This is a genomic window from Reticulibacter mediterranei, assembly GCF_016587455.1.
Genome location: NZ_BNJK01000001.1, coordinates 2706576 through 3167948 on the forward strand (window position 1 = coordinate 2706576; position 461373 = coordinate 3167948).

378 protein-coding genes, 5 tRNA genes, 2 rRNA genes and 5 pseudogenes (2 of these 390 running past the window's edge) are annotated in these 461373 nt (G+C 52.0%); 207 read left to right on the forward strand and 183 right to left on the reverse strand.

The annotated features are described in order from the left end of the window. From alr to K3T83_RS11495, 3 genes are all read left to right on the forward strand, one after another. A protein-coding gene (gene alr, locus K3T83_RS11485) for an alanine racemase (RefSeq protein ID WP_220203110.1) crosses the window boundary here: on the forward strand, positions 1 to 609 show its 3' end. The gene continues 1995 nt to the left of window position 1, outside the view; the window shows 609 of its 2604 coding nt (coding positions 1996-2604); its start codon lies beyond the left edge, outside the window; it ends in the stop codon at positions 607 to 609. A 174-nt stretch (positions 610 to 783) separates the two neighbouring features. Then, positions 784 to 1767, forward strand: a complete 984-nt coding sequence (locus K3T83_RS11490; RefSeq protein WP_220203111.1) for a diacylglycerol/lipid kinase family protein — start codon at positions 784 to 786, stop codon at positions 1765 to 1767. Positions 1768 to 1908: 141 nt separating this feature from the next. Then, a complete protein-coding gene (locus tag K3T83_RS11495; protein ID WP_220203112.1) occupies positions 1909 to 3669 on the forward strand; it encodes a dynamin family protein in 1761 nt (586 codons plus the stop codon). Positions 3670 to 3699: 30 nt separating this feature from the next. Here K3T83_RS11495 and K3T83_RS57875 read toward each other — a convergent pair. Next, a pseudogene (locus K3T83_RS57875) lies at positions 3700 to 5123 on the reverse strand (amino acid permease). Positions 5124 to 5312: 189 nt separating this feature from the next. On the opposite strand from K3T83_RS57875, the gene K3T83_RS11505 reads away from it, so the two are divergent. Next, positions 5313 to 6497: a mannosyltransferase family protein gene (locus K3T83_RS11505; RefSeq protein WP_220203113.1), complete on the forward strand. Its 1185-nt coding sequence runs from the start codon at positions 5313 to 5315 to the stop codon at positions 6495 to 6497. A 90-nt stretch (positions 6498 to 6587) separates the two neighbouring features. On the opposite strand, the gene K3T83_RS11510 is transcribed toward K3T83_RS11505, so the two are convergent. The 9 genes from K3T83_RS11510 to K3T83_RS11550 form a co-directional block, all read right to left on the reverse strand. Next, the gene (locus tag K3T83_RS11510; RefSeq protein ID WP_220203114.1) at positions 6588 to 7166 is read right to left on the reverse strand and encodes a DUF2087 domain-containing protein; all 579 of its coding nucleotides are present in this window, start codon (positions 7164 to 7166) and stop codon (positions 6588 to 6590) included. Positions 7167 to 7252: 86 nt separating this feature from the next. Further along, positions 7253 to 8317 carry a baeRF10 domain-containing protein gene (locus tag K3T83_RS11515; protein WP_220203115.1) on the reverse strand — a complete coding sequence of 355 codons (1065 nt, stop codon included), beginning with the start codon at positions 8315 to 8317 and terminating at the stop codon, positions 7253 to 7255. 607 nt (positions 8318 to 8924) lie between these two features. Beyond that, positions 8925 to 9389 carry a transcription elongation factor GreA gene (gene greA, locus K3T83_RS11520; RefSeq protein ID WP_220203116.1) on the reverse strand — a complete coding sequence of 155 codons (465 nt, stop codon included), beginning with the start codon at positions 9387 to 9389 and terminating at the stop codon, positions 8925 to 8927. Positions 9390 to 9682: 293 nt separating this feature from the next. Then, on the reverse strand, positions 9683 to 10447 hold the full coding sequence (locus K3T83_RS11525; RefSeq protein WP_220203117.1) for an SDR family oxidoreductase: 765 nt from the start codon (positions 10445 to 10447) through the stop codon (positions 9683 to 9685). Between the two features lie 3 nt (positions 10448 to 10450). Beyond that, positions 10451 to 10711, reverse strand: coding sequence for a Gfo/Idh/MocA family oxidoreductase (locus tag K3T83_RS11530; RefSeq protein WP_220203118.1), 261 nt, complete (start codon positions 10709 to 10711; stop codon positions 10451 to 10453). Then, positions 10708 to 11571: a Gfo/Idh/MocA family protein gene (locus K3T83_RS11535; protein WP_220203119.1), complete on the reverse strand. Its 864-nt coding sequence runs from the start codon at positions 11569 to 11571 to the stop codon at positions 10708 to 10710. The genes K3T83_RS11530 and K3T83_RS11535 overlap by 4 nt, the downstream gene beginning before the upstream one ends. Positions 11572 to 11877: 306 nt before the next feature. After that, positions 11878 to 13176 carry a magnesium transporter gene (locus K3T83_RS11540; protein WP_220203120.1) on the reverse strand — a complete coding sequence of 433 codons (1299 nt, stop codon included), beginning with the start codon at positions 13174 to 13176 and terminating at the stop codon, positions 11878 to 11880. Positions 13177 to 13211: 35 nt separating this feature from the next. Then, on the reverse strand, positions 13212 to 14882 hold the full coding sequence (pyrG, locus tag K3T83_RS11545) for a CTP synthase (protein ID WP_268963454.1): 1671 nt from the start codon (positions 14880 to 14882) through the stop codon (positions 13212 to 13214). Positions 14883 to 14960: 78 nt separating this feature from the next. Next, entirely contained in the window at positions 14961 to 15617 is a 657-nt protein-coding gene (locus K3T83_RS11550; protein WP_220203121.1) for an MBL fold metallo-hydrolase, read from the reverse strand. 381 nt (positions 15618 to 15998) lie between these two features. On the opposite strand from K3T83_RS11550, the gene K3T83_RS11555 reads away from it, so the two are divergent. Next, positions 15999 to 16454 carry a hypothetical protein gene (locus tag K3T83_RS11555; RefSeq protein WP_220203122.1) on the forward strand — a complete coding sequence of 152 codons (456 nt, stop codon included), beginning with the start codon at positions 15999 to 16001 and terminating at the stop codon, positions 16452 to 16454. Between the two features lie 114 nt (positions 16455 to 16568). Here K3T83_RS11555 and K3T83_RS11560 read toward each other — a convergent pair whose 3' ends face one another. Continuing rightward, positions 16569 to 17960 carry a glycosyltransferase family 2 protein gene (locus K3T83_RS11560; protein ID WP_220203123.1) on the reverse strand — a complete coding sequence of 464 codons (1392 nt, stop codon included), beginning with the start codon at positions 17958 to 17960 and terminating at the stop codon, positions 16569 to 16571. Positions 17961 to 18495: 535 nt separating this feature from the next. Between K3T83_RS11560 and K3T83_RS11565 the strand changes: the two genes are divergently transcribed. Further along, positions 18496 to 19020, forward strand: coding sequence for a hypothetical protein (locus K3T83_RS11565; protein ID WP_220203124.1), 525 nt, complete (start codon positions 18496 to 18498; stop codon positions 19018 to 19020). Positions 19021 to 19102: 82 nt separating this feature from the next. On the opposite strand, the gene K3T83_RS11570 is transcribed toward K3T83_RS11565, so the two are convergent. Then, a complete protein-coding gene (locus K3T83_RS11570) occupies positions 19103 to 19960 on the reverse strand; it encodes a mechanosensitive ion channel family protein (RefSeq protein ID WP_220203125.1) in 858 nt (285 codons plus the stop codon). Between the two features lie 405 nt (positions 19961 to 20365). Here K3T83_RS11570 and K3T83_RS11575 point away from each other — a divergent pair. The 7 genes from K3T83_RS11575 to K3T83_RS11605 all read left to right on the forward strand — a co-directional run bounded on the left by K3T83_RS11575 (position 20366) and on the right by K3T83_RS11605 (position 23897). Then, positions 20366 to 20436 (forward strand) — tRNA-Gly (locus K3T83_RS11575). 19 nt (positions 20437 to 20455) lie between these two features. Further along, positions 20456 to 20527, forward strand: a tRNA-Gly gene (locus K3T83_RS11580). Between the two features lie 20 nt (positions 20528 to 20547). Beyond that, positions 20548 to 20621: transfer RNA gene (locus K3T83_RS11585), tRNA-Val, on the forward strand. 37 nt (positions 20622 to 20658) lie between these two features. Next, a tRNA-Ala gene (locus K3T83_RS11590) sits at positions 20659 to 20733 on the forward strand. A 59-nt stretch (positions 20734 to 20792) separates the two neighbouring features. Further along, complete coding sequence (locus tag K3T83_RS11595) at positions 20793 to 22652, forward strand: SDR family NAD(P)-dependent oxidoreductase (RefSeq protein ID WP_220203126.1); 1860 nt, start codon at positions 20793 to 20795, stop codon at positions 22650 to 22652. Between the two features lie 166 nt (positions 22653 to 22818). Further along, positions 22819 to 23283, forward strand: a complete 465-nt coding sequence (locus tag K3T83_RS11600) for a hypothetical protein (RefSeq protein ID WP_220203127.1) — start codon at positions 22819 to 22821, stop codon at positions 23281 to 23283. A 23-nt stretch (positions 23284 to 23306) separates the two neighbouring features. Next, the gene (locus tag K3T83_RS11605; RefSeq protein WP_220203128.1) at positions 23307 to 23897 is read left to right on the forward strand and encodes a molybdenum cofactor guanylyltransferase; all 591 of its coding nucleotides are present in this window, start codon (positions 23307 to 23309) and stop codon (positions 23895 to 23897) included. Between the two features lie 14 nt (positions 23898 to 23911). Here the strand turns inward: K3T83_RS11605 and fni are convergent, their stop codons facing one another. The 3 genes from fni to purB form a co-directional block, all read right to left on the reverse strand. Continuing rightward, on the reverse strand, positions 23912 to 25045 hold the full coding sequence (gene fni, locus K3T83_RS11610) for a type 2 isopentenyl-diphosphate Delta-isomerase (protein WP_220203129.1): 1134 nt from the start codon (positions 25043 to 25045) through the stop codon (positions 23912 to 23914). Continuing rightward, the gene (locus tag K3T83_RS11615) at positions 25042 to 26673 is read right to left on the reverse strand and encodes an MptA/MptB family glycosyltransferase (RefSeq protein ID WP_220203130.1); all 1632 of its coding nucleotides are present in this window, start codon (positions 26671 to 26673) and stop codon (positions 25042 to 25044) included. Before K3T83_RS11615 ends, fni begins: the two co-directional genes overlap by 4 nt. A 364-nt stretch (positions 26674 to 27037) precedes the next feature. Further along, positions 27038 to 28351 carry an adenylosuccinate lyase gene (gene purB / locus K3T83_RS11620; protein WP_220203131.1) on the reverse strand — a complete coding sequence of 438 codons (1314 nt, stop codon included), beginning with the start codon at positions 28349 to 28351 and terminating at the stop codon, positions 27038 to 27040. A 239-nt stretch (positions 28352 to 28590) separates the two neighbouring features. Here purB and K3T83_RS11625 point away from each other — a divergent pair, with 239 nt between their 5' ends. The 5 genes from K3T83_RS11625 to K3T83_RS11645 all read left to right on the forward strand — a co-directional run bounded on the left by K3T83_RS11625 (position 28591) and on the right by K3T83_RS11645 (position 33248). After that, entirely contained in the window at positions 28591 to 29256 is a 666-nt protein-coding gene (locus K3T83_RS11625) for a TMEM175 family protein (protein ID WP_220203132.1), read from the forward strand. 402 nt (positions 29257 to 29658) lie between these two features. After that, a complete protein-coding gene (rpmE, locus tag K3T83_RS11630) occupies positions 29659 to 29868 on the forward strand; it encodes a 50S ribosomal protein L31 (protein WP_220203133.1) in 210 nt (69 codons plus the stop codon). A gap of 102 nt (positions 29869 to 29970) precedes the next feature. Continuing rightward, positions 29971 to 31437: an MGDG synthase family glycosyltransferase gene (locus K3T83_RS11635; protein WP_220203134.1), complete on the forward strand. Its 1467-nt coding sequence runs from the start codon at positions 29971 to 29973 to the stop codon at positions 31435 to 31437. A 21-nt stretch (positions 31438 to 31458) separates the two neighbouring features. After that, positions 31459 to 32463 carry a DUF1385 domain-containing protein gene (locus tag K3T83_RS11640; RefSeq protein WP_220203135.1) on the forward strand — a complete coding sequence of 335 codons (1005 nt, stop codon included), beginning with the start codon at positions 31459 to 31461 and terminating at the stop codon, positions 32461 to 32463. 83 nt (positions 32464 to 32546) lie between these two features. After that, on the forward strand, positions 32547 to 33248 hold the full coding sequence (locus K3T83_RS11645; protein ID WP_220203136.1) for a protein-tyrosine phosphatase family protein: 702 nt from the start codon (positions 32547 to 32549) through the stop codon (positions 33246 to 33248). Here K3T83_RS11645 and K3T83_RS11650 read toward each other — a convergent pair. Further along, complete coding sequence (locus tag K3T83_RS11650) at positions 33185 to 34069, reverse strand: Cof-type HAD-IIB family hydrolase (RefSeq protein WP_220203137.1); 885 nt, start codon at positions 34067 to 34069, stop codon at positions 33185 to 33187. The genes K3T83_RS11645 and K3T83_RS11650 overlap by 64 nt on opposite strands. 270 nt (positions 34070 to 34339) lie before the next feature. On the opposite strand from K3T83_RS11650, the gene K3T83_RS11655 reads away from it, so the two are divergent. Further along, positions 34340 to 35800, forward strand: a complete 1461-nt coding sequence (locus K3T83_RS11655) for an HD domain-containing protein (protein WP_220203138.1) — start codon at positions 34340 to 34342, stop codon at positions 35798 to 35800. An 87-nt stretch (positions 35801 to 35887) separates the two neighbouring features. Here K3T83_RS11655 and K3T83_RS11660 read toward each other — a convergent pair whose 3' ends face one another. Then, positions 35888 to 36979: an extracellular catalytic domain type 1 short-chain-length polyhydroxyalkanoate depolymerase gene (locus K3T83_RS11660; protein ID WP_220203139.1), complete on the reverse strand. Its 1092-nt coding sequence runs from the start codon at positions 36977 to 36979 to the stop codon at positions 35888 to 35890. Positions 36980 to 37208: 229 nt separating this feature from the next. Here K3T83_RS11660 and K3T83_RS11665 point away from each other — a divergent pair, with 229 nt between their 5' ends. The 4 genes from K3T83_RS11665 to K3T83_RS11680 all read left to right on the forward strand — a co-directional run bounded on the left by K3T83_RS11665 (position 37209) and on the right by K3T83_RS11680 (position 41476). Continuing rightward, entirely contained in the window at positions 37209 to 38063 is an 855-nt protein-coding gene (locus tag K3T83_RS11665) for an LLM class flavin-dependent oxidoreductase (RefSeq protein WP_220203140.1), read from the forward strand. A gap of 139 nt (positions 38064 to 38202) precedes the next feature. After that, positions 38203 to 39339, forward strand: a complete 1137-nt coding sequence (locus K3T83_RS11670) for an aminotransferase class I/II-fold pyridoxal phosphate-dependent enzyme (RefSeq protein ID WP_220203141.1) — start codon at positions 38203 to 38205, stop codon at positions 39337 to 39339. Positions 39340 to 39484: 145 nt separating this feature from the next. Next, on the forward strand, positions 39485 to 40342 hold the full coding sequence (locus K3T83_RS11675; RefSeq protein WP_220203142.1) for a class I SAM-dependent methyltransferase: 858 nt from the start codon (positions 39485 to 39487) through the stop codon (positions 40340 to 40342). Positions 40343 to 40423: 81 nt separating this feature from the next. Continuing rightward, on the forward strand, positions 40424 to 41476 hold the full coding sequence (locus tag K3T83_RS11680; RefSeq protein ID WP_220203143.1) for an N-acetyltransferase DgcN family protein: 1053 nt from the start codon (positions 40424 to 40426) through the stop codon (positions 41474 to 41476). A 67-nt stretch (positions 41477 to 41543) separates the two neighbouring features. Here K3T83_RS11680 and K3T83_RS11685 read toward each other — a convergent pair whose 3' ends face one another. Next, the gene (locus K3T83_RS11685; protein WP_220203144.1) at positions 41544 to 44588 is read right to left on the reverse strand and encodes an NACHT domain-containing protein; all 3045 of its coding nucleotides are present in this window, start codon (positions 44586 to 44588) and stop codon (positions 41544 to 41546) included. 255 nt (positions 44589 to 44843) lie between these two features. After that, on the reverse strand, positions 44844 to 45569 hold the full coding sequence (locus K3T83_RS11690; RefSeq protein WP_220203145.1) for an adenylate kinase: 726 nt from the start codon (positions 45567 to 45569) through the stop codon (positions 44844 to 44846). Positions 45570 to 45854: 285 nt separating this feature from the next. Between K3T83_RS11690 and K3T83_RS11695 the strand changes: the two genes are divergently transcribed. Beyond that, positions 45855 to 46868: a dipeptide epimerase gene (locus K3T83_RS11695; RefSeq protein ID WP_220203146.1), complete on the forward strand. Its 1014-nt coding sequence runs from the start codon at positions 45855 to 45857 to the stop codon at positions 46866 to 46868. Positions 46869 to 46950: 82 nt separating this feature from the next. Here K3T83_RS11695 and K3T83_RS11700 read toward each other — a convergent pair whose 3' ends face one another. From K3T83_RS11700 to K3T83_RS11710, 3 genes are all read right to left on the reverse strand, one after another. Next, the gene (locus tag K3T83_RS11700) at positions 46951 to 47508 is read right to left on the reverse strand and encodes a COG4315 family predicted lipoprotein (RefSeq protein WP_220203147.1); all 558 of its coding nucleotides are present in this window, start codon (positions 47506 to 47508) and stop codon (positions 46951 to 46953) included. A 404-nt stretch (positions 47509 to 47912) separates the two neighbouring features. Beyond that, positions 47913 to 48104: a 30S ribosomal protein S21 gene (gene rpsU / locus K3T83_RS11705; protein ID WP_220203148.1), complete on the reverse strand. Its 192-nt coding sequence runs from the start codon at positions 48102 to 48104 to the stop codon at positions 47913 to 47915. Between the two features lie 5 nt (positions 48105 to 48109). After that, positions 48110 to 48457 (reverse strand): zinc-ribbon domain containing protein, encoded by a 348-nt coding sequence (locus K3T83_RS11710; protein ID WP_220203149.1) that lies wholly within the window; start codon positions 48455 to 48457, stop codon positions 48110 to 48112. A 283-nt stretch (positions 48458 to 48740) separates the two neighbouring features. Here K3T83_RS11710 and K3T83_RS11715 point away from each other — a divergent pair, with 283 nt between their 5' ends. From K3T83_RS11715 to K3T83_RS11730, 4 genes are all read left to right on the forward strand, one after another. Continuing rightward, positions 48741 to 49328, forward strand: a complete 588-nt coding sequence (locus tag K3T83_RS11715; protein WP_220203150.1) for an HDIG domain-containing metalloprotein — start codon at positions 48741 to 48743, stop codon at positions 49326 to 49328. Positions 49329 to 49372: 44 nt separating this feature from the next. Beyond that, positions 49373 to 50359: a CRISPR-associated protein Cas4 gene (locus K3T83_RS11720; protein ID WP_220203151.1), complete on the forward strand. Its 987-nt coding sequence runs from the start codon at positions 49373 to 49375 to the stop codon at positions 50357 to 50359. Positions 50360 to 50490: 131 nt separating this feature from the next. Then, positions 50491 to 50976 carry a HEAT repeat domain-containing protein gene (locus K3T83_RS11725; protein WP_220203152.1) on the forward strand — a complete coding sequence of 162 codons (486 nt, stop codon included), beginning with the start codon at positions 50491 to 50493 and terminating at the stop codon, positions 50974 to 50976. Positions 50977 to 51149: 173 nt separating this feature from the next. Continuing rightward, positions 51150 to 52370: an ornithine cyclodeaminase, nickel-pincer nucleotide-dependent gene (locus K3T83_RS11730; RefSeq protein WP_220203153.1), complete on the forward strand. Its 1221-nt coding sequence runs from the start codon at positions 51150 to 51152 to the stop codon at positions 52368 to 52370. Between the two features lie 97 nt (positions 52371 to 52467). On the opposite strand, the gene K3T83_RS11735 is transcribed toward K3T83_RS11730, so the two are convergent. Beyond that, positions 52468 to 53091, reverse strand: coding sequence for a CGNR zinc finger domain-containing protein (locus K3T83_RS11735; RefSeq protein WP_220203154.1), 624 nt, complete (start codon positions 53089 to 53091; stop codon positions 52468 to 52470). Positions 53092 to 53298: 207 nt separating this feature from the next. Here K3T83_RS11735 and K3T83_RS57205 point away from each other — a divergent pair, with 207 nt between their 5' ends. Then, a complete protein-coding gene (locus K3T83_RS57205) occupies positions 53299 to 53421 on the forward strand; it encodes a hypothetical protein (RefSeq protein WP_268963456.1) in 123 nt (40 codons plus the stop codon). Positions 53422 to 53509: 88 nt separating this feature from the next. Here K3T83_RS57205 and K3T83_RS11740 read toward each other — a convergent pair whose 3' ends face one another. The 4 genes from K3T83_RS11740 to K3T83_RS11755 form a co-directional block, all read right to left on the reverse strand. After that, positions 53510 to 55138, reverse strand: a complete 1629-nt coding sequence (locus tag K3T83_RS11740) for an outer membrane protein assembly factor BamB family protein (protein ID WP_220203155.1) — start codon at positions 55136 to 55138, stop codon at positions 53510 to 53512. 17 nt (positions 55139 to 55155) lie between these two features. Beyond that, positions 55156 to 55713 (reverse strand): RNA polymerase sigma factor, encoded by a 558-nt coding sequence (locus K3T83_RS11745; protein ID WP_220203156.1) that lies wholly within the window; start codon positions 55711 to 55713, stop codon positions 55156 to 55158. A 110-nt stretch (positions 55714 to 55823) separates the two neighbouring features. After that, entirely contained in the window at positions 55824 to 56780 is a 957-nt protein-coding gene (locus tag K3T83_RS11750; RefSeq protein WP_220203157.1) for a helix-turn-helix transcriptional regulator, read from the reverse strand. Between the two features lie 62 nt (positions 56781 to 56842). Beyond that, positions 56843 to 57268 (reverse strand): hypothetical protein, encoded by a 426-nt coding sequence (locus K3T83_RS11755; protein WP_220203158.1) that lies wholly within the window; start codon positions 57266 to 57268, stop codon positions 56843 to 56845. Positions 57269 to 57524: 256 nt separating this feature from the next. Between K3T83_RS11755 and K3T83_RS11760 the strand changes: the two genes are divergently transcribed. Then, entirely contained in the window at positions 57525 to 58013 is a 489-nt protein-coding gene (locus K3T83_RS11760) for a ClbS/DfsB family four-helix bundle protein (RefSeq protein ID WP_220203159.1), read from the forward strand. 527 nt (positions 58014 to 58540) lie between these two features. Here the strand turns inward: K3T83_RS11760 and K3T83_RS11765 are convergent. From K3T83_RS11765 to K3T83_RS11775, 3 genes are all read right to left on the reverse strand, one after another. Next, entirely contained in the window at positions 58541 to 59758 is a 1218-nt protein-coding gene (locus tag K3T83_RS11765) for a DNA glycosylase AlkZ-like family protein (RefSeq protein WP_220203160.1), read from the reverse strand. Between the two features lie 92 nt (positions 59759 to 59850). Then, the gene (locus K3T83_RS11770) at positions 59851 to 61119 is read right to left on the reverse strand and encodes a cytochrome P450 (protein ID WP_236064877.1); all 1269 of its coding nucleotides are present in this window, start codon (positions 61117 to 61119) and stop codon (positions 59851 to 59853) included. Between the two features lie 123 nt (positions 61120 to 61242). Then, positions 61243 to 61482 carry a ferredoxin gene (locus K3T83_RS11775; RefSeq protein ID WP_220203161.1) on the reverse strand — a complete coding sequence of 80 codons (240 nt, stop codon included), beginning with the start codon at positions 61480 to 61482 and terminating at the stop codon, positions 61243 to 61245. A 251-nt stretch (positions 61483 to 61733) separates the two neighbouring features. Between K3T83_RS11775 and K3T83_RS11780 the strand changes: the two genes are divergently transcribed. Continuing rightward, the gene (locus K3T83_RS11780) at positions 61734 to 62000 is read left to right on the forward strand and encodes a helix-turn-helix domain-containing protein (protein WP_220203162.1); all 267 of its coding nucleotides are present in this window, start codon (positions 61734 to 61736) and stop codon (positions 61998 to 62000) included. A gap of 85 nt (positions 62001 to 62085) precedes the next feature. After that, positions 62086 to 62583, forward strand: a complete 498-nt coding sequence (locus K3T83_RS11785) for a MarR family winged helix-turn-helix transcriptional regulator (RefSeq protein WP_220203163.1) — start codon at positions 62086 to 62088, stop codon at positions 62581 to 62583. Positions 62584 to 62619: 36 nt separating this feature from the next. On the opposite strand, the gene K3T83_RS11790 is transcribed toward K3T83_RS11785, so the two are convergent. Further along, positions 62620 to 62961 (reverse strand): hypothetical protein, encoded by a 342-nt coding sequence (locus K3T83_RS11790; protein ID WP_220203164.1) that lies wholly within the window; start codon positions 62959 to 62961, stop codon positions 62620 to 62622. A gap of 48 nt (positions 62962 to 63009) precedes the next feature. On the opposite strand from K3T83_RS11790, the gene K3T83_RS11795 reads away from it, so the two are divergent. Beyond that, positions 63010 to 65301, forward strand: coding sequence for an ATP-binding protein (locus K3T83_RS11795; RefSeq protein ID WP_220203165.1), 2292 nt, complete (start codon positions 63010 to 63012; stop codon positions 65299 to 65301). 243 nt (positions 65302 to 65544) lie between these two features. Here K3T83_RS11795 and K3T83_RS11800 read toward each other — a convergent pair whose 3' ends face one another. Next, complete coding sequence (locus K3T83_RS11800; RefSeq protein WP_220203166.1) at positions 65545 to 67314, reverse strand: peptide ABC transporter substrate-binding protein; 1770 nt, start codon at positions 67312 to 67314, stop codon at positions 65545 to 65547. Positions 67315 to 67791: 477 nt separating this feature from the next. Between K3T83_RS11800 and K3T83_RS11805 the strand changes: the two genes are divergently transcribed. Beyond that, positions 67792 to 68463: a GerMN domain-containing protein gene (locus K3T83_RS11805; protein ID WP_220203167.1), complete on the forward strand. Its 672-nt coding sequence runs from the start codon at positions 67792 to 67794 to the stop codon at positions 68461 to 68463. Between the two features lie 27 nt (positions 68464 to 68490). On the opposite strand, the gene K3T83_RS11810 is transcribed toward K3T83_RS11805, so the two are convergent. Further along, on the reverse strand, positions 68491 to 69765 hold the full coding sequence (locus K3T83_RS11810) for a glycosyltransferase (protein WP_220203168.1): 1275 nt from the start codon (positions 69763 to 69765) through the stop codon (positions 68491 to 68493). Positions 69766 to 70046: 281 nt separating this feature from the next. Between K3T83_RS11810 and K3T83_RS11815 the strand changes: the two genes are divergently transcribed. Further along, positions 70047 to 72095, forward strand: coding sequence for a copper resistance CopC/CopD family protein (locus K3T83_RS11815; protein ID WP_220203169.1), 2049 nt, complete (start codon positions 70047 to 70049; stop codon positions 72093 to 72095). Positions 72096 to 72305: 210 nt separating this feature from the next. Continuing rightward, the gene (locus tag K3T83_RS11820; RefSeq protein WP_220203170.1) at positions 72306 to 73169 is read left to right on the forward strand and encodes a class I SAM-dependent methyltransferase; all 864 of its coding nucleotides are present in this window, start codon (positions 72306 to 72308) and stop codon (positions 73167 to 73169) included. A 10-nt stretch (positions 73170 to 73179) separates the two neighbouring features. Here the strand turns inward: K3T83_RS11820 and K3T83_RS11825 are convergent, their stop codons facing one another. From K3T83_RS11825 to K3T83_RS11850, 6 genes are all read right to left on the reverse strand, one after another. Further along, the gene (locus K3T83_RS11825) at positions 73180 to 73407 is read right to left on the reverse strand and encodes a gamma carbonic anhydrase family protein (RefSeq protein WP_505912367.1); all 228 of its coding nucleotides are present in this window, start codon (positions 73405 to 73407) and stop codon (positions 73180 to 73182) included. Continuing rightward, positions 73374 to 73700: a gamma carbonic anhydrase family protein gene (locus tag K3T83_RS11830; protein WP_220203172.1), complete on the reverse strand. Its 327-nt coding sequence runs from the start codon at positions 73698 to 73700 to the stop codon at positions 73374 to 73376. The genes K3T83_RS11825 and K3T83_RS11830 overlap by 34 nt, the downstream gene beginning before the upstream one ends. Before the next feature lie 15 nt (positions 73701 to 73715). After that, the gene (locus tag K3T83_RS11835; RefSeq protein ID WP_220203173.1) at positions 73716 to 74549 is read right to left on the reverse strand and encodes a C40 family peptidase; all 834 of its coding nucleotides are present in this window, start codon (positions 74547 to 74549) and stop codon (positions 73716 to 73718) included. A gap of 143 nt (positions 74550 to 74692) precedes the next feature. Continuing rightward, positions 74693 to 75604: a proline dehydrogenase family protein gene (locus K3T83_RS11840; protein WP_236064879.1), complete on the reverse strand. Its 912-nt coding sequence runs from the start codon at positions 75602 to 75604 to the stop codon at positions 74693 to 74695. Positions 75605 to 75798: 194 nt separating this feature from the next. Next, entirely contained in the window at positions 75799 to 76683 is an 885-nt protein-coding gene (locus K3T83_RS11845) for an SDR family NAD(P)-dependent oxidoreductase (RefSeq protein ID WP_220203174.1), read from the reverse strand. Then, positions 76676 to 76903 (reverse strand): hypothetical protein, encoded by a 228-nt coding sequence (locus K3T83_RS11850; protein WP_220203175.1) that lies wholly within the window; start codon positions 76901 to 76903, stop codon positions 76676 to 76678. Before K3T83_RS11850 ends, K3T83_RS11845 begins: the two co-directional genes overlap by 8 nt. 261 nt (positions 76904 to 77164) lie before the next feature. Here K3T83_RS11850 and K3T83_RS11855 point away from each other — a divergent pair, with 261 nt between their 5' ends. Then, the gene (locus K3T83_RS11855; RefSeq protein WP_220203176.1) at positions 77165 to 78370 is read left to right on the forward strand and encodes a hypothetical protein; all 1206 of its coding nucleotides are present in this window, start codon (positions 77165 to 77167) and stop codon (positions 78368 to 78370) included. 89 nt (positions 78371 to 78459) lie between these two features. On the opposite strand, the gene K3T83_RS11860 is transcribed toward K3T83_RS11855, so the two are convergent. After that, positions 78460 to 78765, reverse strand: a complete 306-nt coding sequence (locus K3T83_RS11860) for a 2Fe-2S iron-sulfur cluster-binding protein (RefSeq protein ID WP_220203177.1) — start codon at positions 78763 to 78765, stop codon at positions 78460 to 78462. Between the two features lie 166 nt (positions 78766 to 78931). On the opposite strand from K3T83_RS11860, the gene K3T83_RS11865 reads away from it, so the two are divergent. The 4 genes from K3T83_RS11865 to K3T83_RS11880 all read left to right on the forward strand — a co-directional run bounded on the left by K3T83_RS11865 (position 78932) and on the right by K3T83_RS11880 (position 82084). After that, positions 78932 to 80062 (forward strand): D-alanine--D-alanine ligase family protein, encoded by a 1131-nt coding sequence (locus tag K3T83_RS11865; RefSeq protein ID WP_220203178.1) that lies wholly within the window; start codon positions 78932 to 78934, stop codon positions 80060 to 80062. Between the two features lie 36 nt (positions 80063 to 80098). After that, positions 80099 to 81172 (forward strand): dipeptide epimerase, encoded by a 1074-nt coding sequence (locus K3T83_RS11870; RefSeq protein ID WP_220203179.1) that lies wholly within the window; start codon positions 80099 to 80101, stop codon positions 81170 to 81172. Positions 81173 to 81217: 45 nt separating this feature from the next. Beyond that, the gene (locus K3T83_RS11875) at positions 81218 to 81496 is read left to right on the forward strand and encodes a hypothetical protein (protein WP_220203180.1); all 279 of its coding nucleotides are present in this window, start codon (positions 81218 to 81220) and stop codon (positions 81494 to 81496) included. 63 nt (positions 81497 to 81559) lie between these two features. Then, positions 81560 to 82084 carry a hypothetical protein gene (locus tag K3T83_RS11880; RefSeq protein WP_220203181.1) on the forward strand — a complete coding sequence of 175 codons (525 nt, stop codon included), beginning with the start codon at positions 81560 to 81562 and terminating at the stop codon, positions 82082 to 82084. Between the two features lie 571 nt (positions 82085 to 82655). On the opposite strand, the gene K3T83_RS11885 is transcribed toward K3T83_RS11880, so the two are convergent. The 3 genes from K3T83_RS11885 to K3T83_RS11895 form a co-directional block, all read right to left on the reverse strand. Continuing rightward, positions 82656 to 83075 (reverse strand): hypothetical protein, encoded by a 420-nt coding sequence (locus K3T83_RS11885; protein ID WP_220203182.1) that lies wholly within the window; start codon positions 83073 to 83075, stop codon positions 82656 to 82658. Positions 83076 to 83320: 245 nt separating this feature from the next. Next, positions 83321 to 84406, reverse strand: a complete 1086-nt coding sequence (locus K3T83_RS11890) for an ArsR/SmtB family transcription factor (RefSeq protein WP_220203183.1) — start codon at positions 84404 to 84406, stop codon at positions 83321 to 83323. Positions 84407 to 84533: 127 nt separating this feature from the next. Then, positions 84534 to 86417: an ABC transporter ATP-binding protein gene (locus tag K3T83_RS11895; protein WP_220203184.1), complete on the reverse strand. Its 1884-nt coding sequence runs from the start codon at positions 86415 to 86417 to the stop codon at positions 84534 to 84536. A 386-nt stretch (positions 86418 to 86803) separates the two neighbouring features. Between K3T83_RS11895 and K3T83_RS11900 the strand changes: the two genes are divergently transcribed. The 9 genes from K3T83_RS11900 (at position 86804) to K3T83_RS11940 (ending at position 95823) form a co-directional block, all read left to right on the forward strand. Next, positions 86804 to 87664, forward strand: coding sequence for a DUF4388 domain-containing protein (locus K3T83_RS11900; RefSeq protein WP_220203185.1), 861 nt, complete (start codon positions 86804 to 86806; stop codon positions 87662 to 87664). A 103-nt stretch (positions 87665 to 87767) separates the two neighbouring features. Then, positions 87768 to 88613, forward strand: coding sequence for a sulfurtransferase (locus K3T83_RS11905; RefSeq protein ID WP_220203186.1), 846 nt, complete (start codon positions 87768 to 87770; stop codon positions 88611 to 88613). A gap of 103 nt (positions 88614 to 88716) precedes the next feature. Then, complete coding sequence (locus tag K3T83_RS11910; RefSeq protein ID WP_220203187.1) at positions 88717 to 89211, forward strand: beta-class carbonic anhydrase; 495 nt, start codon at positions 88717 to 88719, stop codon at positions 89209 to 89211. A 160-nt stretch (positions 89212 to 89371) separates the two neighbouring features. Continuing rightward, on the forward strand, positions 89372 to 90964 hold the full coding sequence (locus tag K3T83_RS11915) for an acyl-CoA carboxylase subunit beta (RefSeq protein WP_220203188.1): 1593 nt from the start codon (positions 89372 to 89374) through the stop codon (positions 90962 to 90964). 419 nt (positions 90965 to 91383) lie between these two features. After that, the gene (locus tag K3T83_RS11920; protein ID WP_220203189.1) at positions 91384 to 91971 is read left to right on the forward strand and encodes a TetR/AcrR family transcriptional regulator; all 588 of its coding nucleotides are present in this window, start codon (positions 91384 to 91386) and stop codon (positions 91969 to 91971) included. Positions 91972 to 92138: 167 nt separating this feature from the next. Continuing rightward, complete coding sequence (locus K3T83_RS11925) at positions 92139 to 93014, forward strand: haloalkane dehalogenase (protein WP_220203190.1); 876 nt, start codon at positions 92139 to 92141, stop codon at positions 93012 to 93014. A 21-nt stretch (positions 93015 to 93035) separates the two neighbouring features. After that, the gene (locus K3T83_RS11930; protein ID WP_220203191.1) at positions 93036 to 93980 is read left to right on the forward strand and encodes an NADP-dependent oxidoreductase; all 945 of its coding nucleotides are present in this window, start codon (positions 93036 to 93038) and stop codon (positions 93978 to 93980) included. Between the two features lie 256 nt (positions 93981 to 94236). Further along, entirely contained in the window at positions 94237 to 95196 is a 960-nt protein-coding gene (locus K3T83_RS11935) for a hypothetical protein (protein WP_220203192.1), read from the forward strand. 117 nt (positions 95197 to 95313) lie between these two features. After that, positions 95314 to 95823, forward strand: coding sequence for a dihydrofolate reductase family protein (locus K3T83_RS11940; RefSeq protein WP_220203193.1), 510 nt, complete (start codon positions 95314 to 95316; stop codon positions 95821 to 95823). A gap of 153 nt (positions 95824 to 95976) precedes the next feature. On the opposite strand, the gene K3T83_RS11945 is transcribed toward K3T83_RS11940, so the two are convergent. The 7 genes from K3T83_RS11945 to K3T83_RS11975 form a co-directional block, all read right to left on the reverse strand. After that, the gene (locus K3T83_RS11945; protein WP_220203194.1) at positions 95977 to 96732 is read right to left on the reverse strand and encodes an alpha/beta fold hydrolase; all 756 of its coding nucleotides are present in this window, start codon (positions 96730 to 96732) and stop codon (positions 95977 to 95979) included. A 79-nt stretch (positions 96733 to 96811) separates the two neighbouring features. Further along, positions 96812 to 97489 carry an FAD-dependent monooxygenase gene (locus tag K3T83_RS11950; RefSeq protein WP_220203195.1) on the reverse strand — a complete coding sequence of 226 codons (678 nt, stop codon included), beginning with the start codon at positions 97487 to 97489 and terminating at the stop codon, positions 96812 to 96814. Continuing rightward, positions 97435 to 97974, reverse strand: a complete 540-nt coding sequence (locus K3T83_RS11955) for an FAD-dependent oxidoreductase (protein ID WP_220203196.1) — start codon at positions 97972 to 97974, stop codon at positions 97435 to 97437. The genes K3T83_RS11950 and K3T83_RS11955 overlap by 55 nt, the downstream gene beginning before the upstream one ends. A gap of 117 nt (positions 97975 to 98091) precedes the next feature. Beyond that, entirely contained in the window at positions 98092 to 98526 is a 435-nt protein-coding gene (locus tag K3T83_RS11960) for a MarR family winged helix-turn-helix transcriptional regulator (protein ID WP_220203197.1), read from the reverse strand. Positions 98527 to 98661: 135 nt separating this feature from the next. Beyond that, positions 98662 to 99357 carry a TMEM175 family protein gene (locus K3T83_RS11965; RefSeq protein ID WP_220203198.1) on the reverse strand — a complete coding sequence of 232 codons (696 nt, stop codon included), beginning with the start codon at positions 99355 to 99357 and terminating at the stop codon, positions 98662 to 98664. Between the two features lie 29 nt (positions 99358 to 99386). Then, positions 99387 to 99806, reverse strand: a complete 420-nt coding sequence (mce, locus tag K3T83_RS11970) for a methylmalonyl-CoA epimerase (RefSeq protein ID WP_220203199.1) — start codon at positions 99804 to 99806, stop codon at positions 99387 to 99389. Positions 99807 to 99840: 34 nt separating this feature from the next. Continuing rightward, positions 99841 to 100410: a DUF402 domain-containing protein gene (locus K3T83_RS11975; protein ID WP_220203200.1), complete on the reverse strand. Its 570-nt coding sequence runs from the start codon at positions 100408 to 100410 to the stop codon at positions 99841 to 99843. A gap of 416 nt (positions 100411 to 100826) precedes the next feature. Here K3T83_RS11975 and K3T83_RS11980 point away from each other — a divergent pair, with 416 nt between their 5' ends. Further along, the gene (locus K3T83_RS11980; protein ID WP_220203201.1) at positions 100827 to 104801 is read left to right on the forward strand and encodes an adenylate/guanylate cyclase domain-containing protein; all 3975 of its coding nucleotides are present in this window, start codon (positions 100827 to 100829) and stop codon (positions 104799 to 104801) included. A 29-nt stretch (positions 104802 to 104830) separates the two neighbouring features. Here the strand turns inward: K3T83_RS11980 and K3T83_RS11985 are convergent, their stop codons facing one another. The 8 genes from K3T83_RS11985 to fdhD form a co-directional block, all read right to left on the reverse strand. Further along, on the reverse strand, positions 104831 to 105817 hold the full coding sequence (locus tag K3T83_RS11985) for an MBL fold metallo-hydrolase (RefSeq protein ID WP_220203202.1): 987 nt from the start codon (positions 105815 to 105817) through the stop codon (positions 104831 to 104833). A 19-nt stretch (positions 105818 to 105836) separates the two neighbouring features. Continuing rightward, positions 105837 to 106685 carry an amidohydrolase family protein gene (locus K3T83_RS11990; protein ID WP_220203203.1) on the reverse strand — a complete coding sequence of 283 codons (849 nt, stop codon included), beginning with the start codon at positions 106683 to 106685 and terminating at the stop codon, positions 105837 to 105839. A 179-nt stretch (positions 106686 to 106864) separates the two neighbouring features. Then, a 23S ribosomal RNA gene (locus K3T83_RS11995) occupies positions 106865 to 109833 on the reverse strand. 262 nt (positions 109834 to 110095) lie between these two features. Continuing rightward, positions 110096 to 111582 (reverse strand): 16S ribosomal RNA (locus K3T83_RS12000). Together the 16S and 23S rRNA genes form the textbook arrangement of a ribosomal RNA operon. A 621-nt stretch (positions 111583 to 112203) precedes the next feature. After that, complete coding sequence (locus K3T83_RS12005; RefSeq protein ID WP_220203204.1) at positions 112204 to 113427, reverse strand: hypothetical protein; 1224 nt, start codon at positions 113425 to 113427, stop codon at positions 112204 to 112206. A 90-nt stretch (positions 113428 to 113517) separates the two neighbouring features. After that, complete coding sequence (locus K3T83_RS12010) at positions 113518 to 114735, reverse strand: hypothetical protein (protein WP_220203205.1); 1218 nt, start codon at positions 114733 to 114735, stop codon at positions 113518 to 113520. A gap of 45 nt (positions 114736 to 114780) precedes the next feature. After that, positions 114781 to 116229, reverse strand: coding sequence for a tRNA uridine-5-carboxymethylaminomethyl(34) synthesis GTPase MnmE (mnmE, locus tag K3T83_RS12015; RefSeq protein WP_220203206.1), 1449 nt, complete (start codon positions 116227 to 116229; stop codon positions 114781 to 114783). Between the two features lie 51 nt (positions 116230 to 116280). After that, the gene (gene fdhD, locus K3T83_RS12020; RefSeq protein ID WP_220203207.1) at positions 116281 to 117153 is read right to left on the reverse strand and encodes a formate dehydrogenase accessory sulfurtransferase FdhD; all 873 of its coding nucleotides are present in this window, start codon (positions 117151 to 117153) and stop codon (positions 116281 to 116283) included. Positions 117154 to 117455: 302 nt separating this feature from the next. Between fdhD and K3T83_RS12025 the strand changes: the two genes are divergently transcribed. After that, complete coding sequence (locus K3T83_RS12025; protein ID WP_220203208.1) at positions 117456 to 117950, forward strand: Fur family transcriptional regulator; 495 nt, start codon at positions 117456 to 117458, stop codon at positions 117948 to 117950. On the opposite strand, the gene K3T83_RS12030 is transcribed toward K3T83_RS12025, so the two are convergent. The 4 genes from K3T83_RS12030 to aroC form a co-directional block, all read right to left on the reverse strand. Beyond that, positions 117903 to 118514, reverse strand: coding sequence for a CDP-alcohol phosphatidyltransferase family protein (locus tag K3T83_RS12030; RefSeq protein ID WP_220203209.1), 612 nt, complete (start codon positions 118512 to 118514; stop codon positions 117903 to 117905). The two genes, K3T83_RS12025 and K3T83_RS12030, sit on opposite strands and share 48 nt — an antisense overlap. 31 nt (positions 118515 to 118545) lie before the next feature. Next, positions 118546 to 120159 (reverse strand): penicillin-binding transpeptidase domain-containing protein, encoded by a 1614-nt coding sequence (locus K3T83_RS12035; RefSeq protein WP_220203210.1) that lies wholly within the window; start codon positions 120157 to 120159, stop codon positions 118546 to 118548. 242 nt (positions 120160 to 120401) lie between these two features. After that, a complete protein-coding gene (locus tag K3T83_RS12040) occupies positions 120402 to 122000 on the reverse strand; it encodes a peptidoglycan D,D-transpeptidase FtsI family protein (RefSeq protein ID WP_220203211.1) in 1599 nt (532 codons plus the stop codon). Between the two features lie 212 nt (positions 122001 to 122212). Further along, entirely contained in the window at positions 122213 to 123364 is a 1152-nt protein-coding gene (gene aroC, locus K3T83_RS12045; protein ID WP_220203212.1) for a chorismate synthase, read from the reverse strand. A 565-nt stretch (positions 123365 to 123929) separates the two neighbouring features. On the opposite strand from aroC, the gene K3T83_RS12050 reads away from it, so the two are divergent. After that, positions 123930 to 125276, forward strand: coding sequence for a helix-turn-helix domain-containing protein (locus K3T83_RS12050; protein ID WP_220203213.1), 1347 nt, complete (start codon positions 123930 to 123932; stop codon positions 125274 to 125276). A gap of 170 nt (positions 125277 to 125446) precedes the next feature. Here the strand turns inward: K3T83_RS12050 and K3T83_RS12055 are convergent, their stop codons facing one another. From K3T83_RS12055 to K3T83_RS12065, 3 genes are all read right to left on the reverse strand, one after another. Continuing rightward, a complete protein-coding gene (locus K3T83_RS12055) occupies positions 125447 to 126511 on the reverse strand; it encodes a hypothetical protein (protein ID WP_220203214.1) in 1065 nt (354 codons plus the stop codon). 75 nt (positions 126512 to 126586) lie between these two features. Next, positions 126587 to 127486, reverse strand: coding sequence for a hypothetical protein (locus tag K3T83_RS12060; protein ID WP_220203215.1), 900 nt, complete (start codon positions 127484 to 127486; stop codon positions 126587 to 126589). 216 nt (positions 127487 to 127702) lie between these two features. After that, complete coding sequence (locus K3T83_RS12065; RefSeq protein WP_220203216.1) at positions 127703 to 129085, reverse strand: helix-turn-helix domain-containing protein; 1383 nt, start codon at positions 129083 to 129085, stop codon at positions 127703 to 127705. Positions 129086 to 129789: 704 nt separating this feature from the next. Here K3T83_RS12065 and K3T83_RS12070 point away from each other — a divergent pair. Together K3T83_RS12070 and rsmI are read left to right on the forward strand one after the other, a co-directional pair. After that, positions 129790 to 131373, forward strand: a complete 1584-nt coding sequence (locus K3T83_RS12070) for an AMP-dependent synthetase/ligase (protein ID WP_220203217.1) — start codon at positions 129790 to 129792, stop codon at positions 131371 to 131373. 7 nt (positions 131374 to 131380) lie between these two features. Next, entirely contained in the window at positions 131381 to 132142 is a 762-nt protein-coding gene (rsmI, locus tag K3T83_RS12075) for a 16S rRNA (cytidine(1402)-2'-O)-methyltransferase (RefSeq protein ID WP_220203218.1), read from the forward strand. Here the strand turns inward: rsmI and K3T83_RS12080 are convergent. From K3T83_RS12080 to K3T83_RS12090, 3 genes are all read right to left on the reverse strand, one after another. Continuing rightward, positions 132109 to 134832: an FHA domain-containing protein gene (locus K3T83_RS12080; protein WP_220203219.1), complete on the reverse strand. Its 2724-nt coding sequence runs from the start codon at positions 134830 to 134832 to the stop codon at positions 132109 to 132111. The genes rsmI and K3T83_RS12080 overlap by 34 nt on opposite strands. Before the next feature lie 299 nt (positions 134833 to 135131). Next, on the reverse strand, positions 135132 to 136058 hold the full coding sequence (gene mdh, locus K3T83_RS12085; protein ID WP_220203220.1) for a malate dehydrogenase: 927 nt from the start codon (positions 136056 to 136058) through the stop codon (positions 135132 to 135134). Between the two features lie 336 nt (positions 136059 to 136394). After that, complete coding sequence (locus tag K3T83_RS12090; protein WP_220203221.1) at positions 136395 to 136820, reverse strand: nitroreductase family deazaflavin-dependent oxidoreductase; 426 nt, start codon at positions 136818 to 136820, stop codon at positions 136395 to 136397. Positions 136821 to 137255: 435 nt separating this feature from the next. Between K3T83_RS12090 and K3T83_RS12095 the strand changes: the two genes are divergently transcribed. Beyond that, positions 137256 to 138851, forward strand: a complete 1596-nt coding sequence (locus K3T83_RS12095) for an amino acid permease (RefSeq protein ID WP_220203222.1) — start codon at positions 137256 to 137258, stop codon at positions 138849 to 138851. Between the two features lie 120 nt (positions 138852 to 138971). Then, positions 138972 to 139045 (forward strand) — tRNA-Gln (locus K3T83_RS12100). Positions 139046 to 139159: 114 nt separating this feature from the next. On the opposite strand, the gene K3T83_RS12105 is transcribed toward K3T83_RS12100, so the two are convergent. After that, a complete protein-coding gene (locus tag K3T83_RS12105) occupies positions 139160 to 139459 on the reverse strand; it encodes a hypothetical protein (protein WP_220203223.1) in 300 nt (99 codons plus the stop codon). 249 nt (positions 139460 to 139708) lie between these two features. On the opposite strand from K3T83_RS12105, the gene K3T83_RS12110 reads away from it, so the two are divergent. Both K3T83_RS12110 and K3T83_RS12115 read left to right on the forward strand, forming a co-directional pair. Continuing rightward, positions 139709 to 140908 (forward strand): AI-2E family transporter, encoded by a 1200-nt coding sequence (locus K3T83_RS12110; RefSeq protein ID WP_220203224.1) that lies wholly within the window; start codon positions 139709 to 139711, stop codon positions 140906 to 140908. Positions 140909 to 141138: 230 nt separating this feature from the next. Next, positions 141139 to 142092: a toll/interleukin-1 receptor domain-containing protein gene (locus K3T83_RS12115; RefSeq protein WP_220203225.1), complete on the forward strand. Its 954-nt coding sequence runs from the start codon at positions 141139 to 141141 to the stop codon at positions 142090 to 142092. Positions 142093 to 142174: 82 nt separating this feature from the next. Here the strand turns inward: K3T83_RS12115 and murJ are convergent, their stop codons facing one another. The 6 genes from murJ to K3T83_RS12145 all read right to left on the reverse strand — a co-directional run bounded on the left by murJ (position 142175) and on the right by K3T83_RS12145 (position 147869). Then, positions 142175 to 144031, reverse strand: coding sequence for a murein biosynthesis integral membrane protein MurJ (gene murJ / locus K3T83_RS12120; RefSeq protein WP_220203226.1), 1857 nt, complete (start codon positions 144029 to 144031; stop codon positions 142175 to 142177). A 70-nt stretch (positions 144032 to 144101) separates the two neighbouring features. After that, positions 144102 to 144635, reverse strand: coding sequence for an adenylyltransferase/cytidyltransferase family protein (locus tag K3T83_RS12125; protein ID WP_220203227.1), 534 nt, complete (start codon positions 144633 to 144635; stop codon positions 144102 to 144104). Between the two features lie 3 nt (positions 144636 to 144638). Beyond that, complete coding sequence (locus K3T83_RS12130) at positions 144639 to 145685, reverse strand: bifunctional heptose 7-phosphate kinase/heptose 1-phosphate adenyltransferase (protein ID WP_220203228.1); 1047 nt, start codon at positions 145683 to 145685, stop codon at positions 144639 to 144641. Continuing rightward, the gene (locus tag K3T83_RS12135) at positions 145682 to 146461 is read right to left on the reverse strand and encodes a WecB/TagA/CpsF family glycosyltransferase (protein WP_220203229.1); all 780 of its coding nucleotides are present in this window, start codon (positions 146459 to 146461) and stop codon (positions 145682 to 145684) included. The genes K3T83_RS12130 and K3T83_RS12135 overlap by 4 nt, the downstream gene beginning before the upstream one ends. A gap of 30 nt (positions 146462 to 146491) precedes the next feature. After that, entirely contained in the window at positions 146492 to 146800 is a 309-nt protein-coding gene (locus K3T83_RS12140) for a DUF503 domain-containing protein (RefSeq protein WP_236064880.1), read from the reverse strand. A gap of 748 nt (positions 146801 to 147548) precedes the next feature. Continuing rightward, positions 147549 to 147869, reverse strand: a complete 321-nt coding sequence (locus tag K3T83_RS12145) for a hypothetical protein (protein WP_220203230.1) — start codon at positions 147867 to 147869, stop codon at positions 147549 to 147551. A gap of 750 nt (positions 147870 to 148619) precedes the next feature. Between K3T83_RS12145 and upp the strand changes: the two genes are divergently transcribed. From upp to K3T83_RS12165, 4 genes are all read left to right on the forward strand, one after another. Then, positions 148620 to 149333 carry a uracil phosphoribosyltransferase gene (upp, locus tag K3T83_RS12150; protein WP_268963457.1) on the forward strand — a complete coding sequence of 238 codons (714 nt, stop codon included), beginning with the start codon at positions 148620 to 148622 and terminating at the stop codon, positions 149331 to 149333. 51 nt (positions 149334 to 149384) lie between these two features. Then, positions 149385 to 149834, forward strand: a complete 450-nt coding sequence (locus tag K3T83_RS12155) for a hypothetical protein (protein WP_220203231.1) — start codon at positions 149385 to 149387, stop codon at positions 149832 to 149834. A 311-nt stretch (positions 149835 to 150145) separates the two neighbouring features. After that, positions 150146 to 150964 (forward strand): M55 family metallopeptidase, encoded by an 819-nt coding sequence (locus K3T83_RS12160; protein WP_220203232.1) that lies wholly within the window; start codon positions 150146 to 150148, stop codon positions 150962 to 150964. A gap of 624 nt (positions 150965 to 151588) precedes the next feature. Beyond that, positions 151589 to 152572 carry a 3-keto-alpha-glucoside-1,2-lyase-like domain-containing protein gene (locus K3T83_RS12165; protein WP_220203233.1) on the forward strand — a complete coding sequence of 328 codons (984 nt, stop codon included), beginning with the start codon at positions 151589 to 151591 and terminating at the stop codon, positions 152570 to 152572. A gap of 64 nt (positions 152573 to 152636) precedes the next feature. Here K3T83_RS12165 and K3T83_RS12170 read toward each other — a convergent pair whose 3' ends face one another. Next, positions 152637 to 153914, reverse strand: a complete 1278-nt coding sequence (locus K3T83_RS12170) for an acyltransferase family protein (protein WP_220203234.1) — start codon at positions 153912 to 153914, stop codon at positions 152637 to 152639. A 177-nt stretch (positions 153915 to 154091) separates the two neighbouring features. Next, positions 154092 to 157289 (reverse strand): FHA domain-containing protein, encoded by a 3198-nt coding sequence (locus tag K3T83_RS12175; protein ID WP_220203235.1) that lies wholly within the window; start codon positions 157287 to 157289, stop codon positions 154092 to 154094. 311 nt (positions 157290 to 157600) lie between these two features. Here K3T83_RS12175 and K3T83_RS12180 point away from each other — a divergent pair, with 311 nt between their 5' ends. Further along, positions 157601 to 157909 carry a tetratricopeptide repeat protein gene (locus K3T83_RS12180; RefSeq protein WP_220203236.1) on the forward strand — a complete coding sequence of 103 codons (309 nt, stop codon included), beginning with the start codon at positions 157601 to 157603 and terminating at the stop codon, positions 157907 to 157909. 6 nt (positions 157910 to 157915) lie between these two features. Here K3T83_RS12180 and K3T83_RS12185 read toward each other — a convergent pair whose 3' ends face one another. The 7 genes from K3T83_RS12185 to K3T83_RS12215 form a co-directional block, all read right to left on the reverse strand. Beyond that, entirely contained in the window at positions 157916 to 159640 is a 1725-nt protein-coding gene (locus K3T83_RS12185; protein WP_220203237.1) for a methyl-accepting chemotaxis protein, read from the reverse strand. A 254-nt stretch (positions 159641 to 159894) separates the two neighbouring features. Then, positions 159895 to 161292, reverse strand: coding sequence for a GTPase HflX (gene hflX, locus K3T83_RS12190; protein WP_373324595.1), 1398 nt, complete (start codon positions 161290 to 161292; stop codon positions 159895 to 159897). 37 nt (positions 161293 to 161329) lie between these two features. Beyond that, complete coding sequence (locus K3T83_RS12195; RefSeq protein WP_220203239.1) at positions 161330 to 161890, reverse strand: CvpA family protein; 561 nt, start codon at positions 161888 to 161890, stop codon at positions 161330 to 161332. 213 nt (positions 161891 to 162103) lie between these two features. Next, a complete protein-coding gene (locus K3T83_RS12200; protein ID WP_220203240.1) occupies positions 162104 to 163063 on the reverse strand; it encodes a D-2-hydroxyacid dehydrogenase family protein in 960 nt (319 codons plus the stop codon). Between the two features lie 14 nt (positions 163064 to 163077). Further along, the gene (locus tag K3T83_RS12205) at positions 163078 to 164424 is read right to left on the reverse strand and encodes a TldD/PmbA family protein (protein ID WP_220203241.1); all 1347 of its coding nucleotides are present in this window, start codon (positions 164422 to 164424) and stop codon (positions 163078 to 163080) included. Between the two features lie 15 nt (positions 164425 to 164439). Then, the gene (locus K3T83_RS12210; protein ID WP_220203242.1) at positions 164440 to 165897 is read right to left on the reverse strand and encodes a TldD/PmbA family protein; all 1458 of its coding nucleotides are present in this window, start codon (positions 165895 to 165897) and stop codon (positions 164440 to 164442) included. A gap of 264 nt (positions 165898 to 166161) precedes the next feature. Beyond that, positions 166162 to 167223, reverse strand: a complete 1062-nt coding sequence (locus K3T83_RS12215; RefSeq protein ID WP_220203243.1) for a nucleoside phosphorylase-I family protein — start codon at positions 167221 to 167223, stop codon at positions 166162 to 166164. A 313-nt stretch (positions 167224 to 167536) separates the two neighbouring features. Between K3T83_RS12215 and tgt the strand changes: the two genes are divergently transcribed. After that, the gene (tgt, locus tag K3T83_RS12220) at positions 167537 to 168676 is read left to right on the forward strand and encodes a tRNA guanosine(34) transglycosylase Tgt (RefSeq protein ID WP_220203244.1); all 1140 of its coding nucleotides are present in this window, start codon (positions 167537 to 167539) and stop codon (positions 168674 to 168676) included. Continuing rightward, positions 168660 to 169481, forward strand: a complete 822-nt coding sequence (gene rmt, locus K3T83_RS12225; protein WP_220203245.1) for a class I SAM-dependent methyltransferase — start codon at positions 168660 to 168662, stop codon at positions 169479 to 169481. Before tgt ends, rmt begins: the two co-directional genes overlap by 17 nt. A gap of 94 nt (positions 169482 to 169575) precedes the next feature. Here the strand turns inward: rmt and K3T83_RS12230 are convergent, their stop codons facing one another. The 3 genes from K3T83_RS12230 to K3T83_RS12240 all read right to left on the reverse strand — a co-directional run bounded on the left by K3T83_RS12230 (position 169576) and on the right by K3T83_RS12240 (position 172403). Beyond that, complete coding sequence (locus tag K3T83_RS12230; protein WP_220203246.1) at positions 169576 to 169833, reverse strand: hypothetical protein; 258 nt, start codon at positions 169831 to 169833, stop codon at positions 169576 to 169578. Between the two features lie 38 nt (positions 169834 to 169871). Then, positions 169872 to 170798, reverse strand: a complete 927-nt coding sequence (locus tag K3T83_RS12235) for a hypothetical protein (protein ID WP_220203247.1) — start codon at positions 170796 to 170798, stop codon at positions 169872 to 169874. 129 nt (positions 170799 to 170927) lie between these two features. Next, a complete protein-coding gene (locus tag K3T83_RS12240; RefSeq protein WP_220203248.1) occupies positions 170928 to 172403 on the reverse strand; it encodes an MFS transporter in 1476 nt (491 codons plus the stop codon). 232 nt (positions 172404 to 172635) lie between these two features. Here K3T83_RS12240 and K3T83_RS12245 point away from each other — a divergent pair, with 232 nt between their 5' ends. Beyond that, the gene (locus K3T83_RS12245; protein ID WP_220203249.1) at positions 172636 to 172932 is read left to right on the forward strand and encodes a hypothetical protein; all 297 of its coding nucleotides are present in this window, start codon (positions 172636 to 172638) and stop codon (positions 172930 to 172932) included. Beyond that, positions 172925 to 174124, forward strand: a complete 1200-nt coding sequence (gene rlmN / locus K3T83_RS12250; protein WP_220203250.1) for a dual-specificity RNA methyltransferase RlmN — start codon at positions 172925 to 172927, stop codon at positions 174122 to 174124. The genes K3T83_RS12245 and rlmN overlap by 8 nt, the downstream gene beginning before the upstream one ends. A gap of 127 nt (positions 174125 to 174251) precedes the next feature. Here the strand turns inward: rlmN and rpmB are convergent, their stop codons facing one another. Beyond that, positions 174252 to 174452, reverse strand: coding sequence for a 50S ribosomal protein L28 (rpmB, locus tag K3T83_RS12255; RefSeq protein WP_220203251.1), 201 nt, complete (start codon positions 174450 to 174452; stop codon positions 174252 to 174254). Positions 174453 to 174709: 257 nt separating this feature from the next. Between rpmB and K3T83_RS12260 the strand changes: the two genes are divergently transcribed. The 6 genes from K3T83_RS12260 (at position 174710) to K3T83_RS12285 (ending at position 179542) form a co-directional block, all read left to right on the forward strand. Then, positions 174710 to 175105 (forward strand): Asp23/Gls24 family envelope stress response protein, encoded by a 396-nt coding sequence (locus tag K3T83_RS12260; protein WP_220203252.1) that lies wholly within the window; start codon positions 174710 to 174712, stop codon positions 175103 to 175105. A 33-nt stretch (positions 175106 to 175138) separates the two neighbouring features. Next, positions 175139 to 176830 carry a DAK2 domain-containing protein gene (gene fakA / locus K3T83_RS12265; protein WP_220203253.1) on the forward strand — a complete coding sequence of 564 codons (1692 nt, stop codon included), beginning with the start codon at positions 175139 to 175141 and terminating at the stop codon, positions 176828 to 176830. 27 nt (positions 176831 to 176857) lie between these two features. Further along, positions 176858 to 177709, forward strand: coding sequence for a DegV family protein (locus tag K3T83_RS12270; RefSeq protein WP_220203254.1), 852 nt, complete (start codon positions 176858 to 176860; stop codon positions 177707 to 177709). 22 nt (positions 177710 to 177731) lie between these two features. Further along, entirely contained in the window at positions 177732 to 178511 is a 780-nt protein-coding gene (locus K3T83_RS12275) for a zinc ribbon domain-containing protein (RefSeq protein WP_220203255.1), read from the forward strand. Between the two features lie 384 nt (positions 178512 to 178895). After that, positions 178896 to 179135 carry a hypothetical protein gene (locus K3T83_RS12280; RefSeq protein ID WP_236065113.1) on the forward strand — a complete coding sequence of 80 codons (240 nt, stop codon included), beginning with the start codon at positions 178896 to 178898 and terminating at the stop codon, positions 179133 to 179135. Then, complete coding sequence (locus tag K3T83_RS12285) at positions 179132 to 179542, forward strand: hypothetical protein (RefSeq protein WP_220203257.1); 411 nt, start codon at positions 179132 to 179134, stop codon at positions 179540 to 179542. Before K3T83_RS12280 ends, K3T83_RS12285 begins: the two co-directional genes overlap by 4 nt. 92 nt (positions 179543 to 179634) lie before the next feature. On the opposite strand, the gene K3T83_RS12290 is transcribed toward K3T83_RS12285, so the two are convergent. Continuing rightward, positions 179635 to 180225 (reverse strand): DUF3090 family protein, encoded by a 591-nt coding sequence (locus K3T83_RS12290; RefSeq protein ID WP_220203258.1) that lies wholly within the window; start codon positions 180223 to 180225, stop codon positions 179635 to 179637. A gap of 39 nt (positions 180226 to 180264) precedes the next feature. Continuing rightward, positions 180265 to 181245: a D-2-hydroxyacid dehydrogenase gene (locus K3T83_RS12295; protein ID WP_220203259.1), complete on the reverse strand. Its 981-nt coding sequence runs from the start codon at positions 181243 to 181245 to the stop codon at positions 180265 to 180267. A 671-nt stretch (positions 181246 to 181916) separates the two neighbouring features. Here K3T83_RS12295 and K3T83_RS12300 point away from each other — a divergent pair. The 18 genes and pseudogenes from K3T83_RS12300 (at position 181917) to K3T83_RS12385 (ending at position 203689) form a co-directional block, all read left to right on the forward strand. Then, positions 181917 to 182171, forward strand: a complete 255-nt coding sequence (locus K3T83_RS12300; protein ID WP_220203260.1) for a hypothetical protein — start codon at positions 181917 to 181919, stop codon at positions 182169 to 182171. 200 nt (positions 182172 to 182371) lie between these two features. Beyond that, a complete protein-coding gene (locus K3T83_RS12305) occupies positions 182372 to 182941 on the forward strand; it encodes a hypothetical protein (protein ID WP_220203261.1) in 570 nt (189 codons plus the stop codon). Positions 182942 to 182955: 14 nt separating this feature from the next. After that, a complete protein-coding gene (locus K3T83_RS12310) occupies positions 182956 to 185793 on the forward strand; it encodes a peptidase domain-containing ABC transporter (protein ID WP_220203262.1) in 2838 nt (945 codons plus the stop codon). Positions 185794 to 186445: 652 nt separating this feature from the next. After that, positions 186446 to 188164 (forward strand): glycoside hydrolase family 44 protein, encoded by a 1719-nt coding sequence (locus K3T83_RS12315; protein WP_220203263.1) that lies wholly within the window; start codon positions 186446 to 186448, stop codon positions 188162 to 188164. A 16-nt stretch (positions 188165 to 188180) separates the two neighbouring features. Then, positions 188181 to 189452 (forward strand): glycosyltransferase, encoded by a 1272-nt coding sequence (locus K3T83_RS12320; protein ID WP_236064881.1) that lies wholly within the window; start codon positions 188181 to 188183, stop codon positions 189450 to 189452. A gap of 18 nt (positions 189453 to 189470) precedes the next feature. Then, positions 189471 to 191957: an ArnT family glycosyltransferase gene (locus K3T83_RS12325; protein WP_220203264.1), complete on the forward strand. Its 2487-nt coding sequence runs from the start codon at positions 189471 to 189473 to the stop codon at positions 191955 to 191957. Positions 191958 to 192068: 111 nt separating this feature from the next. Then, positions 192069 to 193232, forward strand: a complete 1164-nt coding sequence (locus K3T83_RS12330; protein WP_220203265.1) for a DUF362 domain-containing protein — start codon at positions 192069 to 192071, stop codon at positions 193230 to 193232. A gap of 42 nt (positions 193233 to 193274) precedes the next feature. After that, a pseudogene (locus K3T83_RS12335) lies at positions 193275 to 194228 on the forward strand (NAD-dependent epimerase/dehydratase family protein); the annotation flags it as partial. 91 nt (positions 194229 to 194319) lie between these two features. Then, the gene (locus K3T83_RS12340) at positions 194320 to 195993 is read left to right on the forward strand and encodes a lysylphosphatidylglycerol synthase transmembrane domain-containing protein (protein ID WP_220203267.1); all 1674 of its coding nucleotides are present in this window, start codon (positions 194320 to 194322) and stop codon (positions 195991 to 195993) included. A gap of 190 nt (positions 195994 to 196183) precedes the next feature. Further along, positions 196184 to 196405: an AtpZ/AtpI family protein gene (locus K3T83_RS12345; protein WP_220203268.1), complete on the forward strand. Its 222-nt coding sequence runs from the start codon at positions 196184 to 196186 to the stop codon at positions 196403 to 196405. 89 nt (positions 196406 to 196494) lie between these two features. Then, the gene (gene atpB / locus K3T83_RS12350) at positions 196495 to 197382 is read left to right on the forward strand and encodes a F0F1 ATP synthase subunit A (RefSeq protein ID WP_220203269.1); all 888 of its coding nucleotides are present in this window, start codon (positions 196495 to 196497) and stop codon (positions 197380 to 197382) included. Between the two features lie 155 nt (positions 197383 to 197537). Continuing rightward, a complete protein-coding gene (atpE, locus tag K3T83_RS12355) occupies positions 197538 to 197753 on the forward strand; it encodes an ATP synthase F0 subunit C (protein ID WP_220203270.1) in 216 nt (71 codons plus the stop codon). A gap of 178 nt (positions 197754 to 197931) precedes the next feature. Then, complete coding sequence (atpF, locus tag K3T83_RS12360; RefSeq protein ID WP_220203271.1) at positions 197932 to 198492, forward strand: F0F1 ATP synthase subunit B; 561 nt, start codon at positions 197932 to 197934, stop codon at positions 198490 to 198492. Next, positions 198492 to 199133: an ATP synthase F1 subunit delta gene (gene atpH, locus K3T83_RS12365; RefSeq protein ID WP_220203272.1), complete on the forward strand. Its 642-nt coding sequence runs from the start codon at positions 198492 to 198494 to the stop codon at positions 199131 to 199133. Before atpF ends, atpH begins: the two co-directional genes overlap by 1 nt. 119 nt (positions 199134 to 199252) lie before the next feature. Beyond that, complete coding sequence (atpA, locus tag K3T83_RS12370) at positions 199253 to 200815, forward strand: F0F1 ATP synthase subunit alpha (RefSeq protein ID WP_220203273.1); 1563 nt, start codon at positions 199253 to 199255, stop codon at positions 200813 to 200815. Positions 200816 to 200835: 20 nt separating this feature from the next. Further along, complete coding sequence (gene atpG, locus K3T83_RS12375) at positions 200836 to 201726, forward strand: ATP synthase F1 subunit gamma (protein WP_220203274.1); 891 nt, start codon at positions 200836 to 200838, stop codon at positions 201724 to 201726. Between the two features lie 88 nt (positions 201727 to 201814). Then, positions 201815 to 203233 (forward strand): F0F1 ATP synthase subunit beta, encoded by a 1419-nt coding sequence (atpD, locus tag K3T83_RS12380; RefSeq protein WP_220203275.1) that lies wholly within the window; start codon positions 201815 to 201817, stop codon positions 203231 to 203233. A gap of 3 nt (positions 203234 to 203236) precedes the next feature. Then, a complete protein-coding gene (locus K3T83_RS12385; RefSeq protein ID WP_220203276.1) occupies positions 203237 to 203689 on the forward strand; it encodes a F0F1 ATP synthase subunit epsilon in 453 nt (150 codons plus the stop codon). 73 nt (positions 203690 to 203762) lie between these two features. On the opposite strand, the gene K3T83_RS12390 is transcribed toward K3T83_RS12385, so the two are convergent. The 4 genes and pseudogenes from K3T83_RS12390 to K3T83_RS12405 form a co-directional block, all read right to left on the reverse strand. Beyond that, positions 203763 to 204752, reverse strand: a complete 990-nt coding sequence (locus K3T83_RS12390; RefSeq protein ID WP_220203277.1) for a hypothetical protein — start codon at positions 204750 to 204752, stop codon at positions 203763 to 203765. Positions 204753 to 204977: 225 nt separating this feature from the next. Next, complete coding sequence (locus K3T83_RS12395) at positions 204978 to 205160, reverse strand: hypothetical protein (RefSeq protein ID WP_220203278.1); 183 nt, start codon at positions 205158 to 205160, stop codon at positions 204978 to 204980. Between the two features lie 85 nt (positions 205161 to 205245). Continuing rightward, positions 205246 to 206145 carry an NAD(P)/FAD-dependent oxidoreductase gene (locus tag K3T83_RS12400; protein WP_220203279.1) on the reverse strand — a complete coding sequence of 300 codons (900 nt, stop codon included), beginning with the start codon at positions 206143 to 206145 and terminating at the stop codon, positions 205246 to 205248. Between the two features lie 273 nt (positions 206146 to 206418). Next, positions 206419 to 206741: pseudogene (locus K3T83_RS12405) on the reverse strand (Rrf2 family transcriptional regulator); the annotation flags it as partial. A gap of 161 nt (positions 206742 to 206902) precedes the next feature. Here K3T83_RS12405 and gpmI point away from each other — a divergent pair. Both gpmI and K3T83_RS12415 read left to right on the forward strand, forming a co-directional pair. After that, positions 206903 to 208485: pseudogene (gene gpmI / locus K3T83_RS12410) on the forward strand (2,3-bisphosphoglycerate-independent phosphoglycerate mutase). A gap of 341 nt (positions 208486 to 208826) precedes the next feature. Next, entirely contained in the window at positions 208827 to 209438 is a 612-nt protein-coding gene (locus tag K3T83_RS12415) for a DUF4870 domain-containing protein (RefSeq protein WP_220203280.1), read from the forward strand. 100 nt (positions 209439 to 209538) lie between these two features. On the opposite strand, the gene K3T83_RS12420 is transcribed toward K3T83_RS12415, so the two are convergent. The 3 genes from K3T83_RS12420 to K3T83_RS12430 are packed head-to-tail and all read right to left on the reverse strand — an operon-like array spanning position 209539 to position 214316. Next, complete coding sequence (locus K3T83_RS12420) at positions 209539 to 210546, reverse strand: hypothetical protein (protein WP_220203281.1); 1008 nt, start codon at positions 210544 to 210546, stop codon at positions 209539 to 209541. A gap of 20 nt (positions 210547 to 210566) precedes the next feature. Then, on the reverse strand, positions 210567 to 212462 hold the full coding sequence (locus tag K3T83_RS12425) for a glutamate mutase L (protein WP_220203282.1): 1896 nt from the start codon (positions 212460 to 212462) through the stop codon (positions 210567 to 210569). 27 nt (positions 212463 to 212489) lie between these two features. Continuing rightward, the gene (locus K3T83_RS12430) at positions 212490 to 214316 is read right to left on the reverse strand and encodes a zinc ribbon domain-containing protein (protein WP_220203283.1); all 1827 of its coding nucleotides are present in this window, start codon (positions 214314 to 214316) and stop codon (positions 212490 to 212492) included. A gap of 157 nt (positions 214317 to 214473) precedes the next feature. Here K3T83_RS12430 and K3T83_RS12435 point away from each other — a divergent pair, with 157 nt between their 5' ends. The 3 genes from K3T83_RS12435 to K3T83_RS12445 all read left to right on the forward strand — a co-directional run bounded on the left by K3T83_RS12435 (position 214474) and on the right by K3T83_RS12445 (position 216415). Beyond that, positions 214474 to 214938: a RusA family crossover junction endodeoxyribonuclease gene (locus K3T83_RS12435; protein WP_220203284.1), complete on the forward strand. Its 465-nt coding sequence runs from the start codon at positions 214474 to 214476 to the stop codon at positions 214936 to 214938. A gap of 98 nt (positions 214939 to 215036) precedes the next feature. After that, positions 215037 to 215933, forward strand: coding sequence for a DUF92 domain-containing protein (locus K3T83_RS12440; protein WP_220203285.1), 897 nt, complete (start codon positions 215037 to 215039; stop codon positions 215931 to 215933). Positions 215934 to 215935: 2 nt separating this feature from the next. Further along, positions 215936 to 216415 (forward strand): hypothetical protein, encoded by a 480-nt coding sequence (locus tag K3T83_RS12445; RefSeq protein ID WP_220203286.1) that lies wholly within the window; start codon positions 215936 to 215938, stop codon positions 216413 to 216415. A 135-nt stretch (positions 216416 to 216550) separates the two neighbouring features. Here K3T83_RS12445 and K3T83_RS12450 read toward each other — a convergent pair whose 3' ends face one another. After that, positions 216551 to 216919: a DUF4870 domain-containing protein gene (locus K3T83_RS12450; protein ID WP_220203287.1), complete on the reverse strand. Its 369-nt coding sequence runs from the start codon at positions 216917 to 216919 to the stop codon at positions 216551 to 216553. A 472-nt stretch (positions 216920 to 217391) separates the two neighbouring features. On the opposite strand from K3T83_RS12450, the gene K3T83_RS12455 reads away from it, so the two are divergent. Next, positions 217392 to 219155 (forward strand): bifunctional lysylphosphatidylglycerol flippase/synthetase MprF, encoded by a 1764-nt coding sequence (locus K3T83_RS12455; protein WP_220203288.1) that lies wholly within the window; start codon positions 217392 to 217394, stop codon positions 219153 to 219155. Between the two features lie 61 nt (positions 219156 to 219216). Here K3T83_RS12455 and K3T83_RS12460 read toward each other — a convergent pair whose 3' ends face one another. Next, on the reverse strand, positions 219217 to 220491 hold the full coding sequence (locus tag K3T83_RS12460) for a tetratricopeptide repeat protein (protein WP_220203289.1): 1275 nt from the start codon (positions 220489 to 220491) through the stop codon (positions 219217 to 219219). Positions 220492 to 220689: 198 nt separating this feature from the next. Between K3T83_RS12460 and K3T83_RS12465 the strand changes: the two genes are divergently transcribed. From K3T83_RS12465 to K3T83_RS12475, 3 genes are all read left to right on the forward strand, one after another. Then, positions 220690 to 221052, forward strand: a complete 363-nt coding sequence (locus K3T83_RS12465) for a PTS sucrose transporter subunit IIBC (RefSeq protein ID WP_220203290.1) — start codon at positions 220690 to 220692, stop codon at positions 221050 to 221052. A 3-nt stretch (positions 221053 to 221055) separates the two neighbouring features. Next, entirely contained in the window at positions 221056 to 222093 is a 1038-nt protein-coding gene (gene holA, locus K3T83_RS12470) for a DNA polymerase III subunit delta (protein ID WP_220203291.1), read from the forward strand. Between the two features lie 77 nt (positions 222094 to 222170). Continuing rightward, positions 222171 to 223283 (forward strand): class I SAM-dependent methyltransferase, encoded by a 1113-nt coding sequence (locus tag K3T83_RS12475; protein WP_220203292.1) that lies wholly within the window; start codon positions 222171 to 222173, stop codon positions 223281 to 223283. A gap of 45 nt (positions 223284 to 223328) precedes the next feature. Here the strand turns inward: K3T83_RS12475 and K3T83_RS12480 are convergent, their stop codons facing one another. Beyond that, entirely contained in the window at positions 223329 to 223952 is a 624-nt protein-coding gene (locus K3T83_RS12480) for a hypothetical protein (RefSeq protein ID WP_220203293.1), read from the reverse strand. Positions 223953 to 224268: 316 nt separating this feature from the next. Here K3T83_RS12480 and K3T83_RS12485 point away from each other — a divergent pair, with 316 nt between their 5' ends. Both K3T83_RS12485 and K3T83_RS12490 read left to right on the forward strand, forming a co-directional pair. Continuing rightward, complete coding sequence (locus K3T83_RS12485) at positions 224269 to 226536, forward strand: FdhF/YdeP family oxidoreductase (RefSeq protein WP_220203294.1); 2268 nt, start codon at positions 224269 to 224271, stop codon at positions 226534 to 226536. A gap of 95 nt (positions 226537 to 226631) precedes the next feature. After that, the gene (locus tag K3T83_RS12490) at positions 226632 to 227099 is read left to right on the forward strand and encodes a nuclear transport factor 2 family protein (RefSeq protein ID WP_220203295.1); all 468 of its coding nucleotides are present in this window, start codon (positions 226632 to 226634) and stop codon (positions 227097 to 227099) included. A gap of 269 nt (positions 227100 to 227368) precedes the next feature. Here the strand turns inward: K3T83_RS12490 and K3T83_RS12495 are convergent, their stop codons facing one another. Together K3T83_RS12495 and K3T83_RS12500 are read right to left on the reverse strand one after the other, a co-directional pair. Next, entirely contained in the window at positions 227369 to 228385 is a 1017-nt protein-coding gene (locus tag K3T83_RS12495; protein ID WP_236064883.1) for an aldo/keto reductase, read from the reverse strand. A gap of 23 nt (positions 228386 to 228408) precedes the next feature. Further along, the gene (locus K3T83_RS12500; protein ID WP_220203296.1) at positions 228409 to 229143 is read right to left on the reverse strand and encodes a ThuA domain-containing protein; all 735 of its coding nucleotides are present in this window, start codon (positions 229141 to 229143) and stop codon (positions 228409 to 228411) included. A gap of 455 nt (positions 229144 to 229598) precedes the next feature. On the opposite strand from K3T83_RS12500, the gene K3T83_RS12505 reads away from it, so the two are divergent. Then, the gene (locus tag K3T83_RS12505) at positions 229599 to 229949 is read left to right on the forward strand and encodes an RpnC/YadD family protein (protein WP_220203297.1); all 351 of its coding nucleotides are present in this window, start codon (positions 229599 to 229601) and stop codon (positions 229947 to 229949) included. A gap of 139 nt (positions 229950 to 230088) precedes the next feature. Here the strand turns inward: K3T83_RS12505 and K3T83_RS12510 are convergent, their stop codons facing one another. Next, on the reverse strand, positions 230089 to 231081 hold the full coding sequence (locus tag K3T83_RS12510; RefSeq protein ID WP_220203298.1) for a COX15/CtaA family protein: 993 nt from the start codon (positions 231079 to 231081) through the stop codon (positions 230089 to 230091). 670 nt (positions 231082 to 231751) lie between these two features. Here K3T83_RS12510 and K3T83_RS12515 point away from each other — a divergent pair. The 3 genes from K3T83_RS12515 to secA all read left to right on the forward strand — a co-directional run bounded on the left by K3T83_RS12515 (position 231752) and on the right by secA (position 237298). Next, positions 231752 to 233524, forward strand: a complete 1773-nt coding sequence (locus K3T83_RS12515; RefSeq protein WP_220203299.1) for an L-lactate permease — start codon at positions 231752 to 231754, stop codon at positions 233522 to 233524. A 148-nt stretch (positions 233525 to 233672) separates the two neighbouring features. After that, entirely contained in the window at positions 233673 to 233834 is a 162-nt protein-coding gene (locus K3T83_RS12520) for a hypothetical protein (protein ID WP_220203300.1), read from the forward strand. Positions 233835 to 233848: 14 nt separating this feature from the next. Continuing rightward, complete coding sequence (gene secA / locus K3T83_RS12525; RefSeq protein ID WP_220203301.1) at positions 233849 to 237298, forward strand: preprotein translocase subunit SecA; 3450 nt, start codon at positions 233849 to 233851, stop codon at positions 237296 to 237298. Positions 237299 to 237384: 86 nt separating this feature from the next. Here secA and K3T83_RS12530 read toward each other — a convergent pair whose 3' ends face one another. Then, a complete protein-coding gene (locus tag K3T83_RS12530; RefSeq protein ID WP_220203302.1) occupies positions 237385 to 238926 on the reverse strand; it encodes an alpha-N-arabinofuranosidase in 1542 nt (513 codons plus the stop codon). Positions 238927 to 239008: 82 nt separating this feature from the next. Between K3T83_RS12530 and K3T83_RS12535 the strand changes: the two genes are divergently transcribed. From K3T83_RS12535 to K3T83_RS12560, 6 genes are all read left to right on the forward strand, one after another. Beyond that, complete coding sequence (locus K3T83_RS12535) at positions 239009 to 239992, forward strand: GntR family transcriptional regulator (RefSeq protein WP_220203303.1); 984 nt, start codon at positions 239009 to 239011, stop codon at positions 239990 to 239992. 112 nt (positions 239993 to 240104) lie between these two features. Then, on the forward strand, positions 240105 to 241712 hold the full coding sequence (gene aceB / locus K3T83_RS12540; RefSeq protein WP_220203304.1) for a malate synthase A: 1608 nt from the start codon (positions 240105 to 240107) through the stop codon (positions 241710 to 241712). Positions 241713 to 241724: 12 nt separating this feature from the next. After that, a complete protein-coding gene (locus K3T83_RS12545; protein ID WP_220203305.1) occupies positions 241725 to 242168 on the forward strand; it encodes an NUDIX hydrolase in 444 nt (147 codons plus the stop codon). Positions 242169 to 242373: 205 nt separating this feature from the next. Then, positions 242374 to 243168, forward strand: a complete 795-nt coding sequence (locus tag K3T83_RS12550; protein ID WP_220203306.1) for a putative hydro-lyase — start codon at positions 242374 to 242376, stop codon at positions 243166 to 243168. Positions 243169 to 243294: 126 nt separating this feature from the next. Beyond that, positions 243295 to 245586 carry a protein kinase domain-containing protein gene (locus tag K3T83_RS12555; RefSeq protein ID WP_220203307.1) on the forward strand — a complete coding sequence of 764 codons (2292 nt, stop codon included), beginning with the start codon at positions 243295 to 243297 and terminating at the stop codon, positions 245584 to 245586. A gap of 205 nt (positions 245587 to 245791) precedes the next feature. After that, positions 245792 to 247354: a serine/threonine-protein kinase gene (locus tag K3T83_RS12560; RefSeq protein WP_236064884.1), complete on the forward strand. Its 1563-nt coding sequence runs from the start codon at positions 245792 to 245794 to the stop codon at positions 247352 to 247354. Positions 247355 to 247446: 92 nt separating this feature from the next. Here K3T83_RS12560 and K3T83_RS12565 read toward each other — a convergent pair whose 3' ends face one another. From K3T83_RS12565 to K3T83_RS12585, 5 genes are all read right to left on the reverse strand, one after another. Beyond that, positions 247447 to 247701: a hypothetical protein gene (locus K3T83_RS12565; protein ID WP_220203309.1), complete on the reverse strand. Its 255-nt coding sequence runs from the start codon at positions 247699 to 247701 to the stop codon at positions 247447 to 247449. A 130-nt stretch (positions 247702 to 247831) separates the two neighbouring features. After that, positions 247832 to 248467, reverse strand: a complete 636-nt coding sequence (locus K3T83_RS12570; RefSeq protein ID WP_308441677.1) for an RNA polymerase sigma factor — start codon at positions 248465 to 248467, stop codon at positions 247832 to 247834. A 291-nt stretch (positions 248468 to 248758) separates the two neighbouring features. Further along, a complete protein-coding gene (gene thrS / locus K3T83_RS12575; protein WP_220203310.1) occupies positions 248759 to 250543 on the reverse strand; it encodes a threonine--tRNA ligase in 1785 nt (594 codons plus the stop codon). A 539-nt stretch (positions 250544 to 251082) separates the two neighbouring features. After that, positions 251083 to 252885, reverse strand: coding sequence for a threonine--tRNA ligase (gene thrS / locus K3T83_RS12580; protein ID WP_220203311.1), 1803 nt, complete (start codon positions 252883 to 252885; stop codon positions 251083 to 251085). A 580-nt stretch (positions 252886 to 253465) separates the two neighbouring features. Then, positions 253466 to 255079, reverse strand: a complete 1614-nt coding sequence (locus tag K3T83_RS12585; protein WP_220203312.1) for a family 16 glycosylhydrolase — start codon at positions 255077 to 255079, stop codon at positions 253466 to 253468. Positions 255080 to 255259: 180 nt separating this feature from the next. On the opposite strand from K3T83_RS12585, the gene K3T83_RS12590 reads away from it, so the two are divergent. From K3T83_RS12590 to K3T83_RS12600, 3 genes are all read left to right on the forward strand, one after another. Next, the gene (locus K3T83_RS12590) at positions 255260 to 255439 is read left to right on the forward strand and encodes a hypothetical protein (RefSeq protein ID WP_220203313.1); all 180 of its coding nucleotides are present in this window, start codon (positions 255260 to 255262) and stop codon (positions 255437 to 255439) included. Between the two features lie 113 nt (positions 255440 to 255552). After that, entirely contained in the window at positions 255553 to 257511 is a 1959-nt protein-coding gene (locus K3T83_RS12595) for a nitrilase-related carbon-nitrogen hydrolase (RefSeq protein ID WP_220203314.1), read from the forward strand. Positions 257512 to 257851: 340 nt separating this feature from the next. Next, a complete protein-coding gene (locus tag K3T83_RS12600; RefSeq protein ID WP_220203315.1) occupies positions 257852 to 260929 on the forward strand; it encodes a sensor histidine kinase in 3078 nt (1025 codons plus the stop codon). A 26-nt stretch (positions 260930 to 260955) separates the two neighbouring features. On the opposite strand, the gene K3T83_RS12605 is transcribed toward K3T83_RS12600, so the two are convergent. Both K3T83_RS12605 and K3T83_RS12610 read right to left on the reverse strand, forming a co-directional pair. After that, a complete protein-coding gene (locus tag K3T83_RS12605; RefSeq protein ID WP_220203316.1) occupies positions 260956 to 261141 on the reverse strand; it encodes a hypothetical protein in 186 nt (61 codons plus the stop codon). Positions 261142 to 261238: 97 nt separating this feature from the next. Beyond that, positions 261239 to 262231 carry a helix-turn-helix transcriptional regulator gene (locus K3T83_RS12610; RefSeq protein ID WP_220203317.1) on the reverse strand — a complete coding sequence of 331 codons (993 nt, stop codon included), beginning with the start codon at positions 262229 to 262231 and terminating at the stop codon, positions 261239 to 261241. Positions 262232 to 262488: 257 nt separating this feature from the next. On the opposite strand from K3T83_RS12610, the gene K3T83_RS12615 reads away from it, so the two are divergent. The 3 genes from K3T83_RS12615 to K3T83_RS12625 all read left to right on the forward strand — a co-directional run bounded on the left by K3T83_RS12615 (position 262489) and on the right by K3T83_RS12625 (position 268424). Continuing rightward, positions 262489 to 263307 carry an LLM class flavin-dependent oxidoreductase gene (locus K3T83_RS12615; protein WP_220203318.1) on the forward strand — a complete coding sequence of 273 codons (819 nt, stop codon included), beginning with the start codon at positions 262489 to 262491 and terminating at the stop codon, positions 263305 to 263307. 366 nt (positions 263308 to 263673) lie between these two features. After that, positions 263674 to 265470 (forward strand): S53 family peptidase, encoded by a 1797-nt coding sequence (locus K3T83_RS12620; protein ID WP_220203319.1) that lies wholly within the window; start codon positions 263674 to 263676, stop codon positions 265468 to 265470. A gap of 425 nt (positions 265471 to 265895) precedes the next feature. Continuing rightward, positions 265896 to 268424 carry a DUF4012 domain-containing protein gene (locus tag K3T83_RS12625; RefSeq protein ID WP_220203320.1) on the forward strand — a complete coding sequence of 843 codons (2529 nt, stop codon included), beginning with the start codon at positions 265896 to 265898 and terminating at the stop codon, positions 268422 to 268424. 521 nt (positions 268425 to 268945) lie between these two features. Here the strand turns inward: K3T83_RS12625 and K3T83_RS12630 are convergent. The 3 genes from K3T83_RS12630 to K3T83_RS12640 all read right to left on the reverse strand — a co-directional run bounded on the left by K3T83_RS12630 (position 268946) and on the right by K3T83_RS12640 (position 272158). Then, positions 268946 to 269575, reverse strand: coding sequence for a TetR/AcrR family transcriptional regulator (locus K3T83_RS12630; protein ID WP_220203321.1), 630 nt, complete (start codon positions 269573 to 269575; stop codon positions 268946 to 268948). A 192-nt stretch (positions 269576 to 269767) separates the two neighbouring features. Next, positions 269768 to 270754 carry a carboxymuconolactone decarboxylase family protein gene (locus K3T83_RS12635; RefSeq protein WP_220203322.1) on the reverse strand — a complete coding sequence of 329 codons (987 nt, stop codon included), beginning with the start codon at positions 270752 to 270754 and terminating at the stop codon, positions 269768 to 269770. 300 nt (positions 270755 to 271054) lie between these two features. Next, positions 271055 to 272158, reverse strand: a complete 1104-nt coding sequence (locus K3T83_RS12640) for a winged helix DNA-binding domain-containing protein (RefSeq protein ID WP_220203323.1) — start codon at positions 272156 to 272158, stop codon at positions 271055 to 271057. 242 nt (positions 272159 to 272400) lie between these two features. On the opposite strand from K3T83_RS12640, the gene K3T83_RS12645 reads away from it, so the two are divergent. Further along, positions 272401 to 273369 carry a CPBP family intramembrane glutamic endopeptidase gene (locus K3T83_RS12645; RefSeq protein WP_220203324.1) on the forward strand — a complete coding sequence of 323 codons (969 nt, stop codon included), beginning with the start codon at positions 272401 to 272403 and terminating at the stop codon, positions 273367 to 273369. Positions 273370 to 273563: 194 nt separating this feature from the next. Here K3T83_RS12645 and K3T83_RS12650 read toward each other — a convergent pair whose 3' ends face one another. Both K3T83_RS12650 and K3T83_RS12655 read right to left on the reverse strand, forming a co-directional pair. Next, a complete protein-coding gene (locus tag K3T83_RS12650) occupies positions 273564 to 274718 on the reverse strand; it encodes an epoxide hydrolase family protein (RefSeq protein WP_220203325.1) in 1155 nt (384 codons plus the stop codon). Between the two features lie 159 nt (positions 274719 to 274877). Continuing rightward, positions 274878 to 276854 carry a serine hydrolase domain-containing protein gene (locus K3T83_RS12655; RefSeq protein ID WP_220203326.1) on the reverse strand — a complete coding sequence of 659 codons (1977 nt, stop codon included), beginning with the start codon at positions 276852 to 276854 and terminating at the stop codon, positions 274878 to 274880. A gap of 330 nt (positions 276855 to 277184) precedes the next feature. Between K3T83_RS12655 and K3T83_RS12660 the strand changes: the two genes are divergently transcribed. The 8 genes from K3T83_RS12660 (at position 277185) to K3T83_RS12695 (ending at position 285879) form a co-directional block, all read left to right on the forward strand. Continuing rightward, entirely contained in the window at positions 277185 to 277886 is a 702-nt protein-coding gene (locus K3T83_RS12660) for a helix-turn-helix domain-containing protein (protein WP_220203327.1), read from the forward strand. A 448-nt stretch (positions 277887 to 278334) separates the two neighbouring features. Then, entirely contained in the window at positions 278335 to 282036 is a 3702-nt protein-coding gene (locus K3T83_RS12665; RefSeq protein WP_220203328.1) for an AAA family ATPase, read from the forward strand. Positions 282037 to 282516: 480 nt separating this feature from the next. Continuing rightward, the gene (locus K3T83_RS12670; protein ID WP_220203329.1) at positions 282517 to 283476 is read left to right on the forward strand and encodes a Phenylacetic acid catabolic protein; all 960 of its coding nucleotides are present in this window, start codon (positions 282517 to 282519) and stop codon (positions 283474 to 283476) included. Next, entirely contained in the window at positions 283473 to 283826 is a 354-nt protein-coding gene (locus K3T83_RS12675; protein ID WP_220203330.1) for a metal-sulfur cluster assembly factor, read from the forward strand. Before K3T83_RS12670 ends, K3T83_RS12675 begins: the two co-directional genes overlap by 4 nt. Then, complete coding sequence (locus K3T83_RS12680; protein WP_220203331.1) at positions 283823 to 284068, forward strand: hypothetical protein; 246 nt, start codon at positions 283823 to 283825, stop codon at positions 284066 to 284068. Before K3T83_RS12675 ends, K3T83_RS12680 begins: the two co-directional genes overlap by 4 nt. Before the next feature lie 28 nt (positions 284069 to 284096). Beyond that, positions 284097 to 284855: a Phenylacetic acid catabolic protein gene (locus K3T83_RS12685; protein ID WP_220203332.1), complete on the forward strand. Its 759-nt coding sequence runs from the start codon at positions 284097 to 284099 to the stop codon at positions 284853 to 284855. Next, positions 284855 to 285082, forward strand: a complete 228-nt coding sequence (locus K3T83_RS12690) for a PaaD-like zinc ribbon domain-containing protein (protein ID WP_220203333.1) — start codon at positions 284855 to 284857, stop codon at positions 285080 to 285082. The genes K3T83_RS12685 and K3T83_RS12690 overlap by 1 nt, the downstream gene beginning before the upstream one ends. Next, the gene (locus K3T83_RS12695) at positions 285079 to 285879 is read left to right on the forward strand and encodes an enoyl-CoA hydratase/isomerase family protein (protein ID WP_220203334.1); all 801 of its coding nucleotides are present in this window, start codon (positions 285079 to 285081) and stop codon (positions 285877 to 285879) included. The genes K3T83_RS12690 and K3T83_RS12695 overlap by 4 nt, the downstream gene beginning before the upstream one ends. A gap of 352 nt (positions 285880 to 286231) precedes the next feature. On the opposite strand, the gene K3T83_RS12700 is transcribed toward K3T83_RS12695, so the two are convergent. The 5 genes from K3T83_RS12700 to K3T83_RS12720 form a co-directional block, all read right to left on the reverse strand. Further along, the gene (locus tag K3T83_RS12700) at positions 286232 to 286870 is read right to left on the reverse strand and encodes a class I SAM-dependent methyltransferase (protein WP_220203335.1); all 639 of its coding nucleotides are present in this window, start codon (positions 286868 to 286870) and stop codon (positions 286232 to 286234) included. Between the two features lie 81 nt (positions 286871 to 286951). Then, complete coding sequence (locus K3T83_RS12705) at positions 286952 to 287695, reverse strand: metallophosphoesterase family protein (protein ID WP_220203336.1); 744 nt, start codon at positions 287693 to 287695, stop codon at positions 286952 to 286954. Positions 287696 to 287703: 8 nt separating this feature from the next. Continuing rightward, positions 287704 to 288252 (reverse strand): P-loop nucleotide/nucleoside kinase family protein, encoded by a 549-nt coding sequence (locus K3T83_RS12710; protein WP_220203337.1) that lies wholly within the window; start codon positions 288250 to 288252, stop codon positions 287704 to 287706. Positions 288253 to 288307: 55 nt separating this feature from the next. After that, positions 288308 to 289138 (reverse strand): NAD(+) diphosphatase, encoded by an 831-nt coding sequence (nudC, locus tag K3T83_RS12715; RefSeq protein WP_220203338.1) that lies wholly within the window; start codon positions 289136 to 289138, stop codon positions 288308 to 288310. Positions 289139 to 289187: 49 nt separating this feature from the next. After that, complete coding sequence (locus tag K3T83_RS12720) at positions 289188 to 290198, reverse strand: aldo/keto reductase (RefSeq protein ID WP_220203339.1); 1011 nt, start codon at positions 290196 to 290198, stop codon at positions 289188 to 289190. A gap of 339 nt (positions 290199 to 290537) precedes the next feature. On the opposite strand from K3T83_RS12720, the gene K3T83_RS12725 reads away from it, so the two are divergent. The 3 genes from K3T83_RS12725 (at position 290538) to K3T83_RS12735 (ending at position 294011) form a co-directional block, all read left to right on the forward strand. Further along, a complete protein-coding gene (locus K3T83_RS12725) occupies positions 290538 to 291809 on the forward strand; it encodes a serine/threonine-protein kinase (protein ID WP_220203340.1) in 1272 nt (423 codons plus the stop codon). Between the two features lie 150 nt (positions 291810 to 291959). Continuing rightward, positions 291960 to 292565 carry an enoyl-CoA hydratase/isomerase family protein gene (locus K3T83_RS12730; RefSeq protein WP_220203341.1) on the forward strand — a complete coding sequence of 202 codons (606 nt, stop codon included), beginning with the start codon at positions 291960 to 291962 and terminating at the stop codon, positions 292563 to 292565. 42 nt (positions 292566 to 292607) lie between these two features. Next, positions 292608 to 294011 carry a hypothetical protein gene (locus tag K3T83_RS12735; protein ID WP_220203342.1) on the forward strand — a complete coding sequence of 468 codons (1404 nt, stop codon included), beginning with the start codon at positions 292608 to 292610 and terminating at the stop codon, positions 294009 to 294011. Between the two features lie 17 nt (positions 294012 to 294028). On the opposite strand, the gene K3T83_RS12740 is transcribed toward K3T83_RS12735, so the two are convergent. The 3 genes from K3T83_RS12740 to K3T83_RS12750 form a co-directional block, all read right to left on the reverse strand. Further along, a complete protein-coding gene (locus K3T83_RS12740) occupies positions 294029 to 294898 on the reverse strand; it encodes a hypothetical protein (protein WP_220203343.1) in 870 nt (289 codons plus the stop codon). A 347-nt stretch (positions 294899 to 295245) separates the two neighbouring features. Then, positions 295246 to 297210, reverse strand: coding sequence for a HAMP domain-containing protein (locus tag K3T83_RS12745; RefSeq protein ID WP_220203344.1), 1965 nt, complete (start codon positions 297208 to 297210; stop codon positions 295246 to 295248). Positions 297211 to 297244: 34 nt separating this feature from the next. Further along, positions 297245 to 298147, reverse strand: coding sequence for a phosphate ABC transporter substrate-binding protein (locus K3T83_RS12750; RefSeq protein WP_220203345.1), 903 nt, complete (start codon positions 298145 to 298147; stop codon positions 297245 to 297247). A gap of 397 nt (positions 298148 to 298544) precedes the next feature. On the opposite strand from K3T83_RS12750, the gene K3T83_RS12755 reads away from it, so the two are divergent. The 3 genes from K3T83_RS12755 to K3T83_RS12765 all read left to right on the forward strand — a co-directional run bounded on the left by K3T83_RS12755 (position 298545) and on the right by K3T83_RS12765 (position 300838). After that, positions 298545 to 299060, forward strand: a complete 516-nt coding sequence (locus K3T83_RS12755; RefSeq protein WP_220203346.1) for a hypothetical protein — start codon at positions 298545 to 298547, stop codon at positions 299058 to 299060. Positions 299061 to 299186: 126 nt separating this feature from the next. Further along, complete coding sequence (locus K3T83_RS12760) at positions 299187 to 300560, forward strand: DNA cytosine methyltransferase (protein WP_220203347.1); 1374 nt, start codon at positions 299187 to 299189, stop codon at positions 300558 to 300560. Positions 300561 to 300574: 14 nt separating this feature from the next. Beyond that, positions 300575 to 300838 (forward strand): hypothetical protein, encoded by a 264-nt coding sequence (locus tag K3T83_RS12765; protein ID WP_220203348.1) that lies wholly within the window; start codon positions 300575 to 300577, stop codon positions 300836 to 300838. A gap of 27 nt (positions 300839 to 300865) precedes the next feature. Here K3T83_RS12765 and K3T83_RS12770 read toward each other — a convergent pair whose 3' ends face one another. Together K3T83_RS12770 and K3T83_RS12775 are read right to left on the reverse strand one after the other, a co-directional pair. Then, entirely contained in the window at positions 300866 to 301363 is a 498-nt protein-coding gene (locus K3T83_RS12770) for a nucleoside deaminase (RefSeq protein WP_220203349.1), read from the reverse strand. A gap of 30 nt (positions 301364 to 301393) precedes the next feature. Then, complete coding sequence (locus tag K3T83_RS12775) at positions 301394 to 302023, reverse strand: LysE family translocator (protein ID WP_220203350.1); 630 nt, start codon at positions 302021 to 302023, stop codon at positions 301394 to 301396. Between K3T83_RS12775 and K3T83_RS12780 the strand changes: the two genes are divergently transcribed. The 5 genes from K3T83_RS12780 (at position 302010) to K3T83_RS12800 (ending at position 306149) form a co-directional block, all read left to right on the forward strand. Beyond that, entirely contained in the window at positions 302010 to 302339 is a 330-nt protein-coding gene (locus K3T83_RS12780; protein ID WP_220203351.1) for a hypothetical protein, read from the forward strand. The genes K3T83_RS12775 and K3T83_RS12780 overlap by 14 nt on opposite strands. 166 nt (positions 302340 to 302505) lie before the next feature. Further along, positions 302506 to 302889 carry a hypothetical protein gene (locus K3T83_RS12785; RefSeq protein WP_220203352.1) on the forward strand — a complete coding sequence of 128 codons (384 nt, stop codon included), beginning with the start codon at positions 302506 to 302508 and terminating at the stop codon, positions 302887 to 302889. A 429-nt stretch (positions 302890 to 303318) separates the two neighbouring features. After that, positions 303319 to 303696, forward strand: coding sequence for a PadR family transcriptional regulator (locus K3T83_RS12790; protein ID WP_220203353.1), 378 nt, complete (start codon positions 303319 to 303321; stop codon positions 303694 to 303696). A 4-nt stretch (positions 303697 to 303700) separates the two neighbouring features. Further along, complete coding sequence (locus K3T83_RS12795) at positions 303701 to 304747, forward strand: Stp1/IreP family PP2C-type Ser/Thr phosphatase (RefSeq protein WP_220203354.1); 1047 nt, start codon at positions 303701 to 303703, stop codon at positions 304745 to 304747. A gap of 166 nt (positions 304748 to 304913) precedes the next feature. Continuing rightward, positions 304914 to 306149, forward strand: a complete 1236-nt coding sequence (locus K3T83_RS12800) for a cation:proton antiporter (RefSeq protein ID WP_220203355.1) — start codon at positions 304914 to 304916, stop codon at positions 306147 to 306149. A gap of 10 nt (positions 306150 to 306159) precedes the next feature. Here K3T83_RS12800 and K3T83_RS12805 read toward each other — a convergent pair whose 3' ends face one another. After that, entirely contained in the window at positions 306160 to 308103 is a 1944-nt protein-coding gene (locus K3T83_RS12805; protein WP_220203356.1) for a hypothetical protein, read from the reverse strand. A gap of 272 nt (positions 308104 to 308375) precedes the next feature. On the opposite strand from K3T83_RS12805, the gene K3T83_RS12810 reads away from it, so the two are divergent. Beyond that, entirely contained in the window at positions 308376 to 309449 is a 1074-nt protein-coding gene (locus tag K3T83_RS12810) for an LLM class flavin-dependent oxidoreductase (RefSeq protein ID WP_220203357.1), read from the forward strand. On the opposite strand, the gene K3T83_RS12815 is transcribed toward K3T83_RS12810, so the two are convergent. After that, positions 309427 to 310629, reverse strand: coding sequence for a M48 family metallopeptidase (locus tag K3T83_RS12815; protein WP_220203358.1), 1203 nt, complete (start codon positions 310627 to 310629; stop codon positions 309427 to 309429). The genes K3T83_RS12810 and K3T83_RS12815 overlap by 23 nt on opposite strands. 187 nt (positions 310630 to 310816) lie before the next feature. Beyond that, the gene (locus K3T83_RS12820) at positions 310817 to 311557 is read right to left on the reverse strand and encodes a sugar phosphate isomerase/epimerase family protein (RefSeq protein WP_220203359.1); all 741 of its coding nucleotides are present in this window, start codon (positions 311555 to 311557) and stop codon (positions 310817 to 310819) included. A gap of 389 nt (positions 311558 to 311946) precedes the next feature. On the opposite strand from K3T83_RS12820, the gene K3T83_RS12825 reads away from it, so the two are divergent. After that, on the forward strand, positions 311947 to 313317 hold the full coding sequence (locus K3T83_RS12825) for an Nramp family divalent metal transporter (protein ID WP_220203360.1): 1371 nt from the start codon (positions 311947 to 311949) through the stop codon (positions 313315 to 313317). An 82-nt stretch (positions 313318 to 313399) separates the two neighbouring features. Here K3T83_RS12825 and K3T83_RS12830 read toward each other — a convergent pair whose 3' ends face one another. Together K3T83_RS12830 and K3T83_RS12835 are read right to left on the reverse strand one after the other, a co-directional pair. After that, complete coding sequence (locus tag K3T83_RS12830; protein ID WP_220203361.1) at positions 313400 to 314188, reverse strand: hypothetical protein; 789 nt, start codon at positions 314186 to 314188, stop codon at positions 313400 to 313402. 262 nt (positions 314189 to 314450) lie between these two features. Then, a complete protein-coding gene (locus K3T83_RS12835; RefSeq protein ID WP_220203362.1) occupies positions 314451 to 315257 on the reverse strand; it encodes an MmyB family transcriptional regulator in 807 nt (268 codons plus the stop codon). Between the two features lie 189 nt (positions 315258 to 315446). Between K3T83_RS12835 and K3T83_RS12840 the strand changes: the two genes are divergently transcribed. The 4 genes from K3T83_RS12840 to K3T83_RS12855 are packed head-to-tail and all read left to right on the forward strand — an operon-like array spanning position 315447 to position 322675. Further along, on the forward strand, positions 315447 to 317240 hold the full coding sequence (locus K3T83_RS12840; RefSeq protein WP_220203363.1) for a long-chain-fatty-acid--CoA ligase: 1794 nt from the start codon (positions 315447 to 315449) through the stop codon (positions 317238 to 317240). A gap of 30 nt (positions 317241 to 317270) precedes the next feature. Next, on the forward strand, positions 317271 to 319055 hold the full coding sequence (locus K3T83_RS12845; RefSeq protein ID WP_220203364.1) for an acyl-CoA dehydrogenase FadE: 1785 nt from the start codon (positions 317271 to 317273) through the stop codon (positions 319053 to 319055). Between the two features lie 21 nt (positions 319056 to 319076). Continuing rightward, a complete protein-coding gene (locus K3T83_RS12850) occupies positions 319077 to 320270 on the forward strand; it encodes a thiolase family protein (protein ID WP_220203365.1) in 1194 nt (397 codons plus the stop codon). Positions 320271 to 320272: 2 nt separating this feature from the next. Then, the gene (locus tag K3T83_RS12855) at positions 320273 to 322675 is read left to right on the forward strand and encodes a 3-hydroxyacyl-CoA dehydrogenase/enoyl-CoA hydratase family protein (RefSeq protein ID WP_220203366.1); all 2403 of its coding nucleotides are present in this window, start codon (positions 320273 to 320275) and stop codon (positions 322673 to 322675) included. Between the two features lie 211 nt (positions 322676 to 322886). On the opposite strand, the gene K3T83_RS12860 is transcribed toward K3T83_RS12855, so the two are convergent. Then, complete coding sequence (locus tag K3T83_RS12860; RefSeq protein ID WP_220203367.1) at positions 322887 to 323522, reverse strand: CGNR zinc finger domain-containing protein; 636 nt, start codon at positions 323520 to 323522, stop codon at positions 322887 to 322889. Positions 323523 to 323729: 207 nt separating this feature from the next. Between K3T83_RS12860 and K3T83_RS12865 the strand changes: the two genes are divergently transcribed. The 3 genes from K3T83_RS12865 (at position 323730) to K3T83_RS12875 (ending at position 326672) form a co-directional block, all read left to right on the forward strand. Continuing rightward, complete coding sequence (locus K3T83_RS12865) at positions 323730 to 324611, forward strand: arginase family protein (RefSeq protein ID WP_220203368.1); 882 nt, start codon at positions 323730 to 323732, stop codon at positions 324609 to 324611. Between the two features lie 101 nt (positions 324612 to 324712). After that, on the forward strand, positions 324713 to 325582 hold the full coding sequence (locus tag K3T83_RS12870; protein ID WP_220203369.1) for an LLM class flavin-dependent oxidoreductase: 870 nt from the start codon (positions 324713 to 324715) through the stop codon (positions 325580 to 325582). Between the two features lie 277 nt (positions 325583 to 325859). Further along, positions 325860 to 326672, forward strand: coding sequence for an endonuclease/exonuclease/phosphatase family protein (locus K3T83_RS12875; RefSeq protein WP_220203370.1), 813 nt, complete (start codon positions 325860 to 325862; stop codon positions 326670 to 326672). A 70-nt stretch (positions 326673 to 326742) separates the two neighbouring features. On the opposite strand, the gene K3T83_RS12880 is transcribed toward K3T83_RS12875, so the two are convergent. Continuing rightward, on the reverse strand, positions 326743 to 327852 hold the full coding sequence (locus tag K3T83_RS12880; protein ID WP_220203371.1) for an ABC transporter ATP-binding protein: 1110 nt from the start codon (positions 327850 to 327852) through the stop codon (positions 326743 to 326745). Positions 327853 to 328752: 900 nt separating this feature from the next. On the opposite strand from K3T83_RS12880, the gene K3T83_RS12885 reads away from it, so the two are divergent. Next, entirely contained in the window at positions 328753 to 328983 is a 231-nt protein-coding gene (locus K3T83_RS12885) for a hypothetical protein (protein ID WP_236064885.1), read from the forward strand. 467 nt (positions 328984 to 329450) lie between these two features. Here K3T83_RS12885 and K3T83_RS12890 read toward each other — a convergent pair whose 3' ends face one another. Continuing rightward, a complete protein-coding gene (locus K3T83_RS12890) occupies positions 329451 to 330389 on the reverse strand; it encodes a methyltransferase domain-containing protein (protein ID WP_220203372.1) in 939 nt (312 codons plus the stop codon). A gap of 410 nt (positions 330390 to 330799) precedes the next feature. Between K3T83_RS12890 and K3T83_RS12895 the strand changes: the two genes are divergently transcribed. The 3 genes from K3T83_RS12895 (at position 330800) to K3T83_RS12905 (ending at position 333041) form a co-directional block, all read left to right on the forward strand. Then, positions 330800 to 331054 (forward strand): hypothetical protein, encoded by a 255-nt coding sequence (locus K3T83_RS12895; RefSeq protein ID WP_220203373.1) that lies wholly within the window; start codon positions 330800 to 330802, stop codon positions 331052 to 331054. Between the two features lie 92 nt (positions 331055 to 331146). Continuing rightward, positions 331147 to 332043: a GAF domain-containing protein gene (locus K3T83_RS12900; protein WP_220203374.1), complete on the forward strand. Its 897-nt coding sequence runs from the start codon at positions 331147 to 331149 to the stop codon at positions 332041 to 332043. Positions 332044 to 332120: 77 nt separating this feature from the next. After that, entirely contained in the window at positions 332121 to 333041 is a 921-nt protein-coding gene (locus tag K3T83_RS12905; RefSeq protein ID WP_220203375.1) for a hypothetical protein, read from the forward strand. Positions 333042 to 333206: 165 nt separating this feature from the next. Here K3T83_RS12905 and K3T83_RS12910 read toward each other — a convergent pair whose 3' ends face one another. From K3T83_RS12910 to K3T83_RS12920, 3 genes are all read right to left on the reverse strand, one after another. After that, positions 333207 to 333419 (reverse strand): helix-turn-helix domain-containing protein, encoded by a 213-nt coding sequence (locus K3T83_RS12910; protein ID WP_220203376.1) that lies wholly within the window; start codon positions 333417 to 333419, stop codon positions 333207 to 333209. A gap of 214 nt (positions 333420 to 333633) precedes the next feature. Further along, a complete protein-coding gene (locus K3T83_RS12915) occupies positions 333634 to 334617 on the reverse strand; it encodes a GspE/PulE/PilB domain-containing protein (protein WP_220203377.1) in 984 nt (327 codons plus the stop codon). Between the two features lie 230 nt (positions 334618 to 334847). Beyond that, the gene (locus K3T83_RS12920; RefSeq protein WP_236065115.1) at positions 334848 to 335537 is read right to left on the reverse strand and encodes a response regulator transcription factor; all 690 of its coding nucleotides are present in this window, start codon (positions 335535 to 335537) and stop codon (positions 334848 to 334850) included. A gap of 225 nt (positions 335538 to 335762) precedes the next feature. On the opposite strand from K3T83_RS12920, the gene K3T83_RS12925 reads away from it, so the two are divergent. Together K3T83_RS12925 and K3T83_RS12930 are read left to right on the forward strand one after the other, a co-directional pair. Continuing rightward, a complete protein-coding gene (locus tag K3T83_RS12925) occupies positions 335763 to 336194 on the forward strand; it encodes a cytidine deaminase (protein ID WP_220203379.1) in 432 nt (143 codons plus the stop codon). A gap of 500 nt (positions 336195 to 336694) precedes the next feature. Further along, a complete protein-coding gene (locus K3T83_RS12930) occupies positions 336695 to 337831 on the forward strand; it encodes a carboxylate-amine ligase (RefSeq protein ID WP_220203380.1) in 1137 nt (378 codons plus the stop codon). Between the two features lie 120 nt (positions 337832 to 337951). Here K3T83_RS12930 and K3T83_RS12935 read toward each other — a convergent pair whose 3' ends face one another. Then, positions 337952 to 338812 carry a GNAT family N-acetyltransferase gene (locus K3T83_RS12935; protein WP_220203381.1) on the reverse strand — a complete coding sequence of 287 codons (861 nt, stop codon included), beginning with the start codon at positions 338810 to 338812 and terminating at the stop codon, positions 337952 to 337954. Positions 338813 to 338992: 180 nt separating this feature from the next. Here K3T83_RS12935 and K3T83_RS12940 point away from each other — a divergent pair, with 180 nt between their 5' ends. The 3 genes from K3T83_RS12940 (at position 338993) to K3T83_RS12950 (ending at position 341783) form a co-directional block, all read left to right on the forward strand. Next, the gene (locus tag K3T83_RS12940; RefSeq protein ID WP_220201037.1) at positions 338993 to 340420 is read left to right on the forward strand and encodes a transposase; all 1428 of its coding nucleotides are present in this window, start codon (positions 338993 to 338995) and stop codon (positions 340418 to 340420) included. Between the two features lie 165 nt (positions 340421 to 340585). After that, positions 340586 to 341278, forward strand: a complete 693-nt coding sequence (locus K3T83_RS12945; RefSeq protein WP_220203382.1) for a hypothetical protein — start codon at positions 340586 to 340588, stop codon at positions 341276 to 341278. Positions 341279 to 341423: 145 nt separating this feature from the next. Beyond that, positions 341424 to 341783, forward strand: coding sequence for a DUF983 domain-containing protein (locus K3T83_RS12950; protein ID WP_220203383.1), 360 nt, complete (start codon positions 341424 to 341426; stop codon positions 341781 to 341783). A 35-nt stretch (positions 341784 to 341818) separates the two neighbouring features. Here K3T83_RS12950 and K3T83_RS12955 read toward each other — a convergent pair whose 3' ends face one another. From K3T83_RS12955 to K3T83_RS12965, 3 genes are all read right to left on the reverse strand, one after another. Further along, positions 341819 to 342460 carry a GntR family transcriptional regulator gene (locus K3T83_RS12955; protein WP_220203384.1) on the reverse strand — a complete coding sequence of 214 codons (642 nt, stop codon included), beginning with the start codon at positions 342458 to 342460 and terminating at the stop codon, positions 341819 to 341821. Between the two features lie 3 nt (positions 342461 to 342463). Then, positions 342464 to 343618 carry a threonine synthase gene (thrC, locus tag K3T83_RS12960; protein ID WP_220203385.1) on the reverse strand — a complete coding sequence of 385 codons (1155 nt, stop codon included), beginning with the start codon at positions 343616 to 343618 and terminating at the stop codon, positions 342464 to 342466. Positions 343619 to 343772: 154 nt separating this feature from the next. Continuing rightward, positions 343773 to 344642, reverse strand: a complete 870-nt coding sequence (locus K3T83_RS12965; RefSeq protein ID WP_220203386.1) for a helix-turn-helix transcriptional regulator — start codon at positions 344640 to 344642, stop codon at positions 343773 to 343775. Positions 344643 to 344764: 122 nt separating this feature from the next. Here K3T83_RS12965 and K3T83_RS12970 point away from each other — a divergent pair, with 122 nt between their 5' ends. Next, positions 344765 to 345715, forward strand: coding sequence for an LLM class F420-dependent oxidoreductase (locus K3T83_RS12970; RefSeq protein WP_220203387.1), 951 nt, complete (start codon positions 344765 to 344767; stop codon positions 345713 to 345715). Between the two features lie 422 nt (positions 345716 to 346137). Here the strand turns inward: K3T83_RS12970 and K3T83_RS57880 are convergent. Next, positions 346138 to 346722, reverse strand: a pseudogene (locus tag K3T83_RS57880) (DedA family protein); the annotation flags it as partial. 269 nt (positions 346723 to 346991) lie between these two features. On the opposite strand from K3T83_RS57880, the gene K3T83_RS12980 reads away from it, so the two are divergent. Genes K3T83_RS12980 through K3T83_RS12990 form a run of 3 tightly spaced genes read left to right on the forward strand, consistent with a single transcriptional unit; the run spans position 346992 to position 349348 of the window. Continuing rightward, on the forward strand, positions 346992 to 347810 hold the full coding sequence (locus K3T83_RS12980; protein WP_220203389.1) for a MerR family transcriptional regulator: 819 nt from the start codon (positions 346992 to 346994) through the stop codon (positions 347808 to 347810). Between the two features lie 51 nt (positions 347811 to 347861). Then, entirely contained in the window at positions 347862 to 348884 is a 1023-nt protein-coding gene (locus K3T83_RS12985; protein WP_220203390.1) for a zinc-binding alcohol dehydrogenase family protein, read from the forward strand. 41 nt (positions 348885 to 348925) lie between these two features. Further along, on the forward strand, positions 348926 to 349348 hold the full coding sequence (locus tag K3T83_RS12990; protein WP_220203391.1) for a PPOX class F420-dependent oxidoreductase: 423 nt from the start codon (positions 348926 to 348928) through the stop codon (positions 349346 to 349348). A gap of 73 nt (positions 349349 to 349421) precedes the next feature. Here the strand turns inward: K3T83_RS12990 and K3T83_RS12995 are convergent, their stop codons facing one another. From K3T83_RS12995 to K3T83_RS13015, 5 genes are all read right to left on the reverse strand, one after another. Next, positions 349422 to 349754 carry a tRNA-binding protein gene (locus K3T83_RS12995; protein WP_220203392.1) on the reverse strand — a complete coding sequence of 111 codons (333 nt, stop codon included), beginning with the start codon at positions 349752 to 349754 and terminating at the stop codon, positions 349422 to 349424. Positions 349755 to 349930: 176 nt separating this feature from the next. Continuing rightward, positions 349931 to 350809, reverse strand: a complete 879-nt coding sequence (locus K3T83_RS13000) for a thermonuclease family protein (RefSeq protein WP_220203393.1) — start codon at positions 350807 to 350809, stop codon at positions 349931 to 349933. A 280-nt stretch (positions 350810 to 351089) separates the two neighbouring features. Continuing rightward, positions 351090 to 351893, reverse strand: a complete 804-nt coding sequence (locus tag K3T83_RS13005; protein ID WP_220203394.1) for a class I SAM-dependent methyltransferase — start codon at positions 351891 to 351893, stop codon at positions 351090 to 351092. A gap of 265 nt (positions 351894 to 352158) precedes the next feature. Next, positions 352159 to 353700: an amidase gene (locus tag K3T83_RS13010; protein ID WP_220203395.1), complete on the reverse strand. Its 1542-nt coding sequence runs from the start codon at positions 353698 to 353700 to the stop codon at positions 352159 to 352161. 553 nt (positions 353701 to 354253) lie between these two features. Next, positions 354254 to 355129, reverse strand: coding sequence for a class I SAM-dependent methyltransferase (locus K3T83_RS13015; RefSeq protein WP_220203396.1), 876 nt, complete (start codon positions 355127 to 355129; stop codon positions 354254 to 354256). A gap of 606 nt (positions 355130 to 355735) precedes the next feature. Here K3T83_RS13015 and K3T83_RS13020 point away from each other — a divergent pair. Further along, positions 355736 to 356134: a hypothetical protein gene (locus tag K3T83_RS13020; RefSeq protein WP_220203397.1), complete on the forward strand. Its 399-nt coding sequence runs from the start codon at positions 355736 to 355738 to the stop codon at positions 356132 to 356134. A gap of 181 nt (positions 356135 to 356315) precedes the next feature. Beyond that, positions 356316 to 356759, forward strand: coding sequence for a hypothetical protein (locus K3T83_RS13025; RefSeq protein ID WP_220203398.1), 444 nt, complete (start codon positions 356316 to 356318; stop codon positions 356757 to 356759). A 183-nt stretch (positions 356760 to 356942) separates the two neighbouring features. Here the strand turns inward: K3T83_RS13025 and K3T83_RS13030 are convergent, their stop codons facing one another. The 4 genes from K3T83_RS13030 to K3T83_RS13045 form a co-directional block, all read right to left on the reverse strand. Beyond that, positions 356943 to 357473, reverse strand: a complete 531-nt coding sequence (locus tag K3T83_RS13030; RefSeq protein WP_220203399.1) for a hypothetical protein — start codon at positions 357471 to 357473, stop codon at positions 356943 to 356945. Between the two features lie 849 nt (positions 357474 to 358322). Further along, positions 358323 to 359423 carry a lytic transglycosylase domain-containing protein gene (locus tag K3T83_RS13035; RefSeq protein WP_220203400.1) on the reverse strand — a complete coding sequence of 367 codons (1101 nt, stop codon included), beginning with the start codon at positions 359421 to 359423 and terminating at the stop codon, positions 358323 to 358325. A 346-nt stretch (positions 359424 to 359769) separates the two neighbouring features. Further along, entirely contained in the window at positions 359770 to 361155 is a 1386-nt protein-coding gene (locus K3T83_RS13040; protein WP_220203401.1) for a polysaccharide deacetylase family protein, read from the reverse strand. Between the two features lie 98 nt (positions 361156 to 361253). Continuing rightward, positions 361254 to 362660, reverse strand: coding sequence for a glycosyltransferase family 4 protein (locus tag K3T83_RS13045; RefSeq protein WP_220203402.1), 1407 nt, complete (start codon positions 362658 to 362660; stop codon positions 361254 to 361256). A gap of 1174 nt (positions 362661 to 363834) precedes the next feature. On the opposite strand from K3T83_RS13045, the gene K3T83_RS13050 reads away from it, so the two are divergent. The 4 genes from K3T83_RS13050 (at position 363835) to pheA (ending at position 368698) form a co-directional block, all read left to right on the forward strand. Continuing rightward, on the forward strand, positions 363835 to 364854 hold the full coding sequence (locus K3T83_RS13050; RefSeq protein ID WP_220203403.1) for a hypothetical protein: 1020 nt from the start codon (positions 363835 to 363837) through the stop codon (positions 364852 to 364854). A 77-nt stretch (positions 364855 to 364931) separates the two neighbouring features. Beyond that, positions 364932 to 366698, forward strand: a complete 1767-nt coding sequence (locus K3T83_RS13055; protein ID WP_220203404.1) for a thiamine pyrophosphate-binding protein — start codon at positions 364932 to 364934, stop codon at positions 366696 to 366698. A 65-nt stretch (positions 366699 to 366763) separates the two neighbouring features. Continuing rightward, a complete protein-coding gene (locus K3T83_RS13060) occupies positions 366764 to 367774 on the forward strand; it encodes a 3-oxoacyl-ACP synthase III family protein (protein WP_220203405.1) in 1011 nt (336 codons plus the stop codon). 30 nt (positions 367775 to 367804) lie between these two features. Continuing rightward, positions 367805 to 368698, forward strand: a complete 894-nt coding sequence (gene pheA / locus K3T83_RS13065; protein WP_236064887.1) for a prephenate dehydratase — start codon at positions 367805 to 367807, stop codon at positions 368696 to 368698. Between the two features lie 96 nt (positions 368699 to 368794). Here pheA and pknB read toward each other — a convergent pair whose 3' ends face one another. From pknB to K3T83_RS13100, 7 genes are all read right to left on the reverse strand, one after another. Further along, on the reverse strand, positions 368795 to 370702 hold the full coding sequence (gene pknB / locus K3T83_RS13070; protein WP_220203406.1) for a Stk1 family PASTA domain-containing Ser/Thr kinase: 1908 nt from the start codon (positions 370700 to 370702) through the stop codon (positions 368795 to 368797). Positions 370703 to 371110: 408 nt separating this feature from the next. Continuing rightward, positions 371111 to 373129 (reverse strand): selenocysteine-specific translation elongation factor, encoded by a 2019-nt coding sequence (gene selB, locus K3T83_RS13075; RefSeq protein ID WP_220203407.1) that lies wholly within the window; start codon positions 373127 to 373129, stop codon positions 371111 to 371113. Positions 373130 to 373316: 187 nt separating this feature from the next. Further along, complete coding sequence (locus K3T83_RS13080; RefSeq protein ID WP_220203408.1) at positions 373317 to 374330, reverse strand: ROK family protein; 1014 nt, start codon at positions 374328 to 374330, stop codon at positions 373317 to 373319. An 18-nt stretch (positions 374331 to 374348) separates the two neighbouring features. Continuing rightward, positions 374349 to 375917, reverse strand: coding sequence for a radical SAM/SPASM domain-containing protein (locus tag K3T83_RS13085; RefSeq protein ID WP_220203409.1), 1569 nt, complete (start codon positions 375915 to 375917; stop codon positions 374349 to 374351). A gap of 95 nt (positions 375918 to 376012) precedes the next feature. After that, complete coding sequence (locus tag K3T83_RS13090) at positions 376013 to 378655, reverse strand: tetratricopeptide repeat protein (RefSeq protein ID WP_220203410.1); 2643 nt, start codon at positions 378653 to 378655, stop codon at positions 376013 to 376015. Between the two features lie 3 nt (positions 378656 to 378658). Then, positions 378659 to 380185 carry an AAA family ATPase gene (locus K3T83_RS13095; protein WP_220203411.1) on the reverse strand — a complete coding sequence of 509 codons (1527 nt, stop codon included), beginning with the start codon at positions 380183 to 380185 and terminating at the stop codon, positions 378659 to 378661. Positions 380186 to 380245: 60 nt separating this feature from the next. After that, positions 380246 to 381523, reverse strand: a complete 1278-nt coding sequence (locus K3T83_RS13100; RefSeq protein ID WP_220203412.1) for a toll/interleukin-1 receptor domain-containing protein — start codon at positions 381521 to 381523, stop codon at positions 380246 to 380248. 369 nt (positions 381524 to 381892) lie between these two features. Between K3T83_RS13100 and uvrC the strand changes: the two genes are divergently transcribed. The 4 genes from uvrC to K3T83_RS13120 all read left to right on the forward strand — a co-directional run bounded on the left by uvrC (position 381893) and on the right by K3T83_RS13120 (position 385897). Continuing rightward, positions 381893 to 383890, forward strand: a complete 1998-nt coding sequence (uvrC, locus tag K3T83_RS13105) for an excinuclease ABC subunit UvrC (protein WP_220203413.1) — start codon at positions 381893 to 381895, stop codon at positions 383888 to 383890. 244 nt (positions 383891 to 384134) lie between these two features. Next, a complete protein-coding gene (locus K3T83_RS13110) occupies positions 384135 to 384473 on the forward strand; it encodes an FmdB family zinc ribbon protein (RefSeq protein WP_220203414.1) in 339 nt (112 codons plus the stop codon). Between the two features lie 101 nt (positions 384474 to 384574). Beyond that, positions 384575 to 384823 carry a hypothetical protein gene (locus K3T83_RS13115; RefSeq protein ID WP_220203415.1) on the forward strand — a complete coding sequence of 83 codons (249 nt, stop codon included), beginning with the start codon at positions 384575 to 384577 and terminating at the stop codon, positions 384821 to 384823. Positions 384824 to 385051: 228 nt separating this feature from the next. After that, the gene (locus K3T83_RS13120) at positions 385052 to 385897 is read left to right on the forward strand and encodes a sensor histidine kinase (RefSeq protein WP_220203416.1); all 846 of its coding nucleotides are present in this window, start codon (positions 385052 to 385054) and stop codon (positions 385895 to 385897) included. 22 nt (positions 385898 to 385919) lie between these two features. On the opposite strand, the gene K3T83_RS13125 is transcribed toward K3T83_RS13120, so the two are convergent. Next, positions 385920 to 386537 carry a class F sortase gene (locus tag K3T83_RS13125; RefSeq protein ID WP_236065116.1) on the reverse strand — a complete coding sequence of 206 codons (618 nt, stop codon included), beginning with the start codon at positions 386535 to 386537 and terminating at the stop codon, positions 385920 to 385922. Positions 386538 to 386617: 80 nt separating this feature from the next. Next, a complete protein-coding gene (locus tag K3T83_RS13130) occupies positions 386618 to 387439 on the reverse strand; it encodes an SdrD B-like domain-containing protein (RefSeq protein WP_220203418.1) in 822 nt (273 codons plus the stop codon). Positions 387440 to 388192: 753 nt separating this feature from the next. On the opposite strand from K3T83_RS13130, the gene K3T83_RS13135 reads away from it, so the two are divergent. Then, positions 388193 to 388501, forward strand: coding sequence for a DUF4177 domain-containing protein (locus tag K3T83_RS13135; protein ID WP_220203419.1), 309 nt, complete (start codon positions 388193 to 388195; stop codon positions 388499 to 388501). Positions 388502 to 388582: 81 nt separating this feature from the next. Here the strand turns inward: K3T83_RS13135 and K3T83_RS13140 are convergent, their stop codons facing one another. The 3 genes from K3T83_RS13140 to K3T83_RS13150 all read right to left on the reverse strand — a co-directional run bounded on the left by K3T83_RS13140 (position 388583) and on the right by K3T83_RS13150 (position 390809). After that, the gene (locus K3T83_RS13140; protein WP_220203420.1) at positions 388583 to 389548 is read right to left on the reverse strand and encodes an HAD family hydrolase; all 966 of its coding nucleotides are present in this window, start codon (positions 389546 to 389548) and stop codon (positions 388583 to 388585) included. A 123-nt stretch (positions 389549 to 389671) separates the two neighbouring features. Continuing rightward, complete coding sequence (locus tag K3T83_RS13145; protein ID WP_220203421.1) at positions 389672 to 390145, reverse strand: YggT family protein; 474 nt, start codon at positions 390143 to 390145, stop codon at positions 389672 to 389674. A gap of 106 nt (positions 390146 to 390251) precedes the next feature. Then, positions 390252 to 390809, reverse strand: a complete 558-nt coding sequence (locus tag K3T83_RS13150; RefSeq protein ID WP_220203422.1) for an AAA family ATPase — start codon at positions 390807 to 390809, stop codon at positions 390252 to 390254. Between the two features lie 282 nt (positions 390810 to 391091). Here K3T83_RS13150 and alaS point away from each other — a divergent pair, with 282 nt between their 5' ends. The 8 genes from alaS to K3T83_RS13190 all read left to right on the forward strand — a co-directional run bounded on the left by alaS (position 391092) and on the right by K3T83_RS13190 (position 401662). After that, positions 391092 to 393734 (forward strand): alanine--tRNA ligase, encoded by a 2643-nt coding sequence (gene alaS / locus K3T83_RS13155; protein ID WP_220203423.1) that lies wholly within the window; start codon positions 391092 to 391094, stop codon positions 393732 to 393734. Between the two features lie 119 nt (positions 393735 to 393853). Further along, positions 393854 to 395191 carry a cell division FtsA domain-containing protein gene (locus K3T83_RS13160; protein ID WP_220203424.1) on the forward strand — a complete coding sequence of 446 codons (1338 nt, stop codon included), beginning with the start codon at positions 393854 to 393856 and terminating at the stop codon, positions 395189 to 395191. A 95-nt stretch (positions 395192 to 395286) separates the two neighbouring features. Beyond that, complete coding sequence (locus K3T83_RS13165; protein WP_220203425.1) at positions 395287 to 398001, forward strand: baseplate J/gp47 family protein; 2715 nt, start codon at positions 395287 to 395289, stop codon at positions 397999 to 398001. 215 nt (positions 398002 to 398216) lie between these two features. Further along, positions 398217 to 398702 (forward strand): Holliday junction resolvase RuvX, encoded by a 486-nt coding sequence (ruvX, locus tag K3T83_RS13170; RefSeq protein ID WP_220203426.1) that lies wholly within the window; start codon positions 398217 to 398219, stop codon positions 398700 to 398702. 2 nt (positions 398703 to 398704) lie between these two features. Further along, a complete protein-coding gene (gene mltG / locus K3T83_RS13175; RefSeq protein ID WP_220203427.1) occupies positions 398705 to 399811 on the forward strand; it encodes an endolytic transglycosylase MltG in 1107 nt (368 codons plus the stop codon). A 15-nt stretch (positions 399812 to 399826) separates the two neighbouring features. Beyond that, complete coding sequence (locus tag K3T83_RS13180; protein ID WP_220203428.1) at positions 399827 to 400735, forward strand: undecaprenyl-diphosphate phosphatase; 909 nt, start codon at positions 399827 to 399829, stop codon at positions 400733 to 400735. A gap of 274 nt (positions 400736 to 401009) precedes the next feature. Next, positions 401010 to 401213 (forward strand): hypothetical protein, encoded by a 204-nt coding sequence (locus K3T83_RS13185; protein WP_220203429.1) that lies wholly within the window; start codon positions 401010 to 401012, stop codon positions 401211 to 401213. A gap of 227 nt (positions 401214 to 401440) precedes the next feature. Continuing rightward, positions 401441 to 401662 (forward strand): hypothetical protein, encoded by a 222-nt coding sequence (locus K3T83_RS13190; RefSeq protein ID WP_220203430.1) that lies wholly within the window; start codon positions 401441 to 401443, stop codon positions 401660 to 401662. A 65-nt stretch (positions 401663 to 401727) separates the two neighbouring features. Here K3T83_RS13190 and fmt read toward each other — a convergent pair whose 3' ends face one another. Next, positions 401728 to 402699, reverse strand: a complete 972-nt coding sequence (fmt, locus tag K3T83_RS13195; RefSeq protein ID WP_220203431.1) for a methionyl-tRNA formyltransferase — start codon at positions 402697 to 402699, stop codon at positions 401728 to 401730. Between the two features lie 230 nt (positions 402700 to 402929). Here fmt and K3T83_RS13200 point away from each other — a divergent pair, with 230 nt between their 5' ends. From K3T83_RS13200 to K3T83_RS13215, 4 genes are all read left to right on the forward strand, one after another. Beyond that, on the forward strand, positions 402930 to 405017 hold the full coding sequence (locus K3T83_RS13200) for a tetratricopeptide repeat protein (RefSeq protein ID WP_220203432.1): 2088 nt from the start codon (positions 402930 to 402932) through the stop codon (positions 405015 to 405017). Positions 405018 to 405131: 114 nt separating this feature from the next. Continuing rightward, positions 405132 to 406784, forward strand: coding sequence for a spermidine synthase (locus K3T83_RS13205; RefSeq protein ID WP_220203433.1), 1653 nt, complete (start codon positions 405132 to 405134; stop codon positions 406782 to 406784). Between the two features lie 40 nt (positions 406785 to 406824). Next, entirely contained in the window at positions 406825 to 408072 is a 1248-nt protein-coding gene (gene lysA / locus K3T83_RS13210; RefSeq protein WP_220203434.1) for a diaminopimelate decarboxylase, read from the forward strand. Positions 408073 to 408103: 31 nt separating this feature from the next. Continuing rightward, a complete protein-coding gene (locus K3T83_RS13215; RefSeq protein ID WP_220203435.1) occupies positions 408104 to 408781 on the forward strand; it encodes a class I SAM-dependent methyltransferase in 678 nt (225 codons plus the stop codon). A gap of 100 nt (positions 408782 to 408881) precedes the next feature. Here K3T83_RS13215 and K3T83_RS13220 read toward each other — a convergent pair whose 3' ends face one another. From K3T83_RS13220 to K3T83_RS13230, 3 genes are all read right to left on the reverse strand, one after another. After that, positions 408882 to 410780, reverse strand: coding sequence for an MMPL family transporter (locus K3T83_RS13220; RefSeq protein ID WP_220203436.1), 1899 nt, complete (start codon positions 410778 to 410780; stop codon positions 408882 to 408884). A 251-nt stretch (positions 410781 to 411031) separates the two neighbouring features. Beyond that, positions 411032 to 411637 (reverse strand): TetR/AcrR family transcriptional regulator, encoded by a 606-nt coding sequence (locus K3T83_RS13225; protein WP_220203437.1) that lies wholly within the window; start codon positions 411635 to 411637, stop codon positions 411032 to 411034. Positions 411638 to 411752: 115 nt separating this feature from the next. Beyond that, complete coding sequence (locus K3T83_RS13230) at positions 411753 to 413030, reverse strand: DUF4388 domain-containing protein (RefSeq protein WP_308441680.1); 1278 nt, start codon at positions 413028 to 413030, stop codon at positions 411753 to 411755. Positions 413031 to 413625: 595 nt separating this feature from the next. Here K3T83_RS13230 and K3T83_RS13235 point away from each other — a divergent pair. The 6 genes from K3T83_RS13235 (at position 413626) to K3T83_RS13260 (ending at position 420385) form a co-directional block, all read left to right on the forward strand. Continuing rightward, positions 413626 to 415386 (forward strand): ABC transporter ATP-binding protein, encoded by a 1761-nt coding sequence (locus tag K3T83_RS13235; protein ID WP_236064889.1) that lies wholly within the window; start codon positions 413626 to 413628, stop codon positions 415384 to 415386. A gap of 8 nt (positions 415387 to 415394) precedes the next feature. Further along, positions 415395 to 417173 (forward strand): ATP-binding cassette domain-containing protein, encoded by a 1779-nt coding sequence (locus K3T83_RS13240; protein WP_220203439.1) that lies wholly within the window; start codon positions 415395 to 415397, stop codon positions 417171 to 417173. 168 nt (positions 417174 to 417341) lie between these two features. Next, positions 417342 to 418055 (forward strand): SDR family NAD(P)-dependent oxidoreductase, encoded by a 714-nt coding sequence (locus K3T83_RS13245; protein WP_220203440.1) that lies wholly within the window; start codon positions 417342 to 417344, stop codon positions 418053 to 418055. A 22-nt stretch (positions 418056 to 418077) separates the two neighbouring features. Further along, positions 418078 to 418488: a 6-carboxytetrahydropterin synthase gene (locus K3T83_RS13250; RefSeq protein WP_220203441.1), complete on the forward strand. Its 411-nt coding sequence runs from the start codon at positions 418078 to 418080 to the stop codon at positions 418486 to 418488. Next, positions 418485 to 419585 (forward strand): glycosyltransferase, encoded by a 1101-nt coding sequence (locus K3T83_RS13255; RefSeq protein ID WP_220203442.1) that lies wholly within the window; start codon positions 418485 to 418487, stop codon positions 419583 to 419585. Before K3T83_RS13250 ends, K3T83_RS13255 begins: the two co-directional genes overlap by 4 nt. A 407-nt stretch (positions 419586 to 419992) precedes the next feature. After that, positions 419993 to 420385: an ArsR/SmtB family transcription factor gene (locus tag K3T83_RS13260; protein WP_220203443.1), complete on the forward strand. Its 393-nt coding sequence runs from the start codon at positions 419993 to 419995 to the stop codon at positions 420383 to 420385. A 10-nt stretch (positions 420386 to 420395) separates the two neighbouring features. On the opposite strand, the gene K3T83_RS13265 is transcribed toward K3T83_RS13260, so the two are convergent. From K3T83_RS13265 to K3T83_RS13275, 3 genes are all read right to left on the reverse strand, one after another. After that, a complete protein-coding gene (locus K3T83_RS13265) occupies positions 420396 to 420980 on the reverse strand; it encodes a Uma2 family endonuclease (protein WP_220203444.1) in 585 nt (194 codons plus the stop codon). Positions 420981 to 420998: 18 nt separating this feature from the next. Continuing rightward, entirely contained in the window at positions 420999 to 422402 is a 1404-nt protein-coding gene (gene glnA / locus K3T83_RS13270) for a type I glutamate--ammonia ligase (protein WP_220203445.1), read from the reverse strand. A 425-nt stretch (positions 422403 to 422827) separates the two neighbouring features. Further along, positions 422828 to 423115, reverse strand: a complete 288-nt coding sequence (locus tag K3T83_RS13275; protein WP_220203446.1) for an antibiotic biosynthesis monooxygenase family protein — start codon at positions 423113 to 423115, stop codon at positions 422828 to 422830. Between the two features lie 193 nt (positions 423116 to 423308). Between K3T83_RS13275 and K3T83_RS13280 the strand changes: the two genes are divergently transcribed. After that, positions 423309 to 424529: a PQQ-dependent sugar dehydrogenase gene (locus tag K3T83_RS13280; RefSeq protein ID WP_220203447.1), complete on the forward strand. Its 1221-nt coding sequence runs from the start codon at positions 423309 to 423311 to the stop codon at positions 424527 to 424529. A gap of 266 nt (positions 424530 to 424795) precedes the next feature. On the opposite strand, the gene K3T83_RS13285 is transcribed toward K3T83_RS13280, so the two are convergent. The 4 genes from K3T83_RS13285 to K3T83_RS13300 form a co-directional block, all read right to left on the reverse strand. After that, positions 424796 to 427525 carry a hypothetical protein gene (locus K3T83_RS13285; RefSeq protein WP_220203448.1) on the reverse strand — a complete coding sequence of 910 codons (2730 nt, stop codon included), beginning with the start codon at positions 427523 to 427525 and terminating at the stop codon, positions 424796 to 424798. 333 nt (positions 427526 to 427858) lie between these two features. After that, positions 427859 to 429727 carry a hypothetical protein gene (locus K3T83_RS13290; protein WP_220203449.1) on the reverse strand — a complete coding sequence of 623 codons (1869 nt, stop codon included), beginning with the start codon at positions 429725 to 429727 and terminating at the stop codon, positions 427859 to 427861. 323 nt (positions 429728 to 430050) lie between these two features. Further along, complete coding sequence (locus K3T83_RS13295) at positions 430051 to 431334, reverse strand: M16 family metallopeptidase (protein WP_220203450.1); 1284 nt, start codon at positions 431332 to 431334, stop codon at positions 430051 to 430053. 119 nt (positions 431335 to 431453) lie between these two features. Further along, positions 431454 to 432863 (reverse strand): helix-turn-helix transcriptional regulator, encoded by a 1410-nt coding sequence (locus tag K3T83_RS13300; protein ID WP_220203451.1) that lies wholly within the window; start codon positions 432861 to 432863, stop codon positions 431454 to 431456. A gap of 478 nt (positions 432864 to 433341) precedes the next feature. Between K3T83_RS13300 and K3T83_RS13305 the strand changes: the two genes are divergently transcribed. Further along, entirely contained in the window at positions 433342 to 433644 is a 303-nt protein-coding gene (locus tag K3T83_RS13305) for a type II toxin-antitoxin system Phd/YefM family antitoxin (protein ID WP_220203452.1), read from the forward strand. 50 nt (positions 433645 to 433694) lie between these two features. On the opposite strand, the gene K3T83_RS13310 is transcribed toward K3T83_RS13305, so the two are convergent. Beyond that, positions 433695 to 434180, reverse strand: a complete 486-nt coding sequence (locus K3T83_RS13310) for a helix-turn-helix domain-containing protein (RefSeq protein WP_220203453.1) — start codon at positions 434178 to 434180, stop codon at positions 433695 to 433697. After that, positions 434177 to 434566, reverse strand: coding sequence for a VOC family protein (locus tag K3T83_RS13315; protein ID WP_220203454.1), 390 nt, complete (start codon positions 434564 to 434566; stop codon positions 434177 to 434179). The genes K3T83_RS13310 and K3T83_RS13315 overlap by 4 nt, the downstream gene beginning before the upstream one ends. A gap of 188 nt (positions 434567 to 434754) precedes the next feature. Between K3T83_RS13315 and K3T83_RS13320 the strand changes: the two genes are divergently transcribed. Beyond that, positions 434755 to 435939, forward strand: a complete 1185-nt coding sequence (locus tag K3T83_RS13320; protein WP_220203455.1) for a sensor histidine kinase — start codon at positions 434755 to 434757, stop codon at positions 435937 to 435939. A 48-nt stretch (positions 435940 to 435987) separates the two neighbouring features. Here K3T83_RS13320 and rsmD read toward each other — a convergent pair whose 3' ends face one another. Then, positions 435988 to 436563, reverse strand: coding sequence for a 16S rRNA (guanine(966)-N(2))-methyltransferase RsmD (rsmD, locus tag K3T83_RS13325; protein ID WP_220203456.1), 576 nt, complete (start codon positions 436561 to 436563; stop codon positions 435988 to 435990). Further along, positions 436544 to 437746, reverse strand: coding sequence for a hypothetical protein (locus K3T83_RS13330; protein WP_220203457.1), 1203 nt, complete (start codon positions 437744 to 437746; stop codon positions 436544 to 436546). The genes rsmD and K3T83_RS13330 overlap by 20 nt, the downstream gene beginning before the upstream one ends. Before the next feature lie 682 nt (positions 437747 to 438428). Here K3T83_RS13330 and K3T83_RS13335 point away from each other — a divergent pair. The 3 genes from K3T83_RS13335 (at position 438429) to K3T83_RS13345 (ending at position 442873) form a co-directional block, all read left to right on the forward strand. Beyond that, entirely contained in the window at positions 438429 to 439085 is a 657-nt protein-coding gene (locus K3T83_RS13335) for a hypothetical protein (RefSeq protein ID WP_220203458.1), read from the forward strand. Positions 439086 to 439124: 39 nt separating this feature from the next. Next, complete coding sequence (locus K3T83_RS13340; RefSeq protein ID WP_220203459.1) at positions 439125 to 441080, forward strand: AAA family ATPase; 1956 nt, start codon at positions 439125 to 439127, stop codon at positions 441078 to 441080. A 209-nt stretch (positions 441081 to 441289) separates the two neighbouring features. Continuing rightward, on the forward strand, positions 441290 to 442873 hold the full coding sequence (locus K3T83_RS13345) for an ArnT family glycosyltransferase (RefSeq protein WP_220203460.1): 1584 nt from the start codon (positions 441290 to 441292) through the stop codon (positions 442871 to 442873). Between the two features lie 294 nt (positions 442874 to 443167). On the opposite strand, the gene K3T83_RS13350 is transcribed toward K3T83_RS13345, so the two are convergent. Further along, on the reverse strand, positions 443168 to 444334 hold the full coding sequence (locus K3T83_RS13350) for a glycosyltransferase family 4 protein (RefSeq protein ID WP_220203461.1): 1167 nt from the start codon (positions 444332 to 444334) through the stop codon (positions 443168 to 443170). A gap of 437 nt (positions 444335 to 444771) precedes the next feature. On the opposite strand from K3T83_RS13350, the gene K3T83_RS13355 reads away from it, so the two are divergent. The 7 genes from K3T83_RS13355 to K3T83_RS13385 all read left to right on the forward strand — a co-directional run bounded on the left by K3T83_RS13355 (position 444772) and on the right by K3T83_RS13385 (position 452182). Next, positions 444772 to 445293, forward strand: coding sequence for a hypothetical protein (locus tag K3T83_RS13355; protein ID WP_220203462.1), 522 nt, complete (start codon positions 444772 to 444774; stop codon positions 445291 to 445293). Further along, positions 445290 to 446846, forward strand: a complete 1557-nt coding sequence (locus tag K3T83_RS13360; RefSeq protein WP_220203463.1) for an LCP family protein — start codon at positions 445290 to 445292, stop codon at positions 446844 to 446846. The genes K3T83_RS13355 and K3T83_RS13360 overlap by 4 nt, the downstream gene beginning before the upstream one ends. A gap of 17 nt (positions 446847 to 446863) precedes the next feature. Next, the gene (locus tag K3T83_RS13365; RefSeq protein WP_220203464.1) at positions 446864 to 448078 is read left to right on the forward strand and encodes a TolB-like translocation protein; all 1215 of its coding nucleotides are present in this window, start codon (positions 446864 to 446866) and stop codon (positions 448076 to 448078) included. Between the two features lie 77 nt (positions 448079 to 448155). Beyond that, positions 448156 to 449127, forward strand: a complete 972-nt coding sequence (locus K3T83_RS13370; protein WP_220203465.1) for a protein kinase domain-containing protein — start codon at positions 448156 to 448158, stop codon at positions 449125 to 449127. 276 nt (positions 449128 to 449403) lie between these two features. Then, entirely contained in the window at positions 449404 to 449790 is a 387-nt protein-coding gene (locus K3T83_RS13375; protein ID WP_220203466.1) for a RidA family protein, read from the forward strand. 19 nt (positions 449791 to 449809) lie between these two features. Further along, positions 449810 to 451351: a chromosomal replication initiator protein DnaA gene (gene dnaA / locus K3T83_RS13380; RefSeq protein WP_220203467.1), complete on the forward strand. Its 1542-nt coding sequence runs from the start codon at positions 449810 to 449812 to the stop codon at positions 451349 to 451351. A gap of 36 nt (positions 451352 to 451387) precedes the next feature. Beyond that, entirely contained in the window at positions 451388 to 452182 is a 795-nt protein-coding gene (locus tag K3T83_RS13385) for an HAD-IIA family hydrolase (protein WP_220203468.1), read from the forward strand. A gap of 62 nt (positions 452183 to 452244) precedes the next feature. Here K3T83_RS13385 and K3T83_RS13390 read toward each other — a convergent pair whose 3' ends face one another. Further along, a complete protein-coding gene (locus K3T83_RS13390; protein WP_220203469.1) occupies positions 452245 to 452742 on the reverse strand; it encodes a hypothetical protein in 498 nt (165 codons plus the stop codon). 311 nt (positions 452743 to 453053) lie between these two features. Next, the gene (locus K3T83_RS13395; RefSeq protein ID WP_220203470.1) at positions 453054 to 453617 is read right to left on the reverse strand and encodes a hypothetical protein; all 564 of its coding nucleotides are present in this window, start codon (positions 453615 to 453617) and stop codon (positions 453054 to 453056) included. A gap of 603 nt (positions 453618 to 454220) precedes the next feature. Between K3T83_RS13395 and K3T83_RS13400 the strand changes: the two genes are divergently transcribed. The 3 genes from K3T83_RS13400 to K3T83_RS13410 are packed head-to-tail and all read left to right on the forward strand — an operon-like array spanning position 454221 to position 456976. Beyond that, the gene (locus tag K3T83_RS13400) at positions 454221 to 455483 is read left to right on the forward strand and encodes a hypothetical protein (RefSeq protein ID WP_220203471.1); all 1263 of its coding nucleotides are present in this window, start codon (positions 454221 to 454223) and stop codon (positions 455481 to 455483) included. Continuing rightward, positions 455443 to 456609, forward strand: coding sequence for a radical SAM family protein (locus tag K3T83_RS13405; RefSeq protein WP_220203472.1), 1167 nt, complete (start codon positions 455443 to 455445; stop codon positions 456607 to 456609). Before K3T83_RS13400 ends, K3T83_RS13405 begins: the two co-directional genes overlap by 41 nt. Positions 456610 to 456619: 10 nt before the next feature. Continuing rightward, entirely contained in the window at positions 456620 to 456976 is a 357-nt protein-coding gene (locus K3T83_RS13410; protein ID WP_220203473.1) for a nucleoside triphosphate pyrophosphohydrolase family protein, read from the forward strand. Positions 456977 to 457063: 87 nt separating this feature from the next. On the opposite strand, the gene K3T83_RS13415 is transcribed toward K3T83_RS13410, so the two are convergent. Both K3T83_RS13415 and K3T83_RS13420 read right to left on the reverse strand, forming a co-directional pair. After that, positions 457064 to 457678 (reverse strand): PadR family transcriptional regulator, encoded by a 615-nt coding sequence (locus K3T83_RS13415; RefSeq protein WP_220203474.1) that lies wholly within the window; start codon positions 457676 to 457678, stop codon positions 457064 to 457066. 146 nt (positions 457679 to 457824) lie between these two features. After that, positions 457825 to 459045: a hypothetical protein gene (locus K3T83_RS13420; protein WP_220203475.1), complete on the reverse strand. Its 1221-nt coding sequence runs from the start codon at positions 459043 to 459045 to the stop codon at positions 457825 to 457827. Between the two features lie 612 nt (positions 459046 to 459657). On the opposite strand from K3T83_RS13420, the gene glmS reads away from it, so the two are divergent. Next, positions 459658 to 461373: the 5' portion of a glutamine--fructose-6-phosphate transaminase (isomerizing) gene (gene glmS / locus K3T83_RS13425; RefSeq protein ID WP_220203476.1), read on the forward strand. Its footprint extends 174 nt past the window's final position; the window shows 1716 of its 1890 coding nt (coding positions 1-1716); its start codon is at positions 459658 to 459660; its stop codon lies beyond the right edge, outside the window.

Genomic DNA, 461373 nt, shown 5'->3' on the forward strand with positions numbered 1-461373 from the left:
GATGCCGAGGATCAAACCCATGCTCGCATGCAACTCGCCCGCTTCCAACATGTGCTCTCAGTATTGACGACGCAGGGGCTACGTCCTCCGCTCATCCATGCAGCCAATAGCGCCGCGACAGTGGCTCTGCCAGAAGCACATTTCGACATGATCAGACCGGGTATCGCTGTCTATGGGCTTCATCCCTCGCCATTAGTTCGCCTGCCAGAAGGCTTTCGCGCCGCGCTCTCTTTTAAGACACAGATATCACAGGTCAAATGGATACCCGCTGGAGAGTGCATCAGCTATGGCTGCACCTATATCACTGAACGCCCAACAAAGACCGCTGTGCTACCAGTAGGCTATGCTGATGGCTTCCGCCGCTCCCCGCGCAACTGGGGATCTGTGCTGATTCGCGGTCAAGAGGCTCCTATTCTAGGTCGCGTCTGTATGGATCAGTGCGTCGTTGATGTCACGCACATTCCAGAAGCACGTATGGGCGATGAAGTGGTTTTGATCGGTCGGCAGGGTAATGCCTCACTTACAGCTGAACAGATCGCCGAACGGCTGGGATCGCTCCACTGCGAAGTGACATCGGAAATTCTGGCGCGCGTTCCTCGCGTGAATTAAAGCTGTAATGGCTGAGATACAACTATTGTTGCCGCTGCAACGTACCTGATAATAGAGAGTATTTCATCGCAGCTCTCTTAGAAGCAGATACTCAGCAATAGTCGTGGGAGCCTCGCTGCATCATTTATCGATTCCGCTCCTACGACGCCAGCGATGCAAACCGGGAGAACAACTATGCAAGAACATGTGCTTGAAGCCTCGCACACACTAGCAGCCGTACAGACCACTGCGATATTGATAGCTAATCCAACATCGGGTAGTTATATTTTCCATGCTCAGCAGATCAAAGATACCATTACGTTTCTGCGTGAACATGGCTGGCAGGCCGAACTACAGTTAACGACTGCGGCGGGCGACGCGGGTCGTCTGGCGCGTGCAGCAGTGGAACAAAAGGTGAATGTTGTGGTAGCGGTAGGAGGCGATGGCACCATCAACGAGATTATCCAGGAATTGGCCGGGAGCGAGACAGCTCTGGCTGTGCTGCCAAGCGGAACAGTCAACGTCTGGGCACGTGAAGTTGGTATTCCCCTGGATAACAACGGAGCACGCGACGTGTTGTTGCATGGGCAGACGAGACACGTCGATCTCGGCAAGGTCAACAATCGCTATTTTCTCTTAATGACCGGAATTGGCCTCGATGGTGAAGTCACACAGTTTATCGAGAAAAAACCGGCCAAGCGCCTCGGTGTCATCGGCTACTGGCTGGTCGGAGCATGGCTCGGTATGGGGTATGGTGGCTTCCATATCACCATGCACATGAACGGGCGCAGAATAAAAACGCACGCATTGCAGGTTATTATCGGCAATACCCAGCTTTACGGCGGAGCAATCAAATATACCTGGCAGGCACAGTGCGATGATGGACTACTCGATATCTGCATTGTACGGCGACAGAGCATGCTGCGACGTCCCCTGGTTCTCCTCGATTTCCTGTTCCACCGTGAGCAGCGCCGCCAATGGGTCCGTTACGAAAAATGTACGCGTGTGAATATCCGTACCCGCCATCCTGTTGCTATCCAGATTGACGGCGACCCGATGGGCTACACCTCACAGGGCTATCCACCAACCAGTGTCAATATTGTTCCGGGCGCGCTCAAAGTCCTTGTGCCGCAGAAACCGCCGGAGGGTCTCTTCGCTCAACCCGCGCCAGATGCCTGAGCACCCAGAATTGTTAGATGGTTCATAGCACGCTGTCGCCAACCTTTTGTATCCTGCGTATTAGAAATAACAACACAATTCTGTTCTATTTATGCGTTTATATATTACTTCATCCTCACATTTATAGAGGTATATTATAGTATGGCTAAAGTGGTCTTGCAGGAACGGCAACATCAACTGCTCCAACGAGAGCGGCGGCTGGCTCAAGAGTTACAGGCGTGTTTCACTGGCTTTGAAGAGACGAATGCCAATACAACCATGTTACAACAGGTCGTGGCGTCTCTCGACGATCTCTTCCTGCTGGTGGTCGTGGGCGAATTTAACGCCGGCAAATCAGCATTCATCAATACACTCTTGCGTCAGGACGTGTTGGAAGAAGGAGTTGTCCCCACAACGAATCAGGTGACAATCATCCGCTATGGCGAGCAGCACGCAAAGCAGCAACCAGAGCAAGGTCTGCTGGAATACTACCACCCGGCGGACTTCTTGCGCGACATCAGTATCGTTGATACTCCTGGTATGAACGCTGTGTTGCAGGAACATGAACAACTGACCAGAGATTTTGTGCCACGCAGCGACCTGATCCTCTTCGTTACCTCGGTTGATCGCCCCTTTACGCAGAGTGAACGGCTCTTTCTAGAACATATCCGCGCCTGGGGCAAAAAGGTCGTCATTATCCTCAACAAGACCGATCTGTTGCGCAACAAAGCTGATTTGCGCAGGGTACAGCACTTCGTTGCCGAGAACTGCAAACATCTGCTGGGCTTCGAGCCAGAAATTATCCCCATCTCGATCCTACTGGCTCAGAAATCACGCACGGCCATCGGGCACGACGCGATCGAGCTATGGGAGCAGAGCAACTTCGGGACACTCGAAAAATATCTGTTCCAGACGCTAGACAAAATTGAGCGTGTGCGACTCAAATTCCTCAGTCCGCTCGGCGTCATGCAGCGCTTGCTTGATCAAACTCGCTCCGCTCTGGAGCAGCGCACTCGCTTGCTGGCAGAAGATGCCCGCACGGTTGGCACCATCGACGAACAACTCCAACTATATCGAGAAGACATGGAGAAGAACTTCTCGCACCGGCTCAGCCAGATCGAGAATATCGTGCTGGAGATGCGAGCGCGTGGCGACCACTTCTTTGACGATACGATTCGTCTGACGCGCATTCTCGATTTGCTGCACAGCGAGCGCATCCGGTCAGAATTTGAGCAAGAGGTGCTTGGAGATAGCGCGACGAGGATCGATCAGGCCGTACAGGAACTTATCGATTGGCTGGTAGAACACGAACACCGCCTCTGGCAGGATGTGATGGAATATCTGGACCGCCGCCGCCAGGTGAGCATACGCCAGCATGGTGAGATGCTGGGTACGCTCAGCCGGCAGTTTGATTACAACCGCCGCACACTGCTGCAATCAGTTGCCCGCGTCGCAAACACTGTGGTCAATAGTTATGATCGTCAGGCCGAGGCACAGGAACTCTCTGAGAACCTGCGCGGTGCTGTCACGCAGACAGCCATCGCAGGTGCTGGCGGCATCGGTCTGGGAGCCGCCCTGGTTGCCTTTCTGGGCACCGCCGCAGCTGATGTCAGCGGCGTGTTGGCGGGCATGGCAATTCTCGGCCTCGGCCTCTATATCATCCCAGCTCGACGCAAACGCGCAAAGCAGGACTTTGAAAACAAGATGGAAGAGCTACGTACGCGCCTGCGCCGTTCAATGTCAGAACAATTTCAGAAAGAACTCAACAATTCGATCCTGCGTGTTCAGGAAGCCATCGCTCCCTACACCCGCTTCGTGCGTGCCGAACAGAAGAAAACGGCGACAACCCAGGAGCAACTCCAACACCTTCACCACGACCTTCTCGCGCTCAAAAACGAGATCGAGTCTATGCAACAGGGCTAACGCCCAATCGAGTGAGATGAACGCCACCATTCATTCCACTCGATGATGCGCAAGACGACTATGAGAAATGCTATACGCAAAGTAGATGACGATGCCGATGGCCAGCCAGACCAGGAAACGCAGCATCGTGATCCAGGGCAAACTGATAATTAACACCAGCGAGGCAATGACCGAGAGCAATGGAATAACCGGTACCCAGGGCACACGAAATGCGCGATGCAGATTTGGCTGAGTTCGACGGAGGATCAACACCGCCAGCGAGACCAGCACAAATGCCGCCAGCGTGCCAATATTGGTCAGTTCCGCCACCACATCAATCGGCGTGAAGCCTGCAACCAGGGCCACAACAACTCCAACGAGCAGCGTAGAGATATACGGTGTGCGAAAGCGGGGATGCACATGTGAGAAGAAGGCAGGTAGCAACCCATCGCGCGACATCGAGAAGAAGATACGGCTCTGCCCAAAGAGCAACACCAGCAGAACCGTCGTCAAGCCACAGATGGCTCCTACTGAGATAATCGAACCGGCAGCATTCATGCCCAGCAAAATCAACGCATGCGACACAGGCGAGGCAACATCGAGCTGCTTATAGGACACAAGCCCGGTAAGGACAGCCGTTACCAGAATGTAGAGAATGGTACAGATAACCAGGCTAAAGATAATCCCCAGTGGCAGATCGCGCGACGGATTTTTGGCCTCCTCCGCAGCAGTGGAAATCTGGTCAAAGCCGATATACGCGAAGAAGATAATGCTGGCCCCACGCAAGATACCCCCGGCCCAAAGGGGAGAAATGGCGACCAGTTCGCTGGGTTAATGTGTCCGAAGCCAACCACCAGAAAGAACAGAATGACCGCGATCTTAATCGCCACGATAACCGTATTCACAGTGCTGCTCTCGGAGGTTCCCCGAATTAACAGCCCGGTAATCAAGAGAATAATGATCACCGCTGGCAGGTTGACGACGCCCCCAGAAAACGGCGAGATGGTCAGCGCCTTTGGCAGGATAATGCCTATTGTGTGAAGCAGATCCGTAAAATAACCCGACCAGCCAATACTGACTGCCGCCGCTCCCACCGCATATTCCAGGATCAAATCCCAGCCGATAATCCATGCAATCAGTTCTCCCAGCGTCGCATAAGAATAGGTATAGGCGCTCCCGGCAATCGGCACGATGCTGGCGAACTCAGCATAACACAGCGCCGCCAGCCCGCTCACGATCCCGGCCACGATAAACGAGAGGATCAGACCTGGGCCGGCATAGCGAGCCGCCGCAACTCCAGTCAATACAAAAATACCTGTCCCTACAATAGCTCCAATACCCATTGCTGTAATGCTCACCACATTAAGCGTCCGTTTGAGCGGGGCTTCCGTACGCTCGATTTCGCCCATAATAGAACTGATCGGCAGCACCCGCCTTATCGCATCATTTACGCTATTCCTATCAGTCGTTAGCATATGCCTCTCCTAATGATGTCTACACAAGAGTCATTCTAAAGCCAGGCAATTTCAACGCTCCCCATATATCATGGTACGCAGGCTTGCAAGAAAAAGAGACAGGCAACATCTAAAAAGAGCAATATGTTGTTATTCTTCAAGTGCATTAGCCGTAAGAAATAACAGAAAAGAATTGAAAGGATGGACAAAATGACGACGCAAAGAACCGCATGGAGGGAAGCGGCCTGGATTTTTCTGCTCAGTCGTCTGGCAATTGTGTTTATCAGCTTGATCAGTACCATCGCCCTGCCATTGATGGGGCAAAATAAGGGACATTTGTGTGTCACAGCTCCCCAGGCTTGTCTATTTTCCTGGTGGCGCTGGGATGCTATTGTCTATGTTGAGATCGCCCGGCACGGCTATGCCATCACGTATCATACAGTTTTTTTCCCACTCTGGCCCCTGTTGATCCACAGCATCGCCTCGATGCTCGGCGACTCCGCCGCTACCTATTATATTGTTGGACTTGTACTAGCCAATCTGCTCTTTTATCTGGCACTCGTTGTTCTTTACTGGTTGCTTGGCTGTGATTTCGATGGCACAACGGCACGCAATGCGTTGTTCTACCTCGCCTTCAGCCCCTATGCGCTCTTCTTTTTCGCTGGCTATTCCGAAGCGCTCTTTTTACTTTTAAGCCTGGTTGTGTTCCTGTGTCTGCAACGAGAAAAATGGTTGCTGGCTGGCATTGCAGGCTTCTTCGCCGCCCTGACGCGTTCGCCCGGCATTTTGTTGACCATCCCCTTCGCCATTACTTTTCTGCAACGCCTCTGGTTCGACCAACCAATAATAACAAGCAGGCGGGGGAAGATCAAAGTGCTCCTCTCGCCTGCCGTGTTTGCTCAAGCGTTTCCCATACTGCTGATACCGTTGGGTGTTGCGACATTTATGCTGTATCTCGGCTTACAACACTACTCGCCGCTGGCCTTCAGTCAGCAGGAAGCGCTCTACTGGCATCGCTCCCTTAGCTTTCCGCTCAACGGCATCTGCTCCGCGTTCTACCATCTGTTTATCCACCCAGAATTGATCGAGGCGAATATACCTGATCTGCTCTTTACCATTCTACCACTTGTAATACTCGTCATGGGCTGGAAATGTTTGCCGCTCCATTATAGCCTCTTCGCTCTGGTGATGGTCCTCTTCCTGCTGAGTTATCCACACGGTTCCTCTGAACCGCTGATCGGCACGCCGCGCTACATGCTGGTGATTTTCCCTATCACGATCATTTGCGCACAGTGGGCCAAAAATCCGCGCTTTGACCGCGCCTTCCAGGTGCTGGCTCTGCCGATGTTTGCGCTCAACATTGTCCTCTTTCTCAACCATCACTGGGTTGCCTGATCATCTGCCGGACAACATCCAGCATGGTTCGTTGCTAAGCGACCAGTAGTTCCATAATCATATGCTGGTGGGCGTGCCCACCAGCACACATCAGTGTTCGCCGGTTGGAATGCGCCAGTATAGTCCATCTTCCCGCTGCATAAGAGCAGATCTGGCACTGATCAGCTCTCTGCGCAGTGAGGCCGAGTCTGGATGATAGCGTTGCAGTATCTCGTTGACCTGCGCTTCCGTATAGACCACTCCATACTCAAATTGACGGGCCAGCCATTTCAGCACAACTCCTCGCTTTTTGACGCTGGCGGGAATCTCTTTGAGGCGCGTCCCCTCAAAGAAATCTCTCAGCACCTTGCGTTCCCAGGCATCACCCTCAACATCGTGAACCAGCGACGCCATCTTCTCAGGTGTGAGCAGGTGTTTGTTCGTACGGCGCAACGCCTCCGCATCAAGCCAGTAGTAGTGTGTATTACCATCGCTGCGCATCCCCACCAGATCCAGTTCTTTGAGCCGGGCAAGATGATGCGAGACGGTCGGCGCTCTCAGTTGGAGGAGCGCCGCCAGTTCCTCCACGCTCTTCTCACCATTGGCAAGCAAGCCCAGCAATTTCAACCGGTTCTCATCCGCCAGCACTTTGAAGAACTGAAGCAATGACTGAAATTCTTCCTGTGACATGTTCTCCTCCTACGTAGATCATAATCTAATTAGATTATGATCTACGTAGGAGGATTTGTCAATAGTTTTGTGTAGCAGAAAGTGAGCTACACCCAATGTGGGCGATAGCGCAACAGCGCTCCCACGCCGCCCACTTGCTGAAGGGCTTCATGCCCTGCAACCAGATCTACCTCAGCACCGGACAGCGTCGCCAAACGGACAAGATCGTTGCGCTCCTGCTCATTGAGCGGTGCTTCTTCGGCTATCACCAGCACATCGCCTTGCCCATGTTCAAACGCATCTCGCGCTTCCTGCAATCCAACCACGCCAAGCCCTTGCTCGCGCACGGCCTCCATCAATTGGTCCGCTCGTGCGTGAGACTCTTCCTCCTCCACCAGCGCCAGAATCGGCACTAACTCATCCATGACCTTATGACGGGGCGTTTTGATATCCAGGCGTAATACCTCTTCATGCACCAGCGGTTCGAGGCGTGCGGGCAATGCCTGATGTAAGAGAGGAATTGCCACAGCATCTCCGGCCAGGATTACGCGCTTAGCACCCTCCTGCGTCACCAATTCATCAAGGGCCGCAGCCGCTTCCTTTGCGAACTCCTCGCGCTGATTCGTCACGCGGCGCTGGTATTGTTTGTGGTTCAGCCCTCCAGTGTTGCGTTTGCTATAGGCAAATGGATCATTGTCTGGCCCCGCCACCTCTTCTAAAAAGCCACGACGCGTCACGAATAACCGCGTCGTATTGGTATCTACCAGAGCCGCCACAACCGTCTCCTGCTCATCGAGCAGGCGTGCCAGTTGAAACAGATCGGGCACTGGCTCCAGAGAAACCTGATTCTCAAAGGGTACACCCGTTTCGATCACCTCGAACAAATTATGGCTGTTGCATGCAAAGATCGCAACGCCCTGAAGCCAGGGACCGGCATGCTCATCCAGAAAGCGCTGCACACGATTGGCGTCAATACGGAAGTTATCCAGCGCGGCCCCACGTGGCAGCAGGGTTTTCTCGATCTGACGGAAGCGATCTGTCAGCATAAGCTGGGCCGGGCGCACAGCAGGAGTCCCGCCATGTGGCTGCATATCCAGATACACGCTCAAGATCAGAGCATCGCCCGGATCAAACTTCGCCAGTTGTCGCAAAAGATCTCGCACCTGTTGCATGAATTACTCCTTTCTCTCCAACACATAAAACTCTCTAAGTCACACGCCAATCTCACATCCCTGGTTTCTTCAAACACTAGCATAACAGGCCAACATGAATATATCGTAAGAAATAAGCGAATTGAACCTGAGAGTGAAGGAAACATTCATTTACAGATATATTTCTCACTATAGTGAGTTTTGATAATTTTTTTACTCAATGCAAATAGTACAGTATTCTCAGTTATATTTCAGTATATTCACAGGGCAGATTCATAGAATGGTGCTATACTTTTTTGCAGAGAAGGGGTGACACATACAATGGCGTATATGTTACCCTTCTCATTAATGTTGTGGTTGACAGGGAGGGACTCACGGTTATTCCCCCACATGTATCCGAAAGGATGAGATAGATACTAACAAAAACCCCTACAATCAATCGAGTGGAGGAGAAACACGAATCCCACCGATACGAGCAGACGCCGGTTCATGATCTGAGGGAGCAGGTCAACCATACTTTATGTGACTGGAGAAGGAGTACGCCCACGTACCGTCTAAGCGTTGTGCCTTCCCCTGATCAAAAAGGCTACTGAACATGTATTAACATCATTGTTCAGTAGCCTTTTCATTACTCAACCCGAATGATGGTATACGTTTTCACCCCGCCAGGGGTGGAAATGATGATGTAATCGCTTGCACGGCGACCCAACAACGCTTTACCAACCGGGGATTCATGCGAGATGCGCCCCGCGCCCGGGTCCGCTTCATATGACCCGACGATAGTATATTGACGTGTGCTGCCGTTCTCTGCCGCAAGGTGCACGACAGAGCCAACTGAGACCACCTCAGTCGCTACTTGTTCAACATCAACAATCTGAGCATTGGCTAGCAACTGTTCCAGTTCCGCGATGCGCTTTTCGAGTTGTGCCTGCTCAAATTTCGCATCGTCAAACGCGGCGTTTCTCGTAACATCACCCGCCTCCACCGCTTCACGCAAGTATTGTGCGATCTCGGCGCGTTTCACCGTACGTAGAAACTCCAACTGGCTGAGTGCGCGTTGCTGACCTTCATTGGTGAGAAACTGCATATCCATTTCCTATCTCCTTTCACTCGTACCGCTGGAATTTACGATCCAAACTGACTACCAGGCGTGCTCTCATCAGCATCCATAATGGATAGTTCCACAGTATTCCAGGAAGCGCGGCTCATCGTCCTGACGTGGGATAATAAGAGGCTCATACCCTATGATGAGAGTAACTGACAGATGTCACAAGATAGTATGGCATAGCAAGATGAGATAGGTTTGTGAAGAGGCTGAAATAGAACTGAGAGTTATGCAGTATGCCAGCAACGATGCTTCCACATTCTGGCATACTGCCTTCTTTGCTAGGACTTATTATGCAGCATTTGATCCAGACTTGCTCCAATGACAACTGTGTGACCACTCGGGAGCGTATTATCGACAGCAGCAGCAGCAATGGCCTCGCCCATCTCCTCGGCTGTGGGCAATTTTCCAACAGAGGCCTGCCGTTGCCCGGTCAAACCCGGCTCGGCTCGCTCTAGCAATTTGGGGGTAATGGTTCCCTCAATCAAATCACCGGTAATGACGACCAGACGAATGCCACGCTTGTCTAATTCTGGCAATCGCGCACGTAACGCTTGCTCACCGGCATATTTTGATTCGGCAACTGGCGCGTAGGTTGGGATCTGATCAACCTGGCCGTAGAGGTGCGCCCAATGGCTGGTGATGAACGCCACCACGCTACCGGGGTGCATGAGAGGTAGAGCTGCATTGAGCAGCTCTACCTGTGCATCACGATTGATATGCATGGGATAGGCGGGATCAACTGCCAGCAGATCCCGCTCTAATCCCCCGGAAGCATTGAGAACCAGCACATCCAGCCTGCCTCCCCATGCACGAACCATGGCAAAGAGCTGGTCGCGTTCGTTTTGGCGCGTAATATCGCTACGTATGGCCAGGGTACGTACATCGCGCAAAGTGGCCTCTGCAATAACCTCCTCTGCACGTGCCACTTTATTGCGATAGGTGAGCACAACATCAAATCCCCGCTCGGCCAGCGCAATTGTTGTTGCAGCACCTATCCCGCGTGACCCACCTGTGATTAAGGCGATACGATGGGAAGGCTCCATGAACTATTCCCTTTCAGATGAAGGTGCAAACACAACTTCTCGTCCCTGCTGTGCAGAAGCATAACAAGCATCAATAATACGCGCCCGACGCAATCCCTCGTTGCCAGTATACAAAGACCAGTTGCCGCTACGAATATGCTCAACAAATTGACGAATAACGGCCAGATGGAACTCGCTCTTTGGATTCTGGACCGCAATCTCGGAGGGAGCGCCCGCCACATCTGTATAGATGCGCAACGTATCCCTGGTTGAGTAATATTTCACCTTGATCTCTGCCCCCCCTCGGAGCCATAGAGGATCACGCCGTAATCGTCTCCATAGCTGCTATTTGTGGCCCAGCTTGTCTCCAGCGACAGCGTAGTACCGTTGGCAAGCCGTATAAAGGCCGTTGCCAGATCTTCCACGTCCTGGGAATGGTTTGCGCCTGACTTTGTGGCCTCTTTATCGAAGCCGCGCCCTCTCTGAATCAGTTCATCATATGTACTGGCGCTGACCGTGACCACTTCCGGCTCACCAAGCAGATAGAGAACCATATCCAGCACATGGACGCCGAGATCGATCAAGGGGCCGCCACCGGATTTCGCTTTGCTGACGAACCAGCTCCCAGCTCCGGGAATACCGTTGCGCCGCATCCAGTAGGCCTTCGCGTAATAAATGCGCCCCAGTTTGCCTTCATCGATATAACGCTTCAAAGTCTGCACATCGCCGCGCTCCCGATGATTAAAGACTACCTGCAAAACACGCTTTGCTTCGACTGCCGCCTGAACAATCGTTTCTGCCTCCTCAGCAGTGCGCGCCAATGGTTTCTCACACAACACATGCAAGCCTCGTTGCAAAGCAGCGATAGCAATGGTTGCGTGCAGATGATTGGGAACGCCGATACTGACGGCGTCAAGATCGTCGCGCGCCAGTAGATCCTGATATTCACGATAGAGATGCGGCACCTCATACGTCTTGCCCAGGTATGCTAGTCTATCCTCTTCCAGACCTGCCAGTGCAACTATCTCCACGTTAGGAATCTGCCTGAAGCTCTTTAAAGCGCTCTCCCCACCAAATCCCAGACCAATCACCCCGACACGAATTTTTGTCAATTGATCGCCAACATTTTCTCTTGTTTCAGTCATTGAGAAGAACAACCCCTTCTATCACAAAAAACAACATAGCGCGTTCTACAGATGGCGCTTTTCTAAAGCAAAAGACCCTGCAACATTGCTAGATCAGGGTTATTGCCTTTTACAAATCCAACAAAGCCCCTGCAGCCAGGATGACAACGATATCAACCCGGCTCTATGGATATGTTTTCATTATAGAAGAGCAGACTATCTCACAACAAGGAAAGTCCGCCCCAGAATCACACAACAATAGAGAAAGAATGCATGCGCCGATCGATTGGAATTGTTGTAGAAAGCGTAGAAATCATAGAGATGCTTTTAGTACATTCTTTTAGGCTTACGCCTTCTTTCCGCTGGTAACAGGACATCCAGCGCATCATCTACTGTAACAACTCCCATGAGCAACTGCTCGTCATTGACGACCGGAACAGCCAGCAAATTATACTTTGCAATAATTTCAGCGACGGTATGCGCATCATCATCCGGCTTGACCGTTACCAGATCGGTCTCCATGAGATCTTGCAAGAGTTGCGTTGGACCGGCGATCAACAGATCCCAGAGCGAGACAGCGCCTAGCAAACGGCTTTCATCCTGCGTCTCATCATCAACGCAGTAGATATAAGCAATTCGCACATCATTTTCTTGAATGTTGGTTCGCACGACATTCAATGCATCCGACACTGTACGATCTACATTGAGTACAATATAATCGGTCGTCATCAAGCCGCCAGCAGTATCAGCCTCGTATTCCAATAAATCCTGCACATCCTCGGATTCTTCGGGATTCATGAGGCGCAACAGCTCTTGCGTTCGTTCTTCTGGCAATTGTGCCAGCAGGTCCGCAGCTTCGTCCGGTCCCATTGCTTGCAAGATATCGGCGGCCCGATCAGGCTGAATATTTTCTAGAATATGACGCTGACGTTCGGTATCGATCTCCTCCATCGTATCGGCAGCCGTTTCGTCATCCAGACGCTCGATAATACTCGCTCCCTGTCCAGGAGTAAGTTGATGGACAATTTCAGCGATATCGGCGGGGTGCATATCGGCAAGCTGACCGCTCAGCGCCCGATATGATCCCGATGGGGTTTCTGTGAGGAACTTCTCTTCTTGCTCTTCTGGATGCTGCTGAGTGCCAATCAATTCTATGCGGTTCCAGGGGATCAATGAAGAGGTGGAAGAATTATTTCTGGCTCCAAATAACCAGGAAGGGGTAAGGCGACGGATCAGGCCCAGAGTACTATGATCGACGCCGAGGATACGCCAGTCGTCAGCAAAGCAAATATCGTTCACGCGCACAGCTTTTTTGTGTTCGATATCAATGACCTGCTTATCGAGAACATCCTGCGCCAGATGTACCTCTTCTGACTCATCCAAATTGATGGGTTGCAGTTGCTCAATCGGCACACGCAGACGGATCAGATGCTCGTGGCGTTCCAGGGACGCAAGAGGAACACGCAAAGGCTGCTCCTCTTCTCCCTCAATCAGCAGCGCATCAGGGTAGGACGCGGCGTTCTGCCCTACCTGCGCTGCCGGAGTCAATACATCAATGACTTTACCTGCTCGCGTTTGCTGTTGATCTTCCACAGCAGCGCCAAGCAATTGGCTCAAGTACAACATAATATTCTTATTATAACATTCGCAAAGCGAGCCGACTACAGTTCTATCCGAGAATCGGGCAATACTTTGCTCGGCTCTAAATTCAATGCAGCATTCTCCTGCTGCAATTGCACCTGCTGCACGCATGCGCCCACAAAATCACGGAACAACGGATGAGGGCGCGTCGGGCGGCTCTTGAACTCAGGATGAAACTGAGATGCTACAAACCAGGGATGCCCGCTCAACTCAATCACTTCAACCAGGCTGTTATCGGCTGAACGACCACTGACAACCAGGCCGTGCGATTCCATACGCTTGCGATATTCATTGTTGAACTCATAGCGATGGCGATGACGCTCAAAGACAATCGGCTCATTATAAGCTTTGTATGCTTTGGTATCGGATGTTAGGCAGCAGACCCAGTTGCCCAGGCGCATCGTACCACCTTTATCGGAGATCTGTCGCTGGGTGAGCATCAAATCGATGACGGGATATGGTGTTTGCGGATCAAATTCGGTGCTATTGGCTTCGGGCAGGCCCAGGACATTGCGGGCAAATTCGACGACGGCCACTTGCATGCCAAGACAGAGGCCCAGATAGGGAACGTTGTTGCGGCGCGCGAAGCTGGCGGCCTTGATCTTGCCCTCGATACCGCGATGTCCAAAGCCACCCGGCACCACCACACCGGCCACATCTTCCAGCACCTCAGTCTCCCCCATCTTTTCAAGGGCTTCAGAGTTGATCCACTTGATGCGAACATCTACGTTGTGATACCAGCCAGCGTGGGCCAGCGCTTCGGAGACGGAGAGATACGCATCGTGCAGTTCGACATATTTGCCGACCAGTCCAACGGTCAACTCGGGGCGAGGATGCTTGATCTTTGTAACGAGATTGCTCCACTCCTGCATCTGCACTGCCTGCTTCTTCAAGCCAAGCTCCTGCACCAGATATTCGCCCAGACCAGCCTCTTCCAGGACCAGAGGCACTTCATAAATGGTATCGGCGGTCAACAGAGGAATGACGGCGCGTGCCTCGATATTACAAAAAAGCGCGATCTTCTCGCGCAATTCGTCACTGACCGGATAATCCGAGCGGCAGACAATGACATCGGGCTGGATGCCGACCCGGAGCAGTTCTTTGACGCTATGCTGGGTGGGCTTGGTTTTCAATTCCCTGGTTGCGCCGAGATAGGGTAAGAGGGTGACATGCAGATAGAGAACATCACGCCGCCCAACATCTTTGCGCATCTGGCGAATTGCCTCCAAAAATGGTTCGCCTTCGATATCGCCCACGGTGCCCCCAACTTCGACAATGACCACATCGGCATCGGAGCGGCGAGCAACAGCATGGATGCGATCTTTAATTTCATTTGTGATGTGAGGGATGACCTGAATAGTGCCGCCGAGATATTCTCCGCGTCGCTCCTTGCCGATGACCGAGGCATAGACCTGCCCCGTTGTCACGTTATTGGCCTGGTAAGCGGGTTCGTCGGTGAAGCGCTCGTAATGTCCCAGGTCCAGATCAGTCTCCGCACCATCGTCGGTCACAAAAACTTCTCCATGTTGATATGGCGACATCGTACCGGGATCAACATTGATATACGGGTCCAGCTTCATGAGCGAGACGGAGACTCCGCGATTTTTGAGGAGACGCCCCAGTGAGGCAACGCTAATCCCCTTCCCTACCGACGACGCCACACCGCCTGTCACAAAGATAAATTTTGACATAATGAAACCTCCTTATACGGAGCCTTGCCGTTATGCATAAGGACTAATCTTATAATGAAACGCTGTCTAACACGTCAATCACGCAATACGTGGTGAGAGAACCACAACTTGCGTTTCAGCAGGCACATTAGAACGAGTTACGACGAGCCTGGGTTGAGCGGTGATATTCTCGACACCCATTTCTCGACAAAACTTGCCGAGGGGAGCCGGGATCTCAGCACCGTCAGCATGATAATGCATGGGAATGACGACCCGAGGTTCCACCTGGCTGATGATCTCTGCCGCCTGAGTCGCATTAATAGTATGTTCGCCGCCGATAGGGACCAGGAGTATATCGGCATCCGCGACCTCTTCCAACTGCTCTTCTTGCAAAATATGACCAAGATCACCTAAATGGCAGATCACCAGGTCATCTATATGAATCACGTAAATGGTGTTCCGACCGTATTCTTGCCCCTTTTTATCATCATGATAAGAGGCGACCCCTGTAATCAGCACATCGCTAATTTCATATTCTCCCGGTCCCTTCACAACATGAGGATTCCCACTCACGGCCACCACATTATTATGACCTGCATGATTATGGCTGACTGTAACAATTGAGGCAGAAATCTTACCCAGCTGGGAGGTTTCCCCTTGAGAGGAGCCTTGCTGAGGAGAGAAAGGGTCGGTCACAAGCGTAACATTTTTGCCACGTAGCTGAAAACAAGAGTGGCCCAGCCAAGATATTTCCATAGCTGCTGTGTTTTCTCTTCTCTGACATAAGTTCGGGCGGGGACCATTCGTCCTCGCCCGAATCGTATTGTACCATAGGGATATGTGTTCTAGCAAGTCTGTCCATGTGGCATCACAGATATGTAATGCTATATTTTCACAAGAACGATGTGTTCATCTTGTAGAGTATTACGTAGTACTTTTGCTGCAACTTTGCTGTCAATGTTTCGGGATTTGACAGCAAAATCAGTACCACAACTATCATCTGCGATCTACTCCCAAGCTCGTTTCTCTCTGTATTGGCCTCAGAAGCCTATGCAAACCACTGTTATTGCAAGTTTTTCAAGGGTCAATACTACCTTGTGTATGAGGAGCATACTTTTTGCAAAGGAGAGAGACTCTATGGATAACACGCCGCCGCAAGTGTTTTTAGGAGGGACGGTTGGGGCGAATCGCTGGCGCGAAACTATTGTCATTCCTGGTCTTTTAGCGCGTGGCGTTGCTGCCAATGCCCTGTTCAATCCGGTAGTACAACATTGGACACAACAGGCACAGCAATACGAAGATATGGTGAAACGCGCTGTACGCTACCTGCTCTATGTGGTTGCCAGTCCCGATCCACTTGGGGGCACGGCTAACGTGAGCGCGTACAGTCTTGTAGAATTAACGATGTCGCTCTATGATTCACCTGATCGGGCTGTTGCCCTTTTTGATACGACTGGAATGGCTCGGCATACGGCAAAGGCAATTAGCAAGTCCGTCAAAGATTTGCATGAGCGTTTCCCCAGTGCGCCCATTTTCACCGATTATGACAGTATGATGGACTGGCTTGCGGAACGTCTACGCGAAAACAAATGAAACAGCTGATACAAACTTTGTCAGTAGTTACAAGAATTGCAGCCAGATAAGCAACAACCGTGTTTACGATGATGGTAAACACGGTTGCGAAAGCAGATAGCTGTCAAATCTCTATTAGTTGCCGCTCTCTTCGGCGAGCGCCTGCGCCATTGCTTCATCATATAGCGGACCGCTCACAACCATCTGACCATTCGGTGCTTTCGATGCAAATGTGAGCGAGCTATAGGCGACAGTCGCCCTGACCTGGCGATTGCGCAGACCAACATGGACAGTGGCACCTTCAACCAGCTTCTTGATGCGCTCAGCGACGATCTCTGCGCCGCTCTGTTCGGCGCGAATAACGGCGGTCATAATCCCTGGGCCGTTGACCGAGAGCTTATCCTCTTTGCGAATCTTTGCCTTCAGCGTTGGCAGGAGCTTACGCGCGACTTCGGTCGCCTCGCGATCCTCACGCTCGCGATTAACATCGCTGCCTTCGGCCCCTTCCAGGATCACGCGGAAGACAATCACGCTCTGAGCATTGCAGATGCGACGTACTTTGTGCTGTCCGGCCTCCAGATCTTTCGTCGTATCCACCATTTGCCAGATATGATGGTCGCGATTGCGCCTGAAATCATAATAGCCCTGCAAACGCGCAATGCCTTCCATCGCAATTGCGCCCGCCGTCCACAACGCCTGCTTTGGCGATCCCAGTGTAAAGTCGCGGGTCGCGATGACCTGCTCCACAATGGGACCGATCTTCATCGTCGAGGCCTCATAGTTCTGCTGCGCCCGCACTTTAAGATGTCCGGCATAGATACGGCGGCGCTGCTTGAGAAAATCGCGCACAGTCAGCGGTCCCTTATTATAGACGACACTCTCAGGGCGATATTCAAGTTTATAGCCAAGCTGTGAAATCAGTGCTTGTATAGAAATCTCATCAACTGCGCTGTTTGTTGGGATACCCGATATCACATTGCGGAAGGCGATGACTTCACCCAGCTTGGCATGCGCACGAGCGACGCGATCATGCAAACGCCAGAGCAGATGCACTGCATGGCCCATCAATGTATTCGGATTATTCACCGGCACCGGACGCCCGCCGGTCATACCAATTTCAGGATTTAAGAACGGTGAACAGAGATTCTCGATAGCATATTCTTCAGGAATAACGTCCGCGCCAATCAGCACCGCAACCTCGCTAGTGGCCTTTTTCAAAAAGAGATTAATAGCAGACGCTTTTCCTTCGCGTTTCTCCTGTACATACAGATGTACACGAGGTTCTTTTTCAGCGATTTCACTTACAATAGGAACAGTACGGTCAGTGCAGCCGCTGGCAACGACAACAACCTCTTCAATGAGAATAGATGGCCCCTGCTGCGCGAGTACGGCATGGACAGTACGTGCGATGTTGGCCTCTTCATTATAGGCCATAATGCCTATACTGCACCCAACACGTTTGACATCCTCCTCTAACTGATCGTCCACCGGCATAGACTGTGAACCGTTTTCAACCTTCGTTGCCATGAAAGGCTCTCCTTCCCTGGGTGATTGATGGAGTGCGATGTGATCCCTTTTGGCTCCCGGGTTTTCCCCACATCTTTTATTTCAGCATACCATAGGAGAATAATCTGAGCGTTTTACAAGCCACAGCGGTATCCTGACACCGGCATGTGCATACTACTCAGCCTGTCTCTCTTCTATACTGAGAAACTCCCTGAACTAGCATAAGTAACGTATGTAACCTACACTAGTACTTAGGAGAAGATAAGGGGGATCGGGTTGAGGCATGGTTGCAAATAGATAAATTCCGTATGCAAATCTCAATGATCCTGAATTTTATCGCTGAGGAACGACTCTTCTCTCATATCCATTGACAGTGCCGGAAGGGATGCTTATACTCGTCAATGGCAACGGCCATGCTTGCTGCACAATTAACAAATGCTCATAAGCTTATGTAGCTCTTAAATGCTCACATCGGCAGCATTCAAATGTGGGTAAATGGGGAAGTATAGGCAAACGATGGTATGAAAATGTAACACAAAAAGGATATGGTACTTCTATGCGTGTACGAGAACATCTTCTGCTCTCAACAGCGGCGGCAGCTGTCGCTGCTCCCTGGCTGAAAAAAGATACCTGGATTCCCTTTGCTTCCAGTATCTTGATCGATGTAGACCATTATCTCTGGTATGTGATCTCGCATCGCACGTTGAGTTTGCGCGATGCCCTCACCTTTTTCAATCAGGCCGATCCTCCGCAGACGGCGAGCATGAAATTTATGCATCAGCCATTATTTCTCGGATTGTTGCTATTTCTGGCGGCCCGGTTTCGCTCCCGCCTGCTCTTTCTCATTCTGGCAGGGCTGCTCTTTCACGTCAGTCTGGACGCCATCCACATTACTCAGATGAGCCGTTTGAAGCGCACACTGAGCGAGGAGGCAGCCAGCGTTTGTGGGGAATGCAACCGTTTTGTGGATGAACTGCAACTCCACACACACACCGTCACCAATAACCTGCTCGACCGCTACAATCCCAAACATTTTGTCGTGCTGTGTCCTGAATGCCACGAACTTGCACATCAGAAATAACAGCAAAAAAGCAGGCTGACTGGCGAAATTTCGTCAGCCTGCCTGCATCCTACACTATCTATGTGTGTACATGTTCTGAATACTACGGATTATAGGGTTGATTGCCCCGAGTCTGATCACTATACGGTTGCTGCGAGAAGGTGCGATTGCGCAATTGCTCGTCGGTGGGCATGGCAGCCGCGGTCTGGCCCATGCGGGCCTGCTCAGCTGCCGTGCGCCCCATTCCGATATTGCGCTGCTCGGCAATCTCCGGGCCGGACTCTTTGATGCGGTTTTCGCCACGATTCAACAGGCGTTGCGCGGACTCACGCCCACCCAGACCAAAGGCAAGACCAAACGCCAGGGCCAGAGCACCGATAACGGCAGTAAACAGTGTCTCCACAATGGCAGGAGCAATATTCAACTGATAGAGCGCAATCAATGCAGCAAACCCCAGGATTGCATAACGAGCGATGTTCGCATACACGTTGGGATTACCAAAGCTGGTGCCGGAGATCAAGCCACGTACGATGTCTGCCACAAAGGTCGCCAGCAACATGCCCAGAAACAGCACCAGGACTGCGACAAACACATTCGGCAGGTAGCCCACGATCATTCCCAGCAGAGCGCTGACGCTCGCCAGGCCGAGAGAATCGACGGCTGGCACCAGGAAGATCAAGAAGACGAACCAGAAGACGACCTTGCCGAGTATATTGGTCACGTCCATATGCATATTGAAACGTTGCTCCATACGCCTCAACCCGATACGGTCACTGACAGCATCAAAGTGGGCACGATGCAATAGCCAGGTCACGCCCCGCTCAACCGCTTTCGCTACTATCAACCCGATGATAAACACGACGATAAAGCCGATCAGCTTAGGGATAAAGCCAAGTATCGCGGCAATCGCGGCGATAAACGAGTTCCAGAGCGCGGTTCCCCAATCTGCAATTCTAGTCATTGGTTACTCCTTTCCGGTGATAGCACATCCGTATTACATTAATTCTGTCAACTCAGATTCAGCATATATTCAAATCTTACTGTTTTCAAGTCAACAATTAAATCTCTAAGCCCAATCTAATACAACCCTATCGATTGCTTAGATAATCGCATTGCTCAGAATAGATAATCCTTTCAATAGGAAATGCAATACAAAGCCACTGTTGCAAAATGAGCCTCTTTCCTTCCTCGGTAACAGATTTTCGTCTCAGCGACGTTGACAAACAGCAATGTATATGTTATTAACAAGGTATCATATCAGTTTCATGATGTGTACGGGATGAAGTGTAACGTTTGCACTGCTTCCTCTCAAGAAGCCAGTCCCCGGTTCAATTCCGGGGCATCCCATGCCGGTACTATGTGCAATGCGGATGTAGTTTAACGGACGAATCTGCTCTTGCCAGGGGTAGGATCTCGGTTCGACTCCGGGCATCCGCTACCGGTTCACAATATTACGGCGGGTATAGCTCAAGGGTAGAGCATCTCCATGCCAAGGAGAAGGTATTTGGTTCGACTCCGAATGCCCGCCACCGGCCACTCTCTTCACACGGGGATGTAGCTCAGCATAGAAGAGTGCTGCTTTGACACGGCAGAGGTCGGAGGTGCAACTCCTCCCATCCCTACACCCCCTTTCCAGGGGGTACAAGACAAATAACATATGGGGATGTAGCTCAGAAAAGATCAGAGCGCTGTTTCTGCAAGACAGAGGCAGGGGTGCGAAGCCCCTCATCTCCACACTCTCTCTGAAAAGAGGCAACAAACACTGTGTGCCTCTTTTCCAAAGAAGGTTGGTTATGACGGATATTCAGAAACATCTCCCGAAGATTCTTCAGGTCGTGCGCACACATTGCCAATCTCTCTCTTCTCTCTCCGATCCAGTTCAACGGCACACGACCCTGATCGCTCCCCTACAAGCAAAGCTCTCGCGCCTGCTACCTGCCGGCTATGGCATCGGTTCTGGCACCGTCTTCAATACTGCTAGTCACATCTCCCAACAGGTTGACCTGATAATCTATCATCGCCGCAAAACTGGTGGACAGGCGTTCGATGCCGTTTATCCGCTCCAATTTGTGCTGGTCGCCATCCATTTTACCGATATCCAACCAGCAAATACCACCACGCTCTCTGCAGCGCTGGACACGATACAAAGCATAAAAGCTCTCAAAACAACGCGGCCAATTCCTGTGAAGCCTGAAGCTGAGCCGGATTTGGGAACACGTATCGAGCGTCTTCCTAAACAACTGCTGCCGCTGGGTATCATCTTTGCGCGTGAGATTGCCGATACGCCCTCTACAACAGAACAGCTCGCTCTCTTCTTACAAAAGCTGCTCACTCGCTATACGCCAGAGCAGCGGCCAGATTACCTCTTTGTGCCTGCAAGCCAGGTCTATTACCGCAATCCGGCGTTTGATGCTCATACCCGCGTGATGGGCGAATCTGGCCTTTTCCGTGAGCCGGATCACGAGAAATACATCTGCTGCTATATCTGCAAAGAGTACTTCTTTCGTCGCCACTTCTTTTATCATTCGCACTGCCCTCGCTGTGGCGATCTTAGCTATCTGAAACGCTTGCAGAGTACCGACCTGGGCGGCATGATCGCGCTGGTAACGGGCGGGCGCATCAAGATTGGATATACGACGAGCCTCAAATTGTTGCGTGCCGGGGCAACCGTGATTGTCACCACGCGCTTCCCCCATGATGCAGCGCGACGTTATGCTCAGGAGGCCGATTTTGCGGAGTGGAGTGGCCGTTTGCGCATCCATAGTCTCGATCTGCGCCACCTTCCCAGCATCGAGCGCTTCATCCAGTATCTCTTTACTACCTATCCCCGACTGGATATTCTTATCAATAACGCGGCACAAACGGTGCGGCGACCACCGGCTTTTTACGCTCATCTACTTCCGTTTGAATCACTGCCGCGCGAGGAGTTGCCGAACACTCTACAAGCGATTTTAATTGCAGAGTCGGCGACGACGACCTCTGTAACAGTTGCGTCTCCAGTGCTACCAGCGCTTCCCGCATTTGATGATGGCAGTGAAGTGCTGATGCCGCGTATGGTCGAGGCTCTGCCGCTTTCGGTGGCGCTCTCGCAGGTGCCGATGCAGCCAAGCGATGAGCGGCACGATGCAACCTCTTTTCCTCCCGACCGCTATGATCGTCACGGCCAACAAATCGATCTGCGCTCGCACAATAGCTGGGTGGCAAAACTGGAAGATATTGCCGTTCCCGAGCTTTTAGAGGTGCAACTGATCAACGCCATTGCGCCCACAATCTTGATCGGGCAGCTCAAGCCGCTGATGACGCGCAATCGTACTCGCAGCGGCTATATCATCAACGTTTCGGCCATTGAGGGGCGCTTTGCTGGCACAAAAATAACCTATCACCCTCATACTAATATGGCGAAGGCCGCGCTCAATATGCTCACCTATACCTCTGCGCCCGATTTTGCCCGTGAAAACGTTTATATGAATAGTGTTGACCCTGGCTGGGTCTCACTGCAAAACCCGGCAGATCGTCTGGTATCAGAAGGGGTTGTACCACTGGATGAAGAGGACGCGGCGGCGCGTATTTGCGATCCCATTTTCACCGGCCTTGCGACCGGGCGCAACGAATATGGCAAGTTTTTCAAAGATTATGCAGTGACGGACTGGTAATTCCGGGTCATCCAATCGCTAGTAAAGCGCATCTATTGTATAGAGAATGTTCAGCCAGTGCTTAGTTATCGCCCTGGCATATGACTAGACGCGTCAATCTATCCATGCTATGATATTCGTTGCAATTACGAACGTGCGGATGCATCATATAAGGAGTTGAACCCTCATGCACTTCGATCTATATCACTGGTTATTTGATGACCCGATCACAGCCGGTTCCAACGCAGGCATGTCTGGACCGGAACCCTTCCGTCTTCTCTGGCCGTTTCTCATCTTCTGCTGTGCTGGCCTGCTGATTACTTTCTACTATTCTGTCGAGGGTCGCAAGCGCTTCGTCAAATCCAAACCACTCGTCAAGCGCATGCTGGACCGCTATCTGGGCTGGTTCGCGGTGATCTGTTTCATTGGCCTGCCGCTGATTTTTTCGCGCGTCTACCTGGATGGCTACTTCTTCGCCTGGCGCTTCTGGCGCTACCTCTGGCTTGTCGGACTTGTGGTCTGGGCCGTTCTCTGGATCGTCTATCTGGTCAAGAAGTATCCGCAAGAACGCGCCAGCTATCAGGCATACGAAAAGCGACAGCAATATATACCCAAAGGTAATAAGCGTAAGGCCAAAGCTGCTTCTCGCTGATCGTACCTGCGAAGGATCTATCATTGACAATTGCGGGAATTTTGCTTGCTGGCGGGCGCAGTCGGCGTATGGGAAAAGATAAAGCGTTACTGCCGCTGCCCGGCTCCGAACGCCTGACGTTTGTAGAACATCTCAACGCAATGCTCACCACTTGTTGTTCAGAGGTAGTGCTGGTCGCGCGAGATGCAGAACAGGCGGCAGAATATACATTCGCGGGTATCCATACGATTACCGATGAAGCTCCCGATATTGGACCGCTGATGGGCCTCTACAGCGGCCTGCAAGCAATTACCGCTTCGCACGCGCTGGTTATAGCGGTAGATATGCCGTTTGTGCAACCAGCTGTAGTGAGATTGTTGCTGAGTCAACCCCTGGATGATGCCCTGCTCGTTCCAGTTGTCAACGGCTTCCATCAGGTGTTACTAGCCGTGTATCCCCGTAGCATACTGCCAGCCGTTGAAGAGCGATTACGAGCAGGACGACGCGATCCGCGCTCACTCTTAGAGGTGGCACGCGTTCGTAGCATAGACGAGGCGCAATTGCGCGCAGTTGATCCCCAATTGCGCTCGTTTGTGAATATCAACACACCCGAAGAGTTTGCAAACCTGAAATGAAAAGGGAGGCATCCCTAGCCATGCATCCGTTGCCAGCGACGGCGCGCCATTGCCTTCAAATCCTCTTCAAAGCCGCGCAACATGAGCCATTCACGCGTCTCTCCCAGCACCACGACATCCACAGAACGCATCTGAGCGCTGGTTGCCGCACCACTGAGCTGCATTGCCACTTTCAGTTCTCTTGTGATGCGCTCCAATAGCTCGCAAACCTTCTCGTAGCTCTCGCTCGCCGCCTTGAGAAAGGGGAAGCCGAGCCCCACAAGCGTTGCGCCCAGGGCCAGCGCGCGCGCCACATCCAGGCCGGTACGCACTCCGCCCGTTGCGATCAGAGGCAGATCAGCCACGTGAGCCTCGACAACGGCAATCGGCGTGGGAATACCCCAGTCGCGATACAGTTGTCCGATGGCCTGTGTTTGCTGATCGCCACGCAACTGTGAACGGGCAGCCTCTAATGCCGACATGCTACTACCACCGGCTCCTCCAACGTCAATTGCCGCCACGCCGCACGAGCGCAACAGGAGAGCCTGTTCGCGACAGATGCCAGCTCCAGTCTCTTTGGCGACAACAGGCACATGCAATTGACTAACCAGTGCTGCGAGCGCCTTCTGCTCACCCAGCGCCCGACGATCTCCTTCAGGCTGAGCGGCCTCTTGCAGGCTATTCAAATGCACGGCAAGCGCGTTAGCCCCGATCATCTGCACTGCTCGCTCCACCTGTTCCAGGGTAAAAGGGGCATGGCGCTCCTGTGGAATGAGCTGGGGCGCGCCAACATTTGCCAGCAGAAAAGCCGAGGGAGCCATCTCGCGAGTTACAGCAAAGCTGCCCGCCACATCGGGATTGACAATGGCGGCTCGCTGGCTCCCAACACCCAGAGCCAGGCCATACTCTTCAGCTGCGCGTGCCAGATTGCGGTTGATGTGCGTTATATCAGGATGACCTCCAGTGAGCGAGGAAATAAAGAGTGGATAGCGCAGACGATGACCGAGGAAAGAGGTCGAGATATCGATATCGTCCAGATCCACCTCTGGCAACGCCTGATGCACCAGCCGGATATCGCTCCAACTCGCCTGCTGGGGAGCGGAAACATCTTGCTCAAGAGCAAGCTTCACATGCTCTATTTTGCGCTGTTTGACGACTTCATCGGTCATGAGGTGGGAATCCTTTCTACAGATCGCTGTTTTATGTGGGCGACAATCAGATAGACGAGGGGAATACCAAAGATGAGCGCCGTCTGATAAGTTGCCAACGGTGCCCGACTGAATCCCACGAAGGGATAGATAAAGAGCGCAGTACCCGATAGCAGCAGAATCGTGATTGAGAACGTATCAAGCCGCCGGAGGACGATGATCCAGAACATCCAGAGGACATACCAGGGCCAGAACCAGCCAGATACCAGGATCAGATACCAGAAGATCGCCCCGGCCCAGGCACGCAACAGCGCATCAAAACCGGGAACTCTCTCCTCCGGGTCGCTTTGTGGACTGGCAAGCGACAACGGTGCGCTCCTCACGAGGCTGAAGGTGTGAAGATAAATCAGGATGAAAATAAATGTTGCCGACGAACGCAGCGTCATATCGGCAGCGGTAATCGGTTGCAAAAAAGACGGAAAGTTCCACCAGAGCGCCACAGCTTGAAAGAACCAGCGCATCGCAAGCGCGAGCAAGCCAGCAGGAGAGTGAACAAAATGCTCCATATCGATAGCCGAAGTGATCGCAAAGAACGTTGAGGGGCCGCGCCAGTACGGGAGCATAATTGCGATGAAGGGAATGAGCAGAACCAGGAAACGCCAGACAAAGGCCAGCAACGCCCGTGATATCAGACGTTGTGAGCGTACAACAAACCAGAGATACAGGGGAGCCAGCAGCAGGGCGATCAGATTGACGCTCACCGCCAGGCCAAAAACAACCAGGCTACCGATATGAGAGAGCGGTCCGTCCTTTTGCAAATGCAACCAGACCACCAGCAATAGCAGAGTGAGTAGAACGCCCTCGCTATGCCCACTGCCAGCCAGTTCAATGAGTACCAGAGGATTCCAGGCATAGAGCAACGTTCCCAGCACCTGCCGTCCGGGAGAAAGCCTGCCCAGAATAGCCCAAACAAGTAAGCAGTTGAGCAGGTGTGAAAACAAGGCCAACCCCTTAAAAAGCAGCAGAGAAATTACCGGGCTGTTGCTCACACTCGCCAGCAGAGCCGCTATGCTCAGCCAGAGGGGTCCAAAAATATTGGTTGTTTCCGGTCCGTTAATCACCCAGACAAGATAGGGATCTTCGGGAAATTGCAGCGGGATCGTATTCATGGGATCAGCTTTGTAAATGGCAAGGATACGACCAGAGAACATGTAGGTAAATATGTCATCGGAAAAGAGGCGCGGCAAAAAGAGCAAGGTGACACCAAAGAGGAGTGTGCCACCCAGAAAAAACCAGAACCATTTCCAACTCCCAGGGGCGGCGCGTCGAATGACCAGAGCAACAATCAGGCCATAGATGGTAATCATGCCGACGAACATGAGACCAAGCAGGAGTGCGGGCAATAGGCTGGAACTATCGAGTAGCACTGGCAAAACCACCAGCAACAGGTGAGCAGGTGCCAGCGTCCAAGTCCAGAAAAGCTCCAACGGAGTCTCGCTCAAGTGCAGCGCAGGCAACGGCGACAGGGCCACAATTCCCAGGCAGAGCACCTCTAATAAACAGGCAAGCACCAGTAACAGAAGAAAGCTCGACTGCTGCCCCTTCTGTTTATGTAATGGCTCTACGCTTGTTTTCTGGTAAATCGTCAAATAAATACCTATCCTTTATTCAAACAAATTATGAAGCAACCTTCTACTTCTCTGCAATCTTGCGAATCTCCATTAAAAATGGTAAATTCTCTGTCATTATATAGCATACAAAACGAACCAACGAAAATTGACGGCACGCCCTGCAAACAGACCTCAGCATCAATACAGCAGTGGAGGGCAACGAGGGGTCCGTGCCGCTTCTTTCTTCAGGATTGAAAGCCATCGAATGTTAAGGTGTTGTTATCAAAATTGATAGAGCGATGATAAGGCGGCAGGCGAAAAGGTAGAGATAAGGACTGCTCAGAACCGAACGAAATGCATTTGTGAGATTGATACAGATGCATTTCGTTCACCAACAATATGCTTAATCCAGACCAACACGTTTGAACGAGGTGTCGATGTATTTGGTGTAGAAATCGGTGCTGGTCAGTTCCTCCAGTTCGGAGCGTGAAAGATGAGTCGTTACTTCGGGATCGCTGCTGAGGGCATCGAGCAGAGCTGGTCCCTGAACTGGTCCCTGGCTGGCTAAGGCCCAGACCTTTTTGGCGTTGCGCTGCACCATCTTGTAGGCTTCCTGACGCCCCACGCCTTTATCGATCAGCGCCAGGAGGATGCGCTGTGAAAAGACCAGGCCACCGGTCATATTGAGGTTGGCCTTCATGCGCTCTTCATCGACCTGAAGCCCCTCAATAACCTGGGTAAAGACATGCAACATATAGTGCAGCAATGTACAGCCATCAGGAATGATGATGCGCTCGGTTGATGAGTGGCTGATATCGCGCTCGTGCCAGAGGGCCACATTTTCCATTGCCGTCACCGCGAAGCCACGCAGGACGCGCGCCAGACCACAAATACGCTCGCACAGTTCGGGATTGCGCTTATGGGGCATGGCCGACGATCCCTGCTGGCCAGAGCCAAATGGTTCAAACGCTTCGCTCAGCTCGGTACGCTGCAAATGGCGAATCTCCTGCGCCATCTTTTCCAGCGAAGAACCAATCAGCGCCAGTTCACTCATAAAGTGAGCATGGCGGTCGCGCTGGACAACCTGGCTGGAAATCGGTTCGACACTGAGGCCCATCTGCTGACAGACGAACTCCTCGATATGTGGGGGCATCGTCGCGTGCGTTCCCACCGCGCCCGAAATCTTGCCCACAGTCACTTGCTCCAACGCGTCGGCGAGGCGCTTCTGGTGGCGCTGCAACTCGTTCATCCAGAGGGCCAGTTTGAGGCCAAAGGTGATAGGCTCGGCATGAATACCATGCGAACGTCCGGCCTGCAACGTATATTTGTATTTGCGAGCCGCCTCACCAAGCGCATCAACCAGCTTTGCCAGCGCAACGGTAAGCAACTGACCGGCCTCTTTAATCTGAGCTGCCAGCCCGGTATCGACAACATCGGAAGAGGTCAGGCCCAGGTGAATAAAGCGGCCCTCGGGACCGAGTTGTTCTTGAATGGAGCGCAGGAAAGAAATAACATCGTGGTGCGTCTCCTTCTCGATTTCCTGCATGCGCTCAGCATTATAGCTCGCTTTCCGTATCTTTTCGAGAGCGTCGGCAGGAATGACCCCCTCACGCGCCCAGCCTTCACAGACGAGCAACTCCACCTGTAGCCATTTATCAGTTTTATGGTCAGCGGACCAGACGGCCGCCATCTCTGGTAGTGTGTAACGTTCGATCATGGTTGAATGCAAAACCTCTAGATTTGTTTTTCGTACTTACAAGGAATGATGTCCAGACATAGTTTATCACAACGCAGCAGAGAACCATATGCCCTTCCATATGCGCGGGCAGGCAACATCACACTACAACAGGGAACTATAGGCCACATGCCACTGTTCGACGTGAGAAAACTCGTGTTCTATGTACATCTGTGTTAGAATCGCGACAATTAGCCTGTTAGTATAAAGGGATTATAGACATGGAAGTTTCAGAGAAACCACGTGAAGTACCTATGAAAAAGGGGCTGGAAAAGCTCGATGAGCGTCTGAATATGCTCTGTGATGGCGTCTTTGCTATCGCTATGACACTCCTCGTGCTCGATATCAAGCTTGATTTGCAAGGCAGCGATATCAACGCGGCATTAGGGGCATTTTCTGATAAAATCATCATTTACATCATCTCTTTTTTTGTCATTGCTGGATATTGGAACGAACATCGCCAGTTAATGAAAATGGTCAGGCGTATGAACGCTCCATTTATCAGGTTCACATTTATATTCCTGGCATTTGTCACGTTCTTTCCCATTGCTTTCAGCATGGTTATGGATGCCGGGCATTATGCGCAGGTCATCAGCATCTATACACTGGTAATGGCCGGGTGTGGCCTCTCAATTTCCCTGCTCTGGTGGTATGCCTGCGGCCAGCATCGCCTGATCGATACTGATCGTGATGAGGCAGCAATCAATGAAAGGATCTTGTTCGGTCTGATTACACCTGCTGTCGCATGTGCTGCTCTGCTGTTCATCCCACTTTTCCCTGACCATCCACAACGTATCTTTTACTTTTTATTGCTGTCTCCAGTGATAAGAAGAATCGTCCATACTCTCTATGAGAGTCGCCAGAAACAACTTGCAGACGTGGAGTAAGCGGAGTAACGCATCCTGCCAGCGATACATAACCGAGTTCGGGAAACTGCCAGGAAATTTTTGTGGGCATAAAATCGTGTCATTCTGTGTTTTCTATGATAGAATGGTTGGAAATCAAAACGGTCACTCACTCACAGAGACCCTGGAGGGCTGTCAACTCTTATCCTCCCACACTGGATAGCAGAACTCCTGACAGGACTTGCAACGTCTTGACGCCATAATAGGATGCATGTACAATCTTACCGTCATGTTCGCATGTATTGCGCCGACGACTGAAGAGTAGTGGAGCACAGGGAGCTAACCCTCCCAGGTGCACTTACCGCTGAAAAGGCCAACCGAAAAGATCAATTTGAGAGATCAATTACGCGATCTCGCTAGAGAATTGGGAGTTATCTAAAGACCATGAAAAAGGGAATCCATCCAAACTATATTGAGTCCACAGTAAGCTGTGCCTGTGGCAACAGCTTTAAGACGCTCAGCGTCAAACCCGTTCTGAAAGTTGACGTATGCTCCAATTGCCACCCATTCTTTACCGGCCAGCAGCGTATCCTCGACTCAGCCGGTCGTGTGGAGCGTTTCCGCAGACGCTTCAACTTGAAAGAAGATGAGTAAGGCTTTTTCGATATATTATGAGAGGGATAAAGGATCTTCTATGGGAGTCCTTTATCCCTTTTTTCAATCTGGTGCTATTCTACAGGGAGGTGATTTTACCTGGTGAATGCCAAACAGCGCACCATCTTGTTTCTGATTGCTGATACCGGAGCTGGACACCGTAGCGCCGCAAACGCAATCACAAACGCAATCCGCATCATTTCACAAAAAGAACAGGAAGAATGGTTGACCCGAACTGCCGCTCAACAGAGGGAAAGCACTGTCAGTCCAGGGAATACAGCCGGGACGACTGTACAGGAAGCAGTCGCGCCTCCACCCACATATCGCATCGAGATCGTCGATGTCTTTGAAGAATATAGCCGTTTTCCTCTCCGCGAAGCTGTCAAACTATACGGACCCACCATTCGCTACAATCCGCGCCTCTTCGGTGAGGTTTTTCATATCAGCAACCGCGAAGGTCCGGTCATGGCTGGGCAATTGTTGACGACCCCTCTCATTCTTAACGGACTCTTGCGCCTCTTTACAACTGTTCAGCCCGATATCATCGTTTCTATTCATCCCTTACTGAACCATGTTACTGTGCGCGCCCTTCGCGAGTTCCATCTGCGTATTCCTTTTCTCACCGTCGTTACCGATCTGGTAACAGTGCATTATTCCTGGTTTGCGGAAGGTGTTGACGGGTATATCATTCCAACAAAACAGGCTCAAGAACTGTATTTAAAGCGCGGACTCGATCCCCAAAAAGTACATCTGCTTGGTATGCCTATTGATCCCAAATTTACACTTCCGATAGCAAGTAAAGAAGAGCTTCAGAGAAAATTCGGCTTGCGACCGGGCTTGCCCGTCGTCTTGCTGGTTGGCGGCGGCGATGGTGCCGGTGGCCTCCAGGCAGCTGTACGCGCCATCTCGCATGCACGCCTGCCCGTTCAATTGATGGTTGTCACTGGGCGCAACAAACGGCTGTATGCTCATTTACAGCGAACAAAGTCACATTTAAATGTCCCTATCACCATTTTCGGTTTTGTACAAAATATGCCTGAATTAATGCATGCCGCCGATGTCATCGTTACAAAGGCCGGTCCTGGCACGATCAGCGAGGCACTGTCTTGCGACCTGCCCGTGATCCTTAGTGGCTATGTGCCGGGACAGGAAGAGGGCAATGTGACGTTTGTCACCGAAAACGATGTGGGCGTGCTGGCGATGGACCCACCGACGTTGATCGATGCATTACGGCGCTTAACCAAGCCGGGATCGCCTGATCTGCGCCGCCAACTGGCGAACGCGAAACGGCTGAGTCGGCCAGGAGCTTCGTTTGATATTGCACAGTGCATTCTCAGTTATCTGCCAACGCCCGACGCGCAAACCGTCTGGCAGACCACATGGGGCAGGCGTCGTCAGCGCATGATGTCGGGCCGGTTGCGCTCGGCGATACGGATTCGCCGACTGCGTACAACACTGCCCAAGCCATTGTTGCGCGGGCCTCTCGTGCGGCGTCTCACCAGTTCACGAACGCGCGATATCTCCAATAAAAGCGGCGACCTTACCCATCCCGCAGATCGCAATTTGTAGAGAATATTAAAGGAGCAAAGCATGGCGAAGTTTTATTACGGCGGTCAGGCAATGATCGAGGGCGTGATGATGCGCGGTCGCACAACGGCAGCCGTTGCTATTCGCCGCACGGACAATAGCGTCTATGTGTATGAAGAGCCGCTGGCGCCTCGACTCTATCAAAACCCGATCTTTCGCCTCCCCTTTTTGCGCGGCATGCTGCTCCTCTGGGAAACGCTGGTCCTCGGCACCCGCCTGATGACCCTTTCGGCAAATATCTCATCTGGCGCGGTCGATCCCGAACGTCTGACTGCTGCCCCGGCAACAACTGAGCAAACGGATAGCACAGCGAATAAGAGCGAAAGCCAGGAAGAAGCAGCACCAGCCATTGGTGGTGCTGCCCTGGCTGGTTCGCTGGCAGTTTCGTTAACGCTCGGCGTGGCGATCTTTTTTGTGGGACCACTGATTATCACCAACCTGCTGCGCCACCAGATTGGCGAGGGTTGGCTCAACATCATAATTGAAGGGGTTATTCGCCTTGCGCTTCTGCTCGGCTATCTCTACCTGATCGGGCGTGTTCCCGACATTCAGCGCGTCTTCGGATATCATGGGGCCGAACACAAAGCGATTAATGCAATGGAGCAGGGAGATCCACTCGATGTGCCACATGTGCGCCGGGCCTCGCGCGTCCATACCCGCTGCGGAACAGGCTTTCTGCTACTGGTGATGGTGATCTCCATCTTTGTCTTTGCCCTCGTTGGTTCGCCATCGCTACCCATTAAAATTCTATCGCGCATCGTGCTGGTGCCGATCGTGGCCGGCATTGCCTACGAATTGATGCGGTTAGGTGCTGCCAATTATCGTTTCCGTGTGGTACGTTGGCTGCTGGCTCCCGGACTGGCATTGCAGGGAATGACAACGCGCGAGCCAGACGACAGCATGATCGAGTGCGCGATTGCCGCATTGCAGCGGGTTCTCTCACGCGATCAGACCCAGCCCACCAATAACGAGCCTGAAGACAAAGCTGAGCCTCTTGTGGCTTCGTAATCATTCTTCAACAATCAAATATACTAGAAATACCACGTTGCAGTTCACCAATATATTGCTTAAAAAGGGGATTATCTTTTATTATGTCGTTGGAACCAGTTACTCCACCTCTTGGACCGTCAGAAGAAAATCAGAGTAGTGTTACTCCTGTCCCTCCATCCACGCCTGAAGCACCTGAGCCGCCACATGTGCGTTTCTCGTTCTGGCGCTGGAGTACAACTGGAGTGATACGCGTCCTCTATCGAGCCTGGACGCGTGTGGCGGTGGCGCTCTTTCCAGAGGATTCGGCAGGAGAGCACTTTGCGCAATCGATCCATCTGCCCCTTCCCGATAAACTCAACATGAGCTGGGTGACGAAGCATCTGGCTGTGGGCGGTCGCATCCGCCCCGAAGATATCAAAGCGCTCAGCCTGGTTGGCGTCACACATGTTGTCGATACGCGTTCTGAGTACTGCGATGATGAGCAGGCGCTACAGGCCGAGGGGATCGGGCTACTCTATTTGCCAACGCCCGACACGTACCCATTGACGGTCGAGCAACTCAATCAGGGTGCCGCCTGGGTACAGGAGCGCATGCAGCAAGGTGGGCGCGTGCTAATTCACTGCGAGCATGGAGTTGGCCGTAGCGTTCTGCTCACCTGCGCGGTACTGATCGCTGGCGGGATGCACGCCCACGATGCTCTGCAACTGGTACAGCAAAAACGCTGGCAGGCCGCACCCAATCACAGACAAGTGGCGCGATTGAAAGAGTTTGAAGGAGCATGGCTGGAAGCGCGCAAGGCGTAGCGCTCAATTGCCAGAGCGACACCATCTTCCGCGTTGCTGGTCGTCACGACATCTGCGATGGCTTTGACGTTATCGGGTGCCTGACCCATAGCAACGCCCCAGCCAACGGACTGCAACATTTCGATATCGTTGTTGTTATCGCCAATTGCCATAACCTGCTCCAACGGAATCGCCAGCTGTCGTGCCAATGCCTGTACGCCACTGGCTTTGGAGCAGGCCGTATGCATAATCGTCAATTCTGCTGTGCCATAGCTGCCACGACGCGTCATATTCCAGGCACAATCGAGCAGCGAAATCTCAGGAATGAGCCTGTGGACGATCTCTTCTGAAGTGAAGGCGACAACGCGCAACGGGTCCGGCTGCCCTGTACAGCACGCAATGTAGGGCAGGCGTTGCATATGGTCGGGGAAGGTTGCGAAGTACTCTGTCACCCACTCATTGTCATATTCGCTCAGCCCGGTCCAGGTCTCCTCGATCATGCCGTTGATATGGTGTACAACGGGCTGCACTCCATGCCGCACCAGGATCTCTACCGCCTGCTGAGCAACGGCTGCCTCGATCACCTGCCGATGCAGCACGCCCCCATCGGGGTGTTCGATGATCAATGCGCCATCGCAAAGGATCACAGGAATGGTAATGCCCAATTCTTGTGCGATGGGAGCGGTATTGATATAGCGCCGCGCCGTCGCCAACGTCACAATGATGCCCTGCTGTTGGGCTGCTTGAATGGCAGTACGGGTACATGGCGTAACGTGTTTTTGTGGATTGAGCAGAGTGCCATCGATATCTATCGCCAGGAGCCGAATGTCTTGTGGAGGCATATTTGTTTTTTCCATAAAACCAGATTTCTTATAAAAAATTGCAACGGCCGGCAATCTTTGCGCCATTGCAACTTGCATATTAAGTATATGTTTTTTATTATACTCGACTTAATGACCGCTGACCAGAGGATAGGCGCTTCCTCACCGTCTATCCCATCTTTTATCGTTGTTGCCAACCTACAAATTAAACCTCATCGACCACTTTCCGTCGCCGCCGCAAGAATAAGTAGTTAGACAACGTCCTATCACCTCTGCTACAATAAATTCGTCATGAACATACAAGATCAACAAACGATACATACAAAAGAAGCGAATAATGGACTCGGTGGCGACCAGTTGCGCGAGACGGAACAGGTGATCGATGCCAGCACACGCCCGAGTTGGACGGATGCTGATAACCTGCCGTTGTTGCCAGATCAACAGCCGATCAGCACGGTACGCGATAGTCTGTACGATCTGATCCCTCTGGGGCCGCGCGAAGAGAAGCTAATCGGCACACGTGAGTTTTTGCGTCTTCAGCAAGTCCGGCAGCTTGGTTTCGTCTATCGCATCTGGCCCGGAGCGACTCACACGCGCTATGAACATAGTCTGGGCTGCTATCATCTGACGGTAAGAGCGCTACGTGCGTTGCTTCAACGCGGCGCTGATGGGGGACTGGATGGCATCCCTATCAGCAGCGTACAGGCGCTAGTGGTCGCGTCCCTGCTCCACGACATCGGCCACTATCCCTATTCACATACTATCGAAGAACTCGGCCATCCCATCCCGCACCACGAAAAAATCGGTCGCACGATTATCGAACAAAGCGAGATAGCAACTATCCTGGAACGCGATTACCACCTCTCACCAGAACGCGTGGCAGACATTATCGATCCACCGCGTCATCGAGCGATGCACTCCGGCGATCAGCTCTTGAGCCAATTGTTGAGCGGCGCGCTGGATGTGGATAAGCTTGATTATCTGCCACGTGATGCTCGCGCCTGCAATGTTCCCTATGGTGGCGTTGATGTCTCGCGATTGCTAGGATCATTGCGCATCCACCCCAATGTGCATGGACAGCCGCGTATCGTCGTTACCCACAAGGGGATCAGCCCCCTGCACTCGCTGCTGCATGCGCGTCAGGAGATGTTCGATAACATTTACTGGCACCATACCAGCCGCTCGCTTCAGGCCATGCTAGTGCGCGCCGTACAGGATGCGCTGCTTGCGGGAGCGATGCAGGCACCGCAGCTGGTCGGGCTGCATGACGCCTCACTGCTGGCATTGCTGGAAAGCGATGTGATGCCCACGAGTACGCGTGCGCTAGCAGAACAACTCACGCTGCGCCACCCTTACAAAGTTGTGCTGGAGATCAGCAGGCTGGCCGGGCGCCTCTTCAATCGCTTGGATGCCCTCTTCTGGGATCAGGAGCGCCGCCGTCGCATCGAGCAGGCGTTGGCAAGCGAGCTAGCAACGGCTCTGGAAACGGAGATTGCCGATTACGAGATTCTGCTCGATATTCCACGCCCGGAGAAATGGGAGATGGACGTGTGGATCTCCTTTGCTCACCCACCAGTTGGGATGGAGCCGCTTATGAACTGGGTAGAGGTGACAGGTTTGCAATCCGATAGCCTCGCCCTTTACGAACAACATCAACGGCGTATCCGCGTCCTCGTTAACGAACGCCTGCGCCCCCTGCTTATAGCACATCAGCACGATATTCTGTTACCCACGTTGGAGCAGATTTCATAAACATCACTTACAAATATTAAATGCTTTGGCGGATTTATACAAGTCTCGTGCAAATCCGCCAAAGCATTTAATAAAGAAAAAAGCCTTTTATGCCGCCGATGTAGGAAGTGTGTAATGCATCAGAAAATGCCAGATGGTTGCATCGGCCTGATCTTTGCTCAGATCCTTTGGCCAGACGTGCTTTTCGCCCTCGATTCGATAATGGACGATAGTAACACCACCATCACAGTCCTTCCATTCCAGCGCTGTCTCCGTGTCGCTCTGGGGAAGTGTTACGGCCTGAGGAGCGCACTTATCCAGTTTTGCCCATTGTTGTAGCCAGTCCTGCACGCCCGGTAGTTGCGTCGTCTGATCCTGGGCATCGTAGGGGATCACGTTGTCGGCGCTACCATGCTCATTCAAAATTGCCACCGGACGACCAGGATTGCATGGGCCTTCGTTATCGAAGAAATTTCCCGCCAGCGTTGCAATCGCGGCGATGCGATTCGCCAGCCGACATGCCAGCATGCCAGTCATCAGCGCGCCATTGGAGAAACCCGTTGCATAGATGCGGTTGCTGTCCACGCACAACTTCTGTTCCACGTCATCGATCACTTTGTTGACAAAAGCAATCTCATCGACGCCCTCGGTTGTGGGAGAATAGCTATCCCAGAACGTGTTTCCGTTCATATCGTGCAAGCCCTGCGGATAGGCCACGATGAAATGCTCTTTGTCGGCCAGTTGAGAGAAATTGCTATAGCCCTCGATCTCCTGCGCGTTGCTACCAAGCCCATGAAAAGCCAGAAGGAGAGGAAGCGGCTGTTGTAACTGATAATCTGCCGGGGCATGCAGGCGATAGGTGCGGGTTGTCACGCCCTTCGCCGTTTGCGGGTCAACATCCACCATCATATCTGTAGTGGAGCCGGTCGCAACGGTTGCAGCGCTATTGCAACCAGAGGTTGTGGTCGGTGGAGTTGCCGTGCCGGTTGCCCCGGGCGTCACGCTTGCATCCGGCGTAGCTGTCACACTAACGGTCGGTGTCACGGCCCCACTCTCCGCCGATGCCACGCTCACGACTTCTGGTGTGCCGGTGAGAGCCTGCCCATTTACAGGTGATACTGAAGCTGCATAGGTTGTCGCGGTGCCACAACCGGTCAGCAACAGGAACAGGCAGAACCAGCCAATCATTTTTCTGCGCACAATCTTCCTCCAAAATCTCTTTATATGCAACGGGCCATTTCCCACGCTATATATTAGCAGTAATACATGCAGTCAAGTTGTATATATATGATACGTCAGAAAGCAGAGCGATAGATACAACGGGCAGGCTCCGCCATGAAATATGACAACAGATGTCGTGTCACCAACATATACTTGTTTTATTGATTAACAAAAAGTGAACGTTTTTGCAAGAAAGAAATGAGGGTACATGATGCAATACGGGGTCACGCTGCCGCTTTCTGGCTTCGATGGCGATGTGCAACAGCTCATTGAGGCCGCACATATTGCTGAAGAGGAAGGTTGGGATGGCGTCTTTCTGGAGGATTATATCGTCTATTGGAGTGCTCAGGGGATCACATACGATCCCTGGCTGGTGCTGGCGGCCATAGCGACGCGCACAAAACGCATACGGCTTGGCCTCAGCGTCACGCCGCTGTCACGGCGTCGTCCCTGGAAGCTGGCGCGTGAGGCGATTACGCTAGATCATATCTCGAATGGCCGCCTGATCCTGGGTTTTGGCCTGGGTGATGACCAGGATAAGGGTTTTACCAACTTTGGCGATGTTGCCGACCGCAAACAACGCGCCGAGATGCTCGATGAGGGACTGGACATTCTTGCCGGGCTTATGAGCGGAAAATCCTTCAGCTACACAGGCAAGCACTACAAAGTGGACAACGTGACATTTTTGCCGCGACCAGTGCAACAGCCGCGCATTCCTATCTGGATCGGAGGCTTCTGGCCGCACAAGGCTCCAGCGCTTCGAGCGGCACGTTGGGATGGCTTTCTTCCCGCCAGTGGGCCGGATGAAAATGGCAGCAGTTTCCCCAAACCAGCTGACATACAAACGATTAAAGCCTTTATTGCTGAACACCACACCAGCACAACGCCCTTCGATATCGGCGTAGGTGGCAACACGCCCGGCAACAATCCACGCGACGCATATGCCCAGATCGAGCCGCTGATCGAGGCCGGGGCAACATGGTGGTGCGAATTTGCGCTGCCGGAACCGGGACGAACAGAGCAGGCACTCACCCGGATCAAGCAGGGTCCACCACGCGCCTGAGTGGGTAGACTGATAAAAAGAAAAGAGGTTGGCTGATCTGTTGCGGATCAGTCAACCTGAAATGGCTGTTGTAAGATGAAGGGAAGACCATCTATGCTGAAGTAACACCTGCAGTTTTTCATCAGGAAAGGGTTCCTTCATGTCTGCTTACACATTGCCAGAGTTCACGCTTGAGCGCTGGTTTGCCGAATTTGAATTTGTACCGGGCATACGCAATCTGGCGGCCAGTTGTCCTTTCTCCGCAACGACGCAAGAATTGCTCGAACTGGAAGATGCGGAAACGACCGCTCGCTATTTGCGGCTTGGCCTGGACTACGTGGAAAATCCCGGAAATGAGCGCCTGCGCCAGGGCATCGCGAACCTCTATACGACGCTTGAATCGGGAAATATTCGCGTGACATCAGGGGCCAGCGAGAGCCTCTTTTTGCTGATCCTGACGACGGTGCGACCGGGCGATAATATCATTGTGGAAGATCCCACATATGGCAACATCGCAGGAGTGGCACAGTCTCAAGGAGCAGAGGTGCGACGACTGCCTCTGCGTCTGGAACAGAACTGGAAGCCGGACATTGAGCAGCTCGCTCAGCTTGTCGATCACAAGACGCGCCTGATCTATATGACGCATTCCCATCATCCCACCGGTTCAGTGCGCACGGTGGAGGAGATGCAGGCCATCGCCAAAGTTGCGGAACGGGCTGGAGCTATTTTTGTGAGCGATGAAGTCTTTCGTTTGATCGCACTGGACGGCACGCCAGCCCCATCGGTCATCGACGTAATCGAGCAGTCGGTAGTGATCGGCGATATGACCAAGCCCTGGGGATTGGGCGGGCTGCGCGTTGGTTGGATCGCCAGCCGCAATGCTGAGATACTCAAACGGGTGAGCGCGGCACGCGACTATTCAACCATGTGTGGCAGTGCTCCGGGCGAGTTTTTAGCGGAGGTCACGCTGCGTCATACACAACAGATTATGGCTCCACGTCTGGCAGCTGCTCGGAGCAATCGCCAACGCCTGACAGATGCCATAGCAAATAGCCAGAAGCCTATCCACTGGCTCTCACCCCAGGCCGGATATACAGCGTTACTTCAACTGCCCTTCTCGACTGAACCGTTTTGCCGCTACCTGGCAGAAGAGAAGCGTTTCCTGCTGCTTCCGGGATATGTCTACGGCAAAGCCTACGAACGATTTATGCGCATTGGCTTTGGATGCAGCACAGAACGATTCACGGAAGGGCTGGAGACAATGATGCAGGTGTTGCAAGACTGGAACGGCAATTAGGCTATCTTACAGCTCCTCCTACGCTTTTGCTAGACAAAAAACGGACACAACGTTTATACTAAACTCAGGATTTTGCTTCATTTCTTCAATTATCGCAAAAGCCTGTTATCTCATCCTATTGCAAAAGCCAGGAGGTGCTGAAACAATGGAGTCATCATCTTCACATACATACGTCTTCAACCCCGAAAGCCCAACCGAATTGGCCCGCTTGATCAATCAAGACCAAATGTTGACTCAATCGATGGGTGGTCCCTTTTCGGGCCTCCCTGATACCTTTTCGTTGCATAATATCCTCGATCTGGGCTGTGGTTCTGGTGGCTGGGTGCTGGATGCCGCCCTTGCGCTGCCTCAAGCCAAAGTGAAAGGCGTCGATATCAGCCACATTATGGTTGATTATGCCAACGCACGCGCACAAACACAGCAACTCTCTAACGCCTCGTTCAGCATCATGGATATCAGCGGTCCTCTCGATTTCCCCGATGCCGGATTCGATCTGGTCAATGCGCGCGCGCTTTTTGCGGTTCTCAAGCGCGAAATTTGGCCATCGTTTCTCAAAGAGTGCTGGCGGATGCTGCGCCCGGGTGGTTTTTTACGCCTGACGGAACCGCTCGATGTTGGTCATACCAGCAGCGCCGCCGTCAACCGGCTTGGAGCGCTCTGCACACAGGCGATCTCACAGAATGGCTATGGCTTTGCTCCCGACGGGACATTCTTCGGCGTTGCGCACCTGATGGCGCACTGGCTTCAGGAGCAAGGCTATCAACACATCCACAAACAGGCGCACCCCTTAGACTTTTCAGCGCACGCAGATCCCTGGGCAAACCAGTATCATAATATCGAAGTGCTTTATTATCAGTTGAAGCCATTGATCGTCAAGATGGGGCTCATCGCCGACTTTGCTTTTGATCGACTGCAACAGCAAGCACTGGCCGATATGCAACGCGAGGACTTTTTTGCGCTGAGCTTCTCGCTCACTGTTATTGGTCAGAAACAGGGACGCTAAGCAACCGAACCTACGTAGTATAATGGGAGCTGATAATCTGGCATACTATTCTAGTTACACGAACTGAGGAAGCGAAATTTTATGCGACGAATAGCGATACTGGCAGAAGGTGCCTTTGAGTGGCATCATGGAAAAACGGCGACGGGAGTTATCAAGTATGGACAAGATCCCATCGTTGCGGTGATCGATCGTGCGAATGTGGGAAAAGATGTGGCACAGGCGCTCAATGCTCCCTTCGGACAAGGCATCCCTGTGGTACGCGATATTTATGAGGCGTTGAAACTCGAACCAGATACACTCTTGATCGGCGTGGCTCCAACCGGAGGAGACCTGGACCCGATCTGGCGCTCGCAAATCCTGGCCGCAATCGAGGCAGGACTGAACATTGTGAGCGGGCTGCATTTCTTTCTGGCGGATGACGCAGAACTGAGCGAGGCCGCAAACAAATATGGAGTGACTATCTGGGATGTGCGCCGCGTTCCCGACAAGAAGCGTGTGGCACAGCTGGTGCCGCATCGCACTGGAAGCAAGACGATTCTGATGGTGGGATCGGATTGTGCCACCGGCAAGATGTCAACTGCACTGGAGCTGGATATCGAAGCTCGCCGCCGTAATCTCGACAGTGCCTTCGTCGCCACTGGACAGACCGGCATCATGATCTCTGGCAACGGCCTCCCGGTTGACCATATCATCTGCGATTTTATTGCAGGCATGGTCGAAGAGATGGTTCTCGACTTTGCCGACAAGCACGAGTGGGTGTTTGTGGAGGGCCAGGGAGCGCTCAATCATCCTGGCTATGCCCCGGTGACGCTGGGCCTGATTCACGGCTCAAATCCAGATGCTATGATCTTCAGCCACATCGCGGGCCTCACCACCGTTGATGGCTATGAGAACGCCCCGTTGCCATCGCTCAAACGGCTGATCCAGATGAACGAAGAGGCTATTAGCTGGATTCGCCCGGAGCCACCCAGCAAAGCTGTTGGCATCGCGCTCATTACCCATCGTTTGAGTGAGGAGGAAGCGCTGGCCGAAATCAAGCGTGTCGAAGAAGAGACGGGCCTCCCCACAAACGACCCCATGCGCTTCGGCGTCGCCAATCTGATGGATGCGCTTGAGAGACACTTCGCCGAGTAATACGTATCCACAATTTCGTATTACTTATTCAATTCGTAGTTGCGTGTTAACACGCAACTACGACATATCACCCCTCGCTTACATCCTGCTCTTCTTGTTGCCACTCAATAAAATTCTTCTCATGCCTGACCCATTGCCTGATAAATTGTTGCTGCTCAGATGAGAAACCTCGTGCATCCATTTCAGCTTGCACTTCTTCAGCTGGAATAGATTCAAAACGAGCGAGGAATATGTAGTGGATTAGGTTGTAGAAGGGATGTGGTGCTTGTTTGATCACATTCAGAATTGGTGGTAAATCAGATGAATTACACAATTCTAATAAGAGAGCAAAAGTAGTAAATAATCCCCAAAGAGCATCAGCGTCTACAATCCACATGACATTATCGTTCTCAAGAGGACTTAAGTTAACCCATTTCCGAGCTTGATCTTGCACAGCATGATATAAATTCATAAAATTGATGGGCAAAGAAGATATAAACACAGACCCCAAACGTTTCAATATATCAGTAGCTATACGTTTTCCTTCCACATCAAATTCATCATATATTGTATAAAGAATGTAGTTCATTACAGCATCCATAATAGAAATATAAATAATCATTCCATATACACCGGTAATCGTCTTAGTAAAAAGGCTATTGATACCATGCAATTGTATCAATTTGTCGATGTTGATCTTTTCGTTCCAAAGCATGTAGTAACAGAGGAAAAGAGAATGGGAAAGTACTAATTCAAGCTTATCCGAACACAGATCGAGGATATTTTCAACTAGTTTTCCCCATTCCTCCGGTGCTCCCTGTTCTAACGATTGGCATATTTCTAGAATCACACACATTTTAATCTGATCTTTCCCCTCTAAAACCTGCATAAATAGCCTATATATAGCATTTATAACTATTGTCTGGTTTTCATAAGCAATCAATCTTACTTCTCTTAATATATCATTCCCAACAAATCTTCTTTTAGATTCCCTATCATTCTCCATCTGTAAAGTACCCTCCACCACAACAGATCTCATACAAGCAGTAATAATCTCTCTCGTTACTTCAGGAGCAGGAACCATAAAGCCAAGACATCGGATTGCAAAAGACAACAAATTCCAATATGCATTCCCCTTCGCCTTGCCAGCACGTTTTATAAGGGCAGATAGCAGCTTATCTCCTGCATTTTCCGAATTTCTATTTAATATCTGAAAAGCAAGCTGAGATACTACATCCCACTCTCTTTTAGCAATTCTGGGGGCTAGAACAGTAAGCAAAGCCGCAGGAGTAGAATGATTGCGCACCAGATACCAGGCCGTGAAATATTCGAGAAATGTCTGGTGTGTAAATTGATAAAGGCTTTCACCATCTTTTTCTGTGCCAGTATCAGTAAAGACCCAGGCGCGGCCCCGACAGAACTCGATAAACTCTCGCGCCGCCCTCTCAGCTTCATCAGGATCGTCAAAGCGCTTTCTCTGAAGATACTCCGCAGCCTTCGCTATGAGCCTTCTTTCTGACACGCCGCTCCGTAGTCCTTCATCGGCGTAAATCCAACTCGCCAAGTACATCATCGTTGGGCGTATATGTGTCTCAAACGGGAGGGCGACCCGAATATTACGGCTCTTATCCCAACGTTCAAACAACATTGTCGCGCACTTATCGTACACATCAGGACGGTTTCTAGGCAGATAGTTCTCGCCACGATAAATATTACACATCAAGGCAAGCATCAAAGGATTGGAGCGCAAATCTGTAAGATTCTCGCTTTCCTCAAGGAAGGCGTCAATTTTCTGTTGCTGTTCCTTCTGCGTCACTCCCACGTCAGCCGCAGCGAACCACTTCTGTACATACTCATTCACCTGCTCGTTATTAAATGAATCCAGGCGAAACACCTCGAATAGATGCTCATCCAGTGGAGCCTGTTCATAACCAACCTCTCTGGACGTGACCAGCACAGGCACAGCTGGGTAGAGATTACAGAAAGATTGCACGTCGTCACGAATCTCCTGTCGATAGCTGGTTTCTAGCAATTCATCCAATCCATCGAAAATAACGAGAGCACTCCCATTCACCAGGAGATATTCCAACGCTCCATCAGGGGCAGGAGGAAGCTGATAAGTTGCCTCTACCTCGGTCTCAATATATTCTCGAATAGAACACCGATGCTCTTTCTTCTCCGCTCCATAATTACGCAACACGACAAGAATAGGCGTTAGCTGCTCTCGACCAGCAAAGAGGCGTTCAGAATAATACGCCGCGATATCATGACAAACTTTTAGCGTGAACGTTGACTTTCCGCCACCTGGATTGCCTAGCAGCACGGCACGATAGATACCAGTAAGGAATGCCTGAAAAGTAAGCCTTTCATTTTCTACATCTTGCCTCTTACTAGAGACTACTGCAAAATTTGGACTGACATACAGATCGTCAATAGGCAACTGGCGGGCAGAATCAAAGTTCGGGGGCTTGATATATCCGTGCCGCTGGCTCACCTGCATACGATATCGTTTCTCAAAATCATAGATAGCTGGCATATCTAACGATTGTTGTGAGATGAAAAAGTCGAGTTTCTTCTGGATGCTCGCTACCTCGCTATGAAGAACATTATGGCGAAAGACAGATAACGCTTCGTGGGCGGCAAGAATGCCCTGTTCAGTCGCAACCCGCAGCGCAACATTGCAACTTTTGAGCAGCGCTTCAAAGAGGTAATTGGCAGCCTCGGTAGTCTTTTCAGGAGTGAGCGCTATACTAGCAGGATAGTCAGTAATAAAGCGAGTGAATAGTATCGCAAATATCTGTTGGAGCGTTTGCTGGCTTTCCTGATATTCGTTGTTACTAAATAGCACATAGGTAGCATATATCTGGCGAACGATCTCCTCTACTTCGGGCGAACGTAAAAATAATGCAATAATCTCCTCTCCTTCGTCCTCCCAACTTACGTCGTTTGCGACTGTGCAAACGGCATTGCGAAGAATTGGCTCCAGAGCAGTCTTTTCCTGCTCCCATTTTTGAAGAAAATCTTTCCCGATAAGCTGTTTTCCTGCTTCTTTGCCAGTTATGGCGATCAATGAGGTGAGAGCATTAGTGAGGACGCCAAGCAGAACGGAGAGAGTATTGGGATCGATATCCATAATTTGCCTCCTTGCCATGTATGCACCCAGATATAACATTAACATTAAAGAACATATATCTATAACAAAAACGTATTGACGCAGCATTTTTCAAAGAAGGCATTTCAACATAGGAAGGTAGAACTATTGTATGTTTGAATCACAATTCTTTGATATACAAAATACTTGCCGCTACTAACTGATATTTCCCCGTTAATAGCGGCAAGCGATCATTATTTTCAGGCTTCTATTATGTTATTGATGTGGATACAGTATTTATGCTGATTGTGATGGCAGACAGGAGGGTGGAACTGGTAGTTGCCAGCTCAGAATTTCTTTGCCGACCTTGATTGTGGGGGTGCTGGTAAGTACTCGCAAGATGTCGGCGTGAACCTGATCAATGCTCTGGTTGCCATTGACTGTGACGAGCTTCTGCTGCTTTCTGTAATAATCGAGCAAGCAAAAGGTCTCGTTGAAGAAGATATTCAACCGCTTCTGCACTGCTTCCCCTTTGTCGTCGGAACGTTGATAGAGCTCACTCCCGTCAATATCGCAGACACCAGAGACTTTGGGAGGACGAGTTAAAGAATTGTAGACGTGCTGATGTGCGCGGCAGATCCACCGACCGGAGAGCCGCCTCAGCAGTTCATCGTGAGGAACCTCCAGATAGACAGCTCGATCAATACGCTTTCTCATCTGTTGCAGATTGCTATCCAATACCTGCGCCTGAGCAATCGTACGTGGGAAGCCATCGAGCAGAATGCCAGGGAGACAATCTGGCTGGGCGAGACGTTCTAACACCATTGCCACCGTCAACTCATCAGGAACCAGTTCCCCCCTATCTAAAAAGACTTTTGCTCGCAGACCGGAGGCCGTTTGCTCTTGTAAGGCTTTGCGAAATAGATCACCGCTTGCAATATGGCACACACCGAGAGCTGATGAAAGCTTCGCCGCCTGCGTACCTTTGCCCGATCCCTGTGCGCCGATGAGAATAATGTTCACGCTTTTTTCTCCATAACCCTTGCTCTTACGCATGATAATACACTAGCTTACGAAATTTTTGGATACGAAAAATTGCCAGCATGATTATTGTAATAACTGGTATGTCAATACAGCAATACTATTCTATAAAAGATTTTTCACCTATCTATCACCGTAGGCTTATACATAGGTCAGCTGATCCGTGTCTTCTCATCATTGCTCCCTCTTGCAAAACAGGCGTATGATAGAGAGCGAACAAGCCAGCATCCCCTGTTGACATATAACTATTTCTTAAAGGAGTGACCCATGCATATCGACGCCAAACCGGTTGACTTTACGCTCTCCACGCCGTTTCGTATCTCGCGTGGCGTGCAGTATACATCGCCCAACGCGATTATTCAGGTGACACATAACGACTACACAGGTTACGGCGAAGCCTCCCCTTCTGAATACTACGGCGAGAGCCAGGAAACGGTGCTGGCCTGTATCGCACTATTTGCCGGTAATCTTGGTAACGATCCATTCGAGATCGAAGAACTTCATCAGCGCCTCGACAAGATTATTCGCCTCCATCCCTCAGCGAAAGCTGCGGTGGATATGGCGGTCTACGATATTATGGGGAAAATGCTGGGTGTGCCGGTCTACAAGCTGCTGGGGGCCACCGCCAAACGAACCCCGCATACCTCGTTCACTATCGGCCTCGATACGCCTGCGCAGATGGCAAAGAAGGCGTTGCTGGCGAAGGATTATCCTATCCTTAAAATCAAGGTGGGGACGCGTCACGATCTCGACATCATTAAAGCTATTCGCGACGTGACCAATGCTGTATTGCGCGTCGATGCCAACGCTGGTTGGACACCCAAAGAGGCCATCAAAAATATCGAAGCGCTGCTCCCATACAATATCGAATTTGTGGAGCAGCCTGTCGCCTCCCATGATCTCAAGGGATTGAAGATGGTGCGCGAGAACTCGCCTCTGCCAATCATTGCCGACGAGAGTTGCATCACGGTCGAAGATATTCCCCGCGTTGCCGATTGTGTGGATGGGATCAACATAAAGCTAATGAAATGTGGCGGCATTTTGCCCGCGCTCAAGATGATCCATGTGGCGCGTGCACATCATCTCCGCATCATGCTTGGCTGTATGATCGAAAGCTCGCTGGCAATCACAGCTGCGACCCATCTAACCCCGCTGGTGGACTATGCCGATCTGGACGGACATCTGTTGATTGACGACGATATCTATGATGGCGTGAAAGTGGAAAACGGTAAGCTTATTCTACCGGAGCGGCCCGGCCTCGGCGTCATTGAAAAAGCATAATCAACACACAAATGAAGAGGCGACGCGGAATCCCCCTGGATTTCCGTGTCGCCTCCTTAACGCAGACCAATCATCAAGGGGATTATGGAGCGTTCTTGGGAATATCGGGCGTGGCAACATGCCATTTGCCACCAAGACCCTCGCCAGTAGTCTGGCCCGCTGCGGTATCACCAACGTAGGTATAGAGCGGATGGTCGTTATAGATTACCTGTTTGCCATTGGCGTTGGGATAGATCTCCAATTCGCCCGGCAACTTCGGTGTGGCGGCAGGATTTCCGGTCGCGGCAAACAACAGTGGCGGCCAGTTCTGCGCACAACCGCCTGTGCAGGCAGTCTTCGAGGCAGTATCGGGATCATAGTAATAGAGCGTCATCCCTTTAGCATCAGTGAGAATCGTCTCTGACTTCCCACCAACGGTGGCTGAAGCTGTTTTTACCACCACATTGCCCGTACTGCTCGTCGCGCTTGTTGGTGTGCTGGCAGGCGCGGTCGTTGCGGCAGTAGTCGGCGCGCTTGTTGGGGTACTGGCAGCCGCACTCGTCGAAGATCCTGTATTCCCTGTTCCTCCACCACAACTACTGATAACCATGATGACCATGACAAAAACGAACAAAATTCCGGCACGCTTTAACGTCCCCATTGGCAAACCCTCCTTGTGGCACTCGCCCAATCCTCTTGAACGGCGAGGCACCCAGTATCGTTCTCAGGATACGATCTGGCTTACTAGCAGGAAAGACGGACTGTCATACATAATACAATACGACATCTCTTACACACAACCGTATGAGTTCTCTAAATAGATGCAATGCCTTTCACTTCATGGAGCAGCTCGCGCGGGAGTGGGCGCTGACGTACATTCACGGATTACGACACAGCCACTCTTTCCGGCTTGTGAGCGAAGTGAGCAGGATCATTCCATCACCAACTACTCATACGAGAGAGGGTTACAGAGGGAGAAATGGGACGATAATTATCAATAAAAACAACAAACCGTCCCCCGATTTGCAAGAGACGAGAGACGGTTTATCGATAAAAAGATGAATACTAGCTTGCACGTTGGAAGCGGCGCATTTTACGCTGATGCGCAGCTGCTTTGCGTTTGCGTCGTGCCTGAGGGCTCTCATAATGAGAACGTCGGCGAGCCTCGGCCAGAATGCCAGCCTGTTGGACTTTACGATTAAATTTCTTCAGCGCAATTTCAAATGTATCGCCCGGATTGATCTTTACTTCACTCACAGCGATCACCAGCGCGATCTGCTATTACGATTGCCGCCAGAGCGACCTGCGCTCTGTCCCTGATAGCAATCGCTGCAATAGACTGGTTTGTCACCGCGAGGCATGAAAGGAACCTGCGCCACGTTGCCGCAACTGGAGCAAGTGGCCTCATACATCTGGCGGCTCTCGCGACGTGCGCCACCACCACGATTATTGTTGTAACCACCATTTGCTTTACGGGCCGCACGACAGGAAGGACAGCGTTGGGGAGTATTGGTCAGACCACGACTTGCGTAAAACTCTTGCTCTCCGATAGTGAAGACAAATTCTTCGTTGCAATCGCGACAAACCAGTGTTTGATCACTTAATGCCATTGTTTTCTCGATTCTACAGTTCAAATGTCTCTTGTTCACGTGTACGGCGCGAACTTGCGTGGTTGCAATACCAGGCCATTACCTCCGAACGCAACAAAGCACTATACAACGTCTCTGAGTATATCATACTTGTGCCACCAAAACCACTATTTTCTGATTCTTTCTTTCGTTGACCACCCGATAGTACTGCAATCTGAGCCGTTTTTCCCCGTCCTCACCTGTGCTATAATACGAACGATAAGCAGTTCATTTTGCTAAAACTGTAGCAATAGAGAGGATAAGCATGCCCACACGAAATGACGCGTATACGTTGATGACAAGCCATGTGAAGAATGAAAACCTGCAAAAACATATGCTTTCGGTTGAGGTAGCTATGCGTTTCTATGCCCGCAAATACGGTGAGGACGAGGAACTCTGGGCTATGACCGGGCTATTGCATGATTGCGATTATGAAGAATACCCTGATCTCAATGAGCATACTCAAGTGGCAGCCGGCTGGTTGCGCGAAGGTGTCTATGATGAACGCATTATTTATGCAATTCTGGCTCATAACGATCTCAATCAGGCTACGCACCCACGCACTGATCTCCTCTCGCGTGCGCTCTCCGCGTGCGACGAGATTACAGGAATGATTACAGCCACAGCCCTTGTTCGTCCCGACAAAAGTATCCTGGGGCTACAGGTCTCTTCGGTGCGCAAGAAAATGAAGACGAAGGGTTTCGCTGCGGGCGTCCATCGCGAAGACCTTGTGCGCGGGGCTGAAGAGCTAGGAGTCGATCTCAATGAGCATATCGCCTTCGTGATCGAGGCGATGTCGAGCATTGCAGATACATTGGGGCTGGCAGGCGTTCAGGAGGCAGCATCCCACTAATTGAGGCGATTTCTCCTCATACGACGTGTTTCTTGTAGATGATCATGCAACGGCACCACCAACAACACCGACCATCGCAGCAATTCTTCACGGTAAGCGAGCTTGCTCAATTTGAGTATTGCCCGTTGCTCTGGTGGCACGAACAATTTGATCCGCTGGCGCAATCTGATACTGAAGAGTTGTTTGCACGCATGGTTGAATTAGAACACGATCACGGCCAACCAGCAACTACTCTGCCCGATTATCAGGTTATCGAGCAGTTGCTCTTGCGTCGTGGTGCCTTTGACCCCGACCAGCAGGACCATACCGACGATGATGAAGTACTCAGCGAACGAGAGGAAGAGCTGATTGAGCCGGTCCATCGCAGCAGCTATACTCGCACTCTGGCGCTAATCGCTCTGGTCCTGCTGGCTCTGGCACTACTCCTGATCGGTGTGTCTTTCTTGCTGACGAAATCTGGTGGAAACATCTTTCCAATGGCTGTGCTGCCTATGGGTCTGGTTCTGCTGGTCATTGCGCTGATCCTGCTGCTTCTGCTCCTGAACGAACGCCACTTTCAACAGGATCGTCTGGAAAACCAGCGCCGCCACGATCTGGGGCTACCTTCAGGCGAGCTTGTCTACGAAGATGCCGATGGAGAAGGCGAACCGCTTTCCTCTAGAGAGACTCCCCTGGCAGGGAAACCCACATACATCATACAGTTGCAAGATGGTCGCCCTGTTCCGATTGAGGTCAAGCCAGGCGTACAGAACCTCAAGCAGCCGGAGAGCAACCATATCGTCCAGATTGGCGCGCATTGTTTAATTCTGGAAGACTATTTTGACGAACTACCAACACATGGCGTTCTGCGCTATGCTGACCGCGAGTTTGTCGTCGATTATACGCCAGCTCTGCGCAAAAAAGTGCTGCGCCTCCTCAAAGAGATGGATAACTGCTCCGAAGACCATCCTCCAGCGCTGAACCGCCAACGGGCCGCCAAGTGCCGCGCCTGTCTGTTTCAGCCAATTTGCCCCGTTGGACAGAAGAACTAACACGGTTGAAAAAGTACCTCAATCATGCTTCTTGAACAGAAGTGCCTGAAACATGTACCTGACCGCTTTTTGTATCCTCAAAAAGAAAAGCTACAGTGAGATTATCTATTTGAAAGCAGGAAAAAAGACCAATGACCACATCTCCCCCTCCTTTCACAGACCTTGTGGCCGACCTCTCAAATCCCCAGGTGAAGGTGCGGCGCGCGGCAGTCAAACAATTACTAGGCAAGTTGCAAGATCCGCATTACCTCCCCTCGCTCTTACCATTCCTGACCGATCAGAGTGGAAGTATACGATCTCAGGCCGTGGAAGCGATAGGGCGATTGAAAGATCCACAGCATCTCTCTCTGCTCCGGCCGCATTTGAACGACTCCCATTGGGCGGCACGCCGGGCTGTGGTGGAAGCGATGGGCGAATTGAAAGATCCTCAACACATCGAGCTGCTCTCATCGCTCCTAACCGATCCCGATTGGGGAATACGGCACCATGCGGTCGAGGCAATAGGCAAGTTACAAAATCCTGCCCATACTACCCTTCTCTCACCATTGCTGGCTGATTCAGATAAGCGGGTCCAGCAGAAAGCTACTGAGGTGATACGCGCTTTGAAAGCAAAATAGTATGCTGCTTATAGCTGTGCTGTCTGGCAAAACTTTAAAGGAAGAGGAACAAGATGCTCCCGATTTGACATCCGACAAGAAGAAAGCTACACTAACAGCACAGTGAAGTAATCCTCGTTCGTCTTATATGCACCCTTCAGAAGAGGTGCATATTTTTCCATGTGAGCAAATATATGAGTACAGTGCACGAAGTTATCGAATTAAGTGGACATATTATCGACTCCTGGACCCTGCCTCGCGCCTGGGACATTATCATGGATCGTGGCGGCAATTTTGAGGTTGAGGAGATGCGCGTCGGCGTCAGAAAAACCGAAACCAGCTATGCGCGGATGAAGGTTCAGGCACCCAGTTCTGAAGTGCTTGAGCTTATTCTTTCAGAATTGCAGCAGCTTGGTGTGGTGCTGGTTGATGGTGACGATGTGAAGACTGAGCCTGTGGAGCAGGATGGTGTCCTTCCTGCCGCCTTCTACTCGACGACTAATCTCCCCACACAGGTTCGTCTGGGTGGCCAATGGGTCAACGTAGAAAATATCGAAATGGATGTCGCAATCGTAATTGATCGTCCCCAGCGGCAAGCTTACTGTAAGCCGATGCATGAGGTGAAGATCAATGACCGCGTCGTGATCGGACATACCGGCATTCGTGTCCAGCCTTTCGAGCGCGACCGCGACCGCGAGGTCTTTGCTTTTATGCAGAGCAATGTCTCATCAGAAAAGGTCAAAGTGCTGGCGATTCACGATATCGCTCGACAGATGAAGGAGACGCGCGCCCGCAACGGCAAGATCCTCTTTGTGCTTGGTCCCGCCGTAATCCACACCGGCGCGGGTCGTTATGTGGCAGAGCTATTGCGGCGTGGCTATGTGCAGGTCATATTTGGTGGTAACGCCATTATTACCCACGATATTGAATCCTCGCTCTATGGCACATCGCTTGGTGTCGATCTTCAGACGGGTGAGCAAGTCGAGGGAGGACACCGCAACCATCTGCGAGCTATCAATGCGATGCGCAGTGCTGGTTCGCTAGAAAAGGCTATCGAGGTCGGGTTGCTCAAAAGTGGGATCACCTACGAGGCCATCAAACACAACGTCCCGATGGTGCTGGCTGGCTCCATCCGCGACGACGGCCCAATGCCCGGTGTAATTACCGATATGGCAGAGGCCCAGCGCCGCATGCGCGAGGAAGTGCAAGGCGTTGAGATGGCGATTATGGTTGCTTCTATGCTGCACGCTATCGCGACCGGCAACCTGCTGCATTCCAGCGTTCGTACGGTTGTTGTCGATATTAATCCTGCGGTTGTGACCAAACTGGCGGATCGTGGCAGTTTCCAGGCTGCTGGTCTCGTCACCGATGCCGAGCTATTCCTACGCGAACTGCTCGAAGCATTGTCCGATTAACAATAATATGTCGTAGTTGCGCGATTTATTGCGTGTGGTTACTCTTGCCTGTAATTAAGCCCACGCGCGATAAATCGCGCAACTACGACGTGTTTGGTTATTTCCCCGCCGCCTGTTTCTTACGTCCATAGTGTCGATTGACTTTGGCCCGGTTGCCACAGTTTTGCATGTTGCACCAGCGGCGGCTGTGATTCTTACTGGTATCGAGAAACAGCCAGCTACACTCTTCGGAGGCGCATTGCCTCATCAGATGCAACTCTTCTGAGGTGAGCAGATCAGCTGCCGAACGCAGCACCGGCCACAATACCCAATCAAGGGCCGTTTCTTTTTCCGCCCAATCCCAGCGATAATGCTCCGGGTCACTCACAAGACGCGTCTTACTCATTGCTTCGGCCAGAACAGTATTGAACTGGCGCAAGTCTTCTTCGTGGGGGTTGGTCTCGTCCACATACGCCTGGAAGACGCGAAAGAGCGCTTCGCGCCACGTCACTGCTCTCTTACGCACGGCCTCCGCCTCTTCCGGACGCCTCTTTGCTTCGGCCAATAAATGGCTTGCCTCCTCGTCGGTGGTAATCCCTGTTTGCCGGCTCCAGGCCACCAGATCGCGGTAGTCGATGAGCAATTCATCTTTATTCTCACGAAAGCGATCATCAACGGTGTTCGTAAAATCCAGGCAGAGCCGATTGCCCAACAAATTGAAGGTACGTACAGCTTCGTCCATTGTTCTCTTCTCCCTCCTCCTCCGATTACTCTATCACACGCAATACTAACCATCAAAACACGCTTGACAGGTTAGATATTCCATGCTATACTCTAACCATCAAATGGATTTTAGCTGGTTAGATTGTTGGTTGTCAAGGAGAAGTTCTGCAATAACCCATAGATAGACAGTACACATGGCATATATGGTGCCAGAAAGGAAATACTCGTGGAACTGCTAGTTATCTTACTCCTGGTTTTTATCGCCGTTAGCTTCGCAGCCAATCACTGGGGACATGACAGCCGCGATGGTATCGATAGCCTTGAATGGGTACGACGTGAGCATTACTAGGATCAGTAGTAGAAAAGACATTATATGTACATTGCCGTAGAACAAGAAGGAACCCCTGCATAGAGAGGTTCCTCTTTCTTTGTCTCCGTTATGCCACGATAGTCAAGTCGTTCGGGCTATCACCGACATCCAGCGTCCACTTCTGCGAGCCATCACTGGCATTTAACGCATAGAGTGTCCCTTTATCGAAACCGGCAGCCTCATACACAACCCCATCTTGCCGATAAGGAGTCGTGGTCCATCCCTGCTCGATCTGGTGCTGCCATTTCTGCCGACCAGTTTTCAGATCAACGGCCAGAACCCTCGCTTTCAGATCTATCCCTGCATACGCCGACGCATAGACTATGCCATTGCTGATCGAGGGGGTTGATTGCACGGCATTGGTCATCACTTTCCAGATCTGCCGACCATTTGTAGCATCGAAGGCATACAACGCGCCCTCAAATGGTCCCGTCTTTGGAATCGTTGAACCAACATACATGACTCCGTTCACAACCGTTGGAGTGGCAGCTTCGCCCGCGAACGCATCGGACTGCCAGAGCAGTTTTCCATTTTCAGCACTGAAGGCTGCAACTTTGCTCTGCCCGTCTCCTACTTCACTCGTGTTTACGATTGCTGTATACAGTACACCATTAAGGATATATGGCACCCTGATCGCCAGCCCCTGGCCTAGCCCTGTTGGCTGTGTACCTTTCCACTGCCAGAGCTGTTTCTTGCTCCTGGCATCCATTGCATACAGCCCCCCCTTGTCTGTAGAGAGATAGAGAATGCCCTTCTGCACTTTCATAGCCCCTGGGTAGCCATTCTCTGGAACAGCATAGGTCGAATCCTGTTTCCCATCTTTTGCCGAGAAAGAATAGATGGTATAGTCCACATTACGGCTTTCGGACGACTGCGCTGTCTGCACCTCAACATAGATTACTCCATCGTCGAGAGACATATACGTGGGAGCAACAAAAGGCCTATTGGTCAACGGCTGCGACCAGCGCTCTTTACCAGTATCTGCCTTCAGCGCAACCAGGGCTGATGGATTTTCACCACCCGGACCTGCTATCAGCGTATAGACCGTATCTCCCTCAACAATAAATTGCACGATGGAGACCACGTTCTTCTTCTTATCATATGACGCCGGGATAAACGGTATCTCATAGCGCCAGATCATCTTACCCGTCTTCGCGTCAACCCGTTGCACATTATTCGCTGTCTGCACATAGACGCCTGTATAGCTTTCCTGAACTGATGTTTGTTGTTGCTGGTTGGCTCCGTTGGCCGATCCCATATCAGATCCGGTATTGTGATAGTGTTCCAGCGCAATAACCCAGGCCATGCTGCCTACCAGCAACGTCGCCAGGATGACAGCTGCTACAATACCCCACAGACCTGAACGACGCACATGTATCTGTTTTCTCGCGAATGGAGAAAGAGTCTCGTTTCTCATATGGTGATGCCTTTCATTTGAAACATTTCTTTCCTGCACTCCCTGTTCATGGGGCGCGGGTGTGGCATCATTGCTAGCAATGTGGCCTACCAAGCGTTGCCAGACGCGATCTCGTGTGCCTGCATTGGCTGCTTCATACAATACATGCAGATCACTAGCAAGCTGTTCATCTGCTGCTGGCAACCCTTTTCGTTGACGACACGACCGTAATAGCTCATCTATTTGTGCATCCACAATCAGTGGTGGAAATTGTGCCCGGTTCTGTTCGTGATTATTCATGAGATACTTCCCCCCTTCTATCTTACATAGACGCCGCGCAAGAGGTTGAGCGTGCGCGAAAGCAGGGTGCGCACAGCCCCCTCGCTGCGATTCATGCGCCGGGCTATTTCTGCACAACGCAGGCCATAGCCAAAGCGCAGTTGCAAAACCTCCTGTTGGGGTCCGGGCAGTTCCGCGACCCGCAACTTCAATAGCTTGACTTCTTCGTGACGCAGCACGACCCGTTCAGGCCCAAGCTCATCATCGTCAAACAGGTGTTCCGCCACGTCTTCCAGATGTGTCACCGGACGACGCGCAGAGAGACGATGGTAATCAATGGCCTTATTATGGGCAACGCGCCGCAACCAGGCTATTTGCTGCCTCTCGGCCAGCACAGCCAGAATATCACTTTCCAGAGCGGCTAAAAATACCTCTACCAGAACATCCTCTGCATCCTCCAATGATGGCAGCATCGGACGTATATATACAAGCAGCGTGAGCCAGTATTTTTCGTAAAGGTCGGCAATAGCGGTGGATTCCGGTTTTGCCCTGCCAGATAATCCACTTTGAGACGATTCACTTCTATACGGTCGCATTCCGTTCCTCTGCAATTGCATGTTTTCGAGATCTCAATCTCTAATCGCGCTAGAGGTTAAAATGTTACACGCGAGACAAAGGGGTTATTGGGGAAGAAAACATCATGAGATCATTCAGTTCTCTCGGCGTTCGCGAGGAGATCCTGCGCGAGCTGGCGCATTGCATCGCGCAATTCGAGGGGTTGACGAATCACCAGGGGACAGCGCACGCCACCAAGCACGTAGGCGACCCAATCCAGGCTATCGACGTAACAGCGAAAACTAACACCCTCCGGCTCCTGCTCCAGCAGCGCCATTGCCGGTGGCACCCGCTGCTGAGCCACCTCCAACGTCGTTTTGAGCAGCACATCGACAAACCACGAGGCCGGGGTTCTTGGAATGGAACGCAAAACCTGATCCAGACAATCGAAATCGGCGGGGCGTATAAATGTGTCGTCGCCCATCTCAATATCCTGAATGCGGTCCAGTCGAAACGTCCGCAGATCAGAGCGCAGATGGCAATAGCCAACGGTGTACCAGAAACCAGAGCGATAGACCAGTCCATAGGGATCGAAGGCGCGCTCGGTGATATCACCAGTATAGGCGCGATAAAAGATTTCAACAGTGCGCTCCTGGCGGGCGGCAGTGGAGAGCGTGCTGACAATCTCGCTGCGTGGTGGCGTGCTGGAAGGGGTCATATCAAAGATCAGCGTCTCCTGCACCGCCTGAACCCGTTCGCGCAAAGCATTGGGTAACACACGTTCGACCTTCGCCAGCGCGCCTTCGACAGCCGGAGCCGCGCCGCTCAATCCGATCTTACGGGCCGCGAGCAGGCCAAGCGAGAGCGCCAGCGCTTCATCGTCGGTAAACATCAGCGGTGGAAGCTTAAAGCCCGGTCGCAAACGATAGGAACCGTAGCGCCCGCGCTCAGCCTCGACTGGAATGCCCAGATCTTGCAACATGGTGATATATCGCCGCACGGTGCGCGTATCGACTTCAAGGCGCTCGGCCAGCTCAGGGCCGCTGATCTTCGCACGCGATTGCAACAGTTCCAGCACCGTTAATACACGCGTCGTTGGAAAATACATACGATTTTTCCCTCACGAAATCACCAAATATATTTACGCCTCGCACCGCATTATAGCACGAACTATCTCCGCGCCTCGCCCCTACCGCCATCCTCATCAAAATAAAATAAGACGATGATAAACATCAACGAGGTGGCCACCAGAAATACAACGCCAGCAATCCAGGAAATGTGCCAGAAGGTGGCCACAGCCCCGACAAGCGCACCGCAGATGCCAAGAAAGAAGCAATAGGCTGAGACATCCACCCATTTTGACACCAGATAATAGCCATTGCTCAACTCAATCTGAATGATAAGCAAGCAGCCACACAACACCGGGATAGCGAATGCGAATGCCAGAATCGCCACAAACGCCGGCAGATCAATACTCGTCAATGTTAGAAGCGCATGCAAGATGATAATGCTTAGTACGATCAAACCAGTACAGATAAAAATACCCCTGCGCTCTTTTGCCACCTCTTTCTCTTCAAGCATGACTCTCTTTCTCATAGAAGCTCCTATCCTCTCTTACAGGCAAGCGTCTCTTTTCGTTGATCGTCCATGTCAGACGTTTTGCACCTCCTATTATAACCGTAATCATCGGACAGGAAAAGAATGGTGACGAGAACGCTGCATGCAGTTTCCACCGGGCGCACCAACTAATATCCTTTCTATTCTGATCGTGAGAGGCAAATCAGGTCGTAGAATAACCACAATATATGATACACTCAAGAGAAAAAGACGACGGAAGGAAAGGTGCAAGACTATGGCAGAACATATTGCAAAAGAGCAACTGCTAGAGAAAATGCAAAGCAGCTATGCAATCTTCACTGCGTTGCTCTCCCCGCTCAGCGAAGCTCAATTGACTACACCCGGTGTAAATGGTGGCTGGTCGATCAAAGACAATATCGCCCATCTGAGCGCCTGGCACCGACGACAGATTGCGCGCAACGAGGCGGTACGTCAGGGCGTTGAAATACCTGACCCAACGCCTGGAATGAGCATAGAAGAGATCAACGAATTGTACTATAAGCAAAACAAAGATCGCTCCCTCGCCGATGTGCTGGACGAGTTTGATGAGACCGCACGCGCCATTCAAGAGAGCGTTGAGAGCCTGACGGACGAGCAACTGAACAGCCCGATTGATTGGCTGAATGGACGCTCGCTCGCTCCCTACGTCGCAGGTGATAGCTACGAACACTACGAAGAGCATACAGAGATTATCCAGCACTGGCTTGCTCAGCAATCGAAATAATAAGTATTAACATCAAGACAAACAATATGACAGTACACATTTCGCAAGAGCAGGCGTGTCGTTTCCTGGTCAATCTGTTTGCCCCTTCTCAAAAATTGAGAAACGTTTCTCGGTGTTTTGGACGATCTAGACCTTCCCAGAAATGGGAACCAGCCGCCGTGATTCCGCTGGTCTAGAGAACGTCCTGCTAGCACTACGAGAGGACGTATGCCAAAGGAGGCAGGAAAGGTTCCTTTGGATCTCGCTCTCTCTATCTTTGCTCAGGCCAGATGAGTTGGAGAAGCTGCAAAAGTATGTTATCACCTCTCTTGCCATGCAGAACCGTGAAGAGAAAGGGGAAAAGCACCCCCAACGGGAGCGGTTCGAGAGAGACTCCCGTTGAGGAGTTGCATATTTTCACAGAGAGCAGCACATCTGTTCTCTGTGAAAATATGCTCATAGGATCTTCTGATGCTGGAAGGGAGGCGTGTCGCTTCCACCAAAGCAGGCTCTGGGCAGGACGAATAGCTCTCGATTGAGCCACGCTCCTAGATGGCCATCGCCTGACGGACTTCTTGCGCGACCCCCGCTTCCACACGCACGCTGCTGGCACGTAGATAGCGGGCGAAATTGCTGGCGGCTCCCCGCAGCGCATCCAGCAAATCAGCAGTGGGCATCACCTCTGGCTCCCACCACCAGCGAGTAATGGTCCAGATCCCATTTTCCAGGCGTGAATCCAGGCGTGCAACGAAGCGGTCCCCGTAGAGGACCGGCAGCACATAGTAGCCCCAGCGCCGTTGTGCTGCCGGCTTGTAGACTTCCCAGGTATAATCGAAGTTGAAGAGGTACTGCACCCCCTTACGATCCCAGAGGAAGCTATCGAGGGGGGCCAGGAAGATGGCACGCGGTCCTGACGGGGCGGCATCGAGCAAGGGCAGCAGATTGGTAGGCATGTAGTAGGTCCAGTGACGTTCGCCGATGGTAACGGGCGTGAGCGTGCCCTCTTCTACAAGCTGAGCGATGGCAAGCTTGCGAACAGCACTATCACCGCAGGCGCTCCAGATGGCGGCTTCGGCCTGTGGCCGCAGCAGTCCAACGGCCTGGAAGCGGCGCGCAATGATCCAGCGATGATATGCCTCTTGATCTTCTAAAAATGGGATACTGTAGTGTTGTGTTGGAATGACGCGTTCGGGACGATCATAGTAATGGCGACCGTTTTTGCGATGGTGTGTGACCAGTTCGCCGCAGACCCACATGGCGCGTAGGAGCCGTTTGGTGCGCGTCTGTCCATACCACGAGCCTTTTTCACCGTAGCGTTCGCGATCCTCAAACTCTAATGATGACATTGGCCCCTGAGCATCAATGGCGGCTAGAATTTTCGCTGCGGCATCGGGTGCGGTCTCCATGATTTCGCGATCATGATAGGGACGATACATGGCACGGATCGCCGCACGCATGGGCCAGTCGCCCACTGGGACCAGACAGGCCATCTTATCCCATGCATCGTAAACGATTCGGTCAGTGTAGGCTGTTGTTTGCCAGTCATCGACCTGATAGCCCGGCACACGCGCCTGCAAGACGAGATCAGGGTTACGTCCCACCGGGTTGAGGGGGTCATATTGCACCGTCCCTAGCCGCTCAAAAACGCCAGGTACATCAGTTGGGGTAAAGTGATAAGTGATCAGAAAGCGCCGGGCTTCGGCGTGCGAAAGGGTCAGCATCAGTTCGTGTCCTCCAGTGTGCCCACAATGCTTGGAGTATACCATAAAAAGAGGACATTCCTCGTCCTGTTTGACAGGGTTGTATCCGACAGCAGAAGGGTGGTCAAATGGCCCTTCTGCTGTCGGATTACTGGCAACTACCACGTCACGGGCAGATGTGCCGGTCCGAACGTTGAGGTCTCATTCGATCGCCAGGGTATCTCGGAGGGTGGCACCGCCAGTCGCACCTCTGGCAAGCGCTTGAGCAGCGTTGTCCATAGCACCTGAAGCTCCATACGTGCGATCTGCTGCCCAATACAGACATGAATGCCCCGTCCAAACGTCATGATGGGACGCTTCATGGATCGGTCAAGATCTATCTCGTCGGGATAGGGAAAGACCGCCTCGTCTCGATTCGCGGAAAGCGTCGATAAAAAGACAACTTCCCCACTCGGAACCGTCATATCGCTCACGCTCATCTCTTTGCGGGTAATTCTCGCTCGGCCCAGCAGTATTGGCGTTATCCGCAGGATCTCCTCGATCGCCGATGCCATGCGCTCCGGGTCATCCAGCCGCTCTCGCAACTGCGCGATCAGTTCCCGACGTTGCAAGAGGATAAAGGCGGAGTTGGTGAAGGTCGTGCTGACGGTCTCGAAGCCAGCAACGATCAACGTGCGAGCCAACAGATGCAGTTCCTTCAGCGTCAACACCTCCTCTCCCTGGCCCCATGCCTTAACTAGCAGGCCGATGACCGTGTCTCCAGGCTGCTCGCGCTCGCGCTCGATAATCGGCGTGAGATATTCCGTCATCTTACGTTCCGTCTCTCGCTTCTCCTCTGCTGTAGCATTTAAGGAGAGCCTGTTCCTTCCCCACGCCCGGAAGAGGTATTCGTCCTCAGCAGGAATCCCCAGTAGGCGACAGATCACCGCCATCGGCGTCTTAACTGCGTAGTCTTCAAACAGATCGGCCAGAGGTCCTGAGCGCTCTATTTTATCAATAAGCACATTGGTCAGTTCCACCACCCCTGGGCGCAATGTATTGGCATGCCGAACCGAGAAGACTTGCGTTACCAGACGCCGTATCTTGTTATGCCGCGTGTCGGACTCCATACTGAGAAAACTTTCAGTCACTCCCTCCTCTCGTCGCGGCACATTCCCATCTTCAGGCCGAATCATTCGACAATTGGGATCGGCAAAGGTCTTGAAAACATCTTCATAACGAGTCAACAGATAGGCATCACCTCCACGTGGCATATGCACCTGCGCTACCGGACACTCCTGCCGCATCCGCTCATACTCGGCAGGACATTCCAGGCTGTGATCCGCAAATGGAAATGGGAAAGCGGGTATATCTTCCCTTTGTGTTCCGGTTGCCATGCTTTGCTTCTGCGACACGGCTCCTGTTTTACCTTGTTGTTCCTGATTCATCCGTAATTCCTGATCTTTCTTGCCATAAATGACTAATACAGTACAATATGCCGTACGTATGACAATTCATACGAATGAGCAGGATCATCCTTAAAACCGCTCAACATTATAGAGACAGGGTCTCTACGCTTCGCCCTCTTCGACCAACGTGATTTCGGCTGTGTTCTCCTCGTCCTCAATGGTAAAAGCCTGCGCGGGACAGGCATCCACCACTTCACGCATCTTTTGCAGTATATTCTGCGAGAGATGCATATTCAGCACGTGTACCACGCCATCGCTCTCTCGCTGCGTAAAAATCTGCGGACTTGCCAATGCACAGCTTCCACTGGCAACACATTTATCGGTTGAAACCACTATTCGCATTACACACTCCTTTTGCAGATTCGTCCTTCTCACAAAACATTCAACCAGCTTTTACGTATATAAAGTTGATGTGATCAACTATATCACTATGTAGTTGCTTATGTCAACCTGATGTGTTAAGCTGGATGTTATTCAAAGTGTTGCAAAGAGGGAAGCATGAATTCTGTAGGGACCCAGTTACCTGTTTAACAAAATATGCCAGTAACCTCCCCGCCGGTAAGGGCCTGATGGCATGAAAGCGGAAAGTCACGTTGGAAGAACATCGGTATGCAGAATTGGTCAAAATCCGTGATTATGCGTCGCTGCCGTATCTACGTGAGTGTGCAGCAGCAATTATAAAGGTAACAGAAGCAACATCTGTGAGACAAGTAGCAGCACATGGATTGTTCAAAAAGGTCCGACGTAAGATGATTTCGGAGTGGATTGATCGCTATGAACAAGAAGGATTAGAGGGGCTGAAGATAAAACCAGGAAGAGGCAAAAAACCTGCTTTTTCTCCCTGTACACGAAAGTATTGAGAGAGCCGTACCAGAGCTTCAAGGGATGATTCATCGTTCACCTTTGCTTTCTATAATTGGGTTCCTACGCGGGAAGGAGGCTGATATGGAGCCGGAACAACCAGCTGTCCACGGTGGCGAGCAAGAACAGCATCAACAACGCAGCGCGGGGGAGGCAGAAGAGCTGCGATGGTTTAGTGCTCTAGAGCAGGCGTTTCCCGCGCTCTATAGCCGCCTGCGCAACCTGATTAGCGAATATGCTCACGACATCCACCCCGATCTGGATAGCGCGGGCTACGTGCTACTTGTGCAAATTCGCCATCGCGGCCCCATTCGTGCCGTCCAGCTTGTAGAGCTTATTAATATCGATAAAAGCGCGATTAGTCGCCAGGTCCGCTTGCTGCTGGACCTCAAACTGATCGAGCGCCAGAGCGATCCCAACGATTCCAGAGCCAGTCTGCTCATTCCCACTGAGGAGGGTGCGCGCCGCGTCGATCAGTTGCAAATAGCACGTCTGCGCCGCTTTCAAGCCACCTTTCCCCACATTGCAGAGTTGTTAGAGTCGCTGCTCACGGAGCGCACCGCCGAAGGTGATTCTCAGTAACTCGCCTGGACCCAGCAACAAGGAGTGCTCCCAACACTAAGCGCTAGCAGTTTGCGTGGCTGTCAGAGCTTCCTGCACAGGAGGTTCTGATGTTTTTGTCAGATGGTAGCCGCTCCAGGCAAGCACAGCCATGAGCAGAAGATCAGATCCGGCAGTGACCAGGGTACTTGCTATGCCCTCCAGCGGGAATGATGCCGCTGCTATCACTGATGAGACGATAAGCAACCAGCCAATCCAGGACTGGAAGATGCGAGCGCGGATGGTTGCGATGCCAAGAAGGACACCGCCTACCAGTTGAGTGGCGAGTAAAGTGATAAGCAACGCGAGAAAGGGAGCTGGTGGCCTGACAAAAAGACGGCAAAAACCTGAACGGTACATCGTTTATCCTTTTAGAAGGAGAAACTGTGATCACTTCGTTGGAGAACTATGAAAACACCTTCCTTTGGGACTCTCCTCAAACAGTACCGTCTTGCCGCAGGGCTTTCGCAAGAAGCGTTGGCTGAGCGTGCCAATATCAGTACCCGCGCTATTAGCGATCTGGAACGTGGGATCAATCGGGCACCCCGCTCCGATACGCTCGATGCTCTTTTGCAGGCTCTCGTCCTTTCAGAAGAGCGACGACAGGCATTGATTGCTTCTGCCCGATCCGTTGCGGTGACAGACGCTTTTTCTCTCGCTCCACTGTATGTGCTGCCTGTTCCTCCGACGCAACTGGTTGGTCGAGAACAAGAAATGGTCCGTGTCACGACGCTGTTACGGGGGGATAGAGCGCGGCTGCTGACTCTGGTGGGACCTGCTGGCGTCGGCAAAACACATCTTGCGCTAGAGATTGCTCATCGGCGATGTCTCGACTATAAAGATGGTGTGCTCTTTGTTTCACTGGCTGCTACTTCCGACGCTTCCCTGGTGCCTTCCCTGGTGGCTCAGATGTTGAAGTTGCGTGAGTCAGCTGGCTCCTCGCCCTCTCAACAGATCGCGGACTTTCTGGAAGCCAAACATCTTTTGCTTGTCCTCGATAATTTTGAGCAGGTTATTGATGCTGCTCCTGGTATTGCTGATCTCTTACAAAGCTGTCCGCACTTACGCGTCCTTGTGACCAGTCGTACCCCGCTACGACTCCGGGGAGAACAGGAATTGCTGATTTCGCCGTTACCCGTCGAATCCGCTGTGACGCTTTTTCTTCAGCGAGCGCAGGCCATACGACCTGATATAGCGGGTGATGATCCAACCATGACCGCTATCTGTGAACGTCTGGACTGCTTGCCGCTGGCGGTTGAACTGGCGGCTGCTCATATGAAAGTCCTCTCGATGCCCCAGCTCCTGAGCCGCCTGGAGCGCAGTTTGCCTCTTCTGCAAGGTGGAGCCAGGGATGTACCGAAGCGCCAGCAAACGATGCAAGCAGCGATTGCATGGAGTGATGATCTGCTCTCAGCATCTGCTCGGCAGGTCTTGCGCATCGCCAGTGTCTGTGAGGGGGGCTGGAGCGAAGAGGCGTTGGCTTTTCTCTGTGCAGAAGACGCACTGGTTGCCACTGATCTGTTGACTCATCTCAGAGAGCTAGTCGATGCAAGCTTGATGCAGAGTGAGGTGGTGGAAGATGGAACGATGCGTTTTCACTTGCTCAAACTCGTCCAGGAGTATGCGCAGGAAGAGTTGCGTAGAACAAGCAGGGAGGCGACCTACCAGTGGCGGCATATCGACTATTTTACACGACTGGTGGAGAGGGCTATTACACCCGGTAGCTGCCAGGAGTGGATTGAACCTGAGCAGGCTAATCTGCGAGCAGCATTACACCGGGCCTATGAGCAGCGGCAGGCAAGAGCAGGACTGCGACTGATCGCGGCCTGCGGAGCCTACTGGATCAGAAGAGGGCAGATGCGCGAGGGGGATCTGTGGCTCTCAAAGATGCTCGAACTGGATAGCCAGGTAGCTGAAGAGGACAGGGCACCAGCTTCGGTGCGGCTCGCTGCTCTCTACTGCGCTGGAGGGATAGCCAGACATCTAGGACAGCCTGAGCGTTCGGTAGCTATTGCGAAAGCCGCGCTCGCGCTGGGTGAACGGACTGGTGAACAGGTGGGGATAAGTAATGCGCTGGCGTTATTAGGACATCTGGCGCAGGCTCGCGGTCATCTCGAAGAAGCTGTATCCTATTTCGAGCGGAGTTATCAGCATGCTCGCCTTGGAGGGGCAGGAGACGATGGCGGATCGCTGGGTCGTGCACGAGATAATCTGGCGAGAATTGCACGAGCACAAGGAAAGCTTGCACTTGCCCGCCAGATGCTTGAGGAGTCGCTGGCCCACTGTCGGAGTGAGCATTTTACCTGGGGTGTGGCCTTTGTCTCGGTCATGCTTGGGCATATCGCTCGTGACCAGCAGCAGTATGCTCTGGCCCGGACTCACTATCGAGAAAGCCTGCACCTGTTTCGCACCATCGGCAACCTCACCTCGATTGCTTCGTGTCTGGAGGGCATTGCCACTCTCTGTAGTGCTGAGGGGAACCATAAACAAGCCATCCGCCTGTGTGCGCAGGCAAGCGTCCTGCGGGCGAGAGCTCACACACCATTGCCATCTGATGAACAGCAAGTTTTCGAGAGGGTCATCACTCTGGCCCGCTCCTGTCTCTCTGAACATCTGTTTGCGGCAGAATGGCAGCAAGGGGTAGCACTGACAATGGAAGAGAGCATTGTCCTTGCTCTTAGAGAATCGGATGAATCATGAGGAATGGGCTTGACGGCAACAGCATCATAAACATCAAACCATTAGTCCCGTTGCTTGAGGAAATGTTGAGGCTGTGGGGCAAATCATATAAAGATTAGAGTGTGTCTCCTGTGCGCATCCCTGTCCCACAGAGTCCCATGTTAAGACGCAAACCCCGCATAACCATTCTCACAGGAGACACGATTTTTCCCAAACAAAAAGAAGGTGCAGCAGAGCACCACACCTTCTTTCGCAAGCTATCTTCTACTTATATTTGTTGACATCCGCGCAGTTTTTCGCTGTTGAGATGTAGATATTGCCCCAATCATCGGGCGGAGTGAATTGCTGGGCATTGTCCACCACTCCGACAACGCAGGGCTTCAAGACATAGGTGCTGGTTTCCTGATATATGGGGATCACCACCACGTCATTGAGCAACTTCTGCTCCGCCTGATTGTACTGCTGCAAGCGCTCATCCTGGTTCGGATTGGCATCAGCCTGGGCCAGCAATTGCTGAACGGCCTGCTGTTCGCTGGCATCCTTCGAGCTGTTCTGGCCGTAGTTCATATTGTTCTTGGCCGCGCCCTTGTTATAGAGCAACGTGGTCCAGTCCTGGGGATCGGGATAGTCGCCAATCCAGTCCCAGAGCCACATCTGTAACCCTTTAGCATTGCCACCGGTATTCGAAACATCATCAAAGTACTTGGAAGACTCCTCATCATTGATGATCACATCCACACCCAGCACCGATTTCCACATCTGCTGCACCGTAGACATCGCGTTACGCGAGTCGGTATCGCCACCACTGGCATAGGTGATCGTAATCTTCGGCAGGGTTGCGAGGGTCAGGCCGTCCTCTTTCAATCCTTCGTCAAAGAGCTTCTTCGCCATGACCGCATCGCCTTTGGTATCCTTCACGCCCCCGGGACCGGTGATATTGTCGTTATAGCCAGGCATGCCGCTAGGAATGAGATGATTGGTGGCAATGACGGTATCTTTATAGATGTTATGCGCGATGACATCCTTGTTAATCGCCAGCGCGAACGCCTGACGGACCTTCGTATTGTCAAACGGCTTCACCAGCATATTCATCGAATAGTAGTATTCCCACAATTGCGGCGATTGGCGGAACTGCTTATCGGGCAATCCCTTTGCGGAATCCAGTTGAGGAGAGGGAATGCTGGCTGAGTGAACCTGATTGGCCTGATACGCTTTGTAGACGGTATCTTCCTGCGGATAGAAGGGCATAATGACCTTCTTCAACTGCGGTTTGGCTCCATAGTAATTCGGATTTGGCGCAAACTCAAGATCTTTGCCGCGCTCATGCTTGGTCAGCATCCAGGGGCCAGAGACGCCGATCCCTTCAGTCAGATGGTCCACAAACTGATTGCCATACTTATCCAGCACGCTTTTCGGAACGACATAAGAGCTGACATAGGCCAGCGAATCAAGGAAATAGGCCGATTTCTGGCTGGTTTTAATCACCACTGTCTTGTCATCAGGTGTGAGCAAGCTGCTACCAATAAGCGTTTTGATCTTGCCCGCGTTCAGCTTGTCCGAGTCCTTAATCAGGCTCAGATAAAAGGGGGCCGAGCCAGATTTGGTCTCAGGCTTCAAGGCGCGATCGATGCTGTAGGCCACATCGGTTGCGGTAATAGGCGAGCCGTCGCTGAACTTGAGGTTATCTTTCAGCTTGAACGTCCAGGTTGTGCCATCGTCGGCCACCTGATGAGAGGCCGCCAGCTGATCCTTCACCTTCAAATTATCGTCAAACTGCACCAGCCCAGTGAAGAGCATCTGTGTGCTATTGATGGAGACGATATCATAGGCCAGAGCAGGATCCAGCGTTTTCACATCCGATTTGCCGTTGATCGGCGAGATATAAATTTGCTGATCGTCTGGTGCCTTTGTCGTAGCACTCGAAGCCTGCTGGTTTCCACCTCCGCCGCACGCTGAGAGTAACAAAGCAAATGCGCAAAAAAGACCTGGAAAGATAGATAACAGTCCGCGCATCTGATAAGTACGAGATCGCATATATGACTTCTCCTTGTCTCTTAAAATGATGAACTCCGCACAGCATGGATATTTCATACAACATCCTGTATTGAACATATCCCTAAAAAGCCACAGAATTGCAATCATCTCTGATATTGAATATATACGCCGTGCAAAAAAGAAACTTCTCAGCCATTGGAAGCGCGCCGACAAATGATGTGCAGAGTATACATAGAGTAAAGGCTCTGAACGAGAGCATATCCGGAAGAGGAAACATAGGTAGCGTTTCAGATACGGATGTTGCAAATCATCTGTTTATTTAGCAGAGGTAAAATAAATATAAGGAGCAAAATTCTTTATCGTCAGAGTTTTCTTTAGAAGAGACACATAGCACATAGAAATCACATATAAAATCCGCTCTTGTCCAAAGTGCAACTCTCTGGGCAACGAAACGATAATATATAGAGAGAGGTGTTTCTTTGTGTTGGGAGGTTAAGAAGAAAGGACAGTGTTGTCATGAAAGACCGGCAGAATACTTTTTATAACTACCTTTTCGCTAGTAAAGCTTTTATTGTATCATCCGCTTTGCTTATCCTGGCGCTGCTGCTTGCTGCCTGTGGCTCCAACACGTCGTCTAACCCACCTGCCGGTAGCACCAGCACACCAACGACCACCGCAACCCCGACAGCAACCGCGACCGAACCTACCGCTATTGCTGCGACGACGGCAACAACAAAGATGGGCAATCATCACCCGATCAAGGTGTACTTTTCCAAATCGCCGGACTCGGAGCATAATTTCCAGGCCGTCTATCCCGTTGATCGCGACTCTCCAACCACTGCGGTTGCCACGTACGCCATCCAGCAATTGATTGCCGGGCCGACAAGTACTGAGAAGAATGCGGGATACTATTCCGAGCTGCCTAAAGCGCTGAATGGCCCCTCATCCTGCTCTGGCGCGGACTTCACCCTGGTATTGGACAAAAAGGGGACGACCGATGAACCAGGGACGGCCACGCTCAAGTTCTGTCGTACGCTCACTTCTGGTGGCATAGGAACCGACGCGCGCATTCATACCGAAATCGAAAAGACGCTGCAACAATTCCCTACGATCAAAAAGGTGGTTATCCTGACGAACGAGGGCCATTGCTTCGGTGACGAGAGCGGCATGGATCGGTGTCTACAATAGGATCAGGGGAGAGGTCTACTCTCCCTGCTATTTTGTGACAAGCGGATCTTCTTTCTCGTTATGATACTGCCTCCCGCGCCAATCGACACCCTTATGGGTCAGAATGCGCCAGATTGATTGTCCCAGGATGCCATCAAAGATCAAGGCGGCCAGCGGTTGGGTGAAAGCATAATACCAGGGAACGTCTATCTGCTTGTTAAGCCAACTGCGATAGGCCAGCAAAGAAGAGACCTCCAACCCCATTGCAACGCCCGCTTCTTCAGCGCCTATCCCTCCGACTGGCAACAGCTTACGGCTCGCCCAGGCAAAGAGCGGCCAGAGAAACGGCACTAGCGAGATCATCGGGAGGCCGATCAGTTGGAGCAGAAAGAAGAGGATGCCGCCGCGATTGCCGAGATAGGCGTTCTTTCGCCAGCCGCGCCAGATCTCGTCAAAGCTGTGATACATCTGCACATGCAACAATCCGCGCCCATCGACGAAACGCAGCTTAAAACCATTCTCTTTCACCACACGGGCCAGATCGCGGTCGTCAAGCAGGGTAGAGCGCAAATCGCGCCGGGCATATCCGCCCAGCTTCTCGTAGACCTCGCGCCGAAGCAGGATATACTGACCGTTCGCAACAGCCACATGACTCTGTGGGTCATTCACCAATCGGGGAGGGTAGAGCATGCTGACGCCCATAAAGGCTACGGGCATCAATGTTTTATTCCAGAAATCCGGTAGCACCTGCGTTGATCCCAATGTAAAGAGGTCTGCCTGTTCTTCTATCGCCTGCGTTAGAGCGGAACGCAGGGCGTTGGGCGCGTGCCAGGTATCGGCATCGGTAAACAACAGCCAGGTGCCGTTCACCTCCTGCGTGCCCATATGAATGGCGTGGGGTTTGCCAGCCCAGCCAGGCGGCAGATCACGCAGGCGCAGCGTCCATAAGCGTTTCCCCTGCGGATGCGTGGCGGCCAGTTCATTGAGGATCTCTCCTGTTTTATCTGTCGAGCCATCGTCAACCACAATCACTTCAAAACGCTCGTAATCCTGCTCCAAGAGAGAGGTCACACAGCGTCGAATATTACGCTCCTCATCGCGGGCCGGAACAATGATCGATACCAGCGGCTTCTCTGCGGACGATGCTCCGTTTGTTTTGCTAGCAGTTTGAGCATTTTTCTTCGCGGCCAATATCTTCACGGCATCATTTTCAGTGGGAGCCGTGCGCCACCAATTTATCAGGTAAAAACTCATCACGCTAATCACATGCGACCATAGCAGTATGCGCGGCCAGGACTGCCTCCACCAATTATATTTTTTCATAGATTTTTAACTCGTTTTCTTGTTATTGTATAAAGCAGCAAGGTATTAAATATTATAGCGGGAGAAGGCAGCCAGCGCCATAATCAAGCAGGCAATTCTCTGGAACCAGCAAACGAGCGCTTTTCCTATTACAACCTGCTTTTTTTCTGATGTACAATCCCCTGGATATCTCAATATAACAGGTCTATAATAGGAGGGAAGTCTTTATCCCTTTTTATTCAACGGACTTTCTAGCAAATCCAAAGGGCAGTAGCGCCCACTTATATATATAGCGAGAAGACATGCAAAAGCGACAACTGCTCATTTTCATACGAGCATTATTCTTTGCCATCCTGGTATCGGTTATGACGAGCCTTGTAGCGCGGCCACCGACAGCATCGGCGCACGCCTTCGTGATTGGCTCTGATCCCATCGACGGCTCAACGATCAATGCAGTACCAAAGGTCGTTCATATCGACTTTAATGCGCAGATCAGTCCGCTGAGTAGCGCTCGCATCTACGTGGTGCAAAACGGCAATCTGGTTGATGTCAGCGCGGCTCCCGGCCATATTTCAGGAGCCAACCAGCGTCAGTTGGAGATAGCGCTGAGAGATCCGGCCTCGCAGCCACAGGGCAGCTACGAGATCAAATGGACTGCGATTGCCAACGAGGACGGACACACCTCCTATGGTCTGATCGGCTTTAACGTTGGCTATTCCAGCACCGGCCTATCAGGTATACCCACACTGGGACCATCGACTAGCAACAAACTTGAGGGTCCAGGTGGTACGCGCACCTTCGATTTCGCCAACGCCCTCAGCGTGGCCTGGGACTGGCTGACGTTGTTGGCTTTGACATTCTGGATCGGCCTGCTCATAATGGAGCGGCTCGTGCTCTTCCCGCTAGATCGTACTCAAGCGCTACTGGAGCGGGCGCGCAAACAAACGCTCTCCCTGCAAAATCTCTGCTTGATCGTGCTGTTGATCGGCGAAATCACGCTGCTCGTGCTGCGTGCCAGCCGGATGAGCACGATGCAAGACGTGGCATTCAGTCCCCAGGCCGTCCTGCAATTGCTGTTACAGACCAATTATGGCCTGCTCTGGCTCTTCCGCTGCCTCATTATCGTGCTGTCGCTGGCGTTCTTACGACTGAGCAACCGCGTGGCACCGGCAGCTTATGCATCGATGCTTCCCGCTACGGCCACACAAGCGCAACGAGTCCTGACGCGAACCGGCTCCCTGCACCCACGCATCACGCAGGAAACGGCCCCGAATCTCGCTAAAGTTACCATTAGAGAGGGATCGGAACGGGATCAGGTATCAACTCCGCAATCGACATCAACGACGCTGGTGCTGGCACAACGCTACACGCCGCTCTGGTTGCTGATTGCAGGGGTTATCCTCATGACGCGTGTGCTGTCGGGAGACGCCGCACAGGTCTTACAGCCTCACTTTAGTGCTATCACGTTTGACTGGCTCTATCGCGTCGCGCAGGGTATCTGGTTTGGTGGTCTGGCCTATATGGGCTATGTGCTGCTCCCCCTGCTAACAGCGCTCGACCGTGAGCATCATGCAGAAATGCTTGTCGCGCTCCAGCGTCGCTTCCGGCCCTTTCATCTCGCCAGTATGGGGATGCTAGCGGCCTGCTTCCTCTTCCTCAGTGAGGCAAGCATCCATAATCCCCAACTGCTGCTCACCGACGCCTACGGGCGCGCGCTGCTCGTGCAGATGGTTCTGCTGCTGGCGATCAGCATCCTGGGATGTTATATGGTCTTTTTCCTGACGCCTCGCATCTCTCGTCAGGCGCTATTGCTGCCAGTCGTGGGCATGGATGCGCCTGCGCGTCGCACGCGCCAGTTCGCGCTGGAAAACACCGGACGCCATTTTAAGTGGATCGTCTTAATTCAATCGTGGCTAGGGGCTGGCGTCCTCTTCTGCACCGCTCTGCTCGCTTTTTATGCGCCGCCCATCGTCTTCCCCAATGTCAACTATAGCAATCAGGCAGCGCAACAAACCGCTAGCCAGTCAAACACACAGACGCAGCAGGCAGGAGGACTCTCGGCAACGCTACAGATGCTACCGGGCAAGACGATGCAGCCCAATGTTGTGATCCTTGCCATTCAAGATAGTAACGGCCAGCCAGTGACGGATGCCGAGGTCAAAATGACGACCAACATGCAGGTGATGGATATGGGAACCACCAGCACCACCATCAAAGGCGGCAACGTGGTCTATAGCGCCGCATTTGAGAAGAATGTGTTCTCGATGAGCGGAGTCTGGGATATCAACGTCTCCATTCAGCAGCCCAACCATCCAGCCGTGCAGATGCAATTTAAGGTGAATATTATCTGAATAGTACCATTGCTCAATATCGGGGGAGTTTCGCCTCCCCCAATACAAAGCACTATTCTACAACCTTCGCCATGCTTCACAGCATTTTCTATCAAGATAATAGTATTCCCAAAGTAGCATTTACATTCGCTCTGATCTCTTGTATCCTATGAATGGTGTACAACACATTTTCTCACATATTGTTATTTCCCCTGGAAGGAACCTGATGAGATGTCAGATAACGCAGAAAATACACATAGCTACGTCCTCGACCCGGAAAGCTCTACAGAGATGGCCCGCCTGATCGAACAGGATCGTTTTGCGAATCAGAACATGGGAGGAGTCTTCGCCGGATTATCTACGATCGATATTGCAAGTCTGCATACTATATTGGATCTTGCCTGTGGACCCGGCGGCTGGGTACTCGATGTGGCATTTGAAAATCCCACTATTTCCGTCACAGGCGGAGATATCAGTCAAAGAATGATCGATTATGCCATAGCACGAGCGCGCACGCAGAAGCTTGCCAACACCTCATTCAAAGTTCTGGATATTATACAACCGCTCGACTTTCCCGATGAGAGCTTCGATCTGGTCAATGCCCGCCTCCTCATGGGAGTTCTGCGTCGGGAAGCGTGGCAACCTTTCCTTGAAGAGTGTACACGCATACTACGACCGGGAGGCATTTTGCGTCTGATGGAGCCTACGGACCTGGGCATCACCAACAGCCCGGCCCAGGAACGCCTGAATGCTCTGTTCACCAAAGCGCTGTGGCTTGCGGGCTACGGATTTTCACCTGACGGCAACACGCTGGGGATAACGACAGTGGTGCCCCGACTCCTATACAAGACTGGCTATCAGAATCTTCGTTATCATGCTCACGCCCAATGGAACGGAATTGAGGTCGAAGAGGAGATCAACTATCATCGCAACACGGCGATTATCTTTCAAACAATCCAACCATTCCTCGTGCGGGCGGGAGTTGCCACGCAAGAGGAAGTGCAAAGCCTCTACCAGCAAATGCTCATAGAGATTCACCAGGATGATTTTTGCGGAATGTATAACAGCGTCATCATGATAGGATACAAATCATGATGAAATAACGTTACTGCTCTCCCAACGATTGCTTATGTGCTGCGGCACGCTCACAGTAGCCTGCCGCGCTCTCAGCAATCTTTGCGCGCTCGTTCTGGCTCAGTTCGCGAACCACTTTCGCTGGTACTCCAACAACCAGCACGCCTCCCGGTATCTGCTTTTGCTCGCTCACCAGTGCACACGCACCAATGACAGTCTCCTCCCCTATTTGAGCGTGCGACAACACAACGGAATGCATCCCGACGAGAACGTGGTCGGCCACAGTTGCCCCATGCACGACGGCATTATGACCAACAGTACATTCGGCACCGATTGTGAGGGGAGCATCCGCGTCGGTATGCAGGGTGCAATTATCCTGAATATTGGTTCGGGGCCAATAACGATGGGGGCCGTATCTCCGCGTACGACCGCGTTATACCAGATGCTCGCTCCCTCATGGATCGTCACATCTCCAATCACCATTGCGCCTGGGGCGATAAACACGTTCTCGGCAATCTGGGGATGTTTCCCCTTAAAAGGCTGGACAGGCATAACTTCTTGCTCCCTTCAATCAATGACACGTTTGATGCCTCGGACGACCTTGTCCAATTGCTGATCATAGCGGGCATCCGTTGGATCAAAGCTGTTGATAACGGTACGCTTATACTTGCCGGAGGCATGAATGTAATCCTTCTCGTTGAGGGCCATGCCAACGTGGGTAACGCGTTCGCTACCAAAGAAGATCAGATCGCCCTTCTGCATCTGCTCTCGAGCAACAGCGTGCGTCAGGGCGTCGTGCTGCTGATCGGCGTCGCGCGGGATGATATAGCCGCCCATACGATAACAGAGCTGGACAAACGCGCTACAATCGATACCCTTCCAGCTCACACCTCCCCATAGATACGGTACTCCCTGGAAGGGAAGAGCGTAGGCAATAATCGCATCAATTGACTGACAGGGATAGCAGTCCTCACCATAGCGAATACTCACGGCATCCCTAGAGATCCAACCCGTTTGTTCGCCTGGCAAGGCCACTTTGACACGCTCGGATGGGACCGTATCGAGCAGGGGAAGGACGCTCGAAAGATAGAGAGTATCCAGCACCTCATTGCCAGCGAGGTCTGCAAAAAGAGGTGTGTGGGTTGCCTGCACGATCGCAACCAGAGCAAGCGGTGTAGAGCAGCAATCGCTGATACGCGTAAACCCTTTGATCGGCGCGTCTTCCAGCACATCGGTCTGCACCCAACCCTGATAATCAGAAAACTCTACATAAGTCCAATCGCCGGATGTTTCGTTCGCCTTTGCAGGCCGATTCATTAGAGCTTGCGTCACCAGTTCAGAGGTTGCATCGGGATCGCGGCGCACATCCGCCACCCCGACAGAAATAGCACTAATAGTCATCTAAGCATTTCCTTCGTAGTCGAGCGATTTATCGCGGGGAGCTTGTGGAGCGGTCCCCGCGATAAATCGCTCGACTACGACGGGAGAGATTCCCGATTTGGTTGTTACATTTCATTATCGCGCAAATACGACACACCTGGGTATTAACGCAAAACATTCGACAACACAAACATTAAATTGGCAGGACGCTCTGCCATGCGCCGCATCAGGTAGGGATACCATTGCGAGCCATAGGGCACATAGACGCGCACGTTATAGCCACGTTTGCTGAGATTCTCTTGCAAGTCGCGGCGTATCCCATAGAGCATCTGAAACTCAAAGGCGTCTTTGCTGATGCCATGATCGCGCACATACTTACAGGCGGCGTTAATGATCTCCTCATCATGGGTGGCAATCGCCGGATAGTTGCCACGTGCCAGCAAGAGGCTCATCAGCTGCACGTAGTTACGGTCAACATCGCTCTTGTTTTGATATGCGATGGTGTTTGGCTCACTATAGGCTCCTTTGACGAGGCGCACGCGAATGCCCTGCGTGATCAATCGTTCAATATCTTTTTTGCTGTGATACAGGCACGACTGAATCACGGTGCCAACATGCTCAAAGCGTTCATGCATGCGTAAGGTGATATCGACGGTGCGCGCGGTGTAGGCAGAGCTTTCCATATCGATGCAGACGAACAGCGAATGCTCCTGGGCCTGCTGCAAGATCTTCGTCACATTTTCTTCGCAGAGGCTCTGATCGATATCCAGACCAAGCGCCGTAAGCTTGATGGAGATATTGGCATCTACACCTGCTCGCTTGATGATATCGATATCGGACACATAGGCATCGGTTGCGCCTCTGGCCTCCTGCTCGGTCGTCACATTCTCGCCCAGGTAGTCGAGTGCAACTTGAATACCGTGTCGATTGAGGGTGCGAGCGGCCTGCACCGCGTCCTCAATATCTTCTCCCGCCACAAAACGGCGCGAAGCTCCCCGCGCAAGGGGATTCTGGATCACAAAATCATGTACCCGCGCATTTTGCGAAAGATACAGCAGCGTATCCTTGAGCATCATCGGCTCCTTTCCTTTAGAAAAACGGGTAACAACGAAACTTGCATTGTTTCACACATGAAGCTATAGACAAAAAAGGGGTATTGCAGAATCATATGTTTTACCTATCATCCTGGTATACAACGCATAGATAGTTCGTTTTGTATGCTTCCAATAGTAGTGAGCGATAGATCAGATCGTCCTTCTCAAGTATCTGCTTACCATTTCAGCGTGCGACGGACCAGGTAATCCCGCAGGCGATCAGGGAGCAGGCGGCCTATTGTCATCGGGATAGCAGCGCTACGAGGAACCGCATAGCGCACGCCCGGCCTGTCGCTCTCCAGGATATGTGCGACCATATCGGCAAACACCTGGGGAGGGAATCCCTGTTTGCTGAAGCGTTTTGCGAACCGCTCAGAAACCTGCAAGAGCCGCTCATATGGTCCTTCGCGCTGCGCTCCGATCCGTTGCAGGGCGCGTTCCAGGCTCGTATTCCAGATGTCGGTCGGGCTAGAAATTGGCTCGACAAGAACCACGCGCACGCCAAATGGCACCAATTCTATGCGCAACGCGTCGCTCAGGAACTCTAAAGCGGCCTTACTAGCATTATAAGCGCCAGCAATGGGTGTTGCAACACGCCCGCCAATGCTACTCACCATGATGATAATCCCTCTGGCCTCTTTGAGCAGCGGCAGAAACGCCTGTGTCACCGCGATCTGGGCAAAAACATTGATCTCAAACTGGTTCCGCAAATCCTCGATTGGCAATAGCTCGATTGGGCCACCATAGGCCGTTCCTGCATTGTTCATTAACGCATCCAGGCGTGGCACGTGCTCCTCATGCTCCATCGCTTCATCGCCTCGTAGATGCTCCGTCACCTGCTCCATAAGCTGCTCAACCTGCTCCTGTTGTGTAATATCACAGAACAGGATGGTGAGATTTTGTGAGCAGCCGTGTCGTCCAGCTTCTGCTATCAGGCTCTCCCTGTCCGTCTCCTTACGTACGGTGCCGAAGACATGCCACCCTTTCTCGGCCAGAGTCAGCGCAGTAATGCGCCCAAAACCACTGGAACAGCCCGTAATCACGATCGTCTTTTTATCCATGCCCGGCTCCAATCCGCGACCACAAGCCCAGGCGTATTAGCTCATTGCGCGCCTCAAAGCCGAACAGCTCCGGGTCCATATCCCGACCATGCCGTATCACCAGGCCGCGCAACATCTCGATCTGCTCTGCTTTTGAGGCACTATCGCGTTCAAAAGGGATATGTTGCGCCAGTTGCTCAACTGCCTGTCGGTTGTACCATTGTTCTTGCGTCTCTGTCATAACAACGTGCATATACCTGGGAAAAGAGTATCTCAAGCGGCCAGCAAGGTCCACTTACGATTCAATGGTAACACTTGAACAGGCTTGACTTCAAGGGAAAGCAAGCAGGAATATCTCTTTTGATGATACATGTTTAGACGTGTTGAGGGAGAAAAAGACATAGCCATTTTGACCTACCCAACCGGACAATACTTGATTACCTGCCTGTAACAATGTTAGTGTGAGATGTAGCAACATCTGTAAACAAGGTAGGCGAAGGCGATGTTCTGTCCATTCTGTCAAACAGCACGCGTAGAAAATGAAGCGCCATGTCCGAACTGCGGGGCACAATCTCCGCTCCTGGGGCGTTCTCAGGCGAACAACTGGCAAGCAGCATCATGGGGTGGCCCATCAATAGGCGCACCACAACAATGGAGTCCCAGCGCAGGACCGCAGTTGTCATTTGATGCTCCTCCCTCTTCCTGGCCACAGCAGAACTCTGCACAACAGCCAGATCAGCAACAATACTGGTCACACGTGTCAGGTCCATTGAGGCAACCAGCACCACAGAACCAGCAAGTGGACCAGCAACAGTACTGGTCACATATCTCTGATCATCCCGAAACATCGGCACAAAATCAGTACTGGTCTCAAGCTCCCGATTTGCCAGCACAACAGAACTTGCAGAATCAGCCGCAGCAAGCGTGGTCTGCCGGGGTGGGTATTCGGGAAGCATCCCCTGCCCAGAGTCAGCAGATGCCGCCAGAGGCCTCGCCAGATCAACGACAATCGATGTTACCAGCCATCTATCAAGGCGGCGCGGCACCGCAGGTTCATCCGGGGCTGTCTCACCTGACGCAACAACTGATCCCTGTACAGAACATTGAACATCTGCTGCCAGCTCTTCCTGCCGAGGAAGAGGCAGTGTACGTTCCCCCGATGTACACTAAGCCCCGACCGATCATCCCCCGCTACCGCATCATCAGCGGCTTCCTCAGCATTATCATCGTGAGTATGCTGGTCTGTGCGGGAGCAACCTATTACGCCAAAGCCAGCGGCACACTCACGCACATGAAGCAGTTCGTCGGTTTGAGTTCGCCACCCACCCTGAAGCCAACGGTGCAAGCCAAGATACCCGATCCTCCTGAAAAAGTGGACGAGGGACCGGCGAAAGATGTCATCAGATCAGCGGCCACGACTGCTCGCGTCGATAAAAAGGCCATTATTGCGCTGCAACCGCAAAAGATCTTCGCCGTGAATCAGGAATTTTTTGTCATCTATAGCGTTTCCCCACAGGAGAAGGATGGACAGGTGACGGTTCGCTGGTATATGAATGATCATCTTTTCCAGAGCAAATCTGTCCCGGTCAAAGCCAAGAACTCGATCAATGGCTATGCGAACGAACAATTTGCGATACCAGCACCGGGCAAGGTTGAGTTGCTCTGGAATGACCAGCTCGCGCGTACACTCTATTTCGCCGTCAGGTGACACCTCTGAACAGGGTAGAAAACAAAACGAGAGGGCGAAGCATTTCTGATACGCTTCGCCCTCTCGTTTTGTTTTTTATATAAAACGCGCTATTTACATTGGGTCTGGACGGTTACATCACCATAGACCTTGACCTGGCAGGCCAGGCGTATATCAGGATTCTTCTGAAGATCCTTCCGCAGCCAGAACTTCTCCATAAAGGTGAGCGGGCTGGTATTGGTCGAAGGAGAAACGGCTACCCGATCAGTGCCGCATAGTCCATTGCCATGACAATTGGCAAATTTGTAAATACCGCAATAGACTGGAACATCATTCTCCAGCGCGGGATAACGCACGGCATCGCCTTCCGGCACCTCAACCCGCACATTTTCACGAACATACGTAATAGTTGGCACGACTCTATCCTCCGCGATGATAATATTTTCAAATAGATCTGGTATGATACCTCTGTCAGAATATAGCACAGACATGGTGATGCGGCAAGATTGCCCCATACCAGCAGGCTCGTCTGGTCTGACGAGTTTATTTGCACATCGTATCAACAGAGAAGGGAGATTATTCATGGGCCAACAGGGTTCATCAGCTAATAGAAAGCGGCGCATCGGCCTGATCTTTGGCGGTCGTTCGGGAGAACACGAGGTCTCGCTAGCCTCAGCCAAATCCGTGATTGCCAATCTCGATCACGAGAAATACGAGGTGATACCCATCGCCATCACCAAAACAGGTGCCTGGCTGCTCGGTGCTGATCCACAAGCATTGCTAACAGCTGGTCAGGATACCCAACCAGAAACTACCACCACGACCGTCACGCTCACTGGCGATCCTAACGTGCGCCGTCTGATCCCTCTGGAAGGTGGTGAGCAGTTGCGCGAGAACGGTGCGCTCGATGCTATCTTCCCGGTCATGCACGGTACAACTGGCGAGGATGGTGCTTTGCAGGGTCTGCTCGAAATGGCAAATGTTCCCTATGTGGGCTGCGGCGTGCTGGGTTCGGCGCTGGGGATGGATAAGGAAAAGATGAAGATGATCTTCCAGACCATCGGCCTGCCTATCGTCGATTATCTGGTCTACCGTCGCCACGAATGGGAGCGTTCACCAGAAGCCGTCATGGACGCAATCGAGCAACGCCTGGGCTACCCTATTTTCATCAAACCGGCGAATCTGGGATCGAGCGTGGGCATCAACAAAGCGCACAACCGCGCTGAACTGGAACACGCTATAAACGTGGCGGCGGAATATGACCGCAAAATTGTTATTGAAAAGGGCATCAACTGCCGTGAGCTAGAATGCGCCGTACTGGGCAACGATGAGCCGATTGTCTCGATCGTGGGCGAAGTTGCCGCCAGCAGCGAATTTTTCGACTATAACGCCAAATACATCGATAACAAATCCGAGATCACCATTCCAGCCGCTATTCCCCAGGCTACAGCGGAAGAGATACGACGTCAGGCCTTGCAAGCGTTTCTCGCCCTCGACCTGAGCGGGCTGGCTCGCGTCGATTTTTTCCTTGAGAAAGAAACCGGGCAAGTCTATATGAACGAGGTCAACACACTGCCAGGCTTTACGCAGGTCAGCATGTATCCCATGCTCTGGGAGGCCAGCGGTATTCCCTACAGCGAGTTACTTGACCGTCTCATCGAGCTTGGTATCGAGCGCCATGCTGACCGACAACGCAATCGTACCAACCGCTAAATACACAGCCATTGAAAACAATAAGGAAGAAAGAGCATGTCACGCACCACAATTGAATCCGTTATCGTCGAACCCTTAAACATTCCCTTGCTCGAACCGTTCACCATAGCGACCGGGAGCGTCTCCGCAGCCAGCAATGTGCTGATTACGATCAAGCTACAGGATGGGAGCATTGGCTATGGGGAGTGCGCTCCGTTCCCACCCAGCACGGGCGAATCGCAGGAGACGGCTTTGGCCGCCGCTCATGCCTGTGCCGCGCTGGTGCAGGGACGCGATGCGTCCCACTGGCGCGTCCTCTCTCACCTGCTGCATAGCATTTATTATGCCCAAGCAACCGTCATAGCAGGCATGGAGATGGCGATTCTCGACGCTCTCACGCGCTCGTATGGCATGCCGCTCTACGTATTTTTCGGCGCGGCCAGCAGCGCGGTCGAAACCGATATGAGCATCCCGATGGTCACGCCAGAGCGCGGCTACGAACTGGCAAAAGAGACGGTAGAGCGCGGGATTACAACGATTAAAATCAAAGTTGGCGGCGATGTGCGCGACGATGTGGCACGCGTGGAGGCGATTCGGAGCGGTGCGCCCGGTCTGGGTCTGACGCTGGATGCCAACCAGGGCTACACACCAAACGAGGCGCTGCTCTGTCTGGAAGCACTCGATGACCGTGATATTCGGCCTCTGATGCTGGAACAGCCGGTCCACAAAGATGATTATGAGGGTCTGCGCTACGTCACGCAACACACAACAGTTCCGGTGGCTGCCGATGAAAGTGCCGCCAGCGCCGCAGCCGTTGCTCGCTTGCTGGCGATGGGGGCCGTCAACGTCGTGAATATCAAGCTCATGAAAACAGGCATTGTTGAGGCACTGGATATCGCGGCGCTCTGTCACACCACGCATACGCCGCTGATGATCGGAGCCATGATCGAGTCGCGCCTGGCAAGCAGCGCCGCCGCTCATTTTGCAGCTGGACTGGGCGGCTTCCGCTATATCGACCTGGACACGCCGATGTTGCTAACAGAAGATCCATTTACGGGAGGATATGAGCAACGCGGGGGCATCTATGACTTATCTACTGTTAAAAGAGGGTTAGGGATAGAGCGCAAATAGAGAGAACGGATAATAAGGAAAAAAGAGAAGCGGGCTTCTCCAGGGTTGCTACGTCCCCTGGAGAGCCCACCTCAGATCGAAGGGTCAGTCACGTCATGCCGCTCGGCGTGTCTCCGGGCAGTTCGCCACCTGCTGCGGGTCCAGCGTGATGATGAGGCTCAGGACCTGCACCTGCCCGTTGGAACCGACGACGCCGAGGCTCAGCTCGGCGTCAGACCGCTGGAGGTTGGCGATGAGCGGGACATACGCCCCGTCATGCGCCGTCACTTCGCTGAGCATCGTCTTGCCACTCAGCAGCGACAGGTGAGTACCGCTGTTGGTTGACACGGTCGCGACAGCCTGGCAGGAGGTCGAGTTGACCGAGAAGTTGACGAGGTTGACCTCAGCGTGACCGTTGTAGATCTTGCTGGGATCGCCCTTGCCAGTAGCCCCGACCTGCACACTGGGGAACTGGTTCTGGCCGATGGTCACGGTACCATTCACCGTCCCGGCCTGCGCCACCTCCGTCGAGAAGACCGGCCGGATCTGGTTGGACATCGGGTTCCATCGTCCGATGACCTCGAAGTCCGGCCCGCTGATGGCAAAAGATCCACCCGGCATGCTCTGCCAGTGGTTCTTGAGTTCGACATCCACGGTAGGGCCAGTAACGCGGGCCATGAGATCCCCGTCCGAGGCCCCCGAGACCTTGATGGCCTGGTGGTCCTCCCCCGGCTGGGTGAGCGTGCCGCCATCCAGGAGGTAGTTTCCCTCAGCGGGAACCTCCTGCGCGGTCGGCGACTGGGTGGTGGTGGGGGCCTTCGAGTTGCCATACGGCAGGACGACCCACACAATCAGGCCGACGACCGCCAGGGCTGCACCCGCGATCACGATGATGCGGGGCCGCTTGGCCTGCGGCAACCGGAGCCGCCATGAACGAACGTTGAGAGACACGACTCTCCCTTCCCTGCTCCTTTTCCAAGGGAGCACGTTGAACCGTACAGGCCATATGATTGAGTGGCCTGCCCTGCTCTACCGACACCTGATGACAGACATCGGCAACTCCTCCACGCCGTTTAGAGCGAGGGGAAGCTTTGTGTTCGCGCACACAAGGCACGCAGCGCACGATTCCAGGTTAGCAGGTGGACCTTTCTCTGCGCTAGCCACTTTATTGAGGAGAGGTGTAGCCATCTCTCCGGGCCTGTGAAGAGTCTGCAACAGTGTGCGAACTCCTAGGCACCAATCTTTCCTTGTCAGTGTACTAAATTCACATTATTGCATCGTTAATAACACGTTAAATCACTGCACGCTTGCACGTCTCAGCCTCTCTAGTTTGGTTTTGGGGCTATAGAGGGAAAATCCCCGCAGGAGAAATGATGAAAAGCAGCGGGGGGCGGGGCGACCATAAAGGTGTGCTGCCCTCTTGCCAGCACGTCCTAGACCCATTCGTGCTGGCAAGGCACACCCTTATGGCCGCCCTGCCCCTCGCCGCCAGGGAGGTCTACTGTTAATGTAACAACAGTTTTATTCTGCGTCTTCGCAATAAGAAGAGGGAACGTCGGGCAACAGGTATGCATGCTGCCAGTGCTACGACACAGCCGAACAACAGCACGGCATCGAGGCTCACCAGACTATCGATCCATCCACCAGCGAGCACGCCAAGCCCAAATGCAACGCTCGCCACCATCAGAACCAACGATTGCGTACGACGGCGCAACATATCATCGACGAGTGCCTGAGAAATATTGGCATGGAACACCTCACGAATGGAGATCGGGAGAGCCAGCGCTTCATGCCAGAAGTACCTCTCATCCGAAAGATCAGACTTCTGCGCTGTGGTTTTCGGGATGATCCTCTCTATCTCAGCTTCTTGTAATAGTTCTTGTCTGTGGTACGCTGCCTCATATTCCATATAGCAGGGGTACATTTTTCCACTCCTTTCCCGCTATCACTTCTATGATGCATGCCGCTCTATGCAAGGATAAGGCTGTTTCTGTCAACAGCCATTGTGCAATATGTACGCCTTCCTTAGCCCACCAATTGACCAATCTGGCTCATGTGTCATACAATAGACGTAGCCAGACAGCATACAGCGACAAAATTGCCGGTGAGGGACGTGCGCTAACTTGCCAGGTCTGAACACGCCCTCTAGCTTTCTGGTTTCTTCTTTTTTTATGCCAGCCCCCGTTTGAGATATGCCTCTAACAAACCGGAGACATCGGAGAGGGTCTCTTCGCGCAATCGATAGCGGTGATCACTTGTCCTTACACGCACCAATCCAGCGGAACGTAGCACGACAAAATGATGATGCAGGGTTGTTTTCGCGACCCCCAGTTCATCCGCCATCTCTTGCAAACTGTAACCGTTCTCTGCCAGCTTCTTCAACATCCGCAAACGACGCTCATCGGCGAGCGCTTTGTAGAGCCTCACCAGACGTTGGGGAGGAGCGCTATTATCTTCCACCAGACTTTCATCCGCCACAGGATAACAAAAAATCACAACATTATGGTGATCAGTGCTGCATACATACGGCCTCATAGCAAAGCAAGGGACCAGCACGACGCTACGTGTGAACGGCTCCGGTATATACTCAAAACCGTTGGTCGCCACTTCTATAAAGCGTTCAGGAGCAAGCGTCCGTTTGAGCGCACGCTTTGCTTCGGCATCGCGTTGTAGGATGGACAATACCAGCGGTTCCTGCTCGCAAAAAACCTCATCATACCAGCGCCGCAACACTTCCAGCACCGTACTTTTCATGGTCTCTGCATCCAACGAGAGCAGTTGCCGCGTTGACCGTTGCCACGATGCATCTCCCGGTTGCCCCAGCTTCAAAAATCGCTTCTGCGCCGCGCTATCTCCCTCCGCCGCCTGCAATATGGTTTCTGGTGAGACCAACTTCCGCATGCTGCGATCATAATATCCCAACATATAAAGGCGTAGCTCCAGTGCATCCATCGCCTCTATATAAGCAAGCAATGTTGGAACATCTGCGGGTGCCTCACAATCATAAACAATGCCTGCCAGATAGCACCAGATTTTACAATCTTGCCAGTGTCCCGCAATCCGTTCAATAGCAGTACGCAGTTCGAGCGAGAGGTTAGCTCTCATCCGCACCAGCTGCTCATTGCCCATGTCATAATCGCTGTCATCTCTGGCATCGCACACGGCACAAAGCGACATCACGCATTCGTACGCTGCGCCCACATCAATTTCAATTTCTGGAAACCGGTTTCGATTCGCTGGATTCAGTACTGTCATAGGACTATCTCATAGTTGGTTCGACTTCTGCCTTGTGTTCGATATTTTTCGTACAAGACAATTGTAGTCGAACCATCCCGGATTTGTCAATTGCTCTACTATAGACATTTTGCACAGGAATAATTTGCTAGCGATATGCTTCTGCTTGCAGATTAAATAGCTCGGCATAACGACCATTAAGCGCCATAAGTTCCTGATGCGATCCGCTTTCACGAATCTTGCCATATTCCAGCACGAAGATGCGATCAGCCAGGCGCACGGTGCTGAAGCGATGGCTGATAAAGATGGCGGTCTTACCTTCGGTGAGGACGCGAAAACGTGAGAATACATCATATTCGGCCTGGGCATCGAGCGCACTGGTCGGCTCATCCAACACGAGAATATGGGCATCGCGGATAAAGGCTCGTGCCAGCGCCACTTTTTGCCACTCGCCACCGCTTAACTGCATCCCATTCTTAAACCATTTGCCCAACATCGTGTCGTAGCCGTTCGGTAGCCCCTCAATAAGCGCATTGGCTCCACTCTTCTGTGCGGCGGCTTTGACTAACTCCTGATCCTCGATCTCGGCAACGCGCCCCACGCCGATGTTTTCGTGCGCGGTCATATAATAATGGACATAATCCTGGAATATCACACCGATCAACCCGCGTAGATCGTGCAAATCGTACTCTTTGATGTTACGCCCACCAATCAGGATCTCGCCCTCGTCTGGATCATAGAGGCGAGTCAGCAGCTTAACAAGGGTTGTTTTGCCAGCTCCATTTCTGCCCACCAACGCAATTGATTCGCCCGCTTGAATCGTAAAACTTACATTTTTCAATGCAGCCTGCGTCTCAGGATCTTTCCCTGGATAGGTAAAGCTCACATTCCGAAACTCGATCTCTAACCCCTTAACTTCGGACATGCCTTGTACTGGTGCAGCTATGGTTGGCGAGACGATGCGCGGCTTATATTCGAGAAACTCGAAGAGCAAATTCACATACAGGTTATTCTCGTACATGCTGGAAATGCCATTGAGCAAGTTCTGGAAGTTTTGTCCCGTCTGCGTGGCTGTCTGGGTATAGAGGGTCAGGCTACCCAGCGTCACACTCACGGGGTCCATCACAGCCCGCAGCGCCACATAGAGATAGATGCCACTATTCGCCACGCCCGTCAAACCACTCCAGAAGAAGTTGGTCATATAGCGGGCAACCAACAACTGTCGATTCTCCTCGTAGAAAGTGTGCGCCAATTGCTTAAAACGCTCGATAAGGAAGGGGCCGAGATTGAAGAGCTTGATCTCCTTATTATAGGTATCAACCGAGAGCAGATTGGAGAGGTACATCATGAGTCGCCGCTCGGGTGATTGTCGCCGCATACGCTGATAGGCTCGCCAACCATAGCGCGTACTGGAGATAAACGCTGGCAGCGGCACGAGCAAGGCAATAATCGCCAGCCACCATGCCAGTTGCGCCAGAAGGATAATCATCGAAACGAGCGTGACCAGGGTACGAAAGAGATCGAAGGTTTGCGAGATCATTGAAACCGGCTTATAGGTCGATTGGTCGGTCGCTTCGCGCAATTTATCGTAAAACTCCGGGTCTTCAAAAAAGGCCAGATCAAGCGTATCGGCCTTCTCTAAAATAAGGAGTTGAATATGGTTGGAAACATGCTCCTGTAAAAGCTGCTGCACGATATTGCTGAGCGTACTGAACAAATTAGAAAACAGAACTATCGCCAGTTGCAGGCCCACCGGCCCCCAGATGGGCGCGGTACTCCGAATTTGAATGCCCCTCACCACACTATCTACAACCAGTTTGGTGATCCACACGCTGGCCGCCGGGGTAAAGCCCTGTAACAGACTCAGCAGCGCCAGAGTCGTTGTCATCAAAGGGCTGGTAGACCAGACAAGACGCAGAACACGGGGTAAACTGGCAAATGCTCCGGGGATCTGTTTGATACTAAAACCATCGTTGTCCTTCCGCTTCTTTTCATCCTGTAGCGCCCTTATCGCGTTGATTTGTTGTTGCATTGAGCCTCCTGCCCTTCCATTCCATTGAGAGAGGTAAAGACATAAAAAGTTGCCGGTGGAGACAAAACAATAGACCGGCAATCTTCCATCCTTCTTTTGAGTATACCTGTAATGCTGTGACAATACCATTCACTTTATGACAGATTTTGCCCTCGCAAAACTGCCAGGATCACTCCTATCTATTTGATCAGTGAAGCAAAATAAACGAATTTTTTAATAGATTTCGGGTAAAAGTAAGCGTTCTTTAGAGAAAATAGTTTTCGACATTAATATTTTGTGAAGAAATGAGAAGAATATGAGGAAGGGGCAGTATTTGTCTTGACAGGAGGATAACCGCCGCCGTATTATCCATGCAGTCAACTGCACAGCGAAGAATGGAGCAATAGATGATGACATCATTTGATCCTCAAGGGAGAACCGATCGCCTGGAAACGATCCTGCAAGCTGTCGAACAAACACAGCAAACAGGTATTATGAATGTGCAACGTGGCAAAGGTGGTGTCAGCGAAAAGGGGATTGTTTACTTTTTGCATGGGCAGGCAGTTGATGCGACAGTGGGAGAACGCAAAGGAGTTGAGGCGTGGAACTGGCTGAAGACCTGGAACAGTTGCCAGTATGTCTTTACCTCAAAATCTCCGGCTGAAATACCAGCCCCATCTCCATCTGTTCCTGAAGCTGCTTCCAACCATAAAATAGCTTCACCTTTAGCGTTTGTCGCTAATATGATACCCAGGGGCACTACCCATAACGAAACAAAGTCGGATAGCCAGGTGGCTGATTCCGAAATACCAGCACAACCGACCGAACCACTGCCAGACGGGGTTGTTGAGCAACTGTCCTTCCAGACGCCCATTCCACCGGTACAGGCTCCTGCTGCTTTTAACACGCCCCCGGCCTTGCCAGCATTCCAACCGCCGACAACATATAGACCATCTGGCACAAACAACAACTATAATACTAATATTGTCCCCCCAACTGGACCTGTGACGCCGATCCCCCCGACCTATCATACGCCAGGGCATGCATCGGCAACGTACAGACCGTTTCGTCTGATTCAGGGTTCCGATGCTCTATCCTATATGGCAAAAGCCAAACTGACGCGCCAGCATCGCCATATTTTCTTCCTGCTCGACGGACAACGCACCATAGATGACCTTACCCGTCTTACAGGAAACCATATCACAGATACCTTACGCCTGCTCGCCGACCTGGAACGCATCGGACTCATCAGCAACAATAAAAGATGAATCAGGCGGTTGACATGTGTCTCCTCTTCCTTCTATACTTATAGCAGTTATTTTCTTGATCTACTAAGTCAACAATTGGCTTCTAAGGAGGAAAATAGATACAATGTCTGGATATACTCATCCTGAAACGCTGGTTGATACGAGCTGGGTAGCCGATCACCTGCAAGATCCGAACGTGCGCTTGATCGAGGCAGACGAGGATATACTGCTTTATGAAATCGGCCATATTCCGGGTGCCGTCAAGCTGGACTGGCATGTCGATGTGCAAGATCTGGTGAGCCGTGATTTTGTCGATAAAGAGGGTTTCGAGCGACTGATGAGTCGCTGGGGGATCAGCAACGACACGACCATCGTGCTGTATGGCGATAAGAACAACTGGTACGCAGCATACTCGTTCTGGCTGTTCACGCAGTATGGTCACAAGTCGCTCAAGATCCTCAATGGTGGTCGCGCAAAATGGGAAGCGGAGGGACGCCCCTACACCAAAGAGGTTCCTCATTATGCGCCTGCAACCTATCATGCCCAGGATGCAGATGAGAGCATTCGCGCCTTCCGCGATCAGGTCGCGGCTGGCCTCAAAGATCCCAATCGCCGCCTGATCGATGTGCGTTCGCCCCAGGAGTACAGCGGCGAATTGCTGCATATGGTCAATTATCCTCAGGAGGGAGCGCAGCGCGGCGGACACATCCCCGGCGCGAAAAATATCCCCTGGGCTACAGCAGCCAACTCTGACGGCACATTTAAGTCGGTCGAAGAGTTGCGTCAGATCTATGAGGACAAAGATATTACCCCCGATAAAGATGTCGTGACCTATTGCCGCATTGGTGAGCGCTCGGCGCATACCTGGTTTGTGCTGACCCAGCTGCTCGGCTATCCCCAGGTTCGCAACTACGATGGCTCCTGGACAGAATGGGGCAGCCTGGTACGCGCACCTATTGAGAAACCCTAATAATCAGAAGCACTTGCAACCTCTGTAGTCGTATGTATTGCAATAAATGATATGGCAGTAATCAAGCCTGCCATATCATCCTTAATCGTTAAGGAGAAATACAATGACTGTCGTTCAAGAATTCCTCAAGGCCAACGAAAACTACGCGGCCAGCTTCCACAAGGGCGACTTACCTATGCCACCAGCCCGTAAAGTTGCGATCCTCACCTGTATGGATGCACGTATCGACCCGGCCCGCGCACTTGGATTGGAAGAAGGGGATGCACATGTCGTCCGCAACGCAGGGGGACGGGCCAGCGACGATGCGATTCGCTCGCTGATCATCTCTGAGCAACTCCTCGGCACAGGCACCGTCGTTGTCATCCATCACACCGATTGTGGCATGCTCACATTTAGTAATGAGGATTTGCGCCAGAAGCTACAGGGAGAATTTCATACCAGCGCCGATGATATCGACTTCCTGCCCTTCAAAGACCTGGAGCAGTCTGTACGCGAGGATATCGCCACTCTCAAGAACTCTCCCTTCATCCCTGATACTATTTCCATAAGCGGCTTCATCTACGACGTGCATAGCGGAAAACTGCTTCCTGTTTCTTGATGATGTTTAACAGCTGTGATGTGGTCTCTCCGGTCGTAGTGGAGAGATCACGTAGTTGAGGTCTCATTGCTTTCGCTTCTCCACAGACACAAGCGGCCATGTGCTATACTGCCTTCAGGATTGAGGATGTTTGTACTGCATATCAATGGAGATGTTGGCAATGACCACGAGTGAACGTAGCTCACAGGAAACTTCTCACCCCAAAGGGACTCAGGAGAAACTCGCAGAATTACATGATATCAAGGCCGCTGCCCGGCTTGGTGGCGGTCAAAAACGGATTGAGACGCAGCATAAGAAGGGCAAGCTGACGGCTCGTGAACGCCTGGATCTGTTGCTAGACCCCGGCACGTTTAACGAGCTGGATATGTTTGTGACCCATCGCTCCAGCGATTTCGGACTCGATGAGCAGAAGTTTCTCGGCGACGGCGTTGTCACAGGCTACGGACAGATCGAGGGCCGCCTCGTCTATGTCTTCTCGCAAGATTTCACCGTCTTTGGCGGCTCTCTCTCAGAAGCACATGCTGAGAAAATTTGTAAGGTGATGGATCTGGCGATGAAAAATGGGGCACCCGTAATCGGTCTGAACGACTCAGGAGGGGCGCGCATTCAAGAGGGAGTGGTGAGCCTGGGAGCCTATGCCGATATCTTCTTACGCAATACCCTGGCTTCCGGCGTCATTCCACAAATTTCAGCTATTATGGGTCCATGCGCGGGCGGCGCGGTCTATTCGCCAGCCATCACCGATTTCATCTTTATGGTGGAAAAGACCAGCTATATGTTCGTCACCGGCCCAAATGTGGTCAAATCCGTCACTCATGAGGATGTCACATTTGAAGATCTTGGCGGGGCCAGAGTCCACAATACTACCAGCGGCGTTGCCCATTTCGCTTGCTCCGACGAGCCGGACTGCATCCGCATGATCCGTCAGCTCATGAGCTATCTACCAGCAAACAACATGGAAGATCCACCCAGAATTCAGCCTGCTGATTCCCCTACGCGCAGCGAAGAGGCGCTGGATAGCATCATTCCCGATAATCCCAACAAGCCCTACGATATGAAGGCGGTCATTCAACATGTCGTCGATGATGGAGAATTTTTCGAGGTGCAGGAACATTTTGCCCTGAACATCATCGTCGGCTTCTCGCGCCTGAATGGGCGTCCCGTTGGGATCGTGGCACAGCAGCCACGCGCGCTCGCTGGCGTCCTCGACATCAATGCTTCGGATAAAGCTGCTCGCTTTGTGCGCTTTTGCGATTGTTTCAACATTCCCATCATCACCTTTGTCGATGTGCCTGGCTTCCTTCCCGGCACCGATCAAGAACTGAACGGCATCATTCGACATGGGGCGAAGCTGCTCTACGCCTATTGCGAGGCTACTGTACCCAAAATTACCGTGATTACGCGCAAAGCCTATGGTGGCGCATACGATGTCATGAGCAGCAAGCATGTGCGTGCCGATATCAACTATGCGTGGCCGACCGCCGAAATCGCGGTCATGGGAGCAGAGGCAGCGGTCAATATTCTTTTTAAAGATGAGATTGAGAAGGCCGAAGACTCGGAGCAGAGGCGCAAAGAACTCATCGCCGAATATACCGCAAAGTTTAATAATCCCTACATTGCCGCCAGCCGTGGCTACATCGACGAGATTATAGAGCCACGCAACACGCGCCACAAACTCATCAATGCCCTGGAGATGCTGAAAAACAAGCGCGACTCTAATCCCCCCAAAAAGCACGGAAATATCCCGTTATAAGGCCCCACGTTAAGGAAGGTGACTTCTAACCGCAAAGCAGATAAGCGCGGCACAGTTTTGGAAGAATCACCCCTTCAAGCAATGGTCGTTTGGGAGAGAGGAATACACTCGGTCATATCGAGTGTAAAGCCTTGACCATCATACCATATTAGCGAGCGCAACCTGGCAATCTCTGAGAGCGCCCTTTCCACGCCAACGTGGCCAGGGTCTAGGCGTAGCAAGTTCAGTGGCAATTCTTCTTCCTCTTCTGCCTAGAGCGCAAGAGAAAGCGGGGGTGCCATTGTCCTTTCCAGCTTTGCAACAGACCGATCGCGAAACCTGTTCTTTTGGTCAGTAACAAAAGGGTGATTGCGTGCTATATTTTTGCAGTGACCAATCAGTTTTATTCGTAGGATATTGGAAGGAGAAAGGTTTTTCTGATGAGAACACGCCAATTCATTTTAAATGCGACGGAACAGATGCTGCAAACAAAGGGTCTGGCTCGCCTGACGAATAAAGAGATTGCGGAGGCTGCGGGATGCTCAGAAGGAACCTTGTACAACCATTTTGAGACCAAAGAAGCCTTAATTCTGGCTGCCATTGCAGAAAATCAGCCGGAGTTCTTCACGGTAGTTGGGGAGGATCGCATTGGAGAGCACTCCATTGAGGAAAATCTCCAGGACATCGCCCGGGCCGCCATGCGCTATTACCAAAAGCTCCTCCCATTGCAGACAGCGTTATTCGCCGACATGGACCTGCTGGCCCACTTTCGCCTCTGGATGCAAGAGCACCAACGTGGACCATTGGGACTCAATGAGATCGTTGCCAGATATGTTGCCGCTGAGCAGCGTCTGGGTCGTCTCAAGACAGAGATCAAGCCGTTTGCATTCGCGGCGCTGCTGCTTGGCTCCTGTCATCAGTATGCTTTTCTCCAATACTTTCAGGGATTCAATCCCTTCCCCGTCTCCGAAGAGCAGTTTGTCACTGACCTGGTGCAAACGCTGCTGGGAGGCCTCCCTATGAAGTAACCATTCCTGGAGAAAACGTTCTCCTGGTGAAGTCCCTCGTTGAAGAGGAAGCGTTTTCCAGGGAGATGACGTTTTCTCCGACGTCTCGTACTTGAGATCACAGGTCGTCGAAATCACTACCAGTCATACGGAAGACGAGTAGTTCGTAGAAAGGAACGAGAACTCTTATGACTAACGCAACTTTTCCTTATCCTAAAAAGTTTCAAGAGGTGTTTGGGCTACAAATGGCCTACGCAGAGGTCGGGAGCGGCGACCCGATTGTCTTTCTGCATGGGAATCCAACCTCTTCCTACCTCTGGCGCAACATCATCCCCTACCTGGAGCGTTTCGGACGCTGTATCGCTCCTGACCTGATTGGCATGGGCGATTCCGCGAAGTTGCCCCACAGCGGTCCCGATTCCTACACCTATGTCGAGCATCGGCGCTACCTGGATGCGCTTCTTGAGCAGCTCGACGTTCGGGAGCGAGTCACCTTTGTTGCGCATGACTGGGGGTCAGCTCTGGCCTTTGACTGGACTTGCCGTCGTCCGTATGCTGTGAAAGGACTCGCCTATATGGAAGCAGTGGTCGCCTCTGGGAAATGGGATGAGATGTCCGAGCGCGGGCGCAAAATCTTTCAGAATTTGCGCTCTCCTGCGGGCGAACAGATGGTTCTCGAACAGAACTCGTTTATCGAGGTGAACTTGCCCGCGACCATTCAGCGCACCTTGAGCGAGGAAGAGATGCGCGCTTACCGCCGCCCGTTTGCCGAGCCAGGTGAAGGGCGTCGTCCCACCCTCTCCTGGCCACGTCAGCTTCCCTTTGATGGCGAGCCTGTTGATGTCACTGAGATTGTTGCAATCTATGGAGAATGGCTGTCTCACAACTCCATTCCGAAATTGTTTATTCGCACCAATCCAGGCACCATGTCCCCGAGTTCTCTGGCGGTTTGCTGCGCCTGGCCCATGCAAACCGAAGTCAGCGTGCGCGGGCTTCATTATCCTCAGGAGGACTCTCCCGAGGAGGTAGGACAGGCGCTGATGAATTGGATACAAACCCTGTAAGAGAAAAGGATGAGAACAACAATGGCAACGCATATGATGCAAGCAATGCTTTTACATGACTATGGGAATTCTGAATCGCTTCAGTTGGAAGAGACACCCCGTCCGCTCCCGCAGGAGGGCGAAGCGCTCGTGCGGGTCTATGCTGTGGGCGTGAATCCCTTTGATTGGCTCATCCCTCAGGGGATGTTCAAAAAGTCCCGGCCCATTACCTTTCCATTTATTCCTGGCATGGAAGTGGCAGGAGTGGTAGAAGCGGTGGGAGCAGGAGTGACGTCCGAACTGCTCGGGCAGTCGGTGCTGGGGCAGGTTCCTCACGGTGGCTATGCCGAGTATGTCTCGATCCCCGTTCACTCCCTGGCGCGCAAACCGCAGACCATGAGCTTTATCGAGGCTGCTGCCTTTCCGCTTGGCATAACCATCGCCTGGCGCGCGCTCTTCGACAACGGAAAGGTAACTGCCGGGCAACAGGTGCTGATCCAGAGCGCCTCTATGGGCATGGGTGCGTTCGCAGTACAACTCGCGAAATGGAAGGGCGCTCGGGTGACTGGCATCGCTTCGGCCACGTACCGCGAGTTTGTCCATTCCCTGGGCGCTGAGACGGTCATGGATGCGACAGAGACGCCTGCCGAGCGGATGGACCTGGTGCTGCAAGGAGCTGGCTCGCCGGTGAGCAGTGCCCTGGTGGCTCTGCGGGATGGAGGAACGCTGATCACGAGTGGGAAGCTGGGTCCCGATGAACAGGAGCAGGTGCAAGCGCGCGGAATCCAGGTTGTGACCAGCGGTGGAACAACCTCAGCCACCCTGGATCAGCTCGTCCAACTGGCTGAAGAGGGCCTTCTAGCGGTGCCGGTGGGCAAGACGTTTGCCTTGCGCGAGGCGGCCAAATCTCATGCCTACGCACAGAGTGGTCAGGGATTCGGGCGCTTTGTGCTACGTGTCGTGGAAGAAGATCCCATGATGTCTTGATTGACGGTAATGGAACGCATATGCGTAGTTTCGCTTCTTTTATTCGGTTCCATTTTTTTGCGCATCGAAAAGGAAAGCGAGAGTGCTGTGGTGAACGACCTCAAGTGCGCTGATCGGCGGGCGCAAGGTCGGCCTCCACTCACAGACAGTCATTTACGCTCTTTTCACTACCGTCACAAAGCTGTTCCGTTGCCTATCCCCCTGTGGTAGGCGCAATCTTCTCGAAGGAGGAGTCATGTCATTTTCACAACGACTCATGCACGCTAGACCGCGCGGTCGCGCGTGGATACGCATTGCTCTGCGTTTCGGCCTGGTCGCCCTTTTCGCGGTGGCAGTAGGCGCCTCATACGGGCTCACTCGGGCCTCTGCCTCGCCTGCCCCGAGCATGCAGAAATACCTGGGTTACTGGAACTACGATCAGCCTAACCTGACGACCTTGAACAACGTTGGAGTGCTGTCCTGTCCAGACGGCGGAGGCCAGTGCGGCTCTCAACTTCCTCTGCCATTGAAGCTACCCCAGGTCGGCTGGGTGCTGTTTTCAGAAGGCCCGCACGGCACCGTCAACGGACATACTGACCAGGGGTGCACCTGGAATTTCCGGGTCACTGCTACTGATCTTGAACTCTCATCAACCACCCAGGAGTGTTTCAACCCCGCCGTCGGCTCTGTAGGCAACATCACCAAATGGTCGGTCACAGTGGACGGCAATAAGGAACACGAGGAGATTGTTGCCATCAGTCATCAGCCCAATGGCATCGACCTCATCGCTCCGATGAAATCCGGCTCCCGCACCAGAGTCAATGGTGTCGGCGGAACCGAGTCCTTCTCACGCTTCCTCGGCACGTTTAGCTACGATCCAGCGGACTTCCATACTCTGACGAACGTGGTAGCTACGGACCATGGCACCGCCTTCCCTGAACAAGGGAGCATCCAGTTCACTAAAAAGGACCGCAGCACTATCCTGGCTCACACGCCCGATGGCTGCAACTGGACACTCGCCGTTCGGGGCAACACCGCCGAACTCGATCCGGCCACACAGACATGCCATCTAGCCAGCGGTGATATCTCATTCCACTACTGGGCGATTGTGACCGACGACGGCAAACACATAAATGCCTTTCGGGCAGGAACCACCACGCTCACCGGTCAGCAGCCAACAAACAACTACCTCTACAGTGGTGCGCTGACACGATCGAGCCAACCCGAGGAAGAGTAATCGCATCAGAAGGTGGTTTTGGAGTTTCCATTTATGTGCAGCAGGCTATGACGCATATGGCAAGTCGAATTGACCAGCATGATGTTTTGACAGACTGCATAGAAAAGGTGAAATATTATGAAGATCATTCTGTGGGCAACATTGGTTGCCAATGGGAACTTTGCGCAAATCAGCGCGGAAAATTCGTCCCATAGGGAGGCATTCGGCGATTTCCTGGCACGCGCCCAGGCTACAGGGAATTTTATCGTCGGGCGGAAAACGTTTGAGGAGTTGGCGACAAGCGGCGGGGGCAACATGGGTGAAATAGACATGGTCCTCGTCTCCCAGACTATCGAAGAAATCCCCGGCGTGAAGGTGGTGAGCTCACCAAAAGAAGCCCTCACCTATCTGCAAGCCAAAGGGTATACCACTACGCTCCTGGCGGGTGGTGCAGCTCTGCACAATGCCTTTTTAGGTCAGGGACTTGTGGATGAGCTGATCTTCAATGTGGTTCCGGCATTGGAGGGAAAGGGGCTCAACCTTTTGCTCGATCAGGACCGCTATCAGTATCAAGAGGTCAAGTTGTTAGGTTTTCAGTCCCTTGGCAACGACATCGTTCAGTTGCACTATGCAGTCGAGCATGCCTAAAGTTTTGCGCTAAGCAAGCGCGATCCCTGAGCATGGAGGCACGGCACTGCAATCGGTGGCTCCGCCTCCATGCTCGTGCGTGACTAGAATGCCATCCTCAACCCTCTTTGCCGCCCGAGTGCTCATAGGGATATTTCCATCTCGGCAGAGATGCTAGCGTGACACTGCGATGCTATCAAGGAACTCGCGCACCACGCTGAGCAAACGCTCAGGCTGGTCTATTTGTGGCAGATGACCAGCCTCTGGGATGAGTTCAAAGCGAGCATTAGGCAACGATTCGGCGTAGGCACGTCCATAACCGGACAGGATGATAGTATCGTTCTCACCCCAGACCACCAGGGCAGGAACCTTCACGCGAGCCAGCCGACGACGCAGCTTCACATCGTACATCCTATCTTTTCCATACACGGCGAGCGTCTGCATGGTCGCGGCACGAGCTGCCGCCTGCTCAGGACTCAGTTGTCCCGGCTGAGATCGCTGATTGTTGCGTGCCGGTCCCTGAGCAGGAGGGGTAATCTCGTAACCCTCGACCTGGATACCGGCTGCGTCAACGAGAACCAGACCACCCAGATGCGTTGTTGCGCGCACGGCAAGCTCGGCAGCGATCCAACCACCAAAGGAGAAGCCAATGACGATAACGTCATGTAGGTCAAGCCGTTCGAGCAGATCGAGCGAGGTGAGCGCGATATCGTCAACACCCGTGAACCACTCAGGGCGCGGCTCCCCCGCAAAGCCGGGATGGGTTGGTACAAACACATGCGCATGTTCAGCGAGGGCCGCAGCGAAACCGGCCACGCTTTGTGGGCCGCCAGCGCCATGCAGGATCAGAATGGGATGGCCGCTCCCCTGCTCGTCAACACGCACTGTTAAGCCATCGGCAAACATTTCTCTTCGCGTGATAGTATTCATATGCTTTCATTCATCCTTCGTAGATGTATATTTTTACAGATTGTTGTTATTACTCATGATCTCTCCAGGAAAGAGTGCTCTATTGCTCAGACTGGGCTGCCATCACCTCACGAAAGAAAGCGAGCGTACCGGCTGGTGCGTCGGGAGCAATAGCTTTAGCCAACCCCTCGTTCGCGCCTCTGGCCGCGATCTCTGCACGCTCAAACATTGGCCCTTCATAGGCGCAAACGGCCTCTTCAAGCGTGCTGTACTCAATAATTGCTTCGGCCAGCTTTGCCGCATCGAACATCGCCAGATTAACTCCCTCGCCGGAAAAGGGCGACATGAGATGCGCTGCATCGCCTAGCAGCGTGACGCCCGGGCGAAAATCCCAACGATGCCCGATGGGCAGCGAGTAGAGCGGACGAGCCACGAAACGGTTATTGCATTCATGAATCAGCGCAAGCAGGCTGTTGCTCCAACCGGAGAATTGATTGAGCAGCCAGGCGCGCGCGATCTGGGAATTGCTGGCATCAAAACCGGTGATGGTCTCCCATCCTTCGGGAATACGCATCCCCGCATAGATCCTGATGTGAGCATGGCCGTTGCGCTGGGCGATCAAACCTTTATTATCTGCCAGGGCAAACATGCTGCCATGTCCAACCAGCCGAGCCAGAATGGGATGTTGCTGATCTACATCGTCGAGGCCAAATTCAATGAACGTCACGCCTGTATATGTGGGAGTTGCACTCGATACAAGGGGCGAACGTGCGACCATGCCCCATCTGCGCCAACGACCAGATCATATGTTTCGGTCAACCCATTCTCAAACAGCAACTCGTACGAACCATCGTCTAGCTGCTGAACAGAGCGTAAATTATAGCCCCAACGCACAACGCCGGGAACCATTGAGTCTAGCAACATAGCGCGCAAGGCGGTACGGTCAACCTCCGGGCGATCTTCCCCATCCTCCGTTTCGTCACTGCTGAAAAGCTTCTCGCCATCTTTGCTCAACAAAGATCCTTCCTGATCTTCGTAGCGCGCAATGGTTTTAAACTGTTCATCAAGTCCGGCCATGTGTACAGCTAGTAGACCGGATTCAGAGTGTAGATCCAGTGTACCTCCCTGCGGTCTCTCATAAGGATTGTTCTCTCGTTCAAAAACTGTCGTGGGAATATTGTGAGTCTGAAGTATACGTGCGAGCGTCAAACCGCCGGGGCCACCACCAATAATTGCGATGCGGGGAGTTTTGTTCTGTGCCATAGTTGTATCTTCCTCCATAAAGATCTCATCAATTCGGTAAGCATTGTTTTTGCTGAATAGGTAGAATTGATATAGTTAGAATTCTAATTTTCCACACAAAAAAGAGAATATATTCTCCTATGCTAAATTGCGCGCCATTTGCTCCAGCGCCTGGACAAGCTGTTGTTGTTGCTCCGGGGCGATCCCCTGCATCATTCGCTCATCTATCTCGTGAAAAACGACCTCAAACTCACTCATAAGCGCCTCTCCTTTAGGGAGAACGGTGACGATTTTTCTGCGCTCATCATCGGGATCGGGATGACGAACGATAAAGTTTTTGCGCTGAAGCCCCTGCAACAGGCTAGTGATAGACGAACCTCTCAGTTCAAAGGCCTCCTCGATATCCCTTTGGTTAACGATGGTTCCCTGCCTTTGCCGCGAACAGACAAAACCGATGATGCGCGCCTGCTGAGGCGTGATGTCGTAAGGCAGCAATCGCTGATCCATCAGGTGTTTAGTGCGCTGACCGATCAGGCTCAAATACGTCCTGACCTTGTTATCGCTGACGAACATGAATGTGCTACGGCCTCACTTCCTGATTACGAAACGCTTCATCGATTAGTTAGAATTGAAACTAATTTCAGTATAAGGCCAATTTCAAAGAATGTCAAGAGGTGCTTTTGACAGTGCGAAAAAGTGGTTCGCCTGTTAATGGTGGTTTGCACGCGTCCAGTGGAGGTCAACGTGGCCCGGAAAAATATAGACGATGGGGATCAGGGTATAGCAAATGAGACTGGCAATGGGCAGGATAAATGAGAACGCAATCGCCACCAGACATATCACTGGTGAGATGGCTATACGACGATAGACGGACAGATTGAAGTGACGATCTGGTGCCTTACCGCCAATCAGTAGAGGATTTGTGCTGCCATACCACCAGTGCAGGGCAATCAGCGCCGCAATCACGATCAGGTGCAGACCATAGAAAATCAGGGCCGTCGTGCCTGCTGGAATCGGCCTGGTATATTCTAAATCGACGCTATCAGCGAGCCACGATGTCGAAAAGGGGATCAGCGAAATAAAGAGAAAAAAGACAATATTGACCCATAACAGCGTACGATTGCTGCGCTTGATGTACTGAAAATGCGCATGATGGCTGACCCAATAGACGCCAAGCAACATGAAACTGAGCGCGTAGGCAAACAGGCGCGGCCATTCGCTGAAGAACCAAACATCAGGGGGTTGCCGAACGGTCGGAGGATGCACATCTAGCACCAGCAACGTCATAGCAACGGCGAAGATCCCATCTGCAAGCGCCTCGACACGATTTGTACTCAACCCTCGTCCTGATAAGGCGGGCTGTTCCTCTGCCTGCTTCCGATTGGCAACTTCATGCTCGCTCATATGATATCCCCTCGGTATGAATAACGTAATCAGGCCGGTTCATGAGGCTTTTCAAGCAATTCTAAGAGGACACCATGAGTTCCTTTGGGATGGAGAAAGATGGCACGTCCTTCAGCTGCGGTACGTGGTTCTCGATCAAGGACAGGTACGCCCTGCGATTGCATCTCTTGCAGGGCCGCATCAATATCTTCCACTTCGAGGCAGATATGATGCATGCCCTCGCCGCGCTTCTCTAAAAATCTCGCCAGACTGGAATCGGGCGAGGTTGGCTCGATCAGCTCGATCTCGCTCCCCCCGGGATCGCCTGGAGGAAGAAAAGCAATACGTACCTGCTCGCTCGGCACATCCTGAATCGCACGCGGCTGAAGGCCCAGCGTGTCCCGATAAAAGGTCAACGCCTGCTCAATATTTCGCACGATGATAGCCACATGATCGATGCGTCTGGGCATATCAGGCTCCTTTTGCTGGCAGATACCAATAAGACTAGGATTTATCGCCGCACTCGGCTGCCAGGTGAAAATCTGTCTGCTGTAAACGCTGCGGTACAACCGTAAAGACGCCAACGCTGCGCTGAATGGAGCTGGTCAACGTACGCAAAGCCATCAATGCTCCAATCCGCGTCTCTTCGTCATAATGCAATAGCTCTGCCGCCTGCTCAAATTCAGCCTGCGTCAAAACCTCATAAGAAAGGTCCGGTTTTACCAGAATGCTCAAATCTAAATCAACATAAGCCAGACGGTCGAGCAAGATCGATGCTGGCTGAATAATCGTTGCATACGTATGTATCAAAGCACGACCATTGTAAAAAGCACTTAACATATACCAGCGATCAGGCCAGAAGAATTGCAGGCAGTTCGAGCGTAACGGCCGTGTCCCGGTCGCCCAGCGCATGGGAGTACCAGCAGGCAGCCAGACGCGCGTGCCTCCTCGATTTGCATCATCCACCAGTTGTTCATCACCAAGCCGCTCATTTTCGCTCAGCTTATACGCCTTCCACGAACCGCGTAGCATCTGATCGTAGCTACGGCTTTCCACCAGAAATTCTTGTAACATAATAACTCTCCCTTCCGTCAGCCATCATAGTACGCAACTATGAAGTAATCGTCAAGCACAAAACTAAATAGTCCCACCTCGAACAAGACCACTATCTCCATCGATGCGGCTCCTTTCTTGCAAGTTTCTTTGTGCCTCCAGGCTGCTTTGTGTATTATTCATATGATACTACGTCCCCTCTAAAGTGTATCTTACAGCCCTCAACATCTTCACGAGCATCCCCATTTTTGCATTTCACGCTCTCTCTACTCTTATTGAACTCACCCCTACTCTCCCTTTTCCGCATAAAATATTGCCCTCTCAATTCTCACGAACCCGCTCCCTCCCCTTTTCGCACAAAATATTGTACAATAGAGCTGGATTATCATTCCTTATTCACCTACGCAAGCCAGTAACACTGCAAAGACAGGTTTTTTATGCGCTGCCTCAACTGTCAAACGTTGAATCCCCCAAACGCGAAGTTTTGCCTCGAATGTGGCACGCGCTTCGTCGTTTGTCCGAACTGTGGCACGGTGAATCCACCGATTGCCAAGTTCTGTATTGAGTGCGGAACAGCCCTCGCTCAACAAAATGGCAAAGTAGTAGAGGCAAGCGCAACAACAAAAACTGCGCCAGCTGAGATATTGCTGCCGCCAGAAGAGCGGCGCGTTGTCACGATCATGTTTGCCGATATTACCGGCTCAACACCCCTGGCCGACCGCCTGGACCCCGAAGATATGCGCGCTATTCTCACCGGCTATTTCAATCTTATGGCCGAGCAGATCCGCAAACATGGAGGCACGGTCGAGAAATATATCGGGGATGCAGTGATGGCCGTTTTCGGAGCGCCCATCGCTCACGAGGATGATCCAGATCGCGCCATACGTGCGGCCCTCGACATGCAGGTGGCGTTGGCTCGCTTTAACGAGTTGCGTTTAGCCCAGGATCTCCAGGCCACGCGCTTACAGATGCGCATCGGCATCAATACGGGTGAGGTAGCAATACCCAGCAATCAGACACACCAGCGTCGAGACTTTTTAATCACCGGCGATGCGGTGAATGTGGCGGCACGATTGCAGCAGGCGGCCACGCCCGACACGATTCTGGTAGGAGAACGAACTTATCTCACCACCAAAGCTGTTTTCGAGTTTCGCCCCATCGCGCCACTCCATCTGAAGGGCAAACCGGAGCCAATTGCGGCCAGCGTGGTGCTTGGACTATGCAAGTCCTCTCCCGCCATTAGTCAACATCCACGAGGAATTGAGGGCCGTCAGGCACGTCTGGTGGGGCGCTCATTAGAACTCACCCTCATGCATGCCAACTACGCCCGTGTGCGGGCCGAACGCCATCCACACCTCATCACCATACTTGGCGCTCCGGGCATAGGAAAATCACGGCTGGTACGCGAATTTATTGCACGGGAACAAGATAAGCTCAAAAGCGCTTCATCAGCTGCACCTCTCGTTCCTCCCAGAGTTCTACAAGGACGCTGCCCACCGTATGGCGAAGGCATCACCTACTGGCCCCTTCTCGAAATCGTGCGCTCTCTGCTCAATGTAACCGAAAGTGAAAGCTATGAAACGCTGCAACAGCGCTTTGTGACATTTGTAGCGGAGACGCTGGACAGGTCAAAGCGGAGCGAATCGGTCGAAGAGATCGCCAGCACCATCATACGCAGCGTGGGCCGCGAAATGAACGACAAAGCTCCGGTTGAGCGGGAGAAGCACAGGCGCGATCTTCCGCTCAATGCTTACGGTGTGAGCACCAAACAGGGAGGAACACAGGTGCCGCTGCTGCGAGCATGGCGCGTCTTCTTAGAAGCGCTTGCCCAGGTTCAGCCTTTGATTATTGTCGTTGACGATCTCCAATGGGCCGACGAAGCGCTGCTCGACCTTTTAGAATATCTGACAGACCGCATTACGAATGTACCGATTCTCTTTCTCTGTCCCGCGCGACCGGACTTCTTTGAGCGGCGGCGCGATTGGGGTGGTGGACGCCGCAATTTTACGACGATTGAACTGGAAACGCTCTCACAGGAGGAGAGCAGCGAACTGATCGATACCTTGCTCAACAATAGCGACCTGCCAGCAGTGTTGCGCTACACCATTCTGGTACGCTCAGAGGGCAATCCCTTCTTTGTGGAAGAGATTGTGCGCATGCTTATCGATCAGGGTTTACTGGTGAGCGAGGAGGATCATGAGCATGGAGAGGAGCGCTGGCAACTCAAGTTGCATCACGATGCGCTGCTCAACGACTGGCTGACGGCCAGCGACCATCCCGATGATACCTTGATTAACATGCACTATACACTGCCATTACCGCGAGTTCCCGATACCATCCAGGGCGTCCTCGCGGCCCGCGTCGATCTCTTGAACCCGATAGAAAAGCTGGTCTTGCAGCATGCCGCCATCATTGGCCGCACCTTCTGGCTGTCTGCACTGCGCGAGTTGGCCCCCGATATCAGTGCTGAGGCGTTAGTCACGGCGATTGATTCGCTCATCGAACGAGATTTTATCATTGAAACCGAAAAGCAGATTCGCAGCCCAATTGAACAGGATCACATTTTTATCTTTAAGCACATCCTGATTCGCGATGTGGTTTACAATAATATCCCACGAATGCGCCGCTCGCAGGAGCATGCACAACTGGCGCTCTGGCTAGAGGAAAAAACAGCCGACGATAGAACCGCTTACACCGAACTGCTGGCCTATCACTATCAGCAAGCGCTGGCAAGCTGGTCTGTGAGCCTCTCGATCAATGCCATTGAAGGCAATACTACACTCGATCAGGCAGCACCGATCATACCGCTGACACGGCCAGAGTTACGCCGCCGGGCCATCAATTATTTAACGCTGGCTGGCGATCAGGCATTGCACAGCTATTACACGCTGCGCGCTCTGCAAGCATACAGTGATGCCTTTGAACTTTTGAGCGATAGCGAGGCAGAACCGGGTGCCTTGATACACATGCACGAGCGCTTAGGCGACGCCTATTTCCAGCGTGGCGATCGAGAGGAAGCATGGCATGCATACCGCAAGGCACTCAAGCTGGCAACCTCTGAGGAGGCTCCACTGCTCACCGATGAGGAGTTGCTCGATCTCTATGATCGTCTGGCCCAATTGACGACGCGCTGGCTTGGTGGCTTTGTCATCCAGCCTCATCTTCAAGAGATCCGCTCATACATTGATGCAGGACTGCATTTGACGACAGAGAGGCCAAAGAGCAGTGAGCGCGTGGCATTTCTGACCTATCAAGCTTTCTGGTATAGCCGCCAGCTAGAGATGGTGGATAGCGCACAGAAAGTGGCTCTGGCCGAAAGCGCGCTTGAGAGCGGCCATGAAGCGTTGCGGCTTGCCGAACAACTGAATAACGCCTATGCGCTCTCCCTCACCCTGGACGCCCTCAGCTTTATCTACACCCACTACCATAAATACCAGAATGCCCACGCACTGCAACATCGCCGTCAGCAACTGGAGAGCCGCCTGACCGAACGCGAGGAGCTATACGACCTCTATCTCTCGCTGGGCATGGTCCACGAACAGGTGGCTGATTATTCTACTGCTCTGACCTGGTTTGGTCGCGCTTGGAGCAATGCACAGACGATGGAGAGTCCACAAATGTTGCTCAGTAGTATGATCTGGCGCATGCGAACATGGCGGCAATGGAACCGCTGGGACAATGCCACACAGGTTGCACATGACGTATTACAGCTTGCCGAACACTATCAACAGGGCGAAAAGGCGCAACTCTGGGCGCTAGAAACGCTGGCAACCATCGCCTATCGTCGCGGGGAACAGGAAGAAGGTGACCAATATACCCGACAGTACAGGCGCATACTGGACCAGCATGCCGATACACAAACATCGCTCTCCTCCCATATGCATGCAATTCATCTGGCAAGCGAGGATTGGGCAAGCGCCCTCGCCGATTACAAAGAGAAGTTACAGGCCAGCGAGCCGATGCCATCGCCAGAGGTGCTGGCCACGCTCGCTGAGCTGTCTGTTGTGATGGGCGAGCCTCCCGAGACACAGCAAAACCTCTGTGAACGAGCTGTCGCCGTTGCAGATGAGTCGGGCGCACGGAAAAGCCTGGCAATCGCTTTACGGGCACGTGGGCGCATGTACCGTGAACAACAAAACTGGTCGCAGGCCGAGGATGATCTGCGTCAGAGCTTGCGCCGCTGCGAAGTGCTGGATATACTTTGGGAACTTGGCAATACGCTCTATGAGCTGGGTCTGCTCTATAAATGCCGCGCCGCTTCCGGTGCCCGACAAAACAAGCGCAACACCGATCTCAGTCGCGCACGTTATCATTTCGAGCAGGCGGCAGGCTTCTTTGAGTCGCTACAAGCCAAGCCAGCCATACAACGCGTGCGACTGGCACTGACCCAGGATGTGGCAACACGCGTATAATCTGTTTCATTTCAATCCACGAAACATGTTTATCCTGGCATATTCCAGAGCGAAGAAGTATGCCAGAGCTGCGTAGAGTCCCAGGTATGGCCCATGCCCGGAGGCGAGACCGAGATATGCAGTTGGGTAAGGTTGGCTCTAGCCTCTTTCAACCGCATTCGCATATGGCCGAGAGCCAGAGTGGGAGTGTTGTTCGTGCGGCTGAGGTGAGAGAGCCAGAGCCAGCGCACGCTATCGCCTCGCCATGTTCGTAGCACTGCTTCTGCCGCCTGATCATTAGAGAGGTGTCCAGTAGAACTGAGGATACGCATCTTGAGATAGTAAGGATAGGGACCACGCAACAGCCGTTCACGATCATGGTTCGATTCCAATATGAGCAGGTCAGCCAGGCGCATCATATCGAGCATTGCAGGTGTAACCTCTCCGCTATCGGTCACGACGCAGACACGGCAACCACCAGCGCTGAGCAAATAACCACAAGGAGCAACGGCATCATGGGAAATAGAGAAAGATGTCACTGTAATATCGCCAATCACGCGGCTTGCACCAACCTCCAACGGCAAGAAGAGTGTTGGTGTGCTACTAACATCTACTATGGCCGGCTCTGCTGATAATGCGCCGTCCTGATCCTGTGTACTGATGTCAGCGGTCGCATCATTGGCCGGGTCAATCAGCGGTATCGTTTCTTTCTGGGAGGAGACAAGTTTCCCCGAATCGGAGCGCCACATGCCAGTCGCGAGTCCCTCTTCAATCACTGCATAAGTTGAAGGATTCGTGATGACGGGTATGTGATAGCGCTTCATCAAAGTTGGCAAGCCGAGAACATGGTCGCTGTGTTCGTGTGTTATCAGCACTCCTTGCAGTTGCGTCAGGTGAACGCCGATTTTATGCAGGCGTTCAGCGATTATTCTTACGCTAAAGCCTGCATCGACCAGCAACTTCGTGCGCCCCCGTGGTCCCGCCTCGATCAATAGCGCATTGCCACTGCTGCCGCTCCCCAGAGAAACTACTCGCATAACTCGCTCTGATTTCTAGTTATTCTTCCGGCAATCCTAATAATATACGCGCATTTTCGCCTAAGATCATGCGCACAGACGACTCGCTTAACCCGGACTGCATAATATGTTTGATAACGCGCCCCTGGCGTAACAGGCCGTAATCGCTAGCGAAAAGGATACGGTCGGTGCCGATCAGTTGTTCCGCAACAGGGAAAATAGTGTTGCGGTAGAGATAGATGGTTGCGGCTGTATCATACCACACATGGGCGGCGATGCGCTGGATTTCTGGCATCAGGTTATAGAAGGGCAGACCTCCACCCCAATGGGCAGCGATAAAGCGTATATCAGGAAATTCCGTTAGAAACGCCACGATATCTTGAAGGGAGACATCGCCTTTGCCTGGATAGATATGTCCGACCGGTTCGCTGCAATGTGAGAGGACCAGCAATTGATAGTGTCGGACGATTTCCATAAACGGCATGAGCAACTGAATATCGCTTAATTTATACCCCTGTCCATGAGGCATCAATTCGCCCAGGCCGATCATACCCGCCTGCGCACAACGCTCCAATTCACGCAATGCGCGCTTACCAGCGGTAGGTTGTAGTACGGCCATGCCATAGATGCGGCCAGGGAAACGGCGCATCGCGTCAATGACGTAGCTGTTAGTCTCCTCGATCAAGCCAGGATCGGTCCATCCAAACGAGAACGTAACCGACGCATCGACGCCAGAGGCATCCATCTCTGTAACCAGATCTTCGGCGGTAGCCATAAAAGCACGTGGATTGCTGTACAGAGCATTAAACCAGGGATCGCGTGCGCAATAGAGTGCGCGCTGTTGACAGATATGAGGGGGAAATATATGGGTATGGAAGTCAATTAGCATAACGCCCGACCTGTACTAACAAGTGAGTAATCAAAAAAGGTTCGCTCTTTTTATATATCAGAGCGAACCCCTTTGACAAGTACCATAAACAACTGCAAAGACGATATTGCCTCAATTTTGCTGACGACGGCAAGAGCGAAACCGAGCCATGCCCATCAACCAGGAGAAAGACAACGGGTGACAACAAGCCGTACGATCATTAGTGCTGCTTGGCTGCGCCTGTTACCAGGTGTCCACAGACAGCCTATCGACCAGATGTTCTTTCTGGGATCTTGATCTCACGAAGAGATGGGAAGAGTCGTCTTGGATGCGGCTTCGCGCTTAGATGCCTTCAGCGCTTATCCCTTCTTGACATAGCTATCCAGCGGTGGGGGAGGCCCCCCAACTGGCACACCAGCGGTCAAGCCATCTCGGTCCTCTCGTACTGAAGATGACTGCCCTCACTCTTCCTACGCCCACGACGGATAGAGACCGAACTGTCTCGCGACGTTCTGAACCCAGCTCGCGTGCCGCTTTCATGGGCGAACAGCCCAACCCTTGGGACCGACTCCAGCCCCAGGATGCGACGAGCCGACATCGAGGTGCCAAACCTTGCCGTCGATGTGAACTCTTGGGCAAGATCAGCCTGTTATCCCCGGGGTAGCTTTTATCCGTTGAGCCACCAACCTTCCACGCGGGTTAGTGGGATCACTAAGTCCGACTTTCGTCCCTGCTCGACCTGTCCGTCTTGCAGTCAAGCTCTCTTGTGCCTTTGCACTCTGTCCGGGTGATGTCCATCCACCCTGAGAGAACCTTTGAGCGCCTCCGTTACTCTTTGGGAGGCGACCGCCCCAGTCAAACTACCCATCTGGCCCTGTCTCCTTCCCAGATCATGGGTAAAGATGAGATACAACACATCACGAGAGTGGTATTTCACTGCTGCCTCCTCCAACCCCACAAGGCTGGTCTCTCCGGCTCCCACCTATCCTACGCACGCCATATCTCGTATCCAGGCCAAACTGTAGTAAAGCTCCACGGGGTCTTTTTGTCCTGTCGTGGGAAACCCGTATCTTCACGGGTACTTCAATTTCGCCGAGTCCTCTGTTGAGACAGCGCCCAACTCGTTACTCCTTTCGTGCGGGTCGGAACTTACCCGACAAGGAATTTCGCTACCTTAGGACCGTTATAGTTACGGCCGCCGTTCACCGGGGCTTAGATTCGCAGCTACGCACACCGCTCCTCGTAACCTTCCGGCACTGGGCAGGAGTCAGCCCCTATACATCCACTTTCGTGTTGGCAGAGACCTGTGTTTTTGGTAAACAGTCGGTTGGGCCTATTCTGTGCCGCCTCCTCACCCCCAGTCGCGAAGACTAGAAGTTACTAAGGCCCCCCTTCTTCCAAAGGTACGGGGTCAAATTGCCGAGTTCCTTAACAGAGGGTCGCTCGTTCACCTGAAGAGATTCCTCTTTGCCTACCTGTGTCGGTATGCGGTACGGGCGGAGAACGTTCTGGATAGAGGCTTTTCTTGGCGGCCTGGGGACCGATGACTACCGCCCGCTTGCGCGGACTCGGCCCTGCTGTCACGCGATGTGTGATCGGGATTTGCCTCGATCACGCGCTTCAGACAAGGCACCCAGCCTGTCCACTTGCTGGGATCACCTTCCCTACCGCGTCCCCCCTTCTCTCATAACGACCGTCTCCGGTGCAGGAATATCCTACCTGCTTGCCATCGCCTACGACTTTGACGTCCTCGGCTTAGGACCCGACTGACCCTGGGACGACCAACGGTGCCCAGGAACCCTCAGGCTTTCGGTGTGTCTGATTCACACAGACATTACGCTACTCATTCCGGCATTCTCACTTCTGCGCGCTCCACCAGTCCTCACGATCTGGCTTCTCGGCACGCAGAACGCTCCCCTACCATTATCACCACGAAGGTGATAATCCACGGCGTCGGTCCAATGCTTGAGCCTCGCTACGTTGTCGGTGCCTCTGCACTCGACCAGTGAGCTATTACGCACTCTTTCAATGGTGGCTGCTTCTAAGCCAACATCCTGGCTGTTATTGCGCAGAGACTGCCTTTGACACTGAGCATTGAGTTGGAGACCTTAGCCGGTGGTCCGGGCTGTTTCCCTTTTGACGACGAAGCTTAGCCCCCGCCGTCTCACTCACCAGTCTATGCTGTTGGCATTCGCAGTTTGCCTGGGGTTGGTAACTAGCACTTAGCCCCTAGCCCAAACAGTGCTCTACCTCCAACAGATGCTCTCTGGTGGCTGTACCTCAATACATTTCGGGGAGAACCAGCTATCTCCGTGTTCGATTGGCATTTCACCCCTACCCACAAGTCCTCCCCCAGTTTTGCAACACTGGTGGGTGCGAGCCTCGACGAAGTTTCACCTTCGCTTCACTCTGCTCATGGGTAGCTCACACGGTTTCGGGTCGCATCGACGCCACAGACGCGCTCTTCACACTCGGTTGCCCTATGGCTCCCTCTCTTTAACGAGAGTTAACCAGGCGACGCCGATGCACTCGCCGGATCATTCTACAAAAGGCACGCCATTAGTCCTTGGTATCGCAACGATACAGTGACCTCTGACTGCTGGTAAGGACAGGGTTTCAGGGACTCTTTCATCCCCCTCTCGGGGTGCTTTTCACCTTTCCCTCACGGTACTGGTTCACTATCGGTCGCTTTGGATAGGTAGCCTTGGAGGGTGGTCCCCCCAGCTTCCCACAAGATTGCACGTGTCTCGTGGTACTCAGGATCCCGACCCGCTTGCTCGGTGCTTGCTCTACGGGACTCTCACCCGCTCTGGTCAGGCGTTCCAGCCTGTTCAAGTACACCAAACTTGCTTGTTGTCGGTCCTACAACCCCGCCCCTTCTTGCGAAGGAACGGTTTGGGCTGCTCCCGTTTCGCTCGCCACTACTCCGGGCATCTCGGTTGATTTCTCTTCCTCGGGCTACTGAGATGTTTCAGTTCGCCCACTGACCTCCTCACACCCTATGGATTCAGATGTGGGTCTCCAGACATCACTCTGGAGGGGTTGCCCCATTCGGACTCTCCGGGATCAACGCTTGCATGCAGCTCCCCCGGAACGTTTCGCCGGTCTCCGCGTCCTTCTTCGGTCCAAAGCGCCAAGGCATCCACCCTGTCCTCTGTGTAGCTTGTTCGTTCTTCTTGTCTTTTCCTCTGTTGATGGAATGGTTCTCGGTTTCTTCTCTTGCTGAAGTCCTCAGCAAAATTGAAGCAATATCGTTATGCAGTTGTTCAAGTACATCAGGTGGGAATATGATCCCCAACCCCTGGAGAGTGGAAACCCTACAGTCTGCCATGCCAGGTGTGTGCCTGTTCATGCTCGTTCCTGACCGACCTGGAAGTCGATGAGGACTGGATGAACTTCTTGAAGAAGCTCGCCTCATCAATGCTCCCTAGAAAGGAGGTGATCCAGCCGCACCTTCCGGTACGGCTACCTTGTTACGACTTCACCCCAATCACCGACCCCACCCTCGACGCCTGCCTCCCACAAGGGGTTAGCCTGGCGGCTTCAGGTGTTGCCGACTTTCGTGGTGTGACGGGCGGTGTGTACAAGACCCGGGAACGTATTCACCGTGATGTGCTGACTCACGGTTACTAGCAACTCCAACTTCATGTAGGCGGGTTGCAGCCTACAATCTGAACTGAGACCGGGTTTGCTGAGATTGGCTCCCCCTCGCGGGTTGGCGACTCGTTGTCCCGGCCATTGTAGCGTGTGTGTCGCCCAGGATGTAAGGGCCGTGCTGACTTGACGTCATCCCCACCTTCCTCCACTTTGAGAGTGGCAGTTTCGCTAGAGAAATCCAACTAACGACAGGGGTTGCGCTCGTTGCGGGACTTAACCCAACATCTCACGACACGAGCTGACGACAGCCATGCAGCACCTGTGCTTGCGTCCCTTGCGGGCACGCCCCGTTACGGGCGGTGCGCAAGCATGTCAAATCCTGGTAAGGTTCTTCGCGTTGCATCGAATTAAACCACACGCTCCGCTGCTTGTGCGGGTCCCCGTCAATTCCTTTGAGTTTTAATCTTGCGACCGTACTCCCCAGGCGGACCACTTATCGCGTTTGCTTACGACACGTAGGGGGTCGATACCCCACACATCTAGTGGTCATCGTTTACGGCCAGGACTACCGGGGTATCTAATCCCGTTCGCTCCCCTGGCTTTCGCACCTGAGCGTCAGGTACTCCCCAGGACACTGCCTTCGCCTTCGGTGTTCCTCCGGATCTCTACGCATTTCACCACTCCACCCGGAATTCCGTGTCCCTCTGAAGCCCTCAAGTCTCTCAGTTTTCAAAGCACTTTGGCAGTTAAGCCACCAACTGTCACTCCAAACTTAAGAGACCGCCTGCGTGCGCTTTACGCCCAGTAACTCCGGACAACGCTTGCCCCCTACGTATTACCGCGGCTGCTGGCACGTAGTTAGCCGGGGCTTGTTCCTCTGGTACCGTCCTTGCTCGTCCCAAAGAAAAGCAGTTTACAACCCGAAGGCCGTCATCCTGCACGCGGCGTTGCTCGGTCAGGGTTGCCCCCATTGCCGAAAATTCCTCACTGCTGCCCCCGTAGGAGTCTGGGCCGTTCTCAATCCCAGTGTGGCTGATCGTCCTCTCAGACCAGCTACTGATCGTCGCTTTGGTAGGCCATTACCCCACCAACTGGCTAATCAGCCGCAGGCTCATCTCCCGGCGCCCCCGAAGGAGCTTTCCTTCGTGCGAAGGATATGCGGTATTGTCGGCGATTTCTCGCCGGTATTCCTCACCCGGAGGTAGATAACCCACGTGTTCCTCACCCGTCCGCCACTCCCTTATTGCTAAGGGCGTTCGACTTGCATGTGTTAGGCACGCCGCCAGCGTTTATCCTGAGCCAGGATCAAACTCGCCATCCAATTTCTTTATCATGACCATCATCGCTCGGACGATGGGCAAAATGCATGTCAAGTTGCGATCCAGCTCAAGTTACAATGTACTTGGCTGTTGTTCGCAGAAACTCTTATTTGACAGGAACTATGTGCATGTGACATCACATCTCGACACTAGTTACTGTATGGTTTTCCACTCTTCAGTTGTTAAAGATCTTCCCACGAAGCAATTTTTGCTGCTTCTCACCGACATTCAGAGACAAATATAGAAACCAGCGACTCATTTTCCTCGTAAGGACAGATTGCCTCTGGGTTCTTATTTCTTCAGGGTTCACCTTGTTTAGAGGTTCATCGTCTGGAGTTTTTCACCCGTCTGTATCGGCGACATCGGTATTATGCCACAGCCCCTCTCCTTTGTCAATAGGTTTTCTTCTGAATTTTTGAAATTTTATAAAATTATAAAATTTCAAATTTGGGAAGGAGAGAAACCATCGTCGCCCGGTAAACAATCGCTTTCATCAGGGCGACGGAGACGTATTGTATCGCTCTTCGCACAAAATAGCAAGAGAGGGGGTACTTTTCAATTAGTAAAGAAAGCCCTATCTCTTTTCAGGGATAGGGCCTTTTATGCATCCGGGTAAAGAGCGGCTAGTTGAGCAGCGTATCGGTGTAGTTAGAGGGCAAAGCGCAACGGTTATAGAGCCGCACCAGCAGTTGTAGCTGATCAACCACCGTTATTTTTCCAGAGGAGCAGGAAAGCACCAGAGAGCGCGCCCCCATTGATAAATCCTGGCGTATAGGCTTGGCATGCCCCTGGTCGTCGAGTATACCGATGGGCCAATGCACACCCTGATCCTGAAAGTCTTTGCCGCTAAAGTAGAAAAACGGCACCTTATATTTCGTCGCCGTTTGCACATCGGTAATTAGCGACAATGTATGCGTAATCGCTACCTGGGAGGCGCTCTTCTCATCGACGCCACAACCCTTAAAGCAGCCAGTGCCTTCTACCACCCACAGGTGTTTCCCCAGTTGCCCGCTGTTCAGATCAACATGGAACTGATCGGCCCAGAACGTAAACAACCCGGCAAGACTGTTCACATTGGGATCGGGATAACCAGCACTATTCCAGCCGTTATGCCAGCTATCGATCAGGCCCAACGTCTGCGTGTGCCAATCCCAATTCTTGCCCGGGGCAACCGTGCTGTTCATGGCCTTCTGCATCGCATCGAGATATTGCGCCTGCTGCACCAGGGGATCGTGATCAACGCCTCCAACGTGCGGGTCGAGCGAACCCAACAGGACTGGCACCTCTGGACGGACCGCATGGACGGCCTGTTCGCACATAGCATAGAAGCGAGCAAACTTATCGGGAGGGATATAGAGAAATGATACGGCAGCATCCTGCTTCATTTGCTCATTCCCACATTGCACCGCATCGGCGAGTCCTTGAGCTGCATCCTTAAATGTTGCGGCATCATACAGGCTGGCGTTGTTCCCGCGCTGGCAGAGCGTCAACAAGACGCGCATCCCAATCTTATGATATGCTTGAATGCTATCTTTCAAGGCTTTGCCACGCAAACTTCCCCAGCCACAGGTCGGATAACCCAGCCGCACCCAGGAAATACCAGGATATGAACTGTTTTTATCGCCCTGGATGCCCAGAACTTGCGATGGATCTTGTACGGGCGGCAAGCCTGCCGTCGTTTTTGCCGGGGTAGGTGTTGCAGCGCTGGTTACAGGAACCGTTGGCGTCGCCGTAGTGGTGAGCGGTTGTCCTCCAACCGTCACCTTATAGGCCAACACTCCCAGCAGAGCGCCTACAATCAGTACCGCAACCACAATTAGTGTAGCGGGCTTCTTTATGAAGTTCATGGTCCCTTCCTTCACCATACTGGATTGTCTTTCATCCCAAAATCATCATATGCCCTTCCTACCTTCCACGACACCAGGTACATCAACCTGCTAAGACATCAGTATACTAGCAAAGTTGTCAGGTAATGAGCATCCCTGGTACATCTTTCCCAGCAAATCCAGTTGGTTCACGACGTTGACGGATTTGGAACCACAAGTCATGGTTAAGGAGCGCGCACCCATGCCGAGATCCTGGCGTAGTGGCTTGGGATTGCCATTCATATCCAGCACACCAATCGGCCAGGTAATCCCCTGATCCATAAAATCTCTGCCACTGAAATAGAATAGTGGCACTTTATAACGCGATGCCGTCTGTACATCGGTGATCAGCGCAAGAATATGCGATGTGGCGACCTGATAGCTGCTATCTGGATTCACACCACAACCCTTAAAGCAACCAGTGCCTTCCACCACCCATAGGTGTTTCCCCAGCTGCCCGCTATTCAGGTCAACGCCAAATTGCTGCGCCCAGAATGAGAATAGTCCGGCGAGGCTGTTGACGCTCGGATCATATCCACCATTCCAGCCATTGTGCCAGCTATCGATCAGGCCTAATGTTTGCGTGTGCCAATCCCACTTGCCGCCAGGATGGACCGTGCTATTCATTGCGCTCTGCATCTGATTGAGATAGCCAACCTGATTGTAAAGCGGTTGAATATCGATGCCGCCAACATGCGGATCGAGCGAACCCAATAAAACCGGGATTTCAGGCCGCACCTTGTGCACAGCTTTTTCGCATTGATCATAGAATTGCGCGAATCGTTCTGGGGGAATGTACAGAAACGCGACATTGGGATCATATTTCATCTCTTCGTTGCCGCACTGAACCGCATCGGCCCTGCCTTGAGCTGCATCCGCAAGGCGTTTGGGATCAATCAGCCGCGAATCGTTTGGTCCCTGGCAGACGGTGAGCAACACGCGAATATTCTGCTTATGATAATCATCAACGGCGTTACGCAGATTGGCACCAGTCAGATTGCCCCAGCCGCAGGTCGGATAACCCAGCCGCACCCAGGAAATACCAGTATAATTTGTGCCTGGACTCCCTTCTATCCCCTTAACATCGCCAGAATTTTTTACGACTGGCGGAAGAGGAACGGGAGTCGGGGTTGGCGATGGTGTTGGTGAAGGGCTGGGAGTTGGGGTAGCACGTGGACGTGTAGGCGCGCTGACTTTCGGGGTAGAGAGTGGTCCCTGGGGCGAGATGGCAAGCCAATAACTGAGAATCGCCGTCGCTATAATCACAACCAGCAGGACGGCAAAAATCATGATCCTCTTAGGGGTACCCAACGGCTGTGGCCTCATATGTGTACCTCACTTTCCAATACAAAATTCGCTAAAGATCTTGTCAAGCAAATCTTCGCTGGCAGTCTCCCCCGTTACCTCACCTAGAGCATCATATGCTGCACGCAAATCAATCGAGACAAAATCCAAAGGCAATCCTTGCTCAAGTGAGATTACGGAAGCCTGCAAATGTTCGGCGGCCTGACGCAGCGCCTCTTGATGGCGTACATTCGTGACCAGAACGCTTTCGTTGCTCAATACTTTTCCGGCTAGCACTAAATCGGCAATGGCCTCCTCCAGCGTAGCAAGCCCCTCACCGGTCAGCGTCGATGTCTTCACAAACGTTGCCTGCGGCCATGCAGCCCCTATTTCCGCAACTTCCAGACGCAATGGTCGATCAGCTTTATTGACGACAACCACAACGGGTCTACGATGCTGGTAGGCATCATTAGCTGATGCATCAAGGGTAATATATTCGCCAAATCCCATTGCCTGCAATTCGCTAGAAACCTTCCGGTCCTGTTCGGTCAGCGGCTCCGAGCCATCGTAGACGAGCAGAACTACATCAGCACTCTCAGCGGCGGCCCGGCTACGCTCGACGCCGATTTGTTCTACTGGATCAGTCGTCGGTGTGATGCCTGCGGTATCGATCAGGTGGAGAGGGATACCGCGCAGATTGGCGATCTCCTCAACTGTATCACGGGTCGTTCCTGCCACTGGAGTCACAATAGCGCGTTCGGTGCGCAGAAGAGCGTTGAGCAGGCTGGATTTACCGACGTTAGGCCGTCCGATAATGGCGGTCCGCAACCCCTGTCGATAGAGTCGCCCCTGTTCGGAGCCTGCTAGCAACAGATCAACCTGTTGCTGAGCAAGAGCAATCAGCGGTCGCAATTCTTCTGGTTGAGGAGTGGGCACGTCGTCTTCGGGGAAGTCAATGCTGGCCTCTATCCGCGCAATCACACCAAGCGTGGCCTGTCGCGCCGCCTGGACCTGTTCGGAGAGACGGCCCCGTAACTGCTGCATTGCCAATCGTTGTCCGGCCTCGGTCTGAGCACCAATCAGATCCATCACTGCCTCGGCCTGAGCCAGATCCATACGGCCATTGAGGAATGCACGCAATGTAAATTCACCGGGATTCGCCATACGCGCCCCTTGTGCCAGGACGGAGCGCAAGATGCGTTTAAGAATCAATGGTCCACCATGCCCCTGAATCTCTACCACATCCTCGGCAGTATAGCTATGTGGGGCATGCATAAAGGCTACCAGGACTTCATCCAGCACATCCTGAGTAGTAGGATCTATGATATGCCTGTAGATGAGCATATGAGAAGGCGGGATAGGAGGCACTTCTTGCGGCTTCCCAGGACGCCGCAGCAGTGGCGCAACCAGGCTGAACGCGTCAGTCCCACTCACCCGCACAACACCAATGCCACCAACCCCTGGCGGGGTGGCAATTGCTGCTATCGTATCGTTTTGCATAGGGCGATTATACAGTAGCGACCCCCGACCCGCAAGGGACTTTTTTTCAAGTCAGGAGATAACCCGTTCAGGATGTGTATACACGTTCATGCTCTGATCGCGCAGAAAGCCGATCAGCGTAATACCGCTCTTTTCCGCCAGTTCAACGGCCAGACTGGATGGAGCAGATATCGCAGCCACACAAGGAATGCGTGCCAGCAGCGCTTTTTGCAGGATCTCAAACGAGGTGCGGCCACTTACCAGCAGCACGAATTTGTTGTAGGGATACAGGCCATGCAACAATCCATGTCCAACCAGCTTATCAACGGCGTTGTGCCGCCCGATATCCTCGCGCAAGAGCGCCATAGCGCCGGTCGTGGTAAACAGACCAGCCGCATGCAGGCCACCGGTATACTGAAAAACTCGCTGCTCTGTACGCAACTGTTCAGACAAGGTATACAGGATGGAAGCTGAGATACGGAGGGAATCTGTTTCGAGTGGAGGTGTGGAGACCAGCAGATCGGCGATACTGTTTTTCCCACACAAACCGCAACTGGAGGAGACGGTAAAGTGCCGCTCAAAGGCTGCCGGCTGCGTTGGCACGGCGCACGTCTGCATAGGAGAATGTGATGAATATAAAGCTACATTCACCACATTCTCCAGCGGCAACCCCTCGTCATCATGCACCATCTCGACGGCTGCAACATCTTCCGCGCTCTGAATGACGCCCTCGCTGAAGAGAAAGCCCATTGCCAGCTCGTGATCGTTGCCAGGGGTACGCATAATCACAGCTACGCTCTGGTTGTCCACGCGCACCTCCAATGGCTCCTCCATCGTAAGCTGCTCCTCGCGCTGCTGCCATTCGTTACCTCGCCAATGCTTAATTTCGGCCCTCATCACGCGTTCTGGATCAAGTGTCGAACGCCAGAAACCGGATAATGTCATCTTTTTGTACTCCTATGTATTTCGTAGTTGCGCGATTTATCGCGCTCGTCCCGCTTCTTATCTGCATTCAGGGCTACCAGCGCGATAAATCGCGCAACTACGAAATATGAAGCGTTGCCGGGTTATTTGATTAAATCCCACCAGTGCTTTCCAGTGTACCACACTTCATATGCTCTAAGAACCACAACCACTTCTTCCGATTGGCAGGCTCAAAATCATAGCTTGTTGACGCGTATGAGACGCAATGTTAGGATATGAGTACAGGTTATGTGCCATTCATAGAAGAGAAGAAGAGCTACTCCATGCATCATTTCGTCCGAGCGAGCAACGAACTGCTCCGCAAGCAAGGCTATCGTCTGACGCCACAACGCCATATGATCTTGAGCGTCATTCAGGAAGCCAACGAACACCTGAGCGTAGACCAGATCTCTGAGCGTGTTCAACAGCGCAATCCCTATGTGAGCCTCTCGACGATCTATCGTACCCTGGAACTTTTGCGGAAGCTGGGCCTGATACGCGAAAGCCATCTCCCCGGCGAACAGCCTCACTACGAGGCGGCGCAGGGTCACTCCCACCATCATCTGATCTGTCGCCGTTGTCGCCACACGATTCACCTGGACGAGACGTTGCTCGGCAATCTCCGCGAGCAATTACAGGAAGAGTACCATTTCCACAACCTGACGCTCGATCTGGTAGCAGCTGGTTACTGCTCCTCGTGCTGGCAGGAGTTGCAGCAGGAAGTGTTGGCATCAGAGGGCATTGCGGAGCCGCCAGAAGCTGAGGGCCAGGAGGGGTAATGTTAACAGATATACCCCCAGCAAGGCATTGAGCAGATCAATTTTGAAGAAGAAATACAGGGCAATGGCAACGCACAGCAGCAGACGGCTGGGACGAATGATCCAGCGTGAAGAAACCTGCAATAGATGATGCAATACCAGAAATGTTACCATCGCAGTATAGATAAAGACAAATATGATCGCAAGAGCGGGATGGACCAGACCTTTCCATGCCATGCCAGCCACACTGAACGCCACCACCATCTGATCACAGAACATATCGGTAAAAGAGCCACGCGCCGTGTTCTTTCCCGTCGCACGCGCCTCTACTCCATCCAGCCCATCACACAGCAGCGAGACCATTAATAACCAGAAGGCCAGCGTAAAGGAGATGGGGGCCAGCAAGCAGAACCCCATCCCCAGCACCACAGAGGTAAAAGAGAGTATATCGGGACTGATCCCCAGCCGTGACAGCAGCGTTGCCAGCGGCTCCAATACATACTGCCGGATGCGCTGGCTGGGAACGAGTACTCGTTGCTCATCATCGCTATAAATGCTGGTTAATCTGCGTCCACGCCTTTGCATAGCTCTTTCGACCAAAGATCATAGGTGACGGCTAGAAACCGGGACATCCCCTCTGCAATAAGCCAGTCTGACAACAATAATTGGCGTCAGGTGGTGTCGGCAACTGAGCCTTCACGTAGTTATTTGAAAAGATGTCGTTATACATAGCCGCAATCATTGGCCCCACGACCGCTCCACCTTCGCCGCCATTTTCTTTCATGGCAGCAATGGTCAGTGCAGGTAGTTGCGTCGGGTTGGAGACCGAATACGGTGCCTGCGTAATCATCCAGGAGTGGGCCGCTTTTCCTCCACCAAGCTCAGCAGTTCCGGTCTTGCCGATAATCCCTGCTGAAGAGGTAAACAACTGGCTCACTACAGACCCCGAACCACATCGTACCACACCAAACATTGCCTGTCGTACCTGAGCCGCCGTTTGACTGCTCATTTGCGGAGATCCTAACGGCTTTGGCGTGGTGGTCAAGAGAGGCGAGCCGGTGCGATCTAGCACTTTTGCAACCAGCGTGGGTTGCATCAACTGCCCATCGTTGGCAACGGCATCGTCGATCAGCGACATCTCGAACGGCGTGATCGAATCATAGCCCTGCCCAAACGAATTGGCCGCCAGCTCGTTCTTTTCCAACGGCTGCCCATTGCGCAAGACGCTACTCTTTGCGACAGGTATGTCAAAAGGCGTATCCTCCCCCACTAAAAAACGCTTGTTGTAATCAAGCCAACCATCGGCCCCCGTATTGACGCCAATCTGGGCAAAAATGATATTGTCGGAATGTGTAAAGCCATATTCGGTATTGACCGGGAAACGCAGCGTGTAGCCATCAATATTATTGCCGTTGGGACCGAACGCCTGCCCATTATAAAAGATGGGGCCGCGCGCCTCGTCCTTGTTGAACTGCTGACTGAGCATGGTTTTGCCGCTATCCAGTCCGGCAATCAGGGTGAGCGTCTTATAGGTTGATCCAGGGCTATAGGTCTGCTGTACCGGACGTTCTAACAAGGGCTGTGAAGGATCTTTCAGGAGTTGATTATAGAAAGAGAGATCACCGTGCCCGATGGTCTGCACCAGCTTGTTTGGATCATAACCTGGGCGACTGACCATTGCCAGAATCTCGCCGGTATGCGGATCAGTGACAACGACCGCGCCACGATTTGTAGCAAACGTCTCGCCCGGAACAATAGGAATGGGATCGTCAAAGTGCTTATTGACGAGGCGCTGAATGCGCACATCAATGGTCAGGTAGATGTCATCGCCGATGGGGGGCCGATGCAACGTTTTATTGACAATATTATCAAGTGAGGTCAGGCCAACACGACCACTAAGGTAGTCATCGTAGGTATGTTCAATACCGGTGGATGGATAAAGAGGACTGATATAATATCCGATAACTCCGGCCAGCGACGGCTCATAATATTGCCGCAGATAGCCGCACACATTGTTCGCTGGCTTCGACTCGGCCAGCAGCACCCCGTTGCGATCAAAAATGCGTCCCCGCACAGGGGCGTTAGAGGCCAGACAGGGACGGCCATTGTGAATATTAGCGGTTACTTTGCCGGCCACGATCACCTGCCAGTAGACCAGCCCGCCGCTCAGGGCCAGAAAAAGCGCTACAAAAAACAGCGTTAGTTTCCTTATATTGGAACTGATATTCATGAACGCGCCTCCAATTCGACACGCTGCACTGGTATATCGACAAGAACGCTTTTAGTAGCAAGTGTATCATTGATGCATTCCAATTAGCAAGAGAAATACTTCACACTGCCAATGGCAAACATCCTGAAATTACGTGGAGACACGAGCGGTTTTCTCAGGCGCAAGAAGGGAAAGAGGGCGTGATTGGCGGGAAGATAAAACAAAGCGAATGCACCAGGGGTGGTGCATTCGCTCGCCAGCAACTACGATTGCAATAGCTGCGTTGTATAGCAGTAATTTGAGGGGGTAGCCGGTGGCTGCTGGATCTTCATTACGTTGGTGAAAATGTCGTTGTACATATTGGTAATCATCGGTCCTGTCGTTGAGCCACCTTCACCACCGTTCTCTTTCATCGCAACAATCGTCAACTTGGGCAACTCGGTAGGATTTGACACTGAGTACGGGGCGGCAGTGATCATCCAGCTATGAGCAGGCTGGTTTCCACCAAGCTCAGCTGTTCCTGTCTTCGAGATGATGCCCCAGGGGGACGTGCTAATATTGACACCAGCCACCAGACCAGAACCACAATGCGTCACCCCATACATCGCCTGCCTCGCGCCGGTCGCTGCTTGAGCCGAGGCCTGCCTTGACCCCAACGGCTGCGGTGAATTGGTCTTCATCGGATTCTTATTGGTATCCACAATCTTTGAGACGATCATAGGCTGCATCAATTGCCCATCGTTGGCGATGATATTAGTTAAGAGCGACATATGCATCGGCGTCACAAAGTCTACGCCCTGCCCGAAAGCGTTGTCGGCCAATAAGTTCACATCGAGCGCCTGATCGCCTCGCGTTACTGATCCTTTTGTAATGGGCAAATCAAACGGGATATCTTGCGTGATATAGAAGCGCTTGACGTAATCCTGCCAGGCATCGACTCCGATATTGGCTCCGATCTGAGCAAAGATGACGTTATCAGAATGAGTGAAACCGTACTCGGTCGTCACCGGGAAGCGGAAGGTATATGGCTCAAGGTTATTCCCGGTCGGACCAACCTGGTGCTGACCAACAACGATGGGTCCAAGCGCGTGCTTGCGATCAAACTGCTCGTTGAGCGTCGTCTTCCCAGAGTCCAGGCCAGCCAGCAAAGTAACAGCTTTAAAAACTGACCCGGGAACGTAGCGCGACTGAAGAGGTCTCATAAGCAGAGGCTGCTCAGGATCTTTGATCAATTGATTGTAGTAAGAGAGATCGCCTTTCTCTTGCAGCCCTTCGACCAGTTTGTTGGGATCATAACTGGGGCGGCTCACCATTGCCAGGATCTCGCCCGTCTTGGGATCTGCCACAACAACCGCGCCACGATCAGTCTTAAAGGTTTTGTCGTTATCAATCGGCACAGGATCATCAAAATGTTTATTGACGATACGCTGGATGCGCACATCGATGGTCAGATAGATATCATCGCCGACTGGAGGACGATGCAGTACTCTGTTCATCGTATTATCTAGCATAGTCGTACCCAGACGCCCGCTGAGATAATCATCGTACTGCTTCTCAAGGCCAGTTGCGGGAAAGTTTGGGCCGGCATAGTACCCGATCAAACCTGCCAATGATGGCTCAGTATAATGACGAACATAGCCACACGCCTTTGAAGCCTTCGATTCCGCCAGCAATACTCCGTTGCGGTCAAAAATGCGTCCCCGCACCGGCGCGTTATCGGTCAGGCAGGCGCGACCATTATGAGGGTTATCCGTCACCTCTTTCGCCACCACCACCTGCCAGTAGACCAGTCCACCACTAAATGCAACAAACATAACAACAAAGAAGAGCGTCAGCCTGCGTATGCCGGTACTAATACTCATCGCGAATCCTTACCTAATTATATTATTCATAACGATCTGGATGATTTTTTCACTTCCGTCTATTAAGGAATCTACCATTGCACCTCTTTATTGGCAAGACCATAGGTAGCAGAGGCTATCTCCTATTCTATACGCAAGAAGAGATGACCATGTTGAAGTCTCGATAGATTCAACACAGCCATCTCTCTGCTTGCTCGTTACTGCAAAACGGCTCAGGAGCGATAGTGCTTCATCATCTCATCGATGCTATCGCCGCCATATTTTTCGATCAGCGCCTCAGCGAGCACCATAGTCATCATCGCCTCGCCCACGACACCGGCTGCCGGAACCACGCAGACATCGCTTCGTTCGTAGCGGCTCTGGTCGATATTCTCTTTCGTCTCAATATCGACCGAAGGCAGAGGATGTGCCAGTGTGGGGATCGGTTTCACGCCAACGCGCACAACCACAGGCTCGCCATTGGTGATGCCACCTTCAATACCGCCAGCATTGTTGCTGAGATGAAACCAGCGGTCATCTTCGCTCCGACGCAAGACATCATGCACATGTGAGCCGGTTGTGCGCGTGGTGCCGAAGCCAGCGCCGATCTCCATCGCTTTCACGGAAGGTATGCTCATCATTGCCGTGCCCAGACGCGTGCTGAGGCGGCGGTCCCACTGGCTGAAGCTGCCCAGGCCGATAGGGACACCGAGCGCAACCACTTCAAAGACGCCGCCGCAGGTATCGCCCTCACGCTTGGCCTCTAAAATACGAGCAATCATCTTTTCGGTTAGATCGGCGTCGGCACAGCGCATGGGCGAGGCTTCTACTACGTCCCACATGCTCTCAGGATAAGCGTCGGGCGTCATCGGGCGCAGCGTCTCATATCCGACCTCGACCACTGAGAGGACATGGCTATGCACTGCTATGCCAAACTGGGCGAGAAACTGGCGACAGAGGCCACCAACGGCGACACGCGAGGCGGTCTCGCGCGAACTGGAACGCTCGATTACATTGCGCACATCATTATGCCCATATTTGATAGCGCCAGTAAAATCGGCGTGACCGGGCCGTACTCGCGTCACATGATCGATCTCGGCCTCGACGGGCGCGGCGTTCATACGCTCCTCCCAGTTCACCCAGTCACGATTCTCAATCTGCATTGTGATAGGCGAACCCAGCGTCTTGCCGTGACGCACACCGGAGAGAAAACGAATCTCATCCTTCTCGATTTTCATGCGTCCGCCGCGTCCATAACCACCTTGCCTCCGCCGCAGGTCTGCATCGATGATGGTCTTTTCAACGGTCAGGCCGGCAGGCAAACCTTCTACAATAATAGTCAGGCAGGGGCCATGCGATTCCCCCGCCGTGAGAAAACGAAACATTGCTGTAACTCCCAGGATAATATAGAGATGATGGACTATTTTCCGCTAATGCAGGCGTCTCTTTATCAAGAGTCTCTCAAATAGATACTATCAGCTTATCACACAGATGCACCCCAAGAAAATTACGGCTGATGTTACTCGCTTTGAGTTGAAATTCAATGCGATTATTCCTTTTATTTCTGGCTGCTTGGCAGTCTGAGATTGAACGAGAACGTAGCACAAATTGACAGAGAAATCCAGTTCTTTATATAGGCATATATACATCTTAGAATACAGAGATAGAGGAGAAATGGAGAGAGCAACAGGATAGCTTCACTACATCATGCTTACATTTTGACGCCAGGAAGATGGGGAAAGCATTATAGCATGCGCTCACTTGCTCCGTCATTAGAGGAGTCCGAGAAGAACTTTACTTGTAACACAAGCAAAACTGTATGAGTATCTCTTTAATATTTATAGCACTAACATATTGACAGAAAGCATAGGTGTATTTTACAATACGTTTGACCATTACTTTGTGTATTTATTGACACACGTTCTCAACAAACCATTCAAGGAGGCGTCTATGTCCCCTGAAGCATCAAGCAAAATTGGCAAAACAGTAGGGGAAAAATTACGTGCAGCCCGAATCGCACAGCGTTTTACACAAAGTCAACTTGCGGCCCCCGATTTTTCAGTCAGTTATATTTCGGCAATCGAACGAGGGCAAATTCACCCTTCGCTACGAGCGTTAGAAATTCTGGCCGCGCGTCTGGGGCTATCTTCCACGCAGCTGCTCCCACACCGGGGTCAGTCTGAAGACCGTCATGGAGCGCAACTCAACATTCCAGAGCGCGAAGACGATGAGATGGATGCCATTTTGCTAGAGGCCAATCTTCAGATCTGGCAGGGGGAAGCGGAAAAAGTTGTTACACAATTAAGCAAAATTTCCATCAAACGTTTAAAACGTCAACAACAATTGCAGCATCGCTATTTACTCGGATTGGCTTACTTTACAGTAGCACAATTTCAGGAATGTGAGGATGCACTCAATGAAGCGCTTCAAATTGCCAAAGAACTAAACAACCAATACTTGACGGTACGTATTCTTGACCGGCTTGCATTAGCTTATGCAGCTATGCGCAATTATCCACAGGCGATCCTGTCTCATCAACGTTGTCTGCACTTACTGGAGACCCAAGAAGCGCATGATCCGTTCTTTGCTACACAAGTATATATGCATATGGGACAGCACTATACACATCTGGATAATGTGGAACAGGCATTAGAAATGTTTCATAAAGCATTAGAAGCGACGGCTAATTATACGACCATTCAAGCCATTCAGCAGCTTTATCTGGATATGAGTTGCCGTTATGGGGCAAATAAAGAGTATGATCTTGCCACACAATACGCTTATAAGTGTTTCTATTCGAGCGATAAAGAAAACATGAAACATTTGCGTAGTGAGTTGTATCACTATCTGGGGCAGGCGAATTTGAAAGGAGACCCGGAGGAGACGCGAACTTTCCTTGACACGGCGCTGCAAGATAAGCAAGTAACACAGGATACATTGGCGCTGGCGAGCATCTTAAACACCAATGCCGAGTGGTACTTTCAGCAACAGGCGCTCACTGAGGCGACCGAGAATGCTCAAAGAGCATTGACATTGACAGAACCATTCGACGACACGTTGATCAGAGCAACGGTCCTGATTACACTTGGACGCATCGAATACGCTCAGTCTCTTGCGGAGGCAGGCGACCAACACTTCACAGCTGGCCTGAGCATGTTAGAGCGCCTGGGCCGCCACGAAGAGCTAGCCAACGAATCGGTCAATTACGCCGAGATCCTGGAACAACATGGGAAAGAGCGCGAAGCATTTGCATATTTCAGACGTGCCTTTCAGAGCCAGCAAAAGATGGGTAAATAGCATCAGTACCAAACCCTTGCAAGCTTGTTCTATGATACAACAGAGGCACAAAGACGGGATATGATGGCAGGGATGTATCTGATTATGTGTGCGGCCAACACACAATCATATGCTGGCCCTGCCAGTTGTTTCTCTCATCGACACGCAACACCCTTCCTCGCGCTCCACTCTTAGCTCGCGCGGTTCCATCCTTCAGCACTACGCACCTCTAACAGCAAGAACATCGCCTCCAGCAAGTTGCGATCCTCCTGCTTTTCAAGGCTCAGTTCCGTCTGTCCCAGAAGAATAGTTGCCGACCCGGATGCATCAACCGCCGTCGAGCTACGAATCGAGCGTGGATTGCCACCAATCCAGCGAATCGGCTCAAGCAAAGAACCGAGCGGTACAGAGACTATCACAGGATGTCCACGCAGTGCCGAGTCAAGATCCTGAAGGTGCAGTTCTAGCATCTGTCCTTTCTGCGTGATCGTGCCAGTCAGAGAACGCGCTTGCAAATGAATAACGGGAGCCTCTTGATGGGAATAGCGCGTTAACATTTCCGCCCGACGTACAATCTTCTTACCACGTCGCGCTCCAGCACCTGCTGTTGCGGGAGTATATGCATAGACTTGCGGGTCATCCTCCCGGGGTGGCTCAGAGTGGTCTGAAAGCGTGGCTACGCGCACCAGATCGTGCAAGGCATAGCGGCGAACGTTGCCCTGATTAATGCGCGCGCTGATATGCAAGGCCAGTTGTAGAAGGGCGCGGGCCGAGCTTTCTTCGTTGCTATGATCACGTCTGGCCTGTTGCAAGATCGCTTCTGCCTGACTGATCAATGTCAGGCAGAGATGCCCGAGCATCCGTTGAGGTGTCGCCTCCAATGTTCGTGTTCCCTGACCAAGCAGCGGGCGCGATTCCTGGGGATGGATTGCCTCGCGCAGCGAATCGTAAAGGTCCAGATAGGCATGATGGCATTCTTCACAGCCAGCCAGATGATAGAGCAAGGGAGCATAACGAATCGTTGCCTGGGAATCATGAGAAAGCAGGGCCATGATAAAGTCGGGCAACTGTTGATAGAAATGCAAATGATAGTCGCTATCCAGCATCAGTTCCAGTTGATGATCGCTCTCACCAGCTAGCGAGGTCTTTACTTTTTCGTGTGGAGTTCTATGTAGTACTTGTTGTAACCAGCGGGCCAGTCGTACCTGCTCGTCACCCGGCTCGGTCGGTCCACCAGGCAGGAATGCATCGTTCATAATCTGTCTCCTCCAGGAGCTTACTACTACTTCCGACCACCAGCAGGATCTGGTGATCGGAGTGGCAATATTTGCTTACTCATCCCGATAAAAACGCGCCAGACGCCTTCTCTGAGCGCTGGTGAGGCTGACAACATCCTCACCTTGCCAGTGCAGTAAGCCCTCGGCTGTCAGCGCCTTCAACCCCGACCGCACCTCTTCTTCCAGCATATTCTCCTGTGCCAGGGTTGGGATATCTACCGTATAGGTATTGGTGCCTGTTGCTTGTGTCGTACACTCAGTCAAACGCAAAGCAACGGCAACTGTCAAATTAGAACTCTGTTGCTGGAGACAATGGCGCAATTTGCGGTGTGCATGGTCCTTATGCTGGCTCATATGGGGATTAATAGAGGTGGCTTCAGACAGATGAAGATCTTCCGTAATAGTTCCTAATAATTCATCGGCTCCCAATTCTTGCAACTCCGTCAAAACGGCCTGCAACTGGTTGGGAGCTGCTTTCAATGCTGAGATACAGTGTTTTAACACATTGCGTAATTCGTGTTGTGATACAAGATGGAGCGTGATTGCCTCTGGTGTTGCAAATGGTGTCTCTCCCCAGAGCGATTCGACCGCCCCCTCCAATGGATTATCATCTCCTCCCTCGTCGTCGGGATACTCTAATTCAGCGGCGCTATTGACTTGCAGACGGCGTTTGCGTAAGCGGTCAATCGCCTTATTGCGCACGCTCCGGCTAAGAAAGGCATAAAATTGTGCATCAGTGAGATGGTCCAGTGCAGAGAGCGATGTCCTATCACCTCCGCCAAACAGACCGAGGCGCACCAGTTGCTCTACCACATGCCCGATCACTGTATCCACCTCAAATGCATCATATTTGAGCGCACCCAGGAAGCGCTGGGCATTGCGATGCAGGTACGCGTACAGCAACGGATAACTCTGCTCTGGATGATACCTCAAGTCGTGTGCAGTAAATGGCATGCGGGAAATCCTCCGTGATGCCCACAAACAATATATACTAGTGGCGCGTATTGATTGGTTTGTGAAAACAATTCTACATATCACAAAAAAAATCTATCTCCTGCATTGTACAAGGAATACGCGCCGGACGCAATAAATATCTGAGCATAAGCAAAAGGGGTCAGAGAACGAGTGACCCGTTCCCTGACCCCTTTTCAGTATTCTTACAAGTTATTCCTATTCGAGATCGCCGCGTTTGCCCAAACGCTGATGCTCGTATGCCTTTTTAATGGCACTCAAGCTGCGCTGAACCTCTCCGCGCTCTTCGAGAAGATTAGCGAAACGGAAATAGGCACTGGCCGCAATTTCATGCGCCTGCGAAGCATCGAGTAGCTCTAGAGCCTGTGTAAAGAGCGAATCAGCAGAAGCAAAGTCGCCGTTCTGGTGGTGAATCTGTGCCAGAGCAATCAAGGCCTGACCCTGTGTCTGTGCATCATCGCTGGAACGTGCAAAGGTGAGTGCCTCCTGCGCCTCCTGCTCGGCCTCTGCTTTCTGTCCGCGTTTGAGCAACAGTTCTGCCAGGCTGGTATGACACAATGATGCCGATACCTCGTCATTGAGTTCGCGCTCAATGGCAATCGCCTGCCGATACTCCTGCTCGGCATCCTCCAGGTTACTTTGCTTCTCCAGCGCTTTGCCGAGCCGCTGATGGGTCAGACCAACCAGGCGTTGCTCGTCACGCATTTCATAGACAGCCAGGCTGCGTAATGCATACTCGCGCGCCATTGGCAGTTTGCCGACCGCCTTGTAATGCTGGCTGATATCCATGTACTTCTGTGCAAAACTCTTGCTATCGCGATTGGCAGAACCCAGCAAGTCCAATGCGCGATGATAGAACTCGACAGATTTTTCGAGATCACCGAGCCGGAAATAGTCGTTGGCTAGATTGCTAAAGACATCGAGGCAGAAGACAGGATCGCCAATCTGCCCATTTTCGATGGCTGTGTTGCAACGCTGATGGTTCTCCATCGCCAGCGTGTAGTTATAGAGTAAGAAGTACGCTTTTCCTAGCAGATTGCGCGCACGTTCCGTGTACTCGCTGTCGGTCAGAGCTTCTCCCTGAGAAACTGCGGAACGCAGATCGACTACGGCTTCTTGATATTCACCGGCACCTAAATGTACCTGACCACGCAAAAGGTAGAGACGATAGACCTGATCAGTAGTAATTCGTTCGGGCTGAATGGGAGCCAATAACTGCTCCGCCTGCTGGAACGCGCCCTGTTGTACGAGCACATTGGCCTGGATTAAGTCAACATCGATGCGCTGGTCTGGCCCGGAATCGGCTGGGGAATAGCCGACCGCCCGTGCTTCCGCTGCACCAGATGGCGACCCCTCAAGGAGGAATGTTAAGGGGACATCCAGACGACGCGCCAGAATAGAGAGAGCTTTCAAAGAAGGGCGAATTTTTCCTCTCTCAATGGCGGATATATAAGAGATTGAGAATTCGGGTGCGGCCAGTTGCGCTTGCGTCATTCCTAGTTTTGTACGAACTTCCCGAATATTCGTACCGACTCTTGCAGCAACCGCCTTACCCACATTTGCAGTTTCGAGGGATGGCATGGAACGATTTCCTTTCAAAGAATAGTACGAATGGCTTGTATTCTAAATGTTTCAGCACACCCTATAGCAATTATCTTGCGACTTTTTCAATGAGCTACATGCTCATATCTTGTGAAACCCTGTAACAACTCCCCTGTAATTTTTCCTCTTTTATCGTCAGGCTTACCGGTACAAGAGAGCAATTCGCTAGATAACGTTTCACATTCCGTAGTCTACCATACTCTTATGAATCAAGTCAATACATATTGAACTTTTGTCGTAGTCCTATTGTAGAATCACCACCATGACTACATCAGTTAGTCATAAAATAGTTTTGAAATAAAAAACAACCAGGTTTTACATTTATATTGTTCAACCATTATGCCCATAAGAATGTTTCAGTTATCCCTGATTGTAACATATGGGTAGTACAGTGCATAATAATAAGTCAGTATACAGTACATTTGCCCCTTACTTTTTGCTCTCTCAATCTATCAGCCAGTAATGGGATCATACAGCCTGGATGATTTTCTCCTTCCATGCCTGCTTGATAGCATTTCTTGTGATACACTCTAGGCAGATGGCACATACTAAACTATAATGCACACTGCACTAGCAGCCTTTTTCTGCAATCTTTTCAGCAACACGGTCGGAACACAATTACTGTGGTTATGCTATCGAATATCTAGTGCTAGTTATTTATTTATTCAAGGAAGGTCTTCTACATGGATACGATCCCTCACCTCTTTCAGGCGACTGTTGAACGCTTCGGGGACCGTCCCGCGCTGTTAGAACCAGCCGAGGGCAATGAGATGTCTTCCCTTACCTACTCCGCTCTCCAACAACGCGTTCATGCCTTTGCTGGTTATTTACAACAGCAAGCAATCTCTAAAGGAGACCGCCTGCTGCTCTGGTCTCCCAGCCGCATCGATTGGCTCGTTGCCTACCTCGGCTCACTCCTCGTAGGCATGGTCGTCGTCCCTCTTGATGTCAACAGTCGAGAGGATTTTCTCTGTCGCTTGGCCGAGACAACCGAGGCTAAACTGCTGGTGACGGCGCGCAAGGCATACGATGGCCTGAAGCGCCCTCCGCTCCCCCTTCTGGATATCGATGACTTACCACAGGCTCCTCTGCTCCCCGATCAGCTTCCCACCATCGACGAGCAGGATCTGGCCGAACTGGTCTTTACCTCTGGCACAACCGGCCAGCCAAAGGGCGTTATGCTCACCCACCGCAACATCACTTCGAACGCAAAGGCAGCAATACAATTTCTACCCATCACTTCCTCAGATCGTGCGCTTTCGATCCTCCCTCTCTCGCATATGTTTGAACTCACTATCGACCTGGCGCTCATCCATGCGGGGGCCAGCATCGTCTACGCTCGCTCTCTTTCGCCCGATACGCTGCTCAAATTATTTGCTACTCAGCACGCTACAGTGATGGTCCTGGTTCCCCAGGCATTACAACTGTTCCTCAATGGAGTCGAGCGCGAGGTTCGTCGTCAGCATAAAGAGAAGCAATGGGAGGCACTCCATGCACTAGCAAAATATGTTCCTTTCGCACTTCGTCCCCTCCTCTTTCGGGCCGTGCATCAGCGCTTCGGGGGCCGCTTCCGCTTCTTTGTAAGTGGAGGAGCATATCTACCACCAGATCTGGGCCGCCGTTGGGAGCAGATGGGCTTTCGCGTCATCCAGGGCTACGGCACAACCGAGTGTTCGCCCGTCGTGTCGGCCAATCCCTATAACGACCATAGTATCGAATCGGTTGGCAAAGCTCTCCCGGGCATCGAAGTGCGCATCGCTGACGATGGTGAGATCCTGGTTCGCGGCCCTAACGTCACTCCTGGCTACTGGAAAAATCCTGAAGCGACGGCGGCGGCTCTGCAAAATGGTTGGTACGCTACTGGCGATCTAGGATATCTCGATTCTCACAAGAACCTACACATTAAAGGTCGCAAGAAAAACATTATCGTGCTGCCCAACGGCCTGAACGTTTATCCAGAAGATGTAGAAATTACATTGCAGGCGCAGGATGTATTGAAAGACGCTGTTGTAATCGGGTTAGAAGAGCATGGACAGGGGCCAGAGGTGCATGCGATCCTCCTGATGGAAGATGGAGAACGTGCAAAAGCGAAAGCGATTATCCAGCAGGCAAACAAACAGCTGGCTCCCCATCAACAGATTAAAAGCTTCACCGTCTGGCCTGAGCAAGATTTTCCACGAACACATACATTGAAAGTCAAACGACAAGAGGTGCTCGCGCAATTATCGAAACTGCGCGAACAAAATTTGCGAGAGGAACATAAATAATCGTATTATGCTCTACCTTGTTGCTACACCTATTGGCAATCTCAACGATATTTCATTGCGTGCCCTCGAAACGCTGCGCATGGTCGATATCATTGCCAGCGAGGATACACGCAAAACCGGGCTGTTGCTCAAGCATTTTGATATTCACAAGCCACAGCTTCCTTTTCATGAACATAACGAACAGCGCGCCGGCGAGCGTATCGAGGAGCTGCTTAAGCAGGGAAAGTCTGTGGCTGTTGTCACCAACGCCGGCACACCGGGCATCTCCGATCCGGGTTTTACGCTGGTACGACGCGCCGTTACCGCTGAGATTCCAGTAACGATGATTCCCGGTCCAACCGGTCTCATTATGGCGCTGGTGCTGTCCGGGCTTCCCGTCCATAGCTTCACGTTTCGCGGCTTCCCTCCGCGCAAATCGGTAGGGCGGCGCAAGTTTATGGAAATCGATAAAGATGCTCCTCATACCCTGATCTTCTACGAAAGCCCGTATCGCGTAGAAGCCTTTTTGCGCGATGCACTGGAGGTCTTCGGCGACCGCCAGGCAGCGCTTGCCAACGATCTCACCAAACTATTCGAGAAGGTCGAGCGTGGTTCCATCTCTGCTCTGCTCTCGTCTATCGAACAGGCAAAGTTGAAAGGAGAGTACATCATTGTCATTGCCGGAAAAGAGAAAGAAGACGGCAAAATAAAAAACCTCGTGCGCTCAGATGAGGACGAGGTTTTTCTCTCTGACGATCAGGATGACGAGGATGAAGAAGTGAACGCATAAGTGGGTAAGTAGGAAAAGTAAAACGGGGCCAGGGTATCGGGGGGCTTCACCAGCGGAACCTCCCAGTACACCGGGCGCATAAAGCTTTCCCCGCGATTCAGGCTCAGAGCATATTCCCATTCCTGTCTCACATACTCCGATTTCGCGGCATGCTCCGACCAGAACAACTGGAACACCTCCGCCTGCTCAATCCCCGCCCGCACTGAAGCGCTCAATTCCTGCCACGAACGCATTTGATCGATCTGCAACAATGCATCAAAACCAAGCGTGCGATACATATCCTGACAGGCCTGCATCACAACTTTATCATGATGACTATATGATACAAAAATTCCCTGATAGGGTTTCGTGCTAATCGCGGCATCCTCGATTAAGGGATCAATGCGTTCCTGCTCCTCGAACAGCATCGCCATTCTCAGCGTACCCACCAGCAAGGGTCCAGCAAAAATATTGATCCTGCCATTTCTCGACAAGCCGGCCAGATCGCGTCGGGCCGAAAAGCGAAAAATTGAGCGATGCCAATCCTCAGACCACTGCAATGTCACCCGTCTTGGATTAAACAGGACGCCGCGACATTCAGGCACAATCGTAATATTGGTGCCATGTGGCAGCAAGGGATTGACTTTATTGGCGACCCCATCACCCATCTCGGTCTCGCGCAACAAGAGGTTCACATCCTGATAGATACTCTCCAGCGCGGATTCGATATAGGTGTAGACGAGCAGCGAGTTCCAGGTTTCTACTGCAACCTCTTTGGGATGAAAAGCGGTAAAGCGCAGATGTTCAAAGAGCGTCTCATGTGCTGGAGCTACAGGATTCTCTTGTGGCCGCTCTGCGCTGGCTCGCGCCTCCATCACCTGTGCTGGTGATATCGCTATCAGGCGTGCAGGTGTCACGCCTTCATCAATATCTTCTTCCTCGACACCATCAATCGTGATCGCATTCTCCCCCTCATGCTTTTGCTCTGGCAACAGTTCTTGCAGAGGAAGCACATTGGTCACGACGCTCGCTTTTGCGGTAGATACATGAGCAACTTCATGCATCAAAGCTTCGGTGCGATAGGTAAACTCATAGGCACCAACGCCAATAGTATCACCATCTTGCAGGACATGTGGCACCCCAGCTTCAATCTCGTCGCCATTCACAAAGGTGCCATTCGCGCTCTGTTCATCATATAAAGCATAGTGATTTTGCTCATAGCGAACCACCGCATGGAGGCGCGAGGTGAGCTTGTCGCGGGGAATCACGATATCGTTGCTGCGACCACGCCCGATAGTAAGCACCGGTTTATTCAGAGGATATTCCTTGATTTGCTGACCATTTAATTTGCGCAGGATCAAATAGCTAGATTGCTCAACCATATTTTCGGCAGCTGCCGCTTGCGCCGGGGGAACAACCTCATCAACTGCTACCGGATGTGGCTCCTCCACTGGCTTCACAATCTGTATTGCTTCTTCTAGCCGCGTCGGTTGCTCCTCTATCCATTCCTTTGACTCGTCCCAGTCCTTCGACTCGTCAAACACGGAGGTTTGCACAACCTCTTCCGCCTGTACGGGTGGTTCCTCTGCCTGTTGCTCTGGTTCCACAATCGGTTGTGCTATCTCTTCCATCTGTGGGGCCGGCTCCTCTGCCTGTTGCTCCTGCTCCACAACCAGTTGTGCCATCTCTTCCGCCTGTGCAACTGGCTCTTCCGCTGATTGCTCTGCTTCAACAACCTCCTCTGGTTGCTCAGGTTCAGCAATCGCAGCCGCTTCCTCCGCTGGCTGCTCCTCTGCCTGTTGCTCCTGCTCTACAGTTGCGTCAGTTACTTCTACCTGTATAGCCTGCTCTTCTGCTAGCGATTCTGCTTCGGCAGACGCTTCCTCTTCCAACTCAACCTGTTCCGGCTCCTCCTGTTTCTCAGGCTCCACTGCCTCCTCAACACGTGTGGGCTGCTCTTCTACTGGTTGCTCCGGTTCAACGAGCGTGTCTCCCATCTGCGTTGGTTGCTCCTCTAGCAGTTTTTCCGGTTCGACGAGCGTGTCTCCCATCTGCGTTGGTTGCTCCTCTACCGGCGGCTCTGCTTCGACGAGTGCGTCTCCCATCTGTGTTGGTTGCTCTTCTAGCGGTTGTGACGGCCTGGCAATGACCACCGCCTCTTCAACCTTCGTTGGCTGCTCATCCACAGCGGCCTCAACTCGCGCAGGTCGCTCTTCTACTGCTCTGGCGAGTGCCTCATCTATTTCATCGAATGAGGAGAGAGAAGGACGATTTGATGAGATCAATTCTGGTTTCTGCGCCGCCTCGTCTGGCTGGCTCGCTGGAAATGGCGATCCAGGCGGCGCGGGTATCGGCAGACGCTGACCACAATAGAGACAAAAAATACCTCCTGGCATCACATCAGTACCACAGAATGGGCATTGTTTGAGCGCATCGGGTACCGTTAGCGGCTGGGATATGACCGGGCGTTGCTGCCACCCCTCTGATTGATTGTCGGATGATGACTTTGCGGCATCCTGATAAAGAGCATCCTGCACATGATACTGCGCCACCTGCGGCTCATATGCGTGCTTACTCACCGAACGGCGCGAGCTACGAATCAGATAGACAGCGATAATCAAGAGGATTGCCGCCACCACCAAAACAAGCACGAGCAGAATATTTATCAGCCCCCCTGACGTGGTCCCTGCCAGGGTAAGAACTGTATTCATACCTTTTACCCCTTCTGGAATAGGTGTGTTCCTTTCTCTGGGGAATGACTTTATGTACCACCCACCTCTCAAGCAGAGAAAGTCTTTTCCTTCCCGATGCCACGTATCCACACAGACGAATCTTGTTCGAGAAAAGCATAGCAGATATGCCTTTATTAGACAAGATCCGACGACCCCCAACAGACATGGCAGTACAGACTTTGTAGTAAACGAGCAGGTAGAGGCAAACCCCTCACCTGCTCTCTCACCTATCATCCCTGTGACGCAATGTATGCCTGATGTTACGTTATATTGCTAATTTATATGCCCATGACGGCGACCAGTTCTTTCACCGCATCCGCCGATTTCTGCAAGAGTTCTTTTTCCTTTGGCGTCAACTCTATCTCTACGACCTCCTCGATCCCTTTGGCCCCCAGTTTGACCGGCACACCAACGTAGAGACCCTCAATGCCATACTCCCCCTGAAGATAGGCGGCACATGGCATGATCATCTTTTTATCCAGAATGATCGAGTCAATCATCTGAAGCACAGAGGCCGAAGGAGCAAAATAGGCGCTACCAGTGCCGAGCAATTTGACGATCTCCGCTCCCCCGTCGCGTGTGCGCTGAACGATCTGCTCGATCCGTTCTGCTGAAATTAACTGCGCAATCGGAATACCAGCGACCGTACACAGGCGAGAAAGCGGCACCATCGTATCGCCATGTCCACCCAGTACATACGCCTGCACGTCCTTCACCGAGGCTCCAACTTCTTGCGCAATAAACGTGCGGAAACGTGCGGTGTCCAGCACGCCAGCCATACCGATCACGCGCTCGCGGGGAAAACCGCTGACTTTGTGCGCCAGTTGCGCCATCGCATCCAGCGGATTGGTAACGACGATAATGATGCTATCGGGCGAATAGGTCACGACCTGCTCTGTCACCTGAGAGACGATTTCCTGATTCTTTTTGACCAGATCATCGCGGCTCATCCCTGGCTTGCGCGGAAAGCCCGAAGTGATCACGACGATATCCGATCCAACTGTATCTTCATAACTGTTAGTGCCTGTAACCTGCGAATCAAAGCCAAGCACCGGGCCAGCCTCTAACATATCGAGAGCTTTACCCTGTGGCATATTCGGCACAATATCAAACATAACTACGTCAGCATAGTCGCGTTCCGCCAGACGTTGGACCAGAGTGCTGCCCACAAAGCCAGCACCAACGACAGTGATCTTACTGCGCATTGACATATCCTTTCAATTCCCAAAAATATTTGACCGCGATAGAACCCCTCACGGCACATATTGTTTGCAATGAAATCAAGTCTGCCCGGTTCATCATCAGCATGCTGCAAACTGTTACAGCTTACAAAGCTGAGATGTTTCAGACCTCCTATACATCTACGGCTATTGTATGCTCTATGTAGCAAGGATGCAATCTGTCTCACCCTTACGCATGAGCGCAAGTTTCGTTCTTGATCGGTAAATGAGCGCATAGAAAAAAGTGACGAGCTACCACCTGGCAGCTCGTCACTTCCCATGACATACGAGTTGAGGCAAGAGCTTTGCCTCTCTCGCTGCTTAACTTACTTTCTCCAGGAGAACAACCGGGATCTTGCGGGTAGTTTTCCGCTCATAATCGGCAAATCCGGGCGCCTTCGCTACCATCTTTGCATACAGACGCGAGCGCTCCGGCTCTTCAAGCACTGATGTTGCTTTCACCTGAAACTGCTCTGTGCCTACTTCAATGGTTGCAGTGGAATGTGCCAGCAGGTTATGATACCAATCGGGATTGGTTGGCGCGCCCGCTTTTGATGCAATGATAACGAGGCGGTCGCCATCGGCTGTATATGCTAACGGCGAAACTCGCTGCTTGCCACTTTTGGCTCCTGTGGTGGTGAGCAAGAGTAAGGTGGCACCCTCGAATGGGCCACCAACTTTGCCACCATTGGCCCGAAATTCCTCGATAATCGATTTATTCCAATCGTTTGCGCTGTTTTCGCTCATATGCTCTCCTCGTTACTATTTGTAAGTTGCAAATTATTTAGTAGTTTCTATTTTAACACGTGCAATATGAAAAAGCAACGTGTTATTTCATCAATAGAGGACATCGTCACATTTTTATATGCGCTTCAGGTCTATATAAAAACGCTGATTATCATTGCTCATCCGCAATTTCTATGGTAGACTTCTTGATAGGTACGATATTGTTGCAAATTTCACAGTATTATCGACAAAATTGTACGAATCCTTCGTATTTTACTCCTGTCCTCTACGAATATCGTGAATTTGTAGTGCTTTGTCCTTTCTATCCATGTCAATGGGCGAGGACAGGCCCATCCATCGCCCGACGTTTTCCTCAATCCTCTCATGATGAGCGGCTTTTTTTATTCTGTTTTCCTGATGCAGGGAGTTGTCTTAGCATAAGGAGGCAATGTATCAATGGCTCACATCGATCCAACTCAGGAAGAACGAGACCGGGCGCTCCTTCAGCGTTTCGGCTACAAACAGGAGTTGCAACGGACGCTCGGCTTTCTCTCCAACTTCGCGGTTGCCTTCTCCTACATCTCTGTCTCCACCGGCACCTTTGCACTCTTCTCTCTTGGTATCCTGGCTGGCGGCCCCGCCTTTTTCTGGACCTGGCCTATCGTAGCAATCGGACAGTTCCTTGTAGCGCTAAACTTCGCCGAACTCGCATCGCATTTCCCCATTGCTGGCTCGATCTACCAGTGGAGCAAGCGGCTCTCTGGCTACAATCTGGGCTGGTTTACCGGCTGGATCTACTTCTTTGCTGGTATACTGACCATTACCTCTGTCGCCTTCACCATTCCTATTCCTCTACAGGCCATCTTCCCCGGCCTGCCTGCAACGATCATGGGCTTGAAGGCTCCCGTCTTTATTGCGGTGCTCGCTATCATTATCGGCACCGTCATCAACGTCGCTGGTGTACGCTTGCTATCGATCATTAACAATATCGGCGTGGCGGCTGAGATCGTCGGTATGATTGGATTTGCTCTGGTGCTGCTGTTCTTCTTTCATCAGCAGGGGATCGGCTTCCTCTTCAGCGGGCCATCGCCCAAAGATCCAGTGCTGCAAACACCCGCCAATCCCTGGACGCCGGGCTTCGATACCTCCTATGCAGGTGCATTTTTGGCGGCACTCTTTATGTCGCTCTTTGTCATTTATGGCTTCGATACCGCTGGGACGCTTGGTGAGGAGACAAAAAATCCCCAGAAAAATGCACCGCGCGGCATTCTCTGGTCGCTGGGCCTCTCCTCCATCGCTGGTTTTCTCTTTCTGGGTGGCACCATCCTCGCCATTAAGGATCTGCCCAAAATTGAAGCCATTGCTGGTGGTGCCAATCCCAATGTTCCCCCAACAGGAGCGCTGCCAACGATTATTCAGGATGCGCTGGGACAGTTCTGGGGAGATATCTATCTCTGGGTGGTCTTTCTCGCTGTCTGCGTCTGTATGTTCGCCATTCAATCGGCCACAATTCGGCTGATGTTTTCGATGGGCCGCGATGGTCGCCTTCCCTTTGGGAAAGCATGGGGTATCGTGCATCCATCACTCCATACGCCCCTCTGGGCCAGCATCGCCGTTGCTGTTCTATCACTGCTCCCATTTCTGTATAGCGATGCCATCGCAGTCCTTGTAACCGGGGCAACTGGTCTGATTTATCTCTCGTACTTCATGAACAATATTGCGTCTCTGCTGGCCCGACTGCGCAACTGGCCGCACGAAAAGGCACCTTTCAGTCTGGGACGCTGGGGTTTGCCAATCAACATTCTGGCCCTGCTCTACGGCGGGCTGATGATTATCAATTTCCTCTGGTTCGGTGGCCTGCGTAGCAACACCAACCCTGCTCTCAGTGGAGCCTTTCCCGCCCTGGCCAGTGTCCCCCTGTTGGGCAATATTCCCATCTTTGAGTTCTCGCTGCTCGTTCTCTTCGTCGTAGGAGCAATCTACTGGTTTGGCTTCAAACGCCGTGCAGTCATTGCGGAAGATGAAAATCCAGCCCAGGTGCTTGCAGACTAACTCCCTCATGGGAAAATCCCATGCTTTGGCCAAAGCATGGGATTTTCCCAGATTTTTCAAAAAACGCTTGACAATTCACAATGACTGAGGTATCATAGCACCACAAGAAACGAACACTATTGGGGTATCGTTCAACGGTAGGACGGCTGACTCTGGATCAGTTAATTGGGGTTCGAATCCCTGTACCCCAGCCACTTAACCCGCCTCACAAGCGGGTTTATTTATTGTCATTGGACATTTGAGGCAGTTGATTTTTCATCGTTTTACTGATGTGAAGCCAACTGCCTTTCTTTTTGTTATGTACAGCTCTACATTCTAGACCGGGTATTCTTTTCAATGGCAATGAAGAGCAAAATAAGATCGGAGAAAGCGTATAGGAAGATGGAGCTAACAATGCCCACAACGGCAACCAGACCGAGCGAGAACGGTGGAATTGCCATACCGGGTAAGGGATTTATTGCGGTAGCCTGCTGTGAGACGGCAATGACCACTAGCAAGCCAAGGCCAAGATTGGCAAGCAAAAGAAGAACGGCAATAATCTTGATGAGGGCAGAGGCGACTCGGAGAACGATCCAGTGAGGACCATGTTGTGTTTGAGATGGTTGCATGAACGAAATCCTTTCCAACAATGTCTTCATAGTATCTGTCAGGTCAGTATAGCGAATGCAAAATGAGAGGGCAAGTCACCTCTAGACATGGTGCTTTTTTATCATTTGCCAACTTTGGAATAGTTTCTTCCCTACGATACCCCATTCTGACCATCTGAGTATCAAATTCATCCACTCCCAACGTCTTATTAGTGATACTGGTACAAACAACTGGCATTCTATTTCCCTAAGAGAAAGCGGTACTGAAACATGAGCGAAGGCACTCGTCCACTCTTTGGAGCGCGCACTCCTATACAATTGAGAAAACTCAGCCGAAAATGGGCAATACGGCGGGATATCCCTATCGCACTGCTGGCATGGATCGCTCTAGTAGCGGTCATGCTCTGGGCCGCCTCGCATATTGTACGCACGATACTGGTGTTGGCAGTTGCGGCGCTGCTGGCCTTCGCTCTGGCTCCTGCTGTCAAGCTACTCCAACGTATTATGCCCCGTTTTCTGGCAATTCTGGTGGTCTATCTCGTCGTACTAAGCGGGATCAGCGTTCTCTGTTATCTGATCGTCAATGCTACCATAGAGCAGATCTTCACACTCTCGTCTACTATCAGAAGGCTGCTCGGCCCTGGCGCTCATGGTATGCCAACCCCCATCGATCAGGCGCTTGCAACGTTAGGCATTACCCCTGAGCAGATCACGCAGGCGCGCCAGCAGATCGTGACGCAAATCGAGGAGTTCGCGAAAAATTCGCTACCCTATCTGAGAAGCCTCTTCGATGTCGTCATCGATACGATTGTTGTAGCGGTGTTAAGCATCTATTTGCTGGTGGACGGCTCGCGGGTAGCTGCCTGGATACGGACAAATGCTCCCCAGGCGGCACGCGCACGCTTCTTTCTGGATACCCTGCAACGCGTCCTCGGTGCCTATATTCGTGGACAGCTCACGCTGGCCCTGCTGATTGGTGTGCTGGTTGGTGCCGGTATGCAATTCATCTTCCACCTGCATTATGCGCTCTTTCTCGGCGTCCTGGCCTTCGTGATGGCTTTTATTCCCGTGCTAGGAACAATCATTTCGGGCGCGCTCTGCGTCATCATCGGTCTCACTCAGGGCTGGCTGGTCGCGGTGGGAGTTCTGGTCTATTTCGTGGTTATTCACGTCATTGAGGGTGAGCTGGTTGGGCCGCGCATCGTTGGGAAGGCTATAGGCCTGCACCCGGTCGTTTCGCTGCTCGCGCTGATTGCCGGAGCCGAGTTATTCGGTATCTGGGGAGCGCTTTTTGCCTCTCCCCTGGCTGGCGTCTTACAAGCCATCATCGTCTCCCTCTGGACCGAGTGGCGCGACCAACACCCTGAACAATTCCAACTCGCCCAGGACGAAGCAGCTCACCCCGAGGAAATACCACTTCAGAAAGAGAAGGAAACTGCTACGCCTCCCTCACAGCTCCCTCCCGCATAATTTGATGAACCAATGCATGAATCAACAACTTGTACGAACTTGTAACTTATATTCGTACAAGTTGTTGCATATGCTACGAGACGCTTTTCCGATTTATCCCACTTTTATCTTTACACTGCTATTCGTTGATATATAATAGACATAAGCTGGTCAGTGGTTCATTCTCTTTAGAGATATGTCGATATGCATGTAAAAAGCATGCGAGCTATGTAGCAAGGAGTTTTACGGCTATGACCCCTGAGTTAGAGCCTCTTCAGAAGGATTTTTTTGTCAGCTACACCAAAACAGATAAAAAATGGGCGGAGTGGATAGCCTGGCAACTGGAACAAGCAGGGTATACCTGTATTCTACAAAAATGGGATTTTCTGTCAGGCGGAAACTTTGTCCTTGATATGCAAAACGCCGCCACCCGGACACGGCGCACTATCGCCGTCCTCTCCCCTGCTTATCTTTCCGCACTCTACACGCAAGCAGAATGGGCAGCTGCCTTTACTCAAGATCCCACAAGCGAAAACGGCAAGTTATTACCGATACGTGTGCAGGAGTGTAAACCTCCGGGCATCCTCGCTGCGATTGGCTATATCGATCTCGTTGGACGAGATGATCAGGAGGCTCGCGAGACTTTATTAAAAGGAGTTGCACGCAGGCGCACCAAACCGAATACCAGCCCGGCTTTCCCAGGCGCTTCAGCCTTTCCAGATGCCACAGGGTCAACAGGCAGCATCTCGTCACCAACGTCTTCTCCCCTTCCACTAACAACCTTGATAGTGAACGCTGACGAAGATATAGCTTTTAGAACAGACCTTGAAAAACACTTGCGGCCCCTGGAGTTGGCCGAACAGATTACTATCTGGCATAAAGACGATCTGGGAGCTGGAGAATATATTCAGCCAGGTATAGACAGGCATTTCTATCAAGCAAAGCTGATCTTGCTTCTCATCAGTAAGAACTTTTTGAGTTCCGCTGATTGCTATATGCTCATGCGAGAAGCAATGAAGCAATCGAACATTCAGGAGGCTCGCGTTGTTCCCATTATCGTCAGCCCCTGTGACCTGGAAGGCAGCCCCATCAGCAAACTCGTCACATTACCACGAAATGGTAAGCCGATAGATCAATGGAGCAACAGAGACTCCGCTTATCTCACCATCAGTAAAGAGATTCGTAATATTCTTCCTAAACCCTGAACTGCCGCACAAAAAGAGAGCGATGCGTCACACTTTCATGCACCGCTCTCCCTGAAAAAGGTTCATCCAGCCTGCCACTGATTTATTTCTTCCCTAGCTTTGCCAGCAGCGCTCCCTTTAAGAGATGCACCTCCTCCACCTTGAGCAAAAGCACACCGCCAAAGTAGACGCCAGCCGCGAGGCCACCAGCGACCACCAGGATCACAAGCTGCCCCACAAATCCATAATGGGCGAGAGGCGTCGCCTGTTGCAACAACGTGAGCAAACCCCAGGCTACAGCAATCATGACAACCGTTGAGAGCAGGATTTTTCCTATGGCGGGCAACATGTTGCGCACATGTAAGGAACCTAGTGTCCGGCGTAATAACACAAACAGAATAACGGCATGCAACACATTTTGCATGGTATTGGCAAAGGCTAGCACTGGTATCCCCCCGGTTTGCCAGAAGGGGAGCGCCACCACCAGATAACCAAGCACGCTCACCACGCCCACTGTAACTGGGATAATCGTATTCTTGCGGGCATAAAATGCCATAATCAACAGTTGATCGATAGGCAGAAACGGCAACTGATAGGCGTAATTTTGTAGGGCCAGAGCCGTCAGCGTCACCTGTTGAGGAGCGAAGTTGTGATGCTCGAAGATCGCACTGATGATCGGGGTGCGCAATGTGATCAGGCCAGCCGCCGCCGGAACCATCAACAACAAGCCCAGCCGGAAGCCCAGCAACAACGTCTCTTTGAAGCGCTCCATCTGCCCCTCGCGTGCATGAGAGGTCAGCGTGGGCAGAACGGCAAAGGAGAGCGCCGCACCAACCAATCCCTGCGGAAACTGAATAAGCGTAGTGGCAAAGCGCATTGCAGACAGATCAGCTACCCCGCAATCTGTCAAACCCTGCACCCACATCGCACAGGGAGCACTCGTGGCAAGAGATTGATCGAACAATGCCAACGCCGATGTAATCAGATAGCTAAACGCGACCGGCGCGTAGAGTAAGAGGATACGCCGCAAAGCTGGATGCTTGAGATCCAGGACCAGTTTATAGCGGAAGTGCTGATTGTGCATGCCAGGAATAAGCAGCACAATCTCGCCAATAACGCCCAGCAATACGCCCAGAGCAATCCCATAGGTGCCAAAGAAATGATTCCCAATGATGCCACCCACCACCGCACCAACGATAATGCCCAGATGATACGACGCTGTGGCGAAGGCGGGCCAACCAAACTCTTTTAAGGCATAGAGCGCCGATAATAGCACAGCAAATGGCCCCAGGCCAACAAGCGAGAAGAAAATAATCTGCGAATAGCGAATGGTCAATGCTTTGTTCGCCGCCGTATAGCCGGAAGCGAGAAAGGTATCAAAGAGCCAGGGAGCAAGAAAGAAAAAGGCGACGGACGCGAGAGCCGTAATCAGCAGGATGAGATTAACGATGGTAAAGACAATGCGGCGCAGTTCTTCGCGCTTCTCAGGCGCGGCATAGTCGTTAAACGTGGGGATCAACGCGCCCGAAACCGAACCATTGATGAGAAAATCGTTAAAGTTCTGGGCGGGAGTGAGTGCGGCAAAAAAGGGGCCGGAGACACCAGCGCCGGTTCCCGCAACCACGATCTGGCGCACCATGCCCATCACGCTACTGCCCAGGTTTCCCAGCATCACCAGCGAGGCCGATCGAACTATCTCGCGCCGCTCGCCGCCTGGTCGGGGCTGCTCCTCGCTCACCTCAATATCGCTGGCTGCAACCTCCTCTGGCCCCGTCTCCTTATCCTCCGCCTCTTCGATAATCGTCTCTGCCACTGGCACCTGTTCGGCGGCAGGCTCAGTCACCGAGAGCGGCATGGCCTCAACAACAGCCACCGCCTCCTGTGCTTCTTGAGAAACCGCTTTTACTTTCGCCTGATCGATATTTTTTTGTTTATTACCATTATTTTTCCGTTTTGACACGCTATTCTGCTCCTGGATAAGACCTTATCATAGAAACGCCGGACAAGGGAACCATTGGTATATATTCTCTTCAGGAAGATCGTTCGGGTAAGTGTTGAATTTTAGCGATCAGTTCTGTCGTGGAATGATGTTGCAGATATGGGAGCAGGCGCACAACGCCGCCATATGCCTGAACAATCTTCGCCTCCGGCAGGCGCTTCGTATCAGGAGTGCCATCAGCCGCCCCCGCATAATCGGCTCCCTTTACATAAATGGCTGGGCGCAAAAGATCGAGTAGTGGGGAGGCCGTTGCTTCGGAGAAGATGGTCACATAATCAATGCAGACCAGCGAGGCCATAATCTCGGCTCGCTCCTGCTCAGGAACCAGCGGACGACCCACGCCCTTCAACTGGCGCACGCTCTCATCGGAATTCAGGCCCAGCACCAGAAATTCGCCCAGTTCGCGCGCCTCCTGCAAATAGCGCACATGTCCCAGGTGGAGCAGGTCAAAGCAGCCATTGGTGAAGACCGCTCGCTCTCCGACCTGCTGCCGGCGCTGAATTTCGGTCGCGAGATCGTCCCGCGACCGAATCTTCTGTTGTGTCAGATCTAATAGTGTCTTCATAAATTATGGTAGAGGCGATGGCTCTGCCTCGCCCGCTCCTTCCAGCACGCTCATTAACTCATCCGGTGTATTGCTGGCACAGCCCAGGCGGCGCACTACAAGCGCCGCCGCCGCGTTTGCCAGATACGCAGCCTCGGCCATCGTTGCTCCCGCCGTCAGCGCCAGCGTAAACGTTGCCGCCACGGTATCGCCCGCTCCATTGGTATCAACAATTTCGCTGGCATACGAGAGAGGAAAGATCGGCAGATGCACCGGTTCCTGCCCCTGCTCAAACAGGCTCATCCCCTCGCTGCCGCGCGTGATAAGAATACTCTGCGCATTGCTCCCCTTCAATAGTTTGTAGCCAGCCTCGTCTAGCTGGCTGGAGCTGGTAATCGTTGTTCCTACCGCCTGTTCCGCCTCTGGCTGGTTAGGCGTTATAGCGGTCACGCCCTGGAAGCGAAAGAGCGAGCCGTGAGAATCCGCCACGACGACCTTGTTCAGTTCGTGTGCCGCCGGGATACAGGCCTCAATAATATCGGGGCTGATCACGCCATTTTCATAATCGGATAACACAACGGCATCGATATGAGGAAGCATCTGTTGAATATAGTTGATTATTTGCTCTTTATATGGCTCACAGACCTCCGAAGTATCCACACGATCCACACGTACAATATGTTGCCGAACAATCTGAGGGCTACCGGCCATAATGCGAGTTTTGGTGGAGGTGGGACGAGTGGAATCGGTGAAGACGCCTTCCTGGTGCATATGCAGTTCATCAATCGCTTTGCGCAATTTTTGTCCCGGCAAATCATCGCCAACAACGCCGGTCAGGAACACCTCGGCTCCCAGCGAACAAGAATTGATTGCAACATTGGCTGCGCCACCTGGAACAGTGCGCTCTTCTGCTAATTCTAGAATGAGTACGGGTGCTTCACGAGAGATCCGCGCGGGCCGTCCGATCAAGTATTCATCGGCCACCATATCGCCTATAACCAGCACACGCTTTTCCTTGAAAGACTTGATGAGTGATCGCAAGCGTGCGCCATCGACAAGAGCTTGTGTCATACAGTTTTGCGTCCCTTTAAAAACACTAATACGGCAAACTGAGGGAGTGCCAGCATTCGTCGCCAGCGCCGAGGCTCGCGATACAGCCGATAGAGCCACTCCAGGCCAACCTGCCGCATAAAGCCGGGAGCGCGCAACTGGCGGCCGGAGAGAAAATCAAAAGCTCCTCCCACACCTATTGCCACCGCTACCGGCAGTCGTGCGAGATTGCGATAAATCCACAACTCCTGAGCCGGAGCGCCATAGGCCACACAGACAATATCCGCACTGGCGGCCCGGATACGCTCGATAATCTCATCCTCTTCGACAGGAGCGGGCGACCCGGCATAGGTGCCAGCAATCTGCAATCCAGGCGCAATCTCCTGTAAGCGCGCGGCGGCTGCCTCCGCAACACCTGGTGCCGCTCCGAGCAGATAGAGCCTGTAGCCCTTTGCAGCACAGCGCCGCGCCACCTCTGGCAGCGCATCAGTCCCAGTCACACGCTCAGGCGTTGGATTTCCAACAAAACGAGTAGCCCAAACGATGCCCATACCATCAGCAACGACCAGTACCGCCTGATTGATGCACTCGCGAAAAGGGGCGTTGCGTTGGGCCTCCATCACGAACTCAGGGTTGACCGTCACCACCTGCTTGCAAGGCTCCTCGCCCTCTCGATGGCGAGCCACCATCTGATCGATCGCGTCCACCGTTTGCCGCAACGTCAGGCGATCGACCCGCACGCCCAACACATATGTTGATGGGCGGGATAAAGATTCATCTATCATTTGTAACGACATATATTTCACGTAAGGAGACAGATCTGATAATTACCAGTGAATGATTTCCGATTCCATATTAGATAGAAGCACATCTGGGCGAGTCTCTTCGATGAAGCGACGAACATGCTCCAACAGCTCGCTTGCAACCTGGCTACTATTGCTGACACAACTGACACCGAGAACCGCTATCTGCCAGCGATCATTCTCATCGACCTCGGCAATCGCAATCTCGAATTGATTGCGGATACGGGCAATAATAGACTTGATGATCTGCCTCTTCTCCTTTAACGAATGACTATCCGGCAGATGTAACGTAATTTCACAAACTCCTATTACCATGCTGCTCAATGTGGTCATCAGAGACCGTTTGTTCAAATATTGGTACAACATTCATAGAACGCGTCTGCCTGCAAAAGCGCGACAAAAACAGCCGCGAGATGATCTCGCATGCAGAACACGGCACTAGTATAACATAGCAATGTCCGATTACAATTATGGAGGAAGTGGCAGGCAGGGCTTTCCAGTTCTCCGCTCAAAGGGGTGCAGGGTCTCCCTGCCGGGGTCTGGGGTGTCCCCAGTTTCCTTCCCTCCTTCGCGCGCCGCCTGCGACGGCGCGCAAAAGAGAAGAAAAAAGGTTTTTGCGGGGACACCCCGCACCCCGGCAGAGGGCGGCAGCCCTCTGCACTCCCGCTAGATGGGAGAATTGGAAAGCCCTGAAGTGGCAGGCCGCTTCTTTGCCCAGCAAACACATCGGCTCCGCCTGATCAAAGCTCTGGCATCCCTGGCCCTTTGAAAGTGGCTCATGAACTCTACAACAGTCCTGGTTGATGGCACATACTCGCTTGCTTTTGATATATTTAAATGCTAGAATTAACACCAATACGTTAAAACTAAAGATATATCATGTCCAAATACTGATCCTGTTTTTTAAGGAGTTGACGAACCGTGTCGGATCTTGGGAGATCTCACAATGATGCAGGACATCACAGAACACCTGAAGTCCCCCCTATTCCAACTATCGACATAACACAACTTCCAAGCAATAGCCCAGAGGGAGCATCGCAAGGACGGGCAAGATCGTCAAACGAGAGCGATCTAAGCACGTCTAGCGATAATCAGTCAGAACAGGCAGATCAGAGTAGACTTCACCCTGACGATCAGAGCGGACAAGGACGTTTAAGTCGGCGGGCAAGTTCAGAAGATCTAAGGAGTCTATCGGAAGAACATAGGCTTGCGGCAGAGGGCTGGGCAAGTTTACGAGTACGACTGGTATCATCACGGCCACAATCACGTGAGGGCCTGGCAGGGCCGTCCCAAGAACCAAGACCTGAACAGCCACCACCTTACTCAGATAAGCCCACGAGCCTGACAAGCGAAAGTGGTCTGGCAAGACCTGATGCTCATAACACAGAAGAACTGCAACCATCTGCAAGCGAGAATGCTCTCAGAGGAGAACCAGAACAGAATGCATCATCCTACTATCAACAACAGGTAGAGCGAAAGATAACGTTAGAGGAACAAAGAACAGAATGGGCACGGCAATGGGCAGAGGCACTTCAAAACTCAGAGCCATTAGACGTAAATCCGATAGATCATGATTTCTCACTATCCGAGCAGTTAGTAATTGATCCTGAAAATCCAAAAATTTGGCTAGGCAATAACCCATCATATGATCAGCCTCCTCCTCCCTACCAGCCCTGGTCAGAGCAAGAAAAAAAGCAATCACTCAGACGAGTGGTAAGCGAGAGCGATTTGGCAAGATATGGCAACAGTAATCCAGAAGAACAACCGCTCAGACGACTCAGGCGACCGGCAAGCGAGAGTGATCTAGGAAGATCACCAATAGCATATGATTTCTACGCACATTTGGAAAACATTATGCGGCGACCACGGCGCATACCGCCCGGTGAGCAACAACCCAAAAAACCAGAAACTCCCCCCCATAGGATAGAGCATTACGGTTTTCTTCCATCTCATTCATCAACTGTACTCAAGGCTATACACCGGGCTGCAAACCCTCTATATATACCCGACCACCTTCAATGGTTTAGATAGGATCGCTCTGACGTAGGAGCGGCGCAAACTCGACGCCTCTACCTATCTTTGATACAATTCTATAAGTTTGAAAAGTTCTGTACGCAAGAGACTGCCTGGTCACAATTTTCAGGAGACTGCAATGATAGATACCAACAAAAGTCAAGAGGGACAGCCACCGTTACCAATGCAGGGCATTCCTCAACCAACGCGCGACGAAGTGCTGAAGCTGCCTCGTGTGCATATCTCATCTCATCCGGTGATGGCCCATAAGATGACAGCCCTACGCGACAACAACACGACGCCACCAGATTTCTACAGACTCGTCAAAGAGATCGGAGCACTGCTGGCCTATGAAGCTACCGAAAACCTCGCCCTCGATACATCCACCATCGAGACTCCATTGCAAGCTACAACTGGCTATCGACTGGCTGGAGGTATCGGCGTCACCCCTATCTTGCGCGCCGGTCTCGGGCTGGCCGAAGGGTTCCGCGAGGTCATTTCAGACGCTCAGGTCTGGCATCTCGGCTTGAGGCGCGACGAGCGAACACTGCGGGCACTGGAATACTACAATCGCCTTCCTCACCAGATAGACCTCCAGGTCTGTTATGCCGTCGATCCCATGCTTGCTACTGGCGGGTCGGCAATCGATGCTCTCAATATACTCAAGCGGCGCAACATTCCACGCCTCTGTTACGTTGGTATTATTGCAGCCCCTTATGGCCTGCTGAAGCTCACACAGGCTCATCCCGATGTTGACATCTATATTGCAGCACTCGATGAAAGCCTGAACGATTACGGCTACATCGTGCCAGGGCTGGGCGATGCAGGAGACCGACAATTTGGGACATTCTAGTCTCTGTCCCGATAGTCTCAATACACATAATAAAGCTTAAAGGATAAAGTGGTGTCTACACCTCCAGATTCATTTCCAGACGAGCAGGACTCGCACGAACCCGAGCAGGAGACGAGCCAGGAGCATCCTGACGAACGTCCCACAGCCGAAACACAAGGAGAAGAGCAGCCCTCTTCTGAAACTGCATTGCCGCCAGAAGCCCAGGGAGAGACCAATGGAGGACCGTTAGGCTGTTGCCTGGGAACAATTGCCGGACTTTTTCTGACGGTCCTGCTCACAACTGGCATCCCCTTGCTGATATATCAGCATGCTTTGCCCGGCGGGATTGCCTTTCCACTCTCTCTGGTTGGAGCGTTAATATGTGGCATTCTCGGTTGGCGGATTGGCAAGCGCGTTTATCGCGAATACGAACTATCACCAAGACAAAAGCAAAAGCTGGAAGCATGGGAAAAGCGCAAAGAGCGACAAAAAGCAGCACAAGGATCGCGTAAACGCAAATAAATATACATTTCATACTCACAAAACCGCTCTTATAAGAAGAAAGGTAGAAACAGGATATCACTGAGGGGTTCCACTCGTTATTACCAATAAGGCAGAGCAACAAAGCATCCAAATATATGTAGCCAACCCTGACAACCAGGGGGAGCGTTGATAAAGCTTATAAGAGATGAATAGTGGTCGAACGTTCCCTCTATCAATCAAGAGGGGCGACCAGACAGACACATATGGAAAGTGATGCGAAAGATTGTAAAGAGCTGGTTTTATAAATAAGACTTGTGCAAATACTCTTATCAGGCGAAAGCGAGGCGACAATGCGGGTTGTAATTTTTTGCGACATGGAAGGGATATCCTGTATAGAAACGTGGGAGCAGGTGACAGGCGGCACCAGGCTCTATGAAGAATGTCGAAAACTCTATACGGATGAGATGAATGCAGCGGTGCGAGGGGCACGCGCTGCTGGGGCAAGCGATGTGATCGTAGTAGATTGTCATGGCGCAGGAGGCGCGTATAATTTCAAGAGCTTTCTCCCCGAACGACTGGAGTCCGGGGCACAATATGTATTTGGCTATCCCTGGGCGCGTTATATCGACGCCTTTGAGCAGGGATGCGACGCAATTCTCTTTGTTGGGGCACACGCAATGGCTGGCACCCCGGATGGCGTCCTCTGCCATACAGTCTCTTCAGAAGCATGGTACAACGCTCGTATCAACGATATATTAGTGGGAGAAAGCGGTATTCTGGCCGCTGTCGCCGGCTGCTGGAATGTCCCGGCGGTTTTCGTTTCAGGAGATACCGCGACCTGTCGAGAAGTCCAGACATTGCTGGGAGAAGCAGTGGTTACAGCGGAAGTCAAAAAAGGTCTGGGACGCTTCTCCTCCGTCAATATGGCCCCCAAAGATGCCTGTGCATTGATCGAAATGAAAGTGGCTCAGGCGCTCAGCCTCAAAGAAAACTGGCCTCAACCATTTAAACCTGAAGGGCCAGTCACATTCCGCGTCGAACTGGCAACGCCAGATCGCGTGAACGATTTTGTTGGGCGAGAAGGCGTGCGTGTTGAGGGACCACGCACAGTAAGCGCAACTGGCGATACCTTCTGGCAAGCCTGGGATCAATTCTGGTATCGCAATTGATGTAACAGTTGTTGGCTGGACGACGAATTTATTAGGGAGAAGCGGCGGGGTGCAAGTAAGCGAGGAGGCACTTGCGCGATCATAGTCTCGCTTCATTCATTTACTGACGTAGAAGCACCAATCCTTACACATTACAGAGGAGTATTAGTGTTCCAGGCTACATGCAACAACTAGTATTGGTATACGTATAAATATTTACCGTGCCGGAAATTTCATGCACTGCTATACCAAATTATACTATCATAATACGCATCATTGGACATCGGATAAACGATGTGAGATAGTTTCTATTGGGCATTCCGAGAATTTGGATTTGTAAAGACCTACTCCTGCTACTCAATAAGCATGATTTTCTGGTCATTATTGGAGGTTTTCTTTATGTCTGCTAGCTACCCACCTTCTGGAGGCCGACCGACTCTCTCGTGTCAGCGGTGTGGAATGTCACTCCCTCCAAATGAAATGCGTTGTGGGAATTGTGGGTTCTCAAATGTGCCCGGACCGGGAGGAAACATCCCTGGTGGATCATCTCCTCAAATGCCGATGAGTGGACCGCCCTCACAATCAGGTTTCAATCTGAGACAACAATTCGGCAGCGGTACATGGGGTTCACAAGCCGGACCCCAGATGGGTAGACCAGCAAGCGCACCTACAGCCAGCGGTCTCTTCACTCCCCCATCAATTCCGCAACCGATCACATCCGGTCCCGTTCCCGTCACACCTGGTCCTGTTCCTGTCACACCTGGGCCAGCTCCCCAGGCAGATATGGATGGTTGGGCATTTCCAGAGTCGGCTCGTGTGCCAGCAGCCAACCGGCCTGCGCCAGCCTTTGCCGCTGCTCCTGTAATGAGAAGGATGACCACTGGCCTCAGTCGTCCTGTCTCCAAAGTGCGCGTCGCAATGGGCGTGATCGTCCTGGTCATCCTCATCATCAGTGGTAGCATCATTGGTATCGCCTATTTCAATAAAGAGACGAAACCAACACAACAAACAGTCGTTGCGGTTCCCACACCAAATAGCGCGCCACAGTACCTCGATCCCTTCAACGATAACACCTATGGCTGGAATCTGGAGAGCGAACCCGGCAAATATTCAGCGCAGATCGGCGGTGGCAACCTGACGCTGGAAGATGATAGCCACAAATTGTTGTGGGAACAACTACCAGGACAGCGCTCGTTCAGCGATTTTACACTCTACGTTGATGCCACGCTTACCAAAGGAGACCCGCAGAACGGATACGGCGTCTATATTCGCGGAAGCGCAAACGCTAATAGCGATCTTGCTACCTATTATCGCTTTGAACTGTATGGCGACGGTGCCTATGGAATTTATAAAGGTATAATAAGCGACAATGGACAGACAGGTTATACAAAATTGGTAGATTATACCCCCAGTACCGCAGTAAATAAAGCAGGAAAAGTCAATCATATTCGCATTACCGCTCAAGGATCTTCTCTCTCTTTCACGGTGAATGGTTATCAATTGCAGACGCTCAATGACACCAGTTATGCGAAAGGCACTATTGCCTTCTTCGTTTCCAATACAACCGATGCAAAGCCCGGCGCGCAGGCTCAATTCTCCGAGTTCGGCGTCTACAAGCCCGGCGCATAAGCAAACTCCAAATACATAGGAGATGCTCCTTCAAATGAAGCATCTCCTTTTTTATTGGCTTTCATTACGCGGGTCTGACGTTGCGCGAGTTCTTTGCTCCCAGGCGTATCCAGGGTTTCTCTACCAGCAGATAAGAGGTCGTAGCGACCAGCACAACGACTGTGGCGGCCCAAAGCCAGTAATAGATATAAGTGGGGTAGACCTGAGTAACTAGAGAAGGTGGCAGCAGGGTGTCGCGGAAGAATTTGAGCAGCGGCAGGTGCCACATATACAGCCCATAGGAGATAGTCCCAATCCAACGGACCGGCTGCCAGGAGAAGGGGCGCTGCAAACGCTGTTCGCCAAAGAGGATCGCGGCGAGGCAGGCTCCATAGCCGAGAGCGATAACCATTTCATTGAGCCACTCAAAAACGGAGGCCAGGGGCGCAAAGAGCGTTGCCAACACAGTAGAATTGCTCTCAACCATATGAAAATGCCAGGCGGCGGTAAAGGTGAGGGTCAGGATGCCAGCAGCCCAAAGCCACCAGCTTGTCGCCCTGCCACGCTCCAGGAGAACGCTGCACTCAAACGAATCATGGGCAAAGACGTAACAGAGGCTCACGATCATGCCCACCGCAAAATTTTCCAGATATTTGCCCTGCACACCATAGAGCAAAAATTTGGCTCCGGCGATCAGCCACGATGGAAGATGAAAGGTTTCTGAGGGATGTTGCGTAAGGTAAACGCCCACATAGCGAATAAATAATCCCCAGACGATCAACACCCCACAGCAGACCAGCATTACCCTGAAGCGATGAAGGGGAGCCGACCTGATGCGACGGGCAATCGCTGCAAACGCCAGCGCCAGGAAGGGCAGGAGCATGTAGAACTGCCACTCAACGGCCAACGTCCAGAAAGGCCCATTGAGCTTTCGCCACGTTTCGGGAACGGAATCCATGAAAAAGGTAAAAAATAACGCCAGTTCTTTCCAATGATCGGGTTGCAGGTATTGGCGCTGAAAGAAGAGGATCATCAAGCAAAGGGCAGCGTAATAACCTGGAATGATGCGGAGCGCACGCCGCTGATAGAACCGACGCATAGAGGGCCATCTCTCCTCAAAGAGCAGCGCTCTGGCATAGGGCATGAACAGGAGAAAACCAGAGAGGACAAAAAAGAGCGTCACGCCCGATCCACCAAAGGTCACAACTGCGGTGGCAAGCGGGTTTTCATGCACATCCCAGAAGTGATTATGCACCATACCATTGATATGAAACGAGATCACGGCAATTGTAGCGACCGCACGCACCCCATCAAGAGCAGGAATTACAGTTTTACCATTCGCTGATTTCACAGCATTTTTCATACAAGAACCTTTTTGTAGAGAGCCGGATTCAAAATGCAACAATAGTCACGTCTATCATAGCAGTATCGTATACATCACCACGATTCCGCGTACTTTCTGGTAACTGGTAGAGACGGAATAGCAAAAAATGGCACTGCATCACAACATCGATACAGTGCCATTTTTCTTTGTGCTGTTTTATACACGCACATCTTTCATTTTGAGGAAGATGCCAATGAGAATGGTCAGGAAGATGATAATGACACCGAGAGAGGCCCAGGAGAGCAGGATACGATGCATTGCATCGGTCTGAGTAAAGACGGAGAAGAGGGTACCATGATAGGAGGTATCGGTACCAAAAAGTTGGTCGCCACCCATCTTATCAGCATGCAATCCTACTGAAGTTCCCAGAGCCGCCATAGCCCAACGCGTGGGAAAGACCGCCGCCATAATCTGTAAAGGCCAATCTTTCAATGCAATAATCGCGCCTGAAAAAATGACCTGTGGGATCAGTACAATTGGTACGAAGCTAATAGCACGGTCATTGTTTGGCGCAACGGCTGAGACGGTCAAGCCGATCATCAAACCTGTCATAGAGGTAAGTACCAGGGTAATATATGCTTCCAGCAGCACTGGCAAAAAACCACCCTGCTTCAAGGGTTCTACGGCGTTGACGATGAAGAGCAGCACTGCGCTCTGGAAGAGGCAGAGGAGGCCCAGCACAACGATCTTAGAGAACATATACGGCATGATCCCCAGATTGACCGCACGCTCACGCCGATAGATGGCAATCTCTTTAACGATCTCGCGCGAACCGTTAATCGAGCCAAAGAGCACCGTCGCAAATGAGATGATGAAGAGGACTTTCTGAGCATCCGCGCCTTCGCCAGGCCTGATAAAATCCTGCAACGCTTCGTCCACGCTGCCCTTCTGCTTCACAAAATCCTTGACATCGGGCCGCTGCTGATTGTCCTTGTTGTCGTTTAAGAACGTCTTCACTTTGCCACAATCGATGGTTTCTTTGCCCTGCTGCGCTTCTGGCAAGGCCAGGGGAGGCTTATTTTTCACAAAGATCTGCGTCTGGCACAATACCACATTATTAGCGTCAAAGATCCCGGCACCGATCTCATAGCGCACCATGCCAACCAGCAAGAGAGCAATCACGGGAGCCTGCAACAGCAATATCGCCAGGTTGCCAGTATCGTTTTTCAATAATTCGATATAGCGCATGCAGAGCAGGATAAACTGCATCCAGGGATTACCGCGCTTCACCCGCTTCACATCAACCTGTTGTCGCCCATTGGCCCGTTGCGCGTGTCCTTCATTGAGGGACTGAGCCACATAGGTATAATAGTCGGGCGAGGCTTTGAAACGGGCCTCCGCCTCTTCGGGAATGAGAGGGTTCTCTTTGGTCGGCTCCAAAGAGCTATAAATTTCGGCGAAATCCGTCTTGTTGAAGAACGTTTTGGCCTCATTAGGTGGACCAAAGTAAGCCACGCGTCCGCCTCGCGCCAGGAAGCAGACATAGTCGCAGGCGTTGATATTGTTGGTAGCATGCGTGACCAGCACAATCGTACGCCCCCGGTCTGCGAGACGACGCAACAGGAACATCATCTTACGATCCAGACCTGGATCAAGGCCCGACGTTGGCTCATCCAGGAAGAAGATGCTCGGGTTTGCCAGCAGTTCCAGTGCAATCGAGACGCGCTTGCGCTGGCCGCCGGAGAGCTTGCTCACCAGCAACTTGCGACGCTCCGTCATCTCCACATCTTCCAACACTTCATTGATGCGCTGATTGATCTGATCGCGTGTGAAGTCGCTGGGAAGGCGCATGCGGGCCGCATAAAAGAGCGCGCGCTCAACGGTCAGATCGTTATGCACAATATCGCTTTGTGGAACGTAGCCAAGTTGGGTACTGAAAGCGGCCAGGTTGCGGTAATAATCCTGCCCATTATAAAAGACGGTTCCCTGCTGGGCAGGACGTAAACCGTTGAGCGCATCCATCAAGGTAGATTTACCAGCACCCGAGCCACCGACCAGGGCCACAAACTTGCGTGGTGGGATCGCCAGCGAGATGTTATTGAGCAAGACGACATTGTTATTGCCGGTTTTACGCAAATCAATTGCATCGATACGAATGCTGTTGCTCTCATCGTAGCGATTGATCTGTTCCCCGGTAAAAGAGAGGCGATAGGGGCCGATGCGAATTTCGTCGCCAGCCGTCAACGGGCGCACCTGCTGCACCATTTCCCCATTGATATAAACGTGGTTGGTGCTATTCAGGTCAACAACGCGATATCCGCCCGGAACCTGCTCTAAGCGGGCGTGGTGGGCCGAAACGAGCGGATGGGCGAGAACGATCATGTTATCGGGTGCGCGACCGATGGTAATTAACGGCGCGCCAAGAGGAATCGGATGGACTTCGGGTGTGGTCTCCAGAGATGCGCCACTGCCATCACTAAATGTCAGGGTTATCAGCGTACCATGCTCATCGCCAATACGAAAAATATCGCCATGTTCCAGCGGTTTGCGAAACTGCTCATTACCACCAATGACACGGCCCTGATAGATCAGACCGTTAAGCGTATGGTCTCGCGAGGGATGGGGATGGATCAGCACCCATTGTCCACCTTCACGCACGATCTGGGCGTGCATCGCTGAAACCACAGGCTCGTTGATGACAATATCATTTCCCGTCGGATTACGTCCAATATTAATGACCGACTTGAACAGCGTATGCTTTTCTTTTCCAGTATGTAGATTGCTGCTCACTTCCAGAAATGGCACACCGGCCATCATGGTCTTATCGGACATATCTGGTGCTTGCGGCTGCTGGGCTATCATTGCCTGGGAAGGCTGCATCGGAAACATCGCCTGAGATGGCTGGACTGGTGGAAAACCCGGCTGCGATGGTTGGGCTGGTGGAAAGCCTGGCATTGATGGTTGAGGCTGTGCAGGAAAAGGCTGCTGATATCCTGGCTGCACCTGATACAGAGGGACGTTCTGTCCAGGAGGGAGCGGCGTTGGTTGGACCGGAGCAGCAGGCGGCACAGGTGGATTTGCCCCGGAATAGGCGGGGGTATGAAGAATAAAAAGAAAGGTTGTATCATCTCCCAACACAATAGTACTGTTATGCTGAAGAACCGCCTGTTGTACGTTATTCTGGTTTATCAGAACAGTACTTTTCTGGGAAAGATTTTCAATGCTCCATGATCCATTCTGCCAGACAATGCGGGCATGATGGCGCGACACCTTTGGATCAAAGACCACAATATCGTTACTGGCATCACGACCTATTTGCGTCACCGCTTTTTGAATCTGGAACGTCTTTCCCGCCAACGGGCCGGTGACAAACTTGATCGAGCAAGGAACAGGGGGACTATTGTCAACGTGCATTCATTCACTCCTGGCAATCTATCAATAATTTCGATGCGTTCACCCAACCAAAGTAAGAACGTTGCACACCCGGATACTTAGATAATAAATTGTGTCTGGATGAACATTGCAAAAAAAGCAATGGATGATCTCATTCATTATGGCATACATCTATCCACTTGGCGACAGACAAAAATAATGGTAGGACGTGCAATCTGGCGTGAACATCTGTGCGTAACCATGAACGTAGAATTCATTGTAGAAGCTTTTCATGCAGGTTAGCAGTTATCTCCATCACAATTCAAAAAGATAATGCAGTAAGGAGTACAGATATGGTAGGTAATAAATATTGTCACCACCTCTTTATCGAAGAGCAACCAACATCGACACAAGAGAATAGACTGGCTATCCCCTACCTGATCAACGACGAAGAGAGCATCTTTACCATGCTAGATTTAAAAGAAACAGCCCTTGCCGCCTACGAACAGGCAATCCAACTGGCTCCATACGAAGCGACGCTGCATTATCATAAAGGGCAACTCCTCGAACAGCTGGGCAGGTCGCACGAAGCAGCCACCGCATATGACGAGGCCAATCGGCTGGGCTATCAGCGGCAGACAGAGGCAAGAGCTGGCTCATAAGCGGCTTCAGCGCTCGCTAATGCGAAGCAGAGCCATGCGTGAGCGTAGAGAATTGGTTAGCTCTATCAAATGTTCCAGGGATTGCTGCATACCAAGCATGTGCTGTGTAATTCCTTCAGTCATACGCGATATTTCTTTCACAGCATTCACGACAGGCTGCGACCCCTGGAACTGGCTATCAGCAATGGAACAAACGCTCTGAATGAGATCTGAGAATTGCTCGGTCGTCACGCTCACCGCTTCCAGCGCCACACCTGTCTGGGTCACCAGCTCGGTCTGCATCACCACCTGCTGCGTACTCTGCTCCACACTCTGAGAAACAGCCGTCATCTCATGCTGAATAGTGCGAATATAGGTCGCAATTTTACGCGCGGCCTCTCCGCCATGCACAGCCAACGTGCGCATTTCCTGAGCAACCACCGCAAACCCCTGTCCATGCTCACCAGCGCGAGTAGCCTCTATCGCTGCATTCAGGGCCAGATGATGCATGCGCGTGGTCAGATCAGTAATCAAGAGCACGGTTTCGTTGATCTCCTGACCACTCTCGCTGAGCGATTTCATTGTGCGGGCTGATTGAAGGGTTGCCTCACGCACCTTGCCCATGCCATCGACGGCACGATCAACAGCTCCCTGAGCTTCAAGAGTAACATCCATTGCTTCGACAGCCGCTTTTGCAAGCGTGGCCGCATTTTCGGAGATCCGATGCATCATGGTTGCGATCTCGTTGACAGTAGAAGAGATTTGATGGACCTGCTGTTCCTGCTGACGGGTATCACGGGCCAGGAGTTCTGAATTGCGGTGAACGCTACGGGCATGCTCATCGACGGCCTGCGTCACCATCTGCATGCTGCCAAGAATAGAACCAATCTCATCGATCACATTGTTGATCATCTCAACAAGTGGCTGCAATCGGGGATGAGTGGCTTGAACGCGGGCGCGCAAATCCCCTCGGCGCACCTGCTCCAAACGGTCGTGCAAGAGCAGAATTTCTTTTTCCAGCGTTTGCTGTTCGGCCTCCCGTTCCTCGCGGATTCGGGCGTTATCTATGGCAAGAGCGGCTTGATTGGCAAATAATTCAATAAGTTCTATGCGCTCTTGCGATGGTATCTGACCATCAACAGGATTATCAAGGGAAATAAAACCAAGCAAACGCTGCTCGCGTGAGCTATAAAGTGGCACAAACAGGAGATCGTCAGGATGCCAACCGCCGGGCTGATAATCATCCATCGACATACTATAGACCAGCGTTATATTTGCCGATGGAATGGTGTGCTTATGCGAAATATAATAGCTATGGCTTATGCGAAACTCCTGCCGCATGAACTTCATAAAATCGTCAACGCCGTCATTGCTATTGAGCAATGTGCGTTGATCGTCTTCAGAAAGGCCAACGAAAGCAACGGCACGAATAGCCCGCTCTTCCACACGACTCAGAGAGATGGCCCTGAAACCAGTCCAACGGGCAATAGAGGAAGCGATCTGTGATAATATCCCGTTGAGGCTCTGCCCGGTACGCACAAGATCGTTCAGGCGTAACACTTCTTTAATTTGCTGCGCACTCTGTTGCATCTCAACTGTATTCATCTGACCCGATTCCTGTGATTGTACCTCTGATTGTACCTCTGGTATACTTCCAGTCATAACAGATGACTCACCACGTTCATACTGTCCCGGCTCTGCGGGCGGACGGAAACGAAACACGAATTTGCTTTGCAACTTGCGATCCGGCATTGGCAACCTCTACTCTTTCGCATCGAGAAATACGACGCTAAGCGCTGGAATGAGCATAGCATATTTCATTCCTCCGGTACAAGCCAATAGCACTTTGTGGGTAACTATCCTCAGAGAAACTTCAAGAAATGATGAGAAGGTTTTCCTCGCATGAGAGGGATGAAGGGTTCATGCGCATTGACGGGCACAATGAGGCATACATTACCCACATAAGGGCTATCTCCATCATTTGTTAAGGTCAACAAGGTCGGCTTTTAGCTGCTCGTTACGTGGGCGTAAGACGCATAATAGCCGCGAAGAGTACGAGGGATGCGACCGGCAATGAAGGTGCCATTATCTTCGTGCCGTTCGATATCCACACGGCCACGACGATGAAACAACTCAACAAGTTCGCCACGCTGAAAGGGAATCACCACCTGTACATGATCCATGCTGCTAGCCAGCACCTCGGCCAGCTTTTGCAACAGCGCATCTAATCCCTCTTGCCGCAAAGCTGAAACTGGCACTGCATTGGGATAGAGACTGATATCGATCCCAGCCGGATCGTCGAGCAGATCAATCTTATTGAGCGCGGTCACTTCTGGCTTATCGTGTGCGTCCAGCTCCTCCAAGACCTCATTGACCGTCTCGCTCTGCTCTATAGCGTTCTCATGGCTGATATCAACGACCTGTAAGAGCAGATCGGCCTCGATCACCTCTTCCAACGTGGCGCGGAAGGCGGCGATCAGACGCGTGGGCAATTTCTGGATAAAGCCAACAGTATCGGTAATGAGCGCTTCCTGATTGCCTGGCAGCACAATGTGACGCGTAATTGGATCGAGAGTCGCAAAGAGCTTGTTTTCAGCCAGGACTCCAGCTTCTGTCAGGGCATTAAAGAGCGTTGATTTGCCAGCATTGGTATAGCCAACGACGGCGACAACGGGAATAGCCTGAGCAATGCGCTGCTGACGATGGAGAGCACGTTGCGAACGTACCTCCTCGATCTCGTCCTTCAGTTCGGCAATACGGCTGCGAATACGGCGGCGGTCGATCTCCAGCCTGGTTTCACCGGGACCGCGTACCCCGATTGCGCCCCCAGCACTTCCCGCACCGGCCCCACGCGAGCCACCGCCCTGACGGGTATACTCCACTTCGCGTCCAGCAAGGCGAGGCAGGCGATACTCTAACTGAGCCAGTTCCACCTGCAAGCGACCTTCTCGGGTACGGGCATGTTGGGCGAAGATGTCCAGAATGAGGGCAGTACGATCAACGACACGTACATTTAAAAGCTTTTCCAATGCACGCTGCTGATTGGGGGATAACTCATGATCGAAGATAGCCAGGCTGCAATTCAATTGCTGCACCTGATCGCGTAGCTCCTGTGCTTTTCCTTTACCAACATAGGTTAATGGGTCAGGATGAGGTAAGCGCTGAATGAGCGTTCCCATCACCTGAGCGCCAGCCGTCCGTGCCAGAGTCGCTAATTCGTTGAGCGAATCCTCGACACCCCACATTGTATCATGCTCGTCGGCCTCAACAGCGACAAGGTAGGCACGTTCGGCTTCAGGTCTGACGCCTGTATCAAAGAGACGTTCTCGCTTTGTCGTAATTCCCTCCCTGATTATCTTATGCAGAATAAAAAAACGAACAATAAACTGGTATTCTATTTCTATTGTATTCTAGATTACGATCCATAATCAAGTCTGGCTATCATTTCTGTGACAAGCGCGGTAGATTGGGCAGCTCTTTCACAAAAAAGCCATTAACGTGCGCAAAAAGGCTGTTCGTCACGGCTTCATTATAAAAATCGTGCCAGCTTTTGAGCTGCTCAATTTGAATATTTAAGCCTGGAACAATATGCGATGTCTGGGTCACGGTACTCTGGATAGAACCCAGGAAGCTGCCAAGTACCATTAACAGGAAGAGCCAGAGCAGCCAAGCTTCGACAAAGCCAATCACGCCACCCGCCAGCGAGTCACCAAACCCTACAATGGGTATCTTTTTGACCACGCCGCGTATGCTCGTGCCAATGATATGCAAGATGAATACAGCACCGAAGAACAGGACAGCATACGCGATAAGTGGAGTTGCGGACAGGCCATTAGCGGCCAGCAGACGGGTAAATTGAGGGCCAAAAAGGACAACAACGGCAATACCAATAGGAATGCTTAACAGATTTACAAGACTAAAGACGGCACCATTGCGCAAGCCATTAAAGACGAGCAGAGCTACGGTCACCAGAAACATAATATCAATCAAGCTAAAGGTCATAGGGTTTACCTCCTGACACCATCGTTCTAGTTGAGGCATTATCTCATATTTGCAAACGATGCGCGAAGGGGACTCGTCACAGTCCCGTTGTCAATTAGCTCACAGATCGAAACATCCATATATACAACCAAAATCACAGATATAAGCTTACCAACAATAATAACCAGAAATTCTCCAATACTTTGCAATCAAGCAATTTATCCGATTCGCTTGTTACACATTACCGGAAGGATTGGCAAGGGTGATCGGGTTTCCGGCAGCAAACGCCAATAGCTGATCGAACGCCATTGTAAAGTAGCCCTCATAGCTGTCCTTCTCGACGAAGCCCAGATGAGGAGTACACACGACATTATCCATGTGCAGCAAGGGGCTATCCGCCACAGGCTCACTTTCGTAGACATCGACGGCTGCGGAGCCAGGACGACCGGCTCGCAGCGCCTCCACCAGAGCCCCTGACTCGATCAAATCAGCTCTAGCAGTATTGACCAGCAGCGCCGAGGGCTTCATCACTGCCAGATCTGCGGTGGTGACAATACCACGTGTCTCCTGCACCAGCTTGACATGCAGGCTGAGCACGTCTGAGCTGCTGAACAATTCCCGCTGATTGGCGACGACCTCGTAGCCATCAGCACGAGCACGACTGCGTGCACCCTCAGTTCCCCAGACGAGTACAGGCATGCCAAAGGCGCGTCCGTAGCCTGCAACGATGCTGCCAATCTTGCCATAGCCCAGAATACCCAGTGCGCGACTGTGCAGTCCCAGCCCCAGCGTCGTCTGCCATTGCCCGCCTTTCAGGCGCGCAACCTCCTGCGGGATATGGCGCATGGCTGCCAGGATCAGTCCCCAGGTCAACTCGGCGGTCGCATAAGGGGTGCCGGAGCCAATCGCAACCGCAACGCCGTGACGTGCGCAGGCTGCCAGATCGATGTGAGCAATGCCCCTGCCAGTTTGGATAATCAACTTCAAATCGGGCAACAGGGCAAGCAGCGGTTCGGTAATCGCGGTTCGTTCCCGAATCAGGATCAGGACTTCAGCACCACGAAAGCGGGTGGCAAGCGTTTCAAGGTCCTTGACGGTATCATGATAGATCGTGACCTGATGCCCGGCCAGCTTGCTATAGCAATCGAGATTACGCACCGCATCCTGGTAATCGTCAGGAATGACAATCTTCATCGAGAGATCTCCTTCTACGCGCCCGAATCGGTGATGCCAGTGAAATTGAAGCGTGCAGTACATAAGGCGGGAGCCACGACTGGTAGATAGTCAGTACATTGGATGCGCTCGCTACCGATGGCCTGCACATCGCGCAAAGCATCGAGAATGCTCTGTGTGAAACGCAGATTTTTGACAGGACGGGTCAGTTCTCCATGCTCGATCAAAAAAGTGCCATCGCGAGTCATGCCTGTGAAGAGCGTTTTGACGGGATGGACCGTGTTAGTATAGTGGAAACGGGTCACATAAATACCTCGCTCGACGCCCTTGAGCAGTGCCTCCATGCTGACACCACCAGCCGCCATCATAGTATTCAATGGCAGAGGTCCGTAGGTATTGGGGGCTGGAAGTGCATGGCCCGTGTTGATCGCGCCCTCACGCATGGCCGTAAACGAGTCATAGACGACGGCATTAGCGACTCCATGATCGATCATCACTACACGCTGTTTCGGCACGCCCTCAAAATCGAAGGACTGCGGCAGACCAGCGGGATCGTGTCCATCATCATAAATCGTCACCAGCGGATTGACGAGTTGTTTACCCAATTGCCCATTCATAAAGCTGCGCTCTTCCTGCATGGCCGTTGCGGAGAGGCCCATAAAGACCAGGTTTTGCAGCATATCGGCGACGGCATAGGAATCGAGAACTACTGGATACTCGCCAAGCGCAATATCGATAGGATTGCGGCTGCGTTCCGCCTTTTCCACCGCCTCACGCGCCATCTGCTCAAAGTCGAGCGTCGAGGCATCAGTCGCCATTCGCTGTGTATAGCCCGATCCCTGCGCATCGGCCATGATAACCGCGTGGCACTCGGACTCAGTGCGTGGCTCATAGGCAAACACGTCCAACGAATTTGCGACGGCGACATAGTTGGTCGTGGTCGAGAAGGCTCCAGCTGACTCCAAGCCGCGTTCTTTTGCCAGCCGCACAATGACCTCAACGCGGCGCGCACGCTCTTCGGGAGTGAAATGCGCAGTCATTTCGCTATAGCCGGGGGCCGGGAGTACGGGTTCTGAGATTGGCAGCGAGTGGAATTCAGGATTCTCCGGTTGTAACAAGGCAATTGCGAGTGCCTGTTCCGCGACGTTACGCAAGGAATCGTCATCGAGGCGATTGGTGGTGGCGACGCCGATCCGCTTGCCCACAACGGCACGCACACGTAACTCGTGATTGCTCTCAGCGACATTCTGGTGAATGTAGTTGTTGGCAAAGCGTGTCAGAGCGCTCTCCGTACCCAGATAGACTACTTCGGTCTGCTCGGCCTTGGAATAGCCAAGCACCTTTTGCAATAAGGCTCGCACGTTGGTTTCATCGGCATACATGGTTGCGTTCCCCTTCTAAGACCAGCGGCCTACACCGACCTGTACATTGCGAAAACGTGCTGGTGCAGCCCCGTGTCCGGTGCGCATGACCTGCATTGGCTCTCCCTTGCCACAGTTTGGCGTTCCCCAGACGATCCATTCGTCGCGTCCGCAGACGGCATCGCACGATCCCCAGAATTGTGGCGTAATGCCAGTATACGTTGCATTTTTGAAGAGGCGACCCAGCTTGCCGTTCTTGATCTCGTAGGCGGCCTCGACGCCGAACTGGAAATTGAGGCGACGATCATCAATGCTCCAGCTTTTATTGATGCTCATATAGATGCCGTCATCGGTATCAGCAATCAGATCATCTAGCTTCCAGGTGCCAGGCTCAATGCTCACATTGGTCATGCGGATCATAGGCAGGCGGTTCCAGTTGTCGGCCCGCACGCACCCGTTACTGCTCAGGCCGATCAGCGGGGCGGTATCGCGCGACATGAGATAGCCGGTGAAAATGCCATTGGTGACGATAGGTGTACGCTGTGCGGGCACACCCTCATCGTCCCAGCCAAAGGTTCCCAGGCCGCCTGGAATCGTGGCGTCGGCAGTAATATTCACCACGTCCGAACCATAGCGATAGTGCCCATTCAATTTATCGGTGGTCAGGAAGCTTTTGCCAACAAACCCGGCCTCCATTCCCAGCACGCGATCCAGCTCGATAGGATGCCCACACGATTCATGTACCTGCAAGGCCACTTGCGGCCCGTCGAGAATCACGGTCATGATGCCACCGGGACATTGCGGCGCGGATAAGAGGCGCACAGCCTCCTCACCAATGCGCACCCCATGCTGAACCAGATCCATCGCCTCGATGAACTCATAGCCAGCAGTTCCGGCCTGACGACCAAAAGAGTTGGGATAGGAGCGGGTCTGTATCTCGCTGCTGGCGGGATCAACAGCGTTGGCATTGATCGCTGCGCCAGTATCGTAGAGTTCCTGCTCAACCTCACTGCCCTCGGAACTCATAAAGAGCTTGCGCTCGCGCGAATATTCCATCAGACCATTCGTTAATGTGACCCCTTTGACGCTACGCATAGCGGCATCGGCGTCGAGCAGCAATTGCACTTTTTGCGAGAGCGGGACGGTGAAGGGATCGATTTGCAGGGGAGTACGATATGATCCCTTCTGAGCAGCGAGGGGAGAGAGACGTACCGGTTCCCCGGCTACCAGGGCGCTGGCACGGGCAATCTGCACGGCCTGTTGCGCGGTACGTTCGGCCTCTGCCTCGTCGATGCGTGCGCTGCTGGCAAACCCCCAGGCTCCATTGACAATAACACGGACATTAAAGCCGCTGCTGGTTCCGCTGGATACGCCCTCGACGCGCCCATTTTTGACCTCGATTCCCTCAGTGGTACGTTCCATAACGCGCACATCGACGTAGCTGGCACCCAGTTGTTGAGCTAGATTGATAGCTCGCACTGCTATATTACGCATATGCAACTCTTTCTCTTCCCAAACAATGAAAACTGGTTCATGATAGCTGCGGGGACGTAGCTAAGACAAGTCACGCCGGTCGAAAGTGCTCTTTCATACTCCCTGACTCATTAACTACGTCCCACACTAGTCATTTATCGTCGTCTCGAAAGCCGACCATCTGACGCATTCTCCTGTAGAGTTTTATGGGATACCATGTGTTATCATATTGTACGCGCTGGAATGTGCCATAGTCTATACACCACGATACCAGACGCGTCATCGCTAGTCATTCTGACATGGATGCTGCAACAGATACTTCTCAATCACCGCTGAAGCTGCCAGGCGAATATTTCCCAGTACGAGATCATTGACGCGGAAATGCTCAGCAATAAACTCCTCGACTGATTGTCCAGGCGGGGGCTGATCAAAGGTGGTGGCACCACGCAAGTTGAGATAGCACTGGAGATAGTTCGGGCCTCCTGGCTGAAAGCTGAAACGGTGCAGCACTGAGGTAACGGCGCTATCCTCATCCTCCATTGTGCAGTAATGTGCAGAGTTATCAGAGAGCTTAGCGGCAATATATTTTGTTTGCTCTGAAAGCTTAGAGCCTACGATATAACTATCCGAAGTAACTGTATCGCATCTGGCAACAACTGGCTTGCGATTGGCCTGATCGGGATAGCGCTTCCTCTCAGCCTGCGCCTGGGGACTATCCGCCAGTTTTAGATTCGCTGTCAAATCATACGCTTTCTGTACCAGTTCCGTATTGAGATGAAAATTAGCGGTATTGTCAGGAAACGATGTGTTTGGAGGCTGATATCCCAGCGGATAATCCGGTGCAGTTTCAGGAATGACGTGGGTTCCCTGATCCCGATCAATCACCCAGTTGGCCCAGGCAACAAAGCCGGGAGTTCCTTCGGAATAAGGAGGCGTCGCAGCAGTGCCAGTGGTCAAGAAATAAGCGTTTTTAAACGAGAGGTGAGGGTCTCTCAGCACCGCCATCATGCTTGTTGCCGCGTTCACCTTGTCTAAACCTGTTCTGGTCAGGTACACGCCGTTACATTTATTATTGCTTATCTGACAATAGACCACGCCATCATCGGAGTCAATAGAGCCAACAGACTTGGATACCAGTTTCCACGTTCCCTGACTCAACCACGCCTGCGTTTCTGGTGGAAACATCGTGATAATCAGCACCTTGACTGGGGGAAGAGCATCCTTCCCAACCTGAGCCTGAGCATGTGCATTGTTCAAGAGAGGAGTAAGAGATAACATCCCGATCAAGGCCATTCCTAGAAGAGACGGCACAACCAGGCGCTTCCGCCTCATAAGTTTGCTCAACATAAATACGTTCCTCATTTCAAATGAAAAGAATATAGGGGGTATTTGAGAATGAAGGGACTACTCAAACGTCGTGACGAAGATGTGTATACATTCCACTACCACCCAACCACCTGCTTGGAAGTATAATTTTTATCAAGCAGTTTATAAGTAAAATATACATGGCCGTTATAGAGCATATATTTCAGTATACAATTAATGTTACCGACAAAAGCGTTAATGCGCTGCCATAGCAAGAGTGTCTTGCCCCCATTGATCCAGGTTGGTACAATAGAGCAACCTTTATCGTTACATCATGCTCGTCGAGGATAATTCAGTGGATCAAACAGCCAATATACTCTCTGCTCATCAACAACATGCACAGCAGAGCAGCTTACAACTGCCACATGGTACAGTTCAGATGCCCATCTATATGCCAGACGCCACGCTGGGCGTTGTGCGCTCTGTTGACGCGACCGACCTACAACGCTGCGAGGTTCAGGCGGTGGTGATGAACACCTTTCACCTGATGCAGCGTCCCGGCTCCTCGACGATTCAAGCGCTGGGTGGCCTGCACGAGATGAGCGGCTGGAAAGGTCCAATTGTCACGGACTCCGGCGGCTTCCAGGCGTACTCGCTGATCCAGCAAAATGCGAAGTTTGGTTCACTGGACGAAGATGGCATCACGTTTAAACCAGAAGGGGCAAACCGCAAATTCCAGCTTACGCCGGAGAAAGCGGTACAGCTTCAGATGGCCTACGATGCCGATATCGTGATCTGCCTCGACTATTGTACCCATGTGGATGCGCCTTTCGAGGTGCAAGAGGTGTCGGTGACGCGCACGATCGCCTGGGCCAGACGTTGCAAGGACGAGTTTGAGCGGTTGGTCAAGCAGAAGCGTCTCACAGCGGAACAACGCCCCCTGTTATTTGCGGTCATTCAAGGCGGCGGCTCCCATGAGCTGCGCAAGCGCTGCATCGATGCATTGTTAGCGATTGGTTTCGACGGCTACGGCTACGGTGGCTGGCCGCTGGACAGTCAAGGAAAGCTGCTCATCGATATCATCACCTATACACGCGAACTGGTGCCTGCACAATTTCCTATGCACGCGCTAGGAGTGGGACATCCAGCTAATGTGGTCGAATGCGCTCGCATTGGCTATGGCATCTTCGATAGCGCCATGCCCACGCGCGATGCCCGGCATGGGCGCCTCTACGCCTTCACGGAAGATACCCACACAAACGGCAAGTGGTTCCAGTATGTCTACGTCAATGACGACAAATATATCAAAAGCAATCGACCCGTTTCGTCCGTATGCGATTGTCTGTGCTGCACCCATTATTCGCAAGGGTATCTGCATCATCTCTTCAAGATCAACGACACGCTCTTTTTCCGTTTGGCAACGATCCACAATCTCCGCTTTATGACGATGCTCACCCAACGCCTGAGAGAGAGCGGCCATGTCGAGACCGAGTGATCCTCACGCGCTCGATCTGCTGATAAGCGAGGTGCAAGGCAGCGCGAAATATAAAGATATCAGCCCGGATGTGGTGAGAACGGTTGCGGCCCAGGAGATAGGCAAACGGCGCACACTGAAAGAGGCGATAAAGGCGACGAAGAACAAGCTGCATCAGGTGAGCATGGCCTATCTCGATCCACGCGACAACTACGCAGCCTGGTTGCAGCAGTTCAGGGAGGCATACCAGGCGGGAGATATTGAAGCAAACAAGCAGATCAACAAGCAGATCATGAGCCATCACGCTTCGACGCGCGAACGGCTCCCGCTGCTCGATCAATTCTATAGCACGCTGCTAGCAGACCTGCCGCCAATCAATAGCGTGCTGGATCTGGCCTGTGGCCTCAACGCGCTCGCCCTGCCCTGGTTTCCGGGGACAGAGCAAATCAGTTATTATGGCTGTGATATTTACCGACCAATGATCGATTTTCTCAATGCGGCGCTGGAAATTATGGGCATCAAGGGCTATGCTAAGGTGCAAGATATCTTGCGATCGCCACCAATACAGGAAGTTGATCTGGCGCTGGTATTGAAAACAATTCCCTGTCTAGAACAGATCGACCGGCAGGCGGGTGCGCGTCTCTTGCGAGCTGTCAACGCGCAGTATATGATCGTATCGTTCCCCGCGCAAAGTCTGGGAGGCCGCAACAAAGGGATGGTGACGAACTACGAAACCCATTTCTATCAACTTATCGAGGGCGAGAGTTGGCACATTCGCAAATTCGAGTTCGCAACCGAACTGGCCTTTGTGGTCAAGAAAAGCTGATATTGTTTTTGTGAGATGTGATGATAGGAAAGAGGCATGATTATCACAACTTCCCTACCATCATGACTGTTGCCTACATTAAACGAGCGAGCCATTAAGAGGAGACTGAAGCAAGCAATTGACGGATACTTGCTTCGTCCGATGCAGTGAAAAATTGTGCAAGCAAGTTACGCAACTGCTGTGGATCATTTATCTGATTAACTTTTTGACGAGCCAAATTAGCAAGATGAGGATAGTGTGCATTGATAGCAATTACTGTGCCCTCTCGTAAAGCCTCAATTCTTCCTTTAGCTCTATATTCCGCTCTCATCTTCTGTATTATTGGGCTTTCATCCCACCAATCATCAGGCATACGTTGCACTCCTTCCCAACCTCCAACTTCATATGGAGCTAAGCTGCTGTTGGTGCCAACAACGAGCGCACGCTTGCCTCGTCGGGAGACGTTGAAATTTGCACTAGCAACTCATCAAGTTTATCGAAATCACTTATCTGAGTCACCTTTTTTCGAGCCAAATCCGCAAGATGTGGAAAACGTACACCTACGACTTTTACTATAGAGTTCCGTAACGTTTCTACTTTACTTATTGCTCTTTCATGTTGAATTAGTGGACTCTCATCCCACCAGGTGCCGTACATATTCAAGACCTCTTTCATCCTTGCTTTCTCCAACGGAGCAATTGTCTCGACTCTCTCCAGTAAGATTACCATATAGGCGAAAAAATCGCTCAGGGTATCGTTATCGTCCTTGTAGACTTGCTCCATTTCTTTCATCGCAGTGAGCAACAACTCGTGAGTGATCCCCTGCATCGTGGGCAACAAGGGATACATGCAGGTAATATGTTCGCTCACATAGTGCCGTGCGTTCAGCAGAAACAACGGCAAGATGCGAAAATGAAACGTGGTAATCGTGCCATCTCCACCTTCAAGCACAAATGGCGAGATCGCCATACTTGTTTTGAACAGATAGACCACAATCGAGATGACCGGCAAGTTGTATTTCAAATGTAGCGCCGCATTATATGCTAGCATACGTGCGCCCATGCGTTTGTTCTTGCCAGACTCAAATTCTAGATGCAGAATATGCTTCTTACCACGATAAACGATTATGTACACCTTATCAGTACGCATGAGTGGACGCGCAATCTCGACGTTGAGCGTATCCTCGTAAGATGCACCCGGCAACAATGCAGCCACAATATCTTTGACCTGCCGATCTACCAGCTCCTTCATGCTCGCGTCGTATGTTTGTGATTGGCCCTGCTGCTCTTCGTCCTCCACTACGATTTGCTGCTCTTCAACCTTTTTCGACTTTGCCATAACACTCCCAGACCTCCACCATGTTATTTCCCCTTCGCTACCACACCCAACCAGCAGCATCATACCAGGTTCATCGCACTTTGTCTGCGAAATACATCATTAATCTATTATTATATTGGAATGCATCTATTACTGCTTTTGCGAGGAAGCGGGGATTTCGTCTTCCTCTTCTGCCTCTGATTGCTCTTCCGCTTGCTCCTCAGCGCCTCTCGTATAGCGCACACCCCACCAGCAGAAGAGGAGCAGGCTGGATGAGAGCAGCACGATCAGCAGCGTGAAGCCCAGCACTTGAGCGATGATGCCAGCGAAGAGCAGCACCGGGATCGAGCCGGTATTGTAGATCATAAATTGGAGCGAGAGGACACGCGCGCGACCCTCTTCGGGAGCGCGTTCCTGCATCAATGTCTGCGTGGGGATGTTCACAATCGCCATCGCAACGCCCAGGAGAAAGACCAGCAGCACCGTCGTCCAGAGCAGCCAGGGCGATTCGGCTCCGTGTTGCGGATCGAAATGCAGCGCGACCCACTGACTGACGGGCAGTAGCAGGAAACCCAGACCAAGCACAATAAAACCGATCACCGTCAGTCGAATCCTGCCGAAGCGCTGCGTAATATGCGGCATAAGGACCGAGGCACCCACCAGACCAACGCCAGCCGGAGCCAGGATGATTGACATATCCTCCGCTGGGCGATGCAAGACCTGTTGCACAAACGTACCCGCCAGCTCGCCGATCAGCAGCATAATCACACCTACGACCGAAAGCTGAATTACCGAGAAATAGAGCAAGCGATCCATCCTGACGATCTGCCAGCCCTCGACCATATCGCGCCATAGGCTTCTGATGGCCTCGCCCATCTCTACTCTAGCATCGCTACGTTCGCCCAGGATTCTATATTTGACGTGCGCCTGTCTGCATGCGCTGGCCGGGATGCCCAGGATCAAGCCAGCACACACGGCATAGAGGATTGCCGCCACCACAAATAGCATCTCTATAGACTCGACATGCAGTTGAAGGGAACCAATCGTCATCAAGAAAGGCGGAAAGATCGCCGCAACAATGCGGCCAAAGAGCAGAAATCCGATGGCCTGAGAGACGGTCAACGAAATGTTGAACAGCGCGAGCGCGGGCATCAACTCGCGTTCGCCAACCAGCAGGGGAATCGTCGCTCCCTCCGCTGGCGTGAAAAACTGGCCGATCAACGACGCCAGGAACGTCAGGACAAAGAGCGGCCAGACATCCGCAGGATTCAAGAACAACGAGACCACCACCAGCAACATCACGCCCGTTCGTAAAATATTGCTTACCCAGAGAACCAATCGCTTATCCAGCCGATCCACCAGCACACCAGCAATGGCACTGAACGGTACGGCAGGTAGCGTAAAGGCGATGATTGCCAGACCAGCCATCAGCGTTGAATGAGTGACATCCGTGACCTGAACTACGATGCCATAGTTAGCGGCATTCATAATGGTTAGAGAGATGAGTTGAGCCAACCAGAGCAGCAAGAAATTCCGGTTTTTGAGAACGCGCCGAAAGCTTGCCATGTTGGGTTGCGCAGACCTCTCTGCCTCTGTTCTGTCGGTGGATGCTGCGGGTATCGACATTAAACACTCATCCTTCTGTGGTGACTTTCTCTGATCAACAAACAAGAACGAACCTGTTACGGCTAGCATTGGAAGGCTATGTCCTATCCTATTACGTATTATTATACGCGAAAGTAGTAGATGATACCCTCTGGCAAATGTCCTAATTTTTGCCCATCTTCCGCTTTTCTGTGAGAGCTGCGTATTATTATATATAGAGCGATTCCCCATCAAACAATGAAACGAGTAGGAGATGAGTGTGTATCAATACGATATCTTAAAAGACACGTGGATTTATGCAGAGATCAAACAGCAGGTTCAAGAGGAGGAGCATTCGGAACAGGTACAGGAATATCGGCAGATGTTGCAGGCGATTGTGCAAGCCCGCTTTCCCCGCCTTGAGTCACTGGCAAAAGAGGTCGGCGACACTCTGGTCAGCCCGGCAACGTTACGCGACCTGATCGTCAAGGTTAGCACAGCAAAGATAGAGAAGGCAGTGCGACACTACCTGACTGAGGAGAAAAAGAGCACATCGGAGGAGATTGCCTGATCTCATTATGTTCAACTCGTGCTATAATTGGCATACTATGACAATCACGCCGACTTCTTCATCTCAATTGAATAAAAAAACTGACCTGCTGGCACTGACGCTTCCCCAACTTAAAGAGTGGATGGTTGCTCATGGCGAGGCTGTGTTTCGCGCGAAGCAGGTCTATAGCTGGCTCTATCAACACCTCGTCACTGATTTTGCCGCGATGACCAATCTGCCGCAAGCACTGCGCAACAAGCTGACAGAAGAGGCCAGTATAGGCCCGATGATCGTGCGCAGCGAGCAGCACTCGAAAGATGACCGCACGCGCAAGATCTTACTGGAACTGGCCGATGGCAAGCTTATTGAGTCGGTGTTGATGCTGTATCCCTCGCTTGGCGAGAGCAGCGCACGCGCAACCGTCTGCGTCTCCAGTCAGGCGGGATGTGCCTTTGGTTGCACTTTCTGCGCGACTGGACAGATGGGCTTTGATCGTCATCTGAGCGCCGGAGAGATTGTGGCGCAGGTACTCTACTTTGCACGCGAGCTACGGAGCGCGCCCTGGACAGCGGCAGGTCTGCCGGGCAGCAAGCCAATCGAGCATATCACCAACATTGTGTTGATGGGCATGGGCGAGCCGCTACATAACTACGACAATGTGTTGCAAGCGCTGCGGATCTTAAATAGCGCCGATGGCTTTAATCTGGGAGCACGCCATATGACCGTCTCAACCGTTGGTCTGGTCCCGGCTATCCGCAAACTAAGCCACGAGCCTTTGCAGATCAACCTCGCCATCTCATTGCACGCGCCGAGCGACGAACTGCGCAGCCGCACCATGCCCGTAAACCGCAAATATCCGCTGGAAGAACTGCTGGCAGCATGCCGGGACTATATCGCCGCCACCAAACGGCAGGTAACGTTTGAGTATGTCTTGCTGTCAGGAGTAAACGACACGCCCGAATATGCCCAACAACTGGCTGAGTTGCTGGCACCGCTCAAGCAATTCGCCCACGTTAACTGCATTCCTGTTAACGCAACGAGTGCCGATTATCGTCCACCCACGCCGGGAGCCATTCGCCTCTTCCGCAACATCCTTTTCGAGCATGGAGTGAGCAATAGCGTGCGTGCAGAGCGAGGGGACGACATTGCTGCGGCCTGTGGACAGTTGCGGACGCGCTTTGAAAAGGGGAAGCCAGTGACGATGGCGAAATAAGCGATAGCAATAAATAAGCAGAACGAATAAACTGATCGCGAGCAAAGAAGAAAGGATGCCCGCAAGGATCACCTCACTGTGCAGGTGAAGTACCCCTTGTGGACATCCTTTTTCCTGCCGTCTGCAATTACTTTCGTACCTTTGGCAGTTTGCTCATAGTGCGCAAGCAGCGGGTGCAGATATTGACATTGCGAGGCACGCCATTGATTTCAATACGGCGGCGCTGAACATTGAGAACAAAACGACGACGGGTTCGATGTTGTGAAAACGGAACGTTGTTCCCATACATAGGCTTCCGCTCACAGATATCGCAACGACCTGCGGCCATTTCTATCTTCCTTCCTTCCTAAAAATTGCATTCCCCGGTCTCATCGCGAACCAGACAGAGCCAAAACGCTCAAGGGACCAATGATCCAGCGGGTCGAGTTTACTTGATTCTCAGATGGGCCTCTGGTATACTGCATCAGAACCTTGCAATTGCAGCCTATTTGGGCAAATTGCAATCCGCACTGATAGGGAAGCCCTAACACGTTATGCGAGTATAACCCATCTCAATTAATTTGGCAAGAGAGAAGAGCTATGCGCATGCCAAAAGCATCTGCAATTCATCCACAACACGGCACTGGTCCTCGCGGCAAGATCGAGGTCTTACCCAACGCGATCCACACCATCGTTGTACAGGCCACCATTTCTTGCTACGGCGTTCTGGGCATTGCCTCACCTCGTCTCCACAACGGCCAGGCCATACTGCTGCCCCTGAACCAAAGTAATCAGGGAGTACGTGTACAGGTTGTGAACGAGCAATTGCATCTTGATGTGTATGTGGTGCTGGAATATGGACTCCGCATTTCCGAAATTGCCCATAACATCATGAGCAGCGTCAAATTCTCAACCGAAAAAATGTTAGGCATACCTGTCGCTCAGGTTAATGTGAATGTCCAGGGATTACTTCACGGACCGGGATCGCACGACGACAAATAAAGTAGTAAGAGAACAAAGGGTAATAAAACTGCTATGCAGGAACAAGCACCGCGCACATTCCGACAACGCAGCCGGCGTATCAGTGTCTTCGACGGCCAGGATTTGAAGAAAGCAATTCTGGCAGGTGCAGCGTGGCTGGAGCAACATCGCGACGCGATCAACGCACTCAACGTTTTCCCTGTACCCGATGGAGATACAGGATCAAACATGTCGGCCACAATGAAGTCGGCCATACGCACAATTGCCGATAGCGAGGAAACGTCAGCTGGAGTGATCGCGGCCAAAATTGCCCACGATGCACTACTTGGCGCACGCGGCAACTCAGGAGTGATTCTCTCCCAGACATTGCGCGGATTGGCGAAGGGATTAGACAAAAAAACCACATTTACTGCAACAGACCTGGCGGCTGCATTTGAAGAGGCATCGCGCATGGCCTACCGTGCGGTCCTCAAGCCAGTAGAAGGTACCATTCTCACGGTAGTACGCGAAACGGCAGAAGCTGCCCAGCATAGCGCCGAAAAAGGTGATGACCTGGTGACGCTGCTGCAAGAGGTGGTCACAAGCGCACGACAATCGGTCGCACGCACGCCTGATCTACTTCCCACCCTCAAGCAAGCTGGTGTTGTTGATGCTGGTGGACAGGGCTTTTGCACCTTGCTGGAGGGTATCTGGCGCTACACGCGTGGCGAGGCAGGCGGCACAACGGTCATACCGACAACAGTTGCAACGAATCAGCTTGAGACCGAGGCCCACGTCAAGAAAGGGCGCGTGACGGTCGAGGAAGAGTTCGGCTATGAAGTCGTCTTTCTGGTGCGTGGACAACAACTGGATGTCGATAAAATCCGCCAGACGATTATCGATATGGGCGGCGTCTCAACGGTGGTGGCTGGCGACGAACGCATGCTCAAAGTACATACCCACATTGCAACCCCCGGAAAAATCCTCGATTACGGCGTTAGCCTGGGTAGTTTGACCGATATCAACATTGAAAACTTGCAGGAACAGAGTCTCACATATGCAGCAGAAAGCGCGCTAGAACACGCCGAAGAACAGGAAGAAGAGGAGACCACACAGATCACCACCGTCGCCGTTGTATCCGGCAACGGTTTTGAAAAGGTCTTTGAGGGTCTGGGCGTGAGCGAACTGGTATCGGGCGGGCAGACGATGAACCCCAGCATCGAAGAGTTGCTTACCGCTGTCGATACGGTGACAGGAAAACAGGTGATTCTCCTACCCAACAACAGCAACGTCATTCTGAGCGCCCAGCAAGTAAAAAATCTGACCGACAAAGAGATCTACGTCGTCCCCAGCAAGACGCTGCCACAGGGGATCGCGGCTTTGCTGGCCTTTAACTACGCCGCCGATTTCGCCACCAATTGCCAGGCAATGACGGACGCAATCGAACACATCCAGACAGCAGAGATTACTACCGCCGTTCGCTCCGTCCAGATTGACAGCGTGACCGTGCGTGAAGGGGATTTTATCGGCGTCATCAATGGCAATCTGGCAGTGGCAGGTCAGGATATTCAAATAGTCCTGCAAGACACGTTGCAACGTATGCAAATTGATAACTACGAGATCGTTACATTGTATTATGGAGCAAACGTAACGGTAGAGGCAGCTCAGGAGACCAGCCGCCGCATCAAAGAGCAGCACTCACATCTTGAGATCGAAGTCGTCGATGGAGGGCAGCTCTATTATGCCTATATACTCTCAGCCGAATAACCAACTTTTCCTGTCAGGAGGCCACGAATGACCGTCCACGTAGTCACGGATAGCACCGCCGATATCCCGCTAGAACAGGCCGAGGCGTCAGGGATCACCATCGTCCCCCTCACTGTTTTCTTTGGCGATGATGCCTATTCAGATAATGTCGAACTGGATAACGCAGGGTTCTATCAGAAGCTTCAGGAGAGCAAAACGCTCCCGCGCACATCGCAGCCCTCACCAGCCGCCTTTCAAGCAGCCTACACGCACTTGATCGAGGCAGGCGCGACCGGCATTCTCTCCGTTCACCTCTCCTCTGGCTTGAGTGGCACCTACCAATCGGCCTGCACAGCGCGAGACACGCTGGACGAGCAGTTGAAAACGGTGCCAATAGAGGTTGTAGACTCGCAAAGCATCAGCGCGGGCATGTCCCATGCCATCTTGCAGGCAGCAGAGAAAACCAGAGAGGGCGTAGGGCTGGCAGAGATCAAAGCATATGTTGTCAGCGAGCAAACGCGCTCACACATCCTGGCCGTTCTGGACACGCTCGAATATGTGAAGCGTGGCGGGCGCATTGGAGGTGCAAGGGCGCTGCTCGGCAATATGTTGAGCGTGAAACCTATTGTGTCTCTCAAAGATGGTGCAGTGGTTCCCGTCGAGCAGCCGCGCACCCGCAGTAAAGCTTACGCACGAATTGCCCAACTGGTCAAAGAGATGGAGCCACTCGAATATCTCGCCATTGCAGAGTCAAACGACGAGGTGGGAAGTCAACTGGCCTCCGTCTTACAAACGGTCTATCACAAAGAAATTCCCAGATACAAACTTGGAGCGGTACTTGGAACGCATACCGGTCCTGGTACTGTCGCCATCGCCGCCATTACCATGCCAAAGTCCTGATAACAACCCGAGGTGCTGCACAATGTCGCAATTCTATGTTGTCCCGAATATCTACACGGACATGAGCGATCAATCGCAAGGCTATTTCGCGTTCCGTTTCACCTGCCATCGCTGTTACTGGCAAATTGAAACGACCCCGATCCGCTCCACAGTTGCCACTGTGAGCAATATTGCAGATATCGGCATCGGGCTGCTGGGAGGCATGTGGGGCAGAGCTGCCGAGGCAGGGCAAAAAATTTATGGCAGCCGCTGGCATAACGAGCAGGCCGAAGCGCTCCAAAAGTCCTGGGCAGAGATCAAACACCACTTCCACTTCTGCCCCAAATGCTCTTCAACTGTTTGTAACCGCTGTTTCAATGTCGGCATCAATCTCTGCACAGGCTGCGCACCCGATCTGCGAGCGGATGGGGCGCATTTTCAGCACGAGTTGAACATCGATGCACAGAGACAACAGATCGAGAAGAGCTATCAGGCACCGCAATTCAACGTTAACGCCATCCCCTCTGCCGTCACACCGGATATGATACAACCCGCTACGCCACCAGCTTTGCCCGGCAGACCGGGACAGCAGGCGAGCATTGCAGCGCCGTCGCCAGCAGCCATAGCTGGTTTTAGCACGCCAGGCTACCCAAAAACGGTCATGTGTCCTACGTGCAGACGTATGGGACCGCCGGGAAAATTTTGTCAGGACTGCGGCACAAAGCTGCCGTTGCCGGACCTCTTTTGTCCGAAATGCGCCTCGCCGGTGGGGGAGGGAGCGCGTTTCTGTGCTGAATGTGGTACAAAAGTCGTATCGGGTTGATAGAAAATGTTTTAGCGTGCGTGCCAGCCCATGAGTTAATGTTCGAGCATAGTAGGGCTGAAGTCGTGTCACAAGCATTGACTATCGTAAAACTGTCACGTACAATAGTAGTAATGCGTATTCAATTTAGTATATGTCTTTTCGCACCTGGATAGCGCCAATCGTGCTTCTACCAGTGTTTGTAGCAGACATGTCATTGAGAAACAAACAGACAGAGCCAGATGTGACTAGAAAAGGCGTATGGACTGGGAAGTGCATTTCTCTAAACCCTGTAGTTCGTTTGATGAAGACCGGGCAATCCCCAGAGTGAGAGGCTCGGAAAAATGTTCGTTGGAAACTGCCATCAGAAATGGCGTAGACTACGAAGGAGGAACGACTGTGGGAATGTTACGGGTGATGTCACGGCGTGGGGATGACCGCCTCACCTGGGACGAGCAAAAAGTTGTGGCTGGCGATCTCGAAGCCATAGCAGCAGTCCGGGAAGCAGAGCGCATTTTTGCCCAGGAGCGAGCAAAAGGATCAACGGCATTCCGCGTTGAGCCAGGGAAACCGATCCAGCGCATCGATCAGTTTGACGCCACTGCTGAGCAGATAGTAATGGTGCCGAGAGTTGTTGGTGGATGAACCTGATCTCTCAGGCGCTAACGGCCCTCTGTTGGATCATCATAATACTGGCAATAGCGCCGATGGTATGGCTAATCGTGCAGCCATACGTGAAAGGATGGTCGCGGGCCGAACGACGAGCAGCGGATCTTTTGCGCGATACACTGACAGCTGAGCAGTTTCGACAACTTATCTGGCGGGGCTACGTCGAGATTCCAAGTCCTGCTGAACCTCAGCGGGTGTATCGCGTGCCAAAGAGCAGGGGCTACGTTCAGGTCATCGAAAATGGTCGCCCGACCATGCGACTATGCTTACAACCAGTTGAATGCTTACCTGATGCCGATATCATAGTGCTTCATAAGCTTATGATAGAGGCAAATGAAGAAATCTACTTGCAAAAGGCCAATAAATACTTCTGCCTTGATTGAGTGGAACAGAGAACAGTACTTCGAGTCCGCTTTGTCTGTTTTCAATCATGTCTGTTACACGAAGGAAGAGGAGCGCCTATCGAGCGCTCCTCTTATTCCTCCTCGTCTTCATCCTGCTCTTCAATACGCAGGATTTCACGATGCCCATTTTGCTTCACGCAAGCATGAGGGCCGCCATCGAGTGGCGCATGGCAAAGAGGACAGACTGGACGCCCGGCAGAGACAATCTGAGCTATCCCACTCGACAGTTCATGAGCGTCGGGCAAAGTAAAGTGAAACGAGACATCATCGTCCTCGCGCATATAGATCTGCGGCTCTTGCCCACGTTCCATCGTAATCTCCAGAGGCGTGACGATCAAGAGAAAAGCCGTCTCCTGCTCATCATAGTTTAGCTTCATCTGACCCACCTGGAACTCATATGTTGGGCGCTGAGGAAAATTCGCTGGCATGCTTTTAGGGGATGGACGTATACCAGCTTGCGCTTCTGTGCGTAGAATCTGTCCCTCAGAGATCATCGCCAGGAAACGATCCAGCGCCAACGAGAGACTGTTAAGATGCTCCTTCTCCATCCACATCACAGCAGAGCCACGCTCACTCATTACAAAAAGGCGAAAGCGCCGCTGCCCGGGCTGGCCGACAGCATCAGTTCCCAGCACACTGGCATATCCCAGATCGACACTCATAAGCTCACCTCTCCTCGTATCGAATAACACATCTTTTCATTAATAGCCACGAGCCGGATTATACAGATTACGTAGCGCCTGACCGGAACGATAGCGTTGCAGATTATCGGCAAAGAGGGTTGCCAGGCGTTGCTCATAATGCACACTCACCCCTGAAATATGGGGAGTCAGAATCACATTCGGCATGGAGTAGAGAGGGCTATCAGCCGGTAGCGGCTCCTCTGCCGCCACATCCAGGCCAGCGCCACCAATCCAGCCTTCCCGCAGCGCACGTATCAGCGCTTGCTCGTCGATAATACGGCCACGCGCAATATTAACCAGATAGGTATGTGGTTGCATAGCGCGCAGTTCAGCCTCTCCGATTAACAGCTCGGTCTCTGGCGTCAAAGGGACGGCCAGCACAACATAATCGCACTGATGCAACAGTTCATGTAGTTGCGACAGCGGATAGAGCCTATCTACGTCCGGGGCTGTATCTCCACTACGGGTGGAGTGACGGGTAGCCAGCACGCGCATCCCAAACGCAGCTGCCAATTGAGCCACGCGCCGTCCAATATGGCCCAGGCCAATAATCCCGATGGTCTGCTCTCCCAGCTCTCGTCCCCCTAGTTTATACCAATTTGCGCTCAAAGGCCAGATATGGCGCTCTTGCAGCCGCACCATTTCGGGCCACGTGCGATTAAACATCAACATGCTGCCAATAACATATTCGCCAATCGTGGATGCATTAATGCCGATTGCGGTCGTAATCACTACGCCGCTCTCCGGGGATAAAATGCCTGTTGGCTGCAAATTATCGACCCCGGCACCCGCAACCTGGAGCCAGCGCAGATGCGGCGCAAGCCCTCGCCAGTCATCGGGTATCCGCTCTGAACAGAGGATCTCGGTCTCACGCAATCTATCACGTAATTCGTCGCTACTGGTGACACAGACCACATCAGCCTGAGCCGCCTGACGCAAGGCCATCTGAGAATTGAGAGAAAACGGAAAGGTGCTGAGTACCTTTAAACCTTCAGCCATTATACACACACTCCTTCAATCAATATGATTGTGATCCACATCCTCTACGCTCCGTCGCTGTCCAGTCTAACCGATAAGGCTCACATCTGGCAATATTATATCGCCTTTTTTGGCGGAAAATTAAACCTCACTTCTTCAATTACCATGTAATAATGGAGAACACGTTGGAAAAAGGAGAAGAGCATTAGATGTATATCATGTAATATAATCATTATTACTAATCAGCTTGATGATATCGTTTGAGATACCTATATATCACACAGTGCATATTTTTCTATATCTTGTAGCAGAGATAATATAAAAATAGTAGAGCTATTAATATTTTATAGTAGAGATTATTTACAGTTCAGTTTATTAAAAAGATAGATATTTAACAGCGGTATATAGTACCATACGACTACTTTGATAGTGTATATTGCTCAAAGCATATCCAGAAGGTGTATAATCTCGATAGTTTCAAGTACACCAATCGTGCACGGCAGTAATCTCTTGAAACACAATCAATGGCGAAATGAAGTTGTACACACCGCTATGTCACTTATGAGCAGAAAGACATGCCGGGCCGTCTACGGGACGACAGGACGCTTATTTTGCCGACACAAAGAAGAGTGACTATCTTTAGAGAGATGGTTGCAGATGTCTAAGAAAACGAAAGGGGTCCATTTACAACTATGTTCAATTTCACGAAAAAAGCCGAAATCATTGAAGATCAGATCGAATTGACCGACGAGCAGCTCACCGAGGTAACAGGTGGCGCTACCGCCGCTAACGCTGGTGCTGCTGTCACTGGTACCAGTGTACAGCTTGGTCTGGCAGTGAGTACCGATGCCCTCAGCGCAAATGGCCTTGTGGGAAGCACCTTGACTGGTGTGACAGGCACGGTGAACGGCGTTACTGGAAAAGCCCTGGGCGTCGCCGGCCTCTAAATTTTGCTCTTTTTTGCAAAGTTTACGTGAGGAACCAATAGTCAACAGGCTCTATCCATGTGAGGCATACCCGCCAGCCTCTACCGCAGGCTCTAGCACCTCTGTTTGCTAGAGCCTGCTAGATAGAGCAACCGGAGCCAGGCGACGTGATTGTCGTCTGGCCCCATTTATTCTTTCTACAAAAACTAGAAGGAGAGCCGATGGCTTTCTCGAAGCGTTCGATTTTTCGTGAAAGCGCCATACAGAAGTATCTCAGACGGCAAGAGCAAGGAGTATTGCTGCGCGTCATCTCTCCTCCGGCGTTTCTCTTGCTCTGGATTGTAGTGGTATTTTTTCTGGGTGCAATCGGGCTGACCTGGCTGGTTGAGCTACCTATCTCGCTTACCGGGCAGGGAATTATTATGGAGCAGAATCAGCAGGGTGACAGCAAGATTGTCGCGGCGCTCTTTTTCTCGCCGGATCAGCAGGGACAACTACACAGGGGGCAGCCAGTCAATTTGAATGTTGGCTCAACAGCAAACGGCCTTACAGGATCTATTGCCTCGGTTGAAACGCAAAAGATCAGCCCAGAAGAGGCTCGGCAGCGTTTTAATCTCCAGGGGGCACTGGTACAGGTGGTGACAGGACCATCCATTGTTGCCTTTGTCGATATCAAATCAGCCTCTTCGACGCGTATCTATGTTGGCAGCGTATGTGCAGCGCAGGTACGTATTGGTTCGCAGCGAGTGCTCTCGCTTTTACCCGGTTTCAATCAATTTCTTAAAGGATAGAGGAGGGATGACGTATGGATGATGCACAGGACAGGCTGCGTCATAAACACAATGCTCAAGATATGAAACAAATAAAAAATAGAAAGCTCTCTTTGCCCAGCCATACGGCCAAGTTGAGTCGAGAGCTACCATCTCAACCATTACCAGTTCCTTCGCAGCCATTGAAAGAACCGCCATCTCGCCCATTCAAACTTTCTTTACCCGATAACACGCAACCATTACCTGCTCCTTCACAGCCACCGAAGAAGACGCCATCTCAACTATTACCTACTCCTTCACAACCGTTAAAGGTGCCGTTGTCTCGCCCCTTCAAGCTCTCTTTACCTAACAGTCAATCTTATATCATTAGCGATAAGATCCCGGCCTTTCAGTCGCTTCCGCAAGAGGGGCCAGAACCCAATCGAGACACGCCTCCATATGCCTACCCTCTTTCATTGCCGCCTCATCCAATCGTGAAGGAGAGTAAGGGAACGAATCAACCAATCTTTACCGCGCCACAGCAAGAGATGAGGACGATGCAGCGGGGGCAGCACATCGAAGGGAATATTGTGGCATTTCCAGTTCCACAACCAGTTCAACCTGCACCTGCTATCCACCAGGGGAACGAGAACGGCCAACCGAACCAGAATGGACAGAATACTCAGAGCAGACAGCAGGGGCAGCGTCCAGTTCAGAGAAAACCCCGTCGCACCTTCTTCAAGAGGCGTGTTCCTGAAATGAAGCAAATGATGGCTGTCGAATGTGGAGCCGCCTGCCTCGCGATGATCTTAAATTACTATGGGCGCTCCATCAGTATCTCAGAAGTGCAGGAACGCTGTGGTGTGGGGCGCGATGGTCTTTCGGCGCTAGCAATCGTCAAAGCCGCTCGCCAATACGGATTGCGGGTACGTGCTATTTCGCTAAAAAAGAACGATTTTCATAATGTGGCGTTGCCAGCCATTGTCCATTGGGAGTTTAACCACTTTGTGATTGTCGAACGCTGGTCGCGTACACATGTAGATCTGGTTGATCCTGCGGTTGGACGACGCAGGTTAAGTGCAGAGGAGTTCGACGAGGGTTTTACTGGCGTTGTCATCACACTTGAACCCGGTGCTCAGTTTGAGCGGCGTAGCAGCCAATCCTCGCTCACCCTCTGGAGCTATATGCGATCTTTGTTGCAGATGCGCGGCGTGGTGATTCAGATTCTTGCCTCCTCTTTGCTACTCCAGGTGCTCGGATTAGGTGCGCCGCTGCTAACAGCAGTCGTAGTGGATTACATTATCCCGACAAAATCCACCAGCATGTTGATGCTGTTCGGCCTGGGCATGCTCCTTCTGGTCATCACGCAAGGCGCGACAAAACTCTTACGTGCCTCCCTGCTCATCTACTTGCAGACGCATATCGATGCACGCATGATGCTGAACTTTTTTGAGCATCTGCTCAGCTTGCCGTATCGCTTCTTTCAAATGCGTCTGAACGGTGATCTGCTGGCTCGTGTGCAAAGCAATATTGCGATTCGCGACCTGCTCTCCAACCAGATGATTTCTACAATGTTGGATGGGAGCACCATTCTGGTCTATCTCGCCGTGCTCATCGCACAGTCGAGGCTGGTGGCCGGGACAACACTGGTGATTGGCGCATTGCAGGTCGGTTTGCTTCTGCTCACGGCTCCGGCCATCCGCAGACTCACACGACGCGATCTGGCCGCACAGGGCAAGACGCAGGGATACATGAATGAAATTCTGGCTGGCATTGCGACGGTGAAGGCTGCTGGTGCTGAGCAGCGCGTGCTCGACCGCTGGACGAACCTCTTCTTCGATGAGATGAATATATCGGTGCGCCGCAACTATCTCATGTCGGTCATCTCCATCATACTGGAAATCATTTATGTCCTTTCGCCCCTGCTTTTACTCTGGTTAGGAGCCTTGCAGGTGATGGCGGGCAACATGTCGATGGGCACGATGCTTGCGCTCAACACCCTGGCGGCTTCCTTCTTGTTGCCCCTCAATTCGCTGGCATCCAGTGGACAGATGATTCAGGTCGCACGAGCGCACTTCGAGCGCATTGCGGATGTAATCGGGGCCGAACCGGAGCAAGATCCTCAGCAGGTTCAGATACCGCCCCAGCTTACAGGGCGCATTGAACTGAGAAATGTCAGCTTTCAGTACGATCCAAACACGCCGCCGATTCTCAACGATATTAGCGTGAAGATTCGACCCGGACAAAAAGTGGCTCTTGTTGGCAGAACAGGGTCGGGCAAGAGCACGCTTGGCAAGCTGCTGATCGGCCTGATGACACCGAGCAAAGGCAACATTCTATTCGATGGCATACCCTTACAGCACATGAATTATCAGGAATTGCGCAGACAGTTGGGTGTGGTTTTGCAGGAAAGCTTTATCTTCAGCGGCTCTGTTCGTGAAAATATCGCGTTCAACAATCCTGCACTGGGCATGGAGCAGGTCGTCGAAGCAGCAAAGGCTGCGGCCATCCATGAAGACATCGAAGCAATGCCGATGGGCTATGAAACACTGCTCTCGGAAGGTGGCAGCGTCTTTTCTGGCGGCCAACGTCAGCGTCTGGCGCTGGCTCGTGCTCTCGCCAACCAGCCCGCTGTACTTTTGCTGGATGAGGCCACCAGCGCGTTAGACGTGGCGACGGAACGCGCCGTTGAACAGAACGTCAATAGCCTCTCCTGCACCCAGGTCGTCATAGCTCATCGCCTGAGCACGATTCGCAATGCCGATCTGATTCTCGTGCTTGATCAGGGGCGCATCGTCGAGCAGGGTACACATGAACTCCTGTTGCGTCGCGATGGCTTCTATGCTCGTTTGATTAAAGCACAGGTAGAGAGCGGCGAAATCGTAGCAGCATGATTTTTGTTTTGAGGGAAATTTTTCACAGCATAGCAACAACATGAACTTCTTTGCTCTGTGAAAGAATACATATTCCTTAAAAATAGCATCTCTTGCTGACGGCATTTCTTATTTGCGGTCGTGCAAGAGATGCGCGTTCACTTTTCAATCCAGCAAACTTACCTATGAGCCATCCCGATTCTACCCTTACCGGACGTTAAATGAGTAGGGAATCTTTTTCTGTTGCTGGCCTGTTCTGTCTGAAAGCAAAAAGAGTCTTGTAGTAGTCTATCAGTACCATTTTGCCTGCCACACTTGCAACCCTTGTATGTCTGCTCATGTATTATGATTATAGTCATACTCCAACTGTTCTGGATAAAAGAGAGATGTGATATTGTTAAAACAGAGAGGTTTCATGATAGATAATGGGAAGGGAATATAATACTCGTGCAAGAGGAGTATTAGAATGGCTTGAGAACACAGCTTAGTCGCGACGATACACAATGACAAAATTCCCATTCAGTTCCAGTCAGCGCCCCGGTACGTCTAAACAGTTGGATGTTTTTACTATACAGAAAAATCTGCAAAGAAACATCAGGGAAACATACATACCCCTGCTATTATTTAAAAGAAGCGACAAGATTGATGAAGCGAAGCAAGAGGAAGGGTACGCATGGCATTCAATCATAACGCCGGTCCCAACGGATCGATTGCGCAAATGCCGCCTGGAGGATCGCCACTCGAAATGGAATCGGGCATCGCAGGCGCACAAAAAGGACCGGGAGGACGGCGGCGCTTATTCGTATGGGTCAGTATTGGACTCCTTATTCTGGTTGTGCTGGGTGGCATCCGTATTGGCACGTTGACGACCACAACCAATGACCAGCTTACCATCCGCATCGGGGATCAACAGAGCGCGACCTTAGACCTGCGCCAGAGCTTTCCTGTCAGTAAGTATTTTTTAGGCACCAATGTCTTTCCCAAGCAGAATAGCGACTCCCTCGACAATGTAGGCACTGGCTTTATGGTCTATAACCAGCAAGTAGTCCAGACGTTGAAAGAGATGAATATCAAATTGCTGCGTTATCCTGGTGGCACGTGGGGGGAACAACACATACTTTCTAATGGCCAGGGCACCGGCCAGCAGCAGAAGCCAAGTAATCAACTGGCCGATTTCACACAGATGATGAAGGATACGGATACGGAAGGGATGCTACAAGTACATCTCGCCGGGCCTGTGACAAATAAATTTACGCAGGGGCAGGAGCCCCAGGGTGTACCGCATGACTCCGATGGATTGGCGACGTATGCGAGTAACTGGGTTGACTACATGAACAACCCGCACAGTCAGATGCGTTCTGGATCGCGCCAGCAAGATCCATTTCATCCGGTGACGTTCTGGAATGTGGGCAATGAGCCAGATCTCACCAAGAATCCAGCAACCGGCAAGCCTTATAGCGTCACCGAATACGCCAATTCATTCATCCAATTCTCGATTAAAATGCATCAGAACGATCCAACGATCAAAGTATTTGGTCCTGAGATCAGTCAGTATTATGGTGTCGGGGCAGGTCCGTTCGACGCTGGCGGCCACGCATGGATGGATGAGTTTTTGCGTGTTGTGGGCGATTTTGAAAAGCAGAACTGCGGCACCGGCAAAAAGTATCCTTATCAACTACTTGATGGCGTATCGTTCCACCGCTATCCCTTCACACTCAACCATCAAAATCCAGGGCTGTTGCTCAGCAGCACGGACGAGTGGAACTATCTCCTGCCGGGACTGCGCGAGCAGATCAAGCGCTTCACGGGTAGCGATCTGCCAATTGCGTTAACCGAGATTAACACCAATCCAACGCCCAATCCAAACCAGTTGCCAAGTCAGGCAGCGCTCTGGTGGGGAGATACGATGGGAACGTTGCTCAATCAGCAGATCAACAACGTCACCTACTTCTCCACTTCTGGAGTGAATAATCCTCATCCACTGATTGGCGCAGATGGGAAAATGACAGTAATGGGGCGTACAACGGAACTCTTTGGCAAACTACAGCTCTATGGGCAGCAGCCAGGAGAAGTAGTGCCGCTCGCGATCCAGGGGAACCCGGTTGGAGCCTACGCGACCATCGATAGCAGTCATAAAACGCTCGGCCTGTTCTTCGTCAACAAATCGGCTCAGCAACAGACTGTACAGATCGATCCGGTGGGCAACATCCTTTCGTTCGGCCCCTGGCATAGCCAGAAGGTCACGCTTGCACCATACAGCATGGTGGTGCTAACGATGCATCGCAGCAGTGCACAAACGGAGGCGGTCAGTTACACGCCAAAAGATGATGGTACAGCAGATGATTTAACGACGGTCAATTGTGGGGCTGGTGCTAACGGTACTCCATGCTAGCTAGTGAGGAAACATCGTGTCTACTATACTGCAAAACATTGGTCAAATTGTCTACCTGATTATCACGCTGGGGATGACAGTTCAGGCACTTTTTAATATACGCTTGCAACTTTTTATCTGGGAGGAACCGGATTTTGCCTGGTTGAACAAGGCTCCTACGGTGTATCGCGATCCCTGTCTCTCGTTCACGATCATGCTGCCAGCACGTCATGAAGAGGATGTCTATCAGAACACCATCCAGAAAGTCTACGATCTCAACTACCCAAAAGAACTGATGCAGATTGTGCCGATCTGTAGCGAGGACGACAAAGGCACCATTGCGGAAGCTCGCAAAAAGATGGACCAGTTGGGCGATCCCAACATCCAGTTGCTCATCTACACTAATAAGCCAACCAGCAAGCCGCGCGGCCTGAACCATGCGCTGCATATCGCGCGAGGCGACATCGTGACGATCTTCGACGCCGAGGACGAGCCGCATCCCGACATTTTAAATATTATCAATACAACCATGCTCAACGAAGACGTGGACGTGGTCCAGGGTGGTGTGCAGTTGATGAACCATAACACCAAATGGTTCTGCTACCTCAACGTCCTGGAATACTTCTTCTGGTTCAAGTCGTCGCTGCATTTCTTTGCGCGTACCGGCATGACCCCGCTTGGAGGCAATACCGTCTTCATCCGTCGCGAGTTGATGGAGCAGCTTGGCGGCTGGGATGAGACGACGCTGACCGAAGATGCCGACCTGGGTATCCGTCTGAGCCTCTCCCATTCTCGTATCCGCATCATCTATGACGATGAGTTTGTGACACGCGAAGAGACACCAAACACGATTGAGCAGTTTATCAAGCAACGCACACGTTGGAATCAAGGTTTTATCCAGATTCTACTTGCCAGAGAATGGCTCAAGCTGGAATCATTCTCCAAACAGGTGCTTGCCTTCTATGTGCTTGTCTCATCGGAGATTCAGGCATTTTTTGCCTGTATGATGCCGATCTCAATCATCATGATGTTTGTTGCGAAGTTCCCATTGTGGATGGCAATGTTAACCTTCTTACCTATGTACATTTTCATCCTGGCGCTCTTCATTCAGCTAGCAGGCTTGCACGAATTTGTGAAGGTGCATAGACTCAAATGGAGTTGGATAGAAGCTTGCGCCCTGCTGCTCTCCTTCTTCCCATATCAGGTTTTACTGGGAATCGGCGCATTACGTGCCGTCTATCGCCATCTCAAAGGAACGACGAACTGGGAGAAGACTGCCCATATTGGACAGCACCTCCAGAAAGCCTAAAGATAGAGTAGAACGCGTATGACATCTTTACAGAATCCAACGCCAGGTCAACCAGGACAGCAACCCCAGCCCAACAAGCAGGGGTTGCTACAAAACTATACAGGGATGCCGGGGCCAGCAGGTCCGGGTATGCCACCACAGGCAATGCAAGGGGGAAATGGAGCACCTGTCCCTGGTAGACAGGGTGGACTACTCAGTCGAGGTCCGAACCCTGGACCGCCACCACAACCAAACGTACCGTTCAATAATCCAGGTGGGCCGCCACCAATGCCGCCCGGGGGACCAGGCATTCAACAGGGACCACCACAAGGCAATCAGCCCTGGGGATCGCCTCCTGCTCCCATGCCACCCGGCGGCAATCCTGGCTGGAACCAACAGCGGGGACCGGCTGCGCCACCGATGGGAGGGCCGGGCGGCAATCCAAACTGGGGACCACCTCCTGCCCCCATCCCCAATGCACCAATGAACATGGCGGGGGTTATTTCTCCGCAACAATCGGCCCAACCGCTGGGATTTGAGGATGGGCAGGCGATCATCTATAGTACGCCAAACTTCTATCTGCGCTCAGCCTACCGTCCCGGTCAGCCGTTGGCCTCGCTGCGCCGTCCAACCGGACATACAAAAATGCTGCCAAAAGTCATGCCAGCACAGGGCGACCGCGTGGCAAGCAGCGAGACGCGCATGATGCCAAAGGTGGACCTGTCAGAAGATGTGAAGGAAAGACGCAACTTCAAACTGCCAGTTCCACGCGGGCTGGAAGTTGTGATCGTGCTCCTGGGCATCGTCGCATCGTTTGTAGCGCACGCGTACAACATGTTTAACTATCCACGCTACGAACTGGACGAAGGAACCTATATGTCCAGCGCGTGGGCGATCTGGAACGGCATGATTACGCCCTACGCCTATGGTTACGGACATCCTCCCCTGGCATGGATGCAGATCGCCGCTGGCTTGCCGCTGGTTGGTGGCTTCTTCACTTTCGGAACGGCGGTCAATACCGGGCGCGTCATCATGCTCTTCTACGCGGTGGGCTGTAGCGTACTGGTCTATTTGATTGTGCGCAAAATGAGCGAGAGCCGCGCAGCTGCGCTGCTGGCAATGATCGCCTTTTCGCTCTCGCCGCTCAGCATCACGTTCCAGCGCCAGGTCTTTCTCGATAATATCGCCACCTTCTGGCTCCTGCTCTCGCTCTACTTCCTGGTGATTGGCGAGAGCCGTCTGCGCTTTCTGGTGATGTCGGCGGTCGCGCTGGGCATATCCTTTCTCTCCAAAGAGGTCTTTGTGCTGTTTATTCCGGCAATGATCTATGGTGTATGGATCTACACCACCAAATTCCAGCGCAAATTCTCAATGGTGGCCTACATCTATACCGTCTTCTCGGTCTGCTCCGCGTTTGTGCTGATGGCCGTTCTGAAAGGAGAGCTATTCCCCCCTGGCTGGCTGCCCTGGGATCATATTGCTCACTTGAGCATGATCGGCACATTCACAGCACAGGCTAAACGCGGCTCCTCTGAAGGCAGTGTCCTCACCATGTGGGGCGCATGGATGTCGGGCGACTTCCTTTTAATGCTTGCTGGTGTCGCTGCGCCTTTCTTGAACCTGTTTATGGGCATATGGAACCGTAAACAGTTGTTCCTGGCGTTGCTGGCGGCGAGCTTCTGGTTGCTCCTGCTGCGCGGCGGTGTTGTGCTTTCGTTCTACATCATACCACTCATTCCGTTTATCGCAATCAACCTGGCTGTGGCCCTCGATGCCATCCTGCGAGCAATTGCCCGGCTCTTCTACTTTGATTTGATGCGCTCCGTCCTGCTGGTGTTCCTCACGCTGTTGCTCATTCCATACTATATCTTGCAGGGTGGATATGCCTACACGCTTGCACCTGCCTCTATTCAGGTACAGGCTATGACCTGGGTACGCTCTCATGTGCCGCGCAACGCAGTGGTCGTGACCAATAGCTGGGCAGAGATGGATCTGAAGCATCCGGGCGGCCTGGGCGTCGGCAACGAATCGGGCTTCCCCAACACACTCGTCTATGTGAACATCGATGATGACGCGACAGTGTATAACGGGGTACTCAGTAACAACCCGGATCGCATCGACTACTTCATCGCCGATTCTGAAATGCTGACCTATATTACCGGCGATTCGCAGGGCAAGCCGCAGGGCGTTGACCCGAACGATCCCGATAAGATCGCCAAGTGGAAGGACAAAATCGATCAGCTTTACGGAGGAGGTCTCGACGCTGGCACCACTGCCAAACTGCTGATGAAAGCCTTCTTCTATTCGCAGCGGGTAGCAACCTTCCAGGTAAACGATCACAACGAGAAATTCCAGATCGACATCTTCCAGGTGATCCATACAACAGGGTTGCCGCAAGCGAGAACAGTGCCGGATCATTCCGGTAATGATTCTAACACTGGCAGTAGTACTTTTGCTAGTACTATTGGGAGTACAACAAATACTGGAAGTCCTATTCCTCTGGATAGACGCACGATTTTCAGTTAACATATATGGAGGGGACTGAGGCATTCGCCGTGTGGTAAGTTCCCTCTAGGCACTTTTCAGGTCTCCTCATATATTTACTCTATATCCCAATTTATAAGGAAAAACAAAACAATGTTAGTAACACGGCCAACAACTGATACAGTCGCTATTACGCGCACATTCGATGGGGTCGCAGAGGCTACACATCGCGTTATTGAGCAAGTGGGAGGGATGGAATCGGTCATACAGGGAGCAAAAATAGCTATTTTAAAACCTAATCTGGTAGCCGGACGCAACGCCGCTAGCGGTTCTACAACCAACTTTGACCTGATGAAAGCAGTTGCGGAAGAGGTACGCGCCTGCGGAGCCGAGCCGGTGCTATGCGAGACTCCTGGAACCGAATTTGACCGCGATGCAACTTATACCATCCTCGGCATCGATAAGTTCTGCCAGGAAAACAATATTCGCATCCTGCGCGTCGATCCCGAAGGTGGCGAGGCGGATTGGATGGAGTTGCGGCCATCGGGAGCGAAGAAGCTGAAGCGTTTCCATATTCCGCGCATCCTCAAAGAGGCACGCCTGATCAATATCCCCGTCCTCAAAACGCATGTCGTTTCGACCATGACCATGTGCATGAAGAATTCAATGGGCATTCTCCCACGCCCGGATCGTCGCCATATGCACGCATTCGGCATCGATCAGTCCATCGTTGATATGAATCTGGGCATTAAGCCGGACCTGAATATTGTGGACGGCAGTGTCGGGCAGGACGGCGAAGGACCGGTCTATGGCGATAAGGCCGATCTGCAAGTGCTGCTGGCGGGTCGCGATGCCCTCGCGGTCGATGTGGCCTGCTGTCAGATCGTCGGCGTCGAGCCGCGCAAAATCCCTCATCTTAAGCTGGCGCTCGAACAATGGGGCATGCCCTGGTTCCAGATTGTCGGCGAAGAAGACGGCGGCGTGATCAAACAATTCCGCCTGCCGCCCGATAAATCGCTCTATCGCTTCGCATTCTGGGCCATGTTCCCCATCGATTATCCCTTCTCGCTGATCGCCAAACGTGGCACCCATTTTGTCACCGAGTTCTACAAGACAGGCATTGTTGGCACACGGCCACAGATTCAGGAGGAGAAATGCACGCGCTGCGGCGTCTGCGTCGATGCGTGCCCTCTGCCTAACGTGATCGATCTCACGACATTGAAGATCAATCCGAAAACATGCGAGCGCTGTTTGCTCTGCTATGAAGCATGTCCAGAAAAAGCTATCAACGTCAAAGGATATTCGGGAGCACGGTAATGACCATTCTAGTTACAGGCGCAACAGGTTTTTTTAGGGGCCGCGTTGACACGTGCGCTGGTGCAGCAGGGCCATGAGGTTCGCATCCTGGCGCGCGACGAGAAGAAGGCGCGAGAACAATTCGGCGATGCCATTGGCGGGACAATCACGCTCATTCGCGGCGAAATTACTGAAAAAGAGAAAGTTCGGCAGGCAGTTGATGGCGCGACGGTCATCTATCATCTTGTCGGTCGCCTCTATCATCCCAGCGTGCCAACCGAACTCTATCACGAGACCCATGTTATCGGCACTCGTATCATTGTTGAAGCCTGCAAAGATCAGGCCCAGCTTCAGCGCTTCGTCCATTGTAGCACTACCGGCATCTTTGGCGAGACCGGCACCACGCCCGCCGACGAAGATGCACCACTTGGACCAACCAATCCCTACGAGGCAACTAAACTGGAAGGCGAACTGGTGGCGCTGAAGGCATATAAAGACTTCGGCCTGCCTGTGTCGGTCATCCGTCCAGGACTGGTCTATGGTCCGGGCGACCTGCATTTGTTGGGATTTTTCACCTCAATCCAGAAGGGGCTCCCCTGCCTGATCGACGGCGGCAAAGCCATGATACATCCAGTCTACATCGATGACATGACCGATTCGTTCATCCTGGCAGCAGAGCGACCGGAGGCTATCGGGCGTAGCTACAATATCGCCGGAGACCTGCCGGTGACGTTCCGCGAACTATCTACAGCCATCGCTCATGCGCTGGGGCGGCATCTTCCGCCAGGCGATCTTCCGCTCTGGCTTGCCAATACCGCTTCGGATGTCTTCTCCGTTGTTCCTGGCTTTGGAGGCGAGAAAGCGCCACTGACGAGGAGCCGCGTGAAATTTTTGACCAACAGCCGGGTATATAGCATTGAGCGCGCGCGCCACGAGCTGGGCTACACTCCAAAGGTGGGACTGACAGAGGGCATGGCTCTAACGGCTGAGTGGTATCGGAAATACGGGTATTTGTAGGTTCATCTGCAACCTTGAGCGTGCAATTTATCGCTACACTCACATGTACATATTAGGGACTCCTATATACTTTCAGTGACGTGAGGTTTGCATGCAACACGATGATCGAAGTGCGGGCGAGGGTGAGGAGCAGGTAGCACAGCAACCTGTTCACCCGGCCCGCGATTTTTTCTCTGATTGGCATGAGGAAGAAGAAAGCGACGAAGATGTTGCCGAGCAACCCACTGTTGTACCGAAAAGAACGCGGAAGTCACCTACATACCCTGTGTCGTCAGAGCAGCAGGATATTCCGCCTATCGTGAGGAATGCCCCGAAGGAACAACTCCCTTCGTCAACCAGGCAGTCCCACACGCTACAGGATCATTTGATGCCCACAAAGCCCCCTTACAACAACGATTTTTTCGACGACGAAGACATCCCAGCCAATTCGCTTGATATAGGCCGCAAGAGCACTAAACGCCTGATGGACCTCAGCGGCATGATGCGAACAATTCGGCCTACGAAGCCGCTGGAGCCATTGGAAGATGAGCAAGAAGAGCTAGAGGTTGAAGACGAATGGTGGCCAGACGGCATCAAACAAACTGGGCTGCTCCCGGTCGTCAACCTCTATGGCAAAGAACCCTTCGGGCGCACCCAACCCCGGCTCCCGGCAGTCAAACCAACCAAACAGAAAGAAGAGTCAGCCTGGAAAGCGCTTATCAACAAGCCAGCCTTTAAAGTTGCGCTTGGCCTGCTCGCAGGCGCGCTCTTGCTGTTTCTCGTCACCAGGATCGTTGATATCCCTTCCACTATCCAGATACTCAAGAAAAATCTCAGCACCCCATTCGGCATTGTCTGCGCACTGCTTTCGGGCGTAGCATTCTTGCTGGCTTATTGCATTCGTGGCGTGCGTTGGAAGTTGTTTCTCAACCCGATTGGCCACATCAACACGATCAAGGCGATTCAACTCTTTCTGGTCGGCATCTTTCTCAACTTTCTCTTGCCAATTAGAGGTGGCGAGGTCGCGAAAAGCCTCATGCTCAAGCGAATCGCCAACATTCCTATCAACCAATCGCTGCCAACGGTAGCAATGGATAAGGCTCTGGACCTGATGCCAGCGCTCTTTATCATGGCTATCGTGCCCTTTTTAGGCGTGACGATGGATATCAAGCTCTGGCTGGTGCTGGGCATGGTTGGCGGTCTGCTGATCGGGCTGATCTTCTTTGTGGCGCTGGCGGCCTGGAAACGCACGGCGGCCATCGCACTCCTGCAAAAGATGACCGCCATTCTGCCAAAGGGGATTGGCAACAAGATTGCCGGGTTTGCCACCGGCTTTGTCGATGCGCTGCTGGCAGGAGCAAGTCAACCAGGCATCTTTATTCCAGCAATCCTCCTGACACTCTTTGCTGTACTGCTTGATGGCCTCTTTGCGATGCTCGCATTCTGGACAGTCGGGGTACATATCTCCTTCGGCACAGCAATCTTCGGCTATACCGTTTACAACATGTTCTACATCCTGCCCACGCCGCCGGGACAGGTGGGCAGTAACGAGGCGATCGGCCTGCTGGTCTTCTATGGTCTGTTACACCTCGACTCGCATGGAGTAGCCGCCATGTTCATCTTCTCACATCCCTGGGCGGCTGTCCTGATGTGCCTCTCCGGTATGGGCAGTTTGAGCGCGTTGGGCATGACGATATCAAGCGCAATGAAAGTACAAAGTGGGAAAGAACAGAGCGAGGCGTCTGTAACGCCTGCACTGGAAGAAACAGTACAGGTCCACATCTAATAGTCAGTGAAGCAGATAAAGAGCCATCTCTAAAGCAGAAATAGCTTAACTGAGACGGCTCCTTTTACTTATGGGTGAGCAATATTAGCAGGAGATACAAAAAAAATGTATCAATTGTTGCATTGATTTTGCCCCCTGTGCTATAATCCTAACGGTATAATAAGAAGAGAAAATAGATGGGACTATCAGGATGAAGCAGAAGCCACCTCCCTCGGTTTGGGGGCCGCTGGCGCTAGTTGGACAGCTTGGCTTCAGTATCGCAACCCCCACTATTCTACTTGCTATTTTAGGCAATTATCTTGATGGTCGGTTTCACACCGCACCATTATTCATATTGCTCGGGCTGCTGCTTGGCCTGATCTCAGGTATCTACGGAGCATACCGTTTACTGAAAGGTTCAGGAGTACTCTAGATCCTCCGACCGGGATAAACGGAGACGCCATGCCCTACTGACAATGAGGCCAGCAGGCAGAATGACCCCTGCATTTTTTGGAGGACTACGTGAATCTCTGGAAACTTCCCAATATACAACTGACACCAGAGGTAATTTTCACGATTCCAGGTACTGATTTTCACGTCACCAATACGCTTTTTTGTACCTGGATCACACTTATTGTCTTATTCCTGGCATTCTTTTTTGCGACTCGCCGCAAGGATATGATCCCCCGAGGTTGGCAAAACTTCATGGAATGGATCGTGGAGTTGCTGCGTGGGCTGGTACAGAGTGTGTCGGGAAAAGAAAATGGGAAAAAGTTTTTCCCTCTGGTTGCCTCTTTCTTCTTTTTTATTCTGGTTTCCAACTTGCTCGATGTTATCCCTGGCGTCGATTCGATCGGTAGCATCGAACCCGACAAGTTGCCAGCAGGGGCGCAGCCGGGAATCCTTCTCTGGGGAGATGCGTCCAACGCGCTTGTGAGTTGGGTTCGCCCCCCCACCACTGACCTGAACTTGACTATTGCGATGGCGCTGGTTGCGGTCATCACAGCGCAGTTTTACGGTTTCTTTACTCTGGGCTTTCGGGGTCACGTGGGTAAATACGTAAATCTACGCTCGTTATTCAAATTCAGCTTTGAGGGGGCTATCGAGTTTTTCGTCGGCCTGTTGGAGATCATTCAAGAGATTAGCCGCGTGATTTCTCTGGCTTTCCGTCTCTTTGGTAACATCTTCGCCGGTAGCGTTGTGCTGGCAATCTTCGCCTTCCTGCTGCCTGCCGTTGCCAATATCGTCTTTATCCCCTTTGAGTTGTTCGTAGCAGGCGTACAGGCATTTGTCTTTTCTCTCCTTACGCTGATCTACTTGCAGCTTGCAGTCACTGGTCATGGGGACCACGAAGAGGGACATGGACAGGAAGAAGAGGCCAGCGGTGCGCATCAGGCTGCCGCTCACTAATTAGCTCAGCAGGTAGCCACATTAATGTACTGCCATTTCAATGTACATTCATTTATCAAAGGTGTTTGCCACTCGCAGATTTTATTCCTGCGATTGCATAAATATCATAATGAACTAAAATATACAGGCATTGTCCTTAAAGGAGGATTATCGTCATGACACAGCTAGCTATTGCACTTGCAATTGGTCTTGGAGCCATTGGCCCTGGTATTGGTATTGGTATTGCAGCAGGTCAGGCATTTAGCGCCATTGGTCGTAACCCAGAAGCTGCTCCAACCATCCAGACGAACCTGATTCTAGGTCTGGCCTTCGCCGAAGCCATTGCTATCTATGCCTTGCTGGTCGCCCTGCTGATCAAATTCATTCCCTAAATACTTATACGTTCCTTTTGTACTACACATAGAGGAGACACATGCTGCAATATGCTGGGTCTCCATATGTGTAGAAAAGGGAGCAAAAGTACGCAAGTGCCAGGCACAAAACGTGCTCACTACAAAGCACAAAACGTACCGAGTAAGTATGAAGTAGATTGCCAGAAGGAGGCGAACCATGCAAGTAGCAGCATTAACGCTCATTCTTGCTGAGGTAGGGGCAGAAGGTGGCGGTGCGCTCGGAGGACTTGGTATCAACGCGGGCTTCTTTATCGCCCAACTTATCAGCTTTGGTGTCGTCTTCGTGCTTCTCTGGAAATGGGGCTTTCCCGCTATCACCGGTATACTTGACAAGCGACAAGCCATTATTCGAGAGGGCATTGAGAACGCAGAACAGGCAAAGCGTGATCTCGCTGACGCCAACGCACGAGCAGAAGAAATTCTTGCCGAGGCACGCCGCCAGTCTCAGGAAACCATTGAGCGTGCCGCCAAAAATGCGCAGCAAGAGGCCAACCGTATCATCGAAGAGGCCAACGCGCGCGCAGAGCAAATCACACAGCAGCACATTGCTCGTATCCATCAGGAGGCCAACCGCGCTCGTACAGAATTGAGCCGTGAGATTGTCAATATCTCCATTGGAGCAGCAGGCAAAGTTATCAGTAAGTCGGTGGACAACCGCGACAACCGCCGCCTGGTTGAAGAGTTTGTAGCTGCATCTGACAAATCGAGGAACAACTAATGTTAAAGGGAGCGATAGCTCGTCGCTACGCCGAAGCAATCTTTGAGTTGGCACGCAAGCAGAGTACGCTTGATCGCACGCTCGAAGACGTGAAAGAGATTGCAGCACTCTTTGCCCATCGCAAGCTTGCTTATCTCTTACGCGAACCCAAAATTTCGGTCAAGCGCAAAGAGACAGCCATACGTCAGGCATTGGCGTCGAGGGTGCTGCCTACGTCGCTCAACCTGGCACTGTTAATCGTCCAGCGCGAACTGGTTGATTACATGCAGAACATTGCGACCGAACTCGAAAATCTGGTTCTGGACTATCGCAACCAGGCGGTAGCGGAAGTCATTACCGCCGCGCCCCTGGACGAGAAGCAGCAAGCCCTTGTAAAGAAGGCGTTGGAACGTAGCACTGGCAAAAATATTGTGATGCAGACCAGGGTTGATCCCAGCATTCTAGGTGGGATCGTGGCCCGTGTCGGCGATCAGGTAATTGATAGTAGCGTTCGTTACCGATTGGCCGCATTGCAACAAAACCTGCTGACGAAAGTTTCCAGCGCAACAACAGATTTTTTTTCTGAAGAGTTGGACGCGTTAAGTAACAACGGCTACACTGCCGCGAGTGATGTGACGCAACCGACGCAAGCTCAGGTGTAAACACACTCCTACGATCAATGTAAGCAAAGTCAAAAGTACGCAGGGTAGTAGTACGTAAACAACCAAAAACGCATAATAAATCAGGCTTATTATAAATAGGAACAACCAGGAGGAACACGATGGCATCTTGGGCTGACGAAATCAGTGCCATCATAGAGAAAAACATCGCAGGCTTTGACGCCGGTACATCGACCGCCAGTGTCGGCACCGTGATTGCGGTGCAGGACGGTATCGCTCGCGTCTATGGCTTGCAGGATGTGAAATATCTTGAGTTGGTAGAATTCCCCCGCACAGGACTGTATGGCCTGGCCTTCAACCTCGAAGAAGAGACGGTCAGTTGCCCGATCCTGGGTGAGTATACACAGATCCGTGAAGATGACGAAGTGCGCACGACCGGTCGTATCATTCAAGTGCCGGTTGGTGATGCACTGCTCGGGCGCGTGGTCAACCCGCTGGGACAGCCACTCGACGATCGCGGTCCTATTGTCACCGACAAGTATCGCCCGGTCGAACGTGTGGCTCCCGGTGTGATTACGCGTCAAGGCGTCAATACTCCCGTGCAGACAGGTATCAAAGCAATTGACGCCATTATCCCCATTGGTCGCGGTCAGCGCGAACTGATCATTGGCGACCGCCAGACTGGTAAGACCGCCATCGCAATTGATACGATCATCAACCAGAAGGGGAAAAATCTCCTCTGTATCTACGTCGCCATTGGTCAGAAGAACTCATCGGTCGCACGTACACAGTCCATCCTGGAGCAGTACGGCGCGATGGAATATACAACGATCGTGGTTGCTGGTGCCTCTGAACCCGCTCCTCTGAAATATCTTGCTCCCTACGCCGGTTGTGCGATGGGCGAGGAGTTCATGGAGTCCGGTCGCGATGCCCTGATCATTTACGACGATCTGACCAAGCACGCGGAAGCATATCGCAACATGTCGCTGATCATCCGTCGTCCTCCGGGACGCGAGGCCTATCCTGGCGACGTGTTCTACCTGCACTCCCGCCTGCTGGAACGCGCCGCACGCTTGAGCAAAGATTACGGTGGTGGTTCTCTCACAGCACTGCCAATCATTGAGACGAAGGCAAACGACATCTCGGCCTACATTCCTACGAACGTCATTTCGATCACCGATGGACAGATCTTCCTGGAAACTGACCTCTTCAACTCTGGTCAGCGCCCCGCACTGAACGTTGGTGCTTCGGTCTCGCGCGTAGGTAGTACCGCACAGACCGCCGCAATGAAACAGGTGGCGAGCCGCTTGAAACTGGACCTGTCTCAGTTCCGCGATCTTCAGGCTTTTGCACAGTTCGCGTCCGACCTGGATAAAGCCACCAAGAGCACCATTGATCGTGGTCTGCGCTTGAACGAGATTCTGAAGCAGCCGCAGTATAGCCCGATCCCAGTTGAGAAGCAGGTCATGATCATCTACGCAGCCACTAATGGCTATCTGGATGATGTGCCGCAGGCGCTTGTCACCGATTGGGAGAGCGGTTTCTATCGTTATATGGATGCCAACTATTCGGAGATCGGCCAGGAGATCATCGAGAAATCGGTCAACGCGAAGAATAAGATGAGCCCTGAGCTGCTCAAGAAGCTTGGCAATGCAATTGATGAGTACAAAAAGACGGCAGCACCACGCGAGACATCAGCAGTAGCAGCCGCAGCTAAATCTTAAATGCGCTAGGAGGCAACACTATGCCATCAACCCGTGAAATTCGGCGGCGCATGAGATCAATCAAAAACATGGCTCAAATCACCAGAGCGATGCAAATGGTGGCGAGCAGCAAGATGCGCAGAGCACAGGAGCGGGTGCAAGAATCCCGTCCCTACTCTGATCAGCTTCGCGGACTCGTCTCCCGCCTCGCTCGGGTTGCGAGTGAGGACGTTGGTGATGAGGCCGAGTTGTTGCGGCGACGACCAGTACGTAACGTTGGATACTTACTGGTAACGCCAGATCGTGGTCTGAGTGGTGCGCTGCCCAGCAATATCAATCGTAAAGCGGCGTCCAGCGCGTTAGAGCGAAGCAACGAACTGGCGGAAGGTGGACAACGTCCGGGCATGCACTATATCGCGGTGGGCCGCAAAGGTCGCGACTTTGTCATCCGCTCTCAGCAACAACTGATTGCGGAGTTCACCAACTTCGGTGATCGCCCATCGATGAACGATGCCAGCGCCATTGCGCAGGTAGCGATGGATGCATTCCTGAAAGAAGATGTTGATGTGGTCTATCTGGTGTATCCTAAATTCGTCAACACTGTAACGCAGACACCAATTGTGACCCAGCTTCTCCCGGTGGAGCCGCCATCCGATCAGGAAGATCAGCAGGAAGCGGTCGAGTATATCTACGAACCAAATCCGCAAGAGATCTTCCATGCCCTGCTCCCGCGTTACGTCGATGTACAGGTATATCAGGCGCTACTGGAAACCGTTGCGAGCTTTTATTCTGCACAGATGGTCGCCATGAAGAACGCCACCGATAGCGCCAATGATCTGCTGCAAGATCTGACCCTGACCTATAACAAAGCACGTCAGGCCTCGATCACGACGCAGATTCTTGAGGTCGTGGCAGGCTCAGAAGGACAATAAACACACTGTAGAAGCAATTGCATTGTATCTCAGAAGCATGCTGTAGCAGCAATTGCAATGTTGTCTCTACAATGGAGAGATAAAACATATGACAACACAAGTACGTGCGACCGGCAAGGTCGTACAAATCCTGGGGGCCGTTGTAGACGTTGAGTTTCCCCCGGATCAGCTACCAGAAATTTATAACGAACTGCTGGTGCGCCCCGAAGGTGCAGAGCAAGATCTCGCGCTAGAGGTTGAGCAGCATCTTGGCAACAACTGGGTCCGCTGCGTGGCTATGGGTCCGACCGATGGCTTGCAGCGCGACGTTGAGGTCCGCGATACCGGTGCGCCTATCTCGGTTCCTGTTGGCCCCAAAACGCTAGGTCGCATCTTTAACGTCCTCGGCGTGGCTGTGGACAACAAAGAGCAAGTTGAGGATGCTCCTCGCTATCCTATTCACCGCGAGGCTCCCACGCTGGAAGATCAGGCATCCAATGTCGAGGTCTTCGAGACCGGCATTAAGGTCATGGACCTGATCTGCCCCTTCATGAAAGGCGGTAAGATCGGTGCCTTCGGTGGCGCTGGCGTGGGCAAGACCGTGATCATTCAGGAATTGATCAACAATATCGCGAAAGGTCACGGCGGCTATAGCGTCTTCGCAGGCGTGGGCGAGCGCACCCGCGAAGGGAACGACCTCTACCACGAAATGCAAGAAGCCAACGTGATCGACCGTCTGGCGATGGTCTTCGGTCAGATGAACGAGCCTCCCGGTTCCCGTCTGCGCGTAGCCCTGAGCGGTCTGGCGATTGCAGAATACTTCCGCGACGAAGAGGGCAAAGATGTGCTGCTCTTCATCGACAACATCTTCCGCTTCACCCAGGCCGGTGCTGAGGTGTCGGCGCTGCTCGGTCGTATGCCTTCCGCTGTGGGTTATCAGCCAAATCTGGCGGAAGAAATGGGCGAATTGCAGGAGCGCATCACTTCGACCAAGAAGGGATCAATCACCTCGATGCAGGCCGTGTACGTGCCCGCTGACGACTACACTGATCCGGCTCCGGCAACGACGTTTGCGCACCTCGACTCAACCATCGTGTTGGAGCGCTCGATTGCAGAGAAAGGTATCTATCCCGCCGTCGATCCTCTGGCCTCAACCAGCCGTATCCTTGATCCGCTGGTCGTCGGTCAGGAGCATTACGACGTGGCACGCGGTGTCCAGAGAGTGCTTCAGCGCTACAAAGACCTGCAAGATATCATCTCGATCCTGGGTGTTGATGAGTTGTCCGATGACGACAAGCTGACCGTTGCTCGCGCACGTAAGCTGGAGCGCTTCTTCTCGCAGCCATTCACAGTTGCAGAGGCGTTCACCGGTATCGAAGGGCGCTATGTGCCTCTGAAAGAGACGGTACGCAGCTTTAAGGAGCTTCTCGAAGGCAAATATGACCACATCCCTGAGAGCCACTTCATTTTGAAGGGCGGCATCGAGGATGTCATTAAATCCTACGAGGAAGAGCAGAAGAAAGGCTAAGTCATGGCGTCACGCAATACGCTGCATGTCGAGGTAGTGACGGCCGAACGCGAACTCTACAACGGCGAAGCTGACATGGTGAGTGCGCCTGGTGCGGAAGGGCGTCTGGGCATTTTGCCCAGGCACGCCGCGCTCCTGACCTTTCTGACGCCCGGAGAACTGCGTATCACCTTGCGCGACGCCGAGGAGCCGCTGTTCGTTTCTGGTGGCTTCCTGGAAGTGTTGAATAACAACGTCACGGTGCTGGCCGATACCGCAGAGCATGCCGAAGAGATCGACCAGGCTCGCGCAGAGGAGGCCCGCCGTCGCGCTCAAGAGCGGCTAACACAGGCTCAATCAGATGTCGAGCGTGCGGAACTTCAGGGGGCACTGGAGCGTGCAGTCACTCGCTTGCGAGTGTCAGAGTTGGCTCGTCGCCGCAGCCGCCGTCGCATCGAGATGCCCACTCAGCAGTAACCTCGCACATACCTCATAAAGAAAGACCCCGACGAAATCGCCGGGGTCTTTGCTTACCTCTCATCAGTGATGACTAGAAGTCACTGCCACCACCACCACCACCACTATCGCCGCCACCACCGAAGTCAGAGCCGCCGCCTCCACCAAAGTCTCCGCCACCGCTATTATCGCCAAAATCGGCGCTGCCACCTCCACCAAAGTCTCCACCTCCACCAAAGTTACCACCCTGATCACCTCTATTCTCGTTCTCGCCCGCGTTTTTGCCCAGTTCATAGCCCAGGAAACCACCAGCGGCGGCACCCAGACCACCAGCGGCCCAGGGGTTCATGCCCTGCTGCTGATTGGGTGGATAGCCCTGATTATAGCCGCCATAGGGAGGCTGACCATATTGTGGGCCATATGGCTGGTTATACGGGGGTGGAGGAGGTGGTGGCGTACCACGACGATTGAAGAAGCCGCCGCCACCGCCACCACGACGGCGACGGAAGACGAAGAACAGGATACCAAGCAAGACCAGCAGGCCAACACAACACCACAGGCCGCCAAAGCCTGAAGTAGCGCCACCAGTGCCTGGGAACCCGCCACCACTGTTGCTACGCGAATTCAATGCGTTACGCAGCGAACCAATGGCCGCAATAGTTGCTCCGCTGTACCCCTGGCTCTTAAAGTTGCTGGCAAAGGTGCTGGCAGCATTACTATAATCGCTGCTCGTCAGAGGAACGCTTTTGCCACCAGTAATGCGAATATGCTGGTGCCCTGGCGTAGTATTAATCGCGATCACAATCAAATTGTTGCTGTTGATCTTGCTATCGGCAGCGTTATCAAATTGCGAACTGGACGCCGTGTAGTTAGTGATCGTATAGATGTCTACCGGGTAGCTGAGCGATTGCGCCTCGCTTTGCACCTGGCTATTCAGCACGCGGGCGTTATCCTGTATATGCACGGTCGCGGCAAAGGCACTGACAGTCGTTGCCAACATCAAAGCAACAACAACAAGCAGCGCCCCCAGCCCCTTCCCGAGCCTCCTCACTGGAAGAAATGAACCAGTGTCAGCACTATTCATAATAATGCACTATTCCCTTCTTCAAAACTTTGCTTGTAGACGCACAACAACAACAAGATAATGACACCTCCACCTCCCCATACAAATATACGTCTACCAGGAGAGAAGATCAAATCTTCCTGGTCACGCGCCATAACTATCTACTATACGCGCAACCAGACAGGTTTGTTCCATGTGCAACAGGGTAATCTATAGCTGTCCACTTGCTTCATTCAGAAAGCAGGCTTACGGATGCTGAGGCGCTCTCGTGCGCCCTTTGTGGTGTGTCTCGTCATGCTCTGTTCTCGCGACACCCCGGAACTCGGTTGCCCGCCTCCGTCCCGAACGCGAGAAGCCAATTGCCACGATGACCAGACAGATCACAAGCAGCACGGCGACCAGTATATATATGTACCATAGCGACATCATAAACGTCTCCTCTTCCAGTAATCCTTTGTGTACTGTCTCTTCGGAACACGAACAAAACATCGTTATAGATACACTTCACGCTCTATTACAGAAACTCGCCCTCGATTAAATCCATATTGATGGCAGCCGCTGCCTTGTTTCCTTCGGCTGCCGCTATAATAAGCTGGGCAAAAGGAGTCACAGTATCGCCAGCCGCATAGATACCCTTGACCGTCGTTCGGGCCAGAGCGTCGGTGACGAGGCGGCCCTGTGCATTGATTTCACAGCCAAGATCGGCACCCAGCGAAGATGACTGCACAGGCCATCCACCAACAAAGCCGCCTGTGCGTACACTTTCCCCTTGCGAAGCAAAGACGACCTTCTCCAACATACCGTTTTCGCCAACCAGGGCCGCGATTTTGTCTTCCACTACCTGAATTTTATTGCGTTGGAGGCTCTCTTTCTCTTCAGCACTGAGAAGAGCACGACCGTTTGTGCAGACTAGCAGGTCACGACTCCAATTCCAGGCCACTTTTGCCACATGAAATGGAGACATGCTATCGGAGATGATGATGAGCGGCTGATCTCTCCGTTCCCAGCCATCACAATAGGGGCAACCAAACAAGCTTTTGCCATAATAGTCGTGAATGCCCTCTATCTCAGGAAGCACATCTTTAAGGCCCGTCGCAAGCAGGATCGCCTTTGCCTGAAAACGCTCACCATCTCCGGTTGCCACCTCAAAATACGCATCGTGCTTGCTGGCCTCGACAACGCGCGCCTGACGGGTCTCAACCGAGGGATAGCGCGTGATTTCTCGATAAGCGATGGCTCTGAATTCGCCAGGTTCCACGCCATCGCGCGTCAGGAATCCGTGCGACTCATGCGTCACAGCATTTCTTGGTTTGCCCTCGTCCAACAACAACACGTTTCTCTTCGCTCTGCCCAGCACAAGCGCGGCGCTTAAACCAGCTGGACCACCACCGATAATGGCACAATCAAACAACATAGGTCACTATCCTTTCTGTAATTATGTAGTTCGTAGTCTCGCGATTTATCGCGATGGAACGGCTTCACAGGTGATTTGAGCTATCGCGATAAATCGCGAGACTACGAACTACAGTTATCTCAATTAGAGATATTATAGATTGATATAGTCTGTAATTGGGCGAAATTTTTTTGCGCTTGCCTATAAACGAGCAGCCATTGGCGCAAATCGTCCAACCAGCTCAATGAGTTTGCGCTTCTCCAGGTACTCCTCCATGTATCGTTCAGCATCGGTCATCACGCCCTGAATCAGACAAGCCTGATGGTCGTGCTCGGAACTGCTGCAATGAAACAGGGATGCCGTCCCTTCAATGGCATGAATGACCTCAAGAAACGAGAGTTGATCCCTGTTCCTGATAAGCCGATACCCCCATTCACACCAGGGGCAGACTCGATCAGACCAGCCTTGACCAGCCGGGTCAGAATCTTGGAAAGATAGGTTGGAGAGATTTTTTGCAGCTCTGCCAGTTGTTGCACTCCAATCGTCTTGCCAGGAGGCGAAGCCACAAAATACAACATGGTGTGCAGGGCATAATTGGTCGCGGCCGAATATTTCATGACTCTCTCCTTTCAATTACAGACTTCATGAGTCTATGATATGACAATCACAACACAATGTCAAGCGATAAACATTCCTCTCCCCTTCATGTCCTCAGCATGTTACAATAGAGACACAAAAGCCGTGTGAAAAAATGAAAAACCTGGAGTACACGTTTGAGATGAGTACAACATCTTCGGGGCGTCCGCGCCCTTTTGTTTTGATTATTATGGATGGCTGGGGAGTCAACCCTCGCTCAGAGGGAAACGCGATTGCGCTCGCCCGCACGCCCAACATCGATAAAATCGCACGAGATTGGCCACATACCGCTGTCAAAACCTCCGGTCTGGCTGTTGGCCTGCCAGAAGGACAAATGGGCAACTCTGAGGTTGGACACCAGAATATCGGCGCTGGCAAGCGCGTCTTGCAGGACTATACACGCGTCAGCGAGGCGATTCGCGATGGCAGCTTCTTCCAGAACCCCGCCTTTCTCAAAGCCATTGAGCACGTCAAGAAGAACAATTCCCAACTGCATATTTGCGGGCTGCTCGGCAATGGCGGCGTCCACGCTCACGAGTCACATCTAGAGGCTCTGTTGCGCCTCGCTCAGCAGCACGATGTGGAGCGTGTCTATATCCACGCCTTCACCGATGGACGAGATAGCTCACCAACGGGCGGCATCGAGTTTATGAAGCGCTTGCAGGCACGAGCGCAGGAAATTGGTGGCGTGCATGCCGCTAAAGTTGCAACTGTCAGTGGACGCTATTATGCGATGGACCGCGACAATCGCTGGGATCGCACGGGTAGCACCTATTTCGCCATGACGCGGGGAGAGGGCGAGTATGCCGATTCCGCACTGGCCGCGATCCAGCAATCCTACGATAAGAACGTAACTGACGAGTTTATTCTCCCAACCGTCATCATGGAGAACAACCAGCCAGTAGCGGTGGTCAAAGAGGGCGACGCCGTAATCCATTACAACTTCCGGCCCGACCGCGCCCGTCAGTTGACCAAAGCCTTCGTCCTGAAAGAGTTGCCCCCGCAGGCTGAAGGCAAGTTTAATCGTGGTCCACGCCTGAAAGATCTGGCCTACGTTATGATGACGGAATACGAGCCGGGATTGGATGCAGAAACCGCGTACCGTGCCGATGAAGTCGATATGCCGCTCGCTCGCGTCATCTCAGAGCATGGCCTGCGCCAGTTCCACACCGCCGAGACGGAGAAATACGCGCACGTGACCTATTTTATCAATGGTCGCCGTGAGACGCCGTTCCCCGGCGAGGACCGCGATCTGGTGCCATCGCCCAAAGTGCCTACCTATGATCTGCAACCGGAGATGAGCGCGGCAGGCGTCACCAACACAGCCGTAGAGCACATTCGCAGCGGCGAATACGATTTCGTCGTGATGAACTACGCAAACGCCGATATGGTCGGTCATACTGGTGTGCTGGATGCCGCGATCAAAGCAGTGGAGGCTGTTGATACCGGCGTGGGCAAAGTCGTTGAGGCAACGCTGGCGGTGGGCGGAGGATTGCTAATCACTGCCGATCATGGCAACGCCGAACAGCTGGTCGAGTACGATACTGGCAAGCCCTTCACGGCCCATACCACCAATCCGGTTCCTCTGTATCTCATCACCCCAAACTGGCTCAGGCACGGCTCCGCACTGACGGTATTCTTGCGGACGTTGCCCCCACCATCTTGCAGGTGATGGGCATTCAGCAACCCAAAGATATGAGCGGAAAGTCGCTCCTGCTACCGTAATCGCATCCGGGTGCAATCCCGACATTTGCCGGGTAACACCGAATATGGGAGGACCAGCCATAGCCCCTCCCATATTCGACGCGTTTTCTGCCCAATAGCCGAAAGGGAGAGAAGACAATCCTAAAAAGATCTTCTCCTCGCTCAATACATAAAAATCTGCTGCTCAGCGTGGAGACTCCAACTGATAAGCCCCTTCTTTCGTAGATTCTCTGGAATCGCACTCGCTATGACTTTTCAAAAGCTGCCTGATTATGTAGACTAGATAGTGCCAGATCGTTTATTGGAATCATCATTTAGCGCAATACACACAAAAACTCACAATAAAAGGATGCGTGCACATTATGGAACAACGACCAGAATCCGATCAAAATCCGTATGGAGAGTATCGAGGACAGCCACCGCAGCAGCCCTCCACGCCTTATGGCGCAGACGAGATGCCACAAAGCACCTATCCACATGATGGTCCAGGCTCCTCATCGGCATACGATCCCTATGGCTCGACCAACCAACAGCAACAGTACGGCCAGCAGCAACAACAAAATCAATATGGACAGCAGCAACAACAATATCAGTATCAATATCAGGCCCCGTTTTTCGGACAACCGGGAGATGTTGGTCCATTAGAAAGGACATCGCTGGGACTGAAAGCTCGTACAGCTGGCGTGTTGAGCTACCTTGCGACCTGGATTACTGGGATCATCTTTATCCTGATTGAGCGCGAGAACCGCTTCGTGCGGTTCCATGCGATGCAATCCATCCTCTTCTTTGGTGGCCTCAGCATCATCGAATGGATCGTTGGCAACGTCTACATCCTCCATCCGCTTTCCTGGGGATTGGGCATCGTTCAATTTGTGTGCTGGATTTTCTTGATGGTCAAGGCAGGGCAGGGAAAATACTACAAGCTGCCACTCGTTGGAGATTATGCCGAGCGCTTCGCCAATCAGTTCAAATAGTAAAAGCAAAGAAAACAGGTAAAAAGAGAAATACAAAAAAGTTATCCACATATTTTAAGTTAAATATGTGGATAACTTTTGGGAATTGTGGATAACCAGCTCATCCGATGCGCTCAATGAGCGACAGTGGCAAAACAAGCAATTTCTCATCTTCCAGCTTAATACGAGCAGCACGCGCACGCACACCGGAAGAGAATATCTGCTGATAGGTAAACAGATGATCGATAGTCCCGACAGCGCCTTCATGCTCACCGCCGCATACGCGCACCTGAGCGCCGGGCACCAGGGTCATCTCTGATTTGACGGGATGCCAGTTTTGCTGCACCTCTTTCGTAGACAGCGAGATAACCAGGTCGGGCTGGATATGCTGGCGCAGAGAAGTCACACCCGAGAGCAGCACCACCGAGCCTTGATGCTGACTGAGCAGGTTCGTGATCCGCGCAGGCATCGCAATCGAGCCAAGCCCTTCTGTTATTAACAACGTCATCGGCGGCAAATGCGCCTGGGTTTGCTCAATATTCTCGCTATCCAGCAGTTGGACCAGATCGGTCTGTAAAAACCCTTCCAGATCGCGCAACTCAATGCTGCTCGCGACCAGCCCGGCGATACCCGAACTGATAGCAAGCCGCAGCATAGTGAGACTGAGCGGCCCCGGCACCACGAGAATAGCGCCAGGAGGAATAGCTTGAGTCCCCGGAGAAGAATTGCCGGGTTGCCACATCGTCAGGATACCCGCGACCTGATTTCCGGCACCGATAGCCCCTTTGATGACGGCGGCCTGGCTTTCGATCACAACCCCACCGCGACGCGTTATGTCAACGACGTGTCCCCGCAGCCCTGCCGGGATCGTTTCGCCTTCACCCGTTGCGTTCAGGCCATCGCGTACAGCTTTAATATCAATTTTTCCAGCAACAGGCGACGAAAGCCGCTGTTCCACCAGAGCGGCTTCAGCGACTTTTTCCTGTTGTTCGATACGTAATACTGGTTGATCAGGCAAAACGTCCTGGCCTGGATAGACCAGCGGCACACACTTACGATGACCGCCCGGCCAGCGTTCCCTTCTCACCAGAGTTTGCCCAAGAACAGACCATCCCAGAGGACCGGTCATGACAGGCACCTCCCGCGTGTCTATGCTCCTAGCACTTGCGCCCACTGGAGCAGACGAGCCTGGCGCTCTGTGTCATCGGAGGGTAACACCAGAGGCCGCCCACGAGCATCAATAATCAACCCCACCAATCCTCCATCGATCTCCTCGGCAGCGCGAGCGCGCTCACCAGGGCCAAGTCCAACATCGACGCCTGGTGCCGGGAACAATGTTAGCAGAGCTTGCTCATTGAGGCGCAAGGGAACAACTTCAATAGAACCAGCCATTACATCGACTGTAAGCTGTCTTCCATTACTATATTCTACACCCACCCGCACGGCCAACTGGCCCGGTTGCAGATCTCCAAAGGGGATAACACAGGTGCCCAGGCGGTGTGAGACGGCATCATTTTCATTCACCTGCACCGCCGTAATTGGAGCCACGCTCGCAATCGCGCCAATCTGCGCAATGAGCATGGTACGGTCCAACACCATAGAGGTCACGCCACGTGGTTCAAGGGCATCAAGCAACATCATTGCAACCTGCGCATATTTGGGCGCATGAGCCAGAATGCCTCCAGTAGCCAGAATGAGATCGCTATCGAGCCAGCTGGCGCTCTGTTTTTTCGCATCGGCAACCGTAACGATAATGGCCTCGCGCGCGAATGCCTGACCAATTTGTAGCTCTCTCATGCTGGTCGGAATTATTTGAGGATGCATTACACGGTTCAATACATATTGCCGTATCTCATCTTCGCTCACTGTAAACGGCAGCCAGCGAGCAATACGCTGCCAACCCACCTGTTGTAAAATGGCCCCGACACCAGGACCGACGCCGACACCAGAATTGACAGCCGGGATAAATTCGCCCTGCTCGCCAGCCAGCATCACCGTCGTTGTCGCCCCACCAACATCTGCCGCCGTGACATTCATCTTATAATGTTGTGCCAAAAAGCGCACGAGGCTGCTCAATGAGGTAGCAGTAGCTAACGGCTGGGACTCAGACCATGTGCGCAATCGATCATAGCCAGGAATCTGCTGAATGACATTCTTCTCATGCAGCGCGCCCACTGCAACGCTGACGGCTCCCACCTGGGCCTGCGAGGTCAGCGGATCGAGGCGGTTGACCTCGGCAACGCTTTGCAGCATACGCCGAACAGCATCCACATACTGAGGCGCACCAGCATAGATCACCGGATAGGGGCTGACCCCAAGATCCTGCGTTGGAACACCAGCTGAGGCGCTGGCTCCATGCAAAGCACTACGCTCTTTTGAAGCATTGACCAGAAGTTGACAGGCTTCCTGCAAGGGAGTGGGGCCAGCTGGCCCATCAGCCATCCCCACGATCAAGGCAGCATGCGGCTGCAAATCTCGGATGCGAGCGGCCTGTCGTTCCCATTCTTGCGTGACCTGCTCTTGCGTCCACTTTCCGCCGGGGGACGATGGCGAACCAGACATACCAGCGCCAACAGAGGTGGGTGCCTGCGTAGTTGTGGCAACATATGATGGGGATGCGATCGATTGTATCTCAGCATACAGCCCCGAAATAGCCTGCTCGACCAGCTTCTCTAAAGGAGAGTTGACAGCCCCCAGCACAGCAAGGCGCATTGGACCGCCCGCGCTGACGGTAGCGATGAACACATCCACACCATCACCACTCGATTGTTCAGGAGAGATGATACGCCCATCTTCGATAAAGTGACGGCCAGTAATAAATTCGATGACACTGATTGCCTGGATCACGCCCACCGTAATATCGCTTTGAGGAGGCGCGATGGTTGTAGGTGCCTCACCGCGAGCCATCAAACGATACTGGCCTTCCACCAGACCGAACAAAGAAACTTTCGTGGATACGGCCCCACAATCAGCAACAAGCAGCGAACTTGCTGTTGCATGGAGAGCCGTTCCCTGTTCTCCCCCTGAGTTGGGTTGTGTATACATCTCCGGTACTCTTCTCCTCTGCTGCTATTAGCGGAAGAACCACTCGCGGATCGAATTAAACAATCCCCGCTTGGCTTGCTTTACGTCTGACTGCCCATCACCGGTCTGCCCCGCAGCAGCATTGGGCACCGGTGGCATCCCTGGCCCACTGGCCGGGATCTGTGGCGATCCCATTGGAGGATTCCCCATTGCATAGGGATTTGGACTATTTTGCATTCCAGGTTGCGCACCACCATATACTCCCAGATACCCCTGAGCCTGTGGCTGATTGCCTGCCGCTGGCTGGGGTGTTCCTGGAACGTTATTGGGGACTGGAGGTCTCACCGGCTGTTGGGGCATGACGCCTCCTGTTGGCGCGCCCGCCATCGATGCGGGCCCGGACAGAGGGGGATATCCCCCTGGTTGCGCTGTCGGCCTCGGCGATGGCTGAGGCTGGGGCGGCGCCGGTGGCATTGACGGTGCGGAAGAAGCCGGGAAATTCGGGGCGGCCGAAGCCACACCCAGCATCGATGCAAACACGTTCGCGGCTAGCTCGCTCTCACCCACCGGTGGATTGATCTCTCCCCGGGGACGACTCGGCACACGCATATTCTCAACGCGTTGCGGTCCTCCTGTATACGTGCCCGGGCGATTCCCTCCTGCTGGCGCCTGCTGACCACTCTCCTTCAACCATGAGGGCAAGGCATCCTGATCAATAAAAGACGCAGCTGAGATACCACTACCGGCTGTGTTTGCAGGTGCGTTATTAGTTGGCGCGGCCCCCTGCCAGGGCATATTCTGCTGTGGAGGAGTACCGGGCATAGGGAATGAGCCACTCTGCCCTCCCTGGATAGGTTGAGCAGGCGCAGAACCTCCCTTTTGCTGCTGACCACTCTCCTTCAACCATGAGGGCAAAGAATCCATATCTAATAGGGATGAAGCAGAGAACCCTGTCTGACCAGGCTGTGCTGGCTGCGTTGGCGCGATGGGGCCGGAATTATTGGGAATAGCACCGGTTTGCGCTCCTCCCTGCGGATTCATCCACGCAGGCAGGGAACTTTGATCAATCAAATCACGGGCCGAAAAGCCCGCTGAAAATCCTGATTGAGCCGCTGGCTGAGCGCTCTGCAACGGCTGAGACGGCGGCGTTGGTGGCACAACCGGGGTAACCGGAGGCGTGACAGGCTGCGACGCAGCATACAAACCAGAAGTGTTCTGAGAAGTATTAGTGGAGCCGGAATAGCCAGAAGGCTGTGGCTGCGCTGATCTGGCAGGAGAAGATGAAGGTGGCTGAAGGTTTTTCATCCAATCAGGCAAGGCATCTGGTTGCACCAGACTCGAAGCGGCAAAATTGCCAGGCGCAGGTGTCTCCGTTGCGCCGCCCGTAGTTGAGCCGCTCTTCCCAGAACCACTCTCTTTCATCCAGTTCGGTAGCGCTTGCTCATCAATCAGCGAGCGAGCAGTAAATCCTTTTGCCGCCAATGTGCTTTCATTCATGCTGGCATTCATATTGGCGTCAGTGTTTGGCCCTGGAAAAGATGCGGGGCGTAAAGCTGCTGGTGCAGGGCTGGGAGGCACAGGTTGATTGCCGCTACTCTGCTCGGGACGCATCCAACCTGGCAGCGATCCTTCTTCGATTAAATCCTTCGCGGAAAAACTCGATGGACTCTTGGCCGGAGCAGGAGGACGCTCACCTACCCGCAACGACTCCAGCCATGCCGGTAGCTCCGCCTGTCCTCCCTGCTCCTGACCACCACCCATCATCCCTTTATTATAGGTAGTATTTTCACCCTTGCTAGAAAGTGGTGCGCCGCATCGCTGACACTGTACAGCCCCAGCCGGTGCTACATTCCCACAGCGGTTACACGTAATCACTTTTGCTCCTCACTTTCGCCTGGCCTCTCGCTCGATAGCAGTGTATCATTCTTTTCCTTGCTTGACAATGACATACCCAACAGGATAAAACACGTTGATATGATACAATACGCACTATATCAATATTCCAAAAGTACTATTTTATCAGGAGATATGTATGCGAGAACAATCACCAGATTCTGGTGGTCAAAACTCATATTGTATAACAACTCCAACTTCAGCGCGTATTGTGTTGACCCTCCCGTTGCCTCCCAGCATCAACGAACAGTATGCAACAGTAAACGGACATCGCGTCACAACCGCCGTTGCGCGTCGTTTCAAGCGACAGGTGCAATCAACGCTCCGTTCCCTTGCCGTTCCTGATGAGTTGCTAGGCCGCCTGCGACAGAATTACCTGGCGCTGTTCCTTGACTTCTACTTTACCACGCCACTCAAACGCGACCTCGATGGAGGTCTCAAGATTACCCAGGACGCACTCTGCGAAGGGTTGGGATTAAATGACAACCGGGTTGTTGATATTCACTTAGTCAAACACATTGATCCATTACATCCCCGTCTCTACGTTGAGTTGGAGGTGATTGCCGACTGGCAATTCGATAAGGAGTACGTTCTTCTCAAATGACGAGAGAGCCTTGCCTCGCTATCAAGCCTTCTTTATGATAGAACTGATAACAATCACGTTCTGTAACAAAATCCGCTCAATTTTTATGAGGTACTAATGTGTTTAGACACTCTCCTGATCGAGAAGAAGAACAAAATCTTTCGCGCAGCTTCTCTGATAAGAGAGGACGTAATTTGTTCTTTGGCCTGTTATTGAGTTCCGGCATAGCAATGCTGGCCTATAAGCGCAGATCGCTCAGCCGTAGCGGCGTGATAGGCGCGACGATAACAGGTACAACAATCTACGGCATGGGAGGATGGCGCTCGGCATTGACAATCGTTTTCTTCTTTGTCTCCTCCAGCCTGCTCTCTCATTTCCGTACACATGACAAAGAAGAGATCGCCGCCGATAAGTTCAGCAAAGGCTCGCAGCGCGATATCGCACAGGTTGCGGCTAATGGTGGCATCGCCGCTCTGCTCGCCCTGGCCTATGGAACCAGCAAGCAACCTGCTATTCAAGCCGCGCTTGAGACCGCTTATGTCGGCGCGCTGGCGACCGCAACAGCCGATACCTGGGCCACCGAGCTTGGCGTCCTCAGCGCTCAGGCTCCACGGCTGATCACCAGTGGCAAAACGACAACTCCCGGCACCTCTGGCGGCGTAACACCATTGGGAACAACTGCCGCTGCCAGTGGTTCTTTAGCGCTGGGACTGTTCTACTGGCTGCTTCAGCCCCATCGCCGCTCGCTACGGCTGTTACCACTTATCGCCCTGTTAAGTGGGATGAGTGGCAGCCTGCTTGATAGTATTTTAGGCGAGAAGGTCCAGGCCATGTACTATTGCCCAACCTGCCAGAAAGAGACAGAGCGCTCTCAGCATAGTTGCGGCACACCAACACGGCCATTGCGGGGTATTTCCTGGCTCAATAACGACGGAGTAAACCTGCTGGCAACGGCAGGTGGAGCGCTCGTAGCCTTTTTACTCCACTTTGTAATGCGAAGAAAATTGGAGGATTGAAGATGCATAGATTGCGCCATCTCATCAGTCCGGGCTGGCGTCCCGGCTCAGCAGCGCTTGCTGGCTTGCTGGCAACGCTGGCCTATAGTGTGGCGATGGAATGGGATAAATATCTGATCGGGAACTACTTCCACGATGTTCGCTTTATCGAAGGTATGCTCCCGACGCAAAGCGAGGAAGAAGAGCGGCGAGGCTGGCTGCTGGCATGGCTGATCCATCTTTTCAACGGCGTGGCACTGGCGGAGGTCTATGCTGCCACCGTCAAACGCTGGCTTCCTGGCCCCGATTGGCTGAAAGGTATTCTGTTTGGCGAGGCATTTATCGCGGGAGCCTGGACACTAACGCCTCTGGCAGATAAATATCACCCTTTGATTAAAAAGGGTGCAATGCCCAAGCTGGCAACGTGGAAGTCGTTTCTGCAAAACCTGCTGCGTCATCTCATTTTTGGTCTCGCGTTGGGACTATTGTATCGCGAAAAGTAGTGCCCGATGAGAAGGAGAAAGATGTAATAGGCCAAAAGTAATAGGGGAAAATGGAAAATATGCGTGCAGAAGAAAGATGAAAAAAGATCTGCACGCATCTCCCTATAAGACCTGATCGCTCAAGCAATGAGCGTGCTAGACAATGTATTGCACCCAACGACTGATAAATGGCAGGCGATAATCTGGTTTCGACCAGGCCATCACCATCAGCCAGCCCCACAGGATGATCCAGGTCCACCACAATATCCTGAGCAACAGCCCCAGACCAAAATCCGTCAGAATATGGAGCAGAGGAATCCACGACAACATCGCTTGCAACATATTCACGCCAAACATCAGCAGGGAGAGCGCACCAAAAGTAATCATGGATTGCGCTGCATGCCAGCGCACATTACGATTTTTCTCGAACCAGAAGAGCAAGATGCCTGACACCCAGAAGAAAAGGTAGGCCAGGACACGTTCCAGGCGCTCATCCAATCCAAGAGTAGTCATTCTATGCATCATTCTGCGCCTCACTTTTCCTCAAACAGGACGCTATCTCCAGGAGATATTCCTGTTGTTATCACTGTACTGACATATATACGGCATGGACCTGAACAGTGTTGCAAGTCAGCGAAACATTTTCAGATAGTTTAGCGTCTAGTTATGTGGACAGAAACGAAAAAGAAATCGAGCGCAAGATACAATGTAACCAGGAAACTCATATCTGATTATGTTTGATCTTGTCATTTCTAGCAAGATTTGCAAAAATATGCGGGAAGAATAGGACATTTGACACAGGCAACGTAAATACCTTCGTCAGTACACTTATCACTATTAACAGAAGAATTGCACGAAATATCAGCTTCATAGCTGAAGGAAAAGGGATCAGTCCGGCCCTGTGACAAACAATCTATGGATCGGGTCTCTACTTATTCACATAATTCGATCCAACAGAACTAGAATGTGAAAGAAATGCAGGAAATTTATGCACATCATGAAAATAGATATAGGTTTTAGCCCTACTCATCCCTTACGACAAAGTATACGCTGGCTTATCGCCTTAATCACCGGCCTGGTTGGTCTAGGTGATATGCTTTCGGCGATTTTTCCTAAACTGCATTGGGGCACGTCACAATATATGTGGCCCATGCTCTCCCGTACCACACGTCTACATGCACAGACTTTGACGGTCGTGGTGGGCTTCTTCCTGATTATGTTGTCATACGGGCTTGTACGCGGCAAACTACATGCCTGGCGCATTACGCTGGTGCTATCGTTGCTCTCGGCAGTTCTTCTGCTTACATCGCGCAACTACACATTTCCAGTGCTGATCGCTACATTGTTCCTGGCACTCCTGCTAGGCATCTTTTCAGCCTTCTTTCAGGCCAAAAGTGATCCTCCCTCGGCCATACGCGGCTATGTCGCGGTGCTGCTGGGGCTGGGAATAGTGATATTCTATGCCATCGGAGGCTTCCTTGTCCTCTACGACGACTTTGAGCCACTGATCGACCGCTTTGGCCTTCAAGGACTCTTAGTACGCGTCCTGCTGCCGACCCATATGCATCTTCCTCACCATCCACCGGCTCTCTTCTTTGGGAAAGCACTGCCTTTCCTCTGTATCAGCGCCGTCCTCTATGGCATGGTTCAGCTCTGTCGTCCCGTCGCCGCTGTCCTTCTGCCAGAGAAAGAAGAGCGCAATAGAGTAACACACATGACTCACCTCCATGGGAACAGCTCCATCTCTTACTTTGCGCTGGGGACCGATAAATCTTACTTCCTCTCTTCATCAGGTAAAGCGGTTCTCAGCTACGTCTTGCAAGGCAGCACAGCGGTCGTCGCGGGCGATCCCATCGGTCCCGAAAGCGAGATGGCCGTTATCATGCAGGAATTTATGGTCTACTGTCAACAACAGGACTGGACGCTGGTATACTGGCAAGTTCGTGCTGAACTTGCTGAGACCTATCGTAAAACCGGCCTCCACCTGCTGAAAATAGGAGAAGATGCTATTATCAATACGGCCTCATTTACATTGAAGGGCGGAGCAATGGCGAATGTACGCACCAGCGCAAAACGAGCAGAAAAAGAGGGCGTACACGTTGTGTTTTACCATGGGCGGGTGACGAATAGCGAACAGCTGGCTCAAATGGAGGAAATTTCACGCTTCTGGTTGGCCTGCAAAGGCGGTTCGGAGATGGGGTTCAGCATGGGATACTTTGATCCGCAGGGAGACCAGGAGCAGATCTATGCCCTTGCCGTCGACGAGCACAATACAGTTCACGCCTTCGTCTCCTTCATACCTATCTATGGCCGTCATGGATGGGGGCTGGATCTAATGCGACGCGCCCAGAAACCGGCTCCCGGCACAATGGAGTTGCTGCTGGCACGCTCGATCGAACATGTGAAAAATCATGGGGCAGCAATGGTGAGCCTGGGACTGGCACCGTTGAGCGATACGAATCAGGAAAGCGAGACATTTCTGGCAAACAGCATCGACTTCCTCTCTACGCGCTTTGGCAATCCAGCGCAAAACCGCTCGTTATACAACTTTAAAAAGAAGTTTCAGCCCACCTGGGAGAGCCGTTATCTGGCCTACTCCGATGCATTAAGCCTGCCAAAGATCGGGCTGGCACTCTACCACGCCCATCAACGCAATACCAGCCTGCTCACCGCTGCCCGTCACTCATTGGCAACCTGGTTCAACAATCATCGCAAGATCAACCACAAGCTAGATGAGTCTGTAGAAGCAGCCAACGCATAACTTACGCAAACAACGAGGGATGATACTTGCATATCGCGCATCATCCCTCTTAATTCTTCATTTATCGCGCTGCTTCTATCATTTCCACAATTTCATCTATACCAGGAATGGCATGCGCGTGAGTATTTTTTTTCAGCAAGGAGAGATTATTCAATACGCCCTCAAAATGCACCTTACTAGGAGTAAACTCAATCGCTTTTGCATAGGATTGCTTTGCGTCTTCGGTTTTTCCCAGCATTAACTGAGACAACCCAAGATCAAAGTAGTCCCAGTACGGTGCCAACGACTCTAAAGTATCCAGGCGCTCTTGTGCAGCCTGTCCAGTTCGCGCAAACATTTCACGGGCGAGCTTTTCATCGCCGAGATACCACGCCAAGCTCCCCACGTTTCCCAGCGCATACGAGGAGGTTGGATCAACGGCAACGGCCTGCCTGTAGTAGTCCATCGCCCGCCTGTAGTCTCCTTTGCGCCTATAGAGGCCACCCAGTATGGCTACTGTTTCAACATCATCGGGATTCTGCCGAACACTTTCCTGCAATTTTTGAATAGCCATCTCGTAATCCGCTTCCCCTTCCCTCGTCTCACCAATGCTGTTATATCTGTCTCCCCGGCGTCGATACGTCAGCCCGAGTTCTCGCTGCACCTCCGGGAACGTCGGATCAAGCAACGCCGTCGCCTCCAATAGCTCAATCGCTTTATCATAATCTCCACCGCCGCTAAGAATACGACCAAGAGCAAAATTGGTACGGGGATCGTTTGAGATCAGGCTACGAGTCATGCCAAGATGTCTGATGACGATACTGATCTCCTCAACCTGTTTGTTTAACTGCGCTTGGGCAGAGGTGACATTTTTCTGCAACTGGTCCCGTAGATCAGCCGACTCCTCCTGTAATTCCTTCAACTGCTCGTTCTTCTTCTGCATATCGTTCTCAAGCGATGCAATAGCTGTACTTTTCTGCGCCAGTTCGTCCAGGCGATCCTGCCATTCTTTCTCAAGATCACGAAATCCGTTATTCGTCGAGAAGCCGTAGACGCCCAGAGCGACGGTGACAGCAGCGAAGACGGCAAAGACCACACCAATAATCGCGGCAAAGGTATTGAGCAAATTAAGCAGGTTTTGGGTCTGATCTGCCTGTTGTTTTACCTGATCTGCTATAGATGATGTAGTAGTATCATATTTCCAGAAAGCCACGATTTGCATAATAAATGGCATCAGAACCAGTAAAGCAATGAGGACGACCGCTACCCAGAGAAATGGTCTGAGACTGGGCCAGGACATAGCGGGTTGTTTTGAGGATGATAATCGCGATGTATTTGATTGCTTAGCAGCCGACATATCCATCTTCCTTCCATCGAACTATCAGACAGCAGCTAAAAACTGTAGAAGCTTTTCCTTCATGTAATGGTAACGCATCAGTATTTCATTTTATACCATAGAAAGATCAGTTCCGTCATCCTGTATTGTCACAACGGCAACCCTGCCGTATAATGAAAATGTCAATGCAATGATTATCCTTCAGGAGGCGATAGCATAATGCCCGCATTCAATGTGAATATTGGCGATCCCATCTTTATTGGAGCGTTTTTCGGCTTTCTTATCTCACTCCCCGTCTCGCTCTTTCTCGCATTCTGGTTAAGCGCGGTCAAGAAGCGTGCAGCGGTGGTGATAGGCGCGTTCGTGGGTGCGCTCCTGGGCCTTTTGATTCTTCTGGGATGGGCTGGAACGCTTATTTATGATCAGCCGTTGCCTGGAGCGAACGGTGGTTCTGTCTTCTTTGGTTCGTTGTTCTTCTGCACTGTACTGGGGCTGAGCGGTGGCATTTTGACCGATCTGCTGATCGCACGCAAGAGCAGAAGAGACTATCTACGTGCAACCGCGCAGGAGCACAACGGATAACTCATGTTTTATCTTCTGCATGGTGAAGATGAGTTCACCAACCGCGAACAACTCAAACAGTTGCGCGAAAAAGGCGACTTCGGCTACAACCAGGATACCTATAACGGTACTGAAGTTGATCTGAAAACCATCATCATGACCACCAACACGTTTCCCTTTCTTTCAGAGCAGCGTCTGGTGGTGTTGAACGGGTTGCCGAAAAAGAAGCGCGGCGAGTCTTCCACCAGTGCAGCAGAGCCATCAGAGGCGACGACAAAAGGCGGCAAAGCGAGAAAAGGGAAAAAGGGCAGTAAAAGCACGGCTCTCACTCGCGCCGCCTTTGATAAGGCTCTGGCCGAACACATCGCACAGATGGCTGAGACAACAGTTCTGATCGTGCTGGCCGAGGAGACGTTGGAGGCCAGCAATCCGCTCGTCAAGGCAGCAGAGAAATATGGCAAAGCGCTACAAAGCACGCTGCCTAAAGGGGCTGCACTGGAAAACTGGATCACGAAACGAGCGAAAAGTCTCAATGTCTCCATTACCAAAGATGCAACCGGCTTGCTGGCAAATTTCATCGGCAACAATCTCCGGCTCCTCGCTAACGAACTCGATAAGCTCGCAACCTACGTTGGAGCAGGCGGCACGATTAGCGCCGATCATATTCGGCAGCTATCGGCTCAGGTACAGGAGGCGCGCATCTTCGATCTGACCGATGCCCTCTCCCAACGCAACCGCAAGCAGGCGCTCAACATTCTCCACGATCTACTGTCCGATGGCGAGCCACCATTGAAACTCATCAGCACAATTACCTCTCAGGTTCGCTCGCTGCTTCTGGTGAAAGAACTCTCGCAAAAGGGAATGCGCACCACTCAAATTGCTTCGACATTGGGTATGGCTCCATTTATTGTCGATAAGGCATATCGTCAGGTGGGCAAGTTTAGCGTGAGTCAGTTGGAGGGGATTTATCGCCAACTTATGGCAACTGATGCCGCACTCAAGCGCAGTCGTCTTGCCCCTGAGATGGCTCTCGATCTCCTGGTTGTCAGCTTTGGTGCTTGATTCTTTTTTATCCAACAGAACTTGTAGCAGAATAGAATATCGACAAAAAGAGATAGAGACGCTATCGGGTGTATAATATGATTGCTACATCTTTACAAGAACGCATTATCAACCGCATTGAAGCGCAGGGAGCGCTCACTTTTGCCGATTATATGCGTATGGCCCTCTATGAGCCTGGGTATGGCTATTATGTGAAGGACGCTGCCAGAGTTGGTTGGGAGGGAGATTTCTATACCAGCACAGATGTTTCCGATTTCTTCGCGCATTGCATGGGGCGAAAACTCGTACAAATGTGGAAGCAGTTGGGGCAGCCAGCGCCTTTTATCGTGCTAGAACAGGGAGCCGGACGCGGCAACCTTGCCAGAGGTGTGCGCTCCTGGACGGCCCACGAAGCGCCCGATCTCCATAGCATCCTTGAGTATCACGCCGAAGATATCGGGACAGGCCACGACGCCCTACAAACCTCTCAGGAGGTATCTAATCAACAGGCTCCGCACGTGATTCTCTCAAATGAACTGGTAGATGCGTTTCCTGTGCATCTCGTCGAGAAGCGCGACGACACGCTCCATGAAGTCTACGTGACGCTGGACGGTGGCAGGTTGAGGGAAGCACTGGGCGAGCCGAGCAGCCCGGAGGTCGCCACCTATCTCAACACCTACAACATTCCCTGGCAGACATTTGCGGATGGCTGGCGAGCTGAGGTCAATCTGGATGCGCAACGCTGGATGCAACGCACCGCCCACCTCTTCACTACTGCCTCAACAGACCGACGCGGCTTCCTCCTCACCATCGATTATGGAGACGAAGCCGCGAAGCTTTATATCCCTGACCGCCAGCGTGGAACACTGGCCTGCTATTATCGCCACCAACTGACGGAGCGGCCTCTTACGCGTCCGGGCGAGCAGGACATTACCGCGCATGTTAATTTCACGGCGCTGATACAGGAGGGAGAGCGACAGGGGTTGCATCTGGAGAGCTTCGGCACGCAGGAGCAGTGGCTCAAACAGATGGGCATTCAAGACGAACTGGCACTGATCCGTGAGCGAGATTTTGCTATTCTCGATACTGACCGGGGCAGTGATCGCGGCCAGGTCGCGCTGTTTCAATGGTACAACCTGCGCCAGCAAGTATCAGCCCTGACAGACCCTCACGGCATGGGCAACTTTAAGGTCTTGATACTCTCCATTTGAAATGAAAAGGGGCTTGCATGTGCAAGCCCCACAATCGCCGCGCAACTAATATTTGCGTGGAAATGTATAGTTGCGATACGAACTCTCTTTTGCAGGAGCCACTCCGGTTTGCGGAAAGCCACCCACGCCATTTGAGGATGACTGATCGCTCGTGGCAGGCAACAGCGGAGTGACGCCGGTTGTCGTGTTATTGACGGTGGTTGATGATGCGACCGGGACGCCGGTATTGCTTTGCGCGGTTGCAACGGCGCTATTGGTCTGCACGCGCCCACAGGCAACGCTCGTTCCATCAGCGCTCCCCTGATGCACATTCACCCATACACCCTGCGTGAGAGCGGCGTTCAGGTCTGTCTTCTCAAGAGTGGCAACAGCGTTCCCTTGCTGATCGGCTGTGATTGATCCGATTGTTGCCAGCACTTTGCCGGTACAACTGCCCTGGTTGAGCGTGACCACATAATGCAGGCTCGATGTCAATCCCTGGAGGCTCAATTGCAAGTCGCTGCCCTTGCCCTGAAGATTGGGCAGGAATTGTGCCGAGCCAACCACATTGCCATTATTGCTATTTAACAATGCGTTGCTGGCATTTGCCACGAATTCGGGACGATACAACATCAGGAGAAATATACCCACAACAACAACCACAAACAAGCGCAAGAGTATTTTGATCACACGGCACTCTCCTTGCAATCCGTCTATGCCAATATTTCGAGCATCTTCCAGATTTCTCAAAATAAGTATATCATTGCATTTGACTGAACAACAAGTCATTTCATACTGTTTCACAAACACAGGAGGAACTACTGATCTTTGTAAAATCAGTTCCTGGGGAAGATAGCTTTTCTTCCAGGTTCGTCACATGGTATACTTTTTAAACCAGGGTGTAACATTTGCCTTATCTGCCTATTGAACAGGCTCTCCCTTGAGATCCTCATCACGGCCTTCGATGTTGTCTGCTATCATAGTGCAGTTATGGAGGTACTATTTTATGGCAAAGCGTTTTCTCTCTCCCACTCTCTGGGCGGGCTGGAAGCCGTTTGGTATTGGCGAAACCAAGCCGCATCATTTTCTGGAAATCTTCAAAACGATCTGGCAAAACAAACGCCATCCTCTCTATGCATGGCGCATCCTCAATCAAGGTTGCTGTGATGGCTGTGCATTGGGAACAACGGGGATGCGCGATTGGACGATGGACGGCATTCATCTCTGCACCATTCGCCTGAACCTGCTTCAACTCAATACAATGTCAGCAATGCCCTGGCAGCGATTGGAAAACGATCTTCCAGCCCTCTCGCAGTTGTCGAGCGCGCAGTTGCGTCAGCTTGGACGCCTGCCCTATCCGATGGTGAGGAGACGTGGCGAGAGCGGTTTCCGGCGCGTGTCCTGGAATGATGCACTTGACATTATTGCCTCCCGTATACGCGAGACTCAACCCGAACGCCTGGCTTTTTACCTGACCTCACGCGGTCTGACGAACGAAGTGTATTATGTTGCCCAGAAGGTTGCCCGCTTCCTGGGAACAAACAACGTGGATAATGCCGCCCGTGTCTGCCACTCTCCCAGCTCTGTTGCACTCAAGCAGACTGTTGGCGTTGGAGCGTCTTCTGTTTCCTATCAAGATTGGATTGGCACCGACCTGATCGTCTTTCTTGGCAGTGATGTGGCAAACAATCAGCCGGTTTCGACAAAATACCTCTATTATGCGAAACAAGCAGGCACAAAGATTGCTCTCGTCAATCCGTACCGAGAACCGGGCCTGATGCGCTATTGGGTGCCTTCAGTGCCAGAGAGTGCGGTGATGGGCACGAAACTGTTGGATGCTTTTTATCAAATTACCGTAGGTGGCGACATTGCCTTCCTGAACGGCACGCTCAAACACCTCATTGAGCAAGATTGGGTGAACCACGAGTTTATCGAGGCACATACCACCGGTTGGGAAGAGGTCGCAAAGACGCTTGCAGCACAAGATTGGGAAATGCTGGAACGCGCCAGTGGTTCTACGCGTGACGAAATGTTCCGCTTTGCTGAAATGATTCACGCGGCCCGAACTGGCATTCTCGTGTGGAGCATGGGCATTACACAACATGCGTTCGGCGTACAAAATGTCAAAGCAATTGTCAATATTGCGCTTTCGCAGGGCTGGCTGGGAAAAGAGCATTGTGGCGTAGTTCCCATTCGTGGGCATAGCGGCGTGCAGGGCGGAGCCGAAGTTGGAGCCGTTCCCGATCTGCTGCCCGGAGGAGCCGCAGTCAACGCTGAAAATAGCGCACGTTTCAAAGAAATCTGGGGCTTCGACGTGCCAACCACTCCTGGCCTGCGTGCCGTAGAGATGATTGACGCAGCTTATGATGGCAATCTGGACATACTCTATTGTAGTGGAGGAAACTTCCTGGAAGTCTTGCCAGACCCACAATATGTACGTGAAGCACTTGAAAAGCCTGCTCTACGTGTACATCAGGACATTTATGTTACCAGCCAGATGCTCATTGATCCAGCGGATACAGTTGTACTGCTGCCAGCACAAACGCGTTATGAGCAACGTGGAGGTGGCACCGAGACTAGCACCGAGCGGCGCATCATTTTCTCGCCAACCATCCCCGGTCCACGCGTAGGAGAGGCTCGCTCCGAGTGGGAAATCTTTCAGGATCTCGCCGCCAGGGTCTCACCAGAGAAGAAGAAGCAGATCACCTTTTCCAACGCTCAAGCCATTCGTGAGGAGATTGGACGCGTTGTACCAACATATAAAGGGATTGCAGAACTGCGCAAGGCCGGTGATCAGATACAATATGGTGGACGCGTACTCTACCGCGATGGACAATTCAAAACTCCTGATGGCAAGGGCCATTTCTCAGCACTGGTCCCACCAGAAAGAAATCTGCCGCCCGGAAAATTTTTGCTGGCAACCCGACGTGGCAAACAATTCAATAGTCTGATTTATGCGAAAAAGGATGCCATGACAGGAACGGGCCGTGATAGCCTGCTGATCTCGCCGGAAGATGCGACCTCACTCTCGTTGAGCGAAGGTGATCGCGTGCTGGTGAAAAGCGATAACGGTGCTACGATGCAATGTAGTGTGCATATCGATCAGGTACAGCCACGCACAGTGCAAGCCTTCTGGCCGGAGTGCAATGTACTGATTCGACGGCGCACCTGTGATGTGCAGGCAGGAGTGCCCGACTATAACGCGATCATTGAAATAGAACCGTTACGCGTGCCGCAAGCTATCTCGGTAGCTGCCACTGCTGCAATGGAATAGAGGAGGGAAGTTGAGCAGGAACGGGGTGTCCATCCTGATCGTGTAAGCAGTAGAGGGCGTTGCGCAAATCTGGAACACCCCGAGAGGAGAAAACAATGCGTGAGATAAACCATGAAGATGTAGAAGACCTCATCAGAGCATTTATGACGGCGCTGGAAGAAAACAACCAGGAGGAGTTCGAGTCGTATCTGGCCGACGATTTCCGCTTTAGCGGCTGGACGCCGCGACCGTTGAGCCGTGCAGGTTTTCTGGACCTGTTCAAAGGTCTTAAAGAAGGCATACCGGGCTTGATTTTTAACCTCCACAACGTTCTGGTGCAGAACGATACCACAGTGACAGGGACATGGAAGATCAGCGGCTACCAGAGCGACTCATTCATCTTGCCCGTTCTGGGCCTGCCACCAATTCCCCAGATGGCCGCGAGTATCTCACTACCCGCTGAAGAAGTGGAATATAGATTGACTGGAAACAAGATCGTTGGTCTCAACGTCACACACACGCCGGGCGGCGGCATCAAGGGACTGCTGAACCAACTTGGGGTTGACATCCCGCTGGTGTCATAGTACTCCCGTAAGGTTCGTAATTGAGCGGTTATGAATTTAAGGCAAATAAACCGGGAATCTCCCCTGCGTTGTAGTCGAGCGATTTATCGCGGGGCGCTTGCCGTGCGGTTCCTCCGCGATAAATCGCTCGACTACAACGCAGGGGAGATTCCCGCTATAAATTGTCAATTTTCATTATCGCGCTGGTATCATCAATAACGATGAGTTCGAGTGCGATAAATCGAGCAACTACGAACTTTACGGGAGTACTACAGTTATATAAACAAATCTTACAGCGAGGGTACGCCGGTAATCTCGTCAATCGCCTTCAGTTCTTCCACGCTAAAAGCGAGGTTCTCAAGGGCAGCAACGTTCTCCTCGATCTGTTCGACTTTGGATGCGCCAATCAGAACGCTGGTGACGGCGGGATGACGGAGATTCCAGGCCAGCGCCATCTGTGCAAGCGTTTGTCCGCGCTCCTGAGCAATCGCGTTCAGGCGGCGTATTTTGTCGAGCTTTTCGCCGGTCAGCACCTCGTCGTTCTGGCTCTTGCCCCACCAGGCAGCCGCACGCGAATCATCGGGTAGATCACTCCCCAGATACTTACTCGTGAGCAAGCCCTGCGCCAGAGGGCTGAAGGTGATAACACCCGCACCGGCTCGCAACGTATGATCGAACAGATCATATTCGGGGCGGCGTCCCAGCAAATTGTAATACGGCTGATGAATAGTGATCGGCGTTAACCCCATCTGTTTGGTGATGGAGACGGCGTTCTCAAACTGGACGCCTGAGAAGTTGCTCACGCCAACGTAGAGCGCCTTGCCCTGACGCACGATCAGATCGAGGGCCGCCATCGTCTCTTCAAGCGGCGTCTCAGGATCAGGTCGATGGGCATAGAAAATGTCCACGTAATCCAGCCCCAGCCGTTGGAGGGACTGATCCAGGCTCGCCACCAGATACTTTTTCGAGAGCCATTCGCCGTAGGGTCCGGGCCACATGCGATATCCCGCTTTGGAGGAGATGATTAGCTCATCACGCGGCATATCGCGCAGGATCTTACCAACAACGCGCTCGGCATTACCTGGTGGTCGCCCATAGTTATTGGCGAGATCGAAATGCGTGATGCCCAGATCGAAGGCACGATACAGACAAGCACGGGCCACCTCTTCGCCGCGATATCCGCCGAAGGTCTCCCATGCCCCCAGCGAAATTGCCGGGAGCATGAGACCTGAACGGCCTGTGCGACGATACTGCATGCGATCATAGCGGTCCTGTGCAAATGAGGATGCGACTGTTTCTTCAGCCATCCCTGACCTCCTCTTTTCACGGATTACTTCTTGTACGGTTCAAGTGCGGGGGTATTGCCAAAAGTACGCGGCTTGCGCGGCGTTGGCGCGGCCCAACTCACGCCCTGCGTAATGACTTGCTGGACGATGGGATGATGATAGGTAGGTAGCGTCTCATGACCGGGGCGGAAATAGAAGATCTTGCCACGCCCACGCGAGTAGCAGCAGCCGCTACGGAAGACCTCGCCACCGCTGAACCAGCTCACAAAGACCAGCGTGTCAGGGGCGGGAATGTCGAAGTGTTCGCCGTACATCTCCTCGTCGTCGATCTCAAAATAATCGCCCAGCCCTTCGGCAATAGGATGGTCCGGCGCAACCACCCAGATACGCTCGTGATCATTCGATTCGCGCCACTTGAGGTCACAGGTCGTTCCCATCAGCTTGCGGAAAATCTTCGAGAAGTGGCCGGAGTGCAGAACTATCAGCCCCATACCGTCCAGAACGCGCTTATGTACACGCTCAACGATCTCGTCGCTGACCTCTCCATGAGCCATATGCCCCCACCAGGTAAGCACATCAGTATTGTTGAGAACCTCCTCGGTGAGACCATGCTCTGGCTCGTCAAGCGTGGCGGTGCGAACGCTGTAGCCAGCCTTGCTCAGGAAATCGGCCAGAACCGCATGGATGCCTTCGGGATAGTGTTTGGATACCCGCTCATCGTTGCGCTCATGACGATACTCGTTCCATACGGTAACACGAAGATTTGTATTGGATGTCATCTATTGCCTCTCCACATCGTAACTAGGGCAATGCCTGCCTTTTGACTTCTCATACTCCCATCCCTGGGACACACTTCTGCCTCATCGCGCTTGTTGGGGAAGGGAACCAGGGTACGACAACGCAGTCCCAACCCATCCTCCCTGCCACACGCGTATGAGAACATTACGCAAACGGCGTACTTCATTGTAGCATGTGGACCCGGCGACAACCAAACGCGAACTCGTCCCTATGTATGTGTAGATAATCCACAAAATTATCTACAGAGCATGACCTTTCATCCTCCCAACATCTATCTACCCATTTTTATTACCGTTGTTCTTTATTATATTTACAAGCAATTATATTAACGATAGCAGCAAATATACTTATTTATGAGAATTCACATGTAGTGATTTTTCAACTATGATTGGCGCATCGATAGATTTGGTGTTTTGTGGAAAGAGGTACAACGTAAATGTCTTCAGCAGCGGACACACAGTCGTATGATGGCTCAATCAAGACCATCTTTAAAAACGATGCGGCCAATATCCTGCCCCATCTGCTCCCTGGCGCAATCTGGCAGGAGACACTGGATATCGAGGTGCTGCGCTCACCTATGCGCGTGGATTGGGTGTATCGCGTCTTGTACAAGGGCAAGATTTACATTCTGCATCTGGAGTTCCAGGCCGGCACCGATCCCAAGATGGCCCATCGCCTTCTGATCTACCACGCCAAGGAGCAGTGTGAAGTGGAAGAGCCAGTTGATGTTTTTGAACAGCTTTTAGAAGAAAGTAGCGTCGTTCAAAAGCTATCATTCAATTATTAGTAACTGCTCCTGACGAAGCTCATGCATCCTCTATTCTGAGTGCTTCACCGACAGCATAAACATAATCTCAACAAGCTAACATAAAAAGAGAGATGGCGGAGTAGGAAACTGTGCCATCTCTCTTTGTTATAGTAAACACCTAGCTTTTTACGCTTACACTTACCCCTTCATCCGTAAGCACCGGGGCCGATTGCTGTACGCTCTTCTTCCAGGGCCAGCCGAGTTGCATACAGAGGTAGCTGAGGATGCAGAAGAGGGCCGAGATAAAGGTTGTATGCAGCAGGCCCGCAAGCATCTGTCCGGCAGAGAAAATGATGATGATCCCGCTCAATCCCTGCAAAATGACCATCGCAAAGGCCCAGATGCTACCACGCACCACATCCTGCCGCTGGCGATAGCGGCGGATTACCACGATCATAAACCAGAGGGTCAGCAGTCCGATGGACTCGGCAGCATAGCGATGGAGCAATTGCACGCCAGCATACGAGAAGAAGCTGGGCAGGAATGTCGAGCCACAACCGGGGAATTGGAAGCCACAACCGAGCGTCGAATTGGTGTGGCGCACCAATGCGCCGCTATAGACAACGAGATAGGTATACGCCGCCAGCCCCCAACCTGCAAGTTGCAAACCTCTGCTGACGGGCGGCACCTCTACGGGAGACTGCGAGGCCGCCAGTTCTTTCTTCTGCTGGAAAAGATGGATGGTCAGCAGGATCACGCTGGCAAAAGAGATCAGGGAGAAGCCAAAATGCATCGAGAGCAGCCAGTTTTCCGCAAAGGTTCCCTCAAAGACCACCGTGAGAGCGCCGAGCGCCCCCTGAAGAACCACAAAAAACAGGCTCATTGCACTGAGAAAGCGAGCGCGTTTATCCTGCTTGTAGAGCCACCAGCAAATAATGGTCAGGGTCAAGATCAAAAATCCATCCAGGCCGGATGCGGTACGGTGACTGAACTCGTACAGGGTATGGATGGACAGGATGTTCGGTATAATCTCGCCGTGACAGAACGGCCAGGTATTGCCACATCCCTGCCCCGAGTCAGTGGCCGTCACCAGCGCACCCAGGATCACCATAATGTACGCGCCGATGGAGGTGATGATAGCAAATATCCTTATCAAACGATGAATATTCATACAGATCTCCTCTGAGTTAGCACAGAGTTGCTAATGCGCTGCGGCTCCGCCCGACGAGTCGCTCCAGAAATAACCAGACAGCGGTGCATCAATGACAACCAGTTCGTCATGACGGATCACGTTAATAACCTATAATATATAGCACGCATTGGCAGAGAGGGCAAGCGCGAACCAGATCCAGGGCTTTCCAGTTCTCCGCTCAAAGGGGTGCAGGGGTCTCCCTGCCGGGGCCTGGGGCGTCCCCAGTTTCCTTCCCTCCTTCGCGCGCCGCCTGCGGCGGCGCGCAAAAGAGAAGAAAAAAGGTTTTTGCGGGGACACCCCGCACCCCGGCAAAGGGCTGCCGCCCTCTGCACTCCCGCTAGATGGGAGAATTGGAAAGCCCTGGAACCAGATCAGTCAGGCTGCAAAAATTTATTTCTACATGTTATACTAGCCTTATCCCGGCTCTACTGGTAGCACGGAACGAGACCAGAGAAAGCCGTTATTTCGCACAAAAGAAAGGAGAACTACCCACCTCTTTTACCACTCCTTACGGATGATGTTCTTGTATATCTGTCACCAATGGTTAACCCTGTTGATGCTCTTTCAGCAATCGGTCAAAGTGTATGATGCATACCGACCTGACAAGGGCATGTAACGATGTTGTTTCTTCAGCACAGGAGAACCCATTATGACCTGGACTCAGACGTATACGCCCCTCTTCGGCAACCTTATTCTTTCTGCCCTGGTCGCCGCGCTCCCGATCATCGTTTTGCTCGGCCTGCTCGGTATCTTCCACGTTCGCGCACACTGGGCGGCACTGGCAGGATTGGCAACGGCCTTGCTGATCGCGCTCCTCATTTTCGGTATGCCACTCCCCTTCGCCATCTCAGCTGCCATCAACGGTGCCGCTTATGGACTCTTCCCGATTGGCTGGATCATTCTTGGCGCAATCTTCGTCTACGATATCACCGTCCAGACCGGCAAATTTGAGATCGTCAAGCAATCAATCGCCGATCTTTCCAGCGATCGGCGCATTCAATTATTGTTGATCGCCTTCAGCTTCGGCGCGTTTATCGAAGGGGCAGCAGGCTTTGGCACGCCAGTTGCGGTCTCAGCTGCTATGTTGATCGGGCTGGGATTTCGACCGCTCGCCGCCGCTGGTCTGGCCCTGATCGGCAACACAGCCCCGGTCGCCTTTGGTGCGCTCGGCACCCCGTTGATCACCCTGGCACAAATTACCGGACTACCACTGGACAAGCTCAGCGCGATGGTTGGCCGTCAGTTGCCGTTCTTCTCGCTGCTGGTTCCGTTCTGGCTGGTCTGGGCAATGGCAGGGCGCAAAGCGATGCAAGAGGTCTGGCCTGCCTGTCTGGTAACGGGCCTCAGTTTCGCCATCACACAATTTCTGGTCAGCAACTATCTCGGCCCCACGCTGGTTGATATCCTGGGTGCGCTCGTCTCGATTGGATGTCTGGTCCTCTTCTTGCGCTTCTGGCAACCCGGAACAATCTGGCGCTTCCCAGAAGACGAAGAGCGCGAGGCCACCGCAACAACGACTCCTGAGACAATGCCCGATGCAGCAACCGGAACTGGCACACCGGGCGCTATGCCAGCAGCCGCAATGGTTCGCCCAACCTTCGATCAGAGCGACGTTGAGGCATCGGTAAGCAGCGGTGGCGCAGTGAGCATTGCTCCCAACACCAGAAATAACGCGGCTTTCATCGCCTGGTTGCCCTGGATCATTCTGGCCGTTATCCTCTTCCTCTGGGGTCTCACGCCGGTTAAGAACGTTCTCAATGGCATCTCAAACGTCAATATTGTTGTGCCTTATCTCGATAAAGTCGTGCTACGTGCTCCTCCGGTAGTGCCAAAAGCAACGCCAGAGGCCGCCGTCTTTGCCTTTAACTGGCTCTCGGCCACCGGGACCGGCTTGCTCATTACCGGAATTATCTCCGGCTTCGTGCTTGGCCTGACGCCGCTGGAGCTGGTCAAAACCTTCTGGGGGACGCTCACACGATTGCGTTTCTCGCTGTTGACCATTGCGGCGATGCTGGCAATTGGCTATACGACGCGCTATGCCGGGTTGGATGCGACTATGGGGCTGGCATTTGCCAGTACAGGGCTGCTCTTCCCCTTCTTCTCGCCGTTTCTGGGCTGGCTCGGCGTGGCGCTGACTGGGAGCGACACCTCCTCCAACGTCCTCTTTGGCAGCTTGCAGAAAATCACGGCCCAACAGTTGCATCTCTCGCCCATCCTCGCGACAGCCTCCAACAGTTCAGGAGGCGTCATGGGCAAGATGCTGGATGCACAAAGCATCGTTGTAGCTGGTGTTGCCACAGGACAGGAAGGCCACGAGGGAGACATCCTACGCTATGTCTTCTTCCACAGCCTCGCGCTGGTCACGCTGGTTGGCCTGCTCGTGGCCCTGCAAGCCTATGCGTTCCCTGGCATGATTCCGTAGATCGTCTCGACAAGGGCGGGAGAGCTTCCCCCCTGCCCTTGTCTCCTCGCATCCTCAATGGAGGGAATGGAAGTTTATCCATTCGTTGTTGTAATGGACAGAATATAACCTCAAAGTACCATCCTTCGTACTTAAAGAGAGCCACCTCATGCGCTGGCAGTTATTTGATATGGACAGCGAAAAGTTCATGTCCTCGCGCGAACAGTTCCGTGATATAATGAGCCTGATTGTTCGTTTCATGAGCAGCTATGCCTATTTTACCGCTCGCTGGCCCGACATCATTAGAACCGCACCAAAGCCATTTCATTAGGAGAACGCGTTACTATGCAATTAATAGGGAAGCTCCTGGGAGATCCAAATAAACGAGACATAAAGGCTATTCAGCCAATAATCGATAAAATCAATGCACTTGAGCCGAGCCTCAAAAAATTGAGCGACGAGGAGCTGGCCGCAAAAACGCAGGAGTTTCGCGCGCAGCTTTTTCTCCATCTCAAAGGCGGCCTGGTGCTGGAAAACGAACTGGTCAAACTCTTTCGCGAGGCGCTGGATGCCGTAGAGACACGAGCGGCCCAGTGCTCCGACGAACAACTACATATGGCAGTGCGCGACTATCGCAGGCGGCTCGATCACAACGAAGACCCGGAAGAGGCTCTCAAAACCCATCTGCAAGATACCCTCTCCGAATGCTTTGAGCAAGCCTATGAAAAGTTATCGCCAGCACTGAACGATTTGCGCGTGCAGGCGGCAATGGATCAGGCAGAGGAACGGCAGGAATGGCCGGACGAATCGAGCGATCCCAAAAAAGCTATCCTTACCCTGCTTAAAGAAATCGAGCCAGCTGTGGGCGAAGTCTCCCATGAGGAATGGGAAAACGTCTTTGACATCGCCTGGACCCGCTTTGATAAGGCTCGCCGGGCCAACAACAATAATGAGGACGAAGCTGATACGCGCCTGGAAACGCTGCTCCACGACCTGCTGAAGCTGCTGCAACCTGAAATTGTGGCGGTGAAAGCCGAGGCAATGGATAAGCTGATCCCCGACATGGTGAAGCGCTATCGCACCGGCAAGACCCTTGACGATATTCTGCCCGAAGCCTTCGCGGTGGTCCGCGAGGCCGGACGTCGCACGATCAAAATGCGCCACTACGATGTGCAGCTTGTTGGCGGCGTCGTACTCCACCAGGGAAAGATCGCCGAGATGGGCACTGGTGAAGGGAAAACGCTGGTCGCCACCTCGCCCATTTACCTGAACGCCCTCACCGGACATGGTGTGCATCTCGTCACCGTCAACGATTATCTGGCCAAACGCGACTCCGAATGGATGGGCAACATCTACAAGTTTCTGGGATTGACCGTTGGCGTCGTTGTCAATTCGCTTGACCCACAAACTGATGAGCGCCGGGCGGCCTATGAAGCGGATATCACCTATGGCACCAATAACGAGTTCGGCTTTGACTACCTGCGCGACAACATGGTGGCCTCGCTTGACCAAACGGTGCAGCGCGAACTGAACTTTGCCATCGTTGACGAGGTAGATAATATCTTGATCGACGAGGCGCGCACTCCACTAATCATCTCAGGCCAGGGCCAGGAATCGACCGATTTGTACGCGCAGTTTGCTCGCTGGGCACCGCGCTTGAAGCCGGAGGACGATTATACCGTCGATGAGAAGCTACGCGCCGTGATGATTACCGAATCTGGCATCGAGAAGATCGAGCGGATGGCGGGGATCACGAACATCTATGACGAGGACAACATCGACCTGACGCGTTACATGGAGAACGCCCTTAAAGCGGAGATCATCTTTAAGCGCGACAAAGATTATATCGTCAAAGATGGCGAGGTCATTATCGTTGACGAGTTTACAGGCCGCCAGATGCAGGGACGCCGCTATAGCGAAGGCTTGCACCAGGCTATCGAGGCGAAAGAGGGCGTGCAGGTCCAACGCGAAAATCATACGCTGGCCACCATCACCTTCCAGAACTACTTCCGCCTCTACCGCAAACTGGCAGGTATGACCGGTACAGCAATGACCGAAGCGCAAGAGTTCGATAAAATCTATAAACTGGATGTGGTCGCGATCCCGACAAACAAGCCCAAGATTCGCCAGGATCTACCAGACCTGATTTATCGTAGTCAGGACGCGAAGTTCAAGGCTGTGGTTGAGGAGATTAGAGAACTCAACGAGAAGGGCCAACCGGTTCTGGTCGGCACTACATCGGTCGAGATCTCCGAACTGCTCTCGCACATGCTCAATATGCAGGGGGTCGAGCATAACGTCCTCAACGCCAAATACCATGAAAAAGAGGCGCAAATCGTCGCACAGGCTGGACGCAGTGGAGCCGTCACCATCGCAACCAACATGGCCGGTCGCGGTACCGACATCTTGCTCGGCGGCAATCCCACTGGCTACTTCGACAGTATTCTGCGCAAACATGCCGCACAGGTCGATTTTATTCGCGATATGCCCGAAAGCGATGAGGACGAGCGTGCAGAGAAGGAAGAGGCGATTCAGGATTATATTGCCAACATGAGCGAAAAGGAAAAAGAGGAACTCATTCAGCAAAAAGTGCGGGAGTGTGAAATCGATCACGAGCATGTGCTAGAACTGGGTGGCCTGCGCATCATCGGCACCGAACGACATGAATCGCGCCGCATCGACGATCAGTTGCGTGGTCGCGCGGGACGCCAGGGCGATCCGGGTTCCACACGCTTCTATCTCGCACTGGACGATGAGCTGATGCGCCGTTTCGCCGCAGATCGCGTGGCGGGAATCATGGAAAAAGTTGGCATGGAAGAGGATGTGCCCATCGAAAGTAAGTTTGTCACCCGCTTTATCGAGAGCGCCCAGAGCCGCGTCGAGGGCTACAACTTCGATATTCGTAAAAGCGTAGTCGATTATGACGATGTGATCTCGATGCAACGTAAGGTGATCTATGCCGACCGTCGCCTGGTGCTGGAACACGGTGATGTGCATGATCGCATCCTGCGCATGATCCGTAGCGAAGTTGGCCGCATCATCGATAGCTCAATCACAGGCTCAGTGGTCACAGAAGAGGCGGAACTCGAAACCCTCTTCAACGCGTTGGAAGCCTGGGTACATATCCCCGAAGAGTTTCTGCCGGAGAATATCCACGCCATACGCCGCGACCAACTGAAAAAAGATCTGATCGATCTGGTGATTGAACAGTACGAGAAGCGTGGCGAGGAATTGAAGCGCCAGGCCATCGAGCAGGGGGTAGACGAGATTGAGCCACTGCGGGAGTTCGAGCGCTCCTATCTGCTCCAGGTGTTGGATCGTCTCTGGATGGATCATATCGATTCGCTCGATGTGATGCGCGCCGGTATCAGCCTGCGTGCGGTGGGACAACGTGATCCGCTGGTAGAGTTTAAGAGCGAAGCCTTCCGCATGTTTGAGGATCTGAAGCAAGCGATCCAGCATTACACGGTTGATGCACTGCTCAAGCTCTTGCGCAACGACCTGACCATCACGCTCAAACGACCGGAGCCACCGCGCAAGATGCCGCGCAACTTGCGTACCAACGCCCAACAAATCGCCGAGGCCGGCGGTCAGGCCAAGAGCGATGGCACCGAGGAGCGCGCCCGTAACGCGAAAGCGACTGGCCGGGCCAACCGCAATGGCAGCGGGAAACGCGGCGGTGCCAGAACTGCGACGGCCCCTGCGAATCATCCAGCCATCCCCGCCAGGATCGGGCGCAACGATCCATGCCCGTGCGGGAGCGGCAAGAAGTATAAAAAGTGTCACGGCGCATAAGAATTTGTAAAGATTTATGCCAGACAGATAAAAATAGGAATAGAGGGATTTGCGCGCAAATCCCTCTATTCCTATTTTTATCTGTCTTATCCAAGTCGTCCCATCAAGCGCGTCACGCTGCCCGGAGCAAGAGAGACGCGCAACTGTGAGCCTTGAGCCTGTAGCGTCTTGGCCGCCGCAAGCTGTACAACATCAGGCTGCTCAAAAGTATTATGGGCATGGATCTCGTCAGATGCCAGCGTCACAGCTTCCATTTCTCCCAGTTTGCCCTGATAGACTTCAAGGTCAAGCTCTACTGGCTGCGTGGGATGTGTGTTAACCACCGTTACGCACAGCACTCCATCGCGAACCGAGGCGGAACCATGTACGGCCCTCAATGCGAATGGTTGCTTATCGAGATAGCACGAGCGGCACGCCTCCTCTGAAGCCTCGCCGTTGCTCACCGTCTCAGCAGCAGTCAGGAAGCGGACCGCCTGCGCGCCCTTGTGTGGCCGATAAAGATCAAAGACATGATAGGTTGGCGTCTTGATGCAGCGATCCTCTTCTATCAGCAGCAGCGATTGCAAGACGTTAATCAACTGAGCGATATTTGCCATGTAGAGCTTATCGGCATGATTGTGGAAGACATCGAGCGACAAAGCGGCAACACAGGCATCACGAATGGTATTTTGTTGATATAACCCACTCCGAGGTTTCCCCTGCTCAACCGGATGCCACGCTCCCCATTCATCCAGGATTAGCTTGCGTTTGCGCTGCGGATCGTACTCGTCCATAATGCTACGGTGCCCGGTGACGATCCCCTCGATAGCATATGCTTTCGACAACAGTTCCAGCCATTGCGACTCCGTATACTCGGTCGCTGTACCCGCTGTGCCGCAATAATAATGGGCCGCAAATCCCTGGATATGGCGCAGACGGCAATTACCATCACGCTTCTTCATGTATTCAAAAAAACGCCGCGTCCAACTCCAATCGTGTCCATTGGGGCCGCAAGCAATGGCCTCAACCTCCGTCCCGGGATAATTAAAGACAAAGGATCGATAGCGTGCGAAGGCCGCAGCATACTCTTCGGGACTCATATTGCCGCCACAACCCCAGTTCTCGTTCCCGATACCCCAGAAGCGAACTTGAAACGGCTCCGCTGCCCCATTGGTCCGCCGCTCGTTCGCCAGCGTTGAATTGCCAGCAAAATTGCAGTATTCGACCCAATCGCGTAGCTCTTGAATGGTGCCGGAGCCAAGATTGCCAGCGAAATAAGGTTCGGCTCCAATGGCGCGACAAAAGGCGATAAATTCGTGTGTCCCCAGCTGGTTTGGCTCCTCCTCCATGCCCCAATGCGTGTTAATGCGCAATGGACGCTGCTCACGCGGCCCGATTCCATCGCGCCAGTGATAATCATCGGCAAAACAACCGCCAGGCCAGCGCAACACAGGCACACTCAGAGGCCGCAACGCCTCGATCACATCGTTCCGCAGCCCATCCGTATTGGGAATGCTGCTCTCCGGCCCAACATACACACCAGGATAGACCAGTTCCCCCAGATGTTCCGCAAACTGCCCATGTAGATACGGCTGGATCTGCCCAACCGGTTCTTGCGGTACGACAACCACTCGCTGTACTGTGTCCATGCAATGTTCTCCTCTGAACCAATTTTTACCAATTGCACCAATTTAGTTGTACTGGTTACATTTTAATGATATAATTGGAGCCATGTCAACCCATGCAAATGAAAAATACGCTGCTCTCCGTCAACTGGTGGAGGGAATGGCGGGACAACGACTTCCTGGCGAGCGCGAGTTAGCAACCCGTTTAGGCATCTCGCGCCCCGGTCTGCGCGCATTGCTGACAAGATTAGAAGCTGAGGGATTGGTCCGGCGGCACCAGGGCAGCGGCACTTATGCAATCGATCAACAGCAAGCACGCTTGCATACTGTTGCGCTCCTGATTGATGCAGAGTTAAAGCTGGGCGATGATCCCTTCTTCTCGCTGTTGCTGGAGCAGCTGCAAGTGCAATTGCAGGCCGAGGAGATACACTGCGTCATCGAACGAATGCACAAGCAGCAACGACCACGCAGTTTGCAAGATGGAGCCATTACGCTGGGCATCGCGGGGCGAGCGATCCTGGAAAACTTGCGCCCGAATGATCCCCCGGTTGTGGGCCTGCTCGTTCATGCCAACATACCCACTGCCGCTCATGCCAGTGTCTTCCAACTGACCGACAAAGAGGCAGGCGCGGAAGCTGCACGCCACCTGCTCAATCAGCACTATCGCGAGTTCATCCTGGTTGGGAAACACGACATCCCGGCCTCACATGAGCGCCTGACGGGAGCCGAAGAGGTCGCAACTCAAGCAGGAGGCCATTGTGCCTTTGTTGCGTGCGCCTTGAACTATATGGCAGGGCTACGCCTGGGAAGAACGATAGAGCTACCCAGCGAACCAGTCGGTATCATTGCTGCCAATGATTGGTTAGCGGTTGGTCTACAAGCTGGTTTATCAAGCAGGCAACCAGTAGCGCCAGTTCATATTGTCAGCTTTGATGGCCTCCCCATCACGGAAGATCCACTGTTGGGCATTGCCTCGTTAACTGTGCCCATTGAGGCCATTGCCACGGACACTATCGCTGAACTACGTCGCCTGCGCCAACCTGTTGCCTCTGTTGGGCGTATTGTTCGCTATCCACTGCATTGGCGTTAACGCTGCAAAAGCTGCTCTCCCAGGTACATGTTTGCGACCACTCCTCTTCATATGCGAGAATAGACCTATGCAGGATTTGTGTCTCTCCTGATTCAAAGAAAGAGAGTGCCTTATGACAGGTCAAGCCAGTACACAGTATGCAGAAGGCATCGAGGTGAGAGCCACCGTTACCCCTGAGTTTGCAGAAATCGTCACACCGGAAGCATTGAATTTCGTCGCGGCCCTCGCGCGCAAGTTTGAGGGGCGCCGCCAGGAATTGTTGCAGCGGAGAGCGCAGCGCCAGGCAGATCTCGACGCTGGCAAGTTGCCCGACTTCCTGCCCGAAACAGAGCATGTTCGCAACGCCACCTGGACCATTGCGCCACTTCCCAACGATCTACAAGATCGTCGCGTCGAGATCACCGGCCCCGTTGATCGCAAGATGGTCATCAATGCGCTCAATTCGGGCGCGAAAGTGTTTATGGCCGATTTTGAAGATGCGCACTCTCCCACCTGGGAGGCGACCATTCTGGGCCAGATCAATGTACGCGATGCCGTGCGCCGCACGATCACCTATCACAGTCCTGAAGGTAAAGAGTATCGACTCAATCAACAGACCGCCGTGTTGCTTGTGAGGCCGCGCGGCTGGCATCTCAACGACAAGCACGTGTTTATCGACGGACAACCCATCTCTGGCGGCCTCCTCGACTTTGGCCTCTACTTCTTCCATAACGTCCATGCCCTGATCGAGCACGGCACCGCCCCCTATTTCTATCTGCCCAAGCTGGAAAGCCATCTTGAGGCCCGGCTCTGGAACGATATCTTTGTTCAGGCACAGGAGGCGCTCGGCATTTCGCACGGAACGATCAAGGCGACGGTGCTAATCGAGACTATTCTGGCAACGTTTGAAATGGACGAGATCCTCTATGAACTCCGCGAACACTCGGCGGGGCTAAACTGTGGGCGCTGGGACTACATCTTCAGCGCCATCAAGAAGTTTCGTCATATCCCACAATACATCTTCCCTGATCGCGCTCAGGTGACAATGACCACTCACTTCATGCGCTCCTATTCCTTGCTCACCATCAAGACCTGCCATCACCGCAACGCCCCGGCAATTGGCGGTATGGCGGCCCAGATCCCCATCAAAAATAATCCCGCAGCCAACGAAGAGGCTCTGGAGCGCGTGCGAGCCGACAAACGGCGCGAGGCAAGCGATGGGCATGACGGCACCTGGGTCGCTCATCCAGGGCTGGTCCCGATAGCATTGGCAGAGTTCGACGCCGTAATGAAGACGCCTAACCAGATCGAGAGGAAGCGCGAAGACGTGCATGTGACGGCAGCGGACCTGCTGCAGGTGCCAGAGGGAACGATCACTGAGGCGGGATTGCGCAACAATATCAGCGTGAGCCTGCAATATCTCGATTCCTGGCTGCGCGGCACCGGCTGCGTGCCAATCAACAACCTCATGGAAGATGCCGCCACCGTTGAAATCTCACGTGCACAGATCTGGCAGTGGATTCGCCATCCCAGAGGCATCCTCAATGATGGGCGCAAAGTTACCGTTGAACTGTTTCGCCAATTGATGGCTGAGGAATTAACAAAAATACAGACCGCTCTGGGCGAGCAACAGTACGCGAAACGCCGGTTCGATACCGCCTCCCAGATCCTCGATCAGATCATCAGCAGCAACGATTTCGTGGAATTTCTCACATTGCCCGCTTATCGCTATCTCAGCTAACAGGAGATGACAATGGCAGTCAGGACGGAAGTATCAGCAGGAGCGTTCATCTTGCGCGATATTGATGGTGAATTAAAGGTTGCCCTGGCCCAACACCGGCGCAGCGAGAAGATCTGGAACATACCAAAAGGACATGTAGAACCAGGAGAGACGATTGAGCAGGCAGCCTTGCGCGAAATTGCGGAAGAGGCCGGTCTGTTCAACGTCACACTGATACGCTATCTTGGTAGCATCTTACGCGAGTCGGTGAAAGAGAATGGAGATATCGTGCAAAAAACGATCCATTACTACCTTGCTTACGCCTCCGACGACCATCAGCAGCCATCGGAGCCAACCGATAACAAATTTACCGTTGTCGGCTGGTTTCCCGCTCAACAAGCCATACAACTGCTCCCCTATGAGTCCGATCGTGCTTTTTTTCGTGAGCATCTCCCGTTGCTTCTGATACGCTCTTGATTCATAGTGGAGCGATTGATCGCGGGGATATCGCATGGCAAGCGCTCCGCGATCAATCGCTCGATTACGACATATACGCCTCAGTTAGTAGCCAGAATGACATCAGTTGGTGTCATCCTGGCCTATACATATTTCTTTCTATCTCTTATGCTTGTTTATAAGCGTTCCAGACAGAAAGGCATGCAATGAGTTAAGAGGTACAAAGATGAATTATAGCAACCTCAATGCGGCGCAGGCTCGTCAATTGATTCGCTCCGGGGCATGGCCGCGTCCGACAAGCGGGCTGGCTCTGGGCTATGTCCAGGCCAACCTTGTAATCCTTCCCCACTGCTGGGCCGAGGAATTCACGGCGTTCTGTCGGCACAATCGGCAGGCGGCTCCCCTGCTAGATGTGACCGCTCCTGGTAATCCTCATCCGACCAGAATAGCGCCAGATGCCGATATTCGCACAGATATACCACGCTACCGTATCTACCGCAACGGCCAGTTTGTAGAGGAGCGCGAAGATATCCTCTCCCTCTGGCACGAAGATTCCGTCGCCTTCTTGCTTGGCTGCTCCTTCTCGGCCGAACGAGCGCTAATTGAGCAAGGGGTTCGCCTGCGCCACATCGATCAAGAGAAAAACGTCGCTATGTACCGCACTGCACTCTCTTGCACAGCCACCAGCCATTTTCATGGTCCCGTTGTCGTCTCGATGCGCCCCATCAAAAAGAGCCAGCTTGAGTGTGTGACCAAAATTACGGGCCATTATCCTCTAGCGCATGGTGCTCCCATCCATATTGGAGAGCCAGCAAAACTGGGTATCGCCGATCTCGCTCATCCCGATTGGGGCGATGCGGTGGCAATAGAAGAGGATGAAGTGCCGGTTTTCTGGGCATGCGGCGTTACCCCTCAAGCGGTGATTATGGAGGTCAAGCCGGAGATAGCCATCACGCACTCGCCGGGCCATATGTTTATTACCGACTGGTCAGACGCCGCCATTTACCAACGCGCACAGTAGAAATGGAAAGATCAAAAAGAATGTTCATCAGGTAGCTTTTATAGCTTCCCATGCCGCTTTCGATATGTTATTCTTAGGGCGATATCAGGGAAGAGCAGCATCATCTTCAATCATGAGGGGTGTTCTATGACAAACAGTGGCTCTTATCTCGGCAATTATCGTCTTCTCACTCAGCTTCCCCAGGCGGCCCATGAAGATATCTACATTGCGGAACATACTGACCTGGCCGGTTCTCCCGTCCTGATCCGCGTCTGGCGTATTGCCGACTTTCCTTCCACCGAGGAGCAGGATGCGTTTCTGCAAGAATTGCACGCTCTGACGCAACTCCAACATGTACATATTCTCCCGTTTCTGGAATCGGGCAAGACCGCTGACAATATCTACCTGGTGACAGCGTATCATCAACCGCCATTAGAAACGCTACGGCAGCGGCTTGAGCGCCAGGGATCTCAACCATTGCCAGAACGCGAGGCGCTGACGCTCCTAAACGAGATTGGGCAGGCGCTCCAATATGCGCACCATCGCAACATCATTCACCGTCAGTTAACGCCCGACCGGATCTTGCTCGGCCCTGCCGGTTCGCTGCTCAGCGATTTCGGGCTGATGCATACCGGCGAGACGACGCTGCGCAAACAGAGTCAACCCATGAAGCTGCACGATCAGTATGTCTATATGGCACCGGAGCAGCTTCAAAATCAGATCGGCCCGGCCAGCGATCAATACGCATTGGGCGCGATTGCCTACAAACTCTATACAGGACAACAGCCGCCCCCTGCATCTCAAACACTATTACCGCCCGAAATGCTCAAGCCAACGCTCTCTCCAGCCATCGCACAGGCCATCTCGACAGCTATGGCTACGTTCCCTTCGGAGCGCTATCCCGACGTAGCAACCTTCATTAATGCGCTTTTAAATGCCAACCAGACCATCATCACCATCTCTGAACAGAACACAATGGCCGTTCATCCAGCCCCGGAACCGGTAGGAAGCAGCACTGTTCAACCCAACAACGCGCAGGCATGGGAATATATACAGTCCTCGCAGGCTCAACCTGTGCTGGAAGAGCAACAAACCGGACCGCAACCCATCTATACTGCGGGAACGTTCCAACCTATCTCTGAACCCATCTCCAATCCACAATTCAATCCCGTGTACAACGGAATGCAGTATAGCGGACAATATACCCCACACTACAACACACCGCCACCACGTCCAGCCGCTAGACAACAGAAGCTACGCGAATTCGTGGCAAAACGTGGTAGACTGCTGGCCATTATTCTGCTCGTGGTTCTTGTTCCACCACTCATCTTTTATGGCCTTACAATCCTACCCGCGTCTGCCGCAACGCTCACAATCACGCCGACCAGCAAGCGCTTAACCCAGACGTACGCCATCGCTGCGGTCAATGGGACGCCTAACAGCGCAATGTACCAGGCTCCGGGGTATCTTATTACCTTCACAACACCTGCAAAAACAAAAACGGTGCCAGCTAGTGGACATGGTCATCAGAACGCCACCGCAGCGAAAGGCACTCTAACCTTCTCTCAGGTCGGCCAAAACTCCAATATTCGGAGCGGGCAAACCCTCACTGGATTTGATGGCATTCAGATCATCACCGATCAAGTGTTCAGCATTAATGTTGGGCAGACCGTCGATGTTCCTGCTCACGCGGTCAACGCTGGCTCCTGCTGCAACATTGGTGCCTTCGACATCAACTATCAGGCCGATGTGATCGATGTGCTGACAAACCAGACGGTAACGACAGTGTTTGTGGCAAACAAACAACCCTTCACTGGTGGACAGGATGCTTTTGACTATAATTTCGTCAAGCAGAACGATATCGATGGTGTGGCAAACGCCTTTGTCAATCAGCTGACAAAGGATGCTCAGGCTGGTGTTGAGAAACAGGTCAAGCCCAACCAGCAACCAGCAGCTGATATGCAGTGTAAACCAAATATTAAGCCAGACCACAAGGTCAATGATCGCGTGGATAATGTCACGGTAAATGTGACTGTGACCTGTTCGCGCGAATACGTTGTCCCGCAAGAGGTACAGAATGCGGCGCTTGGTGCCTTCAAAAACGATGCGCAAACAAAATTCGGTAGCAACTATATGCTCTCTGGAAACGCTGTCATCAATGTTCCCTCGACTGGCACGCCGCTGAGCGATGGCAGTGTGACATTTCAGGTCAAAGTCGATGGCATCTGGTATTATCATTTCAGCGAGAGCCAGCAGCAGCAAATCATTCAGAACATCTTGGGCAAGTCGCAGTCCAGCGCCAATGATGTCCTGATGCACACGCCTGGGGTGAGCAAAGCTGCAATAGCCACATCCGGTGGAATAGGCTGGGCTATTCCCACCTCGCCACCGAGCATCAAATTTGTGACGGTCAACGTCCCTGGCCTTCAAGCTGGTTAGGAATCACACATACAAGGGGGCGAGGGCTATATGTCATACTACACCATGTAGCCTCGCCTCTTTTCATGCTTCATCTCAATAAATAGTACTCAAAGTCACCTGTTTGACATAAATGCTGTATGCATCTACACTACTCGATGGATGCTGTTCTATCCAGTTGATGAGTTATATATGTGGAGAATATTGTCAATGGGGGTCACAGATAATGCAAATGGTCGATCATACAGGACAACAATTTGGAAATTATACATTGACACGGTTATTGGGCATCGGTGGTTTTGCGGAGGTCTATCTGGGCGAACATATCTATCTTAAAAGTCAGGCAGCGATTAAAGTTCTTCTCACTACGTTAGATCAAGAGGAAATTGCCCGTTTTCTGGCCGAGGCACGCACTCTAGCAGCATTGAAGCACCCTCATATCGTGCGCATTCTGGATTTTGGCATTGAGAAAGATACTCCGTTTCTTGTCATGGAATACGCGTCCAACGGTACCATACAGCAGCGACACCCGCGAGGAGTGCCTCTCACGCTCGACGTTGTCGTTCCATATGTCAGTCAGATTGCCTCAGCATTGCAGTATGCTCACGATCAGAAGCTCATCCATCGCGATATCAAGCCGGGAAACATCTTGCTTCAGGAACAAAACGAACTGTTGTTGAGCGATTTTGGCGTGGCTATGTTCGCACATGATAGCCAGCAAAAAAGTGATCAGGAGTTTGTTGGCACAGCAACCTATATGGCTCCCGAACAGATTCGCGGTCAGGCATGCCAGAGCAGCGATCAATATGCGCTAGGCGTAATCGTGTATGAGTGGCTCAGTGGCGGCTATCTCTTCCAGGGATCATTTACCGAGGTCTGCACGCAACATATGTACACCGCTCCTGAGCCGTTGCGCAACCGAATACCGAACATCTCGCCCACAATCGAACAGGTGCTCATGACCGCCCTCGCCAAAGAGCCTTCTCAGCGCTTTAGCAATGTGCAGGCATTCGCAACCGCACTGGAACAGGTCTATCTCTCTGAACAAACCACCGTTCCCTCCTTGCCTGATGGAGAGTCACATGTCATTTCATCCTTTGCGGATAGCGCGACGCCTGCCCAGCAAGATGCAATACCGCCAACAACCGCAGCTTCACAGCAATACGCGCCGACCAACTCATTCAGCACAACATTACGGTCGCTCCTCTCGCAACGAACGCTTACCATTAAAAACTCGATCTTGTTGTTTGCGCTGCTGGGAATCGTGATAGTTGGTAGCGGTCTGTTTTATGCCTATGCAGCAACAGGACGACCAGTAACCACGCAAAATCGAAAGGCGACCGCAACGCCCACACAGATCGTTTTCTCGCAATCTCCATCGACGCCAACGACCACGACACCAACCACGTCCTCGACTCAGGTTGATCTGGCGGTTGCATCTTCACCGACAACAACCAGTGTAGCTCAAGTCACAGCCACACCAACACCAGAGCCAACCTCAAAGCCAAAACCCGATTCGACACCAACACCAAAGCCAACGGCTACACCAACACCTAAACCAGTTTGCCCTCCAACAATCCAATCGGGCAGCAAAAATACATGGGTCAAAACGTTACAGCAAGATTTGAATAAGCGTGGCATGAAAGATTCGGCAGGAAAAGCTCTGGTTGTTGATGGGGATTTCGGCGCTAATACTCTGTATGCCGTCAAGAGCTGGCAAAAGTCCGCAAAAATCGAAGTTGACGGAGTGGTTGGACCGCAGACCTGGCATTCGTTAGGTCACTGCTAAGATGTACTCTTTACTGGCTTTCCCAACAAAAAAGCCTTCTCATTCTAGCAGTGAAATGAGAAGGCTGAATATAAGTGCTGATGAAAGAGTCTTTATGAAAGCTGAATGCCCAGGCCACGCATCAGAAAATCGCTAATATCGTTCAAAGGCGAGGCAAGCGTGCGCGAATCTTCCTCCAGCTTTACCTGCTCTCGAACCTGGGGCAAATGAGCAACGGACGCCATAATAGAATCTACAAGAAATGTCGGCGGCTCGATTTGCTCCAATTGACAGTATAGTTCGTCGATATCGTCATCTAATATATCATTAACCAGTTCGTTAGAAACGAGATCTTGGTAGTTCTTCATGCTTGCTCCCTCTTACATTATCGTGTCGTTATCTGAGTATAACACGGATAAAGTAAGAGGAGAGTTTCATTTTTCCAAGCATTCTTAGCCAATTTTTATTTGTTTCCTTAGAACTGTTAGAGAAAAACGCCTACTGGACGTTCGCTCGTGGCTGCCACTGGGTTCCGAGAGCCGCACGCAGCAATGGGCGCGCACGCTGGAAGTAAGTCTTGGCGGTGGCCTCTGGCATATTCAAAGTCTTCCCAATTTCTGAGAAGGTGAGCTGGCCAGCATAGCGTAACAACACAACAGAACGGAATTTGGGGGGCAGGCCATCAATAGCTTTTTTCAGCGCACTCTGCAAATCATGATGTTCAGCAATTTCATCGGGCAACGGGCGAGTATCGGGCATAATATCCAATGGCGACAGGTCATCATCACCAGTGGTTGACTCTAACTCGGAGAAGTGAGTCGGACGTTTGCGCCGCAATTCGTCCAGGCAGCGATTGCGTGCAACCTGGAACAGCCATGCCTTCAACGGCTCACCCGTGCGCAGGGTCGGCATGGAAATATACAACTGTAAAAACACCTGCTGCGCAACATCACAGGCAAGATCATAATCGCCTAAGCAGTGGCAAATGAAATTGAAAAGAGGAACATTATAACGACTGACAAGCATTTCAAACGCCCGCTGATCACCAGCAAGGGTCTGTTTCACTAACATACCATCAGTAATTTCGGGAGAGACTTTCGGACTATTTTTTGTTCGTTCACGTACCTGCATCATTCATTACCTCACTTTCTTTGTTGTCAATAGCATAGTTTTTTCTAGTAGAATTTTCAAGTATTTTTGGCCCATATAAGCTCTGCTGTATGCCACTCTAAGCGTAAACTAAAAACATTAAGATCAATCTGGGTGAACCTTAAAAGGAGTTAATAATTCTATCTTTAATCTTCCTCTTATGATTTCTCATCGTTTTTTAAGCTTTAGTTCAGAAGGGTTCTGAATGAGGTCGTCGAGAGGTGCTCATTTATAACACGTAAGCAACCTCTCGAACAGTGACATCTCAGTGGTGTCCTATTGTGCCTCCTGCGGCCACAGATCCTTGCTTCTGGCCTTGATAATTTGTGAAGCTTGCGCTCTAAACTGGTCCAGCGGTATGCTTTTCAGGTTGACGTTGGAGCGCAGCCGCACCGAAACGGCACTGGCTGCCTCCTCTTGATCGCCCACAATCAGCATATACGGGATCTTTTGCAACTGGGCATCGCGAATCCGAGCATTCATCCGCTCATTACGCGCATCTACCTCAACGCGTATCCCGGCTTCTCGCAAGACCTCGCGCACACGTTCAGCATAGGCGGCATGGCGGTCCGCAATAGGAATCAACATGGCCTGGATGGGTGCCAACCAGACTGGAAAAGCTCCTGCCGTATGCTCAATCAGAATGCCGATGAAGCGTTCGAGCGAGCCATAGATGACGCGATGGATGACCACTGGCGTTCTTTGCGAGCCATCCCTATCGATATAAGCGCACTGGAAGCGGCGCGGCATCTGGAAATCAAGCTGGATCGTTCCCATCTGCCAGGATCGCCCCAGCGCGTCCTCCATCAGAATATCGATCTTCGGTCCATAGAAGGCACCATCGCCCTCCTCTACCGCATAATTGCCCGCTCCGGCATATTTATCCAGAATATGGCGCAGGATCGCCTCAGCCCTGTTCCACGTCTCCATATCTCCTATGTAGGAGTCAGGACGCGTACCCAGACGTAGCGAATACTTCAGATCGAAAATGCTATAGAAAAAGTCGATATCTTTGAGAATACGCTCATACTCATCCTCCAACTGCTCCTCCGCCACAAACACATGGGCATCATCCTGCGTGAACTTCTGCACCCTCAGCAACCCATGCAACGTCCCTGAACGCTCATGGCGGTGCAGGATATCACAATCAGCAAGACGAAGTGGTAGATCGCGATAACTGCGCGTCTTAAAATTGAAGACCATCATCGCGTTCGGGCAGTTCATCGCCTTGATGCCATAGCCATTGATTACACCATTAATGGAAAGCAGAAACATATTGTCTGCATAGTGCGGCAAATGCCCCGACGTTTCCCAAACCGTCCGCTCGTTAATCAACGGGGCCGAGATCTCCTGATAGCCTCGCTTCTCATGCTCCACGCGCCAGAAGTTAATCAATTCCAGCAATACTTTAAAGCCACGCGGCAACCAGTAAGGCATGCCTGGAGCCGTCGCGTCAAAGTGGAACAGTTCTAACTCGCGGCCCAACTTGCGATGATCGCGCTTCTGGGCCTCCTCCAGTTGCCACAGGTATTGATCAAGTTCTTCCTGCGAGAACCAGGCCGTGCCATAGATGCGCTGCAAACGATCACGCATTTCGTCGCCGCGCCAGTACGCCCCCGCGATGCGCATCAATTTAAAAGGGCCAATTTGTCCCGTGTTCTCGACATGCGGTCCTCGGCATAAATCGAGAAAGTTACCCTGTTGATAGATCCCGACCTCCTGATCGAATAAATGCTCGATAATCTCAACCTTATAGGGTTGTCTGCGCTGCCGGAAGTACTCAAGCGCCTTCTCACGCGGCCAGCGATCCTGCACAAAAGGGTATTTTGCGGCAATAATCCGCTGCATCCGTCGCTCAATTTCCGGCAGATCATCGGGCGTGAGCGAGCGCGGCAAGGCAAAATCGTAATAAAAGCCGTCCTCGATGGCCGGGCCAATGGCAAATTGAGCGTCGGGGAACATCTCCTGCACGGCTTCGGCCATCACATGCGCGGCAGAGTGCCGCATCCGTTGCAGCGGCGAGTAGCTCACCGACTCCTCTAAAGCACCTTCAAACGACATGTTTCTTTCATCCTTTCTGCTTGTCATGCATAGTTTAACTGTAACAGCAAAAAGCCTTCTCATCCCCACCCGAATACATAGCTGCATTCAGAGCACAAAAGGGACGAGAAGGCTCGATAGTGAAACGATCCTTTCGTGGTTCCACCCATATGCCGCGTTCTTATTACCTGGACAAGAACGCGCTCTAGAGGCCGTTAACGGGGCCAGGGCGTGTACTTTACTGACTCAGTACAGGCTGGCGAGGGGTATCTTCTTCTTGTTGGTTGGTGTGCTTTCAGCCGATCGGCACATCCTCTCTGCTTACCACCGTAACAACTGCAAGAGATTGTCGCTACGGAAGAAGACATGTCTCGCTTCTATGCCATGCTTATTTCGCTATAATTGGTGCATCCGCAATTGGAGCGATGAGCGCTCCCCCGAAAATGGCAGGGGCCCTGGCTCACACCACCTGAATGCGGCAAAACGGGCGAGGACAAGCCATCACCCCTGCCATTTTCGGCCTCCCCAGAGGAGTTCATGGATGCATCAATAACGTATATTTATTTCTGAAACCAGAGTTCCCGATTTTTGGTCGTGATGATCTCACCGACGCGCTCTACAAACTGGTTGAGCGGCATGCTCTTGAGATCGACATTCGAGCGCAGACGGACCGAAACAGCGTCCGCTGCCGCCTCTTTATCGCCCACCACCAGCATGTACGGGATCTTCTGCAACTGGGCATCGCGGATCTTGGCGTTCATGCGCTCACCTCGCGTATCAATTTCGGCCCGGATGCCAGCTTCTTTGAGCGTTACCAGCACTTTGCCAGCATATTCGGCGTGGCGATCAGCAATGGGAATGATCATCACCTGCACCGGGGCGAGCCAGACCGGGAAGGCACCGGCGAAATGCTCGATCAGCATCGCCATAAAGCGCTCCGTCGAACCCGTCACAGCGCGGTGAATCATGACCGGGCGATGGGCCTGTCCATCCTCGCCGATATACTCCAATTGGAAGTTCTCCGGTTGGTTGAAGTCAAGCTGAATCGTCGAACACTGCCATTCGCGACCCAGTGCATCACGAACCATGAAGTCCACTTTGGGGCCGTAGAAGGCTGCCTCGCCGATACCCACCTCATACTTGAGACCCTTACGCTCAGTGGCATCACGTAACGCCGTCTCTGCTGCCTCCCACACCTCATCGCTGCCGATATATTCCTCTTTCTTCTGTGGATCACGAAGCGAGAGGCGCACCCAATAGTCGGTCAACCCATACGTCTCGAAGACCTCCAGCGTGAGGTTGATCGCGTTGTCAAACTCCTGCTGGACCTGGTCAGGTCGCATAAAGACGTGGGCATCATCCTGCGTCAAACTGCGCACGCGTGCCAGACCCGTGAGCGTGCCCGCCTTCTCATAGCGGTACAGCGTGGCAAACTCGGCGTAGCGCACTGGCAGATCGCGATAACTGTGCATTTGCGATTTATAGAGCGTGATATGGTGCGGACAGTTCATCGGCTTGAGAACGTAGGCATCATCCTCAGAGAGTTCCTGCTCACCCTTCATCACCGGGAACATATTCTCGCGATACGTGTACCAGTGGCGCGACGTTTTGTAGAGCCGCACCTTGCCCAGATGAGAGGTCCAGACGTGCTGGTAGCCGTAGCGCTCCTGCGTCTGCCGCACATACTCTTCCATCAGGTGGCGCAACATCTCACCATTGGGCAGGAACATCGGCACACCAGCGGGCAGGTCGTCGCTCAGCACAAAGAGCTTCAACTCGCGGCCCAACTTGCGATGGTCGCGCTTCTGAGCCTCTTCCAATCGCCACAGGTATTGATCGAGTTCCTCCTGCGAGAACCAGGCCGTGCCATAGATGCGCTGCAACATAGGGCGATGCTCATCGCCACGCCAGTATGCTCCAGCTACGCGCATCAGCTTGACCGGCCCGATCTGACCCGTGTTCTCGACGTGAGGACCACGACAGAGATCCAGAAAGTTTCCCTGCTGATAGATGCCAACCTCTTCATCGGGCAGGTTCTCGATAATCTCGACTTTGTAGATCTGCCCCTTGTTGCCAAAGTATTCCAGGGCTTTTTCGCGCGGCCAGCGATCCCGCAAGAAGGGATATTTTGCGGCAATGATCCTCTGCATTCGGCGCTCGATTTCCGGCAGATCTTCCGGGGTCAGCGCACGCGGCAGATCAAAATCATAGTAAAACCCATCCTCGATGGCCGGACCAATGGCGAATTTGGCATCAGGAAAGATCTCCTGCACTGCCTCGGCCATCACGTGTGCGGCGGAGTGCCGCATGCGCTGAACCGGCGTATAATTTACCGATTCCTCCAGTTCAACTTCCACCGACATAAGTTATCCTCCTTCAATGGTTCCGTTCATTTGTAGAGAACCATATTTATCCCAATAAAAAAACCTCTTCATCCCACCTGGGACGAAAAGGTTAACATGCACTTTTCGTGGTTCCACCCACATTCCGCACTCACCTGCTCACGCAGCAACAGATAGCTGTCGTCGCCCTCTCTCCTAATAAAAATGGGGCGTGAGAATGCGCTCTCATAAACCGATAACGTGGTTTGGACGTGTACTTTACTGGCTCAGTACAGACTGGCGAGGGGTATCTGCTTACTTACGAGTCGGGACACTCTCAGCCTATCGGTGCGGCCCTCTCTGTCTACTCATGGGTAAGGGACATGTCTCGCGTGCATCAAAATTCAACTTTACTATTGTCTTCTATAGTAGCATACATGACCATCCGTGTAAAGAGGGATATGTTTATTATTTTTCTCTCACCAATAAACATATCTTCATCATCCATGCTTATGTTCAGTCTATTACTTGTATATCTATGCAGTCCCCATATTTCGTAGTTGCGCGATAAATCGCGCAACTACGAAATATAAGTTCATTCAATTAAAAGGGACATATCAGATCAGCCCTGCTGGAATACCCTGATGTAATCAATGTACATCTTTTGTGGATAGGTGCTGCTACCATCGGGATCGCCAGGCCAGGTGCCTCCAACTGCGACGTTGAGCAAAAGGTAGAAGGGGTGGTCATAGGCCCATCTCCCATGCTGTTCTACCGTTGTTTTGGTCACAGTGAAATACTTGTTGCCATCCACAAAGAAAGCAATCTGGTTAGCGTTCCATTCGACGGCAAACAGATGATAATCATCGGCAAATTTTTTCCCGCTTTGCAGCGAATATGGGCCACCTATCCCGTTCGCACCCGAATAGCCGGGACCGTGAACCGTTCCATGCACCGTTGATGGCTCCCGTCCGATATTCTCAAAGATATCGACCTCGCCGTTATTCGGCCACCCCACGCTTGCAATATTATTGCCCATCATCCAGATTGCCGGCCATATTCCCTGACCAGACGGGATTTTGATGCGCGCCTCGACTCGCCCATAGGTAAAGTCAAACTTGTCTAACGTGGTGAGGCGAGCAGAGGTGTATTGACAAGTGCCATACCAGCATTGATAGTTGGCCGGATTCTCCTTACGTGCCTCAATAACGAGATTGCCGTTCCCATCCTGTTTGGCATTGTCGCTCTTCGTATAATATTCTCGCTCCTGATTGCCCCAGCCACCGCCACCAACATCAGCAACCCACTTGTTGCCATCTGGCCCTGTTCCGACAGCACCATTAAATTCATCATTCCAGATAATATGCCAACCAGCTGGCGCCGTTGGAGTGGTCGCCACTATCGGCGTCGTTCCTACCGTTGGCGTGATCCCTACGGTTGGGGTGACTTCTGCTGTTGGTGTAATCCCTACCGTTGGCGTCGTTCCTACGGTTGGCGTCGTTCCTACCGTTGTCGTGACTTCTGCTGTTGGTGTAATCCCTACCGTTGGCGTACTTTCCTCCGTCGGGGTTGATTCTACGGTTGGGGTGACTTCTGCTGTTGGCGTGATCCCCGCCGTTGGAGTTACCTCTACGGTTGATGTAGCTTCTGCTGTTGGCGTCGCTCCCGCTACCGGAGTACTTTCCGTCGTTGGGGTTACTGAAAGACCTCCAGCGACGCCGTATATCTGGAACTCCGCGAGGGAGATACCAGAAAACATGCCGTGCGCCATCACATACAGGCGAATGTAACGACCTTTCCCCGAAACGGTCAATTCCTCTACACCACCCTTTCCACTGTTCGTCGAATACAGCGAGGTCCAGGCCTTCTTATTATCTGAAACCTGAATCTGATATGCCTTCGCATATGCTGCTCCCCATGTCAGAATCACCCGATGAATCACAGCCCCCGCCCCCAAATCAACCTGTAACCACTGTCGATCAGCATAGCCACTCACCCAGCTCGTTTTTGTATCTCCATCCACCGCCTTCTTCGCTGTGCAGTCACGACACCAGAAGTTATTCCCACGCGTAGAAGAGGTTGCCGGACGTTTTGCCGAAATTAACGTGTCTTCAGTAGTACTTGCAAACGCATAGCCAGCTGATAAAAATAATCCTCCCAGCAACATGCAGAGAGGAAACAATTTGATGACATTCCACAGGCTCCTCGTTTGTTTTTTCCTTGACGCATGTTCCATATGCATTGTATCCCCCGTAGAAATATTTCCCTGCCTCAACAAATAATTCTCTCGCCTGTACGAGACATTGCACGGCTGTACACCCGGGTTTAAAGCCACCAAATAGAGAAGAGATGAGGCTTTACCTATAATGATAAGAATATTCTATATACTCACAAGGTAGTTACAGGGACAAAGAGGATGTTTAAGAAAAAGAGCGCACCAGGAGATACGGTGACTTATCCCAACCATCTCTCGGCGAACAAAGGGGCTGACCTGTTTACCTATGAACATGCGAACACCATCAAGCCAGAAAGGGCCAGTTCATCCTCGCCTTCAAAAGAGCAGGGCATTTCTGACTTATGGGGGGTGAATCCATAGTTGGCTATATCTCGTCCATATTTTTCAAAACGTGTTATAATACAAGCAAATTTTCGGGTTCTTTTTCAGCAAAACCTTGCCTTTCTCGAAGTTCTAGACCAGCAGGAGTCTACATGTGTACTCATACATCCCCCCTCAACAGATACCGAGTTGCCGCAATTCAATATGAGCCGACGCTCGGCGAGAAAGAAAAGAATATTCGCGACCTGCTCCGACTGGTTGAGGAGGCAGCCCAACATGATGCACGTATTATTGTCTTGCCAGAAATGGCAACTACGGGTTATGGCTGGGCCTCACGCGCAGAGATTGCACCATATGTGGAGCCACTTCCTGGCCCCACCACTGAGCGCTTCCAACAGCTGGCGGCACGCTACAACTGCTATATCGCGGTCGCACTGCCAGAAGTAGATCCAGCCACACAGGTCTATTACAACAGTATGGCCCTGATCGGTCCCGATGGCCTGGTAGGAACATACCGCAAGATCCATTCCTGGATGGCGGAGCCGCGCTGGGCACGCGATGGCGATCTGGGCTTTCCTGTCTGGGACACGCCGCTTGGACGTTTGGGCAGCCTGATGTGCATCGATGCCAACTACTGCGAGTCAGCACGCCTCTCTACTCTGCATGGAGCCGATGTTCTGCTGTTCCCAACCAGCCAGTACGCCACGAAATGTCCTGATAGCTGGTGGATGGCACGCGCATTTGAGAATGGGGTCTATCTCATTGCCGCCAATCGCTACGGCATGGAACGCGGCCTGCAATTCAGCGGTGGCAGCAGCATCTTAAATCCAGACGGGTCTATCCAATCCTATCTGGATACAGGCGAAGGCATCGTCTACGGTGAAGTTGATCTGGAACAGGCAAGGAACAAGTCCTGGGGCAGCGCCATCTCTCGTGCAGGAGACCGTCTGGCCGACCGTCGCCCCTCTGAATACGTCTCGATAGTACAAAATACCTATCTCTGGGAGCCGCTGCGCTATCATAGTCTCTACGAGCTTGGCGAGCTACCAGAAGGGCAACTCTCGTGCGTCGGCTTCGTGCAGACGCGACTGGACACGTTTCCCAACCATTCAACCCAGGCGACGATTGATGCTCTGGGGGAGTTTGTCCGTACATGGATGCATGATAGCGCTCCCGCCAGCCCTGATATTCTGGTTTTGCCCGAACTGCTACTTCCAGGACCAGTGCCAGCGCCCCAATACGAACTACGCGAAGGCAGCGAGATGTACACGCCCGAAGAGATCGCAGCTCACTTTCGGAAAGGAGCTATCCGCGTGCCCGGTCCCGAAACGGAGGCGCTGGTAGCCATCGCCGATGAGTTACAGATCAGCATCGTTCTGGGAGTGGCAGAGCGCACAGACGATGCATTTTATAATACAGTACTGCTGTTAGATCCCGAAGGGATTTATGGCACCTATCGCAAGCTGCATCTCACAGAGCGCGACCGACTCTGGGCCACGCCCGGCAATCTGGGCCTGCCCACGTTTGACACACCAACGGGACGCATCGGGCTGGCAACTGGATACGATGCCCTTTTCCCGGAGACACTGCGGGTGCTGGCTGGCAAAGGATCTGATCTGATCTGCGCGCCAACCTTGCTCGATTTTCCCGACCCTGTTGGTCTGCCACCTTCGAAAATTCCGCACCTCATCAGCGCTGGACCCGATGAGTATGATCCTGAACACTACCTCATCTGGCGCATCCGTGCCGCCGAACACAACGTCTATCTGGCAATAGCCAATTGGAGTGGACAGGTCAACGGCATTCAAGCAAATGGGGTCAGCGGCATTTTCTCGCCAACATACTCGACCTATCCCTGGCCGGAGGTCATCGCCGACGAGGAGGAGCCAGGATTGATGATGATGACCATCGATACACGCGAGCAACGCACGGGCCGCCGTACAACGCGTTCGCTGGAATACGCTCCTGGCAATATGCTTGGCTCTCTCACCGGAGAGCTGGCATACGATATTCGTGATTCTATCCCTGGTAACGCGGTTCGCAGCAAACCTATGTTGCGCAAACGCCAACCGTACTGGTATCTGGATCTGGTGCGGTCCAAATTATCGTAGGGAATGCTTCTTCAGGGGCGCAACTGATTTAGGAGTTTCACAATTTATGGCATACTCATCTGTCGTAGTCGCACGATTTATCGCGCAAATGCGGGATTATTCGATAAACTGCGCGACTACGACAGATGAGAGCGATATATAGTGATCCAGACAATCAGTTGTGTCTTGCCATCAGCAGAAGCATTGAAGAAAGCTCATTGTTGAGTTGATGCTTCCGCGCACATGCGCCAGCTTCTATCTCAAAGCAAGGACGTATGAATATTGACGCAACGGCTGCATGTTGGGTATACTGCTCGCAAGATAGGTTCCTGGCATTTCGGCGGCTAATCTGGGAGTCCGCATGAAGACGATCACAACAAACAGGATAACCTCTGCCTATCTCCACAAGTTGGGACGCACGAATGGCATCATTACGCTTTCTGCCGTTATTTTTGTCGTCTTCAGCTTTCTCTGGATGCTCTTCCGAGTTGGTGGTCATGAAGGCACCAGCGTGGTAGGCAACGTTGTCTATATACTCGCAGCATTCTCAAGTGCCATAGTCTCTCTTGTTACCTCGTACCGCTTGCGTTTCGGTCCGTTGCAACTGGAGGTTCCGTACTGGCGAGCCTGGTTATATTGTGGGTTGGGTCAGACCGCGATAGCAATTGGCGGCGTCTGCTATGCTCTGCTGCAACTCAACGGTCAGCCACTCATGCCCTCGATCTCTGACCTCTTTTTTAACGTTGCTTGCCTGCTGATGCTGATCGGTCTGCTCTCGATCCCAACGATCGCAGGTTTCAGATTTCGTACGGTGGTCGATGTCCTCACAACAACGCTCTGCTTCCTGGGGATCATCTGGTCGTTTGTGCTGGGTCCAATCTATTTTACTCAGGTAAGTCAAAGCCATACGTTTTCTGAGATCATCAAACTGATCCTGAGCATCTCTTATCCCTGCTGGGATGTTGTATTTATCCTGGTGATCGTCTCGCTCATCCAACGACATATAGAGCCTGCTCTCTATCTCCCGCTGGTTCTCATCGGTCTTAGTACGATCTCTACTGCCTGGGCCGATATCACTTACGCCTACACAACAACCATTAGCAATACCTATCAGACCGGCACGCCCTGGATCGACCCGTTCTGGCTCATCGGCGGTATGCTGATCGCTTTAGCCGGGCTGTATCAATATACGGCTCTTGCGCGCAAAATACACGAAGAACAGGAACATGCCACACCAGCGCATCTCCAGTTGATCGAGGCGCTCTCGCTGCCGGTACGCGGCTGGCGGTATCTTCAGAGTGCGCTGGTCTACATCCCACTGGTTATTCTGCTGGTTTTGCTGGCTTTTACCGTCGTTACCAATCGACCAGAGATAGAAAATGGTCTGGTGTTTATCGTTACCATTGCCGGAAGTCTGGTTGCAATACGCTATTTTCTCACTACTCACGAGAACGATTCGCTCCTGCGCGAGCGCGAACAGGGACAGCGAGAGGCGGAACGTTCGCGCTCAACAGTAACACAACTTACTGGCATCTTCGAGATGGATCGATTACGCCAGGATGCTGTCCTGCTGGTAAAAACCGAACTGGGCTTCGATGCCGCTATGCTGCTCTTTACCGACAGCTATAATCTCCCGCTCGACCGTCGCCCGCGCGTCTCCGTCATCGCAACATCTAAAGACATCGATTCCACAACCCCGTCTAAAGATGTTAATACCATCCATCCGACAACCTCCTGGCAATTTTACGGCGACAATATTCTCTATGAGACGCTCAGCAAAGGGAAGTTGAAGACGCTGCAATGGAGCGAGTGCGTCACAAAGACGCCATCAGAGGTTCGCAACTGGCAACAACAGCAGCGCATTACCACAATGGATTTTTTGCCTGTCGGCTATCAAGGGAGAATCCTGGCCTGCCTGGGAGTTGCTCGCAGTTCCGATCTGCCTTTGAATCAGCACGATCTGTCCATGCTGACAACCTACACCAATCAGCTTGCTACGCTGATCGAACATGCCCGGCTCTACCAAGAGACAAGAGAACACGAACAGTTCGCAAAAGCGCTAGCCAATATCGCCACGCGACTCAATGAGGCAGTGGTCGAGCCAATTGAAATTGGTCAGTTGATTTGCGCTGAAGGGGCCAGAGCATTGCGTGCCGACTACACACTGCTCTACGTGAGAGATCCCAAAAACGAGACGCGCCTGGTGCCGCTATGTGTGCATATCCAACCCGAAGCGTTCCAGACAAATTCGCCAAGAGGGACCGGCCCTTTGATTACGCCCGTCACAGATCCGCAGCAATGGCCGCCAATCTCGCTGCACGAATATGAGGGCCAGGCGCTCCATACACCTCAGCCAACGTTGGTGTATATCTCCCAGCCTCAAACCACATCATCACAAAAGCTGCCCTCGCTGATGGGGATGCTCGACGCGAAGCGTAGCAGCTCTGGACTGCTCCTCGCGCGCGAACCCCGCAACAGACGCACTACGTCTTTGCTACGCGAGATGCTTTCTATCCATTTCGTGCCGACTGCCATTCTCGCTCCGCTGGCAACTCGCGGCGAACCAATTGGCATCCTGATCTTTGCGCGCTCCCATCTACCGGGCGGCCTCGAAAAACCAGCGCTCGATGTGATGGACCTTCCTCACGCTCAGGATTTCAGCGAGCAGGCGGGCGTGGTCTTCACCAACGCACAGCTCTATCAATCGCTCAGTCAGGCACACGAACGCCTCAAAGAACTGGATCAAATGAAGGATCAGTTTATGGTTACGGCCTCGCACGAGTTGCGCACGCCGCTCACAGCAGTCCAGGGCTATATCGAGCTGATGGCCGAGTATGATGCGGAATTGCCACCAGAACAACGACGCGAGTTTCTCCAAAAAGCGCGTCGTGGGTGCGATGAGCTGGCTGTACTACTTGGGAACGTCATGGACGCCAGCCGCTTAGAGGGGGAGATGAACGTAAAACCGGCCCTGCTCAGGCGCGTTTCGGTTGATGAAATTATCGATAGCGTGATTATTTTGATCGAACCGCATCTGACGAAAGAGCAACGCATGCTGCATAAACTTATCCCACCTCATCTCTTCGTCCAGGCCGATCCGGTTCGCTTGCGGCAGGTCTTGATGAATGTCTGTACGAATGCGCTGAAATACTCTCAACCTGGCACGCCTATTGGCTTCTCAGCGCGCACAGCCGGCCCTTGCGTCATTATCAGTATCTCCGATAAAGGCAAGGGCGTAAAGCCAGAACATCAAGCCCATATTTTCCAGCGCTTCTATCGAATAGAAAGTGATGTCAACAGCCCTGTGCGTGGCTCCGGGTTAGGCTTATATATTGCGCATCGCCTGATTGCTGCAATGGGAGGCAAGATCTGGATCGAGAGCCTGGGTATCCCCGATGAAGGCTCAACTTTTCATATACAGCTTCCCATGCTGCGCTAGCTAATAAGATCAACTACTGAGACTGGCTACCGTCTCGTTCCACGCTTCTCTGCTTCTTCTGCCGCTCTTTTGATCGCTTTGGAAGCGTGTTCATCGCAGAAGAGAAACTGACGACTTCCCGCCAGAATTTGCTTATATGCCGCTGGCTTCCCGCAAGGCTTGCCTTCGACAGTCACCTCACAGCGCCCGGCACTGACTTTCACTGCATTCATAAGTAAAAAGAAAAACCTCCTTACATCTATCACACGGACCTGCTGTCCGAGAAATTCCTGTGCAATAATCATATCACAAAAGGGCATTTTCGGCCCATCAGGGGCGCTCTACCATCGCCTCGCGGCGCTCCGACCTCTGCTCATAGAATGCGAGCATCCTCCTGGCCTGATCGATGATCTTTTCGCGCAACTCCTCTGGCTCCAACACCTCCACATCAGCACCAAATCCCGACAGACAAGCAAGCGCCGCCGACTCGACATCGAAGCGCATAAACACCTTCACCCATCCTTCCTCATCCTCTTCTCCTATCTGCTCCACATGCGAATAATAGCCCGCATTGCGCAAAAACGGCACGAGTTCAGGCAAGGCACGCAACGTGACAAAATAACTTGGAAGGTTACTTTTAAACGCAACAGTGGATTGCTCCCAGAACGTCGCCAGATCGAAGTCTACGGGACGCTCAAATGATTCTGGCAGGATACGAGCCTCACGGATGCGCGAGACACGATAGGTGCGAATATCGCCCTCGATCTGCGCCACAAGATACCATGTGCTGCCCTTTGCCACCAGTCCCAGCGGATTCACCAGCCGCTCTACCTGCTTCGCATCGCGCTGATAGCTGAAAAGCAACCTGCTCTCCTGCCAGACCGCCCCTTGCAACACGGACAGGCAGGGAAGCGCCTCTTCGGGGGTGCGCCATCCCGTCGCATCGATATAAAAGCGTTGCCTTGCGTATTCGGCGTTGTGGCGCGACATGCTGGGCAACGCGGCCAGCAGTTTGATAAAGGCGGCTTCGGAAGCCTGACTCAAACCAAGATCTGACAATAAGCGGTTAGGTCGTGTCAGGAACAACGCCTGCACCTCGCTCTCGCTCAGGCCCGTGAGGTTCGTGCGATACTCTTCCAGCAAACCCCAGCCGCCGCCGCTACCTCGCTCCGAGATAATAGGGATACCGGATACGCTCAACGCCTCCATATCGCGCTGAATGGTGCGCTCCGAGACCTCCAGACGCTGGGCCAACGTGCGGGCCGTTATGCGACGATGAACCTGCAACAACAACATAATAGACAACAAACGATCTGCACGCATCACGCCTGCCTTTCAATGTATGGTAGGAAGCAAGGCGAGGACAAGCCATCGCCCCTCCCATATACGATCTTCTCCCTCCCCAAGATTTCGTGGATGTATCAATCATACCAGATAAATATGACAGAAGGCGTCGCGAACCACGCTTATACTGAAAAAGCAACTCTCATTACAAAGGTTAGAAAGTAGAACTTGCAGAATTACAAACAATGGGAGGGGCGATGGCTTGTCCTCGCCCGACTTCCCAAAAGGAGCAAGCTATGCGTTATGGTATTGTCATTCCTGGCATAGAGATGCGTGCATTTGCAGAACTAGCTCGTGAAGCGGAAGAGGCCAGTTGGGATGGTGTCTTCGTGCCCGATGGCGTACCAGGCACCGATCCCTGGGTTGTCCTGACGGCAATGGCGATGCGCACCAAACACATCCGTTTAGGGACAATGCTCACGCCAGTCTCGCGCCGCCGTCCCTGGAAGCTCGCCAGCGAGACAGCTACGCTCGATTATCTCTCCAACGGTCGCGTTATCCTGCCTGTTGGCCTGGGCGCGATCGACGCGGGCTTTGAGCAGTTTGACGAGGAGACGGATAGGAAAGTCCGAGCCGAACTGCTTGACGAAGGATTAGACATTATGACTGGCCTCTGGAGCCAAAAACCTTTCCAATACGAAGGCAAACACTATCACGTTCGCTCAAACTGGAATGCGCCTTCGCTCCAACAACCACGCATCCCCATCTGGGTTACGGGCGTCTGGCCGCCACATATGAAATCCATGCGCCGCGCACTCCGTTATGATGGCCTCTTACCAAACATCCTGGACGAAAAAGGAAATCATCGGGAGATCACGCCAAACGATCTTCGCGCCATCCAACAATTCGTGCAAGAGCAGCGCACAGGCAGCACACCATACGATATTGTATTGGAGGGCGAGACACCCGGCGACAATACCGACAAAGCACGAGCTATCGTTCGTCCTCTCGCCGAAGCAGGTGCTACCTGGTGGCTCGAAAGCATGTGGTGGGACAATATTACTGTCGAGATCGTTCGCAAGCGTGTTCAGCAGGGACCGCCACGCATCGATTGACCTCTCCCCGTCGCATAAACAACAGACCATTCTGGCTACCGACTTGCCCTCTGTCCCGACTTTCACGTATGCTTGTTGGGGCATGGGCAAGCATTCCCAGGAGCTATTTCATCACCTGTAGATTGTCTGAGAGAGACACGCTCCAGCAGTACACTTCCATCTCAATTATCTATCACGCCACATTTATCATAACTGCACCAATCTGTTTTCAAACAGGTCTTTTTGTGAAATAGGCACTTCTCATCAACTCTCCTGGTCCCTATACTGCCAGAAAAGGGAATGGATCAGGCATTGTATGAAATCTCGTATTGCCTGTCTTGCCCATTTTTTGCAATCAAATAAATTTTTCATGCGGAGGATTATTTCATGTCGCTACAACGCCGTCAGTCACGATGGCACGTGCTGCAAATCACCACCTTCCTGATGCTGTTGTTGCCACTGGCTCTGGCCGCTTGTGGTGGTGACGACACAACGAAGAATGCCGCTCCAACTCCCGCGCCGACGAACGCCTCTACACAAATGGTGAATTTCGATCTGGGTATTCCCAAAGCGGCCCTCAACTCGCCTGTGGTCGGTGATCTCCCTGGCGATACGCTCTTAAAGGTCAACGTCTCGTTTAAACCAAATGAGGAACTACTCAACAAGTTGGATACGCAAAAGGGGAAAACGGACGATCAAACCGATGCCGCCTCACTTGCTAATCAGCTTGGCATCACCGATCAACAGTATGCGCAGGTCAAGAGCTTCTTCGGCGTGCAGGATGCAAAGTTGCAGCTCAGCAAGTTGCATACTAACCTCTCGATTGAGGCCAAAGCCAGCTCGCTTGCCAATCTCCTGCATACCAAATTTGTCTATCACCAGTACCAGAATCGCAAGTTCTTTGCTCCATCCACGCAATTGCAACTACCCAAACAGGTTGCAGATCAGGTCATCGCGATCAACGGTCTGGATAGCTACAAGCAGGCGCTCAAACCCGGCATCATGGGCAGCAAGCTACAACCGCTGACTACCAGACAACAGCATGCTGCGAATGCCGATTGCACGGTGAACGGCGACCAACTGCTCCCCAAACAGATACGCTCGGCTTATGGCTATAGTAGCTTCTGGAATCAAGGCTATTATGGTAAAGGAACCACGATTATCTTGCCTGAGCTAGCGGCCTTCAATACCACTGATGTCCAGAATTATCTCGGTTGCGTCGGGTATCGCGGCAAGCTCAGCGTCGTCAATGTCGCGCCTGCGCCCAATCCCAATAAAGATCTCTGGGGAGGCTCAGGCACTATCGAGGCCACACTGGATATTCAAATGGTAGCAGGCATGGCCCCCGACGCCAATATCGTTGTCTATCAAACTGATGGGAACCCAGAACTGCCCGATGGCACCTATCGCGATCCCTTGCACGACGTACTCAGACAGATTGTTGAGGACAATACCAACAATCACCAATTCAAGGTTGTCAGCGTCAGTTGGGGCGGTGCTGAAAAAAATGAAACTCAGAGTTCCTCTCAAGCGCTCAACAGCGATCTGCAATACCTGTCGCGCGTTGAACACATGACGGTATTCACCGCCAGCGGCGACTGCGGCGCGTATAGCCTGCGCAAGTATCCGGGCGAGCTATCGGTAGACTTCCCCAGCGCTAGCCCCTATTCTGTTGGCGTCGGTGGCACCCAATTGACGGTCAACGCCAATGGCACCAGGGCCAGCGAGGTCGTCTGGTCGGAGAGTCCCCAAAAGGCCGACTGCGACAATAGCTGGGGTTCTGGCGGTGGCATCAGCGAACTATTCGCACAACCCAAATGGCAGACCTCGTTTGGCATCGATGCAAATGGGCGTGCAGTGCCAGATGTCTCAGCAGTCGCCACCGACATAGCGATGTTTGTCGATGGACAATGGGTTATCGGAGGCGGAACCAGCGCCGCAACTCCCATCTGGGCAGCCGGTTGGAGCCTGACCAATCAGATGCTTATCAACAAGACCAAAACCTACTTCTATGGCCCGGCTGCTTTTTATGCGGCGGCAAAGAATAACGGCTCGTTCTTTGATGTACAGCAGGGCAATAACCTGCACTATAAAGCTGGCAGTGGTTATGACATGACCAGCGGATTAGGCACGCCCGACCTTCCCAAACTCTACCAGGCACTCTATCCGCTCACTCAAGAATAACAGCACACTTTCTATCATCGATCATATCACGGGGGCGCTCGCGAGCGCCCCTTTCCTCTCAATACTCTACCTCATCTATACACTTCCACTGGAACCGCTTCTATGTATCAATCGCACACAAAAATGCTGATCGTGAAACGCTCATGCCGCTTGAAGCGTTATAATAGCGGCAGAGACCTTGTGGAATATGCATTGAAGTATTTCTTTGAAGCATATTGCAAAATGATCCAGGGAAGCCAGCCTCCCTATTTTTCGCATCGGGTCAGGGGTAACGAATGTCCAATACACCAATAGACAAACAAATGCCCACATCTTTATCCGTTGACAATACATCTTTTATAAATTCAGCTACATCAATTGTCGATAATACAAATAGCACGTCGGCACTTTGCAACAATCTGACAATAAAAGAAGAACAACAAACAATGGATATACACTCATCTACAACTGAGCCAGCAGCATCACTTATAAACGATTTGCTTGCAGCATCAGCGTTTGTGGACGAACCCTCTGCAATGTCTTCAAATGTTGAACTGGCAGAAACCATGCATGCGGAAGAGATCACAGAGACAACGGCCAGCGAACAGGTTTCCTCTACACCGCCTGCTCAGGATATAACAGAATTAGAGAAAGACACAACAAATACAATTATCAGCGAACCAGCAGAGGCTGTTCAAACCGAGGAACAAGCGGTCAAAGCAGACGAGAGCAAGCTACAGACCAGCCCTGATAGTCCTGCGGCAAGACCACACGCGATCAGCCCGAAACGTACATGGATCAGACGCCACAAAGCAACGACACCAATAGCAGCCATACCATCTCGTAAAGCCTGGTGGCGGCAACATCTTCCTTCGCTGCTCGTCCTGTCACTGCTATTCTTCGTCTCAGTCCTGCCACTCTCGATCAGCGTGAGCTATGAAGCCGGTGCCTACACCACTTATCAAGCCTTACGCTCGCACGCCTCCACAGGCATGCAACATCTGCTCAACGTGAAACAGATCTTTGCGGGTGCGCATATCAATTCCACCAGCGTTCTTGATCCCAACAAGTTAACACAAGCGAACAAAGAACTGGCAGCGGCCCGTCAGGACTTCGTGCAGGTACAAACGCAACTGGATAACGCACCATCAATTCAACTGGTGAAGCAATATTTGCCGCAGTATCGTTCACAAATTCGCACCGCACGAGCAGCCAGCCAGATTGGTATCGACCTGGCCGATATCGGACACAGCGTAATTAACAGCACCCTGACCCTGGAACCCAGATTTCGCAGCCCCTTGCTGGCCGTTGGTCAATCTCCCTTAATCACTTCAAGCGATATCGATCTCATTGGCACAACCATTGATAACATCATTCCACATCTCGACGATATCCAACGCCAGCTCCCGGCTGTCTCGCTCAACGACCTGCCCATCAGCACACAGACGCGCCATCAGCTACAACAAATCATTCCTTTATTGCCACAAGTCAAATCTTCGCTGGTAGAGGCACGCACGTTACTGGAACCCGCACAATGGCTGCTCGGCGTCAATGAGCCACGCACCTTCCTCGTACAGACGATGGATCGCGGCGAACTGCGTCCAACCGGCGGCTTTACTGGTCAATACGGAGAGCTACAAATTTATGATGGCAGAGTCGCACCCTTCTCGCTGCATGATATTGCCCTGCTGGAATACGGAAACCACAGCCCGGTTATTGGGCACTTCGCCCCGTCTGCTTATCGCTCCTGGTGGCCATTCGCCAACTGGGGGTTGCGTGACTCCAATCTTTCCGCTGATTTCCCAACGTCGGCAAAAATAGCGATGGCTCAGTACAAAGACGAGGTGAAACACGACGTTGATGGCGTCATTCTCCTCTCGCCCTTCCTGATTCAACATATCCTGCACGTCATCGGACCCATCCAGATTCCAAGCTATAACGAAACGATTACCGCCGAGAATCTGGAAGAGCGGCTCCACTATTATCAACTAGACAACGCGGGGATTCGCCGCAGCGAGATCATCGAACATGTCGAAGATCCGGCCTCTGCCCGCAAGCTCTTCACCGCTGCCGTCACTCACACGCTGATGGACCGGGTTCGTCATGCGCCGCTTAACGAATTGATGGCAATAGGCATGCAGTTGCTACATGATCTGAAAACAAAGGATCTCCAGGTCTACGTTGACAATCAGCAGATTGAGGAGTTGCTGCAACGCTACGGTTACTCTGGGGAGATTGACCGTTCCACCACCCACGACGGCCTCTACATAGTACAGACGAACGTGAGTGCCAGCAAAGCTTCTCAATATGTACAAACGAAGCTGCAAGACACTGTGACCCTCGATGCGCAAGGTGGTGCAACTCACGTACTGCAAATGCGCCTGATCTATAACCAGCTTGGCACCGTCTATGGGCTGGACACGTACCGCGATTATGTTCGCATCTATGTGCCGCCCTCCGCAAAATTCCTCTGGGGTAACGGCTTCGACAGCGGCCAACCACTCTGCGGCGGCCCACTACCGGCATGCCCGGCTAACGGCGTCTATCCCCACCAAGAGCTGGTCTGTCCCACAGGACAATATCAAGCGGGTTATGCTGCTCCCATGCTTGATGATCCCTATGCGGGCGGCGAGCATCCATTGGACAAGATTGGAAAGCCTACAACGTTTAAGAGCGACGAGGACCAGCGTGGCATGTTTGGCGGCTATGTCGTCATCCCCAAAAACTGTACTATGACGGTAACGCTCTCCTGGTACGTGCCGCCAATGGATACTCATCCATACAGTTTGCTGGTACAGCGGCAATCGGGCACCTATCCCGATCTCACGCTCACTGTGCAGCCCTATCCCGGGGACTGCGCCACTCAGAATACCAGCCTGTATTTCAACGGCGTCCTGACTGAGGATACATCGTTCGCGCTCAAAAATGCATCTGTCAACCACGCTAACCCGTCTGATTGTGCGCTAAGAACGTGAAATCTCGAAATATCGTAGTTACGCACTGATGAATTTTAACAATTTAGGACGGCGATCTCCCAAGTTGTTGTAGTTGCGCGATAATGGGATATAACAAATGAACCAGGGAATGCCTCGACAAATGAGCACCTTTTGCCCTCAAATGTTCCCCAATCATGAGCACTGGGAGAAATGTACCTGGGCAAACCGCTCCACATCTGGGGTATCAGCCTGGAATGGTGTAAATAAACCGCTCATACTCGTTCAACATAGAGGTCAAGAAATTGGACAACAACCTCCGATGATCAAACCTAAGCGCCAGATAAGCACACGCTGGCTTCTCACACAATTGGAGCTAGAGATATGGTTCATGAGACACGAAAGGAGATTACAGGAGAGTATTCCAAAGCGGGCGCTGGTTCTCGCAGAGGGATTGAAGAAGCTTCTGTTCTAAGATCTTCCCATCAGGAGGAAGAAAAGCCACTTTCCAGCTTGAGTTGTAGAGGAGATGATATTGCCAGCACCCGCTTTGGAATACTCTCTTATGCGTTTTCCTCCTTTTTATAAAAGCAACGCTTCATTAAGTCCAAATAATTATCCCATTCTCTAAGCTGCTCCACATCGGAATCTTCATAAGAATTTATGTTATTACTTTGTTGCTCTGCAAAACTTAGTGCCGTCCAATGAATGATATTGATTGCTTTTTGAATATCGATATCGTCGCGAAATTTTGTTACATCAATATTTCTATAAATTCTTGCAGAACCGTTATCGAGGACAGCTTTCTTCATTCTGTTATCAATTTCAGATTTTACTTCGGGAGCATTCTCCTGGGCAAGAGCTTTAAGAAAATCAAATGCCCGTGGAAATTTCCTGTAAATTTTAAATTTAATTACGGCTATTTCTTTCAATCTTTGGAAAATATCTGTTTCATTCCAGTCCAGTTCATCGTAGATTTTATCAATAAACTCAACAATATAATTGAGCAAGAATACATACAATTCCTTTTTGCTATGAAAATAGCTGAATAATGAACCTTTGGCTATATTCGCTTCTTTAACAATCTCATTTGTAGAAGCTCTGTCATAACCACTACGCGCAAATTCTTTAATAGCTGCATTAATAATATTTTCTTTCTTCTCCGGTTCTAAACTAGAAAATTTTGGATACATGGTAGCTGCCTCATTCCTCGGTTGGTATGACCACTTCGATCATTTCTTATTCTATATCGAGTGACCGAAGTGGTCAAGAGCAACGCACGTTTTAAAATCTAGCAGATGCGAAAAAGGTGGGACTGCGGGGATGCCCTCCATCTTTTTTCGGACTCACATCCCCATGAGTCCCGCCTGACCAACTCCAGACAGTCATATCTCTCCGATCCGCGTGCCATCAAACGGGAATGAGCCTACGCCGCTGATCCTGGCTGTGCCTGCGAGGAAGTCGCCGTCAACTATTCCGTCCCATGTGATGGTTACTTGAAACGGTTTCGTCATGACAGTCGTGAACGTCACTTGGTGCCCCTGTACCTTTCCTTCTGAGATTGGCACGGTGATACCAGCTGCCTCATTGGTGCCCGAGCCGGACAGTACACCCTCCTTCATCACGAGCACGAGCCGGAGTTCCTGAGTTGCGGCTGGGTGGTAAAATTTCAGGTGCCATATCCCGTCTAGTTTCACCTCTGCTAGTGCTCCAGCCGTGGAGGTGCTAGTCGGCCGTTGGGGAGGCACGGATGTCTCGTAAGACATCCCCTGGCCGAGTCGAGGACGCCCAGGCTCGGCCAGCACCCCGAGCGAATTCAGGAAGCCGGCGTTCATCCGGTAGAAGCCAATCAGCATCAGCAATTCGATGATCTCGCCCTCGTCATACATCGCGGTCAGTGCCTTCCACGTCTTCTCCGAGGCACAGTCGTCTGCACAGAGGTCATCGACTAAGTCCAGTACCGCCGCGTCAGCGTCGGACCATGAGTCCGTGCCTTGCGCAAGGGATGCAATCTCGGCGGCGGTTATGCCGGTACTGAGTGCTCCGGGAACGTGGTTGGCCCACTCGTACTCGCAGGAGGAGCGAAGTGCAACCCGCAAGATCAGCAGTTCGCGTGTCCGCATGGACACCCGTCCTCCGGTCGTGAGGTGTGCTCCAAACTCCAGCCAGGCCGCCAACAAGTCTCCACGATGCGCAAGCATCCGAAGGACGCTCGACGCTCCGATAGCAGCCATCGTGCGCTGCTCTTCCGACAGTGCGGACACGTCCATCAGTGGAATGCGGGGTTCTGTCGGCCGCTGAATCGCTCCCCGCCCTGGCCCTACACTCGCTGGCGTCGCGTCGTTCGATTTATTCTTCATTTCATCTTCCATGAGGCTTTCCTTCCTTTGTTAAAATGACCGAAGTGGTCATTTTTATTCTACACTAAATGACCGAAGTGGTCAAGAGCATTGTAGATAGAGTGTGTCCTTTACAGGAGAGCATTCCAAAGCGGGTGGTGGAGCGGTTTGCCCAGGTACATTTCTCCCAGTGCTCATGATTGGGGAACATTTGAGGGCAAAAGATGCTCACTTGTCGAGGCATTTACCAATTATTTTAGTTAATGATCACAATCGCACAATTACGACATTCCGAGATTTACTGGATGCCATCCCATAATATATCCCCTTTTATCATCCCTTCATGACACGAATATCGAACGCATCAGCGCCATCAAGCACCCAGCGCATGAGCCGCTCGCCCTCCGCTTGCAGCTCAGCCTGTACATCCGATGCCAGCGGATTGAATGGGTGGATCGCAAGCGTTGCGGATGTTGGCCCCCGCTCAATCTTCCAGGCGCCAGCGACAAAGCCATCAACCAGGAACGTTGCGCAGTTCAGACCATTTTGCATAAAAATGGAAGGAAAATAGGCGCGATCCACAATGCGCCCGCGCTCTTCATAGGAGAACAGGAGATTCTCAAACTCTGGCAGGAAACGGACTGGCACAGGAGTATCCTCAGATGGTCTTGGCGCGTCGGGCAGATCGAAGAGTTCGCGGCCCTGTTCGTCGCGAAATGTGAACAGTTCTGGTCGCAAGGCTTCAATGGTTTGCCGAATACCGGTAATTCCCGACCACTGTTGAATATCTTTCACACTTGCAGGACCAAAAGCCGTCAGATAGCGCAGAACAAGCTGAGGTAGGGTAAAATCGGTGTTGGGGAATGGGCGTTCAAGCCACATGGACGCCTCCATATGTATAGGTTTGCCCGTAAAGCCCCATGTGCCAGCAGGGAGTATCTGAATGAGCGCCATATGCATTCGTACCGAATCTGCAATCTGCTGCTTTCCCATGCCAGGATAGAGTTCTTCCATCTTTGCACGCAACTCGACGGCGGTGCGTGGCTGCTCTCGTATATATGCCTGCATCTCAGCAATGAAGTGATCCAGATCGAAGCCTTCAGTACGTTGGGCAAAAAGATGCAGGTTGCGCGTCAGTGCTGGCTTGAGCAGAGGTTGAAACAGGAGATAGTCATCTGCCGCAATGATATGCAGCGTGCCACGCAGAGACGATGCCCGCAATACCTGTTTGTTTTCAAGCAACGCGGTGAGATCCGCGCGCTGAAATGCCTGTAAGCGCGTCCACAGTCCGATATAGGGTGCATTAGAGACCTGACCTTGCAGCGCCACAAGCCACCGAATCACCTCAAGCGGCGCACGATCTGTTTGCTCCAATAAAAATTGACGGGCAAGGGTGGCACGATTCAGTTCGCGCAACGTGAGGACATGCTCTGTCATTCTTTCTCTCCATAATTAGAAATAAAGGTACATAATCGTACTACAGACTCATTTCTCACCTCAACGACAGAAATATGTATAAGAGGTAAGACAGGATCTCTGCCAGGGTGATATTTGAATCCTGGGCAAACTTCTGAAATGACAAAATACCATACTTTCGTGACATTTTTGACATAATTTCGGCACAACCAGGAGAGATATTACCTGTGGAAACAAAAACACCGGAGGATTGTACAAATACCATGCAAGCAAACCGAAAAGATCAACACATAAACGATATACAAACAAACCGAAAAGATCAGCATACAAATGGGAGGATGAATCAGTTCCGGGTATGGAAATCCCATCCACTCGTCGCTTACTTTGTTCTGACCTACGCTCTCTCATGGCTATTGCTGGGTCTGGTAGCCCTCTCTGCTCACGGACTCATCTCTCTCCCATCCAGCCTCATCTTTCCCCTCACGTTTGTGGGCAGTATTGGACCGCTCCCTGCGGCCTTATTGGTTACAGCGACAACCACTGGCAAGGGAGGGATGCGCGCCTTTTTCCGCCAATTGTTCATCTGGCGAGTGAACCTGTGGTGGTATCTCGTGGTCCTCTTCGAACCGGCCCTCGTTACATGCATTGCCATAGCAGCAACATTGTTTCTGGGAGGGCCTACTTTCGATTTCGCCCATCCTCCAGTGGTCCAGCGACCTCCTCTTCCTCTTCCCGCTGGCATCAATCCCTGGCTTTTGATCGTCCCATTGTTTCTTCTAGGCGGTCTGCTTGGTGGCCCAGCGGGAGAGGAACCAGGATGGCGCGGATTTGCGTTGGCAAAGCTCCAAGATCGATACAGTGCCTTGGGAGCAAGCCTCATCCTTGGAGCCTTGTGGACGGTGTGGCACCTTCCATTCTTCTTCATACCAGGAACATCTCAATCCACTACTCCTTTCTTCGTCTTCGCTCTCGGCACTCTTGCGAACAGCATTCTGTTTACCTGGGTTTACAATCACACGCAAGGGAGTGTCTTGATGACGTTTTTGTTCCACAATGCACTCAACATCACTGCCCTCTATCTCCCTCTTTCGCTTTGGGACCAATGGCAAGGGGTGGTGGCACAATGCCTTGTGGCATTGGCTGTGGTCATCGCTACTAGTCCCACACGCCTCTCTCGACGATTATCTTCGGAGCAAACACCATCATCTGGACTATATCCAAAAACCGAATGAGAGGACAGGAGGTGGTGGTGGCGTTAGCACCACAGCCAGATTAGTTATTTCCATACCAAACATCGCTTTGCCGCTGGATAGCAGCCGGTTGGCTCAGCTCAATCGTCTTTTCTTCTCTGCTATCTCCAATTCCAGGGAATCTCTAGGGAGATTCCCTGGACCTCACGAGAGTTCTTATGCCTGTATATGCCGGGCTAACGCAAAGGACGGAAGAAGGCCCTTAACTCCTCAGCCAGCAATTGCGGCTCCTCCAATGCAGCAAAATGGCCGCCTCGTGGCATCTCCGTCCAGCGCTGCACACGTAAAAAGCGCTCTCCCAATTCGCGTGGAGGCAAAGTAAGATCTTTGGGAAAGGTGGCAACGCCAGCCGGTATCTCAATATATTGCCCTGGCTTGAGTTGTGGTGCCGCATGCGCATCATCGTAGTACAGGCGAGCAGAGGAAGAGATTGTCTCTGTAGCCCAATAGATCATAATCTGAGTCAACAATTCATCTTTGCTAAAACGCTGCTCCACATCTCCAGCGCAATCGCTCCATGCCCGAAACTTCTCGACGAGCCAGGCAGCCAGACCAACCGGGGAATCGTTTAAGCCATAAGACGGCGTTTGTGGCTTCGTTGATTGAAGCATCGCATAGCCTCCCTCTTGCATAAACCACTGCCCAACCGAACCAAGAAACTGTTGCTCTGCCGGAGAGGGATTTGACAGGTCGGAGGGAAAGATGCCAGCAGGCTCGCCTGGAAAGCCAACATCCGTCAGATGAATACCCACAAGCGCTTCAGGATGAGACAGTGCCAGCAAGCGTGTCACCCGACTGCCAATATCTCCCCCACCAGCCGCAAAGCGCTTGTAGCAGAGAACGTCGGTCATCAATCGCGCAAACAACTCGGCGATGCGAATCGAGGTCGCTCCATGTACCTTATCAGAAAAACCATACCCTGGCAGCGATGGCACAATCACATCGAACGCATCCGCCGGGTCGCCACCATAGTTGGCCGGGTCTGTGAGCAGCGGAATAATCTTGTGCATGCGGTAAAACGAATCGGGCCAGCCGTGCGTGAGGACAATTGGCAATGGAGCTGGCCCTTTGCCGCGCTCATGCATAAAATGGATGCCAACACCATCAACATCCGCTTTGAAATGTGCAAACCGATTCAGCTTCGCCTCTTGAGTCCTCCAATCAAATGTTTGCAACCAGTAGGCAACGAGTTCTTTCATGTATGAGAGTTTCGCGCCATAGTCCCAGCCAGCATCTTCTACCTCATCGGGCCAGCGAGTGCGAGCTAAACGTTCGCGCAGATCATCGAGGGTGGTCTGGGGAATCGCAATAGTGAAAGGCTGGATGCTCATGCAATACCGCTCCTTTTATGCTCTAATTTCCTTGCCTTTTTCTTTATATAGAGAGCATATCATGGAAGGAGGACAAAATCAGTCATTATTTAAAAGGTTCGACCCAAAAGCCGGAGTTTGTGAGCGCTCCGAGGAGGTTCATTGGTCGTGGTTCCATCCTCAGGGAAGCCACAACAGATGCCAGAAATTCAGATCCAGACTAAAAGCAATCCCGGCCAGAGCCAGCAGGACATAGGAGAAACACCTCCATTGGTTCCAGGAGGGCATTCTCCAGACCTGGAAGCTCCAGAATACCATTCCCAGTGTGAGCAGAGCGGAGATGCTGGCCAGCATCATGACGACGACTAAGGTTGGCGACATGGCAAATTGCACGGCATAAAGATCGTTACTGTTGAAAAGCAGGAAGAACCCGATCAGAACGATCACGTTAAGGGTGCTCATACTCCATCCCACCCACCGGGGAAATTCGGAGCGGAATTGGATGACCTTCAGCTTCAAGCTTCCCTTCCTCCTGATGGTAGCAATGAGGTGAACAAGTGCCGAAAGACCCGATCCCAGGAAGAGTAACAAGCAGATCAGCAGCAGTCCCAAATGAAAGGGAGGCGTTTCGTCCCAGGCTCTTTTCTGGTAGGCCTGATACGGGCGATTGCCAATATACATGTTCATCTGCGAACCTGAGCGACGGAAGATGACTGTATCAGAGTGTTTATTCGTTTGCTGGAAGACCCAGGGCTGGGCTTCTACCAGGTCGATGTCCTGGTCGCCTACCCCACTGATAACCAGATGCCCATTGCCAGTATTGCTCACCGTGATGGGGGAAAGCAGATCGTATCCCACCTTCTGATAGGTCGTTTGGTTGCGCCGCGTTGACCAGTAGGTTCCCTCAATCTGGCTCGCACGTTCGGCAAAGCCAGCCAGCGGCGTAGCCAAAGTGGCACGCGGAGCTGGATAATAGTGATCCATAAATGCTTGCAAGAGATTTTGGGAGGCTGTGCTCCCACCAGGACTGTTGAAGGCGACAAAGAGACCAACGTGAGATTTCGGCAGCAGCATCAACAGCGAATAAAACAACATTGTATCACCAGAATGTCCAATCAGGCGCTGTTGATTGATCTCTTGTTCGTAGAAGCCATAGTCCATCCCAGGCAGCCGAGGATCATTGGTAAAATGCTGCTGTTGCATTTTTCTCGCCGTGAGTTCCTGCAAGATATGGGCTCTGCCAAAGCGTCCCAACTGTAACTGCGCGATCATAAAGTTGGCCATATCAGTCGCCGTTGCGCTGAGTGCTCCAGCAGGAGCCGTTTCAATATTTTCAAAAGAACCCGCGTCGTAGGTTCCACTATGGTAGGTATAGCCCTGAGACATCTGGCCTGCGAGGTTGGCTGGTAGCGGCTGACGAAAGGTACTATGGTACATGTTGAGTGGCTGGAGGATAGAGTGTTCGATGTACTGCTCAAAAGACATTCCTGAGACCTGCTCAACGATATAGCCGGCCAACGCAGCTCCATAGTCGGAATAGGCAGTGACCACTCCAGGAGGGAAAATGCGCGCCGGGATATGTTTGGGGAGCCAGATCCCCAGAGGCTCCAGATCACTCACCTGGGGAACCAACTGCCCAATCGTACCATCCTCAAACCCGGCAGTATGGGTCAACAGATTTTCAACAGTGATCGGCTGAGGATAGCTAGCTGGGATATGAAACGTCTTGAGATAAGTATTGACATCCGCATGCAGATCGATCTTCCCGTCCTCAACCAGTTGCATCAATGCCGTCCAGGTGAGAAGCTTACTGACAGAACCCAGGCGAAACAAGGTGCTATCGGCCTGGATCTTTTTGCCTTGTTGGAGGTCAGCCTCGCCATAGCCTTGAGAGAGCAGGATATGTCCATCCTTCACGATAGAGACCGCTACACCTGGAATGTGATGAGCGGTCATCTGCTCGGGCAGCACACTGTGCAAAAATGTTTTTAGTTCCTGCGGATCGCCCAATGGCACGAATGAATGTTGAGCGGCATACGCAGAGACTGGAAGCATGGGGGTCAACGAGAAGGCAATCCATACACTGAGTAAAACAAGAGAGCCAATCATGAAGCGCATATGTCGCGCCAATCCCTGACGAGGGAGATAGAACCACATAATGAAAAACTCCTTCTGAAGACGAAGTAGCTATTATTAGAAAACCTGAAGGTGAGAAACACGAAAGGACCATCAGGTGAGAGCGCTGGCCTCCGCTCCTCTGTGCGGCACGTGGTGATGCTCGTATCGACGTTCCTTCGGCCAGGTTACTCAAGGCAAGCATACAGGGCCTCATCCTATGGTACAATGGAGAAGGCTGAGCATTTGCTAGGCAACTATCTCACGGAAGGAAATGCCCAGTCGAGAAGAAAAGCAGGCATCTTTCTGATCTTGATGCACGGGATGAAGGATACTTGCAAGCGTCTGAGGAGTCTCAACCAGAAGGAGAAGATGAAGCCGAATTATCGTTTGAAAGAGGCGCGCGAACAGCGTGGATGGTCCCAGGCAAGGGTGGCTGAACAGATTGGGACTGACGCGGGCAATGTGAGTCGGTGGGAACGTGGGTATTCATCACCTTCTCCCTACTACCGAGAGAAGCTCTCCACTCTCTTTGGCAAGGAAGTTGGCGACTTAGGTTTGCTGGGAGAAAATGACCATGTTCCTCCGCAGCCACGCACTCCCGACCCGGCAGGGATTGCTTCTGGTGAACAGCCGTTAGAGACCCTCGCACTCGCCTCACGTATTCTGGCGAGCCTCAGCTATAGCGTATTCTGGTGGACAGGACTACTCATGCTGCTCTTTTCAAGAAAGGATCGTTTTGTTCGCTTTCATAGTCTGCAATCCTTGCTGCTGTTTGGAGGAATAACTCTCTGCAATGTTGTTTTCATTGGGATCGTCTCTGCTCTCTCCGGGCCTGCACCAAATCTCATGCCTGTCCACACAACTCTCCTTTCTCAACCAGTCTCACAGGGGCAGGCAGGTTTTTTGGATTCTATCATTGTGCTCGCTGTTCTTTGCGTCCTCTTCCTGAATATCGGGGCAGCCTTGGCCTGGGGGGTGGGGATCGTGATGGCTTTGAGGGGAAGGTATTACAAATTGCCTTTGGTAGGCCACTTCAGTGAGAAAATGAAAGCTCCTCTGTCCTCTCATTAAGTGACTCGTGGCTCTGCTTTTTGCTCTCTTCTATCCCCGCTATAAAGTTGTGCGCAATCAATAGCTTGTAGGGCCGCTTATATACTATATCGCTCTATTAACCTGCATTGTACCAGTACTTTTTCCCGCCTCCGCTTTCACAATTCTGACAACTGCGCAATAGTGTGGTACACTGCACATAGCAGGCAAACACTCCAACGAACTTCTATGGGATCGGGATGTATGTTTTTCGTGAACGCCTGTTCATTCACAACAACAATAATAGGTGCGGGGTGGAACCTCATTGGCGGACGGAACGGGGAAAGGGTGTACAACTTCTTGGTGAAATGGGCTATTGACACCCATATGCTCTGCCTCGTATACTGCTTTTGCTATAGGTTCATGTTAGTTTGTGTTAGGAACCATGCACCCATTACAGTAACGGGAAGATTGTGGAAGAGTAGTATTCATGGAACAGTCAGCCTTTTTAAGTATTGTACGAACAGATGCCACATATCGGTTTCGTCTTGATCTTCCCGATGGCCCGATAGCAGGAGGCCAGGAATATAACACTGATCTCAGTGTCGAGACGAGGGAGCGTTTACGACGCCTTTTGCAGTCAGCATCCCAATCGATGCAGGGCATTGTCTCTTCAACGCAAGCGATGGCATCTGTCGCACCAGATTTTAAACGCCAGACCAGTAGACTGAGCGCAGTGAATGATGCACTGCTCTCGCTTGGTCGTTTTCTTTTTGAAAGCGTCTTGCCGGCTCCTCTGCAAGAAGCGCTTCGTCATCTCGATTCCCCTCTGCTCTTTAGCACGAATACACCAGATATTCCCTGGGAATTGATGTTCGATGCCAGCTCAAAACCCGGTCGCCATATCTGTCAGGTTATCGCCACTGGACGCGTCACCTCTACAGGCCGGGAGCGCGAGCTATTTCCACGCATGGCACCCCTTCCTGAGCGTCCAACTCGCAAGCTGAATAAGCGCGAGGCCCAGGGACTTTCCGTGCTGTTCCTAGTCAATCCAACCAGCGAACGCCCCGGAGCCGAGGAAGAGATTGCCACGCTCTGTACCAGCCTGCCAGAATCGATCTCGCGGATCATTCTGTATCGTCAGCAGGCCAATCAGCTAGAGATGCGTATGCGCATCGGCGCTGAAACGCCGCATGTGATCCACTATGCCGGCCCCTTGCCTCTGCTCTCTGCATCAGGTGAGCCGGTACTGGCTCTGGCCGGGAACTCGCGGCTGGATGGTGGCGCTATCGAGCAGCTTTTCCAGACCTTACCAAAACGCCCTCTGGTATTTCTCAGCTACTACGACGAAGAGCGTCAATTGCGTGCTGGAACCAGTTCACTGGGTCAGCAAGAGCGCGACGAGGCCAGCGAACGGCTTGCTGCGGCGCTTCTCAACGCCGGAGCTGGTGCAGTAGTGGCGATGCGCTGGCCGATCAACACGTTCCGCACACGTGAGTTTGTTTCGCTCTTCTATGAAGATGTCGCCGATGGCGTGACATTAGGGGAGGCGCTCCGTCGTGCCCGTATGACGCTTGCTCAGCATTATGTCGATGACACTTCCTGGGCAACGTTCGTGTTGTATGGCGATCCCAACCAGCGCCTTGTCTCCACCTCTCTTGCCAACAAAGAGCGTTCGATTGAGCCTCATTACGATCTCTTTGATGATAGTCATATCATGGCTCCCATCCTGCCCTCTGCCAATACGCCTGATCGTCGCTTCCGACGCGCCGTGTTGGAACTGGCGCTGGGTGAGGCACGCCGTATGCATAAAGATTACCTGGGCACACCGCACCTCTTTATCGCGCTAACCAAGCTCGATGGCGGCTGTACTCAGGACGCTCTGCGCACGCTGGGTTTCTCACCCAAACAGGTGCGCGATGTGATCCGTCTGGCGCTTGGCTCTGGCAAGGCCACCATTGACACGCCCATTCTACCCACACGCCGCTGTAAAGAAATCTTACAAACGGCGGAACGCAACGCCCTTAATGCAGGCTCCTCGATTGTCGATGAACGAGCTATTGCACAGGCGGTGCTGAGTGAAGGCGATGGCGTAACTCATGAGCTATTAACCAAGCTGGGAATCAATCCTGCCCATCTGATCGATCTAATTATGCAAAGCAGTGCTCGCGCGCTGCTCGAACTGGTTCCTTCAGCTGGTGCCAGTCCCGAAGTCGTCCCAGAAGAAATACCAGGCGCATTGGGCGCTGACAATGGAGGGAAAGGCGGCAACTCCGTTCTCGAACGGTTGGGACGCGACCTGACCCGCCAGGCCACCAATAAACAACTTACGCCGTTAATTGGGCGCGATACAGAGATTCGCCTCCTGATGCAGACGTTGATGCTAAAGGATCGCAACAATCCCATTCTGATTGGCGATTCCGGCGTCGGCAAAACGACCATCGTAGGCGGTTTGGCACAACGCATCGTCGATGGCAAGGTGCCACCCGAATTGCGCGGGAAACGCCTGATCGAGCTATCGGCCAGTTCGCTTGTCGCTGGTACCAAGTATCGCGGCGAATTTGAGGAGCGTTTGCTCAAAGTGCTGGAAGAGGCCGAGGGTAGCGGCAACATCATTCTCTTTATCGACGAGATGCATCTTTTGATCGGCACTGGACGAGCCGCCGATGGCAGTATCGACGCCGCCGGTATCCTCAAACCTGCACTCGCTGGTGGACGCCTGCGCTGCATCGGCGCAACCACTCCACAGGAATATCGTCTGATTGAGAAAGATGCTGCAATGGAGCGCCGCCTGCGCCCGATCTTGATTGAGGAACCATCCCCCGAAGAGGCGCTGGAGATCCTCAAAGGCATGCGTCCCCTCTATGAGCAACATCACCACGCGACCATTACCGATGATGCTCTACAGGCCGCTGTCAACCTCTCGGAGCAATATCTGCCCAATCTGCGGCTGCCGGATAAAGCGTGTAGTGTACTGGATGAGGCCTGCTCTCAGGCGCGCATCTCCTGTCTGGAAGAGCAAGAGGCAATGGAACAGGACCAGAGCGATGTTCACGAGGAGCAGCCTATCTCGCCTGTGATTACCGCTCCGATGATCGCCGAGGTAATTTCGTATCGCACCGGCATCCCTGTACGCGCTCCGGGCCGTGAGGAACGAGATCGCCTGCTCAGTCTGGAAACGCGTCTGAAAGGGCGCGTCATTGGTCAGAACGAGGCTGTGAATCGCGTCGCCCAGGCTATCCAGGTGGCGCGTGCGGGCCTCAAGCCGCGCAATCGTCCAGCCGGTGTTTTCATGTTTCTTGGTCCAACCGGCGTTGGTAAAACCGAGCTGGCACGAGCGCTGGCCGCAGAGATCTTTGGCTCCGACGAACACCTGATCCGCGTCGATATGTCGGAGTACATGGAGAAGCACGCGGTTTCACGCATGATCGGTGCACCTCCGGGCTATGTCGGTCACGACCAGGAGGGGCAACTCACCGGCAAGCTACGTCGTCGCCCCCATTGCGTCGTCCTGCTCGATGAACTGGAAAAGGCCCATCCAGAGGTCTTCGATCTCTTCCTGCAAGTCTTCGACGCCGGTCGCTTAACCGACGCGCAAGGTCATACGGTGGATGCCCAACACGCCATCTGGATCATGACCTCGAACGTGGGAACCGATATGCTGGGTCGCTCCATGCATGTTGGCTTCCGTTCCGGCAAAGAGGCTCAGGAAGAATCGCAGCGCGATAAACTCTGGGAGCGCCTCCGTCAGACGTTCCGCCCGGAGTTTCTCAATCGTATTGACGATGTAATCATCTTCCATTCGCTGGATCAAGATCAGGCTCACCAGATCACGCGCCTCCAGATGAACGAACTGGCAAGCCGCTTGCTAGACCAGGGCTTGATCCTGCACACAGATGAGAGCGCCATCGATCTGCTGTGCAAAGAGGGCTTCAGCACAACTCAGGGTGCGCGTCCGCTGCGCCGCGTGATCGAGAAGTTGTTAACAGTTCCTCTGAGCATGCGCATCCTGTTAGCCGACATTCCACAGAACGGCGAGGTGCATGTCAGCGCCGTCGATGGCAAGCTGACAATCGATATCCGCGAGGGCGAGCCGGTACTGCTCACTCCGCTGGAAGAAGAGGAAACCGCCGAGATCGACAGCATTGAGTCGGGGAGGATCGATAGCGGCCCCATCACCTACGTCCAATAAGGAAAGATGAACGAGATGGAAGAGGTTGCGCCATTGCAACCTCTTCCATCTCGTTCATCTTTGTTATAGACGATTGTTCCACAAGATATTATTCCACCAGTTTTTCTCCTTTGAAACCTGTCAAACAGACTGTTATTGCTCACCATATGTGCTTCTCAGAGTATGCAATCAGGGCTTTCCAATTCTCCCATCTAGCAGGAGTGCAGAGGGCGGCAGCCCTTTGCCAGGGTGCGGGGTGTCCCCGCAAAAACCTTTTTTCTTCTCTTTTGCGCGCCGCCTGCGGCGGCGCGCGAAGGAGGGAAGGAAACTGGGGACACCCCAGACCCCGGCAGGGAGACCCCTGCCCCCCTTTGAGCGGAGAACTGAAAAGCCCTGAGTATGCAATGCTTCTCCTTGACTTTCCTTTTTGTGTCAACATACAATGGATGTGTCGGACATTAGCGTCACATGGTATTGCAGCACAAAGGAGTCGTTTGTTCCATGACCGCTACCCCCTCTGCCTTACAGAGCGAAGAGGCTCTACTCAATCGTATACGCAAACAGCAGCTCGTCGAGTCTGTTGAGCATATGAGTCCCCTCTATCTTGAAGGGATGAAGCGCATCCTGACCGTTTCGGCTGATACCGAACTCATCAGTTCACCCGCGTACTATCACGCAGCCGTTCACGCCCCTTCACTAAACGCCTTTGGTTCGGCCATCTCAATCATTCAAGATGAACTGGGGCACGCCCACATTGCCTATCGTTTGATGCGCGACTTAGGTGTCGATACCGAAAAATTGATTTTTGAGCGCGAACCCCGTCAGTTCAAATACCCCTATGCGTTCGATGTCCCGCTTGAGAGCTGGGTCGAGCTGGTCGTGGCGAATGCCTTTTATGATCGAGCCGGCTATACACTCTTAGGGGATGTCTATCAAAGCACTACCTTCGGCCCCTGGAAGCGAGCGCTGGTAAAGGTTGATAAAGAAGAGACCTTTCATCTGCGTCATGGCGAACAGTGGATGCGCCGCCTGAACAAAGACAGGAGTGGCCATGAAGCGCTGCAACAGGCGGTAGATTGGATGTTCCTGCTAACCGTCGAATGGTTCGGGCTGCCTGATGATATGAAAAAGCACACGGAGCAACTTGAATACGGCTTTAAGGGCCATAGTAACGACGAACTGCGCCAGATCTGGATGTCCACCGCTGTCCCCCTCTGCAACGAGCTAGAGCTACGCATCCCCGCTCATTACGATCCAGAACGGCAAAAATACGTGCTGGATTGCCCTTTCCCGGCCCATTTTGATGCTTCGGCCAAGCACTGGCTGTTAGAGGATGGCCCGTGTACCTGGGACGATGTGATGAAACGCTGGAAGGCGCGCGGACCCAAGAATGAGGAGTTCGTGGGCATGATTCAGCGCGGCAAGAAAGAGATGTTGCGCTTGTTGGAGCAGGAAGCATGACGACGAGCTATCCCTCCCTCCAACTCTACGCGCGCGACCACACCTCTCATCCGGCGCTCTGGGATGCCCTGCGCGACGTGATGGACCCGGAAATACCGATCAGCGTCGTCGATATGGGTCTGATCGTCGCTATCAAAGAACACGAAGGTAACGTCAACCTCGCGCTCACCTTCACTGCAATGGGCTGTCCGGCGATGGATTTCATTATGGATGATATTCGCCAGCGCTTGCTGCAAGAACCAGGCATACGAACGGTCTCTATCGAGATCGTCTGGGAACCAGTCTGGACCAAAGAGCGCCTGAGCGAAGAGGGGATCGAAATTATGCGCACCTGGGGGATTTCGGCATGACAAACGAACAGGCGGTACATGAACAGGCGCAGCGACCACGACGCGAGGCGCTCAACGAGAGCCGCGTCTGGTGCGTCTATGCCCGGCGCAAATATGAGGAGCCGCTGCACGAGATTGGCAACGTGATGGCCGATGATGTCGAGCTGGCAAAGGTCTACGCTCGCAGCATCTACGATGAGTTCGCCTGGATCGAGATGATTATCGTGCCACGCAATAGCATTGTGACGATTATTGCATCTTGATCTGAGCGTATACTGTAATTGAGGAACTATGACAAGCACAACAAAGCGAACAGACCATGCCGCACTTTTCGCTATTTTAGCGTCGCTGGCCGACAACAAGCAGGCAATAGGCCGCCGCTATGCCTACTGGTGCAATGGTGCTCCGGCGCTAGAGGCTGCGGTCGCAGCTGCCGCCATGACACAGGACGAACTCGGCCATGCGCGCACGCTGTACCCTCTGCTCGACAATTTCGCGCAGGCCGAAGCAGACCTCAGTCAGATCGAGCCAGAGACGCGCACGCTGCACTATCACCTCGCCTTTCTCGATCAGGATTTTCAGGGCTGGTCAGATTTTGTCGCCACCAATTTTCTGCTCGACACCGCCCTCACCACGTTCTTCAAAGCCGCTCAAGATTCCAGCTACGAGCCGCTACGCCAGCGAGCACGCAAGATTGTACAGGAGGAGCGTATTCATCAGATGCACGGCGAAGGCTGGGTGCGCCGGCTAGCAAATGCTGGTGGTGCCGTACGTGCGACTATGTTGCGCTCGCTGGAACGTCTGTGGGATGAGACGCTCTGCTGGTTCGGCCCAACTGATGATCCCGCCATGCAACGACTCTGCCAGGAAGATATGCTCAATGGCACGCCCGACGAACTACGCCAGCGCTACCTGAGCGAGATTATGCCAACGCTCAACGCGCTTGCTATCGAGATGCCTGTTCGCTTTGACGTGGAGACAAAAAGCTGGCAACCATCGCAGCCGTTGCCCTGGTCGCACTGGAATGCGGTAGCGAGGAGGCTAGAGTGATGGAGGGTGAAAAGATGCCAGATCAGGGGCAGCACGGGAAAACGCTAGCAAAGGATGCTGTTACCTGCCCCTATTGTGGCTCAACTGAAACAGAGCTTTTCTCGCTGTTCGGCCAGCAATTGTTGACCGTGCAGTATTATTGTAACCGCTGTCGTACACCTTTTGAGTATATTAAGGACGATGCTGTCCTGCATGACTATGCCGCACGAAAGGAAGGTCAATTATGACAACAACCACCGAACGAACGCTGGTAAACTATACCGTGAGCGATGGCATTGCCATTATAGAATTAACTAACGCCCCCGCCAACACCTATAGCTACGAGATGATGAGCCAGCTTGATAACGCTATTTTGCAGGCGCGATTCGACGAGAACGTGCATGTGCTGGTCTTGCGAGGTGCAGGTGAAAAGTTTTTCTGTGCCGGAGCGGATATCAGCATGCTCAATTCCGTCACCCCGACCTATAAGTATTATTTTTGCCTGCATGCCAACGAGACCTTAACCCGCCTGGAACAGACACCCAAGCTTGTTATTGCCGCCCTCAACGGTCATACAGTCGGTGGTGGTCTGGAAATCGCCCTCGCCTGCGACATTCGCATCGCACGGCGCAACGCTGGCAAAGTGGGCTTACCAGAGATCAATCTGGGCGTACTGCCCGGCACAGGTGGCACTCAGCGTCTTGCCCGCGCTCTCCCCAAAAACAAGGCTATTGAGTACATGACCGAGGGCAAACTGATGAGCTTTGAGGATGCACAGGAGTTGGGGCTGATTAACTATATCTACGAGTCCGAAAACTTCTGGGAACAGGTGATGCAATACGCGAAACAGTTTTGCCCACCCAATCGCGCCTCTCGCACCGTTGGACGCATCAAGCGCGCGGTCCAATCAGGTGCAGAGGTTGCGCTCGCCGATGGGCTGGCGCTCGAACGCGAACTGCAACAACTCTGCTTCCAAAGCGAGGATGCCAAAGAGGGCATCGCCGCCTACAACGAGAAACGCAAGGGCAACTTTAGCGGTCGCTGATCCCTTCCAATGTCGTAGCCTCATGATTTATCGATCATTTAGATGGATAAGGGCAATATGCGGCAATTGGAGCATCCGACAAATAAAGGGGAATAGCTATGGGTACAGAGAATGTTGGGTTCACCCGTAGCGACAAGGGGGGCCTGGGAGTCTTGGTGAGGGCCTTGCGCTTGTCGCCCTCGCCACATCGTTGTTCTGCTTCCCGATTCCAACGTGATCCCAACGGCGACAAGCGCAAGGCCCTCACAACCCCTCCACACCTCCCCTTGTCGCTACGGATGAGGGGAGAACCCTCTCTCCCGGCACATTTGCTGGATGCATCAATAATCGCACAACGACAAAACGAAAAGAGCTATTTCTCTCCAACTACAGCAACATTGTTAAATTGTCTGTTGTCCGGCCCCTGAGCTAAATAAGCAGCGGTAAAGCCCTGTCGCAGCATGCCTGGAATAATCTGTTCTTCCAGAGTGGCCTGTAAGGGATCGACTATTTTCTCGCCATCGGCATTAATCCAGGTTGTGGCAAGTACCAGAAACAGCTTGCCGCCTGGTTTGAGGATGCGGAAGAGACCCTGTATAATCTGTGGAATGTCGGACCAGAAATAGATGGAGTGAATGCTCAAGATTTTGTCGAACTGTTGATCGGCAAAGGGCAGCGTAGAGACATCGCCATGTTGCAGGATCACGCGTCCCTCTCGAACTGCCAGTGCGTTGCGACGACTGGCAGAACGCACCATTGTCGGCGAAAGGTCAATACCGTAAATATGCCCCTGAGTTACCTGCTCAACCATTAATTCAACCGCACGACCAGCACCAAATCCGATCTCTAACACCTCATCAGCGGGTTGAAGCGCTAACTCTGAGACTGCCCAGGTATGTTCCGGTTGGTGCTGGCGAACCATCTTGTCAGCAACCAGCATTCCAACAAAACCCGTTGGACAACGATGATGGCTATTGATATAAGCGCCAAAACGATCTTTCAAGCTAACCATATCGATTTTCCTCCTTATCTCATCCTTTTCTTTTTGTCAGGAGAAAAAGCGGTAATACTGACCAATTGGATTACTTTTAGGTTATTTCCACTTCTGTACCCACCAATCCAGATGAGGCATGCGAGTACGCATTGCAGCCTGGATCATCCTATTAACATCAATGGGCGTTCTGCGCAAATCAATGCTCAAACGCCCCTGCTCCACGCTTAATATGCCATATTCGGCCCAGGATACATTGCGATTTTTCGCCAGTTCGGGACTCCCAGCATTCACCCCAGGCAAGCCGACGCTACCAACATTGATAATGTGTACATCCTCATAACGGCGCACCATCTGAGTATGTGTATGCCCTCCAACCATCACAGCCGCCGAATAGCCAGCGAGCATCTCCTTCACCGTTGCATCGGGCGTCACAGCAGCAATTACATCGTCGAAGGAGCGAGGCGAACCATGATAGCATAGGAGTGTTCTCTCTCCACCAAGAGGGCGCTCAAGCGTGGCGGGGAAGGTATGCAAATAGTCTCTCTCCACTTGAGAAAGCTGTTCCGCGCACCAGACGGCCATTTCATAGATCGGACGCGAATTTTCGGCTGCGACCTCTGGCGGAACCTGAGCATTCAGCAACCAGGCATCGGTATTGCCCATAATCACCGGGCAATTGAGCGCCTGTAAGCGAGCAAGCACCTCATGTGGCTGTGGCCCCAGCGCGGCAACATCACCCAGGCAAATGATCTGATCGATCTGCTCCCGCACCAGTTCATCCACTACTGCCTCCAACGCGAACAGATTTCCGTGAATATCTGCAATCAAGCCAAGTCGCATCATGCCTCCTTCTATGACATTTCTAGCCAGTTCACAATCGTATCAACGCACTGTTCAAGTGGATTAGTCGTATCTGTCATCAGATGCAGATGAGTGATGGGATAGCTGGACTCGGAACGGTTGTAGCTGAGATAGCTCTGTACAGCGTGCCAATCGGTCTGATGATGGGGAGGCAAAGACAACATTTTACGTGCATCGATGCGCTGGCTCCATTGCGTCGTATCGGGACAGCAGCATTCAACAATAGCAAGGGTCGCTCGATTTTCGGCAGCAATCGTTTGTGCCTGTCGATAGCCAATAATGCTAGTCAACGGGCTATCACAGATCACGCTCAATCCCTGCAAAAGCTGGCGACGGGCAACATGAAACATCACATCATATGACAGCCCGCTGGCAAGCTGCGCATTATTGTCCAGAACATCAGGAACCTGCTCATCCCTATGCAATATGTCGAGAATATCATCTTTATCGATAAGGGGATAACATAGCCGCCTGCTCAACGCGCGGGCAATAGTGCTTTTGCCGCTTCCGGGCGGCCCTTTCATGACGATCAGCCACACAAGGCTCTCCTTATCTTTGAACAAACTGGGGCATGTTTCCCCTTCTTTGCTTATGCTATTTCTCGCCTCGATGGATCTTAACCCAGGCTTCGACGATCTGGCGAGCCAGGCTCAATGGAGGCGGCAGGTTGGGCAACTCATCAACGTGAAACCAGTGCGCTTCGTCGAGTTCTTGCTCATCGACGCGAATCTCGCCACCCGCATAGCGAGCCATATAACCGACCATCAACTGATGCGGAAACGGCCAGGGCTGGCTTCCAACATACGTAATATCGGTCACCTGCACGCCAACCTCTTCCATCACCTCGCGCTCGACGCACTCCTCTAGAGACTCGCCCGGCTCCACAAAACCTGCGAGAATGCTGTAGCGAGGACCCCAACCGGGCTTATGGCCCAGCAGCACCCGTTCACCATCATGCACCAGCGCCAGCACCGCCGGAACCGCTGGAGGATAGCTGATATAGCCACAATTGGGGCATTGCTTCCCCCAGCTCGCCGGAATGATCTCGGTCTGATGAGCACAGACGGGGCAATAGCGGCTGTCCTGCTGCCAGAGCAATATCTGAAAGGCATAACCCGCAATACCGTAGAGCGAAGCATCTACCTCGTTGTAGAGCGCTCGTAGCTCCAGCGCCTTCCAGTTTTCTGGCAATGGCGTCTCAGCACTCACCTCGCAAGCCATGCAGGGTTTGCCATTCAGAATGCCAAGATAAGTGATCGTCTGAGGTTGAAGCGCTGCGAGATCCGGCTCTGTGCCGCTCATGATGTCAATGCTGCCCCGCTCGGTTTGTTGCACGAGCAGTTCGCCCTTGCGAAAAGGGAACCAGAATGCCAGACCCTCTGCGGGAAGAGCCGGTGGATAGGTACGTTGAAATATCAGGGCCATAGATTATCCTCCTGGGACTGCTCGATGTCGTATGGAATGTTCAAGAGATTTAGCGGCGGGCAAGGAAAGGATCGCGCTCGCGAGGTATATCGTACCAAAGATCATTGCAAATCTGACGCTCTTCTTCATCCAGTGTAACATCAATACCGCGTAAACTTTCTGTTAACTGTTCTGGTTTGCTGGCACCGAGAATGGCGCTGGTGATACCCGGCTGCTCCAGCACCCAGGCCAGTGCAACCTCAACAAGCTTCTTCCCGCGTGGCTCAACGACACTGGCGAGACGATCAACCGCATTGAACATAGGATCTTTCCAGTAGCGCCGCTGATACATTTCGCCGCTATTCTTCAATGCAAAGCGCGTGCCCTGCTCAACGGCGCGGGTCTGACGGTAACGACCGGTCAGCACGCCACCAGCCAGTGGATTGTAGACAATCATGCCGACGCCGTGAGCCTGACACAGCGGGACCAATTCATCCTCAATCATACGAAATAGCATGTTATAGCGCGGCTGCACACTATCATAACGGGCCAGATTGAGCAACTGGCTTGTCCAGAGCGCATCGGCAAGCCGCCACGCGGGATAATTTGAGCAGCCAATATAGCGCACCTTCCCGGCATGCACCAGATCGTCAAGCGCTCGCAGCGTCTCCTCAATCGGAGTGGTTGGATCAAACGCATGAACCTGGTACAGATCGATATAATCGGTTTTGAGGCGGCGCAAACTCTGTTCGCAGGCGGCGATAATATGGCGACGGCTCAATCCCTCGTCGTTGGGACCGGTTCCCATCTTGCCATGACACTTGGTTGCCAGCACGATCCGATCGCGCGCACCACGCTCACTGAGCCAATTGCCCACAATCTCTTCCGTCTTGCCAACGCTGTCCAGATCGCCACCTAGCGGATAGACATCGGCAGTATCAAAAAAATTGACGCCTGCTTGATCGGCGACATCCATAATGGCGAAGGACGTTGCTTGATCCGCCTGATTACCAAAAGTCATGGTTCCCAGGCAAATCCTGCTAACTTTCAAGCCAGTACGTCCTAATGATGTGATGTTCATAAACGGCTCACTTTTCTAATGGGGGCTACCTGATATATAACCCATATTTCCTAAACAACATGTGAAAAATCAGCGTTGCGTCCCCTACCACATTCTTTGTCCAAACTCCTATGTCCTTATTATATCTTAGAGAAAGGCAGGCGTTGTAATCATCTGTATGCTTTATCGCAAGCATAAACGTATTGGTAATGAGGCTTTGTTCTTCAAATCATTCAGGATGGTCACTTGACGTACTAATATGGTGATGGTGTATTCTACAATAGATATTTCCGGCATCAGCCGCGCCTCTGGATCGGCGCAATCGGGTTGCTTGATGCGCTTGAATGGGGGGACTTTGCAATGACCAACTGGATAGGCGAGCAGCTGGGCAGCTATCGCTTAGTTGATCTCATCGGCCAGGGAAGTTTCGCCGATGTATACGTGGGAGAACATCTGCAATATGGCTCGTACGCTGCAATCAAAGTGTTGCAAGTGCAGTTAGATGATTCTATCGCTATCGAGCAGTTTCATGCCGAAACGCGCACGCTTGCCAAACTTACACATCCTCATGTTATCTGCTTGCTCGATGCAGGCATACAAAATACCATTCCGTTTTTAGTGATGGATTACGCAGCTGGTGGCACGCTACGTCAGCGACATCCAGGTGGAACGATGCTGCCACTACCACGCATCGTCTCGTATATCCAACAAATTGCAGATGCCTTGCAGTATGCACACGAGCAAAAGTTGATTCACCGCGATGTCAAACCAGGCAATATGTTCGTCGGGCAGCATGGAACGATCCTGCTTGGAGATTTTGGGCTGGCTCTCAACGTTCAGAGCGGCGGCATAGCTATGCCTCACGAAGTAGCTGGCTCCGTCCCATATATGGCTCCCGAACAATTAGCGGGGCAACCCTGTTATGCAAGCGATCAGTATGCGCTGGCTGCCGTCGTCTATGAGTGGCTCTGTGGAATGCCACCTCTTTTTGACTATAATGGACAACCTATGCATGCGGCCCCACTCCCTTTGCACGAACGCGTACCAGGCATCGCTCCAATCGTTGAAGAGGTGGTGTTAATTGGCCTCGCAGCCGATCCTATCGACCGTTTCGCCAACGTACGCGCATTTGCCACCGCGCTTGAACTGGCAGAGAAGGGCTACTCTTTCGATTACCGCCTGCTTGCCCGTTCCGCCGAACCAGTCCTGACTATAGCCACAACCGATCCTATTGTCACAGAACAGACAACCTCGGAAGATCAGGCCGTCACACTTGTCGCCTCTGCTGAGATGTCCTCACTTGTCGCAAAAACATTCCAGGTAGCAGCCGTAGAATCAGCTATTTCTACACTTCCCGCAGCGAAACCATCAACAAATAAAGAACCGAATACAGAAGAGGAAGAAAAGCGGCCTATTCAGGAGAAATCAATCACCAGCAGAGCAGCGCATCAAGAGCACGCGCGTATTACTGCCAAACTAGCATATGAAGAGCGGCGCTCTATGACCCGATCTATCACTTTGGAGGAGGAGCCAGACAAACAATCATCGCCCGTCCTGTCCGGCCTTATTTTTATCATCCTCGTCCTGATCATTATTGGTGGCATCTTTGCTGCTTTTCACCTCTTTATGTGAAAATCTACACAACTCACGCTACTTCTTTCGGCGAAGAAGTGTTATAATTGCTGAAGATACTGTATTGCTTCTCTTCTATAGAGAGAGTAAACGATCTGGATCAATTTCTGCAATTGCTTTGATTGTGCTTGAGTAACCAGGAAATAATACATGTCGAACGTCCATGTGCGCTCCCATAAAGATATCCTCTGGCTCATCCTCGATAAACCTCCACTCAATACGCTCACGGCTGTTATACTCGATAAGCTGAACGCCGCCATCCATAAAACTTTGCAGCGTTCCTCACGTCTCGTAGTGATTACCGGAACCGGTGAGCGAGCTTTCTGTGCCGGCGTTGATATGCCCGACGACGATGAAAGACACCGCCAGGATCTCCTACGCGCCGCCAAGGAGACCGAGGCTGCTCTCGATCAGTTACGCAAGCAACACGTTCCGCTGGTCTCGCTGGTCAAGGGAAGCGCATTTGGAGCAGGTTGCGAACTGGCCGCGCTCTGCGATGTCGTAATTGCTCGCGACGATGCCCTCTTCCGTCTTCCGGCCGTAAACGCCAGAGTCTTCTCCTCCGCTGTCTCCACCTACCTTCCCTCGTTGATCAGTCAGGAACATACCACCCGCCTCATGCAGAGCGGCGAGACGCTCACAGCACAGGAGGCTATGCGCCTGGGATTGGCCCATCAAGTTCTGCCTGCCCACCATTTTCTCAGTGATACCGAAGAGCTTCTGGTGATGCTGGCAACCATTGGCTCCCCAGTGTAACTGATTTTATATGAATATAAGAAAACGATAGAGGATGCGTTTATGTCTTTGTTGCACTCGTGGTATGCACGAATGAAGGATGATTATCAGCTAGCACTTATTGTTATCTGTAGCCTGCTCTTTGGCCTGACGGCTCTCTTCTATGTGTTACTTGGTTGCTTACCCTCCGGCGATGAGCCGCACTATCTGATCATCAGCCAGACCTTGCTCAAGTATCACTCGCTCGACGTAATGCAAGATTACAACCACCGCGATTATTTCCAGTTCTACCCTCTGCTCATCGAGCCGCATATCACCTATAACGCGCTGGGACAGGTGTTGCCGCTGCACAATATCGGCGCTCCCCTGCTCTGGCTGCTGCCTTTTGCCTTGCTGGGACGCCTGGGCGCGGTCTGGTTTATCGTGCTTGTAGCAGTGCTGACCATCATTACCATGTACCGGCTGCTTCTGTTGATGGGCATCAGCCAGAAGACCTCATTCCGCGCCTGCGTTGCCTATAGCGTGGCCTCGCCGTTCTATATCTATTCTCACCTCACATTTGTTGAGCCGATAGGGGCACTGGCGTGCGTGTATGCGGTCTATGTTTTGTGGCAAGACAAAATTTCCTGGCAAGGATTAACTATCAGCGCCGTATTGCTTGGCATCTTGCCCTGGGTGCATATGCGCCTGGCCCTGCTGGAGATCCCGCTCTTCTTTCTGCTGCTCTGCAAGATCTATCAACAATATCGCTTTCGCCACTGGCACTACTATATCGCTTACCTGTTGCCGCTGCTCATCCTGTCGCTGGCCCTGGAAATCTATAGCTATCAGGTCTGGGGGACGCTCAATCCGGCTACGAACCAGATTAACGGCAATAGCAAGCCATTTGAAGTCATGCCCTTTATGGGGATGGTAGGTATGTTCTTCGATCAGGAGCATGGTATCCTGCTCAACTTCCCGATCTTCCTTTTCCTGTTACCTGGCATCCTACTCACACTAAAAAGGCGCTTCGTGGGCTATCATCTGCTAGTGCTGGTGGTCTCGGTGCCCTATATCGTGGCCTTCACTTCGTTTCGCCACTGGTCCGGCGGCTGGTGTCCTCCTGGTCGCTTCCTGCTGGCCTTGCTCCCGCTCTATGCCTTCTATCTGGCCTATGCGCTGGAACGTGTAGATACGATGTGGTTGCACACCCTATGGCGCATAACGCTCTGCTACGGCTTTGTCTATTGCCTCCTGTCGCTGCTTCCACCGCACAACGGCTTTAACGCTGAATCCGGCGTCAATGGCACGCTGGCCTTTTTACAGATATCCCACTATCGCCTGACCGACATCCTTCCCTCGGTCTATGTACCCGGCAAACAATGGCTGCTAGGATTGTGGATTTGCGGGTATCTGATGGGGGTATGCCTGCTTCTGGCCGTAACATACCGTCCTAGGCTGACAAGAACGCTTCTCCATCGGCACTGATGGAGAACGACAACATATTAGCGGTGTCCAGGCCTTGATAGCTCTCGCAGGCGTTGCAGAAACGCGACAGCCTCTTCACGAGTATCAAAAATATTGCTCTGGAAATCGTTCAGCACGGCCGAAGTCATCAATTGAATGCGCCTGATCTTTTCCTGAAGCTGCTCTTTCCCCGACGGAGACGCATGTGAATTATAGTGAGCGGCAAGATAGAGTTCGTTCTCACCCTTCACACACACCTTATCCCAACATGCTTTCAAGGATTGTCCCCAGACTGTTGTCGCGTCTCCTCCTATCGTAAGTCCGGCGATATCGACCAGCAGAGGCGCACGTTCCAATCCTTTCTGCTGAAGCGCTGCCTGGATCTTACGCGTGCAGATTTGAAAGGCCAGCTCTACTTCAGCAGGCGTTTTCATCACAACGTGCGTAAGAAGCAGGTGCACAGCACCTATATAGTCATCGTAGTTTGCTTGCATGCCCCGCTCATACTCTCTCTCAAGATCATAGAGCGGCCCCCGGGACTGAAGCTTCTGAGGCAGAGGCGTATCCCGTTCATATAATGAGCGTCCGCGCACGGACGGCTCTAAATATTCTTGTGCCGGAAGCCGGGGAAATGCATTTCCACTGGTTCGGTTGGCTTCGCTGCCTGCAAATGGTTGGAAGTGAGCTTCGCGCCGCATCAATTCGGAAGACCGGTCGTCTGAATAGGCTTGCGTCTGCAACGGCGGCAACGTATCAAACGACAATTGAGAGGCAGCAGTATTCGTTGCAGTTCCCGTTTCAGATACAGCGAGTGGCTCGTCCACCATAGAACGCCGTTTAGCAAAAACAACAATAAGCGTCACAACGATAAAAATAAGTAGCGCGGCAGCCAAAATAATATAGGTCATTGTAAATCTCCCATTAAGTAGTATCGTGAAAACAACGATTGTGTGATGGCCGCGAGTTTAAAGACTTGTAGTAAAATAGTGATCGTGAGTGGGGTTACGGTACTCTATAAAAAAGTAACAGATCGTGCAGTATACGTCAATATTTCCACGAAGATCCTCGAATTTCTTAATGCATTTTTTATATTCGCTATTTTCCTGTAATTCACGCTTCTCTTGTGTAATTTATTTTCGTCTTGTGATGGAGCATTTCATGGGTATGAGGCTAGTCCAAAGAGGGGAGGAAGGCAAGTGAGGCGCTACACCATCAACATTGATGAGGAAGTCAGGAAGCGCCTGCAATATATGGTTCACGATAAAGGGCGGGTTGTATGTAGTGACCAGGGTGAGGCAGCGCTGCTTCTCTGCTCAGGCGCGAGAGCCCCATTCGGCAAGGCATAATTCGCAGCCTTTTTGCTCACCGTACCGACCTGAGCGACGGGACCAATGCCAGCCTGAGAGGTTGGACCGACATTGCCAACATGTTCGGGTACGTCTAATTGGAAAGCCACAATACCAGCGCGCATTTCTTGAGAGAGCGTCCCTAACTTGCGAGCCAGCGTTCCCACTTCGGTTGCGAAGCTCGTACTCAAGCGTGCCAGATCGACCTGATCTTTCACTGATAACGCCTGCGAACCAGTCACTATTCGACCCTTCCCTTTTTGCAAGCTATGAGTGAAGCTGGTCAATGCAGTATCCAGTTCGATTAAATGTTTAGCGGTATTCTGTTGTACATTCTGTAGCTCCATCCTCATACGTTGGAGCAATTGATCCATCGTTCGTAGTTCGCGTACAGGGATTTGCACAACACCGTCTGCCCTGTTATTTTGCAGCCGGGCCGTTTCAGCGAGTGTGCGCGTCACCTGCTCAGAGAGGATTTGCACCGTATGTGTGCGCTGCTGCATGCTCTCAATCAAGATTTTTTGCAGGCGCTCGCGTACCTGTCGCAGGTGGGCAACCAGTTCAAACACGTCAGGCTCGCTCTCAACATTATCCTTCGCCCCTACAGTCTCGTCTGCTAGCTTTCCTGTTCCTCCTTTACCCTGCTGAGCGGCCAGAACGAGGGCGAAATGTTCCGCACGCTCTAGCTCCTGGCGCGAGATCACATCTATCTGCTCAATGGCCGTTTGCACACGCAGGACAAACCGGCGGAAGCGACTGACAGTGAAGTTGAAGGCGTTGGCCAGCATGCCGATAGGATCATCGGTCACAGGGGCGTTAATGCGCAGATCACCAGCGCTAACCACACGCATATCGGAGAAGAGATGCTCGGCAGCGTTGGTCAGAGCATCACGCTGATTGCGCGTCTCCTGTAAGAGATTGACGATGGCCTCCAGCATGGCATTGACCGAGGCGGAAACGTCGGCGATTTCGTCGCGTCCAACCACATGCACGCGCTCCTGCAATTGCCCCTGCTCAACCGCATGCGTGACCTGACGAAGCTGCTTGAGCCGCTTGACCAGCGTATTCGAGATAAACCAGCCCACCAGCGTAATCGCCAGAAACGCCAGGATCGCGCCAATGATAGTTGTAATTAGTTGATATTGTTCTTCCACGCTGGCTGCATCGTGAACGGAGTTCGCAAGACGCTGATTTAACTGTATCAATGCACGCAAGGCGCTTATCGCATCAGCGCAGGTTGGTTCTGCCTGGACGCGCGTCAATTTTTGCGCGTTCGCAAGATTGCCAGATTGAACATCTTGCAAGACCTGATTCTGTGCGATGCGATAGACGTTCCATGTACGCAAGGCGCTGCCCACCAGCGTTTGTTGTTGATTCTCCTGACCTGTGTTGCCTGCCTCTGTCAGCAGGGCCAGCTGGTCTGGATGACGAACAAGAAGGTCGTTCTTCACATACTCTTGCAGAATGATATCATACCGCCCGTCAAGATCTTGAATAGCCTTGTGCTGCTGATCTAACGATTCCTGCGACGGTGCCGTTGTATCTGCTGTATCCAGATGCGTATGGACGGCTGTGTTCATCAGTTGAAGAAAATTAGCACCAGTGGTCAATGACGTATTTACCTGCAACAAATGCTGATAAAAATCAGACTGCCGACTGAGCGCCTGAGAACGGAGAACACCAACGAGGCTGGCAACCAGCGTAGCAATCAGCGCCGCAGCAAGAAATCCCAGGGTCAGGCGTTGCCCGATGGAGAGATCAAGCAACATATTGCCAGCCCGCCGGAATTTGGGCCGAATTGGTAAAGCTCCCTGCTCCGGCGATGGGGGAAACGATGGAAGAGGAGCATGTTGACGGTGAGATAAGGAACTCATAAGCGATGTACCTCGCATTCATATGGCTAAACAGTCAGGGCGTAGCAGGCGATGTTCCCGCTGCCGAGAGAGTTGGAAGTTTCATGCTGGCAATAGGAATGTAGCCCATTTTTTGAGCGAGTTGCTGTACTGCTGGAGTGAGCATAAATTCCAGATACGCCTCTTGCACTTTATTTGTGCTGTCACCCAGCGTATACATATGCTCGTAGCTCCAGAAAGAATAGTGCCCTGCTGCAATGCTGGCCTGCGTTGGTTGTTGGCCATCAATGGAGATAGCACGCACCTGCGAATTCAGGACGGAGAGGGCCAGATAGCCTATTGCGCCCGGTGTGTGGGCAACGATATTGCGCACCTCCACAGATGAATCGGTTTTCAACAGCGTCCCTTTTTCGTCGCGTCCACCGAGAATATATTTGCGGAACGTATCGCGCGTACCGGAGGTTGATGGGCGAACGACCGGAGTAATCGGCAGATCCGGGCCTCCAACCTGTTTCCAGTTGCGAATCTGGCCAGTTGAGAAGATATCGATAATCTGCTGCTGTGTCAGTGAGGTCACATTGACGCCGGGATTGACGATCATTGTGAATGGGATAACACACACAATATGATCGGTCAGGTTGGGATCTGGGTAAATAGCGGGGTCAGCATAAATATCTGACGTGCCGATATCGGCGTGGCCTTGCTGCCCGGTAACAGCTCGCAGACCTGAAATACTGCCACCTCCACTCACCTCAACGCGCACACGAGGATGTTGCTTGCCAAATAGATCAGCCGCGGCACTGGCGAGCGGTTGCAATGCTGTTGAGCCAGCTACAGTTAGATGTCCCTCTAATTCCGCCGAATTGCCCACTGTTCCCGTACAACTGGTGAGAAATAGGAGCAAAAGTGTGCCTACCAGCAGATGGAGTGGAATCCCCTTTCGAGCATAGTCAAACATATTTCCTTCCACATCATACCACTATGCAAAGAAGCTCCTTGCATATTTTCTTCCTGCAAATAAATGTATAGATTCGTGTGCAGCGATAGCATGAAAAACATGTATCTTTTCCCTATGCCATAAGGCGAGGTTCCTGCACATTCACAGTATGGATGAGCAGATTTAAAGGCGTGTTAACCAGAAGTTAAGATTCCCAAAGGATAGGTAGGGGATGACAATAACGCATCCGAAATATTGCAGAACTGAGAGATTGCGAGAGAGCAGCGGGAACTTTTCTTGTGGATAGAGCGTCATGTCTATAATGAAGAAGCGTTGTTTGAGGTGATGGCATCTTGCTATCACGCCGGAGGCCGTAGGGCATGATTGATAAGTCCGTGTGGCTTCTAAGGAGGTTAGTATGTATCATATCCAGCGGAAATCGCTTGTTATGTTTTGCTTTGCGGCTACTATGCTTCTCCTGCTGCTAGCCGCATGCGGTAGTGCAGGAACAGGCACCACGAAAACCGGAGGAACCGGCGCAGCATCTCCTACGCCCATCCCAACCCAGACCTACAGTGCGGCCAATGGCTGCCCAAACAATACGGTAATGACCAGCGAGAGCAACAAACCAAATGTGACGATCAAGCCAACCGACATCAAAGATACGGTGGTTGTACATAACGGTGATATAGTAGAGGTTCGCCTCCCCTTCGGCCATCAGTGGTCAGGTCCGCAGATTTCGCAAGGAGCGTTGCAGCTTCAGGGGCCGGGCGGTTTCGCGCTCAAGAGCGATCAGGTCTGTGTATGGCGCTACGTCGCCAAAGGCACAGGCACAACAACGCTCGATTTCTCCAGCCGCGCCCTCTGCAAACCCGGTCAGTTCTGCCCGATGTATGTAATGAAGCTGCCATTCAAAATAGAAGTGCAGAAGTAGCCAGTACACACTCCGAAGCAAACAAAAACAGGCTACTGGATGTTAAAAGATGGTCCAGTAGCCTGTTTTTGTGTATCCTTTATTCATCTATATATTCTTGTCGTTGCTCAGGAGGCCAGAGTAGAGATGAAAAAAGTAGTGAGCCTTTTTAGCGGGTGCGGTGGATTTGATGCAGGTTTCAAAGAACAGGGCTTTGATCTGATATATGCGTGTGATATAGATTCTACCGCAGTTGACTGTTATGCGAGGAACATAGATCCTCGCGTTTACCTCAGAGATGTCACCTCCACCGAATTTCATCGAGACATAAGCACGATAGGCTCCTGTGATATAGTACTTGGGGGTTTTCCCTGCCAGGGCTTCTCTAAAGCCGGGCCAAAGAATGTTGAAGACAAAAGAAATGCTCTCTATATTGAGATGAAAAATGCGATTGCTGTACTTCGACCGCAAATATTTATCGCCGAGAATGTTGATGGTATATCGCAAAACTTCAAAGGTGCTTATCTAGAGCGCATCGTCGCAGATTTTCAGCAAATCGGCTATCGTGTTGAATACAGAATTCTCGATGCCATTGCATTTGGTTTGCCTCAACATCGGAGGCGCATATTTTTTGTTGGCATTAAGCAATCGATCCATCAGCATTTTTCCTGGCCTGAACCGACCCACTTCTTCAAAAGACGCAACGGAGAGTTTACAATAGCTGATATACACCCTGTAGAGCAATCTGCTCATTGGCAGCAAACAACGCTTCGAGCAGGGGACATACAGGCGAGGCCATTACCACAACAAATACAAACTATTAAAGACGCGATCCAGGATATACGCGATTTAGATATCGATATACCCGATCATAGAATTACGCATAGATGGCCAAGCAAATACACAACTATTTTTCACACGATTCGCGAGGGCCAGAAGCTTTGTAACGTCAGACATGCGAGTACTTCTGTATACACGTGGCAAATCCCCGAAGTATTCGGTTCGGTCTCAGAGCGGGAAAGATATATTTTAGAAACAATCGCGAAATACCGCAGACACAAAAAATATGGCAACCTCCCCAACGGCAATCCTTTACCCGTCGATGAGATAGAGCGTCTGTCGAGATTGCATGAGGTCCAACAGGATCTTGAAAATCTGCTTTCAAAAGAATACATAAAATTTAAAAGTGGAGGATATGATTTAAAAGGAGCGCTGTTTTGTTCTGGACTCTTTAAACGTCCTCTCTGGAACGAACCGGCCCCTACTGTACTTACGAATTTTCACAATCCTCGCTATTTCCTTCATCCGCTCGAAGATCGCCCGTTTACATTGCGAGAATGTGCGCGGTTGCAAGGATTTCCCGACACATTTATTTTCACGACATCCAATACAAGCCAGGATCTGGTAAGCGGTTATCGGTTGGTTGGTAATGCTGTCCCACCGATTGTATCAAAAGCGTTTGCGGATGCAGTGCGGCAATTTCTTTATCAAAAAGAAAAAGCGATGCAGCTCTTATTTTGATGCCAGAGGGAGTTATGAGCTGCTCACAGCTTAGCAACGAGGCGAAACGATCCTGTTATGTAATAGAGTATGCACATATCACGCGTATCACCATGAAAATGGAAGCCATGCAGTATGCCTGTCAGATCTCATTAACCCTGCTGTACCACAATGGCACCCAGGAAATCTGGCGCATCTCAAACGTCTATCGCTCTCCCTCATGGATTGCCCAACACATCATTGCAGCCCACCTCCGTTTTATGACTTCTTCCCTTAAAGATAACATGGAAGGAAAATAGGCAATTGAATCATTGCTCCTCCAACATTTATTGCTTCATTCCTGTCCAACGAGCTTTCTGAGGCTTTGGATCAGCAATCCACTGTTGCATCAGATCATGGACACAATTGGCAATGATTGGATCAGGAGTTGCCGTCATAAGGAGTGGCGCAAATAAAGCGGGGTATAATCCACCATCATAGCATGTATGCAGCGCTCCATAGTCGGGGTCATTTGCGGCCCAGACGACGCGGGCGATATTCGCCAGGAGGAGCGCGCCAGTACACATCAAACATGGTTCCAATGTCGTGTACAGGGCGCATTTCTCTCGATAAGAGAGCGCCATCAACCTCCCACCGGCATTGCGAATCGCGTCAACTTCCGCATGAGCGGTATAATCGCCAGCGCTATAAACCTGGTTACGCCCTTTACTGAGAATGATTCCATCGGGATCAACAACAAGCGCCCCGATAGGATATGTTCCCTCCTGGCCTGCTCTTTCCGCCTCTTGCAAAGCAAGTTCCAGGTAGAAGCGGTCTGTCTCCATTTCGCAGCCTCACAGTTTCAAGTCTCAGTGCTATTGCCGTTGTGAAAACGCAAGACGAACTCCCAGCCCGATAAACGTCCCTCCGGTAAGCCAGCGCAAGAGCTTTGCCGCACCCAAACGATTTTTGATCCACTGCCCAAGAAAGCTTGAGAGATAGGCAACGCTGGAGTCTACAGCCAGACCAGTAATGTTATACACGAGACCGAGAATAATCAACTGAAGAGGAACGTAGCCTCTCGTTTGATCGACGAATTGAGGGAGAAAGGCTAGATAGAAGAAGGCCACTTTAGGATTCAGCAGCGTCGTGAGGCTTCCTTGCAAGAACACCCTTGCCAGGTTCGCTTTCTCTCCTATAGGGCTGGCGACCACTTCCTGGCGGCTGAAGATCGTGCGCGCTCCTAAATAGATCAGATAAACCGCTCCGACATATTTAATTACATCATAGGCGATGGGAACCATAAGAAACAGGCCAGAAAGCCCCAGCGCGACTGCGCAGGTCTGTAACAGTCCCCCGGTTGCAATCCCAAGACTGGAAAGCAATCCGGCAGCACGTCCCTGTCCTGTACCACGTGCAATGATGTAAAGCATATCTGGTCCAGGAATGGCGCTTAAAAGAAATGCAGCAATAAAGACCAGGATGATATTAGTGAAAGTTGGCATAGGTGAGACTACTCCTTTTTGCACCTTTTCTCAACGGATGGGATACAGCAAGCATACCTACGAACTCTTCAGCCTGTCAAGCACATCGGCCAGCCTGTCAGGGCTTTCCAGTTCTCCGCTCAAAGGGGTGCAGGGGTCTCCCTGCCGGGGCCTGGGGCGTCCCCAGTTTCCTTCCCTCCTTCGCGCGCCGCCTGCGGCGGCGCGCAAAAGAGAAGAAAAAAGGTTTTTGCGGGGACACCCCGCACCCCGGCAAAGGGCTGCCGCCCTCTGCACTCCTGCTAGATGGGAGAATTGGAAAGCCCTGGCCAGCCTGTAAAACGCAAAGAATGCTAGCGTTCTCTCATTGTTTCTTGCTTCTTCTGTGCAACCAAAGCAGTACTTGTTCCCAGCGAGAAAAGCGGGAGGCTAGTTTCTCGTACACTTTCTTTGCTATAATCTAAGACAAGAGACTTTCCTTGCAGCAAGTGATAGGAAGGAAGAATATGAAACGTCATTATTTGCGGCGTGCTATATGCCTGGCAGGTATCGGCGGCATTCTAGGGATAGGGTGCCTGAGTATTGATGTTTTTTTCGTTTCTCTTCCCTGTTGGGGTATCGGGCTGGGTCTGCTCATTTGGATGATCAGAAAGTGGGGAAAGAGTCAGATCTGGCTGGCCTCTCTCGGTTTCGGCCTCATCTCAGCACTTGTGTTGCTCTTTAACATCTTCAGTGATGTGCTTCTTCCTTGTTCGTTGCCTTGCGTCTCGCGAAGCAGTATCATTCCCGCTTCTTACTACGTGCTATTGTTCTGCTTCGGGATTATCATACTTCTGAGTGGCACATGGCCCCTCTTCAGGCACGGAGACCGCTCTGAAGCAACCAATTGATCAGACTTTTTCCTGCAAGCGGGTGCGATGGCACCTGACGGAGACCGCAAACTGACACCTTACGCCAGCGTTCCCAGTCTCGTTGGGGGTGCTGGCTTTTTTATTTTCATCACCGTTAAAACGGCCGGATAAGCGACTCCATGAGATATATTATCAAACATTTTGTGAGGTCTCGCAAGGCGAAATTTTGACCCCTTATCTGACACCTTATCGCGCAAATTCAGCTATACTTTGATGGATTGTCATGGATAGATCGTATATCCAAAATCGGCCTCCTACCTCGTTTTATCAGGACAAACGCGGTGTCGTCGGCTCTCTTGACAAAAGGAAAGACACAGTGTATTGTTAGGACAATGTTGTTTATATCCGCTGTGGATATATAATGAGAACGCTGGCTAAAGATAGGCTGGCTCGTGTAATGGAGGTGCGATGAAAAATGTTGGCCGCGACCCTGATAGTCTGCTCCCGCTAACGCCCGCGGTGTTCCATATTCTGTTAGCGCTAGTAGATGGCGAACGGCATGGTTACGGCATTATGCAGGAAATTGCTCATCGCACAGATGGCAAAGTACGCATGGGACCAGGCACGCTCTATGGCTCGATCAAGCGCATGCTGGCCGATGGGCTAATAGAAGAGTCAGGCGAACGACCTGATCCTGCTCTGGACGACGAACGTCGCCGCTACTACCGCCTGACTAACCTCGGGCAACGCGTCGTGCGAGCAGAAGCAGAGCGGCTTGAACGTCTGGTCAACCTCGCAAGGAGCAAACGCCTCCTACATGGACCAGAAGCAATAGGGGGAGCGTAACACAATGGATTCACGTCCATCAAAGCATATGCTTGTTACCTCTGGGCGTCTCTATAGTCTTTTACTTTATGTCTACCCAAAACAATTCCGGCAGAAATACAGCTGGGAAATGATACAAACCTTTCGCGACTGTTGCCGCGACTCTTTTGAACGATGTGGAGGCTGGGGACTGGTAAAGTGGTGGCTTTTTATCCTTTATGACCTCATAATGACCGCCATTCTCGAACATCTCAAGGCCGTCATCACACTATGCAAACGTCTCCTGGGCCTGGAAAGGGAATTTACAATGCTGGATAATCTTCTACGTCTCGATATTGCTCTACAAACAGATGTTGGACTCAAGCGGCCCCACAACGAGGATAGCATGGTCTCTGTGGTGCCGGACGATCCCGAAATATTAAGCAAGAAAGGTGCCCTGTTCGTCGTAGCCGATGGTATGGGAGGCCACGCAAAAGGCGAGGTGGCAAGCGATATGGCAGTGAAAATCGTCAATGCCTCCTACTATGAAGATGATGACGATGATATCGCCTCTTCCCTATCTCGTGCAGTGAAACAGGCAAACAGAATGATACACCATCTCGCAATGGTGGAAGAGAGCGGGATGGGCACTACCTGTATCGCCAGCGTCCTGCTCAACGATACCCTCTTCATCGCCAACGTTGGTGATAGCCGCGCTTATATTATCCGCAATGGATTGCCACGCCAGGTCTCGCAGGATCACTCCTGGGTCGCCGAACAGGTGCGCGCAGGTATTCTGACACGCGAACAGGCACGCACACACGAGCGGCGCAACGTCATTTATCGCAGCCTGGGCTGCTGCGCAGAGGTAGAAGTGGATATCTTTACAGAACAGGTTCAGGACGGCGACGTGCTGGTACTCTGCACTGATGGCCTGTCAGAGGTTATTGACGAAGACGAACTCTGCTCTATCGTCGAACAATATGAGTCGCAAGAATCAGTCACTCGCTTGATCGCACGCGCCAATGAATGTGGTGGCCCCGATAATATCACCGCTATAGTCGCTCGCGTCTCACTCCCTCAATCAGCCTAGCTTGCTAATGCAGACGTGCTTGTAGCTCATAAGCACGTCTGCATCCCCTTGCAACGGACGATATTATGGCGGTGCCGCACCCCTACCTCCCTTGCATCGACTCACCTTGATATTGTATATGTAATGGCGAAAGCGTTCTCCCGATGAAAGAAAGTTTGAACCATTCATGACTGATGTTGCCACAATTGTCCGTGAAGTCTCGCTGCTTCTGCTCGTTGCCCTCACCGTCATTCTGGTCACACGACGGCTGACCGTTCCCTATACCCTGGGTCTGGTCATTGTAGGGCTGGCTATAGGTCTATTGAACCTGACACCAGAGATACACCTGACTCCCGATCTGGTGCTTTTTGTCTTTTTACCTGCCCTACTCTTTGAAGGTTCCTGGTCGCTTTCGGTGGCACGACTGCATGCAAACTGGCGGCCTATCTTTTTGCTGGCTGTACCAGGTCTCTTGCTTGCACTCGTGCTCATTGCGCTCCCGCTCCACTTTTTTGCAGGTTTGGACTGGCTGAACGCCTTTCTACTGGCCTCGATCCTCTCTCCGACTGACCCGGTCGCCGTATTGGGATTGTTCCGCCAATTGAAGTTAAATGAAAATTTATCTACGATCATTGAGGGCGAGAGCCTGTTTAATGATGGCGTGGCCGGGGCATTGTACCAAACTTTTCTGGCCCTGGTTCTACTAAACATCAAAGGAGAACATCTCACAGCAGCCTCAGTATGGTGGCAAAGCGTGGGCACCTTTGTCCTGGAAGCTGGCGGTGGAATACTGGTGGGCCTGATTTGCGGATTTTTAATCAGCCTCTTTGTGAAATACATTGAAGATCCGCTTATTGAGACCACTATCACCGTTGTTACCGCATATAGTGTCTACTTGCTTGCCGATTTCGTGCATATGTCTGGAATTCTCGCCGTGATTGTGGCCGGTCTAATCTTTGGTAGTTATGGTCAATCACGCGGTATATCTGAGCACGCGCGAGAGATGGTTGATAATTTCTGGAATATGGTCGCATTTCTCGTCAACGCCCTGCTCTTCCTGCTCGTTGGCGCGCAATTCAATACCTCGCTCTTTCTGAATAAACCCAACTTTTCACAGCTTGCCTTTATTGCCGTCCTTTCCATCGTCGCCGTCCTGATCGCGCGCTTTATCATGGTGGTAGGGATCTTGCCACGAAATCCATCCTCCCAACCCGGCATTCACCTGCGAGCCTGGCGCTTTGTCATCTTCTGGAGCGGCCTGCGTGGAGCGCTCTCGTTAGCCCTGGTGCTGGCTCTCCCGTTGGAGATACCAGAACGAGACACGCTTATCTTTGCTACATATGCTGTCGTACTCTTTACGCTTCTCGTCCAGGGTTTCAGCCTACGCCTCCTGCTCAAACGCCTGCCATCAGTTCTGCGTTAAACAGCCTGCATTACTCTGGTTCACTGATACAGGACGACGATGGCGGTATGGCTGCATGCGACGGTGTTGCTGCGCCGCTCGCATCGCTTACCGGCGTCAGCGTCGCTGTTGGAGTCACAGTGGAATCGGGCGTACTCGATGATGAACTGCTGAGAACCAGGGTTTCATATTGCTTTTGCATGACCGTTCCCTGTATTGTCAACGTGTTCGTCGCATCGATCAAGTTGATATTGGTGTTGGTCGCCGCATATTGCATGGATGCAAAGACTCCACTCGCTGCAAGCGTTTGTAGCGCTCTCGTGGTCCAGGTCGTCATAAAAGCAGAATCGTTATTTTTCCCGTCGTTCTGGACCGCATCAGGAGCATAATTCCATTCCGTAATCATGATCGGCAAGGTTGTATGTAGTGCACTGTTGATTAAAGCACGCCCCTCCTGAATATGTTTCGCCCACTCGGACAGGCTAGCAAGGCACCTACTGTTACTCCATGTACGGCTACATGCATAAGCATGCCAGCTCACAGCATCAGGGCGCGGTTGAGCATGCTGCAAAAAATATCCCAGATAGTCCGCTCTATATTCGTAAGTGACGGGACCGATAAAGCTCCCATTTGGGGCAAGCCGCTTCAGCACACCCACATTGGCATTCCACGAGTCCGTGTACATCTTCGCCGATACCTGCACGATATCCTCGTTATTGCCATATTCATAATACACGATGCTATTGCCAAAGACACCGTTCATCGTATTGATGATGGCGGTATCATCTTGCAGCGCATTGCGATCCACCGCTCCATGCAGCACAACCAGCGGAACGGCTCCCAGTTGCTTGACCGTCTGTGCGGCAGTCTGGATCATTGTACTATCCAGTCCCGAGCGGATCGGCAGGCGAATAATAGAGATATGCATCTGCTGGAGACATGCCCGGGCCGCCTGAGAAGTCAGCACCTGATCCTGGCTGTTGAATAGAGCCAGGTTGGTGCCAAAGATCAACGGTGATACTCCCTGTGAACCGCCCTTCGTCCTGGCAAAACTGGTTGCGCTGGCTGACGACGTAGACGCGATACATGCCCCTGATGGGGTCGCGGTCGGTGTTACCGCTGGCGTTGGGGTCGCGGTTGGTGTTACGGTCGCCGTCGCACCGGCAGTTGCCGTTGGCGTTACTGTAGTAGTTGCGGTTGGGGTCACGGTTGGCGTGTCCGTCGCTGTTGCCGTTGGGGTATCGGTCGCCGTCGCTGTTGCTGTTACTGTAGTGGTTACAGTTGGGGTTACGGTTGGCGTGTCCGTCGCTGTTGGTGTTGGGGTATTGGTTGCCGTCGCTGTTGGTGTATCAGTTGCAATAGCGGTTGGCGTATCGGTGGGAGTCGCGGTTGCAACGCTGGTTGGCGTTGGTGTCGGGGTATCCGTTGGAACCGGGGTTGGCGTGGGAGTACTGACCTGTGAAACCGCAGTTGGGGTTGGCATAGCAGTTGGCACCGATGTTTGGGTCGCCGTGACAACCGGCGTTGGGGTCAAGAGCGGTGTTGAGGTAGAAGTTGCAGTAGGAACAGGGGTTGGCGTTTTCTGCGCCGTCGTCGGCACTGGTGTTGGTGTTTTCGTACTTATGACCGGCGGTGTATAGGCTGATGTTGGCCCGTTGTTCACTGGTCTGGTCGGTGTAGCTGTGATACCCAACGGCGTTGTGGTTGTCGATGTCGTCGGTGCGCCTGTATCTTCGATCACAATATTGGCCGGAGGGTTGGTTCCGCCCGTTGGAGAAAGGCCGATGCTGGGGCTTTTCTTCACCGTCAGAGGTGACGCATGGGTAGCGGTATCGCTGGCTGCCATAAAAAGTCCAGTCGCAATCAAAAGCAACGCGAGAAAGACTTTTGGTACAAAGCTGGGTCGAGCCGCAGAACGGCGCAGTGCTTGAGAAAAACGACGTACATAGTTCGATGATCCTACTCTATGCATCATGCATGAGAACTCCTATCCCTGGATACATCTACATCATCATTATGTATTTCGCTGAGAAAGTGGCCTCCCACCACTGGATTGTAATGTTTGTGTTGCCTGAGAAAAATATTCCTCACCAGAAAGTATACCATTTCAATCTTCATCCGCCAACCCGTTTCTGCATATTAGTCCTTTTTTTGCTGATTAAATGCACAGCTTTATATAATGTCTTTTGAGATATAATGAAGGTTCAATCGAGTATGATGATCTCTTGACGGAAGGATGAAGCTTGTATGACAACTGAGACCGGAACTGGCAGCGAGGCCAGACAAAAAGCCTATCGTCACCGCATCGGTTTTGTAGCTGAATCCCCCAATTTTCCCGGCGACTGGAATCAGATCGTGGAAAAAGTCAAAATCGCCGACGAGTTGGGCTTTGATTCGATCTGGCTGGCCGAATCCTGGGGCTATGAACTCTTCACTTCAATGGCCGATCTTATTCGTGTCACAAAAAGGATCAAGATCGGCGCTGGCATCGCCAATATTTACTCGCGCACACCGGCTGTCCTGGCAACCACCGCCGCCACGCTGGACGAACGCTCTGGAGGACGCATCATCCTCGGCCTGGGAACCTCTGGTGCCAACGTCATCGAACACTGGCACGGCGTCAAATTCGAGAAACCACTTCAGCGCACAAGAGAATATATCGAGATTATTCGTATGATCCTGCGTCGCGAGCAGCTGATCCATCATGGCGAGTTTTTCAACCTTGAGCGTGGTTTCAAGCTGCGTTTCACACCCCTGCGAGCCGATTTACCTCTCTATATCGCCGCCATAGGCCCGAAAAACATTGTGCAAACGGGCGAAATCGCCGATGGCGTGCTGCCGGTTTACTGGCCTGAACATCGTTGGGGCGAACTACGAGCCATGCTGGATGAAGGCGCAAGTAAGGCCAGGCGACCAGCACATAGCGCCGCCATCGCTCCATTTATTACCAGCATGATCCTTTCCGAGCACACAACCGAAGAGGAGATCCAGGCCGCGCGTGTGCAGGTGGCAACTCCCCTGGCGTACTACATCACCAGGATGGGTGTCTACTATGCTCAAGCGCTCACACGACACGGCTTCGGGGACGAGGTACAGGCGGTAATCGAGGCTGGCAAAGCGGGGATGAAGTCGGCTGTGCAGGCGGTCAGCCCTGCAATGTTCGATGCAATCAGCATTGTAGGAACACCTCAACAAGTGGTAGACAAGCTCGACCGCTGGGCAGCGCTGGGCGTGGATGAGCCGCTGCTCTCGATGCCCGGCGGCACCGTTGACGAGGCAGCGGCCCGGTTATCAGCGCTTATGGCTGCACTGAAGGAGTAGCGGCCAGCTCCCCGCGACTGGCGAACTCATCGGCGTGCTGCAACCGTTTGCGAATCGACGGATGCGAGTGAAAGAGCAACTCAACAAGCGGCGATGGCTCAATCTCGGCCAGATTTTGATTAGCGAGGCGAGTCATCGCGCTTTTGAAGGCCGCCACCTTCTGCGTCGATTGCAGCGCATATTCGTCGGCCTGATACTCCACCCGCCGACTGTATGAGTTACTGATCGGCATTACGATCAGCCCGAACAGGCCCATCAGCAGAAAGAGGAACGGCAGTGTGGCAGGATCGGTCAGCGAAGTATAGAGATGCAGGCCCTCCACCACCCAGTGCAAAATCAGATTTGCCACAAACAATCCGCCCAGCATCAATATCGACTGGCTGATCAGCAGCTTCCAGATGTCGTGATGCACATGATGGCCCAGTTCGTGAGCCAGCACCACTTCGATCTCCTCGACGGTGTAGCGGTCTGTCATCGTATCGCCCAGCACGATGCGGCGCGTATTACCCAATCCCATTAATGCTGCGTTGGCGGCGGTCGTCTTATTGCTCAAATGCATGGTAAAAACTCCGCGAACCTTCGTGTTGGCACGAGCAACCAGGGCCATTAAGCGCTCGGTCAACTCACCCTCGGGCAAGGGCGTAAACTTATAGAACAGGGGGAAAATGAGGACCGGGGCCAGGTTCGCCATAATGACGGAGAAGAAGAGCAGGACGATAGCAACCCATAACCACCACCACTGCGGCTGATACGCCAGTAGCGCATAAATGAGCATAATCACGACGCCTTCAAAGACCAGGCCCAGAACAAAACCCTTGAGCAGATCCATGATCCAGCCCTTTAAGCTCATGGTCGAAAGTCCGTAGCGGCGCGACAGCGTAAAGCCATAGTAGCTCAGTGGCAATGTGAGTAACTGATAGCCGATCATCAAGATCAAGAATGTGATCAAGATTTGCAACGGATACCAGCCAGGGTGTGGTTGCCAACCCAATATGGGTACGCCTCCGACAGCGCTTTGCTGCAAATTCCGCAACCACCTGTCCAGTCCAGCACCCAGGATAAGAATGATGCCTGCAGCAGCAATCGCCATATCGATGTACGAAATACGCCGCCGTTTGCGTGCGTACTCACGAGCCTGCTGCTGACGTGCCGCGTCGATTTCGATGCCGTCAATTTCCATAAAAGAGACACTCCTGACGTTCCATAAAACCTGTTTTTCTCCCCAAAAAATGGAGGAATAAAGTGGATGTACTTTCTCTATGCTACATCCACTTGCAGGTAAAATACAAGTTGTCAGCGTGTACTTTCAACATGTGCTTTCAACATCTGTTTTCAACACATATTGGCGGCATCAGAGACACGCGGAATTAGAATTTGCGCAGATTTTCCAGAGAGCGGCGTGCGCTTTCCAGCGATGGGATAGTCGGCGCATCGTTCTCCACCAGGAACCAGCGTGCTCCTGCCGCCTGAGCTGCTTTAATGATGCCTGCAATATCGAGGGTGCCATCGCCCACCTCGGTAAAGGTGCGCTCTGGCGTCATATCCTTCAGATGCACCAGGGCCACGCGTCCAGTGTGCTTGCCCAAATAGGCGATAGGGTCAACGCCTGCATAGGCCGCCCAATAGCTATCCAGCTCAAGCTTGAGATTGGCGGGATCGGTGTTCTCCAGCATAATATCCAGCGCATACTTGCCATCTTCCTGCGCAAATTCGCTGGCATGATTATGGAATGCAAAGGTCAGCCCTCGCTCCCGGACGCGGCGACCAAACGTATTTAATAGCTCGGTCAGTGTATGCAAGCGCTCTCCGCTGAGCAGATCCGGCTGGACATGTGGCACAACAAGATTAGGACAACCAATCGCAAGGCAGTACTCAATCTCTCGCTCCAGATCGCTCTCCATTGCTGCAAGACTCACATGTGTACCAAAGGCTTGCAGTCCGGTCTCTTTCAGCAGATCAGCCAATTCATCGGCGGCGAGATTGCCATATCCCGCAAACTCCACGCCATCGTAGCCCATCTCTGCAACACGGCGCACAGTGCCTTTAAAATCTTGCGCAGTCTGATCCCGTACTGTGTACAACTGTAGTCCAACTAGCAGGTTGCTCATGAAATCCCCTTACTAACATATGGAAATATATGTGTTTACTGAAACATCACGGTTCATGCGACAGCTTCACATGAGAAAGCGCCGTCGCCCTCAAAGTGATGTCTCAGTATACCCCCTTCTGAGAGCAGATACCAAATTTTTCTTGCTCTGAATATAGCTTGCTTCCTGATGCAGGTTGTCTCTCCAACGGGATTTCGATTCGTAAGAAGGAATAAAGAGAGGGATTTACGTTTTATAAAAGGTAAAGCTATCCTAAAACTTGTCTTTTTTTTAATCTTATGGTATAGTTATTTTTAGCAATATAAAATTTTTGTTTTTGTTAACAGAAACAAAACAACAAAACATGGGGTATTTCTTTATAACACGAAAGAATAGGAGAGTATTTACTGATGGCTGATCGACCGGTGGATGTAATATCGACATTGAGCGATGAGAGCTGGAAAATTCAAAGTACTTCTCCCTCTCTCCCTGAAGCATATGGCACTGTTCATGTTCCGCGTGGCAAAAGCTTTCTCCGCACCCTCATGGCGTTTGTCGGTCCGGGACTCATGGTTGCGGTTGGCTATATGGACCCTGGCAATTGGGCGACAGATCTCGCAGGTGGCGCGCAATTTGGCTATCTCTTGATCTCGGTTATCCTGATCTCTAATTGTCTGGCAATGTTGTTGCAACACCTGGCCCTCAAGCTGGGCATTGTCACCGGACGAGATCTGGCTCAGGCATGCCGCGATTACTATTCGCGCCCGGTAACGTTTGTGTTGTGGATCCTCTGCGAAATCGCGATTGTGGCCTGTGATCTGGCCGAGGTTATCGGTTCGGCAATCGCGCTTAATTTGCTTTTTGGCATCCCTATCATCATCGGTGTGCTGATTACGGCAATGGATGTATTTGTCATCCTGCTGTTGCAACACAAAGGGTTCCGCGTGATCGAGGCGCTTGTTGGTACACTCATCTTAACTATCAGCTTATGTTTTGCCTATGAACTGATCGTTTCGCGCCCCGATGTTGCGGCCATTGTTGGCGGACTCGTGCCTCAACCAGCCGTCGTCACCAATCCCAACGCGTTGTATATCGCCATCGGTATTCTTGGTGCAACGGTGATGCCGCACAATCTCTACCTGCACTCCAGTATTGTGCAGACCCGTTCGTTTGAGCGCACAGATGCAGGCAAAGCCAAAGCGATTAAATTCGCAACTATCGATTCAACAGGATCTCTGTTGCTGGCTTTTTTTGTAAATGCCGCCATTCTGATCGTTTCCGCTGCTACATTTTTTGGCACACAACATGCAAATGTTGCGGATATCGGAGATGCCTACAAGTTGCTCTCGCCTGTCCTGGGAGCCTCGCTCGCCAGCACGCTCTTCGCCATTGCGCTGCTTGCTTCCGGGCAAAACTCGACGCTGACCGGCACGCTGGCAGGACAAATCGTGATGGAAGGCTTCTTCAATATTCGCTTGAAGCCCTGGATCAGTCGCCTGACAACCCGCCTGCTCGCCATCATTCCAGCAATTATCGTCGCTTTTCTCTACGGCGAACGCGGCACAGGTGAGCTACTGGTACTGAGCCAGGTTGTTCTCTCCTTCCAACTCAGTTTCGCGGTAATCCCCCTGGTCCAATTCACTAGCGATAAAGTCAAGATGGGCCGTTTCGTCAATCCGCTCTGGCTCAAAATACTCTCGTGGGCCATCGCTATTATGATTGCAGGACTCAATGCCTACCTGCTAATCCAGAGCATTCCTCTACTCTTTGGAGGGCACTAGCTCAAAGAACCCATTGAGGTATGCGAGAAATACATACCTTAATGGGTTCTTTGTTGTTATTTATCAGGTTTGAACAAAAGGATTACGGGGCATCGGTGACGGAGTAGTTCACATGATGTATTGCTACCCCCTCCTGTACAGCATGAAACACCAGCGCGTAATTTCCAGGCTTCGATGCGGTGAAAGGTAGCGTTGTTCCGGTCTGCACAACGGGAACAGTTGACGGCGCGGGATACGCTATGTTGGCATCGTAGAGACAGCCAGTTGGTGTGTAGACGGCAACGGTTGCAGCGATATCGTCAATCATCTCCAATGTCCACTGTCCGCTCGTCTCGTCAAAAGTGACTTGCTTTGGACCGGCTGTATCGATATTGAAGGGTTTCACGACCACAAAATTCTTGAATTCGACCCAACTTTGCTTCCAGACCTTCGGGCCTGCTGGCGGAGGTGCCGACGTTTGCCCAGCATCTTGTAATGAATAATCGATGTGAATATAATCACCTCCGGGCTGAGTCGCTGTAAATTTCAAGTAGTAGCGTCCCGGTGTCGCTACAATCCAGCCAGGGTTTGTATCAGTGCCATTATTTCCGTCCAGATCCACATTAATCAGCCCTCCCCCGACTTGAAAGAGTTGGGCTTGCCATCCCGCTGGGCCTGTCGCTTTCTGAACGATAAAATCCTTGCGCCCTGTTGTACTGATCGTAAATGCTGGCGTGTTTACCATATTTCTAAACTCAACCCAGCTCTGTCTCCATACTGTCTGTGCTGCATGTGTCTGAGCCTGAGCATTGCTTACGACAAAGAAAGCTGGCGAACAGACAGCAATCAGGCTAAGAATACCTGACAGCAGCAACCTTATCGATATTCTCAATATTTCCCCCTTTTATTACAACAATATTTATCTGTCGCAATAATAATTCAATCACATATTACTCTTTATCCCTTTCTGTTTAGTTAACACACAAAATAGCTTATTAACGTCTTTCTATAAAAAAAGTATAGGGGGAAAACAGGTGAAAGACAATTGGACACGTGAGTTGGGAGAAAACTGGGGCTGTATTTCTCAGATAGAGGTGAGGGATGTAATAATAACCTGGCTCGATCCTGCTGCGTCCTAATAGGTTCCTTCCCAATTATTCGGGTTGCCATCCCCTCTCACGATAAATATTGAGCGTTTGTTGATCACCCGGCACATAACTCACCATCGAATAGCTCGAAACGCCGCTGAAAACAGTGGTGGCGGTACGCAACGTGAGCCGACCAAGCTGACTATGCTGGATCTGGAAGACAAACGACGGCTCTGGCCTGCCACGTGGATAGAGCGAAGAAGCAATGCGGCGAAATTCTGGCAGGTCGCGCAAATGTTTCCACAGCGCTTTGTATTCGGGCAAATGGGTAATGGTGCGTGTATTATATTGAAAATCGCTGACCAGACGGCGCGCAAGATTTTCCCAGCCCTGCAACCGTTTGCGCATATTCGGATCAAAGAGCTGCATAAGCAGGTGTCTTCTGCCATACTCTTCCATCTCTTCCTGAACCTCGAAAAGCGTCGTGGATGCTTCGTTCCAGGCATGTAAATACCAGAGCTTATCTAGCGAATGAGCGGGATACGAGGTATTACTGACTAGCAAGCGCGCCAGTTCTCCTAGATCGAGCAGGCCGTTTGCTGGTTGCTCATACTCAATAAAGTGACCCGTGAGCATTGTGTAGGCATCATACAACTGATCACGTTCTTTATGCGAAAGGTCCAGCGCGCGCACAATATTGTTGACGACCTGAGATGAGGGATTGGTGCGCTGCCCGCTCTCCAGATGGTAGACATAGGTGCGAGAGAGACGGGTGGCCTGCGCGAGTTGCCCCTGTGACAGACCGCGCTGTTGACGAAAACGTGTCAGGAGTTGTGCAAAATCTGTGTTCTGTTCTTGCATTGTTTCTACCATCCCTCGTTAACTCCTGCTCATTATGCCGCAAATTTTGTTAGCTGGCAACGTGGTATGATAGCAAACCATGTCCTATAATGAAAAAAAGTGGACCGTTGTTGCTGTCCGGGCGACAGTGTTGTCGCCCTGGCGTTTCTTTTCCCTGCTCTTGTGAAGGAAGCGCTTTCTATGGAGAGGAGCTTTTGTTGAATGACTGATTCACCACTGATTAACAAAGCACGAACGGACCTGCACTCATCCATTCAAGAAAACGGCGAAAGCGACGAATTCCTGGCGACTCATCCCTGGGTGCGTCACTACGAACAGGGTGTCCCCGCTTGCCTCGATATTCCCGACCGCTCGCTTGTCTGGCTACTAGATAACACGGCACAACGCCATCCCGACCACACCGCTCTGATCTATTACGGAAGCACGTTAACCTATGCCCGGCTCTCCATGCTGACGAAGCGCTTCGCCATTGGCCTGCAAAAGCTTGGAGTGCAGAAAGGGGATCGGGTCGCGATCGCGCTCCCCAACATTCCTCAATACCTGATCGCGTTCTACGGTGCATTGAGAGCAGGCGCGGTGGTCGTACCCACCAACCCGCTCTATACCGTTCACGAGTTGCAACACCAGCTCGCCGATGCTGGGGCAAAAATTTTAATCATGCTGGATATGTATTATCCTATGCTCCGCACCATCCGCCAGGAAACGGAGTTGGAACATATCATCGTCACCAGCCCAACCGACTACTTTTCTCCCCTGCTCCGTGTTCTCTACCCGCTCAGTCAGCGTGGTACAAAGCTTCCCACACCATCGCTCACAGCTAAAGAAATCCAGGCAGATTCCACGCTGCATGTGATGCGCACTATGCTGGAATCGCGCACCAAAAAAGGCGGCATCGAACTCTTCCATTTGCCGCCCTTGGCTCGCGGAGACGATCTGGCGGCGTTGCAGTATACTGGAGGCACAACTGGCACATCGAAGGGCGCAATGCTGACCCATCGCAACCTGCTCGCCAATGCTATGCAAACGTGGAGCTGGACGCCCGATGCACGTGAAGGGGAAGGCGTCATGTTGTGCGCGTTGCCGTTCTTTCATGCCTATGGCATGACCTCCGCAATGAACCTCTCGATCCTGGGTGCCTCAACAATGATCTTGCTGCCACGCTTTAAAGTGAAAGATGTCCTGCATGCCATTCAACGCTACCGCCCCACCCACTTTCCGGGCATTCCCACGATGTACATTGCTATTATGCGCGAAGCAAGCAAACATCCTGATCTCCTGCAATCGATACGTTGCTGCATCAGCGGAGGAGCACCGTTGCCAGCTCAGGTGCAGGCAAATTTTGAGCAGATGACCAATGGCAAGCTTGTTGAAGGCTATGGTTTGAGCGAAGCATCGCCCGTCACTCACTGTAATCCGCTGACCGATGAGAGCCGCAACGGAAGCATCGGTCTGCCGATGCCCAACGTCGAAGCAGGTATTCTCGACCGTCAGACCGGCGAGCTACTCCCGGTTGGCGAAGTTGGCGAGATCGTGGTGAAAGGGCCAAACATTATGCGCGGCTACTGGAACCGCGAGAAGGAGACGCGCGATATCTTCGTCAATGGTTGGATGCGTACTGGCGATATTGGTAAAATGGATGCAGACGGCTTTTTCTATGTGGTAGATCGCGCCAAAGACCTGATTCTTGCCAGCGGCTTTAACGTCTACCCGCGCGAGGTCGAGGAGACGCTGTACCACCACAACGCCATTGCGGAGGCGGCGGTTATCGGCATGCCTGATTCGTATCGCGGCGAAACGGTAGCGGCATTTGTCGTACTGAAACACGGCTACACACCATCGGAGAAAATGCGAGAAGACATTCAAAACTTCTGCAAACAGGAGTTGACAGCTTACAAGCGACCTAAGATCCTCGAATTTCGCCAGAGCTTGCCGAAATCTGCCGTTGGCAAAATCTTACGTCGCGAACTACGTCCACAGGTTTCCAGTAACGTATAACAGCCTGCAAATCAGAGAAATGGAGACGCTATGTCAACAACGACGAAACCCACCGAAGCCGGTACTGCTTTCCTGACTACTCCTGTCAGCGAAAGCGCCGATAAGATATTTACGTTGGAGCAGCGCGACGAGGAGCAACGCTGGATTGAAGAGTCGAGCGCGACCTTTGTCGAGCGCGAAGTGTTGCCAAAGGTCGAAGCTATCGACCATCAGGAGCCAGGCGTGATGCCAGCGCTGCTCAAACAGGCAGGCGAGCAAGGTCTGCTCAGCGTTGATGTGCCGGAGCAGTATGGCGGCGCAGAGTTGGGTCTGCTCACAAGTGCATTGGTAGCATCAGCCCAGCGCGAAGCATCGTTCAGCGTCGCTTTCGGCGCGCACACTACCATCGGCACACTCCCCATTGTCTATTATGGCACCGAAGAGCAAAAGCAGCGCTATTTGCCAAAGCTGGCCTCCGGCGAGTGGATCTCAGCCTACGCGCTCACAGAGCCGGGCGTCGGGTCTGATGCCATGAACCTCAGCACACGGGCAGAGCTTTCGGAAGATGGCAAGTACTATATCCTCAACGGCACCAAGCAATGGATCTCCAACGCCGGATTTGCCGACGTAATGGTCGCGTTCGCTCGCATCGGCAATGAGCGGCCCAGCGCCTTTATCGTCGAGACCTCATGGCCCGGCATCTCCACTGGAACAGAAGAGCGCAAAATGGGCATCAAGGGTTCTTCCACGCGTCAGGTCTACTTCGAGAACGCTCGCGTCCCCGTCGAAAACGTGCTGGGCGAGCTGCATAAAGGTTATAAAATCGCCTTTAACATCCTCAATATTGGCCGCTTGAAGCTCGGAGCCGGGACAGTTGGCGGCGCTCGCAACGCGTTAAAGCTGGCCGCGACCTATACTACCGAGCGCAAAGCATTTGGCAAATTCCTGCACGAGTTCGGTATGATCGACAAGAAGCTGGCACGTATGGCAGCTGAGACCTACGCCGCCGAAAGCGAGGTTTTCCGCACGGCTGCAAATATGGCGCAGGCGCAACTCAGCGCAGGCAACAACGCGGAACAGGTTTTCAAGGGGCTTGAAGAGTACGCTATCGAGGCTTCCATCGCCAAAGTACATGGCAGTGAGATCCTCGCCTATGTGGTCGATGAGGGCGTCCAGATCTTCGGCGGCTACGGCTTTATGCAGGAATACCCTATCGAGAAAGCCTATCGCGATGCCCGCATCCAGCGCATCTTCGAGGGGACAAACGAGATCAACCGCCTGGTTGCTGCTGGCACGCTTTTCCGCCGCGTTCTGGGCGGTAAGATCAATCTGATGACGCTCTACCCTGACATTGAGGCACGGGTGCGCTCTGGACAGTCCGAGAATCGCGCCGGGGAAAACGTACCCACCGAACTGCAAGCGCCGGTCAATGTGCTGGAACGGGCGAAAGATGCAACGATCTATGCTGCTATGAAAGTTGCTATGAAGTATATGCAGGGTTTGGAGCAGGAACAGGAGTTTATTGACTATCTGGCAAATCTGCTCATCGACCTCTACACCATTGATAGCACGCTGGCCCGCGCCATTCAATCGGTGCGGCGCAGCGACGAAAACAGCAACGTGCATGTACAATTGGCACAGTTGGCCTCCTGGCTTGCCTTCTCTCGTATGCGAACCAATCTCGACCAGATGATCATGACGTACATTGAGGCCGACCGTGTGCAGAAAGAACTGGCACGAGTGCGCAGCTATGTGGGTGATTACGCATTGAATGGCGTGGCAGTCCAACGCGCACTGGCGGCTCTGGTAGTTGAGAAGCAGGGCTATCCTTTGTAAGCAGAAGAAGGAGCAACACATATGGCCGAAGCTGTCATTGTCAGTGCAGTACGCACTCCCATCGGACGAGCAAACAAAGGCGTTCTCAAAGACATACGGGCCGATGACCTTGCGGCCCTGGCAGTCAGGAACGCCGTTGAGCGCGTCCCGCAGCTTGATCGCTCGCTGATCGAAGATGTGATACTTGGTTGTGCCTTCCCTGAAGGCGAACAGGGCATGAATCTGGCGCGCCTCGTCGGAGCGCTGGCCGGTCTGCCCGAAACGGCTGGTGGTGTTACTGTCAACCGTTTCTGTGCCTCCAGCCTACAAGCCTTTAATATGGCGGCACAAAATATTATGCTGGACCTGGGCGATGCTCTCGTCGCGGGCGGCGTCGAGAGTATGTCGCGGGTGCCGATGGGTGGCTTCAATCCCAGCTTTAATCCGCGCCTGATCAAAACAGATGGTGGAACCGACTCATCGCCTTTCCCGCCCTGCGAACTAGAATACGCCTATTCGAGCTATATTCCAATGGGCATGACGGCTGAAAATCTGGCGCGCAAATATCAGATCAGCCGCGAGGCTCAGGATGCCTTTGCGCTCCGCAGCCATCAGCGGGCCATCGCTGCCACCGATAGCGGCATTTTTAAGCGAGAAATTGTTCCTGTACCTCTGCCTAACGGGAGCGTGATGGAGGTCGATGAAGGCCCACGCCGCGACACGTCGCTGGCAAAGCTGGCGAGCCTGGAGCCTGCCTTTATCAAGGGCGGCACCGTGACTGCTGGCAATTCCAGCCCCCTTAACGATGGTGCCTCTGCCGTCGTTTTGATGTCGGCTGAGCGAGCCAGAGATCTCAATATCACCCCACTGGCAAAGGTGCATTCGATGGCCGTAGCTGGCGTCGATCCCGCGTTTATGGGGACCGGGCCGATCCCAGCTATGCGCAAACTTTTACAGCGCGCTCACAAGCAATTGAACGACATTGATGTGATCGAGCTAAACGAGGCCTTCGCCGTTCAGAATCTCGCCGTGATTCGCGAACTGGGCATCGACGAGGAGAAGCTCAACCCACACGGTGGAGCCATTGCGCTGGGACATCCCCTGGGCTGTAGCGGCGCTCGCCTCATCGCCACGCTGCTCAACGACCTGCAAACCCTGGATAAAACCTGGGGTGTGGCAACACTCTGCGTCGGCGGAGGCCAGGGCGTGGCAACATTGATTGAGAGGTTATCATAACTATGCCCGAAACAACATCATACGCCGTGCGTAAGGTGGCCGTCCTCGGAGCAGGTGTGATGGGGGCTGCAATCGCGGCCCACCTCGCCAATGTGGGCATTCCCAGTTACCTGCTCGATATCGTCCCGCCCGGCGACACAAAAGATCGCGACATCATCGCTCGCACCGGCCTGGAAAAAGCGCTGAAGGCGAAGCCTGCCTCGTTTTACAGCAAAAGAGCGGCAAAGCTGGTGACGATTGGCAATATCGAGGACGATCTGGAGGTGCTGGCCGATGTCGATTGGATTATCGAAGCCGTTGTGGAGCGCCTGGATATCAAACACGCGCTCTACGGCAAGATCGAGATGGTCCTGACACCTGGAACCATTATTAGCTCCAACACGTCAGGATTGCCAGCGCATATGCTCGTTGAGGGGCGCAGCGAGGATTTCCGTCGCCACTTCCTGATTACCCATTTCTTCAATCCCGTCCGCTACATGCGCTTGCTCGAAATCGTCCCGAATCACGCCACTGATCCGGCCCTGGTACAATTTATGCAACATTTCGCGACAAATGTATTGGGCAAGGGTGTTGTATTGTGTAAAGATACGCCGAACTTTATCGCCAATCGCATCGGCGTCTACGGCTTTATGTCCACCTTTCAGCGCGTGTTGACGGAGGGTTATCGTGTTGCCGAGGTGGATGCGATTCTGGGGCCAGTCATGGGGCGTCCCAAATCCGCCGTCTTCCGCACCGCCGACTTATCGGGGCTGGATACGCTGGTCAATGTCTCCGACAACCTGTACAACAACGCGCCCGAAGACGATCAACGCGAGACCTTCAAGGTGCCAGAGGTGATTCGCGAAATGCTCAAGCGGGGCATGCTGGGCGAAAAGAGCAGCCAGGGCTTCTACAAGCGCATCAAGAGTCCCGATGGCGAATCAACCATTCTGGAGCTTGACCTCTCCACGCTGGAATACGTGCCACAACAAAAAGTACGCTATCCCTCCATCGGCAATGCTCGTAACTATGATGATCCCGGCAGACGAATGCTCACGATGCTGGAAGGTGACGATCGAGCCAGCCAGCTTGCACGCGAAACGACGGCAGATGCGCTGCTTTACGCCGCCAATCACGCCGAAGAGATCGCCGATAGCATCGTGGCGGTTGACGATGCGATGCGCTGGGGCTTCAACTTCGATCTGGGCAGCTTCGAGGTCTGGGATCTGCTCTTACAAAATCCTACAGTCTTAGAGAAGGTGTTGCAGGATCGCCCATTACCCGAACTGGTGCAGCGCGTTCAGAGCAAGGGACAGGGCACGTTCTACACTGGTGGTGCGGGGCAGCACTCCTACTTCGATTTCACGACGGACACCTACAAACCGGTTCCCAGACCAGAGGGCTGTATTTCGCTGGCCGCGCTCAAGGCCGAGAACAAAGTGGTGCGCGATAACGGCTCGGCGGCGCTGATCGATCTGGGCGATGGCGTGGGCTGCATCGAGTTTCACACGAAGATGAACTCGATTGACGAGGGTATCATCGAAATGATGTACTACGCCGTCAACGAGGGTCAGAAGCAGTTCCGCGCCCTGGTGATCGGTAGCGAAGCGGCGGACTTCTCAGCGGGTGCAAATCTCCTGCTGGTTCTGATGGGAGCGAGGCAGGGCGAATGGCAGATGTTAGAAAAGGCCATCAACGGCTTGCAACAGGCCAATTTGCTGCTCAAATATAGCCCTATTCCCATTGTAGCGGCGCTTGCTGGACGAGCGCTGGGCGGTGGCTGCGAAATCGTCATGCACGGCCATCATACCCGCGCCTTTGCCGAATCCTACATGGGTCAGGTGGAGGGAGCGATGGGCCTGATTCCTGCCGGTGGCGGCTGTAAAGAGCTGCTGTTGCGCTACGGTGCCGACCTGGAGACGCAGTTGGCAAAGAAGACGGGCGGCCCTTTTACGCCCGTTCGCAAAGCCTTTGAGACCATCGCCTTTGCTACCGTCTCCACCAGCGCGGTTGAGGCCCAGGAACTACGTTTCTTGCGCAAAACGGACGCGATCACAATCAACCGCGATCTGCTCTTCCGCGATGCAAAGGCCGACGCGATCAAGCTAGCGGAGGCTCGCGCAACTGGCAACTGGCAGCCCCCTAAACCTCAACAACTTCTCTTGCCAGGAGCGGGTGCGCGTCTGGTATTGGAGCAACAGGTCGAGGGTTTCCTGTTGACAGGCAAAATCAGTGAACACGACGCAATTGTAGGTCGCCATCTAGCACGCGTGTTAACCGGCGGCGATTGCTCACCGATCACGCCACTCACTGAGCAACAGGTGCTTGACCTGGAACGCGAGGCTTTCCTGAGTCTCTGTGGCACCGAGAAGACCCAGGAACGCATCCAGAGCTTCCTGATGACCAGTAAGCCCTTACGCAATTAACCCATTCGGTCTTGTTAGCGGGGAAAGAACTCGGATGTGCAGTTCGACAACTCCTGGAAATCGCAAGCAGTTGAGCATGTCGGAGAGGAGCGTGCGGACCTGGCAAGCAGGGAACCGCTCCTCTCTTGAAACATCAATTTCGTCGCTGAAGCAAGTTTGATCCTTATGCAGTCACGGATCGTTTTTAGGGAGGTCGATATCAAAGTCTGCCTCATCTCTCGTTATTGGTCCGTTTCCGTGCGTACAATCGCCGCATGCGAACCCGACTTCCACATTCATCACTACACCACTGCCGACTGCTATTTTTGCTCCTGTCTACAAAGAACCAGCCACACCCCCCCTCAGAAGGAGGACACTCTTTCACCCGTTCCATGAGAGGAGAAGTCAACACAACCTCAACAGAACGCGAGAGCAACCAGTGAAGCCAGGTTAGCCGCCTCTCCGCTGATTCCCATTGCCAGGCGAGGCGATGATCAGCAGAGACAAGGCGTTCGTGGCTTCTCGTCTGGAGAAACATGCTTTGCAATACCTGTACGTCGGAGGTGGCAGGAGAGGTCTGGTGAATCAAAGCCAACAAAACTCGATAGCTGGCTTCCCGTAACATCATGATGCGTGTGAAGAGCGCCATACTCTTCTGTGGGTATGCATCTGCTTCCGTCAGGACCGCTATCACATTCTCTTCTGTAACCAGTCCGATATCTCGGCTCCAGCGAACCAGGTCGGCAGCATTCTGGAGAAAACCATCGGGTTGCCGGGTGTTTACAAAATCAAGGGACACATCCCCTGCCACGAGTCGCGAAGAAGGCTTGCGCGTCTCTTGAGAAGCTGATGTTTTTTCCTTCTGCATCTGTTCTCCCTCCTTCGCTTTTTCTGAAGAAAGAGTCCTCGAACCCTGTTCTGACATGATTTTCTTCCTTTATGAATTATATTTTTACGGTCAAAATACACTTGACTCGTAATAAATGTCGAGTTACAATACTATTACGACTTAAATCATTTTAGCTCGTAACGACAGTGTTTTCAAGGCAACATGATCGCTAGAAAGAAGGAGCATATGGCAAAGAACAGTTCTCTAGATGAACGGATCTATCACCTGTTTGGAATCCCTCTCCGTTCAGGTTCACACTATCCTGGCAGTGAGAATGACGCTCAAGCTTATCGAGACGTTGGTATCATTGAGCGACTGACTACCAGCGGATGTCAGGTGTTAGATGAAGGAGATATCGCCATCCCAAGTTATCTTCCTCATCACCATATCCCTCCGATCAAGAATTGGCCTGGCCCCCGTATTGCCTGGGACTGTGTGAGCGAAAGTATCCTTCCTTACTTGCAGCAGAAAGGGCATGTTCCTCTTCTCATTGGTGGGGATTGCAGCATGATTGTTGGGGCAACACAGGCGCTCATGCGCACATCCAAAGAAGATGTTCACATCCTTTATATTGATGGTGATATTGATGGCGTCGCGCCGCAGCCTGATACCTGCCAGAGTGCAGCAGCGATGGGACTCTGGCTCTTAACGCATCCCTCCCCTTTCTGGGGTGGTCCAACGCTCAGGTCGTCGCAGATAACCATCATAGGATGGAACAATACACTGGATTCCGAGCAGGTGGGGATGACATCTCTGCCTCTGGATCACGTGCAGCGTGTCGGACCTGGAGAGGTCGCACGGCAACTGCTCCAGGCGATTCCTGCCTCTGCCCCCATCCTCCTCCATTTCGACATTGATGTTCTGAGGAAGCAAGACATGCCAGCAGCCTATTTCCCCCATGCCGATGGATTGAGTCTTACGGAAGGACAGGAATTGTTGAGTACAATACTGGCTGATTCCAGGCTACGTCTCATTGAAGTGACCGAATACGCCTCCTTACGTGATCTTGATCATGCCTCTGTCTCCAAAATCATTGAACTTCTCGCGGTTGCCCTGAAAGGGGTCTAGTGTTTTTGAAGAAGCGAACATTTCATAGAGAAGTGTGATCAAACCTATCTCGGCTCTTCGAGATGCTCACACGTTATCTACTTCATGATGAGGAGGAATCTATGCGTTACGGGATCTATGTCCCCATCTTTGGACCTTATGGAGATGCTCTGGTCCTTGCTAATCTGGCACAAGAGGCGGAGGAGGCGGGCTGGGACGGCTTCTTTCTCTGGGATCTGGTATCGAGGACAACTCTTGCACCAACGATTGATCCGATGGTTGATCCGTGGATTGCGATGGCTGCGATAGCGCTACGCACGAGCACGATTCGCCTAGGTCCACTCGTCACACTGCTGTCACGTCGCCGCCCGTGGATAATCGCACGCCAAACGGTGTCGCTGGATCACCTGTCTGCGGGGCGACTGATCCTGGGAGTCGGATCGGGAGGTGGCTATTTCGACTTCGAGGCGCTGGGCGAGGCCACGAATCCCAAAACACTAGGGGCATTGTTAGACGAGAGCCTGGAGGTGCTGAGTGGGCTATGGAGCGGCGAACCATACCACCACGAAGGGGCGTACTTTCATATCAAGAAAGCGCAATTTCTGCCGCGTCCAGTTCAGTCTCCGCGCATCCCTATCTGGGTTGCGGGAGAGTGGCCTGCAAAGGCACCTTTGCGTCGTGCAGCAAACTTCGATGGTGTTATACCCGTTGGGCGCGATGTGCCTCTCACCGGGATGCTCACCCCAGCACAAATACAAGAAATCGTTCGTTATGTCGCATCTCAACCGGGATACACAGCTCCCTTCGAGGTGGTTCATTCAGGCATCACCACAGGCATAGACGCTGCTCAGGATCGGGAGATTGTCGCCGCATACGAGCAGGTGGGTGTCACGTGGTGGGCGGAAAAGATCGTACCAGAACGTTGGGGAAGTTGGACCAACTGGCCTCTTGAGGCAATGCGGGCGCGAATCAGGCTTGGACCACCGAGGTAGTCGAAGAGTCAAGGGAGAGCCACGATCATTGAGCCTGCTCTTTTATCCATTTGAGAGCAGGCTCAATACAAAAAACGAACATTGGTATAACATTTGTTAAAAATAGTGGGATACCCCTCCGCAATCGGTGTGCGAGCCAGCCACAAATTGATCTTTGACGACAACTTCATACTTCCTGCCCATCTGCTCGCCGCCTGCATGAGATACAATGCACGAAGAAATTAGTATCTTCTGGTCAACCCAAGAACAATTGGCCTCAGAGAAAGGAGCCTGGTTTTTGTCCGATCTTCGTGTGATGAGCTTTAATGTGCGCGGGGCTTATTTTGATGATAGAGAGAACGCCTGGAAGCGACGAGCCACGTTCAATGTTGAGACTATTCAACGCAGCGCGCCCGATCTCATAGGTTTTCAAGAGCTGCAACTTGCCCATCTTGAAACATATCAACACCATTTGCCAGGATATGAATACTGGTTGGGCCTGCGAGCATCGAGCAAGGTGCCACCGCATGAATACGTGGCGATTTTCTGGAAAGCAGAGAAATTAATACTACAAGAGGCAGGCGGCTTCTGGCTGAGCAAGACGCCCCATATTTTTGCCACTGGCTGGGATGCGGCCTGTGTCCGCGTAGCAAACTGGGCGCGTTTACGTATGGTCGAGAATGGGCGTGAACTGCTCTTTCTCAATACGCACCTCGATCATGTCGGCGAAGAGGCTCGCCTCGCTGGTTCGCAGTTAATAATACAGCAGTTGAATGCCATGCAAACATACTACAACCTGCCAGTTATCGTCAATGGCGACTTCAACTGTGCTCCCGGCTCTCCTCCCTATCAGCTATTTCGCGAACAGGGATTTGTCGATACATTCGCCATAACAAATGTTAATCAAATGTCATATACATTTCACGACTTTGGACGGCTGGAATTTACAGGGGAGAACTATCGCGGAGAAACGCAGCGGATCGACTGGATTCTGTTGCGAGACCCCTCGGGAAGCATCTCAACCCAATCATGTGCCATTGTACGCAATGCTCAGCCTCCGCTCTATCCCAGCGACCATTATCCTGTCGTGACCACATTTACGATGAGATAACGCGCTCAACAAAAACGACCGGGATGTTATGCACATCCCGGTCGCATTTATTTTACTATGGCCGTACGGTTTAGAAGAACGCCTCGCCAGTGTTGCTGTCGAAGAGATGGATCTGATCGCTATCGACATACAGCTTGACTTTATTCCCAGGCACCACGCGGGAGCGAGGATCAAGGGTAGCAATCACTGTCTTGTCGCCAGCGGTGAGATAGACTTGCAACTCGTTGCCGAGGTTCTCAACCACGTCCACCGAGCCATCGATGCTGGACTGGCTGGCACCGTTGGTACCAGTAATTGAAGCATCCTCCAGGTGAACCGGGCGAATACCGAAGGTAAGATCCTTACCAGCGGCTGCGCGTGCGCGCTCAGCATAGATGGCAGGGACAGCGATCTGACCGACGCCTTCCAGCACAACTTTCGTGCTATCGCCCTCACCGACAACCTTCGCGCCGGGGAAGAAGTTCATGGACGGAGTACCAATGAACCCGGCAACAAACAGGTTTGCGGGATGATCGTAAAGTTCCTGGGGTGCGCCGATCTGCTGGATGATGCCGCCGTTGAGAACCGCAATGCGGTCGCCCATCGTCATAGCCTCGACCTGGTCGTGCGTCACGTAGATAGTGGTTGTCTGAATGCGCTGATGCAGCTTGATGATGTTCGCGCGAGTCTCGACGCGCAGTTTGGCGTCCAGGTTTGACAGAGGCTCGTCCATCAGGAAGACCTGTGCCTCACGAACAATGGCGCGACCAAGAGCAACGCGCTGGCGCTGACCACCGGAGAGTTCTTTCGGCTTACGTTTGAGCAGAGCCTCAAGACCGAGAATACCAGCTGCCTCTTCCACACGCTTCTTAATTTCAGGCTTGGGGAAATGGCGCAGTTTCAAACCGAAGGCCATGTTATCAAACACGGTCATGTGGGGATACAATGCGTAGTTCTGGAAGACCATTGCAATGTCGCGGTCTTTGGGGTCCACACCGTTTACCATGCGGTCGCCGATGTAGATCTCACCCTCGCTCGGCTCTTCCAGTCCGGCCACCATACGCAAACAGGTACTTTTACCACAGCCGGAAGGACCAACAAATACCATGAATTCTTTGTCTTTGATATCAATATTGATATCGCGGACAACTTCCACTTTTTGGAAGCGCTTGTAGATGTGTTCAAATTGGACACGTGCCATGAGGGACTACTCCTTTCGCTTCGGTAACAGGCTCTTTCCTGTTACTCCTCATTGATGTAATAGAAGCTTTCGCTTGGTGCCAACGCTGCATCGAGATACTTTCTCAGATGGGAGTCAACGTGGCCTCTTCACGCTTTGCAATGATTGTTGCCAGAACAGTCTGCCAAAAATCATAACTGCCTGTCTGGGAAGACGAGCAGTCAAGCGCTAAGCAGAGTATAACACACAACTTTGGGAAAATGAAAGAGGTTAGTCGTGAAGACAGTGTGAAAAAAGAAAAATTCGTCTCGTTTTTGAGGTTTCACAGCTATTGCGGAAAAAAGGTCAAAAAAAACCGGTATTTTTCTTTAATCCACCAGGAACCCCACAGTCTCTATATAGTAAGAGTGTGTACAATAGCCCATACACTACAAGAGCGGACCGTTTCGCAGAAGAAAACAATGCCGTCTTCTTCTGCAACGGTCCACTCGTACATACTCCTCAAATAACTTTTATCCAATCACAAATGTTCGCATCTCCCTTTCACAGCAGATAGCGTGCCAAAAGTACCAGACGTTCATAGAGTTGATCAAAAACTGAATAGCAGCAACGCCAAAGTGTGACGAAACAAAATATGTTGTCGTTATGCATGTAAGGGACTTTCATTTGTATTACAGATGTTACAACATTGCTATGACATGTAAAAATTGCATGAAAAAGGTCACGACTAGGAAAAAAGGCGTAGAATCACTAGACAAGAACATACATCTTCGTGCATACTAATAAAGTGTATTGTATATGTTGTTTTTACAAACGATACACATTGTAATTACATAGCATTGGTCTATTGTAACCAAAACCCGATGAATGTTGTTAGTTACTTCAGAACATTGTGGTAGGAAGGAAAGGAAAAGGGAGATCATGCTTGGAGCAGATGAACAACGCAGTGAAGTCGCACGCTTGTTAACACAAATCAGCGCCGAGTACGAGGCCGCCCAGCGTGGTTTGTCTGGACTCTCGTACGGAACATCACAACACGACTTTATCACTGCTCGCATGGAAAACATGGGTCAGCTTCACAACCAGTTACAATCCCTGGTTGGTGATGTGGCTATCGCTATGATCGCCGATCAACTGAGCGCCGCCCGTTAAATAAACGCAACAAGGTGTCAAGACACAGCTTTTTTGAGACGTGTGCTTGAGATGTACACTTGCAATGTGTGTGATGAGATTATCGTGTCGTCTGACAGCAGGTGATACGGCTATAGGTGCTACTTGTCAGTATATGTTCCGATAAAGGATGTGGTGCAGAAACAAACGCTCTATTTTTTGTTATTATTGTTGTTTTTTTTAAACTGCACCATAGGGAAGTGGGTGAAATAGCCAGGCGGCATGGGGAGAGTACATTTCCCCTCAGTGACTCTTTCACATGCTGCCTGGCTATTTCACCCACTTCCCTATGGCGTCCTCCTCTCCTTATTTCTATATATTTAAGAGGAGGCAATACAATATCTATTCTTTTGTTGTCTATCATGTCAGCGCATATCAAAAAACGGGCCAGCAACAAATATTTCTGTTGCTGACCCGTTTTTTTGCTCCTGATAGAAGCTATACCCCTGCTACTCGACAACCGCTAAGAGGACTTCGCGCTCTGGCACAAGTGGTAGCTCCTGATAGAACTCGAAGTAGCGACGCGTCTGCGGCGCACTCCACATGCCAGAGACGACGAACTCCGTCTCTTCATATAAGAAATTTTCTTTATCAAGTACATTTTGCTGTTCATCAAAAAAACATTGTAACCAGTTTGTTATATCCTCACCCGAGAGGAATGGTGCGCCTTCGCACGTGAACCATTCGGCGATACCTAAGAGATAATAACGGAAGTTGGCGGGCAATGGATTTTTGCGTCGAACACGATACATATGTTCCTGCACGTTGGTAAAACCAGCTGCGCGGAGATACCCCGCTAGCTTGGAGCCAACCCAGCTATCCTCAAACGCATACCCCTGCTCCACACGTACCTGCTCCCACCGCTCCCGCGCCTGGAACACACGCGCTTGCAAAGCGGGATCAATATTGTGAAAGCGCATGGTACCGAAATCAATGTCTTTCACAATCAGGCGTCCCCCATCCTTGAGGTGTGGCCCCATCGCCGCAAATGTTGCCGCTGGATCATCCAGGTATTGACTGACATTGGCACTGAAAATAATATCTGCCGCTCCATGATCTACTGGTAACTGTTCCAGTACGGCTCGTTTATATTGCACCTGGTTGCGATACCAGGCATGGGCGCTGCGCTTCTGAGCGGTCACAAGTGCTTCTGTCGATATATCTATTCCTAATATGGAACCTTCGGGGCCGATTGCTTGCGCGAGCAAAGAAGTCCACAAGCCAGGACCACACCCCGCATCTACCACAAAACTCCCTTGCGCAATATGTTGATCGCGTATCATGCATTCGCGCTCGAATGCCTTACTTTCGTGATGGGTTACTAGCCATTCTATCGCATTCAGCGGTAGACCACATTCGTTAACATGCACTACATTGTCTACTGCCATAACTCTGCCCAGTCCTTCCGGCCATCGATAATTTTGAAGAGGATCGAAAAGTATTCCTCGTAACGATATTTATATTACATGAAAAGTTATCTGTTTGCTACATTGTAGTACTTTCGTAACAACATTGTAATGAATCAATCATATCGCGTTTGTATAACAAACTAAACAAATGTTACCCGCTTGCAGAGAGATGTCAAGAGCACGCTCACATGAGATTTTCTTTCCTCCATATGCTTTTGCCTTTGTATGCACTTGTCAACACATGTATTTCTCATTTCTTCTCACCAGATTACATCTTCCATTGCATATGACCACAAATATATAACCTTAGCCGCGTTATGTATGGTATAATACGGGGTAAAACGTTTTGTAGATAGTATGTTGTTTTTTGGTCAGTGAGGACACGCTTTATGGAATTTGGGCAAAATACAGAAACTCTGGCATCAGATCCGCTTGCCAGCACTTCTGATAAGAATCTGCCCCGGCTGTACAGGCGAAAAAGAGGCGCGGGCGTCCACCTGGCTCGCGTAAAAAAATTGTTGCCGAGGGAGAAAAACACCTTTCACGGGTACGTAATACAACGCATCACACTGCATCTAATGGACACGATGTATCAACTTCCCCATCGCTTGAATTCGATGACGAACATCTGGTTTATGGATTAGCTGACGAGAAACTCTCTCCCTTCAGCAAAACTTTACACACTATTTTACATCATGATCGCTCAGAAATTGCTCGTGTTGCCAGGGAACTTGAAGTGACAGAGAATACTATTTATCGCTGGATGAACGGTAGCTCAGAACCTCGCCCTCTCCACCTGCGAAATTTACCCGACGTACTACCTGAACATCGTAATACTCTTTTCTATGCTATTCGTCAAACATTCCCTGACGCTCTCGATACCCCCTTCGTCGCTATTCAAGAGGTCAACAAGGATATCTACTGTCAGGTTCTGGAACATGTCTATACTATAGAAGAGCCAGAGACGCGCTTCTGGCATGTCTCACAAACACTTTTCGAGTATGCTCTGTCACACCTTGATGGCGATAAACAGGGATTGGCTATCACCTACGCAGCTCTCATGCCTCCTGGCCCAACCGGTATCCATTCACTGCGTGAGTCAATGATGAGGGGCAACGAACCCTGGCCGCCTAGCTTTGAAAGCAAGGTGTTTCTGGGCAGCAATACCTTAGCAGGTGCAGCTGCAAGCACACAGCGTATTCAGTTTTGGGATAGCGCCGAGGAAAACAGTCGCTTGCTGGTGGAGGTCGATGAGCACGAGGCGAGCGCCTGTGCTACACCAGTCATGCGCGGCGGTTCTATCGCTGGAGTCCTGATTGTTTCCAGCGCGCAATCTGGGTTCTTCCGTGATCTGATGGCCTCGAAAGCCGTCGAAGAGTTTGCACGGTTGCTAGCAACCGCTCTGCCAGACGATAAATTCTATTCGTATCAATACTTGAATCTGCGCCCCATGCCTACTCTGCCCGGACAACGTGCCTATATTGCAGAAAACTACGTTGGTCGCGTCCTTACGTATGTTCGTAAATTTGCAATCTCTCGCAGCGAGGCCGAACTCCGTGTATGTCAGGAGTTAGAAGCAGAATTTGAAGGACAGTGGCACGAGTCTCTCAACAAGCTCAATACCAAAAAGTAGCTGAGCAACTGAACGCTGCTATGCCTCCGCTGAATATTGGCGGGACAGAATAACAGTGGAAAGTATATAATAGGGTTATGCAGATTCCTCAACAGCCACCAGAAGAAGAACAGAGGCAGGCTTCACAGCCGCTCTACGAATTTGTTACTGATAATACGTTGCCTGCTTCCCAGGAGGGAACAGAGCAGGATCATGCGGCTTCTGCCACCTCGTCAGAGAATGAGAAGACGACAAATGATCCTGCGTCCGACACCTGGGCAACGGCCACAGACCCAAATTGGCCTCCGCCTTCCGCAGAGGCCATTCGCCAGGGGTTGGTCTATCCTCCCCCACCCTCGTTCTATCTGAATGCAGAGCAGGAAGCGGGACAACCATTACCACCTCCTTCTCAGGCTCCCGGAACCCCTGGTACAGCAACGCTCCCGCCGCCCTTCGCGCTCCCAGCTGGCTATGTGGCTGGTAGGCCGGGTACTGAGCATCTTCCACCGCCCTTTATGCCAGTTCCTCCCTCTATGCCCACACCACCTGTGCGTAAATCTCGCAAATGGATGTGGATTGTGATTACCATGCTGGCAGGCGTGCTCGTACTCAGTTGTGGCCTATGTACCTGGGCGGGATATATGCTCGTTGCACCAACGGTCCAGGATGAAACCAGCGCCCTTTCTCTTGTCAACAATTATTACGACACCATCCAGGCACGGAATTATACGGCAGCATATTCATATCTTGCTCCAAAGGGGACAATCAGCGGGCTTACTCGCGAACAGTTTATTCAACAGGCAGAAGCTCGGGATACGCGCTACGGTCCGGTACACTCGTATACACCAGGCCAGGCATCGATCAATGGCAATACTGGCAGCAATAGTCCGGGCAGTCTGGATCTTTCCCATCTGACGATTACAGTGAATGTGACGCGCACGCAGCTCAAATATCCCGTTGCCCTCTCATTGGAGAAGATCAACGGCACCTGGAAGATTGTTGATTTCGGCGGGATCTAATCTCTGGTGAGAATACAGAAAATCATACGACTCATCCCCTCTCGCGATCTGAGAGGGGATGAGTCGTATTTTTGATAAAACTTTTTATAAAAGGAAGATAATAATGTTTTTGTATTAATTCACACAAGCGCGCCGTAACTGGCGGTTCTCCGTCTGAGTGTCGATCTAATTGAGAGGGCTGCCGGGCAGCGATGCAATCTCGCGACCGACGCAAGCGCGCAAATCCTCACGGTAGAAACGCCAGGTGCTACCGACCTTATGCCCGGTAAGCTGGCCCGACCACATCAGGCGATAGAGTGTTGAGCGGCTGACGCGCAGGTAGTTCATTGCTTCCTTAAAAGTTAAAAGAACATCATCTTGAATCATCTGAACAACCATGTTTCTCTCCTTAATAACTTAAATAAGTACTCTTGACACTAACAATACAACCGAGGGACGGCATCTATTGATACAAAATAGTGTCTCAACGCATATTATAGTAACCAATGGTGATGCTTTTCCTCGTTAAGGATAAGTTGTGATCTGGTTAATTTTAAGGTCTACATAGTAGGATATTCATCACCGCCGATATGATTGGCCCGATTTTGCCTCATCACCAGCGCTTTGTCAGCAGCACTTGTAACGCTTCCTCTTCGCAGGAGACCGGGAAGATCGTCATGCCGGTATGTTCTGCCAGAAGGCGCAGGGCGTTGCCGTTGGTGGGGTCTGCCATTGCAACGGTCAAACGGTGCTGATCTCTACCAACAGGCACGCAAAGTAGCTCTTGCGCCATCTGGTAGGGGATCAAGCGTTTCAAGGATTGAGATAGTACTTTTGGCAAATGCATAAATGGTGCTGGCGGGCTAACTTTATCGGCCTGCATAGTTTCATTGATATGTTCATAAATTGTGTTGTCTTCTTCGACCGAAGACGATGTGCTTCCTCTTTGAAGCGCCAGGGCTGGACGTAAGATTAAGTGATGAGCCACCGCGCCTGTCGCATAGAGCAATTGCTCCTGCGTCCGCCCTTGCTCTGGACAGCTACCGCTGCCCAGCACTATATGGGTTTCGCGTGTCAATGGTGGGATGACGGTCTCTGCTTGCAATAGATCGAGGCTATGGTAAATACGTTCAAGGATACGGTATGCTCCTCGGCTATCTACGTGTGGCAACAGTAATGCAGCTCCCGATCCTGGTTGCAGCAAAATCTGATCATCGTCCCGAATAACACGCCGCACATTGACCATCATCTGATCCAGCAATCCCGCCGGGGCGTGATAATGCTGGCGTCTGGGCGGCAATTGCGAAGGTGGCACGATAGGTGGTGGTTCCACCTGCGAAACATGCAGCAAAATGATGCTCAATGTATCGATACGCGACAATAGCTCCTGAAGACGCGCTCGCATCTTGTTATGCAATTCAGGCGCGGCCAGGGCCAGCCGGTCCGCCTCCGGGTTCGCTTCCCTGCCGGGATCTGTATGCAGAGACGACAGAGGATTACAGTAACAGGGTTCCGGCACAATTGGTTGCTGCGCCATATATGAAGAGAGCTGCGCTGGAAAAGGATGTGAAGCGTCTTTCTTCAAGTGTATTGTCATTTCTCTGCTCCAGATGCATGAGATACGACGAACACGCGTTAATCGGGCGTTCGTCTATGCTTGTATTGTACATTGATAAAGATTGAGGAAATACTAGGAAGTGTGTTGTAGTGTGGTTAAGATGTGCGCAATCTGGTTAAGATGGCTGGTGCATGGAGCGATCAGACCAGCCATCAGGTGCGACGATGAAAAATAATCTCTGGGCAAAAAGAACTTCGCTTGCCGTTCAATCACGACTCAACGCTAACAGGTGCGGTAAAAGTATAACCTACGCCCGGAACCGTCATAATATATTGTGGACTGTTTGGATCTGGCTCCACTTTCTGGCGCAGATGGCGAATGTGGGTCTTCACCAGCCCAGAGTCTCCGGCATCATCGTAGCCCCAGACACGTTCAATTATCATATCGGTCGTCAAGACCTGTCCCGTATGCGTGATCAGCAGGTGTAACAGGCGGCTTTCTGTAGGAGTCAACCGAACCTTTACTCCGTCTCGCACCACTTCATGACGCATAGCATCCAGCGTTACCGGTCCTACTGTAATAGCAGAAGAGCCGGACATGCCACGTGTGTTGCTGGAACGGCGCATCACTGCTTTAATGCGAGCTAGTAACTGGCGCGGACTAAAAGGTTTGCGCAGATAATCATCAGCGCCCATCTCCAGACCCCGCACTTCGTCATCCTCTCGATCGTGCGCTGTTAAGATCAGCACCATCGAATTCGTTTCGGAACGCATCTGGCGACAAACTTCAAAGCCATCTAACTTCGGCATCTGAATATCCAGAATAACCAGGTCCGGGAGCGTCTCGCGCCAGCGCTTAATCGCCTGTTCTCCGTCGAACGCTCGCACAACGTCATACCCGTGTCCTTTGAGCCAGTAGCTCAACATGTCTACCATGTCGCGGTCATCGTCCGCCACCATGATTTTCACTCGAAATCCTCCTACAGGCCAACAATACAATAGAAGATATGTACACCCCCCACCCACATCTAAGTTGCTATCAATGCTTTTCCACCAATAAAGTAAACGGGATGAGTATAAGCGGGTAACATAATGATACAATTTGGGCCAAAAATAGCTATAACGCATGGTTCTTTTGGCTATTTTCCCCTTGTGTGTACATTCAACATCTCCATAACATATACTATGGGTGAGAATACTCTATCAAGCAATAGACAAGAGGCATATCTGATGGAACGCGAACAATTACTTGCACTGGCTCGTGAGGCTGCTCAAAAAGCACATTGTCCCTATTCGCACTTTCGCGTTGGCGCGGCTCTGGTCGCTGGTGGAGAAGTCTTTACCGGCGTCAATATTGAGATCTCAAGCTATGGTCTGACCCTCTGCGCGGAGCGCTCGGCTCTGGCAACTGCTGTCTCACATGGTGCCGGCCCGGTCACTCAGGTTGCGGTTGCTTGCATCGATGCTCCTCCCTCCGCTCCTCCTGGTTCGCGTACACCCTGCGGTGCGTGCCGCCAGTGGCTCTCTGATCTCGCCCCCCACGCCACCATATTTATCGATGGTATCGAGCAGAACTTCACTGTATCCGATCTACTGCCTCATGCATTCGAGCTGTGAAGCACTGTTTGTGCAATATTGTATGAAAGTTTTGTCGTGAAGCACTGTTTATGAAAATTTTATTGGCTTTTCCCCTTGACATTCATATGAGTTCTTGTGTACGCTAGAATCCCCAGAATATTGATACTGTAGTGCGGTTCTATCAGTACATCATCGTCTGTCGTTCTCATATATCGCCTTACTATCCTATCCTGACAGTATCAGAGGATCCCCTCTTTTGATACTTTGTAGAGATACGAGATACTGCAATAGAGGTGCCTGTATGCAACTGAGCGCCCGGGCGCATCGATACAATTTATGGCTATCAGATCTGATATCTCAGATGAAAGCGTCTCGTTTTCGCTGTTCCTTCTCTATTTTCCGACATTGCTCTGCTTCTCCTATTTTTCTCTTCTCGCCATCCTTTTCTCGTGAATCACGTTTGTATATCGGCAGAGTAGATATGTCTTGTTCCCGTGTTGACATCCAGACAAACAGCTTGCTTGTGGAAGGAGAGCGCTATGACGCAACGTTTCACACTTGGGGTTGAGGAAGAATTTCAAATCGTGAATAAACAGACTGGCCTCTTAGCTTCGCACATTCATCCTCTACTGGACAAAGGCGTCCCTCTCCTCGGTGAAAACATTAAGGCGGAAATGTTGCAGTCTACCGTAGAAATCGTATCCAATGTTTGTCCCAATATTGCTGCTTTGCGTCTTGACCTGCAACACTTGCGGGCCACTGTTGCTGATCTGCTCGCGGAAGATGGCCTCGCCCTGATCAGCGCTGGTACGCATCCGATGTCTCGCTGGCAGGATCAGGCACGAACGTGTAGTGATCGGTATGAGATTCTGGAAGAGGAGTATCAGGATGTTGGCCGCTCGATCCTTATCTTTGGCCTGCATGTCCACGTCGGCATTGAGGATTACCAGCTCTCCATCCCGCTCTTAAATCAGTTACGCACCTGGCTGCCTCATATGCTGGCCCTCTCGTCAAATTCTCCCTTCTGGGGCGGTCGCAATTCCGGGCTAAAGTCGTACCGCGCTATTGTCTGGCGACGCTTCCCCCGCTCCGGCGTTCCTGAACTGTTCTCCTCCACCCTGGATTTCGAGCGCTACATCGACAACCTCATGCGCACTGGCTGCATCGACAATGGCAAGCGCATCTGGTGGGATGTACGACCACATCCATTTTTCAAAACCATCGAGTTTCGCGTGGCCGATATGCCCGCAACCTTTGAAGATACGCTGGCTCTGGCCGCGCTTTCGCAAGCGCTGGTCGCCAAGCTGGTCTGGCTACACAAACACAACCTTACCGTGCAGGCTCTCCCAACCGCCTATATCGATGAAAACAAATGGCGTGCCGCTCGTTATGGGCTGGATGCTGAATACGTCGATTTCATACAGAACCGTCGTTTATCTATGCGGGACGCCATTCACGAAACGCTTGATTTTGTGGATGATGTGCTGGATGACCTGGGCAGCAGGCAGGAGATCCATTATCTGCGCTCTCTGCTGGAAGACCCACGTGGAACCGGCGCAGATCGTCAGTTGGCCATGTATCACGAAACCGGTAGTACGCACGCTGTAGCGCATTTCTTGATGGAGCAGACCTCGCAAGGATGTTCGCTGGAACGCACCAGCAACGTGACGATATGAGGGGAGTCATGAAAGGCATTGACACCTGATACAACAGCGATGGGGTATTTGAAAGCCCGGTGTCCGCGACGGGGGCTCCTGGCGACCGCAACCCTATTATCGCCAGTCCCCCGTCGCACTCTATCCAAACAGATACTTATTGAAATCGCAGACCGGTCGATAGCCGATCTTTTGATAGATGCTGTTGGATGTAGGATTCGCCAGATCGGTGAAGAGGCTACAGCGCTGCCAACCCCTATCGAGCAACAACTGGCTGAGCGCTGCTACACAACGCGACGCATAGCCCTTGCCTCGCTGCTCAGGAGGCGTATAGACCGGACCCACGCTAATAACCGTCGAGACAGGCCGAGTTTGTGCCGCCAGCGAAACAATTTCTCCCCCCTCTAATTCCCACAGATAGATACCTCCCTGCTCGATTCTTCGCCCCCACGATCGGCGCGTCTCCTCCGCATCCTCTTTGGGGGTATCCGGCAACGCCTCCTCAAAAAATGCCTGAACCCATGCAAGTACAAGCTCCAGATCAGCCAGTGTCGCAGTTCGTAAGTGGCCCGGCCCCGGTCTCGGGGCAATCACCCGCGTCAACTCAAAAACACGCTCACGATCACCTTCCCAGTATGGCTGCCCGGTCAGGCGTTGCCACGTTTGCGCAAAACTCTGAGCGACCTGCGATGGTCCCAGCACGCCTGGCATCGGCCATCCCTTCGCCTGCCAATTGCGCGCCAATAGCTCCCAGACCTCTTCCTCCCCTGGATCATCGCTTGCCAGCACCAGATTATGTGGTGGAGTCATCAATGCTGTCGCCACTAGCCTTCCACCATCCTCAATCGTTGCCAGATGCGGTCGACTGCTCACACTTTCGGGATACGCATGGAGGCGCAGCGCAATCCCCAGCAGCAAACAATTCCTGACCTCCTGCTTCTCCAGTTCATCCCTCACTCTCTGCAAAAACGGCTCTACATGCTCATATACAGTCAGCTGCATAGTATTCCTTTCTCCATGCTATTTATTTATAAAGCTGACCCTCATGAGTCATCCCTGATTTTTCTGGACACTGATATGTAGCCAGGAGAGAAAAAAAGAGGCTAGGCAAAACGGATCTCCTCGTTTAGACTGTTGAGTATGAAAGCAATCAACACCTGAACGAGGAGATCCGTTGTCATTATGGCAGAACTGTCTGAAACCTTCAAACACCTGGAACGAGATCCGCAGGGAGGATCACAACATCTGCTTCATTTGCTCGAAACGTTTTTGTTCCCCTTGCTTACAGCGTTGGATGAGATCCTGGATAAACGGCTTGTGCGTACCTTGTTGCAGTGCCTGGTGGCGATCATTAGCTTGCGCAATCACCCGCAAGCCCTCTGGTTGAGCGAACTGGGTTCCTCTCTGGACGGCTATGCTGGATATGCCTCCAGTGCGACAGCAGGCACGAAACGGGTTGGGAAACTGCTGCGGTCAGTGAAATGGACAGTGGATGTCATTGACCACTATCTCCTGGAAAAAGCTGATGAAGAAGTACAGAACCTCAAAGTACAAAGAAAACGGATTCTCTGCATTTGGGATGGAAGTGTCTTGGAAAAAGCCGAGAGTGAAAAACTCGAAGGATTGTGTCCCGTTCTTTCGAGTAAAGCAAAACGACGAAGCCGCACGAAACGGGGCTTGGTCTTCAACTGGCCTGCTGTGCGCCCGGTGCGGGTCATGGGCATGCAATGGACCGCAGCGCTGATTGTGGGAATGCAAGGACTTCCCCATCTAGCGCTGAGTCGTTGGTGGACGACCAAAGGCGTCTTTGCGACCAAGTTACGGGACGCCGAGGAAGAGGCATTACGTGTCTGTGTCAGGAAATGGGGGCCGTTGCTCGTCCATGTGTTTGATCGTGGGTATGCTTCAGGATATTGGCTTCACGTCCTTTCGCAATATCGTGTTCGTTTTGTGATCCGCTGGATCAAAAAGCATGTGTTCCTCACTCTGGCTGGAGAAGAAAAGAAGCTCTGGCAAATTGGGCAAGGCAAGAGATATCGAGCGCATAAAGAGATCTGGGATACGACCACCGGAGAAAAGATGTCTTGCGACCTCTGGTGGAGTGCAGTTCGCCATCCTCAGTCAGGGCAACCGCTGTTTCTGGTCAAAGCTCGCGTGAAGAAAGGCGTGATGTATCTTATTACGAATGAAACCGTTCACACAGAAACACAAGCCTGGGAGGTCTTTTTCACCTATCGACGACGCTGGCAAATTGAACAGAGTTTTCGCTATGCCAAATGCGAATTGGCGTTGGAATGTCCGCGTTTGTGGTCGTTGGAAGCTCGTCTCAAACTGCTGGGAATGGTTATGCTCGTCTATGCTTTCTTGCTTTCTTTGCTCGATTCCTCCTATCAAGATCTAGTAGCCGCGCTTTTGCGCTTCAGATGCCACCGCACTGGAAAGCGGTGCTTGAACAGTCAAGCACCGCTCTATCGGCTCCGATGGGCGCTCAGTCGTCTCTGGAACGATTATCGCCCTCATCTGAGTTGTTTCATTCCCCCTTCTGATGATCCTCTCGTTGTCGCTTCCCTCATTCGAGATCTCGAAAGGTTTCAGAAAAATTGGGGATGACTCATAGGAGATTATTTCATTAAAAATTACATTATAGCAGATCTATCGTCATTCCAAATCTATCAGACAGCGTTCCCTTCCCCTTCTCTAGGCGCGGAGTACGAGACACTGCTATAATATTACAGCATCGAGTATCCCTTATAGTAAAGAGAGAAAGAACAAGCGATGGCAGAACAGCAGACAATCATTGTGGGCGTATTCGAGGAGCGTGAAGCAGCTCTCAGAGCGCTACAAGCATTACATACAGCAAATTTCCGCGACGAGCAACTCAGTTTTGCAGCACGAGCAGAGCATGCAAAACATGAGGGCAACGCTATTGGTCGTGGCATCGTGGGGGGTATACTGGGAGCTGCCGATGTGCTTCTGGCTCCCATTGCCGGGCCGTCACATGCAACAACGCTTTTTGAGGCGGCGCTACCGGTTGCCGAGGATGCGATTGATCGATTCCCACGCCGAAAATCCCAACCGCTCGCTTCAGAAGCGCACAACACAGGGCAAAGTGAAGCGACGCTTGAATCGGAGAGCGAGCAGGGGCAGGAAGAGCGAGCAAGCGCCATTACAGGTGGCGTCGTTGGTGGTGTTGCCGGTGCAGTTGCGGCGCTGGCTATCCCTGGCATCGGCCCGGCAGTTGCGGCTGGATGGCTGGCGTCAATCTTAGGTGGCGCAGCCTTTGGTAGCGTTGCAGGCGGCTTCCTTGGTGCCTTTATGCACCTTGGTGTGCCTCGCCAAAAAGCGCACTACTACGAGCACGAACTGAAGTCTGGCAACATCCTGGTGACGGTAAAAACAGCAGATCGTCAGCAACAAGCAATGGAGATTTTACATCAGCAGGGAGCACACGACGTAGAAACCCATTAGGCCAAGCAGGTCTTCAGGAAGAATTCATGGCGACCGGGTGTTATAGTATATGGATAAGAGAATATGACGAATTGTACAAGCACCACGCGTTGCCAGTTTCTTCCTGCTGGTTGCCATAGATAGACGAAAGATACACAGAACCATTATGGGAAAATTCTTTGAACTTTTGCTGCGCGGACTCTTGCTGCGCTGTCCGGTCTGCGGGCAGGGCAAGCTGTTTAAGCAACCCTTTAAGATGAACGAGCGCTGCCCCCACTGCGGCCTGCTTTTTGAGCGGGAAGAGGGCTACTATACGGGTTCGATGGCGATTAATCTGGTCATCAGCGAGTTTCTGATCGCAGCCTTTACCATCCCTCTGGCGGCCAATCCTGCCGTTCCGTTGAATTTGCTGTTGCTCTGGGGCGCTCCTTCAACCATCATCTTACCGCTGCTCTTCTTCCATCATAGCCGGGGATTATGGTTGAGTATGGATCATTACCTCCATCCCGTTGAGCGACAGGTGTAGCTGCGCCAGTCAGCTCACCTCTCGCTTGTGATTGCTTATTGCCAGTCCAGGTGTTGTAGCAGGGCGTTCATACCAAAACGCCAGTTTTCTTCTACAAGAGCGCTTGTCTGCGCAAGGTCTCCTCGACTGAGCGCCTCCATGATAGCACGATGCTGCTCGACCGAAGCTGCCGCCAACACCGTTTCATGCATATACGCCCACTCATAGCGATAGGCCACCTGCTTCAATGACGCGATCATCTGAAGCAGGCGGCGATTTGGACACTGCTGCACCAGCGCCTCGTGCCAGCGCTGATCGAGAGTAAGCTTGGCTGCTGGATCGTCCTGGACCCGCGCCAGTTCCTCATTGATCTGCTCCAGGCTGGCGAGCGATACACGCTCTGGTCGCCCAATTGTGGTCAATGCCAGGCATTCCAGCGACCAGATGATCGGATAGATCTCGCGCACCTCACGAGCTGTCAATGGAATAACGGTAAAACCTCGTGCCAGATCTGCATGTAAGAAGCCAGCCTGTTCCAGACGGAACAACGCTTCACGCAACGGTGTACGGCTCACTCCTAGCTTCGTTGCCAGTTCCGACTCGATGATCCTGCTTCCCGGAGCCAGCTCACCTCGTAGGAGTTGGTCCAGAACAAGTTGGTATACTTCGTCACGTAACGGTCTGCGGCTGCTACTCATACATTAACTATCAAGTCTCCCTCCTGTAATAATCAAAACAGCACATTGCCCGGATAAATCCTCAGTTGCGGCCAGACGCAACAGCCCGGCCAGCGTCGCAGCACTGGTCAACTCCGGAATAATGCCCGCCTCCTGCGATAAGAGGCTCTGTGCTTCGAGCATCTCGCTATCAGGTACGGCAAGCATTGTACCATGACTGGTCCGCAGTTCGGCACGCAGCCGCAGATAATTGCGTGGTCTCTGCACCGCTATCGAAGCTGCCAGCGTCTCTCCTGTCTCCCCATCTATCTGTTGCCCTTGTCCCTGATAACGACGTACTACCGGCTGAATCGCCTCGGCCTGCACTCCTATTAAACGCGGCAAAAGTTCGGTTTGTCCAATCGTGCGCAGTTCGCGGAACCCTTTCCCGGCCGCGCCCAACGTGCAGCCATCACCAACTGGAGCCACAACCATATCAGGGGTCTGCCAGTTCAGTTGCTCAGCGATCTCGAAGGCAACCGTCTTCTTGCCTTCCACCAGGTAGGGGTTAAAAGCGCAATTGCGACTGTACCATCCCTCCTGCTCGGCCGCTTTTTCAGCCTCGCGAAACGCCTGATCGTAGTTACCCTTTGAAACATGGATACGCGCACCATAGCGCCGCAGCCAGTCCAGACGCGTAGTCGAGGCAATGCGAGGCACAAACGCATGACAGGTCAACCCCTGGTGAGCGCAAAAGCCTGCCAGGGAAATTGCAGCATTCCCGGCTGAGGCACAATACAGGTCGCGATACCCGTTGGCCAGAGCAATGGTCATAGCAATAGCGGTGGCTCGATCCTTCAGACAGCGCGTGGGGTTGCGCGTTTCATCTTTGAGATACAGCGCTCGCAAACCAAGACGAGCGGCGAGGCGCGGAGCAGCAACTAACGGCGTGCCACCAGCTGGCAACACATCGCCCGGTTGAGAGACGGGGAGCAAAGGCAAGAAACGAAAGATATCGTGCCGCTGCGTTGAGAGCGAAGAGACAAAGGCCGCAGCAGCCTCAGTGTAGTCATACTGAACATCCAGGATACCAGGATCGGTGGTCCCATTACCAGCCCCACAATGCGAACAAAGATAAGCCGATGGTTCAAGTGCGGCACTCCGACCACAACGTAAACAGCGCAGAGAAGTAGCAAACACAGCAGATCCTTTCAAGGCAATAAGATTGTATACAATTCCTAATAAATAGTATACAATCTTATTGCAAGGTCAAGCTTTTGTTTGTATGCCAATCGAGCTGAAAGCGCTTTGGGTCTGCTATTTTGCTCTCTATTGCTATTGTAAGGAACGCCGCTCATATCCCCATATCTGAAGAAAGGGGTTTTACGCGGCGAATAGATGAGGCGGCAAGCGCCTGCTCCAATCTCTCTATCGTCGAGGGCAGGGCCGAGTACACCTTCACTTTGAGATCAGGAGTGATGGATGTCAGGAAGGTGACATGATCAAATTCCAGCCGACCCAATGTTGGATGCATCATGATGCGTGGTCCATCTGGCAGGCCGCGCACATTCTGTTGTTCCCACCACTTACAAAACTGGGGGCTGCGACGTTGTAAATCTTCAATGATTTCAAGAAAAGATGGATCTCCTGGATAGCGAGCATAGTCAGCGCGAAATTGTGCCACCAGGTGTTGCGCCTGTTTCTCCCATTCCAGGTCCATTGTACGATTTCTACGCTCAAAAAAGCGCCAGATAACGTTGCGATAGTGGGGGTGATATGCCTCTTCATCAAAGTCAAATAATAGATTTGCGGTACGATTCCAGGTGAGGACATCCCAACGCGGCCCGATGATAAACGCAGGGTGAGGATCAAGTGCATCCACAACGCGTTGCAGCGCAGGAGAGACTGGCGCTTCCCCCACCGCCTCGTGCACCGGCACCTCCTTATACGCCAGAAGGAAGAGATGCTTCTCTTCGGCAGGAGTGAGCCTGAGCGCCCGGGCCAGACTTTCCAGGACTTGTCGCGATGGATGCACATCCTGCCCCTGTTCGAGCAGCGTATACCAGGACACCCCGATATTTGCCAACTCTGCAACATCTTCGCGCCGCAATCCTGGCGTACGGCGACGAGTACGCACAGGCAGGCCAACATCTGTGGGTTGCAGGCGCGCTCGCCGTGTGCGCAAAAAGGCACCCAGCGCCTCACGGCGTTCTTTTTCGTCCATCTCTTTTGCTCCTTATCCTGCTAGTTTCAATCATACGATAATCCAAGCACTGGTAATACCATCAGCTACGGGCCATACTAGCAAAGAGAAAATTGAAGGTCAAGAGAAAGAGGTATCTATTCATGCCTTTACAATTTGGGATATCCCTGCCGCAAGGCTGGACGATGGAACTGGCAAGCATCAAAGACCCGATTGAGGCCTACGAGACGATGACGCATATTGCCCGGACCGCCGACGAGCTAGGTTTTACATCAGCGTGGCTCGTTGATCACTTTCACACCATTCCACGCCCGTCGCAGGAAATCACTTTTGAATGCTGGACCACGACCGCAGCAGTAGCACGCGACACCCGCCGTATCCGCATCGGTCAACTCGTCACTTGCAATAGCTACCGTAACCCTGCGCTACTGGCGAAAATGGCCAGCACCGTTGATGTCCTTTCACATGGCCGCCTGAACTTCGGCATTGGAGCAGGTTGGCACGAACACGAGTATCGTGGCTATGGCTATGACTATCCTGATGCACCAACGCGTCTGCGCCATCTACGCGAGGCGGTGCAGGTGATTCGAGCAATGTGGACGCAAGAAGAAGCCTCCTTCGAGGGCAAATATTATCAAGTTCATGGTGCCATCAACCAGCCCAAAGGGATACAGAAGCCACATATTCCCATACTTATTGGTGGAAGCGGCGAACAGGTCACGCTCAAGCTAGTGGCACAATATGGCGATGCTTGCAATATCAACGGCGATCTGGCAACAATCCAGCGCAAATTTGCCGTGCTCAAACAGCACTGCGAAAGCGTCGGACGCGATTACGAGAGCATCCATCGCACAATCACCGGCTTCTGTTCTATCGGGGAAACCGACGAGCAAGCCTGGGCAAAAGTGCCGCCAGCACTTTTAAGTCGCGTCGGGAGCCAGATCAACGGTATGCTCATCGGCAGCCCTGACACCATTCGCAAAGGTCTGGCCGAGTTAGAAGCCGCCGGTGTCCAGGAAGTGATCCTTGGTTTCTTTGATATCCTGCACCCGGATACTCTGCGCTTCTTTGCTAAAGAATTTATTGGACAATAAACAACACAGCCTTTCGTAGTCGAGCGATTTATCGCGGAAAAGCGGAAGATCGCGATAAATCGCTCGACTACGAAAGGCTGTGTTGTTTATTGCTCCTGTGGCGGCTGGTGCTGGGGGGCAGGAGATTGCACATTCCAGGACCGCGCCTGGGGAAATGGAAATTGTGGTTGTGGGAATGGAAGTTGCGGCACATCACTCTGCTGCGATTGTGGTTGTTGCTGCTGCGGTTGCTGGGGAGAGGTAAATGAATGCGATGGCGTGCCGTGCCAGCTTGCTTGCTGAGTCCGCATCTGCTGTGTCTGCATTTCCGACAGCGCTAGTTGTTGAGCCTGCCGCTGAGGCGCTGAGAAAGGCTGCATCGTTTGTGTGTTTACTGAGACAGCAGCGCGCTTCTGCTCCTCTTTTCGCATCTGTTGAACGAGTCGCACAGTATACAGGATGACCGCAAGCGCAGCCAGAACGCCAAGCACGATCTTGCCCGAATCGCCCATATATTGATCGACCAGTTCATAATTTTTCCCCAAAAAGTAGCCCGCGCCGGTCAGCGCGATATTCCATATCACGGTGCCAATCAGTGTATAGAGCAAAAACGGCACCATTTTCATCATCGCCACCCCTGCTGGCAGCGATACGAGCGAACGGATACCCGGCACCAGACGACAAAGTAGCACGACCTTCTCACCATGCTTGTCGAACCAGTGATCGGCCTTTTTCACATCCTCGCCGGAAACGGTCAACCATTTTCCATATTTATCGGCCAGCATGACCAGCCGCTCAGTACCAACGATCTTACCCACATAATAGAAGACGACCGCGCCAGCCATCGAGCCTGCCGTCCCAGCCGTGACAACTCCAAACATATTGAGCGAACCCTTATTCGACGCAAACCCACCCAACGGCATAATGACTTCAGAAGGAATTGGTGGAAATACAACTTCTAGAAACATAAGAATCGCTATACCTGGATAGCCGAGCGTATCCATAATGGTTTGAATCCATTCGAGCATGAGGATGATTATATCCTTTCACAATTCTTGATTTTGCACAGAGATTTTTTTGCTAACACTTACTCGCCGTATTTATCAATCGGAGGCATCGTTAGTTGCTACGAATCATTACGCCGCTTTGTTGCTTTATGGACAATCTCTCCTAAGATCGGGACGAAAAGTTCTTTTACAAAAACGTATCTTTTCCTCTTGACTCTCCCCTCGACTGGAGAGTGTATGGTATATCTTGTAAGATGTCTTACTCGACGATAGCAATGAAAGCATGAAAGATGTTTAAGATTCGTGAGTTTTCTCAACTGAGCCAGGTTTCTATCAAAACACTGCGCTATTATGACCAGCTTGGCCTATTGAAACCAGCTTCTATCGATCCCTGCACCGGGTATCGCTACTATACAACTACACAATTGTTCCGGCTCAATCGCATTATTGCGTTCAAAGAACTCGGTTTTACGCTGGAACAAATCATGCACTTGCTTGACGAACAGATTTCTATCGAGCAAATTCGCGGGATGTTTCGTCTCAAGCAAGCTGAAATTCAAGCGTTAATCGAGGACGAACAGACACGCCTGACGCGCCTCGAAGGGCGCTTGCGTCGCATCGAATGCGAGCAGGAGGCGCTCCCACAGCATGAGATTGTCCTCAAAGCGATTGAGCCGCAGCAAGTGGTGTCCATCCGCGACAAAATACCACCTCCAACACTCCCACTCATGCTTGCAGAACTGGATCAATATCTCAAGAGGTATGGGGTGGTCCCTTCCGAAAAGCAACCATATCTCGTCCTGTGGCACGGCTGCGAGGAATGCGACGACGCAACGGATCTGGAAGTGGCACGCCCCATCACGCAATGCATACCAGAAAACGAGCGCTTTCATGTCCAGACGTTGCGAGCTTACCAGACGGTGGCAAGCATTCTCCATCGCTGCCCGGTCCAGAGCGTATGCAGTGCAAGCATCGATCTGGCCGATTGGATCGAGGCGCACCACTATCAGATCGTCGATAATCAGCCCCGCCGTGAAGTCCATCTCACTCAGGAAGACGGCGCTCTTTCTATCGCCGAGGTGCAACTCCCGGTGAAAAGGATCAGCTAAGCGAAATATTTCTGTAAGAGATGTAAATATGCAAAGAAAGAGAACAAAGCGATGAAAGCGATTGGACTCTATCGCTATCTGCCAATTGAAGATCCCAATAGCTTAATAGATATAGAAATCGAGACGCCTGCGCCGGGCGCGCATCAACTACTCGTGCGGGTCAAAGCCGTCTCAGTCAACCCGGTCGATATCAAGACTCGTGCGCCAAAGGCTGGCATCGAGACCATACCGCGCATTTTAGGTTGGGATGTTGCGGGCATTGTCGAGGCCGCTGGTCCCGATTGTCATCTCTTTGAGCCGGGGGATGCCGTCTATTACGCGGGCGATTGGCTCCATCCAGGGGCGAATAGCGAGTTCCATCTGGTAGACGAGTGTATCGTTGCCCGAAAGCCGAACAGCCTCGATTTTGCCCAGGCCGCAGCACTGCCTCTCACCACACTTACCGCCTGGGAGGGGATTTTTGACCGCCTCATGATAGCGCCTGAACCGGAAAAAAATCGCGGCAAGAGCATCCTCATCATTAATGCAGCCGGTGGCGTCGGATCTATTGCAGCGCAATTTGCTCAGTGGGCAGGGTTGAAGGTCATTGGCACGGCCTCTCGCCCGGCATCCATCCAATGGGCAAAAGCGCATGGAGTCGCGGTGATTCTCGATCACCGCCAATCACTTGCCAGTCAGTTGCAACAGTATGGATATACCAACGTTGATTATATCCTGTGTCTGAAAAATGTCGCCCAACACTGGCATACAATGGCCGAAATCATTGCTCCCCAGGGCAAGATCTGCCTCATTGACGACGTTTACGCACCTCTTGATATAGCTATATTCCAGCCGAAAAGCGCAACTATCGCTTTTGAAAATGTGTTTACCCGTCCCAATTTCCACACAGCAGATATGACGGAACAACATCATATCCTTACGGGAGTTGCAGAGCTGATCGATGCAGGCGTACTCCAAACGACGCTCAACGAACGGCTCTCGCCTATCAGCGCCGATACGTTACGACAGGCCCACGCGAGAGTGGAAACCGGAGAAATGGTCGGAAAGCTGGTCGTAGAACAATTTCCAGAATAGTTTTTATAACACACATTAGATAGAAATGGAGCATACAAAAAATGACGACAAAACAGATAGAATGGCACCTCAACGATGCAACGCTTGAAGAGCTAGAGGCATTTCTTGCGAAACCGAACCACGCAGTAGTCGGCGTCAACCGCAAGAGTGGAGCGCCCCAAATGAGCGTTACCTGGTATGTCTGGGATGGCAAAACCTTTTTCTTCTCCACAACGAAGAAGCGCGCCAAGTATATTAATTTGCAGCGAGATCCATCTATCTCAATAGTGATCGACAACTATGCAGAGAAATGGTATGTTGTGATCTATGGACATGCTGAGATTATCGAGCAGAACCACGACGAACTCTCGCTCCCGCTGCTTGAGAAATATATGACCCCTGAACAACGCGCACAATACAGCGGTGGCGATCCAGATCGCGTGATCGTCGTAGTCCATCCCGACAAAATACTAACCGGGCATTAGAAATTTCTCTACTATGTCCCCTTGTAGAAAGGATCAGGCTTGCATGTTACCATGATACAGACCTGATCCTTTCTTAATACATCCTTCCACCAATCGGCACAGCTTTATCTGGCGTGAGCAGCACAACGTTCTCTTCTTCGTCGGGTACGCCCAGAACCAGCACTTCGGAGCGAAACGGGCCAATCTGCTTGGGTGGAAAGTTGACAACGGCAAGGATCAGCTTGCCAACCAGTTCTTCTTTTGTATAGTGTTTGGTAATCTGAGCCGAAGATTTTTTCACGCCAATCTCCGACCCAAAATCGATGGTCAGTTTATATGCGGGCTTGCGGGCCTGGGGAAAATCTTCAGCTTGCAGGATTTTTCCCACTCGAATATCCACTTTCACAAAATCATTATACGTAATCATACGCGCAGACATCTCTCATTCATTGAAATGACGCCAGTAAACACAGATAGAGCAAGCATAGCTAGCGCCACGATTTCTGTCAATCAGCCATTGCCAGAAAGCAATACGAAGACACTGGAGCGGATAATGCTTCAGTGCCTCAGTATCCTTATCTCGCCAACTATCATTGAGAGATGTTATTTTTCTACAAAAGTAATGTCCAGTAAATCAGCTTGAAATGCAATGCGTCTGTTGCGCTGATCTAGCAGGTCGCTTAAATGGACTTCGAGCTTATCGCTCACAACCACCAGATCGTTTTCATCACGTCCATTGCTCGAAACCCAAACGAGCCATTCAGCCAGATTGCCGTGAAAAGCACCACTGTTCACATCTTTGAGATAGTCTGTGCAACGACGAAACAGTTTAGGTAGGATCAATTGACCAGCAGGCCCAATAGAGGCTTGATCATCCAGCGCGAATTCACTGGTCATGTCCACCGCCCAAACTCCCTGATCTGCCCGACGCGCGGTGACAGCGGCTTCTCGTAACAACTGGCGATGCGCGAATGGTGTAGAAGTATAAACGGTGTAATATGCTCTGCCTGAAGTAAGTAGGCGATAGTTCATCGTTAACTTCAAGAGTGCTTCATCCACTTCTACCCATGTTCCATCACTCAAATGAACATCTTGCTCCAACAAAACATACGAAACTGGACGCCCATTAGCCTCTGCCGCCTGGGTAAGAATAGCACCACGAATACTCGCCGGATCTGCCGACTGCACCATTGTTGATTGATGTTTGTAGACGATGTGGTCAAAGCCCATCCAGGATAGAAGTTCATCGCGCGCCTCCTTCCCTAACGGTTGAGCAGCAGAACCATAGTGTAGTTCAGGGGCATCAACGCCCTCAAAGCGTAACTGCACGCTACCGTCACGTGAAGGTTTGATGCGATAAGCCCGGTGCAGTTGCTTATAGAGATCAAGGTTGTCTGCCACAAAGCGCACGGAATCACCATCAGGCTCTTTGCCAACAATCACAAAATTACCGTTCATCACTAGATAATGTGGTGATGACATACTGTTGTCTCCTCGTCTGTTCTTACCTGCTATCAATTGTTGATTTTATCAACGCTTTTCCACAATACTTGACTTACTAAGAGCCGTTTGCCTATGTAAATAGACGCCATTTATGAGAGATTTTTGTATACGGCAATGATACTATCTCTAATAACAGAATACATAGACAAAAAAATACTTATTCATGTATCACATTGAAAAATCTCATTACAATTATTACTCACAAATGTTTTTTCAATACAATCCATAATATTTTGACCATTGCCGTAGGTTCCAGGCTTTATTGCTTCATTCCATAAGCGATAAAAAGCCCACTATCCTTTGGGATATGCACAGCGCCTCGCTCTGCAATCTCTTGCGCTATGATATCGCGTAAAGTATGTTCCTGTTCCTCTGTTGGTGCTGTCAGACTGGAGCTACGAATAAAAGCAAGCAGCGGCTCCACTTCGGTAACAACCAGCGCATTGTTCTCCATTCGTTCAACTTGAACATCTTCAAAGCTACTCTCAAGCTGTTCTGCACCATTTTCTAAAGTAAACTTCTGCTCATCTGACAAGCCTACAGAAGCAAGTCCTGCACTCTGCATGAGTTGCTTGATCCCTTGCAGGTGTATAACACCATTGGTCGCGGCATAGAAATAGCCTGCTGGCTTCAACACCCGCCTGATCTCAGCTATAGCACGCGCCCGATCTGGGACATGATAAAGCATATGGTTGGCAATCACTTTATCAAATGTCGCTGCTTCGTAGGGAATAGCCTGAGCATCAATGATCTGATAGGTGAAAGTATGGCCACTATCAAGCAAATTGTGTCGGGCCTCTTGCAACATGCCTTCTGAGAAATCGGAGAGAGTTATATTGCTTTGGGGCAAGCGCGCTAGATTTTTCAGCCATAACATCCCAGAACCGCTGCCCAGTTCAAGGACCCTATCACCCGCAGTAAGTTTGATGCTCTCAAAAACCCACTCATGCCAATCCCTGGGATTAGTGCTGAAATGCTGATGCAAATAAATACGCGCATTCAACTTCGAGGCGTTTTTGTACTGATCCGTAAGCAGATAGTGTTGATTAGCCAGTTCAGACATGTCATCTATTTCCTTATAAAAATTGCTGATAGGCTGGATTACACGCCATTCGTATTCTTTGCTGCTTGCATTATATCGTATATAGATTAGTTATGTTGCAATCAGGTCACGAGGCAAACTCGTTTTCTGACAGGCAGATGCAGTGAAACATAATTAGTCCTCTCCCACCTCACCCCCTTCTCAACTAAGAAGATGAATGAACAAGGAGAGGACCAGGAAGTCGCGGACTACTGAGAAGATAACTTGTAAAAACTAAAAGAGGCTGTTAGACAACCGCAGCGATCTTTTGCGGACGCACCATGTAGCCGCTCATCTGCTCAAAGGCATGGGCAGCACGCAACACGGTCGAGTCTTCTCCTCTGCGTCCGACCAGCATCATGCCCACCGGCAAACCCTCTGAAAGGCCGCAAGGGACCGACATTGCAGGATGGCCGGTAACGTCGAATTGCATCGTGTTTGTGATCATTTCGCTGGTACGCATCAACTTCTCCTCACGTGAAGCATCAGGAGCAGGTAAAGGAGTTGCTTTTAGCGGCAACGTTGGCATGACCAGTAGATCCACCGTTTGCAATACATCGTCGTACGCCTTCGTTAGCAAGCGTGCCAGATTACGGGCTTTGCCATAATAGTGTCCCTGGTACTTATCCTGCATATACTGTCCTAATAAAAGATACATTTTCACTGTATCCGCCAGATCATTCGCTCTGAACGTGCGCCCCCGTGCATATGCATCCATCAGAGATGTAGGATAGTAGCCTTTCCAGTTCGTCCCAGCTCCATTATAGCCGATAACCGGCAACGCACCCTCAGCGGCTATCGCGGTCCCAATGGCGATCCCATCACGATGCATGGGAATAGAAACTGTGCTGACAGAGGCACCCGTTTCAACAAAGCGGTGGGCCGATGCTTCTACCATCTCCTCAACATCAGCCTGGGAGATACCGGGCCAACCAAATCCCTCTTTGAGTATTCCAATGCGCAGCCCCCGGGTATGACCCACTAACGTCCTCATATACCCATCTTCCGGCGTAATACCATTCTGCCGAGGATCGAGTCCATCGGGGCCAGCAATAGCTTCAAGCAACAGCGCAACATCTTCCACCGTCGCCGCTATTGGCCCCGCATGATCGATGGTCAACTCAAGCGAACAAATACCAGTATAAGGGACAAGGCCATGTGTTGGTTTGAGGCCATACGCTCCACACCAGGCACTCGGCATACGGATAGAGCCACCCTGGTCGCAACCAATCGCCATATCACACTCGCCCGCAACCACCAGCGCCGCGCTCCCGCTGGATGAGCCTCCAGCAGAATAGGCGGGATTGTGAGGATTTGATACTGGACCCGTATCGGAGGTATGGCTTCCTCCTGATAAACAGAGATGCTCACATACAGCCTTGCCGACGATCTCACCGCCCGCTTCGAGCATGCGTGTCACAATAGTCGCGTCAAATTCGGGCGTATAGCCTTCCAGCGTCGCTGAACCATTCATCATAGGGACGCCCGCCAGACAGATATTATCTTTCAGCGCAATACGTTTCCCCGACAGGGGTCCGGTCTCTGCACCTTTAACCAAACACTTCTGATACCAGGCATTGAGGGGATTTTCATCCGGGGTCGGACGATAACTACCAGTACGCGGATATTGAACAGGAAGCGCAGGCTCTACAAGCTGATCCAGACGACTATAAGTTTCCATCGAGGCCCCTATCAAGCCTTCAAAAAAGGCAAGGTCTGTATCACTCATTTGCATGTTATAGCGCTCGGCTATCTTACGTATCTGCTCAGTGGTAGGTTTGACGGGCATGTTTTAACCTTTCTTTGTGAGACAACATATCGACCGCACCACCAGACGGTAGGACGCAGTGTAGCACAACGGACAAGCTACGCTATAAATACACCAAATTACTCTAGAGTACTACTAAAGCAAGCGACAAGGTGAACTATCCGAGCCGCAGTCACACGACACATCGCAACGGCCCCGAATGATTTGGGCGGCCTACTCTTACTATAAAGCACAACCAGGCAGTTATTCAATCCAAAATCTGTATAAAGTGCACAAAATTTCTCAGGAATATAGATTTTTTCCATTTATTCTTACTGATAAGAACGGGGGTATAACCTGCTCATGTCTATATTCTTGTGCAAATCACATACATTAACAAAATTCTCTCTTTTACAACCCTGAGTTTCGGTAGAACCGCGAACCTGAGCTGTATGCTAAAGATATTCAGGATTTTATCAACGAATTGAACAAATAAACGTTTTGCCGATAACGTCTGAGAGCAGAGTGGTCTGCTCTCAGATTTTTTAGAGAGGCGGACATAGAAACGGATACAGACCACCATGAGATAACCCGGTCAGTCTTCTCGCCGGGCCAGCAACGTACGCATAAAGCAGATCATACAGAAACGGTTGCCTTGAATCTCGCTCAACGCTTGATGACAGAGGCCATCATACGCGCGTTCCCAGATCAGGCCGCTCATCAGAATAAGATCCTTCATTTGCAGGCTCAGAGCGTGAAAATGGTGGGCAAAATGACGATTCAGACATGTTCCCTGAGAAGCATCCACGAGATGTGCTCCATCCTCGATAATAGCACACCCGTAGCGACGTAGCCAGCAAGCCATCTGTGCGGTGATGCCTGGCACGCTCCCCGCCTCGCTCTCCTTGCGGCACATCTGCATCGTTCTGGCAAGGAGCGTTGAAAAGAAGTGCTGACAACTGAGACCAGTGCAGATCGGCATTTCAGCCTCGTGCCAGAGCAGATACCCGCCTGGCCTGCACAGGTCAATCAATGTACACACAAGCGCACAAACACGCTCGATAGCGGGATTGGTGGCACAAAAGGAGAGATGCACCAGATCAAAGCGGTGCAGCTCTACAAGCGCGGTGGACAGCGTTTCATAATCTTTCACCAGAAACGTTACGTTGGGCAGGCCATAAGCCTGAGCGCGTGCCAGTTCAATCTGGTAAGAGCTGGAATCGATCCCAATACATTGAGCGTGCGGATAGCGGCGCGCCATTGCCAGCAACCATTCGCCGCTACGACAATGAACATCAAGGATAGTTGTAAATGTTTCGCTATGCAGCGCAGCAGGCAACAACTCGCCCATCAGTTCGTTGAAATAACAGTGTTCTGCAAACGACGGATGAGCATTTCCCACAAGCAACGGAGCAGGCGATGGTACGGCAAAAGCTTGCATATCTAGGCTCATTTCTAAGCGGTCAAACATACAGTAGTCTTCCTCCCTTCAATCTCAACAGGCGTCTTCATAGAAAATCTAACATAAAGGCATAAAAGAACGAATGGAAGAAGCGAGCAAGCAGCACATTTCCCTGGAGGATGATCAGCTTGCACGCCTCTTTCCCTTGTAAGTAAGAAGATGGAGGTTTGAGTTAGCGATCTTATACGGGCCGAGTATACTGAAAAGAGCGGTACATGGCTCGTATATCAACGGGTATTTTCTGTAAATCGGAAGATAGATGATATATGAGGGTAACAGTTCCTCCTTTCCCTTGCCACTAAAGACCTGCTTAACGCTTACAATAGGTATTGTACATCATTTTCTTACTGTTGTAAAGATGAATCAGAATAAGTTTTAGGTTTACACAAGCAAAATTTAGTTCTATATTTTACACAAGCAAAATCCGTCTCAGCTTTACAGTCATATCAGGTTACAACTAGATTGGTATTCATGACAGAAGAGAATGAGTATTTAAGCATTCCTGGGCATGTTCCCGTAAAGGTAGCAGCAAAGATGCTAGGCCTTTCCGAGGATCGTGTGTTCCAACACATCTACTCCCGGCGGCTTCGAGCAAAAAAGGTTGGGGGGAGATACATGTTAGATATCCATGAAGTCGAAGATTTTAAGCGCAATCCACCGGGGCGTGTACGTGAAAGGGCACCCAAATGGCGCATTTATGATCGGCGTATCAAGTTACTCAATACTCAAATAGTGGTACCGATACGAGAGGGGCAGGAGGGATTACTCGAACAAAGGATACAAGAGATTTATATTGCGCAGGAGCATAGGCTCTCTGGCACAATGGGACGTTACATCTTACGGAATATTCATTCTCCAGAACTGGTAACTATCTCGCTGTTGTGGAAAGATAACGAGATGCCTGATGAAGTAACCCGACAGCGTGAGTTGGAAGCATTCAAAGCCAATTTTGCCGATGTACTGGATTGGGAACGTGCCGTGTTTACGCATAACGAAGGCGTACTCTATACCTGATAGATATATGCTACAATAAAATGAGACGGTTTCTTCTCTATTTTAAAGTGCGTGTTACCTTGATGATGTGCAAGGAGTGTATATATCGAGGGGGTCAGGAGGACATGGAGTCTTTTGGATAACAACCGAACATTTCCGTTTCTCTACATAGTAGCATCCGCATGCAAAAGGAGAGAAGGAAATGCTTCGGTTATCCGTGTTCGAGACGAGAGGTAAAAGCATCATGGGCAAATTATTCCAACGTTACCGTAAGATGAAACCAACTATTGCGCGCAGGCTCTCCGAAGAGGACTATCAACGCTATCACGGTATGATACAAACGCTTGAAGGAATACGCCCATTCGAGGTGGGTGATTATCTGGCGCGCGACAATAAAGGCGTCTGGCCGATTGAGCGGGTCACGATCCAGAAAAGCTTCTATTGTGTTAGCGAACCAGATGAAGAGGGCTGGGCCGCATATCAGGCGCTTGATATCCGCGAAGCAGTGCAAATGGAAGACAACTTCACCATCAACGGCCTGACGGGGAAAAAAGGCGATTATCTCGTACGTAGCACCTGGGGAGGAACTGGCAGACCGGTTGACAGAGAAATCTTTGAGTCAACCTATGCCCTTATGGAACAATAGCAGCCTCCCCTCGGCTGCCACGCCGTTGGGATACCTCACAAACACGAACAAAGCGATACCACCAGAAGCAGTGGGGAGGGATAGACTATGCCTCATTACTTATCCAGGCCTGTCACCTTTGACTCCGAAACATCACAGCCATTGCTCTACGCCGAGGATTTGTTTACAGCAATCTACATATGACTACCAGGAAATAATCTGCATCCGATATAACTGCCACAATACACGCTCCACCGTCTCTGGAGGAAGATGCATTTGTGTTTTGATCTGGTCAACGCTGCGTTGGCCATTGATTAGAGCCAGCACCGAACGTAAAGCAATACGCTCTTTGGCGCTCATCCCATCAAGATGTCCGGGTAGCAGGGGCATATTCCGGTGAGGAATTATCACATTCAAAGAGGATGAGACCTGCGGGAGGGAAGAAGGCGTAGGATTGGATGGAGTGATATCTATGTTTCGATCAGACCGTGCCTGCACCTGCCAGACGGCAACCGGGCGCAAGATCTGAAAAGCTGCCGTGCCATTGATAGAGGCACCGCTCCGGCCCTCTATAAGGCACTCAATAATCTTCCCCTCCTGGACATGGACAGTGCCGATACAAGGCTCAGCAATGCCAGGTACACCACCAGGAAAGGCCGTATAGAAAGACACTGACTGTTGACCAAATTCTTGTACAAGAGTCGATAAATTCTGGTAGTATGTCTTGCGTTCCATCAAATCCCTTTCAACGAATAATAGATGCAATACCAGGAACGATGATACAATACTGTGGAAGTTTAAGCTCCGTTATTACATCGCACCAGCACAATCTCAATTATCATATCACGAATGATATAAAAAACGTATAAAGATCTTCGTATTGAGGGAGTGTCAATGAAACCCTTAGATATTCTTAATGCGTAATCGGCTTGATAGGTGAATGCCTCTGCCATGCAGTGAAATTGTCTTATGTAAGACATAGAGAAGAAGTCTTTATGCAGCCAGTTCCAGTCAGCATGCAATAGCGGAATAAACAGAGTAGAATCGCCAAAATGGACAGTTTTCATATGTAGAAAAGCCAGGAAATAGCGTGAAGCCAAAAAAAAGATAGAGGGAAGTGGGCAGGGGTATACTATATACAGTGGTGCGGGATGATCGTTTGGGTGCCACTTTGCTCTGTCGAGCTTTGTTCTAGGTAGGAGCTGTTGAAGTGGTTCCGGGAAGCAGAGCCGCTCTCTGCACTTCACCGTTGAACCTGCCAGTGTGCTATCTGACGCTACATTGCTCCAGACAATACGTCGGTCATTATCCGCACCCTCCAGTCATTTTCTACCTCTCAGATGGTAGAACCTCCTGTAGGCATACTCGTGCAACGGCGCTCGTGTATATCTACAGGAGGTTCTATCGTTTCCTCTACCTATGCACACAAAAGCAATACATCTTATGTAAAGAGTTTCGTAGTGGAGCGATTTATCGCGTTGGTTTGCCTGTCACGCACCTCACACGCAATAAATTGCTCCACTACGAAACTCTTTACCGTTTTTGAAAGAAAATTCATTATCGCTCGATTACGGTATGGGGAGATTATATGCCCATGATTTTGAAGATATAATTACGGGTTTCTGCGGGCAGAAATGACATCCAGTTCGCGCCTCCCGCTTTGAGCGCATACTCAAGCGTGCCGGAGCCAGCATTATAGGCTGCGAGTGCCTTTGCGTAGTCGCCATACTGTTTATAGTAGCCAGCCATCAGGCGAGCGGCACCGTTCAGGGCGGAAACTGGTTCGTAGGGATTCGCGCCGACGCCAGCTGCCGTGCTTGGAATCATTTGAGCAATACCGACCGCACCAGACGGGGAGACGGCGTTTGGATTGAAGCCGCTTTCCGCATTAATCTGTTGGACGAAATAATCAGGCGGGATACCGTTGCTGACCGCCGCCTGACGTGCAATAGCCACATACTGGCTCTTCGGCAGGGCCGCCGGAGGAACGGGAGGAGCACCGTTATTCGTAGTCGTCTGGCCCTCCTGATCGCTCTTTCGCGCCATAATCTGCCACGTCTGCTGTTGTGTGCGCACCCAGTTCGTCACGCCATTAAATATAGGATTGCCGCTATTCCCGCTCCCCAGAGGTAAGAGCGAGAAGAACGCCACCATCATAATAGCCATAATCGACAGGATGACTGCTCCGTGACGCACACGCTTGCGCAAACGCAGCTCGTTCTCTTCCTCTTCGGCGCCACGCCGACGCCTCTTTCTACTGCCTGGAATAACAACCGTCTCTCGCTTTGGCAGTTCTGCTTTGATCGTGGCATTCAACGCGCCAACAAGCGTTCCCGGAGGGGATGTACCGTAGAGTTGTCCGGCAACAGGGGACATTTGTTTCACTTTGACAACTGCTGACTGTGCAGATGCCTGTCTCCCGGTCGCCTGACGCAATGGATCGGTATCGGGGTCATTTGTAGAATTGTTCGCCTGTACAGCAGATTGTAGTCGGCTAGACCGAAAAGGCTTTTTGACAGCGGATGAACGCAACTGGTCTGTCATATTCCCCGCTTCCTGCCTCGAAAATCGTGCAACTGGAGTCTGTGCAACGGGCGGAGTGGCCGAATCGATCTGGAACGCAAAGCCCTCCTCCCACTCATCGTCCATCGGCTGGACAGGTAAACGAGAATGATACTCTGACATAACCTACCTCTTAAAACTACTCTCTACACTGCTACTGATGCTGAGTCTAACCAAATTAACACTACCCCGTCAATTGTTTGCGCGAAAAGGGGGTGAAAAGTAATATTGAACTCTTCCCTTTTTAACCCGTTTTTTGGCGACGGTCAGAATCAGAGGCGAGGGTCAACCAGACAAAAAAGCTGTTCAATAACATGTCATCACGTATCATTGTGCATATAGAGGGAAGGTCTGTGTCATGAGGTCAACATTCGATAAAGTATCGCAATAATCATGTTTTAAATAAATCAAGGGAAGAAGTACGCAATGTACCTCTTCCCTTAATAAAAATGCAACTGACCACTATTGTTCAGCGCGCAGTGGCGTGGCTCCCAACCAGCGCAGGCTCGCGACGTACCGCCTTAACGGTAGTTTTGCTGCGAGAACGGCGTACAGTCCGCACAGGCAGATAAGGTTCCATCGCATAAAGTGCATTGAGATAGACCTGCTGCTGTTCATGAATAACGCCATTTGGACCAAGATCCCACCATTCGCGCGGCGTAAAGTAGGCTGAGACCTCCGCCTCCGGTCCCGAACGGCCATACCACTGAATTAAGTGGAGATTATCCGATTGCGTCAACCACATCGCAACATCAATCAGATCAGGATTTTCCGTCAGGCGTGCCAGCCCATACACATGGCACATCAGTTGCAGGATATTCTGCTGAGCACTGTTGCCAAGGAAGAACTCCATCCCGCCGGAACCGGCCCAGGTGGTGGGATGCACTGGCAATGGCAGTTCATGAGCATGCTCAGAATGCCGCTCCATCAGCCCACTCGCCGTATATGTGGAGATATTGCGGCGCGCCAGTTCGCCAGGGAGCGCGCGCATAAACTCGAAGATGCCGCTATCCACGCGATGATGTTCGCCAAACGTCTCAAAATCCCAGCCCAACATCACCAGATCACCCCAGGTATTGGCGATCCAGTCGGCGTAGGTATCAGCGTACAGCGGATAACCGGGCCAGTTTCTATTCGAGAAGCGATAACCAACGTCGTCGCTCAAATCAAGATGGCGGGTAAGTAGATACGGAGAGCGTGGAAGGACAGGCTCGGTCAACAGTCTAGATTGCCGTTTTGAGCGGCTTCTCTTCTCCTCAATAGGCACTGTATAAGGGGTTTCGTCACCATAGCGATAAAGATGTGTGGTTTCGCGCCATCCCATCACCCAGGGACGACCATCCAACAGTGCTCCACGAAAGCCCGCAGTGTCGAGGGCATTGTAGAGTTGTGCAGACATACACATCTCAGTCGTATCGGTCACGACCGGGCGCTTGCCAAAGATGCCCTCCAGTTCGTCGGCCATATCCTGCATCCGCATGACAAAGGCCGGCATATCGATAAAGAAAAGGAAACTATGATAGGGTTCAACGCCAATCAGTTCAACATTTTCCTCTGCCACCAGTTCGCGAAACAGTCCCAGCAATGTAGGATCCCAGGCGGCAGCCTGTCGGAGAAAAGAGACGGAGAAACCAATAGAGAGATGCAATCCCTGTCGCACCAGATCCAGGAACATCTGGGCGGCGGGATAATAACTATATTGTGCCACTTTCCTGAAGTAGCGCTCGTTCATGCGTTCATCAAACAGGCAATGGACGATATCCTCAATCGAGGCTCCGCGTGGAATCGGCTGCGCGGGCAGCTTCAACCGACGCGGTTGATGAACGACAGTATAAATCGCCAGATCCGCAACCATACAAACGATCCTCTCGCATTTCACACAGTGTATTATTCAGCTTGCCCAAAGCACTCTATGCTTTTACTTTCAGGGCAGCTTTTTTTTGTTCAAGGGTACTACAAACTGCGTGCAGTCTTTCCTCCGACCGCCTCCTCGTAAGGCACCTTCTCCTCAAGCGAGACTTCATGATTGGCCTCTGCCGCCTGTTTCGTGGGGAAGCTAATATTTTGCTTGCGAGCGAGGAACTCCAGTTTGCCAACCAGATTTTCGATCACACGATCCCAGAGGAATTGCTCCGCCGTATAGCGTCCAGCCGCGCGTATGCGCTCCTGCTCTTCAGGGTGCCGCCGCAAATGGAGGAGATAGCCCACGATTTCGTCGGGGTCATCGGTTTCAGTGACAATCGCGTTTTCAAAGGAAACAGCATAATCTTCGCCAGTACTGCCTGTGACGGCAATGCCCTGCGCCGCCATCACTTCCAAAGCAACAAGGCCAAACGGCTCATGACCACTATTCGCCAGCGTTGCATCGGCAGCTGCATAGGTGGTGCGCACAAACTCTTCAGGGAGGAAGAAACGAAGATTATAGAGATCGGCGGGGCCAGCCTGTTCGATAGCATCCAGACACTGATCCAGATTGGGGCGCTGAGCGAGGACATCGCGAATCACGAGGCCGCGATGATAGGCATGACCGAAGACATCTGCGCCGTGTGGCTCGATGCCACCACGCACAAAGAGCGTCACAGGATGGCCGCTCTCTTTCAGCCGCGCCACCGCCTCAATTGCCATCATCCAGCGCTTGTCGGGGTCAAAGCGACCGATTTTAAAGAGGAAGATGCGGCGAGGGTCGCCCTGTTGCGCGATTGAGCGGAGACGTTTCACAGCCTCGCTATTGACTGGATTAAGATGACGGCTGGGAATACCATTGGGGATGGCAAGGGGGTTGACGCCATATTCCCACATCTTATGCTTCATATACTTGCTGACTGTGCAAAGCGTTGCCACAAAGTTGAGCCGTCCCCAGTTGATGCGGTGCAGCGACATCAAACTATTGAGATTCCAGAGCATCAAGACCTTTTGCCGGACACCAAACCAGTGCAACAGGTCAGAGGTGCGCGTGATAACCTCTGCAGTGTGCCAATCCTCTCCCATAATGACGACCGTTTTGTTTTCGGCCACCGCCGGACGCACAATCTCATCATAAATATGATAGGGTACACTCTCATTGTAATCGTAGAGCTTCTGCTCTTCACCATCATAAACACCGTTGGGATAGTATCTGCTCACCCATTGTGACCAGCGCTTGAGAATGAGACGCCCATTGACACGCTCCTCACGCGCGGGCTTATATGGATCACCGATAAAAATCAGGTGAGTGGTGTATCCCTGAGTTGCTAACGCTTCGCCCAACTCTGTGACGCGAGTTCCCAGGCCACCGGCAGTGGAATACACGTCCGGTCCCTCGAAACAGAGCAGCACGAACAGTGTATTTTCTGGCGATATAGCTCCATCAAGTTTTATCATAATCCGCTTGTCCTCATATGCCTTTGATTGTTGAAGTTGGAAGGAAAAAAGTCGGCAGCCGCCAGCAAATGTTGAGATCGTGGAAAGCCGGGGCTGATCCCTATCCACGATACGCCTGTTTATTGCTGCCTGACATAATCAACCCTGCACATCTCACAGGATATGATGTTGTAAGGATCAGTCAAATTCATCTTCGTTCAGCCTGAGCTTTACGAACAAATTTCTTCTCTACCGGAATATAGAGAGCCATTCAGCATGAACAGGCTGTATTGACAGTATATCACACGACCCTATCACAACCCGTTTTTAGGGATGGCTTGAGCAAAAACTACGCTCAAACCGAGTCTTCCGAGGTCTCAGCAAGCTGCTTTGAAGCTCAGTATATTTTCGTCTCAAGTAGTCAAGCTCATCGTCCTCGTATATCGCAGCTCTTCTTGGAACTACTTTTGCATAAATACTTTATATCACCAAAAAAAATGAACGCACCCATTATGCAAATGCAAAAATCCGAAGATTAAAATTTTCATCATACATTAAATATTCTTTTCATAGCTATCTCTAACATATTTACTGCTACTATTTTTTATTATACATACACATATTTTTATTATATTCGTATATATAAATATAAGGATGAGTTTTATTAAAGCGACCTAAACACCATAATCTTCACTTCATATCTAACCGGGCAATCACTTTTTGTAGTCAATTTGGTTGATATTACTAGACAATCAAGGATTAAAATGATATAAAAAATAGAAAGGATCAAATATATGAATGATTATTTCCAATAAGGGATGGAAAGAGGGGAAGAAACATTAGATCGTGTAAATAAAGCGACAAGTTTTTAGCAAAAGTGTCGCCTTTGATAGATCTGCTCCTACGAATTAAAAAGCATTGATGTGTGCAAGCAATGACGCTACAACCTGAACAGATGCATGTTTCACTGACAACGAACACAACATTTAAGACGTAACAATGCTGAAAAATAGAAAGAAAGTATCTCCTCTTTGCAAGCGAAGAGGAATTTTTGGGAAAGAGATCTTTTTATTGTTCAGCTAATAATAACAACCTGTCTTCCTTAAAACACATTGCCTGTAAATCAGGCAGTTTTAGGGCGTTGCTATACAACCGTAATGGACTTATTAGTAAGAGACTCAAGTGGAGGATTATTATGCAGCGTTTTTTTGGATGGTGGTATCTGCTCACCAGCATTCCTGAACCTTTGGGAGTGTCTACACCTGGCACGTACGAGCTTGTGCGCAGATCTCGCCTATTGAGTACGATTGTTTTTTCCCTATTACTCATATTTCTCATGTTTGTGCCTGCGTGTCTGGCTCTGCCAAATCGTTATGTCGTTCTCGTGGATATAGCGATGATGCCGGTTTGTATTATAGCTCTTATTTTGAATCGCACTCGTCATCCCTATCTTGCAGGAGCATTGCTCGTCGTGTCTTTTGAGGCCGCGCTTGTTCTGGTGATTCTTACCACACGACCCTTTGACGAACCAAGCATCCAGCAATATGAGCTTTTCGTTTTTGGCGAACTCCTTGCGGTATCGCTCCTCAATGCGAGGAGTGTCTTCCTTGTCGCACTCTTTAACTCAGCCTTTATCGGTGTGAGCCTGATATATCAAGAACCGAAAATGGACACGTTGATCCAGGATCTTCACACCCAACTCTTGCCCATGCTAGCACGGCCTATCGCTGTACAACTGCTGGTTGCAGGTGTGACCTATTTGTGGGTTGCCAATGCGACTAATCATATGACGCGAGCTTATCAGGCTGAGATAACGGCTACTGCTGCACAGCGCGTCGCGGAAGAACAGAAGGAGCGGGAAAAGCAGGAGCGCTTGGATTTGCAAATAAATATTGAGCGTGTTGTGCATACCTATGCGCACGCTATGAATAACCGTATCACGACGAAAATAGCCATCGCGGATTATGAGCCAGTGTTGTGGCCCTTGATTAATGTCTTCAATTCTCTGCAAAACAGATTGCAGCACGCCAGCCAGGTCGAGCAAGAATTGCAACAATTGCGCAACGCTATCGCTTCCAGTACAGAGCTCATCTATCAAAACGAGTTCTTGATCCAACAGCCGATGCCAACACGAACTGCTTTAGATCCTCTGTTCGCAGCTTTGAAAGAGCAGCAGAATATTCAGGCGCATGGAAATAAGCGTCTGCCTCAATAACCAGGCTCGCTACATCCTGCACTCATTCTATTCAATTACTGCTTCTTGGCTTCAGAAGCTGAAAGGAATCATACACTATGCCGAAATTATCAGCTATCCAGTTTTTGTTGCATGCGCTTGAAGAAGAAGGTATCACCCATATTTTTGGCGTGCCTGGCGGCCCTCTGGTTCCTCTTTATGAGGCGTTAGAGGAACAGCAAGCAATTATCCCTATTCTGGCAAAACATGAGGAGGGGGCTGCTTTCATGGCAGAGGGATATGCACGTGTGCGGCGTGGATTAGGGGTCTGCTGTGCGACCAGCGGGCCTGGAGCAACCAATGCCCTGACAGGTGTCGCCAGTGCCTACAGCGATTCAATTCCCCTGCTTTTGTTGAGCGGACAGGTTTCAACCAGCGCCTTTGGCAAGGGAGGATTACAGGACAGTAGCGGCATGCATTGGAATCTTGATATTGTTGATATCTATCGTTCCGCCACCAAGTTCTCAGCCATGCTGAACAGTCCTCAGCAGGCACCACATCTTGTTCGCCGGGCCTTGCGCACAGCGTTAACGGGTAGGCAGGGCGCAGTCCATCTCAATTTACCCGCCGATGTGGTGAAACAACCGATCTGGATTGAAGATCTCTCAATCAACAAATATCGTTCCCATGTTACTCCTGTGGGCGATGAGCAGGCCATCAAACAGGTTGCCCGGCTCTTACAAAAAGCCAGACAACCGGCGTTTTTTGTCGGGCATGGCATAAATATGGCAGGAGCCTGGACGCCTCTTCAGCACATCGCAGAAGCCTTACACGCTCCTGTGGCAACGACGCTGAAAGGGAAAAGCGCCTTCCCAGAGCAGCATCCTCTTTCACTAGGAGTCTTTGGCATGGGAGGCCATCCTTTTGCTGATGAGTATCTGCTTTCTGATGAGGTGGATCTCCTTGTGGTTATCGGAACGAGTCTAGGTGAACTGCAAACCTACGGCTGGGAACCGAAACTTGTTGCCAACCGCACTGTTATTCAGATTGATGTTGATCCATTAGAAATTGGCAAGAATTATCCAGTGGATGTCAGTATTGTTGGCGACGCTCACAAAATTCTCACCTCTCTGGAAGGAACCATCCATTCAGCACTCTCCTCCAATCCCACATCTCAGCGTCGTGACAATCCCTTGCTAGAGCAGATCCGCACTCACCATGTACGCTACTATCAAGCAGAACAATTACAGGGCGATGCGCCGCTCCTCAAGCCATCGGCACTGGTGACAAAGATGAATGAGATCTTACCCCCTGAAACCCTCCTCTTTGTAGATAATGGCAACTGTTTTAGCTGGGCTGGACAGTATTATGTTGCGCGACAGCCCGGAACTATATTTATGGCGCTCAATGTAGCCTCGATGGGCTATGCGGTCGCCGCAGCTATTGGTGGAAAAGTTGCGGCTCCAGATCGACCCGTTGTGGCCCTGGTAGGGGATGGAGCCTTTGCGATGAACGGCATGGAAGTACATGCGGCTGTCGATGCTGGTATCCCTGTGATCTGGGTTGTCCTCAATAATGGTGGGCACGGAATGGTTTACAATGGTGAAATATTGCTCCGTGGACGCTCATCCTCAACCGTTTTCCGCACGCCGTTAGATATCAGCACGATTGCTCGCGGGTTAGGCGCACGTGCGTTTAAAGCTACTACCCTTGCTGAGTTTACCGCTAGCCTGCAACTGGCACTGGATGCACAGGAACCGTGCGTTATTGATGCCCTGGTTGATATTGAAGAGATCCCCCGCGCGCTACAACGTCGCGCCGACACCTTGAAAGAGTTCTTTGGTCAGACAGAGGAGAACATCGAAGTCGAAGCGAGGGTCCATTGATTAGGCCAGGTGAACCATTGCGAATCGCCTCTCGCCACAACGAAGAGGGCAATAAACAAAAAGAGATGATGAACTACAGAACAGTTGGAATACTGGGAGCGGGCTATAGTGTACCGCCACACGTTCGTACAAATGATGATCCTATCTTTGCTCAGTTGAAACGCACACGTAATACGCAGGGAATCGTTGAGCAGGACTTGTTCACCGGGCTGAAAGAGCGGCGCTATTTACGTGAAGATGAGCACTTGGAAACTCTGATGATTGAGGCTGCGAAACAAGCGCTGGCACAGGCACATGTGCCTGCCAGCGCTATTGAGAGGCTCTATGGCTATGCTACCGTTTCTCCCTATCTGACACCCAATGCGCTCTACACCGTTCACAAAGGCTTGCAGCTTCCGCAACATGCTCTGGTTGTGCCCATTAATAGTGAGTTCAGTAACTTTTTACTGAGTGTGATTCAAGCCTGGGAAGCCATTCTTGCTGGACATTGTACGTACGCTCTCGTCGTCTGTGGGGCTAACTGGACACAGTATATGGATTATACTCAAGGGCACTCTATCAGTATAGGCGATGGAGCCGGAGCTGTTGTTCTCGGTCCTGGTCATAGCTTTATCCCGCTTGATTACGCTACCCAAACGCTGAGTGAGCAATATGGTGCAATGACGATGAGCGTCCGTTCCACTATGCTGAATGGGAGGCACTACATCCCAGTTGATACGCACAATCTTCCAGTCCCTACCTATGAGATAACTCAAGAGGAGGGAATTCACTCGTTTATGACGGCTGGCATGGAAGGACCGCCTGCTCTCGTGCAACGCTTACTGCATAAACATGGTCTAACAGGCCAGGATATTGCCTTGATCAGTCACCAGGCCTCACGTCTGATGCTCGATTATTGGACCCAGTGCATACAACCTAGAGAATATTTAGAAACCCTGGAACAATTCGGCAACATGACACTGGCAACCTATCCTGTCAACCTCGCCTATTATTTTCAGCACGTGACCGCAAAGTATCTCGTCATAGTCGCAGTCGGTGTTGGCTTTCACCAGGCTGCGCTACTCTTCAAAAGGTAATACCACTGAAGAGAAGGAGGATAGGCACGCATGATACCAGCACAAAATCAAGAGGACAATTCAACCATCGATCAGCCCCCGACACAGCCTCATTCTATGAATGTTGCATTTCAAGGAGTAAGTGGAGCTTTCAGCGAAGAAGCAGTATATACTTATTTCGAGCAAGATATGGGACAACCTATCCAGAAATATTCTTACCAGAGCTTTGCAGATGTGTTTGCTGCCGTCGCAAAAGGAAGCGTAGCCTACGGCGTCGTTCCCCTTGAAAATTCGCAAACGGGCAGCATTGATGAGGTCTACGATCTGCTCGCCTCTTATGATCTCTTTGTAGTTGGCGAGGTCTGTGTGCCTGTCAATCAATGTCTGATGTGTTTACCAGGTCAACGGCTGTCTGATATCAAGCGCGTATTTTCACATCCCCAGGCTCTTGCTCAATGCAAGGAGTATCTAGGGAAGCTCGCGGTAGAAGTGAATACGGCATCGAATACGGCTGCAAGCGCTAAGATGATTCAAGAAGCGCATTTAGAAAATACAGCAGCCATTGCAGGACCACGTGCTGCTGAACTCTATCAGTTGGAGATTCTGGCCCAAAATATTCAAACAGTGAAAGAGAATTATACTCGTTTTCTTGTTCTGGGTAAAACTCAAGGGCCATATTCTGATCAACAGAGTAAGACGATGCTCGCTATTACTATGGCCCGCCAGTCTTTGGCCCTGTCTCACTACTTGACCGTCTTTGCAGCTCATGGACTACAACTCGTGCGAGTGGAAACACGACCTTCGCGTCAGCAACCCTGGGAAACTATCTATTTCGTTGAAATTGCAGGTCACAGTGAAGACCCAAAGGTCCGTTGTGCTCTGAATGATGTGGCAACCTATACTTCCATGTGCAAACTGCTTGGCTCCTTTCAGCGCGCTGTTTGAAGCAACAGATGAAGCCCGCAACGAACAATAACTGCTCTACACAAAAGACGCCCATACCATCACCAGTACGGGCATCTTTTTATATAACTTTACCTATTAATTGTTCGGCGTTGAGGTCACTGTGGGTGTTGTGTTGTCGCTGGTGGGCGACGGTTTAGGCGTTGGCGTCGGCGTCCTCCTCGGCTTAGGCGTTGGCGTCGGCGTTGGTGCCTGGGTCGGTGCCTGAGTTGGCTGGGCAGTTGGTGTCGGCTGTGGTGGTGCCTGAGTTGGCTGCCCCACATTGACCACGTGTAAGGTCACTTTCTGTCCATCTTTCAATACCGTTCCGGCAGGTGGATCTGTTTTGGTCACGACATTGTAGCCCTGAGTGTTATCAAAGCCATCATCTACTATCTCATAAGGGATATTGGCCTGTTTGAGCATCTGGGTATCGTCATCAACCGTATTGCCCACTAATCCATCAGGCACCTTCACCGCCGCTTTTGTATCAACAACGATCGTCGATCCGGCCTGTGTAGTATTATTCGCCTGTGTAGACTGATCCACAATCACACCATCATCGGGTCCATTGCGCTTATGCAGCTTGAGATTGACCTTCGTCAACGCATCATGCGCCTGCTGCAAGGTCATCCCTTTGAGATCAGGCACCGTCACCGGTGGTACGGTGGTCGCAGTAACTGTCGTTGGAGTAGGAGTTGGCTGCTGTTGCGATCCAAAATTGATAAAACCCAGTTCGCTCGCCAGATAAATGCTAAAACCAAGTAATAAGAGCGTTGCAAGCAAGATGAGAATCGTAATAATGCTGGCGAAGCGTGTATCGCGTTGTGTACCAACGACCCCTGCGCGCTGGGGCATGGAATCTTTTTGAAAAGGGCGGGTCGAGCCGGCATCACCCGACATATTTTGATAGGGCTGTTCCCCGCCCATCATACCTGGGATAAAGGGTGGCTGATCGGCCCGCATGGTAGCCGCTCCGTTATCCTGCATGCCGTTCTGGTTATAGGGAGGGTAGCCGCCCATATGATTATTAGGAGACGAGGTAGACTGAGGATACCCCACACCACTCACATGAGTAGGCATCTGATTATTAAACGAGCTAGCAACCGGTGGAGGTGGCGTAATCGGGCCTCCCTGCATAACTCGTGTGGCATCCGATGATGAGCCATTGCCGGCCAACTCTTCTTCACCGAGCAGTTCCAGCGCACGCGCCAGCACACTTCCATCGGCAAAGCGCATCTCTGGCACTTTTTCCAGGCAGCGTAAGATAATGTCTTCCAGAGCAGGAGGAATATTCGGATTGAGCTGACGGGGCGGCATCGGCGCATCCTGGATATGCTGCATCGCCACCGCCACCGGCGTATCACCATCAAAGGGAGTGCGCCCGGTCAACATCTCATACATCACAATACCCAGAGCATAGACATCGGCGGCGGGACTGACGATCTCGCCCTGTGCCTGCTCTGGTGCGTAATATTGCACGGTGCCCAGAGTCATCCCTGTGGTGGTAAGACGCTCTGCATTAATATCCTTATAGACGCTGGCAATACCGAAATCGGTGAGTTTAATAGAGCCATCGCGCCCCACCAGGATATTTTGTGGCTTCACATCGCGGTGAACAATTGCACGACGATGAGCAGCACCCAACCCCAGAGCCACATCATGGGCAATAATAATGGCACGATCAACGGCAAGCACGCCACGTGAGCGCAAGTAGCGGCGCAGGTCGGTTCCTTCGATGAGTTCCATGACAATAAAGTAATTGCCATCGCTCTGTCCATAATCATAGACCTGCACGATATTGGGGTGCTGCAAAGAGGATGCCGCTTTCGCCTCACGTTGAAAACGCGTGACGAACTTAGGATCTGTGCTGTAGACCTCCCGCAGCACTTTTATAGCTACAACGCGGTCCATGCGCAGATCACGCCCACGATAGATCGTAGCCATACCGCCACGCCCTATAGGGTCTTGTAATTGGTATCGTTCACCCAAAACTTCGATTTGCATAGCTCTCCGCACTGTACAGGCAACAATACTGCTGCTGCCCTTCCTTGCCCAGTCAGGCTACCGCTGTAGAAGTACCACCTGGCAGATACCCAGCAGCTTTTTCACAATGCCAGGGTGTCCCACCTCACATCGCGCGCGAAACAGAAAAATACAGGACACTCTACGACAACTCATAGGCGTAGGTCGATGGCTCCAGGTCGTTGATCGCATTTCCCTCTCAGGAAGACAGACAAGGCCAGGTGTATATATCGCGCCACCTATTTTAACCTATTCTGCGGCAGAATGGAACACTCTATACAAAAGTAGGAGTTTACTGTATTGTACACCACCAACATGAACCGTAATCAACCCCAAAAAGAATACAGCCTCCATTTCGTCTTCTCAGCGTCACATCCTGTTCCGGTTACTTCATTCACTGTCAACAAGTGACGCGCCAGATCCTAGCACACGTTCATCACCAGAACGTTTTGTTATTCGCAATGCATCCATATGTTCAAGGAGTGGCAAAATATATTTGCGCGTCGCTCCCAATATATCACGAGCTTCGGCTACAGTCATCTTCCCATGCATACGTACATATGCCACCAACTTTTTTACGGCCTCGTCATATGTTTCACGGAGAAACAGAATGCCTTCTCCCACCTTGAATAGTTGTCTCTGCTCAATCAACGCATTGAGTATTTCAACGCCAACCATCTCCTCGACTTCTCCTCGTCCAGGAGGAGTGTAGGGACTCGCGCGAAACCGTTGTAACAGGTGATCTACCAGTTGTTGCTGAGAGGGGGTAAAGCGTGGTGTAAAGTCAGGTAAGCGTAACAGCCCCCCCGTTCGCAGAGCACCTTCCTGCACTGATCTCATACCGCCAGCCTCTCCTCCTGCAACCACCATCGCCAACCTGCCCTCGTTCTGCAACTCAACAAGAACCTCGTTCGCCATACGCGGCGAAAGGTTAAGCCGTCCACGCCATTCCTCTTTTGAAAGGCCGCTTCGTAATGGATAGAGGCGATGGTACTCGCCAACCTGTTGCGTTGCTTCATCCGCCAGCATATCCCAGGTATGTTGGGCAAACCAGAAGCCGCCAACCTTGCGTACCCTCCCCTCTGATAACAACGTCTCTAGTATCTGCAACGTCACATCCTCAGCCATATTAGCCTGCTTTATGATGTCCGCCAGCTCATATCCCACCAACCCATGTATAACCTTTGCACTTCCAACCCTGCTCGCAGTTGCCTTTGCCTCGCCTCGTCCTGGCACCCGACGATCCAGCGCGGCAAGGACAAGTTCTTCTGGCGATCCCTGCATCAGACGTTCCAATGCCTCCAACACCACTGGCTGAAATCGACGATGATAGCGCGGTAGCACATCGACGATTTCGCCCCCGCCAATGGTCATGCCAGGAGACGGGATGCGCAGGATAAAGCGGTCCCGTCGCGCAACCACCGCTGGGCGGCTCAAGCGCAGTTGCACCCACGCGCTCTCTCCTGGTATTAGCTCTTCCGTATCAAGCAGCCGCACGCGCGCCGGGATCTCCTGTGACCCACAATAAAAATCCACCTGCATATTATGCGTCAGAGAATGCCCAGCATCCTTAAGCAACTGGATGCGAGCATCCAGCAAAACGGTCGTGCGTAACTGACCCGGAAGCGCTACGACGTTGCCGCGTGCCAGTTCCGTGCGCGCCACATTTGCCAGATTCATCGCCACCCGGTTGCCCGGAAAGACTGTATCTCGCTGCTGTTTATGCGTCTGCAAGCCACGAATACGCGAGGTGATGCCCTGCGGCAAAATCTCAACCTCGCGGCCAACGCTAAATGCGCCATCGAGCAGCGTACCAGTAACCACCGTCCCAAAACCGGTTATGGTAAAGACGCGGTCGATAGGGAGCCGAGGACGCCCGATGTTTTGACGTTCCTGCGCTTCGTTGAGTATACGATCTAACTGTATAAGAAGTTGTGGTAATCCCCGTTTCTGGTCTTGATACACTGAGACGGGAATAATGGTGGCATCGGCCAGCGTCGTGCCTTGCAGTTGCTCCTGGACCTCCTCGCGCACCAGTTCCAACCACTCCTCATCGACGAGATCGCTCTTGGTCAGGGCAACCACGCCACGCGAGACGCCCAGCAAGTCAAGGATCGCCAGATGTTCGCGCGTCTGCGGCATGACCCCTTCGTCGGCGGCCACGACCAGTAAGGCGGCATCAATCCCACCAACGCCAGCCAGCATATTTTTGATAAAGCTTTCGTGTCCCGGCACATCGACAATACTGACCTCGCGTCCACCTGGAAGCGTCAACCAGGCGAATCCGAGATCAATGGTCATGCCACGCTCTTTTTCTTCGGTCAGACGATCAGGATCAATGCCGGTCAATGCCTTGACCAGAGTAGATTTGCCATGATCCACGTGTCCGGCAGTTCCAATACAGGCCATGCTACCCGCTCGCTTAGCAGCCGACCAGCGCTATAGACGCTCGCCCGCTACTCCCCTATCCCATTCTTTCTCTAGAAGAACAGGACGGAAAGATACTGAAATCCCAAATGTAGCATTTAGTATACATCTGAAAAGGATTTCTGGCTATCCGTCAGTAGCTCTCGCCCGTTGACGATATCTTTTTCAATTACCGCTTGCGATCAGCTTTGGCTCTGAGCAGATGTTGTTTGGCATAGACGGCGGCACCATAGGCCCCCGCCGTCGTTCCTAGCATGCCCCGCACGATCGAAGTATGTTTGAGATGAGTATCCAGACAGCGGCTCCGGGCAGCGGCAACAGCACGCTCAAAGTAGAGATCCAACTCATCGATCACATCTCCACCTAAAATGATGGTATCAGGGTTCAAAAAATTGATCACGTTGGCGATACCGGCTCCAAACGTCTCGGCTGCCTCTTCGATCACTTGAATGGTAAGAGCATCTTCCTGCTCAATGGCTTCTGCAATATTCGTCACCCCGATATCTAATGGCTCCTGTTCAAGATCCATCAGAGAAGCCAGTAAGGTTGCCCGTCCCTCGCGATACGACTGCTGAAGCTTCCGTCCCATAGCTGCGCGCGAAGAGATCATTTCCAGGCAGCCAATATTCCCACAGGTACAGACGGGTCCATGCAGATCAATTGTCGTGTGACCAAATTCGCCCGCCAATTGCTTTGAGCCGGTATACATTTCTCCATTGATGATGATGCTGGACCCGATGCCATATCCTACATAGAGATAGACGAGGTGCTGAATATGTTTTCCTGCACCTATTTTTTGCTCCCCAATTCCTTGCGCGCCAATATCATTGATCAGCGCAATGTGGCAGGGAAAGTCTTCCTGGACCAGCGCGGCCAGCGGCACATCGCTCAGGCCAAGCATTGGAGTAAACAGAATTACTCCGTTGTCCTGGTCAATCTGACCAGAAGCAGCAACGCCGATGGTCAACAAATCGGATGGACTCACCTGCGCATCGTCAATCGCCTCTTTGATACTATTGCGTATACGTTCAACTAAAACGTTCTGATCTGGCTCACGAATGATGCCATGCAGCCGATGCTCGCCCATCAGACGCAAGCCTTCGTTCGCCTCCTCTCGCACAATAATTGTATGCACACGATCAAGCCTGGCATTTACGCCTACAAGCAGTTGAGGTCCATCCATTGCTTTGCCTCCCGCAAGCTATAGCACCATTGACACCGCCATATTCGCCTCGCACGCCTCTTCTTGCTCGACAGCAGGCTCCTCACTGAAAGCAAGAGGCGCTTCATAGCGAAGGAGACGTTGCGCTTCCAGTTGCAATACGTCGGGAAATAGTGCTTTGTAAATAGAACAATTGGGAGATTGCACGTCGTATCGCCCGGTCACTTTATAGGTTAACAGCGGGCATCCTCCCGTACACCAGTAGCGCCACGTACATGTCTGACATCCCTCTTTCTGATCGACGGGAAGCCCCTGCACGCCTGTACGATCATCTCTGATGGCCTGCAACGGATCAGCCAGATCGATCGTTGCGACTGTGTGCCGAATATCGGCCTGACATTTGGCAACCCCTCCTCGCTGATCGATGACCAGATAATTCTTGCCGACGCCGCAGGTATGCGTATGAGGAGCGTGTAGCCTGGCCTTATCCAGTAGACAGGAGAGCAGGCTCCTCCTGGGCAAATTGTCCTCAATCACTTTGAAGACAGAGCGCATCGCTGCAATGATCTGGGCATCCGCGAAGCGTAAATCGTCGATATGCGCGGAGCACTCGTTTTCTCGGTAATAATTGAGCGAAAAAGTCAGTTCATGCTCCAATACATAGTTAAGCAGTTCAGGTAAACCATCGAGGTTGCGCTGCGATACGGTAATAGATATATGGGGCTTCACACCGTTTGTCAGCAGGCGATTGATTGTACGAAGCACATAATAAGAGGAGCCATGCCCATTGATAAATGACCGCTGGCTATCGTTATACAGTCCCAACCCATCCAAAGAAATAGAGACCGCAATGTGTCGCTCTTTCAAGTTATTGATCGTTCGCTGTGAGAGGACTACGCCATTCGTCAGGAGCACCGCCTCCAACTTGATATCGTGCTCTTGCGCCATGCGCGTTGCGTAATCATGCAGTGTAGTGAGCGCCTTCATATGCAAGCTGGCCTCCCCGCCTGCATACTTCAGCTTGACGCTGCGAATATGATGTTTCAGCGCAGACCTGAAAACGGCGTCGATGGCTCTGCGCCCTACATCCTCTGGCAAATCCTCGCGCGTTTTATCCAGATAACAATAATCACAGCGGAGATTGCAGTCATTGGTGATATGTATCCATGCCGTCAACTGTTCTGGCAGCGTGTTTTTTTGCATCTGTAACGCCTCATCGCCCAATCGCAAAAAACCGCACTGATACAGGAACGTGACCACAGATTTCATTCTACTCGCTGATTGATCTGTTCGCAGGTGACACACCTGCCCTACCGTCATAGGCTGTTGAAATAATTCAAATAAGGCCATTGCAGGTGCATCAAGAACAGCTATCTGCCCCCCTTCGATCGGGTTACATATCAACCATCTTCCCTCTCCACATTGTTGTATGTAAAGCAACGGGGACCAGTTCAATGCCCTATCCATCTGCACAAGTCCGTCAACTTCATCCGTAATGATGGGGGCGCTGCTGAAAGAGTAATCAGCACAATCATTACAATCGCTGTCACAATCGCCACTACCACGTATCTCCCGCTGAGCGGAAGAACTATCAAGCCAGATCTTCATCTTTCTTATCCTACTACACACAATAAACTATTCAGACAATAACCACAGCCACCTACCGTATATCGCCTATATTCCATTAGGAATATCAAATGTCTTTAATATAAGATCATATGACGAATAACCTCCTTACAAGTATTAACCAATTGAGGATGCTCTTGATCCAACCCCATAGCATACCAGTATTCAAGTAATAAATCTATTACTCCGGGTAGAAAATTATTTGGGACGTCAAGCAGTACATCGTTCAATTTCCTTAAAAACTTATCAAAGACGGGAGAGCCTCTCAGCGCCATAAAGCGACATGCTATCCTGTAATGTTTGAATGCGCTTTGATACTCTTGCCTCCTATAATAGCTATCGCCTTGAACTTCGCTAGCACGTCCTAGCAAATCCTGATAATTGTTTTTACGTGCAACGCGTTTTGCCTCCTTTATCTGTTCACTGGAATCTGATCCCACATAATCCAATGCTTCGGCCAGATCTAGCAGGATTTCAGCCAGTTCACGATTTTGCCCTATCTCATGGGCCAGTTCTAGCGCAGGCTCAAAGCACTGAATGGCATCATGCCAGCGTTTCATCGCAGCCAGCACACGCCCTTGTTGGGTGATGCTGTCCATCGCAGCCTCATATCTTGCTCCTACTGTCAGCCGTGCTGCCTGTTGAAAATCTCCTAGCGCTTTCTCCAGTTCGCCTTTCCTGAAATGCACATTACCAAGAGAAACATACGAGGCGGCAAGGGGGCGTTTATCTCCAAAGCGTTTATAAATACTATACGCTTCCTGATAGATGCGTTCAGTTTCAACCATTTCATCCAGGGAATAGTAAATATGACCGATAGTACTTAAACTTAAACCAACGTCTACTTCTCTGATCTTGCCCTGTTTGTACAGGTCACGGCGAATACGCAAGGCGAGCTTACAGTAACGTAAAGCCTCTTCCAGCTTGTTTTGAAAGCGCAACACATTGCCCATATTGTTCAAGGTTGCAGCGTACGCTGTTGTATCATCAAGATTTCTCTGAATCTTGATACATTCCTCATAGAAAGACATCGCCTCCCCATATTGCCCTCGACGCCGGTAAATATATCCCAACAAATTATAGAGACGAGCATAGCGTGTCTTGTCCTTATTTGTTCGCTCTATTTCCAGGCAAGCTCGGACACATTCTTCCGCCTCCGTAAAAAGGCCAAGTTGCACATAGCAACTGCTTTTTTCGTTGAGGATATCTGAACGACGCAGTTCAGCCCATTGTTCATCTTGCTCTAACGTCTGATAAATTTGGAGTGCTGCGGGCCAGTTCAATTCTTGTCTGAGCAACCGACCTTCCGCCAAGCGCATATTTTGTATCTGCTCATGCGTCATCTGCCCCTGGAATTTGCGCAGCTCCTGAAAGAGTGTTCGCGCAAATGAGCGTAACGACAACCTTACAGCTTCATTAAAGAAACTCTCGAAATACAGAATTCCATCAGTAACATCGATAAAGAGCTTATGAAAAAGTGTCTCCGCTATATAGCTCTGGCGCACTTCCTCCTCCTGCTCTTTCTCAAGCAACCCTATATAGTACTCCACAGCCAAAAGGCTCAGGTCGCGGCGTATACGTTGATCAGGGTCTTGCTTCTCCCAGCAATATCTGTTCACTAAACGACGCATCTCATCATGCAAGACGAAATCGTCACTATAAGTGGAGCGGCGCACAAACGAGAGTTGGGGGAGTGCCGTGATTAATTCCTGATACATCATCTCCGGCACAAGACCTTTTAATCCTGGCCGATCCACAAACAATTTCAACAATGTAGCATTAAAGCGATGATAAATATGCGCCATCGAAAAGATCGCCCAGCGGCTCGGGTCGTCAAAATTGTTGATCTCCTCCACCAGACTCGCCTCAAATTCTGAGCGGCTGATTGATACCAGCGTCTCCGGCGTTTTAATGCGTTTGTTCAGGACATCCACGAGCAGTCCTACAAGGATCGGTCTCCCTTCGCTCCTCCTGTAGAGCGCATGCAACATCTCATCTGAGAGCGTACTGACATCATACACATAACAATGAACTTTTAAGTAATCAACCGTCTCCTCGTACGTAAAAGGCGAAAGAGGATAGACAAGTGCCTCTCTTTCTCTGCCAACCCAGTTAGGATGCGACCAGTCGGGTGGATTCCGTCCAGCAATAATTGCCCGAATACGATTGGATTGATAAAAATCGGGAAAGGTATGAGCCGGATCGAGTACAGTGCCAATGGGATGACGTTCAATAAGTTCAAATGTATCAAAGAAAAACAGCACATATACGTTCTCTTCGCGCATGCGTAACTGCAACAGGCGTAAATCATCGGCAAAGGCGTCGCCCAACCGCTCACGCATATTCGCGGTCTCTGCCGAGCCGCCCAACGTTGCCTCATGATACTCTTGTAGCAACCGCTGAAAGCTTTCAGGTTCCCACTTGGGATATTTTTGTTGTATAGCTTCTATGAGCCGCCCGGCAATCACCACGCCATCACGATCCATCACATTAAAGAAATCGACAGGCACAGGAATAACATTGGAAAACTGTGTTGCGGTCAACTTCAACAACCTGTCCAATAACAATGTTTTCCCAATGCCGCCTTTCTTTTCTTGCGCCTCCAATTCATCATGGACATACACGATGGCTGGTGCATCAGCATCGGACAGCCACTTGCTAAGAAACTCAATTTCTCGCTCGCGTCCGATAAATTCTTCAGTTACAGGCTCGATAAACATTGCTCAGGCTCCTTCCTCCAGCACAGCGTGGAAGATACGGGTCAGCACGGCATCAAACTCCTGTCCCAACAATACCTGTAAAACTTCATCCACTACGAGGACACTGTAGAGTTCCCGGGCCTCATCCAGAACCGATTGCTGAATAACCTGCTCCATTTTTTCTTCAAAAATACCTGTAAAATCATCTCCCTGAGGAAGGCTGTTACCAGGCATAAATATTTCCTGCAAAAATTGGTTTCTTGCTTCAAGAGGGATATGCCTGTATATCCTCAAGAAGCTTTTCAGGAACAACAACAGGATCAGATCGGTCCCTCTCTTGCTCAGCGCCTCCTGCAAATCTTCATCTTGCTGGAACTCCTCATGGAAGCGCACAAGGTTCTCCGCAAAACTCACATGTTCTTGCTCCGACCCTTGAGCCATAAGCAGTTCTATCTGTTCCATAATTATCTGTTGCACAGCCTCTTCTGGCTCACTGTGAGCAAGATGATAAAAGTATTCACGCAAGTAATGAATACGATCGGCTCCTACCACTTCCTGGATAAAGTCTCTATTTTTCTTCGCCAGAAAGCGATGAACATCTCGATAAAGCTGTGGCTGCTCTATTCTCAGCTTGCGCAAAAAGAGGCGTCGCACAGGAGCTTCGATGCAATAACCAGAACGAGCGAGATCCCAGCTGAGGGCGCTTACGTCCTTTGCAATGCTGCCAGGAAAGGAAATATAGGCGATGCTACTCGCCAGACTGTACTGAGAAGCAAAAGCCTCCACCAGATCCTGCATGAGAGCAAGGTTAAAGCGCCGGGGCACGGAAAGGATGGTAAAGAGGGTCTGATAGCGGTTGAGGTCGGGAGCAGAGACAGCCGAAAAGAGTTTTTGATTGATGACCCTTTCAGAAATAATGGACATGAGCAATTTCTGATCCTGCTCCTGTCCGGGATGAAGCCGCTTCTCAATGATGGCGTCTGTCATGACGTTCATGGCCAGCGGATAGCCGCCCGTCCATTCAAAAATCATCTCACGGACTTCCTGCCCGATCGTTGGCTCTACTTTCTCCAAATATTGCGCACACCACTTTGGCCCGATCGGTTGCAGCGAGCGTGTGACCAGCTTACGCGCCAATGAGCGGGTACGCGTGAACCGCTGCTCATTCCTGCTCGCCAGCACCACAAACAAAAAGCTATTCTCGATGAGGTCGCGCAACTCAGCTTCTATCCCCTGCAACATGGCTGGACTCGTTGCGTCCAACGAATCGAGGATCATCACGACCGGCTGGTGCATATCTAACAAGGTGCGCGCATCGCCAACGGAACGCGTTATCGCCTCTTCCCCCTGAGTCAAATCGGTTGCGACACAGGACAAATGCTTCTCGCTGCATTGCATTTCAATATGCTTGAGCAGCATCGTCTTGCCAATTCCCTGCACCCCATAAAACTCAATGATCGGCGTCTGCAACAATTGCCGACTTTGTAGAGTGGTTACAGCACTATTGATCAGCCGTAACTCTTCCTCTCGATTGACAAATATCTCACCCATGCCTGTTGCTCCGTTGCTCAGCTTGTTCGATTATTACACCGCACATCGCCTATGGATGTTTCAACTGACAATCCAGTCTCTATTTCTACAAGACGTACCGGCACCTCGCTGACTCGCTTTTTTCACACTTTTCGCCACATTTACCCAGATCATCTCTCTGTTTGCGCCTCTGCTCTTGCTTACAGGATGATCTGGGCTGTTAATGGTTTGAAAATGATGTAATGGCGAGTCTCCGAATACACAGGGACTCAAGACTATGGGAATAATCTCCAGGCCACGCTTCTTTGCCGCCTCCAGGAGACGAGGCAACTCTACCTCATTGATAAACTTTGAAGCCAGGAAGTACTTGCTAATCAATAAAATGGCAACTGAAGCCGCTTCCAGCGCTTCTTCAATCTTTTCCCGCCATTTCGCCCCCACATCGATCTTTTTATCGCTCCACACATCTATTAACCCTTGCTTCTGATACACATTAAGATGGGGAAGCAGTTCTTTCAGGAAATGATCATCTTCGTGACAATAGCTAATAAAAACCGTCTTTCGCTCTTGCTCCTGGACGGCTATCTCAGAAGATGCAGGGGGGGTGGGCATGCGTAGAGGCAAGGGTTGGCTAAATGACCGACGTAACACTTTGAGAAAGTCTTTATAGCTATTGGTTTCAGCCACACAATACTTGCTGCACCGCTGAAGGAGGATGTTGTAGAGCGGTATATCTTCGACCGGCTCCTGTTCATTCACGTAATAAACAGCTTCACCTCTAATGGGAAAAGCCTGCTCTATCGCTCTATCCCATACTGGATCATATCCTATCATCAGCATCTCTTGTGCCAGGAGAGAGGACAAAAAGGCGCGCACCATAGGCCGGGCAGCAACATCCAACTCTTTTCCTGCTGCCGCGTAACAACGGGATTCGAGATCACCAAACGCTTTGACAATCGTCAAACGCTTGCGCTTCCGTAGATCGAGCTTTTGATTGGAAGAACGCAATAGATTCAACACATCGAAATCTCTCCCCTCCTTCATCCCCCCACGTAAACAGGCATTCTCAACAAAATTATCGATGCTGGTTGAAAGAATAACGCCAAACAGATCTTCCTGTATCAACTCCACCAGCCAATCGTCTTCCTCCCGCTGAGGCAGATCTTCAAGAGCTTTCCACAAAATATGATGGACATCGGCTTCCTTAAAACGCTTATCGCTTAATATTTTGTGGGATCGACCAAACTGCCCAACATTATTCAATCCATAGAATTCGTTCGTGCCAAACTTGCCCACAGTATCATAGAAAACGGCGTTATCCATCCACCCACTCGTTCTACTCCCCAGAAATAACGCCATAGACCGTTCTCGCTCCCTATGCTCCCGGAGCAACATAGCAATCTCCCTTGTGCTTATTGCTGGCAATCTTGTAAGCATAGAAATGGTTCCCTACCTCTTCTCCGAGTATGGATATGAACCAATCAAAGAAAACGCAAGAATATCCTGGGCATTACGGATATAATACATCTTTTCTACAATGTACTCAATACTTTTTTTACAAGTTTCCCTTGATTCGCCTCCTGGTCTTCTGATCGCGTACACCTGACATTGTGTACAGAACGCGGTATAATAAAGAACACGCATTCGGGACAGGCGTTCTATTCATCTGACAGAGCAAGATACCTTTGTTTGAAGGTGTTCCTACTATTAATAACGAAAAAGTTTCATATGAATGAAAAAATTCAGTCGGTGCTAAATTCTCTTCCCCATAAACCTGGCATCTATCTCATGAAAGATGACCAGGGAACGATTATCTATGTGGGTAAGGCCATCTCGCTTTTTAACCGGGTTCGTTCCTATTTCCAGGAATCTACCGATCTTAGCCCGAAAAACCGCAGCATGGTGGCAAAAATTGCCGATATCGAATTCCTTGTGGTCAACAACGAGGTCGAGGCGCTGGTGCTGGAAAGCAACTACATCAAGCAGTATCGCCCCAAATATAATGTGCTGCTGCGCGATGATAAGAATTATCCCTACATCAAAGTCTCTCTGACCGAAGATTTTCCCCGCGTCTATCGCGTCCGCAGCTTCCAACACGACGGCAACCGCTATTTCGGCCCCTATACCAATTCGGGCGCTGTTGACGCCACGCTTGACCTGCTGAACAAACTATTCGCCTTCCGTACCTGCCGCTACGACGCTAGCAATTGGGCACCACCACACAATGGAGAGCCGCCCGCCAACTGGAAACCGAAGCTGCTGGCTCGTCCCTGCACACAGTACTACATTCATCGCTGCATCGCTCCCTGCGTGGCCTACGCTACACGCGAAGAATACGATGCCATCATCAAACAGGTTATTCTCTTCCTCGAAGGCAAGCATGACGAGGTGCTCAAAACCCTGCAAGGGCAGATGGAAAAGGCCGCCGAAGATCTGAACTTTGAAGAGGCTGCCCGTGTGCGTGACCGCATCAAAGCCGTCGAGCGCATCCTCGAAAAGCAGCGCATCATCAATACTGAGGGACAGGATGATCAGGATGTGGTGGCAATGGCAAGCGGCGACGACGAGACCTGCGCCCTGGTCTTCTTCTTCCGCAGCGGCAAGCTGGTTGGGCGCGAATACTTTATCCTACAAGGCACGCGCGATAGCAGCCCCGGCGAGATCCTGACCTCATTCTTACAACAATTTTATGAAAGTTCACCCCATATTCCGGCAGAGATTATCGCAGAGGTCGAACCAGACGACCGGGCGGTGCTGCAAAACTGGCTCAAAGAGAAGCGCAAAGATCTCGCTACTGGTGGCTCTGCCGTGACCATCAACGTACCCAGGCGCGGCGATAAAGTGCGGCTGATCGAGATGGTCAAGCAAAACGCGCAAGAGATTCTAGAGCAGCAGCGTATCAAGTGGCTCTCGGATAGCCAGAAGACCCAGCTGGCGCTGGAGGAATTGCAGGAAGCGTTGAATCTGGTTGCTCCTCCGCAGCGCATCGAATGCTACGACATCTCAAATACACAGGGAACCAATTCAGTTGGCGCAATGGCCGTCTTTGAGGGTGGACGCCCCAAATCCAGCGAGTATCGCCGCTTTAAAATCAAAACCGTGCAGGGACAGAACGACGTTGCCAGCCACCAGGAGGTATTACGCCGCCGCTTCCGTCGCGCGGTTGCTGGTACCGCTGCTCAGGACATCCCCGACGAGTCCACAATCACTGATGAAACGGCAGACAGCGAGCAAGCGGCCAGCCAGTTCGAGCATGACTGGACCATGCCAGATTTGATCATCATGGATGGTGGCAAGGGACAGCTCAACGCAGCAATGGAGGTGATGCAGGAGTTGCACCTGGAAATTCCGGTGGTTGGCGTAGCCAAAGAAGAGGGGCTACATACCAAATCAACCACGCAGGAAGTGATCTTCACCCCCGGCTCACCCGAACCGATCCTTCTGCCGCGCACGTCTCAGGGTCTCTACCTGGTTCAACGCATCCGTGACGAGGCTCACCGCTTCGGCATCACCTACCATCGCAAGGTGCGTTCGGATCGCACGTTTAAATCTGCGCTCGATGAGATTCCGGGCATTGGTCCCAAGCGCAAACAGGTACTCATGAAGCATTTTGGCTCTGTTCGCGCGATCAGTGCCGCCAGCGTGGAAGATCTGGCTGCTCTAGAAGGTATGACCCGCGATGCTGCCGAAAAGGTAAAAGAGTATATCGGGCGCATCGGCTCCTGATGAAATTTTTTTGGCCGGGAGATTGTTCTTATTCTTAGAACGATCAACGATCATATGTGACTGCGTTGTTGTGCTGACCAGGAGTGCTAGCAGTCTCATATGATGATTGACAATACATACAAATAGCGCTACTATTAATTACAGATACGACGACGCACGTCGTCCATTTTTTCATCCCATCACACCTGCATGGCGTATGCCTGCAAGGGATTATGCATCTGATTTTCTAAGAGGTGATTGGTATATGCCAACGTACGAGTATCTCTGTCAATCCTGTAGCCACCGCTTCGAGACGTGGCAGAAAATGACCGATGAGCCTTTAACGACCTGCCCCGAATGTGGACAGCATATTCGCCGCGTCCTCTATGCCACTGGAGTTATCTTCAAAGGTTCTGGCTTCTATAAAACCGACCATAGCAACAATGGTACGCTGCCCACCGCCAATGGCGATTCCAGCAAAGCCGCGAGTACTACTGAGAGCGCAAAGAGCGACGCAAAAACCACTGAAAGCACGTCTAGCGAAGCGAGTACCACCAAAGCAACTGCGAGTGAGAACAAAACCGCTCGTGCCGCTGCTTCATAACCGCTTCGTGCCATAACTCTTATACTAGAGCGTGTTCATAAGTAGAAAATGCTATTGTCAATGAACACGCTCTGCTTGTTTCAGTAAAGGAGTAAGATTCTATGGCAGAATCTCTACTTGCAGGCATTCAACGCCAACAGATTGAGATCGCCGTTGGTGAGCTATTGCTCTCCTCGGACCACTACATGCAGACAAGCATCGTTGAGCGCATCCGCCACCTGATCGCGCATGCCGATGCCACGCTGGATATCACCAGGTTCAGCGACATGGCACGCGAAGAGCTGGTAGAGATGGGTCTGCTTCCTCCCACTTGGATAACAGGCGAAGAGCATGATGCCAGCGAGCAATAATCATGCTCTTCTGCCACAAGTATTTCCTTCACTCCAGAGAGCCATCTGTCCCAACCGATCCCTTCGCAAATCTCAGCTGGATACAACTTGATAGTCAATAGCAACTACCCAATATTCCTATAAATTCGCTCTTTCCGAAGCAACCTCTCATGTTTCGGTGTATACTAATTGCACAACCTCTAGCACTCAGCAGAGAATAATGCCAGTTACATCAGGAGAAAAGCGGGTATGCAGGTGCAGCATGAGCAAACACAGGAAGAATTGATCCAGTCGTTACAGAGACAGGTACACGAACTCACAACTGCAAATCTTTTTCTACAAGACCAGTTAGCACGCAAAGAGCAATTCACGGCAATGATCGCCCACGAGTTGCGCGGCCCGCTATCTCCGATTATCAACTATGCTCAGATGCTAGCCCGCCACGCCTGTTTGCCCAAAGCCCCTGAAGTCCTGGATGCAAACGCTTCAACATCGCCCAACACAGCTATTCAACGCCAGACTCGTATCATTGTCAGTCAGGCCAAGCGGCTGGCACGGCTGGTGGACGACCTGCTGGACGCCTCGCGCCTCACCTCCGGGCAGTTTACCCTTTTACGTACCCAGTGCGATCTCGTCGCGCTCGCGCAAGATCTGGTCGATCAACTGCGTCCCGTCGCCCCTTATCATACCTTTGTTTTGCAGGTGCCCGACGCTCCCGTCATCGGAAACTGGGATGGTGGACGACTTCAGCAAGCATTAGGAAATCTGCTGGACAATGCAATCAAATATTCTGATGAGGGCACCACGATTACAGTGAAAGTCTGGACGACACAGGATAAGGTACATGTGACGGTCCATAATCAGGGCGTCAGTATCCCATCGAACGACATTGGCTCGCTCTTCCGCCCCTATGCACGCATTCAGGCAACCAGTGGAGCACGGCAGGGGTCTGGTCTCGGCCTCTATATCACCAAATCTATCATTGAGGCCCACCAGGGAACACTCCGTTTAGAACCTCATGCCGACGAGACCCCTGCTGAAGAGCGTCGGGGAACGACCTTCTCTTTTGAGCTACCGCTGATCTCGCCTGCATAAGGCCTCTTTGCTCGCTACAAGCCTACTCGACCAGAGTAGTGTAGACGATCAGGCGTTGTGTGGTTTGATGCTCGCTGGCAACCCACTGGCCTGCACATGTAATCAAATTGAGATAGGAACCAGATTTATCGCCAAAAATGTTGTCGAGCGGTGCCTGCTGCGGCTCATATTTCTGCAACATCGTCACCCGGAAATGCAGCGTTTTTCCATCATGCGTCACGAGCATAATGGTATCGCCCGTATGCAACTCATGCAAATGCCAGAAAACCGCAGGCGCTCCCCCGGGACGATCCAGGTGCCCATCGATAACCGCGCTTCCCTTTTCGCCCGGCACCGGTCCATACTGATACCAGCCCACACCATCCCACTGCTGATTTTTCGGCACCTCCATGCTGCCATCAGCCGTGACACCCACCGCCTCTATTGGAGCATCGATATGTAGGGAAGGAATGAGCAAACGCGCACCCTCCCACCAGGCTGGTTCTGTTGCCGTTGGTTGCTCATCTTCCTCCGCATGTGCTTCGTCGTGCGAGGTCTTCATTCCTGTATTATGGCCGGACCAGGCCCAACTTCCGAGCGCTAATCCTGCCAGCACAAAGAGTAGCGCAAAAGCATACCAGTAACGACGCAACATCTTCATCACGGATCACCCTTCTCAAAAACGGATGGCCTGTGGCAACATGATTACCAGATTGCAACAGGCCAGCACTGAATCATCAACTACGGTAATACAGCACCATACGGGTTACTGCCCGTGGCAGGCAATTTGGGAAATGTCGTAGGAACAGTTCTCGTTGGTAACGTTACCGGCTTTTTGGGTGTCGGCGTCGGCTTCTGTGCACCGACAGTCGGCGTCGGAGTACTTGCTGCGGTCGAGGTGCTTGTTGCAGTTGGAATTGGATGCGCTCCCACCGTTGGCTCAGGCTTGTCAGAGTAGTCGGGAGGGCATCTGTCAACCCACTTGCTCTTCTGCTCCAGCGACTTGTCCATCCCCTGGACGAAACCGATATTAAAGTTATCGTTGCTTTGTCCTGGGGTAAGATGATCGACATTCACCTGGGGATAGTTCTTTACAGCAATAGTCTGACTCGCATTCGGCAATACGGCCCTGGAATCTCTTGCATGCTCACAATCGCTATTTGCCACTGTCAACTGATTGCCATGCAATGGGCCACCAACTGCATAATCCTGCGGATTATCCAGTCTAATTTGATAGCTGCTATCCGGGGAAACCGTGAAGGAATAATAACCGTTCGCATCGGTGATCTCTGTCCCTTCCAACTTCCCATCGCTCCCATATAAATGCACGGTCACATTGCGAATGCCTCGCTCTCCACTATCCTGAAGACCATTCAGGTTAGTATCCTGCCAGACGCGATTGCCAATTTCCACCGGCGTACTCGCGGCAAAACTGCTCCGCGTTTGAGAACCATCCACAGATTGACAGACATAAGCGAGCATACACAAAAGTAAAGCAAAAGAGAAACAGAGTAATGGTTTTTTTAACAGTCTTGTACTCCACCTGTTCACAGGTTTCTTCATAATTGTTTTTATCCTCCTACTGATTGATAGCCTGGAAGTACTCTCTCCTCAAGTCCTTCCAAACAGAGCAACAGGGTAGCAGAGTGCTCAAATAGTGTTTTTCCGTACTATTCCTAGCAATTTTTTCATCAAACTCTGCCATGTCAACCTACATACATTGTACGCACGAATGCAACCATAAGTCATTAAAATATATCTATTAACAAATGAACTGAATACATGCATTTCACAACTAAAACTAGTAATATTTCCCCTTTCGTAGTGGAGCGATTGATCGCGTTGGTTCGGCCTCACAAGCAGCTCTACCAACGCGATCAACCGCTCCACTACGAATTAGCCTGTAGAAATAGACAGGTGGGTATCAGATAGTTTAGGCAGCTACAAAAACTGGTGAATCTGGCGGTGCTTTGAAAAGGCTTTGGGGCTATACTTCTACTGTGCGAGGAAGTCCTACTCGACGGCTCCAGCATCTGGCAACCATACCGCATTGTGGAACCCGGTATGCACCAGAATGTTCGCAGGTATTTCTCTCTCTCATGAGATCTGTGCGAGCGAGGCGCAATCAACGGGACGATAGAGAAAAGTACTCAACGGAGCATGCCATCGGATATGACGTGTCTGGAGCCATCCGGGTAGGAAGCCTCTGGTCTCAGTATGATCAAGCGCATTGTATGAGACAACAGGCCTCTTTATAGTAAAGAAAGAATTGCTGGCATCTCAGAGAGCAAGCAGGAGCAGAAAGGAGCAACTCTGATGGGACAATGGGCCTATAAAGTCGTCTACATTGATTATCGTGGGCGCATCTCGTGTGAAGGTCAGGAGACCCAGATTGGCAACAACGAAAGGCGCAGTGCCTTCGCTCGCCGCTACATGAACGATTTAGGCAAAGAGAATTGGGAACTGGTCGGCATCCAACCCCTCACTTCAAACTCGGCCTATTATATCTTTAAACGACCTGCTCAGGAGGGTGATTACGCGACAGAGACGCCATCAACTGCCAGCCAACCACAAACGCCTCCACCACCAGCATCACCTGACAGCCCAACTATTGAAACAGCCTGATGCACCCTCTTCTATTGTTGTGGTGTGGGAGTGGGGCTGGTCACCAGCCCCACTCCCACACCACAACAATAGAACCTCTATTTATTTCACGCCTTCCGGCAAACACCGTAGAAGATCTTCAACCGATCTCACGATAAAGTCGCTTCCTCGCTGCTGATATAGCTCAACCTCGTTCTCAGGCACCAGCATGGCAACAAGCATCTCTGGCTCGCCATCAACTCTAACGGCTTGATAGTTGAGGATCAGGTCGTGATCGTCGGCGGTATCGCCAATATACAGACCCCCTCCGGTTCCCACCTGGTCGATTGCCAGACGCAAAGCGCGCGGATCGGGTTTGGCACAGATATCGGCGGGGATAATCACATCCCACCAGCGCTCGCCGCTGTATGCCTCCATCCGTTCCAGAGCGCTATCCACCTCAGCACCGACGCGGCCCGTAATCATGCCGAGATGCTGAATGCCAGCGGCACGCAGTTTGCGGGGAAAATCGGGTGCATAGAGCATCTCTTCGTTATGCACAAGCCCCTTTGCCTCAGGCAAATAATACGGTTCGCGACCAAAACGCTTGCGTAGCTCGTCGGCCCCCCAATAATATTCGTGATAGAGATCGCCGATCATGCCATAATCGAGGCGCGCGCTGGCGGGGATCGTTGCATTGACCCACTCGCGCCCTCCATGCCCTTGCAGATGCGCCTCTCGTTCCAGCACGGCCCATTCAGCTGTGCTCCGTTCGGCCAACGGCGTTCCCTTCCATTCGCGCAGCCGGGCTGTAAACAGAGAGGCCAGCAGATAGCACATGTCCCAATCGTTATTATAGCCACCTGCCTGCTTAAAAAGATCGACATCGTGCAATGTAATCCCTGGATACTGACCCCAATCCAGGCCATGCAGATTGCTCACGACGTATTCGGCGACCGCGATATCGGTCGCGCGAAACGAAGCCAGCGTTTTGATTAGAACGCCATCCACATCGAAAAAAATGGTATCAAACGGCTGAGGAAATTGCAGGTCCGGTCGCTTCCAGACTGCCGGATTATCATTATCCATAAAAGAGAGAAATGCCCTTTCACAAACGCGTCTATGTTCAATGCATTAAGTGAAGTCACAGTGCGGCACTATTCGCCGCTCTGCGCCCCTATTATAATACCTGACAACGCATTGAATGAAATCTTAACGCATGTGTCGGGGCAAGAAGAGCTTGAAAAATTGGCGAACCAGCAGGATTGCCACTGTATAAGCGACGATGGCAACGAGTGTAGAGCCATCGATATAATAGCCATCATAGGGCAGAGTAGGGAGAAAATGGTTAAATGGCAGGATCAATGGCTCGCTCAGCCAGTACATCCATTGTGTAAACAGACTGGTCTTGATCGCAAAGAGCGTGAGCAAAAAGCGGGTGGCAAGCAACGCCAGAGCCACCAGGAGAACCAGCGCCAGCAATTGATTGATCTTGCGGATCACCGCCGCAAAAAACCGGCCAACGCCGCGCAAGAAGCGCTTCAACCAGGGTTCGCGTAACAACAACTGGTTGGCAGGTAGGGGTGCGGTCACGGTTGGAAACACAGGCTCGGTATTCTCATTGTACAGACTAAAGTCGTCGGGCCTGCGCCCTCGCCCCCGCTGATTCAGTTGTATATGTTGCATGGTTTTCTTTTCCACTTCTTCTCTCAGGCAGCAGCATCCTAGTAAAGAAAACGCATTTCAGAGGCTATTTTCAAAGACATGACGAGCAACTATCAATTGCATTGTATCATGAGTTGCGTGTAATTTCTATCTGCGCGGAAAGATCCTCATCGCGCAAAATATGCACCTGGTCCCAGCCCTCACCAGGAGCCTCCTGAATCACACGTTGGAGCAAGCCATTGTGAAAGGTGATCACCTGTTCACCAACCAGGCGATTTCGTTGTTTGTCGCGGTGGGCGCAAATCTCGGGGGGAATATCAAAGATGAGCAGGCAGGTATGATAGCTGTGGCGGGCGGCCAGGGAAAGCAAACGGTGCCGCGCCTCCGGTTGCAGCGCCGTACTGTCCGCAATTGTAAAGCGATTTTGCAGCATACGCTTGAAAATGATGTAATGGAAAAGATCAAAGGTATCGCGATTTGCCTGCTGATTGTTCTCATCATCGCTCACCAGCGCCCGGCACTGATCTGATGAGACAATCATCGTGGGTCGGAAACCTTCTTCGCTATGGCATTGAATAACGCGCAGAGCAAAAGTACTTTTGCCTGCGCCCGCCGGTCCGCTCAATACCACAAGAGATCGTTGTGGTACTATAATAGCTGGTGGATCTTTTCGCTCTCCACTCATCGAAGCGCTCTCCATTGCGATGCTATCCCTCCTTTGATATAATGCGCATACATATATACGCCGTTTAGCGCTTAGGCGGAATACGTATTATGATTTACATGGATTTGCATGCCAGGGTTTATCATACAACATATTAGAGAATGCTGTTGTTGAGCATTCCTTTCTATACAATGTTTGTACCGCAAATGTTTCATTTTTAATAGAAATGGTCAGGCGGGTTTCAAGACCCCACCGTCGGGGCATCGTTGTAGCAACGATGCCCTATAATTTGAGGAGGATGCTGTGTCTGTAGATATTGTGCTTACTGGTACTGAAATTCGAGCGCGTTTTCTCGATTACTTTGCGAGCAAGGGTCATCTTAAAGTTCCCAGTTCTTCGCTCGTTCCTCGCAACGATCCGACGGTCCTGCTCACGACCGCTGGTATGCAGCAGATGATTCCTTACTTTCTGGGACGTGAAACCCCTCCTGCCATCCGGCTCACCTCGGCACAGAAGTGCTTCCGTACAACCGATATCGACATAGTTGGGAACCAGCGTACCCTCACCTTCTTCGAGATGCTGGGCAACTTCTCGGTCGGCGATTACTTTAAACGCGAGGCCATCACGTTTGCCTGGGAGTTTCTAACCCAGGTCGTCAAGCTGCCCGCTGATCGCCTGCACCCAACCGTCCATCCCGAAGACAACGAGGCTCCACAGTACTGGCATGAGATCGCTGGCTTCCCCGATGAAGCGATTGTGCGCCTGGAAGATAACTGGTGGGGGCCGCCTGGAGCCTCCGGTCCCTGCGGTCCTGACTCCGAGATCTATTATGATCGTGGCGTCGAGCTTGGTTGTGGGCGTCCTGACTGCCAGCCGGGATGCGATTGCGAGCGCTTTTTAGAGATCTGGAACCTGGTCTTTATGCAATACTATCAGGATCTCGACGGCACACGCACGCCGCTCCCACGCACCAATATCGACACTGGCATGGGCCTGGAACGCCTGGCAATGGTGTTGCAGAACAAAGAATCGGTCTTCGATACCGACATCTTCCGCACCATCATCGATTACTTTGCCGACCTCGCCAACACACACTATGGCAAAGACGCGAAAACCGATACTTCCCTACGCGTCATCGCCGATCATGCGCGCTCCCTGGTCTTCCTGGCGGCTGATGGCGTACTACCCAGCAACGAGGGTCGCGGCTATATCTTCCGCCGTATCCTGCGCCGCGCCGTTCGTCATGGTAAGCTGCTTGGCCTGGATAAGCCGTTTCTGTCGCTGGCCGCCGATACCGTCATCAAACAGATGGGCGACCACTACACCGAACTACACACGCAGCGCAACCGCATCGTTGAAGTGTTGAGTATGGAAGAGATCAAGTTCGGGCAAACACTCAACACCGGCCTGACGCTACTCAACGAACAGCTGGACCAGTTGAAACAACAAAACCATACAGTTATCCCCGGCGAAGATGTCTTCAAGCTCTACGATACACACGGCTTCCCGGTCGAACTTACTGAAGAGATCGCCGCCGAACATGGCTTCACCATCGACACCTCCGGCTTTGAGCAATCCATGCAACGTCAGCAGGAGCGTAGCCGCTCGGCCAGCACCTTTGTCCAGGCCTCCGATGATCGCGCCCTCACCGACATTCTGCAACGCGTCGGTCCCACAGAGTTTCTTGGCTATCAGGGCGTGACTGGAAGCGGAAAGATCGTCGGCCTCGTAGTAAATAGTGAAGAGGTAGACAGTATCAGCGCACCACAATCGGCGCTGGTGATCCTGGATGCCACGCCGTTCTATGCTGAGAGCGGTGGACAGATTGGGGATCGCGGCGACCTGACGGGACCAATGGGCAATTTCCAGGTGCAGGATACACGTCGGCCTCTCAAGGGCTTGATTGTTCATTACGGCTCTATTCTAGAAGGGCACCTGCGCGTGGGGGATACAGTGCAGGCAGAAGTGATCGGACTGCGCCGCGAAGATACGATGCGCAACCATAGCGCCACACACCTGCTACATAAAGCATTGCGCGATCTGCTGGGAACTCAGGTAGAGCAGCGCGGCTCGCTTGTAGAGCCGGAGCGCCTGCGCTTCGACTTTACCAGTCCACGCGCGCTCACGCCTTCCGATCTTGCCCAGGTGGACGAGCAGATCAATCGCTGGATACGCGCCGATTTCCCGGTCAATACAAAAATTCTGCCCTTACAGGAAGCACTGACGATTGGTGCAATGGCCCTCTTTGGCGAGAAGTACGAGGACCTTGTGCGCGTCGTCTCTATGGGAAGCAGCACGGAGCTGTGTGGCGGCACCCATTGTGTCTCAACAGGCCAGATCGGTCTCTACATCACCATTCAGGAGACCAGTATCGCCGCTGGCATTCGACGCATCGAAGCACTGACCGGGCGAGCAGCCGAGGCATATCTGCGCCGTCGCAGCGCTCTGGTTGAGACGCTTTCGGCGAAGTTACAAACCCAGCCGGATAATCTGGAGGCTCGCACCGAGCAACTATTGCAGGAGCTTGCTGCCAGTCGTCGCCAGGTCGCTCAATATCAACGGGAAGCGGCTCTACAACAGGCCGGAAGCATCGCTGAGCATGCTCAGAATGTCGAGGGTGTCGCGGTTGTCGCATCGAGCGTCAATGCCCCCGATGATAAAGTGCTGCGCGAAATGGGCGATATGGTGCGTTCTAAACTAGGGAAACCTGGTGTCGTGGTTCTGGCTGGCGTCTTCGATGAGCGTATCGCCATTCAGGTGAGCGTCGATGCCACGCTGACCAAACGAGGACTGCATGCAGGGAAAATAGCAGCCGCCGTTGGTCAACGGCTGGGCGGCAAAGGTGGCGGACGCCCTGAATCGGCACAGGGTGGAGGCAAAAATAAAGCCGAGCTAGGGGCGGCGCTGGATCTGGTCGGCCCATTGGTGAAACAAAATCTTAAATGAACTTTGCCACTGGAGCGACTTTTGTGCTATAACGTACAAGAGGAGCGGCATGGTCTGGAACATTTGGAGGCACGTCCCTTTGCTGGCAGTGAGTCACAATAGATTTGGAATGAGAGAAGATGAAGGGTCTCTGGCAAAGTCTGCGTCAATTCCTCGCGCGTAGGCAAGAGGATGAGCTAGATTATGGCATAGATGATGAGTATGACGACCTCCAGAACTTCAGTAACGGTGGTCAGCGTCAACTTTTTACCGCACTTGATGTCGGAACAGCCTATGCCAAAGCAATTATCGTGGAGATGCAAGGGGATCAGGCCGAGGTATTAGGGGTGGGGCGTCATCCACAAAGTTTCACGCACATGTCCGATGGCATCGTCACAGACATACCAGGAGTCATCGCCAACTGTAACGAGGCTCTGCTCAAGGCGGAAAAAGCGGCGGGGGGGCAGATCGCGCCTTCCGCCATCATTGGCATCGCGGGAGAACTGGTCAAAGGCAGTTCGGTAACGGTAGCCCGGCAGCGGCAACATCCGAGCCGCCCGATTACGCCCGAAGAACTGGATGGGTTGATCACTGGCGCGCAACAGCGCTTGCTCAAAAGCGCCAAAGAGCGCATCGCCGCCGAGACGGGCTATTCAAATATTGAAGTGCGCCTGACCAATGCGGCGGTTATTTCTGTGCGCATCGATGGACAGAACGTCACCAATCCCATTGGCTTCAAAGGCCGTCACTTCTCCCTGACGCTCTTCAGCGCCTTCGCTCCCCTAATGCAACTAGGAGCCTTAGAAGCTGTGGCACAGGGATTAGACCTGACCTTGCTGGCTATCGTGGCGGAGCCATATGCACTGGCTCGCTGCCTGAGTACGAATGCCGGAGCCGACAGCGGAGCTATTTTTATCGATGTGGGTGGCGGCACAACGGATATTGCCCTGGTGCGACAGGGGGGCATCGAAGAGACGCGCATGTTTGCCCTCGGCGGTCGCACGTTTACGCGCCGTATCGCCACCAGCAAAGGTATCTCGATTAAAGATGCCGAGCGGCTCAAAATCAGCTATAGTAATGGGGAAATCAAAGGAGCCAGCCGGGATGAGATCGAGGCTATTCTGGCCCCCGAATGTCAGACCTGGATGGATAGCATAGAACTGCTTATTGAAGAATTATCAAAGGGTGAACTTCTCCCGCCAGCGATCTACGTCGTCGGTGGTGGTTCGGCACTGACAGATCTTTACCAGAAGCTCGAAACGTTCCCCTGGACAGAGCGCCTACCCTTTTCACGCAAACCAATCATTCGCACAGTTCTACCAGAAATGGTTGCCAGCATCGGCGACCCGGCAGGCATGTTAATCAATGCGCAGGATATTACGCCGATGGCCCTGGCTTATCAGGCGATCGACTTACAAAATGAAAATAACGTTCTGGAGAGAGCGCTCGAACGGGTCATCGATAACATGCACATCTAAATTTCACTCCGCTTATTTGGAGAGCAAACAATAACAAAAAAACATGCGTACAGTAAACAGGTCAATTGATGATGCAATAAGGGGAATTTGGGCTTATGAGTGAAGAGCAAACCATTTATATTGGACCTGAAGACGATTTAACAAGCGTACGAGAGCGCCTGGAGAGCATTCAGTCGCGGCGCGTAACTCTAGTGATTCCCGCACAGACGCAGTTACGGAGCCATGTCGCCTGGAAGCTTCTGCACGCGCGGGCACGCGAGCTAAGCAAGGATGTCCTGATTGTCAGTTCTGATCCACAAATCCGCTCGGTAGCTCAGGCCGTCAAGTTCAAAGTAGCTCATTCTCTGGAATCGTCACCCATCATCCGATCACGTCCTACGACTAGCCGTACCGGACGTTCAAGCGCAGCCGGTCGAGGCAAGACGTCGAAGCAAAGAGATCCAGAAGCGCGCGGCCCACGCAGCGCATCCCGTTCTGGCAGTTCTGCTTCAGCCTCTCCTGCGCGGCCTCAATCCCAACCGTTACCAGCAAAATCGGCCAAACCTTCCGGGCAGCTGCCACCAAAAAACACGGTCAAAAACGTTGAAAGCCAGCCAGTGCAGGAAGATGAGGCGACCACTGGCAAGCTCCAGGAGCCATTTTCTCCCCCTATCTTTGATATATCGGAGAAAGAGGCTCCCTATGAGTATAGTCGTAACGAGGCTCCTCAACCGCCGCCAGTTACGCCCATGCCTGCGATCCATCCACTCTCGCCCGAACAGATCGACGAGGAACCAGATCTGCTATTTGAAGATTTTCAACTGGCGCAGGATATTCGCCGCGCTGCCAGCAACGAAACAGCGAACAAGGCAACCCCGCAGGTCGAGCCACTCAAAGAGGCTCCTCCTCGAGCAGAACCGAGGCCGCCCCATCGCTCCGTTCTCTTGCCGCACCCGGTCGATGATCCTTTCGCCTCTATGGAGGATGATTCTAAGCCACCAGTCCGGGCAGAACAACGCGGTGGCGTCTCGCTGGAGGGATCTGACACAACCGAGCAGCAGGCGGTTCAGGATATCGCCGAGATGCCAACAGGCATCCTTGACCATGATATCGAAGATATGGGCGATCAAGGCGCGTTTGAGATCTTTTCCGACGCTCCTCCCATCACCCACCACGACTGGGAAGACGAGATCCATACCAGCAAGCCGGTACAAAAACCTGAGCCTGAACGAGAGCCTTCGACGCGCGGCAGTCGCTCAGGAAACCTGAAGAAAACGCCCCGGCCAACACGACCAGATCTAGGGAACGAGGATGCCCTGCCTCCGGTCCAGGAGCGACCCACGCGGGTCATTCCGACCACATCCAAACCACTATCTCCAGCCGCTTCCAGGCCGCTATCGAGAAGTGGAGGATTGGCACAGCCTGCACGCCCTGCGGCGTCAGCCAGCAACCGTCCAGGCGCTCCAGTCGCACCTGCCAGCAATCGCCCAGGTACACCAGCACGCAGCAGGCCAGGGCTGTCACGTCCGCAACAACGGCCCAAAGACAAACCCGCTCGTCAGCCAGCGCCCCAGCGCTCACGAGCAGGAAGAGCGGCGGCGACCCAACAGCGCAACATTGCAGCCTATATCTCCATTTTCGTTATCATACTTATATTGCTTTTCGTTGGTGCCCTCGCCTACTTTATTCCATCCGCGCAGGTCACTGTCACGCTCCCGTCACACACTTATACGCATGACATCGCCTTAAAGGTCGTGTCAGCGGGACAACTGGCAAAAGACCAGCAGGCGACAGGAACGATGATTGGCGGCGATGAACTGACCAGAACCTTTACCAAAAGTGGTACGGGAACAGCTACCGGCACTGAAAAGATCAACAATCAGACCGCGATTGGTAGTGTATTCTTCACCAACAACGGTACATCGCTCGTGACAGTTCCTACTGGTACGATTGTTGCCACAGCCGGAGCCAATGGACAGAAATTCGTCACCACAGCAAACGCCGTCGTTCCCCCTCCTGGCAGCAACGTTGGCAATACAACGGAGGTGCCTATCGAGGCGCAGAGTCCCGGTCCCGCTGGCAACGTCAAGAGCGGGACGATCACGGTAATTCCCGACGACAGCCAGAGCCAGATTGCCAAAGCCAGCGATAGCAATATGACGCCGGCCAACCTGAAGTTGCTGGTCAGCAATGCCGCAGCGACCACTGGAGGGGGTGCGGGCAATGCGACAGTAGTGAGCCAGAAGGATCTTGATGCTGTCAAAAAAACCCTGCAAGATGCATTGCAAAGTGATATCGATGCCTGGGTGAAGCAGCAGAAGGTGGGGCAGGGAGACATCGTAGGCACACGTAAAATCGACGCCACATTGAGTAAAGCACCGGCTGCCAAAACGCCTGCGAAGAGCGGAACCTTCCCGGCTGAGTTATCCGCCACCGTCACGTTGATGATTGTTCGCCACACAGCCTTGCAAAATGCTACTATTCAGCAACTCAATACCTTGTTGGCAAAGGATCAGAATTATAAGGGTTATATCGTTTCACACGATGCTCGCCAGCCTTTACAGATCCAGCAACTCAAACAGAGTGGCGAGGGAACGGCATTGACACTCAACTTTAAGGCGCAGGCTCAGACCATTCCCAATCTCACGATACAGCAGGTCCAAACGCTGGTAGCGGGCAAACAAATTCCCGATGCCACCCGTCTGCTCAAGGGGCTCAAAGATGTGCAGGATGTCTCTATTCAAACATCCCCCGGCTTTGTCTCCTGGGTGACAACCTGGACGCCCAATATCCATATCGTGTTTGTGCCTGGCACGGCACCGAAGAAGTAGAGAGAATGCGATCAATAAGGGGTAGTAGTACTAATTTTTGGCGCTATTACCCCTTACTTCTATGAGCTTCTGTTATTTTCTGTGTATACTACTATATAAGTAGACGGCATGCTATAAATAAGTACTGGACAAACTTTACCCTTCTTCGTTAGAATGCAATGGGTATCTATGGCATCTAGCTTATAATGCATGTAAGGGTTTCAGGTTACATAAACATGACGCGATTATTGGCTCTTGACGTTGGCGAGGCCAGGATTGGTGTTGCAATCAGCGATACCAGCGGCTTTCTCGCATCACCCTACACAACACTACACGTATCCCGCAATGAAGCTCAAATCTGGGAGGCCGTTCAGGAGCTAATCCGTGAAACTGAGGCTGAAGGGCTGGTGATTGGCCTGCCGATTAGCCTGGATGGGCAAATCCATGCTCAGGCCAGACGTGTGCAAGCTTTCGCCGAGCGCCTTCAGCCACATATTTCTGTCCCGCTCACCTTCTGGGATGAGCGGCTTTCGACCGTTGAAGCACAACGTCTGCTCATACAACGTAATGAGAATGAGGGTGGCAGAAGACAACGACGTACCAGCCAGCGACGTACTCAGAGTAAACGACGGCAGAGAGGCCAGCAAATCGATGCCCTTGCCGCTGCCGTCTTTCTCCAGGACTATCTGGACTCCCTGGAGAGCAAGACGGAGGATAGATAAGCATGAAACAACCGCGATCACGAGCCGCTATTATAGCCGTACTCCTATTAGGCCTACTTATTTTCTTTGTTGTCTATCAAGCCTCAAACACAGTGGCCGATGTCTTTCAACCTGCCGCCTCCAATGGCCAGGGCAAGCAGATTCCCTTCAAAATTAGCAAAGGCGAGTCAACGGCACAGATTGCAGATGATCTCCAATCCAAAGGCTTGATCCGCAATGCTCTGGCTTTTCGCGTCTGGGCGCGCGTCAAGGGGTTAGATACCCACTTGCAGGCGGGGGTGTATAAAAAACTTAGTTCAAGCATGACCATCGATAAGATCGTTGATGAACTGCTCAACGCTCAACCTGATGCCATTACGGTCACGATCCTCGAAGGATGGCGACTGGAACAGATGGCGAAGCAACTCGCCGATGCCGGGCTGGTCAAATTCAAAGAGCAAGATTTTCTCAAATATACCAAACAGGTGAAAACCTTCCCGGATTACAATAAATATCCTTTAGTGAAGATGGTTCCCGCTAACCAGAGCATGGAGGGCTTGCTCTTCCCCGCCAGCTACGATATTCCCGTCGATGCCGATGCAACAAAGGTCATCGATCTCATGCTGGACGCAATGGTCAACACGGTGCAACAAAACAACCTGGAGCAACAGGCTAAACAGCACCAGATGTCGCTCTATCAAATGTTAACCCTGGCCTCAATTGTTGAACGTGAGGCCGCCTATCCCGGAGATCGTGGCAATATTGCCAGCGTCTACTGGAACCGAACCTTTAAACCCAGCAACGAAACGGTCGGATTGCTCCAGGCCGATCCCACCGTTCAGTATGCACGAGACAGCCAGCAAACGCCGCAAAAATACTGGCAACCATTACAGACCGGTGGCGTCGATACCGCTGGCGATAGTCCCTGGAATACATATACCCATAAAGGGCTTCCACCAACGCCTATTTGCAGCCCTGGGCTGGCTAGCATGATGGCGGCGGCGGCCCCACCGCAAACCGGTTACTATTACTTTTTTGCTTATAAAGGTGGACATGGTGCGTCAAAATTTGCAAAAACGCAACAGGAGTTTGAGCAACTCAAACAACAATTTGCTGTTAACAATGGATGAAAAGAGTAAAAACAAATGAATCTGAATATCTGGCAAGCTATCGCGATAGCTTTGCTGCAAGGGGTCACAGAACTATTTCCTATTAGCAGCCTGGGACATACGGTAATCATACCGGGACTCCTGGGCTGGGCCAATATGTCAACTGATACAGCGTGTGGCGGGGACAGTTGTTTCTTACCATTCGTGGTGGCCCTACACCTGGGAACCAGCATCGCACTCATCGCCTACTTCTGGCGCGATTGGCTCCAGGTTATTCAAACACTGATCAACAGCGTGAAACGGGGCGGAGTGCAGACTGGAACGGAAGAATGGGTGAGTTGGCTCATTATCATCGGCAGTATTCCCGCCGGTCTGTTAGGTGTGCTGCTGGAGCATCGTATTAAAGAGTTTTTTGCTTCTCCCCTGCTCGCTGCAACCTTCCTGATCATCAATGGTTCTCTGCTCTTTCTGGGCGAGGGCTTCCGCCGTCGAGCCGAGTATCAATTGCAAACCCTTTCCCCTAAAGAAAGAGAGGCCCACTTCCGCCCTCTTAGTTCGTTAACCTGGAAAGAGGCGGTGATTATTGGCTTCGCGCAATCTCTGGCCCTCATTCCCGGCATCTCTCGCTCTGGCATGACCATTGCAGCTGGACTGGGCGTTCGCCTGACGCATACCGATGCCGCCCGCTTCTCGTTCCTGCTCGGCACACCAATTATCTTTGCAGCGGGCGCTCTCGAAATCCCTACCCTCTTTGGACAATCAACCTCCAACTGGATACTGATTATCTGTGGCGTGGTATTATCCGGCATCGCAGCCTTTCTTAGCACAAAATTCCTGACCAAATACTTTGAGACTGGTCGCCTCGATCCCTTCGCTTATTATTGCTGGGGCTTCGGCCTGCTCTCGCTGATCCTCTTCCTGACTGTATTACAGGGTAAAGTATAATTTTTCACTGAATAACAAAATCAAATAGTCTTCCCATAACGCGAGACATATATTGTTCACATTATTCAAGCATTTATGGGCTGTGCGAGGTGATCTACGCAGGATATGTAGGTCACCTCGCACGTTATTACAATACATTATTAGTGCGTCTGTAAGCTCTCCTGAGGTGAAGCGAGCCTTGCCTCGCGTGAGCTATTTGCAACGTTTGCTACAATAATATTACCTGGGGTTATTCAACGCACGTATCCATCATAATCGAGGAGGAATTGTATCGATGACGAAATCCCCCATCTGGCCTGCTATCGTTATGGCAATTGGTGTTGCTTTGATAGCTACTGGTCTCTATTTTCTGCTGCAATGGGACCATCCCTTGCGCTCATATGGCGCTATTGGCGTTGGAGCGGTCGTCGTAGTTGCGGGCATTGTCTCTCTCTTTCTGGCAAAAGAGCCGGGAAGGTCTGATACAACTGCCAGCTAGCTGCTTACACAGACATCTTTCCGATCGATCTAGCAAAGAGACGTTACATATTCCGTGTTTCTTTCGTCTTATATATGGAGCGTATTTTTTGCCCAAAAGACATCATTAACAGTAGTTCTCTAAAAAGCGTTGATTGTAGATAAGATAGCACAACAACAACATTTTTGCAAAAGCGTTAATCGTCTATTTTATCTATGAGAGATGCATTGGAAAGAAGGTCTGGAAGTATGGATAATGCAAAGAATCCCGGTTTGTTCTATGGGGCTATCGCCGTTGCGATAGTTGCGCTACTGATTACCATTTACTACGTCATCCCCGGCGTCAATCACGTTCTCGTTTCTGGCAATCCGACTGCGGTACATCTCAAACACGTCTTCCTCTTCGCAGTGTTGACGGTGCTTGGGATCATTGCTGCTCTCGTGACGCGCCCAAAGGCGGTTGCTAAATAAGCTGGTAGACAGAAGATTGAATGCATGCCTTTGCTCTGCACATGCATTCAATCTTATTGATCTCACTATGCCAGCACCTCTCCCATGATATGAGCATAACCGCGCAGAAACTCTTCGGCCTCCATCGCTTTTTTCCCCTCCAGCTGCACCTGCTTGATCACCAACATATCCTTACCGGTCGCAACCGCCATCACTTTATGCCCGGCCTCCTCGCGCGTGGCGACGGTTCCAGGCTGCACGTTAGCACCTGGTTCTAGAGGAAGAACACGCGCGGAGTGAATTTTGAGCAACTTGCCGCGCCAATGGGTGTAAGCTCCGGGCCAGGGATGAAAAGCGCGAATCTGGCGGGCCAGCACGCGTGCAGGACGCTCCCAATGCATCTCGCCATCCTCTTTTTTCAGCATACGGGTATGCGAGGCTTTTGTTTCATCCTGCGGCGCTGGCGTGATCGTGCCCCCAATCCAGCCTGGCAGCGCCTCACGCAACGCCTCAGCACCCAGTTGCGCCAGTTTCGGAGTGAGTGTACCGGTGGTGTCGTCGCTGATGGGGATGCGACGTTCGAGCAGGACTGGACCAGTGTCGATGCCGGCATCCAGCAGCATGATCGATACGCCCGTCTCCTGATCTCCCTGCAAGATAGCCTCGGCGATAGGATCGGCCCCGCGATATTTTGGCAACAACGATGCATGAATGTTCAACGTCCCATAGCGCGGCTGATCGAGGACGGTTTGTGGTAAAATTTGACCAAAAGCCGCTACAATATACAGGTCTGCATGATACGCTGCAAGCGCTGCGCTGTTCTCCGCTTTTTTGAACGATCCTGGCTGCCAGACAGGAATGTCATGTGCCAGAGCAACCTGCTTCACGGGCGAATAGACAATCCCTCGTCCACGACCAGCTGGCTTGTCTGGCCGCGTAATGACGGTGACGATCTCGTAGCCCTCCGGCAAAAGTGTACCGGGAAAGCGTAATTCTATAAGGGTCTCTAACGCGGGAACAGCAAATTGTGGCGTTCCCATGTAAATAATTCGTAGCAATTGACTTCCTCTTCTTCTCTGATTATCTCTATGGTTAATAGTATGAAAATGGTTCTGTTTATAGATCCGTTCAGGGTCGGCTCTATAGTAGCACATTCAGGCTACCATATCACTTTGGTCTGCTTCTATCACGTTATACTTGCAGTTGATATCAACTGTCGCTTCCTTCCCTCTCACAGAGAGTTGGACAGCACCTATTCAGGGGACGACCAGCCGGGAGTAATGAAAAGATGTCCGTAATACAGCCTCAATTACCAGATACACAACCTGCTTTCTTCGGTATTACTACCACCACGCCGCCCCCTATCGATCCTCAGTCGATGATGCAACGCGCGGACGAAGTGAATACAATACAGCGTATGTTGAGTGACCCGCTGAGCAGCGCGGTTATGGTAGTTGGCTCACCTGGCGTTGGCAAATCGGCGCTGGCCGGTCTGTTGTACAATCGTCTCCTGCTAGCAAAGCAAAGCAATATACCCGCGCCGCACTACCTGCTCTGGCTTGGCATCGGCACATATACCACGCTGCCCGATCTCATTTCTGCCATCTTAACCGGCGTGGAAATGCCAGATCCCAGCCTCTTCCTTCAGACACCGGCGGAACAGATGGCCTCTCTCTTGCAGGCATTGCGGCGACCAGAGGCGAACGCATTGATCGTTCTGGATCAATTTGAATCTCTGCTGCACCCCGAAACCAGCCAGGGCGTCGCAGGGCGCGGTATGCTGTTGCTCTTCCTCGATCTATTACAAAAAGACCTCGGCACCAGCCGTTTTCTCCTGACGAGCTACAACTCACCCTACGATGAACAGATGGAAGGAAGCCGCGTACGGTCCTATCTGGTCTCGCAGATCACGATACCCGAAGGTATGGCTTTGCTGCAACGGCTTGGCATCCAAGCGCTACCGGAAGAACTTTCGCTGGTCTGGCAGCGTTGCACCGGGCATGTCTTTGCCCTGGTTCTCCTCAACGCGTTACTCCAATTGAGCGGCCTTCCCCTCACCACGCTGCTCAATGCGCCCGATTATCAGGCGCTATGGGCCGGAGATGTGACCACCCACCTCATCGCAGGCATCTATCACTACCTCAGCCCAATTCAAAGCGCGCTGATCCGCACCCTCAGCCTGTTTAGTGAACCTGTACCGGCGACGGGGATCTTTACGATGACGACCGGCAACGATCCGACAAACGAGCGCTCTTTTGCCGCCTTTGAACACGAACTGTATCTGCTCATGCACCTGCGCCTCGTCCAGCCACTTCTGAAAGGTCAAGAGGTATATTATACCCTCCATCAATTGCTGCGCCAGTACGTACTGGAACACTATCTGGAAGGAAACGAGCGCCGCCTGAACGGGGAGCAGGCAGCGTTAGGTGCGACGCCACCACCATCCGCGCTTCCAGGTGGCCCCGAAGCACAACGCGTGGCAATCGCGGAGGGACATATGCAGGTTGCCTCCTATTATCAGCGGCTTGCCAGCACACAATGCCCTCCACGAGAACTACGCAGAGGCTTACAAGATATCAATCTACTGGTGGCGGCGCTACGGCATCTCTGTCAGGGCTGGCACTGGCAGGACGCGTGCGATCTTCTTTTCAAAGAAGGACTACACGAGCAGATGGTCAACTGGGGTGCCTGGAACACCCTGATCGGCATCTACACGGCCATGCTTCCTCCCTTTGGTCATCTGAACAAACGCGATGAAGGGCTGGTGTATAGCCATGTGGGAATGTTGTATGGTCGGCTCGGCGAGCAACAACAGAGCCAGTCGTATTTCGAGCAGGCATTGCTCATTCAGCAAGAGATTGGCGACCTCAAAGGTCAGGCGGCAACGCTAGCAAACCAGGGTGAACTGTTGCGCATGCAGGAGGCACATACCGAGGCTCTCGCCTGCTTTGAAAAAGCGCTGGCGCTGGCCTATCAGTGCGGCGATATCAATTTGCAGAGCATCATGCTCCACAATCTGGGGCTGCTCTATCATGGCATGAGAGATTTTCGCCAGGCTTTTAGCTACTACCTGGAAGCACTCAGGTTGGGGTATAATTTTCGAGAGCAGCAAAATCGAGGCATGGTTTTAACCAACATGGGTGTACTTTTATATGAAGAAGGCTTGTCAACGGAGGCGATGGCGGTGTTGCTCGCCGCTCTCAATCTCCGGCAAGCACAGCAAGATCCCACCGTTGTTTTATTGGAGAACTTTCTCGGTGCGCTCGAAGAGAAGATGGGACGAGCCTCCTATGCGCTTCTATGCCAGGAGGCGCTGAAGAGACAAAAACAGGTGTTTGGACAATTTTTAGGAGGGTCGCGGACGCAACAACCATAATCTGTCTTCTTCTTCATCTTGCTGCCAACCAAGCGCAACACGACGCAGGTGAAAAACCGTCCTTGCCTGCGTTGATTGTTTACCTGTCTGCTAACGAAAGAGAGTTTCTCACTTATGTCTACTGCAACTCCTCGCTCCGACGAGACCAAAAAAGCGGAAGAGACAATTGCCCCCAGTGCAAGTCATACATATCAGGGCTGGTTGTTGATTGTGCAGGTCTTTGTGGCGGGTGCAACGACGATGGCGGTTGAAATGTCGGCATCACGTTTGCTCGCGCCCTACTTCGGCACCTCACTGTTTGTCTGGGCCAACCTGATCGGGCTGATTCTGCTCTACCTGTCCGTTGGCTACTACGTCGGTGGCCGCGTCGCCGACCGCTACCCATCGCCAGCCGTCCTCTATAGCATGACCGCCGTTGCCTCCCTGTTGATCGCACTTATCCCCGTCGTTGCACGTCCGATCCTGCTCTGGTCACAGAGCGCCTTCGCCACGTATTCTATCGGCGTCTTTTATGGTTCGCTGGTCTCGGTAATTCTGCTCTTCGCCATACCGATGATCCTGCTGGGCTGCGTCTCGCCCTATGCGATCCGTTTGCGCGTGGACCAGGTTGGCAAGTCGGGACGAACCGCTGGCATGCTCTACGCCATTTCTACTGGCGGCAGTATCGTTGGCACCTTCCTACCTGTCCTCGTCCTTATTCCCGATATTGGTACGCGCTATACCTTCTTTGTTTTCGCCGCCGCTTTGCTGCTGATTTCGCTGATCGGCCTGATTACCGGGCGTAACGATGGTGGACCATTGTTCCCCCAAAAACCAGGCAAGCGCCTGCTCACGCTTCTGTTGATCATCCCGCTGGTAGGGCTGCTCACCGGCATTCAGGGACCGATCAAACCACCTAGCCTGACCGATGGCAACGGTAAGCTGATTGCAGAGCATGAGTCAGGCTACAACTATATTCAGGTGGTCAAAGTTGGCGACGAGACGCAGTTGATCTTAAACGAAGGTCTCGGCGTTCACTCCATCTACAATCCTCATCAGGTACTCACGCAAGGCCCCTGGGATTACTTTATGGTCGCGCCCTACTTTAACAAACCGCCTTTCACACCCGATCAAGTCCATCGCGTCGGCATCATCGGTCTGGGTGCGGGAACCTCTCCCCGCGAGTTCACGGCTGCCTATGGGCCAATCCCTATCGATGGTGTTGAGATTGATGATTCGATTGTTAATATGGGCCGCAAATATTTTCAGATGAACGAGCCAAACCTCAACGTCATCGTGCAGGATGGGCGCTATTATCTGCAAACCACCTCGAACAAGTACGATATCATCGGCATCGATGCCTATCAACAGCCCTACATCCCATTCCAATTGACCACAACGCAGTTCTTTCAAGAAGTACGCTCTCGCCTCACGCCAACTGGTGTGGCGGTGATCAATATCGGGCGCACCAACACCGACTTTCGCCTCGTCAATGCGATGGCACAAAATATGAAAACGGTCTTCCCCAATGTCTATATGATTAATACCGAACGCTTCTCTAACACCCTGGTCATTGCCACCAACGCCCCTACCGCGCTGGACAACTTTCGGGCAAATGCCAATCTGCTCACCAACATCACACTGCAAAATGTGGCCTATTCCAGTCTCAACAGTGGGGATATGCGCGAAGAGAAACAGGCCCACGTCTACTTTACCGATGATCGCGCACCTATTGAGCAGATGATCGATACAGTCATTTTAGGAGCGGTTGAGCAGGGCAACCAGTGACTTTAAATAATATAAGCCTGCCTGGAAATGGTTCACAACGATGACAGAGAAAACCCTGCCGTTCACACAAGCGCAACTGGCAGAAATTATTGCATGCTATCCCACGCCGTTTCATATCTACAATGAGGCGGGTATTCGACAATCGGCGCGGCAATTGAAGCAAGCGTTTGCCTGGACCGATGGCTTTACCAACTACTTTGCGGTGAAAGCACTGCCCAATCCATCCATCCTGCGCATCCTCAAAGAGGAAGGCTTCGGGGCGGATTGTAGTTCGCTACCGGAGTTGCTGCTTGCAGAAAGAGTCGGTATCATCGGCACGGATATCATGCTGACCTCCAATGAGACGCCAGCGGAAGAGTATTGCAAGGCGCAAGAGATGGGGGCGATTATCAATATCGATGACATCAGCCATATCGACTTCCTGGAGCAACACGTCGGTCTCCCAGACCTGATCAGTTGCCGCTACAATCCGGGTCCACAGCGCGAGGGCAACGCGATCATCGGCAACCCGAAGGATGCCAAGTATGGCCTGACCTACGACCAGCTTTTTCGCGCCTATGCTATCCTGAAAGAGAAGGGAGTGAAGCGCTTCGGCCTGCATGCCATGATCGCATCCAATGAACTCAACCCGCAGTATTTTATCGAGACGGCGAATATGCTGTTTGATCTGGTAGTGGCTCTTTCGCAGCAGATAGGCATCACATTCTCATTCGTCAATCTTGGCGGAGGCATCGGCATTCCTTATCGGCCCGACCAAATAGCGTTCGATCTTGGAGCGTTTTCCAGAGGAGTTGAGGCGCTCTATCACAGCAAGATTGTGCAGAACGGGCTGCACCCGTTACAGATCGTAATGGAATGCGGTCGGTTGATTACCGGTCCTCATGGCTATCTGGTCACGACGGCGCTGCATCAAAAAGAGACCTACAAAAACTATATCGGTCTCGATGCCTGCATGACCAACCTGATGCGCCCGGCCCTCTATGGCGCGTATCATCACATCACGGTTGTTGGGAAGGAGCAACTTTCCGCCTCGCATACTTACGATGTGGTTGGCTCGCTCTGTGAAAACTTCGATAAATTCGCCATTGACCGCAAGCTACCGAAAATTGATACTGGCGATATCCTCGTCATTCACGATACTGGTGCGCACGGTCATTCGATGGGCTTTAATTATAACGGCAAGTTGCGCTCAGCCGAATTGCTTCTGAGGGCAAATGGTGATATACAATTAATCAGACGTGCGGAAACTATTGATGATTATTTCCGCACGTTGGAACTTGAGGGATGAGCAGCATTATCACCACTTGAAAGAGGTTTTTATGGAAGTCAGTACCCAGGAGGGCTACGCAATCTGGGCATCCACCTATGACAGCGAACAGAACCCCTTAATCGTTGTGGAGGAGCCGCGTGTCGCCGAATTGATCTCTTCGTTGCCAGTCACTCATGCACTGGACGTGGGAACCGGCACCGGGAGACATGCACTGTCGCTGGCACGACGCGACATCCATGTTACGGCTATCGATCAATCGCCGGAGATGCTGACGAAAGCCCAGCAGAAGGCACAACAGGAGGGGCGACAGATTGATTTTCACCTCGCCTCGCTCACCGATGGCCTCCCCTTTGCAACGGGCCAGTTCGATTTCCTGATCAACGCGCTGATGCTCTGCCATCTGCCAGATATCGCCGGAGCCATCCATGAGTGTTGCCGCGTGGTGCAGCCCAACGGCTATCTCCTGATTACCGATTTCCATCCCGACGCCATAGATCGTGGCTGGCGCACAGCATTCAGTTACGCTGATAGTAATTACACCTTGCCGAACACGCCTCATACCCGCGCTGGATACTTACAGGCGCTCACAAACGAGGGCTGCACCATACATCAGGTGATCGATATCCCCGTTCGCACCATACCGCCGGGATATGCACCTGACGACTTCGTTCACAAGTACCCGGATGCGCCTTTCTGCCTGATTGTACTGGCTCAGAAGCAAGGCTAATAAATAGATGATGATTCTCCGCATGCCGTAGTCGCGCGATTTATCGCGCATTTGCTAATATTGCGCGATAAATCGCGCGACTACGACATTTCTAACGTCATCAATCGTTCAAGCCAAATCTGCGCTGTAAGCGCTGCAAGGCCGCAGGTGCCCACCAGTTCGCGTTGCCCATTAAGCGCATGAAAGCAGGCACCAGTAGCGCCCGAATGAGGGAAGCATCCAGCAGGACCGCCAGCGTCAATCCGATCCCCAGGATCTTGAAGAAGACAACCCCCGAAGTGGTCAGAGCCACAAAAACTACGGCCAGAAGGACCGCCGCCGCCGTGACAAGAGGACCGCTTTGTTCCAGACCCGTTGCAACGGAGTGGACATTATCGCCAGTCCGATCATATTCCTCTTTGATACGTGTCATGATAAAAACCTCATAGTCCATAGACAGGCCAAAGGCGACACAGAATATCAGGACCGGCATGCTAATTTCCAGGGTGCCGCTTGGCGTAAAGTTGAGGATTGTAGAGAGATTGCCCTCCTGGAATATCCAGACCAGCGCCCCAAACGTAGCAGAAAGGCTCAGAAAGTTTAGTATAATGGCCTTGAGAGGCATTACCAGACTGCCAGTCATCAGGAATATCACGATAAATGTTACAACGGCAATCACTCCCACCACAACAGGCACAAAAGCGAGAAGAGCGCTACGAAAATCGAGAGCCTCGGCCAGTGGTCCACCTACCTCTACTGCAAATGGTGCGTGCGTTGCTCGCACATCGCGCACCAGTCCAAATGGATCTCGATTTAAGCGATCCTCCGATGAAACCACAGACAGCCACGTTCCACGCTCAGACGCAAAACGAGCAGACCAGTCTATAGGAGCTGCGGTGCGTTCGCCATTGGCATAAGAACCAGTCAAAGCATCAACCTGAGCAATACCAGGAATACGCGACAGAGCAATGGCATAACGCTCAATTTCCGCGCTGTGCGTAGCGGGAGCAACCACGTCAGTTGCCACCACATGCATAGCGTCGGTCTCTTCAGCCGCGAAATTTTGCCGAATCTGCTCCTGCACCTGACGGCTGGAGGCTTCAAGAGGCAAAATGCGATCATCGGCAATCCCAAAGTTGAGATTGAGAAAAGGCAAGCCCAGTATCACTAATAGTGCCACACCTGCGATGCCAACAGGCACCGGACGGCGCATCACAAACATCGCGATCCGATGCCAGAAACCCTCACCAGCCACAGACCTTCCCGCTCTCCACACAGTCCCACGATCAATCCGGCGTCCCAGAATGGTAAGCACCGCAGGCAGCGTCAACAAAGCGCTGAGAACACCAGCCACGATCACGCCAATACCTGCATAGGCAAAGGAGCGCAGGTAAAAGTAGGGAAAGAGCAGCAGAGCTGAGAGAGAAATGGCAAACGTCAAGCCGCTAAAGATCACTGTTCGTCCAGCCGCTTCAACCGTCCTCACCACCGCATCATGCACCTCTTTCCCGCTACGAAGCTCCTCTCGAAAGCGGGAGACGATAAACAGGCTGTAATCAACGCTCAATCCCAGACCTAGCATCGTGGCGAGATTGAGCGCGAAGGAGGAAACCTCAGTGAATGAAGCGATAATCCTGAGCGTTAACAGGCTACCAAAGATGGCAAACATACTGATTACCAGCGGCAGCACAGCAGCGACAACACTGCGAAATACAAAGAGGAGCAATACAAGCATAATGACCAGGCTCACGCCTTCCGTGCGGACAAGGTCGTGCTGACTCTCAACGCCGATCTGCCGCAAAACCTCTTCTCGACCGCCAACCGCAACCGTGATATTGGCATCCTCACGCGTAAATTGAGGCGACAGAACGCCCAATCGTGCGCAGGCCTCTGTTGCACTGCCACTGACCCGTGCCACCACCAATGCCTGCTTACTATCCAGGTTCCGCAGTGTCTTCGCCCTCTCACGATCCCAACCCAGCGATACCGAACGGCAAAGCGTCCGACTCGACGTAACCACAGATTGCCAGCCTTCTGTTCCGTCTTATCTGTGTATTCTTCATAGACACTACCTGTAGACCGCATGACAAAACCTCCTGAAGTTTTGTGAGCTTTCTCTTCGATGCACTATCCTAAAGTTTGCATGACATTCACTTTTATCTATACACCCATTATGAATGAGGTTCATTCATAATGGCAGAAAATTTAAGACAAACATCGGCGTATTTAGGAAACAGGTTCATCAGGAGAAAGCTCCCGATTGGAAAGCTTTTAGCTCATACTCAAAGGAGGGCCGGAGAACAGCCGCTTGATCAGATCAGCCATAGAGTGGCGATAGAGATCCTCGCGCTCGCCCTTTTCGACGGCAAAACATTGATGCAGGACGGAGCGCCCCAATAAATACAACAGTTGTGCATACATATCAGTATCGCAAGGAGCAAGATAGCCTCTGGCAATAGCATTGCGCAAAAACGTACTGATGGCCTCCGTCAGCTGAGCGTTGACCTTCTTATACTGCAACATATCCTCAGAGGAGAAAACATCTATTTGAAGCAGCGCCATATGCTTTTTTTTCTGGCGTCCAGCATGAAAAATTTTCTCGATTAACACTTCGGGAACTTTCTCAAAGGGCAAATCGAGCAATGTAGGATCAAGAAAAATCTGTGCCAGGCCAGCTTCAAGGTCAAGCGAGGCACCAGTTAATATCTCATGCTTATTGCGAAAGTATAAATAGACCGTTCCGACAGCGACACCAGCCGCCTGCGCAATCTCGGCAATCGTGGTTTCTTCATACCCCTTTTGCGTGAAGAGATCACGAGCAGCATCGAGGATTGCTGACCGTTTCGACTGAACTTCTCCCTTTGATTTTTCTGGCATCGCTCCTCCACAACAACTGAATGACGTTCATTCAGTTTATAGCATAAAAATAAAGAATGTCAAGCCGGGACGTGTTACCTGCCACGCCTGAGTGTGGTAGTAGATCCACAGGGCATCAGTGGCTATGCTGGAGCGCAAACTGCTCGAACATGGCCTCCCACACTTCCTGGTTTTCCAGGCGTTCGCGCGGATTCGCCACGCGTGCGTTGATCGATTCAAAAATGCAGCACAGCAACCGATGCAACACCATTGACGCCTGATTATAAAACGCCTCCGCCTGCTGCATATCGCCGCTCAAGACCTCACGACAGAGGGTGCGAAAGCTTTCGACGTCAATATGGTTCTGATCGACGCGAAACTCGTAGGTTCCCATATGGCTCAACCGTTCGCTATACATCAGGGAACGCAAGGTATTGGGATCGAGGATGGTTCCGTTGCCACGAGCAGTTTCGGAGAGCGCATCCATCGTCCAGTTGATAAAATCGACCAGGGCGGGCAACTGGTCCATTGGCGTGCGGCGCTTCTCCCATTCCAGTTCCATGCGGCTGATTAAATCGAGGAAAGCGAAGTTTTCCAGGCGCAGCTTTTCGGCGGGATCGGGCAGACGTATCTTGCGACCATTCATATGTTGAGACAGGTCTTGCGCCACCGGGACGAGAAAGCGCTGCTGAACAAGTTCGGCCAGTTCGCGCGCAACGTCCAGTTCGGGGCGGCGCATGGCACTCGCGATTCGTCGGACGCGGCGGTAGAGGTTGACCTGGGTAAGCAGTTCGACTGTGCGTAGATCGAAGCGCATGGGGTAAGGTAGCGTGGGACTCATATTGAGCATGGTGCGCATCCCCTGCGGCAAAAAGTTCTTCAACTCCTGCCACTCATCGCCATAACGAACCATCTCCATCGTGATGCGCACGACTTCGATATCCAGCGCCACTTCGCCGTAGGGCAGCAGTTTTTGTATATCGCTGGCCGCCATAAATTCATAGGTGCCATCTTCCCACAAAGCCAGTTCGCGCGCCGTCCAGAGTACTTTGGTACGCAGCGCCTCTTGCAGTTGTTGATCTGTAATGGCTCCCATCATCACCAAGCGCTCGCCAATACGTCTTCCCAGCAGATCCTGTATCTGTTGCGAATAAGCCTGTTCAATGTGATGGTAGGTGGTCATGCCTTGCTGCTGTAAAACGTCGCCAAGGGTTAACGCGCCAGGATCGAATTCTGAGCAATTGACCATCTTGCCATCATTGAAGTACAGGATGCCCATTCGCCCATTGTTCTGCTTGAGATGGATCGCGCCTGTCATGCTCCCCAGCTCCACCACTTGCAAGACTTCTACCAAACCAAAATCTCTCAGTGAACCAGACAGAACCGTGTCTGCTCCCATATGTCCCCCGTGCATCCAGTCAGGCCGCAATAGTGCCAATCACAACCAAAAATCTGTGATGATCATCGCTCTTATCTAAGGTAGTGTCAACAAAAAATTTAGTCAGTATGCCATTACATTATAGCAAGCTCAACATGTTTCAACAAGTATCGCCTCTTGTTGCTATTTGTCTGCTCTTTAAGATGGTACTTCTGGTTGAGATAAAAATAAGGACCAGACGGGGTGCCAGCTCGTCCGATCCTTATCACGCGTATGCAAAACAACTTGCTCGCGAGAGACGTAGAGGCGCGCATGCAACCCCATGGGGAAAAGGTCGCATGGAAATAATTCTGATCATACGTTACAAGCCGCTCGTCGAGGTGGTTGCTTGCCTACGTACATCTCGCACTTCCTCTTCACTCTACTTATTAGAACGTATAAGGGTAACAATCGTCATCGTCTAAAGTACCTGTTTTTGATGACTTCTATTGTGCAAATTTTCTATATAGATGGGCAAACTTCAATAAAACAATGATCTTTCTCCCCTTCCTTGACAAATAACAACCTCTTCCCCTATTATATCCACATGGGATATATCCGATGGTGATATATTAAAACGAAAGGAAAAAGCGTGGCCCAGCAAAAAATGATCGCCCAGGTTCCGTTTCGCTATTATGTTTCGCTGCTAAAAACATATCTTACCCCTCAACGATTTAAGGTCATTTTACTTGTCCTGCTCCTCTTCGTTAGTATCGGGCTGGACATTCTCAATCCACAACTTCTAGGGCATTTCATTGATTCCGTCGAAAACCACATGATCATCCTCATTCCCATTGCGCTGTTATTTATCGGGCTGGTTATCGCTAACCAGATCGTCACAGCGTTCGCCAGCTATATCAGCGAGGATGTCAGTTGGCAAGCAACCAATGCACTGCGGGCCGATCTTGCCCTTCACTGTCTCAATCTGGATATGTCTTTTCATAAAGCGCACACGCCTGGCGAGCTAATTGAGCGCGTCAATGGCGATATTGCGATGCTTGCCAATTTTTTCTCGCGCTTTGTGTTCTACGTACTTGGTCGCACACTGCTGCTCATCGGCATCATCGCGCTCACGTTCTCAGTTGATTGGCGTGTCGGGTTGCTGTTACTGGCATTTGCTCTGCTGATTCTCGTATTGCTGCGCCCCTTACAGAACATCTCAGTGCCACGCTTCCGCGACGCTCGACAGGCCAGTGCCGCGCTCGCCAGTTTCTTCGAGGAGCGGCTCTCCAGCATAGAAGATATCCATAGCAACGGTGCTCAGAGCTACGTGATGCTCGCCTTTAGCAGGTTAACGCGTCGCATCCTGCATACAGCACGCTTGAGCAACGTCACTGGACGTTACTTTTCCAGTGCCATTGAAATCGGCCTGGCCCTCGCAGTGGCGGCGGTCTTAACGTTGGGGGCCTATCTGTTGCACAGCGGGCAGATGACATTGGGTGCGATCTATGTTACCTATTACTACACCACCCTGCTCACTCAAAGCCTTTACGTCATCACCTTCCAGATCAATCAGATGCAGAGCGCGACGGCCAGCATTCAGCGCATCACTGAACTCTACCATACACCCAATGCCATCATCGATGGTCCCGACGTTCCCCTGCCATCGGGACCGCTTGCGATCAGCTTCGACAACGCCTCCTTTGGCTACACACCGGACAAACAGGTACTCCACGATCTCTCTTTTGAGCTGCCAGCTGGCACAACGCTTGGTTTGCTTGGCAGAACTGGCTGCGGCAAGACGACGTTGGCGCGCCTGCTCTATAGAGCCTACGATGTACAGCAAGGATCTGTTCGGATTGGAGGTATTGATATCCGGCAGACAACACTTGAGACGCTGCGCCACCGCATCGGCGTTGTCACGCAGGATGTCCAGCTTTTCCATGCCAGCATTCGCGACAATCTCACCTTTTTTGATCCGAGCATTTCAGACGAGCGCCTGAAGCAAGTCATCTGCGAACTCAACCTCTCGCAGTGGTACGCCTCTCTGCCAGCTGGACTCGATACGATCATCGCTGGCGGGGGCGTCACCCTTTCCTCTGGCGAGGCACAATTGCTGGCCTTTGCGCGTGTCTTCCTGCAAAATCCAGATCTCGTCATCCTCGATGAAGCCTCTTCGCGCCTCGATCCCGTTACAGAGAAGCTAATAGAGGGAGCTATTGATCGATTGCTTGCCGGACGAACGGGCGTCGTGATTGCCCACCACCTCGCAGCGGTACAGTCCGTCAATGCAATCATGATCCTTGAGGATGGTTCTATCTGCGAGTATGGAGATCGCGACAAACTGGCAACTGATCCAACTTCACGTTTTTCACATCTCTTACAAACAGGTCTGGCAGAGGTTATAGATTAGGATAATATATGCAAAATAAAAATATCTATAAAGCATGTTGGGAACTTATCACCTTCACACCCTGGCTGTATGTATTCGATGTCATCTTACAGTTATTCCGTAACTGGATCTTGCTGCTTCCTGGATTGCTTGCGTTCGCCATCTTCAACCTGCTCGCTGTCAATAAAGCTGTTGGCTGGGATCTCTGGACGCTGGGTGCTCTGCTCGTAGGGGCTGCGACCGCTCGTGTGACGGTGATGCTCTCCAGCACAGCAATAGATACGACCTGCCGCGAGTATGGAAACACATTAATCAGGCGCAACGTCTTCGAGCAATTGCTCACCAGACTTGGTGCGCGGCCACTCCCCTCTTCGGTAGGCGAACTGATTAACCGCTTCGACGCCGACACAACCACGATCACCAACACAATAAGCTACACCAATATGCTGATTGGGGCCGGGACGCAAGCGCTGATCGCAGTGAGCGTCCTGTTCACGATCAACCCGTTGATTACCCTCGTCGTCTTTGTGCCGCTGGTCGGATCATGCGTCCTCATGAACAGGATGAGCGCGAGAATCCAGCAGTATCATCGTCAAAGCCGCAAAGCCGAGGGCGAGGTGAGCGCCTTTATTGGCGAGATGTTCAACTCGGCACAGGCCATCCAGCTTGCCGCCGCCCAGCGTCGCGTCATCGATCATCTCCACCGCTTGAACGATACCCGCCGACAAACAAACCTTCGCAGCCTCTTTTTTACCGATGTCGTGCTTGGCTCAATCACGCGCAATACTTCAAGCATCGGAGCAGGCGTCATCCTGCTACTGGCCGCTCAGTCGATGCATAGTGGCTCTTTCTCAGTTGGCAGTCTCGCGCTTTTTATGTCGTATCTTGACGAGATTGCCATCTTTACCTCGTTCTTCAGCCAGAACATCGCCATGTACAAGCAGGCGGCGGTCGCGCTACAACGTCTCCAGGCAATATTACCAGAAGAAGCGGCCGAAGCAACCGTAACGGCTCACGCTCCCGTCTATTTGAGAGGCGCATACCCCCAGGTCTCAGAACCAGAGAGGCAGGCTGCTCCGCTTGAATGCTTAGAGGTTCGCGGCCTCACATACTGCTATGCGCAGTCCGGGCGAGGGATAGAACAGATTAACCTCCAGTTGCGGCGCGGCACTCGTACGGTCATTACCGGGCGTATCGGCTCAGGAAAGACGCTCCTGTTGCGCACCATACAGGGATTGCTCCCCAGGCAGGCAGGCGACATTTTCTGGAATGGTGAGCGCATCATGTATCCCGACCGCTTCTTTGTTCCACCCCAGAGCGCCTATACGCCTCAAGTCCCGCGCCTGTGCAGCGAGACGCTCAAGCAAAACCTGCTCATGGGCTATCCAGACGAGCCAATCCAACTCGTTTCCGTCATCCATGCCGCCGTTATGGAGCAGGATGTACAGGCGCTTGAAAACGGTCTCGATACGCTGGTAGGGCCAAAGGGCGTCAAACTCTCCGGTGGCCAGATTCAGCGCACTGCTGCTGCCCGTATGTTCCTGCGCCAACCCGAACTTCTGCTCTTCGATGACCTTTCCAGCGCGCTCGACGTTGAGACGGAACAACAACTCTGGGAACGCCTCTTCGCCCATCAAGAGCAAACCTGTCTGATCGTTTCCCATCGCCGCTTTACGTTGCAGCACGCTGACCATATTATCGTGCTGAAAGACGGACGCATCGCCGCCGAAGGGACATTAGAATACTTGCTAGAGTCAAGCGACGAGATGCGCTATCTCTGGCATGGTGAGATTGATGACGAATCGTAACAAACGAACCTGGTGAATCCCTTATTTCGTAGTGGAGCTATTTATCGCGTTAGGGCAGCTTCTCAAGCGCTTCTTCCAACGCGATAAATAGCTCCACTACGAAATAAGGGATTCCTGTTTGCTCTCGTAGCTGTGATATAGTGAAAATAAAACCACTGGAGTCATAGCATGAGTATCAAAGATCACGTAGCCATTATCACCGGAGCCGGTCGCGGCGTCGGGCGCGCTACTGCTATACAGTTTGCACGAGAGGGTGCTCGGGTCATCCTCTTCAGTCGCACAAACGCTCACCTTGAGGAAACGGCGTCCATCATTGCGAAAACAGGCGGACACATGCTATCAGTTGTAGGAGATGTTTCACAAGAAGAAGATGTGATGGCGCTGTTTGAGCGGGTACGAGAGAGTTACGGGCGCGTGGATATTCTGGTCAATTGTGCAGGAATAATTGCCACGCGTCCATTTGTTGAAATGGATGTAGCCACCTGGGATGCGGTGCTCAACGTCAATCTACGCGGCACGTTTCTCTGCTGCCGGGAAGCCTTCCGCCTGATGGTCTCGCAACAGCATGGAGTCATCATCAACCTGTCGTCGCTCTCAGGAGTCAAAGGGGTTGAGAAGTTCCCTGGCCTCAGCGCTTATAACGTCTCGAAATCGGGCGTGGCGGGACTCACCGAGATACTGGCTGTTGAGGGCAAGCCGCACAATATCCGCGTCTGCGCAGTCAGTCCAGGAGCTGTCGATACACAGATGTTACGCGAGGCAGGACATAACTTGAAGGCTGGCATGACGGCCAACGATCTGGCGGAGATCCTGCTCTTCATGGCCGACGATTCCGGGCGCATGCTGAGTGGCAGCAATATCGAGCTATTTACCAATGCCTAGCCTGGTACAGAGGAGACAATCTATGGTCTACCTGACACGGCGTGTCACCTTTAGCGCGTCACACCGCCTCTGGAGCAATCACTTGACCGACAAAGAGAATTACGCAATCTACGACAAATGCGCCAATCCCAACGGACATGGACACAACTATGTGCTGGAAGTCACCGTACAGGGCGAGCCTGACCCACGTACGGGCATGGTCCTCAATCTCACCGATCTCAAACGGATCGTTAACGAGCAGGTCGTTGATTGGGTAGATCATAAGCATCTCAATTACGACGTTCCCTGGCTCGAAGGCATCATTCCCACCGCCGAAATGCTCGCCATCAAGTTCTGGGAACGGCTGGCACACGATTTTCCGCCAGGGCAACTCTACGAAGTCAAGCTCCACGAAACCGAAAATAATATCGCGACCTATCGAGGAAAAGCATGAGAATCGCACTCGTCGCCCCCCTGGTCACGCCCATCGCTCAACCCTATGTTGGAGGCGCTCAAGCGCTGGTTGCTGCGCTCGCTCAAGGCCTGATCCAGCGACAACACTCTGTCACGCTTTTTGCACGACAGGGCTCCTCGGTTTCAGGCGTGCCAATTGAAGAGATAAATGTGCCGGAGAACGTGCGGCCATCCAGCTTCTCCGGGCCTGCGCTGGAACGGCCCGCCGATCCAGGCTTCTTTGCCCAGGCGAATCTCTTTCTCAACCTCTTTCTGCAACTTCAGCAGCGACAGAGCGAGTTCGATCTCGTGCATGTCCACGCTTTCGACTGGCCCGCGTTCGTTTGCAGTACGGTACTGCACCATCTGCCGGTAGCTCATACGCTGCATCTGCACGCCATCTCACCAGAAATCAACGAGGCGCTACGCGTCCTTCACCAGCAGGGGCACCCTCTGAAGCTGATTACCGTTTCACACGCCTGCGCTCGCACCTACGAGACCTGGACACCATTCGACTACATTATTTACAATGGTGTCAATCTGGATGAGATACCCTTTGCGCCCTTTGTTCCAGACGAAGCGCCACTGCTTTTCGCCGGACGAATCACGCCGGAAAAAGGCGTGGAGGAGGCTATTGAGATCGCGGAACGGGCAGGCCGGCCATTGCTGATCGCTGGCGGCATCTACGATCAAACCTATTATGAAGAGCACATCCAGCCTCGCCTGCAACAGGCAGGTCCACACATCCAGCATCTCGGCCTGCTGACCCACACAGAATTATGGCAACTCATGGGACGCGTGTGCGGGCTGCTCTGCCCTATCGCCTGGGACGAGCCGTTTGGCCTGACGCCGGTTGAGGCAATGGCAACAGGAACGCCAGTGATTGCCTTCCGTCGCGGCGCGATGAATGAGATCATTCGTCATGGCGAGACTGGCTTCCTGGTTGAGTCTGGTAATTGCGCCCAGGCTGCCGCTCTGGTGGATCGTCTCGTTGAGTTACCTCGTACGTCATGCCGTACACACGTTGAGCGCAATTTCTCATTCCCCCACATGCTCGACGAATATGAGCGTGCTTACGCCGATATAAGCAATAAATGATACTTTTTCCCGTAATTACGCGATTTATCGAGCTTACTTCAACATTAAAAAATGAAGGAACACACGATAAATCGCGTAATTACGACAAAGCGAGCAACCAGTGCCCATCAGTCAGATGGCCAAACGTTTTTTACAGCTTATACAAGATTCGTAGATGAAAATATATTATTTTCTCTCCTGCAATATATTGCCCTCAAAGCACTTGACATTTTTTCATGATTTGTCTATCTTCTAGTTATACAGTTGTACAATTTTAGCAGCCAAGTACCCCGCATAGAATGCGGAGGTTTGGAGAGCGAGTTTGCTTGCCCTCCAAACCTGAACTTGAGCAGACAAGGAGCGCCTGTTTCCTCCCCTGCTTAAAAGACAGAGGTTCCCACAGGCGAAATGATTCATGGAAAAAACAGATGCTTATAAATAACCAGCAGGAACGTCTTGAGGCACAGCGGCGTTTTAGTGCGGCCAGGATAAAAAACTTTGATCTGGAACAGGATGAGGTATTGTTGCGGTTTGGGAGAGCCTTTGCAGATCCGATGCGCATCCGCATTCTGGCGTTACTGGCCAGCCGTTCGATGTTTGGGCAAGAACTGGCGGAAGCGCTCGGCGTGACCACTCCCACCATTTCACATCATATTTCGCTACTCAAAAGAGTCGGCCTGATCAACGTGAGGCGCGAGAACAGCTACCGTCACTATGAGTTAAATCCTGATGGCTTGCAAACGATTATTGAGAACCTGACCGTTGAGCATTTGCGCGGCCTTGATCCCTCTTTGATTGCCGAAGCAGAGTCGTTAGAGTGATTACAACCTCTTACGAGAAATCATCCTCTTCAGGCAAGACAACATTTCTGTAGACTTTCGCCAGGGGAAAGAGAATATCAAGGCTCGTCAGTGTCACGTTATCACCCGTGCCAAAAGCGTGATAACGCCACAATGTATCTTTCTCTGAGCGATAGACCTCGATTGAGGGATGTTGCGAGTTTACAAGCATATATTCTTGAATGGTCGGGCATTCGCGATAATAGGCCAGCTTGCGCCCACGATCATAGGCCTCGCTCTGTGCGGTAAGTATCTCAACAATCAGCCGGGGATGCTGAACGGAGTCTGCTGGCCCCTGACGCTGCCCATCCGCGATCACGGTGACATCGGGATAGACATAACGTGTGGAGGAGAGGCAGACGCGCACATCAGAGGTATAGAGGCTATACGGCTTGTCATCAAGCAGGCTATAGAGGACACCGACGATATTCACGCTGATTTTCGCGTGGTCAGGGGTGCCCCTGACCAGCATGCGCGCGAATCCATCAACGTACTCATAGCGAGCCTCGCGGCTGGTGCGGTCGAGTTGAAGATACTCTTCAACGCTCATAAGCGATGAGTGAGGTGATGCCGTCATTACGTTGTTGCCCTTCCATTAGAACATGGGGAGATAGCGTTCGATCTCCCAGGAATGGACCTGCTGGCGATACTCGGTCCACTCAATGCTTTTCGCATCGATGAAGCCCTCGTAAATGGAATCGCCCAGCGTTTCATGAATCAGGGAATCCTCGCGCATCCCCTCCAGAGCTTCTCCCAGCGTGGCAGGGAGCAGGCGAGTGCGCGGCTGCAAGCGCTCGTTTTCGTCTTGCAGAAAGAGATTCTCGTCCATTGGAGCAGGAAGCGTCAGTTTGCGCTGGATGCCGTCCAAACCTGCACGCAACATCACCGCCAGTGCGAGATATGGATTGCAACTGGAGTCGGTGCAGCGCAACTCGATACGCATGGATGATTGTGTATCGGTACTCAGGCGAGGAACACGAATCAAGGCCTGACGGTTTACGCGCCCCCAGTTAATCACGACCGGTGCTTCAAAGCCACGCACGAGACGTTTGTACGAGTTGACCAGAGGAGCAAGAATGGCACACATGGCGCGTGCATGGGCTAGCTGACCAGCGATGAAGCCTCTGGCAACGTCGGAGAGTCCATATTCGGCTTGCTCGTCAACAAACGCGTTTTTGCCCGTCTCCAGGCTGAAGAGCTGCTGATGAATATGCAGGCCGGAGCCGTTGACGCCATAGAATGGCTTGGGCAGGAAGGTGGCGTAGAGACCCTGCTGAGACGCAATAGATTTGAGAGCATATTTGGCAGTGACCAGTCCATCAGCAACCTGAAGGGCTTCGCTCATGCCAAAATCCAGCTCATGTTGGCCTTCCGCCACCTCATGGTGGCTCGCCTCTATGCTGATCCCCATCTTTTGCAGCGTATAGGCCATCTGTTGACGGATAGTTGCGGCAAGATCGGTGGAAAGATCGAAGTAGCCGCCACGATCATGCGGCAGAGGAACCGGCGTCTTATTCTCAAAGCGCAAGAGGAAGAACTCCAGTTCCGGGGCAACGCGAAATTCAAAGCCCATTGAGCGTGCGATTTCACGTGCACGTAGCAGGGCCGCGCGTGGATCACCATCAAAAATCTGACCATCGGGCGTATGCACGTTACAGATCACGCGTGCCACCGAATCACTATTGCTCAGCTCATAGCGCTGACCCGAAGGCATAGCCGGCAGATGACGCACGGTATCGGGGAGTATCGTGAAGGTTGAGAGATCAGGGAACAGGTACATATCGCTCTCAGCAATACGGGCAAAGCCCTCTAGCGCTGAACCATCAAACCATTTTCCCCGGCTCAAACACGTGGAAAATTGTTCAACGGGAATGGTGACACTCTTCACTACTCCTACTACATCAGTAAACTCCAGATTGATAAAACGTACTTGTTCTCGATCAATCATAGCCGTGATCCGCTCTATCTGCTCACGACTACGGTGTTGTTTTTCAGCCATCACTCTCGCTCCTCTCTGCGAGCCTCATCATGTCTACGCTGACTATATATTGGCAGATAGCGCAGCCCGCCACTGCTCGCATTTATAACGAATGGTAGACTTACCAGTATACATATTTCTATCTCAACCAGAATCTATATCTTACACACACGTTCTCGCTTGTCAGCGTGCCACAATTGTTGCATGCAAGGTTCAGACTGTCAAGGTAGTCCTATCGTTATAACGCAGGAGAACAGCAACTGAGGTTCACAAATATAGGGCGACTGGACTGCTTTTTACGACTTTCTACTTTTTATCGGCACAAGGAAAGATCAGGAACAATTATAGAAACAGAGCGCTAATCCCCTCGTGTCGTAGTCGAGCGATTGATCGCGGAAGAATCACAAGGCAAACTCCCTGCGATCAATCGCTCGACTACGACCAGACTACTCTAACACTTCGGCGTTATAGTACGATATTTGAGCATGAGTATTCTGCGGCTCACTGGAAGCAGAACCGTGATGGCTGCGGAAAAGGGCATTGTTGAGATATTCATCCAGCGCCTCTTTCGAGGTCCAGCGTGAAATAGCCTGCATCGAGCCATCAGGTGCCGTCCAGATCTCCAAACCAAGAAATCCCTTAAACTGCTTCATCGAGGGTGCGGCACGCTTGAAGCCCTCAAGCATTTTTTCATTCCCCCCTGGTCCGGCAATATTATTGACCGCGATAAACATATCTATTCTTTCCTTTCCAGTTAACTTTCTATCAGGCTTGCCTCACACAGAATAGCACATAGGAAAACAGTTTGGAGAGCATTTATACATGATTGGTACTCCTGGACAACGCCAGTAGACGGATACACAGAGGGTGATTATAATAACTAACTGGATCTATCTGTATAGACAAAAAGGAGTACCGGGCAGAACAATGGAAAAAGCTGAACAAAATATACCGGCCTCGCCAAAACCGCAACGAAAACGCGGCTGGCGAGTCGCGCTGGGAGTTGTCCTGGTGCTATTGCTCGTTGCCGCTGGCGTACTCTACAGCCAGCGCACCGCAATTCGCTCGCTCGTGACCGGCTCGCACTACGTCGCTGGCTCTGCTGGTGAAACAGCGCTCAAGTTACCTCCCGGTTTTCATGCCGATATCTTCTATCCCAGTTTGAACAGCCCTCGCTTTATTACGTTCAGTCCCGATGGTACGCTCTTTGTGGCCGAACGCGGCGCGAATAGCATCATCGCACTTCCCGATCCGCAGCACACAGGCAGGGCAACTCAACGCGTGGTCGTTGTCAATGGCCTGGATGCGCCAACCAGCCTCGTCTTCTATCAAGGTGCGCTCTACGTCGGTGAAGCCTCGCGCGTCAGTCGTTTTACGATCAGCGCCGATCTGAAGGTGACGAGCAGACAGGTGATCGTCCCTCACCTGCCGACCGATGGCAACCACGTTACTCGCACTGTTCTGGTTGGCCCCGATGGCAATCTCTACGTCTCTATTGGCTCTACCTGCAACAATTGCGTTGAGTCAGACCCTCAGCGCGCAACGGTCTGGATGTATCATCTCGATGGCAGCAATGGACGCCTCTATGCCAAAGGGTTGCGCAACGCCGTTGGCATGGCGATCAATCCCTGGGACCACCAGATCTGGGTTACAAACAATGGGCGCGACCTGCTGGGAGATAACATTCCACCCGAAACCCTCTATGCGCTACAAGATGGTGGCAACTATGGCTGGCCCCGCTGCCAGGCAGGAGACATCGTCGATCCCGATCTTGGGCATCCCGGCGATTGCAACGGCGTCATCAAGCCATTGGTGAAGATGCAGGCCCATTCCGCACCGCTTGGCCTTGCCTTTTACTCGAAAGCCACTCATGGTGCCTCGCAGTTTCCAGAGCAATATAATGGCGTCTTTGTTGCCTTTCATGGCTCCTGGAACCGCAGTGTCCCCACCGGCTACAAAGTGGTCTTTGTGCCACTGAATGACCAGGGCCAGGTCGCAGGCTCGGTTCAGGACTTCGCGACTGGCTGGCTGAAAAGCGGAGACAACCGCTCAGGAAGACCGGTGGGGCTGGCGGTGGGACCAGATGCAGCTCTCTATGTAAGCGACGACGAGGCAGGCATGATCTACCGCATCACCTACCAAAAATAACGCAATGACGTAGTCGAGCGATTTATCGCGATTCGCTCTATCGCGATAAAGATTTTTAACAACCGAGATCGGCAACGAGGGGAACTCGTGTACGGCAGGGGCGACGGCTTGTCCTCGCCCTGTGACCCTCCCGATGCGCCTGGGGAGCCGGGCGAGGACAAGCCGTCGCCCCTGCCGTACACGGAGGTTTCCGATTTTGGTTGTTCCATTTCATTATCGCTCGACTACAACATATTGAGATTACAAGCGCAACATAACACCGGATTTTATCCTGGCCTCGGCGTCCTCGTCGGCTTTGGCGTTGGTGTCTCTATCGGTGCTTCTGTTGGTTTGGGCGTCGCTGTTGGTGGAACCGGCGTCGCTGTTGGCCTGGGTTTTGGCGTTGGCGTCGCTGTTGGCGGCACGGGTGTTGGCGTCGGGGTTGGTGGCGCGGCGGTTGGCGTCGGGGTTGGCGTTGGCGTCACGGGAGGATTCACTACAGCTAGCGTGACGGGCACCCCCTGTTTCCCCACATAGACCGTCGCTTTATAGGTGCCAACTGCCAGCCCACAGGAGCAGACAGTCACCCCTACACTCTGAGCACTGCCCCCTAATGGCACGCTCTTTGTACTCACTCCCAACCATCCTTCACCACTGGTTGAGACTGGCGCGACATCGTTCACAGTGCAATTGCTCGGCGTCACAGTCAGGCTGCTTTGCGCAGACGAACCACCTTCGACGGGATTAAATGTTCCCATTGACACGCCCCCAGAGGTTGTAGACGACGACGAAACAGATCCACTATAAAGCGTGAACCTCAAGCTCCCCGGCACCACCGTAAATGAACAGGGAACAACCGTTGGAGAAACCGTCACAGGTTGTGTTACTGTATCCGTCACCGCAACAGACTTGGAGGTATTCCCCATACTAACCGTGACCGTGCCTGTATGATTGCCAGCTGACAGGCTATCGTCGATAATGGATACAGTAATAGATTGTCTCCCCTTACCCAGCATTACCGATTGTGGAGTCGCGCCAAGCCACGACTGCTCATCGTTCACGGAAGCCGTGACGGTCGCCGCATCATTAGGGCCACAGTTGCCAGACGGCACGACAGTAACGCTCTGCGCGGGCGGCGTGTGATTTGTCAACATGCTGAAAGTCAGCGAACTCGGCGACAGAGTAAAGCTACATGGCACAATAATTGGAGTAATGGTAAGCGTTACATTTACAGTTGTTGTATCTGATCCATCCGCTATCACCACTCGCGAACTATACTTGCCAGCCTTCAGTCCATTTCCTGATACAGCAACTGAAAAACTGTGCGAAGTCTGGGGAGCGAATGATTGTCTGCCAGGGCTAACCCTCGTCCAGGTCGCGGAAGACGGCGACACAGATGCACTTACGATTTGCGTCGTCGTACAATAATTGACCAGCGTTATTGTTTGCGGCGCAGGGTCGGGATCGCCCTGCTGCATTGTAAAGCTCAACGGCGGCAACTTGGCAATCTTACATAAAGGTGGAGCTGGCGTTGGGCTGGGTGTTGGCGACGGCGTCGGGGTTGGTGCCTGCGTCGGCTTCGGCGTCGGCGTTGGTGGATGTGTCGGCACTGGTGTTGGTGCTTGCGTCGGCACTGGCGTTGGTTGCGCTGGCTGAGGCGTTGCATACGCTACCGGTGGCGGTGGTGGTGGCTTCCTGGTAGGGGCAGGCTTTGGCGTCGGCACTGGCGTTGGCGCAACCTTCACATCCACTGAGACCGATATCGACAGGCTGGTATTTATTTCAGTGGCGTTAATGATATATTGATTATTGGCATCGGGATGGAGATCCTGCGGAATGGAGAGAGAGGCATCAAATGTACCGTCGCTCTGCACAACCGGTTCCGACTGATCCACCTGATTGCTCTGTTCCAAAAAACCTGCAAGCAAAGCTATGCTAACCTGTGCAGTGCTCTCCTTAGCCGCCTGATGCATATCAGTAGCAGGAACAGATCGGTTATTCACGGTGAAACCGATTGTTCCACCCTTGATAAAGTGGTCGCCATGTACATTGATCGTGGCTCCTGGCCCAGTTCCTCCCGAGGTGGTAATAGAGATTTGTGCCTGCTGAGCCTGTGGTGGTCGCGCCGATGAGTTGGCATGAGTGAACAGCAATGTACCCAGCCCCGCGACAACTGCAACCGAAACAGCAACATAAGCAAGCGGCTTGACCAGATGATGATATGGCTGCTTATGCAGCTTCGGCTTCAAAACGGCGGTCCGACTTTGCCGCATGGTCTTCATAAAACCATGAAACGCGCTTTGTGGATGGCTTCCGAGGTGATGCTGGAAGGGAACCGGATGTGGTGTTCCCTGAACGCCTGGTATCGTCGGGGGGGAAGGCGTCCCCTGCACACCGGGCATATTCAACGGTTGTGGCGTCCCTTGAACAACTGGAGTCGTCCCTGGATAAGGGGTCTTCCCAAATGCTGGAAACGGGATAGGGGAGAAACCACTGTCCTCCTCTTTCTTGCGGCGCAGTTGCGCTGTGGGATAGTCGTTCGCCTCATTACTGCTGACTGGATAGGGCCAGTTGGCAATATCATCCTCTCCACTATATGGCAAAAATGGCTCAGGCGGACCATCCAATTGTTTGCCAGATGTCACGATATCTGGAGGTGGTGTGTTATTAAACGAATTGAAGGGATGGGAGGGATGATTCGCCGCCTGAGTTGAGTCTGCCAGATAGTTTGGCGGGACAGTCCCATACAACGGACTGGAGGGATAGGGCGGCATTCCTGATATGGGGGTTGGACGAGGGGGATAGGTCGGATATTGTGGTATAGGTATGCTATTCGCTGGATAAGGTGCGTAATTCTGTGGGTTCCCACCATCCTCCTGCCGAAAAGGATTACCCGGAGGCACCGGCGTATTCACCGTTGGCGCAGATCCATCGCCAACAGCGTTGCCGCAATATCCACAAAAGCGTGCATGATCGGGTAAGTATGCGTCACAGAAGCGACAACGAATTAATTCCATTTGTTACCCTTCAGCCTTCTTCTCCATACAACAGATTCTACAAGGATATTGGGTAAACGTTCCATCCTGTCACAATTATTCTACGAATGTATTAACCGGTACACATACTATCATATTCTGCATATTTTTTCTACAGTTTCTCAGTGCATAAATCGATTGTAAGCTATCTCTCCTGAACTATGCTCCCGATTGAGGATATGTAGTGGCACGCGCTTCTCTTGTATCAGTATATATCGGAGGAATAAGAAATACACAGCAGAAAGCAGGCATTTTCAGGTCATGCCAAAAATTGAATGTCGTTGAGAAATGCAGCTTACAATACAGCTAGCGCTTCTACAATCCTGGAATGCGGGTGGGTCTGGATAGTGATGTGGGAGTGGATGTGGATGTTACAGTGGGCACTGGTGGCACTGGTGGCACCGGTGGCAGCGAACCTGTCGTCACCGGTGTTGGAGTATCAGTTGGTGCCGCTATTGGCGTTGGCTTTCCTCTATGAATCGGCGTTGGGGTTGGTGGAACCGGAGTTGGGGTTGGCGTTGGTGGAACCGGCGTCGGTGTTGGCGTTGGTGGCACTGGCGTCGGCGTTGGTGGAACCGGCGTCGGCGTTGGCGTCGGTTCCACTGGAATTGGTGTTGGTGTTGGTGTTGGTGGCACCGGTGTTGGCGTTGGTGGCACTGGTGTCGGTGTTGGTGCTTGCGTCGGCACTGGTGTTGGCGTTGGTGGCACTGGTGTCGGTGTTGGTGCTTGCGTCGGCACCGGAGTTGGTGTCACCGTTGGCACTGGCGTTGGTGTCGCTGTCGGCGCTTTCGTCGGTTTCGGCGTTGGTTTGGGTGTCGGTGTCTTCACCGGTTTCGGCGTTGGCGTCTTTTTGGGCACAGGAGTAGGCTGCACCGGCGGTCCTGGATAGGTGGGAACAACTGGAATAACTGTAGATACCGGGATTACCGTTGTCTTCGGGTTGACTCCAGGCACAGGCGTCTGCTGGGGTGTATGCACCATATCATCAACTTTTACCAGAAGTTGCGCATTGACTGTATTCCCATCGGGTCCACTTTCGCTCGCTCGGATCGTATGGCTGCTGCCAGGTTGCCAGCTCTTGGGAACCACGAATGACTTCTCAAAGGTGCCATCGCTGCGCACAACAGTTGCGGCGCTGGCTGTAGAGGATTGCAACTGCATCATTCCCAGAGCGGCCATCTGAATCTTCGCTTGTATGCCTGAATTGCCCGAAGCCAAAGACGCATTATCTACGAGAATAGAGACAGTCCCGTTGGGTATAAAATGACTGCCATGAATGATTAGAGTGCTACCAGCCGAGGCACTGCCTGAAACACTGAGCATGGGAACAGGCGTCTCGGCATGCGTACGCACCCAACCTGCAACGATCAGCCCGGTCACGGCTGCCAGCAAGACAAGCACTGTGCTTGCTGCCATAACAGCCCTCGAACGGGATGCGCGCCGGGCTGTTGCCGGTGCTACCGAGATAGATGAAGGCATGATATAGCCAGCAGGTACCTCGTAGTTATACACCGGCTCCACATATGGATTTTGGATACGAGGAGCGACAACTGGCATGCACGGGTCCGTAGTTGCATTTGCCGGATCATTATCCTCAAAAAACGGTGTATCCTGTAGTACCGTTTTCTCGCCCTCAATCGGGCTGTCCTCAGCAAATAACGGCTGTGGGTGCTCATTTGCGGGTTGTTCCGTTGGACGAACCACCGTCGCCTCAGCTTGCACTACTCCCTGCTCTGCAACTGTTGCTTCCCCCACACCTTCCATGATCGCTTCCTTCGCAGGGGACAGCGCTTCGCTGCTCTCCAGTTCCGCACTCAGCACGACCTCGCCGGTGATGGGCAGCGAAGCGGGCGCGCTAGCACGAGAGAGAGAGGACTCTTCTTGCTCTCGAACAGGAAGATCGGCATCAAAGATAGTGGCATGGGGATCAGTCACCGGGAGGGTACTCTGCGCCTGGTACACATCCGTTAAAGCGTTACGAGAGGAGATACTGGTCAAGATATGCTCTTCAGAAAGCTGTTCCTGCTTCTTCGCTATTGATGATTCTGCTGCTGATTTCACTCCTGATTCTAAACGGTGTTCTGAAGTAATCGCTCCCGCCACCGCATTTCCACACATATAACAATAGCGAGAATCCCCTGGTAAAAGAATATGACAAAATTTGCATTCGATCATTGTACTCATATGCATTCCCCCCTGTGGTGAGAAAATGATAAACAGAGTAATGAGGGGTCATAAATCCTGTTTAGCATCCAGGGCAAATTATATAAGACATTCGAGGGTAGATGAAATACCCGATGTTCTCTCAAAAAAAGGATATAAAACAACAAGGTACAATCTCATCTTCCCGCATTATACCATAATAATCGAAGGAGTGGGGCGATACTATGCACTTTGGTATACCAAATTACTTACTAACGTATCTTTTTCTCAACCAAAAGAAGAGCATCCACCACCGCGCAATGGATGCTCTTCTCGATCATTATGAACAGACAAACTGAACTTCCTTAAAACGGTAATGTATCGCCAACCAGTTCATCACGGGTCAGAGGTCCGATAGCGGCGATGGTGAGAGGCTGTAGAGGAGAAAAGCGGCGCAGGACGTTCAAAACCTGCTCTTGTGTTACTGAATCGATTCCCTCTTTCACATCCTGCACAGTGCGGATCTTGCGCTCGTACCACCAGGAGCGAGCAATGGCTCCCATACGCGCACCTGATCCCTCGCTACGCATGACGTTCTCACTCTTCAACTGTACTTTCGCCCGTTCTAATTCATCAGTAGTAATGCCATCCTGCTCAAGCTTGCGCAGTTCGTTGACGATAACCTCCAGACACTCGCGCCCCTGTTCGGGAGTAGTGCCAGCGTAAATGCGCATCGCACCGAGATGCTTGTTGCCTCCCATGCTGGCCGAGACGCCATAGACCAGACCGCGCTTCTCACGAACTTCCACAAAGAGGCGCGAGGCCATATTGCCGCCCAGCACTTCACTGATCACCATCGCCGCATAGTAATCGGGATCGGTATAGTTGGGGAAGGGGAACATCATCCCGATATGCTCCTGCTTGCCCTCCTGGTGCTCCAACACAACGGTATTTTCAGGGTGAGGCTCTTGCTTTGCCGAAGGAGCCGCCTGCCCCTCCCAGTTGCCGAAAAGCGCCTGCATTTTTTCTACGACGTGATCCCAATCAAATTTGCCAGCGATAGAGAAGAGGACATTATTGGGCTGGTAGCGCGCTCGCCAGAACTCTTGCAGATCTTTGCGCTGAAGCGAGCGAACGCTTTCATTGGTACCAAGCATCAAGCGGCCCAGCGAGGTACTGCGATAGAAATTGGCGCGCACCAGTTCAAAAATGCGGCTCATCGGCTCGTCATCACGACGACGAATCTCCTGCAAAATGATATTGCGCATCTGCTCCAGCTCGTCACGTGGAAAGGTGGGAGTCAGCAGCAACTCATGGACCAGGTCGAGGGTACGATCAAAGCGGGTATGCACAATTTGCGCCCACACCTGCGCAGTTTCGAGGCCGGTGCTGGCCCCTTTCCGCGCTCCCAGCGTCTCGAAAGCTTCGTTGAGTGCACGCGCATCTTTTTGTTTGGTACCTTGAAACAACATATACTCGAACAGGTGTGCCAGCCCTTCTTTATCCTCTGGCTCGTGAACCACAGCTGCATCTAATTGCAGGCCAAAGGTAATCGAGCTAAGACTGGGCATAGACTGTCCAATTATCTCAATACCGTTAGGCAATTGATGGTAGAAATAGTTTGGCGGTAAGCTCTGTTGATCACTCATCTATAAGATTTTCCTTTCTAACAGGAATGAGACGCAAATGGGAAACATCGTCAGTATATCACAATGCTTCTCATGGCGTTCCATCAAACATGGTCCTCATCTCCACACCACCGCACGCCTTATGATGGAAGCGTTCCTGCCAGGGCAACGAAGGGACGAGTAACCGCGATCTGCTCGTCGAGTCGCTTCACCACAGCCGTTGTTTGCCAGGGTTCCAGCTGCGCGCGCAAACTCATAACGCGCTGAAAGACTCGTGACGATTTCAATTCGGCGATCAACAGCAGCGACTGGCTGGCACAACGACACGCCTCTTCAATCTCCCGTTGTAAAACATAGGAGGTTGCGAGATCAACGAGAACAATGGCTTTGTGACGCAGTCGATGTGGCTCCATAATCTTCAGGCTCTCGTTAAGAACGACCTGAGCACATTCCGGCTGCTTGAGACGCAGGGCACAAACGCCCTTGTAGCCGAGCAGCGTTGAATAGTTGAAGCGAGGGAGAGGCACCTCCGCAGGCTGGGCCACCGCGAGGAAGCGTTCGCTGCGATCCAGCGCCTCACGACACGCCGTTTCATCATACATGTTGGCCAGTGCCTCCGCCTCGATAGCCGAGAGCCAGGCTCGCATAACCATTGGAGCATTATGAGCGGTCAACAGATGGGCCTCTTGTAAGAGGGGAAGGGCGCTCTGTGAATTATGTTCATAAATGGGCACGAAGCTCTTACGCCCCAATGCAACGGCACGCATCACGTTGTCCTGGGCAACCTCTGCCGCCGCGATTGCCACATTGTAATATTTCTCCGCCTGCTCATTCTCTTTCAGATCAAAAAGAATCTCACCCACAACCTGGGCAAATTCTCCTGCCACTGCTGCCAGCCGCGTTCGCGTTGCCTGTGGTGGAGCGCTTTCCAACAGGTCAGTGACAACCTCCAGCTGCCGCTGAGTGTGTTGAAGCAGGTTTCTTGAGAAGGAACCTAAGACATTGGGGAGGACGCGCCAGCAATCGCGGGTCGATGCCTCTACCTGGAGTAATGTCTCCTCGTCAATAGGTGATGAGGATACCAATGTTCTTGTGAGCCGTTCCCAGAGCGGCGAAACGGGAACGTCATGAGACATCGAGATCTGTGCAGGCGATGAAGGCGCGGTCATCGCTGTGCTGGCAAGACCTAACACCTGCAAAAAATTCCGCCGAGACTTATCCATATGCTGGCCCTCTAGTTCTTGCACTGCCAGGACAATACCTTGAGCAATTGCTTCGGATAGCCCTGGCAATTGTTCAAATGCTACGTGATTGCCGTGAGATAACGATTTCTTTTCCGGGGTCTTCTCATCTACAACCAGACCAAGCTCTTCCGAGCGCATACCAAAATACTCACAGAGGAGACGTCTTGATTCAGCATTGATGGGTTTGTTGTGTTCGGCACGTAAAATTGTCTGCGCTCCTACTCCTGCCTCTTCCGCCAGGCGCTTCTGAGTCAGGTTGAAGCGGTCGCGCAATGCGCGCAGGGGGTGAACAGGTTTTCCGCTCATGTTTTCCTCTTTACCACGTTGTTCCCGCTATTAGCTGAATAGACAAATTTTTACAAAGATTCCTTCTTGGAAATTACAAGCACACATCATTGTGTATCTTCATGTCGTAATATTATTATAAGCAGGTTTATATATACAATGCAAATAGGAAGAATGGATAACTCTACAATTCTTATGTAACAGGTCTAGCCTCACATGTTTGAAAAATCATTCAATCAAGAAAGGGTTGATTGAATGAGGTAGATGTAATAGTTCCTCAGTATAGCCTGTTTGAACAACAAGCAAGCCAACGCCGATGATGACGCAGGATCGAAAGGGTAATCTTTCTCAGGAAAAATAATAGTAATAAAAGACAGGTGGTTGGAAGCGTTAAACAGTCAAGAAATTACGCAAGCGCTCTAGCCTGGGTAATGGTACACGTCCTTTTTACATTTCTTCACCTGAGGATATTATTCTCAATAAACTGGATTGGTACAAAATGGGAGACTGCACTTCTAAGCGCCAATGGGCAGATATCTTAGGAGTATTGCATCGACAAAAGCAGACACTTGACTTTGTCTATCTACGCCACTGGGCGATCAATCTATGGGTGGCTGATCTTCTAGAGCAAGCATTGATCGAGATGAAACAACAGGAGGTTCACGAAAACCTGGAATCGATCATTGAAACGTTGAAGATTTTATCTGATGAGGATACGATGGAATCCTTACGTAGAGAGATGCAGGATATTGAAGAGGGAAAAGTTGTACCCTGGGAAGATGTCAAAAAACAGCTTGAGTGAGCAATTTTCCTGGGTGGGCATAACAGTTTGTATGCCCACCAACACAATAACTATGCTTTCCCCTGCTTCTCCTGCGCTTCCTCGATTAAGCTCACTAAATATTGGAGCTTTTTGATGGAATGTTGTGCGTTGCGCTTGTTGCGCTCGTAGCCATCGGGGGCCAGTTGCTGGAACCAGACGCGAATCTCCTCTTCAGAGATATCGTACCACTTGGCATCTGCTTGCAGACGCAGATAGACGCGCATCTGTGGATCTTGTTTCTTGCGCACTGGTCCCTTCTGGTTTGCCTCGCCCGCGCTCTCTTGCTCATCGGCAGCGATAGCTTCTGCCACCTCCGAAGCCGGGTACAACTCTTGATAGAGCGCCTCGACATCGGCGGTGCGAAAAAAGACATCGCGCCCGGCTCCTCGACGCGTTTTGATGCGCCCCTCGCGTACCCAATTGTCTAATGTAAGACGGTCTATACCGAGACGCCTGGCCGTTTCACCAGCATCCATAAAGGCGAAACGTCCAGCTCCTCCGGGTTTGTTGATCATGCTCTTCCCTCCTGCCGCTCTTGAATCGTAATTCCAAAACCATCGGGATCATGCAGAACTGCCAGCGTATTGCCCGTTACCTGTTTTTGTGGTGGCAGCGAGAAGCGAGCGCCCCTGGCCTGCAAATCTTCATAGACCGCCTGGATATTTTCCACCACAAAGGCCAGATGCGAAACTCCGGCTGGCGGCCTGCCACCCTGCTCTGGCAAGCGTTCTTCGCTGCCACGATGCAGAGCCAGCTTCACCGATCCCGTCTCAAACTCGCTCCATCCCGGCGTCGTGAACTTGAGTGCCAGCCCCAACACATCACGATAAAAAGCTACCGAGCGCTGCATGTCGCTCACATAGACAACAATATATTCAGGTTTGTGCAATTGTATCGACATGGATAAATCTCTCCCCTATGACACTTCATCTTTACTCTTCATCAATTATAGCGCAGGGCTGCGATGGGCGAAACTCAACACACAGTTTGGAAGCAGTGATAAAATATTTAAGTATTCAAACAAATAAAATAACGGCGTATGCTTGCCTTACAACCTATCATTTTTTTGCGGAAAGGGAGGTAAAAGATATGTGTGATTTGATTACATGGCCCTGGCCGCGCCAGCTGCTCTCGCTCCCATTCGCCATACGACTTAGCCTTTGTCTGTTTTGCTTCCCCTGTTGTATGGTAATCTATTTCTTGCCCTCGTTGCCGACCGCTGGCAATGGAGTCATCCTGACGCTCTCAATGGGCCTGGCTTCATGGTTGTTCACAAAATGGGGAGCCTGTTGCAACTTCTTTGGCTATATTACCCTCGAAGTGCTCTATCATCTCATATTTCTACATGGAGCCGCGTGGACGCCCCAGCAAACCAGCTCAACGCTACTCATTACCTGTGTACTATTTCTTGAGGGGAGCGTCCTGGTCTCTTTGCGCCATCTACACGACGAGGAAGCAGCTGCCCGACAAAAGGCGGAGCAGGGCGAGCGGCAGATGCGTATCGCCAACGAACAGCAGCGAGAGCTCAACCAGCTTAAAAATCAGTTTATTTTGAATGTGAATCATGAGTTACGCACCCCGCTCACGGCTATCTACGGTTATCTCGAACTGCTTCATTACTGTATCCAAGAAAACGGATCGCTGAACAGGGCCAGACATGGAGGATTTATTGAGAAGGCGTTGTACAATTGTGAACAATTGCGCCTGTTGGTGAGCAATGTATTGGATACAATGGCCATTGGCAACGATAAGGGGCAGCTCACACTGGAACCCACGCCGCTATTACAAACGATCTGTGAGGCGCTGGCAGGCTTTCGCGATGTAGAACATACGGCGCGGGTCCATATCAACTGTTCTGAATCGCTCAACGTTCGGGCTAACGCTCAATGCCTGCGCCACATCTTGCATAATCTTTTCTCAAACGCCTTTAAATACACCAACCCAGATACGCTGATTATAGTTGGGGCCGAACCATATCAAGGCGAGGCGGTGCGCGTCTGGATACAGGATCAGGGGCCGGGCATCCCTCCAGGCGAAATTCCGTTGCTCTTCGGGCAATTTGTGCGCCTGCAACGCGACCTGGCCAGTCCCATACGCGGCACAGGACTGGGGTTGTACATCAGTAAACATCTGGTAGAAGTGATGGAAGGGCGCATCTGGATTGAAAGCACAGGCATTCCCGGTGAGGGTTGCTGCTGCTCTTTCACGCTTCCTCACGCCTCAAATGTGATGAGCCTTACCCAACAATACAGTGAATCCTCGCAAATGTCGTAATCGCGCGATTTATCGCGCATGTGCGAGAATGCGCGATAAATCGCGCGATTACGACATTTGCGAGCGATAAAACATGAGTAGTGTGCTACCATAGCGGCGCTCATCAGTTAATGTCAAACGTTGGCAAGGGACAGCTGCAACGCCGGCGCGCTCTTTCGGATGGATCTGTACAATCACCAGACCGTTGTCGGCTACCAGCGGGGAGCTATCTAGCAGCGTGAGGGTGCGCGCGCCCATCTCCTGATACTGAGGAGGCGCGACATACACGATATCATAGGCGGCTCGTGTGCTAGCGGGAGCGGCGTAATTTTGCAGAAATTTAAAGGCATCAGCGTGTAGCGTCTCAGCCCGATCTGCCAGCCCGGTAATCTGCAAATTTTCGCGCAGAATCTTGAGCACCTTATGATTCATCTCGATAAATGTAGCGTGCGCCGCGCCCCGGCTCAACGCTTCAATGCCCACGCTGCCCACGCCACCAAATAGATCAAGAAAACGCACGTCCTCCACCTCATCGGCGAGAATATCAAAAAGTGCCGTTTTCACACGATCAATGATGGGGCGAGTCCCGGAAGTTTTAGGAGCTTTCAGCCGACGCCCTTTCGCTTCACCTGTTACCACGCGCATAACGTTCCTCCTCAATCAAAACTAGCAGGGCGTCCACCTGCGTCACAAAATCATCCTCCGTTTTTGCCCAGGAAATCAACTCCTCAACCTGATCTACCTTGAGTTTCCGGGGCGAGGTCACTCCCCACACGCCATCGATCAACTCCTGCAAGTGTTCATTGCCAATCTGCGAGACCACCACGTTGTTCAACACCTGGATGCGACTGGGACTGACGGTTGTAGCGCCACGCAACTCGCGCAATTTTTTCAGGATATCTTCAGCCATACTCTGCATTGCCGGACTCAGCCCACTTTCCTCGTCCTCCAGGTCTTCCAACTCATCATCCACCTCGTCTTCATCATCCGGTCCAACCTCTTCATCAAAAATATAGACCGGTCGTTCCTCACGCACCGTCATGCGCTCTTCTGCCAGCTCATCAAGCGGCTCAGCTTTTTTAGGATGAGATGAGGAATTATTGGTTGGTGGCTCGTTGCGCGCAGGTTTTGCATTATCTTCAGCAGCATTGGGCGTCTCCGCAGTTGGAGTTGAGGGCTGGGCGACCAGGGTTTGCAAGCGTCGCAGTTCGTCGCGCAGATTAAGGCCGGAGAGCGTTTTCACTCCCAATAGGCTCATTGCCTGATTTGGCAGCAAATTGAAGTTCTCTTTGATATACTTTACAAAATCGGCTATCGAAACAACCTCATCTACGTTGTTCGTTGAAAGAGTCGCCCCTGGCATACTCGCTCCCACGCTTGGACGCGTCGGGGGAACAACCACCTCTTTTTTCGCAGACGTTGGCCGTTCAGGTGAGCGCATCGCTGACGATTGCACAGGTTGTACCGATTGCGCGGTAGTCTGGGGGGCCGGGGCCGCAGCAGGACGGCTAATTGGCTTGGTGGGCGCGTTCGGCACGGGCACGGATGGTTGTTGTGCGTGCTGTGTGCCTATCTCACGTTGAGCGCCCGACGAGAAGCGACGGCGAATCTGGTCGGCAAGCTGGCTCATACCCACCTCAGCTTCACGAAGCAATTGCGCGCGTGTCTCATCATTCGTCCCTATCACGACGGGAACCTCCACTTCGAGCGTGTGGGTATGCCCACCAGCATTCAGTTGCAGGGCGTGCCGATATTTGATATACCTGCTATCCTCGCCACCGCCACGCAGCCCTTCCTCTTCGAGTTGCTTCCGCGAAATATCATCCATAAATCTTCTCCTACTATCGGTTTTATCTTCGGGCTGCTTCCCAGCGAGGCACGATTGACAGGCCCGATTAAGAGTTTTTTCTCTTCAAGAACTGACGGGTTTATATATCGCGCCCCGACACAAATAATGATAAGTAGAGATAAAACAAGTGCGCATGCCATGATGTAGCCTGTGTACGTACGTACATTATAGCAAAAAGGTTATCTTCTTTCACGAGCCTGCTCTCTCCCTCTTGCCCGACCGATGGCGTGGCACCTGCATAATGTAAAAGTATTCCTGCCGCTCCCCCCCAATCCGGTTATCAAAAGCGTCTTTGCAGGAAAGTAACGTTGCTACGTAGAGAAAATAGGAGTTATTTGAACCGGATCAACAGCTTTTTTCGTTTTACAAGTATCTTTTACCCGCTCTCTCACCACATCTTTAATTAATAGGAGGTGAACAGGGAAAAGACGTACTCCAGAAGTAAGGTGTACCTATAGTTCATCTCCCCTTGTCAAAAAGAGCAGGGTGGTGTATGGTACTAAAAGGGAAAATCCAGATTCTTTTCACGCATTATGCCCGATGCATAAACGCATCCCGCTCTAGATAGATGCATACATCGTAATCCGTTTTTAGAGTGTACAATTAAATTACTCACCAGGAACCACCGCTCAGGTCCGAGAAAGTTGAGAAGAGAGAACATATGATTAGTCCTTCGCCAACTCAACCACCACCAGCACCGGTCTCGGCAACCCCCGAAAGGAAAATCGTCGATTCGACGGTACTTGCCGGATCAGGAAAACCTCGCTCAGGAAGAGTCATCAAGGCTATTCTTCGACCGCCCTTGAAGCTCATTTACTATCTTATTCAGTTCGTCAAGGGTCACAAGCTGCTCTCTCTGGGAGCGCTACTGCTCCTGCTGGCAAGTATCGCGCTTACTAATTATGTAGCAACAGGGGTCACGCCATTCGGGATAGGCAATGATCCTATCGACACTGGATTGCGCACTATAGGTGCCGAAGGGCAGATAAAAACGTGGTTGTATGCTGTGCGTGATGGCAACGCCACTACGCTGGCAAAGCTTGAAGGAAATGTATCTCAGCCGCCAGACTCGACTCAGCTCATCCAGCAGTTCAGCCAGACCGATGGGCGCGTATGGAAGGCGGTCCACGTCGTAGGGACCACTACCCAGGAAGATACAACTGAAGATAGTTTTGTTGAAGTCGAGTTAGCGGACAACGCAACGGCTCCAACAAGTGCCAACATTATCTTCCATTTTATTACCGTCCAGGGAAGCGAAGAAATCTTCGGTATCGAAGTCGTAACTGCCCGTAAAGCCGTACAGCAGCAGCAGCAGTAAAGGGAAACACCCCTCCCATAGACGGAAGGAACACAAGTCGTGGCAAACGAAGAGACGAAAAAAAAGCCGAATGATCTCGATAAATCTATAGACCTGGGCCTGGACCAGTTCGGACGTTTTGCGCGTACGCGCTGGTTCTTACTGGTGATATTGGCGATAGTGATCTGGTACAGCATTGTATACATGGTACCCCAGCTACGCCCACCCACTCCCAGCGTCCTTTTCCAGGTCATCCTCCAGATTAGCTTCGCGTTGATCTTTGTCGGCGTGCAGTTTTTTATGTGGTTCTTTCTCATGGGACGCCCCCGCATGTACTGGGTGCTACCAGGAGAAACCGGTGTCAACTTTGACGACTACAAGGGCAACCCGGAAGTGCTGGAAGCTGCCCGACGCATCGTATCCCTGGTCACAGGCGTCAAAGAGTTTGAGAAGATGGGCGGCAAGCCTGTGCGCGGCCTGCTCCTTTCTGGCCCTCCAGGAACTGGTAAAAGCTATCTGGCCCAATGTATCAGCACCGAGGCTGGCGTACCCTTTGGCTATATCAGTGCGGCCAGCCTGCGCGGTATCTTCATGGGCATGGACGTGCTGGCGATTAAAAATGTCTATAATAAAGCTCGCCGCTTTGCACGCGAATATGGCGGCTGTATTGTCTTCATGGACGAGCTAGACGCCATTGGTGCCTCTCGTGCTGCGGGCGCGACAATGGGCATGGGCATGGGCGGCATGATGGGTGGCATGGGCAACGGCACTGGCGGCCTCAACGAACTGTTGATGCAATTGGACCCGCCAAACATTGATACAGGCTGGTTCAAAAAGCTACTCCGTCTGCTCGGCCTCTATCATGGGCGCGCTCAAACCCATCCAGTGCTAACCATTGGCGCGACCAATATTCCTGAGACGCTCGATACGGCGCTTCTGCGTCCCGGTCGTTTTGACCGCAAAATTCATGTCGCTCCTCCAACCGATAAGTATCGCCCCGAAGTCGTCCAATACTATCTGGATAAGGTCAAACACGATCCCAATATCTCGATAGCTGCCATCTCACAACGTCTGGTCGAGTACACACCGGTCCGCATTAAACACGTGATCAATGAAGCTGTGATTATCGCCCACTTTGACGACCGCGAGACGATTACATACAAAGACATCACAGAGGCACAGGATGTTGAAGAATACGGACTGCGGCAGGAAAGCGAGCTAACGCCCGTTGAGCGCCGCCGCCTTGCATATCACGAAGCAGGACATACCGTTGCCTCCTACTACTTGATGGATCGCTACTTCCCCGCGTATGTCACCTTGCATATGCGCGGCGACGTGGCAGGGGCGGCAGCTTTCGCCCATCAGCGTCCCAAAGAGACCATCATCACACATAACAAGCAAGACATTCTGGCAGATATTCAGATCTCTATGGCCTCGCGTGCGGCTGAAGAACTCTTCCTGGATGTCAATCTCAGCGGCGTCACCGGAGATTTTGCCTCGGCCACCCGCGAAGCGACTCTCTATATCACTGCATTCGGCATGGACGGAACATTTACCTCCGCCCTGGCATTCAGCAATACTAATCCGCTGACTGGCGGCAATCCCTTTGCCTTACCCGGCGTGGCAGAGCGAACGGAGAAGTTGCTCCAGTCTCAGTTTGAGGCGGTCAAACAACTCTTCCGCGACCATAGCGAGGCCGTAATCGCCGTAGCTGAAGCGCTCATTGAACGCAACGAGCTGGTAGCAGAGGAGATCAAACAACTGATCGATGAGGGCGACGCCCGCCGCGTTGCCAGACGCGTTATCAGCGAGTTTGAGCCGCTGTTAGAAGCTGGACGCAACGGGAATGGCAGCAACGGCCACGCTCTTGTCAACGGCCATAACAACGGCAAGGGCGCTCTTCCCGCTCCTCGCGTGGATAGTAGCCCGTTGAATAGCGTTGAAGGCACGAACTCTCCGCTTATGGAGCATGACAACGAGCCACCGCAGGCTACCGGAGATAATCCGTACCTGTAGCAGAGCTGGTGTTGCCCGATCAGACAAGAGGGGCATGGTGAGCAGAAATAGCTTTCACCATGCCCCTCTGTATGCTATCATGTGATGACCTTTGTTGCCAAAACTTGAATATTGGGTGGGTTTCTGTTATCGTGATGGCGGCATCATTCTTCTGCGAATTGAGCAAATGAGATTATGAAAGAAGAATTCCTGATAAGAGATAAGAATTTATGGCAACAAGTGCAGTAGTAAAAGATAATCAACAACCAGACCTTGCGACCAGACAGGGAACTGGCTGGCAATCTCTGCTCACCCTCCTGCTGGCGCTGGCGTTTGTCGGCCTCAGCCTGTGGCTGCGTTTGCGAGATCTGGGACTGCCCTTCGACCGCGATAGCTACGACGAGGGGGTCTACTGGCAAACATTGCGCGCGCTGAGTGCCAGTCATCCTCTCTACTCCGCAACATTTTACGCGCAACCGCCCATGTTCGTCCTCTCTATTTTCCCAACCTATGTCCTCTTCGGGCAAACACTCTGGGCGGCTCGCTTCGGCGTGGTGCTGCTCTCACTGGCGGGACTATTGGGGGCGTATATCGCAGGGCGTGTTCTGGCCGGACGCGTTGGCGCTCTGGCAGCGCTGCTCTTGCTGGCGGTTGACCCGCTGTATCTGGCAGAATCACAAATATTGCAGGCCGACGCCTCTTCGGTTGCGCTCTCGCTGCTTTCGGTTGGTCTGGCCTATCTCTGGTGGGAAAAACCTGATGGACTGCTTGGCCTCTGTACAGCCATCCTCTGCGCCGTTACGCTTGCTCTGGCTCTTTTTAGCAAGCTGCTGGTCGTCTCTACAATTGTGCCGGTCGGACTCCTGTTAGCGGCTCATCTCTGGCGCGTTCTTCGTCAACCCGGCACAACCGGTCAATCTCGCCTCGCACGTAGCCGCTCCCTCATCGCAGGTGTGGTTGCCTTTCTGATAGCGACATTGCTCATCTTTCTGCCCTTTCTTGGCTCGTCCCATGAGTTGTGGCAGGGAATGGTAGCGCTGCACAATGTCGCGGATGCGCAATCTAAATCAACACAACAATCTGGCCTCGCCCTGCTGTTGCCACAGAGATACAATCTCAATATGCTTCGTCCCGTGCTGTTCTCTATCACTGGCGTTGCGGCCCTCTATGGCACCATCGCGGCTCTCCTGCGGCGCGACTGGCGCATATTGCCGTTGCTTGCCTGGCTATTTGTCACCCTGTTCGTTCTGCTGCGTCAGGCTCCGCTCTTCCCACATCACCTGGTCGCACTCATTCCACCACTGGCACTACTCGCCGTCATGGGCATCGCGCCACTTCCTGGCAAACTGGCACTCAACCGGCAACATCTACTGACGCTCACGAACGGCATGACCGCTCTGGCTCTGCTGCTCATCCTGGTTATTGCAGGCCCAGACTTGCAAGCGTCGCGCACTCATCTCTATCAGGTGCGTATGACCGGCGCGGGCCTTGATGCAACCAATCAGAACGTCGCGCGCGATCTCCAGAACGTCACGACCGCGGATCAGATGGTGGTAACAGATGCTCAGTTTATCGCAGCACTGGCAGAACGCAACACGCCTCCCGATCTGGTGGATACATCATCTGTACGCATCAATGCCGGTTCCGTCACCGCCAACCAGTTGATTAAAGGAGCCGGGCAATCCCGAGTACAGGCCGTTCTCTTCTACACGGGACGGATCAATAAGCTTCCAGCTTTCTACACCTGGGTCACGCAACATTTTCGCCTCGCACACAACTATGGCAATGGCAAAGAGTTGTGGATCAAGGTATGATATTAGTTGAATTGAATTGCGTCTTATTGAAACCAGTCAGGAGATGACTATATGCAGAAGAGGAAAACGTTCAGCACAATGGAGATAGTCCTGGTCTGTGTGCTGGTAGGATCGCTAATCCTGTCCTTCATTCAGTCCCGTCAGGAAGAGGATAAACATTCCTGATGCATGATGTATAGCGAGATTTTCACCAGTCGTAGTCGAGCGATTGATCGCGGGACGTTTGTTGTGTGATTCCCCCGCGATCAATCGCTCGACTACGACTGGCGAGACCTCGATTGCTATATTGCATCATTATGCAGCTACTAACGTTGAGGTTGTGGAGAGTATCTCATGATACCCCTGTATCAGACGCTCCATCGCCTCGTACCAGGAATGCCGCTCAGCTTCTTGCAAGGCCGCCTGTCCCATACGGAGGCGCAATGGCTCATCCTCGATCAGTCGGGTCAGTTGATCGCGATAGGCAATCGTCTGCTCCTCTTCGCTGAGTGAGCGTGTATCCAGTAGCAGGCCTGTTTGCTCATGTACTACCAGATCACAGACGCCCTCTGCCAACAGGCCAACAACGGGCAGTGCTGAGGCCATCGCCTCTAATACCACCTGCCCGAACGTCTCAGTATAGGAGGGAAAAGCGAACAGGTCCGCTGAGGCATAGGCAACTGCGAGAGCTTCGCCACTCAGGTAGCCGGTAAACGTCACCGGAACATCTGCCAGTTCTTGCTCAACTTCAGCGTGGGCGGGTCCATCGCCAACAATCACGAGATGGCAGCTCTCATGATCCATTGCACGATAGGCCTGAATGAGCAGGCGCAGATTTTTCTCCCAGGACACACGACCGACATAGAGCAGCACCGTCTTGCGCTCTGGATCGCTACGTCCCACCAGCCAGGATGCTCGCAGCTCTTGACTTCTGCATGCAGGCTGGAACAGAGAGGTATCGATGCCGCGCGGCCAGATACGCAGGCGCTCAAAGCCACGTGACTGTAAGGCCGCCGCAGTAGAAGGAGAGGGGCAAAACGTCAGGGCGCATTGGTTGTGTAGAAAGCGAGTATAGGACCATGTAGGCTTCGTCAGAAAGGGCATACCGAGATGACCACAGTAGGCCGCAAGATTGGTATGATACGAAGAGACAATTGGTTTGTTCAAGAGCCGTGCAACCGCCAGCCCGGTTGCACCCAGCACGACAGGATCGACGATATGCACAATATCGGGCTGAAACTCGTTCAGGCGGCGCAGGAACAATGGACGAAAGAAGTTAAACTTTAGCTCAGGATAGAATGGGAGGGGCAGCCCGGCCGTTCCAACGACCGCTGCACCAGCATAGGTATCCATACCACAATCAGGGCCAAGTAGTAGCGCCTGATGCCCGCTCGCCTGTAGATGCTCAAGCAATCGTGCCAGTGTACGAGTCACGCCATCCAGTTTCGGCAAAAAGTTTTCAGTGACAATTGCAATGCGCATGATTCACCACCAGTTATAGCTTTGTACCTGAAAATAAAAGTAGCACGTTGTAGTTAGTGGACAATTAAGGTGTCTTTAGGGCGTTGTAAAACATAGGCTAAAAAGTGGTTAAGGGGAGAGTGGTCGTGGTATACCAGATATCTCACAAAAATGGTTAAGGAAGACTTGTCAAGATGTACCAAATGTCCTACACAGGCCAGCGCACAAGCTAGATTCGTGAACTTTCATTGGACCATCCGTTATACTAAACGAACATACAACATAGTTATTTTGCGCTAAGCACAAATACATGTGTCGAACATATGCACGAACGCGTGGAAGAGTGGCAGGCCCTAAAGCTGTAAGGGGTGGAATAGGAGAAATAAGGCAAGAGGGCGTGGTGAAAGGTGATAAGAATTTTTAGAAAAATTAACCTATAGGAAGCAGGTAAATATACGGTGAAACGTCAATTTGTGCAATTTCAACCTTCTCGGGGCCAGAACGGTTTCACAACGCCAGGAGAGCAATCTTCGGGAGCGCCTGCCCAGTCTCGCGAAGCGACGCCACCGACAGAGCCGTATCTCCCCAATAAGAAAAAAACAGGGCTGCTCTCCAACTACCCATCACCCACCTCCGGGCCAGGGCCACAGGCACCAACAAAACAGCAAGAGCCGCCTGCCGCGTCCTGGGCTATACGAGAGGACACCCCTCCTGCCGCATCCTGGGCCATACAAGACGATACGCCACCCGCCGCGTCCTGGGCATATGTTGATGAGCAGGAAACTTCAATCACGCCAGATCGACCTTCCGAGCGCTACACTGACCCTTTCATGAAACGGGACGAGGCGGAAGATTTTTTGGCCGGGCGCGTCTCACCACATCAATCAGCTATCGCTCGCTCGCCATTTGCGCAGCCGCAACAATATCCAGGCGGTCCAATGCAGCAACCCGGCCCCGGGGCCCACAGGGACAACCAATGATGTCCCCGCCAACCAACTATAGAACTGGCATGCCCACGCAGCAACCGCCTTTTCAGCAACCAGCGCCATTCCAGACACCCATGTCCGGGCCACCAGGGGGCAATATGGCTCCTCCACAGCAGCCAATGTATGTGCGCGGTCCGATGATGCCCCAGCAACAGCAGATGCCGATGTCAGCGCCCAATCGCTCTGGCTATTTGAACGGTCCGCCACCATCGATGCATGACGTGGCAGTTCGGAAACAGGCACAGAAAAAGAAACGCTTCCCGATCTGGGCCAGAGTGCTTGTTGCGAGCCTGGTCGTAATGATCGCAGCTGGCGGCTATTTCGCAATGCCCTATCTCAATATCGTTGGCAGAAGTACGGGTCAGAAGGCGACGCAATTTGGCACGCCAACCACCAAAGGTGCAGGCAGCAACACAATGCAAACGAGCAATACCGACAATGGCCCGGTGCTCAGCGGCAAGCGCATCAATATTTTGCTCCTGGGAAGCGATACCGACGCAAAGTTCGATCAGGGTACCTATCTCGCCCAGACCGATATTATCGTCACGATTGACCCCAACACGAAGTATGTCGGCATGCTCTCAATTCCACGCGATATGCAGGTAACGATCCCCGGCTATGGAGCTGACAAACTGGATATCGCCTTCTCCGATGGCTATAGGAGCAAGAAAAGCGATAATCCCGTCGCGGATGGAGCTGGCCTCGCAATTGCCACGATAGAGCAAAATTTCGGCATTCACATCGATCAGTACGCGTGGGTCGGCCTGGATGGTTTCATCAAAGTTATTGAAACTGCTGGCGGCGTCGATGTCGATGTGCTGCATCCAATGGTCGATGATACCTATCCCGACGATGTAGACACCACTACCGGCAAAACACATGCCACTACCGGCCAGGCATTCGGGTATAAGCGGCTCTATATCGCACCTGGTCCGCAGCATCTCAACGGCGTGCAAGCGCTAGAGTACGTCCGCACGCGCCACTCCGATCTGGTGGGCGACTTTGGGCGTTCCGTGCGCCAGCAGCAGGTATTGAACCAGTTGAAAGCCAAGCTAGAGACGCCTGATATCATCGCCAAGTTGCCTGAACTGGCTACAGATCTGGATGGCTATGTTAAAACCAGCATGAACTTAACTGATCTTGCCAGCCTTGCCAACTTTGCACGCACAATTGATACTAACAAGATCGACCGACTGGTGCTCTCGCCACCCTATTCAACATCCATTAAAAATTCTTCAAACTTCGCGCCAGTATGTGATAAGATTATTCCAGCTATCCAAAAAATGTTTGATCTGGCAGCAAATGAGGCAACCTGCATTCCGCAAGCCTCTTCAGGCGCGGCTGGCCTCGCCTCACCACGCATCCCAACCACTGGCGTTACCAACCAGACTTCGGTGAACACTCAGACGCAACAGGCGAGTCAGCCAGCACAAATGACGATGCTCAGTTCCAAACGGTCTTACGGCGATCCGTTTGGAGTGCAATGTCTGCTCAATCTCATGTTTATGGTGACGTTTGAATCGTTTGACGCTATGGCAACGACATAGATGCTGGAAATAGAACAATGAAAAGATATACACGCAGGCAAACACTGGTGCTGCTAGCGCCACTTGCCCTGGGTCTTCAAGGTTGTCTGAACTTTGGAGGTACCACCAATAACAACGGGGACAAATTCAAGACGATGGGCAACGTCGGTGGGAAAGAGATCGGCGTATCAGACAAGGTAGCCTTTAAGGGGAAGATCTATTTGACACTTGGTCGCAGCCTTTTCGTGCTGGATGACCAACTCGAACTCAAACAATTAACGAATAACATGGATGTGCGTGATCCAGCTGTCTCGCCTGATGGCAAACAGATTGCGTTCGTGCAGCGTCAGAAGAACTACGCCGATCTACTTGTCATGCCCAGTGGCGGCGGCAAAGCGACCCGACTGCTCTCCGGCAATGGCAAATACATCCCCAATGTTGGAGGATTGGCACCACACAGCAGCTACCACTGGCACGCCCAACCAGCGTGGCGCGACAACAAGACGCTGGCCTTTGTCAGCGACCTCGCCAAGTTAAATACCCCGGCAGGGGCCGGTATTGATGACTTTGTATTAGATCCACAGGTCTTCCAGATCTCGCTGGAGAACCTGGAAGCGGCCCCACAATTAGTGGCAACGGCACACTATGGCGACGGAGGGGATCGCGACCCCAGTTTTCGTCCGGGGCAGCCGAACCAACTCATCTATACGCACTATCAATATGATGCAACCGGCCAGCACCAGATTATTCAAATTCAACTGGAGGATGCCGACGCCATCGTCAACAATCCGGGCGTCTACAAGGCCGGGGCAGCTGAGTTCAATCCCGGCGTTGATCTCACCCCCGAGAGCAACGATCTGGCCAATATGATGCCCACCTGGTCTCCCCAGGGCGATGCGATTGCGTATGTGCGCCGTTTAAGCGCAACCAGCATGGGGCTGTATATCATGTTCCCCCCCACAACGGACGTGACGAAGAACCCGAACGACGCAGCGGTGCAAAAGCTGGCACTGGAGCCATACAATAAATCTGTACAGATCCTCACGTCCCAGTTTATCAGTCAACCGGTCTGGTCCCCCGATGGCAAGCAAATTGCCTATTACACTTACACAGAGAACATGTTTGACCTCTGGCTCGTGACAGTGGCAAAAGATGCAAAAAGCGGGCAGTACAAAAAAACGGGAACACCTCAACAGCTTACCCATACAGGGGGAAAACTGGATGCAGATTCTCGTCCTTTCTGGACTACATAACCCGTTGATGGTATACTAGCCTCTGAAACTAGAAAGTCCTTGTGGTGTATTCGCCCAGGTCGCTTGAGGTAGAAACGTTGAACCAATTAGAAGGCACACTCATTGCTGGACGGTACGAGATTCGTGAACATATCGCCTCTGGTGGTATGGCAAGCGTCTTCAAAACCTGGGATCACCGCGTAGAGCGGATCGTGGCCATCAAAGTTTTACGGTCCCTGGATAAAAACGATCTACGAGCCGTCGAACGCTTCCGCCGTGAAGCCCGTGCTGCCGCTGCGCTCGCGCACCCCAATGCCGTCACTATTTACGACTTTGTAGAAGAGGCTGGTCAGTATTTTCTTGTCATGGAGTATATACAAGGCCCAACGTTGAAGCAGCTCATCGCCCAGCGCCGCCAGTTACATGCGCGCGAGGCCATCGAGGTAGCTTCACAGGTCTGTGCGGTCCTACAAGTCGCACATGCCCGGGGCTTCATTCATCGCGATATCAAACCACAAAATATCATGTTAGCCTTGAGCGGTGGGCCGACGGGGGGCAGCTTGAATGATGGTGGAGCGTGGGTCAAACTCACCGACTTTGGCATTGTACGTGTCGCAGAGGATGCAGGGTTGACGAACAGTGGTATCGTGCTTGGCACTGCCGACTACCTCTCCCCTGAGCAGGCGCGTGGAGAGACGCTTACGGCCTCCTCCGATCTTTACTCTCTGGGTGTGGTCATGTTTGAGATGCTCACAGGGCGTCCGCCTTTCGTTGGTCCAACAGCGGTTTCCATCGCCATGCAGCATGCCTCGGCGAATCCACCACCTTTACGCCAGTTTAACCCCCATGTTCCGCCAGCTGTGGAGCAGGTGGTCAATCGGACGTTGCAAAAAGAGCCGGAAGACCGTTTTATGTCTGCCGCAGAAATGCAACAAGTACTGCGTCAATGTTCAAGAGAGTTGATGCGAGGAACCCAATCCGCACCCGGTGCCCAAGCGTATCCACGCAACTACATGCCCGGCGCCGATAGTATGGGAAACCTGCCTCCATCTGCTCGTGGACAGTACTAGTACAATAGTAGTGGTAAGAATACCGCACGCCATCTTTCCGGTCAGTGCAGAATAGGGCTATGTAAAAGTTCCCGCGCAGGGGCTTTTTGCGTCCTTACACAACAATGTATGTTGAAGATTGCAATGTTGTCGCGCGACAATATTGCAACCTCAATCAAGCATAAAGCAACTTCCAGCAGTTGCTCTCATTCGCTTTTTATAGCGCGCAAGCTTTCCTTTTTTGTCGTTTTATCAGGTAAGAGAGTTTTTTCTTGCCCCAGAACATGGAAATGTAGTATGGAACGTACACAAATCAGCACCCCCAAGGCCCCAGCTGCTATTGGACCTTACTGTCAGGGTGTTCGCTATGGACAATTTATTTATACCTCCGGTCAGATCCCGCTCGATCCTACCAGCGGCGAGATCGTTGGAGAAGATATCGCGACCCAGACGCACCGCGTCCTGCAAAATCTGCAAGCGGTACTCAATCAGGCTGGCTCGTCGCTTAGCAACGTCGTGAAAACCACTGTGTTTCTCACCAGCATGAGCGATTTTCAGGCGATGAATGCCGTCTACGCAACCTATTTCAATGAGACATTGCCCGCACGTACTACCGTCGCAGTGGCCGATTTGCCGCGTAAAGCACTGGTCGAAATTGAGTGCGTAGCGCTCGTTGAGGGCTAGCCTCATCAGGAGAATGCTGGTGAATACTGCTACTATCTGGCGTACTACCCTGGAGCGGCTGGAACTGGAACATACGCAGATCGATGCAGTTAGCAAGGCATGGCTACAGGATGCTCACTTACTGACCATTCCTCATGTCGCTGCTGATGATATCGACGCACCCCTCGATGCACAGGAGCAGGGGGTCTACTTCACGTTACAGGTTCCGAATCACCTGGCACGTGATGTGATCACAACACGCTGGCGACGCTCAATTGAGGAGATCCTCAAAGAGTTGACAGGTCAGGCTGTGACACTTTCTGTGACCGATGAGAGGACTGAAGGACTTTCTTCAGTCCCCGAGCAACCACCATTTGAGGAGCCACTTTCTCACGCTGCATCTCAGTCAACAGATTTTATTATTACAAAAAATAATTATGGCTCGTATGATATGGCACCTGAGACCACTATGCCTTCAGAATTTCAGTATATGACCGGCAACTCTGGCTCGAACGATTCGCTCGAAGATTGGGACAACGAACAACGGGCAAATATTTTGATGCACAACCGGCTCAATCCACGCTATACCTTCGACGCTTTTATCGTCGGCAATAGCAATCGCCTGGCCCATGCCGCCTCTCTCGCCGTTGCAGAGGCTCCAGGCGAATCATACAATCCGCTCTTCCTGTATGGCGGCGTGGGATTGGGCAAGACGCACCTGCTTCACGCGATCGGACATCAGGGCGTTCTCACCGGGCTGGCCGTTCTTTATGTCTCCTCTGAACAATTTACCAACGAAATTATTAATGCCATCCGTTATCGTACAACAGAAGAGTTTCGCGCCAAATACCGCTCGGTCGATATCCTGCTGGTCGATGATATCCAGTTTATCGCGGGTAAAGAATCGACAGAGGAAGAGTTTTTTCACACATTCAATAGCTTACACGAAATGAGCAAGCAGATCGTGATCTGTAGCGACCGTCCGCCTAAAGCAATTGTTAGCCTGGAAGAACGGTTGCGTTCGCGCTTCGAGTGGGGATTGATTGCCGACATTCAGCCGCCAGACCTGGAGACACGCATGGCGATTCTGCGCGTGAAAGCCGATCTGCTCCATTATGCGATACCTGACGAGATCATTGCCTATATCGCCGGGCGCGTGCAGACAAACATCCGTGAGTTGGAGGGCTGCCTCAATCGCTTGATGGCCTATCAGCAATTGCACCGCACCGATCTTACGATGGATGTGGCCCGCGCCGCGATGTCCTCGCTCGGCAACGATAATCGCGAAAGCCGACTGGATAGTCGCCAGATTGCTCAGGCCGTCGCGGAATATTATCACATCTCTTTAGCAGCGATGTGCGGCAAGCAGCGCGATAAACATATCGTGGTGCCGCGCCAGATCGCCATGTATCTTATTCGGCAGGAAACCCAGGCATCGCTATTTGAAATCGGACAACTCTTTGGTGGACGCGACCATAGCACGGTGCTGCACGCCTGCGAAAAAATCGAGCGCACAATCAATACCAATCCAACCCTGCGCCGCGAGGTAAGCTCTATTCGCGAACAATTGTTGCGGGAATAAGCGCATCAAAGCAGTATTTTTTCATATTGGAGATCTATGCAACTACCATATTCTACCTATCTCATCGATCTTGATGGCGTCGTGTATCGTGGCGAGACCCTGGTGCCAGGAGCAGCTGACTTCATCTCCTGGCTCGACACGCACCACAAAAAATACCTGTTTCTCACGAACAACTCGTTTGCCAGCGAAACACAGGTCATTGCGAAACTGGGGCGTCTGGGTATCACCACCGACAAAAGCCACGTCCTGGGCGCTGGACAGGCGGCGGTACAGAATATCGCGCATCGCTTCCCCGGCGCTACCGTCTATGTTGTTGGCGAACAACCACTGATTGATCTCGTCCACGCGCATGATTTGCAGGTGGCCGATCCCGACGCTCACCGGGCTGATGTGGTGCTTGTTGGCCTCGATCGTGGTTTTGATTACAAGAAGCTCACTGGCGCAGTGCTGGCGGTGCGTGCAGGGGCTACGTTCATCGCGATCAACCGCGATCCTTTGCTTCCTACGGCGGGAGGCGCAGTTCCCGGTTGTGGCACAATGGTTGCCGCCATCGAAGCGGGCAGCAGCGTCAAACCAGAGGTGATCGGTAAACCACAACCGGCGCTCTTGCAAGAGGCCGTCCTCAGCCTCAACAGCACGGTTGATGAAACGGTGATGGTTGGGGATACACTAGAAGTAGATATTCTGGCTGGCAAAGCTGCCGGAACGCACACGCTGCTCGTCCTCTCCGGCAACACCACGCGTACACAACTGGCCGCCTCATCGATCACACCCGATCATGTCTATGAAAATCTGGCAACGGTGATGGCGGATACACCGGCTCGACTTTAAGCAAAAGGATTCTCATTGGTAGATGTGGAGAGATTCCGCAAGCAAACTCTCCACATCGGCTTCTACGCCCCGGCGCGATATCGTCCTATCGCATACCATGTACAATGCTCATGCTGTTTCTGTTCTATCGCTTCTGATTCGGGCATACCTCGCGCCGGGGAGCCGTCGTGGGTAAACCACGCCTGCTCGCCCAGCGCATACCTCAACAGTCGCATCACATACTGCTTCTTTATGGCTGCCATTTGCGGAGAAACGCCATAACCGTCCAGGGACGGAAGTAAGTATCGACGCGTATAACTGCGATAATTTTGTATTGCCCGACGCCCTCTGCGGGCAGGCACCCGACACAGGGAAGAGCGTAGAGAACGATACCCGATGCCGCAGACCGCCGGATCTTGCAGGAGTTGGATCAGCACACCCCGCTTGCGCGTCGCATCCAGAGCCACCTCTGCCAGCAAATGTACATAGAACTCTGGCGACACATCACACAGAGCGCTGTACAACCCGGAAACGCCCTCATCCTGTGAGAGCAAGAGCCGACGACAGTTCAGGTAGTTCAACAGCAAGTATCTGTTCATGCATGTATGCGGCAGAGCATCCACAAAAATGCGGAAACTCCAGTCTTGTCAGGACATAACGCCGCCCTCCTTTAGATCAAAGTTCTGAGTAGAAGACAACAACATTCACAGGCGCGAACATAGACCGCATGGCGGATCACAAATGGTGCATATCGGTGTTATGAAAAGAGGAAATCTGCCACAAAGAGCAAGCAAAAGTTTGTTGACTAAGGAAAGCCCTTTTGCATCAGAACATTCCTGTTAGTCGTTTTCTCTCTTCAATATATACCATCTGATTTGCGCTTTGTCAAGTATTATTGAGTTGCTTTTTGGACAGAGGCTTCATCATCCGGCTGCTGATCTGCTTCTATGCTCTGTCGGGAAGGGGCGAGGCGCGCAAAGAGTAGATAGCCAGCATAAAACATGACCGGCCACATCACAACAGTCATCAGCGGCCCCAAAAAGCTATCCCAGACGACGTATGAGGCACCGATAGCAACATTGACGATATCACGCACAATGCCAAAGATGGGCAGGCCAAAGAGCAGTACCCGGGCTAACCAGTGCCAGCGTCCGCGCCAGAAGCGCCAGACGAGCAGATAGATCATGCTGCCGTAGATCAGGATCGGAATCATATAGAACGGCAGCGGGAGATGCCAAAACAGCTCTTTGAGCGAATAATGCCACCAGTGAGCGTAATAAGCGGCAAGATCAAAGCCGAGGTTAATAATCCCCATTACCAGGCCACCCAGTAACGAAGGGAAAAACACGCGCAGGGGTGGGCGAATCAACAGGAGGGCAATAAGATAGACGATAATTGTAAAAGGCGCAGCTATCGAGAAAAGCACAGCTAAGCCGTAAAAATCTTGCATTGTCATACGAGAGGTACTCCGTACTCCTACTCTTAGTCACTTTTGCTGCCGTAGCCTTAGTCATTTTTGCGGCAACAAAAAAGGGAACTGCGATGAATAGCATATAGCTACGCGTCGCCCTGCCCGGATCACGATGATCTGGCAGATCTGACTGCTGTAATTGGTGTTGTGGAAGTCATACTCATTGTAATGGCTCTTCCTATTATACAGGAAAACGGAGCCGACGCGAAGAGAGAAATGTGCTTTTGTGCCGCCGCTCATAGGATCATTATTGCCTATAGAAGCCGCTCATACTAAAACAAGAACCTATCATTTGTAAATAGCGATCATAGATCGTCCGTTCATATATTGGCGCTTTACCTATAAACAAGATCAATTTAGTATTCTTATCCCAAAGACTAGAAATTGGACATAAAATATGTTATCTTTCTTTAAAGGGTGTTTTTATCATATGAAACCCGCAAGGTAAGTAAGATTATTTTAAGCGTCCACTTGATGACCGTCTATACATATACAAGGTATAAAGCAAGATAAACGTTTTGTTACTTGCTCGAACAATATGTCTGGATGGTTGGCTCTTCACCATTTGAAGAGCAGAAAGTGGTCGCGATGTCAGAGAAGTCTGTCTGCCTGGTTATCATGCCTTTCGGGTCCAACTCGAATCATACAAAAGAATACTGGGATGATCTTTTCACGCGTTTTATCAAGCCTGCAATAGAAAGGGCCACTGATGGTCATACACGGCTGGGATATGAGGCTATCAGGGCAGATTCAAAAAACGGCGATATCTCAGACGATGTGCTGCAAAACCTTTTGAACGCGGACGTGGTAGTAGCAGTTCTTACCGATACCAGCCTGAACGTGATGTATGAACTGGGTATTCGACACAGCGTACGAGGTCGCACAATTATGATTATTGAAAAAGGGCAGGAAAGTACTATCCCATTTTATCTCAGGAATTATCGTACTATCCCATATTCTACGGCCGACATGCATGATTTTCAGGTGGCTATTGAACAGCAACTCTACACCATCCATCACCTTGCCTCATATTCTGATAATCCCGTTAGCAGCTATCTACACAAAACCGGTCAGAGCATTGAGTTTTTCACGCAACAAAAATGGGAACAATTCCAGGCACGATTACAGGCAAAGGGTTTTACCGCCTTCTACACCCGCGAGGATAACGACAAAAGAAATGCTCGCAAGACAGAGGCACTGCAAAAAGCCAATAAACATATCTCTCTTATTGCCTCATCTGGTTATGCCTATCTGGAAAAATTCGGCAATCTCTTCCGCCGAAATGTACAGGACCGATTACGCGCCAATGTTCCCGTCCATATCATTTTAGAACACCCCTTTTCTGATAGCAGGGTTCAACTCACCCTGGGTGCGCTGCTTTCGGATAAATCACATCTCAGCCCAATCCAAAAAGCTGTTCTGGAAAAATTCCAGCAAGAGGACTTCACAGGCTTTGACCCCGTCGAATTTATTGGACAAAGCGATCACTTCACCGGCAAATTTCAACGCAGCCTGGCAGGTTTTGAGGAATTACAACGACAGTTTGGCAATCTCATTGATTTACGCATCGCACGTTTCCCGATACCGGCCACTATCCTTCTAACGGAAGGAACCGGTTTTTGCGAACCCTATATGCGCGCTGAGGCCAGAACAGATAACCGTATGACAACGTTCGAGATAGAATTTCCTGGTGACCACGATTTCCATCTCACTTGTATGAACTACTTCGGTTTTTTATGGAAAACCTCTCTATCCTATACTGAATATAAAGCAACCCTTGAGTTCAGGAAGGAGAAATTCAGGCAAACCTATGTACAAACACAAACCAATCCCGATGGTAGCGCAACATGAGTCGTGGATATCTCTTGATCTGATCCAGGGATGCCCGGCAAACTGTGTCTACTGCTACCTGGGGCCAGCCGGACTGACAAAACAGGTTCCGGGGCCGCCAATTACCGCTCCAGAGCCAGCATATCAAACGCTATCTACCTATCAATATGTTGAAAAGTCTCGCTTTAGTGATGTTCCCGGAGGCAGAAACTTTCCCGTTGCAATTGGCAACTATACTGATATGTGCCTTACGCAAAAAAACCGTGAGATATTGCTTGAATTGCTTATCAGGCATAAACAGAGCATGCCAGAAACACCTGTTTGTATTGTGACCAAAGCTCTGCTCGATCAGGCGTTTCTAGCAACAATTCAGCACATAGGCATTACTGTGATTTTCTTTATCTCACTCTCATTTCTACCGACCACGCTTGAAAAAGGTGCTCCCCCTCCCACGACGCGCCTTGCTAACTTCAAGCGTATTGCTCAATTCCCGAATCTACATGCTATCCATTTTTGGCGGCCCGCGACCTCCAAAAGCGTTCCCGATCGTGCGACCGCTCTCCACCAGATCGAGCAATTGCAACAATCTGGTGCTCGCGTATCCGTCGTCACTGGATTGAAATTTGGCAAGAACCTGGCAAATGCTTTTCGTATCAACGAACAACACGCACTTCATGAATACTTCACAACCAGACAAGCAGACGAGCATGCAGAAAATGAAATATTTGAGCAAGATGTCCAGGAAGCTATACTCAGCGCTGCTCATGAGCTGGCCTATCCGGTCTATCTGCATACATCCTGTGCAGTCAGTTATGTCTTAGAACAGCCTGAATATAACGCTACCTTCAGAAAGCCTCATCTTGAGGCGAAGTGTCAGGTTAGCACCTGTCCACCGGCTCAAAGGGAACGCTGCTTTTACTTTCAAGCACGCTTCCCGCATCCTTCTCAATTGTTACTAGAACAGGTAGCTCGTTACCTGAATCTCCCACTTTCATCCGTCATATACTCAGAACGTAAAGATTCCATTTTCGTCGATTGTTCGCTTACACAGGAAGAACAGACTTTTCTTACGCAAGCTACTAGCTTTCCAGTGCGTGGAAAAGGTTTAACGCCTACATTAGAATGGATTGGAAGTATCAACCGCTAAGGAGATAATAATGGAAGTTTCGGAAATGATCTTAATGACTCGTAGGGTTACGCGTCTCTTTGATAAACTCGTTGATGAGTGGCAACCAAGCGTCATGGTGACAGAACTTGTGGGAGAAGTTGGCACATTGGCGGACAGCATTATGATTCGCGAAGGCCATCGCCCTCCCCGCAAGTCTAATGATACTATTGATCTGGAAGACGATGTTGTCGATGTTTTGTTCATGCTTATACGTATTGCAGATCACTATGATATCGACCTGGAGCAAGCTTACAAAAATATGATTCTAGAAACTCATGAAAAGCTGGAGCGACGGCTGCACGACCGCACAGTTAGCAAGAACGGCACAAGCTGGCAATCTTCCTAACAGAGGACAGCAAATACCATTCACCGGTTCATGCATGAAAAGTTACGCATGAACCGGTGAATGGTGCTTCTGGTAAAAGGCGATCTTTCAAGAATGTGTTTCCTGGTCCAGCGCCTTTGAGCGACGTGCCTTCTGCAAGACAGCTAGCCATTGTTTGTCGCGCAAAGGCAGTTCTGGTGGCCCCTCAAGTTGAGCGGTAGCCAGAGCGATCCAGCTGATTTCAGCCTCCAGGCGCGTCTTGATATAGGTGAGAACGAGCAAGCCATACTCGTCAATAAACGCAGTTTCGTTGGCCTGCCACTCTGCCAGATAGTCCAGCACCTCAAGCGATTCATCGCGCCTCGCCCTTAAATGCTCGATTAAAGCTGTGCGATCCGCACCAGCGGTCCCCCAGAAAAGCATTTTCATTAAGAGATCATCGCGGGAGGGCAGCGGATAGCCAGGAGGTTCTTCTAACCAGCGCGCCAATTCACGCCAGCCATCAGCGGTCAACTCATAGATCTTCTTGCGCCTTCCTTCGGTCTCTACCTGCTGCGTCTCGACCAGCCCCTCTTCTTCCAGTTGCTTGAGGCGCGGATAAATACTCCCAAATCCCAGAGCCGAAAGCATGCTCAGGCTCCCCCGTTCGGCCTCTGCCTTCATGTCGTAGCCAGAACAGGGCACGAGGCTAATAATACCTAATATAGTATGTTCAATCGACATGGTGGTGCCTCCATCAAATCTCACGGCTATCGTCACGATATATAGTATACTCGTAAAAGCTGAGAATGGCACGGCACCACGTCATCTAAAGCGTTTGTTGCGACTCATATCTCATTTGAGGTCTGAGTCGCTCAATCTCTTTCTTGTTAGCTGTTCCCTATCGCCTGTTCATATGTAGATTGGAATATAGCACCCTGCTGAGTAATAGTATTCCCTGAAGAGACCATCGGGATTGCAGTATTGGTGGCAGAGTACTGCATCGAGGCAAAGATATGATTGTCAATCAGCGTCTGGAGCGCTTTGGAGGTCCACTGCGACATGAAGGTCTGGTTGGTGAGCTTGCCATCAGCAAAACCCATGCCGTTTGATTGGATCAATTGATCCGGGGCGTAATTCCATTCGGTAATCATCATCGGCAACTCTGTGCCTAACGTCGTCTGCATCACCTGGCGCACTCCATTGATGTGCTTTGTCCAGTTATCAATACCGCTCATGCAGCGGGCAGCATCCCATTTATAACTACAGGTATACTCGTGCCAGCTGACGGCATCGGGACGCGGGTTGGCGTTTTTCAGAAATGTGGTTAAATAGTTTGGGCTATACTGATAGTTGACCGGACCAATAAAGACACCGTTCAACGCCAGTTTCTTCAGTTGAGGCACCAGAGCGTTCCAACGATCCGTATATTCCGTGACATTCACGCCGTTGAGATCGTCCTCGTTGCCAAATTCATAGTACACCGTACTATTACCGAAGACCTGATTCATCACATTAATCATACGTGTATTGTCAGTCATCACCTGGGTCACGCTGGGATTCTGCGCCCCACGCAACGAGACAATAGCAACAGCACCAATCTTTTTGATTGCCTGAGCAGCCGCGAGATTGACGGCATCAGAATTGCTCTGACGTGTTGGCACACGCACAATCTTGATGTGCATCTGCTGCATCAAATTCTGTGTCTCTGTAGAAGAGATAAACTGGTCGCCACTATTAAACAATCCTAAATTCGTTCCAAATATCAGCGGCGAGGTTCCCGCATTCGCCTGGATTGTCGTCGGCTTAGGCGTGGGAGAAGGCGTTGGTGAACCCTGCGGTTGGGGCGGCAGCACCAGATCGCTGTTGCTATCCGGCTTGGGAGCAACAATTATCGAGGTTGGCTGAGCCATTCCCAGCAATCCTCGTGCATAACTACTTTCTCCCCCTAGCGCCAATATATTTACAATTATTAATACCATAGTCGCTGTAGCATAAAGGGACAGAAGAGGCCGGGAGACAGGCGTGATTTTAGTACGCCTGTTAGCACGCCGGGTAGTATGATCGGTGGAAAGTCCGCTTGTACGTTGGGTAGTGCGTTCAGATCTCATACACTTGCAGAACTCCTTGTTTTTCGCTCCGCACCGGCGGTCCCTCTGCACCGAGTACGCCGAATTCTTGTTTCAATGCTATCAATTCACCTTCACTCTACCAATCTTCTTCCATTTCTACAAGTTTCACCGCTTTTTTCCCCCTTTCAGTACTACCAGGTTAAAAAATCTTAACCTGATCCAGCTCATAGCGAGTGAAAATCAGGATAATGTACCCATTTTCCACTCACCGTTAGCTTGCTGTGATTAGCATCTGATCGACACAACAAACCGTACTAGAAAAGGAATGAGTGCGGCTGCATCCTAGTCCATCGGCACGCTATTTCCACTCAGAGGGACACAGAAAAAACACTGACAGTATGGTATACTTGGAACAGTAAGCATTGTTCAGCTAGTAGCGCATGGGCCAGGTTGGTAGGAGGAAACCTGGTTGACGAGGTGGAGACTGTTCGGATTATCAGCGGGGAGTCTCCAGGGCTGATCACGGCCCTGACAAGCAAACGCACAAAACTGGTTGGTAACGATCAGGCCAAAAAGCTTGCAGTGATATAGAAGCATGTGCCCATCTCTATACACGCATGCACAAAAAAACGAAAGGATACCATCCTCAACATGTGCGGTATCATTGGCTACGTCGGGCCAGAAGGCACCGATGTTACTACTATATTGCTTGAAGGACTCAGTAAACTCGAATATCGCGGCTACGACTCCGCCGGCATTGCCGTTCTCACCACCAATGGAGATCTCTCCCTGCATCGTCAGCCCGGCAAAATCGCGAATTTGAAGAAAGCTCTGGAGCTGGTCGCTACCGTTGATAGCGCTTCAGGGCCCGTTGCAGGCACGCTCGGCATCGGCCATACGCGCTGGGCTACACATGGTCGTCCAAACGAAACCAACGCCCATCCTCATCCCGATTGCACCGGCCTATTGACCATTGTCCACAACGGCATCATCGAAAACTACGCCGAACTGCGCCACGAGCTGGGCAGCAGCGGGCATACCTTCCTCTCCGAGACCGACACCGAGGTTCTCGCCCATCTGATCGAACGCTCCTACTTTGGCGAAGCACAGCACAATCTCACCGAGGCGGTCCGGCTGGCGCTCCAACACGTACGCGGCACCTATGCCATCGCGGTTGTCAGTCGAGAGCAACCCGACGTTCTGGTTGGCGCGCGCTGCAATGGCGGTCCCTTGATCGCAGGTCTGGGCACCAATGAAAACTTCCTGGCCTCCGACATTCCCGCTCTGCTCAAACATACGCGCCGCATCCTTGTGCTGGAGGAAGGCGAGATCGTGGAGCTACGCCCGAACAGCGTTTCGCTCTTTCAGCAGGACGGCACACCGATTCAGCGCGAACCTCTCACCATCGAATGGGATATCGAAGCAGCCGAAAAGGGCGGATATCCTCACTTCGCATTGAAAGAGATCCACGAACAGCCTGAAGCCTTGCGTCGTGCTCTGTTGGGACGTATCCAGGATGGACAGCTACATCTCAGCGAACTGGACGCCTTGCGGCAATCAGGCGCGTTGGACTCAATTCAACGCATCATCATCATTGCCTGCGGCACCTCGTATCACGCGGGACTACTCGCCAAATACGCCATCGAGAAGTGGGCGCGTATCCCCGTCGAAACGATCACCGCCTCGGAGTTCCGTTACTGTGACCCCATCATCGGGCCGGAGACGCTCTGCGTGGCCGTAACGCAGTCAGGCGAGACACTTGATACGCTGGTCGGCATTCGTCAGGCACGCGAACATGGCGCGCCAGTCATTGCCATTACCAACGTCGTTGCCAGCGCCATTACCCGTCTCTCCGATGCTGTGTTGTATCTACAGGCAGGACCGGAGATCTGCGTCGTCGCCACGAAAACGTTTGTCACCTCGGTTGCGACACTCTACCTGCTCGGCCTCTACCTGGGACAACTGCGCGGTCACATTGCACAGGAACAGGTGAGCGAGCTGCTCACAGCAATGGAGCGCCTCCCGGATCAGATCCAGCACATCCTGGATCACGCCGACAGCAGCGACGACGAACTGCAATCGCTGGCAAAACGCATGGCGAAGGTGAGCAGTATGATGTTTATCGGGCGAGGCGTTGGCTTCCCAACAGCATTAGAGGGAGCGCTCAAGCTCAAAGAGATCTCGTATATCCATGCAGAAGGTTTCCCGGCTGGCGAACTCAAGCATGGCTCAATTGCTCTACTCGATCCCGATACTCCGCTGTTTGCCATTGCCACCACCTCGCACATCTACGAAAAAGTGGTGAGCAACATTCAGGAAGTGCGCGCGCGTGATGCTCAAGTGCTCGTCGTCGCCACTGAGGGAGAT

What these genes read in the sequence shown, in the direction of transcription:
- K3T83_RS11490 (WP_220203111.1), top strand. Translation starts at nt 784, where the DNA reads ATGCAAGAACATGTGCTTGAAGCCTCGCACACACTAGCAGCCGTACAG.
- K3T83_RS11495 (WP_220203112.1), top strand. Translation starts at nt 1,909, where the DNA reads ATGGCTAAAGTGGTCTTGCAGGAACGGCAACATCAACTGCTCCAACGA.
- K3T83_RS11505 (WP_220203113.1), top strand. Translation starts at nt 5,313, where the DNA reads ATGACGACGCAAAGAACCGCATGGAGGGAAGCGGCCTGGATTTTTCTG.
- K3T83_RS11510 (WP_220203114.1), bottom strand. Translation starts at nt 7,166, where the DNA reads ATGTCACAGGAAGAATTTCAGTCATTGCTTCAGTTCTTCAAAGTGCTG.
- K3T83_RS11515 (WP_220203115.1), bottom strand. Translation starts at nt 8,317, where the DNA reads ATGCAACAGGTGCGAGATCTTTTGCGACAACTGGCGAAGTTTGATCCG.
- greA (WP_220203116.1), bottom strand. Translation starts at nt 9,389, where the DNA reads ATGGATATGCAGTTTCTCACCAATGAAGGTCAGCAACGCGCACTCAGC.
- K3T83_RS11525 (WP_220203117.1), bottom strand. Translation starts at nt 10,447, where the DNA reads ATGGAGCCTTCCCATCGTATCGCCTTAATCACAGGTGGGTCACGCGGG.
- K3T83_RS11535 (WP_220203119.1), bottom strand. Translation starts at nt 11,571, where the DNA reads ATGACTGAAACAAGAGAAAATGTTGGCGATCAATTGACAAAAATTCGT.
- K3T83_RS11540 (WP_220203120.1), bottom strand. Translation starts at nt 13,176, where the DNA reads ATGTTGTACTTGAGCCAATTGCTTGGCGCTGCTGTGGAAGATCAACAG.
- pyrG (WP_268963454.1), bottom strand. Translation starts at nt 14,882, where the DNA reads ATGTCAAAATTTATCTTTGTGACAGGCGGTGTGGCGTCGTCGGTAGGG.
- K3T83_RS11550 (WP_220203121.1), bottom strand. Translation starts at nt 15,617, where the DNA reads ATGGAAATATCTTGGCTGGGCCACTCTTGTTTTCAGCTACGTGGCAAA.
- K3T83_RS11555 (WP_220203122.1), top strand. Translation starts at nt 15,999, where the DNA reads ATGGATAACACGCCGCCGCAAGTGTTTTTAGGAGGGACGGTTGGGGCG.
- K3T83_RS11560 (WP_220203123.1), bottom strand. Translation starts at nt 17,960, where the DNA reads ATGGCAACGAAGGTTGAAAACGGTTCACAGTCTATGCCGGTGGACGAT.
- K3T83_RS11565 (WP_220203124.1), top strand. Translation starts at nt 18,496, where the DNA reads ATGCGTGTACGAGAACATCTTCTGCTCTCAACAGCGGCGGCAGCTGTC.
- K3T83_RS11570 (WP_220203125.1), bottom strand. Translation starts at nt 19,960, where the DNA reads ATGACTAGAATTGCAGATTGGGGAACCGCGCTCTGGAACTCGTTTATC.
- K3T83_RS11595 (WP_220203126.1), top strand. Translation starts at nt 20,793, where the DNA reads ATGACGGATATTCAGAAACATCTCCCGAAGATTCTTCAGGTCGTGCGC.
- K3T83_RS11600 (WP_220203127.1), top strand. Translation starts at nt 22,819, where the DNA reads ATGCACTTCGATCTATATCACTGGTTATTTGATGACCCGATCACAGCC.
- fni (WP_220203129.1), bottom strand. Translation starts at nt 25,045, where the DNA reads ATGACCGATGAAGTCGTCAAACAGCGCAAAATAGAGCATGTGAAGCTT.
- purB (WP_220203131.1), bottom strand. Translation starts at nt 28,351, where the DNA reads ATGATCGAACGTTACACACTACCAGAGATGGCGGCCGTCTGGTCCGCT.
- K3T83_RS11625 (WP_220203132.1), top strand. Translation starts at nt 28,591, where the DNA reads ATGGAAGTTTCAGAGAAACCACGTGAAGTACCTATGAAAAAGGGGCTG.
- rpmE (WP_220203133.1), top strand. Translation starts at nt 29,659, where the DNA reads ATGAAAAAGGGAATCCATCCAAACTATATTGAGTCCACAGTAAGCTGT.
- K3T83_RS11640 (WP_220203135.1), top strand. Translation starts at nt 31,459, where the DNA reads ATGGCGAAGTTTTATTACGGCGGTCAGGCAATGATCGAGGGCGTGATG.
- K3T83_RS11645 (WP_220203136.1), top strand. Translation starts at nt 32,547, where the DNA reads ATGTCGTTGGAACCAGTTACTCCACCTCTTGGACCGTCAGAAGAAAAT.
- K3T83_RS11650 (WP_220203137.1), bottom strand. Translation starts at nt 34,069, where the DNA reads ATGCCTCCACAAGACATTCGGCTCCTGGCGATAGATATCGATGGCACT.
- K3T83_RS11655 (WP_220203138.1), top strand. Translation starts at nt 34,340, where the DNA reads ATGAACATACAAGATCAACAAACGATACATACAAAAGAAGCGAATAAT.
- K3T83_RS11665 (WP_220203140.1), top strand. Translation starts at nt 37,209, where the DNA reads ATGATGCAATACGGGGTCACGCTGCCGCTTTCTGGCTTCGATGGCGAT.
- K3T83_RS11670 (WP_220203141.1), top strand. Translation starts at nt 38,203, where the DNA reads ATGTCTGCTTACACATTGCCAGAGTTCACGCTTGAGCGCTGGTTTGCC.
- K3T83_RS11675 (WP_220203142.1), top strand. Translation starts at nt 39,485, where the DNA reads ATGGAGTCATCATCTTCACATACATACGTCTTCAACCCCGAAAGCCCA.
- K3T83_RS11680 (WP_220203143.1), top strand. Translation starts at nt 40,424, where the DNA reads ATGCGACGAATAGCGATACTGGCAGAAGGTGCCTTTGAGTGGCATCAT.
- K3T83_RS11685 (WP_220203144.1), bottom strand. Translation starts at nt 44,588, where the DNA reads ATGGATATCGATCCCAATACTCTCTCCGTTCTGCTTGGCGTCCTCACT.
- K3T83_RS11695 (WP_220203146.1), top strand. Translation starts at nt 45,855, where the DNA reads ATGCATATCGACGCCAAACCGGTTGACTTTACGCTCTCCACGCCGTTT.
- K3T83_RS11700 (WP_220203147.1), bottom strand. Translation starts at nt 47,508, where the DNA reads ATGGGGACGTTAAAGCGTGCCGGAATTTTGTTCGTTTTTGTCATGGTC.
- K3T83_RS11710 (WP_220203149.1), bottom strand. Translation starts at nt 48,457, where the DNA reads ATGGCATTAAGTGATCAAACACTGGTTTGTCGCGATTGCAACGAAGAA.
- K3T83_RS11715 (WP_220203150.1), top strand. Translation starts at nt 48,741, where the DNA reads ATGCCCACACGAAATGACGCGTATACGTTGATGACAAGCCATGTGAAG.
- K3T83_RS11720 (WP_220203151.1), top strand. Translation starts at nt 49,373, where the DNA reads ATGCAACGGCACCACCAACAACACCGACCATCGCAGCAATTCTTCACG.
- K3T83_RS11725 (WP_220203152.1), top strand. Translation starts at nt 50,491, where the DNA reads ATGACCACATCTCCCCCTCCTTTCACAGACCTTGTGGCCGACCTCTCA.
- K3T83_RS11730 (WP_220203153.1), top strand. Translation starts at nt 51,150, where the DNA reads ATGAGTACAGTGCACGAAGTTATCGAATTAAGTGGACATATTATCGAC.
- K3T83_RS11735 (WP_220203154.1), bottom strand. Translation starts at nt 53,091, where the DNA reads ATGGACGAAGCTGTACGTACCTTCAATTTGTTGGGCAATCGGCTCTGC.
- K3T83_RS11740 (WP_220203155.1), bottom strand. Translation starts at nt 55,138, where the DNA reads ATGAATAATCACGAACAGAACCGGGCACAATTTCCACCACTGATTGTG.
- K3T83_RS11745 (WP_220203156.1), bottom strand. Translation starts at nt 55,713, where the DNA reads ATGCGACCGTATAGAAGTGAATCGTCTCAAAGTGGATTATCTGGCAGG.
- K3T83_RS11750 (WP_220203157.1), bottom strand. Translation starts at nt 56,780, where the DNA reads ATGTATTTTCCAACGACGCGTGTATTAACGGTGCTGGAACTGTTGCAA.
- K3T83_RS11755 (WP_220203158.1), bottom strand. Translation starts at nt 57,268, where the DNA reads ATGAGAAAGAGAGTCATGCTTGAAGAGAAAGAGGTGGCAAAAGAGCGC.
- K3T83_RS11760 (WP_220203159.1), top strand. Translation starts at nt 57,525, where the DNA reads ATGGCAGAACATATTGCAAAAGAGCAACTGCTAGAGAAAATGCAAAGC.
- K3T83_RS11765 (WP_220203160.1), bottom strand. Translation starts at nt 59,758, where the DNA reads ATGGTATACTCCAAGCATTGTGGGCACACTGGAGGACACGAACTGATG.
- K3T83_RS11770 (WP_236064877.1), bottom strand. Translation starts at nt 61,119, where the DNA reads ATGAATCAGGAACAACAAGGTAAAACAGGAGCCGTGTCGCAGAAGCAA.
- K3T83_RS11775 (WP_220203161.1), bottom strand. Translation starts at nt 61,482, where the DNA reads ATGCGAATAGTGGTTTCAACCGATAAATGTGTTGCCAGTGGAAGCTGT.
- K3T83_RS11785 (WP_220203163.1), top strand. Translation starts at nt 62,086, where the DNA reads ATGGAGCCGGAACAACCAGCTGTCCACGGTGGCGAGCAAGAACAGCAT.
- K3T83_RS11790 (WP_220203164.1), bottom strand. Translation starts at nt 62,961, where the DNA reads ATGTACCGTTCAGGTTTTTGCCGTCTTTTTGTCAGGCCACCAGCTCCC.
- K3T83_RS11795 (WP_220203165.1), top strand. Translation starts at nt 63,010, where the DNA reads ATGAAAACACCTTCCTTTGGGACTCTCCTCAAACAGTACCGTCTTGCC.
- K3T83_RS11800 (WP_220203166.1), bottom strand. Translation starts at nt 67,314, where the DNA reads ATGCGATCTCGTACTTATCAGATGCGCGGACTGTTATCTATCTTTCCA.
- K3T83_RS11805 (WP_220203167.1), top strand. Translation starts at nt 67,792, where the DNA reads ATGAAAGACCGGCAGAATACTTTTTATAACTACCTTTTCGCTAGTAAA.
- K3T83_RS11810 (WP_220203168.1), bottom strand. Translation starts at nt 69,765, where the DNA reads ATGAAAAAATATAATTGGTGGAGGCAGTCCTGGCCGCGCATACTGCTA.
- K3T83_RS11815 (WP_220203169.1), top strand. Translation starts at nt 70,047, where the DNA reads ATGCAAAAGCGACAACTGCTCATTTTCATACGAGCATTATTCTTTGCC.
- K3T83_RS11820 (WP_220203170.1), top strand. Translation starts at nt 72,306, where the DNA reads ATGTCAGATAACGCAGAAAATACACATAGCTACGTCCTCGACCCGGAA.
- K3T83_RS11825 (WP_505912367.1), bottom strand. Translation starts at nt 73,407, where the DNA reads ATGCATTCCGTTGTGTTGTCGCACGCTCAAATAGGGGAGGAGACTGTC.
- K3T83_RS11830 (WP_220203172.1), bottom strand. Translation starts at nt 73,700, where the DNA reads ATGCCTGTCCAGCCTTTTAAGGGGAAACATCCCCAGATTGCCGAGAAC.
- K3T83_RS11835 (WP_220203173.1), bottom strand. Translation starts at nt 74,549, where the DNA reads ATGACTATTAGTGCTATTTCTGTCGGGGTGGCGGATGTGCGCCGCGAT.
- K3T83_RS11840 (WP_236064879.1), bottom strand. Translation starts at nt 75,604, where the DNA reads ATGATGCTCAAGGATACGCTGCTGTATCTTTCGCAAAATGCGCGGGTA.
- K3T83_RS11845 (WP_220203174.1), bottom strand. Translation starts at nt 76,683, where the DNA reads ATGGATAAAAAGACGATCGTGATTACGGGCTGTTCCAGTGGTTTTGGG.
- K3T83_RS11850 (WP_220203175.1), bottom strand. Translation starts at nt 76,903, where the DNA reads ATGACAGAGACGCAAGAACAATGGTACAACCGACAGGCAGTTGAGCAA.
- K3T83_RS11855 (WP_220203176.1), top strand. Translation starts at nt 77,165, where the DNA reads ATGTTCTGTCCATTCTGTCAAACAGCACGCGTAGAAAATGAAGCGCCA.
- K3T83_RS11865 (WP_220203178.1), top strand. Translation starts at nt 78,932, where the DNA reads ATGGGCCAACAGGGTTCATCAGCTAATAGAAAGCGGCGCATCGGCCTG.
- K3T83_RS11870 (WP_220203179.1), top strand. Translation starts at nt 80,099, where the DNA reads ATGTCACGCACCACAATTGAATCCGTTATCGTCGAACCCTTAAACATT.
- K3T83_RS11885 (WP_220203182.1), bottom strand. Translation starts at nt 83,075, where the DNA reads ATGTACCCCTGCTATATGGAATATGAGGCAGCGTACCACAGACAAGAA.
- K3T83_RS11890 (WP_220203183.1), bottom strand. Translation starts at nt 84,406, where the DNA reads ATGACAGTACTGAATCCAGCGAATCGAAACCGGTTTCCAGAAATTGAA.
- K3T83_RS11895 (WP_220203184.1), bottom strand. Translation starts at nt 86,417, where the DNA reads ATGCAACAACAAATCAACGCGATAAGGGCGCTACAGGATGAAAAGAAG.
- K3T83_RS11900 (WP_220203185.1), top strand. Translation starts at nt 86,804, where the DNA reads ATGATGACATCATTTGATCCTCAAGGGAGAACCGATCGCCTGGAAACG.
- K3T83_RS11905 (WP_220203186.1), top strand. Translation starts at nt 87,768, where the DNA reads ATGTCTGGATATACTCATCCTGAAACGCTGGTTGATACGAGCTGGGTA.
- K3T83_RS11910 (WP_220203187.1), top strand. Translation starts at nt 88,717, where the DNA reads ATGACTGTCGTTCAAGAATTCCTCAAGGCCAACGAAAACTACGCGGCC.
- K3T83_RS11915 (WP_220203188.1), top strand. Translation starts at nt 89,372, where the DNA reads ATGACCACGAGTGAACGTAGCTCACAGGAAACTTCTCACCCCAAAGGG.
- K3T83_RS11920 (WP_220203189.1), top strand. Translation starts at nt 91,384, where the DNA reads ATGAGAACACGCCAATTCATTTTAAATGCGACGGAACAGATGCTGCAA.
- K3T83_RS11925 (WP_220203190.1), top strand. Translation starts at nt 92,139, where the DNA reads ATGACTAACGCAACTTTTCCTTATCCTAAAAAGTTTCAAGAGGTGTTT.
- K3T83_RS11930 (WP_220203191.1), top strand. Translation starts at nt 93,036, where the DNA reads ATGGCAACGCATATGATGCAAGCAATGCTTTTACATGACTATGGGAAT.
- K3T83_RS11935 (WP_220203192.1), top strand. Translation starts at nt 94,237, where the DNA reads ATGCACGCTAGACCGCGCGGTCGCGCGTGGATACGCATTGCTCTGCGT.
- K3T83_RS11940 (WP_220203193.1), top strand. Translation starts at nt 95,314, where the DNA reads ATGAAGATCATTCTGTGGGCAACATTGGTTGCCAATGGGAACTTTGCG.
- K3T83_RS11945 (WP_220203194.1), bottom strand. Translation starts at nt 96,732, where the DNA reads ATGAATACTATCACGCGAAGAGAAATGTTTGCCGATGGCTTAACAGTG.
- K3T83_RS11950 (WP_220203195.1), bottom strand. Translation starts at nt 97,489, where the DNA reads ATGGTCGCACGTTCGCCCCTTGTATCGAGTGCAACTCCCACATATACA.
- K3T83_RS11955 (WP_220203196.1), bottom strand. Translation starts at nt 97,974, where the DNA reads ATGGCACAGAACAAAACTCCCCGCATCGCAATTATTGGTGGTGGCCCC.
- K3T83_RS11960 (WP_220203197.1), bottom strand. Translation starts at nt 98,526, where the DNA reads ATGTTCGTCAGCGATAACAAGGTCAGGACGTATTTGAGCCTGATCGGT.
- K3T83_RS11965 (WP_220203198.1), bottom strand. Translation starts at nt 99,357, where the DNA reads ATGAGCGAGCATGAAGTTGCCAATCGGAAGCAGGCAGAGGAACAGCCC.
- mce (WP_220203199.1), bottom strand. Translation starts at nt 99,806, where the DNA reads ATGCCCAGACGCATCGATCATGTGGCTATCATCGTGCGAAATATTGAG.
- K3T83_RS11975 (WP_220203200.1), bottom strand. Translation starts at nt 100,410, where the DNA reads ATGTTACAAGAATTTCTGGTGGAAAGCCGTAGCTACGATCAGATGCTA.
- K3T83_RS11980 (WP_220203201.1), top strand. Translation starts at nt 100,827, where the DNA reads ATGCGCTGCCTCAACTGTCAAACGTTGAATCCCCCAAACGCGAAGTTT.
- K3T83_RS11985 (WP_220203202.1), bottom strand. Translation starts at nt 105,817, where the DNA reads ATGCGAGTAGTTTCTCTGGGGAGCGGCAGCAGTGGCAATGCGCTATTG.
- K3T83_RS11990 (WP_220203203.1), bottom strand. Translation starts at nt 106,685, where the DNA reads ATGCTAATTGACTTCCATACCCATATATTTCCCCCTCATATCTGTCAA.
- K3T83_RS12005 (WP_220203204.1), bottom strand. Translation starts at nt 113,427, where the DNA reads ATGAACTTCATAAAGAAGCCCGCTACACTAATTGTGGTTGCGGTACTG.
- K3T83_RS12010 (WP_220203205.1), bottom strand. Translation starts at nt 114,735, where the DNA reads ATGATTTTTGCCGTCCTGCTGGTTGTGATTATAGCGACGGCGATTCTC.
- mnmE (WP_220203206.1), bottom strand. Translation starts at nt 116,229, where the DNA reads ATGCAAAACGATACGATAGCAGCAATTGCCACCCCGCCAGGGGTTGGT.
- fdhD (WP_220203207.1), bottom strand. Translation starts at nt 117,153, where the DNA reads ATGACATTATCCGGTTTCTGGCGTTCGACACTTGATCCAGAACGCGTG.
- K3T83_RS12025 (WP_220203208.1), top strand. Translation starts at nt 117,456, where the DNA reads ATGCATCATTTCGTCCGAGCGAGCAACGAACTGCTCCGCAAGCAAGGC.
- K3T83_RS12030 (WP_220203209.1), bottom strand. Translation starts at nt 118,514, where the DNA reads ATGCAAAGGCGTGGACGCAGATTAACCAGCATTTATAGCGATGATGAG.
- K3T83_RS12035 (WP_220203210.1), bottom strand. Translation starts at nt 120,159, where the DNA reads ATGAATATCAGTTCCAATATAAGGAAACTAACGCTGTTTTTTGTAGCG.
- K3T83_RS12040 (WP_220203211.1), bottom strand. Translation starts at nt 122,000, where the DNA reads ATGAGTATTAGTACCGGCATACGCAGGCTGACGCTCTTCTTTGTTGTT.
- aroC (WP_220203212.1), bottom strand. Translation starts at nt 123,364, where the DNA reads ATGTTTCGTTTTCTCACGGCGGGGGAATCGCATGGCCCCTGCCTGACT.
- K3T83_RS12050 (WP_220203213.1), top strand. Translation starts at nt 123,930, where the DNA reads ATGTCCCCTGAAGCATCAAGCAAAATTGGCAAAACAGTAGGGGAAAAA.
- K3T83_RS12055 (WP_220203214.1), bottom strand. Translation starts at nt 126,511, where the DNA reads ATGAACGATGCATTCCTGCCTGGTGGACCGACCGAGCCGGGTGACGAG.
- K3T83_RS12060 (WP_220203215.1), bottom strand. Translation starts at nt 127,486, where the DNA reads ATGCCATTTACTGCACACGACTTGAGGTATCATCCAGAGCAGAGTTAT.
- K3T83_RS12065 (WP_220203216.1), bottom strand. Translation starts at nt 129,085, where the DNA reads ATGCCATCCCTCGAAACTGCAAATGTGGGTAAGGCGGTTGCTGCAAGA.
- K3T83_RS12070 (WP_220203217.1), top strand. Translation starts at nt 129,790, where the DNA reads ATGGATACGATCCCTCACCTCTTTCAGGCGACTGTTGAACGCTTCGGG.
- rsmI (WP_220203218.1), top strand. Translation starts at nt 131,381, where the DNA reads ATGCTCTACCTTGTTGCTACACCTATTGGCAATCTCAACGATATTTCA.
- K3T83_RS12080 (WP_220203219.1), bottom strand. Translation starts at nt 134,832, where the DNA reads ATGAATACAGTTCTTACCCTGGCAGGGACCACGTCAGGGGGGCTGATA.
- mdh (WP_220203220.1), bottom strand. Translation starts at nt 136,058, where the DNA reads ATGCGCAGTAAGATCACTGTCGTTGGTGCTGGCTTTGTGGGCAGCACT.
- K3T83_RS12090 (WP_220203221.1), bottom strand. Translation starts at nt 136,820, where the DNA reads ATGAGCGAAAACAGCGCAAACGATTGGAATAAATCGATTATCGAGGAA.
- K3T83_RS12095 (WP_220203222.1), top strand. Translation starts at nt 137,256, where the DNA reads ATGGCTCACATCGATCCAACTCAGGAAGAACGAGACCGGGCGCTCCTT.
- K3T83_RS12105 (WP_220203223.1), bottom strand. Translation starts at nt 139,459, where the DNA reads ATGCAACCATCTCAAACACAACATGGTCCTCACTGGATCGTTCTCCGA.
- K3T83_RS12110 (WP_220203224.1), top strand. Translation starts at nt 139,709, where the DNA reads ATGAGCGAAGGCACTCGTCCACTCTTTGGAGCGCGCACTCCTATACAA.
- K3T83_RS12115 (WP_220203225.1), top strand. Translation starts at nt 141,139, where the DNA reads ATGACCCCTGAGTTAGAGCCTCTTCAGAAGGATTTTTTTGTCAGCTAC.
- K3T83_RS12125 (WP_220203227.1), bottom strand. Translation starts at nt 144,635, where the DNA reads ATGAAGACACTATTAGATCTGACACAACAGAAGATTCGGTCGCGGGAC.
- K3T83_RS12130 (WP_220203228.1), bottom strand. Translation starts at nt 145,685, where the DNA reads ATGACACAAGCTCTTGTCGATGGCGCACGCTTGCGATCACTCATCAAG.
- K3T83_RS12135 (WP_220203229.1), bottom strand. Translation starts at nt 146,461, where the DNA reads ATGTCGTTACAAATGATAGATGAATCTTTATCCCGCCCATCAACATAT.
- K3T83_RS12140 (WP_236064880.1), bottom strand. Translation starts at nt 146,800, where the DNA reads ATGACCACATTGAGCAGCATGGTAATAGGAGTTTGTGAAATTACGTTA.
- K3T83_RS12145 (WP_220203230.1), bottom strand. Translation starts at nt 147,869, where the DNA reads ATGGTTGCAGTTCTTCTGTGTTATGAGCATCAGGTCTTGCCAGACCAC.
- upp (WP_268963457.1), top strand. Translation starts at nt 148,620, where the DNA reads ATGATAGATACCAACAAAAGTCAAGAGGGACAGCCACCGTTACCAATG.
- K3T83_RS12160 (WP_220203232.1), top strand. Translation starts at nt 150,146, where the DNA reads ATGCGGGTTGTAATTTTTTGCGACATGGAAGGGATATCCTGTATAGAA.
- K3T83_RS12165 (WP_220203233.1), top strand. Translation starts at nt 151,589, where the DNA reads ATGGGTAGACCAGCAAGCGCACCTACAGCCAGCGGTCTCTTCACTCCC.
- K3T83_RS12170 (WP_220203234.1), bottom strand. Translation starts at nt 153,914, where the DNA reads ATGAAAAATGCTGTGAAATCAGCGAATGGTAAAACTGTAATTCCTGCT.
- K3T83_RS12175 (WP_220203235.1), bottom strand. Translation starts at nt 157,289, where the DNA reads ATGCACGTTGACAATAGTCCCCCTGTTCCTTGCTCGATCAAGTTTGTC.
- K3T83_RS12180 (WP_220203236.1), top strand. Translation starts at nt 157,601, where the DNA reads ATGGTAGGTAATAAATATTGTCACCACCTCTTTATCGAAGAGCAACCA.
- K3T83_RS12185 (WP_220203237.1), bottom strand. Translation starts at nt 159,640, where the DNA reads ATGCCGGATCGCAAGTTGCAAAGCAAATTCGTGTTTCGTTTCCGTCCG.
- K3T83_RS12195 (WP_220203239.1), bottom strand. Translation starts at nt 161,890, where the DNA reads ATGACCTTTAGCTTGATTGATATTATGTTTCTGGTGACCGTAGCTCTG.
- K3T83_RS12200 (WP_220203240.1), bottom strand. Translation starts at nt 163,063, where the DNA reads ATGAAGATTGTCATTCCTGACGATTACCAGGATGCGGTGCGTAATCTC.
- K3T83_RS12205 (WP_220203241.1), bottom strand. Translation starts at nt 164,424, where the DNA reads ATGTATGCCGATGAAACCAACGTGCGAGCCTTATTGCAAAAGGTGCTT.
- K3T83_RS12210 (WP_220203242.1), bottom strand. Translation starts at nt 165,897, where the DNA reads ATGCGTAATATAGCAGTGCGAGCTATCAATCTAGCTCAACAACTGGGT.
- K3T83_RS12215 (WP_220203243.1), bottom strand. Translation starts at nt 167,223, where the DNA reads ATGTTGAGCAAACTTATGAGGCGGAAGCGCCTGGTTGTGCCGTCTCTT.
- rmt (WP_220203245.1), top strand. Translation starts at nt 168,660, where the DNA reads ATGTCGAGACCGAGTGATCCTCACGCGCTCGATCTGCTGATAAGCGAG.
- K3T83_RS12230 (WP_220203246.1), bottom strand. Translation starts at nt 169,833, where the DNA reads ATGCCTGATGATTGGTGGGATGAAAGCCCAATAATACAGAAGATGAGA.
- K3T83_RS12235 (WP_220203247.1), bottom strand. Translation starts at nt 170,798, where the DNA reads ATGGCAAAGTCGAAAAAGGTTGAAGAGCAGCAAATCGTAGTGGAGGAC.
- K3T83_RS12240 (WP_220203248.1), bottom strand. Translation starts at nt 172,403, where the DNA reads ATGTCGATACCCGCAGCATCCACCGACAGAACAGAGGCAGAGAGGTCT.
- K3T83_RS12245 (WP_220203249.1), top strand. Translation starts at nt 172,636, where the DNA reads ATGAGTGTGTATCAATACGATATCTTAAAAGACACGTGGATTTATGCA.
- rpmB (WP_220203251.1), bottom strand. Translation starts at nt 174,452, where the DNA reads ATGGCCGCAGGTCGTTGCGATATCTGTGAGCGGAAGCCTATGTATGGG.
- K3T83_RS12260 (WP_220203252.1), top strand. Translation starts at nt 174,710, where the DNA reads ATGCCAAAAGCATCTGCAATTCATCCACAACACGGCACTGGTCCTCGC.
- fakA (WP_220203253.1), top strand. Translation starts at nt 175,139, where the DNA reads ATGCAGGAACAAGCACCGCGCACATTCCGACAACGCAGCCGGCGTATC.
- K3T83_RS12270 (WP_220203254.1), top strand. Translation starts at nt 176,858, where the DNA reads ATGACCGTCCACGTAGTCACGGATAGCACCGCCGATATCCCGCTAGAA.
- K3T83_RS12275 (WP_220203255.1), top strand. Translation starts at nt 177,732, where the DNA reads ATGTCGCAATTCTATGTTGTCCCGAATATCTACACGGACATGAGCGAT.
- K3T83_RS12280 (WP_236065113.1), top strand. Translation starts at nt 178,896, where the DNA reads ATGTTACGGGTGATGTCACGGCGTGGGGATGACCGCCTCACCTGGGAC.
- K3T83_RS12285 (WP_220203257.1), top strand. Translation starts at nt 179,132, where the DNA reads ATGAACCTGATCTCTCAGGCGCTAACGGCCCTCTGTTGGATCATCATA.
- K3T83_RS12290 (WP_220203258.1), bottom strand. Translation starts at nt 180,225, where the DNA reads ATGAGTGTCGATCTGGGATATGCCAGTGTGCTGGGAACTGATGCTGTC.
- K3T83_RS12295 (WP_220203259.1), bottom strand. Translation starts at nt 181,245, where the DNA reads ATGGCTGAAGGTTTAAAGGTACTCAGCACCTTTCCGTTTTCTCTCAAT.
- K3T83_RS12300 (WP_220203260.1), top strand. Translation starts at nt 181,917, where the DNA reads ATGTTCAATTTCACGAAAAAAGCCGAAATCATTGAAGATCAGATCGAA.
- K3T83_RS12305 (WP_220203261.1), top strand. Translation starts at nt 182,372, where the DNA reads ATGGCTTTCTCGAAGCGTTCGATTTTTCGTGAAAGCGCCATACAGAAG.
- K3T83_RS12310 (WP_220203262.1), top strand. Translation starts at nt 182,956, where the DNA reads ATGGATGATGCACAGGACAGGCTGCGTCATAAACACAATGCTCAAGAT.
- K3T83_RS12315 (WP_220203263.1), top strand. Translation starts at nt 186,446, where the DNA reads ATGGCATTCAATCATAACGCCGGTCCCAACGGATCGATTGCGCAAATG.
- K3T83_RS12325 (WP_220203264.1), top strand. Translation starts at nt 189,471, where the DNA reads ATGACATCTTTACAGAATCCAACGCCAGGTCAACCAGGACAGCAACCC.
- K3T83_RS12330 (WP_220203265.1), top strand. Translation starts at nt 192,069, where the DNA reads ATGTTAGTAACACGGCCAACAACTGATACAGTCGCTATTACGCGCACA.
- K3T83_RS12340 (WP_220203267.1), top strand. Translation starts at nt 194,320, where the DNA reads ATGCAACACGATGATCGAAGTGCGGGCGAGGGTGAGGAGCAGGTAGCA.
- K3T83_RS12345 (WP_220203268.1), top strand. Translation starts at nt 196,184, where the DNA reads ATGAAGCAGAAGCCACCTCCCTCGGTTTGGGGGCCGCTGGCGCTAGTT.
- atpE (WP_220203270.1), top strand. Translation starts at nt 197,538, where the DNA reads ATGACACAGCTAGCTATTGCACTTGCAATTGGTCTTGGAGCCATTGGC.
- atpF (WP_220203271.1), top strand. Translation starts at nt 197,932, where the DNA reads ATGCAAGTAGCAGCATTAACGCTCATTCTTGCTGAGGTAGGGGCAGAA.
- atpH (WP_220203272.1), top strand. Translation starts at nt 198,492, where the DNA reads ATGTTAAAGGGAGCGATAGCTCGTCGCTACGCCGAAGCAATCTTTGAG.
- atpA (WP_220203273.1), top strand. Translation starts at nt 199,253, where the DNA reads ATGGCATCTTGGGCTGACGAAATCAGTGCCATCATAGAGAAAAACATC.
- atpG (WP_220203274.1), top strand. Translation starts at nt 200,836, where the DNA reads ATGCCATCAACCCGTGAAATTCGGCGGCGCATGAGATCAATCAAAAAC.
- atpD (WP_220203275.1), top strand. Translation starts at nt 201,815, where the DNA reads ATGACAACACAAGTACGTGCGACCGGCAAGGTCGTACAAATCCTGGGG.
- K3T83_RS12385 (WP_220203276.1), top strand. Translation starts at nt 203,237, where the DNA reads ATGGCGTCACGCAATACGCTGCATGTCGAGGTAGTGACGGCCGAACGC.
- K3T83_RS12390 (WP_220203277.1), bottom strand. Translation starts at nt 204,752, where the DNA reads ATGAATAGTGCTGACACTGGTTCATTTCTTCCAGTGAGGAGGCTCGGG.
- K3T83_RS12395 (WP_220203278.1), bottom strand. Translation starts at nt 205,160, where the DNA reads ATGATGTCGCTATGGTACATATATATACTGGTCGCCGTGCTGCTTGTG.
- K3T83_RS12400 (WP_220203279.1), bottom strand. Translation starts at nt 206,145, where the DNA reads ATGTTGTTTGATTGTGCCATTATCGGTGGTGGTCCAGCTGGTTTAAGC.
- K3T83_RS12415 (WP_220203280.1), top strand. Translation starts at nt 208,827, where the DNA reads ATGGAACAACGACCAGAATCCGATCAAAATCCGTATGGAGAGTATCGA.
- K3T83_RS12420 (WP_220203281.1), bottom strand. Translation starts at nt 210,546, where the DNA reads ATGACCGGTCCTCTGGGATGGTCTGTTCTTGGGCAAACTCTGGTGAGA.
- K3T83_RS12425 (WP_220203282.1), bottom strand. Translation starts at nt 212,462, where the DNA reads ATGTATACACAACCCAACTCAGGGGGAGAACAGGGAACGGCTCTCCAT.
- K3T83_RS12435 (WP_220203284.1), top strand. Translation starts at nt 214,474, where the DNA reads ATGCGAGAACAATCACCAGATTCTGGTGGTCAAAACTCATATTGTATA.
- K3T83_RS12445 (WP_220203286.1), top strand. Translation starts at nt 215,936, where the DNA reads ATGCATAGATTGCGCCATCTCATCAGTCCGGGCTGGCGTCCCGGCTCA.
- K3T83_RS12450 (WP_220203287.1), bottom strand. Translation starts at nt 216,919, where the DNA reads ATGATGCATAGAATGACTACTCTTGGATTGGATGAGCGCCTGGAACGT.
- K3T83_RS12455 (WP_220203288.1), top strand. Translation starts at nt 217,392, where the DNA reads ATGAAAATAGATATAGGTTTTAGCCCTACTCATCCCTTACGACAAAGT.
- K3T83_RS12460 (WP_220203289.1), bottom strand. Translation starts at nt 220,491, where the DNA reads ATGTCGGCTGCTAAGCAATCAAATACATCGCGATTATCATCCTCAAAA.
- K3T83_RS12465 (WP_220203290.1), top strand. Translation starts at nt 220,690, where the DNA reads ATGCCCGCATTCAATGTGAATATTGGCGATCCCATCTTTATTGGAGCG.
- holA (WP_220203291.1), top strand. Translation starts at nt 221,056, where the DNA reads ATGTTTTATCTTCTGCATGGTGAAGATGAGTTCACCAACCGCGAACAA.
- K3T83_RS12475 (WP_220203292.1), top strand. Translation starts at nt 222,171, where the DNA reads ATGATTGCTACATCTTTACAAGAACGCATTATCAACCGCATTGAAGCG.
- K3T83_RS12485 (WP_220203294.1), top strand. Translation starts at nt 224,269, where the DNA reads ATGGCAAAGCGTTTTCTCTCTCCCACTCTCTGGGCGGGCTGGAAGCCG.
- K3T83_RS12490 (WP_220203295.1), top strand. Translation starts at nt 226,632, where the DNA reads ATGCGTGAGATAAACCATGAAGATGTAGAAGACCTCATCAGAGCATTT.
- K3T83_RS12495 (WP_236064883.1), bottom strand. Translation starts at nt 228,385, where the DNA reads ATGGCTGAAGAAACAGTCGCATCCTCATTTGCACAGGACCGCTATGAT.
- K3T83_RS12500 (WP_220203296.1), bottom strand. Translation starts at nt 229,143, where the DNA reads ATGACATCCAATACAAATCTTCGTGTTACCGTATGGAACGAGTATCGT.
- K3T83_RS12505 (WP_220203297.1), top strand. Translation starts at nt 229,599, where the DNA reads ATGTCTTCAGCAGCGGACACACAGTCGTATGATGGCTCAATCAAGACC.
- K3T83_RS12510 (WP_220203298.1), bottom strand. Translation starts at nt 231,081, where the DNA reads ATGAATATTCATCGTTTGATAAGGATATTTGCTATCATCACCTCCATC.
- K3T83_RS12515 (WP_220203299.1), top strand. Translation starts at nt 231,752, where the DNA reads ATGACCTGGACTCAGACGTATACGCCCCTCTTCGGCAACCTTATTCTT.
- K3T83_RS12520 (WP_220203300.1), top strand. Translation starts at nt 233,673, where the DNA reads ATGCGCTGGCAGTTATTTGATATGGACAGCGAAAAGTTCATGTCCTCG.
- secA (WP_220203301.1), top strand. Translation starts at nt 233,849, where the DNA reads ATGCAATTAATAGGGAAGCTCCTGGGAGATCCAAATAAACGAGACATA.
- K3T83_RS12530 (WP_220203302.1), bottom strand. Translation starts at nt 238,926, where the DNA reads ATGGACACAGTACAGCGAGTGGTTGTCGTACCGCAAGAACCGGTTGGG.
- K3T83_RS12535 (WP_220203303.1), top strand. Translation starts at nt 239,009, where the DNA reads ATGTCAACCCATGCAAATGAAAAATACGCTGCTCTCCGTCAACTGGTG.
- aceB (WP_220203304.1), top strand. Translation starts at nt 240,105, where the DNA reads ATGACAGGTCAAGCCAGTACACAGTATGCAGAAGGCATCGAGGTGAGA.
- K3T83_RS12545 (WP_220203305.1), top strand. Translation starts at nt 241,725, where the DNA reads ATGGCAGTCAGGACGGAAGTATCAGCAGGAGCGTTCATCTTGCGCGAT.
- K3T83_RS12550 (WP_220203306.1), top strand. Translation starts at nt 242,374, where the DNA reads ATGAATTATAGCAACCTCAATGCGGCGCAGGCTCGTCAATTGATTCGC.
- K3T83_RS12555 (WP_220203307.1), top strand. Translation starts at nt 243,295, where the DNA reads ATGACAAACAGTGGCTCTTATCTCGGCAATTATCGTCTTCTCACTCAG.
- K3T83_RS12560 (WP_236064884.1), top strand. Translation starts at nt 245,792, where the DNA reads ATGCAAATGGTCGATCATACAGGACAACAATTTGGAAATTATACATTG.
- K3T83_RS12565 (WP_220203309.1), bottom strand. Translation starts at nt 247,701, where the DNA reads ATGAAGAACTACCAAGATCTCGTTTCTAACGAACTGGTTAATGATATA.
- K3T83_RS12570 (WP_308441677.1), bottom strand. Translation starts at nt 248,467, where the DNA reads ATGATGCAGGTACGTGAACGAACAAAAAATAGTCCGAAAGTCTCTCCC.
- thrS (WP_220203310.1), bottom strand. Translation starts at nt 250,543, where the DNA reads ATGTCGTTTGAAGGTGCTTTAGAGGAGTCGGTGAGCTACTCGCCGCTG.
- thrS (WP_220203311.1), bottom strand. Translation starts at nt 252,885, where the DNA reads ATGTCGGTGGAAGTTGAACTGGAGGAATCGGTAAATTATACGCCGGTT.
- K3T83_RS12585 (WP_220203312.1), bottom strand. Translation starts at nt 255,079, where the DNA reads ATGGAACATGCGTCAAGGAAAAAACAAACGAGGAGCCTGTGGAATGTC.
- K3T83_RS12590 (WP_220203313.1), top strand. Translation starts at nt 255,260, where the DNA reads ATGTTTAAGAAAAAGAGCGCACCAGGAGATACGGTGACTTATCCCAAC.
- K3T83_RS12595 (WP_220203314.1), top strand. Translation starts at nt 255,553, where the DNA reads ATGTGTACTCATACATCCCCCCTCAACAGATACCGAGTTGCCGCAATT.
- K3T83_RS12600 (WP_220203315.1), top strand. Translation starts at nt 257,852, where the DNA reads ATGAAGACGATCACAACAAACAGGATAACCTCTGCCTATCTCCACAAG.
- K3T83_RS12605 (WP_220203316.1), bottom strand. Translation starts at nt 261,141, where the DNA reads ATGAATGCAGTGAAAGTCAGTGCCGGGCGCTGTGAGGTGACTGTCGAA.
- K3T83_RS12610 (WP_220203317.1), bottom strand. Translation starts at nt 262,231, where the DNA reads ATGCGTGCAGATCGTTTGTTGTCTATTATGTTGTTGTTGCAGGTTCAT.
- K3T83_RS12615 (WP_220203318.1), top strand. Translation starts at nt 262,489, where the DNA reads ATGCGTTATGGTATTGTCATTCCTGGCATAGAGATGCGTGCATTTGCA.
- K3T83_RS12620 (WP_220203319.1), top strand. Translation starts at nt 263,674, where the DNA reads ATGTCGCTACAACGCCGTCAGTCACGATGGCACGTGCTGCAAATCACC.
- K3T83_RS12625 (WP_220203320.1), top strand. Translation starts at nt 265,896, where the DNA reads ATGGATATACACTCATCTACAACTGAGCCAGCAGCATCACTTATAAAC.
- K3T83_RS12630 (WP_220203321.1), bottom strand. Translation starts at nt 269,575, where the DNA reads ATGTATCCAAAATTTTCTAGTTTAGAACCGGAGAAGAAAGAAAATATT.
- K3T83_RS12635 (WP_220203322.1), bottom strand. Translation starts at nt 270,754, where the DNA reads ATGGAAGATGAAATGAAGAATAAATCGAACGACGCGACGCCAGCGAGT.
- K3T83_RS12640 (WP_220203323.1), bottom strand. Translation starts at nt 272,158, where the DNA reads ATGACAGAGCATGTCCTCACGTTGCGCGAACTGAATCGTGCCACCCTT.
- K3T83_RS12645 (WP_220203324.1), top strand. Translation starts at nt 272,401, where the DNA reads ATGCAAGCAAACCGAAAAGATCAACACATAAACGATATACAAACAAAC.
- K3T83_RS12650 (WP_220203325.1), bottom strand. Translation starts at nt 274,718, where the DNA reads ATGAGCATCCAGCCTTTCACTATTGCGATTCCCCAGACCACCCTCGAT.
- K3T83_RS12655 (WP_220203326.1), bottom strand. Translation starts at nt 276,854, where the DNA reads ATGTGGTTCTATCTCCCTCGTCAGGGATTGGCGCGACATATGCGCTTC.
- K3T83_RS12660 (WP_220203327.1), top strand. Translation starts at nt 277,185, where the DNA reads ATGAAGCCGAATTATCGTTTGAAAGAGGCGCGCGAACAGCGTGGATGG.
- K3T83_RS12665 (WP_220203328.1), top strand. Translation starts at nt 278,335, where the DNA reads ATGGAACAGTCAGCCTTTTTAAGTATTGTACGAACAGATGCCACATAT.
- K3T83_RS12670 (WP_220203329.1), top strand. Translation starts at nt 282,517, where the DNA reads ATGACCGCTACCCCCTCTGCCTTACAGAGCGAAGAGGCTCTACTCAAT.
- K3T83_RS12675 (WP_220203330.1), top strand. Translation starts at nt 283,473, where the DNA reads ATGACGACGAGCTATCCCTCCCTCCAACTCTACGCGCGCGACCACACC.
- K3T83_RS12680 (WP_220203331.1), top strand. Translation starts at nt 283,823, where the DNA reads ATGACAAACGAACAGGCGGTACATGAACAGGCGCAGCGACCACGACGC.
- K3T83_RS12685 (WP_220203332.1), top strand. Translation starts at nt 284,097, where the DNA reads ATGACAAGCACAACAAAGCGAACAGACCATGCCGCACTTTTCGCTATT.
- K3T83_RS12690 (WP_220203333.1), top strand. Translation starts at nt 284,855, where the DNA reads ATGGAGGGTGAAAAGATGCCAGATCAGGGGCAGCACGGGAAAACGCTA.
- K3T83_RS12695 (WP_220203334.1), top strand. Translation starts at nt 285,079, where the DNA reads ATGACAACAACCACCGAACGAACGCTGGTAAACTATACCGTGAGCGAT.
- K3T83_RS12700 (WP_220203335.1), bottom strand. Translation starts at nt 286,870, where the DNA reads ATGGTTAGCTTGAAAGATCGTTTTGGCGCTTATATCAATAGCCATCAT.
- K3T83_RS12705 (WP_220203336.1), bottom strand. Translation starts at nt 287,695, where the DNA reads ATGATGCGACTTGGCTTGATTGCAGATATTCACGGAAATCTGTTCGCG.
- nudC (WP_220203338.1), bottom strand. Translation starts at nt 289,138, where the DNA reads ATGGCCCTGATATTTCAACGTACCTATCCACCGGCTCTTCCCGCAGAG.
- K3T83_RS12720 (WP_220203339.1), bottom strand. Translation starts at nt 290,198, where the DNA reads ATGAACATCACATCATTAGGACGTACTGGCTTGAAAGTTAGCAGGATT.
- K3T83_RS12725 (WP_220203340.1), top strand. Translation starts at nt 290,538, where the DNA reads ATGACCAACTGGATAGGCGAGCAGCTGGGCAGCTATCGCTTAGTTGAT.
- K3T83_RS12730 (WP_220203341.1), top strand. Translation starts at nt 291,960, where the DNA reads ATGTCGAACGTCCATGTGCGCTCCCATAAAGATATCCTCTGGCTCATC.
- K3T83_RS12735 (WP_220203342.1), top strand. Translation starts at nt 292,608, where the DNA reads ATGTCTTTGTTGCACTCGTGGTATGCACGAATGAAGGATGATTATCAG.
- K3T83_RS12740 (WP_220203343.1), bottom strand. Translation starts at nt 294,898, where the DNA reads ATGACCTATATTATTTTGGCTGCCGCGCTACTTATTTTTATCGTTGTG.
- K3T83_RS12745 (WP_220203344.1), bottom strand. Translation starts at nt 297,210, where the DNA reads ATGAGTTCCTTATCTCACCGTCAACATGCTCCTCTTCCATCGTTTCCC.
- K3T83_RS12750 (WP_220203345.1), bottom strand. Translation starts at nt 298,147, where the DNA reads ATGTTTGACTATGCTCGAAAGGGGATTCCACTCCATCTGCTGGTAGGC.
- K3T83_RS12755 (WP_220203346.1), top strand. Translation starts at nt 298,545, where the DNA reads ATGTATCATATCCAGCGGAAATCGCTTGTTATGTTTTGCTTTGCGGCT.
- K3T83_RS12760 (WP_220203347.1), top strand. Translation starts at nt 299,187, where the DNA reads ATGAAAAAAGTAGTGAGCCTTTTTAGCGGGTGCGGTGGATTTGATGCA.
- K3T83_RS12765 (WP_220203348.1), top strand. Translation starts at nt 300,575, where the DNA reads ATGAGCTGCTCACAGCTTAGCAACGAGGCGAAACGATCCTGTTATGTA.
- K3T83_RS12770 (WP_220203349.1), bottom strand. Translation starts at nt 301,363, where the DNA reads ATGGAGACAGACCGCTTCTACCTGGAACTTGCTTTGCAAGAGGCGGAA.
- K3T83_RS12775 (WP_220203350.1), bottom strand. Translation starts at nt 302,023, where the DNA reads ATGCCAACTTTCACTAATATCATCCTGGTCTTTATTGCTGCATTTCTT.
- K3T83_RS12785 (WP_220203352.1), top strand. Translation starts at nt 302,506, where the DNA reads ATGAAACGTCATTATTTGCGGCGTGCTATATGCCTGGCAGGTATCGGC.
- K3T83_RS12790 (WP_220203353.1), top strand. Translation starts at nt 303,319, where the DNA reads ATGAAAAATGTTGGCCGCGACCCTGATAGTCTGCTCCCGCTAACGCCC.
- K3T83_RS12795 (WP_220203354.1), top strand. Translation starts at nt 303,701, where the DNA reads ATGGATTCACGTCCATCAAAGCATATGCTTGTTACCTCTGGGCGTCTC.
- K3T83_RS12800 (WP_220203355.1), top strand. Translation starts at nt 304,914, where the DNA reads ATGACTGATGTTGCCACAATTGTCCGTGAAGTCTCGCTGCTTCTGCTC.
- K3T83_RS12805 (WP_220203356.1), bottom strand. Translation starts at nt 308,103, where the DNA reads ATGATGCATAGAGTAGGATCATCGAACTATGTACGTCGTTTTTCTCAA.
- K3T83_RS12810 (WP_220203357.1), top strand. Translation starts at nt 308,376, where the DNA reads ATGACAACTGAGACCGGAACTGGCAGCGAGGCCAGACAAAAAGCCTAT.
- K3T83_RS12815 (WP_220203358.1), bottom strand. Translation starts at nt 310,629, where the DNA reads ATGGAAATTGACGGCATCGAAATCGACGCGGCACGTCAGCAGCAGGCT.
- K3T83_RS12820 (WP_220203359.1), bottom strand. Translation starts at nt 311,557, where the DNA reads ATGAGCAACCTGCTAGTTGGACTACAGTTGTACACAGTACGGGATCAG.
- K3T83_RS12825 (WP_220203360.1), top strand. Translation starts at nt 311,947, where the DNA reads ATGGCTGATCGACCGGTGGATGTAATATCGACATTGAGCGATGAGAGC.
- K3T83_RS12835 (WP_220203362.1), bottom strand. Translation starts at nt 315,257, where the DNA reads ATGGTAGAAACAATGCAAGAACAGAACACAGATTTTGCACAACTCCTG.
- K3T83_RS12840 (WP_220203363.1), top strand. Translation starts at nt 315,447, where the DNA reads ATGACTGATTCACCACTGATTAACAAAGCACGAACGGACCTGCACTCA.
- K3T83_RS12845 (WP_220203364.1), top strand. Translation starts at nt 317,271, where the DNA reads ATGTCAACAACGACGAAACCCACCGAAGCCGGTACTGCTTTCCTGACT.
- K3T83_RS12850 (WP_220203365.1), top strand. Translation starts at nt 319,077, where the DNA reads ATGGCCGAAGCTGTCATTGTCAGTGCAGTACGCACTCCCATCGGACGA.
- K3T83_RS12855 (WP_220203366.1), top strand. Translation starts at nt 320,273, where the DNA reads ATGCCCGAAACAACATCATACGCCGTGCGTAAGGTGGCCGTCCTCGGA.
- K3T83_RS12860 (WP_220203367.1), bottom strand. Translation starts at nt 323,522, where the DNA reads ATGCAGAAGGAAAAAACATCAGCTTCTCAAGAGACGCGCAAGCCTTCT.
- K3T83_RS12865 (WP_220203368.1), top strand. Translation starts at nt 323,730, where the DNA reads ATGGCAAAGAACAGTTCTCTAGATGAACGGATCTATCACCTGTTTGGA.
- K3T83_RS12870 (WP_220203369.1), top strand. Translation starts at nt 324,713, where the DNA reads ATGCGTTACGGGATCTATGTCCCCATCTTTGGACCTTATGGAGATGCT.
- K3T83_RS12880 (WP_220203371.1), bottom strand. Translation starts at nt 327,852, where the DNA reads ATGGCACGTGTCCAATTTGAACACATCTACAAGCGCTTCCAAAAAGTG.
- K3T83_RS12885 (WP_236064885.1), top strand. Translation starts at nt 328,753, where the DNA reads ATGCTTGGAGCAGATGAACAACGCAGTGAAGTCGCACGCTTGTTAACA.
- K3T83_RS12890 (WP_220203372.1), bottom strand. Translation starts at nt 330,389, where the DNA reads ATGGCAGTAGACAATGTAGTGCATGTTAACGAATGTGGTCTACCGCTG.
- K3T83_RS12895 (WP_220203373.1), top strand. Translation starts at nt 330,800, where the DNA reads ATGGAATTTGGGCAAAATACAGAAACTCTGGCATCAGATCCGCTTGCC.
- K3T83_RS12905 (WP_220203375.1), top strand. Translation starts at nt 332,121, where the DNA reads ATGCAGATTCCTCAACAGCCACCAGAAGAAGAACAGAGGCAGGCTTCA.
- K3T83_RS12910 (WP_220203376.1), bottom strand. Translation starts at nt 333,419, where the DNA reads ATGGTTGTTCAGATGATTCAAGATGATGTTCTTTTAACTTTTAAGGAA.
- K3T83_RS12915 (WP_220203377.1), bottom strand. Translation starts at nt 334,617, where the DNA reads ATGACAATACACTTGAAGAAAGACGCTTCACATCCTTTTCCAGCGCAG.
- K3T83_RS12920 (WP_236065115.1), bottom strand. Translation starts at nt 335,537, where the DNA reads ATGGTGGCGGACGATGACCGCGACATGGTAGACATGTTGAGCTACTGG.
- K3T83_RS12925 (WP_220203379.1), top strand. Translation starts at nt 335,763, where the DNA reads ATGGGTGAGAATACTCTATCAAGCAATAGACAAGAGGCATATCTGATG.
- K3T83_RS12930 (WP_220203380.1), top strand. Translation starts at nt 336,695, where the DNA reads ATGACGCAACGTTTCACACTTGGGGTTGAGGAAGAATTTCAAATCGTG.
- K3T83_RS12935 (WP_220203381.1), bottom strand. Translation starts at nt 338,812, where the DNA reads ATGCAGCTGACTGTATATGAGCATGTAGAGCCGTTTTTGCAGAGAGTG.
- K3T83_RS12940 (WP_220201037.1), top strand. Translation starts at nt 338,993, where the DNA reads ATGGCAGAACTGTCTGAAACCTTCAAACACCTGGAACGAGATCCGCAG.
- K3T83_RS12945 (WP_220203382.1), top strand. Translation starts at nt 340,586, where the DNA reads ATGGCAGAACAGCAGACAATCATTGTGGGCGTATTCGAGGAGCGTGAA.
- K3T83_RS12950 (WP_220203383.1), top strand. Translation starts at nt 341,424, where the DNA reads ATGGGAAAATTCTTTGAACTTTTGCTGCGCGGACTCTTGCTGCGCTGT.
- K3T83_RS12955 (WP_220203384.1), bottom strand. Translation starts at nt 342,460, where the DNA reads ATGAGTAGCAGCCGCAGACCGTTACGTGACGAAGTATACCAACTTGTT.
- K3T83_RS12965 (WP_220203386.1), bottom strand. Translation starts at nt 344,642, where the DNA reads ATGGACGAAAAAGAACGCCGTGAGGCGCTGGGTGCCTTTTTGCGCACA.
- K3T83_RS12970 (WP_220203387.1), top strand. Translation starts at nt 344,765, where the DNA reads ATGCCTTTACAATTTGGGATATCCCTGCCGCAAGGCTGGACGATGGAA.
- K3T83_RS12980 (WP_220203389.1), top strand. Translation starts at nt 346,992, where the DNA reads ATGTTTAAGATTCGTGAGTTTTCTCAACTGAGCCAGGTTTCTATCAAA.
- K3T83_RS12985 (WP_220203390.1), top strand. Translation starts at nt 347,862, where the DNA reads ATGAAAGCGATTGGACTCTATCGCTATCTGCCAATTGAAGATCCCAAT.
- K3T83_RS12990 (WP_220203391.1), top strand. Translation starts at nt 348,926, where the DNA reads ATGACGACAAAACAGATAGAATGGCACCTCAACGATGCAACGCTTGAA.
- K3T83_RS12995 (WP_220203392.1), bottom strand. Translation starts at nt 349,754, where the DNA reads ATGATTACGTATAATGATTTTGTGAAAGTGGATATTCGAGTGGGAAAA.
- K3T83_RS13000 (WP_220203393.1), bottom strand. Translation starts at nt 350,809, where the DNA reads ATGTCATCACCACATTATCTAGTGATGAACGGTAATTTTGTGATTGTT.
- K3T83_RS13005 (WP_220203394.1), bottom strand. Translation starts at nt 351,893, where the DNA reads ATGTCTGAACTGGCTAATCAACACTATCTGCTTACGGATCAGTACAAA.
- K3T83_RS13010 (WP_220203395.1), bottom strand. Translation starts at nt 353,700, where the DNA reads ATGCCCGTCAAACCTACCACTGAGCAGATACGTAAGATAGCCGAGCGC.
- K3T83_RS13015 (WP_220203396.1), bottom strand. Translation starts at nt 355,129, where the DNA reads ATGTTTGACCGCTTAGAAATGAGCCTAGATATGCAAGCTTTTGCCGTA.
- K3T83_RS13020 (WP_220203397.1), top strand. Translation starts at nt 355,736, where the DNA reads ATGTTAGATATCCATGAAGTCGAAGATTTTAAGCGCAATCCACCGGGG.
- K3T83_RS13025 (WP_220203398.1), top strand. Translation starts at nt 356,316, where the DNA reads ATGCTTCGGTTATCCGTGTTCGAGACGAGAGGTAAAAGCATCATGGGC.
- K3T83_RS13030 (WP_220203399.1), bottom strand. Translation starts at nt 357,473, where the DNA reads ATGGAACGCAAGACATACTACCAGAATTTATCGACTCTTGTACAAGAA.
- K3T83_RS13035 (WP_220203400.1), bottom strand. Translation starts at nt 359,423, where the DNA reads ATGTCAGAGTATCATTCTCGTTTACCTGTCCAGCCGATGGACGATGAG.
- K3T83_RS13040 (WP_220203401.1), bottom strand. Translation starts at nt 361,155, where the DNA reads ATGGTTGCGGATCTGGCGATTTATACTGTCGTTCATCAACCGCGTCGG.
- K3T83_RS13045 (WP_220203402.1), bottom strand. Translation starts at nt 362,660, where the DNA reads ATGATAAAACTTGATGGAGCTATATCGCCAGAAAATACACTGTTCGTG.
- K3T83_RS13050 (WP_220203403.1), top strand. Translation starts at nt 363,835, where the DNA reads ATGCAGCGTTTTTTTGGATGGTGGTATCTGCTCACCAGCATTCCTGAA.
- K3T83_RS13055 (WP_220203404.1), top strand. Translation starts at nt 364,932, where the DNA reads ATGCCGAAATTATCAGCTATCCAGTTTTTGTTGCATGCGCTTGAAGAA.
- K3T83_RS13060 (WP_220203405.1), top strand. Translation starts at nt 366,764, where the DNA reads ATGATGAACTACAGAACAGTTGGAATACTGGGAGCGGGCTATAGTGTA.
- pheA (WP_236064887.1), top strand. Translation starts at nt 367,805, where the DNA reads ATGATACCAGCACAAAATCAAGAGGACAATTCAACCATCGATCAGCCC.
- pknB (WP_220203406.1), bottom strand. Translation starts at nt 370,702, where the DNA reads ATGCAAATCGAAGTTTTGGGTGAACGATACCAATTACAAGACCCTATA.
- selB (WP_220203407.1), bottom strand. Translation starts at nt 373,129, where the DNA reads ATGGCCTGTATTGGAACTGCCGGACACGTGGATCATGGCAAATCTACT.
- K3T83_RS13080 (WP_220203408.1), bottom strand. Translation starts at nt 374,330, where the DNA reads ATGGATGGACCTCAACTGCTTGTAGGCGTAAATGCCAGGCTTGATCGT.
- K3T83_RS13085 (WP_220203409.1), bottom strand. Translation starts at nt 375,917, where the DNA reads ATGAAGATCTGGCTTGATAGTTCTTCCGCTCAGCGGGAGATACGTGGT.
- K3T83_RS13090 (WP_220203410.1), bottom strand. Translation starts at nt 378,655, where the DNA reads ATGTTTATCGAGCCTGTAACTGAAGAATTTATCGGACGCGAGCGAGAA.
- K3T83_RS13095 (WP_220203411.1), bottom strand. Translation starts at nt 380,185, where the DNA reads ATGGGTGAGATATTTGTCAATCGAGAGGAAGAGTTACGGCTGATCAAT.
- K3T83_RS13100 (WP_220203412.1), bottom strand. Translation starts at nt 381,523, where the DNA reads ATGGCGTTATTTCTGGGGAGTAGAACGAGTGGGTGGATGGATAACGCC.
- uvrC (WP_220203413.1), top strand. Translation starts at nt 381,893, where the DNA reads ATGAATGAAAAAATTCAGTCGGTGCTAAATTCTCTTCCCCATAAACCT.
- K3T83_RS13110 (WP_220203414.1), top strand. Translation starts at nt 384,135, where the DNA reads ATGCCAACGTACGAGTATCTCTGTCAATCCTGTAGCCACCGCTTCGAG.
- K3T83_RS13115 (WP_220203415.1), top strand. Translation starts at nt 384,575, where the DNA reads ATGGCAGAATCTCTACTTGCAGGCATTCAACGCCAACAGATTGAGATC.
- K3T83_RS13120 (WP_220203416.1), top strand. Translation starts at nt 385,052, where the DNA reads ATGCAGGTGCAGCATGAGCAAACACAGGAAGAATTGATCCAGTCGTTA.
- K3T83_RS13125 (WP_236065116.1), bottom strand. Translation starts at nt 386,537, where the DNA reads ATGAAGATGTTGCGTCGTTACTGGTATGCTTTTGCGCTACTCTTTGTG.
- K3T83_RS13130 (WP_220203418.1), bottom strand. Translation starts at nt 387,439, where the DNA reads ATGAAGAAACCTGTGAACAGGTGGAGTACAAGACTGTTAAAAAAACCA.
- K3T83_RS13135 (WP_220203419.1), top strand. Translation starts at nt 388,193, where the DNA reads ATGGGACAATGGGCCTATAAAGTCGTCTACATTGATTATCGTGGGCGC.
- K3T83_RS13140 (WP_220203420.1), bottom strand. Translation starts at nt 389,548, where the DNA reads ATGGATAATGATAATCCGGCAGTCTGGAAGCGACCGGACCTGCAATTT.
- K3T83_RS13145 (WP_220203421.1), bottom strand. Translation starts at nt 390,145, where the DNA reads ATGCAACATATACAACTGAATCAGCGGGGGCGAGGGCGCAGGCCCGAC.
- K3T83_RS13150 (WP_220203422.1), bottom strand. Translation starts at nt 390,809, where the DNA reads ATGAGTGGAGAGCGAAAAGATCCACCAGCTATTATAGTACCACAACGA.
- K3T83_RS13160 (WP_220203424.1), top strand. Translation starts at nt 393,854, where the DNA reads ATGAAGGGTCTCTGGCAAAGTCTGCGTCAATTCCTCGCGCGTAGGCAA.
- K3T83_RS13165 (WP_220203425.1), top strand. Translation starts at nt 395,287, where the DNA reads ATGAGTGAAGAGCAAACCATTTATATTGGACCTGAAGACGATTTAACA.
- ruvX (WP_220203426.1), top strand. Translation starts at nt 398,217, where the DNA reads ATGACGCGATTATTGGCTCTTGACGTTGGCGAGGCCAGGATTGGTGTT.
- mltG (WP_220203427.1), top strand. Translation starts at nt 398,705, where the DNA reads ATGAAACAACCGCGATCACGAGCCGCTATTATAGCCGTACTCCTATTA.
- K3T83_RS13180 (WP_220203428.1), top strand. Translation starts at nt 399,827, where the DNA reads ATGAATCTGAATATCTGGCAAGCTATCGCGATAGCTTTGCTGCAAGGG.
- K3T83_RS13185 (WP_220203429.1), top strand. Translation starts at nt 401,010, where the DNA reads ATGACGAAATCCCCCATCTGGCCTGCTATCGTTATGGCAATTGGTGTT.
- K3T83_RS13190 (WP_220203430.1), top strand. Translation starts at nt 401,441, where the DNA reads ATGGATAATGCAAAGAATCCCGGTTTGTTCTATGGGGCTATCGCCGTT.
- K3T83_RS13200 (WP_220203432.1), top strand. Translation starts at nt 402,930, where the DNA reads ATGTCCGTAATACAGCCTCAATTACCAGATACACAACCTGCTTTCTTC.
- K3T83_RS13205 (WP_220203433.1), top strand. Translation starts at nt 405,132, where the DNA reads ATGTCTACTGCAACTCCTCGCTCCGACGAGACCAAAAAAGCGGAAGAG.
- lysA (WP_220203434.1), top strand. Translation starts at nt 406,825, where the DNA reads ATGACAGAGAAAACCCTGCCGTTCACACAAGCGCAACTGGCAGAAATT.
- K3T83_RS13215 (WP_220203435.1), top strand. Translation starts at nt 408,104, where the DNA reads ATGGAAGTCAGTACCCAGGAGGGCTACGCAATCTGGGCATCCACCTAT.
- K3T83_RS13225 (WP_220203437.1), bottom strand. Translation starts at nt 411,637, where the DNA reads ATGCCAGAAAAATCAAAGGGAGAAGTTCAGTCGAAACGGTCAGCAATC.
- K3T83_RS13230 (WP_308441680.1), bottom strand. Translation starts at nt 413,030, where the DNA reads ATGCACGGGGGACATATGGGAGCAGACACGGTTCTGTCTGGTTCACTG.
- K3T83_RS13240 (WP_220203439.1), top strand. Translation starts at nt 415,395, where the DNA reads ATGCAAAATAAAAATATCTATAAAGCATGTTGGGAACTTATCACCTTC.
- K3T83_RS13245 (WP_220203440.1), top strand. Translation starts at nt 417,342, where the DNA reads ATGAGTATCAAAGATCACGTAGCCATTATCACCGGAGCCGGTCGCGGC.
- K3T83_RS13250 (WP_220203441.1), top strand. Translation starts at nt 418,078, where the DNA reads ATGGTCTACCTGACACGGCGTGTCACCTTTAGCGCGTCACACCGCCTC.
- K3T83_RS13255 (WP_220203442.1), top strand. Translation starts at nt 418,485, where the DNA reads ATGAGAATCGCACTCGTCGCCCCCCTGGTCACGCCCATCGCTCAACCC.
- K3T83_RS13260 (WP_220203443.1), top strand. Translation starts at nt 419,993, where the DNA reads ATGCTTATAAATAACCAGCAGGAACGTCTTGAGGCACAGCGGCGTTTT.
- K3T83_RS13265 (WP_220203444.1), bottom strand. Translation starts at nt 420,980, where the DNA reads ATGACGGCATCACCTCACTCATCGCTTATGAGCGTTGAAGAGTATCTT.
- glnA (WP_220203445.1), bottom strand. Translation starts at nt 422,402, where the DNA reads ATGGCTGAAAAACAACACCGTAGTCGTGAGCAGATAGAGCGGATCACG.
- K3T83_RS13275 (WP_220203446.1), bottom strand. Translation starts at nt 423,115, where the DNA reads ATGTTTATCGCGGTCAATAATATTGCCGGACCAGGGGGGAATGAAAAA.
- K3T83_RS13280 (WP_220203447.1), top strand. Translation starts at nt 423,309, where the DNA reads ATGGAAAAAGCTGAACAAAATATACCGGCCTCGCCAAAACCGCAACGA.
- K3T83_RS13285 (WP_220203448.1), bottom strand. Translation starts at nt 427,525, where the DNA reads ATGGAATTAATTCGTTGTCGCTTCTGTGACGCATACTTACCCGATCAT.
- K3T83_RS13290 (WP_220203449.1), bottom strand. Translation starts at nt 429,727, where the DNA reads ATGAGTACAATGATCGAATGCAAATTTTGTCATATTCTTTTACCAGGG.
- K3T83_RS13295 (WP_220203450.1), bottom strand. Translation starts at nt 431,334, where the DNA reads ATGAGTGATCAACAGAGCTTACCGCCAAACTATTTCTACCATCAATTG.
- K3T83_RS13300 (WP_220203451.1), bottom strand. Translation starts at nt 432,863, where the DNA reads ATGAGCGGAAAACCTGTTCACCCCCTGCGCGCATTGCGCGACCGCTTC.
- K3T83_RS13305 (WP_220203452.1), top strand. Translation starts at nt 433,342, where the DNA reads ATGGGAGACTGCACTTCTAAGCGCCAATGGGCAGATATCTTAGGAGTA.
- K3T83_RS13310 (WP_220203453.1), bottom strand. Translation starts at nt 434,180, where the DNA reads ATGATCAACAAACCCGGAGGAGCTGGACGTTTCGCCTTTATGGATGCT.
- K3T83_RS13315 (WP_220203454.1), bottom strand. Translation starts at nt 434,566, where the DNA reads ATGTCGATACAATTGCACAAACCTGAATATATTGTTGTCTATGTGAGC.
- K3T83_RS13320 (WP_220203455.1), top strand. Translation starts at nt 434,755, where the DNA reads ATGTGTGATTTGATTACATGGCCCTGGCCGCGCCAGCTGCTCTCGCTC.
- rsmD (WP_220203456.1), bottom strand. Translation starts at nt 436,563, where the DNA reads ATGCGCGTGGTAACAGGTGAAGCGAAAGGGCGTCGGCTGAAAGCTCCT.
- K3T83_RS13330 (WP_220203457.1), bottom strand. Translation starts at nt 437,746, where the DNA reads ATGGATGATATTTCGCGGAAGCAACTCGAAGAGGAAGGGCTGCGTGGC.
- K3T83_RS13335 (WP_220203458.1), top strand. Translation starts at nt 438,429, where the DNA reads ATGATTAGTCCTTCGCCAACTCAACCACCACCAGCACCGGTCTCGGCA.
- K3T83_RS13345 (WP_220203460.1), top strand. Translation starts at nt 441,290, where the DNA reads ATGGCAACAAGTGCAGTAGTAAAAGATAATCAACAACCAGACCTTGCG.
- K3T83_RS13350 (WP_220203461.1), bottom strand. Translation starts at nt 444,334, where the DNA reads ATGCGCATTGCAATTGTCACTGAAAACTTTTTGCCGAAACTGGATGGC.
- K3T83_RS13360 (WP_220203463.1), top strand. Translation starts at nt 445,290, where the DNA reads ATGATGTCCCCGCCAACCAACTATAGAACTGGCATGCCCACGCAGCAA.
- K3T83_RS13365 (WP_220203464.1), top strand. Translation starts at nt 446,864, where the DNA reads ATGAAAAGATATACACGCAGGCAAACACTGGTGCTGCTAGCGCCACTT.
- K3T83_RS13375 (WP_220203466.1), top strand. Translation starts at nt 449,404, where the DNA reads ATGGAACGTACACAAATCAGCACCCCCAAGGCCCCAGCTGCTATTGGA.
- K3T83_RS13385 (WP_220203468.1), top strand. Translation starts at nt 451,388, where the DNA reads ATGCAACTACCATATTCTACCTATCTCATCGATCTTGATGGCGTCGTG.
- K3T83_RS13395 (WP_220203470.1), bottom strand. Translation starts at nt 453,617, where the DNA reads ATGACAATGCAAGATTTTTACGGCTTAGCTGTGCTTTTCTCGATAGCT.
- K3T83_RS13400 (WP_220203471.1), top strand. Translation starts at nt 454,221, where the DNA reads ATGTCAGAGAAGTCTGTCTGCCTGGTTATCATGCCTTTCGGGTCCAAC.
- K3T83_RS13405 (WP_220203472.1), top strand. Translation starts at nt 455,443, where the DNA reads ATGTACAAACACAAACCAATCCCGATGGTAGCGCAACATGAGTCGTGG.
- K3T83_RS13410 (WP_220203473.1), top strand. Translation starts at nt 456,620, where the DNA reads ATGGAAGTTTCGGAAATGATCTTAATGACTCGTAGGGTTACGCGTCTC.
- K3T83_RS13415 (WP_220203474.1), bottom strand. Translation starts at nt 457,678, where the DNA reads ATGTCGATTGAACATACTATATTAGGTATTATTAGCCTCGTGCCCTGT.
- K3T83_RS13420 (WP_220203475.1), bottom strand. Translation starts at nt 459,045, where the DNA reads ATGAGATCTGAACGCACTACCCAACGTACAAGCGGACTTTCCACCGAT.